This is a genomic window from Tardiphaga sp. 841_E9_N1_2 (assembly GCF_051811065.1).
GTDB classification, from domain to species: Bacteria; Pseudomonadota; Alphaproteobacteria; order Rhizobiales; family Xanthobacteraceae; genus Tardiphaga; species Tardiphaga robiniae.
Genome location: NZ_JBPWQC010000001.1, coordinates 170135 through 631507, shown reverse-complemented (window position 1 = coordinate 631507; position 461373 = coordinate 170135). Strand labels below are relative to the sequence as shown.

The window sequence follows — 461373 nt, the reverse complement described above, 5'->3', positions numbered from 1 at the left end:
GCCACCGGGCAACGCCAATCGCATCCTCGACGTCCTCAGCGCGACGCAGGCCATGGCTGCGCAGGGTCCACGCACCGACGTTGTCGATGTGAAGCTGCCCGACAACAGCCATGCATTGGCCACCCGTCGCATCGTCAAGGCCCTGCCGGGTCAGGTAGTTGTCATTCAGGAGAACAACGAGCCGATCTGGCGCTCGGACTCCGCGCTGTCGATCACGCTCTCGGCCACCACCGGCTTCGTGGTGCTGATCCTCGGCTTCGCCTTCCACTGGCAATCGACCCGTGCCCGCGAAGGCGACGCGATCAACGACGCCGTGCGTGGCCGCATCGACACCGCCCTCAACCGCGGCCGCTGCGGATTGTGGGACTGGGATCTGTCGCGCGGCCGCATCTTCTGGTCGCAGTCGATGTTCACCATGCTGGGCCTCGACAGCCGCAGCGACCTGCTGACCTTCGGCGAAGTCAACGCGCTGGTACAATCCGACGACATCAACCTGTTCGAGATCGCCGATCAATTGATTTCGTTCAAGATCGATCACATCGACCAGACCTTCCGCATGCAGCACAGCAACGGCCACTGGATCTGGCTGCAATTGCGCTGCGAACTCGCGCAGGGCCAGAACGATGGCAGCCAGCATCTGATCGGCATCGCCATCGACGTCACCGAACAGAAGAGCCTCGCCGAGAAGACCGTCGAGGCCGACGTCCGGCTGCGCGACGCGATCGAGACCATTCCCGAAGCCTTCGTGCTGTGGGACGCGGAAGATCGCCTGGTGCTCTGCAACTCGCATTTCCAGCGCCTGCACAAGCTGCCGGACTCGGCGGTGTCGCCCGGGACGTCCTACGAGACCGTGCTCGAAGTCGGCAGCATGCCCGAGGTCCGCTCGCGTCTCGCGGAATCCGGCGCTGCGGCGCCTGGCGCGCGTACCTTCGAAGCGCAGATCGAGGACGGCAGCTGGCTGCATATCAGCGAGCGCCGCACCAAGGACGGCGGCTACGTCTCCGTCGGCACCGACATTACCCGTATCAAGGAGCACGAGCACAAGCTGGTCGACAACGATCTGCGCCTTCGCGCCAGCGTTATCGATCTCAAGCACTCCCAGGCTGCGCTGGAGAAACAGGCGCTCGAACTCGCCGACCTCGCCCAAAAATATTCAGACGAGAAGAACCGCGCCGAAGAAGCCAACCAGACCAAGTCGAAATTCCTGGCCAATATGAGCCACGAACTGCGCACGCCGCTGAACGCCATTATCGGCTTTTCGGAAATCATGGGCAGCGGCATGTTCGGCAATCTCGGCTCCGACAAATATGCCGAATACTGCCACGACATTCTGACCAGCGGTCACTACCTGCTCGAAGTCATCAATGACATTCTCGATATGTCGAAGATCGAGGCGGGTCGTATGCAGCTGGACCTTGAGCCGCTCGATCTCGGACAGACACTGTCCGAAGCGCTGCGTGTCGTCTCCGGCCGCGCCGACGACAAGAATCTGACACTCAGTGCCGATATCGCGGCTGATGCACCGGTGGTGGCGGACCGCCGCGCCATCAAGCAGATCCTGGTCAATCTGCTTTCGAATGCAGTGAAGTTCACACCCGATGGCGGCCGTGTCACCGTGCGCAGCCGCGTGCTGCGCGACTCCGTCGCCCTGATGATCGCCGATAGTGGCATCGGCATCGCCCCGCAGTCGCTGAAGCGTCTGGGACGTCCGTTCGAGCAGGTCGAGAGCCAGCTCGCCAAGACCTATCACGGCTCGGGCCTCGGCCTCGCTATCGCCAAATCGCTCACCAACCTGCATGGCGGATCGATGAAGCTGCGCTCCAAGCTTGGCACCGGCACCGTGGTCTGCGTCACCATCCCGCTCCGCGGCAGACACAGGCCAGCGGAAATCTCCGAGGCCGCCTAGGCGTCGATTGCTTCCCACCTGACCGGACCGAGCCAACGCCCGTGGCATGACACTCAAGCGTCAAATGGCCGCTTGGGAGGCCCCCGCTCGCACCTATACTAAAGGTTGTAGGTCGCTATATTGGCGCGTCGATACGGGCGGTCTGGACTGGGACCGCGATTCTTTCTCGTGTGACCTATCAATTTTCAAAGCCACCATCTGCGAAGTATTTGCCAACAAGACTGCAGCGGTTGCCGATTGAAGGGAGTTCCTGAACTCACGAACCACACTGCTCTTCAGCACATGGAGGAGCAGTCCAGACAAGAGCGACACGAAGATTGTCGCCTGTTCAATAAACAAAAGCATTCCATGGAGGAAACGACGATGAAACTGAGCCATCTCGCCGCGGCGGCATTCTGTCTGACAGTGCCGGGCATGGCAGTCGCGCAAGACTATCCCTCGAAATCCGTCACGGTGATCGTGCCTTTCACGGCCGGCGGAGCAAGCGATACGACAGCGCGCATGACCACGCAGAAGATGCAGGAAAGCTTCGGGCAGTCCTTCATCATCGAGAACAAGCCCGGCGCCAACGGCTCCATCGGCGCAACGCAACTCGCTCGCTCAAAGCCGGATGGCTACACACTGATGGTGGGCTCGATCGGGGTCATCGCGATCAATCCGGTGCTTTACAAGGACCCGGGCTATCACCCGCTCCAGAATTTCGATCTGCTCAGTGTCGCTGTGCGCAATCCCAACGTGCTGATCACGCGCCCCGATTTCCCGGCCAATACCGTCCAGGAACTCATCGACTATCTCAAGAAGAATCCCGACAAGGTCACCTTCGCCTCATCGGGCGTGGGCTCGTCCGACCATCTGACGGCGGTGTTGTTTTGGCAGAAGACGGGGACCTCCGGCATCCACACGCCCTACAAGGGCGGCTCGCAGGCCCATACGGACCTGATGGGCGGACATGTCGACGTCTCCTTCCAGAATCTCGGCGCAGTCGCCAACTACATCCGAGGCGGCAAGATGAAAATTCTGGCCGTTACCAGCGACACGCGCTCCGATTCATTCCCGCAGACCCCAACGATGAAGGAAGTCGGCGTCGACGATCTCAATATCTATTCGTGGCAGGCCTTCGTCGCGCCCAAGGGCCTTCCGGCCGATGTGAAGACCAAGCTCGAGACATCGATCACCACCGCCCTCACCTCGCCCGATCTCAAGAAGCGGCTGACCGATAGCGGCTTCGAGGTGGTCGCCAATACGAGCGCGGAATTTCAGAGCTTCCTGGAAAAAGAACTCACCCGCTGGAAGACGGTTGTCGAGATCGGCAAGGTCAAGCCGGAGCAGTAGGAACTGCGATACACGTCTCTCAAGCAGCGCAGAGTCTGGTTCAAGCGGATCAGTGTTCGAAGACAGTCCCGGGCGCGGCGCGTATCATCACGATACACCGCGTCCGGGACGCACTTCGCCAAGCCTAGAAGTTGAAGGTCGTCGAGACGAGATAGGTGCGCGGCGCGCCAAGGATTACGTATCCATCATTGGTCGCTGCCTGCCAGTAGTTGCTGTCGAGCAGATTCTCGACCGAGAATCTGATCACCACAGGCTTGCTGTTCCAGGGTGAGGCAAACGTATAGCGAGACCCCGCATCATAACGTGTCCAGCTCGCGCCGGAGACCTTGTTCGCCTGATCCGTAAAATATCCGCCCGTATGGATCGCGCGGCCGGTCACCGTCAGCCCGCGCAGGAATGGTACGTCCCATTCGCCACCAAGATTAAATTGCGTGTCAGGAACGTTGAAGGTACGCAAACCATCATATGTCCCTCTCTCCGTCTTCTCCTGTCGTGCATCGAGGAACATCACACCGCCGAGCAGGCGCAGTCCCTCGGTCACCTCGCCAAACGCATTGATTTCAACGCCGCGGTTACGGCTTTCGCCTCCCTGCGACACGGTATTGGTCGGACGATCAACAATCTGGAACGGGCGCATGATATCGAAGGCGCTCACCGTGGTCGTGATCCTTCCCCAGTCGATCTTGACGCCCATCTCATGCTGCGTCGACCGGTATGGCGGCAGCACCTGTCCGGCATTGGCAAAACTCTCGCCGACAATCGAGCCTGTTTCCAGCGCCTCGATATAGTTGGCATAAACCGAGACGTTCTCCAGCGGCTTGATGACGAGCGCATAGGCTGGTGTCGTCGCCGATGCATCGTAACCGCCGGTCCTCGTTCCCGTGCCCATGGCGAACGATTCCGAATCCACATATTGGTGCCTGACACCGACGGTGAGCTGGATCCGGTTGTTCCAGATCGACATGGTATCGGCAACACCGAAACTGGACTGGTCCGTGCCGGAAGTTTTGCGAGGCGCGCCGACGTCCACGTTCGGGAAGGGACTTTGACGCGGATTGTACAGGTTCGACCTGAACAGCGCTCCCGAGACGTTGAGAATACCCGTCTCGGCTTCCGCTGTCGCTACGTTGAAATTGATGGAGTGGTTGATCGGCCCGGTGTCGACATTCGCGCGGAAGCCCGCCTGGGCCGCCGTCCGCTCGTGCTTCTGGTTGTTACGCCTCGGCGTCCCGTTGAAGTTGCCGTTCAGACTGTCCATCCGGATATCGGAATAAAGATATCGCGTGTTGCTGGTGCCGATACCTGCCTGGGCATAGGCCGTGAGATTCTCGGTGATATCCACTTCACCCTGGACGAGCGCGTAACGCGATTCCGAATTCCAGAAGCCCCAGTTCGGCATGTAGTTCGCGCGAGCGTCCGGCGCTGCTGGTAGTGCCGTGAGATTGCCGAGATCGACGAAGCGCGTCATCGCGGTGGCATTGTTGTTCTCGTAGCCGATATCGGCTGAGAGGCGCACCCGCTCGCCGCGATAGTCTAGCCCGACAAACGCATTGCCGACTTCCTGGTTCTGATTGGCAAGTTCCGTGGCACCGTCCTTGTAGCTGCCATTGAAGCGAACGCCGAATTCCTTGAACTCGCCGAATCTCTGGCCGACATCCAGTTGCGTGCCAAATTGCGACCGCGACGAATAGGTGTTCGTGATCTGCGCAAGCGGCACGTCGCCCGCCCGCTTGGTCACCAGATTGACGCTGCCGCCGACGCCGCCACCGCCGGGCGGCATGCCATTGAGCAGGGCTGACGGCCCCTTCAGAACTTCCACGCGTTCGATGGCTGACAGCGACGAGAGCGAGAACGCCGACGCGATACCGTAAAGTCCGTTCAGCCCGTAAGCCGTGCTGGACACGCTGAAGCCGCGAATATTCAATTGATCAAAACCGCTGAGACGCGGCACGGTGACACGCACCGACGGATCGTTCGCGAACACGTCGTCGAGCTTACGCGCCTGCTGATCCTGAATCGTCTGCGCCGTGTAGCTCGTCTGGTTGAACGGCGTATCCATTACGCCGCGATTACCGAGCAAACCAACCTGGCTGCCGGATGCGACCTGCCCGCCGGCATAAGCCGCCGGCAGCGAGCCGATCATGCCAGTCGGGGGCGTCGTCGGTGTGCGACGCTCCACCGGCCGCGGCGTCGCACGCGGCGTGACTGCGGCATTTCGGCGCGGCGCGACACGACGGACCGCACGCGGCGTCGGCGCATGCACTTCAACGGCGGGCAGCGCTTGCGAGGTCTGCGCAACAACCGTTGCGTCGGCATCAAGCAATAACGCGAATGCGCTCACGGCAGCCAAAAGGGTTTTCTTGTGAAGTGTAGTTCTGCGCGTCATTGAATCAGTCGCCCCAAAAAACTTCGTCGACTTCTGTCGACTAACTCAATGGGGCCTACAGGATGACATGGTGCGGTCACAATGCGGCGCATCTAGATTCTATCTAATGCTTCACGCCGCTTCATACGCGGAATGCCGCATGCAACCGCGCGCATGCGATTTGACACAGACGATGAATTCTGCAGGACTTCATTTTACTCTGGAACCCTGCAGACTGTCAGCTTGGATAGCAGCGCGCTCGCGCGCCCTTGCGGCGCGCTATCACGATCATCACTGACGCTTCGCCGTGATGTCAACGTGTCCGACCTGATTGGCCTGAGACGTGAACCAGACCACGCCGTTCGGCCCTTTCGTCATGCCGAAGGGCTGTGCGTTCTCCGTCTTGAGATCGAAGAACGAAACTTCACCTGTCGGCGTGATGCGGCCGATCTTGTGAGATTTGAAAGCGCTGAACCAGACATTGCCATCGGCTCCCGCGGCTATACCAATGGGGCGCGTCTCTGCCGGCAATGGAAATTCCTTGATCTCCCCAGCCATAGAAATTCTGCCGATGTGATCGGAGCCATTCATGGAAAACCAGAGATGACCATCGGGCCCGACCGTAATGTCGCGCGGGCGTGACTTCGGATTGCCGAGCGGAAATTCCGTGATCTTTCCTGTCTTGACGTCGAGTCGTCCTATCTTTCCGGCACCGCTTTCCGTGAACCACAAATTCTGATCGGGGCCTGTCACCACACCATAGGCTTCGGCATTTTCCGTCGGGATTGCGAACTCTGAAAACTCACCGGTCAGCGTCACGCGGCCGATCTTGTTCGCCGCCATTTCCGCGAACCAGATCTGGCCGTCCGGACCGACCGTAATGCCGCGCGGCCATGATCCCGTGTTGAATTTCGTGGGTGTCGTGGCCTGTGAGGGAATCGCAAATGTCCCGTTGAATTCCCCTTTGGTCGAGATCCGGCGAATGGCGTTCTCTTCGCGTGACGTGAACCAAAGATTGCCGTCAGGGCCAGAGGTGATCCCCTGAATAACTCCGACCTGATCGCCCGGAACGCGAAAGGAACTCATCTCACCGTTTGGCGTGACCCGAAAAATCTGGTGCTTGATGACTTCCGTTACCCACAAATTCCCATCAGGGCCGACAACGATCGCTTGCGGGCGCTGCCCCTCTCCGGGAAGTGACTTTTCGATCAGAGAGATTTCATCCGCCTTGGTCCCGTTCGGAGCAAATGCAGCGACCAAGGCAAAAGCAACGATAGCAGCGCGGAAGCCTAGAACCTGCATGCGGACTCCATATCGGCGGTTTCATTTCAGTGCTGATGCATGACGACATCGCCGACGCTGCGACATTCGGGCGCAGGCAGCTGCAACATCTCAAGCCGCATGTCATCGGCAAACGAGATGCGGACCTACAGGAGGTCAGGGTGCGGTCACAATGCGGCGCGTTTAGAATCTATCCAGCCGTTCACGCGAGATCATGCGCAGCCGGTCACACACAACTCGCATGCCCGCCACACAGCGCGGCAGATACGTCTATGTCCGACCTTCGACAACAGCGCGGAATACCTGCCGCACGTCGGCCTGCATATCGCGCACCCGCGCTTGCAGCGAGGAGAAGTCGGGCTCGTTGCTCACGCGTGCGAGTATGCGCAACAGATCGGTGCCTGCGGTCTCCGGCTTGAACTTGTCGCTCACGCATAGCCGCAGCACCTGCGTGAGGTCGTGATAGAGCCGCACCGCCGGCCGCAGCACATCGGCGGCGGCTGGCGGCAGAACGCCCAGCCGCGCCGCGTTCTCCAGCACCTGTTGCGTGCTGATGCTGAGGATCTCGGGCTTCTCTGCGGCATGTACCAGCTGCAGATACTGCGCGATGAATTCGATATCGACCATGCCGCCCGCGGCATGTTTCAGGTCCCAGATATCGTCTTCGCCCTTTTCCTCGGCGATGGCTTGACGCATCTCGGCAACATCATTGGCGATGATCGTGATTTCACGCGGACGCGTCAGCACGTCGCGGATGACCCGTTCGATCTTCTCGCGGAACGCGGGCGTCGCCGAAATCACCCGCGCGCGCGTCAGTGCCATGTGCTCCCAGGTCCAGGCCTCGGTCTCTTGATATTCAGCGAAGGAGTCGATGCGCGACGCCAGCGGTCCTGCGCGGCCCGACGGGCGAAGCCGCATATCGACCTCGTAGAGCACGCCATAATTGGTGCGCGTGGTGAAGGCGCTGATCAGGCGCTGCGTCAGCCGCGCGAAATATTGCGCACCGTGCAGCGGACGCGGTCCATCGGAGTCCGGCGCGTCGTGATCGAAGTCGTAAATCAGAATCAGATCGAGATCGGACGCCGCCGTCATCTCGCGGCTGCCGAGCTTGCCCATAGCCACGATCGCGGTCTGCTGATCCTTGATGCGGCCGTGCTGGGCGACGAACTGATCGAGCACGAGCCCATGCAGCGTATGTGCGATGCCTTCGGCGACGTCGGCGAATGCAATCCCGGCCTGCTGCGCCGACACGGTCCCCGACAGAATGCGCGTGCCGATCAGGAACAGGCTTTCCTGCCCGAACAGCCGGAGACGATCGAGAAACTCTTCATAGGAATTGGCATCTTCGAGGGTCGCCGCAAGGCGCGTCGACAGCTCACGCTGGTCCGGCATGGCGCCGAAGAAGCGCGGATCGATGAGGCCGTCCATGATCTGCGGCTGCCGCGCCAGCATGTCACCCAGACGCGGCGCCGCGCCAAGTACAAGCGCCACCAGCGCGACGAGATCGCGGTTCTGGCTGAGCAGCGAGATCAGCCGGCCGCCGCGCTGTAACGCCTGCAGAAAGCGATCGAACGCGACGACCGCAAGATCTGGCTCCTCGGCATCAGCCAGCCCGACGATCAGCGAAGGCACGAATTCCATGAATGCCTGCCGCGTGCCCTCATATTTGAGCGCGCGATAATCATCCGTCATCCAGTGCTGCACCGTCTCCGCCACCATGGCCGGCTTGCGGAAACCGAGCTTGGTGAAATGTTCGAGCAACCGCTGATCCGTTGCACCCGCCTTGTAATCGACAGCCGGAAGATGGACGTTATCGGTCGGATCGCCCTCGAACAGGCGGCCATAATGCCCCTGCACGCAATTGAGATGCCCGAGCAAATCACTGGCAAAGGCTTCACGACTGTCATAGCCGAAGAAGCGCGCAAAGCGTTCCATGGCGCCGACGTCATCGGGCAGCGAGTGAGTCTGTTCGTCGGCCACCATCTGCAGCCGATGCTCGACACGGCGCAGGAATTCATAGGCGAGCGTCAGTTCATCGCGCGCCTCGAAGGTGATCCAGTTGCTGGCAGCGAGAATATTCAGCGCCTCCAGCGTCGGCCGCACGCGCAATTCCGGGTGGCGCCCGCCAGCGATTAGCTGCTGGGTCTGTGCGAAGAACTCGATCTCACGGATGCCGCCGCGCCCGACCTTGACATTGTGGCCTTCGACGGAGATTTCATTCTGCCCGCGAAACGTCTGCATCTGCCGTTTCATGTCATGGACATCGGCCAGTGCGGCGAAATCCAGATGCTTGCGCCAGACGAAAGGCGCGATCTCGGCCAGCAGTGCTTCACCGGCCTTGAAGTCACCGGCGCAAGGCGACGCCTTGATCATCGCCGCGCGCTCCCACGTGCGGCCCTCGCGCTCATAATAATGCAGCGCCGACGCCGTCGAGACGGCTACCGGCGTCGAGGCGGGATCGGGTCGCAACCGCAGATCAACGCGGAACACATACCCGTCGCCGGTGCGCTGCTGCAGCAGCCGCGACACGCCCTGCGCAATACGCACGAAGAATGAATTCGGCTCGATATCCTCGGCCAGCGTATGCGCCTCAAGATCGAAGAAAACGATTAGGTCGATGTCGCTGGAATAGTTCAGCTCGCCGGCGCCCATCTTGCCCATCGCCAGCACAATCAGGCCGCTGCCCTGCTCCGGATTCTCGGGATCCGGCGGCAGGATACGCTTGCGTGCCATGTCCTGGCGCAGGAGATAGCGCACCGTCGTCTGGACGGAGGATACAGCGAGATCGGTCAGCGCCCGCGTGACGCGCATCACCGGCCAGACGCCGCCGATGTCGCACAGCGCAATCAACAAGGCCGCTTCGGATTTCATGCGTCGCAGCAGATGCATGACATCGGGGTCGCCGCCGGCGGCAGCGACATTCGCCGAGGTCTCAGCGATCAGAGTGGTAAGATGGCGATCGGGATCGCAATGCAGCAGCCGCAATGCACGTGCGGAATCGGCACGAATCAGATCGAACAGATAGGGCGACGCCTCGGCAATGCCGAGCAGGATCGCCCTGGCATGCGGAAATTGCTCGGTGACGGCGCGAAATGCGGCGGCATCGTCCGGCGCGATATCGGCGAGCCATTCGCCGAAGCGCTGCTCGGCATCGGCGGGGGCGAACAGCTGCGGTCCGCTGACGAATTGCGCGGCCAGCGGGAGCTGGCCCTCGCCTGTTGCGGCTGAGGTCATGCCGACTTCTGTGGCACATTCCCCGTTTGACCCGCAAGGCCTTCGGCTGCCACTGCGGGCAGCGCCAGCGTGACCCGCAACCCTGGATGATTGTCGCCCAGCTGCAATTCACCGCCGTGCAGCGTGGCCACGGCAGATGCAAGACTGAGACCGAGGCCGGAACCGGGCAATGTGCGGCTCGCTTCCAGCCGCACGAAGCGCTCCACTGCATGTTTCCGATCGGCTTCGGGAATGCCTGGACCATGATCGGACACGCTGAGCAGCACCTGATCGCCCTCGCGCCGCGCCTCGATCACGATGTCCTTGGCAGCCGCAGCGCCCGCGCTATCGGCATTCTCGTCCGTGATCGCAGGTTTGCCATATTTGATGGCGTTTTCGACGAGATTGGCGAGCGCCTGGCTGATCAGTTCGCGATTGCCGCGCAGCGGCGCAGCCGCGGTCTTGACGGTCAGCGTAAGATCGCTGTCTTCAGCAAGCGGTTCATAGAGCTCGTGGATGCCCTCGGCCACTTCAGCAGCGTCGAAATTGTCCATATTGCCGCGCGCCTGCCCTGATTCCGCACGTGCGATCATCAGCAGCGCATTGAAGGTCCGGATCAGGCCATCGGATTCCTCGATGGTGCGTTCCAGCGCCGCACGATATTCGGCCTCGTTGCTGGATCGCGCCAGCGCCTCCTCCGCCCGATTGCGCAGCCGCGTGAGCGGCGTCTTGAGGTCATGGGCGATATTGTCCGAGACTTCTTTCAGTCCTGTCATCAGCGCTTCGATGCGCTCCAGCATGGCATTGAGATTTTCCGCGAGACGGTCGAGTTCGTCGCCGCTGCGTCCGACTGGCAGACGACCAGAGAGATCGCCCGCCATGATACGCTGGGTGGTGCCGGTCATGGCGTCGATCCGCCGCAGCACGCGGCTGGCGACGAAGATGCCGCCGCCGAGTCCAAGGACAACGACGATCAACACCGACCACTTCGCGGCATCGCCGACGATGTCGAACAGGCGCCGGCGTTCCTCGAGATCATGGCCGATCAGCAGCCGGAAGCCGCTGCTCAATTGCGTCACCTTCACCAGTGCGCGATGGTTGGACGAGTCGGGATCGTCGAGCCGGCGATAGGCGGTCTCGGACCAGCCCGTGGTCGCCATCACGCCGGGCGCCAGTGAGGACACGTTGCCGGCGATGGATTGACCCGCCGGTGTCGTGATCAGATAGAGGTTGGCGCCAGGACGCAGCGCCCGGTTCTCGATGGCGCCAACGATTCCCCGCAAGCCGCGCCGCCCGAACAGATCGCTCAGCTCGGTCATTTCGTCATCGACCGTGGTCGTGATCTGATCGTTGATCAGCCGGTGTGTATTCCAGGCGAAATAGCCGAGGAGCGATGCTGCAAACAGCGCGAACAGCAGCAGATAGGCCAGCGTCAGCCGGAAGGCCGTCGTGCGAAACAGTTTACCGATAGCCGTCACGGGTCACGCTCGGGACGTGCGGAAATGGAAGGTTCTGGAAGTCATCCCCTGTTCTAGCAGGCGCAAGCTGTAACAAACAGGGCGTGAATATGAGATGTTGGTAATGTCGCCGTGCGGTGGGAATTTTATCTTTCAGCCAGGTTCATTCCGGAAGACCGGCTTTTCGCAGGCCTTCCGATGCAAGTGCGAAGTCCTGCGGTCGCCGCACCAGCAGCCAGTCGTCAATATTGCTGAGCCGCAATGTGGGATCGAGCCGGCGCACATGGCCCATCGCCTCGCGCGCCTCTTCCATTCGCCCACCCAGAGCATGCGCGGCCGCCTGAAATGCAGCAACACGGAGAATGTTCGGCACCTCGCGCGACGCCTCCCGCAAGCAATCGAGCGCGGTATCAAAGCGTCGCGAATAGAGATGCGACATCGCGATTCCCGTATGCATCTGGAATGTCTCGGGATCGAGCGGACTGAGCCGCATGGCGCGTGAAAAATAGGCGATGGCCTCGTCGTGCTCGCCGAGCGAAACGCGTTGGTAGCCCCCGAGATACCAGATCGTCGAGAGATTGGGATTGAGCACCAGCGCACGATCGACATAGGCGACGCAGGCATGCAGGTCGACGCCGAAATGCGGCCAGGCATGGCCGCCGCGTGTCAGCGCTACCGCGTCGTTCTTCCCGAGGGTGACGGCGCGCTCGGCAAGCCGCGCCGCTTCATGCCCGTCAGCCACACGATCGGAAAGCCAGCGGTTCATCTTGCGCCAGTAGAAGCATCCCGCGGCCATCCCATAGGCCGCAGCGAAGTCTGGATCGAGCTCGATGGCTTTGTAGAAATTCGCCAATGCCGCATCGATCCCATCGCGCGTCGACAAATGAAAATTCGCCAGTCCGCGCAGGTAGTAGTCATAGGCGTCGAGGCTTTCAGTCGGCTTCCGTTTGGCGCGTTCGATCTCCGCAAATTCAAGCTGCGGCGCGATGGCGCCCACGACGCTTTCCGTGACCTGGTCCTGCAGATCGAAGATGTCATCAACAACACTCTCGAAGCGCTCGCCCCACAGATGCATGCCCGTGGTGGTATCCACGAGCTGTCCGGTGATGCGCACGCGGTTCGCCACACGGCGCACGCTGCCTTCCAGTACATAGCGCACGCCAAGTTCGCGCCCGACCTCGCGGACGTCCACGGCACGGCCTTTAAACGTGAAACTGGAATTGCGGGCAATGACGAACAGCCAGCGAAGCCGCGACAGTGCGAGGATGATGTCCTCGACCATGCCATCGACGAAATAGTCCTGCTGCGGATCGCCGCTCAGATTGAGAAACGGCAATACTGCGATCGACGGCCGATCGGGCAACGTCAGCGCGGCGTTCGGATTCGCCGTCGACGTGGCGTGATCGGCAACCGCCGCGTCAGACTGCGCCGGCATTGCCGTCTCGGTCACATCGCCGACGAAACGAAAGCCCTTGCGCGCCACCGTCTTCAGCAGCCGCTGTTCGTCGCCGCTATCGCCCAGCGCCCTGCGTACCGCATTGATGTGACTGGCCAGCGTCGATTCGGACACGATCCGTCCCACCCATACGGCATCGAGAAGGGCATCCTTGCTGACGACGTGGTCGCGGTTCTTCACCAGATGCAGCAGCAGGTCGAAAGCCTGCGGCGTGATCGCCACCTTGTCGCTGCCATGCGACAGCTCTCTGCGGTCGGGATCGAGGACATAGCCTGCGAACAGATACGGCACTCGGCGCTCCATGACTGCCTGCGTTTTCGGCCGGCGGCAATGAACCGTCAAGACCTTCCGGAGGCAACAGAACCGACCCCACAAGCTGGCCGGTCGCGCGCCATCGGCGGTGACGTGTCAGCCGGCCCTTTCTGAACGAACATCCAAGCGAAACTCAAGAGAAAACGAAGGTTGCGGCAAAGTCTTCCAGTGCGCCGCGGCGCATGGTCCGCCCACACGATCGTCACCGTGTGAAAGGGAGAAAATATCATGAAAATCGTCGTCATTGGAGGTAGCGGCCTCATCGGTACGCAGATCGTGAGCGGCTTGAACAAACTGGGCCATAAGGTCTTCGCCGCCTCGCCGTCGACGGGCGTCAACACGCTGACGCGGGAAGGACTGGCCGAGGCCATGTCCGGGACAAACGTCGTCATCGACGTGGCGAATTCGCCATCATTCGAGGACGGGCCGGTGATGGACTTCTTTCAGACATCCAGTCGCAACCTGCTCGCGGCGGAAAAGGCCGCAGACGTCCAGCATCATCTGGCCCTGTCTGTGGTCGGGACCGAGCGCCTTCAGGCCAGCGGCTATTTCCGCGCCAAGCTGGCCCAGGAGGATCTCATCAAGGCGTCTGGAATGCCCTACACGATCCTGCGGGCGACGCAGTTCTTCGAATTCATCCCCGCCATCGTGCAAGGCGGCGTGGACGGCGACGTGATTCGCCTGGCGCCGGCCCTGATCCAGCCCATCGCATCTGCGGACGTGGCAGCCGCCCTGGTGGACCTGGCCCTGGGCACCCCGGTGAACGGCGTCGTCGAGGTGGCCGGACCCGAACCGCTCCCGCTCGACGCACTCGGGCGCAAATATCTGACGGCAAAGCAGGACCCACGCCAGGTCATCGCCGACATCCACGTGGGTTATTTCGGCACGCCTATCAATGATCGCTCCCTGACGCCCGATGCCGGCGCGCGCATCGGAGCGATCCATCTCGACGACTGGCTCAAGGGCTGATCGACGCAAGCTGCCTCTCCGCCAACCAAGGACCGACCATGACCGACGACGTTCCGCGCTCGACACCCTCCCGCCGCGATCTGCTCGCAGCTGCCGCCATCACCGCGATCACTGCCGGCTTGCCCTCGATCGCCGAGGGCAAGGCCGACGACAAGCCAACCAAACCTCACGCTCACAAAGGACATCGCGCCATGAGCACTATCACCACAAAGGACGGCACCGAAATCTATTACAAGGACTGGGGCAAGGGCCCGGTCGTTACCTTCTCCCATGGCTGGCCGCTCAACGCGGACGCGTGGGACGGCCAGATGCTGTTTCTCGCCCAGCATGGCTACCGTGTCATCGCCCATGACCGCCGCGGTCATGGCCGCTCCAGCCAGGCCTCAAACAACAATGACATGAACGGTTATGCCGACGATCTCGCCGCAGTCATCGAGACGCTCGATCTGAAGGACGCGACGCTGGTCGGCCATTCCACGGGTGGCGGCGAAGTCGCACGCTACATCGGCCGCCACGGCACCAAGCGTGTGAAGAAGGCAGTGCTGATCGCGGCGGTGCCACCGATCATGCTGAAGACACCAGCCAATCCCGAAGGATTGCCGATCGAGGTGTTCGACGGCATCCGAGCCGGTGTGGCCGGAGATCGGTCGCAATACTACAAGGATCTGGCGATCGCCTTCTACGGCGCCAACCGGCCCGGCGCGAAAGTCTCCCAGGGCACGCTGGATCAGTTCTGGCTGTGGAGCATGCAGGCTGGCGCGAAGAACGCCTATGAGAGCGTGAAGGCGTTCTCAGAAACGGACTTCACGGAAGACCTGAAGAAGTTCGACATCCCTACCCTCGTCCTGCATGGCGAGGACGATCAGATCGTGCCCGTGAAGGACTCCGCGGTGAAATCAGCCAAGCTGATCAAGGGTGCCAAGGATGTCTATTATCCCGGCGCACCGCACGGCATCACGGCGACCCATGCGGATCAGGTCAATGCCGAGCTGCTGAAATTCCTGAAGAGCTAGCACAAGCAACCTTCACGGTCCGACAGAGCGAGGCGACGAACATGCAACAGATCAATGACAGGCAACTGGCGGGAGTAACCGTCCCCGATACGGCCATCATCGCCAGCGCGATCGACCACGCCCGGAACAGTTGCGAACCGTACCTGTTCAACCATGTCGTCAGGTCATGGTTGTTTGCGGTGCGGCTCGCTCAACTGCAGAACATCGAGCACGACGGCGAGGTTCTCGCCGTCGCAGCACTGCTGCATGACATCACGCTCAATGAACGCTTCGCCGGACCGCGTCGTTTCGAAGTCGAAGGCGCCGACCTCGCGCGTCTCTTTGCACGGGAGCATGGCTTCAACCGCAGCCGCGCACAGTTGATCTGGGATAGCGTTGCGCTCAATTCCACGCCGTCGATTGGGCTGTTCAAGGAAGCCGAAGTCGCGCTCTGCACCGCCGGCATCTGCTTCGATGTCGTCGGCTTGCAGTATGAGCTTATTCCACCGAGCGACGTTGCGGCAATTGTCGCGGAATTTCCACGTTTGGGAATGAAGCAGAAAATGACTCGCTGCTTCTGCCATATCGCCCGGACCCAACCCGGCACCACTTACGACAACTTCATTCGCGATTTCGGCAAACGTTTCGTGGCGGGCTACAAGGCAAGCTCCGTCGTCGAACTGGTGATCAACGCGCCGTTCGACGAAGAACAGCCATAGATGCGCGAAGGGGCCGCCGCTTACTTCATGCCGTCGCGGATCATATAGCCGGCGCCGCGAATCGTGTGCAGCAGCGGACGCTCGAAGCCCTTGTCGATCTTCGAGCGCAGGCGCGAGATATGGACGTCGATCACGTTGGTCTGCGGATCGAAATGATAATCCCAGACGTTTTCCAGCAGCATGGTGCGGGTGACCACCTGCCCGGCATGTTTCATGAGATATTCGAGCAGCCGGAATTCGCGGGGCTGCAGGATCAGTTCCTGGCCACCGCGCGTCACGCCATGGGACAGCCGGTCGAGTTCGAGATCACCGACGCGATAGGTCGTCTCTTCGGCGGGACCGCCCTGGCGGCGCGACAGCACTTCGACGCGCGCGAGCAGCTCAGCAAACGAATAAGGCTTCGGCAGATAGTCGTCACCGCCGGCGCGCAGGCCCTTGATGCGGTCGTCGACCTGGCCCAGCGCCGAGAGGATCAGCGCCGGCGTCCGGTTACCCTTGTCGCGCAGGCCGCCGATAACGGAGAGCCCATCACGCTTCGGCAACATGCGATCGACCACCAGCACGTCGTAATCGCCGGAATCGGCGAGCGCGAAACCTTCCTCGCCATCGCTGGCGTGATCGGCGACATGGCCGACCTCACGGAAAGCCTTGACCAGATAGTCGGCGGATTCGCGGTCGTCTTCGATGATGAGCAGACGCATCTGGGGATCGGATTCGCTGTGGATCTTGTGAGTCTCGGTCACCATGGCGCGCACCGGGCTTTCATGCAAGGCGGCGGAATGCCCGCCGGTTATCCTTCGGGGCAGAAAGAAGAATAGGCGGTGAAGCTGGGGGAAACTTCACCGCCCATTGGCCTTTCAACGGAGGGGGGCGTTTTCCATCGAAAGGAAGCAGCGGGAGCGAGTTTGTGGCTCGCCCCCTGGAAAGAGCCGTCAGCGGGGGCGACTATGCCGGCGACACTCTCCGTTCATGTGCGGTGATCAGCTCTTCGCGAGGGGAACGGCGACGAACTTCGATGAGCCGTTCGAGCGAACCCTGATCAGCACGCTGTTCTTGTTGTCGTTCTGCGCGGCGACAATCGCCTCGCGCACATCGCCGGGATTGGTCACGCTCTTGCCGGCGACTTCGAGAATGACGTCGCCTTCCTTGAAGCCACGCTCAGCAGCGGCGCTCTTCGGATCGACGCCGGTCACGACCACGCCGTCCTTGCCGGCACCGGCGACACTGCTCGCGGGCGAGACCGTGAGGCCGAGCCGCGGCACGTCGCTGCCGCGCGATGACGATCCCTTGTCACCGCTATCGACATCGGCCTTCGCCTCTATCGTGTTCGGCAACTGGCCGAGGGTCATGGACAGAACCTTGTCCTCCCCCTTGTGCAGCACGTTGATCTTCACCGTGTTGCCCGGCGCGAAGCCGCCAATGGTGCGGGCGAGTTCGCGTGCATCCTTGACCGGCGTGCCATTCACCGCGGTGATGACGTCACCCGATTTGATGCCGGCCTTGGCTGCGGGACCATCGGCCTGCGGCTCGGCGACCAGCGCACCTTCCGCCTTCTTCAGGCCGAGACTGTCGGCGATATCCTGGGTCACCGGCTGAATCTGCACGCCGATCCAACCACGCGAGACCGAACCCTTGTCCTTGAGCTGCGCCACCACCGTCTTCACGGTCGAGGCCGGGATCGAGAACGCGATGCCGACGCTGCCGCCCGAGGGCGAATAGATCGCGGTGTTGACGCCCATCACTTCGCCCGACGTATCGAAAGCCGGACCACCCGAATTGCCCTTGTTCACGGGCGCATCGATCTGGATGAAATCGTCATACGGACCGCTGCCGATGTCGCGACCCGAGGCCGAGACGATGCCTGCGGTCACGGTGCCGCCGAGTCCAAACGGGTTGCCGACTGCCAGCACCCAGTCGCCGATCCGCGGCTTGCCGTCAGCAAGCTTGGCGAACGGGAAATCGGTGCGGCCCTCGACCTTGATCAGCGCCAGATCGGTACGTGGATCGGTGCCGATCACCTTGGCCGAATAGGTCTTGCCGTCGTCAGTCGAGACCTCGACCTTGTCGGCGCCATCGACCACGTGATTGTTGGTTACGGCGAAACCGTCAGCCGAGATGAAGAAGCCCGAGCCCTGACCGCTCACGACACCACGGCCGCCGCCGCGCGGACCACCGCGCATGCCTGGAGGCACGCCGTCCTGGCCGAAGCGCTTGAAGAAGCGCTCCATCGGGGAGCCCGGCTGGAACGGCGAGTCGCCGTTGTTGTCGTCATCCTTCGATGCGACCTTCTCCTTCATGTTGACCTTGACCGAGATCACCGACGGCTTCACGCGCTCAACGATATCGGCGAAGCCGACCGGCTGCGCGGCCTGCGACTTGACCTGCTTGTCAACCTGCGCATGCGCAGTGGTGGTGAAGATGTCGACCGGACCGTTGGAGGGCGACAGGCCATAAGCGGCAACACCAAGGCCCGCAACAACCGACGCCATCAGCGCGAATTTACGCGCAGAGAACAGCGAACGGCGGGACGCCTTGTAGGACGGCAATTCGGAAAAATCGTTGGGGCGGTCGGACATCGAGAAAATCTCCAGAGCAACGGCGCGGGGGCAAGGCGCCTTGTGTGATCTGAAGATGGAGGTTTCCACCTTACCGCGGGCTGGCAGGGGAATTAAGGTTTGGTAATCTGGCGGATACAGGTGTGGCGGGGTGACGCAGGGAAAACCGCGCCTGAATCACCCCGATATCGGCAGATGCAGCGGCGGTATCAACAGCCGGTCTTTTGACCCGTCTCCGGGAACAGACCGGCCAGGATTTCGCCGGCCATGTTGAAGGCTGCAACGCCGCGGAACAGCGCCGCGATTCCTGCACTTGCGTGCAGTTCCTCAAGCGTGGCGCCGGCCTTGATCGCAGCCTTTGCGTGATTGGCAGCAGCTTCGGACGTCTGGACCAGCAGGATCGCGAACGACATCAATTGCACGGTCTTCTGGTCCAGTGCCGTCGGCGTCAGCGCCGCAATCCGCCAGTCCTCCAGCGCCGTGACCAGAGCGGGATCGACGCGCATGCCGAGTTCGAGCCGCTTCGCGATCTTCGGCGGCGTAAAGCCAATCATGGTCTCGTAGCGGGACTTCAGCTCGTCGAGCTCAGCAATTTTCTTCGTCATATGATTCCCGTTTTCAAATCGATTACCGCCGAGGTCCTACTCGACCTTGGCACCCGCTGTCTTGACCACTTGGCCCCATTTTTCCGACTCGGCGCGCAGAAACGCAGCGAATGCGTCGCCGGATAACGTGCCGGGCTCGGCGCCGACATCGGCGAGACGCTTCACCATGTCGGGGTCCTTCAGCACCTTGGCCACGCCGTCGATCAGCACCTTCGCCACGTCCGGCGGCATCTTGGCCGGCGCGACGAGGCCAAACCATGACGACGCCTCGAAATTGGCGACACCCGCCTCCGCCATGGTCGGCAGCTCCGGGAACAGAGGCGAGCGCGCTGCGCCGGCCACGGCAATCGCGCGGATCGTGCCGCCCTGAACCTGCGGACGAATGGCCGGCATGTTGTCGAACATCATCGGGATCTGACCGGCGATCAGGTCATTCATCGCCGGCGCCGCGCCGCGATACGGCACATGGACGATATCGATGCCGGCGCGCGCCTTCAGCAGCTCGCCGGCCAGATGATTGGTTGATCCCAGGCCGGACGAGCCGAAATTGAGTTTGCCCGGCGATGCCTTGGCGAGCGCGATCAGCTCCGCCACCGTCGTCGCCTTCACGCCCGGATTGACCGCCAGCACGATCGGAACCGACGCGATCAACGCCACCGGCGTGAAATCCTGCGCGGGATTGAAGGGGAGTTGCGCGTAGAGCGACTGATTGACCGCGAGCGGTCCGGGCGCCGTCAGCAGCAACGTATAGCCATCGGCGGGCGAGCGCACGACGGCATCCGCGCCAATGTTGCCGCCGCCGCCGGCACGATTGTCGATCACCACCGGCTGTCCCCAGAGCTCCTGCAGCTTGGTGCCAAGCAAGCGGGCAACGACGTCGTTCGATCCGCCGGCGGGAAACGGCACCACGATCTTGATGCCGCGTTCGGGAAACCCTGCATGGGCAACCTGGCCGACCAGCGAAACCATGACCAGAGCCACCAGTGCAGAAACCACGTGCCGCATGCGAACCTCCAAATAATCGATTTTTCTTGCTTCGTCGATTTTATGTTGGCACTACTTAAGGCTGTCGTCAAATCGGCTGATTGCCACCGTTTATTTTCAGCGAACAAAGATCGCTTATTTGAAGGGAGTTGCCACGATGAGTGCGCATACGCCTGGCGCCCCACCGAAGCCCTGCCCCGGCCCCGATCGCCATCCGAAGCGTCCGGCATTCGTGATGCCGCGTGGTGCCTGCGATACCCATGTCCACGTCTTCGGCCCTCAGGCCGAATTTCCGTTCAGCGAACAGCGCAGCTACACGCCGGAAGACTGCACCTATGACGACCTGATGCAGCTCCACGAAACGCTCGGGATCGACCGCGCCGTGATCGTGCATGGCGGTGCTCATGGCACAGACAATAGCGCGACCCTCGCAGCCCTCGACCTCAATCCGCGACGGTTGCGCGGGGTGGCGGTGATCCCGTCGGGCCTGCCGCAGCAGGAGCTCGAAGACATGCACCTCCGCGGCATGCGGGGCTGCCGCATGTCCACCGTCGTCAGCGGCGGCGCATCCTTTGCGCATCTAGCGGGTCTCGCGAACGAGACCTTCGATTTCGGCTGGCATCTCGTGCTGCATTTCAACAAAGCGAGCGAACTGGTCGATGTCGCGCCTCAACTGATGCAGGTCCGCAGTCCGTTCGTGCTGGATCACCTCGCCCGGATCAGCGCCGCGGAAGGCGTCGACTCCGAACCGTTCCGAACCTTGCTGCGATTGCTCGACACCGGCCGCTGCTGGATCAAGCTCGCCAGCCTGTACCGTCTCTCTGCAGAGCCCTATCCGCATCGCGACATGCTGCCAATGATCGCGCGCGTGGTCGAAGCGCGTCCCGACCGCATCCTCTGGGGCAGCAACTGGCCGCATCCGATCTGCCCGGTCGCGATGCCGAACGATGGCGACCTCGTCGATCTCATCCCGCTCTGGCTGCCGGATCCCAAAGCGCAGCAATTGGCACTGGTGGATAATCCGGCTTCGCTTTACGGTTTCGAGAGCATCGGACAGGCATCATGAGCACCGCACGCACCACTACGGCCGGCGCGATCCCGACCACATTGTCTACCACGCTCGTCGCCCGCTTGCGGGACTCCATCATGCGCGGCGACCTACTGCCGGGCAGCAAACTCAATCTTGATCGCCTGCGCACCGCCTTCGGCGTCAGCCTCAGCCCGCTGCGCGAAGCGCTGTGTCGTCTGGAGAACGACGGACTCGTCGCGCTGATCGACCAGCGCGGCTATCGCGTCACGCCAGTCTCGGCGAGCAATCTCGCCGAGATCATCCGGCTGCGCGTCGAACTCGAAGGCCTCGCCGTCAAGGAAGCCATCGAACACGGCGATGTCGCCTGGGAAGGACGCGTGCTCGGCTCGCTGCATCAGCTCAGCCGCTGCAAGCGCGGCTCACGCTCGGCCGCTGAACAGGAAGCCTGGGAGATTGCGCATCGCGCCTTCCATGCCGAACTGATCTCGGCGTGCCAGATGCCGTTGCTGCGGCAGTTCTGTGCGACGCTGCACGACCAGAGCGATCGCTATCGCCGCATTTTTCTGAAGAAGCATCAGCCCGATCGCGATGTGCCTGCAGAACACACGGCCATGGCCCATGCGATGATCGAGCGGCGCACGCGCGATGCAACGCGGATCCTGCGGGAGCATATTGAACGGACCGGCCGGAATATCCAGGCGGTGTTGCCCGCCGAATAGACGCCGGCCGCGGCAACAGCTGCACTAGTGGATTGACGCTTCCCCCGTGTGATAGCGACGAGGACGAGTTCGGGATTGGCCGTCCAGACAAAGGGCTTTGGATCGGCGTTGGTTTCGGTAACGAAGCGATCGATGACGGCTTTGAGATCATCCACGGATCGGAACACGCCGCGTTTGAGGCGACGTCTCGCAAGCTTTGCGAAGAAGCCTTCGACAGCGTTGAGCCATGATGCCGAGGTTGGTGTGAAGTGGAACGTCCAGCGGGATGCCGGGCCAACCATTCTTGCACCTTGGGATGTTTGTGGTTGGCGTAGTTGTCGATGATGGCGTGGATCGCCTTCGTGCCGGCACCTGGCCCTCGATGGTGTTGAGGAAGCGGATGAACTTCTGGTGACGCTGGGGCTGCATAATGCGGCCGATAACGGTGCCGTCGAGGATATTCAGGGCCGCAAACAGAGTGGTCGTGCCGTTCGTAGTCGTGGGTCATCGTCCCGACGCGGCCCTTCTTCGTCGGCAAGCCGGGTTGAGTGCGGTCGAGCGCCTGGATTCAATGAGTCCTGAGCCTCAGCGGCCATATGTAAAAATACGGCAACTCGCGTATTTTGTATTAAGATCATCAGGCAAATGAATGCATGGATTCCAATCTTTGATTGGATCTGACTTATATCCTAGCGCCGTTGTAGCGGGGCGATGCATGAGCGGACTGCTGAGGACGATCATTGCCGACGATCATGCCTTCATTCGGCAAGGTCTGAAACAGCTTCTGTCGACCGTGGACAGCCTTACGGTCAGTGGAGAAGCGGCGGACGGTGAAGCCGTTCACCGGCTGCTGAACGAAAGCTCCGCCGATCTTCTCATACTCGATCTTGGCATGCCGGGTGTGAACGGGTTTCAGTTCATAGCTAACCTGAGAACCGAATGGCCGGAGCTGCGAGTTCTTGTCGTGACCGCCAATGTTGAGCCACGTTCCGTTCGGGCAGCGTTTTCTGCAGGCGCGAATGGCTATTTGACCAAGAGCGGCGATCCATCCGAACTCATCGCTGCAGTCGATGCCATCAGAAAAGGCAACGCCTATGTGGCGGAGGAGGTTCGTTTTGCGGTGGACCAGCATGACGGCCCGAACGACTCCCCGGAGCCCACGGCTGCGATCATATCTCCGGTCACGCTTACACGGCGCGAGCGGCAAATCCTGGGGATGATCCCTCACGGTGCCACCAGCCGCGACATCGCCAATCGGCTCGGCATTAGCCCGCTGACCGCCCGGAAACATCGCGAGAATCTGATGCGGAAGCTTGATCTGCACAGCGGTGCTGAATTGACAGCCTACGCAATTCGTCTCGGGCTTCCAGCGGGCTAGCGCAACGGCAACTCGCGAACGAAGCCGCCGCACCTACCGGCGCGCGAAGAGGTTTCCATGCAAGAAGACAAGATACGCGAGGCGCTCGTCGAGCTTTTGTATCGCAATTCCTACGGAGTGGTGGTCGCCAACATCCTCATCTCCCTGGCGGCAGCGTACGTACTGAGGAGCGTTGTATCGGCGAGCTGGTTGATCGGATGGCTCGGCGCGTTATATCTGCTCACTGCCATACGCGTTCTGGCGGCGCGCCGGTTCTTCAGCCGAGATAGAGAGCCGACGTCCGCGTTGCGATGGGCCTGGCTTGCGGCTGCGTTTTCCTGCGTGTCAGGCCTGCTGTGGGGAATGCTCGGCTGGGTTGGGTTCCTTCCTGAGGCGCCCATTCCTTTTTCATTCACGGTCATCGTTTTGACCGGTCTGATCTGCGGCACCGTTCCGTCGCTCTCGGCCTTTCCGCCTGCTCTCGTCGGCTCGATCGTCGCAACGGTGCTTCCGATCACGGTACGCTCGATTACCAATGGAGGTGATATCTCCGGCGCATATCTCTCCCTGCTTGCGGGGCTTGTGGCCATCAATCTCTATTACTGCCGCACAACGTACCACATGCTGCGTGAGACCATCAGGTTGCGCCTGGAAAATGTCGAACTGGTGAGCCACCTGCAGGAAGAACGCGACCGCGCGCAAGCGGCCGATCGTGCGAAAACGCGTTTCCTTGCGGCCGCCAGTCATGACCTGCGCCAGCCGATCCATGCCTTGAGTCTACTGATCGCCACGCTCGCAGCGCTGGGTCACCGCGGCGCTGTCGCATCGGGCGATGCTCGCGATCTGGCCGGCAAGGCAAAATCCATTGTCGGCAATCTCAGCGCCCTCCTGAATGGACTGCTCGACATCTCCCGGCTCGATGCCGGCGTCGTCACTGTTGCGAAGGAGACGGTGAATTTGTCGCAACTTTTCAATCAACTCGGCAGCGAATTCGCGCCCGTGGCGAAGGATCGCCGCCTTGATTGGCGTGTTGTTGAAAGCCGTCTGCTGGTGGACAGCGATCCCATGATGCTGAAACGGGTTTTGGACAATTTGCTGTCGAACGCTTTTCGATACACGAGATCCGGCGGCGTTCTGCTCGGCTGCCGTAGGCGCGACGCTTCGGTGGAAATCCAGATATGGGATACCGGCCCCGGCATCCCCGCAGATCAGCAAGCAATGGTCTTCGAGGAATTCGTGCAATTGCAGAACCCGGCGAGGGATCGCGCGCTCGGCCTCGGCCTTGGCCTCGCCATCGTTCGCCGCACCGCCGTACTGCTGCAACATCCGCTAAAGCTGGTCTCCGTCACCGGACGCGGCTCGATGTTTTCCGTTACGGTTCCGATAGCCAGTGCGGTGGAAACTCCCTTGCCCGACAATAAGGCATCACCCGGCATCGCCGTCGGCATCATGGTCGTGGAAGACGAGAGGGATGTTCTCGACATCATGGTCCAGTTGCTCACCCTGCAGGGGCATCGCGTCTATGCCGGCCGATCTGCCGCCGAGGTGCAACAGATTCATGCAGAGGCGATCGAGGCCGGCAAGGCACCGGTCGATCTGATCATTGCCGACTACCGCCTCGGAGATGGGGCTACGGGCCTGGACGTAATCGAGGCTCTTTGCGCCCATATCGGCCGCTCGGTCCCTGCCGTTATCGTGACCGGCGATACCTCGCCGTCGCGGATCAAGGAAGCCATCGCCAGCGGTCATCGTATTCTGCACAAGCCGATCACCGGCGAGGAATTGCACGAAGCGATCGTTACAGCCTGTGTTGACGGCAAGGAATCAATCGATAGCGGTCGCTAAAGGCATATGTAGCTGCCCCGGATTGGCGATCACCCGGCCACGGTTGAGATCGCGTCTCCGCGCTGATCTCCCACGGCGCCACCGTCTGCAGCGGCGCAAAGCTTTTCGACACCAGAGCGTTTTCCAGCGAAGTGGACCCGGTTCGCGTCAAGAAAACGTGTCAGAATAACGAATCTAGAGCCCCGTTTCGATTCTATCGAAACGGAAAAGGCTCTGGCCTCCTTACCGACGACGAAATACGGCATCTGCCGTATCGCTTGCGACCGAACCCAACGATATCTTTCGTGCCGACTGGGCACGCTAGAACAGCGGCAGATTCTGAATTCGGCAGTTGAGAGCAGAAGTGTGCCATCAACGGAGCTATCAAGACGAGCAGCTTCGCTTCGGGAAGTCTCGCACGACGACGGCGATCTTCGAGGATGAGTTCTCCAACGTGACGCGCAGCTACGCAGGCGAAAGTCTCGCGCGGTACCAGTGGTGAGCAGGGAATGTCGAGTGAATGTCACACAGGAGATATCTGACATGTTCATGAAACAAATTGCCGTAGTTGGTGCCGTCTTGGTGTTGGGCGGCTACTTGGCGGCCTCAGATGGCGCGCTGGCCGAAGGTCAAGGCGGGCTTGGCCAGCGCCCCTCGCAGACGGTCAAAAACGGCACGCCAAATCTCGCCGGTCCGCAGACCAAATCGCCCTCAAACTCCTTGTCCGGTTCGACGATCCGCAACGGTAACAGCGCTTCTGGCCCCTATAAACCTGTCTTGGGATACAAGTGGTGAGCGGCATGCAGGCGAGCGCGTTCCTCTAGCTATTATGAGGCAACGACGACGTTTTGATTCCAAAGTCGGTCGCATGAGTGGCGAAGTGCACGTCAATCGATTGACCGCGAGGATGAGTGGATGTCACACAGGAGATATCTAACATGTTCATGAAACAAATTGCCGTAGTTGGCTCTGTCTTGGCGTCGGGTGGCTACTTGGCCGCCTCAGACGACGCGCTCGCCCAAAGTCAGGGCGGGCTTGGCCAGCGACCGTCATACACGATGAAAAACGGCGCGCTAAATCTCTCGCAGGCCAAACCGCCCTCAAACTACTTTTCCGGTTCGCCTTCCTCCGGCTCGACGATCCGCAACGGTAACAACACCAACTTCGGCCTCAACGGCCCCTATGTCGGTCTGAAGTTTATCGGAAAACAATAACCGACCCGCGGCTACGACCTGGTCGTTTCGGGGGCGCCTCCAGGCGGCCTTTTCTATACTAGCAAACAAAATACGGGCCGCCCTCGCCGCGGCTACTCCGTAACCGGTGCATCATTCCTCCACAGACCAGCCCTGTTTGGGGGAACATTACTGACTTTGAAATTTGTCCGTAATGCTGTGAAATGCGTTCTGGAATTTTGGGCGGCGGGGGTATTTTATGCGACTATTAATTCCCGGTGCGGTCGTGGTTGCGTGCGGAGGTGCTCCAGGTCAGGCGCTTGCAGCCGATATGCCGATAAAGGCCGTTGTGCAGTCGATCGATCAGTTGTGGAACATCAGCTACAACAGCGAAGTCCGCTATTTCAGTTGGCGGAATACCCGAGGCTTTCCGACCAATGCTGCCCCCCTGAACGGCGTCGGTCAGGGAACGCAACTTTACGCGCCGATGTCACTGTCGTTGACAGGCAATCCCAACCCCAATTGGAAACTCGAATTCGTCCTGCGGGGGGGCTTTGTCTCTTCGTCGCAATCAACATCCGGCGAACGCGGCTCGGTCGATACGCCGGTCGATACGCAGCTCTCGGGCACCGCCACTTACAATGGCTTCACCGGCTTCCAGCCCTTCGTCGCAATGCTGATCAACGCCCCGACCGGAACGTCCGCACTTTACGGTAACTCGCGCTTCGCGCGCATGGACGGCGATCTCGTCGACCAGGGCACCTATGGCGAAGGCTGGAATTTCGGACCGACTGCGGGCGTCAACATTCCGCTGTCGCAGGCGCTGATTTTGACCCTGTCGAGTGGCTATACCCAGCGCAACCCCTTCAACAAGGAAGCCCTCAACCCGATTACGGGCCTGACCACCGATACCATCAGTATCAAGAACGGCGACGAGGCAACCGTGACAGCCGCGCTTGGATATTCCAATGGGCCGCTCTCGCTGCAGGGCTCCGGGTCCTATTCCTGGGACGGCATCTCGCAATCCGGCCAGTTCGGCATGCTAGGCTACGACAAGTACAGGGTCGGGCCGCGCACGACGATTTCCGGCAGTGCATCTTATGCCTTTGATCAAAGGTGGTCGATCTACAGCGATGGTTTCTGGACCCATACCAACAAGAATGAGATTCTTGATCCTGGCGGGTTGGCCTTAATTCCGGAAGGGTTCAATTCCAACAGCAACCTGTATAGGGTCAATGCCGGATTGAACTACAGATTTGCCAATGGCTTCACCGTCGGCCCCACCGCGGGCTATCTCTATCGCGACCACGATGGTTATGATGCTGCGACGTTCAGCTTCGTGCCGGCCAAGACCCGCTGGGCGGTGGGCGGAGTCGCCAACTACAATGTCACCAACAAGATCAACATCAATGGCAGGGTCGAGCGGGTCTGGATTCGGGAGAATGAAACTCCGGGACCGCCGGCCTTCGCGCCGTTAGTGCCATTCATGTCCGGCGACGCCTGGGTCGTCGCCGGCGGCGCAACCGTGAATTTTTGAGAGAGGCCGACATGTCAAAACGTTTCAACACCGGCCTTCTCGTCACGCTCGCTTTTGGAGCCAGCGTCCTTACCAGTTCGATTGCCGCGGCCCGATTCACATGCGCCCCCGGACTCGAGAATGTGGCAGGCACCTGCGTGACTGCCGGCCTTGCCGGATCGATGCGATTACGCAGTGTCCTGATGAACCAATTGAAGATCGGCTATAACCTGCCGATACCGCCACAATTGGAAAACACCTATCCGAAGAATTTTGACGTCAACCGATTTGAATTTAGCCAGCGCGGCAACTTCAGAACCCGCGCGTCTCCCCTTTCGCCCTAGGTGTTCAGTCCCGAGGTGAAGTGGAACGGATTGAGCCGAAAGCGGTATGGCTCATTTGCCCAGGCCGTACAGATGGCTTCATGGGCAGTGAGGCCGCGTCTTCAGCCGCCTGGCGAAGTTGTAGCTGTTCAGGAAAGCCGCGAGCCGATGCTCGATGCCATGACCTCGACAGGTCCGGTCGAAGCGATGGCCGCGCCAACTGGCAGTTGGCCGCCCCTCACCAACGACATCCGGCAGGCGGCTGATCCCGTGGCGCTAAGAAATAAACCAATGACGGTTGCTAAAAGGATGTGTAGCTGCCCACGGATTGGCGATCACCCGGCCACGATTGAGATTGTGTCTCGGCACTGATCTTCCACGGCGGCGCCACCTGCAGCGGCGCAAAGCCTTTCGACACTAGCCTCCTTGCCGACGACGAAATACGACATCTGCCGTATCGCTCGCGTATGAACTCAGCGATATCGTTCACCCCAACTGGACGCGCACAGCAGCCGATCTTGAATTCGGCAGTTGGAAGCAGGAGCGCGCTTTCAAAGTGACAGTCGAATTTTCCGAACGCGTGCAAGAAGGAAATTTGGATATGGCAGTTACCAAGAGCTCCCACATCCGTCGACCAACGCCTCCTCCGTCTCCTCTCAAAGCGTGGGCAATCGCTGTCCTGGCTGGCTTCGGCATTTTGCACGTTGTCGGAGGATACATGCTGAACCACGTGTCGAGTATCCAACCTATCGAAACGGCAACAACGGCGATCCACGGCGACTAGATGGATTTGTTGTTATCGCTTGAGTGAGTTCGGACGCCCCACGCTGTCCCGCTGTTGAAGACGATCACCGTTCCAAAGGAAGCGATGCCATGTCAGACATAGCGGCTTATTTGACGCTAAGCGGGGCGGTTTTTGCGGGCGCGTTCGTTTCCGGCCTTTCCGGGTTTGCGTTCTCGGCGGTCGCCGGTGCTGTCCTGCTACACGTTTTTCCGCCTATGGAAGCCGTGCCATTGATGATGGCTTGCAGCATCACTGTACAAGCGGCCACTCTGTTTGCGCTACGCAAGAACATGCAATGGAAAACCAGCCTCGTTTTCATCGCGGGTGGACTGCTAGGCATTCCGATCGCGATCTATCTCCTGCAGAATGTGGGTACTGGAACCTTCAGACTGGGTTTTGGAGCTCTCGTATCCCTTTACGCGACATATGCCTTGTTCCGGCCAACGCCTGCCTGCTCGCGTCAGATGGAGAGCCAGAGCAGAAACGCGCTGGTAGGGTTTGGTGGGGGATTGGTCGGCGGATTGACTGCGATGCCCGGCGCACTTCCTGCGATCTGGTGCGACATCCATGGTCTCCCGAAAAATCAGCAGCGCGGTCTGGTTCAACCCTACATCGGGGTCATGCAGCTTTTCGCCCTTGCTCTCATGCTTTCGCACCACAGCCTTTCGTTAAAGGTCTTGATCAACTTTGGCATGTCTCTACCCGCCTTGGCTGCTGGAACGGCTTTAGGCATCGTCCTGTTCGGACGGGTCAACGAAGCAGCCTTCAAACGAATTATCCTGGGCTTGTTGCTGTTTTCGGGACTTTGCCTTGTGATCTAGATGCGAGCTCTCAATAGTCGGCTGCTGGCCGGGGTCGGCGAACTAAACCGGCTTGTCCTGCACCGTTTCCTTGGCAATCAGCCGCTCGATCCGCGCTTCTTCCTCGGCGGTGAGCGTCATCACGGCATCATCATCGCCTGCAGCCCTGCCCCGCCGCCGGTTGTGCCACCATAGCGCAACGCCACCACCGATCAGCACCAGTGGCGTCAGCAGCCACAGCAGCAGCGTGTGCAGGTTGAGCCGCGGCTTCAGCAGCACGAATTCGCCATAGCGCGCCACCAGGAAATCCAGCACCTGCTTGTCGCTTTCGCCAGTGGCGATACGCTCGCGCACCAAGAGGCGCAGGTCGCGCGCCAGCGGTGCATCGGAATCGTCGATGGACTGATTCTGACAGACCATGCAGCGCAGCTCCTTCGACAGGTTGCGCGCGCGGCCTTCCTGCGCCGGGTCCTTCATGATCTCGTCGGGCTGCACCGCATGCGCGAGCGGCGCAGCGAGCAGGAACATAACGGCGATGAGGCTTGCGACAATGCGTGTCACGCCATCACTCCGCCGGCTGTAGTGCGCGCGCCGCCTTGGCCGGCTTCGGCGCGCCGACGCGTAGCCGTCGGTCGGACAGTGACAGCAGCCCGCCGAAAGCCATCAGCACCGGTCCCCACCAGATCATCAGCACCAGCGGCTTGTGATACATCCGCACGGCAACCGCGCCGCCGGCGGCCTCCTCACCGAGCGAGATATAAAGCTGGCTGGCGCCGCGCGAGAGCAGCGCGGCTTCCGTGGTGGAGGACTGCCGCGCGGTGAAGTTGCGCTTCGATGGCGTCATCTCGCCGATCTCGTCGCCGCCGCGCGTCACCCTGAAACGCGCGAGGCTCTCGCGGAAATTCGGCCCCTGCCGCTGCGTCACATCCTTGAGCGTGAGCTCATAGCCGGCAAGCTTCGCCACATCATTCGGCTGCATGGTGCCGATATATTCGGTATTCCAGGTGCTCTCGCAGACGATACCGATCAGCGCGACGCCGATGCCGGCATGAGCAAAGGCCGTGCCCCAGGCCGCGCGCGGCAATCCGCGCGCACGGCGGAACGCCGCACCGAACGGTAAACGAAACAGCATGGTGCGTTCGGCGATATCGACGATCGATCCGGCAATGACGAACACGCCGAGCCCGATCGCGAGCGGTGCCAGCGCCGCACCGCCCGTCGTCCATGCCCAGACGAGTGCCACCGCCAGAAGCGCGGCGATTCCGGCAGCCATCAGCCGTTGCGTCACGCCTCTGAGATCGCCGCGCTTCCACGCCAGCAACGGCCCGAACGGCATCGCCAGCAGCAACGGCACGAACAGCGGCCCGAAAGTGAGATTGAAGAACGGCGCGCCGACAGAGATTTTCTCACCGGTCAGCATTTCCAGCGCCAGTGGATACAGCGTGCCGATGAACACCGTCGCGCAGGCCGTGGTGAGGAACAGGTTGTTCAGCACAAGCGCGCCCTCGCGCGAGATCGGCGCGAACAGTCCGCCCTGCTTCAGCGACGATGCACGCCACATATACAGCGTCAGGCTGCCGCCGATGAACACGCACAGGATCAGCAGGATGAACACGCCGCGCGTCGGGTCGGTCGCAAAGGCATGAACCGAGGTGAGGACGCCGGAGCGCACCAGGAATGTGCCGAGCAGCGACAGCGAGAAGGTCAGGATCGCGAGAAGGATGGTCCAGACCTTCAGCGCGTTGCGTTTCTCCATCACCACTGCGGAGTGCAGCAACGCGGTGCCGGACAGCCATGGCATCAGCGAGGCGTTCTCGACGGGATCCCAGAACCACCAACCACCCCAGCCGAGTTCGTAATAGGCCCAGTAGGAGCCCATCGCGATTCCGAGCGTCAGGAAGATCCATGCCACCAGCGTCCATGGCCGCACCCAGCGCGCCCAAGCGGCATCGATGCGGCCTTCGATCAGCGCGGCGACGGCGAAGGAGAATGCGATGGAGAAGCCTACATAGCCGAGATAGAGCATCGGCGGATGCACGGCGAGGCCGATATCCTGCAGCACCGGATTGAGATCGCGCCCCTCGAGCGGCGGCTGTGCTAGGCGCAGGAACGGATTCGAGGTCATCAGGATGAACAGATAGAACGCCGCAGCGATCCAGCCCTGCACTGCCAGCACATGCGCGCGCAGCGACAGCGGCAGATTATTGCCGAAGGCGGCGACGAGCCCGCCGAACAGTGCGAGGATCGACACCCACAGCAGCATCGAGCCTTCATGGTTTCCCCACACGCCGGTGATCTTGTAGAGCAGCGGTTTTGCGGAATGCGAATTCTCGAACACGTTGGCGACCGAGAAATCCGACGTGACATAGAGCGTCGTCAGCGCGAGAAACGACAGCCCCGCAAACAGCAACTGCGCCAGTGCCGTGGAGCGCGCGACATTCATCAATGCCGGATCGCGCAGGCGCGCACCGATGATCGGCACCGTCGACTGGATCAACGCCAGCGCCAGCGCCAGCACCAATGCATAGTGTCCCGCTTCGGCAATCACTGCAAAACACTCTGTTTTGCAGGCGTCACCACAGGCTTGGCGGCGCCCTGCGACATCACCGGCTTGCCACCCTCGCCTTCCTGCCAGCGCCCCTGTTTCTTGAGTGCGTCAGCGACTTCCTTCGGCATGTAGTTCTCGTCATGCTTCGCCAGGACCGTATCGGCCTTGAACACGCCCGACGCATCCATCGCGCCTTCGGCGACAACGCCCTGCCCCTCGCGAAACAGATCCGGCAGGATGCCCTTGTAGTTCACCGGCAAGGTTGCGCCGCCATCGGAGACCTTGAAGCTCACGGCGAGATTATCCCCGCGCACCAGCGAGCCCTGCTCGACCATGCCGCCGAGGCGAAAGCGCTTGCCGACCGGGATCTGCTTTTCGGCAACCATCTGCGGCGTCGAGAAGAACACGATGGAATCGCGCAGCGCGTTCAGCACCAGCCCGGCCGCGATGGCGAGCACCACCAGCGCTCCACCTATCATCGTCAATCGTCGCTGCTTGCGCGTCATTGGAAGTCACCCATCCAGCCCGGAGTCTTTCAGGCCATCGTTCAGCTTGCGCAGCCGCTCGGCATCCGTGCCGACCGCCTCCCGTGCATCTGCCAGCGCGCTCTTTGCCTTGTCGCGCTCACCGAGCACCATATAGGCACGCACCAGCCGCAACCATCCCTCGACGTCGCTGCCATCCTGCTTGAGCCGCGTGGCGAGCCGGTCGACCATGCCATGGATCATCGCATTGCGGTCGCCTGCATTCATGCCCTGTACCGACGCGATCGTGTCTTCCGACAGTGCCGGCAGGTTCGGGCCTGACTTCGGAGCGCTGCCGCCGACACGCGCCAGGGCCGCCGTGACCACCGGACGCCACGGCGCATCCGCAGGTCCCTTTGCCACCATGTCGCGCCAGATCGCCGCCGCGTCGCTGCCACGCCCGTCCTGCTCAGCCGCGAGGCCCAGGAAGTAGCGTGCCTTCACCTCGCCGGCATCGAGCGCGACAGCGCGTTCGAATTCGGTCTTGGCATCCGCGGTGATGACACCATTGGCGGCCATCGCCATGGCCTCGCCGAGATCGGCGCGCCGCGCGGCCGTATCGCCGGCATAGGTGATCGCATTGCGGAACGCGCGCACCGCATCGTCGGTACGGCCGATCTTCGCCAGCACAGGCGCCAGCACGGTCCAGCCGCGGCCGTCGGTCGGGTTTTTCTCGAGATGCTGCTCGACCTGTGCGACGAGATTGTCCAGTGGCTGGGTGGGACTGGGCGACTGGTTGCGCGCGGCGAGCGGAAAGTCCGGCATGGCAGGCGAACCGAGCGGCAGATAGAAGCCGACGGCCAGCAGCGGCAGGCCGATCAGCGCCACCAGCGCCACCGCGCGGCGAAAGCCGGGACTGCTGCCCACGGACGCCGCGCCCTCGGCATCGACGGCCGCCAGCAGACGACGGCTGATCTCGACACGCGCCGCCTCCGCCTCCGTCGGCCCGATCAGGCCGGCGGCGGTATCGCGGGAGATTTCAGCGAGCTGATCGCGGTAGACAGTGGCCTCGGTGCCCCCGGCATCGGAGCGGGTCCGGCCAAGCGGCCACAACACGGCGAAAGTCGCTGCGGCGGTCATCAAGGCGAACACAAACCATAAGGCCATCAATGGGTTCCGGCGTAGTCTTGAGTCGATCTAAACGACGTCTTTGCCGGGTTACACCATGGCCGCCGACGCCGCGCAATTGACTTTTATGCCATCGCGACGTCAGGACGCTTGTTCTGGATCAAGGATTGCGGCGGCTGCGAGCCCGCTTTCCGAGTAATGCCCCCTCCGCGACGTGGATGCCCTCCGGTAAGACCCATCGACGCGATTGATGAAACCGCTATCGGGCCTGTCGCGCGCCGACAAAGGCCGCGGTTATTTCATCCGGCGCAATGATGAAGTGCGCAGAGCGTGCATTCCCGCGCGCCGGATCATGAAGCAACTTGCATTCGCTGAACGGGAATGGACCCGACCACGAATTCAGGATCACAATCATGAAGCTCTATCACCATCCACTGTCCGGCCACTCTCATCGCGCGCATCTGTTCGCTTCGCTCCTTGGCCTGCCCCACGAACTCATCGAGGTTGACCTGAAGTCGGGCGCGCACAAGACGCCGGATTTCCTTGCGCTCAATCCGTTCGGTCAGGTGCCGGTCCTCGATGACAGTGGCACCATTGTCTCCGACTCGAACGCGATACTCGTTTATCTCGCCAAGACATCCGGCCGAACCGAGTGGCTGCCCGATGACGCGAAGGGAAGCGCGGCGATCCAGCGCTGGCTGTCTGTCGCTGCCGGCCAACTGGCCTATGGTCCTGCCGCTGCACGGCTGATCACCGTTTTCGGCAGGAACTTCAATCCAGAGGAAGTCATCGAGCGCGCGCACGCCTTGTTGGCACTGGTCGAAGCGCATCTCGCCGATCGCGACTGGCTTGTCGGCAATGGTCCGACCATCGCGGATGTGGCGCTCTACAGCTACATCGCAAGCGCGCCGGAAGGAAATGTCGATCTGTCCGGCTATCCCAAGGTGACCGCCTTCTTGCGCCGCATCGAAGCGCTGCCCGGCTTCGTGCCTTTCGCCAAGACACCCGTCGGCCTTGCCGCTGCGGCTTAACTGCGTGTGTCGGGCGTATCCAGCCATACGCCCGACACCGCCAACGAGAGCGGACCGATGACCGATACTATGTCGCTATCAAAACTGGACATCTGGCACGCCGGCGAGAAGGCGATTCAGGAAAAGGTCGGCGTTTCGACTCACATGGATGAGCTCGGCAGGCGTATCGTGCGCGACTACATGCCGACGCAACACCGGGATTTCTACGCCCAGATTCCCTTCATAGCGCTCGGCAGCGTCGACGGCGCAGGTGACGCATGGGCCACATTTGTCACCGGCAAGCCCGGCTTCATCTCATCGCCAACAGCGCAATCGCTCGATATCGATGTCGTCAGGGAGCCAAGCGATCCCGCCAGCGAAGGGATGTACGAGGGCGATGCAATCGGCCTGCTCGGCATCGAACTTCACACGCGCCGCCGGAATCGCGTCAACGGCATCATCGGGCCGTCGGACAATTACGCCATTCATTTTGATGTCGACCAAAGTTTCGGCAATTGCCCGCGCTACATCCAGCTCCGCGATTACGAGTTCGTCCGCGATCCACGCGAACTGTTTACGGGAAATATCGAAGAGAAAGCCGAAATCGACGCAACGGCACGCGGCATGATCGAAGCCGCCGACATGTTCTTTGTCGCGTCCTATGTCGAGCGAGAATCCCGTCGACAGATCGACGTCTCGAGCCGCGGCGGCAATCCCGGTTTCGTTCGCGTTGCCGACGACGGCACGCTCACAATCCCGGATTTCGCAGGCAATCTCTTTTTCGCCACGCTGGGCAACATCCTCATCAACGGCAAAGCCGGACTCTTGTTCGTCGATTTCGAGACCGGCGACGTCTTGCAGATGACCGGTGACGCCCGGGTCATACTGGACTCCCCGGAGATCGCCGCCTTCCAGGGCGCCGAGCGCCTTTGGCAATTCAAGGCGCGGCGCGTCGTTCTTCGGCGCGGTGCCCTGCCCCTGCGCTGGTCGTCCCGGCCCGACGGATGGGCGCCGAGCACACTCATGACAGGCAGTTGGGAGCAGGCAGCCGGTCGTCTGCGGGCTGCAGAACTTGCGATCAAATGGCGGCCATTCAAGGTCATCAACATCGTCGATGAGAGCGCAACGGTCAGGTCGTTCCATCTGGAGCCGACTGACGGCGCCGGTCTCCTGCCTCATCGCGCCGGACAGTATCTTCCGATCAGACTGCCCATTGACGGAGCGGAGAAGACCACCATCCGAACCTATACGCTGTCGGTCGCGCCTTCGGATCACGTCTACCGCATCAGCGTCAAACGCGACGGACTGGTGTCGCAGCAGCTACACGACGGCATCAATATTGGCGACGTGATCGAAGCAAGGGCGCCCGCCGGTGAATTCACGATCGACGCCACTCAGGCGCGACCAGCGGTGCTGCTGGCGGGCGGCATCGGCATCACGCCTATGCTCGCGATGCTGCGGCATGTGATTTACGAAGGGCTGCGGACGCTCAAGATTCGACCGACCGTGCTTTTTCAGGCAGCCCGTTCGAAGAACGAGCGCCCCTTCGGCAACGAATTGGATGAACTTGCGACCTCCGCTGGAGACGCAGTCCGGGTCATCCGAGTTCTCGGCGACATCACGGATGCCGAAGAAGGCCCCGACTACGACGCTGCGGGGCGTATCGACATGGCCCTGCTGTCACGGTTCATGCCGGTCGGCGACTACGATTACTATCTCTGCGGACCTTCCGGGTTCATGCAGTCGCTCTATGACGGTCTTCGTGCACTGAATATCGCTGACAACCGTATCCACGCCGAAGCATTCGGTCCCGCGTCACTGGTACGAACCGTCGACAGCCCGGCGACAGCGCCGGCGCGCCAGCCATCGTCGTCGACATCGGTGCATGTGGTGTTCGCAGAGTCATTGAAGGAAGCGCGCTGGACGCCTGAATCCGGCACGCTGCTCGACCTCGCCGAATCCCGAGGCCTGAGCCCCGATTTCAGTTGTCGGGAAGGACATTGCGGCACCTGCCGAACGAAGCTTCTGGCGGGAGCGGTGACCTACGTCAAAGATGCAGCCGCTGCGGCGGCCGACGATGAAGTCCTGATCTGCTGTGCCGTTCCGGCCGCACAGAACGGCAACGAAGCCAATCGCATTCAATTGGCGCTCTGATCTCGGGATGAGGCGATGCGGATGTCACATCGCCGACGAGCCATTTCGCATCGCCTGGCCTAGCCGGCCCGCTTCGGCTTGCGCTCGACCACGACCATGGCCTGCTCGGCGGCGCGGCTCATCAGCGAGGCATATTCCTGGCCGAACAACACCTGGCAGAAGCGGATCGCAGCCTTGGCCTGCATCTGCCGGTAGCTACGGACGCGGGCATCGCCTGCGCGCAGCGACTGCACCAGCGACTCCGTGGACTTCTCGACATATTGCTGCAGGTCGGAATAGGTCCGCAGCGTCACCTCGTTGATGGCGAGTTCGCTGGCATAGGTCCGGCACACCGCGACGAAATTGATCAGCGCCACGGTCTCCTCGACCTCGGCGAAATCGATCGTCGCCGTGGCAGCAATATCCTTGTCAGGGCGCTGGCGCAGCAGACGCCGCACCCTGCCCGGCACGCTCTCGATCTCCGACTGCAGCGTCGAGGAAATCTCCACCCGGATCGCCGCCATCTGGCGTCCCCAGGTGGAATCGTTGCGCATGTCGAGTTCGGTGCGCAGGCCGCGCACGCCGTCATGGGCGACCTTGAGATGTTCGGGGGCGCTGTCGAACTTGCCGCGCCTGATATCGGAGCGCAGTTCGGCCGCGACGCGATTGAGATCGGACAGCGCCATGGTCACGGCGACGCCATAGGGCGTGGCGGCCACGCGGATTTCATCGTCCGAGGCCGCGATCTTCACCGCCAGACGAATGATCTGCCATGGCGCCGCCAGCCGCTGCATCACCAGCGAGAGTGCGAAAGGCAGCACCTGCGGCGTGGTCAGCGTCGGCACGTTCAGCGCGCTGTTCACCGAGGCGATCTGGCTATCGCCAAAGCTGCGCAGCACGCTCGGCAGCTTGCCGGCAAAACCGTCGAGTTGCTCGCGCGCCTTTAGCACCGCTCCGATGGACGGCAGGTCCTCGACGGCATGGGTCGGCCCGATGCGGGCCGCGCCGCGATTGCCCGACGTGGCAGCGGTAATGGCGGCTACTGCCGCCTGCTGGAATTTCTTGACCGCGCGCTCAATGTCAGAAGCGCCCGGCTCGGGCGATACGGTGACGGCCGCCTCGAACTCGCGCACGGCGTCTGCGGCGTCGCGCTCCAGCCACTGCCAGATCGGCAGCAGCGAGGCGCGCCGGATCTGTCCGGGCCGGACATTGCCCACACCTTCGACAAGGAACGGCTCGAGCGATTTGAAAACCAGCCGGGTCGGATCCTCGACGCGCGGGCGCACTGCATTCTCGTGGCCGCGAACCACGCCGCGCAGCAGGTCGAGCACGAAATTGGCGACCACGACGTCTTCGCCGCGCTCGATCGCGCGCTCATATTCGCGCATCAGCAGCATCTGCGACTGCTCGGGCAGTTGCGCCAAATACTCCCGCAAGCGATCGATCGAGGTTTTGTTCATGCAGCCTAGGAATCCGTGCTTTCCGGTCGATCTACAACCGAAAATCGCCACCGATTTTTGTAGCAGGCGCCCCGTTAAGAAGGCGTTGAGGAACCGGGATCAGGCCGCCGCCCAGGTGCCTTCAGGGCTGCGACAGGCGGTGCCACGGGCGGTCTTCAGGTCACCATTGACGGTGACCGTGTGGGAAAAGCCGCGGCATTCCCGGCCCTTCTGGTTATAGGCCGGTCCGGCGACGATGTTGCCATAGCGTCCCGACGTGGCGTTGCGCCAGGGCACCGGCGCGCCGGGTGCACCGCGGTCGAGGGCGGCGATCTGGGCCTCGTAGGCCAGCCGGCGGTCCTCGTCGTTGAGCTGGGCGCCGAGTTTGGCGCCGATCAGCCCGCCAAAGGCGGCATTGGTCACAGCCGCCGCTGCGTTTTCCTCGGACAGGCCAACGGCCGACTTGGTGCTGCTGTAGGCCCGGGCGATCGTATCGGTGCCGAGGCCCAACCCGCCGTCCGACGTCGTCACGTCGCAACCACCCAGCGTCAGCGCGACGGCGGCAACACAGAAGGCGTTGAACTTGACCATGGACCGCAGACCCCGAACGCAAACCGGAACACAGGAAACGTCAAAGACGTTACGAACGGGATAATTCGGGCGACAACGGGGCGCAACAAGGCCGGAACTCAGACACCCGGCAACACCAGTTCGGCCCGCAGCCCGCCGATCGGCGCCTTGCCGAGCGTCAGGCTACCGCCATAGAGCGCGGCCAGATCGACCACGATGGACAGACCCAGACCTGACCCCGGCTTGGTCTCGTCGAGCCGCTGGCCGCGGCGCGCGACCTGGGCGCGCTCGGTGTCCGACAGCCCGCGTCCGTCGTCATCGACGATGATCCGCAGCTTCGACGCCGGATCGGCACCGCCGGTGCGCTCGACCTGCACGCCGATGGTGACGTGGGAGTCCGCCCATTTGCAGGCGTTGTCGACGAGATTGCCGACCATCTCCTCGATGTCCTGTTTTTCGCCACGGAATTTCGCCGCGGCATCGGCCTCAAGGTCGATGGTGATGCCGCGATCCCGGTGAATCTTCTGCATCGTCCGGCACAGCGCCTCCAGCGCCGGCGCGACATCGGTGACGGTGCCGACGATGGTGACGCGCGCCGCGATCCGCGCACGCTCCAGATGATGCGTCACCTGATCGCGCATCACATCGGCCTGCTCCAGCACCTTGCTCGCAAAGGGGTCGATGCCACGGCTGTTCGCCTCGTTGACGATCACCGACAGCGGCGTCTTGATGGCATGGGCGAGATTGCCGACGTGGGTGCGCGCGCGCTCGACGATGGCGCGGTTGGCATCGAGCAGCGCGTTCATCTCGCCTGCCAGAGGTGAGATCTCGACAGGGAATGTGCCCTCCAGCCGCTCGGCACGGCCGGACCGGATATCGGCAATGGCGTCCGACATGCGCTTCAGCGGCGCAAGGCCGAAGCGGACCTGGAAGATCGTGGTAAGCACGAGCACGATCGAGAGTGCAGCGAAAGTGCCGCCAAGATAATAGTCGAAGGTGCGGGTTTCCTCGAAAATCTCGGTGGCGTCGCCGGCAACGCTGATGCGGAATTTGCCGTCGGCGCCGAGATCGACGGGACGCTCCACCATGCGCAGGCGCTGGTCTTCCGGCCCATCCACATAGCCCTGGCGGATCCCCGACGCCGTGAGCTCGATGCCCTGGTCTTCGAGCTTGGGCAGCTTCTTGTCCCACAGCGAGCGCGAGGCCCGCATCTCGGTCTTCGCGCCTTCGGTAGGTGCGATTTCCCAGTACCAGCCCGACAGCGGCAGTTCGAACAACGGCTCGCCAAGCGATGGCGTATCGTGATCGGGCGCGTCCGGCGGATTGGCGACTTCGGCCACCAGGGTACGGAGATAGAGATTGAGGCGGCGATCGAAGGCGCGCTCGGTGGCGCTGCGATAGACCGAGGACAGGACGATGCCGGTGATCAGAAGGATCACCACCACCCAGGCCGTCGCCGACAGGAACAGCCGCGTTGCGAGCGAGCTGTTGCGCATCAGCGCATGATCCCGGGGACGATCACGGCTGCGGCGGCGTGAGCAGATAACCGAGGCCGCGCACGGTCTGGATGATATCGACGTCGAGCTTCTTGCGGATACGGCCGACGAACACCTCGATGGTGTTGCTGTCGCGATCGAAATCCTGATCGTAGAGATGCTCGACCAGTTCGGTACGCGAGATCACGCGGCCGGTATGATGCATCAGATAGGACAGCAGCCGGTATTCGTGTGATGTCATCTTGATCGGATTGCCGGAAACGCTGACGCGGCCGGTGCGGGTATCCAGCGACACAGGTCCGCAAGTCAGCTCCGACTGGGCGTGGCCGGTGGAGCGGCGCAGCAGCGCGCGAATGCGGGCCAGCACCTCTTCGAGGTGGAAAGGTTTGGCGACGTAATCGTCGGCGCCGGCATCGAAGCCTTGGACCTTATCGCTCCAGCGATCGCGCGCCGTCAGGATCAGCACCGGCATGATGCGGTTGTTGCGGCGCCAGGCTTCCAGCACCGAAATGCCGTCCATCTTCGGCAGGCCGATATCGAGCACCACGGCGTCATAAGGCTCGCTGTCGCCGAGGAAGTGCCCCTCCTCGCCATCGAAGGCGCGATCGACGACATAGCCGGCATCGGTCAGCGCCGTGGTGAGCTGACGGTTCAGATCGGGATCATCTTCGACAACAAGCAGGCGCAAATGACTTCTCCGCGTTCACAATCCGAATTGATGCCCGGACGCGTGAACACTCCATGAATGGCGACGGCCGCCAACCTTACTTTTTCTTCACACCGTCTTTGACCAGAACCGCCTTGACCAGCTTCTCGACCATGCCAGGCGAATCCTGCCCGGTGAGTGCACTGACCTTTTCGCGGGTGCGGCCGCTGATATAGACGCCTAGCACGCCGAACCGGAACCCCCAATAGGTCACCAGGAGCGCTGTGGCGTTGACCAGCGCGTTGATGGTCTGGATGTCCCCGGTCCAGAATTCGTGCATCAGAACACACCACAGCGCGGCGCATTCTACCGTCAATTCCAGCGCATAGGCCGGCCGCCACCAGCGCTGCAGCGGATCGTCGCTGGCGATCTCGGCGCGGATCGTCGCCTGGGTCTCTGATATCGCCGCGCGCTGGGTCTCCGCCTCGGCGCGGATCATGTCAGCCCAATGCGCCTCGGCCTCGGCCAGCCTGGTCGGATCGGCCGCGGGGAGCGCCGCCTGCACCGCCGCCGGCGTCAGTGTCACCGAGCCCACCGCCTTGGCGAGGATCTCGCCGGCCACACCGCCGAGCGGACCGCCCAATGCCGTCCCCAGCATCGGCGCGCCCAACGCAATCACCTGTTTGGCAAGGTCACCCCAGTCCATGGTCATGTCCTCCGGAAGGCCGCGACAAGCGCGGCGATGAAAGCGAAAAGATTGGTGGGCTTGTGGGTGGGCCTGGCTGTCGGCAGTTCGGGCGCCAGCGGCGGCGATGCGATCACGGGGGGTAGCCCCACGGATGGCGCGATCACCAGCGGCACATCGCGTAGCCCAGCCTTCCATTTCGCCAACCAGGCCTTGCGCTCGGCGAGACCCACGGCGCCGCCATTGAGCCGCCTTGTGACGCCGACGACGTCATCCGCTTTCGCAAACGGCAGGCAGCCGCAATTGATGAAATCTGACACGGCGCAAGTGAGGAAGTACCGCGGATCGATCAGGTATTCGGGATGGCTGACCACATCGATCCCCGTGGCCTTCTTCACCCGCTCATAGCCTTCGCGGCCCGTCGTCTGCGATCCGCCGCGCCCACGGAAATTCCAGCCGTCGTCGGAGCCGACGGCATTGCCCATGCGGCCGTTATAGACCTTGTTGGCCAGCGCCCGCGGATTGCCGGCATAAGGCTGCGCACTCGCCATGGTGGGAAAGCGCGACGGCCAGACCTGCATCATCCGCCCGGCGGTGTAGTTCATGTTCTCGACGACGTCGCGCCCTGCTCCGCATTCGTGTGATATCTGCGCCATCACATGCGCGGCAAGCAAAGGCGTGGTGATGCCGTAGCGCGCAAACACAGCCTCGGACGATTGCACCATACCCGACAGCAATCCGGGCACGCGGCTATCGCCCTGCGGCCAGAGACGCCGCAAGGTTGTTTCATCGAGCTTCATGATGATGATCCTGTAAGAGAGCGAGATCCTCGCCTTCGCGCAATCAGGCGATGCGGTGGCCGTAGAAGCCGTTCTGCGCGGCGGCGATATAGCCGTCATTGGTCTCCATCGCCGCCCAGACCGAAATGGCATCGCCGGCGGCGAGCTTGAGAAGCGCATGGCCGCTCAGCATCGTCCTGTTGCTGACGAGCGCCGACGATGTCTGCACCCGCGTGTCGTCGAGCAGCTCAACGCCGTTCTTGTACATGGCCGCCGTCAGCATGGTCGGCACCGCCGCATTGGCCTTGAACATCACGCGGAAGCCGAGCGCATAAATGCCGGCGACCGGTGCGACGAACTGGTTGGTCGCGGGATCGAAAACGCTCTGGTCGTTATGCCCCGTATTGTTGAACTGCACCTTGGTGAAGGTGTTCGCCGCGCAATATTTGTCGAAGTTCAAATAAGCGAGAAATTTCGGGGACTGCTCGAAACTGACCTGCCCGCTCGTCTTGTCGACTACAAGCGCGGTCCGATAGGTCACGCCATCGGCGGAGACCTTGATCGAGAGGTCATCATTGCCGAGCAAGCCGATCAGCGCACGCGGCGAATAGTTCGACTGCAATATGAAGCCGACATCCTTTGTCGCATTCAGCTTGTTGAACGTCACCCGCAGATCACCGCTGCCGGGCGTTACGTCGTCATGCGACAGCAGCATGGCATCGGACTTAACGCTGAAGCGGTTGCTGCTGTCGGCCGCTGTGTTGACGCCGAGATGGTCGATATTGTCGAGTGCAAGGTTGCGCAGATCGCGCCACAGCGCGCCGTCGAACACCATCATCACGTCATCGGCAATGGACCAGACGCACCAGCCGGCTTTCGGCACGAGGAAAGCCCAGGTACCGTCCTGCCATGTGGCGATGGCCAGCGCATGGCCGCTCCAGGCCCCTGACGCCCCGGCCGCCACGATATGCCGTGCGCCCTCGGCCGGCGACGCCGGCGGAGCTGTCCGCGTCACATCGAGTACCGAGATCTGGATCGCCGCGTCGAGAATGCGCAGCGCCTCGTTATGGGTGACGTGTTTCTGCGCCTGCCCGCCATCGATGAAGGGCAGCTTGAGATTCGGCGTGTCGGTCATGTCTACTGTCTCGCGCTCTCAGCCGTCATTGCGAGCGCAGCGAAGCAATCCAGAAAACCAAGAGCTGGATTGCTTCGTCGCTATGCTCCTCGCAATGACGATCACAATGAAATTATACCCTCGGTCGCATGCCCCGCTCCGACGGTGCCGGAGAGCTGTGCGACGCGCAGATGCGAGCCGCACGCGGCATGTGCTGGCATTGTCCCATCGTGCGGTCGGCCCGGCCAGCAGCGCATCCAGTGTCTCGCCGATCACAGCAGGCGTCGCCGCGACCGCAGCGACCTGGAAACTCGCGCCGTCCTTCGATTGCCAGACCACCACCGAGCCCGGCCATGGATTGGCGAAGACAGCGAGCCGCGTCAGCACATCGGCATTGGCGCCGTCGATCACCGGCAGGTTCAGCGCGATCGCCTGCACCGGCCCGAGCGCCGCCGGCACCGGCGGCAGCTTGATCTCAGGCGCCAGCAGCGGCACGGCAAACACGTCGGGGTCGATACTGCGCGCCGTCACCTGCCGCGCTTGCGTATCGACGAGCCCGCTGATCTCGAACAGCCGCCGCCGGTCATTCAGCGTCAGCGCAATCACGTCGCCGGGCGCGAGCGCCAACGCCGTCATGCCGATGGCGAACTCCGCGCGCTCCCGTCCGGCCCACAGGTCCTGCAGCCAGACCTCGGCGCGCTGTGTCGCTGCCGTATCGCTGGTGATGACGGCAAGGTCCGCATGCAGCATCCGGCTGGCGCCGCCGGTGAGTTTGCGCGATGTGACTGCCGAGCGGCGATAATCGGTCAGCGCATCGCTGAAGCCGATGCTGACCTGACGGGGCAATTCGGTCTCCTGCGCGCGCACCAGCCGCGCCAGCGCGCCGTCATCCGGCGCCACCAGATCGTCTTCAGTGAATTTCGCCATGGGCAGCCCGCCGCGCGGGATGAAGCGTAACGTGCCATCAGCCGCCGTCGCATCGAAGGCATAGGCCACCGACAGCGGCTCGATCATCGCCCGCGGCGCCATTGGCCGGTCCACGACATAACCATCACAGCCGCCCAATACTGCCGAGGCATCAGTCCCCGTCACGCCTGCATCCGTCGCAAGCCTGTCGACCAATGCATCCAGCGGCGCACCGCCGGGCCGGCCGGTCAGCCAGTGGCCGGTATGCCAGTTGGCGCCGTCGCCCCAGATGTCATCGGCTGCGGGAAAGATCGGATAAGGCCGCGAGTCCCAGGTCCAGACGTGAATAGCCGATACATCGATCATCCGCCCGCCATAGACAGGCGATACCGGATTGTCGGTATCGCTGGCGCCGAAGACCGGATCGAAGGCGGAGATCAATGCTTCCAGATGGCGCCGCTGCATCAGGTCGTCGCGCGCGCCGCTGGAGAAATACGGCGCAAAGTTCTCCGACGATTTCGGATCGGGAAACACGCTCGGCTGGTTGGCGCCCTTGTCGACTGCGGGACAGCCGACCTCGGTCAGCCAGATCGGCTTGCTGCGCGCGACCCATGCCGTCGGACTGCCCAATTCCGCATGGCCGACGCGCTCGTGATGCGCATTGCCCCACCAATTCCAGAGATCCTTGACGCGATGGATCCACGGCTTGCCAAGCCCATCTGATATCGCGACGCGCGCCTGCGCATCGCGCGCGTTATCATGCGGATAGTACCAGTCATAGGCCTCGCCGCCCGCCACATTGCTGCGCAGATAGGCGCGATCATAGATCGTGTCGGAGAGATCACGATCGAGATGATCGGCTTCATCGCGCCAGTCGGATAGCGGCGCATAGTAATCGATTCCGACCGCATCGATGGCGGCCGATGCCCAGAGCGGGTCGAGCGGAAAACGGATCTCCGACGCGTCGGCGGTTGCGACATGCGCGCCGTATTCCGTCCAGTCCGCCCCATAGGTCACGATCGTGCCGCCCCCGACGATCGCCTTCACGTCAGTTGCGAGCGCGATCAGTTGAGCGACAGCGGGATAGTTGCCCGACGCCGAGCGCACGCGCGTCAGCCCGGGCAATTCCGAGCCGATCAGGAAGCCATCGACGCCGCCGGCAAGCGATACGAGTTGCGCATAATGCAGCACCATATGGCGATAGTTCCAGACACCTCCGGCAAAGAAATGATCGAATGTGATCTTCAGCCCGCGCGCCTTCAGCTCGCCGATCAGATGCACGACGCTCTCATCGGACGGCGTACCGCCGAATGCCGCGCGTCCATCGATTTGCGACACCACATAGGCGGAGGGTCGTGTGACGCCAGCCACCGACCACGACAGCGGGCTGGTTTCCTTGGCGGGATTGTCGATGCCCGGCCGTACCAGGCAGTAATCGGCGCGCAGATCCGAACCGAACCACGCCACGACAATGGCGACGCGCTGCAGGTTGGGACACAGACCCTGCAGATCGTCCAGCGCCGCCACTACATCGGACCGCGCGGAGCCGTGATGGCGGTTCTCCGGCGCGGATTGTCCGGGGCCGAGCAGCTGCACCACCGTGGACGGTTCATAGCCAAACTCGGTGGTGCCGGGGATCAGCGTGACCGCGCGCACCATCGCTTCGAGCAGGCCGATCGGCCGAATGATCTCGAAGGACAGTTGCGGAATCCGGTTGCCGAAATTCGCCAGCGACAGCCGCTCGAACACGACATAAGCCAACCCGCGATAGGCCGGCGCGTTGCCCGCGCCTTCCTTAGCGACGATCAGCCCGTCGGGCATCTGGTCTTCGGTGCCGCGATAGACGCGAAAATTGATCCCCTCGAGATCGAGCGGCTTGCCGTCGGCCCAGATCCGCCCGACGCGGCCGATCACGCCGTCGCACAGGCCCACCGCGAAATTCGCGAAGTAACTATAGGTCGTCGTCGTCGTGGTCGGACCGCCGCCGAGGCCCTTGCCGCCATCGGTCGTCACCGTATCCGATGTTGCGACTTCCTCCAGCGGTGTCGCCCAGATCACCTGACCGCTCAGCCGCGCACGGCCATAGACGCGCGGGATCGGCGCGCCCTCGGTCGACGCCATCACATCGAGATCCGCGAGTTGCGGACCGCTTGTGGCCTGATCGTTTGAGCCGAACAGCGCGCTATCGATCGCACCGCCGAGCGCCGCGCCGGCGAGCTGGCCCGCGATTGCACCGATGGGCCCGAACATCCCGCCTATGGCGCCGCCGGCCGTCGAGAGGACGAGTTGCGACATCAGCTCACTCCGGGAAAGCGAAACGCATAGGCCAGACGACGACGCCACCAGGGTGTCAGGGCGACCTCGCAGACGGCCGCGCCGTCATGGGCGTGGATCATCGTGCCCTCGCCGCTGGCAATCGCCGCATGCTTGGCCACATAACCGTCGCGCCAGCGAAACAGCAACACGTCGCCGGCGCCGATCTCATCCACCGCGATAGGCACGAGATGACGCAGCGCCGCCTGCGCCAGCGCTTCCTCGCCCCGCGCCTCCGCCCAGTCCGGCGCGTAAGGTGGCGGCGTTTCCGGCTCGTTGCCGATGCAGTTGCGCCAGACGCCGCGCAAGAGGCCGAGGCAGTCGCATCCGACATGCTTCACCGAAGCCTGATGCTGATAGCGCGTACCAATCCAGTCGCGCGCCTCGCTGACAATCGCGGCGCGCGTGAGCGTTTCGATCATGTTGTCTGTCCCGCAATCCATGACTGCACTGCGCGCCACGTCACTGTCTGACCGCATTTTCCGACGACACATCTTGTGATCGGCTCTCATTCGATCGAATGACGCTTCGCCTCGCGCGCCGCTGCTAGCAGCATGCCCGGCGCGCCCGCTTCGCGGCGAGGCACGATGCACAAGCAAGAGGAAACGAGAACAATGACACATGTTGGAAAGTGCTTCTGCGGCGCAGTCGAACTGGAAGTGGATGGTGCCCCGGAAGCGATGGGCTATTGCCACTGCAGTTCATGCCGTTCGTGGTCCGGCGGGCCGGTCAATGCCTTCAGCCTGTGGAAGCCGAGTGCCGTGCGGATCACTGCAGGCGCCAAGCATATTGCAAGCTTCCAGAAGACACCGCTCAGCCAGCGCCAGTATTGCAGCAAATGTGGTGGGCACCTGCTGACCAATCATCCGACGTTCAGCCTGGTCGATGTCTTTGCGGCGACCATCCCGACACTTCGTTTCGAACCCGGTGTCCACGTCAATTATGCCGAGACCGTGCTGCCGATAAAGGACGGCCTGCCGAAGTTGAAGGACTTTCCGGCGGAGCTCGGCGGCTCCGGCGAGGCCGTCGCTGAATAGACATCACGCGCGAGGTCCCATGAACGATCACATGAATTGCAAAGTGAAGTGCAGACTGTTCGGGGCGGTGCTCATCGCCGCCCTCGCCGCGCTGACGCATGCGGTCGCGGCTCAGGTGCCGTCCGAGATTGCCGAGCCGGATGCCACCATCGTCGCGATCTATCACGCGGAGGGCGCGCAGGTGTATGAGTGCATGGCCGCCTCCGACGGCAAGCTCTCCTGGACTTTCCGCGAGCCGATCGGCACACTGCTGTCCAATGGACTGACCGTCGGCCGCCACTATGCGGGCCCGCATTGGCAACTCACCGATGGCAGCACGCTGGGCGGCAAAGCGATTGGTCGCGCACCAGGTAAAACCGCGAGCGATATCCCGTGGCTCAAATTGACGGTGACTAACCGGCATGGCGACGGCAAGCTCGCAATGGTCGACGTGATCCAGCGCATCAACACCAAAGGCGGCGTTGCCGCCGGCCCCTGCGATGATGCCGGCCAGTTTCTCAGCGTGCCCTATTCGGCAGACTACGCATTCCTGCACAAGGATTGAGTGTTCCGCATCAGTTGAATTTGGTTCAAATGACGGCGCCGCAAGCGCCGTCATTTTGCTATCAAAGACCGATCGACGCACGTCCGCGATTTTCGATTTATTCCGCGTATCATCCGGAAAATATTTCGCATGCTGAAACACAGCTTCTGCGCGTTCGGCAACGACATCGCCGCCGGAACCACATAGCTTTCCAATCACGCATCGTCGGCGTGCCGGCATAGGCACGCATGCAAAGGTGCATGCTCACCTTCCCGAGAGATAGTTGCAAATGACGTCAGTGACTCCGCTCTGGCCGATGGCCGCCCGGCTCGCATCGCCTGATCTCGCAGAAGGCGCAGAACAGCTCAGCGACCTGATCGGCTGCATCTACGACACCGTCCTCGACTCGTCGTCCTGGACGAATGCGATCGAGCGCGCGATGCAATTCGTCGGCGGCGTCGGCGCCAGCCTCTATACCAAGAATGCAGCCATGCCGTCGGGGCATATTCTCCACGTGGTCGGCATTTCCGCGGACTATCAAAGCTCCTATTTCGACAAATATGTTGCGCTCGATCCCACCACGACCGTGCAGTTCTTCGCGGAGATCGATGAACCGATCGGGATCGAGGACATCCTGCCTTACGCGGAGTTCAGGGAAACCCGCTTCTACAAGGAATGGGTGCAGCCGCAGGGACTGGCGGATTGCATCAATTCGGTGCTCGACAAGTCCATCACCAATGTCGCCATGTTCGGCGTGTTCCGGCATGAGCGTGACGGCGTCGCGGATGAGCGCGCACGTCACCGGATGCGACTGATCGCGCCGCATATCCGCCGCGCCGTGATGATCGGACGCATGTTCGATCTGAAAGCCGCCGAGGCCGCGACGCTGGCGGATACGCTGGACGGGCTGAGCGTCGGCCTGTTCCTCGTCGATTCGGCTGCGCGCATCGTCCATGCCAACTTTGCCGGCCATGCCATGCTCGATACAGCGGACGTCCTGCGCGCCTCCTCCGGCCGCCTCAGTGCTCGCGACAGCCAGGCCGATCGCGCCTTGCGGGAGGCCCTCGCCGTCGCCGGTGAAGGCGACAGCGCGCTCGGCACGCGCGGAATCGCCATGCCGCTCGTCGGCAGCACTGGCGAACGATACGTCGCACATCTCCTGCCGCTGACATCGGGAGCACGGCGACAGGCCGGACTGGTCTATTCGGCCACCGCGGCTTTGTTCGTGCGCAAGGCGGATATCGACGCCACCTCGCCGCCCGAACTCATCGGCAGGACATTCCAGCTCACACCGTCAGAGCTTCGCGTCCTGCTGGCGATCGTCCAGGTCGGCGGCGTGCCGGAGGTCGCTGCAGCGCTCGGCGTCGCCGAAACGACGATCAAGACGCATCTCAGCCGCCTGTTCTACAAAACCGGAACCCGGCGGCAGGCGGATCTGGTCAAGCTGTTCGCCGGCTATGCGACGCGCGTGATCGGGTAGACGCCAGATAATTTGCCGCGAGTATGTCGTATCTCGTCGCTCACCAGACGATGCGGAAGCCGCCAGTGCCCTTGTAGCTGCGGTTCGCCGCCGCGTCTTCAAGGCTCGCGCTATAGGAGACCTCGCCGAACACAGCGTAGCGACCGTTGGCCCAGCTATAGGTGCCGCCGCCGCCGATGCTGCCCCACAGCCGGTCTTGCGCGCTGGCGAAGCCGGTGCCGGCGACATCGACACGGGTGCCGTCGAGGAACTCGTAGCGCAGGTTGCCGATGCCGTAGATATCCGAGCGCACGATGCCTGCGCCGTCGTTCCAGGTTTTCTGGTGGTTGAGCGCAAGGCCGGCGCGGCCGAGCAGGCTGTCGCCGTCGCGCAGCGACACCGGGGCGCCGAACCGATCGGTGAAGCGATCGAACTCGGCCTTCGAATAGGACAGCTGCGCCTGCGGCGTCAGCGACCAGCCGTTGCCGACAAAGAACCGCTTGCCGGTTTCAGCGCTGAAAGCATAGCCCACCCCTTCGTTGCCGTGGGTCATGCTGCCGGCCAGCACCGAGGAGAGATCGCTGCGGTAGAACATCGATTGCGCCTGGCCGTCGACATAGAAGCCGTTGTCGCCGAACCATGTCAGCGTGCCGCCGACACCCGAACCTTCGACGCGGATCCGACCATTGCCGAAGGCCGATGCGATAGTGGCGGTTGTCAGGCCATATTGCCCGGTGAGACCGACGATCAGCCTTCCGCGCTCGTTCTCCATCAGCAGACCGTCGAGGCCCGCCTGCACTTTCAACTGGTCGGTCTTATAGGTCGAGCCTGTGGTGGTGGAGGGCTGCAAATCGGATTGGCCGCCTTCGATGCGGCCCCAGAACGCCGTCGGCGTCGGTGACGCCTCGCCTGGCGCCAGTGCGACACCGGCGCGTGCCATGGCATCGCTGCCGCCCCAATAGCGATTGCCGACGCGCTGCTGCATGGTCGGCAGTTCGTTCATGCCGAGCAGCACCTGCGCATAGTTTTCGTACAGCGGAACGCCGGGCTGATAGAGGGGACCGGCCGGAGCAGCCGGCGGAGGATTGATCAGACTGGAGCGCAGATACCAGTCGCCGTCGGTCGGCGTGCTGACGCCGTTCTTCTGCAGCGTATAGGCATAGGCGCCGCCGACCACCGCCTGCTGACCCTGGATCACATAATTGCCGAGCAGCGAGAACGCGCCGTTCGACGCGCCGCCGACATCGATGATCTTGATGCCTTCGACGGTTTGCGCGCCGCTGCCGCCGAGATTGATCACCCGCACATTGGTACTGCCCGCGGTGTTGCCGGTGACGACAAGCCGATCGGTCGGCGAGGCGTCGCCACCGAGTACGGATTCGATCTGCAGCGTTCCGCCGTTGCCGGTGTAGTTGCCGGCGACAGTGAGCGTTCCGATGGAATTGCCGGGCGCGACGATGCCCGCGTTCGACGTGTCGCAAACCGTGCCGGTGCCTTGCAGCGTGCCGCCGGCGAGCACAGTCATGGCGCCGCAGACGCTGCCGTTGACGCTGAGCGTGCCGCCGCTCACCGTGGTGCCGCCGGTATAGGTGTTGACACCGAAAAGGGTCTGCATGCCGCCGCTGAGCGTCAGCCCGCCGGTGCCGGAGATGATGCCGGAGAACAGATCGTTGGCATTGGTGATGATCAGGTTCTTTGCGCCGATATTGACACTGCCAGTTCCTGCGAGACTCTGAATATGCGAGCCGGCGCCGCTGATCGCTGAAACGTCGAACGTTCCGTTCGCGACCACCCGGCTCGAATTGGCGAGGGCATCATCAGCAGAGGTTGCCGGGCCCGACAGCGCGAGCGTGCCCTGCTGGATCACCGTTTCGCCGGTATACGTACTGCCGGCGCCCAGCGTGAAGGTCCCGGCGCCGATCTTGGTCAACCCACCGACGCCGCTGAATCCAAGCGTTTTGACGTTGAACCCATTGGTATCGAACGTCAGTCCGCCGGCGGCAATATTGGCTTGGTTGATCGCTCCACCAAAAAAAACGGCGTTATTGGCCAATGCCCGGACAGTGCCGTTATCAAAGTTCATCTGCCGCGTTCCAGGGCCCACGGTTATGCCTGTCGTCTCCAGGATGCCGCCGCTGCTGACGTTGAGCGTGCCGGAACTCCCGGCGCTATTCCCGAATCTCAGTCCGTTTTGCGCGATGACGGTGCCGCTGTTCTCGATGTTGAGCGTGCCGTTGCCGGCGAAACCGACGACGAGCTGGGCGCCGCCGGACAGAATCCACTGCGATCCGGCTCCGGTTACTGTGACGATCCCGGTGCCTCCCTGGGCAACTCGAAGGAACACGCCGTTGCTGCTTGTGAGCGTGCTCCCGCCCTGAATTGTCAGATTGCCGAATGATCCAACACCGGAGCCAACAGCAATGCCGCCGGTCGCGGCCGTCGCCCCACCGCTAAGGACGGTCGGGTTGGGGGATGTGACATTGATGGTGACCGAACTGCCCGCGCCAGGCAGCGTTCCGGTTGACCAGTTGGTGGCAGTCATCCAGTCGGAGCTTGTGGCCCCGGTCCACGCTTGTTGCGCCGCCGCTGATCGCGGCAACAATGCCGACAACGCGGCCACCGACGCGCTCGCCAGCAGCAGGCGAAGCAATCGCGTTCGGGCGCTGCTGGATCGAGATCGCCGGGTGCGATCTGGACTCTCGTGGCGCATGTCATCCGACTGTCGTCCGATCGTCGCAAGTCCGATGCATTCGCGCATGCGTTATTCCACTTCGATCGAATCCACACCGTTCGAGGATGCGGATGTTTGTTGTCGTGCAGTCCGCGAAGGACACTTGCGAAGCTAGATGAGCCGCAACAATCGAACAATAATCGAAGCGTGTTCACGCTGGACAAACACGCGGCCTGTGCCGTTTGCGCAACGAAAGACGCTTAACAAAGTCTTTCGAGATCGAATCCGGTTGGCACATCGCAAGCTCGATCTATCAGTGCGTGCGCTGGTTCGATGTCTCTCGCGTCGGAACGTGGCAACGCACGCAACAGACGAATGTGAACGCGTATCGGTCGTTCGTAGGACGCTTGATATCACTGCTCCATCGATGATGAGCCACGACAAGCGCGTCTCTCATTCGGATGGACCATCGATGGCATTACTCGAACGTCTGCTCTACGCCGCCGCGATCGCGTGCTTCGTGATCGTTCACTACGTCGCCCTGCAACGAATTGATGCCGCCGCGTCACATGCGACCCACCCGCCATCCGTCACCCTGCAGGGGACGGATTGATCGCGCTCATCCGCGGGATCCTGACGTCGGATAACTCATGACGAAATCGTTGCCGGGAATATCGGCGAAGCCGCGGACATTATCGACATTGCCGATACACCAGGAAACTGTTCGGGGCCGGAGAGCGACCGACGAGTACCCTGATCGGCGTCGCCGCTCGCGCCTTGCCCCAGCGGTTCATGGAAGCGACGGTGTTATCGACGCTAGCTCCGGACGAGATCGCGGCCTTGTTGCTCGAGCCAGTCGCAGAACACGGCGATATGTGGATCGGTCCGTCGCGCTTCCGGCAGATAGGCGAAGTAGCTTCGCGCCGAAAGACTGATGTCCGGAAACGGCGTCATCAATCGCCCGGCCGCGAGATCATCGGCGACCAATGCGGTCGGACCCATCGCCACGCCGAGTCCGTCGATCGCTGCCTGTATGGTCAGATAGAAGTGATCGAAAGTCAGGGATGCCTCGGGGCGAAGGGCGGGCTCTCCGGCCTCAGCCAGCCAGTCGCGCCATAGCCGCGCCATCGAGGAGACGTGAAGCAGCGTATGGTGCGACAGATCGCGGATATCGGTCAGCGGCGCCCGATCCAGGATGGTCGGACTACACACCGGCAGCCGCCGCTCCCCGAACAGGAAACGCGACGTGTAACCGGGGAAAGTGTCCGGGCCACCTCTGATCACGACATCGAACGGCTCTGCCAGGGCGTCGATCGTCTCATTCGACGTGCTCAAGCGTACCTCGATGTCGGGATGCTCCGCACGAAAAGCGCCCATGCGTCGCAACAGCCATCGCAGACTGAAAGTTGCGAGAGCGTTCACATGCAGCACGATGGATGGCGCGTCATGCCGTCTGGTTCGATGCTGCTGCACGGCAGCCGAAATACGATCGAGCGCCGGTCCGAATTCGGTGAGCAGCGCTGCGCCGGCAGGCGTCAGCACGACCCGTCGGACCGAACGCCGAAACAGCGCCGGAGCACCCAGCCAGTCTTCCAGTAGCCGGATCTGCTGACTGACGGCGCCGTGGGTCACGCTGAGTTCAACGGCCGCCTCCTTCAGACTGCCGAGGCGGGCGGCGACTTCGAAGGCGCGGACCGCATTCAGCGGCGGCAGACTACGGCGCGGGACAAAGGTGGACATGCTTGAGAATTTCTAACCCATGACCTGAGTATTACTGATTTGTGACAGCCTGAAGTCTAGTTCAGAGTGACTTTAGCAGCGCTTTGCACGCCAGACACCAGCTCTGGCGCATCAATCTTCAGATTTTCTGCGACTGCAGCGCGTGCGCCGGAAGACCCAAGAAACAGCACATGACCCACCACGAGACCACGACCACTAAGGCTCCTGCGAACCGGACACGCGCCGCACGAACGCTTGCGCTGACCGGGCTCAACCACGCTTTGCACGACGGCTTCACGGACGCGATCTATGTATTGCTGCCGATCTGGCAGACCGAGTTTGCGCTGAGCTATAGCGTCCTTGCGATCTTTCGCGGTCTTTATTCCGGCACCATGGCATGTCTGCAGATTCCGGCAGGGCATCTGGCGGAGCGGATCGATGCCAAACTCATTCTCTGCTGCGGCACGGCGCTGTCGGCGTTGGGCTACGCTCTCGCGGGCATCTCCGGTGGCATCGTCGGACTGAGCTTTGCGCTCGCATTGGCAGGCGCAGGCTCGAGCACCCAACACCCTTTGGCGTCCGCCGCCGTTTCACGGGCTTATGGGCGTGCTGCGCGCAGGCCGCTCGGCATCTACAATTTCACAGGCGATCTCGGAAAGGCGGCCATCCCGGCGCTCATGTCTCTGCTGCTTGTCACCATCGCCTGGCGCCATGCCGTATTTACGCTCGCTATCGCCGGCATCGCCGTGTCTGTCGCCATGGCGGTGTGGATGCCGGCCGTGGGCATCGGGCATGCAGCAGATGCGAAGGAACGATCCAGCAAGAGCGGTCGAAGTCGGGGCGGATTCTATTGGCTCCTGGCGATCGGAATGCTCGATAGCGCCGTCAGAATGGGCTTTCTCACCTTTCTGCCATTTCTCCTGATTGAAAAAGGAGCCTCGCTTCCCATCAGCGGTTTTGCTCTGGCACTTCTCTTCATCGGCGGAGCCGCCGGCAAGTTCGCTTGCGGCTGGCTTGGCGACAGGATCGGCACCCGGCGCACCGTTCTCTTCACCGAAGTTGCCACCGCGCTTCTGATCCTCGGCGTTCTGGTCCTGCCGCTCATCCCGGTTATCGTCGTTCTGCCGGCGCTGGGGGTGATGCTCAACGGCACGTCATCGGTGCTGTATGGAACGGTCCCCGAACTAACCCCGCCCCATCGCACTGCGCGTGCCTTCGCTTTGTTTTATACCGGCACTATCGGCGCGGGCGCCGGTGCCCCGGTTCTCTATGGTTTTCTGGGCGACGCGTTCGGACCTGCAATGGCAACAGCCGCGACCGCAATGACGGCGCTGGCGATCTGCCCGTTCATGATCCCACTCTCAAGGCATCTGAGTGATGAGGTCGAAATCGGTCTGGCATCGCACTCACCCGGACAGCCCTAGATTATTATTTCACCATCACATGAAGGTTCGTTAGATGGATACAGTCTCGCAGACGCCGCTCATTCTGATAACGGGTGGAAGTCGTGGCGTAGGCGCCGCGACTGCGCGGCTTGCTGCCGCGCAAGGTTACGATGTGGCGATCAGCTTCGTCTCCAACGAGTCTGCCGCCCTTGCGGTGGCGGCTGATGTCGAAGCTGCAGGGCGCCGGGCTTTGACGGTCCGCGCGGATAGTGCGGAGCCTGAACAGGTCGCTCAATTATTCGCCGCGATCGACCGACAGTTCGGCCGGATCGACGTGCTGGTGAACAACGCCGCGATGCTTGCGCGACAGTCCCGGCTGGAGGATCTTGGATTCGAGCGGATGCAGCGCATCTTCGCGGTCAACGCAATCGGCCCTATCCTTTGTGCACAGCAAGCCGCAAAGCGGATGTCGTATCGCCACAACGGGCGGGGCGGTTCCGTGATCAACATCTCGTCGGCTTCGGCCCGGCTAGGCAGCCCCGGCGAATATGTCGACTACGCTGCGTCGAAGGGTGCCGTCGAGACATTCACGACCGGCTTCGCCAAGGAAGTCGCGCGGGACGGGATACGCGTCAACTGCATTCGCCCGGGGCACATCTACACTGACATGCATGCCAGCGGCGGAGAGCCGGGACGAGTGGACCGCGTCAAGGACTCGATCCCGATGGGTAGAGGCGGTCAGCCTGAAGAGGTTGCGCGGGCGATCCTGTGGCTGGCAAGCGCCGAAGCGTCCTTCGTCACCGGCACGTTCCTCGATGTCACTGGCGGGAAGTGAGCAACAATGTATGGCGCCGGGCCTTGCCCGAAACGCCCTCCTAATCGAAACCGAAACTTTCTCCAGAATAATTGCAGGCGACATGTGCGGTGAGCTCTCGCATATCGGCCACTCGCTCACCCACTCATCCCCCACCCGTCCCCGGCGTCGGATAGCTCATGACGAAATCGTTGCCGGGGATATCGGGAAAGCCGCGGAAATTATCGACATTGCCGAAACGATCGCTGCAGGTCGCCAGCGTCTTGTCGCAGCCGGCCGTGACGGTGAATGCGTCGCCGGTTGCGATCGGCTCTGGCATGGCCTGCCACAGCGACAGTCGCACATGGCCCGGCGTGACGCGGTGCTGCTTTACTTCCATGGCGAGCCCGGCATTGCCGCCGCTCGTCCATGTCAGACGCCCCGCGGTGAACAGATCATCTGCGAAGGCACCGAGGCCGCTCGCGGAAAACATCGACACGCCCTCTAGCGCCTCGACCGCACCAGTGCCTTGCCAGCCTGCGAGATTGATGCGGCATTTTCCGTCGCCGAGATCGGCGCTGCACCGCGCCGTATAAAGCCGCCCGCTCTCCTGCGACAGCAGCGCCGCAAGCCCGCGCAATTCGGCGATGAATGCAGAGCCTTCGCGCTTCACTTCGCCTAGCGTGCCGCGTGCCGTGAGCACGCGAAGTGATGTGTCGCTCCAGTCCACCAGCCAGGTCTCCACCTGCGCGGCATCGTAACGCCCCGCCGCGAGATCCGCGTCGGTGAGGATGTCGTCGTCCAGTGCACCGGCGATATCGCCGCCGTCCACCGACAGGTCAAAACGGCTCGTGGCTTCCGACGCGGCGAGCCCGGTGCCGGCGCGATAGGTGATCCCATCGATGACGAGATCGCAGTCATGATCGGTGAAGCCCGCGACGACGCCATCGCGCCGCGTCAGCTTCCAGACCTGCGCCAGTGTGGTGACGCCGGAATCGAGTTTGGTCTGCAGGGCTGCGGGGATGCTGCGCATGGTTGAATCCTGAAACGTCGTCGTTGCGCGCGACCATCCTTCGCGCTCTAATTGTTCTCACAGTACCGGCATGCAACAAGCCGGGCACAGGGAGCGGACGGATGCTGCGACAACGCCTTGCCGGGATCGCCGTGCTCGCGGCAATCGTCACACTGATCGTTACTCCCGCGACCGTCATTCGCGCAGCAGGTGCGCCGGATGAAACGCCGGCGACGCCGCCGCCATGGCCGACCAAGGGCTGGCAGGTCGCAACGCCGGAATCGCAAGGGATGGCTTCCGGCAGGCTCGCCCAATTGATCGATACCGTCGGCGCACGCCAGCAGGACAGCCTGTTGATCGTGCGCCATGGCAAGCTGGTCGCCGATGCCTATTACGCGCCGTATGTCGCCGGCCTGCGCCACGATCTGCGCTCGGTGACCAAGAGCGTCACCGGGACGCTGATCGCCATCGCATTGAAAAACGGGATACTCGACAGTGTCGATCACCCGGTCGTCGATCTGTTCGCCGACAACCAGATCGACAAACTGGATTATCGCAAGAAGGCCATTACGATCCAGCATCTGCTCGACATGACTTCCGGCATCGCCTGGAAGGAGGAAGCCTATACATCCGACGAAACGCTTGACCGGATGTATCGCAGCAAAAATCCGACCGAATTCGTGCTCGGCCAGGAGATGAGCCGGGCGCCGGGCGAGCGGTTCTATTACAACAGCGGCAATCCCTATCTGCTCTCCGCGATGATCAACAAGAAGACGGGACAGAACGCACTCGAATTCGCCAAGCGCGAATTGTTCGGACCACTGGGCATTACCGACATCGACTGGGGCCGCCCCGACGCACAGGGCGTGACCGATGGCGAAGCCGGGCTCTATATCCCGCCGCATGACATGGCAAAGATCGGCTATCTCTATCTGCAAAACGGTGTCTGGGAAGGCCGCGAGATCATTCCGCCGTCATGGGTCGATCGCGCGGCCGAGGGCAAGATCGTCGCAACTGCCGACAATCATTACGCCAATCTGTGGTGGTCGATCCCTGAGAAAGGCGCCTATATGGCGCGTGGTCTGCACTCGCAGCTGATCATGGTTTTGCCGAAACTCGATATTGTCGCCGTGTTGACCGGCAGCATGCGCAAGGATGAATTCTATCCGACCCGCCGTCTGATCGACGACATCGCCGGCGCGGTGAAATCCGAGAGCGCCCTGCCCGACGATCCCGTCGCGCAGGCCCTGCTGGCCGCATCGATCCGCAACGCGGCAACGCCGCGGCCGTCGCCGCTCGGCCTGACGCCGGATCTGGCCAAAGACGTCTCCGGCAAGACCTACCGCTTCACCCAAAATGCAATCCGGGTCGGGACGTTCCGCCTAACCCTGGTCGGCGACAGCCCGTCATGGGAGATCACCACCGTCACCGGCAAGCCCGAGCAGACCCGCCGCTTCACCGGTCCACTTGGACTTGACGGCAACTTCCGGACCGGTTCTCCCGTCAGCTACGGTGTCGATGCGGTCCGCGGACGATGGACGAACGCCAATACTTTTGTCGTCGAGCGCCGTATTCTCGGCCACAGCGAAATGCAGTCCTGGACGCTGGCTTTCGAGGGCAAGAAGGTCACGGTCAATTTCGAGAACACCGACAGCTACAAGCTCGAATTGCACGGCGAGACTACCGACTGATAGTCCGCCCCCTCACGACCGATGCGCCTGCTAAATCCTGATCTCCACCAACGGAATTTTCGGGATCGCACCGGCGGCGAAGGCCGACAGATCGACTTCGAGATAGTCCGTGTCAAAGCGCACGGGCACGTCGAACTGGAAGCCCGCGGTGACTGCAGCACCCGCCCCAGGAATGTGCCCGCTGGCGAATGTCACGAGCCCCGTCGTCACATCGCAGCTGAAAGCACTGCTCGCGATCTCGTCGCCGGCAACGGCAATCCGCACGCTGCCATCGACGGGCTTGGTGATCGGCCGCTGATAGGGCGCAAAGGCGCTGCCATAGGTCTTCATCAATTGAAACGAGGCGGTCGCACCGTCGCCGATCCCGATGCCTTGATCCAACGGCGAAATCGCTTCGCCTGATATGTTCGAGGTCTGATCGAGCCGGTCGCGCCAGCGAAAGCCGTGCAGTCGTCCTCGCCGCTCCTCGAAGAACGCCACAACGCTCTGCAGTGCCGCCAGCGTCCTGATGCCATAACCTGCATCGTAGCGGCGGCGTGAATGCGCCCAGCGTGCGTTACGCTCTTCACGCCCGGAGCCGAACGACACGATCTCGGTGCGTCGCTCCGGCCCGCCTGCACTCTTCAGCGCGATATCGAGCGGAAACAGAATGTCGTGAAAGACTGTCATGAGACTCTTCCTTCACCCTCCCCTGGAGGGGGGTCGACGATCAGCGCGCGAAGCGCGATGAGAGACGGGGTGGGGTAAAGCCACAAGTACCGTCGATGAACAGTCACCCCACCCCGTCACGCGCTGCGCACGTGACGACCCTCCCCCTCCAGGGGAGGGTAAGCAGATCGCAAGCTATCCATCACAGACTGCGCTGGCCGCGCGCAACGGCACGGGCAATCTGGCCGGTGACGTAGCTCTCCGAACGACGGAAGCCGTCGAGATCCGGCGTCGCGATCTGCACATGGATCGTGTTGCCACCGCCCTGCGCGGCGACACCGAGGCTGCCATCCGCGGTGCGTTGCAATGGCATGATCGCTTCCGGCCCGGACTCGCCGGCGAGGCCCGTGCCGCCGCCGGGCATCGGGAAATAGCTGGGCGTGCCGATCACGCCGCCCGACGCGAACGCCTTCACCGTATCGCTCACACCAGCCTTGCCCGCGCCGCCGAACAGGCTCGAGACCAGCGAGGAAATACTCGATGACATCGCGCCCGCGCCGGCCTGCAGAGCCGATTTCGCCGCCAGGTCCGACATTTTCAGCGCCAGCGATTTCAGCACGTCGTCGAACTTCTGGCCCGATGCGACCGAACTCGAAAATGCCTGGGTCATCACTTTCGAGAACGTCGTCGCGGCTGATGTCAGGCCGGCGGTCTTCGTGGTCATGCTGTCGAGCGTGCTCGACGCCGCGGAGAGGTCACTGGTGTCACTCATGGAGAAGCTCCCCGGAATCCGGAAACTGTTTCATCAATGCGTCGAGCGCCCCGCGATCCATCGGCGTGGATACAGAGCCACGCACGGCCGCGATGGCATAAGCGAGCTCACGCGGCGTCATGCGCCAGAACGCATCGGGCGACAGCCGCAGCACGCCGAAACCGAATTGCATCGCCTCGGCCCATGGAAACGGCGGGGGCTGTGTCATCGCGCGGCCTGCGGCGTATCGGTGAAGGTCGCGGCAATCAGTTCGGCGGCGATGCCGACAAAGCCTGCGGCCCCGCCCGGCACGGTCATGGCCGCGACCTCGTCGTCACTGATCGCCTCGCCTGCCCCGCGCAATCCGGCGCCGATGATGCGGATGAGATCACGCGCCGACATCCGCCCGGAGCCGAAACGCTCGGCGAGTGCCGCAAGGTCATCGGCGCCGAATGCGCTTTCGAGCTCCGCCAGCGCACCGAGCGTCAGCACCAGCGTATGGCTGCGGCCACCGAGTTCGGCGGCGATCTCGCCGCGCAATCTGTTGGGCATGGTGATCTCCGTTCTTACCCTCCCCTGAAGGGGGAGGGTCGGTGAGCAGCGCGCGAAGCGCAATGCGAGACGGGGTGGAGTGAAGCCACAAGCACCGTCGATAAACATTCACCCCACCCCGCCACGTGCTACGCACGTGACGACCCTCCCCCCCTCCAGAGGAGGGTAAGGGTCACACCGCGGCAAAGGTCAGCGCGCCCGCCGATTCCAGCGCGAGATCGAAGCTCACTTCGCCATTGTGCTCGCCGGCGAATTCGAGACTGGCGATCTGGAACAGGCCGGTGATGGTGCCGAAATCCGGCACCAGCACCTGGCAGTTATTGATGGTGCCGTCGAAGAACGCCTGCCGCACCAGCGCATCGGAGGCGCCGTCCTTGAACAATCCGCGGCCGGAAATCGACGCGCGCCGCACGCCGGCGCCGGCCAGCAGCTCGCGCCAGCGATCGACGGATTCCGCATGGGTGATGTCGACGATCTCCGCATTGAAGGCGATGCGCCGGCTGCGCAGTCCCGCCACCGTGACGAAGGCCGTGCCGTTATGGATCTTGATCAGCAGATCCTTGCCCTTCTGTGCGCCCATCGCGTGCTCCCTTTAATCCTCTGGTTCGGTGACGGCGCGAAACCGCACCACGGCGTGATAGGTGCGGCCATCGGCCTCGCGCCGGATATCGGCGATGGCAAAGCGCAGATTGACCAGCCGATGGCCATCAGGCGTCAGCGGCGCATCATCCAGCGCCTGTAAGAGCGCGCCGGTGATGACATGCGCCTCCTTGTGGCCGCCCTGCCGCGACCAGGCATGCAGCGTGAGCTGATGCTCCTGCACCGCGCCGTCATCGGCGGAGACATCGACGATGCGCGCATCGCCGAGGGTCACATAGGGAAACGCGGCATTGGCAGGCGGCTCGTCATAGACGCGGTGACCGCCGAGCGCGAAACCCAGCGCGGTGTCGACCTTGAGCGCATCAAAGATCGCCGCGCGCAAGGCGACTTGAGCTGCGGGCATGGCATGATCCCTCTTTCTGACCCTCCCCTGAAGGGGGAGGGTCGATGCGAAGCGTCAGCGAGCATCGGGGTGGGGTGAAGCCACAACCACCGTCGATGAACATTCACCCCACCCCGCCACGCGCTACGCACGTGACGACCCTCCCCCTCCAGGGGAGGGTAAGATTCAGTTCAGTCGATGCGCCATTCGGCATCGATCTCGACGAACCGGCGCTCATCGATCTCGCGCAGCGCGGTGATGCGATAGATCTTCGCGCCGTCGATGAAGCGATGCCGCAGGGTCAGCGCAAAACCGCCGCGCAGGATGATGCGCAGATGCACCAGCGCGCCGTCGGCATCGGCCTCGACTTCGTGCGTCATGCGCGCCGGCAGCACGGCGGCCCAGACGGTCGCGACGGCGCTGTAGCTGCGCGCGACGCCGCCCTGCCCGTCATCGGCCTCATCGGGCGCCTCGATCACCAGGCGTGTTTTCAACCGTCCGGGATCGATCATAGCGACAGCCCCCGATACGGCGCGGTCAGCGCGTGCAAACCTGCGGGCTGCATCACCGCGCTGCCGCCGCTCGTCGCCAGACCGCGATTGTCGTACCAATGCGCCAGCAGCATCTTCAGCGCATGAATGAGATCCGCCGGCACCTCGCTCGCAAGCGCGCCGAAGCCGCAGATCACATCGAGCTCGATGCCGGCGACACTGCGCCCCGGTGCGGGCAGTGCCCAGCACGGCGCCGCGATGACATGCGCAGCGCGATCGACGACAAAACTCTCGACCTCCAGCGCATGCGCGACACCACTCGCATCGAACACCCGCGCGGCGAGCAGCGTCTGCAGCGGGCCAATGCGCGGGCTGATGCGCCCATTCGCCGGCCATGCATCCAGCACGACGCGCCAGGTCTGGTTCAGCAGCGCCCGGCGTGTCAGCGCTTCCACATGCGCGCGGGCGGCGGCGATCAGCGCGGTGATGACCGCGTCATCGTCGGCGTGCTCGACACGCAGAAATTGTCTGGCCTCGGCAAGCGACAGCGGTTCGCTGGCCGGCGGCACCAGCAGAATGGCGGACATGGGGATCTCCGGGAGGCTCGTGTGACCATTCAAGGAATTGACATCGCGGGTCCGCGGGGCTGACATCCCCGCCATGATTCAGACAGGTTCCCGCATGCCGCCGCGCCCACGCGTGACGCGGCGCTTTCTCGCCATTGCCAGCATTGCGCTTGCATCGCTCATCTCAATTCCCGCTTCCGCGCTCGTCGGCGGCGCCAGCGCGCGCGATGACGAGATCGGCCGCGCGGTGATCACCATTGTCGGCTCGCGCGGCAATTTTTGTTCCGGCGCACTGATCGCGCCGACGCTGGTGCTGTCGGCGGCGCATTGCGTGACGCCCGGCGCCAGTTACAAGATCGTGCTCTATGACGCCCAGCGGCAGCCGCAATTGCTGGCGGTGAAGCGCGTCGCCGATCATCCCCAGTTCAATGCGGAAGGCATCAAGGCGCATCGCGCCAGCGCCGATGTGGCGCTGCTGCAGCTCGCAGATCCCCTGCCCGGCAAGACCGCGCTGCCGCTCGGTGTGCCCACCGAGCCCTTCGCCGCCGGGCAGAATTATCTCGTGGCCGGCATCGGCGTCGCCGCGCGCGGCGACGGCAAGAGCGGCGGCACCGTGCGCGCGGCGCAGCTCACCTCCACCAGCCATCCCGGCAAATTGCAGATAAGACTGGTCGATCCCGCGACCGACAACACACGCGACGGCCTCGGCGCCTGCACCGGCGATTCAGGCGGGCCCGTGCTGCAACAGCAAAATGGCCGCAACATCGTGATCGGCGTGGTGTCGTGGTCCACCGGCGCGAAGAACGCCGCCGGCTGCGGCGGCCTCACCGGCGTGACGCCGCTGACACTGTATCGCGACTGGATCCTGCAGACGGCACGCGCCTGGGGCACGCCGCTCTGATCGCAGGCGCCACTCAGGCAACGCTGCGCAGGCCAGCGCCGCGCAAGGCAGGTGTCGTTAAGATCCGTGAAAGGTTCTCCGCTATGATCCGCGAATCATGGGAGTCTCCGACATGCTGCGCCTGCTCATCCCCGCCGTTTCCGTGGCCATTTCAACCGCTGCCCTGATCGCGGGCGCGCAGGCCGCTGACATGGCCGGCCAGGGCCGCATCGGCCGCCTGTTCGACGAGCCGGTGGTGAAGAGCCGCCGCGTGGTGGTGGTCAAGGACGAAAAGCCGATGGAAGAGCCGATCATGCAATATGCGCCGGAGGTGGATATCTCCTCCATCGTGCACGGCTATTACGGCAAGCCGAATTCCTATTATTACCGCAACTATTACGGCACTCCGTCCGAGACGATCTTCAGCCGCGCGCCCTATGGCTGCGGCTATTACGGCTATTGCTGAGCGCCGCGCGGAACAGGCGGCGCCGGCCGCGGAGGTTTCAGACTGCGACAGCGTTTTCCTGCGACAGCATTGTCTTGCGACAACATTGCCTGCGACATTGTGATAGTGGCGTCTCTCATTCTTGTGAACTGCATTTCCGAAACGCCTCCCTAGCTAGAGGGGTGCTTCAGAGCATCACGGGAAGCCGGTTATGGGAAAAGAAGAAAAGACCGAAGCCGAACTTGAGGAAATGATCGCCCAGCGCATTGTTGTCGGCGGCGTCTATGTATCGGTCCGCAGGGATGCCCTGCTCGGCTGGCGGCCGATGGTGATCACCGCGCCGAAACACGCCACCTATGCCCAGCAGCTCGCCGACGAAGTGGCCGTGGAACTGCGCAAGAAGTTCGTGCTGAAGGATTGAACCTGTCCACACCAGGAATTCCGGGCGCATGGTCCCATGCAGCAGTATCGCCTGCGGCATCACATGCGCCCGTATCGCCTAGTCTTTCTTCTCGGTCACATTGCTGATCGTCTTGACGCCATTGCTCTCGGTATAGGTCACCGTGACGCGCTCGCCGGCATGCAGCGACTCCGGAACCGTGCGCAGCCTGAATTTCTCCACCGCGCCCGGCGTATTCGCGCCGACGGTCTCGCCAGCCGGCGCCTGCTTGATCACCACTTCGCTGGTGGTGCGATCGAGGATCGTGACAACCCCTGTGAAGGTCTGGTCAGCAGCGTGAACCGCCGATCCCGCAAAAGATCCCATCACGGCAATCACGGCCGCACACGCGACGCGTTCGGTCAGTCTCATTGTCGTTCTCCCAAAGCTTGCGTGAACGGAGGTAACGACGGCAGCGGGGGAATGGTTCCAGATGCGGAGCTTCATCGCAGTGAGGAACTGCACGCATGCGAACGACGGCGCTCACAAAAAAAGCCCCGGCGATGCCGGGGCTTTCGAGTTGGTGCTCGGGAGATCGATAATCAGTACTTCGCGATCACCGGGCCACCCCACTTGTAGTTCAGGCGGCCGAGGATGAGGTCGGTGTCGCCGCCAACGGAGAAGCCGGTTGCGCTGACGCCGCCGGGTGTCGTGAAGGTCGCGCCGTGGCGGTTCTCGAAGATGTGGTTGTATTCCACACCGATGGTCCAGTTCGGCGTGAAGCCATATTCGAGGCCGACGCCGACAGTGCCGCCGAGACGGGTGTTGTAGCCGGTGTCTGCCGTCAGCGCGCCGGCTGCCGTCACGAATTCATAATTGCGATTGGTGATCGACGCACCGCCCTTCACATAGAGCAGCACATTGTTCCAGGCATAGCCGACCTGACCGGTGAACAGCCCGAAGGCATCCAGCTTGGAGCGGATGGAGGCACCCGGCACAAAGAGATTTGCGCTGCTGCCGTGGAAATCGGCCCAGTTGCCCTGCGCTTCCAGACCGAACACCCAGCCTGCGCTTTGCCAGCGATAACCGACCTGGCCGCCAAACGTCCCGCCATTGGCTTTATAGTCGCCGAAGAAGGTCGGCACTGTATCGAACGTGCGGTGATCGCCGCTCTCGCCCCAGCCGCCATTGATACCGATGTAGAACCCGCTCCAGTCATAGACGGTGGCGATCACCGCCGGCGCCTTGGTATAGGGACGCGCAGCCAAATCTGCGGCGGATGCCGAACAGGCCGAACCCAGGATCGCGACGCAGCTGGTCGCCAGCAACAGTCTTTTCATGTCCAGTTCTCCCCGATGGTGTGTCTTGACCTCCGTGAGTAGAGGACGATCCCGGCCCGCGCGCTGTAGCCGACTCGCCACACACGCGCATTTTCGAAGCGCCACAACTCACCGAGATACCGGCCTGGTTGTTATTCCCCACCGACTGCGTGATTGGTCACAATACCCTGATACGCGGTCCGCCGCTCGTGAAGCTGCTCATGAGGGAGGTGATCCCCCACACCATGGCGTCGAGTCTGTCAGGCGAACGCCCGCTCGACAGTCCCTCGACTCCGAAGTCGCACATCTCGTCTTCGAGGTCGGGGAAGCAGCCGACGTGTTTCACCTTGCCCTGCTCATAGAGCGCCGCCACCGGCTCGGCGCGCAGATACTTGCCGCGCGTCGCGTGCACTTCCTTCAGCGGCACCGTGTGATCGACCTCGCGCAGCACCGCGCGCACCATCTCGCCGCCCATATTCACTTCGGCGACGATGTTGTTGGCATTGAGCCGGCGATACAGCGCCACCGCCTTGCTGGCCCAGGCTGATGGCGAAAGCCCCGCTGCCGAGGCATCTTCCAGCACATAGAACCAGCCGCTCTCGGCACGCCCCACTGCGACGATGCCGCAAGCATCCGCGCCCTTGCGCGACGTGCCCGGTGGATCGATCGCCACCACGATTTTCGACAGCGCCGGCGGCTCGACCACGCGGCACGCCTCGATCAGCGCGCGCGACCACAATGCGTCCGGCCGATCCTCGATCAGTTCTCCATCCAGCTCCTGCCGCCCCATGCGCGTGCCGGCATAGCGGCCGACCACGGCGTCGAGAAAAGTTGGAGACAGATAATCCTTGTTGGCTATTGTTGGCGCCCGCGTCACTCGCGTGCGCGGATCGACGAGCAGCCGCTTGATCAGCGGCAAAGGGCGCGGCGTGGTGGTGATCAACTGGCGTGGGCGCGCGCCGAGCCGCAATCCGAATTGCAGCGTATCGAATGCGGCTTCCGCGTAGCGCCACTTCGCCAGCTCGTCGCACCACGCAGCCTCGAATTGCGGGCCACGCAGGCTCTCGGGATCATCAGCAGAAAACACCTGTCCGACAGCACCGTTCGGCCATTCCAGCCGCTTGCGCGTTGCGGTCCATGTCGGCCGCTCGGCGCGCGGGCCAACCCGCAGCAGGCCGGACTCGCCCTCCACCATCACCTCGCGGGCATCGTGCTCGGACTCGCCGATCAGCGCCACACGGCCATGTGCATGATCGGCATAAGGCGGCGTGCCGCGCACCAGCGCCCGCACCCATTCGGCGCCGGTGCGCGTCTTGCCCGCACCGCGCCCGCCCAGCATCAGCCAGGTCGTCCACGGTCCACCATTATTGCCTATCTCGCTGTGTTCCTGGTGTGCGTGAGCGAAGCAGGCAAAATCATGATGCAGCCGCAGGCCCGTGTTGAGGCCCTGCGTCTGCACAAAGGTCTCCGTCAGTCCTGCTCTGGACAAACGCGTCCATGCGTTGCGCAAGCGCGTGACGGAATCCAGCGATGTCGGCGGGCAGATCGTCATCGGCGTTCACACCTATCGCATTTGGCTCGCGCAGACGGCGCACTTTAAACAGTGTCTCCGTCAATGTCGCCAATGTCCGTGCTGTACGTTCGGCCTCAAGGGTACGAAGCGACACCGGGCCAAATTGGCTGCGCTGCGCTTCAACCTTGCGCAATTCTTTCTCGACCGCCTGCTCCAGACGGGCCGCAATGTTTGGCGAAAGAGCGGTTTCGCTCGATGCTTCAGATCCGCTCTGTTCAATCGGCAGTTCGCCTGCCGCAGCAGCACCGATGGCCTGCACGGCCACAAGGTTCAGGCGCAACGATTCAGGCAAATCGCGCATCATGCGATCCTTCCGCAGCGTCCAGCCTTGCTTGCGAGCAAGCTTCTCAAGACCGCTACGGCTCATTCCGAGGTCGAGTGCTATGGATTTCTGAGTCTCGTCCGTTTGCTCATAGCGCTGGCGTGCATGCTCAAGCAATTCGGGCGTGCAGCCGCGAGCGGGGCGACGGGCAAAGGGAGGCGACATGACAAGCCAACCGATTCGGCGCCGCATGGGGCGGCGTTCCATCTCGAGTAGATCTATTGCTCGATATCCATCAGGGCAACTTCGTAAGTATCACAGAAGTAATATTATCGCCTTCACCAATAACAAAGGGGAAGTTTGATCTTGGAAAAAGAGGTGAAGAAATCGCCACCTGAATGAGCTTTTTTGTAGTATCGTTTTCGTCTCGCACTGATTTGTTTGAGAACGAAAATGCCGGCTTGTCACTGATAAAATTAGCGACCGCTCGACTATTCAACTCTTCATCTGTCATCGAGACGGTAACCAACTGAAACGCAGCACCAAGCAGAGACCCCAGTTGCTCTCGTAGCAACTCGTTTTCATTTATCCGACGGATGGGTGCTGAAAGCTCGATTGCTTTGACGATTTCGCTGTAGCGAACACGTAGTTGCGTCGCGGATACACCATCAAATCCTTCAACCTCGTTTGCAGCCGCATCCGGTTTCCGGGTCTGTTGTGGCGATGCGTCTTGATAGTAATCTTCAATCGTCCCGTTACGCAGGACGACACAGCCGGCATCAGCCAACACCTCAAGCAATGCATCGAAGCGATGACGCAGACCATGAAGCATCTCGCCATTTGGCAATTGCATCATATTGTGAACGTTGGCGGCGAGCAAAAATGCGACGGTCGCCCGCCGCTTAGCTTTCGCATCATTGAGATCTTCCGACTCGCGAGAGGTCCAATATCGATGACTCATCGCGGCAGTTGCTACAGAATCCCAATGCTTATCGACAAACTCGTAGAGCGAATTTCGAATCGGCCTATCCAAAGCAGGCAAGTTTTCGGCACCAAGCTTGTGCACAAGCGGGCCCGCCTCCACCATAAACGTTGCCATAATTTGGCTGTCATCAACCAAAAGATCTAAGTCTCCAAGGACAAAAACCTTTTTACTCATCAAGCGAAACAGCTTCGCCGTTTCCGGAAATTGCCCTTTGCCAGTAACAGGCACGATTTGTGTATTTGCCCCAAGTATCGGATGTTCTAACGAGCGAGCCACGCCAGACACGACGATCTCGTCACTCGGCCCCTCTACGAGAAGTATGTTCCGCGCGAATAGCGCCAACTTGTGATTTTCGCTTAGCCGAGCGATTAGCGCCGACAGTTTCTTGTTCTTTAGCTCTCCGGCCTCCATGTCGATCTGAGATGGAGATGTCTCTCGATCGGCAAAGAAAACGAGACTCCTTAAATCGGAAATCCTACGCAAGGGAACCATGCTCGGCGAATGCGTAGCCATCACGATCAGTTTCTGATTACCGACCTCTGTGGGATATCCAGAGACATTCACTATCTCTTGCAAAAGAAAGGCTTGAAGCTGCGGATGCAGGGAAATCTCTGGCTCGTCAATGATCAGGGCTGATATATCGTAATCATATAAAGCAGCAAGTAACGGTACCAGTTGTAGTAGACCGCTAGCCTCAACGTTGGCAAAGTAGACCTCACCTCCGGTCGTAGGCGCAAATCCAATCGTTAGACCAGCCTGCGTCCATTCCAGCCGAAGGCGACGTTGGTGGAGTGTTTGCAGTCGAGCTTCAACTTTCAAAAGTAAATCTGGGCGCGCTTTAAGGCGCATAAACATGCCTGGCGCGCCTTCGTATTCAGCCCAAGAATCGGACCAACCACGATTTCCAAGCGCCGCAGGTTGCGTGTCTAAATGTGGTGTCAAAGAGGTAGATCGAAACCCCTCAAATGCGCTGGCACGGCCAGCCGCGAGATAGACTACCTTCTTTGGCCGAAATATCTCGCGGAAACGCTCGCGAACTCCTTTGAGGATGGTCGTCTTTCCAGCAGCATTTGGGCCAACGAAGATGGTAAGCCCCCCTCTGATTTGGAGGTCTACTTTTTGGCCGCGAAACAGTCCGGGAGAAGGTGGGAGCGTAACGTCGAACGGGAAGGATAAAGGCGGAGATGTCGGCGGCACGGACACAAACATTCTCCTAATCGACTGACTTTTCGGTTGCTCTTATATTCCAGTTGTATCCTAGCGGCTAACGAACAGCAAAGCGGATATCTCGGTTGCCCGATCTCCCTCTACCCGAACTCAACCCTTTTCTCCGAGACTAAGCCACGGGCACATGAGGTTCAGCAACAATTTTACAGACGTCCGATTTTGCCGCCGCATTCTCGGGCTTTACTCGAGTCACACCTAACTCACCGCAAACTTCAGCACCTTGATCGCGTCAAAGTCCTGCACCCTGCCCCGACCCGCTTTGTCGTGTAAAACAGCACATAGGGCTTGGCGTTATAGAGAGCGCGCAGCACCCGCACACCCTGGCGGTCCACGATCAGATAGCCCCTGCGGAAGTCGCCGAAGGCGATGGAGAGCGAACCTGCGGCGACATCCGGCCTATCTGCGATACACGCCGCGTGGGTCAAATCAGCCTCACACAAGCTCCTTCTGGCAATCATGCATCGCACAACCGTCGCCATCGCTCTCGCGCAGTGACGCGCTGATCAGAAGGAATGCCCGTCGTGCTGCGCCCCCTCGCCTTCGCCTGCATCGTGGCTGCCGTGACGCTGCCGGCGGCGGCCGCCGATCTCTCGGGCACTCCGCGCTATGGCCATGGTCAGGTGGCGGAGCCGGCACCGCTTGTCGGCGGCGGGCGTTTCCTTGCCGTCGAATCCCCGCCATTCGACAAGGTCACCACTTATTCGTCCCCGGGCGGAGCTCCAATTCAGGTTCACCGTTATTTCGGTCCGCCGCAGGTTTCCTATTACTACAGCCATTATGGTGTGCCGCCGGAGCTGCTTGTTGGCCGCCAGCAATTTGGCTGCAACTACCGCTACTGCTGAACCAGGCAATGGCGGGCGACGGCACATCGCCCGCACCGATCGCCCGCCCTCAGCTCACTGCAAACTTCAGCAGTTTGATCGCATCGAAGTCCTGCACGCCGCCGCCCACCCGCTTGGTGGTGTAGAACAGCACATAGGGCTTGGCGCTATAGGGATCGCGCAGCACGCGTACACCCTGGCGGTCCACGATCAGATAGCCCCGGCGGAAATCGCCGAAGGCGATGGAGAGCGAACCTGCGGCGACATCCGGCATGTCCTCGGTATCGGCCAGCGGAAAGCCGATCAGGCTGGCGCGGCCCGAGGCGGTGGCCGGTGGCTGCCAGAGATAGACGCCGGTGGAGTCCTTGAACTTGCGGATGGCCGCCTGCGTCCGGCGGTTCATCACGAAGGTGGCGTTCTGCCGGTAGCCGGGCTTCAGCGCATAGATCAGATCGACCAGGCTGTCGGAGGGGTTCGACGCCGCGAAGGCGCCGGCCGCGCCGGTGGCGATGGTGCCGATATTGCCCCGGCTCCATGAGGCGTTGGCCACTGTGGTGTAGCTGAGAAATCCCTTCGGCTTGTTGACGCCGTCGCCCGAGACGAAGGCCATGCCCTCCTGCTCGGCGAAGACCTGATCGATCTCCCCGGCGATCCAGTCGTCGAGATCGACGGCCGCATCGTCCAGCAGTGTCGCTGTCGCAGCCGGCATGGCGTAAAGCTCCATCGCCGGAAACGACAGCACATCGAATGTCGGCGAATTGGTCTGCGGGCGCGCCGCCGTTTCGCCGATCCAGCCGGTGCTTGGCCCCGCCGTCATGAACGGCTTCTTGTAGAGCCCGCTGGAGATCCGGCGCACACCTGCAATGCCGCGGATCGGCGAGATCATCGCGAGCCGTTCCGCGATCACCGTGTCCAGCTCGACCGGCACCAGATAGCCGCCATCGGTATTGGAGCCGACCGACATCGCCTTGGTCTCGATCTGCCGCAGCCCCTCGCTCTCTCCGGATCGCACATAGGCATCGAAAGCCGACTTGTGTTCGGAAGGTTGGGGGCGCACGGCGCTGTCCGCAGCAAGTGCGGGCCGCGCGCCCTTCAGGGACAACTGATCGAGGCGCCGATGCTGCGCATCGAGCGCCTGGTTGATGCGATCGACCTTCTCCTCGAGCAGCACATCGCTGCGCTTGTGCTCGATATCAGCCAGCCGTTCGTCATTGGCGGCCTTGAATTCCTCGAAGGTATGTCGCAACTCGTCATAGTCGTCGCGCGCGCCATTCGAGAAGCCGGCTTTGTGTTCGGGGGCAGCATCGGTGATGTCGAAATTCATGGTGTTCTCCGGGGTTGAAGACGTCGGTCGTCTGGGTAGAGACATGGCGAAGCTGCACGCGCAACGACGTCGCGGACGTTCACAGGTCCTGAACGATCGGCTCAGGGCCGATGGAACGGCCTAGCAGCGACATGAAATTTGATCTGGAACAGGGAACCCGCTAGCCTGAACGGCGTTTAGGCTTGTCCGGTAGAGTGACACACACGGAGTTGGCGATGACGAAGCATGCGCAACCACCGATGACGAAATACGACCAGTTCCTGCAACAGGCGCAGCAGGAAATGATCGCCTTCGAACAGCGCGAGAGCGCGTTCCGCAGGCAGGACCGCGAAGAACGCGCCGAGCGCCTGCACCTGCCGATCGATCGCGCTGAACTGCATTAGAGCCGACTTGCGCTAGAGCGGTCCGCGCGTGGCCCGCGCTCCGCGGAGCGCAGCGTCGTAGCCGATTTTTCCCAGCGCCATTTTCCTTCCGGCGCGAGAGCGTAGCGAACAGGCCTGTGCAGGCCCGCGCGCTGCGCTCCCGCGCCGTGTCACGGGCGCCGGTGCATCCGCGGCGCCGGCAAGACCTGTCCGATGTGAGCTTGCGAGGTTTGTCCATTCGCGCGCGGCAGCGCAAAGGCCGCCTTATGCTCGGGCGCAGCGTCGGTGATGTCGTAGGTCATGGTGTGGTCTCCGTGGGGGTTCGTGAACGTTAAAGGAAATCGGGCACGCGAACGCGCCGCGCGCGGCGTTGATTGGCGATGATCGAGGTCACTTGTCTCGGACGCGGCGGAACTGTGCGGAATGGCACAGACCCGCCTCCCCCGCTCTGCCTAGGCTGCTGCAAGCGGGGATCCGCCCCGCCGGGGGAACGACATGCGCAACATCACCATGACTGGAATGCTCGCCGGCCTGGTCGCGGCCGGAGCCGCGCAAGCGGCCGATGTGACCGTCAAGGCGCCGCGGCTGCCGCCGGCCGAGACCTCGTGGGTGCCGCACTCCGGCTTCTTCGTCGGCATCGGCGGCAGCGCCAATACGCTCGATTTCGGCACCCAGAATGTCTATGCGGTGGGGACGTCGAACGTCTTCACCAACGGCGTGCTGACCTCCTCGGGATCGGCCGCCGGCCCGGCGACGCTGTATCCGGACGACCGTGCGCAGATCGCCTTCTCGGCGCAGGGCGGCTACTTCTCCCGTTTCTCCGGCAGCGACTGGCTGTGGGGCGCCAAGTTCGGCTACAGCTATCTCGGCGCCAGTTCCAACATCCGCGCGGCGCTGCTGCCGCAGGTGGGATCGTTCACGCCGACCGGCACGAGCACGGTGGTGCCGTTCACCGGCAACGCGCTGGTGCAGTCCTACCAGATTCATATCGATCACCAGATGACGTTCGTGCCCTTCATCGGCCATGCGTTCGACCGCGGCTTCGTCTATCTCGGCGCCGGCCCGACGCTGACCCGGGTCCGCACCGACCTCAACGGCCTGATCGGCTTCGCCGACCTCAACGGCAACCGCACCGACGTCTCCGGCGCGCCGATCAACCTGACCAGCAAGAGCTGGGTGCTCGGCGGCGCCGCCATGGTCGGCGCCACCTACTTCCTCGATCCGACCTGGTTCGTGGATGTGAACTACATGTTCGCCATGACCGAAAACAACACCGCGAACTATGCGAGCCCGTTCACCAATCCGAACGGCACCGGCGGCACCACCAACCAGGGCACCATGGTCGGCACCGCCGCCGCGCGGACCCAGACCCAGGCGATCACGGCGACGATCAACAAACTGTTCTGAGCGCGCATCGCGGCGCGGCGCGTTGTCCTCAGCGCCCGGCGAACCGGGCGTGGGCGGCGACGCCGTGCAGCGCGCGTTTGCGATCGGCGCGGGCGCGCAGCGAACAGGCCTGGACAGGTCCGCCCGCTTTGCGCCCACGCCGGATGACCAGCGCCGGTGCATCCGCGGCGCCGCTCAAATCGGTGCGATATGAGTCGATGACGTGTTGGCCGGTGAGCTGGGTCCAGTCGCGCTCGGCCTGATCGCGCAGGCGCGAGCACGGCGCGTCCTTCACGGCGCTCACCCGCGCGCCGTTCAGCAGCGGGAACGTGACGATGGAGACTTCCCAGAGATCGACCTGATAGAGTTTGCGCACCCGCGTCTTCGGCTCGATCTGGCCGCGCTGGGTGCGATAACCGATCGACAATCCGTCCACCGCGCCGGCCTGCAGCAGCGCCAGCAATTCGCGGGCGCGTGTCACATCCGGGATCAATCGGCCCCGCGCCCATAATCCGCGCAGGTCTTCCTTCATCTCGAGCCAGACGCCGACGGGCTCCGAGGGATCGTGCTGGAACAGCATCGGGATCTTGCGGAGACCGCGCTGCTTCAGCGTCTGCGTGAAGGCGCCGGGCATCACCATGTCGCGCGCCTGATCGATCTCGCCGAACAGCGAGGCATAGCCCTCGATCACGCCGTCCGGCGTGAGTGCGAGGCGCGCGGGGGATGGCTGGGGGGATGGCAACGGAGATGGCAACGGAGCATGCATCGGCGGCCTCGCGAGATGCGGGGGAAGAAGAGCGACAATCGATGTCAGGAGTGTCCCCTCTCCCCCGGGCGCAGCGCAGCTGCGTCTGGCGGGAGAGGGTCAGGGAGAGGGGGCGCTACAAGCACCGGAGCCTGCGGCTCCCTCTCCCGTCTCGAATGCACGATGTGCATTCGATCCACCCTCTCCCGCGGCGCACGGCTGCACCGTGCTGGGGGAGAGGGGAAAAAAGCGAACTACACTTTCGTGCGCCGCATCGGCTTTCGTCGCGCCGCCGGCTTCAGCCGCGGCCTCGAAGCGATGGCCTTGCGCTGCAACTGATCGAGATGGGCGAGAAATTCTCTGAAGACGCTGAGATGATCCTTGCCCGCTTTCGTCTCCGGGCGGATCGAACGCATCACGTCGTGCAGACTGTCCATGGAAGATCCCTTTCAGATGTCGTCGGTATCGTCGCGCATGCGGTGGCGGCGATGCGCACGGCGGTTGAAGCGCGCGAGCTGGCGCACGAATTCGTCGAAGCGGCGCGAGGCGCCGGCGAGTTCGCGCAGCGCGAACAGAGCCGCGGCGCTGGCCACGCTCGCCCACAGAAACAAAGCGAGATGCGCGAGGTCGCCGCGCTCGGTGAAAATGCGGATCAGGTCATCCATGGCGATTGTCACTTCCATCTTGCGCGCGCACCCGCTGCCGCGTTCGCGCCCCGTCGAACCTTTCGGCTGATGCCGCCGACCAAGCAGCAACGCCGTCCCGGCTCCCTCGCCATCCGAGCACGACACATGCACCCGAACGCACGATCTGGCCTGTCCTTGCGCCTGTCCTTGCGCCTGCCGCTCTGCAGCACGCTGATGGCACTGGCGCTGGCCGCCAGTGCCGCCGCAACGCCGACTTATGCCACTGCTGCCACACTGGCCGGCCCGGGCGGCGATTACGCCATGTGCCTGAAAGGCCGCAGCGTGAAGGCGATGGCCGCCTGCGACCGCGCCATCGGGCTCGACTATTACCGCGGCGGCGATCTGGCGGCGCTGCATCGCAGCCGCTCGCTCTTGCATGAGACCTATAGCGAAACGGATGCAGCCATCGCCGACGCCGACGCCGCCATCCGGCTCGAGCCGGACGACGCATCGGGCTACGCCATGCGCGGCCACCTCTGGCAGGTCATGAAAGTGTATGACCGGGCCATCGCCGATTTCAGCGCAGCCATTCGGCTGCGGCCCGACGATGCAGACTTCTACAAGGACCGCGGCAGCATCTGGTTCGACACCGCCAAACCGGACCAGGCCATTGCCGATTTCGATGCCGCGATCCGCCTCGCGCCGGACGACGCCTCCGCCCATGAAAGCCGCGCCCGGGCCTGGAAAGACAAGCACGATCTCGACCGGGCCATCGCCGATTACAGCGAAGCGATCCGTCTCGATCCCACCAATGCCGTGACAGTCTATTGGCGCGGCCGCACCTTTGACGACAAGGGCGACAGGGACCGCGCCATCGCCGATTTCGAGACAGCGATACGGATCAGCCCGGACTATCCCAGCGCCTATAACAGCCGCGGCGTCATCCACTACATGCGGAACGATCTCGACCGCGCCGTCGCCGATTTCAGCATGGCCATCAAGCTCAACCCCGAGTCCGAGCTCTATCTGTTCAACCGCGGCGCGGCCCTGATCGACAAGCACGAGCCGCTACGCGCCATCGCCGATTTCGATGCCGTGCTGACGCACACGCCCGACAATGGCAAGGCGCTGTATTACCGCGGCGTGCAGAAACGCGTCACCGGCGATGCCGAAGGCGCACTCAACGATATCGCCGAGGCGACCCGCATCGATCCCGACTGGGTCGCGGCGCAAACCACGCACTAGACGGCTTTGAAGGGGGCCGTTGCACGCAGCGCCGCGCATCGGCATCCCTAGCGATCGCGGTGGACGTCCCAGTAATTGGTCACGCCTTCGTCGTGGTTCCTGCCGCTGGGCGGCGCCCGCGGCGTGTGCAGGAAGGCGCGGTACAGAACGGCGAGGATTCCGATCAGCAGCAGCAGCGGCAAGATCCAATCCGGCATCGGTGCATCTCCTCAGTCTGTCGTGGCGCCAAGCATCGCCGGTGTCACAGTCATGGCGATCACTCCGTCCGCGTCGCCGCCGCGCGGCGCAGGCGCCAGAACCACACCAGCAGCAACCCACCAGCACCGATGCCGACAAGACCACCGATCACCAGTGCCTGCACGCGCTCAGTGCCGGATGACGACAGTGCCACGACCGCGCCGGCCACGAGGCAGGTCGCTCCTACGGCGTCCCCGACCCATGGCCATCGCGCTGTCACCCAGCCCCAGACGAGCTCGGCAAAAAATTCGACGACGGTTTCGATGATCGAGGACATGCCAGCGTGCCGCTTCAGTTGCGTTGCCGGTTAGGCGTCGCGGCGCGGTCTTTGGTTCAAGAGGTCATATCCGCCTCAAGGCGCCGGCGGCGGGGTGATCTCGATCAGCTCCACCGGCCCGCCCGGCAGCGCGTCATCGAACACGCCGATTACCAGACGGCCTGTCTTCCAGGCATAGGTGTCGAGATTGCTGCGGCCCTGTTTCAGCAGCGGCCCATCGGCATGGCGGTCATGGCCATGCACCACATGGCGCGCGCCCTCGCCGGCATCATGGCCGGACGCATCGTCATCCGCATAGCGCTTGGTCATCAGCAATACCGGATCCTGCTGCGTCAGCGGCAGCGCGGGATCGACGCCGGCATGGACATAGACGCGATGCGCATCCATGTGCCACAGCGGCCGGCCGTCGAGCCAGTCGATGTCATGCACCGGCACATCGGCGATGTCGCCGCCATAGGAGGCCAGCGCGGTATCGCCGCCTTTCGTCATCCAGTTTGCCATCGCCACATCGCCGCGCAGCGCGGCGACCATCAGCGCATCGTGATTGCCCTTGAGCATCGCCAGCCGCAGGCCCGGCGCCACCCCTGCCCGCAGCCGCGCAATGACGCGGCGCGAGTCTGGGCCCTTGTCGACATAGTCGCCGAGCACAATGAGCGTGGCGTTTTCACCGGTCCGATGCGTCTCGATCTCAGCCAGCGCCCGATCCAGCAGATCGCGCCGGCCGTGCAGATCGGGGATGACGTAAGTGAGTGGCATCGCAATGATCCATCGTGTTGATTCGATTTTTCCACAGCGGCGTGCCGCGCATCATACACGCGCTCATGCGTGCAAAACATGGAGGCGATACCGAGACTACACCCTCACGATTGATCCAGCACAACTTGCAATCTTTATCATGTGTCAATCCGCCACGACACGTCCTATCAGGGCGTGCATCACAGGAGACCACCATGACTCGCCACGACACGCCCAAGCAGGACTTCAAGCGGATCGTCGCGCGCGAACTGGCTGCCTTCGAACAGAAGGAAAACGAAATGAATGCCAGCGAACGCCGCGACCGTGCCAGGGCGCTCGGCCTGCCGCTGGCGCTTGCACAGGCTTCGGCCAGCGACGCGTCCGCGCCGCAATAATCAACCCAGCCTGTCCCCACCCTCCACCGGTGCATAACCCACCGCTTCGCGTTTCTCGTTCAGCGTCAGGAAGTCCGCGCTGCTGACGCGCTCCCATAGCGCGGTGCGATCGGCGGCGAGCGCATCCACGCGGTCGGTGTCGATGTCGATGCGGATGCCGTCGCCGAACGCAGGCGCCAGCCATTGCGCCAGCGCGTTGCCGGTGCGCGCCGCCAGCGGCAGCACGGTCTGGCGAAAGAACACGCGGTTGGCTTCCTGGAAATTCGCGAATGTATTGTCGCCGGGAATCCCCAGCAGCATCGGCGGCACGCCGAAGGCGAGCGCGATTTCGCGCGCGGCATTGTGCTTGGCGTCGAGGAAATCCATGTCCTTCGGCGTCAGCGACATCGCCTTCCAGTCGAGCCCGCCTTCCAGCAGCAGCGGCCGCCCGGCATTGGCGGCGCCCTGATAATTGCCCTCGAGTTCGCGCTTGAGGCGATCGAATTGCGGCTCGGACAGCACCGATCCCTCCGGTCCCGCATAGACCAGCGCCCCCGACGGCCGCGCCGCATTGTCGAGCAGCGCCTTGTTCCATTTCGACGAGGCGTTGTGGGTGTCGAGCGCGGTCGCGGCCGCGTCGATCGGCGCCAGACCATAGTAATCGTCGAGCGGATGAAAGAAGGTCAGATGCAGGATCGGCGGCACGCCGGACGCCTGCTGATCGAAGCGCACGCTGCGGCCGCCGACGCTGTAGTCATAGGCCTCGGCCCAGCCGTCGCTGCCGGGCACGACTTTCATGCGATCCGGCCGCAGCGCGTAGAGTTCACGGACCTCGTGCTGCCGCACCTGCGTGTCGAGCATGACGGCTTCGACATAGGCGTTGCCGGCGAGCAGCAGATGCGCATAGAGCGTTTCGAAGAACACCCCGCCATCCTGCCGCGGATTCGGCCGCGTCAGCAGCTGCGCCAGCGGATGCGCCTCGCGTTCCTGCGCGCTGTCGAAGACGAGAAAGCTGCACGCCGCGGCATTCTCCGCGATCAGCCGCACGGCGCGGTGCACGATGGCATCGGAGAGATAGCCTTCGCGCGCCAGCGCTGCAAAATCCTTCGGCGTCCATCGCGCACGCCCGCCCGATTCAAATGCGAGCACGCGCGCGGTGCGCGACGCCTTTGCTTCGGGCGCCGCCAGATAGGCTTTCAAGCGATCGAACATGATATGATCCAATTCAACTGTGCACGGGACACGAAGTCACAACACCCTGATCCTTGGCCCATCCCCGCGCGGCACCAGCGCCAGCGAGGCGACCGCCCAGACCATGGCGTCGAGACGATCCGGCGAATGGCCAGACGACAGACCCGAACTTGCGAAGTCGCACATCTCGTCTTCCAGCGCGGCAAAACTGCCGGCGTGCTTCACGCGGCCCTGCTCGTATAAGGTCGCCACCGGCTCGGCGCGTAGCCACTTGCCGCGCAAGGCACGCACAGGCGTCACCGGCACGGTGTGATCGACTTCGTTGATCACGCTGCGCACCATCTCACCGCCCTGGTTGACTTCCACCACCAGCGCATCGGCCTCCAGCCGGCGCCACAGTGCGATCGCCTTGTTGGCCCAGGCCGTCGGCGTCACCGACGAGACGGTGTCGTCGGCCAGCACATAGACGATGCCGCCCTCGGCGATCCCCGCGGCAACGATGCCGCAGCAGTCTGCGCGCTTGCCGGACGACACCGGCGGATCGACCGCCACGACGATGCGTCGTAGCGGCGGTGCCTCGCGCACGCGGCACTGTTCGAGCAGCCCCCGCGACCACAATGCATCGGGCCGATCCTCGATGATTTCGCCGTCGAGCTCCTGTCGGCCGAGCCGTGTGCCAGCATAGCGATCCATCACGCTCTGCAGAAACGTCGGCGCGAGGTTGAACGCATTCACTACGGTTGCGGCGCGCGTCGTCACCGTCGTCGGATCGCCCATCAGGCGTTTCAGCAGCGCCGTCGGCCGCGGCGTCGTGGTGATCATCTGCCGCGGCCGGTGGCCCAGCCGCAGCCCGAATTGCAGCATGTCGAACGTGGCTTCGGCATAGCGCCACTTCGCCATCTCGTCCGACCATGCGCAGGAGAATTGCGGGCCGCGCAGGCTCTCGGGATCTTCCGCGGAGAATACCTGTGCGACGGCGCCGTTGCTCCATTCCAGCCGCTTGCGTGACGGCATCCAGACCGGGCGCTCGTGATCCGGATGCACACTGAGCAGCCCGGACACTCCCTCGATCATCACTTCACGCACGTCGTGTTCGGTTTCGCCAACAAGCGCAATACGACGGGCTTTTTCGTGCGCTAGTGGCGCCTGACCGAGCGCCTGCGCACGCACCCATTCGGCACCGGCGCGTGTCTTGCCTGCGCCTCGTCCGCCAATCATGAGCCATGTCAGCCACGGCGCACCATTCGGCGCGATGTCAGGCGGCACCTGATGCGCATGCGCGAAGACATTCCAGCACTCACTCAGGAAGCCTCTCTCGCCCCGCGTCATTCCCGTCGACAGGAATTGGCGGTCGCCCGCCAGGCCGTCTTGCAAGACGTTCAGCAATGCGTCGACGGAGTTCGTCGAGGTCTCGGGGGCGGTCGTCATCTTCGGCGGGCCTCTGTTCGTTGCCGCCCTGCACTTTCTTCAGTTCGGTCAATGTGCGCGCCAGGGAAGCCAGCGTGCGGGCGCGGCGCTCGGCCTCTGTGCGCAACGCTTCATTCAAGCGCCGGCGGCCAACGATCTTCTGGATCGAATCGAGTTCGCGTTCGATGGCTTGGGTAACGCGATCGGTCAGCGGCGCGTCAGGCGGCAAATCATTGAACCGATCGACGGCCGTTCGCCGTCTTGCACGCGGAGCGCTGGACCGCTTCTTGGTAACAGCTTTCATTGCGGCCGGTCGCTTCTTGATTTGAGTTGGAGGTATATCAACTTCAGCAGCGGATGCTGGTTTCGGCCTCCCCGGTCCGGCGAAGATGGTCGTTGCCGCAATCGTCCTCTTCCGGGCCGCCACGCTGGCCCGGATTTTTTCAGCGGCTGCTGCCATGGTGGCCGGGTCAACGGCGCTCCATGTTTTCTGTGAATTCTTTACTTTCGAGTTCTTGGAGCTCTTCTTCGCCGCCCTTGGTTTCCGCGCGGCCTTCACAACGACAGCAGCCCGCGCCGGCTTTCTCGCCGGGCGGGCTATTGGCTTTCTGACCATGTTGGGAACTCGTTGCTGCTGTCAGTCGATCATGCCGGACTGACTGAAATTGATCGGCCGATCGCCGAAACCGATCACGTCCTGAAGAACACAAACCAGACCACGCCGAGGATCAACACAGCGAGGCCGAGGCTGATCGCCAAAAGCGCGAGGATCGACGGGCCCGGTTCGGCCTGGCGTGCCTCCGTCGCGGATTCGACGATCTGCTCTTTTTGCTTGGTTGCCGAATTCCTGATTATCATGGCACCCTCGTTTGGCTTGCTGTTGGATGCCGATGAGATTCCTTGCGGCACCGTATGGAAAGCAACGCAGGATTTGGATCGATGTTCCGGGTATTCACCGCACACCGGGCTAAACAGCGCGGCGCAGATTCGCCGCCAATCAGCAGCGGCGTTTCCTGCGAACCCAATTGTGGAGCATGCCGCAAACCTACTTCGACAGCGCAACGCTGTCAAGGCTAAAAATCCTAGAATTTGAATTTAGTCCTGAAATCGGAATTTTGTCCGCGCGATCAACGCGCTGGCTATCGCGGCGGCTGCGACCACGCCGCTCCCGGAGCACCGGTGATCTTGCCGGGATAGTCGATATTGACCACGCAATTGCCGCGCAACGCAGTCGCGGCCTGCAGGCACTGCTGATAGTCGAAGAACCGGCAGATCTGCGGCACACTCCCCGGCCCGCGGGGGCCGCCGGTCAACACGCAGAACGGCGGAATACCGGAGCTGGCCGCGACCGATGGCCGCGCCTGCGCAGAATCCACAGCCGGCAACGACGCCGACGCGATTGCAATCGCGGCCACAGCCCATAGGAGCCTGCGAATCCTTGTTGTCATCGATGCGTCCTTCACGAGCGGACGATCACTCACCGCGCGCGCCGGCGACGTTGTGGCGCCGGTTCCGCAGCAGCGCCGGCGCGATACTCGACGTTGCCCACGCAGTTGCCTCGCGTACCGACGGCAGCATTGATGCATTGCTGGTAGTCAGAAAAGATGCAGTTGCTGACATAGGAGGATTCGCCGTTGGCGCCACTCTGGGCGATGCAGAATTGCGCACCAGCCGCCGAGGCCGGCGTCGCTCCCGCGAGGATGAATGCCGCAAATCCCAAACCGGCCAATGCCGAAAGCTTCAAACGCGAATTCAATGTCATGATGGTCATCCATATGAAAATGCGCAGGCTCGAGGCCCGCGCACGATCATATAGGGTGCAGCACCCCAATCGATAGGACATTCACGACATTGCGTTTCGACAAGACAGCCATGTCTTTTGTCGATTGCAATGGCGGCGCCCGGCACCGGCCGGTCTTCGCGGCCCTATTTCAGCGAGGTATTCACGGCGGCGTAGCGCCCGTTCAGCGTGGTACCAAGGCCCTGCACAGCCACGATGATCGCGAGGCTGATGCCGGCAGCGATCAGCGCATATTCGATGGCCGTCGCACCAGACTCATCGTCGATAAATTTCGAAATCAAACGCAACACGAAAATCTCCTCATACGGCTGCGGATTTCTTCCACGCCGTCCCCTGAAAACTGAACTCAACCTAAGCGGCAGAGGTTGCAGGAAGGTTCACCAACAGGCTCAATTATGAATTAATCGTGCGGTAACTATGTGTGCGCTCGCCCGGAGCAACGGGACTTGGGAGTATCGTGGGGCCGGGTATCGTCTGCATTTCAGCTTGCACTTAACCAGAAGTGTCGAGGCTTGTCCCAATGGCATCTGAACCTGTCGCATGCTGCCAATCCGTCGCGGCGTTCATTCCCGAATTCGAGCATCTTGTCGTAGAGGTCATGAAGGAGTGGAAGGTCCCGGGCCTCGCCGTCGCTATCGTGCAAGACCTGGAGGTTGCGTTCGTTGGGACCTATGGCCTTCGCGATATCGCAGCCGGCCTGAACGTCACGACGGATACGCAGTTTCAAATCATGTCGGTCTCGAAGTCGTTCGCCGCTACGGGCCTGGCCCTCTTGGTTGACGAGCGGCGCATGGATTGGAAGAAGCCGGTGCGGGAATACATCCCGGAATTCCGGCTCTATGACGCCGTTGCGAGCGACCGCGTCACGGTGCGCGACCTGCTATGCCACCATTCCGGATTGCCACGTCACGATTGGATCTGGTTGCCCGGCGATCTGTCACCCGCCCAAATGCTGGCAGCGCTGCGCTATCTCGAACCGAGCGCCGACATTCGCAGCGCCTTTCAGTACTCGAACCTCGACTACCTCATTGCGAGCATGGTGGCCGAGCGCGTCAGCGGCCAGAGCTGGGCCGAATTCACCCGCTCGCTGACCGACAAGCTGGACATGAAGGTGACGTTCACTGTGGAGGAGCTTGCCGCAGCTACCGACGCGGCCGTGCCCTACGGGATGATGGGAGACACTTGTCAGCGCACGAAACTCTGGCCCATCAGCGTGCCGGCTGCGGGCGGCATGAGCACGTCGATTGCAAGCTTCGCGAACTGGCTTCGTTTTCATCTCGGCCAGGGCGCGTTTGAAGGACAACGTCTTCTGTCATCCAGCCTGATACAGGAGCTCCAGAAGCCGCGGGTGCATGTCGGGGCAACCGGATTCGCCGACTACAGCGATGTGCATTACGGTTTCGGCTTCCGCTCGCACTGGTATCGCGGAGAACGCGTGGTGTGGCACGGAGGCGGCTTCACCGGCACGAATGCGCTGATGATGATGTTGCCCGATCGCGGCGTCGGTGTCGCGGTGCTCGCCAATAATGGCATGACTCCGATACTCGCTCCGCACATCCTCGCGAATTATGTCTTCGACCGAGTCTGCGGCAAGGAACCGGTACCCTGCTTCGATCGCTTCCGCGAGCAACGCCGCAACTTCGTGACGCAATACGAGGCTTGGCTGCAGACCGGGAAAGCCGCGCCGACGCCGGCCACCGAGCCGCACCGTGACCTCGCGGATTACGCCGGTGACTACGCGCATCCCGGCTACGGCCGGATGACGATCACGCATGCCCAAGGCAAATTGCATTGGGCGTTTCGCGGCATGTCGGAGCCGCTCACGCATCGAAACTCGGACACGTTCGAGCTGCCAGAGACACCTGCGTCGCCCGGCGGCCTGATGCCGAGCCGGCTTTCCCCCTCATTTTCCACCGGCGAAGACGGGAATATTGCGAGCGTGGCAGTCCCGCTCGAGCCGCTGGTCAAGGACATCGCCTTCACACGCGTGGCAGCGGAACATTTCTGAAGTCGGATGACGGCTTCGCCTACTCCGAAACCAGCGACGGCTTCGCCTTTGCCGGCCCTGCCAGCGGGCGTTCTTCCATCAGCAGCAGGAACAGTGTCGACAGCGCCAGCAGGGCTGCCGCAGCTTCGAACACATAGCGGAAGGCGCTGACCATATCGCTGGCCGCGATCGGATGCGTGCTGGCGGCATGCTCGCCTGAGATCGAGATGTCCGTGCCGAGCGCCATCAGGAGAATGGTGGTGAAGGCGGCGACGGTGAACGACGCCATCAGCGCGCGGAAGAAGTTCATGGCGCCGGTCGCGGTCCCGATCTGCGGGCGTGGCACGGCGTTCTGGATCGACACCAGGCTGACCGGAAATGCCGTGCCGAGCCCGATGGAGAACAGGCCGAGCATCGTGAGCAGCGCCCAGAGTGGCAGCGGCGTCGCGAGCGCCAGCAGCAGACCCATCAGCGCCGACATGGCGGTGCCGGCGATCGCCACGCGCTTGTAGTGTTTCGCCTTGGTCATCATGTGGCCGGCAAAGGCAGCGCCGCCGACTGACACCGCCGCGATCGGGATCAGCGCAACGCCGGCTTGACCTGCAGTCAGGCCGTAGACCACTTCGTAATAGAGCGGCATGTGTACGGTCAGCCCGAGCATCGCACCCATCGCGCAGCCGCCGGCGGCCATCGCGAAAGGCACCACCGAGCCCGACATCAGCGGTAACGGCAGGAACGGCTCATCGTGATGGATCGCATGCCAGATGAAGGCGAAACCCATCACCGCTGCTGCGCCGATCATCGCGACGATGGTCGGCGACGCCCAGGAGAATTTGGTGCCGCCCCATGTCAGCACCAGCATGAAGACGACGGCTGAAGCCATCAGCAGCATGCCGCCGAGCCAGTCGACCTTGCGGCGGCGATGAAACACAGGAAGCTTCTTCATCTTCGGCAACAGCAGCGCCAGCGATCCCACACCGAGCGGAATGTTGATCCAGAAGATCATGGACCAGTGCAGATGTTCGGCGAACAGCCCGCCGATGATCGGGCCGCCGATGCCGGCCGCCACCCACACGCCGCTGAAATAAGCCTGATACTGGCCGCGCTCACGCGGCGACACCACGTCGGAAATCACCACCTGCACGATGGGCAGGATGCCGCCGCCGCCGAGGCCCTGCAGGGCACGTGCGATGATCAGCACGATCATGTTCGGCGCCAATGCGCACATGATCGAGCCAACCATGAACAGCGACATCGCGGTGATGATCATCGCGCGGCGACCATAGATATCGCTGAGCGTGCCGAACACCGGCGCCACCGCGGTCGATGCGAGCAGATAGGCGGTGATGACCCAGGACAGGTTGTTCACATCGGCGAATTGCCGGCCGATGGTCGGCAGCGCGGTGGCGACGATGGTCTGGTCGAGCGCTGCCAGGAACATGGTCAGCAGCAGGCTCATCAGGATGGTGCGGACTTCGGCGGGGGTCAGCGGCGCCTTCACGACAGCAGGCGCGTCGCCGGGTTCGATCACTTCCGTGGGGATCCGCGACAGTTCCTGCGCGAGCTCATCCGACAGGCCCGCATCAGACGGGATTTCCCCGGACAATACCTGATCATCGGCCGCTGACCGGCTCTGTCGTTCGAACTTGTTCATGAAACTTCGGATTCAAAGGGCTTGGGAGGTAACGGGAGAGCCAGATCGGCGCAAACTCCCGCGCACAGACTCTCTTTGGAAGAAATCTATTCCCCCGCCCCGTGCAGCAACAGTTGTTTCCTTGCATGGGAGCGTCCCGCGGCGATCATCTGAGCGTCATATGCGCGTGATCGAACACCGCGCGCCGCGGATTCTACGCCGGCCGCTTCTTCAGCTTCGCCTTGCGCGGCAGCAGCGCGGGCCAGGTCACGATGTGATCCTGCAGCTCGTCGTCGGAGATCGTGTCCTCGCTGCCCTCGACCCGCCCGCGGACCGATACGCCGGCTTCATGGACGGTGTCAACGCTGCCCGAGATCAGCGGGTGCCACCAGTAGAGATCGCGGCCCTCGGCCGCGAGCTTGTAGCCGCAGCTCGGCGGCAGCCAGCTCAGGGTGCGGACATTGTCGGGGGTCAGCCGCACGCAATCGGGAACATGGTCGGAGCGGTTCGGATAATCCTTGCAGGCGCAAAGACCCGCATCGAGCAATCGGCAGGATACATGTGTGTAATAGATCTTGCCGGTATCCTCGTCTTCCAGCTTTTCCAGGCAGCAGCGTCCGCAGCCGTCGCACAGGCTTTCCCACTCGGCGCCGGACATCTCTTCCAACGTCTTGGTTTTCCAGAACATTCCCTCCTGTGCGGAAGGACGCGGGGGACGCGCGGTCATGCGATTTGAATCAATCCAGGTTGCGGCGAAACGCCCTTCTAGGAGTTGCGGTGCAGGCTCTGCAAGCAACATCGTGTCGGCCGGCTCGCAAACAAGGGCAAAACCGGCAAGCTGTTAGCCCTGTCGTGCAAATGATAAGCAATGCCATTGGTTTATCTGCCCTGCTCGGCTAGAACTTGAACGACTCTCCGGCGGCCGCAAACCTGCCGCCGGGTTGCCGCATTATTTCAGCATGACGTCCGCGCGGTGCCGGTGGGTGCACGCGAGCGCTGCAACAAACCAAGGGCCCCTGTGCCTCAGATCGTGCCATCCCGTTGGAAGACCAAGTTCCGGCATTTCCTGCTGGATCTGGATGCGCGCATCGATTCCGGCCTGTTCTCGTCTGGCCGCGGCACCCGCGAACTCTGGGAGCGCTACTCCACGTTCATGGACCGCTTCTATGTCGGTCGCTGGAAGCGCTGGGTGGTCATCGAGCCGCTGTCGGAAATGGCCACCATCGGCCTCGGCGGTCTGATCCTCATGCTCGCTTTGGCGCAGCCGGCGTTTCGCGAAACCGCCGATGAAGACTGGCTGAAGAAATCCGACCTCGCGGTGACGTTTCTCGATCGTTACGGCAATCCGATCGGCAGCCGCGGCATCAAGCACAACGACTCCATTCCGCTGGAAGACTTCCCGGATAACCTGATCAAGGCCACCCTCGCCACCGAGGACCGCCGCTTCTACGATCACTTCGGCATCGACATCGCCGGCACCGCGCGCGCTCTGGTCACCAATGCGCAGGCCGGCGGCGTGCGCCAGGGTGGTTCGTCGCTGACGCAGCAGCTCGCGAAAAATCTGTTCCTGTCGAACGAGCGCACCATCGAGCGCAAAGTCAACGAAGCGTTCCTGGCCATCTGGCTGGAAACCCGCCTGACCAAGAACGAAATTCTGAAGCTCTATCTCGACCGCGCTTATATGGGCGGCGGCACGTTCGGCGTCGACGGCGCAGCGCATTTCTATTTCAACAAATCCGCGCGCGACGTGAACCTCGCGGAAGCCGCGATGCTCGCCGGCCTGTTCAAGGCCCCAACCAAATACGCGCCGCATATCAACCTGCCCGCCGCCCGCGCCCGCGCCAACGTGGTGCTCGACAACCTCGTCGATGCCGGCTTCATGACCGAAGGTCAGGTGTTCGGTGCGCGGCGCAATCCCGCCGTCGCCGTCGATCGCCGCCAGGAAATCTCGCCGAACTACTATCTCGACTGGGCCTTCGACGAGATGCGCAAGCTCGTCGATACATTCCCGAAATCCTATGTCGAGCGCGTTTTCGTGGTCCGCACTGCCATCGATATGAATGTGCAGCGCGCCGCCGAAGCCGCCGTCGAAAACCAGCTCCGCCAGTTCGGCCGCGACTATCATGCGACGCAGGCCGCCACGGTGGTGTCGGACCTCGAAGGCGGCGTCCGCGCCATGGTGGGTGGCCGCGACTACGGCGCAAGCCAGTTCAACCGCGCGGTGGACGCGATGCGCCAGCCCGGTTCGTCGTTCAAGCCCTATGTCTACACGACGGCGCTGCTCAACGGTTACAAGCCGACCTCGATCATCCTCGACGGCCCGGTCTGTATCGGCAACTGGTGCCCGCAGAACTACGGCCACTCCTATTCCGGCAACGTGACGCTGACGCAGGCCATCACCCGTTCGATCAACGTCGTGCCGGTGAAGATTTCGATTGCGCTCGGCAAGGGCGCGCAGAATCCGGCCAAGGCCGGCCGCGTCAAGATCGTCGAGACCGCGCGCCGCTTCGGCATCACGGCACCGTTGCTCGATACGCCGTCGCTGCCGATTGGCTCCACCGAAGTCACCGTGCTCGAACACGCCGTCGCCTATGCGACCTTCCCGAACAAAGGCCGATCGTCGAAGCCACATGCCGTGCTGGAAGTCCGTACCGGCGCTGGCGATCTGGTCTGGCGGTTCGACCGCGACGGCCCGAAGCAGTTGCAGGCGATCCCCGCCTCCGTCGCCTCCGATATGGCCGGCATGATGAGCCACGTGGTCAGCGAAGGCACCGCGCGCCGCGCGGCACTGGACGGCATTCCGACAGCAGGCAAGACCGGCACCACGAATGCGTATCGCGACGCCTGGTTCGTCGGCTACACCGGCAACTTCAGCTGTGCAGTCTGGTACGGCAATGACGACTACTCGCCGACCAACCGCATGACCGGCGGCTCGCTGCCCGCGCAGACATGGCACGACATCATGGTCGCGGCCCATCAGGGCATCGAGATCAAGGAAATCCCGGGTGTCGGCGCGGGTACCAAGAATCCTGCCGCAGCCGCCTCATCCGTGATGGCCGCCAACGCGCAGGACGCCAAGCCCGGCCCGCCACCGGTGCTGACGCGCCGCGGCGCCGACGTCCTGCTGCGTGTCGAGAAGCTGCTCGACGACGCCGGCAAGACCGCCGGCCGCACATCATCCAACGAACCGTTGAAGCCCCGCGCTTCCTCCGCGTTGGCCTTCCCCGAGAGCTACGCGTCGGCGAATGATGCACCGGATGCCAAAACGACCACATCCGCAACCGCCCCCGCGTCGCGCAAGAACTGAAGCTGCTATCATGACGGTGCGCACGTGCGGCTGATCTTCCTCACGCTTCTGGCGCTCGCGATCGCCACTGCCGTCGGTCTCGGCCTGACCTGGACCACCGCGACCCGCGGCACAGACCTTGGTACACTCACGATCGGTGCATGGACGGCGCGCCCGCGCACCGGCACCAGCGAGATCGATCCCTACGCGCGTGCGTCCATTGCACGGTCGGGCGAATTGCCGATCGGCACGGGCGACGGCGTCACCTTCACTGCCACCACCGACGACAGGAAAAAGCCGCTGGACGGTCGCTGCGATATCGTCGTGTCAGGCGTGACACCGGCTGCGCGTTTCTGGACGCTCTCGCTCTATGACACCAAGGGCCGCCTGGTGCCCAATACATTGCAGCGCTACGGCTTCACCAGCCAGGAAGTGGTGCGCAATGCCGACGGCGCGTTCGAGATCCGCATCGCTGCACGCTCGCGCGCGGGCAACTGGCTGCCGACATCAGCGCTGGAACGCTATGTGTTGATGCTGCGGCTGTACGATACGCCGGTTGGCGTTGCCACCCGGACGCAGAAAGACGCACCGATGCCCGCCATCGCCACGGTGAGCTGCCCATGATCCGGCTGATGTTCGCGCTCATCGGGGGGGTCGTGCTTGGCGGCATCGTGCATCTTGTCAGCGTGCTGGCGCTGCCGCGTATCGCGACGCAGGACGCCTATTCGCGCCTCGCTTCGGTGACGAAAGAAAATGCGGTGACAGCATTGCCGCAGACCGAGCCGGCCAATGCGCTGCTGCCATTCATGGACCCGGCCTTCGCCATGGCGGTCTGCCGCTACGACCTAGCCAAAGGACCGATCAAGCTCACCGTGCCGGTCAGCCAGTCCTACACGTCGGTGTCGTTCTATACCCGCAGCGACGTCGCTTACTACGCGATCAACGACCGCTCCGCCGGCCGCCGCGTCATCGAGCTCGATCTGATGACCGAGGCGCAGCACGAAGCGCTGCCCGAGGAAGAGGACGTCACGTCCGCCGACCGCCTCATCATCGACTCGCCGACCGCGACCGGCCTGATCGTGCTGAAGGCGCTCGCCGCCGAACCCGGCCTGATGATCCAGGCACAGGCATCCCTCGCCGCATCTAATTGTCGGGTGCAGACCGATCCGCCGGCTGCGCCGGTGAAGGGCAAGCGCTGATAAGCGATCGTCATCGTAGGATGGGTAGAGCGTCTTCGCGAAACCCATCATGTCGTCGTGTGTATTTGATGGGTTTCGCTGCGCTCTACCCATCCTACGTGCGCTATCCCGTAGCCAGCGGCGTGCCGATATCCGCCACGAGCTTCACGAGATCAGCCTGCCGTGACCTGCCGGTCTTGGCGTAGATCCGGTTGAGATGTGTCTTCAGCGTATTCTCCGAGATCCCGAGCGAAGTGGCCGTCTGGGACGGGTTGAGCCCCTTTCCGGCGCTCACGAGCACGCGCGCTTCGGCGGGCGTGAGCTCGAACAGCGTTGTCAACACGGCCTCCGGCATTGGAGAGGCCGAGGTCGTTGTCGAGACGAAGACGGCCGCACATGCGGGGCGAAAAGCGGCGCGCGCCGTACCAGCGGTCAAAGGCAGGACATAGGCGACCGCGGGCGGTTGTCCTGCCGCCGACACCGGCAAGCCAATGCCTTTGGCGCCGAGCGAGAGGTCCGAGGCAGCGCTTGCGATCGCCTGCAGCAAGGCGTCGCCCATCAATGCGTTCTGTGCCTGAATGGTTCGCCCCTGACGCAGGATCGGACCATCAGTTGCGAACATGCGTTCGGCACTTGCATTGGCATGGAGCACCGATCCGGCCGCGTCGGTCAACACGACGGGCACCGCGAGGTTCTCAAGCGATTCACGAAACAGCTGCGCGGTCACGCGCACGTCATCGAGCAGGTCGCTGATCATCGCGGCCCTGCGCAAATGCGGAGACAGCAAGGTCAGAAACCGTTGATCCTCGGCAGATACGGCAGCCTTGTCCGCCCAAGTGGTGCAGCCGAGCAGACCGATGCGGTCCGGCGTGTGGACGAATTTGACAATGCACCCTTCCCGCAATCCCTGCGGTCCGGCCCAATTACGAAAGAAAGCGGTCTGCTGCAATTCACTTTCGGGCATCAGCGAGAGCGTGGATACGGGCGTATCGATATCGCCGACCACTGCAGCCTTCAGGCCCGGAATATCATCGAAACTGTAGTCCTGCAGCGCGCGCATGCGCTCGGCATCCCAGGGCGATTGGGCAGCAAACCGGCCGTGATTGTCCGACGTGCCAGCGAGCGCAATCGTGGTGTAGGCCGCATCCATCGTCTGTGTGATGCGGGTGATAACACGCGACCATCCCTCACGGTTCAGAACGCAGTCGTAGATATCTCCGATGATTGAAGAGAGTACGTCATTGTCGACAACGTCCATGAACATTCCAAATCCGTGATTGCGCGCGCTCTGGTGTGGCAGGGCGAGATCGAAGTCAATTTCCGGACGCGCACACGCAGCATATTTTACCACATCATACTTCGGGGTGACGACACGGAATTCCGCCACGCGTAGCAGTGGCGATGGCGACCCTCGACTTTTCGGGGGCGCGAATGAGCGGCCTGCTTGTCCGGCGGGCCCGCACGTCTGGAAGTCACGTCTCGAAGTACTGGAGAGCTCGATGTCGAAATCCGCTAAGTTGGCCTGCGTAATCGGCTGCGTTCTGCTTGCGTCAACGCCCGTGCTGGCCGCGGACAATCTCGCTCAACCGCACTACAAGGCGGCAGTGTCCCCACAAATCGTGACATGGACAGGCGCCTATATCGGCGCCACCTTGGGCTATGGCTGGACCGAAAGTGCGTCCACCATTACGGCCATCGACACGATCATCACGCCATTTTTCCTGTCGCAGGGCACGATGCCCCGGTCGCTCAATTCCCGCTTTGATGGATTCATCGGTGGCGCTGAAATCGGCTACAACTGGCAGATCGACCGTTGGGTAACAGGTCTGGAAACAGACTTGTCCTATTCGAAAATGGGCGCGGGCGTCACTTATTACGCCCCGGAGATTGGTGCCAATCCGGAAACCCTGACCAGCCATAACACCGAGCTGAGCTGGTTTGGTACCGCGCGTGCACGATTGGGCTATCTGGTGACACCGGAGACATTATTCTTCGCTACCGGCGGTCTGGCCTACGGCCACGTGAAAGTCTCGTCCACTCTTGTGCCGGAGCCGACATTTCCATGTGCCCGGAACGCTCTCTGCTCCGCAGGGTCTGCATCGGAGACACGGATCGGCTGGGCGATCGGCGGCGGCGTGGAATCGAAGATCGTATCGAACTGGACAGCGAAGGTCGAATATCTGCATTTCGATCTCGGAACGATCAGCGATACGACGTTAAGCAAGGCCACCTTCGCGGCCTGGCCAGGAAAGCCGATCATGGGCGTTAATTCGGACATCACAGGCAATATCGTCCGCATCGGCGTGAATTATCAGCTGTAAGACGACCTCGGCGTGACGTTTTTCCGCATAGAAAACGTCCAGGAGCCCTCTGGCGTAATCTGCCTGCAATCTCCCGCAGCGAAGCTCCGCATCCATCGCCGACCCACGAATCGGCGCGAATGCGGGGCCTCCATGCAACACGACCAAGAGCCGTCCGATACGGCCGTCAGCTATTTCCTGTCCCTAATCTGGTGGCCGCTGCTGTATTTCGGGGCGCTGCTCGGTGCCGGCATGGCCTTCGCCAGCAATGCGCCGCTGTTCTGGTTCAATATCGTCTATGCCGCGCTGTTTCTCGCCATCATCGCCCTCGAACGGCTGATGCCGCATCGCGCCGAATGGCTGCGGCATGATGGCGAAACACTGAACGACATCGGGCATACGCTGCTGACCAAGGGCACGGCGCAACTGGCTGTCGCTGCCACCGCGATCGCTCCGATGGCGATGGCGATGGCGACCCTGACGCGCGCGAACGATCATGCCTCGCATCTGTGGCCGACACAGTGGCCGCTGATCGCGCAGGTCGTGCTCGCGCTGGTGATTGCCGAATTCGGCCTCTACTGGTCACACCGGGTCGCGCATGAAAACCTGTTCTTCTGGCGCTTTCACGCGCTTCATCACAGCGTGGTCCGGCTCTGGGTGGTGAATACCGGACGCTTCCATGTGATCGACTCGCTGATCAAGATGGTGCTCAGCCAGGCGCCGCTCTACCTGCTCGATGCGCCGCTGCCAGTTTTCCTGTGGGTCGGCGCGGTGACGGCGATCACCGGCCTGCTCACCCATTGCAATGTGGAGACGCGCACGGCGCTGTTCGATCCGATCTTTGCGACGCCAAAACTGCATCGCTGGCATCATTCGAAGACGCTGACGGAAGGCAACAGCAACTATTGCGAGAACATCATGGTGTGGGACCATGTGTTCGGCACCTATCTCAATCCCGCCAAGGCGTCACCGGACCGGCTCGGCATCAGCGGCAAGGTTGCATCGGATTTTCTGGGACAGATCGTGCAGCCGTTTTCGCGCAAGGGCGCGCGGCAGATTCTTGGCCGTCAGACCGTGCCGGACGATCAGGTGAAGCCAGTGGAAAAGTCCGACGCCGTAGCGCGGATCAGCGAAGCGTAATCCGCCCTACACTTCCAGCCCTACACGTCCAGCTATCCGCCGACCTGGAGCACCTTGCCGGGGCGCACCGGCGTGAGGCTGCCGGCCATGGCCGTGGTCTGCGCCGCCAATTCGCCGATCAGCATATCGGCGCTGGACGCCATCCCATCGGGGGCGTGGATCACCATGCGTTCCAGCGCCCACTTATAGGACGACACCCGGCGCTGCAGGCATTGCTCGACCCACTGCACGATCAGCGCGTTCTCATCCATGCGTGCGATGGCGTCGGCGCGCTCCTTCGGCTCCAGTGCCGACACCAGCTTCAGGCTGGCATTACGTTTGCGATCGAGTTCGACGACCTTTGCAGCCGTCGCATAAAATCCCTCGAAACGCAGGATGTCGTCGCGCGCGTCGTCCATCAGCACGCTGTAGCGCGACGTATGCGAGCGATGCGGCTCGTCGATCAGCAGCCGACCATAGGCCGTGCGATCGTAGGTGACGTTCTGCCGCCATGGGGATGCGATCGGCTTGTAGTCGCCGAACACACTCTTCCAGAGAGGGCGCGAATGCGGCGGCTCGATCAGCGGATAAGCGAGATCGCGCATCTGGCGTTCGAGATCGGTGAGCTGGAATTCCGACGACTTCAGGCCGACGCTGCCGGTTGCCTCGACGCCGATCCAGCGATGCATGTCGTCGGTCACTGCATTGTTGCGGGTACGGCCGAAATCGCCGCCGGCGCAGCCACCGAGCGTGCTGCCGATCAACGTCGCAACTATGAAACACGGCGCAAGAAATGACGTCTTGCGCCGAAGCCGTATCCGGTTCGGATGGGATATAGCCGACATCAGGATCGATCCGGGGTCAGGAACGGGCGCGGCGCTTGCGGCGGCGTCCCGGCGCAGTGCCCTCTTCCGGGCCGCTGCCACCATTGCTGTCGTCGATCTGACGCTCGATTCGGATCACCGGCAGGATCAGGATTTCTGCGGAAGTTTCGCGGGGAGATGGCGCCACATTCACGCCCAGCCGTCGCGCTGCCGCATCCGCCGGGAACTTGATGATGGTGCTCATTATCCAGTCTCTCCGCGCCGCTTCGCCCGTTTTGCCGACGCACGGTCATTAAGGACATTCATGGTTAACAGCATGTTAACGCCGCCATGCCGCCATATGCTGGCCGCCTTGAGGAACATGATTGGGCGTCGCAGCATTGACCAAAAGTGGAATGACATAGGGGCGCATTTTTTCATGAGCGACATTGTTGGAACCCTGATGGAATGCTCCCATTCTACGGACTGGAAATTCCGCATGCGCTGCCCGCGCTGCGGCTCATCGATCTCCGATATTCAAACCAAGCCGTCTTGCGTGAACTATAACTGCGACTACAGCGACGCCGGATTCCCGGTTGTCGATGGGCAGCCGGTACTCATTGACTTCGAGTCCAGTGTGTTCGACCGCCGCCTGTATCATCGCGACAATGGCTCGGTGATGCCGCGGGATGTCGCCGGCCAATCGATCGGTACGCGCCTGCATCGCTTCACGTTTGGTGAAAATCCTGTCGCGGCCAAGAACTGCGAGAAATTCCTCGACCTTCTCAAGCAGGAGACTGCGAGACCCGTCGTGCTCGTTGTCGGCGGCGGCACCGTCGGCTCCGGTGCGGACTGCCTCTATGATGATCCGGATGTCGAAGTTGTCGGAACCGACGTGTTCTCCACCGACAACACCGCGCTGGTCGCCGATGCGCACAGACTGCCATTCGAGGACGCGACCTTTGACGGCGTCTGGATTCAGGCTGTGCTCGAACACGTTCTGGAGCCGGCCACCGTCGCGGCCGAAATCCATCGGGTGCTGCGCCAGAACGGCATTGTCTATGCCGAGACACCCTTCATGCAGCAGGTGCACGAACGCGCCTATGACTTCTCGCGCTTCACCCAGAGCGGACACCGCTGGCTGTTCAAGAAATTTACCGAGATCGATGCCGGAGCCGTCAGCGGCGCCGGTATCGGCCTGCTCTGGTCGATCCGGTATTTTTCACGCACGCTGGGCGCCGGCGACAAATTCTCGCGCCTCTTCACCCTGCCATTCTTCTGGCTGCGCTACTTCGATCGCCTCGGCCGCTCGCGTGCCCGCGCCGATGCGGCGTCAGGCGTGTATTTCATGGGCCGCCGGGCCGAACGGGCCATCAAGCCGCGCGAGATGCCGCGCTACTACAACGCTCAGGCTTGAACCGACTCGTCGGAATCAGATCTGCCTCGGCCAACGGCCCATGGTTAAACACATATTAATGCGTCCGCGATAATTTGAGGCAAGGTTCCCTTAGTAAGCGTATGCCATGCCTGCCTCACCTCCGATGTTTCCGGGCTTTGACGGATTGCTGACGCTCTCGCGTCGCGAAGGTGTGGACGTGCGACCGACCTTGCTGCGTGTGCTGACGGATCTTTATGTCCAGGCGCCGAACCATACGATCGACGAAGAGAAGCAGTTCGTCGAACTCACCGCGCGCCTGATCGATCAGGTCGACGACGCCACCCGCGCCGCGGTGCGTGCGCGGCTGTCGATCTATCCGAACACCCCGCGCGCGATCCTCAACCGGCTCAATCTGCGCCCGACCGAACCCGGCCAATCGGTGCCGCTCGCGCAGCCCATTTCCGCCGCAGAATCTCCCGCGCCGACCGTGAAGCAGCCGAGCGAAGTACAGATGCGTGTCGCCGCCAATATGGCCATGGCACCCAGGGACGCGTCCGAGATCAGTACGCTGTTCTTTGCCGCATCGAGCAGCGAGCGTGCGCAGATCCTGCATAACCTCGCCGAAACGCCGCTGCGATCCTCCGCCCGAATTCCGCAAGCGCGCGCCGCACGCGCCATGCACATTCTTGAAATGGCCGCCTTCGCCGAAGACCGCGATAACTTTGCGCGCGAGCTGAGCGAAGCCCTGATGCTGCCCGCCAGCATTGCCGAGCAGGTCGTGAGCGATCCCGGAGGCGAGCCGCTTGCCTGCTGCGCCAAGGCGCTCGGCATGCGGAGCGACATCTTCCAGCGCGTGTTGCTGTTCCTCAATCCGGAATTCGGCACGTCGGTAACCAATGTCTACCGGATCGCGCGCATGTATGACGTGCTGAGCGAGCGCTCAGCACTGATCATGGTGGCCGCCTGGCGCGGCGCGCATATGGCCGCGACGCGCGCCAAGTTCCGGCCCGCGCTCTATGACGACGAACGCCATCGCGCACGGCCGAGCGCGCCGCAGGCACGGCCGGGCGTTCAGCCAAGCGAGGATATCACGCGCATCAGAAATTCGTCGGGGCGCTAGAGCATGATCCCGAAAAGTGGATGCCGGTTTTCGGACCGGATCATGCTCCGATAGAGAAAGACTCTACGCCTTCGCCAATTCGAGAAAATGCCGCCCGGCCTTGTCCTCGGTCTCGACGATCCACACGTCGGGATCGAACGAGATCTCCTTCTGCAAGCGCTCTTCGATCTTGCGTTCTTCGACGGGCTGCGGCGGTGACGGCGCGAAGACGCGATCCACAGGGCGGCTCTCGTCATAGGCGCTTTGCGGCGCCGGCGTGTAAAGCATCGCGGTGCCATCCAGCAGCGCGACCTTCACGAACACGGCGCCTGCTTCCTCTGCACCACGACGGCGCACGGCGCCGAACACTCCCTCGGTCTGGCAGCGGCGCAGATAGGCTGCGACCCAAATGGCTGACTTCAATCGTGACATCTGAGCCCTTGATTACTCCGGAGAACGAGATTGCGAGGTGACTTCGAGACCGAGGACCAAGCCCGAAATGCGCAATTGACGCGACGCCCATTTATAGTATTATGACTATAACGCGCAACGTCGCCCGGCATCAATATCAGAATGTCACCCACCGACACACCCTTGGAATTCGTGGGGTCGTCGAAAGACGATCTTTCTGAGTTTCCGGTGCCCGTGAAGGTATGCATTGGTTTTGCTCTGCGTGCGGCCCAGAAAGGCAAGAAGCACCCGGATGCGAAGCCTTTGAAGGGCTTCCACGGCGCAGGCGTTGTGGAGATCGTCTCTGATTTTGATGGCGATACGTTTCGCGCGGTCTACACCATCAAACTGAAGGGCATGGTCTACGTTCTCCACGCGTTTCAGAAGAAGTCGAAATCCGGGATCCAGACCCCTAAGACCGAGATTGACCTGATCAAATCCCGTCTAAAAGACGCAATGGCGCTTTACGAAGAAGCCATGGAGAGCAGCAATGAAAAAGCCAGCAAGCACAAAGAGCAGCGGCAACGTATTCGCCGACCTCGGCCTGCCAAACGCTGATGAGCATCTCATCAAGGCAGAGATCGTTCTCGGCATTGCCGCACGCATCAAAAGCAAGGGACTGACCCAGGCACAGGCATCCAAGCTGATTGGCCTTGCCCAGCCCGACGTCTCCAAGCTGCTGCGCGGACAGTTCAGCGGCTACTCTTATGAGCGCCTGTTTGGATTTCTCGTTGCCCTCGGCGAGCGCGTCAAAATCGAGGTGTCGGACGCGAAGACGAAGAAGCAGGCACGCGTCGAACTCGAAATGTCGTGAACCGCATCGCCGGGCCAGCAGCCCGGCAGCGCTAGTCGATCGCGCGCCCGGTGACGGTGGCGAGTTCGCGCACCATGCGATCGGACACCTGCCCGGTGACCGGCAGCTTGCGCTCACGCTCGAAGCGCTGGATCGCAGCCGCTGTGTCCGAGCCGACATTGCCGGTCGGCTTCAGCTGGCCGTAACCGTATTCGGTGAGCGCACGCTGCACGGCAGCGACGCGGCGCGTATTGGTGATGAGATCGCCGAGCGGATCGGTGCGGGTTGCATTCGGGATCGCCGCCGGCGGGCGTGCCACGGCGCCCGTGGTCGCCGGTGAGGCTGGTGGTGCCGGCGCCTTCAGGAGATTGCCGACCGGATCAGCCGCGCGCTGCTCGACGGGCTTGGCGGCGAGCGACGGCTTCGGCTCGTTGGCGCTGTTGACCGGCTTGGAATCCAGCATGCGGGAATCGAGCTTGGTGTCCGGCGACGCAGCATCCAGCGGGCGCGGCTTGGGCAGCGGATTGGCGACCTGCGCCGGTGCTGGAAACGCAACGACGGTGCTCGAACCGAACATCGGCGACGGATGATGGCCCTTCTGCAGGAAAATGGCATTGGCGATGATGGCGCTGACCGCGGCGAATGCGATCAACCCGGCGACCATGTCCTTCGGGCTGTGCAGCAGCACGCGCAGGACGATGCCGCGCTCCGCGGGCTCATCGACGATGGCGACGGCGCGGCCGCGTTTGGACTTGGTCGCTTTGGAACTGGCTTTAGGCACTCTTCTTCACCTGATGGGCTTGGTCGGACGGCGCGGTGCGCACCGCGGGATTCAAGATCGCGATATTACTGACGTGTTCAGCCTGCGGCGTAAACTCCAGCGGCAGCGCGATGGTGATGGTGGTGCCTTCGTCGATCCGGCTCTGCACCTGCATCTCGCCACCATGCATGCCAACGAGGCTCTTCACAATGGACAGGCCGAGCCCGGTGCCCTCATGGCGCCGCTGATAGGTCTTGCCGGCCTGGAAGAACGGATCGCCGATGCGGGCGAGATCGTCCGATGCAATGCCGACGCCGGTATCACTGACGCGCAGCATCAAGCGTGATCCTTCGACGCCCGCTGCCACGGTAACGCTGCCGCCGCGCTCGGTGAACTTGATGGCATTGGATACGAGATTGAGCAGGATTTGCCGGAATGCACGAGGATCGCCGTTGACCTCAGACAGATCCTTCGGCGCATCGGTGATAAGATCGATGCCGTTCTCGCGCGCCTTCAGCGCCAGCAGATTGCAGCAATTGATCAGCGCGGGACGCGGGGCGAACGGCTCCGGCGAAATCTCGAAGTTGCCGGATTCCAGCTTCGACATGTCAAGGATACCGTTGACGACCGACAGCAGGTGCTGGCCGGAATCGTTGATGAGCTGGGCATATTCCTTGCGCTTGGCCGCATCGAGCATCATCAGCTCTTCCTGCACGAGCATATCCGAGAAGCCGATAATGGCATTCAGCGGCGTGCGCAGCTCGTGGCTCATGGTGGCCAAGAATCTTGTCTTCGACGCATCGGCGCGCTCGGCTTCAATGCGGGCCTGCGCCAATGCCTCTTCCTGCAACTTGCGGTCGGTAACATCGCGCAGCACGGCCACAACTTCTGCATCGGCATTGACCGGCATCGACGTGTCGACGTCCTGCTCCATCGGCCGGCAGCGCATTTCAACCCAGATGAATTCGGCGCCAGACGGACGCATGCGATCATTGCCGCGCACGACATCGCGGCGCAGGCGGAATTCGACGCTGCGGGCTTCGCCGCCGCGTGCGGCGTCGGACAGAGCCGTGAGATAGGCCGGGCGATCCGCAACATGGACGCGATCGAACAGGCCATGGCCGAGCAATCGCTGCACGGGCGCGCCGATCAGTGCTTCAGCCGCCGGCGAAATGAACTGCACGGCGCCATTGTGACGATGACGCGAGATCACGTCGCTCATATTGCGCGCCAGCAGGCGATAGCGGTCTTCCTCAACATAGAGCAGCGAGACGCTGGTCCGCGCCAGCGACTCCGCGCCGAAGGCGAGACCGGCAGCGTAGATGGTGGCAGACGCGATGCCGAAAGCCATGAACACGCCATGGCCGGCGACCCCGGCTTCAGATACAGGCAACCAATCGAGGCTGGTCAGCACGATGAGAATGCTGACGCAGGACAGCGCCAGCGCCGATGCAAAGGCAACGATACGGCGCGAAGCCGAGAGCGCCGCCTCGATCGGCACCACGACAAGCCAGATCGCCGCGAACGAATTGATGCCACCGGTGGAGATCGCCATCATCATCACGAGGCCGGCGAGTGCGACGGACGACAGCACCTGTGCGCTTTCATAGCGACCGGTGCGCGACAGAAAATATGAGCAGAGGATCGGCGCCATCAGCCAGGCGAAAGCCGCGACCTCGATCGCGTTCGGCGCGCCGCGCAGCGCGAGATAGACAGGAAAAGCCGCAAAGGCCGCAAGGCTGCCGAGCAGGCGCGGCGCCATGAATGCGCGATGACGCGCACTCGTCAGCGCATCGTAGCGCACTGAAGGGTGCAGCATGGCATCAAGGCAGTCGCGGATGATGGTCGATACTGTCACTGGTCTCGCTTCGGCTTGATCGTCAATTCAGACGCGCCGAAACGCCTCCTTTTATCGTTGTGCCAACGTGTCAGAGCGACATTAAGCGAACACTAAAGTGACCGCCGCGTTCGCCATGCCTAACGTGCAAGTGCTGATTTAAGAGGAGTTTTCGCATTTCCATTCGGCAACGATGGTGAACGAGTAGTTTCCATCGCCGCGTCCATATGGTTTCGAAAGTGTGCATCCCCAACATCGTGTCGGAAAACGCACGAACAGCTCATCAATGGAAAATTTACGCCAAACCGAATGAAGCGAATTTTCGTCGATTTAACCGCATCGCAAATACTTGCAATTTATCGACTGCTGCTAACTTCGATCCCAATTGCGACAAATCGCAACGGTTCGAAGAGACTAACGGGGTTCGCGATGTTCTTCCTGCTTCGCATGGCATTCTGGCTCGGGCTCGTGCTCGTGCTGCTGCCGAGGGACAAGACGCCGGAATCGGACAAGCTGCCGCAGATCGGCGCGTCCGATGCGGTATCGGCTGCGAGTGCGGCGATGTCCGACATGGCTCAATTCTGCAAGCGCCAGCCGGCCACCTGCGAAGTCGGCGGCCATGCGGCCACCGTGATCGGCGAACGTGCCAAGGACGGCGCGAAGAAAATCTACCAGATCATCACCGAGAAGAAGCCGGATACTACCGGCTCGATCGGTGGCGAAGGTGAAAACCAGAGGACGATCGCCATGGTCAAACCCGACACGCTCACCCAGGACGACCTCGCCGCCGAATGGCAGCCACCCACCGCTGCTCCCTAAACGGCTGATTGCGGCGGATAATTACCGCAAACGGCGGTCGCTTTCGGCGCTGTTCGTCCCTATATAGGGCCTGACATTGCTTGCAGGCCCCGATGACCACGATTGACGATATCCGCGATAATTTCGAGCTCCTCGAGGACTGGGACGACCGCTACCGGTACGTCATCGAACTCGGGCGCAGCCTCACGCCGATGCCGGATGAGGAACATTCCTCCGCCAACAAGGTCAACGGCTGCGCGAGCCAGGTCTGGCTGTCGCGCCAGGTCGCCCGCGACCACGGCACGCCGGTGCTCAGCTATCTCGGCGACAGCGACGCACATATCGTTCGCGGGCTGATCGCGATCCTGCTGACGCTGTATTCGGGCCGGAAGGCCGAGGACATTCTGGCCACCGACGCCATCAAGGTGTTCGACGAACTCGGCTTCAAGGAACACCTCACGCCGCAGCGCTCCAATGGCCTGCGCGCCATGGTCGAGCGCATCCGCCGGGACGCCACCGAGACGCTGGCAGACGCGAACCAGGGCGTGACCCCATAGGCTCGAGCGGCTGCGGGTGCTGCACCAGCGCTCCGCCAGGGATCCACTGATCGGAGGCAGCTGAGGCCCGTTTACCGGGCTTCAGCCCCAAGCGCGCCCGACCGCGCCCTCGCCTGCAGCCGGGATACCGCCTCGGCCAAAGGAACGTCGGCCTGTGAGCCGTCGCGCTCGCGTAGGCTCACCCGACCGTCCCTCATCTCGCGCCCGCCGACGATCGCCATCACCGGCACCGCCATGTCATGCGCCGCCACGATGCGCCGTGAAAGCGTATCGGCGCCGTCATAGGCAACGGCCCTAATCCCCGCATCCTCGAACGCCGCCACGACGTCAGCGCCGTAGCCGGCCTGGTCTTTCGAAATCGGCGCAACGGCGACCTGATCCGGCGACAACCAGAAAGGAAGCACGCCGCCGTGGTGCTCGAGCAGGATCGCGATCATGCGGCCAAGCGATCCGAAGATGGCATGGTGGATCATCAGGGGCCTTGCGCGGCTGCCGTCGGCGGCGATGTAGGACGCGTCGAGCCGCTGCGGGAGAACGCTGTCGAGCTGCACCGTGCCGCACTGCCAGGATCGTCCCAGCCGGTCGCGCAACGCGAATTCCAGCTTCGGTCCGTAGAACGCGCCTTCGCCAGGATTGATTTGAGGCGCGAGGCCGCAGCGCCGCGCGGCATCGCCGAGCTTCGCCTCCGACCAGTCCCACGTCGCGTCGTCGCCGGCGCGCACCGCCGGACGCGTCGACAGCGCCACTTCGTAGTCGGCAAAACCAAGATCGCGATACACCTCGCCCAGCAAAGCGATGAAGCGCGCGACTTCGTCCTCCACGTCCTGCTCGCGGCAGAACACATGCGCATCGTCCTGCTCGAAGCCGCGCGTCCGCATGATGCCGTGGAGCGAACCAGACGGCTCGTTGCGGTGGCAAGCGCCAAACTCGGCATAGCGGATTGGAAGCTCTCGCCACGAGCGCAGACCCTTGTTGAAGATCTGCACGTGGCACGGGCATGACATCGGCTTCAGCGCCATCGTCAATTCGCCGTCGTCGATCCGGAACATGTGCTCGCGGAATTTGTCCCAGTGGCCGCTGCGGCCCCAGAACTCCTTTGGTAGCAGCTGTGGCGTTTGTACCTCGACATAGCCGGCTCTGCGCATCTTGCGCCGAAGATAGTCCTCCAGCACCCGGTAGATCGCGTAGCCACGCGGATGCCAGAACACCATGCCCGGCGCATCGTCCTGCAGGTGCCAGAGTTTGAGTTGTACGCCGAGATTTCTGTGGTCGAGATCGTCCATGGCTGTGTTCCTTACGAGGGGAAAAAGCGCGGACGGGGATCGTCAAAAACAGAAAAGGCCCCGTCCGTCGCCGGCGGGGCCTTTTCTGGGTGAAGTACGCTTGTCTCTAGCGCGCGCGACCAGAAGGCGATCCGCCGTGAGCGGTCGCCGTGGTGGTCAATGCAGCTGATCGAAGCATGTTCATGCGCCGTATATGGCGGCAAAACGCGCAGGCGTCAACGCAAGCCGGTTGGCGTCGCGGACTAGATGATGCGCGGGCCTATGAGCGCCGCCACCACCAAGGCCGTCGTCAAGCTCGCATCCATCCGCATCTCGCTGCGCGCGGTCGACGCCGCGTCCTAGCTCTCGAACGCCGCATCGTCTGCGAGCCAGGTTCGCACTTTCGATGGCTGCCCCCTGACCTCACTGGCGAAGCCGTAGTGCCGCGCGAGGCGATCCAGCGCGAGTTGCAACACGACCTTGGCGGAACGCGCCGGCCAGTTGCGTTCGCGCTCGATGTCTTCGAGGCCACGCAGAAAACAGCACACATCCATCAGAACCCCTGAAAACTCGGGCCCGCAAGCCTCCAGCGCCTGACTGACGTGCTGGCGCGCTGTCATCATAATATCCGTCATCTCGCCGGGACTGCTGCCGGCCCCGCGTGGTCGGCCGCCGGTCGGCGCGGCCCAGTTCGCCGTCATGCGCGGCGCCATGTTGCCGCGCGTGAAATCGGCGCGCAGCTTTTCGCCGGCGATGAACTGATGCGGGCTGATCATGCAGCGACCATCGCGGCCCTTGCGCCGGGCCAGCCAGCCGAGCGGGCTTTCACTGTCATTGACGAGGACGCTGGCGACGCCGTCCTCGGTGAGGATCTGCCGCGTTTCCAGCGACAGATGCTGCGCGCGGTGGTGATCGACGCGGTCGGGATGCCTGGTGGTGGTGCTGCGGGATGTCTTCATCGGAACGACTCCATTTAGGATAATAAGCTCACATCCCGAATGGCCTCGCAAGCAGAATCTTAGACTTTATTCCTTTCTGGGCTTTTATTCAAAAGAACCAGTGCCTTCGCATGATCGCTCAAAGCCGCGGCATTAAGAAAGCGGGTTTCCGGCGGCGACTGCGACTGATCCGCGGCCGGCGCGCGCGAAGAGTTCATCGCAGTCCTCGGCCACGACCTGCGAGCAAAGCCCACCCCCGTCGTCCGACAGATCACGTCCAAGATTTCGCGGTCGGGCATCGATGCGCGGGATGGCCTCAACGTCCGCTTGAAAGTCTCCCGTCATACCCGCCAAGTTCACGTATCGCCTGGCTGTGTTGTCACACACCAATTGCGCGTGGCCGGAGATGTATCCCGCATCCAGACGTAGAACTTTCTTCGTCTCCGATTTGTTCTATATTGGTTCCTGCGGATGGAACCTGACTTTATTGCTTAGCTTTACTTGTGCGGATTACTTACGGGATCACTCGCCCAGATCGCTTGCCCAAGTCACCTGTTCAGGTCACTTGCGCCGGCGGCGCTGCTGACCCAGCCCCATTTTCTTGGCGAGCTGCGAACGCGCCACCGCATAGTTCGGCGCGACCATCGGATAGTCGGCCGGCAGGCCCCATTTCTCGCGATACTGTTCCGGCGTCATCGCGTACTGCGTGCGCAGATGGCGCTTCAACGATTTGAAACGCTTGCCGTCCTCGAGACAAACCAGATATTCGGCGGTCATCGATTTCTTGACGGACACCGCCGGTTTGGCCGGCTCCGCTGCGACCTCCGGCCGGCCGTTCGACACCCGCACCAGGGCGGCGTGAACCTGACCGATCAGCGCCGGCAGTTCGGACGCCGGTGTCGGATTGTGACCGACATAGGCCGACACGATCGTCGCCGTGAGATCGATGAAGCTCTTGCCGGCGATGTCGTTCATGGTCCGTCGTCTTTCAAGGATTCGAGCCGCACTTTACTTGACAATCATGCGGGCATTACAGCCACGAGGGCAATAACAACGTATAGCGCGCCGGTTTCATTCTGCGTGCAAGATTAGTCGAGATCAGCTGAAAGTGACCGCCAACGGAAAATGGCTGAGCGGATGTCAGCCCCTGTTGTCGAGATGCTCACGCAACTCGTCGATCGAGGCGAAGCGCATCATGCCTTCGGGCATCTGCGCCTCGATGGAGCCGTCGGAATACAGCGAATAGGCCATGCCATCGACGACCCCCGATTTCAGCACGGTGACGTCCGGTGCTTGCGACGGCTCTTCAGCCGGCGTCGGCGGAACGTAGCGATCCGGGATCAGCGCGGCATCCGGCAGTTTGTCGCTTGGCGAGGACGAGGTACGGGCGGCGCGGCGGATCGCGTCGGAGCGCGACCGATCCGGCTGCGGCCAGGCATCCTCGAAACTCTTCGGCTGCTCGGCGGGCGCCTCCGGCGTTGGCATGGCCGCCTCGAATGCGGCAGCTGCCTCGGCTCTCTCCCGCTCCCGGCGCGATGATTGGAACAGCAGATTGCGACGCTTCGGCTCCTCAGGCACCGGTGCCTCGGCAGCAGCGGACGCGAGCCGCTCACGGTCGCGCAGCACTTCGTCCTGCCACGGAGGAACACCTGGCTCCGGAACGGCAGGCCGCGCGGCCGGCTGGTCACGGCTGAACAGCGGGGCCGGCGCGGGCGCGTCATCCGCCTCCTCTGCGTCCTCCCCCGGAACCGGCGGCAGTTTCAGTTCCCGGCGCGGCAGCCGGGGCGACGGAACCGGTTCATCGATCTCGCCCTGCGGCCCAAACTTCTTCAGTTCGCCGACGGCGAGCGCCATGCTCACCATGATCAGGCCGGTGCAGGCGCCGACCGTTCCAGTCAGGATCAGGGTATTGCCGAAGCCGAATTCCTTGACCGGAATGCCGAAGCCGATCGCGGCAAGGCCCGCCAGAATGACCCCGATCCCGGCAATCAGCAGCAATTTCATAGTCTTCGAACTCCTCGACGGACCACTCGCGAGTCTCGTCATGGGTGCCACGATAGCGTCATATTGCGTGCACCGCCAAACGGCATTTTGCGTTCATCCCTTGTACATCGGCCTGGTGGTAAGTTTTGGGAGAGTTTTCTTCCACCGGAGACAACAGGTTTGGGACAGCCGACGCCGATCTATCCCTAAACGGTAAAGCTTTTACCTTGTCCTGTTTGTTGCAACGCATTAAGAAACTTCAGCCACAATTCTCAATTACTTCAAAAGAGAAGTGCGCTATATCGATGCCGGGGAAACGAGGCTCAAAGAGCGCTAAAGCCGAGCCATTGGGGACACCGGGTTATCCATCGCCATGTCATCGATTACGACTGCGGCCATCGACACGCCAGTAAGGCGCTCGGTGGAACGGACGTGTGACGACCTCGCCATCCTGGCGCTTGTCGTTGTCAGTATCGTCGCAAGCTTCACGTTCCGGGACTATGGTCTCGGATGGGACGACTATACCCACGCTGAATATGCAGATCTTCTATTGAAGATGTACGGGTCGGGCTTCACCGACACCGGCGCTTTGTCGTTTGCAAACCTCTACATGTATGGCGGCGGCTTCGATATGGCGGCCGCGCTGCTGCACAAGATCATCCCGCTGGAGCTGTTCGAGACGCGACGCCTGCTCGGCGCGATCGTCGGCGTCATCGGCCTCGGCGTCACCTGGCGTCTCGGGCGCCGCGTCGCCGGCCCCGTGGGCGGCCTCGCCACGCTGTTGCTGCTGGCGCTGTGTCCGACCTTCTACGGCCATATGTTCATGAACCCGAAGGATGCGCCTTTCGCTGTGGCGATGGTCATCCTGATGCTCGGGCTGGTGCGCCTTGCGCAGGAATATCCGAACCCGTCGCCGCGCACGGTCCTGATCCTCGGCCTCGGCGCCGGCTGCGCGATCGGCTGCCGCATTCTCGCCGGCCTCACGCTGATCTACGCAGTGATCGGTTTCATGCCTCTGTGGATCGAGGATGTCCGCACCAATGGCGTGCGCGAAAGCGTGCACCGCTTGCTGCATGTGCTCTACGTGCTGCTGCCGGGCCTCGCTTTCGGCTATCTGATCATGGGCCTGATCTGGCCGTGGTCGATTCTCGAGCCCGCCAATCCGCTGCGCGCACTGGGCTACTTCTCTCACTTCTTCGAGAAACCGTGGAAAGAGATGTTCGACGGCGCGATGATCTCGGTGCCGGACATGCCGTGGTCCTATCTGCCGACGCTGTTCGCGCTGCAGCTTCCGGAAGTGCTGCTCAGCCTCACCTTCGGCGGCATCGCGTTGACCATCATGTCGCTGTCGCGCGACACCGTGCCGGCGCGTCGCAAGACCATCCTGTTGATGCTGACCTTTGCCGCCACATTGCCGCTGGTGATCGCCATGGTGAAGCGCCCAGCGCTGTATAACGGCATCCGGCATTTTATCTTCGTGCTCCCGCCGATGGCTGTGCTCGGCGGCGCGGCTTTCGCGGCGCTGATGGACTGGCTGCGCGTCAATCATCGCGGCGCGCAAGCGGCTGCCGTCGCCGTGTTCTCCTTCGGCCTGATGCTGCCGACGGCCGAGATGATCCGGCTGCATCCGTATCAGTACACCCACTTCAACTACATCGCCGGCACCGTTCGCCAGGCAGATGCGCTGTACATGCTGGACTATTGGGGCCTTGCGCTGAAGCAGGCTTCCGATGCGCTGCGCGAGCAGATCGTCGAGCGCCAGGAAAGCCCGCCGGTCGGCCGCAAGTGGAAGGTCGCCGTGTGCGGCCCGCAGCGTCCGGCACAGGTCGCGCTCGGTCCCGACTTCACCATCGGCTGGGACAGCCAGTCCGCCGACTTTGCGATGACGCTTGGTGAGTTCTACTGCAAGGGCCTCACCGCCCCCGTGATTGCCGAGATCAAGCGCGACGACGTCGTCTTCGCCAAAGTCTACGACATCCGCGGCAGCAGCATTTCGAGCCTGCTCGCGATCCCCGCGCCGTAAAATTCTGCGTTAGTGCTAAGTTCCAAGTTTTCGTCATGCCCGGCCTTGTGCCGGGCATCCACGTCTTGGCGACCATGAAAGGCGTGGATGGCCGGGACAAGCCCGGCCATGACGACTCTTGTTGTTCATGGCCTGTGTCGGCCCGCGTCGTTGACTAACGCGCCGCCTGAAATCTGATGTCGCCGTTGTTCAAAAAACACGTCTTGCTGAACAGGCCGAGATCGACAGGATTCGGCAACCGCACATCCTCCAGATCGGGATACGGCTTCACGGCGGGGTCGTAGGACCGGTGGATCTGCGAAATGAAGACGAAGATCAGCCCGCGTTCCCTGGCGAATGACTGCAGCGCGCGCACCTGCACCATCAAGGCCGGGTTCTCGCGTTTCTGATCGAGCAGTTGCAGATAGTCGATCACCACAAGCGTGCCGCGCGGCGCGTCCGCCAGTTTCCGGGCGACGTAGTCGGCGCAGATCTCATCGGAATTGTCGAATTCGAACAGAGTATCGAAACGCGCCCGGTCCACGCCGATCGCACTGAAACGGTCCAGCACGTCCTTTTCAGCGTATTCCAGCGAGAAGAACACGCTGCGATGGCCGGATCGCATTGCCTCCACGGCGAGCTTCAGGCTCATCAGCGTCTTGCCTTGGCCCGGGCGCGCGCCGACCAGCACGAGATCGCCCGGAGACAGTTGCTCGAACAGTTTAGCGGCGGGTGTTACCGAAGACATCCGCGCCACCAGCAGCTCCAGGCAGCAAAGCCTTCTCGCACGGCGATCCGGTCGAGTGCCTCGTGCAGCGGAATGTTATCGGCGCGGGAGAGAAGCCTGGCCTTGCGCTTCAATTGATAAACAGGCGCAGAAAGACGCATTGTGAGAACCTCCTGGTGCGAGCGTTGTCACAACCCCTCCTTATGCTTGATGCTCGAACAGTTGGTTCGGTGATCAGAGAGCCCGGTATGATCGATACTTTCCCGCTGGAGGGGGGTGGCGCGGGCCGCGCCAGAATCAGAGTGTAGCGCAATCCCCTTCCCCGCGAAATTGCCGATACTCAATCGCCCGCCATCAATTCTCCCTCTTCGCCCGCGAATGACACGCCATGATGATCAACCGACGAACATTGCTGGCGGCTGCGCCGGCGCTCATGGCTTGGCCGGCCTTTGCCAAGGAAGCGGCAAAGGACGCACCGGCGGCGTTGCAAGCTTATGAACGCGACACCGGCGGCCGGATCGGCGTCTATGCCGAGAACCTGAAGACGGGCGCAAAGATCACGTGGCGCGCCCATGAGCGCTTCGTGATGTGCAGTACGTTCAAGGCCTCGCTCGCCGCCTGCTTGCTCGCCCGCATCGACCGCGGCGAGGACAAACCCGATCAGATGATTTCCTACGCCGCGGCGGACCTGCTCGACTACGCGCCGGTCGCGCGCGACAATCTCGCCAAGGGCGCGCTGTCGGTGGCCGACATGTGCAAGGCCATCGTCGAACTCAGCGACAACACCTGCGCCAACATGCTGCTGGCGCGTGTCGGCGGTCCGGCCGCCCTCACCGCTTTCTGGAATAGGACTGGCGATAGCGTCTCGCGCCTCGATCACAACGAGCCGTTATTGAACCGCTCGCGACCCGGCAATCCGCAGGACACAACCACGCCTGCCGCAATGGCCGGCAACGTCAAACGCTTCGTGACCGGCAATGTGCTGACGCCCACGTCGCGAGATCAGCTCACCGACTGGATGGTGAACTGCAAGACCGGCGACAAGCGCCTGCGCGCCGGACTGCCGAAGACATGGAAGATCGGCGACAAGACCGGCAATAACGGCAAGGACGCCGCCGGCGACATCGCCGTGACCTGGCCGAAGCCAGACCAGCCCGTCGTCATCGCCGCCTATACGCAGGGCGGCACACCGACGGCTCCACAATTGGAGACGGTGTTCACGGCGATTGGCGAGATGGTCGGGCAGAGGCTGGGATAGGCTGCACGGCCATTGCAGTATCCGGCTTTGAACGCGACATCGTTCCGATGACAATCCCGCCAAGGATCATGGCCATCGCTGCGATCAGCGACAGCTCGATCGCCTCGCCCAGCACCAGCGCGGAAATCGCAACGCCCATTACCGGCGTTGCCAGCAGGCCGAGCGACGTGATGGTCGCCGGCAGGCTGCGGTTGATGATCACCATCGCCCAATGCGCCAGCGCCGTGCCGAAGATCCCGCCGAACAGCAATGCGCCGACGAGTTCGCGCGTCCAGGCGATATCGGGAACGCCTTCGCGCATCAGCGCCAGCACGGTCAGCAGCACGCTCGCGAGCAGCGCCTGCCAGAACACCAGTTGAAACGGCTCGGAGATCCAGCGGTGGCCACGGACATAGACGATGTTCGCCGCCCAGCACAGCGCCGCGAGCAACAGCAGCCCGCTGCCGATCAGCGCATTGCCGTTGCTCCAGTCGAATGCCGACGGGTTGAACATGACGGCGATGCCGGCAAGCCCGAGCGCGATGCCCGCGAGACGTTCTCGCGGAACGGGTTCGCGCAGCAGCAACCACGCAGCAGGCGCAACCCAGAGCGGCGTGGTGTAGCCGAGCACGATGGAGCGCCCGACCGGCACGAATTGCAGACCGAAGGCAACGAGCACCGAGAATAGGCCCATATGCAGCACCGCGACACTGACGATCACCGGCATGTCGCCGCGCCGCGGCACGATGAATTGCCGGCGCGCCAGCGTAATCGCCGCAAGAGCGAGCGTTGCAATCACGGCGCGGATGGCCACCGACCACAGCGGCGAAATATGCTGCACCAGAAATTTCGTCAGCGTCCAGTTCAGCCCCCACATGGTCACGACGACAGCAAACAACAGCAGCGCCGTGCGGCGCGACAGGGGATGTTCGGACATGGCTTCATCTCACGGCTTCGGTGCATGGCGCACTCGACAGACCGAGGACACTAGGTTTTACTGGCCCCAATCAAAGATCCATTCCAGTAAAAATAACTGAGCCAGTTTGATGGGCGACATTCTCGCAGGGTTGATCGATATCGCGCGCGGATCCGCGAGCGGCGAGACGTTGACGCGGCAGCTCTATGATCAGCTCCGCGCGGCGATCTTGAGCGGCGCGCTGCCGCCGGGCCATCGCCTGCCGTCGAGCCGCGACTGCGCGCTGCAGCTCGGCCTCGCGCGCAACACCGTCTCCGTGGTCATCGATCAGCTGGCCATGGAAGGCTATCTCGACGTCGCGCAGGGACGACGCCCGACGGTGGCTGCCGCCGAGCGCAAGGCGTTGCTGACCGGGCGCAACATTGCAGCCAAGAAAGCGAAGCCGCTCGGCCTGTCGCGCTGGGCCGAGCGCGTGCAGAAGTCGGATTGGCCGTTCATCAACAAAGGGCGGCCACTGCTGTTGGCCCCGGCGCTGGCAGATGCGCGGCTATTTCCCCACGACATCTGGGCGCGCTGCCTGCGCCGCGCGGCGCGACGCGGATCGACCGGCGATCCCGCCATCAATCGCGCCTCGTTGCGCAACGCCCTGCTCCGCCATCTCATCGCCTATCGCGGCGTGCGGGCCGAGGCACGACAGATCATCCTGATGCCATCGGCGCAGTCTGCGCTTGAACTCATCGCGCGCGTGTTACTCGATGCCGGCGATCTCGCTTGGGTCGAAAGCCCCGGCTATGGCGGCGCATATGCGGCGCTCAATGCGGCCGGCGCGACCATGCGCGGCATTTCGCTGGATGGCAGCGGCCTCTCCATCAAAGGCCGGCGCGATCGCCCGCGGCTGATCTTCGTGACCCCGTCGCATCAGCATCCCACCGGACGGCTGATGCCTGTGAGCCGGCGGCAGCAATTGCTTGCATTTGCCAATGACATCGGGGCTGCCATCGTCGAGGACGACTATGACAGCGAATTCCACTATGACGGCCGCCCCGTCGCCGCCCTGCAGGGCCTCGATGACAGCGGCCGCGTGTTCTATGTGGGCACGTTCTCGAAACCGATGTTCGCGGATGTGCGCAGCGGCTACGCCATCGTGCCGCCGGATCTTGCCGACCTGTTCGAAAAGGCGCAGCGCCACGGCAGCCATATCGTGCCGGCGCCGGTGCAGGATGCGCTGGCCGAATTCATCGACGACGGTCACTTCGCAGCGCACATCCGCAAGATGACGCGTGTCTATCGCAGCAGGCGCGATCACCTGCTGCAGGCACTGCAAATTCATGCCGGCGATCACCTGACGATCGAGCCACCTGCCGGAGGCATGCAGCTTCTGGCCTATCTCGATCCCCGGCGCGACGACCGCGCCATTTCGGCCCGCCTTGCCGAGCTCGGCGTGACGGCCCGCCCGCTCTCCATGTATTTTGCCGGTCCCGTCACAGGCCAGGGATTGTTCATGGGCTTTTCCGCCTGGAACGAACAGGAGATCGACAAGGCCGCGGCCATCGTCGGACAGGTGCTGCGCGAGACCGCCACGCCGCGCGGCCGCTCTGGCAAAGCACCGAAACGGCCGCAGGGCTGACGCTGTCCTACGCGGCTGCAGCCAGCTTCTTTTCCACGGCAAGCGCAGCCGGAAGCGGTCGCCACAGTACCGTCATTTCCTGGATCAGACCGGCGTCGTTCAGACGCCAGTAGTCGACACCGTCGAGCTGTTCCGTGCCGACGGTGATGCCGAAGAACGCCGACACATGTTCCGGGCCCTGCAGCACTTCGCGGAACTCAAATGCATCGACGACACCCAGCAGCGCCGTGACCACCGGCCGGATCGCTGCCTTGCCCTTGAACGGCTCGGCGGCAAGCGGCGTCTTCAGCACGATGTCGTCGGCCATATGCGAGAGCATGGCATCGAGGTCTTTGCGCTGCATCGCTTGGGTAAATGCATGGATGTGCGTGAGGTTCATGATCATGATCCTTTCGATCATATTAGAAGCGGCTTGCGCAACTCACTCCGCCGCTGTCGGCACGATGATGCCAAGCTTCGTCGCGATGCGTTGTGCGGTGACCTCGCGTTGCGCGGTGATCTTCGCCACCGACTGACGGGTCTGCGCCAGCACCGTCGCCGGTGCGGTTTCGGGCGTGCCGCTGTTGAACGGCGGCTGTGGCGCATATTCCATGAACAGCTGAATTCCCTGCGCCACCTCGTCGCCGCGCAATTCCGCAGCCAGACGCAGCGCGCCATCGATGCCCGACGTCACGCCGGCGGCGAAGATCCAGTCGCCGTCGATCACCACGCGCTCGTTGACCGGCGTTGCGCCGAAATAGCGCAAGAGATGAAACGATGCCCAATGCGTGGTCGCGCGGCGCCCCATCAGCAGGCCCGCAGCGCCGCAGATCAGCGCGCCGGTGCAGACCGAAAAGATTCGAGCATGTCCGGCCTGCTGACGGAGCCAATCGAGCACAACCGTATCGTCCATCAGCGCTTCCTGGCCGAAGCCGCCGGGCACATGCAGCACGTCGAGCTGGGGCGCGTCGCCAATGGCGGCATCCGGCGTAATACGGAGCCCCCTGTAGTCGCGCACGGGATCGGTGGTCTTGCCATAGATTCGATAGGTCGAATTCGGGATCCGCGACAGCACTTCGAACGGGCCGGTGAGATCGATCTGGTCAAGCCCCTCAAACAACAGCGAGCCGATCTGGAGATGTTGGTCTGGCGGGATCATGGAATGCTCCAAGCATTTGTGAATGGACAAGCCGAACCTAGCCCGGCACAGTCTGGCGAATATGCCAAAGACCCCTCGTTCTCCGCCAAACTCTGTTGCGGCGGTTCCGCGCGTTATCGACGTGCTGGCCTTCCCGTCGGTGCAACTGCTCGACGTGTCCGGCCCGCTGCAGGTCTTCGCCACGGTCAATGAGATCATGCAGCGCAAGGGACAACCCACGCCCTATAGGCTGCGCGTGATCGCGCGCGGCGGCCATAGTGTGACCGCCTCTGCCGGACTTGGCCTCGCCGTGAGCGATCTGCCGCGCCAGGCCGAACCGATCGACACGCTGTTGATTGCCGGCGGTCCCGGCGTCCATGCCGCCGCTTCCGATCCCGCTATGGTCGCCTGGGTGCGCAAGCGCGCGGCCAAGGCGCGGCGCACCGCCTCGGTCTGCACCGGCGCCTTCCTGCTCGCCTCAACCGGCCTACTGGACGGCCGCCGTGCCGCGACCCACTGGTCCTGGTGTTCCGAGCTGGCGCAGCGCTTCCCCGACGTGCATGTGGAGTCCGATCCGATCTTCGTGCGCGACGGCGCGTTCTGGACGTCAGCTGGCGTGACCGCTGGGATCGATCTCGCGCTGGCATTGGTGGAGGAAGACCTCGGGCGCAGCGTCGCGCTGATGGTGGCGCGTCACCTCGTGGTGTTTCTCAAGCGCCCCGGCGGCCAGTCACAATTCAGCGCGGCATTGTCGCTGCAGACCGCGGACGACAAGTTCGGCGCGCTGCATGAGTGGATCGGCAAGCATCTCGCCGACGACATTTCGCTACCCATGCTGGCCGAACAGGCCGGCATGAGCGAGCGCAGCTTCAGCCGGCACTATGCGGACGCCACCGGCATCACGCCCGCCCGCGCCGTCGAGCAGTTGCGCGTCGAAGCCGCACGGCGGCTGCTCTCGGAAACGAAACTGCCGGTGAAACGCATTTCGCAACGCTGCGGCTTCGGTTCCGAAGAAACGATGCGACGCAGCTTCCTGCGATTGCTTTCTGCTACGCCACAGGATTATCGCGCGCGTTTCAGTTCCTGAATGTCGCGATCGGGCCTTCTGCCACCCTGGTAAGCATGTCTGCCGCGCAAACCGTCCGGCTTGCTGCCGCAACAGGGCGGGATTAGGCTGGCATCAGCCAAACGCCAAAACACTGCCAGTCAATCCGGGAGCACTCACCATGTCACCAGCCGAAGCCCGCCTCAAGGAAGTGCCGTCGCATATGAGCGAGGGCGAATGGGCCCAGCGCGTCAATCTCGCCGCTGCCTATCGCCTCGTTGCGCTCTACGGCTGGGACGATCTCATCGACACCCACATCTCCGCCCGCGTGCCCGGCCCCGACCATCACTTCCTGATCAATCCCTATGGCCTGATCTTCGAAGAGATCACGGCATCGTCGCTGGTCAAGGTCGATCTCGACGGCAACCAGCTCTCCGAAAGCGAATACAGCATCAACCCGGCCGGCTTCACCATCCATTCGGCAATCCACGAAGTCCGCGAAGACGCCGGCTGCGTGATGCATCTGCACACGCCGGACGGCACAGCCGTGGCCTCCTGCATGGAAGGCCTGCAGCCACTGAACCAGACCGCCCAGCTCGTGATTCCGGAACTCGCCTATCACGACTATGAAGGCGTCGCGCTCGATCACGACGAACGCCCCCGCCTGCAGAAGGATCTCGGCACCAAGAACGCCATGCTGCTGCGCAATCACGGCACGCTGACCGTTGGCCGCTCGGTCGCCTCGGCCTTCGAGCGCATGTATTACCTGGAACGCGCCTGCACCATGCAGGTCCGCACCCGGATGCTCGGCCCGACCGCCTATCCGGTCGACCAGATCGTCATCGACAAGAACGCCGCGCTGGTGGGCAACCCCGACAAGGCCGAATTGCGCTCGACCAAGCTGGTCTGGCCGCCGATGCTGCGCAAGCTCGACCGCCGCGATCCGTCTTACAAGACCTGAGATTTGGTGCTATAGAGAGGTTACATACCTCTACACAGTGATTCAAAACGCCGTCCAATTCCGGACGGCGTTTTTCTTTGTTTTGGTTTTCTCGTCATTCCGGGGCGCTCGCACTTGCGAGCGAACCCGAAATCCCAGCGTGTTCATCACCACGAGATTCCGGGCTCAGCCCCATCGCCTTCGGCGTTGGTTCTGCCCCGGAATGACAGGATGGATCACGGCCGCATGAACGCAAAGTCGGTGTCGGGATCGCAATTATCGGCAACGAAATGCAGCTCCGACTGCACGTCTGTCGCGCTCCTGGTTTCGAGATATTTCGAGACCACGAGATTCACCAGGGAGCGACAGACGCTGTCCTGATCGACGCCGGCGGTCTGTGCTGCCGCCATCGCGGCAGAGAAATGAGTATTGGCGATTTCGGCTGCGGACATTGCATCCTCCCTTTTTTGTCTTTCGATCAGGAAAGCCTGACGCAAGCCTTGATGTGGGTCAACGCGCAGCCATACTCGTCATTCCGGGGCGGAACGGGCGCCGAAGGCGACAGGACCGAACCCGGAATCCCGCAGTGATGAACACGTCGAGATTCCGGGTTCGCGATCGCCAAGTGGCGCTCGCGCCCTGGAATGACGAATGTGTAGCTTACTTCTTCACATCCGCCAGCGCCGCAATGATCCGCGCCCACGACCGGATGCCCTTGTGGAAGCTCTTGAGGTCGTACTTCTCGTTCGGCGAATGGATATTGTCGTCATCGAGGCCGAAGCCGATCAGGAGCGAGTCCAGTCCGAGCGTGCGCTTGAAATCCGCGACGATGGGAATCGACGCACCTGAGCCGATCAGCAGCGCCTGCTTGCCCCATTCGTCGGTCAGCGCATCGCGCGCCGCCGCCAGCGGCTTCATATTCCAGTCGAGCGCGATCGCCGGCGCATTGGAATGATCAAGAAACTCCGCGGTGCAATCGCCGGGCAATTGCGACGTGACGAAAGCGCGGAACGCATCGCGGATCTTGCCGGGGTCCTGGCCCTCGACGATGCGGAACGAAACCTTGGCGGAGGCATGCGAGGCGATCACCGTCTTGGAGCCCTCGCCCGTGTACCCACCGACGATGCCGTTGATATCGCAGGTCGGACGCGACGTGATCTGTTCGATCAGTTCGCGGCCCTTCTCGCCGGCCGGAATAGAGAGACCGATCGGCTTCAAGAATGACTCCGCGGTGAGACCGAGGCCCTTCCACTGCGCCAGAATATCGGCAGGCAGATCCTTCACGCCATCATAGAAGCCGGGAATGGTGATGCGGCCATTGTCGTCATGCAGCTTGCCGAGAATATTGGTCAGCACGCGGATCGGATTGCGCGCACCGCCGCCATAGATCCCGGAATGCAGATCGCGGTTGGCCGCGGTGATCTTCACCTCTTCATAGACGAGCCCGCGCAGCGACGTGGTGATCGCCGGGGTCGACGGGTCCCACATGCCGGTGTCGCAGACCACCGCGAAATCGGCGGCGAGATCCTTCTTGTTGGCTTCGAGGAACGGCACGAAATTCTTCGAGCCGACCTCCTCCTCGCCTTCGATGCAGATGGTGAGATCGATGGGCAGCGAGCCCGTGACATTCACCCAGGCCCGGCAGGCTTCCACGAAGGTCGAAAGCTGGCCCTTGTCGTCCTGCGCACCGCGCGCAACGATGATGTCGCGGCCATCGGCATGTTTGGTGACGACCGGTTCAAACGGCGGACGATGCCACAGGTTCAGCGGATCGACCGGCTGAACGTCGTAATGACCATAGAACAGAACATGCGGCCGCTTGCCGGTGTTGCCCTTGGCGGTGGCGACGATAGCGGGATGGCCCGCCGTCGGCCGTACCTCGGCGTTGAAGCCCAGGCCCTCGATCTCGCCGGCCAGATGCTTTGCCGCCGCCTTGCAGTCCTCGGCGTAAGCCGGATCGGCGGAAATCGACTGGATCCGCAACAGCGCGAACAACCGCTCCAGGGCCTTGTCGAAATCGGCATCGACGCGATCGAGAACGGATGCAAGCTGCGTATTGGACATGAGCGAATTTCCTTAAGCGTGATGGTCCGGAATTTCGGTGGAATCTAGCAGCACCGGCGGGTGGTGCATATGCCAGATCAAGCCGCCTGCCAGCAGCGCGGTCGCCAGCAGATTATTGCCCCAGGCCTGCAGCATGGCCGGGAATACCGGGATCGACAGCGCCATCAGCACGCCGACGACGCCGAGCAGCCACCATGTCCCAGTTCGCACATTCGGGCGGGGATCATCGGCGGCGCGATGCATCAGCACCGTGAGCGGCAGGAACAGCCACATGAAGTAATATTGCCGCGCCAGCGGCGATGCCACCGTCATCAGGCAGAACAGGACGCCGAGTTCTTCGGCACGTGAACGCGGCGTGAGTTTCGATCGCGGCAAAAGCGACCAGATGAAGCCGAGACCAATCAGACCGGAGACCGCGAGCACGATCAGGTTCGCGGTTTTATAGCTGACATCGATCACGTTCATCGTGGCCGATCCACGCTTGCGATCGTCCTGGAAATAATCGATCGGCCGCACCAGACGATGCGTCATCGCGATGATCGACTGATTGACCCAGGACCAGTTCTGTTCGTCGCGCTGGCCGAAGCCTTTCTCGGAGCTGGAGCCGACCATTTCGGTGTACCAGGTCTTCACCTCGGCCGCATTGCGTTCGAAGCCGCGAAACGGCGCCGGCACGACATAGAGCAACAGCAGCGTGCAGATGATCATGCTGGCCGAGGCCGCCCAGTGCCGCCGCCAGATCAGATAGGGTAGCACCGCCACCGGAAACACCTTGATAGCGGTTGCCAGCGCGAACATGCTGCCGCCGAGCCACGGCCGATCCTTCTGCATCCACCAGAAGCCGAGCAGCATCATCGCCAGCAGCACGAGATTGGGCTGGCCGAGATCGTACATGTCGAACACGAAGGTGATGGTCGCAAAGCCCGGCAGCGCCGCAAGCCACGCCGCCGGAATCTTCTTCGAGCCGGTCATGGCATTGGACAGCTGGCTGGTGATCGCCCAGGCCGCCGAATTCAGGATCGAGAGCAAGAGATAAAGCGGGACCTTGCCGAACCAGCTCGGGAGCGCCAGCAAGACCGCGGACAGCGGTGGATAGATGAAGTCCAGCGCCCCATTGGTCTTCGCCTCATAGAGCGGCGCACCATGCAGCACCTGCCGCCCAGCCCAGAACCACAGCGCGTAGTCCTTGGTCTTGCCGTTGCCGAAGATTTCCGGAACGAGCACATCCGCCGTCAGCAGGACGCAGGTGATCAGGAACAGCACGTCGAGCGGCTGCCGCAAGGACGGCCACCGCAAAACCGGCATTTCGCCGTCACTTTTCGTCACTTCGCAGTCCCGCTTCAAAGACGCGCCAAGGCAGCGCGTTCAGACCGCGGTGGGTAGCAGATGGCGCCGGACCTGCAAAGGCGCAGGCCGGCGTATACCGACGTGGTGAATGGCACTTACCGCTTCAAAATCCCGCCCAGCGTCCCGCGTACGATCTCGCGGCCGATCGAACTGCCCAGCGAGCCGCCCACCTGCTTGCCGATATTGGCGACGATGCCGCCGACCACCTTGTTGGTCACGCTGCGGGTGACGCTGCGCGCAATCACCTGGCCGGTGGAGAGCCTGTTGCGGCCGGTATTGGTGCCGAAGATGGTGCCGACGATGGCACCGAGCTGGCCCAAAAATCCACCACCACCGCCACCACCGCCCGCCGCGTCGCCAGCCTCGGCGGGCGTCGCCGCCGTCCCGGCGATGCGCTTCTGCAGCGTCTCGTAGGCGGATTCGGAATCGATCGCGGTGTCGTATTTGCCTTTCACCGGGCTCGCCGCGAGGATTGCCTTGCGCTCCTCAGGCGTGATCGGCCCGATCCGTGCGGTCGGCGGACGCACCATGATGCGTTCGACCATTGCAGGCGTGCCGTTGCCTTCGAGGAATGAGACCAGTGCCTCGCCCTTGCCGAGTTCGGTGATGACCGTGGCCGTATCGAGTTTCGGATTGGCACGGAAGGTCTGTGCTGCCGCCTGCACAGCCTTCTGATCGCGTGGCGTGAAGGCGCGCAAGGCGTGCTGAACGCGGTTGCCGAGCTGGGCGAGTACGCGATCGGGCACATCGATCGGGTTCTGGGTGACGAAATAGACGCCGACACCCTTGGAGCGGATCAGGCGCACCACCTGTTCGATCTTGTCGAGCAGCGCCTTCGGCGCATCGTTGAACAAGAGATGCGCTTCGTCGAAGAAGAACACCAGTTTGGGCTTCGGCAGATCGCCGACTTCAGGCAATTCCTCGAACAGTTCCGAAAGCAGCCACAGCAGGAAGGTTGCGTAGAGCCGCGGGCTCGACATCAGCTTGTCGGCGACGAGGATATTGACCATGCCGCGGCCGTCGCGGTCGGTTTTCAGAAAATCTTTCAGCTCCAGCGCCGGCTCCCCGAAGAATTTATCGGCGCCCTGGTTCTCCAGCACGAGCAATTGGCGCTGGATGGTGCCGATCGTCGCCTTGGTGACGTTTCCAAAGCTCAAGGCCGACTTGCGGACATCGGCGAGTGGATCGACCTCGTCTTTCTTGGCGGTCATCGGCACGATAGCATCCAGCAGTGCGCGCAGATCCTTCATGTCGAGCAGCGTCAGGCCGTTCTCGTCGGCGACGCGGAAGGCGACGTTGAGCACGCCTTCCTGCACATCGTTGAGATCGAGCAGCCGCGCCAGCAATAGTGGCCCCATCTCCGAAATGGTCGCGCGCACGGGATGACCTTGCTCGCCGAACACGTCCCAGAACACGGTCGAGAACTGATCGGGCTGAAACGTCAGCGCCATCTCCTTGGCGCGCTGCAAAATGAAGTCCTTGCCCTCGCCGACTTCGGCGATACCCGAGAGGTCGCCCTTGATGTCCGCAGCGAAGACCGGCACACCGGCACGTGCAAAGCCCTCCGCCATCACCTGCAGCGATACGGTTTTACCTGTTCCCGTCGCGCCCGTGACGAGACCGTGGCGATTGCCGAGGGCCAGCGTCAGCCATGCCGGTTGGTCGCCCTTGCCGATGAAGATCTTGCCGTCGGTATCGCCTGACTTCAGTTCGGTGGTCGCCATCGGATCGCCTCTGTCGCGCGCATCAAGAAAAAGATTTCAAAAAAATTTGCGGCTCACCATGATCTTACCGCATCTTGGCGAGCGATTGAAACGCAAAGCATTCCCGACACACCTGAAACCCGTCCGTCGTTCCCAGGACGAAACACAAGCCGTATCTTTTTGCTCTTTCCAAAGTACGGCGCTGTCGCATCTGCGAACAATTGACCAAAATTTCACGTTTGCTCTTGCATTGGTGCAACACTCGATACGCGATCACACTGAATCGCACGTCGGGCGAGTTGGCGCGCTTGTAATTCGAATCACAGCGGCTCAAGATCACTTTTCAACATAAGGGCATCGGCACTCAACCGATGTGAGGCGGGGCATCATGGACGAATTGATCAAAGCGCTGACCGCAAAGGTCGGCATCGACGAAGCTGTGGCTGAAAAGGCTGTCGGCATTATCTTGGGGTTCCTGCGCAAGGAAGCACCGGCCGCGCCGGTCAATGCGCTCATCGAAAAAATTCCGGGTGCGGATGCAGCCATCGCATCGTCAGAGGGCGGTGGTGGATTGAGCAGCCTGATGGGCGGCGGCATCATGGCCCTGGGCAGCAAGCTGATGGGTCTTGGCCTCGGCATGGGCGAGATCCAGAGCGTCGCGCGCGAACTGTTCAAGTTCGGCCGCGAGAAGATCGGCGCGGATGCCATGGACGAGATCGTTGCCGGCACACCTGGCCTGAGCCAGTTCTCCTGACCGTCTGTTACGTCAGCAGCCGCGCGTAAGCGTCCAGCATCTTCATACGTCCGATCTTCATACGTCTGAGTACCATGACATATCCCATCTCCAAGATTGACGGTTTGACGGCCTTCGCCGCGACCAAACTGAAAAAGGCAGGCATCCGCACCATGGAGGGGCTGCTGGACGCCGCTCACTCCGCGAAGTGCCGCAAGGAACTCGCTGCCAAGACCGGGTTCAGCGAACAGCAACTGCTCGAATGGGCGAACCTCGCCGACTACCTGCGCATCCCCGGTATGGGCAAGGCCAAGGCCGAACTGCTCCGCGCCTCCGGCGTCAACACGGTACGCGAATTGACCCACCGCAATCCCGCCCGCCTGGCTCAGGCGATGCGCGACGCCAACGACAAGCGCAAGCTGGTCCGGGTGATGCCCTCGGAGAAGTCGGTCGGCGACCTGATCGAAAAGGCCCGCCAGCTGCCGCTGAAGATTTCGTATTAAGCCTCTCGTCATTCCCCGGCACACCAATTGGTGTGCCTGAGGGCACGCGCAGCGCTAGCGGAGCGTGAACCTCAGCCACTCCGATTGGAGTGACGGGGAATCCCGAGATGGCTGAAACACCGGATCGCTTCACACTGCAAGATTCCGGGTTCGCCTGCGGCTCACGCCGCATGCGCCCCGGAATGACGTTTTGATCCATCTTGACTCCCCCCCCCTGACCGCGCAAAGCGACCTCATGATCGCGCGTCCGACCACCTCTGTTCCGACCGCCCACCCGGTGCTGGCCGCGCTGCTGGCATCGCCGGTGCCTGCCGTGATGGGCATCCTGAACGTCACCCCGGATTCCTTCTCCGATGGCGGCCAGTTCGATGCCCCCGAGCGTGCGCTGGCGCAGGCCAGGCGAATGATCGCCGAGGGCGCGGGGATCATCGACATCGGCGCCGAGTCCACGCGCCCCTATGGGTCCCGGCCTGTCACCGCCGATGAAGAATGGGCGCGGCTCGTGCCGGTGCTGGCCGACGTGGTCGCGCTCGGCACGCCGGTGTCGATCGACAGCATGAAGGCGTCCGTCGTCGCGAAAGCGCTCGCCGCCGGCGTCGCCATCGCCAATGACATCTGGGGACTGCAGCGCGATCCCGACATGGCGCGCGTCATCGCCGAGCACAGCGCGCCTGTGGTCGTCATGCATAACCGCGACGACGTCGATGGCAGCATCGATATCGTCGCCGACATGGAAGACTTTTTCGCGCGCTCGCTGGAGATCGCCGCCAGGGCCGGCATCCCCGCGGGCCACATCGTACTCGACCCCGGCATCGGCTTCGGCAAGACGCCTGAGCAGAGCATGATTGCGCTGGCGCGATTCGACGCGCTGACCAGCTTCGGCCTGCCGGTGCTGATCGCCGCCTCGCGCAAGAAATTCATATCGACCGTCGTGCCGTCGGAGCCACAGCAGCGCATTGGCGGATCGCTCGCCGCGCATCTGCTGGCGGTGCGGCACGGCGCCAAGATCGTCCGCGCCCATGACGTCGCGGAAACCGTTCAGGCCCTGCGCGTCACCGCAGCCATCGAGGACTTAAGATGACCGACATGATCTTCATCAAGGGCGTATCCGTGCATGCCCATCACGGCGTGCTCGATTACGAAGGCGTTGTCGGGCAGCGCTTCGTCATCGATCTCGAACTTGACGCCGATATCGACCTTGCCTCGCGCACCGACCGCCTTGCCGATACCGTGTCCTATGCCAATGTCGTCGCCACCGCGATCGCTGCTTTCAAGGACACCAATTACAAGCTGCTGGAACGCGCCGCCGGTGCGGTAGCCGATGCGGTGCTCGCGGATTTTCCGCGTATCAGCTCCGTCAAGGTCACCGTGCACAAGCCGCACGCGCCGATCGCCGCGATCTTCGACGATGTCGGCGTGGTGCTGCGCAGATCGCGGGCGTAACCGATGGCCAGCGTCCTCATCGCGCTCGGCGGCAATGTCGGCGATGTCCGCACGACGTTCCGCAAGGCGATCGGCAATATCTGCGGCATGACGCAGGCCGCGTTGATCGAACGCTCGGCAGACTACAGCACGCCGCCGGTGGGCGATGTGCCGCAGGACCACTTCGTCAATGCGGCAATAGAGATCGAGACCGAACTCGATCCGCACGCGCTGTTGTTCACGCTGCACAGGATTGAACACAAGTTCGGCCGCAACCGCGTTGCCGAGGGGCACTGGGGTCCGCGTCCGCTCGATCTCGACATGATCGCCTATGACGACGTGGTCATCGCCAAGCCGGAACTGCACCTGCCGCATCCCCGCGCCACCACCCGCGCCTTCGTCCTGGTGCCGCTGGCCGAGATCGCCCCGGACCGGGTCATCGCCGGCAAGACCGTTGCCGAGCATCTGAAGGCCCTCTCAACCGACGGCATCGAGAAGCTGCCGGATCTGGATTGAGCGCCAACACGCCGGAACTATCCTCACAAGATCACTCGCAGATCCCACGGCGCGACCAGCTCGGACCAGATTGGTTTAGCTCTGTGCCCCGCCCCTCACCCGTCGCGGACTTCGTCCGCGCCACCCTCTCCCCGCGCATTGCGGGGAGAGGGAAACGGCCGCGCTTCCCGGCTCCACGCGCCAATTCCGCGCATCCCCATGCTCGAACAGCCATTGGCAACCCCTTCTCGGCATGGCATTTTCCGGCTCAACCACGAAGCAATACCGGGAGTGAAGTTCCTCAATGTCGACTGCGACTGACGACCTGCGGCTGGCCGCCGATTTTGCGCCTGCGAGTTACGATGACTGGCGCAAGCTCGTCGATGGCGTGCTGAAAGGCGCGCCGTTCGAGAAGCTGATCAGCAAGACCTATGACGGCGTCAAGATCCAGCCGATCTATCCGCGCGCCCAGGATGCGGCGCCGATTGCCGGCCGGCCGGCCGCGGCGCCATGGCAGATCATGCAGCGGATCGACCACCCCGATGCCGCGAAGTCGAACAAGCAGGCCCTGCACGATCTCGAAAACGGCGCCACTGGTCTCACGCTGGTGTTCGAAGGCGCCAATGGCGCGCGTGGCTTCGGCCTCGTCGCGTCGCCCGACACCATCGAGACGCTGTTCGACGGCATTTACCTCGACGCCGGCATCGGCATCGAACTCCATGCCGGCCCGCAGTCGCGCATGGCCGTGACGCATCTGGCCGATTACATCAAGACGAAGGGCATCGATCCCGCCACATGCGACATCCGCTTTGGTCTCGATCCCATCGGCGCCACCGCAGTATGGGGCACCAGCGCCTATAACTGGTGGGAGATGGCGCCCGCCGTCACCGACACCATCAAGAAGCTCGCCGCGCAAGGCTTCAAGGGCCCGTTCGCCGTCGCCGACGGCCGCATCATTCACGATGCCGGCGGCTCCGAAGTGCAGGAGCTGTCCTACGTCCTCGCAGTGATGGTGTCCTATCTGCGCGCGATGGAAGACCATAACATTCCGCTCGAGACGGCCCGCGGCATGGTCTATGCGCGTCTCGCGGCTGATGCCGATCAATTTCTCACCATGGCGAAATTCCGCGCGCTGCGCCTGCTCTGGGCGCGCATCGAGGAAAGCTGTGGCCTCGCGCCGAAGCCGCTGTTCATCGCTGCCGATACCGCATGGCGCATGCTCACGCAGCGCGATCCCTATGTGAATATGTTGCGTGCGACCATGGCGACCTTCGCCGCCGGTCTCGGCGGTGCCAACTCCATCTGCGTGCTGCCGCACACGCTGGCCCTCGGCCTGCCCGACGGTTTCGCACGCCGTGCTGCGCGCAACACCCAACTGGTGCTGCTGGAAGAGTCCAATCTCGCCAAGGTCACCGATCCCGCCGCCGGTGCCGGCGGCATCGAGGCGCTGACGCGCGAACTGTGCGACGCCGCATGGGCGCAGTTCCAGGACATCGAGAAAGCCGGCGGCGCTTTCCCGGCGCTTGGCAACAATGTGATCCAGCCGAAGGTCGCCGCCACCCGCGCTGCACGTCAGGCCAGCGTCGCCAAGCGCCGCGAAGTGCTCACCGGCGCCAGCGAATTCCCGAACCTGCATGAGGCCCGCGCCACCGTGCTGAAGGTGAAGCCGATCCCCGGCAAGCCCTATGGCAAGGACAAGATCAAGTTCAACCCGCTGGAACCGATCCGGCTGGCCTCGCCCTTCGAGGCGCTGCGCGACAAGTCGGATCATCTGCTGGCGCGCAAGGGTGCCCGTCCGAAAGTGTTTCTGGCCAATCTCGGCACGCCGGCCGATTTCACGGCCCGCGCGACCTTCGCCAAGAGCTTCTTCGAGACCGGCGGCATCGAAGCCCTCGACAGCGACGGGTTCGCCGATCCCGCCGTACTCGCCAAGGCCTGGAAGGCCTCCGGCGCCGCGCTGGTATGTATCTGCTCGTCCGACAAGCTCTATGCCGGCCAGGCCGCGCCCGCAGCAAAAGCGCTTCAGGCCGCCGGCGCAAAGCATATCTATCTGGCAGGCCGCCCCGGCGACCTCGAGGCGCCCTTGCGCGACGCAGGCGTTAGGGATTTTATCATTGCCGGCGGCGATGCGCTGGCGATGCTGGTGCAGGCCCACGATCTACTAAATTCGGCCTGATGGAGTAAGCCATGACGGCAACGGCGAGCAAACCCGCGCTGACCGGCGGCTGCCAATGCGGCGCGATCCGCTTTGCGCTGTCGGCTGCGCCGACCCGGGTCAGCATCTGCCATTGCCGCATGTGCCAGAAGGCCACCGGCGCGCCATTCGCCTCGTTGGCCGATATCCCGAACGAGAACTTTGCATGGACCCGCGGCAAGCCGGCGGCGTTCAAGTCATCGTCGATTGCGGAGCGCGACTTCTGCGCCAAATGCGGCACGCCGCTGAGCTATCGCGCCATCGGCGGCCCCAAAATCGAGATCATGACCGGCGCCTTCGACAGGCCGGACCGCGTGGTGCCGACGCAGCAATTCGGCACGGAGTCACGCCTGGGCTGGGTCGGCAACGTGTCGAACCTGCCGAGCAAGACGACGATGCAGAATTTCGGACCGGAGAAATGCGCGGAAGTGTTCAGCTATCAGCACCCGGATCATGATTGAGATGATGGGAACTGACTCATGTCTCACCAACACGAGCTGGATAAACTCGAAGCGGAGCGAGCCCGCTTGCAGTCGATGATCGACTATCACAATCCGACACTCGATTATCGCAATCCGTCGACTTCCACGACGATCCCGCCGTTGGCCGTCGGGTTGTGTGCCGGAATGCTCTTGCTCCTCGGGTGGATTTTCGTGTCCGGAGTGATAGCAGGTGAATATAGTCTGTTGAACGTTGTCGCGCTGACCATCGTCCTGGCGCTCATGGCGTTGATCGGAATGCGCAAGATAACCGTCTTCGGCATTCCGATTACAGTATTCGAACTCATCTTTCTCGTCCCCGGCGGACAAACGGCCGGTGAACCCCAAATACGTCAACGCCTCGCTGACTGCGAAACAAGAATCAAGAAATTGAAGGAACGCCGCTCGTGAGCAAGATTCCGAACTTCGCCGAGATCGATTTCGCCGCCCGTGCCGCCGGCGCGCCGTCGCAGGGCGAACCATGGTTGACGCCCGAAGGCATCCTGGTGAAGCCGGGTTACGGCGAGGATGACGTCAATGGCATCGATTTCCTCGATACCTATCCCGGCATCGCGCCATTCCTGCGCGGCCCCTACCCGACCATGTATGTCAACCAGCCCTGGACGATCCGGCAATATGCCGGCTTCTCCACCGCGGAAGATTCCAACGCCTTCTATCGCCGTAATCTCGCCGCCGGCCAGAAGGGCCTCTCGGTCGCGTTCGATCTGGCCACCCATCGCGGCTATGACAGCGATCATCCGCGCGTCTCGGGCGATGTCGGCATGGCCGGCGTGGCGATCGACTCGATCTATGACATGCGCACGTTGTTCGCCGGTATTCCGCTCGACCAGATGAGCGTGTCGATGACCATGAACGGCGCGGTGCTGCCGATCCTCGCGCTCTATGTCGCCGCCGCCGAAGAACAGGGCGTGCCGCCGGAGAAGCTGACCGGAACGATTCAGAATGACATTCTGAAAGAGTTCATGGTGCGCAACACCTATATCTACCCGCCGACGCCCTCGATGCGGATCATCTCGGACATCTTCGCCTACACCTCGCAAAAGATGCCCAAGTACAATTCGATTTCGATCTCCGGCTATCACATGCAGGAGGCCGGCGCGACGCAGGATCTCGAACTCGCTTATACGCTGGCCGACGGCGTCGAATATCTGCGCGCGGGTCTCGCCGCGGGCATCGACGTCGACCGCTTTGCGCCGCGGCTGTCGTTCTTCTGGGCGATCGGCATGAACTTCTTCATGGAAGTCGCCAAGATGCGCGCCGCGCGGCTGCTCTGGGCCAAGCTGCTGACGCAGTTCAATCCGAAGGATCCGAAGTCGCTGTCGCTGCGCACCCATTGCCAGACCTCGGGCTGGTCGCTGACCGCGCAGGACGTCTACAACAACGTGATGCGCACCACCATCGAGGCGATGGCGGCGACGCAGGGCCACACCCAGTCACTGCACACCAATGCGCTCGATGAGGCGCTGGCGCTGCCGACCGATTTCTCGGCACGCATCGCCCGCAACACGCAGCTATTTTTGCAGCAGGAAACCGGCACCAACCGCATCATCGATCCGTGGGGCGGCTCCTATTACGTCGAGCGTCTGACACATGATCTCGCCACCAAGGCCTGGGCGCACATCCAGGAAGTGGAAGAACTCGGCGGCATGGCCAAGGCCATCGAGGCCGGCGTGCCCAAATTGCGCATCGAGGAAGCCTCGGCGAAGACCCAGGCACGCATCGATGCCGGCCGCCAGGCGGTAATCGGCGTCAACAAGTACAAGCCGGAGAATGAAGAAGCGCTCGACGTGCTCAAGGTGGAAAACTCCACCGTGCGCCGGCTGCAGATCGACAAGCTGAAGCGCCTGCGTGGCGAGCGTAGCCAGGCCGACGTCGATGCCGCTCTGGCCGCACTGACGCGCTCGGCCAAGGACGGCAACGGCAACCTGCTGGCGCTGGCCATCGATGCCGCACGCGCCAAGGCCACCGTCGGCGAAATTTCCGATGCGATGGAGAAAGTGTTCGGCCGTCACCGCGCCGAGATCAAATCCATCACCGGTGTCTACAAGCGCGAGGCGTCCACCATGAACGACAAGGTCCAGAAGGTTCAGGCGCTGATCGACGCCTTCGAGGACGCCGAGGGCCGCCGCCCGCGTATTCTCGTCGCCAAGATCGGCCAGGACGGCCACGACCGCGGCCAGAAGGTGATCGCCTCGGCCTTTGCCGATGTCGGCTTCGACGTCGATATCGGGCCGCTCTTCGCCACCGCCGACGAAGCCGCGCGGCAGGCCGTCGAAAACGACGTGCACATCCTCGGCCTCTCCTCGCTGGCCGCCGCCCATCTCACCGCGGTGCCGGAGCTGAAGGCCGCGCTCAAGAAGCAGGGCCGCGAGGACATCATGATCATCATCGGCGGCGTCGTCCCGCCGCAGGACTACGACGAACTCTACAAGGCCGGCGCGGAGGCGATCTTCCCGCCCGGCACGGTGATCTCGGAGGCGGCCGAAGAGCTGATCCACAAGCTGAATGCGCGGCTGGGCCACAGCGAGGCGGCGGAGTAAGGGTGTTGAAGACGTTTGCGCTGGTCGCCCTCACCTGTCTCCTGTTCGGTGAGGCGGCCCTCGCCGCCGAGCCAAAGCCCGACATCCAGCTCAAGGCCAAATACACCGAGGTCGCCGTGTTCTTCGATGCCGCGATCAAGTCCGATGCGCCGCTGCTGAAATATCTCACATCCGCCAGCAATGGCTGGGCTACGAAGACGCTCAAGGAGCTTGCCGCGCAGCGCAAGGAGATGAACGATCTCCCTGCCGACATGCGCAACCGGCCATGGGAATCCGAGCGGACCTATGCGCAAAGCTCGTTGGTCGCGGGTCGCTATGTCAGCATCATTCGCGCGGACTACAACTACACCGGCGGCGCGCATCCCAATCGTGCCAACGACACGCTGCTGTGGGACAGGCAGGCCGGCAAGATGATCAGCATCCGCCCTTTCTTCACCGAGCTCGCCGATAGTGGCCCGGCGATGACGGCGATCCGCGATGCAGTCGTCGCCGATCTCAAAGTCGAGAAGAAAAAACGCGACAACGACAATCCCGACATGAGCCTCGTCGATGCGCTGGAGCCAAAGCTGCTCAAGATCGGGCCGGTATCGCTGGCGCCATCGACATCGGCCGGCAAGAGCTCCGGCCTCAGCTTCCATTACGGCCCCTATGCGGTCGGCTCCTATGCCGAGGGCGATTACGACGCCTTCGTGCCGTGGGAGAAACTCAAGCCCTATCTGTCCGCCGAGGGCAGCGCGATCTTCGCCGGCGAGCGGCCGAAGGACGACGACAAGGGGCCGCAGTGACGACAGCGCCCATCGACATCGACGCCCTCGCGCGTGACCTCCGCGCCGGCAGCCGCGCCGCGCTGGCGCGCGCGATCACGCTGGTGGAAAGCCGCCGCGCCGATCATCAGGCCGCCGCGCGCGAACTCGTGCAGGCACTCCTGCCCGCCACAGGCAAAGCGTTTCGCGTTGGGATCACCGGCTCGCCCGGCGTCGGCAAATCGACCACCATCGACGTGCTCGGCATGTATCTGATCGACAGGGGCCACAAGGTCGCGGTGCTGGCGGTGGATCCATCGTCGGCGCGCACCGGCGGCTCGATCCTCGGCGACAAGACGCGGATGAACGATCTGTCGGCTCATCCGAACGCCTTCATTCGTCCCTCGCCGTCCTCCGGCACGCTCGGCGGCGTCGCGGCGAAGACGCGCGAGGCCATGTTGCTGTGTGAAGCGGCCGGCTTCGATGTGGTGCTGGTGGAGACCGTCGGCATCGGCCAGTCGGAAACCGCGGTCTGCGACATGACCGACTTCTTTCTGGCGCTGATGCTGCCCGGTGGCGGCGACGAGTTGCAGGGAATCAAGAAAGGCCTGATCGAACTGGCCGACATGATCGCCATCAACAAGGCTGACGGCGACAACCTCAAGCGCGCCAATATCACCGCGGCGGATTATCGCGGCGCGCTGCATATCCTGGCGCCGCGCTCGGAGCACTGGCATCCGCCAGTCGTGACCTATTCGGCGCTGACCAAAACGGGTATCGCCGAACTCTGGGACAAGGTCGTCGCGCATCGCACCGCCATGAATGCCTCCGGCGATTTCGCCGCCCGCCGCCGCGAGCAGCAGGTGAAGTGGATGTGGACCATGCTGGAGGATCGGTTGAAGGCGCGGCTGCGCAGCGATCCCGGCATTCGCAGCAAGGTCAAACAGGTCGAACGCGACGTCGCCGACGGCACGATGACGCCTGCCGTCGCGGCGGAAGCGATCGTGGAGTTGTTGAGGTAGCGCGCCCTAACCTCTCCCCGCAAGCGGGGAGAGGTTAGCGCGCCGTCGCGATCATGGAGGCGAATGTTGAACCGTCCCGGTACATCCCCCCGCATCCTCATCACCGGCTTCGGCCCCTTCCCCGGCGCGCCGGTGAACCCGACGCAGGCGCTGGTGCGAAAACTCGCAACGCTGCGCCGCCCCGCTTTCGCTGACGTCACCCGCATCGCGCATATTTTCGACGTCACCTATGCCACCGTCGATCGCGAACTGCCCGAGCTGATCGCACGCCATCGTCCGGATGCGCTGCTGATGTTCGGCCTCGCCGCGCGCACGCGCTATATCCGGATCGAGACGCGCGCCCGCAACGCGGTGTCGATGCTGTGGCCCGATGCCGGCCACACAACGGTGCGCCGCGCCAGCATCGTACTTGGCGCCGACGCGCAGATGTTCGGCCCGCACACCGCGCGTCTGCTCCGGGTCGCCCTCGCCAGCGGCGCCGATGTGCGCTCCTCACGCGATGCCGGCCGCTATCTCTGCAATTATCTGTCCTGGCGCGGCATCGAGGCCTCCCGCGCCCCCGGCGGCCCTCGCCTCGCGGCCTTCGTCCATGTGCCGCTGCTGGCGCAAGACACCACCTCGCACCGCATGACCTCCAACCAACTCACCGATACCGGTGAAGCGATCCTGCTGGAAATGATCCGCATGACCCGGGTCAAGCTGCGTGACACGGCCCGGAATTCCGGGGTTTAAGACCGTCGAAACGACGCTCCCGGCCATTCTCTGAACATTAATTCATACAATTGGGAAATTCCGCCGGTTTCCGCGACGCAGCCATGCCGAAAGTCAACTTGTGCATCGCAGCATGAACACCCTAATGGCGGGAATGCTTTCAGGAATAGCTTTGTGACCGACATCAACGCCGACGCCGCCCTGGTGGTGTCATCGACCCATAGCCCCATGAAATTTCCGGAATTCGTCGTCGTGATCGCCTCGATCATGGCGCTGAATCCGATGGCTATGGACATCATGCTGCCGGCGCTGCCCCATCTCGGCGCAGCTTTCAAAATCGCCGATGCGAACCGGCTGCAAACGGTGCTGTCGGTGTTCCTGCTCGGCTTCGGCGTCGCGCAATTCGCCATCGGTCCGCTGTCGGACCGGTTCGGCCGCCGCCCCGTCCTGCTCGGTGGCATGGCTGTCTATTGTGTCGCCAGCCTGCTGGCGGTGATCGCGCCCAGTTTCGAACTCCTGCTGCTGGCGCGCCTGCTGCAGGGCCTCGGCACCGCCGCAACGCGCGTGATCGCCGTGTCGATCGTGCGCGACTGCTATGCCGGCCGTCGCATGGCCGGTGTCGTATCGCTCGCGATGATGGTGTTCATCGCCGTGCCGGTGATTGCACCGTCTTTCGGTCAGGCCGTGATGCTGCTCACCGAATGGCGCGGCATCTTCGTGGTGCTAACGCTCTATGGCGTATTGGCGCTGATCTGGAGCGCCGTGCGCATGCCGGAAACGCTCGCCGTCGCCGATCGCAGGTCGATCGCGCTGCGCGACGTCCTCCTGGCCTATCGGCAGACCGTGACCAACCGGCAGACGCTGGGCTATGCGCTCGCCGCCGGTGGCCTGCAGGGCTCGCTGTTCGCCTTCGTCTTCATCTCGCAGCAGGTGTTCACCGAAATCTATCATCTCGGCCATTACTTCCCGCTGGCCTTCGCAGCGATTGCGCTTGGCGTCGCCATTGCCGGTTTTACGAATGCACGTTTCGTCAATCGCCTTGGCATGCGCGTGATCTCGCATGGCGCGCTGCTTGGCTATGTCGCGGTGGGTAGCACGATGCTGCTGGCGGCCAGCAACGGCATGCTGCCACTGCCGCTGTTCATGGCGCTATCGGCGCTGATGATGTTTTCCTTTGGCTTGATGTTCGCCAATTTCACAGCGCTGGCAATGGAGCCGCAAGGCCACATCGCCGGCACTGCATCGTCGCTCTATGGCACGCTGACCACGCTGCTCGGCATCGGGATCGGCTATGTTATCGGGCAGCACTATGACGGCACGCTGCTGCCGTTTGCGACCGGCCTCTTTCTCTGCACGCTCGCCGCGCTGGCGGTGATCCTCGTGGTGGAAAAGGGCCGCCTGTTCAAGTCTCACAAGATGGTGAGCTGAATGCTCTCGCGGCGTAGCCGAATGGCCGTCGCGCAATTTTGAAATGTCTGGGAATACGTCGGGGCGAACCCGGCGCCGCCATGAACGTTATCAATTTTTACCGGAGCAATCCGATGCCCTACGCACTGTTCTGTGACGACGCTAAACTGAGTAAATCCTATCCGACCGAAGCCGACGTGTGGAAACTTGCCGCCGAGAGCGGCCTTGTCACCGATGTCGAAGCCAAGAATTCGAAGCCGACGCCGCGCCGCGTGCTCGACAATGATTACGAGATCCGTCCCTGCCAGGCGGAGCCCGGCGAATGCCCGGAAAAGAACGAACGCGACGCCCAGGCCGAGAAGGATTTCCAGCTCGCGCTGAAGGGACGATAGCGCGGGGCGCCCTTGGGGCGCCCAGCGAAGCGACGTCCGAAATTATGCGCCTGCACGCTCCCCCGTTGGCCCAAACTCCGGGGGCGCGATCTTAGCAAAGCCGACAGAACGCAAACCTCAGCCACTCCAATTGTGCCGGGGAATCCCGATCCACACTTGTCATTCCGGGGCGCACGCAAGCGGCGAAGCCGCTGAAGTGCGAACCCGGAATCTCGATGTGTTTGGCACGATCGGAGACTCCCATGTCGAGATTCCGGGTTCGCGTGCGCGAAGGTGCGCCCGCGCCCTCAGGCAAACCAATCGGTTTGCCGGGGAATGACAGTGTGGGGCGGCAAGCCCGCGCCTAAACATTTTTTCCTATCTCCCGTTGACACCATCCCTATCAGGTTTATATTCCCCGTTGTCCTGCCCCACTGAGAGGGGCGATCGCGATCGTCACGTTCGCGGGGTGGGATGCGGTGGACGCCGGAGATGCGGCGTCACGCGGTTCATGGGGAACGTCTGTCTTCGGGCAGGACGGATCTGCGCCAGCACTGCCACTGGCAAGGACACGGCCGACCTTCGGATGGAAGACCCCCTGGACAGTGTGACGGACGACCAAGTCAAAACGCGTTCGGCCTAGTCGCTTGAGGCTCTCTTCCCATCGCCTTGGGACTTTAATTCGCGATCGGAGCGTTCGTCGAGGCAAAGTGCAAGCAACCGAAAAAACACCGCATGCGGAACGCCCGGCAATCGCTCGGCGCCTCCGAAAGTCCTGATGCACACTAACCTGCGGAAGACCGCATTCGCATCAGGCCCAAGGGTGCAACGGGCACCCGGCGTTCCGCACGCCCTCTCACAGGGGGCAGGGAATGCAAGAGACGACGGCGCCCCCGCGCCGCAAACAATGGGGGTGATGACGCATGTCTGAAGAGCAGTGGCTGTTTGACAGTTGAATCTGAACTAGCGTGACGCGCGCACGCTCAAACCAAACGCCGTCATGCCCGGCGCATGCCGGGTATCCACGCCTTGGCGACATCCACAGCAAGGCGTGGATGGCCGGAACAAGTCCGGCCATGACGTGGGAGAGGCCTGGGTCATTGCGAAGCTGGCTTCGCGCTGTCCGCGCATGACGACCGAGAGTGTTACGCGAGATCGCAGGATCGGTAGAGCACGGGCGCATCGCTCCGGAGCGAGCCCATGCTGCGTTCCAGCGCGCAGGTGAGCGCATCATTAACCCTACCCTGCACATTCATCGCGGCCACTCTCGCCTGGCAACGTCACACGCATCATCTTGCGTTACCTCATCAGCGGACATCCACCGGGACCTCGAACCATGGACCTGCATCGCCGCCATCTGCTGACTGCGTCCGGCGCGGGTCTCGCCGCCGGCGCATTCGCCGCATCGAGCGATGCGGCACGCGCCGCCCCGCTCACCTCGACGCTCGGACGCGACGCCGCGCAATATGGCGTGCGCGCCAATAGCCAGGACGACCAAACGCGCGCATTGCAACGCGCCATCGACGAGGCGGCACGTGCGCAGGCACCGCTCGCATTGCCGCCCGGCAACTATCGCACCGGCATGCTCAGGCTCGCGCGCGGCTCGCAGATCATCGGCATGCGCGGTGCAACGACCCTCACCTTCAGCGGCGGCGCGTCACTGCTGTCAGGCGAAGGCGCGGACTATGTCAGCCTCAGCGGCCTCACGCTGGACGGCAATTTTGCCAACCTGCCGCCGCGGCGCGGGCTGCTGCACATGGTGCAGGCGCGCGAACTCCGCATCAGCGATTGCACCGTGACCAATAGCGGCGGCGCGGGCATCTGGCTGGACAACACGGCGGGCGCGATCACCGGCAATACACTCACCAACATCGCCACCACGGCCATCGTCTCGTTCGATGCGCAGGGATTGATCGTCGCGCAAAACACCATTTCCGGCACCAGCAGCAACGGCATCGAGATCCTGCGCACCGCCATCGGCGATGACGGCACGCAAGTGATCGACAATCGTATCGAGGATATCAAGGCCGGCCCTGGCGGCTCCGGTCAATATGGCAACGCCATCAACGCCTATCGTGCGGGCAATGTCATCGTCTCCGGCAATCGCATCCGCAACTGCGATTACTCGGCGGTGCGCGGCAACTCAGCATCGAACATCCACATCACGGGCAACAGCGTGTCGAGCGTGCGCGAAGTCGCGCTCTATTCGGAATTTGCCTTCGAGGCTGCGGTGATCGCCAACAATACCGTCGATGGTGCGGCGCTCGGTGTCTCCGTCTGCAACTTCAACGAGGGCGGCCGCATCGCAGTGGTACAAGGCAACATCATCCGCAACCTGCTCCCGAAGCGGCCGATCGGTACGGCGCCCGACGACGATGCCGGCATCGGCATCTATATCGAGGCGGACGCCAGCGTCAGCGGCAATGTCGTCGAGAACGCGCCGTCCTTTGGCATGATCGCGGGCTGGGGCAAGTATCTGCGCGATGTCGCCATCACCGGCAACGTCGTGCGCAACAGCTTCATCGGCATTGGTGTATCGGTCGCACCGGGCGCCGGCACCGCGCTTGTCAGCAACAACATGATTTCAGGCGCGCCACGCGGCGCTGTCGTCGGCCTCGATCATGCAAAGCCGGTGACACCTGACCTCACCGCCGATGGCGCACAGCGCTATCAGCAGGTTGCGCTGTCCGGGAACACGGTGCGCTAAAGCGCTGTCCGCAGCATCGGATAGCGCGCGCTCATGACCAGAGGATCAAGCGCCTTCTGCCAATCCAGATCTGCCGGCGTCACCGCCGCTTGGCGTGGCGGTGCCTGCCGCAACAAGGTTTCGATCGGAATCAGGACGGGCGAAGCCGCTTCAGCCACCGGCTCGATGTCGGGCTGCAAGGGCGCAACCGATGCAATGGCAGGAGCCGCGACGGCAGCAGGCCGTGGTTCAGGGGCGCGCGGCGCCCGGTAAATCACGCCTTCCGGAGACAGCACGCGCCTCACGGCGGCAGTCTCGCCCTCGACCGTCAGCCGCCAGCGCTCAACCGCTTCCTTGGCTTCCTGAATGTTGTCGAGGAATTCAGCTTCACTGTGAAAACGGCGCCACCGCCCGCTCTCGAACAGTTCTGTCAGGTAATCCAGTCGGCTCTCGGCAAGAGCGCACCAGCGCTGGGCCAGTGGCCGACCGATGCCGGCATGCGGGTAAGGAAAATTCAGGTGAGATGACATGGAAATGTCCGCAAGAGAAAAAACGGACGCAAAGCAACAAACGAATCACTCACCAATACTTGGAGAGTTTCTGTGGAAAAGTTTTCGGGGTCCAGCGCAATGTGGTCAAACTTGGACAATTGCGTTGGAAACACGTGAGAAAGCCCCGTCAAACCTGAGGTATTGCAGTCAAGCCTTGCTTGAGCCTTGCTCGATGCCGGGCCATGCACGGCAATCTATGACCTGAAGGTTAAAATTTTTGGTTAACAAAAACGAAAGACCCGTCCGGGGGGACAACCGGACGGGTCAAGCTATACCGGCGCGAATGTTTGGGCGCATGCGCCGGATATGGCCTCGTTGGGGAGGGAATGCCGCTCCCACATCCATATGTCCGGTCCACCCGGCCAAACGTTCAACGATCAGGAGATTATTTTTGGACGTCTGACGCCATCGACGGCGACGATGCCTCGACCGCACGCGTCGTCGGCGCCGGCGCGGTGACGACAACAGGCGTGACAGGCGCAGGCGCTGTCGCCACGGGTTGCTGAGCGCCCTGCACTGCCGATACCGCACTATAGGCATCCGCCGCTCCGGCACCGAACAGGTCGTCACGGCCGGGCGCACCAAGATCACGCGCGGTTGTCATCAGGATGCTGCGGATTTCGTTCGGCCGCAGTTGCGGATTGCGCTCGATCATCAATGCGGCGAGCCCGCTGATATAGGCGGCCGAGAACGAGGTGCCGGACGTCATCTGATATTTGTTGTCCGGCGCGGGCAGGAAAATATCGACGCCAGGTGCAGCCACGGCGATATGGCTGCCACGGTTCGACGCAGTGAACAGCCTGTCATAGGCATCTGTGGCGCTGACTGCGATCACGCTGGGGCTTGCGGCGGGATAAAGCGGCGGCGATTTCGGGCCGGCATTGCCTGATGCCGCGACCATCACGATGCCCTTGCTGGCTGACGCCGCAATACCGCGCTCGATCAGTGGATCCTGCGGGCCGGCAAAGCTCATATTGATGACCTGGGCGCCATTCATGGCCGCGTGGTTGATACCCTTGAGGATCACGAAAGACGAACTCTCGGCACCGCCCTGCGACACACCAAAAGCGCGAATGGCCAAGATGCGCGCGCGCGGCGCGCTGCCCATCAGCCGCGCATGCGATACGATCGCACCCGCAATGCCAGTGCCGTGGACATGCGCACCTTCCTTGCTGCCAAGCGCATCGAACGAACCCACGACGGCATCGGCGAGTTCGGGATGCGCGACGTCGATGCCAGAGTCGATCACAGCAACTGTGACATTGGCACCGGCGGACAGCTTGTGCGCCTCGGGCAGACGCAGCTTCGCCAGCGCATATTGCGCGGGATCGCCCTCGCCCAGTGCCGGCGTTGTCACCTGATCCTGCAGCACATAGCGGAAGTTGGGTTGCACAGCGCGCACGTCAGCCTCGGCGCGCATCTGGGACTCGACAGTTTCGACCGAACGATTGTCGGTGATCCGGAACAGGTTGATCGTCGCGCCGATCAGCGGAAAATCCTGCGACGACAGACGCTCCAGGCGCAGACGGCGCGCCAGCGCATCCGTCTGGTCGGGCGTCAGCGCGCTGTCGAGTTCGGCGACAATCTGCCGGGGGACATAGCGCGTATTGAGGCCCGCCTGCGGGCCATTGCTGCGCGGTCCACCACCCGCATTCTGACTGCGCGGCGTCGGGCCACCGCCGCCCAGATCAGCAACGAATGGCTTCTCGTTGCATTCGCCGGATGCTGCGCGATTGGCATAGGCGCAGCTCGGATAGGTGTTGGGGGAATAGCGCACATAAGGAATGGTTGGCAGCACGCCCACGATCTTCGGCGGCGGCGTACGCCCTGGCCGCGAGGATATCGGCGGTGTCCGGCTGGCTGTCGTCCCGATCGCCGCACCGCGCGGACCGACGCTGGTAATACCGACGCGACCAGCAATGGGTCCGCGGCTCGCGATACTCGGACCGCGGCCGGCGATGCGACCTGCCCCGGCAGCGATGTTCGGATTGATGCGCGGCGTTGTGCTGGGTGCGATCGTGGGAACGCGCGATCCGATATTGAGGCTCGGCGAGCGCATCATGCTCTGCGCGCCAGCGACCGAAAGGCTGAACGGCCATGCGACGGCGAGCGAAAGCACAGCGGCCGTGCATTTCATTATCGGTCCGGAGGCACCACGATCATGTCTCATGGAACAGGCCTCGCACGCACAATGCGGATCGGATCAACCGACGGCGCCTATTGCGCCTGAACCGCCATGCTGACGATCTTCTCGTTCTCCAGCCGGCGGATCAGCCCGGCGATCTGGTCCTTGGTCATCACCCGATTGCCGAACTGCAGCCGGAACAGCCCGTCCTTGCCACTGTCAACAATCGTGCTCTGATAGCCGTCGAGCAACGCTGTGATGTCCGACACCCGCGCAGTCGGCGCAAAACGGACGAACAGGCGCGTCGGAGCTTCTACCGAGGCCGGTGCCGGCGCGAGCGACCGGGTGACAGTGGTCGGTGCACTCGCTGGCGACGGCGCGGCTTCATAGGATGCGGTCTGGAATGAGTGTGTATCGCGCTGCATCAGCACGGTGCCAATCACACCTGCCTGCAGCATGATCGCAAGCGCGCCAACAGCGGCCGAAGCCGCCAGCGTCCGCGGCGAAAGCGATGCGAAAAATCCGGAAATCCGCGCCGACAGACCGACCGATGTCGATCCGCTGCGCACCGGCTCGGCGTCAATCGCAGCAAACAGCTTCTGCATTGCCCGTGAGGACGGCGCACCGAGGCTCTCATTGAGGCCAATGGTCTCCGCATATTCTTCCTGGATCACGGCATATTGCTTCGCCAGCTCCGGATCCTTGGCCAGTGCATCATCGACGCGGCGCGCATCACGCGCGTTGAGCGTGCCCGCGGCGTGCCAAGGCAGCAATGCCTCGATCTCGCCTGGCTCCTGGGTCGGCACTTTGTTGCTCATCGCCATCATGGCCAGCCTCGTTCAATGCCGGCTGCCTTGAGCAGATCGGCTAATTTCTTGCGCGCATAAAACAGGCGCGTCTTGACGGTGTTCTCGGGAATTCCGACGATCTCGGCCACCTCTTCCACGGACTTCTCGTGGTAGTAGACGAGATCGACGATTTCCCGATGCTCGGGCGAAAGGGATGTCAGGCACTTCCGCAACGCGTCACTGGTATCCTTTTTCTGAACCGACACTTCGGGGTTATCGGACGTATCCTCGATCGCGTTGGCCGTCTCGTCGTCCAGTTCGGCGTCCTTGCGCTTGCGCAGCGCGGACAGCGCCTTGAACCTCGTAATCGCCAGGAGCCAGGTCGAGACCGCGGAACGACCTTCGAATTTGCCTGCCTGCCGCCACACATCCAGGAACACTTCGCTGATAAGATCCTCAGCAATCTGTTCGTTCCGCACCAGCCGAAGGCCGAAGCGAAACACCCGGACGTGGTGCCTGCCATAAAGCACCTGCATGGCAAGACGGTCGCCTTGCGCAATCCGGGCGATCAGAATCTCATCCGATGCCGCCTGTGTTGCACTCACTGCCCGTCTCGCAAGGTTGGTCTGAATGAGGATGTAAGAGGTTCGATTGACAAGATAAAATCTTCTCGAATGGGCAGGAATATACCGGTCGCGGCTGCTTTAGCCGCGCCGAACGGGCTTTTACCGCCCTATTCTTGGGCGGAACGGGTAACAGGTAGCATAATGCTGGGGCATTTCCGACCCGAACGCCAGCGATTCACGCGGCAACCTTACCAAGTCGTGGCTTCCGGAACAGCCTTGAGACGGCGGAACCTGCATTTTGCAGCCATATCCCGAAACCCTCGTCAATGAATACCGTAACTTGTCCTGGCGGCTTGTCCGCCACATCAAGGCAACTCGCCCGGGCCCGTCATCGGTCCGGGCATTTTTACTTAAACAACAAAGCTATTCTTGAAACCTTCTGGCAGTCCCGCTGCACGCGATCTGTCGACAGATGTCGCCGGGAGCAGCAAATGAGTAGCCGGTTACCAGATTTGACTTGCGGCAATAGATACCAAACCTAAAGGCTTTGAGCACTAGAGTTTCGTCAGCGAAACCCATCGATGGGCTCAATGACCGCAGCCGCTTCATCAGTCTTGAATCCAGTCAACGGCGACTTCGAAGCCGTCGATGGAGAGTTGCGGTCTGATATGCTGGCACGTCGCCTGAAGCGGCGACGGCAAATGCTCGCACTCGCGGCTGCCAGTCATGCCGTCAATGTCGTGCTGCTTTTCGTCTTCCTTGCAGCAGGCACTATCGATGGCACCACCGTCGCGGCCTATGCCGGCTGCGCTTTTGCCTCTGTCCTGATCTTCCTCGCGATCTCCGAGAGCGGCTTGACGGATGACTGGCGCGATCATTTCTTCGCAGCGCCCTACACGGCTGTCACTTACGCACTTCTGCTCGCCTTCGTTTACACAGCGCCCAATGTCGCCGTCGTGTTTCTCTGCGCATTGTTTCTTGTGGCCAATGTCATCGCCTTGCGTACCTCGCCCCGTGAAGGTGTCGGCGCCTGGACCGTCATGACCGGCGGCCTCGCGCTGCTGTATTTCTTCGTCGATCTGCCCTTGACGCTCCCCTCCAGCAACTCGATCGAACGCTTCGGCACATTGCTGACATTCTCGATGACCATCGCCCGCAGCATGTTCATTGGCATTTTCTCCAGCTCGCTACGCGACGCGCTGTTTCGGCGGCGCGTCGAGCTCGAAGCCGCTTACAAGCGCATCGAAGAGCTCGCAGAACTCGATGAACTGACGGGGTCGTTCAATCGCCGCTGCATCATGCGGCTGCTTGACGATGAAATCATCCGCGCACAGCGCAGCAACACACCCTGCACCGCCGCGCTGATCGATCTCGACTGGTTCAAGCGGATTAACGACAATTTCGGACACCCAACCGGCGACGAAGTGCTGCGGACCTTCGCCATCACCATTTTCGCCAATATCCGCAGCATCGACAAATTCGGCCGCTATGGCGGCGAGGAATTCCTGCTGGTGCTGCCGGACACGCCGCATGACAAGGCCGTGCAAATGCTCGACCGTTTGCGAGGGATTGTCGAAGCCCTGGATTGGAGCGCATTTTCCGACGGCTTGACCGTGACGATTTCGGGCGGCGTTGCGACATTGGGTCCGAACGACACGCCAGACACCTTACTCGCACGCGCCGACAGCGCACTCTATGCCGCCAAGGAGCGCGGACGAAATCGAATTGCAAGCGCCTGAACGAATTTCACGACCCCCTGGCCGCAACATATTAGCGGCAGGACACGATTAGAATTACGGGATTTGATTTATGTCTTCGAAGTCACCGTTATCGGCAAATTTACTCGACGAACTTGACGCCGCACTGGCCCACGGAACGGTCGCACGGCGCGTGGAAACGCTGCGCCGTGTCACGGATCTGTTCGTCAACAATGCCGTGGATTACTCCGACGCGCAGATCGCAGTATTCGACGACATCTTCGATTGCCTGCTGACACATATGGAAGCGTCTGCAAGGGCCCTTCTGGCCGAGCGATTGGCACCCGTCTCTGTCGCACCGCCCCGGGTCGTTCGGACTCTCGCATTCGATGATTTGATCGAGGTCGCCGCCCCGGTGCTCTCCCAATCGGAGCAGCTCGACGACCATGCGCTGATCGAAAATGCACGCACCAAGAGTCAGGACCATCTGCTCGCGATTTCGACACGCAAGGTCTTGAGCGGCGCCCTGACGGATGTTCTCGTCGAACGCGGCAACGACGCCGTCGTCACCAACACCGTCAACAACCACGGCGCCGACATTTCAGAGCGCGGTTACAATACCCTGCTCTCCCGCGCTGACGGCAACGATACGATTGCGACGTGTGTTGGCCTGCGTCCCTCCATTCCACGCCACCACTATCTGAAGCTCGTCGCCAAGGCGTCGGCCTCGGTCCGGGCGAAGCTGGAAGCCGCCCACGTCCACCACGCCGCTGACATATCGCTGGTGGTTCAGCAGGTCGCGCGGCGGGCACGCTCCGCACCAGGCAGCATCAGTCAGCAGACCGTCATAGCCCATGGTCTCGTACGCTCGCTGTTTGAAGACGGTCGGCTGGATGAAAACGAAGTGGCGAAATTCGCCGAAGCCGGCAAGTTCGACGAGGCTAACGCCGCGCTCGCGTGCCTGGCCAACGTGCCAATCTCCGTCGCGGAAACCATGATGGTCGAATCCCGCAGCGAGGGCATTTTCATTCTGTGCAAGGTCGCGAATTTTTCATGGAAGACCGTCAAGACCATCATCAACATGCGCGAGCAACTCGCTGGAGCGCAAATGTCTGACAGCGCGACCGACCGCGAGACCTATGAGCGCCTCCGCATCTCCGCGGCGCAACAAGTCCTGCGTTTCCACCGTATGCAGCAGGCAACGTCCGACCTACCTGCCGCCTGACGTTTGTCAGTCAACATGTTTCCACGCGAATGGCCACAGTCTGGCCATTGCAACCGAGCGCGGCAACGCCAATTGCGCTGAGCAGCCATTCCGTCAGCAGGCATCGACTTGCCGGTGAAGGCGCTGATAGTGATGCCTCGATCACGGCGAGCAACGCCGGAACGGGTTGGCATCAAGCAGGGCGGGATTCATGCGCGTCTTGATTACAGGCGCCGGTGGCTTCATCGGCAGAACGCTCACTTCTGCGCTGCTTCAAGCAAGCGCGCTCACCAATGCTGTGGGCGCAAGCGAAACAATCGAGGAGCTCCTCCTTCTCGACATACATTTGCCGCCAGCATCGGACCTGCGTGTGAGGCACTTGCAAGCCGGCATCGACGCCCCCGATACGCTGAAGCAGATCGCTGCATGGAAGCCCCATAGCGTGTTTCATCTCGCCGCTGTGCTAACCAGCGCCGCAGAACAGGACCCGGCACGCGCGCTGGCGGTGAATGTCTCGGCGCTGGCCGAATTGATCGACGCCATCGGCGCGAAGGATGCTCCGCCCCGCCTGATCTTTCCAAGCTCGATCGCGGTCTTCGGCGGGCTATTGCCTGATCATGTCGATGACGACCACTTGCAGCGGCCGCAGACCTCCTATGGCACGCACAAGGCCATCGCCGAATTGATGCTGGCGGACGCCACACGTCACGGAATGGTCGATGCACGCGCCCTGCGCCTGCCGATCGTGCTGGTGCACCCCGGCCCGCCAACACAGTCGGTATCTGACCGTATCGCAGGCATCGTTCGTGATGGCGTCGCCGGAAAGCCGTCGATTTGCCCATTGCGCGCGGACACGAAAGTGCCGATCGTTTCGGTGGAGACCGTTGCGCAGAATTTGATCACGCTTCACAATGCCGATCCAGCCAAAATGCGCGGCAAACGCGCGCTCAATCAGCCTGCTTTGACGATCAGCATGGACGACATTATTGAATCGATTGCACGTGTCACCAACACCACGCCGAACGTGACCTATGCCCCCGATCCCGATCTCAAGAAGATCGTCGATAGCTGGCCGAAAGGTTTCATCTCCACCCGCGCGCCATCCCTCGGCGTCGTCGCTGACAAGAGTTTCGAGGACATCGTGAGCCAGTATCGCCAGCGTCTTGCCGAAAAATCTGCTGCATGATCGAGCCCGCGGCCGACATCTGCATCATTGGCGCCGGCTCATCCGGTATTGCCGTTGCCAAGGCCCTGCACGACAAGGGGCTCAGTTTCGACATCTACGAGAAGGGCTCAAATATCGGCGGGATGTGGCGCTACGGCAATGACAATGGCCTGTCCTGCGCCTATCGCAGTCTGCATATCGACACCAGCCGCAACAATCTCGGCTATTCCGATTTTCCGATTCCAGCCGACAAGCCCGACTTCCTGTCTCATCAGCAGTTGCTGGACTATCTGGAAGCCTATGCCGACCGATTTGGCGCACGATCTCGCATCCGCTTCAACTGCGAAGTGACCTCGGTCGAAAAGAGCGACGACGGCTGGCACGTGACGACGACGGAAGGCACCCGCGAATACAAGACGGTGATCGTGGCCAATGGTCATCTCTGGGATCCGCGTTGGCCGACCTTCTCGGGCACATTCAACGGCACGGCGATTCATTCCAGCCAGTATCGCACCGCGCAACCATTCGAAGACAAGAAGGTGCTGGTCGTCGGCATCGGAAATTCGGCCGTCGATATCGCCGTCGATCTCTGCAAACGTGCCAGCAGCGTCGTGCTGTCCACGCGAACCGGCGCCTATATCATGCCGAAATACATGATGGGCATCCCGATCGATCGCTGGCCGGCCTTCTTCGCGCGCAAACTGAAATTCCCAACACTGCTGACGCGCATGATCATGGCACGGCTGATCTATCTCGCCGTCGGCGATCAGACCCGCTTCGGCGTGCCAAAGCCGAAACATCCCATGTGGCGCGAACATGCGACGTTGAGCCAGGAGTTGCTGCCTTATATCGGCCATGGCTGGATCAGCATCAAGCCAAACGTCACCGCGCTGGAGGGGGACGCCATCGCCTTCGCCGATGGCACCCAGGAGAGCTTCGACGCGGTGATCTACGCGACCGGTTACAAGACCAGCTTCCCGTTCCTCGCGCCCGAGATCTTCTCGGTGCCGGAAGACGGTGGCATGGTTGATCTCTATCGGCGCATCACGCCGCCGAACCGGCCCGGCCTGTTCTTTGCCGGATTGGTCCAGCCCATCGGGCCGACCATACCGCTGGTCGAAATCCAGGCCCGATGGATCGCATCCGTGCTGACCGGAAAGGTCGCCCTGCCCAGCCCTGGCGACATGGCGCTGGAGGTCCGCGACTTCCACCAGAGGAAGATCAGCACCTGGCTCAATTCAGCGCGCTACACGCTGGAAGTCGATTTCAACGATTATGCCGGCGAGCTCAACGGCGACATCGCGAAGGCAGCGAGCGGCCGTCATGCGGCCGTGGCATCGGCCTGACCGGATTCATTTTTCTCGGAACGCGTGGCTCACGCGCTGCTCAATAGCGCAGTACTTTCGAACCGATGGCTGCCCCCAGCGCCGCCACGACGAGGGCTGCGAGCGTGTACCAGGTCGCGACAAACAGCGGCGAGTCGTCCGCGCAATGCGCGGCGTAAAACGTCGCCCCTAGCCCGGCTGACATCAATCCCGCGAGCGCACCGGCAATGGCGGGGCGTGACGGCGCACCGTGGCGCAGCGCAATCATCGCGCCGCCAAGGATCGGCAGCGACAGCAACGTGATCGCCGCCGAACACAGCGACGAGTTTCTGCCGATAATGCGCACCATCATCGGCGCGCGCTGCGGCATCGTCATTTCGACGATCAACGCAACGATGAGAATGAACGGCGACAACAATAACAGCCAGATCCAGCGCCCCAACGACGCCTCGGGCCGGGACAGATGGACACTGATCACGATGGCTGGAATGGCGAGCGCCAAGGTCACCAGAAACTTCGTATCGAAGAACGGATTCCGCATCGCCGACATGAAGTCCGGGCGAATGCCAAGCGTCACCAGCAACATCGCCGCCACCACCGGCAGCGTGACCAACAAGGCCATCGCGAGCTGCGTGCTCACGGGACGCGGCCTCTGATCATTGTCGGCGGCGAGCGTTTGAATCAGGCGATCGGTATCCATGGTCAATCCTTTCGCAGCTTGGCTGCGAGGCTCGCGAGCCCACGATGCAACGCCACGCGCACGGCGCCTTCGGTCATCGACAATTTCGACGCCGTGGTCTTGATGGATGCGCTTTCCACCGCGATCGATCGCAACACGTCGCGCTGCCGCGGCGGAAGATCGGCGAGATGATTGGATATCTCGACGGTGGGCAATGTTTCGGCGGGCGCTTCGCTCGGAATCGTCTCGGCAAAATCGTCGATATTGACGAAGGTCCGACGTCCGCGCCGGCGCAGCGCATCGATCAGTTTGTTGCGGGCGATCGCAAACAGCCACGGCGCGAATGGCGCGTTCGCGTCCCAGGTCTGCCGCTTCAAATGCACCGCCAGCAAAATGTCCTGCACAATATCCTCGGCCTGATCGGGCGGCTGGCCAGCCCGTGACAGGCCCTGCCGCGCTCCGGCACGCAGCACGGGCGTAACCGACTTCAGCAGGCGATGATAAGCAACGCTATCCCCTGCATTGGCCGACCGCATCAGATCGGTCCATTCGTCGTCACGTCCGCGCACGCGCGCTCCTAAAGCCAATTCGGCGGATAGTTCAATTTGTTACGTCAGCCGAGAGAAAAATCACGGAACCGTGAAACCCTCACCTGCGCCCCAACCCTGAGCCGAAGATTTCAAGGACATCCGGCTCATAACATCGAACCGTCAGAGTGACATCCGTCGCCTTGATTTCAAAGGCAGATTTTTGCCGACGCCTGTGGAGACGATGGCTGCGGCGGTGTTCATGCCCCGTTTTTGCCGGACTCGTCCGAAGATTCCCTTTTTTTGCCCCGGTGTGAACACCTGCGCAGTTTCCCTTGCGGCCATTGGGGGCCGGTATTTTGGGGAGATTTCCATGAACATCAGAGCCAGCGGGCGTGCGGCATTGGTCATCGCAGCCGGATTGTGGATCTGCACATCGGCACCGCTTCACGCGACCGAAAACGACGCCCCGGCATCCGAGCCGGCCGCAGCGGTCGGCAGCGCCGCAGACACGTCCGCCGAACCAGCCGCAAAGGCCACCAAACACCGCAGTGCCAGGAAGAGCGAAACGAAATCGCGCAAGTCCGACCGGCAGGCAACCAAGGCGTCGAAAAAGCCCGCTGAGGAGGACACCGCCAAGACGGAAGACGCGAAGCCGGGAAGCAGTGATACCGCCATCCCATCATTGGTTGCTAATGCCAATGCGCAATGGCCCTCCGAGACCGCAGCGACCAACACCTACAACATGTCATCGCAAGCCGGCGGCGCGCTTGGCCAAATCGGCGGCCAGCAGGAACAGCCCGCAACAATGTCACCGGATTCCGGCGCCAGCAACGCGCAGCTCGTTGCCGCTGACCAGCTCAACGACCTCGATCGTGCCATCAGCAACGACAAGCCGCCGCTGACGCTCGCAAAGGCCACCATCGATACGCCGGCACCGGAAGTCGCCACCGAGAGCAGCACGACCTGGGACAAGACCTCCCTTGTTGGCAAGATCTTCATCGCATTTGGCGGTTTGCTGACCATGGCCTCTGCGGCCCGTATGTTTATGGCTTGAACCCCATCCCCCGAGCGGGCAAATTGCGCGGGGCTGCCGATCCTGGCAGCTTCGGCAAAAATCCGCGGGATGGAACATGAGCAGCTACGAACACCTCATCGTTGAGCGCAAAGGCGCGGTCGGCATCATCACGCTGAATCGCCCGAAGATGCTCAATGCGCTTTCTTTCGGTGTGTTCAGCGAAATCAAGATCGCCATCGACGAGCTGGAAGCCGACACCGACGTGGGCTGCATCATCGTGACCGGCAGCGAGAAAGCATTTGCCGCCGGAGCAGATATCAAGGAGATGCAGCCAAAGAGCTTCATCGACATGTTCTCCAGCGACTTCACCGCGATCGGCGGCGACCGTGTCGCCACCTGTACCAAACCGACCATTGCTGCCGTCTCAGGCTATGCGCTCGGCGGCGGCTGCGAACTCGCCATGATGTGCGACATCATGATCGCCGCAGACACCGCGAAGTTCGGCCAGCCGGAAATCACTCTTGGCACCATTCCCGGCATCGGTGGCACCCAACGCCTCACCCGCGCCATCGGCAAATCAAAGGCGATGGACCTCTGCCTGACGGGCCGCATGATGGATGCGGCGGAAGCCGAGCGCTCTGGCCTCGTCAGCCGCATTGTCCCAGCCGACAAGCTGATGGAAGAAGCCATCGCTATGGCGGAAAAGATCGCCGCCATGTCGCGCCCGGTGGCAACGATGGCAAAGAACGCCGTCAATCGCGCCTTCGAGACGCCGCTCACCGAAGGCCTCAAGGTTGAACGCGATCTGTTTCACGCGACATTCGCGCTGGAAGACCGTTCAGAAGGCATGGCCGCCTTCATCGAGAAGCGGAAGCCGGTCAACAAGAATCGCTAGGCTGAGCCGCTGCGCGCGAGCGCGGCGGAAACCAGCAGACGATAGGCGCGTTCGGCCCATGTGGCCGGACGATCGAGCCCGAGCCGCGCCAGCGCCGCCTCATCAGATGCGCTGGCTGTATGCGTCATGCCCTCCCAGAACAATCCAGCGAGCTTCTGCGGCGACGCCGATGCAGCGCTGAGGATCTGTAGTGCGGGGATCAGGCGCTGTTCTACTTCGGTGAAGTCGCTACCAAACGGGAACATGGGCAGCAGACCGGCGTCCCGCGCCGGCCTGAGGACAGCGGAGATTCGCTGGGGCACGTTGTCGCGATACGCAGCAGGAATGTCATAGCTCTTGGGAAGCTTTCCAGCCTCCTTGGCCTGCTTCATCAGCTCCGGCTGAAAGCGCGAGTCGGACACCTGAAGCATGGCCGCGATCACGTCGGCGTCCGATTTCCCGCGCAAATCGGCGACACCATACTCCGTCACGATGATATCGCGCAGGTGTCGCGGGATCGTGGTGTGACCGTAGCTCCAGCGAATATTGGAGGCTGGCTTCTTGCCGGCGCGCGTCGCTTCGAGAGTCAGGATCGAGCGTGCCCCCTCCAGAGCAAAAGCCTGTGAGACGAAATTGTACTGTCCGCCGACGCCGCTCACGACCTGACCGTTCTCGAGACCGTCGGAGATCGCGGCGCCCATCAGCGTCGCCATCATCGTATTGTTGACGAAGCGCGCATCGACGCGCGCACGGCGTTTGGCATCTTCGTCACCATAGAGCTCATTGGTGAACGACACCGGCATCATCTGGATTTTCGCCAGACGCTCCGGCACCATGTCGCGCAACGCCTGATAGAATGCCTTCGGCCCGAGAAAGAACGCGCCATGCACGATGGTGCCATCCACCTCACGCTTCAGAATGCCGGCGTCGATCAAGCCGAGAAAGGCTTCGAACAGCATTTCGCTCACGCCATAGAGGCCACGTTCGAACGTCGCGACTTCCTTCGGAGGCGCATCGGGGGCAAGACGCTGCATCAGATGGCGAAACGCCGCATTGTCGCGGTGGCGAACGATCAAGCCCTGCGCTAGTGCATCGCCCACTTGCCCAATGCCGATCTGCAACGTGCCACCGTCGCGCACCAGGCCCGCAGCGTGTAATCCAATCGCATATTTGGTGTCGTTGACCGGTTCGGACGGGGGCGCAAACAGCGGAAATTCAGTCTCCGGGCTTTCGAGCACCGCGTGAAACTCATCGCCGGTGAGATCACCCTGCCCCGGCATGAAGGGCAATTCCGAATTGACCTGACCGATTAGCCTGAACGAGACGCGACCTTCATTGCGCGCCCGCATCAGATCAAGCGTGGTGTCGGTATTGCAGCTCAGACTATAGCGCGCGGCGCCATCGACCACACGCTTCGACACCAATTGCGTGATGACGTTGAGCCCGCGCGTCAGAAGATAGGACGACGCATGGGTGTAGTTCGCCGAAATATAGTGCTGCTGCGCGTCGGCAACCCGCAGCCATTTTCCCGCAAGGAAGAAGAATTCGTTGACCTGAATATTTGGCGGGAGCTCGCCTTTATGCAACGCGTTTGCATAAGCGAGATCAGGATAGCCCCCGAACAGCCGCTGGATCACCGGATTGATGAAGCGCTTCTCCAGCTCGCTGGATGGTTTTGGCTTCTCCAGTGTCAGGGCAGAGAAGAACGTCAGCCTGATGCTGCGATCGGCCAGCGCGCGCTGATAGAGCGCATTGATGATATGATTGGCCTTGCCAAGCCCGAGCGGCAGCCCGACCACGAGCGTCGTCCCAACGTCGCGAATGATGTCTTCGGCCATGGCGTCGGGATCAGTGAAGATCTTGGGCATAGGCATTCCGGCTGGGCAGGATCGGCAGCTCCTCAGCGCAATCGCGCAGCAAAGCCGGACAGAGTTACCACTGCGTGCGGTTATTCAGAAATGTGCCCGACATGCAACACACGCGGCCATGTGAAGCGGGTTTATTCGTCGCATTCACGGAGCGCCCCATCCTCCCTAGAGTCCTGATCAATCAAGCAAATCGGGGCAGCCAAATGCCCTGTGGGGAAAGCGCAAAAGCCCGGAGGTTCTTCGCCGGATGGTTTGCCTGCAAAGGCAACGCCCTCTAAACATACCTAGACGTCGGCGGGGGCGGACGTCCGAAGATTGCTTTGGGATAATATGGTTCGTCACGGCATATTTGGCCTCGCCGCAAGGCGCGCGCTTCGGAGAGGCATGGCCCTGAGCCTGATTGGCTATGGCATTTTTGCTGCCGTCGATGCCCGTGCCGAAACGGTGTCGGAAGCCCTTGCCAAAGCCTATCAGTCCAATCCGCAGCTGAACGGCGAACGGGCCCGCCAGCGTGCCACCGATGAGAACGTTCCGCAGGCGATGGCCGGCTACCGGCCTCAGGTGGCAGCCACACTGAGCTATGGCCTTCAGGCCGTACGCAACCTGCTCGTAGACAACACCATCCAGGGCGCAACGCTGAAGCCATGGACCATCGGCGTCACGGTCACCCAGACGCTTTATAACGGAAACAAGACAGCCAACAGTGTCCGCGTCGCGGAATTGCAGGTCCAGTCCGGCCGGGAAGCGCTGCGCAATGTCGGCCAGGGCGTGCTGCTCGATGCTGTCGTTGCCTATACCAATGTTCTCGCCAACCAATCGCTGGTCGAAGCCCAGCGCACCAACGTCACCTCCCTGCGCGAAACCCTCGGCATCGCCCAGAAGCGGCTCAACGCCGGGGACGTCACGCCCACCGACACGTCACAGGCCGAAGCGCGACTGGCGCGTGGCCAGGCCGATCTCAATGCCGCGGAAGTCAATCTCGCCATCAGCCAGGCAACTTATACGCAGGTGATCGGTGCTGCACCCTCGCGGCTCAGTCCGGCGGAACCGATGGATCGGCTGCTGCCGCGCAACCGCGACGATGCCGTCAATCAGGCTTTTAAGGCACACCCCGCCGTGCTGGCAGCCGGCTACGATGTCGATGTGGCGACCACGACGATCAAGGTGGCCGAGAGCAGCCTGTTGCCTACTCTGACGCTGCAGGGCAGCGCCAGCAAATCCAGCCAATCGGATCCGACGCTTGGCACTTTTGGCACCGACCAGGCTTCGATCGTCGGCCAATTGACGGCGCCGATCTATGACGGCGGCCTCGGTGCTGCGCAGACGCGCCAGGCCAAGGAACTGTCGTCGGTCAGCCGCTTGGTGCTCGAACAGGTCCGCAATCAGGCCCGCACCGCAGTCGTCGGTGCATGGGTGTCAAATGAAGGCGCCAAGACCGCTGTCAGCGCTGCGGAAGCCGAAGTACGCGCCGCTGGCGTTGCACTACAGGGCGTACAGCGCGAGGCCCAGGGCGGTCAGCGCACCACCGTCGACGTCCTGAACTCACAGCAGGATCTCGTACAGGCAAAGGCACGCCTGATTGGCGCGCAGCGTGACCGGGTCATCGCATCCTATTCGCTGCTCAGCGCAATTGGCAGGCTGGATGTGAAGACGCTTGGGCTAAACACGCCAGACTATCTGCCGGAAGTTCACTATCATCAGGTGCGCGACGCTTGGCACGGGCTGCGCACGCCCTCGGGACAATAAACTATCCGGCTGAGCTCTTCTTCGCCATCGCCGTGGTCATCGCGGCGACCAGCGATGCGAGGTCGTAGGGTTTGCGTACGATCGGCACGTCATCCATCGACGCCGGGATCAGGTTGGTTTCGCCATAGCCTGTGGCGAAGACGAAGGGGATGCCCCGCTCGCGCAATGCTTGGGCCACCGGCACCGAACTGCCATTGCCGAGATTGACGTCGAGGATGGCCACATCAGGCCTCATGATCGCCAGCGCGATCAATGCCTCCTTGACCGAAGATGCCGTCTCGACCGATGCCGCGCCCTCGTGGGTCAGCATGGTCTCGACGTCCATGGCAATCAGAAGCTGGTCCTCGACCATCAACACCTTCAAGCCGCGCATCGACGCCATCGGCCTGTCATCCTCGCGTCGGGCGCGCACGTTGCGCGCCGCCACCGGCGCGGGCCAGACAACGAAGCGCGCCGGGATGAGCAACCGCACGCGCGCGCCGGCCGGCTCGTAATCGACATCACTTTCACCCCCGAGATCATAGGGAATGCTGCGACTGATCAGCATCGATCCAAAGCCCGGCCGCAATGGCGGTGTGACAAGGGGGCCGTCGCGCTCAAGCCAGTGGATTTCGCAATCGCCGATATCGGTGCGTTTCCACTGGAGTGACAAGCGCCCCGTGCTTACGGAAAGCGCACCATATTTGGCGGCATTGGTGGCCAGTTCGTGCAGCACGAGGGCGAGTACCGAATAGGCTCGGGCGTCGAGCGAAACATCGGGCCCGGTCACCTCGATCACTTTTACCGACTCGCGATACGGCGAAAACTCCGCATCGAGCAATCCCTCTAACGCACCGCCACCGGCGCCGCGGATGACCTGATCATGCGCAAGCGACAAGGCCTGAATACGTCCCTTCAGGGAGGCGACATAATCCTCGATGCTGCGGCCATCCTCGACCGGGTGGGAGACCAGCGATTTGATCAGTGCCAGGATATTCTTGACGCGATGATTGAGCTCTTCATTCAACATTTTCTGGCGCAGGTCAGCCTTGTGCCGCTCATCCGCCAGTAATTCGTTGTGGCGAAGCACCACTTCCACCAAAGCCGAGCGCACGGCTTCGGCGGTGTCGCGCTCGTTTTGCAACCATGGCTGGGACTGGCGCTGTACGGTCTCCTTCCAGATCGCGAAGCTCTTGCGCGGTGTCAGCCGATCGCCCAATGGACCGATTTCGTACGTCTTGTTGGGATCACCCGCCCAGTTCAGGGTTTGCGCAACTTCGCTACGAAAGAACAGAAGATAATCGCGCGGCAGTTGCGACAAGGGCACGGCCAGCACGCCGGAAACGGCAACGGCATAGTCTTCAGCTGCCGGTAATCGATCTGACAATGCGCTCGTCGCCCACACCCTGCCTTCGGCCACTGAATTGATGAAGCCCATCAGCGCCGGCGCTGCGGCAGCCGGTGGCGCGCTGCCATAAGACGTCCAGGTCTTGTTGAGATATAGGCCAATACCGTCACACGGCATCAGTACGCTAAAATCGCGAATGCTTTCCTTGAGCAGGTCTTCGACATCGCCGTGATGCGAAACATTGTGCAACAGCTGGTCGAGATAGCGCCGCGCGCTTTCGCTAGCAGCCAGTTTGCGTTTTTGAAGAAGCCCGGCCAGTTGCATGGAAAAGAACTCGCCAAACATCTCTGCAGCAACGCGTTTCTCCATGGAAAGCGCGCGCGGTGCATAGTGATGGCAGGCGATCAGCCCCCAGAGCACGCCGTCGTGGATGATGGAAATCGACATCGATGCACCGACGCCCATATTGCGCAGATACTCGCAGTGGATCGGCGAAACGCTGCGCAGATGTGCAAAGGACAGGTCGAGCGGTTCACCAGATGTGTCGAACTCCGGCTCGATGGCCACGCGCTCACCGCTTGCATCCGAGACGATACGCACGGTGTTCTGGACGTAGAGCACCCTCGCCTGCTGCGGGATGTCGCCGGCCGGGAAGTGCTGCCCCAGAAAGCTCTCGAGATCGCCGCGGCGCGCCTCGCTGATCACCCGGCCGGAACCATCATGAGCGAATTGATAGACCATCACCCGGTCGTAGCCGAGTCCGCCACGCAGCAGCCGCGCCGCATTGTCAAACAGCACGTCGAGATCGTTGCATTGACCGATGCGGCCGATCAGCAAGCGCGACAACTCCAGAGGCGGTGTCGCCTCGCTGGCGTCCACAGGCTCGAATTCGATGATGTTGACGCCCTTGTGCCGATGCACAGCGACGTTGAACGCGGTCTGCGAATGCGCGACCTTGAAATCAATCAGCAGTCCCGGGCGCTGCTGGTTGCCCCATTTGGCGATGGCATTGCGAATGTCGTGCGCCGGCCCCTCGCCGATCAGATCGTCCAGCCTGCGGCCATTGATGTCGCCTGATCCCACACCAAGCATCGCGCCGGCATTGACCGAATGGCGCCGGACCATCCCGACAGAGCCATCGCAGGCGAGCAGACAACCATAGGGCTGGATGCTGCCGGGGATGTGGATTGGCTCGCGGTCGCAATTGGTCAGGTCGACAGAGGCGGTCTTGGTGAGCATCAAAAAGTCTCTGAAAAGATGCGGCGCTCGAAACGACGGCCGCCAGCATGGCACGGCTGCATCTTTGAAAAAAGATCTGTAAATACAGCGTTCAAGAGCACCTACCGAAACGCCACGGGGGCTGGAATAGCCCGATGGGAAACCGGTCAACGGGCAAGCGCCGGTTTCGATCCATGCCGAGGCCGGTTTTTTGGATATGGGCCATCGGGCTGCCTCAGGGACAGCCCGAGCCGCTCCCGTCGCAGGCTGGTTTAACGCGCCCGGCTTGAGAAGAACGAGATCAGCACCGGCAGGGTGATCAGGATCACCAGCGGCGCCAGCATCATGCCAGTGACGACGACAACCGCGAGCGGCTTCTGGACCTGAGACCCGATTCCCTCCGACAGCGCCGCCGGCAGCAGGCCGACGCCCGCAACGATGCAGGTCATGAGCACCGGCCGCAGTTGCAACTCGCCGGTCCGGATCACAGCCTTGATGCGCTCATAGCCCTCGTCGATCAGCTGATTGTATTGTGACAGGATCAGGATGCCGTCCATGACAGCAATGCCGAACAGCGCGATGAAGCCGATCGCCGCCGATACGCTGAACGGAATACCCGTGATCAGTAGACCGAGCACGCCGCCAAAGATCGCCATTGGGATCACACTCATGGCCAGCAGTGTGTCGGCCATCGAGCCAAAGTTGAACCAGAGCAGCACGCCGATCAGAGCGAGGCTGATCGGCACCACGATGGAAAGCCGTGCGATAGCGTCCTGAAGATTGCCGAACTCGCCGACCCATTCGGTCCGCGAGCCCGGCGGCAGTTGAACGAGCGCGGCGACCTTGTCCTGCGCTTCCTGAATGGCGCTGCCGAGATCGCGTTCGCGTACCGAGAACTTGATCGGCAGATAACGCTCCTGGTTCTCGCGATAGATATAGGCCGCACCGGAGACGAGATTGATCGACGCCACTTCACTTAGCGGGATCTGCGCGATCGTGCCGTTCGGACCGGGCGCGCCGATGCGCAAATTCTGAATCGCCTCAGCGCTACGGCGATATTCCGGCGCTAACCGCACCATGATCGGGAAATGCCGATCGCTGCCGGGCTCATAGAGATCGCCAGCGGAGTCGCCGCCGATCGCCACCTTGATGGTGGCGTTGATATCGCCGGGCGACAATCCGTAGCGCGCAGCCTTGGCGCGGTCGACGTCGATCTGGATGGTTGGCTGCCCCAGTGATGTGAACACGGCGAGATCCGTCACGCCCTGCACCGTCGACAGTACGGCCTTGATCTCGTTAGCGGTCTTGGTAAGTGCATCCAGATCGTTGCCGTAGAGCTTGATCGAGTTCTCGCCCTTCACGCCAGAGACGGCTTCAGAGACGTTGTCCTGCAGATATTGCGAGAAGTTGAACTCGACGCCGGGAAATTTCGTCTGCAGTTCCTTGAGCAGGCGCGCCGTCAGCGCATCCTTGTCCTGCGGCGCCGGCCATTCGGAGGCAGGCTTCAGCGGGGCGAAGAATTCCGCGTTAAACAAGCCAGCCGCGTCGGTGCCGTCATCGGGACGGCCATGCTGCGAGACGACGGATTCCACTTCGGGCTGCTGGCGGATCAGCCGGCGCATCTCGTTGACGTAAGTGTTGCCTTCCTGCAGCGAGATCGTCGGCGGCAGCGTGGCGCGGATCCAGAGATTGCCCTCTTCCAGCTTCGGCAGAAATTCCAGGCCGAGGAAACGCGCCATGAAGAAAGTCACCACGACGAGACCGATCGCAATGCCCAGTACGATCTTTCGGCTGGCGACCGCCCAGTGCAGTACCGGCATATAGAGGCGGTGCAGCTGGCGCATGATCCAGGTTTCGGTCTCATGGACATGCGCCGGCAGAATGATCGCGCTCAGCGCAGGCGTGATGGTGAATGTCGCGATCAGGCCACCGGCGAGCGCATAAGCGTAGGTCCGCGCCATCGGTCCAAAGATATTGCCTTCAACACCGGACAGCGTGAACAGCGGCAGGAACGCGGCGATGATGATCGCGGCGGCAAAGAAGATCGAGCGCGACACGTCAGCGGATGCGCTGAGGATGCCATGCTTCTTCATGCCCATGATGGTCTCGGGCGAGATGTGGCTGCGCTCCGCTTCGGAAAGCTCTGTGGTCTGGGTCAACCGTCTGAAGATGGCCTCCACCATAATGACCGTACCATCGACGATCAGGCCGAAATCGATGGCGCCCACCGATAGCAGGTTGGCGGATTCGCCGCGTAGCACCAGAATGATGACAGCGAAAAACAGGGCGAATGGAATAGTGGCGCCGACGATCAGCGCGCTGCGCAGGTTGCCGAGGAACATCCACTGCAGCAGCACGATCAGCAGGATGCCGACGACCATGTTGTGCAGCACCGTATGCGTGGTGGTGTCGATCAGGTCCTTGCGGTCATAGATGCGTTCGATCCGCACGCCGGGAGGCAGGATGCCTCCGCGATTGATCTGCTGCACCAGCTGTTCGACACGCGCGATGGTCGGTGAACTCTTCTCGCCGCGGCGCATCAGCACGATGCCCTGGACGATATCGTCCTCCTGATTGAGACCGGCAATGCCGAGGCGCGGCTTCTCGCCGACCGACACCGTGGCGACATCCTTGACCAGAACCGGATTGCCGTTGGTCTGGGAGATCATCGTATTGGAAAGGTCGTCGATCGAGCGAATGAGGCCGACGCCGCGCACCACGGCCGATTGCGCGCCGATATTCACGGTGTTGCCGCCGACATTGATATTGGCGTTGCCGACGGCGGTCAGCAGTTGCGGCAGCGTCAAGCCATAGGCAACGAGCTTGCTGAAGTCGACCTGGATCTCATAGGTTTTGGTCTTGCCACCCCAACCAATGACGTCGATGACCCCTGGTACCGCACGGAAGCGGCGCTGCATGATCCAATCTTGCAGGGTCTTGAGATCGAGTACGCTGTAGTTCGGCGGCCCCACCAGACGGTAACGGAAGATTTCACCCACCGCAGAGATGGGCGAGATCGTCGGCTGCGCATTGCCCGGCAAGGTCCCGAGCTGCGACAACCGGTTCAGGACTTGCTGCAATGCTTCGTCATAGGTGTAGTCGAACGAAAACTGCAATTTGACGTCGGAGAGACCGTAGAGCGAGATAGTGCGGATCGTTTTGAGGTTCTTGATGCCCGCGACCTGCGCTTCGATCGGAATCGTGATGTAGCGTTCGATTTCCTCGGCAGAGAGACCGTTGCTCTGGGTCACAATATCGACCATCGGCGGGGTCGGATCGGGATAGGCCTCGATATTCAGCTGATTGAAAGCAAACAGACCACCGATGAAAACGACGGCGAACATCGCCACCATCAGGAAGCGACGGTCGACGGCCAGAGCAACAAGACGATCCATCCAGATCGGACCTTTCAGAAGAGCCGAAGCTGGGGGTTAGCTGGCGGAGGCCGCGCGATCGATAAACAAGCTGCCTTTGGTGACGATGCGTTCGCCGGCTTTCAGGTTGCCATGGACCTCGACGAGATTGCCATTGGTCATACCGGTCTTGATCGTGCGCAGCTCGATGGTCTTGTCGTCATGCGCCACCCAAACGCGGACCTGATCGCCTTCATAGATCAGCGCCGTTTTCGGCACGCCTATCGTCGGCTGGTCGCCGGGCGCGTAGATCGTCACGGTGGTGAACATTTCGGGCTTCAGCAGACCGTTGCTGTTGTCCAGCGTGGCACGTACCAGCAGACGACGCGTCGCGGGATCGAGCGCAGTCGCGACATAGCTGATGCGGCCAGTGAGCACACGGCCCGGCAGCGCGAGTGCGGTGAAACTCATTTCCTGACCGATCTGTACGGCAGCAGCTTCGGTCTCGCGCACAAAGGCCGTGAGCCACACCGATGAGAGATCGCCGATCACGAAGACCGGATCGGCAGCGCCGGCGCTGATGTACTGGCCGGGACCGATCTTGCGCTGAACAACCGTGCCGGCAAGCGGCGCGTAGATCGTCGTTTCCGGATTGATGCGGCCCTTCTCCTGAAACGCCGTGATGGCATCTTCCGAGAGGCCAAGAATGCGCAGGCGATTGCGTGCGGCTTCGAGTGCCGTGTCGGCGGTGCGCAGATCGTTCTGTGCCTGCAGCAGCGTGGCCTGGCTCTGCTGATAGTCTTTCAGCGGCACAGCCTTGCCTTCGAACAGGTCGCGGGCACGCTTGTCCTGAATCTGTGCGAGATCGACTTGCGACTTCGCCTTGTTGAGAGCCGTGGTCGCGGCAACGAAATCATTCTGCGCACCGACAGTGTCGGCCGCTTCGATGACGAAGAGCGGCTGGCCCTTTTCGACGTGGTCGCCTGGTTTGGCGAGCAGCTTGGTGACGCGGCCGGCATAAGGTGAGAAGATCGGGGTCGAGCGGTCCTCATCGACGGCAATCTTGCCCTCGGTGACGTGTTCGGCGCGGAAGGCACGCACGGTGACCGGCTCGATGGTCAGGCTCGCCCATTCCGATGGGGAGGTCGTGTAGCGCTGCGGATTCTTCCGCGACTGGCTCGAAACGTCGGAATGCCCCTTCGACGGGGTGGACAGCCGCACGTAGCCGATGCCTGCGGCGACCAGCATGGCAGCAATGCAACCGCCCGCGATCAGGCGCTTTCCGCTAAACAGCTGAGATCGTTGATCTAAATTCGTCACTGTCCAGTCCTTGGTAGGAAACGCACTTATTCCGCGGCGATTTGTCCCATTCACGCGCTAATAGTGCGCATCTGGGCGTTCAGACAATCTAAAAACGCGTGTGCACTTACGAATCTTCGTTAAAATTTTGAAATCCTGCAAATGGGTTTCAATTACCGGACGGCCATACCGCCGGATGGCTGCCGAGGGGCATGGCCGGACGCGTCCACGATGCCGGGGTTCGCGATAACACGGCTGCATGACGGACCGCCGACAACTGGCCGAAGCCGGACGGCATATCCTCGGTAAAGGCTTTGACCATCTCACCCTTGAGGTCGTCGACCGCGAGACCTTCCGCGATTCTTCCCATATCCCACAGCCATTGACCGGTGCGGGCAAGAGAGACCTGCACGTGCCAGCTGCCGCCTTCACGCGCCTGACGTGCGCGGGCGATCATGGCGCCGAATGCCATTAAGTAGCCTGTGGCGTGATCGAGCATCTGGGCCGGCAATTCCTTCGGCCCGTCGACGCCGGCCGCCTGCCCTTCGGCATGGTTGAAGCCGGTCGCGCATTGGACAAGGGAGTCGAAGCCGCGGCGCCCGGCCCACGGCCCGGAACGGCCATAGGCGGAGAGCGAGACATAGACGATACCGGGACTGACACGGGCCGCCTCCTCCGGCGAGAAGCCGAGCGCCGCGAGCGATTGCGGGCGGTAGCCCTGCGAGAAGATATCCGCCTGCGCGAGCAATCCTCGCAAGGTGTCGCGCCCCTGCCCGCTCTGGAGATCCACGAAGCTCGAGAGCTTGCCGCGGCCGGTATCGATAGTGAGCCACGGGATCGCCGGCAGATCGGGGCTGGAGACCAGCATGACATCCGCGCCATGGGCCGCAAGCGTACGACCAGCGACGGGACCGGCGATAACGCGTGAGAGATCGAGTACGCGCAAACCGGCAAGCGGCCGGGCGCCGATCGGCCACAGCTTCGGTTCGGCGTCGCCAATCCGGGTGATCTCGACGAGCGGCAGTTCAGCAACGGCTTTGGCCTGCGGCAACGCCATCCATTCGTCATGGGATCGCATCAGCGCCACGACACCGCCGGCTGCATAGGCCGCAGTCTCGAAGGCTTCGCCGTTCCAGTGCATCAATGCCGCCTGCACCGCTTCACGCTCCGGCGCGCATGACAGCACTTGGCAGACAGCGTCGCGATGATGCGGGAAATTGGTATGCAGCCGGACGAACTTGCCGTCACCGGTCTTGTAGACACCGGCGATCGCATCCCAGGCGGGCGGCGGCGGATTACCGTCGCAGCGCAGATAGCGCTCGCTGCGGCATTCGACGATGGCGTGGCGCATATCGACAGAGACGGTCTGCGTCTGCCCGCTGCGTAGCCGCCAGATTTCGGCAGCCGCCATTCCGGCCGCAGCGATACTGACCTGAGCGGCTGCACCGACATGGAATGATGACGGCAATTGCGGCTCATTGCCGGTCAGCGCGACACGCTGGAGCGCCGCAATATCACTGCCAGCCTGCCTCCAGAGGTCGCCGAGCAGTTCACGAATGCCGTACATCAACGTCCTCCCCCTTTCCCACGCCACCGATTCAGCTCACGCTTCCAGGTGACCACATCCGTCATCGCATCATCTTGTACAAGCATGGAGGAGAGAGCATGGCCACCATCGATCCATTGACAGCCGGCGCCGTGGTGCTGGCCACGGCTGCCACCGACGCGGTCTATGTGATGTTCACCTCTGCGGTGGTGGCCCGTCGGCGCATCCCTGCGGCCACCTGGAGCAGCGTCTGGTATGTACTCTCGTCCTATGCCGTCATCAGCTATACCGAAAACTGGATGTATGTGGGTTTCGCCGCCGTCGGTTCATGGATCGGCGCCTATGCCACTATTACTTTCCTGCACCGGCCGCCCGGCGGACCGCCAGTCGGTGCATCACCTGAATAGGTAAGAACGGCTGAATGGTTTCTGAACGGCGCTTAATGGAAATCCCGCGAGCGCGGCAGGATCCGGACATTGCGCGGATGGCGAATGCGCTGGGCGGGATTGCCGGGATGCTCGCGGCGATCGTCATTGATCGGTTCCGGACCTGACAGCGCCTGCTGCGGTGTGCCGAGTGCATCATTGCCAAGGTGCTTCAGATCGTCCGAGCGATCGATCAGCCGTTCGGCGACGAGATGCACGACCTTTTCTGGACTACTCTGGATGCGCCCCTCGACCAGGATGAGTCTGGAACCCATGACCTCCCTGCGAAACTGCTCCATCACTTTCGGCCAGACCACGATATTGGCGATGCCGGTCTCGTCCTCCAGTGTCATGAAGACAACGCCATTGGCGCTGCCCGGCCGCTGCCGCACCAGCACGACGCCGGCACAACGCACGCGCCGTCTGTCATTGGCATCCACAATGCTCGCGCAGGTCACCACTTTTTCCCGCGTGAAATTCGCGCGCAAGAACTCCATCGGATGTCCCTTCAGTGACAGCCGGATAGTCTGATAATCGGCGACCACCTGTTCGGGCAAAGGCATCTCAGGCAGAGGCTTCGCATTCTCGTCCGGCTGCTCGCGCGCGGTCGCAACTTCGAACAACGGCAACGGCACATCATCGGGTAATCGCCTTACCGCCCATAGTGCGGCACGGCGATCGAGCCCGATCGAGCGAAATGCATCGGCATCGGCGAGCATGATCAGCGCGCGTTTTGGCAAAGCGGTATCGCGGGCGAAATCTTCCAGCGAGGTGAAAAGCTGTCGCTCTCGCGCGGCAACGATGCGCTTGCCCCAATCTTCTCCCGGCGGCTTGCCAGCTTTTTCACGTTCGCGCTCCTCATCCGGATCCGCCCATTTGAATCCATCGATCTGGCGAAAGCCGAGGCGAACAGCGCAATGCCTTCTGCTCCGTTCTTCCAGAGTATTCTGCGAATGGCTGAAGGACACGTCGATCTCGCGCACATCGACGCCGTTGTCGCGCGCATCACGCACGATCTGCGAAGGTGCATAAAACCCCATCGGCTGTGAGTTCAACAGCCCGCAGCAGAATGCATCCGGATGATAATGTTTCAGCCATGACGAGACATAGACAAGTTGCGCGAAGCTCGCCGCATGGCTCTCCGGAAAACCGTAGCTGCCAAAACCTTTGATTTGATCGAAGCAGCTCTGGGAAAATACCGGATCGTAGCCGCGGTCGACCATCTTGCCGACCATCTTCGCCTCGAACGTATGCATGGTGCCGACATTGCGGAACGTCGCCATGGCGCGGCGCAGACCATTGGCCTCTTCTGAAGTAAAATGTGCCGCTTGGATGGCAATGCGCATCGCCTGTTCCTGAAACAGTGGCACGCCAAGGGTCTTGTGCAGGACATTCTTCAGTTCGTCCTTGTTGCCCCCCTTCGGAAATGGATATTCGATATCATCAGGGTTCATCGCCCGCCGCTTGAGATAGGGATGCACCATGTTGCCCTGGATCGGGCCCGGGCGAACAATCGCGACTTCGATGACGAGATCGTAGAAGGTGCGCGGTTTCAGGCGCGGCAACATGTTCATCTGGGCACGACTCTCGACCTGGAATACGCCGAGGGATTCTCCCCGCTGAAGCATCTGGTAGACCGGATCATCATCCTTGGATTTGATGTCCTTGAGTTCGTAACGCTGTCCTTTGTGATAAGCGACCAGATCCAAACACTTCCGGATGCAAGTCAGCATGCCCAGCGCGAGCACGTCGACCTTCATCATCTTCATCGTGTCGACATCGTCCTTGTCCCATTCGATGAAGGTACGGTCATCCATCGCCGCATTGCCGATCGGCACATAGGTATCGAGCCGGTCCTGCGTCAGCACATAGCCGCCGACATGCTGCGACAGATGGCGCGGAAATTCGATCAGCTCGGTGGCAAGCTCGACTGCGCGCACGATCATCGGATTGGATGGATCGAGACCGGCCTGCTTGACCTGCATCTCGTTGAGACCCTTGCCCCAACTGCCCCAGACGGTGTCGGCCAGCGCCGAGGTGACGTCCTCGGTCAGCCCCAGCGCCTTGCCGACATCGCGGATTGCCGAGCGCGGCCGGTAGTGGATGACGGTGGCGATGATTGCCGCGCGATGACGGCCGTATCTTTTGTAGACATACTGCATCACCTCTTCGCGCCGGACGTGCTCGAAATCGACGTCGATGTCCGGCGGCTCAAGCCGTTCCTTGGAGATGAAGCGCTCGAACAGGAGATCAACCTCGGCGGGATTCACCGAGGTGATGTCGAGCATATAGCAAACCGCTGAATTGGCCGCCGAGCCCCGCCCCTGACACAGGATCTTCTGGCTGCGCGCATAGCGAACGATGTCATGCACGGTCAGGAAGTAATGCGCGTAACCGAGCTCGGCGATGAGCGCGAGCTCCTTGCGCAATGTGGCTTCGAGTGTCTCATCGACACTGTTCGGGAAATGCCGGGCATATCCTTCCCAGGTCAGATCCGCGAGATGCTGCTGCGCGGTCTTTCCCGGCGGGACCGGTTCGTCGGGATATTGGTATTGGAGTTGGTTCAATGAAAACGTGATGCGATCGGCAAAACGGATGGTTTCACGGATCGCATCGGGATAATCACGAAACAGTCTGACCATCTCGGCCGCTGACTTGAGATGCCGTTCGGCATTCATTTCCAGCACCCGGCCAGCCTGCTCGATGGTGGTCTTCTCGCGAATACAACTGACCACGTCCTGCAGGATGCGGCGATTTGGCGTGTGATAGAGCACATCATTGGTAGCAATCAGGGGCACGCGCGCAGTGGCTGCGATGCGCTGCAACTTGGCTAGACGGCGTTTGTCATCACCCCGATGAAACGGACTGGCGCCGAGCCATACACCGCCTGTCGAAAATTGAGACAGTGCATCGAACGTGCGAAGGACAAGGTTGCTGTCAATACGATAGGCCGGCATCAAAACAAGCAGCAGCCCTTCGCTAAAGTCAGCGAGATCGCCGAGCTGCAACAGGCATTCACCCTTGTTGCCGCGCAGCTTGCCCATGCTCAGTAGCCGGCACAGTCGACCATAGGCAGCGCGGTCGCACGGATAGGCAAGGATGTCAGGCGTGCCGTCATTGAAGACCAGCCGTGTGCCGATCAGAAGCTTCGGTTTGTAGACAAGATCCTTGTGGTCCAGCTCGGCAAAGGCACGCACCACACCGGCCATGGTGTTGTGATCGGCAATGCCGATGGCATAAAGCCGCTCGGCACTGGCCAGATGCACATAGTTCTGCGGATGCGACGCGCCGCGCAGGAACGAAAAATTGCTGGTAACACCAATCTCGGCATAATCAGGCGCGCCGACGCCGCCCGTGCTCATGCGAACAGTCCATGCACGAACCATTGCGGCGAAACGGCTTGATCGTCCGCGTCTCTGATCTCACCATAAAGCCCGTCGCGGAAGAGCCAGAAACGTTGACCTGCCTCATCCTCGACGCGAAAGTAATCGCGCGTGGGCTTCGCTTCCTGCGAACGCCACCACTCCATCGACACACGCTCCGGACCTTCCACATGAACGACATTGTGAGAGACGCGTCGCCAGGTGAACTTCTTCGGTGGCTTGTCTGGAAACTCCGCAAGCGGGACGTCGATCAGTTCGGGCTGCTCGAACAACCGTAACGGCCGCAAAGGCGGTTCGTCTTCACGCGCCTGCCATGCTGCCTGCATGGCGGCAGCCAGATGATGCTGTGCCGGTACCCCCAGCATCGCGCGTTCGGGAATGTGGCTCTCGACAGGCAGATAAACCAGCACACGGCGAGGACCAATCCGCGCGGCGATACGGTCGATCAGGTCGGCCAGTTCGTCATTGGCGTGAACATTGGCATCGAGGTCGCGCTGCTGCTGTACGACAATCTCGGTGCGGCTGGCCGACAGGCGGATCATATCGAAACCGAAACCGGGATCGAGCGGATCGGCAATCGCGTCCAGTCGCTCGCGGAACAACCGGTCGATCACCTCGCCTTTGGTCACCGGCAGGCCGGTTTCCGCGGTGATCACGCGCACCGCGCCGTCGGTGCGAAAGAACGCCGCTTCCAGCCGCCGCGCGCCCTTGCCCTGCCTGTCCATCGCATCGATCAGCGTGCGTGCCAGCTTGGCCAGTGTCAGCGTAATCACGCCATCGGTGGCAATCGGTTCGGCGAAGCGTTGCTCGACGATATAATCCGGCAGCGGCTTGCGCGGCGAGATCGGTGCATCGCTTTGCCCCAGCGCCTGTTCTAGCAGCGTCGTGAATTCCGCGCCGAAACGTGCGGTGATTTCGGGGCGCGAGCGCGAGGCGACATCGCCGATGGTCTTCAAGCCGGCGCGGCGCAATCCGCGGGTGATCGCCTCATCGGCGCCGAGCGTGAACAGCGGCAGCGGCGTCACTGCCTTGGCCTCCTCGCCCGCGGCGATGATCCGGCCATGTGCATATCGACTGAGCGTGCGCGCGCATGTCGATGTCCCCGCAATCGCTGCACTGACAATAAAACCCTGCCGCGACAGCGCCGCGCAGAGCTGCTCCATCAGTGCGGCCTCGCCACCGAACAGATGGGCACAGCCGGTGATGTCGAGAAACAGGCCATGCGGCAGATCCAGCGCTACCAGTGGCGTGAAGCGGTCGCACCAATCGGCGATGTCGGTCAGTACCTGCATATCGGCGACAGGATCAGCATCGAACACATGAATGTCCGGACAGACCGCACGGGCATTGGCGAGCGGCAGACCTGGTTCAAGGCCGAGCTTCGCCGCGGCATCGTCCAGCGCGGAAATCTGCAGCGCATTGCTTTGCTTGGCGACGACGATACTTGCTTGCAGATTAGCTGGCGCGCCGTTGCGCGCGAGCTGACGTTTGATGCGATCGGTTGGCAGGCGCGGCAGCCACAGGCTGAGGATGCGCCGATGTGTCACGGAAAACGCACTCATCACACTTCCATTCCATGATCCATTGCCCGTTCGGGCCGTGGCGATTTCGAACCAGTTGCACGTCGAGCATGGGCACGCCCCATGATTGCCAGGGCCTGAATGGCGGCGAATGCGCGGAGCGGATGATCCAGCGCGTCTCTGCCGTACTCGAGACCGGAACGCCTGCAGTCCGCAGCAACAGGCACGTGACGCCCGAGCCGCGCGCCGCCAGCGTGAGCTTGCGGCTGGCGACGAGGTCGAACTGCTTGCTGTCGCCCCAGGTTTCCAGCACGACGCTGCCCAGCGCATCGCAGGCCAGCGCATCAGCCGTGGTCCGCAATGCCGTCTCGACATCGGGCGCGCGCACGGTGACCAGCAGGCGCGGATCGAGGCCGAGCTCACGCCAGCCGCTCATGGCCAGCGCGCCGCATTCGCGTTCGGAGAAATCCTGCCGGATCCACAGCAGCGGCCGCTTTGCCGAGACACGGTGCGCGAGGCCGGCGACAAAGCCCGTGGCCGCCGCGCTGTGACGACCTTCGGCGAATACCTCATGCATGGTGCCACGCGCGAGGCCGCCTTGCAGCGCCGCGTCCGCCTCGGCATGGCCGAGCGACACGCGATCCGGCGCATAGGTATCGCTGTGGGTCTCGATGCGTTCGATGCTGCCGCGCAATTGCGCGAGCGTGGTCATGCGTGCGCCGGTCATGCGCCGCTCCTCGAAATTGTTTCGCCGTGGCGGGTTTTTAGTGAACCCATTGCCGGCCCATTTGTTCATGATATGTTCTAATATAAAGCTAAGATGGCAAGCCGAGTCAATCGGGATCATCAGCCACTTTTTTAGCGTTTGGAATCAAAGGGATTTTTGAACATGGACGTGAAGCGCAAGCTGGAGATCCTGGCGGATGCCGCGAAATACGACGCGTCCTGTGCGTCCAGCGGTACCGAGAAACGGGACTCCCGCGACGGCAAAGGCATCGGCTCGACCGACGCAGGCATGGGGATCTGTCATTCCTATGCGCCGGACGGCCGCTGCATCTCGCTGCTGAAGATCCTGCTCACCAATGCCTGCAATTACGATTGCCTTTATTGCGTCAACCGGGCCTCCAGCAATGTGACGCGCGCCCGCTTCACCGTGGACGAAGTGGTGCAACTGACACTGGATTTCTACCGGCGCAATTACATCGAGGGACTGTTTCTCTCATCGGGCATCATCCGCAGCGCCGATTACACGATGGAACAGGTTGTCGCCGTCGCGCGGAAACTGCGCGAGGAGCATCACTTCCGCGGCTATATCCATCTCAAGACCATTCCGGAAGCTGACGACGCGCTGATCACCGAGGCCGGCACATATGCCGACCGCCTCTCCATCAATATCGAGGTGCCCGAGGAAGACAGCCTCGCAAAGCTGGCGCCGGAGAAAGACGTCCGTGCCATTCGTCGCACCATGGGGCGATTGCGGTTGAAACTCGATGAGGCCCGCGAAGGACGCAAGCCGACGCCGCGCGGCAAAGTCGGGCCGCGTTTTGCGCCGGCCGGCCAGAGCACGCAGATGATCGTCGGCGCCGACAGCGCCAATGATTCAACCATCATCCGCACCTCGGCCAATCTGTACGGGTCCTACAATCTGAAGCGCGTCTATTACTCCGCCTTCAGCCCGATCCCCGATGCCAGCCGCGCACTGCCGCTGCGCGCCCCGCCGCTGATCCGCGAGCATCGGCTGTATCAGGCCGACTGGCTGATGCGCTTCTATGGCTTCGAGGCCGACGAGATCGTCGATGACAATGACGGCATGCTGTCGCTGGACATGGACCCGAAACTCGCCTGGGCGCTGCGACACCGCGACCGCTTCCCGCTCGATGTCAACCGCGCCAGCCGCGAAGACCTTTTGCGCGTGCCCGGTTTCGGCGCCAAGGCCGTGCAGCGGATCATCGAAACGCGCCGCATCTCGTCGATCCGCGTCGGCGACCTCGCCCGGCTGCATATTCCGCGGAACAAGGCACTGCCTTTCATCGTTCTTCCGGATCATCGCCCGGCCGTGAATTTGCTGGACGGCGCGAAGCTGGCGCAGCGTTTCAAGCCGAAGGCGACGCAATTGGGATTTGGGTTCTAGAATTTCATTTCAGGAGACCCGATGCACACCATAGTGCTGGAGAGCGACACCGACTTTAAAGGCTGGCGCAAGGCGGCACGCAAACTGGCGCTCAACGACATTGCTCCCACTGACGTGACATGGACGGTTGCAGGCGCCGAGCCTGAATTGTTCTCCGCCTCGCCGGCAACGTCGCTATCCGACGCTGCAAAAGGCACGTTCAACGTTCCGGCCAAATTCGTCGAACTCGCCGAAACTGCGATCCTGCATCGCGATCCCGAACGCTTCGCCCTGCTCTATCGCCTCCTGTGGCGGCTGCGCGACAATCCCGATCTGATCCACGTCGCGATCGATTCCGACATCGCTAAATTGCAGGCGATGGCCAAGGCTGTCCGGCGCGACGAACACAAGATGCATGCTTTCGTGCGGTTTCGCGAAATCGGCCGTGAGCCGAAGTCGCATTTCGTCGCCTGGTTCGAGCCCGAACATCACATCGTCGAACTCGCCGCGCCGTTCTTCGCGCGGCGCTTCGCCGACATGGCATGGTCGATCCTGACGCCGGATCTCTGCGCACATTGGGACGGCCACGCGATTTCCATCACGCCCGGCGTCAGCAAAGCCGATGCGCCGACCAAGGATCGGCTCGAAGAGGTATGGCTGACCTATTACGCCAACATCTTCAATCCGGCGCGGTTGAAGACCAAGGCGATGCAGAACGAGATGCCGAAGAAATACTGGCGCAACCTGCCCGAAGCCGCGCTGATCAAGCCCCTGATCGCGCAAGCTGAACGCATCACAGGTGACATGATCGCGGCTGAAGCCAGCGCGCCCAAGAAACCACAACGTCGGGAGGAAACCATGGTCAAGTCGCATGCGACCAAAACGGCCGAACATAGCGGGAAGGAAAGTCTTGCCGCATTGCGCGACGAAGCCGCCGATTGCCGTGCCTGCCATTTGTGGAAAGACGCGACGCAGACTGTATTTGGCGAGGGACCACAACATGCGTCGGTGATGATGGTCGGCGAACAGCCCGGCGACAAGGAAGACCTTGCCGGCAAGCCATTCGTCGGACCAGCCGGACAGATGCTCGACAAGGCGCTGAAGGAATCCGGCATTGTCAGAGACAAAGTCTATGTCACCAATGCCGTAAAGCATTTCAAATTCGTGCCGCGCGGAAAATTCCGTCTGCACCAGAAGCCGGCAACGCCGGAAATCAAGGCGTGCCGTCCCTGGTATGAGCGCGAAAAAGCGTCCGTGAAACCCGAGCTCGTCGTCGCGATGGGCGCGACAGCCGCGCAAAGCGTGCTCGGCAAGATCACGCCGATCGGCAAGACGCGTGGCCAGATCATCGAGGCTGATGATGGCACACAGGTTCTCGTGACCGTGCATCCATCCTATCTGCTACGACTGCCCGACGAGGATGCCAAGGCGCGCGAATATGCGCACTTCGTCGACGATCTGCGGATCGTCGCCGCGCATCTCGGTAAATCAGCGCGCGCAGCCTGACGGTCAAATCACAAATTCACGCATTACACGCCGCGTGTCCATCTCGAATTCGAGATCGACCACCGGCGGCCGCGCAAAATGCCAGGTCATGCCCTGCCGTGACGCACCGCGCTTAACCAATTCATTGGCCACCACGGGATGGAAATCCTGTACCGTGTAGATCTGCGTCGCAGTCGTGTCCTTCCACGAGAAGCCGAATTCGCCCAGACGCTCCTCCATATTGCTCATGGTCATCCTCGTTTTCTCCCGGAATGCGTCCAGCGAGGTCTCGCGATAGCGCGTGATGCGCTCGGGATATGTTCCGGGACCACCGCGCGCATCAGCACCACCCGCAATCACGAAAGTCGGCTTGGCACCGAGCGACGGCCGCGTGAACGAGAACGCGTAAAACGACGGTTCACTCGGCGGATCGATCTCGAGGCACACATTGCTGCGCGCGACGGGATTGTTCGTGCCGTCGAAGATGCCCCATTCAGCAAGCGTCTTGACATAGTGCTCGTTGAATGTCCGGAAGCCAGCTTCGTCGACCACTGCAGGCGAGCGCAGTTCGCAGGCGCAGAACGATGTCAGCGGGCGATCCGCCGCGAGAATGTAATCGGCAATACGCGCAAACCCATCGGCCAATGGCAGCCACGTGTCGAAACGAACGCGCTCGATCTCGAAATCCGCATTGGCGGCAACGCCGCTGGAATACTGAAAAACTGCGGGAATATAGCGATAATTGCCGGCCGGAAAATCGCGCGTCATGGGATGGGTCCTGTGGAGGCCATGCGGGCCGCCAAAAGATAATGGCGGATCGCATGAAGCGATCCGCCATCCAACCTCAAACCATGTGGCGCCGCAAGCTCAGCTTCGCAAGGCCGCGTCCGTGCGATCAGGCCGTCCGCGTATGCTCCAGATCGAATTCCTCGATCTGCTTGGCGCGCTCCGTCTCTTTGCCGGCGCGGTGATCGGTGGCGATGGCCACGTAAACCGCGGGCAGCACGAACAACGTGAACAGCGTGCCGATCATCATGCCGGAGACGACGACGAGGCCGATCGAGAAGCGGCTGGCTGCACCAGCACCCGCCGCGGTGAGCAACGGCAACAGGCCGGTGACCATCGCGGCCGTGGTCATCAGGATCGGACGCAGACGCACGCGGGCAGCCATCTCGATGGCCGAACGACGATCGAGACCTTCCTTGAGCTGCAGTTCGTTGGCGAACTCCACCATCAGGATGCCGTGCTTCGAGATCAGACCGACCAGCGTCAGCAAGCCGACCTGGGTGTAGATGTTGATCGTCGCCATGCCGAAGAACAGCGGGATCAACGCGCCCAGGATCGCCATCGGCACCGTAATCATGATCACGAGCGGATCGCGCAGACTTTCGAACTGCGCTGCCAGCACCAGGAAGATGATGATCAGCGCGAAGCCGAACGCCACCGCGAGCTGGTTGCCTTCCTGCACATATTGTCGGCTGTCGGCGAGGTAGTCATGATTGAAGCCCGACGGCAGTTGCTTGGCGGCCCCCTCAAGGAAGTCGACCGCCTGCCCCACTGTCACGCCGGGCATCGGCACCGCCTGGAAGGTCGCCGAATTCAGCTGGTTGTAGTGCGACAGCGCGTTCGGATTGGTGCCCGTTTCGACCTTCACCAGCGTCGATAACGGCACCTGCTGACCCGTGATCGTCGGCACATAGTAGTTCGCCAGCGAATCCTGCGAGAGCCGCATGCCGCGCGGCACCTGCGGGATCACCTGATAGGAGCGCCCCTCGAGGTTGAAGCGGTTGGTGTAGTTGCCGCCGAGCAGCGTCGCCAGCGTATTGCCGATGCTCGACATCGTAATGCCGAGGTCGTTGGCCTTGGAGCGATCGATGGAGACGCGCACCACCGGCTGATTGAAATCGAGATCGCTGTCGCTGACGATGAACAGGCCGCTCTTGCGCGCGGTCTCCTTCAACTTGACCATCTCTTCATAGACCGACTGGAAACCGTTGGTCGAGCTGATCACCATCTGGATCGGCAGACCGCCGGGACCGCCCGGCAGCGCCGGAAGGTTGAATGCGAAGGCGTTGACCCCCTCGATCTTGCTGAGTTCGGCCTGCACCAGCGGCTTCAGCTGCGTGGACGAACGCTTGCGCTCGTCCCACGGCTTCAGCAGCATGCCGGCGATACCGTTGCTCGGACCGTTGGTGCCGTTGATGATGAAGCGCAGATCGGTTTCCGGGAACTTCTTGAACGCCTCGTCCATGCGGTCGCCATAGAAATCCGCGTAGTCGATGTTGGCGTATTTCGGTGCCTTGGTCACCGCAAACAGAATGCCCTGATCTTCCTCGGGCGCCAGCTCCTTCGACGTATTCATGTACATGAAGCCGACGAGACCGAGGATCACAACGGCGAACATGGCCGTGATGGGGCGATAGTCCAGCGAACGATCGAGCTGCCGGCCATACCAGCGCGTGGTTGCGCCGAACACCTTGTCCACCTTCTTGGCGAACCAGCCCGGCTCTTCCTGCTTCAACAGCACCGAGCACATCATCGGTGACAGCGTCAGCGCGATAACGCCGGATACGATCACCGAGCCCGCCAGCGTGAAGGCGAATTCGCGGAACAGCGCACCGGTCAAACCGCCGATGAAGCCGATCGGCGCATACACCGCCGCCAGCGTGATGGTCATGGAGATGACCGGACCAACGATCTCGCGCGCGCCTTCCAGCGACGCCTGCACCGGCGATTTGCCCTCCTCGAGATGGCGGTGGATGTTCTCCACCACCACGATGGCGTCGTCGACCACGAGGCCGATGGCGAGCACCATCGCCAGCAAGGTCAGCAGATTGATGCTGAAGCCCATGACGAGCATGAGGCTGCAGACGCCGACCAGCGACAGCGGAATCGTCACCACCGGAATGATGACCGAGCGGAACGAAGCCAGGAACAGGAAGATCACCACGATCACGATGCCGACGGCTTCGATCAGCGTGTTCTGAACTTCCTCGATCGACGACGTGATGAACTTGGTGGAGTCGTAGGCGACCTTCATCTTCAGCGATGGCGGCAGGTTACGCTCGAGTTCGGGAAACAGCGCGCGCACGCCCTTGACGATGTTGAGCGGATTGCCGAGCGGCGTCGCCTGCACGCCGATAAAGATCGCGCGCTCGCCACTAAACGCCACGCTCGCGTCCGTACTCTGCGCGGCAAGCTCGATGGTGGCGATATCCTCCATACGGACAAAGCCGCCGTCCTTGGCTTTCACCGTCATGCGCTTGAATTGCTCGACGTTCTGCAGGTCGGTATTCGCCGTCACATTGGAGACGATGTAATAGCCCTTGGTCTGACCGGCTGCCGCCTGGAAGTTATTGGCGCGGATCGCCGCAGCGACATCGTCCGGAGATACCCCGCGGCCCTGCATGCGTAGCGGATCGAGCCACAGGCGCATGGCGAAGGTCTGACCGCCGAGGATTTCGGCCGATGCCACGCCGTCCACAGTCGACAGGATCGGCTGCACCGCGCGCGTCAGGTAGTCGGAGATCGCCGAGCCGGACAGTTCCTCACTGGAGAAGCCGAGATACATCACCGCCGTCGTCGACCCCGTGGACTTCAGAATGACGGGGTCATTCGCTTCGCGCGGGATCAGATATTTGACCGAATTGACCTTCGACAGCACTTCGGTGAGAGCGGCATTGGGATCGACGTTGAGCTTGATATAGACCGAGATCAGGCTCTGGCCCTGCGTCGATGCTGACGTCATGTAGTCGATGCCTTCAGCAGCCGCGACGGCCTGCTCGATCGGCGTGGTGATAAAGCCCTGCATCAGGTCCGGCGACGCGCCGGGATATACCGTGGTGACGGTGATCACGGTATTCGACAGTTTCGGATACTGACGGATCGGCAGGCTGGTTGCAGCCTTGAAACCGATCAGCAGGATCAGCAGGCTGACGACCAGCGCCAGCACCGGGCGCTTGATGAAGATATCCGTGAAGACCATTGCGGTCGCTCCGTCATCGGCACCGTCTGCCAGCCATCACAGGCCGCGCGACGATGCGAGAAAATTCATTCAGATGAACCGGGACGGACCGCATGTCGCGGCCCGTCCATCGGGTTTCAGTTCAGCGGCGGCTTCGCCGGAATCTGCGGCAATGGATCGGTCGAGATCGACACCAGCGCGCCGGACTGCAACTTGAGCTGTCCGACCGCCACGACGCGATCGCCGGCTTTCAGGCCCTGCGTGATCACCGCACGGCCATCGATGCGATCGCCAGTGCGCACGAAGGTACGCACCGCCGAGAGCTCGGTCTTGCCATCGTCGGTCTTCTTTTCGGTGATCAGGTAAACCGAGTCACCATAGAGCGTGTAGTCGACTGCGGTTTCCGGCACGGTGATCACAGCCGGTTTGTCCGGCAGCACGACGGTCGTGGTCGCGAACATGCCCGGCTTCAGAATGCCTTCCGGATTCTGCAGCGTCGCCTGAACACGAATGTTGCGCGTATCCGCGCTGATCTGCGGCTCGATCGTGGTGATCTTGCCCTCGAACTTGCGGCCCGGATAAGCGTCCACCGAAATGCGCACAGCCTGACCGACCTGCAGCTTGCCGGAGTCTTTTTCCGTGACCGTGAAGTTGTTGTAGACGGCGGACAGATCAGTGAGCGACACGATCTGCGTGCCGGCCGTCAGGTACTGGCCGACCTCGACCCGACGCGTGCCGAGCACGCCGTCGAACGGCGCGCGCACCTGCTTCTGCGAAATCACCGCTTCGGTCTTGGCGATATTGGCCTGCGCCTGATCATACGCCGCCTGCGTGGTGTCGACGGTGGCCTGCGGACCAACCTGACGCTCGGCGAGCTGTTTGGCGCGGTCGAGATTGATGCGCGCCACGGTGGCAGCCGCCTTGAAGTTGGCGAGGTCGCCCTGGTCCGGTCCATCGAACAGTTGCACCAGCGGCTGGCCGGCCTTGACGGTCGCGCCCGCGGTGAACTGGATGTCGGTAATGCGGCCGTTGACGTCGGAGGTGACGTTGACCTGATGCACAGCGGCGAGATCGCCGACGGCGCTGATCAGGTTGGGCACCACTTCGGACTTGGCATCCGCAACACTCACCACAGTCGGCGGCGGCTTCATGGTGGCGAAGAACTGCTTGATCATGTGGGCGCGGAACGCGTTGAAGCCCACCAGGCCGCCCACCAGGATCGCCAGCAGGATGCCGACGATGATGAACCAACGCACCATCCGCGGACGCGGACGGGGCTTCTCGACAGTCGCACGCGGCGCCGTAGTGCTGTTGGGTTCGGTCGTGAGTGTCATGTCATGCGCTTTCTGTCGTAGTCGCTGGCACCAGGTACGCCGGAAGCTCGCGATCGATATACGTCGCGATCGCCGTGTCTTTCAGTCCGATACCGCGGAGAATAAACTCACAAAGTTGCCGCTCGTTGTCGGCGGTGCTGGCATAAGGCAAACAGGGAACCGAGGGAAGGCGCGATAATGCCGCCATCATCGCGGTGTTGTGCGCAAACCAGAAAAGCCCCATCGGCTCTTTTCCGATCCGAACCGCGTCGTTTGTCCGGACAGCGTGTTCAAGTGACGCTGTAAAGGTCGGGCCAATCAGTTCGCCGATCTTGTCAAACAGCAGCCGGGCGAATTCGCCGTCCTGCAACTGGCTGATGACCATTAGCCGCAGGCGCTGCGCCTCTTCATGATCGGGATCGGGATCGCGCGGAATGTCGAGGAAATGTCTGACCATGCCGCGAATCAGAATCACCAGCGTCTCGGTCGACGGCGGCAGACCGAGAAGCTTGTTCAGTCCGGGGTCGGCTTCGCATTCCTCCGCCAGGATCTCGGCATAGAGCGCCGACTTGGTCGGGAAGTGCTTGAACAGCAAGCCTTCCGAAATCGACGCTGCAGCCGCCACGCTCTTGGTCGTGGTGCCGGCAAATCCATTGCGCGCAAAGCATCGCTTCGCCGCGCTGAGGATCAGCTCGCGCCTGAGGTCATGGGTCATTCGAAGTGTGCTCATAGCGTCGTGAGTAAGCACTCACCCAGGTTTCTGTCAACAAAATGGTGCGCCGCGTCAGGAGAATGACTGCAGGTGGTATCTGGCCGCCACAGTGTTGCATTCTCGCGACGCCAATGCGCCCGAGCTATGCGGTCCCCTCAAGATGAGGGGTGGCAGCGCGCCGTGAGGCGCAAAGGGTGATTTTTATCGCGATCCGCTCCACCGGAACGCCGGTAAGCTGCAACCGCGCACGCCTCACGGCGCGCCACACCGCAGACAAGTTTACGCAGTCTGCGACTGCTAGGGGCGATTTCTGTCCACGGGCCGTGCTTCCTGGGACGTGGCGCCGGCAGGTTTCCCCGCTTTTGCCTGTCCCAGTCCAGCCGTTTCCGGCAGAGCCCCGTAATGGGCCCGGACGGCTACCCAAGGCCTCCCGAGTGCGCGAGGTACGTCCCCTCGCCGCCCGCGGGCGCCGCAATCCCAGCTCCACCTCGCGAACCGGATGAGCGGAGGACAATCCTTCTAGGTATATTATCAATATATATAGGAAAAAATGTTTAAGCTCTACCCTCTCAATTGTCATTCCGGCCCGCGCAAGAGCGCGTCCCGGAATGACAATTGAGAGCTTCGTGCGTTTCGGCACCACACCGTGCTCTACACCACCGTTTTATGCCGCTCGATGCAGGTCGTCATCACCTCATCCATCGACTTGCTCCACCAGTTCTCCGAGAAGATCTCGATCTCGGAGTAACCGGCGAAGCCCTGCGCCTCGACAGCCGCGCGGGCGGATTTGATATCGATGACACCGTCGCCCATCATGCCGCGGTCGTTGAGGATGTCCTTGGTCGGGACCAGCCAGTCGCAGACGTGAAATGCGAGCAGACGATCCTGCCCTGCCCGCGCGATCTGGGCATGCAGTTCGGGGTCCCACCAGATGTGATAGACGTCGAGGGCGACGCCGAGCATGCCGGTACGGTTGGGATCGAGACGGTCGCAGATGTCGAGCGCCTGTTCGGTGGTGTTCACGCAGGCTCGGTCGGCCGCATAAGCCGGATGCAGCGGCTCGATGGCCAGCGGCATCTTCGCCTGCCGGGCGTATTCCATCATCTCGGCGATGCCATCATCGACCTGCGCGCGCGCATTGATGATGTTCTTCGAGGGCGCACTGCCTGGCCGCGAATATTGCGGCAACCCACCGACCACGAGCACGATGCACGGCGAACCAAGTGCCACGGCCTCGTCGACACAGCGGCGGTTATCGTCGCGCTGCTGCTGGCGATGGGCTTCGTCCGAGACGAACATGCCGCCGCGGCAATAGCCGGACAGTTCGAGGTCGTGATCCCGCACGGCCTTCACGGCCTTGTCCAGACCGACGGTGGCCACCTGATCGCGCCACGGCGAGACGCCGCGGATCTTGTGACGTGCACAGGCCTCGGCGATGGCGACGAAGTCGCCCTGCTTGCGGACTGTCGCCGTGTTCAGCGACAGCCAGCGATGGTCGTTGGAAAAGTCACGCATCTCAGGCTTCGATCCCACGGGTGGCCATGATCGCCTTCATGCGCTGCGTCGCCAGTTCGGGATTGGCCAAAAGACCGGCCTTGTCGGCGAGACGGAACAGTTCGGCGAGATGCTGGGTCGAGCGCGTGCTCTCCTGACCGCCGATCATGGTGAAGTGATCCTGATGGCCGTTGAGATAGGCCATGAACACGATGCCCGTCTTGTAGAACCGGGTCGGCGCCTTGAAGATGTGACGCGACAGCGGCACCGTGGGACCAAGTACGTCGTGGAAGCCGGCCTCGTCACCGGCCGCGAGACGCGACAGCGCATAGGATGCCGCCGGCGCGATGGCGTCGAAGATGCCGAGCAGCGCATGGGAGAAGCCCTTGTCGTCGCCGGCGATCAATTCGGCATAGTTGAAGTCGTCGCCGGTATACATCTTGACCTTGGGGTCAAGGCGACGACGCATGTCGATCTCGCGCTGTGCATCGAGCAGCGAGACCTTGACGCCATCGACCTTGGCGGCGTTGCGGTTGATGACGTCCACCGCGATATCCATCGCTGTGTCGAGGCTGGACGTGCCCCAGTAATTCGCCAGTGCCGGATCGAACATGTCGCCGAGCCAGTGGATGATGACGGGCTGCGCCGACTGCGACAGGATGCGGTCATAGACGCGGCCGTAATCCTCGGCGCTCTTGCCGAGCTTGGCCAGCGCACGCGACGCCATCAGGATGATGCGGCCGCCGACCTTCTCGATCGCTTCGAACTGCTGTTCATAGGCCTTGATCACGTCGTCGATCGACTTGGCATCTTCCACCGCGAGGTGATCGGTGCCGGCGCCGGAGAACACCAGCGCGCCGCGCGGCTTGGCCGCCGCGACAGAGCGCGTGATGAGTTCGAGCGAGGTCGGCCAGTCCATACCCATGCCGCGCTGAGCGGTGTCCATCGCTTCTGCGACGCCGAGACCGAGATCCCAGACGTGTTCACGAAATGCGATGGTGCGGTCCCAATCGATGGTCTGATTGAGCCACGGATCGCACTCCGCCAGCGGGTCGGCGACGATATGCGCCGCAGAGAAGGCGATGCGGTTCAGCGTGCCTTCCAGCTTGGCCGGAAACGTGCGCGACGCTGCGAGACGATAGGTCTCGATCGAACGATCGGCCTTCGGCAGCTTCAGCGACAGCGACGACGCAGTCGACGTGGGCATGACTGGCTTGTTCATGGCGGACCTCAGACCTTGAGTGTGGGAACGTCGATCCAGCGGCGCTCCTTCCAGCTTTCCAGCGCGCATTCGACGAGTTGCACGCCCTTGGCACCTTCGAGCAGCGTGTACTTGTAGGGCGCATCCTCACAGACGTGACGGATGAACATTTCCCACTGCTCCTTGAAGCCGTTGTCGTAGACGGCGTTGTCCGGAACCTTCTGCCAGTCGGCATAGAAATCGTGGGTCCGCTTCTCGTCGGGATTCCAGATCGGGCGCGGCGTCGCCTGACGGGCCTGGATCATGCACTCGGTGAGACCGGCCACGGCCGAACCGTGGGTGCCGTCGACCTGGAAGGTCACGAGATCATCGCGATAGACGCGCGTCGCCCAGGACATGTTCATATGGGCGATGACGCCGCCCTTCAGCTTGAAGGTCGCATAGGCCGAGTCGTCGGCAGTTGCCGTGTACTTCTTGCCTTGCTCGTCCCAGCGCGCCGGAATGTCGGTGGTGCCGAGGCAGGTCAGGCTCTCGACTTCGCCGAACAGGTTGTCGAGCACGTAACGCCAGTGGCAGACCATATCAAGGATCATGCCGCCGCCGTCTTCAGCGCGGTAGTTCCAGGACGGGCGCTGGGCTTCTTGCCAATCGCCTTCGAACACCCAGTAGCCGAACTCGCCGCGTACCGAGAGCATCTTGCCGAAGAAGCCAGAGTCACGGAGCATCGCAAGCTTCTTCAGACCGGGCAGGAACAATTTGTCCTGCACGGTGCCGTGCTTGAGACCCTTGGCGTTGGCCTTCTTGATGACGTCGAGCGCGGCTTCGAGATTGGTCGCGATGGGCTTCTCGCAATAGATATGCTTGCCGGCCTCGATGGCGCGGTTGAGCAGACCCGGGCGTGCCTGGGTGGTCGCTGCGTCGAAGAAGATGCTGTCGTTCTTGTCGGCGAAAGCCTTGTCGAGATCAGTGGTCCAGCGCTCGATGCCGTACTTCTTGGCGAGGCCTTCGATCTTCTCGGCATTGCGACCGACCAGGATCGGATCCGGCATCATGCGGTCGCCGTTCTTCAGGGTCACGCCGCCCTGCGCACGGATCGCGACGATCGAGCGCACGAGATGCTGGTTGAGACCCATACGGCCGGTGATGCCGTTCATGATGATGCCGAGGCGGTGGACAGCCATAGTCAGGACTCCTGGAGAACTTTAGTTTGAGAATGATCGGATGAAGCGAGCTGGAGCGGCGACAGCACCGACCAGTCCGGATGTGCGCCGGATGCAAATCCGGCAGAGGTCAGCGATCCCGTAAGAAGATCGCCGTCGTGAATCGACAGACGGACGATATCGCCATCGCGGCGGTAGAGATCGGGATGCGCCGTCAGGAAGGCCTCGGCCTCCTCCGCTGGTGCAGTGCCGAAACCATCGACGTAGTGATGGCCGTTGCGTTCGGCATGGGTGACGCCAATCAGCGCACCAAGCGCCAGATCCTGCTGCACGCCGAGCCCGGCCTGACAGGTAAGATCCTCGCCGGTGATAAAATGCTCGACGCCCTGCGCGCTCCACGCCGCAGCGCGAGTCGCATTCGCAATCGACTTGTAGAAGCCCTTGCAGGATTTCGAGGAAATGCCGCGATAGCCCAGCGCCTTGGCGGCGGGGAATGCATCCCAATTGTCGTCAGCTTCATCAATGATGAAATTGCGCGACGACAAATTGCCGAGCGGCGACTCGCGCGTGATGTCGCGCGGCATCGGCTGTTCGATGTAAAGTAGCCTGGATGCAATCGGCGCCAATGCGCGGTCATTGTCGAGACGATCGACCAGCGCGCCGAGCGCGTTGAGATCGGCATATTGCTCGTTGGCGTCGAGCGTCACCTGATAATCGTAAGGCAGCTTCGTCAGCGCGTTGCCGATCCGGGTCAAACGTGCGGCGTCCGCCGCGGGATCGCCGTTCATCTTCAGCTTAAAGTAACGCGCGCCGCTATTCTCACGGGGGTCGGCGACACCGCCCTCGCCTTCGATCACATCATCGAGGCCGACAGTGTGGCGCAGCGCGACGCGCTCAAGCCGGTGACGGCTGGCGAGGAACGTCGCGATGTCGTCGGCGCCGAGATCGGGCGCCAGACGCGCGGTAAGACCGGCGACGTTGGCCTTCATGCCCGTGAAGAAATCCGTGCCCAAGCCACGCAGCAGTGCGTCGAGCACACCCTTGTCGATTTCCGCCGGTCCGAACGCGGCGGCAAGCGGTGGAATGTCCAGTTCGGCGCAAGCCGTCATCTGGTCGCCGATGCAGGCCGCATGCAGACCGAAGGCAGAGATGAAGCCCGATTGCGCGCGATAGAGCTCTTTCGCGATTGCCAGCGACTGCCGCAGTTCGTTCACGGTGTCATCGATGGCGAGATGCGGCCGCTTGTCGAACCACTTCGGCACCATCAGCTCGGCTGAGGCACCGACGAACACGCCTTTGCCTTCGACCTCCAGCTCGACCCGCACGAAAGCCTGCGGCGCGGCATTGACCGTCACGGCGCCAAAGCGAAACGGCCGCACGAATGCCACGTGGCGCTCGAACAGCGTAATGTCTCGCAAGGCGATCCGTGTCGACATGGACATGGGCCTTAGTCCAGCGTGCTGTTGGTCATGAAGTGCTTGCGGATGCGCGCGACCAGGTCGGTGAAGATCGGGTTCGACATCGCATCGAGCGTGCGCTCGCGGCTGAGCGGCACGTCATAGATTGCGGAGATACCGCCGGGGCGCTCGGTCATGACCAGCACCTTGTCGGCAAGGAACACCGCTTCCGGGATCGAATGGGTGATGAGGAGAATCGTCTTGCCGGTGGTGCGCTGGATGCGCGACAGCTCGACATTCATCTTCTCGCGCGTCATGGCGTCGAGCGCGCCGAACGGCTCGTCCATCATCATGATTTTGGGATCGTGCACCAGCGCACGGCAGATCGAGGCGCGCTGTTGCATGCCGCCGGACAGCTGCCACGGCAGCTTCTTCTCGAAGCCTTCGAGGCCAACCATCTTCAAAAGCTCTTTCGCGCGCGGGATATATTTCTCGCGCGACAGGTTCTTCATGTCGATGGGCATCAACACGTTGTTGATGATGTTCCGCCACGGCAGCAGCAGCGCATTCTGGAACACGATACCGACATCGCCATGGGGTTCGGTGACCTTGTTGCCGTCAACGTGGATTTCGCCAGATGTCGGCGCAAGAAGGCCCGAGATCAGTTTGAGCAGTGTGGACTTGCCGCAGCCGGATGGACCGACCACGACGAAGAACTCGCCGTCGTTGATGTGGAAGTCCAGGGGACGCAGCGACTGCACCTGGCCGTCGCCGGTCCCGTAGGTTTTGGAGACGCCGGAGAGATTGATCCCCGACGCCTTCGATGGTGCGGACTGCTCGGATACGACGCGAAGATGCGCACTCGGTTGATCGACGCTCATGGTCCTCATCGCTGCAGTCATTACGGCTAGTCCTGTTCGTTTCGTCGGTTCGGTCGAGATAACCGGGTCGGTTACTTCGGCAGATATTCGTTGGTGTAGAAGGCCTTCGGATTGTCCTTGGCCTTGGCTTCCAGACCGCCGTATTCGACCATCAGCTCCACCGATTCCTTCATGTTCTGATCGGTGACCTGGAACGGGCGCTTACCCTTGGTTTCCGGCGTGGTGTAGAGCGGGATGGTGAGCTCGAAGCCCTGGGTCAGGGTCTCGATCTTGCCGCCCTTCGGGTTGGCATCGAGGATCGACTGCGCGGCAGCCTTCGGCTCCTTCGACGCAGCTTCGACCGCCTTGGTGGTGGCCGACATGAAGCGCTTCACGAGATCCGGATTGGCCTTGGCATAGTCGGTATTGGTGATGATGCCCGACGACACCAGATGAATGCCGTAATCGGCGAACTTGATCGGATACACATCCTTGCCGGTGGCATCCTTGATCTTCATGGACTGGTCCATGACGTAGCCGAGCAGCAGATCAGCCTGGCCGTTGATGACGGCGTTGAGCTTGGTCTGTCCGTCGCCGGCGACGGTCTTGAAATCGGATTCCTTGAGGCCCGCCTTCTTGAGGAACAGCGGCCAGATCTGGGTCATGGAATCCGCCGGCGTGATCGCCACGGTCTTGCCCTTGATGTCGTCCGGCTTCCTGATGTTCTTGTCGACGAAGCCCATCACCGACATGGCCGAGGTCTGCAGCAGCACGCCGGTGGCGATCACCGGGGCGCCCTTCACGGCCGCGCGCATCATGGTGGGAACGTCGACATAGCCGAAGTTCACGCTCTTCGCGGCGACGGCCTGCACGGTGGCAGCCGAACCGCGGCCTTCCTGAATGTCGAGATCGATGCCTTCGGCTTCATAGATGCCCTTGGCCTTGCCGTAATAGAACGGCGAATGCTCACCATAGACATACCAGTTGAGCATCAACGTCACCTTGTCGGCGGCAGCCGCCGGCGTGGCGAGTGCGAGCGTGACAGTGATCGCGGCAGTCGAAACAGCAGTAACCCATTTCAGCATTTTTAGCCTCCCATTGAAGCAGGTGATCGCGGCCCGTTTCGCCGGACCGCTTGTTTGGAATTGCAGGTCCCTATCAGGACCCGATGAAGACATCCGCGCGCTGGCTGACGTGCCAGGGAATCGCAAAACGTTCGATACGATCGACCAGCCAGAACAGAATGACGCCGAGCAGCGCGAGGATCACGAGAGCCGCAAACATCGTCGGCAGATCAAAGGTGCCGATCGAGCGCTGCAGCACATAGCCGATGCCGGAATTGGAGCCGACGAATTCGCCAACCACCGCGCCGACGACGGCGAGCGTGACGGACACCTTGAGACCGGAGAAGATCGCCGGCAGTGCGTGCGGCAGGTTCACCGCGCAAAATACACGCAAGCGGCTGCCCTTCATGGCGCGGGCAAGATCGACCATGTCGGGATCGACCGACTTGAAGCCCTGCACCGCCGACACGACGACCGGAAAGAAGCCAAGCAGGAAGGCTGCAATGATCTTCGGCACGATGCCGAAGCCGAACCACACCACGAACAAGGGCGCGATGGCGACTTTCGGAATCGACTGCGAGAACACCAGCAGCGGATAGACATAGCTCTCGACGGTCCGCGAACCGGCGATCAGCATGGCAATCGGGATGCCGAACACGGCCGAAGCGAGAAAGCCGAGCAGCGTGGCGTAAGTCGTGGGCCCTGACTGCGCGAGCAGCTCGGGCCAATCGGTGTAGAGCACCTTCACGACGTCGCCGGGCGCAGGGATCTGATAGGCAGGAATGTTGAAGATGCGGATCGCGAGATCCCAGCCGACAACGATCATCACCAGCAACAGGAATGGGCGCAGCCATGAGGCGTTCAGCAGCTTCGATACACTGCCGGGTGCTTTCTTCTCACTCACGCGTCTCGTCTCCCAGATGCCGGCTTCGCGGTCGCATTTAACTCGTTGGATAAATACAGCGCATGGCTTCGCCGTTGTCAATTGGGCGCTTAACTAGCGAGAATTACACAATGATTTCAGGCGCTTTGGCGCGTCGGGGTGTGGACAACCGATGCCGGGGGCAACTGGAATTCGGCGACCGAACGCCCGGTGAGCGCCGCCAGGACGAGTGCCACCATATGGGCCAGCCGCTCGTCCCTCGCCTCCTTCGCCAGGAGATCCCGGCCGAAAATCACGCTGAGCGTGGCGTTGTTGCCGATATAGAAAAAGCTCAGCGCGGCGATGGAAATGTAGAGCTGCACCGGATCCATCGCGACCTTGAAATCGCCTGACGCGACGCCGCGCAACACCACTGTGCGGATCATCTCCACGAAGGGCGAATGCATCGACTTCACCTTCGTGGAACGCTTGATGTGCTTCGCGCGCTCCAGATTCTCGGTGTTGAGCAGCGCGAGGAATTCCGGGTTGCGGATAAAGTAGTTCCAGGTGAAGGCGATCAGGCTCTCGATGGCCTCAGGCGGATCGAGATGTTCGAGATCGAGCGTGCGTTCTTCGGCGCGGATCTGCTCATAGGCACCTTCGAGTACCGCAAGATAGAGCGCATCCTTGTTGCCGACGTGATAGTAGAGCATGCGTTTGTTGGCGCCGGCCTGCGCAGCGATGCGATCGACGCGCGCACCGGCGAGGCCCTTGCTCGCGAATTCCTTCTTGGCAGCCTCGAGAATGCGCAGACGCATCCCTTCCGGGTCACGCTGCCACTTCAATGCTTTCTTCGGCGCTTTTTTAGTTGTTTTTGCCAAACCCGGATCCCGTCGCTCAGCGGAATGACCCAACAGCCGCACGTCTATCGCGTGTAGCATGCGTTTGCCCGCTTGAGAACAAAGCATGTTCCGGGCCATATGCGCAAACGGGCATCGCCTTTTGCAGGTGCCGTCGCTATCACTGCCCTGCCCCAACCGGACCTGCTTGTGCCTGCCATCATCACAGACCCGTTCTTCTACGCCGTCGCCATTCCGGCGGTGATTTTTCTTGGCCTCTCCAAAGGCGGCTTCTCCGGCGTCGGCATTGCCGCCACGCCGCTACTGGCGCTGTATCTGCCACCGCTGGAAGCGGCCGCCTTGCTGCTGCCGGTGCTGATCACGCAGGACCTGATCTCGATCTATGTCTATCGCCGCGAATGGGACGCCTCGAATCTGAAGATCATGTTGCCGGGCGCGGTCGCCGGCATGACGCTGGCGTGGCTGCTCGCCTCCTATATTTCCGACAATGCCGTTCGCATCACCGTCGGTTTGATCGGCCTCATCTTCGTGATCGACGTCTGGCGGAAGCGCGCCAGGATCGAACCGACCCGCATGGGCCCGGCCGGCGGCGTATTCTGGGGCGCGGTATCGGGCTTCACATCCTTCATGACTCAAGCCGGCGGCCCACCATTTCAGGTCTATGTGCTGCCGCAGCGGCTGCCGAAGCTGGTGCTGGTCGGGACCACGACGATCTTCTTCGCCGTGGTCAATGCGCTAAAGATCGTGCCCTATTTCGCACTCGGCCAATTCCACGCCGGCAATTTCGCGACATCGCTGGCACTGCTGCCGATGGCCATCATCGCGAACTTCATGGGCATCTGGCTGGTGAAACATACGCCCACCGCATTGTTCTACAACATCGCCTATGCGCTGCTGTTTGTGATCTCGCTGGTGCTGCTGTGGCAGGGCTGTTCAGTGTTGTGGCGGTAGTTCGCCCGGCCTGCGGAAAAACCACTTGACGGATTGTAAGCTAATAGCTTACATATCAGGCAGTCGATCCGTAGCCGTCGAGGCGCCTGTGATCAGATCCTTCATACATCCCGGTCTGAACGAGCTCTGGAGCAGGAAGACGTCAGCCAAGATTGACAAAAAAATGCATGGCCGCATTCTCCGCCGGCTCGACATGCTGGACGTCGCAACCTTGCCGGCCGAGATGGACCTGCCCGGCTTCAACTTCCATCCACTGCGCGGCAAACCACAGCGTTATTCCGTTCACGTCAACGGACCATGGTGCATCACATTCGAATTCGAGGCCGGCGATGCGCTTCGTGTCGACTTCGAGCAGTATCACTAAGGGCGCTTCGCGCCGGGGATCAAGGAGAGCCACGATGGTTGAGCAAAATGCCAAGCGCAGCGCGTCCCGCTGCCCGACCCATCCAGGCGCCGTGCTGCGCGAAGACGTGATCCCCGCCGTCAAGCGATCCAAGACCGAGATCGCCCGCCTGCTCGGCATTTCCCGCCAGCATCTGCACGACATCCTCGAAGAGAAGAAGCCGATCTCGCCCGAGGTCGCGGTCCGGATCGGCAAATTGTTTGGCAACGGTGCCGGCATCTGGGTGCGGATGCAGGCAGCCTATGACACATGGCACGCCGAACAGACTGTCGACGTCAGCGGGATCGAGACGCTGAAGGTCGCTTGACGGCGCTCACACATCCTTCCCCGTCCGCTCGATCAGCAGCGTCGGAATTCCGCAGGTGCCGTCGCGCAGGCTGACGACACGGGTGCCCGGCTTGCGGCCACTACGCACCTCCGACACGTTGACATGCGCGGCGAGCAAGCGCTCGCGGACGGCATCCGCGTCAGCGACGCGCCAGGTCATGCCCCAGAGCTTGTCGCGATTCTTGTCGGCCTTGTCGTCGGGGCGATGCACGACCTCGACGATCAGATCGCCGCAGCGGAAGAACATCAGATGGCCCCACTCTGGATTGGAGCGATCCAGTGCCATGTCGAGGCCCAGTCGCGCGCCATAGAGCGCAGCGGCGCGCTCCGGATCCTGCGTAGCGACAACGATATGGTCGAGGCCAAGGAACGGCGCATCGCCCACCGGGGGCGACACCGGACGCTCGTCGGACAGTTCGAGAAAGAATTGCCGGACACCGCGCGTCGCGTCCGTCGCCGCACGGGTACGCTTCCAGGAGAGTGTGGCGCCGGTCTCGGTATCCCTGCTCTCGACCTCGGCGATGGGATCAGGCTTCAGCGCCAGGCGATCGAGCCGGCGATGCATCCCAGCGATATCGCCAGTCCGGAAACAGATGCTGGCCAGCGTCGCGCCCTGCTCCGGCAGCACGGCCCTGATGCGATCGGCGGCCGGGCCGTGACCGACAGGCGCCATCAGCTCGACCGACATATTGGCCACCGTGAAGATCGCCATGGCCGCACCGTCGCTGGTGCTGCGCCAGGCGGGCGCGCGGGCGAACAGGGTCTGATAGGTGGCGATCCCCACCTCCAGGTCCTCCAGCAAAATGACGACGTGATCCAGCCCGGTGATCATCGCATCCCTCCCGTCTTCGTGGCGTTGTTGTGATCGAACTATGCCAGTTTTCGAGCCGCAATGCTGAAAACCGACTCCGCCCGGCTGCGGCATCCTGCGGCATCGCACAATTTCGGTGGTGACCTCGTCGCAACCGCTGTTAAGCTGACTGATGCGCCGTCTCCGGACGGGTGCAGCCATCCCTCAGGCGAGACGGACGGATTCATGAAGGCACTCTTTATCGGACAGACCTATATCGACGTCACGTTCATCACCGACCATATGCCGACCGGCGACGAGAAACACGTCGCCTCCGACTATGCCGTGTCGTTCGGCGGCAATGCGGTCACCGCCGCCTTCTGCTGTGCCAAGCTGGGCATCGTGCCCGATCTGATCGCCACCGTCGCCAATGACTGGCTCGGCCGCATGTTCATGGACATGTCGGCGAAATACGCCATCGAGGTCCATCCGCGCAAAGTGGCGAGTTCATCGCTGTCCTTCATCATGCCGAAAGACGGCAAGCGTGCTATCGTCCGCTGCCGTGACGACGAACACATCCATCCCTTCCCGCTGCTCAATCTCGGCGCCTGTCGCGCGCTGCATATCGACGGCCATCAGCCCGATGCCGCGATCCACTACGCGAAGCTCTGCCGCGAGGCCGGCATCCTCACCTCACTCGACGGCGGCGGATTGCGCACCAACACCCATGAGTTGCTTGAGTTCATCGACGTCGCCATCGTCGCCGAACGTCTGTGCGAGCAGATGGATCTGACGCCGGAGAAGATGCTCGACTATCTCAAGAGCCGCGGCTGCCGCGTCGGCGGCGTCACGCTCGGCGAGAAGGGCCTGCTCTGGTATGACGAGGCCAGCACCGTACACACACTGCCCGCGCTGCCGATCCCGCGCGAAAAGGTGATCGATACCAATGGCGCCGGCGATGTTTTCCACGGCGCTTACGTCTATTCGTACCTCGCCAATCCCGGCCATAGCTGGGCCGAGCATTTCAAATTCGCGCGGGCCGCATCGACCTTCAAGATCCAGCGGCTTGGCAATGAAGCGGGACTGCCGACATTGTCGGATATCGCGGCGGTGCGTGAGGAATATCGGGCGCAGGTGTGACAACCATGGGCCAGGTTGTCGTCGCCGGCAGCATCAATATGGACGTGGTCGCGACAGCCGACCGCCATCCGGCAATCGGTGAGACTGTAGCAGGCCGCGAAGTGTTGTATTTTCCCGGTGGCAAGGGCGCCAATCAGGCCGTTGCTGCGGCGAAACTTGGTGCAGCGACCATACTGATCGGCTGTACCGGCGCGGATGCCTTTGGCCGCGACACCAGGGCATTTCTGGCCATGCAGGGCGTCGGTCTCGCTTACGTGCGTGAGGTCGCTGGCGCCGGCACGGGAACAGCGATCATCACCGTTGCGAAAGCTGAGAACACCATCATCGTCATTCCCGGCGCCAATGCGTTGGTCAATGCGGCCGATGTCGCCGCGCCCGCATTTCGAAAAGGCGATGTCGCCGTCAGCCAGTTTGAAATTCCGCTGCCGGCCATCACGGCTTTCTTCACGCGGGCGCGCGCATCCGGTGCAATAACGATTCTCAATCCGGCACCGGCGATGCAGATCGACCATGAGCTCATGGCTCTGGTCGATGTCTTGATCCTCAATGAAAGTGAGCTCGGCCTGCTTGCAGGTGACGAGCTGCATGAAACAGATCCCGATGCGCGATTTGTCGATGCAGCATCGACATTGCAAATCGATCACCGGCCAAACATCTGCGTCACGCTGGGCAAGCGCGGCACGATCGCACTGATCGACGGAGATGTACATTTTGAGGCTGGCCGCCCCGTGAAGGCCATTGACACCACCGGTGCCGGCGACTGTTTCGTGGGGGCTGTTGCCGCAAAGCTTGCGGATGGACATTCACTGCAGAGCGCCATTGGCTATGCTAATGGCGCCGCAGCGCTTTGCGTACAGCGGATGGGCGCCGGGCCGTCGATGCCAACCGCGGAAGAAGTGTCAGCGGCCGCCGGCTAGCGTCAGCCCTTCCCCTTCGCCGTCATGAAGTCGAAATCGCAGCCGTCATCGGCCTGCAGGATCGTGGTGTGAAACAGATGCGCATAGCCGCGCTTCGCCCAGTCCGGCGTCTGCGCTGGCGGGAGCGCAGCCTGGCGCTTCGCAAGCTCGGCATCGTCGACCAACAGATCGATCGACCGTTTCGCCACATCCAGACGGATCATGTCGCCGTTCTTCACAAGCGCCAGCGGGCCACCCACGGCGCTCTCCGGCGTGATGTGCAGCACAATGGTGCCGAAGGCTGTACCGCTCATGCGCGCGTCTGAAATACGCACCATGTCCTTCACGCCGGCACGCGCCAGCTTCATGGGGATTGGCAGATAGCCGGCCTCCGGCATGCCCGGTGCGCCCTTGGGACCGGCATTGCGCAGCACCAGCACGTCATCGGCATTGACGTCGAGATCGGGATCGTCGACGCGGTTCGTCATGTCCTCGACGGATTCGAACACCACGGCACGGCCGGTGTGCTGCATCAGCTTGGGCGACGCGGCGGAATGCTTGATGACGGCGCTGCGCGGCGCCAGATTACCGTGTAGGATCGCCAGTCCGCCTTCGCGCTTGATCGGATTGTCCTTCGAGCGGATCACGTCCTGGCCCGGCACTTCTTCGGCATTCGCCACGATCTCGCGCAATGTCTCGCCGGTGACGGATTTCGCATCGAGATCGATGAGATCGCCGAGCTGCGCCATCAGTTTCGGCACGCCGCCCGCGTGATGGAAGTGCTCCATATAGTGATCGCCGGACGGCTTCAGATCGACCAGCACCGGCACGTCGCGGCCGAGCTCGTCGAAAGCAGCGAGATCGATCCGGTTCGGCGTACGGTTGGCCATCGCCGTGAGATGGATCAGTCCGTTGGTCGAGCCGCCGATCGCCTGCAGTACGACCTGCGCATTGCGGAACGAGCCCGGCGTCAGGAATTCGCTCGGCTTCGGTCCCTTGTTCTTGGCGAGCGTCGCGGCAACCTTGCCGCTGGCTTCGGCGGAGCGAAAGCGCTCGGCATGCGGTGCCGGGATCGTCGCGCTCATCGGCAGCGACAGGCCCGTGGCTTCGGTGATGCAGGCCATGGTCGACGCCGTGCCCATCACCATGCATGTGCCAACCGACGGCGCGAGGCGCGCATTGACGTCGTCGATTTCCTGCTGGTCGATCTCGCCGGCGCGGAACTTGCCCCACATGCGCCGGCAGTCGGTACAGGCGCCGAGCACTTCTCCCTTGTGATGGCCGACCACCATTGGGCCGACCGGGATCACCACCGTCGGCAGATCGACCGACAGCGCCGCCATGATCTGCGCCGGCAGCGTCTTGTCGCAGCCGCCGATCACCACCACTGCATCCATCGGCTGCGCCTTGATCATCTCCTCGGTATCCATCGCCATCAGATTGCGCAGATACATCGAGGTCGGATGGGCGAAGCTTTCGCCGATCGAGATGGTCGGAAACACCATCGGCAGCGCGCCAGCCAGCATCACGCCGCGCTTCACCGCCTCGATGATCTGGGGCGAATTGCCGTGGCAGGGATTGTAATCGCTATGGGTGTTGGTGATACCGACGATGGGCCGGTCCAGCGCATCGTCGGAATAACCCATGGCCTTGATGAAGGCCTTGCGCAGGAACAGCGAGAACCCGGCATCGCCGTAACTGGTCAGCCCCTTGCGCAATCCGTCGGCCATGTCGCGTTCCCATTCCAAGCTTGTTTTGAATGCTTCTTATGAAGCCGCCAAAATTCTTGTCAATGCGCGGGACGGACTGGCTGGGCCCCTATTTCGGCTCCCACACCTTGCTGAAATCGCCGGCGAATTCGGCGCTGCAAAATGCGCCGCCCTGATAGAAATCACCGACCGGATCGGGTTTCATCTTCGCCTGTTCCGCCATCGCGTGTTCGCGGTGATCCTCGGCTTTGCCGACCGGGCGATAGCCGAGTTCATAGGCGCGGGAGTTATCCCACCAGGCACGCTCGTTATAGGAGGCGCCATACAGCACCTCGAAATGGATGGCGGGATGTTCGAGCCCGATCTGGCAGAGCTGCACCAGATCCTCGGGCTTGAGCCAAATCGACAGCCGACGTTGATCAAGCGGCCTGTCGCCGAAATTGCCGATCCGCAGGCATGTCACCGACAGCCCGTATTTGTCGGCATAGAGCGAGCCCACCGCCTCGCCGAACACCTTGCTGACGCCGTAGCGGCTGTCCGGCCGTGCCGTAACGTCCGGCGGGATTTTGCTGTGGCGTGGATAGAAGCCGACCGCGTGATTGGACGACGCGAAGATAATGCGCTTGACGCCCTTCTTGCGCGCTGCCTCGAACAGATTGTAACCGCCGATGATATTGGCCTGCAGAATGGTGTCCCATGGCCCCTCCACCGAGAAACCGCCGAAATGCAGGATGCCATCGACGCCTTCGCAGATCGCCTCGACGGCGGCGAGATCGGCCAGATCAGCCTGCTTGAAGTTTTCATTTGGCTTGAGATTCGGTGGCGTGGTGAGATCGCTCAGCACGAGGTCCGGATAGATCGGCGGCAGCAATTCGCGCAAGCGCGTGCCAATTCCGCCAGATGCGCCCGTCATCAAGATCTTCATTCCGTCCCTCGTAATGTTGTCAGTTGTCAGACAAGTATGGCGCGGCGCGGGCGCGACGGCAAGGCAGTGGAACCGGCATTGCTTGCCGCCTACCCTCGCCAATGTTAGCAAACGCATCCGAGGAAACGACAGAGAACGAGACGCCAATGTCCGACACATCATCGCGCGGCTGGCAGCCGGCGACCTATTATCCCGACCCCGCCATTCACGCCCTCGATCCCCGCTTCGAAAAATACTGGATCAAGCTCGGCGCCATTGAACGCATCGCGACCGGCATGCGCTGGGCCGAAGGTCCGATATGGTTCGGTGACGGCCGCTATCTATTGTGTTCAGATATTCCCAACAACCGCATTATCAAATGGGAAGAGGAAACCGGCGCGGTCAGCGATTTCCGCAAGCCGTCGAATTACGGCAATGGCAACACGCGGGATCGCCAGGGACGCCTGATCACCTGCGAACACGGCCGCCGCATCACCCGCACCGAATATGACGGCTCCATCACGGTGCTGATGGACAATTTCGAAGGCAAGAAGCTGAACTCGCCGAATGACGTCGTAGTGAAGTCCGACGGCTCGATCTGGTTCACGGATCCCCCCTTCGGATTGATGAGTGACTATGAGGGCAACAAAGCGCCATCCGAGATCGGACAGAATATCTATCGCATCGACGGCGATACGTTGACGTCCACCATCGTCGCCGATGATGTGCTCGGCCCGAACGGACTGTGTTTTTCGCCCGACGAGAAGCTGCTCTATGTCGTGGAATCCCGCGGCGTGCCGAACCGCAAGATTCTCGCTTACGACGTTGCCGCGGACGGCAAGACGCTGAAGAACAAGCGCGTACTGATCGATGCGGGCCCAGGCACGCCCGACGGCATGCGCTGCGATATCGATGGCAATCTGTGGTGCGGCTGGGGCATGGGCAAGCCGGAGCTGGACGGTGTCTTCATCTTCGCGCCCGATGGCGAACAGATCGGCCGCATCGCGCTGCCCGAGCGCTGCGCCAATGTCTGTTTCGGCGGCGTGAAACGTAACCGACTGTTCATGGCATCGAGCCAGTCGATCTATGCCGTGTATGTGAACACGCAGGGAGCGCTGGGGGGCTGACGGGTACACCGCCCTCTCAACGTCATTGCGAGCGTAGCGAAGCAATCCAGTCTTTCCACGCTTGTGGCCTTCTGGATTGCCGCGTCGCTTCGCTCCTCGCAATGACGGCGGAGAGACCGTCGTAGAAACAAAAACGCCGGCATGGATGGCTCCATGCCGGCGTTTTCAGTCACGAAGCTCGCGCTTCTGTTACGCGGTCTTACGCCGCGGTGTAGCCGGCGATTGCCTTGACCTCGAGGAAGTCCTCAAGACCGTGCTTACCCCATTCGCGGCCGTTGCCCGACTGCTTGTAGCCGCCGAACGGCGCGGTGCGGTCGTTCGGAGCACCCTGCAGGTTGACGTTGCCGGCGCGGATGCGGCGGCCGAACTTGCGGGCGTTCTCGACCGTGTCAGCTGAGACGTAGCCAGCGAGGCCGTACGGGGTGTCATTTGCGATGCGGAGCGCATCGGCTTCGTCCTTGGACCCCATGATCACGAGCACCGGCCCGAAGATTTCCTCGCGCGCGATGGTCATGTTCTCGGTGACGTCGGCGAAGATCGTCGGACGCACATAGAAGCCCTTGTTGACGCCTTCCGGCAGACCGGGGCCACCGGCGACCAGCGTGGCGCCTTCCTCGATGCCCTTCTGGATCAGGCCCTGGATCTTGTCCCACTGGCCGCGATTGACCACCGGACCGATGACGGTGCCATCAGCGCGCGGATCGCCGGCCTTAGTCTTGTCCGCCTGGGCCTTCGCGATGGCGGCGATTTCCTTCATCTTCGCCTGCGGCACGATCATGCGGCTCGGCGCGTTGCACGACTGTCCGGAATTGTTGAACATGTGCGCGACGCCGCCGGTGACGGCCTTCACGAAGTCGGCGCCGTCAAGGATCACATTCGGCGACTTGCCACCGAGCTCCTGGCTGACGCGCTTCACGGTATTCGCGGCGCGCTTGGCAACGTCGATGCCGGCGCGGGTCGAACCGGTGAAGGAGATCATGTCGATATCGGGATGTTCGCTCATGGCGACGCCGACATCCGGGCCGAGACCGTTGACGAGGTTGAACACGCCCTTCGGCACGCCGGCTTCATGGAGGATTTCCGCGAAGATCAGCGCTGAGGTCGGGGTGTATTCCGACGGCTTCAAGAGCATGGTGCAGCCGGCGGCGAGCGCAGGCGCGACCTTGCAGGCAATCTGGTTCAGCGGCCAATTCCACGGGGTGATCATGCCAACGACGCCAATCGGCTCCTTCGTGATCATGGCGGCGTTGTGCGCCTCGTCGAACTTGTAGGTCTTCAGCACGTCGAGCGTGGCGACGAGGTGACCGAGGCCGGCACCGGCCTGCAGCTTCTCGGCCATCGGCAGCGGAGCGCCCATCTCGTCGGAGACCGACGCACCGATATCCGACATGCGGGTCTTGTAGACCGCGATGATCTTTTCGAGCAGTGCGATGCGCTCTTCACGGGTGGTCTGGGAGAACGTCTCGAAAGCGCGCTTGGCAGCGGCGACAGCCTTGTCGACGTCGGCCTTGGAGCCCAGCGCAATGTCGTACATCGCATCTTCAGTCGCCGGATTCACGACAGGGGTAGTCTTCTTGACGACGGGATCGACCCAGGCGCCATCGATGTAGAATTGCAGGCGGTTGACCATTGGTAACCTCTTTGATTTCGGGAACGTCTGTCGTCAGAAAATTCTGTGCAGCCGGGTCTATCTGGGAAGGAACGACACATCCGGCAAGCACCCTTGCGCGGTCATTTCGCCTCATGAGCCCGTCATGCACGGGATGCCGCGTGAAAGCAGCAAATGCATATAAATCCAGCCGCGTGGCAGGAGCAAGGCCCCGTGATTTGCGCGCGTTCTAAAATCGAAACGTCGCAACTTGCCAGCAAAACGCAGTGTGCGTTGCAACAAAATTGACCGAAAAATCAGCGCGACTTTGCGCGGACGGCAATAGGCGCATCCGGATCGGCTTCATCATCGGCCATGGTGGAAATCGGCGACATCGGTGTGTCACGCAGCCGCTTCAGGCCGAGATGGCGCTCACGCAGAATGACGAAGATGCCTGCGCCCGCGACGATTACCGCGCCGCCGACCACGTAAGGCGTCGGCACCTCGCCGAACATCCAGAAGCCGAACAAGAAGGCCCACAGCATCGCCGTGTAGTCGAACGGCGCCAGGAAGGACGCCGGCGCATAGCGATAGCTCTCGGTGAACAGCATCTGCCCGAGGCCGCCGGAAATGCCGATACCGACCAGCAGTGCCAGTTCGAAATTCGTCGGCCAGCGCCAGCCAAATGGCGCCGTGAGCAGCGATGCCGCCATCACGATCAGCGTCATGAAGATGACGATCGCGGATGAGGACTCCGTTGCGGTCAGCCGGCGGATCTGGATGGTCGCACCGCCCGACGAGAAGGCATTGAGCAGCGCCAGCGACAGACCGATGATCATCGACGTGGTCAGCGCCGCGTGGTCGTGGAAATACGGCGACAGCATCAGGATCACGCCGGAAAAGCCAATCGCCACCGCCGACCAGCGATAGGCATGGACCTGCTCTTTCAGGAAGATCGCGGCGAACACCACGGTGATCAGCGGCGCGATGAAGGCAATGGCGGTCACATCCGCGATCGGCAGCCGCGCCAGCGCGCCAAAGGTGCAGAAGGTGCCGATCACGCTGAACGAGCCGCGCACCAGATGCGCGGAGACACGGTTGGTACGCAGCGCCCCGCGCAACTGACCGCGCCAACCGAAGAACAGCACGATCGGGATCAGCGCAAACAACCCGCGGGCGAACACGATCTCGCCGAGCGGCACGTCGCTGCCGAGATAGCGACCCTGCGCGCCCATGATGGCAAACGCCATGGTGCTCGCAATCTTCAGCGACACGGCTTTGAAGATGTTCATGAGTTCGGGGAAATGGAGATCAGGGGAATCGCGGGGGCGTTCATGTTGCAGCACACAATCACGTGAGCCTCCTCACGAAAACCGCCGATGTGACATGGCTTGGCGGGTTTCCATGCAGGGCTGCACCTCGCCACAACCCAACCTTGCGCGGGCGGTTTTAGCCCTTTTTGGCGGGTCTGATGGGCCCCTCCACCGCAGGGAGCGACTTCAGATAGAGCGCCATCGCCGAGCGGTCGTCTGCGCTCAACTGGGAGGTATTGCGGATCACGCGGGCCATTGAGCCACCGGCGGTGTCGCCGTCCGGCGTCTGCCCGGTTTCGAGAAAATACGCGATGTCCTTTTCGCTCCAGTCACCGAGACGCTTTTGGGTGATGTTAGGTACCCAACCCTCTCCATCAGGATTCGGACCTCCGGCAAAGCGCTGTGCCGTCACGATGCCGCCCAGCGCGTTGCGCGGGCTGTGGCACTCGGCACAGTGGCCCAGCGCATTCACCAGATAGCTGCCGCGATTCCACTGCGGCGACTTCGATGCATCCGCCTCGAACGGCTTGCCATCGAGGAACAGCAGCTTCCAGACGCCGAGATTGCGCCGGATGTTGAACGGGAATGGCACCGCATGATCCGGCGCCTTGCTGGCGACCTGTGGCAGCGTCTTTAGATAGCCGAACAGATCGCGCGCGTCCTCCATCTTCATCTGCTGATAGGACGTGTAGGGAAAGGCCGGAAAGTAATGCGAACCGTTCGGCGACGTCCCCTTCAACAGCGCCGTGACGAAATCAGCCTCGCTCCAGCGGCCTATCCCGGCGACCGGATCCGGCGAGATGTTTGGCACATAGAACGTACCGAACGGCGACGTGAGCGGCAGCCCGCCGCCAAGCTTGAGCCGATCCTGCTGCGCCGGCGTCGCATGGCATGACGAGCAGCCACCGGCATTGAAGACCACTGCGCCATTGCCGGGATTGGGCGTGTGCGGCGGGAGCGTGCTCGCAGCCACCGTTACTGGAATCGTCAGCCACCAGAACACGCCGAGGCCGATGACAGCCGCGACAAATGCGAGAATGAAAAGCCGTTTCAGCACGTGCATGTCCAATCGGTATCCGGGTCAAACATCAACGGGCGCATCGCCTTGAACAGTCGCTGCCGGAACGAAACCGTGATCCATCCCTTAGGCTCCCGGGGGAATGAATTGGCGTCTCGGATGTTTCCAGCCATGACGACCTCACCATCATCAGGGAGAAAACCATGTCACCTCGTTCGATCATGCTCGCGTCCCTCGCGCTCGGCACCAGCATCGCCCTCGCCGGCCCCGCTTGCGCCGACAAGATGAAGGCGACCCTCAACAGCGCTTCCGAAGTGCCCGCCAATACCAGCGTCGGCAAGGGCACCGCCGATATCGACTTCGATCCCGCTACCAAGAAGCTGACCTGGAAGCTGACCTATTCCGGCCTCACGGGTCCTGCGACCATGGCGCATTTCCACGGCCCCGCCGAAGCCGGCAAGAATGCCGGAGTGGCCGTACCGATCACACCAGCCACATCCGGCTCCGAAGGCAGCGCCACGCTGACCGACGCACAGGCCGCCGACCTGTTGGCCGGCAAGTACTATGTCAACATCCACACTGAGGCCAACAAAGGCGGCGAGATCCGCGGACAGGTCACGAAGTAACATTCGAATCGACGATGGTTGAACAAAAGGGCGAGCGCTGCGGCGTTCGCCCTTTCATTCAGAGTTCACAATCGAGCTCAGATCTTCAGTCTGAACGTCTCGTGGCAGCCGCCGCATGCCTTGCCGATGCCGCCGACATTCGCCTTGAGGCTGTCGAGATCCTTGATCTTGGCCTTGGCGTCGGTGACGGCCTTGGCGAAGGTGACGATGTGGGCATCGAAACCGGCCTTGTCTTCCCAGACCTTCGGCGACGTCGAATAGTCACCCTCGGCCTTCAGACCCTTGGTGCTGTCCGGAAACAGTGTCGGCAGCTTCTTGGCGGTTTCGTCCAGCACGGTCAGCGCGGCCTCGACCGCGGCCTGATCATAGGGCTTGTCGCCCTTGGCCATCGCGCTGAGTGTGCCGCCAAGAGCGCGACCATTGGATTTCATCAGCGTCTGGCGTTCCTTGACGATCTCTTGCTGGGCCGAGACCGCCCCCACACTCAACAGCAAAGCTCCGACAACGAGAAGCGCACGTTTCATCAACCAATACCCCTGTTTGGAATTCAATTAGGACTAGTTCGCAACATGTAGATGAACCCCGCCGCCATCCGGCTATTCCCGGCGGCGGCGCCCTACAGCGTGTGGAGCCGTTCGTGCTCGCGGATCGCCATCCAGACCCGCTCCGGGGTTGCAGGCATGTCGATGTGCTCGATTTTGTATTCGCGATAGAGGCCATCTATGATGGCGTTCATCACGGCCGGACAAGAGCCGATGGCGCCGGCTTCGCCCGCCCCCTTCACCCCCAGCGGATTGGTCACGCAGGGGATGTTGTGGGTCTCGAACGAAATCGGCGCGCCGTCGGCCGCGCGCGGCAGCGCATAGTCCATGAAAGTGCCAGTGACGAGCTGGCCGTCCTCGGGATCATAGACCGCCTGCTCCATCAGCGCCTGGCCGATGCCCTGCATGGTGCCGCCATGCACCTGGCCGGCCAGCAGCAACGGATTCAGCGTGACGCCGAAATCGTCGACGATGACGTAATTGACAATGGCGATCTTGCCGGTCGCAGGATCAATCTCGACTTCGACCAGATGGGTACCGTTGGGGAAGGTGCCGTCGGCGCTGCTGAAGGTTTCCGACGCATTGAGCTTCGACGGATCAGCCTTCTTCGCGAGGTCGGCGAATGATACCGAGCGATCGGTGCCGGCGATCTTCACCACGCCGCCATCGATCTCGAGATCGGCGACGCTGGTTTCCAGCACATTTGCCGCGAGCTCCTTCAAATTGATACCGAGCTGCCTGGTGGCGCGCTGCACGCTGACGCCACCGGTCGGGATCGAAGCGGAGCCGCCGGTGCCGAGGCCCGTCGCGACCTTCGCCGTGTCGCCCTGGACGATGTGGACGCGGTCCGGTGTCACCCCGAACTGTTCGGCGACGATCTGGGCATAGGCTGTGTGGTGGCCCTGCCCGGTCGACTGCGTACCGATCAAAATGGTGATGTCGCCATCAGCGCCCACAGCAACATTGGCGGTCTCGTCGCCCATGGTGCCGCAGACCTCCACATAGGTGGCCATACCGATGCCGCGAACCAGGCCCTCTTTCTTCGCGGCCTTGGCCCGCTTTGGAAATTCCTTCCAGCCCGCAACATCCATCGCGCGTTTCATATGCGCCGTGAAATCGCCGGAGTCGTACACCTTGCCGGTCGCGGTCCTGTACGGCATCGCCTTCGGCGGGATGAAGTTCTTGCGGCGGATCGCATCCGGCGACATGCCGAGCTTGCGCGCGCATTGATCGACGAGACGTTCGACGACGTAAGCCGCCTCCGGACGGCCGGCGCCGCGATAGGCGTCCACCGGCACGGAGTTGGTGAACACCGTGCGCACGCGGCAATGGAATGTCTGGATGTCGTAGAGACCCGGCAACATGCCGGCGCCGCCATGCGGGATGTAAGGTCCAAAGGTCGACAGATACGCGCCCATGTCAGCCATCAGGTCGACATCCATGGCGAGAAACTTGCCGTCCTCGCTCAGCGCCATGCGTGCATGGGTGACATTGTCGCGGCCCTGCGCGTCGCCGAGGAAGTGATCGGTGCGATCCGCCGCCCATTTCACATTCTTGCCGAGCTTCTTGGCGGCAAAGGCCACCAGCGCATATTCACGGTAGGGAAACAGCCGCGTGCCGAAACCACCGCCGACATCGGGGCAGATCACGCGCATCTTGTCCTTCGGCATTTTCAGCACGTTGTCGCAGAGGATGTCGCGCAGACGATGGCTGCCCTGGCTGCCGATGGTCAGCGTCATGTAATCGCGCTTGGCGTCGTATTCACAGATCGCCGCCCGCGTCTCCATATAATTGATGATGACGCGTGGATTGACGATCTTCACGTCGGCGATCACGGGTGCCTTGGCGAACACCGCATCAACTGCCTTCTTGTCGCCGATCGGCACATCGAACAGCACATTGCCGGCATGCTTGGCCCATACCTGCGGCGCGCCCTTGGCGACGGCATTGACCAGACCGTTCACGGACGGCAGCGGCTTCCAGTCGACTTCGATCGCCTCAATCGCATCACGCGCCTGCGCTACAGTCTCCGCAACGACGAAGGCCACGGCGTCGCCGACATGGCGGACTTCCCCGGCGGCGAGGATCGGATAATCCGGCCCGGTGAAAGGATGATCTTCGAGATTGAACAGGCAGGGCAGACCGCCGAGGTCCTTGGTGTCTTCCGCCGTCAGAATCGCAGCGACACCCGGAAGTGTGCGCGCCTTGCTGACATCGATAGTGAAATTGGCATGGGCATGCGGCGAGCGCAGCACGAGGGCATGCAGCGTGACGGGCGCATGATCGTCGGTATAGCGGCCACGGCCACGAATGAGGGCGTCGTCTTCTTTGCGCAGGACACTCTGTCCAACGCCGAATTTGATGGGGGCCATCGTTCCTCCGCATGCAGTTTAGACTCAATCTACACTGCGGGAGAACGGCGGCAAGTGGCACGGGGCGTCGCCCTGCCCGACTTTGGGACACGATGAAGCGAGCTATCTGGCGCGGACCAGGCTGCGCAACCAGCTTTTGCCGAAAAGCGTCAGGACCAATGCCGAATAGACCAGGACGGTCACGATGATGAGAACTCCCAGCGTCGCTTCGTCGCGGAGGCTGGTGAGGCCCGCGAACTGCTCCGCCGCAAGACGCGCGGTCCCCCATAGCACCGCAGCGAGGACCACGCCGGTCAGCGCGAATTTGCCGAGTGCCAGCAGGAATGCGCGGTCGAATTCGAGATAGCCGGCCCGCATGGCGAAGAAGATCACGAGCAACAGATTGATCCAGGCTCCCGCCGCGGTGCCAAGCGCGAGGCCAATCTGCGCCAGAGGCCCCATCAGCAGAATCTTCAGCGCGACGTTGACTGCGATGCCGGTGAGCGCGGCAATCATCGGCGTCGTGGTGTCCTTGCGGGCGTTGAAAGTTGCAACCGCGCTGCGGATCATCACGAAGGGGATGAGCGCAATGGCATAGGCGGCGAGCGTCGCCGCAGCGACAGCAGCATCTGCCTTGGTGAAGGCCCCGCGGGCAAACATCGCGCGCATGATGACATCGGGCACCACGAGGAATGCGGCGACGAAGGGCAGCGAGAACAACAGCGAGAACAGGAAGGCACGGCGCTGCGCGCCCATGGCGCCAACGTGATCGTCTGCCGCCATCCGCCGCGACATTTCAGGCAGAAGCACCGTGCCGATGGCGATGCCGATCACCCCGATCGGCAACTGGTTGAGACGGTCGGCATAGTACAGCGCCGACAGCGCACCGACCGGCAGGAAGGTCGCGATGATGGTATCGGCAAACAATGCGACTTGCGTGCCCATGGAGCCCAGCGTCGCCGGGCCGAGCGCGCGGAAGAAGCCGCGCACGTCCTCGTCGAGGCGCAGCGGCGCAAAACGCGGTAGCCCGCCATGGCGCTGCAAGTCGCCGGCGAGCAGGAAATATTGCAGAAAGCCCGAAATCAGCACACCCCAGGCGGCGGCGTGACCTGCACTCGGAAAGAACGCAGCCAGCGCCAGTGTCGCCATCATTGAGATATTGAGGAAGATCGAGGCCGCAGCAGCACTGGCGAAACGCTGCATCACGTTGAGCATGCCGCCATAGAGCGTCACCAGCGTGATCAGCAGCAGATAGGGAAAGGTGATGCGTGTCAGCTCGATGGCGAGATGACGCTGCGCGGGATCATCGGTGAAGCCCGGCGCCAGGACGCTCATGGCCTGCGGCATGAACAGAATGGCCAAAATGAGCAGGACGACCTGTGATGCGAACAGCAGCGTGAAGATGCGATCGGCAAACAAATGCGCCGATGCCGGGCCGCCCTTTCCCGTCACATGGGCATAGGCCGGGACGAAAGCGGCATTGAACGCGCCTTCGGCGAAAATGGCGCGGAAATGATTGGGCAGTCGCAGCGCTACGAAGAAGGCGTCAGCCACCGGCCCGGCGCCAAGGATCGCCGCGAGCATGATGTCGCGCGCGAAACCGGTGATCCGCGAGAGCAGCGTATATCCGCCGACGGTGAAAATGCGTCCCAGCATCAGCCGCTTCTATAGCATGAAGCGGCGGTGCAAAACGGCCAAATCAGGCCGCCAGCGCGTCGCGCACAGCCTGGATGACACGATCTTGGGTGGCCTCGTCGAGATAGGCATGAACCGGCAAGCTGATGACATCGGCCGACAGCGCCTCGCAGACCGGCAGGCCGCCATCAACGACAGGATAATCCCTGTAGGCGGTCTGCATATGCATCGACTTCGCATAATAGATCGCGGTCGGCACGCCCTGCGCCTTCAGCGCATTGGCAAAGGCGTCGCGGTCGGTGCCCTTGGGCAGGCGGATCACGTAGCAGGCCCAGATCGACGTATTGCCCTCGGCGACCCGCGGCACGGTGACGAGATTGCCGAGGCTGCGGGCGTAGCGGTCGGCTACTTTGTTGCGGGCGGCGATTTCGTCGTCGAAGATCTTCAGCTTTTCCAGCAGCACCGCGGCCTGGATGGTGTCGAGCCGGCCGGTGATGCCCAGACGGACATTGTCGTATTTGTCGGAGCCCTGGCCATGGATACGGATGCTGCGCAGGTCCTCGGCGAGCTGGTCGTCATCGGTGAAGATCGCGCCGCCGTCGCCGAAACAGCCGAGCGGCTTGGCCGGAAAGAAGCTGGTGGTGGTGGCGAGCGCCGAGGTGCCGATACGCTTGCCCTTATAGGTGGCACCGAAGGCCTGCGCAGCATCTTCCAGCACGAACAGGCCCTCGGCCTCGGCGATGGCGTTGACCGCATCGAGATCGGCGGGCTGGCCGAACAGATCGACCGGGATGATCGCCCGGGGCTTCAGACCGGCCTTCCTGGCGGTGGCAATGCCACGCTTCACGGATTCAGGGCTGATGTTGAAAGTGACTTCATCGACTTCGACAAATACGGGCGACGCGCCGACCAGCGCCACGGCCTCGCCGGTGGCGCAGAAGGTGAAGGACGGGCACAGCACGGCATCGCCCGGGCCGATCTTCTTGGCCATCAGCACCATCATCAGCGCGTCGGTACCGCTGGCACAGCTGATCACGTGCTTGGCGCCGCAATATTTGGCGAGTTCTGCTTCGAGCCTGGCGACTTCCGGACCATTGATGAACTGGCAGTGATTGAGCACACGGGTGACCGCCTCGTCGATCGACGCACCCAGCCGCTGACGCTGCGCACTGAGGTCGATGAAGGGAACGGGGTCGATGCGGGTGTGCTGGTTCATGATGCCTGGCCTGCAGAGTCGTGTTGAAGTCTGGATATTGGACGCCGGCGTATGCATGCGCCGGGCCGCGCTTGCGTCAGCCAACCACCTTGCGGGGCGCCGGACGTGATGCTGTGGCCGCGCGCTTCTTCGGCGCTTCAAGGCACTGGATCGCGATTTCGAGGGAAGCAACGCCCTCCTCGCCGGTCACCGCCGGCACGCCGCCGGTCCGCACCGCATCGAGAAACGCCATCAATTCGGCGCGCAGCGGCTCGTCCTGCCCGACCGGCAGATGCCGCATCGAATAACTGCCATCGGTCTTAAAGCCGAAACATTCGGTGACCTGACGGGTCAGCAGATCGCCCATCACATATTTTCCGCGCGTCGCGACCGTGACGGTGCGCGCCTTGAACGGCGTCAGCCAGTTGGTGTTGATATGAGCGAGTACGCCGGATGCCGTGCGGAACTGCAGCAGCGCGATGTCTTCGCGCTCGGCGACGGCGGAAGCGAGCTGCGGCTGCACCTCGACGATGTCGCTCTCGGTGAACCAGCGGATCAGGTCGATGTCATGCACGGCGAGATCGATGACGACGCCGACATTGGACATGCGCGGCGGGAACGGGCCGACGCGCGTGATGCCGATCGACAGAATGTCCTCGCCCTCGATCGCCCTCTTGATGGTGGCGACGGCGGGGTTGAAACGCTCGACATGGCCGATCATCAGAGTCACGCCAGCCTTTTGCGCGGCATCGACGATCTCGCGTCCCTCTTCCACGGTCGATGCTATCGGCTTCTCGACCAGGACATGGATGCCCTTGGCGATGCAGGCGAGCGCGACTTCGTGATGCAAGTGAGTGGGCGCTGCGATGGTCACGGCATCGACGCCGGCAGCCAGCAGTGCGTCCAGATCGGCAAAGGTCTTGCAGCCGATCAGTTTTTCGGCGCGGGTGCGATGTTCGAGCATGGGATCGACGATGCCGACCATTTCGATGCCCGGCAGCCCGGCCAGCACGCGGCCATGATTGGTGCCCATGACACCTGCGCCCACGACGCCGACCCGCAGCGTGCGCACCGCATCCTTCGCTGCGGAAGTTTCTTTCGACACCATTCAACAAACCTCAGAATTCTTAAAAGCCGGCGCGGCGATTCACCATACTGGCGCCGTGGGTTCTCCTAGCATGCCCGCCACAGATGTGGCGATTGCCCCGCGGAGCTACCCAAACACGTTTTGATTCAAAGAATTACACCAAATCGTGAGACCGGCCAAACGCCCCTCACCGACACGGCCGACGGGCCTGCGATCCATTGATATGACAGCACTTTTGCTGCATCCTTGGGATGTCGCGACGCGCGGTTATCACCTGCCAATCCAGAGAAATTCCATGTTTCGCAAGCCGGTCGTCGCGCTGAGTCTCGTCATAAGCGCTCTGGCGGGAACCGGTGCCGGAACCGCCGTTTGGGCACAGACGCCCTCGCCAGCGCCGCCTGCCACGACACCGACTGTCGTCGAGCGGACCGCCAAGGGCCCGACCGCGCGCAACTTCCAGGTCGGCGTTTATCTCAACGTCCAGCCCGACTGCACCTCGGGCACCCTCCCCGCCTTGCGCATGGTGACCCCACCCGCGAACGGTACCGTCAGTATCAAGCGCGGCAAGGTCAGCGCCACCAACTACAAGCAGTGCCTCGCTTTGGAAGTGCCAGGGTTCATCGCCTTCTATCAATCGAAGGCGGATTTCGTCGGCAGCGATGAGGTGACCATCGAGGTGAAGTATCCGGCCGGGCGCACCGAGGTGCAGCGGATCAGGATCGATGTGGGCGGGAGCGGCGGAGGCGCGCCCGCGGGGCCGAAGGCTCCAGCGGGGCAGAAGATTTAGCAGACCCGACAAGCTGAGCCACGATCCGAAAAAGAAAAAGCCCCCGATTGTCGGGGGCTTTTGCATTCCTTGGACCTGCGGCCTGCATAGCTGGCCGCAGTTAGAGCTAAGCCGACATCTGATGATCGATGCCCTGGAAGGCAATCTTGACGATGTCGGCATTGCTGGTGCCATAGCCGTGCAGTGTCGCAACGTCCGCCCACTGGGCACCGCCCGTCGTACCGTTGGTGTCAACCTGGATCAGGATGTCTGAACCGGTCTGAGTCAGCTTGACGTAGTCATTGATATTGGAGCCGTTGGCTGTTGCTCCGCTCGACGGCCCGAGAAGCGCAGACAGGTCGATCTTGTCGCCTTCGCTGTTGCTGAAGTCGAGGATGGTGTCGACATTCGACGCACCCGCTTCGGCGAACTTGAAGATATCGGCGCCCGTCCCACCAGATAGCGTGTCGTTGCCAATGCCGCCAATGATGGTGTCATTGCCACCACCGCCATAGATCGTGTCGTTACCGGCACCGCCATCGAGATAGTCGCCCGCATCGCCGGTGATCGTCACGGTTGCAATCGATCCACCGCTTCCGTCGGAAACGAACGTCGCTGTACCGCTCCGGCCATCCTCCATACCAACAGTAAACGTCGCGCCCACGGTTGCCAGGAGGTAGGCGTCACCTTCCGCAGCCGACCCCGCCCCGAGCTGGTCGATGTCGACATTCATGCTGATCCCTGCCCCAACCGGGAACTGCTGGCCGTAGGGAGTCAGCGTGGTCGATGCCGTATTGTCTGCATCGTCCTTGGAGAAGTTGAAGACATTCGCTCCGCCCGTATCGTTGGACAGGTCGGGTCCCCATTCGCCGTCAAGGTTGCGCGGATTGCCGGCAATGCCATCAAAGATGGCATTGTTATCTGTGCCGGCCTGGAGATTGACCGTCATGGTGTGAACGAAGTCGCCGGCTCCCCCCTTGAGGAACTCGAAACGGAAGTAGTTCGAGTTGCTGCTCAGGTCCTGCCCCGTTGCATGGAGCTGAACCACCACATCGTCCTTGCCGCCGATGAGGATATCATTGCCATCGCCGCCGATTAGCGTATTCGCGCCGGAGTTACCGGTCAGCGTATCGCTGCCGTCACCGCCGGTGACGTTGTCGACATTGGCAATGCTAGTGAAGCCAGTCGCTGCGCCGGTAGCAAGGTTGACTGCAACATTCTCGCTCCAGGCCGATCCGGCATAGCTCAGCGTATCGCCGGCGCTGCCATGTGCTCCAAGATCAAGCGTGACGTTCTCAACATCCTGGACCGTACCACCGGCGAACTGCACGATCTTGCCGTTGGAGACGACCACGTTCAGCGTGTCGCTGTTCGAAGTGCCGGTGATCGCCAGCGTATCGGTACCAGTACCGCCATATACGCGATCGACACCATCACCGATCGTATAGTTGAATGTGTCGTCGCCGACGCCGCCGATCAGCGTGTCATTTCCGGCACCACCGATCAGGATGTCGTTGCCATCCTCACCAACGAGCCAGTCATCCCCGGCATCTCCAGACAGCGTATCATTGCCCAGACCACCGTTGATGTAGTCGTTGTGGTTGCCACCGTAGATCGTGTCGCCTCCGGAAACGCCGTAGAGCACGTCATTGCCGTCCTCGCCATAGATCGTATCGTTGCCCGAACCGGCATCGATGAAGTCATGGCCGCCATTGCCGTGATAGGTCGAGCCAGAGTTTCCGCCGATCAACGTATTGTTGTTGCCGTCGCCGTCAGCGTTGGCAGCGCTCACCGTCGATCCCGCGACCCAGACCTTGACGATCTGGGACGAGCTGGATGTCCCATCACTTGCATTGATCGTAATGTCGTAGATTCCCGCCGCGACCGAGTTGGTGAACGACAGAACGTGGCTCGAATTATTGAACGAGAAGCCAGACGGGAGACTGCTCGCCGACCAGGTAAGCGCAGAGCCTTCCGGATCCGTGAACAAAGTCGAAGGCAGCGTCGTACTCTGACTGTTGTGCAGGCTGCCGCTGGTTCCGTTTGGCGCCGTCACGATGTAACCGATGCCAACCGCATAGGGTTCGCTAACAGCTGGAGCCTCATTGACGTTCGTCACCGTGATCTGGACAGCCTTCGTCGTATCGACGATGCCGTCCGTCGCATGGACGACGATGTCGTACTTGTTGTCGCCGCCACTGTCCGTTGGGCTCTCGAAGTTCGGCCCATTCTTGAACGTCACGGCGCCGGTCGACGACACATTGAACAGCGCGGCGTCGGTGCCGGTCAGCGAATATGTCAGTACGGTTCCGGCATCAGCGTCCGTCGCAACGATCTGATAGGCAGCGGCCGTATTCTCCGGAATGCTAACGGCTGAGGCAGACGAGATAACCGGCGCGTCGTTGACCGCAGTCACGCTCACCGGAATCGTCAGCACAGACGTGGCTGTGTCGAAGGTCGCTCCCGTCGACAGAGTCGCATCGTCATGCACGGTTACCGTAGCGGTCATCGTGAAGGTGCCGTTGTAATCTGCCGCAGGCGTCATCGTCAGCGCCGCAAGCTGTGCCGCTGTGGGATTATCGATGACCCACTTGGTCGCATCCTGGGCATCGACGTGACCAATGTTGAACGTCGTCCCGACTTTCAGCCCACTCAGCACCACCTGGCTGACATGCTCCGAGCCATCCGTATCGGTAAAGGTGATGTTGAGCGGCACCGCCGCAGCAACATCTTCACTGGTTTGGATGCCGGCAGGTAAAGTGATCACGCGGGCATGAACCTCACCGTCGGTATTGGCCGATGGGCTCTGGGTCCATACCGTGACGAGTTCACCCGAACTCAACTGTGTGATCAGATTGCCGGAATGTCCGACGTCATAGTCGCTGGTCGTCTGATCGATGAGGAACTCGGTGCCAGCCTTCGCGCCGGACGCGGTATAGCGCTGGCCGAGAATAGTCGACAGCCCACCGCCCACGGAAGACCATGTAACGACGAATCCACCATCGGCCAGGGCAATGACATCTGGCAACAACTGGCTGCCCGCAGTCGTCGTACTGACCGTGAACTTGCCACCAACCGCAGCACCATTGGCGTCATAGAGCTGCCCCTTGATGTCGCCGTCGAAGTTCGTATTCGCCGTCCAGACGACAACAAAACCACCGCCCTTAAGGCCAATAACAGACGGAGAGTCCTGGCTATCGCCATTTGCCGCAGTCTGTGCAGCAACTTGGAATTCCGATCCGACCTTGGCTCCGCCCGCATCATAGCGCTGCGCCTGAACGGTAAAGTCACCAGAGCCCGAATTCCAGGCGATGACGAAACCGCCATCACTCAGCGCGCCGACGGATGTCGAGAACTGATAGCTCGACGTGTTCGTATTGGCCCGGAATTCACCTCCAACCTTGGTACCGTTAGAAGTATAGACTTGGCCGAACACATCGCTCGTTCCATCGATCTGGTACGTATAGTTGTCCCAGGTCACGACGAAACCGCCACCGGACAGCGCCGTAATGGAGCCATTTGCTGGAATATTCAGATTGCTGGTGTTGACCTTGATCTCCGAACCGCCAGCGCCGGCGTTATCATAGATGCGAACATATTCACCGACATAGGGCTTGTCGTACATCACGACGTAGCCACCATTTGCGAGCCCAACAACTTCGGGTGCCGTATACGGGGCGTTCCCACCCGTAACTGTTTGAACGATGACTTCGCCACCGGCCGGATTCTTATCGGCGCCGTAGCGCTGCTGAACGATATTGTAGCTCGTGCTTGACGTCTCGGACCGCCACGTAACGACGAAGCCGCCATTCGACAGTGCGGCAACCGACGGCTCGGACTGATCGTTCGCCGTTGTCGTGTTGACGCGGAACTCATTTCCGCTCGACGCCGGGGTAGTCGAGCTGACCGTGGTCAGGTTGTAGCTGTCGAGGACCGGAGACACGTTGACCGTCGCCGTAGCCGGCGTTGCATCCTCAAGACCTGTCGTATCTCGCGCCGTGTAGTCAAAGTTTGCCGCGCCGCTCCAATTCGCGTTCGGCTTGAAATAGACGGTCAGCGGACTCGTCCCCGAGAGGAATTGCTCATCGGCAATCGCGCCTGTGCCGTTCGAGTTGAGGAACAGCGTGCCGTTCGAGGGCAGGCTCTTGATACGGAAGCCCGCCAACGTGCCGTCGTCTGTACCCTTGAGCTGAACCGCGATTAGCGCCGTATCCTCGGTACCTGTTACCACGACGTCCTGTGTGGTCGGCGCCGCGTTCTCGACGACGTCGGTAATGTTCAGCGTGAACGTTTGGGACGCATCGGGATTTCCACCAACCGTTGCGTCGTTAACATTGATCGTAACGGCATAGGACGACTTCGTTTCGAAGTCGGGCGACGACCCTGTGTAGTAAAGCTCATTGCCATTCTTGATGGTGAATGAGCCCGCATCGGCACCCGACAGCGACAGTTGGTTGGTCCCCAGCGCATCGTCGGTGATCCCGATGGTCGCCACCTTGATGCCGGCACCGATGACGCTGTTTTCGGCAATCGCCGTAGTCGTATTCGTGAACGTCACCGCCGTCGGAGCTTCATTGACGTCAGTTACGCTCAGGGTGACCGCCTTGCTGCTAGCCATACCGGACGGATCGCTAGCATTGACGGAGAAATTATACGTATTCTTCGTCTCGAAGTCAGGGGTCGCCTTGAACGTGACCACGCCTGTCGTCGTATTGATGTTGAAGGCCGCCGCATCAGTGCCGCTCAGTGCGTAAGTGACTGCACCACCGGCGGGATCCGCTGCCACTGCCGTGTACACGGCGGTTGATGTGGATACGCCCTCGGCAACCGAAGCCGTTGCCACCGATGAGATCACCGGTGCCAGATCCGTCACACCGACGGTAACAGCCTTGGTGTCGAACAGGCCGGACGCGTCGCTCGCCTTGATGGAGAAGTTGTATGAGCTCTTGGTTTCGAAGTCCGGCGTCGCCTTGAAGGTGACCGCGCCGGTCGTCGAGTCGATGTTGAAAGCGCCCGCATCGGTACCGGTCAGCGCGTAGGTGACCGCCCCCCCGGCGGGGTCCGCTGCCACCGCTGTGTACACGACGGTTGATGTGGACACGCCCTCGGCAACCGAAGTCGTTGCCGCCGATGAGATCACCGGCGCCAGATTTGTCACATTCAATGTGAAACTCTGCGACGCATCGGGATTTCCGCCGATCGCCGGATCATTGACATTAACGGTGACGGCGTAGGAGTTCTTCGCTTCGAAGTCAGGCGTGGAACCTGTGTAATAGAGCTCGTTGCTGTTCTTGATGGTGAACGAGCCTGCGTCCGCCCCAGACAGCGACAGCTGGTTGGTGCCTAGCGCATCGTCAGTGATGCCGATGGTCGCCACCTTGATGCCGGCACCAACGACGCTGTTTTCGGCAATCGACGTGGTCGTATTGGTAAGTGTCACTGCCGTCGGAGCTTCGTTGACGTCACTCAGATTGATCGTGACGACCGCCGTATCCGACGAGTCATGGCTGTCCGTCAGTTGCACGGTTTCGGTGAACGACGGCGTAGCCTCATAATTGAGGACAGCGCCAGCATTGACGCTGATCTGACCATTCGATGCGTCGATGACGAACTTGCCGTCAGCCGAAACGGTGTGGCCGATGCCCGTGCCATTGACGAAAGAATAGACGATCGGATCGATCGAACCGTTCGCATCGGTACCGGACGCGGTTCCGACGACGGTTCCGCCGAGGGCATTCTCCGCCACCGTCAAGGTGACGTCGTTGATGACCGGCGCGGCTTCGATCAATTGTGCGGCCGTGACGGTTCCATCGGTGAACTTGAAGTTCTCCACCGTGCTGGCAGCAATGGTGTGACCGCCGGCCGTGATGATGAAGCCACCATTGCCGTCCGACGTAACGACAACGTCCTTCCAGTTGATCGTACCGAAGTCAATCTTGTCGGTGCCGCCGCCACCGGAAAACACGATGCTGGTGTTGCCAGCGAAGTTCGCCAGGTTGAGCGTATCCGCGCCCGCACCGCCGATGATCACGATGGTGCTCGGCGCAATCGCCGTACCTGAAATGTCACCGACATTTACAGTATCGCCACCGGAACCGAGGGTTGCCGTAACGCGCTCGATCTCGTCAGCGCGAATGTTCGCAGCGTTCGGGCCGGTATAGCTGACCTCGATGTCCGTCGCGTTCGTCCCCGTCGAGGGTACGATGTCTGTACCGCCTGTCGCCTTCGCGATGTTGAAGGTGCGCGCGGTCGCATCGCCGATCACGTTCAGGACATCGTAATCGGGATTGGTGCTTCCGGTTTCTGAACCGCCGTCCACAATGTCGGAGCCTGATCCCACCGCATGCACGAATAGATCGTTACCGGCGCCGCCCTGGAAAAGATCGGTGCCGGGCGTCATGACAACGATTTCGTTGGCGGTGCCGCCATGGAACACGTTACCGGAATAGGTTCCGGGAACGCCCTGGTTGTTGACGAAGATGCCAGCGCTGTTGCCGCCCGCGGTATCGTCGAGCGTGTTGTCAATGACACTCGTTCCGGCGCCGCGGACGCGGATGCCGTAGCCGCCATAGGTGGTGTAGCCGGTGATATTGTTGTTTTGGATCAGAGAGTTCAGTGTATCGATCGTGATCAGGCTGTTGCCCTGAGCCGTCGGCGCAATGGGATTCCCGTTATTGTCGGTGGTGCTCATGCCGCCAGCCGTGCCGGTGACATCGTTGTCCGTGAAGTTGACATTCGAGCCGGTCTGGATCGTCACCAGCTGACGCGGCACATTCAGCAGCGTGAACTGCGAGGCAGATCCAACGCCCGCAGGCCCTGAGCCCGTGAAGGTCTGGCCCGAAAACTCGTTGTGGTCGATCACGGCATTCGCGATCGCCTGACCGAACTCGGAAAGCAGACCCGCATCGCCCTTCGCCACAATGTCGTTGCCTGAAATATTCAGGCCGTCATGCGTGCCCTGGAGATAGACCGCAGCGGTTTCGATCGCTGGCGCTCCATCGAAGCCCACGATCGTAAAGCCGTGGCCAGTGCCGCCGATAGTCACGTTGTCAGCGCCCGGCGCGAGCTGAATCGTCCCGAGCTGCCCGGCACCAGCAATGCCTTCGATCGTGGTGACGCCACTGCCGCCGACGGACATAAGGGTGACGTTGTCACGATCGATGATGACGTTCTCATGATAGGTGCCGGATCCGACGAGGACCGTGACCGCACCCGCAATCGAGCCGGCTGCGTTCACAGCAGCCTGAATCGTGCTGAATGACCCAATGAGATGGTTGCCGGCGTCCAGCAGTTGGATCGGCAGCGTCAGCGCGAAGCTTTCGGTGTAGCTGAGACCTCCGGAATCCGTAGCGGTGATCGCCACCGTGGGCGGCAGCGGGCCCGAACTGGTCGGATTGACGATCGCAAGTTGATAGTGTCCCGGCGTACCGATGACCGCGAAGTCGGTGTTCACCGAATTGTCGGGATTGCGAATCACGAAGGTGAAGGATGTATCGTCGACATCCGTCGCGCTGACATTCGCAATCACCGTTCCGGAGCTGGTTGGCGTCGCAGGCAGAATGCTGAGCGCGATATCGGTCGGCGCGTCGTTTACAGCAGCGACAGTCACGGCGATCAAGCCGCTCGAGGTTGCAGTATCCGTATAAACGCCGTCGCTCAGTGTGGCGTGATCAACAACGGTGACGCTAACACCGAGATTGAACGTACCGTTGTAATTGCTGGGTGTGGTGGCCGTGAGGTGCGCAAGATCGATGCCGGCCGGGTTGTCGATGACCCAGACTCCGCCCTGCAGCGAGCCCTGATTGAAGGTTGTTCCGGCGGGATAGCCGCTGAGTTCGATATGGGTGGCTTTCTCCGAACCGTCGGTATCGCCCAAGGCGATATGGACAGCGAACGAGGTGTCTTCGTTGCCGCCCGACGCCGACAGCACCGCCGCATCGGCGATGGGACGAACATTGATCGTCACGGTGGCCGGCGCCGTCCTGGACCCGTCGGAGACCTGATAGGTCAGGACTGAGTAGCCGCTCTCGTTCGCGACGGGGGTGTATGTCAGGTCGCCAGCGGGCGTGACCGACGTGGAACCGGCGGGGCCCCACGGATTACCGGTCACGAGGCCGACGCGCGTCAGGGCGTCGCCATCCGGATCGCTGTCGTTGGCCAGCAGATGGGCGTTCGTCAGGACCTGGTCTTCGTCGATGAAGTAGACCTCGTTCTGCGTCACCGGTGCGTCGTTGCCACCATGGATGGTGATCGTCACCGTCTGGCTGGCGCTGCCGCCGTGAGCATCGGCCACGGTCGCGACGAAGTTCAACGTCACGACTTCGCCAACATGCAGCGCCTTCGTTGCAGCGAGGCCGTTGTCGAGATCGTAGCTCCACACACCGGTCGCCGGGTCGATCGACATCGTGCCGTATGGCGACGCTGTCGTGTTCAACGACCAAGTCAGATGACCCGCGTCATTGGTGTCGACATCCGTGGCCGTGAGCTGGCCACTGATGATCTGGTGCGTACCGCCCGGCAGCAGGCCATGCGCCGCGTCCCATTGCTGCGACGGAGATGCAAATGAATCCTCGTATCCGGCATAGTACGGCCGACCACTTAGACCCGCCGCCGCGATCTCCGCGATCAGCTGATCATGCAGCGCCACATCGGCAACACCGTTCGGCGGTCCGTTCGAGCCGCCGGCGCCGCCGGGTAGGAACTTGTCGTCGATCGAGGCCTTATCGAGATTACCGAGCAGATTGTCGTGCATCGACTGCGCACGGTCCGGCAGGTTTCCATAGTCCGGGCCATCAGCTTCGTATTTCACGACCACGCCACTCAGCGGTGCGCCACCGTCCTGGACGTATTTGGCATATTCGATCGCAAGGCGAACACCGGCCGCATTGATGGCCGTATCGTAATAGCTGTAGTGATCGTCGACATAGTCCCACACCGCAGCGATCGCATCGGCGAAGCCGGCGGCATGGCCAAGCGCAGCCTGCACGCCCACCAGAACCGCATGCATGTCGGCCGGCGTTGCCGCCAGCAGCGCACCGATCTGCGTGTCGATATTCTGATCAATCTCGAACTTGTGGTCCGCGGCGGTGGTCGCCGTCACCGCGTGGTCGAGGAAACCAGCGGCATAGATGTCGGCATGCGTCTGCAGCGGTGCCGAAGTGATGACCGGCGCGTCGTTCACGCCCTCCACCGTGAAGGTGAAGGTGCCCGGGACCGGCGTCGAGCCATCCTGGTTGCCATCCTCAACAGTGACCTGGAAGGTCGTCGTCGAATCTTCCGAGCCGTCATGGGTGAACTTGATCAGGCCGGCGGCAAGCTCGGCGGCCGTGAATGACGTCGCCGGAGCGCCGCCATTCGTGATGGTGCCGTGCTGGACGTTCGATACGTGGAAGACGACCTCGGAGGCGGTGTTGTCCGGATCGGTGTAGCCGAGCTCGGCGGCCGTGAGGGTATGGATGCCGCCTTCGGTGACGGTTGCCGCAAGCGGACCCGCCAGCGACGGCGCGTCGTTCATGGGCAGCACATGCACCGTTGCCGTGTGCGTGATGCTGTTATCCAGACCGTCATTGACGACCACGGTCACAGTGCGGTCGCCCGTGCTCGGGGCATCGCCGGTGTACTGATAGACAACACCGCGCATGATGGTCTGGTAGACGGCGTTGGACGCATCGCCGGTCACTGTGAGAACGCCGGTGGTCGCGTCATAGCCATAGGTAAGACCGGCCGCCGTCAGAGCGTTCGTCGCACTCGTATTGAACGAAAGGCCCTCGACACCGAGCCCATCCGGCTGCGTTGTCAACGTGACCTTCATCGAATGCATCGTCGTGGAATCGGCGTCGGTAATAGTTGCGCTGCTCAAGATCCACTGCGGCAACTGCTCGACGGCGGTGACAGCGATGTCATTGCCTGCCGACGCAGCACCGTTCAGATCGACGACCGGCGCGTCATTGGTGCCATGGATCTTGATCTCGACCACATGGGTGTCCATGCCGCCGTGACCGTCCGAGACCTGGATCGTATAGCTGAGGACGGATTCCCAGCCATTGGGCAGGAAATCGAAGGCCTGGCCCTGCGAATTGAAGGTCCATGCAAGATCGCCGGCGGCGCTGCCAGCCGGGGTCACGTCACCGGTTGCAACCGTCATGAAGGCCAGCAATTGCGCATTGGTGAAGTGCGATTCAATTCCAGAGCCCGATGCTGTCACCGACAACACGTTCGCGGTGACCGTGTCGGAGAGATCGACGTCCGTCACGCTCAGTGTGCCGTTGGCAGTCAGCCCGGCATTGGTTTCGGTCAGGAACACATGGTCGCTGTCGCCGCCATCAATCGAGATCACCGGCTTGTCGTTGCTGCCGACCAACGTGACCGTGATGTCGCGATAGGCCGACGAACCGTGCCCGTCGCTGACGAGGATGCGGAAGACCTCTTGCTTGGTCTCTCCAGCGCCAAGGAAATTCAGCTGTGCATCGGTGACGTGATACTGCCAATCGACGAAGCCATTGCCGTCATTCAACGTCTCTTCCGCGACCACTGCAGTCACGTATCCGATATAGCCCGCACCCTGAGGCGTCACGGTCAGCGTATGGGTGTCGCCCTGATCGTCATAGATCCAGAAGCCGCCGCCGTTGTAGCCGCCGCCCGAGGAGCTGTCGTTAAAGCGCGTGCGATCTGCCGTCGATCCTGCTTGCGGATCGGTTTCCGCATATTCGGTCATCGTTCCGGTGTCGGGAAAACCTATCGAGGTCCCAACAGCGTCATTGGTGCCGTGAATCGTGAACTGATAGACCCCGGACTTGCTGTCGCCATCCGCGTCCGTGACGGTGAATGGCACCGACAGGGTTGCGATCTCACCTTCGCTCAGGCCGTTGAAGCCCCAGCCCGGATTGACCGTCACCTTGCCCGTGACCGGATCGTAGGAGATCGACGGCACGCCGAGCGTGGTACCGGCCGGGGTGGAAATGGTGGCGTGTGCAGTGTCGAATGCCACAGAGCCCGGGCCATCGGCACCGAAGCGGTAGTTAGTCCCGCTGACCAGCGACACGACGGACGAGCCATCCTCGCCGATATCCGCGTGGAAGAGCGGCAGCGACGTCGACGACGCCTGAACCAGGCTGACATTCGCCAGATAGGTGCCGGTGTTGTCGCCCGCGTAACCAACCTCCTTGAAGGTGACGGTGTTCGCACCACCGGCCGCAATGAGGTCGAGCGTCTGGATGGCCATGGTCGAGCCCGGCGCATAGGTGCCAAAGAGCTGCCCGTTCCAATAGACCTGGAGTCCCGAGGACGACGGATCGTACGTGCCGATCTCGAAGCTCAGCGTATAGTGCTGGCCGGCCGTCAGACCGTTGAGGGTCTGGGAGACTGCGATGTTGCCCGGCGATGCACCGAGGTCAACCATCGGTTCGCCATTCGACGTCACAACCCCGAAATAGTCGCTTGGGACGCGCTCGAGCTGAACACCGGTCTGGCCGGCTTCCGTACCGGTGATCTTCCAACCGGTAGCGCCCGTCGCCCAATCACCGTACGAGGCGTCATGCCAGGAGCTGCCGCCCGAGAAATCGCCGTTGGTGAGCAGGTTGGCCTGCGTCGCGTTGCCGATGATCACCGGCACGTCATCGCCGACAACGACGCGCAGATAGCTCTCCACATAGTCGCCGTCACCATCGGTGACGCGATAGCTAAGATTGAATCCTTCACCGAGTTCGCCGGCGCCATTCGGATGATGGATAGCCGCGAACTGCTCCACCTGATATTCGCCGGTGGTCGGATTGAGAGTGACCGTGAAGACCTTCACGTTCACGTTGTTCTGCAGTTGATAGACCTCAAAAACGTTGCCGTTGATAACGCTGGTATATCCACCGGTCGGCAGCGTCGCGCTGACCCACGACAGATGACCGTTGCTGTCCGCACCGAAGTTGTGACTCAACGTACCCGACGCCGTTGCCGTATCGCCGGGCTCAGGATTGCCGTTGATCAGCGCATCGTCCTGTACGCCTGCGCGCTGAACTGTCGTCGCCGGAATGGTCGGGACCGAATCCGTCACGTTGATGTGGATCGCCTGATCCACATAGTCGCCGTCCCCGTCGGTCGCGCGCACCGTGAAGCCGAGATCGAGCGTGTTCGAATTCGCCGCGTGATCGAGGTTCTGGAACAACGTGAAGATATAGGTCGGATTCGAGGGCGAGCTGAGCGCCACGATGAAGACCGGATTGTCGACCGTGTCGCCATGCTTGAAGGCGACGAGCTGCTTCTCGCCATACTGGGTGGTCCGCAGCACGTAGTCGAGCGCCACGCCGTCCGATGTCAGACCGGCCGGATGCACAGGCTGGCCATTGCTGTCGGTCGCAAAGTCGAGATGCGCGCCGACCTTGTCACCGCCGATCGTGATCTTCAGGCTGCCATAGGCCACCTGCGCCAGGGGCGTGCTGGTCTCGTCGACTGCCACAGTCGCCGCAGCACCAGCCAGGACGGGAGCATCGTCGGTCACGGTCACGATGAGCTGATCGTGCAATGCAACGATATCGCCGTCGCCATCGCGAACGGTAACCGCCGAAGAAAGATCGAGCGCAAGCGTATCTGTTCCGCCGGTAACGGCGATATCCTGATGACCCGAATTTACCGTCGTCTGCCCGTTCGGGGCACCCGGTCCGGTCAACTCGAAGTGCACGTTGGGCGGCGTCGAGATTTGTCCAACGTTGATAAAGATCGTCGTGTTCGCAGCGATCGACAGCGGATAATCGGTGCCGCCGGACGTGTTATCCAGGACCCAGTTAACCGCCGTGTTTCCGCTGTTCGTGATGCTGATGATGACATCGCCGTCTGGCAGGCGGCCTTCAAAAGCACGAGGATTGCCGTTGATCGCCGCAACCGCATAGATTTCGCCCGGCTGGTCGATCGCTGCGACCGGAATCGAGGCATTGTCGATCACGTAATTCGCAACGTGATCAATTTGCCCCTTGAGCGTGAACGTATAAGCGCCGGTCGAGGCATTGACCGCGAAGGTGAATATCTGGTTCGAACCAGCCCAAGCGATGAGCGTGTTTCCGACGACCGTATAGGTCAGCGCAACACCGCCCGAAGTCAGTGAAGTCAGTGACGCCGACAGGCCCGTGGTCTCCACCACAAAGGTACCGGGCGAATCCGCTCCCATTGAAACCAGTGACGACAGATTCCCGACGAGGATCGAATCGTCGGTACCTGCATCACCATTCTTGTTATCGGCGTTTCCGGCCTGCGTGCCGGTCGACAGATCGCCGGTAGCGGTGCTCAGTTCGCTTTCATAGACCGCTCCCGTAAGCACGGCAGCAGTCGCGGTCGGAGCGTCGTCATCGACGGTGACCGTGAAGTGTCCGTTCGCCTTGTCACCGTCGCCGTCCTTGGCAGTGAAGTTAAAGGTAAAGGTGAGATCGTCCTCCTGGCCCGCGATCGGATGATCGAGGTTTGCGTTCTGCGTGAAGGTGTAGGCACCGTTCGCCGAGGCGCTCGACAGAACGGCCGAGAACACCACACGGGCATCGCTGAGCGACGTCGGCGCGGTGGCGCCGGTGTAACCGATCAACGTCACGGCATCGATCATCGCATAGTGAACAGCCGCGCCATTCGACGTCAGCGAAGCGGTAACGTCGTTGCCATTGGCATCCTTGACAACGAGGTTGGCGAGTCCGTTCGAATGGTCGGTGAAGGTGACGGCGGCATCGACCACGATCGGGCCGCTGCTCGTATTCTGCGTGACGACCAAGTTGTCGGCCATCACGTAACCGTTGAAGCCATTACCAGTATAGATCTCGAGCCTGTCGATCAGAACATTCGCGAATGGTGTACCCGCGGCATTGAAATGCGTGGGCGTGCCCGACACAAGCGATGCGACATTGGCCACGCTCAGCGTATAGGTCGCGACGAGATTGTTGTTGGAATCGTAGCCCTTCAGAATGACGGTCGGTGTCGTTTGAGCACCCGACAGTCCCAGGTCGATCCCGTCCAGCTTGAACGGCAAGCTGTCATTGGCATTGATGATAATCGGATTGTTGATGCCGCCGAACACGATCCCCGAGGCAGATGGATGATTGACCGTGCCCTGGGTGACGATCAGATCGGCAGTCAGGTTGCTGTTGCCGCTGAACGTAAATGTCTGCGTCGACGTACCGCCCGTAACGGTCGCCGCCTTGCCGTCGGCGCCGAACGCAATCGCTAGGGAGCCGGACGTGGTGCGCGTGCCATTGTCGCCCTGGGCAATCGTCAGATCGCCCGGATAACCGTCGTCCTTGTTGCCGCCGGCCAGATTGCCTTCGTCGACGAAGCCCGCCACGGCGGTCCCGAGGACGACGGTGTCATCGTTGACATTGACGGTCAGCGAGCCGGTCGCCGTATCACCATCGCCGTCGGTGACAGTGATGTTGAAGGTCAGCGCCTTGTTCTCTTCCGTCGTGCTGCTGACTGCGTGGACGATCGGTGCGTTGACGGTGAAGCTATAGGATCCGTCGGCATTGATCACCAGAACGGCTGCGGAGCCGTAATGCGCGCTGGTTGCTGTCCAGGTCGTGGCGCCATTGGGGCCCACCACCGGCGAGCCCCAGGTCGCAGTCTCGGTCTGCGCGAAGCCATTGGCGTCCTTGTAGATGACGCCGAAGGTTGCCGACGTCATCGCAACGGATTTCACGCCGTCTGCACCGGCAGTGAACAGGCTGCCGGCAGCGCCGGAGACCGTCTTGACGTCGGGGCTCACATCGCCCGACACATTTGCGGTGTTGGCCGGGAACAGCGACTGCGCTTCGTCGTCAAGCGTCGTCGCGGCCGTCACGATGCCCTTCGACACCGGTGTGTCGTCATTGACGTTGACCGTCAGCGAGCCGGTGGCGGTGTCGCCATCGCCGTCGGTGACCGTGAAGTTGAAGGTCAGCGCCTTGTTGTCTTCCGCAGTTCCGGGCGTTGCATGTGCGATCGGCGCGTTCACGGTCAGCGTGTACGAACCGTTCGCACCAATGACCAGAACAGCGGCAGAGCCGTAGTGGGTGCTGGTCGCCGTCCAGGTGGTGGCGCCATTGGCGCCCACCACGGGCGAGCCCCAGGTCGCGGTCTCGGTCAGAGCGAAGCCGTTGGCATCCTTGTAGACGACGCTGAAGGTCGCGGATGTCATTGCAACCGATTTGAAGCCATCAGCACCGGCGGTGAACAGGCTGCCGGCGGCTCCCGACGTGGTGTTGGTGTCCGGGCCCACATCGCCAGACCCACCTCCGGCATTGGTCGGCGTGAAGACGGTCTGCGCTTCGTCATCAAGCGTCGTCGCGGCCGTCACGGTGCCCTGGGATACCGGGGTATCGTCATTGACGTTAACCGTCAGCGATCCGGTGGCTGGATCGTTATCGCCGTCGGTCACGGTGTAGTTGAAGGTCAGCGACAGGTTTTCTTCATTAGCTCCGGCCGTTGGATGCACCAATGGCTTGGAGGTTGTGAAGGTGTAAGAGCCGTTTGCACCGATCGCCAATGTTGCCACGGTGGCGCCACTGACGGCACCGATCGCGGTCGAGGTGGTCACGCCACCCGATACACTTCCCGATCCCCACGTGACGGATTCCTGGTGAGCAACGCCGTTGGCATCCTTGTAAATCGCACTGAATGCCGTCGTCGTCCCAAGCGTCACGCTCTTGAACCCGTCCGCGCCGGCCGAGAACAGCGCACCGGCTGCGCCCGTTGCCGAGGTGGCATTGGTGACATCGCCGGCGCCGCCCGCGTTGCCGCCAGCAAACGCATCGTCGTCCAGCACCGTCGCCGCGGTGACCGCTCCCGTCGCAACTGGCGAATCGTCATTGACCGTGACGGTGAATGTCGATGCCGCTGTGACATCGCCATCGGCGTCCGTGGCCTGATAGCCGAAGCTGAGGGTGATATCGTTCTCGTTGTTACCTGCCGGGTGATCGAGATGCTTCAGCAGGTTGAAGGTATAGTTGCCCGAGGATAGATCGCTGAGCGAGACCGTGAACACCTGGCTGCCGGCCGATGGCGGCGTCGAGCCATTCACCGGGTTGCTGCCGGTGTAGCCATAAACCGTATTACCGACGACCCACAGTTTGACCTGCGCCCCATCGACGGTCAGAGGGCCGACATTGGACATCGCATTCTGGCCATCGCTGATGCCAGAGAACGCAACCGAGCGATCGGCCGCCCCGGAATTGTTGTTGTCAGCTCCCCAGGAGATAGCAAGCGATCCCATCGCTGACGTTGCGGCACCGGCGAGATCTCCGGTGGCAGGCTGCGTGTTGCCGCCCGTCAGACCGTCCTCATCGACCGAAACCGCCTGCGCCGTTCCGATAGACGGCCGGCCGTTATCATCGCTGATCGTAACCGTGAAGCTGCTGCTGTCGGTGTCACCGTCCGCATCCGTGGCGACGAAGCCAAGCTGCAGCGACAGTGCACTGCCCTGGCCAGATCCGACGTGATCCAGATTATCCAGCAGCTCGAAGGTGTAGGTGCCGTTGCCCGTATCGGACAGCGTGATGTGGAACACCTTGCGATCGTTGATCGTCAGCGAGCCGCCGTTGTCGTTGGCCATGCCCCAGATCTCCGTATCGGAGATCCGCAGGAACTGCACGGTCACACCGTCTGACTTGAGCACGGGACTTCCGGAGCCCGTGGTGTGCACGCTGTCGCCGGAGTCGATGGATGACGAGAACGCGACCGAACGGTTTGCAGTGCCGCTGTTGTTGTCGTCCGCGCCCCAATTGATGTTCAGCGACTTGTTCAACGCAGTCTGGGGCACGAATTCCTCGCCCCCGCCCACAATGGTCGTATCTTCGGTCAACGTCGAAGCAACCGGTGCGCCGATTTCCGGCACGTCGTCGCGGATCGTCACGGTAAAGTTGCTGCTGCTGGTATCGCCGTCACCGTCAGTCGCGGTGTAGCTGAAGGTCAGGTTAACCAGATTGGTGCCGCTGCCGGTAGGATGATCGAGGTTACCGAGCAGCTTGAAGGTGTAGGAGCCATCATTGGCATCGCTGAGCGTCACTTCGAAAATGCGCGTGCCGCTTGCCAGGTTGGCGCCGATATAGCCGACCAGCTTCTGACCGTCGAATGCGTATTGAACCGTCTGGCCATCCGAGCGGAGCGTCAGGTTCTGGCCATTGCTGTTCTCTGCATCGACGTTGTCCGCCGCCGAGTTGAAGCGGAAGCCCACAGTGCGATCGCCGAGCCCGCCTCCGGCGGACGGATTCGCGTCATCCGCGCCCCAGGAGATGTTGAGATCACCGGTAGTGGTCAGACCGGGCGCATTCGGCGATGTGCCATTCGAGAGATCATTTTCATTGATGGTCCGGCCATCGCCGGTATGTGCCTCAGGCGCGTCATCCACGACGGAGACCACGAAATCGGCCGTCGCGGAGTCGCCGTCGGAATCGGTGGCCTTGATGCCAAAAGATAGAGTCCGGCTGTCATCATTCTGCCCCGACGCAGCGTGATCGATATTGTCAAACAGCGTGAATTTGTAGCTGCCATCACCACTATCGGACAGTTCGACGGTGAACACTGTGCGGACGCCAGCCTTCGCAGTCAGCACAGTTCCGTCCGCCGAGATCGAATAGACGATCGCGGTACCGTCGGACGTCAGACCCGTGGCGCCCGCTGCGGTCGTGAAAACGACCGAACGGTTGTTTGTTGCGCCCGAATTATTGTTATCTGCACCCCAGTTGATGTTGAGATCACCGAGCTGAACGGTCGAGTTCGGCGCGTCCGGGAATGTCGTGTCATAGAACGTGGTCGGCAGACTGTCCTCACGAACGGATTCGGACTCCGCGTTACCGATGGTCGGCACATCATCCTTGACCGTAACGCTGAATACGCTGCTGCTCTTGTCGCCGTCCGAGTCGGTGGCCGTATAGTCGAACGTAAAGGTCAGTGTGTTCTGACCATCGGCGGTCGGATGATCGACATGTCCGAGCAGCGTGAACGTGTACGAGCCGGTGTTGTCATCGTCGAGAGAGACGACGAACACACGGTTGAACAACGGGTTGTTGCCGGTATAGGCGACGAGATCCCCGCCAATAATAGCATAGTGGACGGTGGCTCCGTCGGATGTCAGGCTCACCGGATTATTATTGGCATCGCGCACCACGACATTGTCCGCAGCCGTCGTGTGCTCGAACGACACCGAACGGTTGGCAGTATTCCCACCATCGTGATCGTCAGAGTTCCAGTCGATGTTCAGCCGGCCGCCGACCTGCAGGTCGAAGATGTTCGGCGATGTCCCACTCAAGAGATCGTCCTCGTCCACGCCGCGCGTGTCTCCCACGCCTGCCACCGGCACGTCGTCGGTCACATGGACGGTGAAGCTGGCTGGCGCCGTCGTGTCGCCGTCACTGTCGGTCGCCGTGAAGCCGAAGGTGAGCGCCAGGTCGTTCTTGGCGTTGCCTGAGGCATGATCGAGATTGTCGAGAAGCTTGAACGCATAGGTGCCGTTGGCCGTATCGGATAGCTGAACGGTGAAGACCGTCGTTCCACCTGCCTTGGCCGTCAGCAACTGCCCATTGTCCGAGAAGCTGTAGGTCAGCGCCGTCCCGTTCGATGTCAGATGCAGCGCGTTCAGGCTCGTCAGCGTCGCGGCGGTGAAGACCACCGAACGATCGCTCGTCCCTGGTCCTGACACCTGGTTGTTGTCATCCGAATTCCAATCCACCGCGAGTGAGCCGGTTGCGGTCGCGGAAATGAATGCGTTCGACGACGACGGACTGGTGCTCTCGACGAGAGTCAGGGCATCCGGGGTACCGATGCTCGGCGAGTCGTCGGTGACATTGACCGTAAAGGATGCAGGCGGCGTGGTATCGCCGTCACTATCAGTCGCCGTGAACGAGAATGTCAGCGGCAGGCTGGCGCCATTCGCGCCGGCGTGGTCCAGGTTGTCGAGCAGATTGAACGTGTAGGCACCGTTGCCGGTATCCGAGAGCTGCACAGTGAACACCGTGCGTGCGCCCGCTGTCGCTGTCAGCAACATGCCGTTGTCGGACAGCGTGTAGATGATCGTCTGGCCGTTGGAGGTCAGACCCGACGGCGCCGCGCTGGTGGTGAAGGCGACGCTGCGATCATTCGTGCCGCCGGCGTTGGCATCATCGGAATTCCAGTCAACATTCAGCGAGATGCCGTTCAAGGCCTTCGCGATAAATGCGTTGGAGCTCTCGGCTGATGTACTCTCGACCAGGGTTTCGCCAGCAATGGCGCCGGTCGTCGGCACGTCGTCGTTGATGTTGACACTAAATGACGAACCAACCGGGTCGCCATCGGCATCCGTCGCCGTGAAGTTGAAGCCGAGCGCGATCGACGCACCGTTGGCTCCGACGTGGTCCAGGTTATCCAGCAGGGTGAAGGTGTACGTGCCGCTATCGACGTCAGACAGCTTCACGGTGAAAACGACGCGTTCACCCGCCGAGGCAGTCAACAGCGTTCCGTTTTCCGACAGCACATAGGTGATGGCCTCACCATTCGAGGTGAGCCCGGAAGGCGCTGCGGCGGTCGTGAAAGCGACCTTGCGGTCGATCGACGCGCCGTTGTTGTTCACGTCGTCGGCGCCCCAATTGATATTGAGCGAAACATTATCGAGCGAAGTCGACACAAAGCCGTTCGTCGCACCGCTCTGCGTCTGCTCGGACAGCGTCTGGCTCTCGATTCCACCTGCCGTCGGCACATCGTCAGTAATGTTGACCGTGAAACTCGCTGGAACCGTCGAGTCGCCATCGCTGTCGGTCGCAATGAAGCCAAATGTCAGCGCCTGGCTGCCTTCGGAGCTGCCCCGATGGTCCAGATTGTCCAGCAAGGTGAAGTCGTAGCTGCCATTTCCGCTGTCGGACAACTGCACGGTGAAGATCGTGCGCGCGCTATGGCCTTCACTGGCCGCAGTCGTCGCCGTCAACAACGTGCCACCCGCGGAGATCGTGTAGATGATCGTCGCACCGTCGGAGGTCAGGCCGAGGTTCTCGAGAGCGGTTTGCGTCGCAGCGGTGAATGTGACCGAGCGATCATGCGCGCCGCCCACGGCCGTCGGATTCTGATTGTCCGAACGCCAATCGATGTGCAGCGATACGGCGCCCGTGTCCTTCGGCGCAAATGAACCGCCGACAACCAGCAAGGAGGGCATGTCCCCGCCGCCTTCGCTCGGCAGCGTTTTGCCTTCGCTCAGGGTGCTTGCGTCGGCCGGACCGGTCACAACCGGCACCGTATCCGCAATCACCGCATGCAGCGTGCCGTTGACCGTATCGCCATCGCTGTCCGTCGCAGTGAAGTTGAAGGCCAGATCGATGTTCTGGAACGTGGCTGAACCATTATCGTGATCCAGCGAACGATACTGGGTGACGACATAGCTGCCGCTATTGCTGGCGTCGGACAGGGTCACGACGAAGACGACGTTGTTGGCAATTCCACCTTCGCCACCCTCGCCTTCACCGCTCGGCGTGCCGCTCCGCTGCAGGTCGGCGAGGCTGGTCGGCGCGGTCGCGCCTGTATAGGCAACCAGCACAGTGCCGTTTTCGAGCAGCACGTAGTGGACGGTCTCGCCATGCGACGTCAGCGTACCGATGGCCGTTGCGCCGTCGCCAGTGGCCGTCACCTGCGTGTTGGCAAACACGGCCGAGCGGTCGCCCGTTGCGCCGGTGGTCGCGGATACGCCGCCATCGACATGATCGTTGTAGCGATCGGCACCCCAGGAGATTCCCAGCGAGCCCGTCTGCGTCGCCGGATTGCCGGACAGCGGATCCGTCAGCGCGGCATCGGCAGGCGTGCCGATCACTGGCGTATCGTCGTTGATGCCGATCGGAATCGTGACGGCCACAGTGTCGCCACTACCATCCGTCGCGATCACGTTGATCGAGAGATTGATCGTGTCTTCGGTACCGCCGATCGGATGATCGAGCGGACGCAACAGCGTGAAGGTATAGTTGCCCTGCAGCGATGAAGCATCCAGGGACACCGTGAAGACCTGATTGGCGGCGACATTGAAATCGCCACCGACATAGCCGATCAGCACGGGCTGGCCGTTCACGGTGGTGAAAGCGAGCTGAACGGTCTGACCATCCGAGGTCAGGCCGGCGAGCGTCGGCTGATTCAGCGAGAACGCGAAGCTGCGATTCGAACCATCGGTACCGAAATCGACATTGAGCGAACCGGTCACGGACGTCGCGGTGCCGCCCGTGTCACCGGTGCCGCCGAGATTACCTTCCGCAAAACCGTCTTCGTTCAGCGTCACCGCCGTCACGCCGCCGGGAATCGGCGACGGGTTAGGCGTTCCATCGTCGAGATTGTCGAAGCCGCCGCCAGTGTCTTCGCCCGTCAGCAGCGCGAGACGCGCGCCCGAAGCACCGAGCGCGCCAACGGTCGCATCACCGAAATTCGCGCCGCCCGTCGGGCCCGTTGCACCGCCGGCTGCGGGCAGAACGGACTGATCGGTGGTGATCGGAAATGTTTGCGCGAACTGCTCGCCTGTCAGCGTGCGATCGGAGCCCATGTCGAATGCGAGATCGGTGAGCGGCTTGCCCATCGAGTCGAACACCGGATCGACAGTCACCGTCGACTGATTGTCGAACAGGATGATCAGCTTTTCACCAACCTTGACGAAGGTCAGCTTCTCGCTCGCGATATCAGCAAAATCGAGCTTGGTATTCCCGTCGAGATGGACCGAAATCGCCTGCCCATTTTGCGGCTTCTCGAGCTTCAGGTTCTTCGGAGACGGCGGGGTCTGCGTGGTGGAACCGGCGAGCTGCGCGAGCAATACGGGAGCGTTCATGACTACAACCTCAAGCTGATCGGACCGAAAATGTCCAAGTCCTGCGAGGGTTAAAATATTCTTAAGAACGCAGAGACGTCAATGAATACCTGTAAAATTTGAAGCGTTTTCGTTGCATTGGTTAAGTTCAAAAATGAAACAGCGTATTAATAAAGATGAACCATTCGACAGTAATACTTCGTCTAGACAGTCTATTTTTGGGAATGCCCGGAAAAATCCACAAATCGCGGCGTATCTATTGTAAAAATAAGAAAGTATTCGAAAAAACGACTTATTTTATACTTTGTAAGATGACTTCTCATATCGCACTGAACAACGAAATCAGCTCACAACCACAGGCACGTCCGCCAATATTGGACGGGCGCCTGAATTTGCTTTCGCGAGCCGATATCGACAGCGGCGCGAACCGCCGCGTGGTGATCGCCCTTCGCGAGTAAATTTCGAAATGGGACAGTTGCTTAAAGCGCACTCGTGTCACGGCCAGATGGCAGGGTCGCCATTTGCAGCGCGCATTCCGCGAATCTCTGGGATCGCGGACTTGTTCTCCAGACACAGACGTGAGTCAGCAAGCTGCGCAGATGCGCAACTCGCTATCGCAGGACTGCTATCGCAGGAGATAATTGATAGGATAAAAGTCTAGATACGGGTAACGACGCACGCGACCGGGCTATACTTGGCCCGATACAACAGCGCGTGCTCGCGAATGCCATCCAGCCATACGCCACGGCCTGCATAGCGATATCCCTCACCCATCGGGATCAGGCGAACAGGCATTGCACGGCGCGGGGTCAGGTACAGATGGCCGGTGACGATATCACCCGGAAAGGTCACACGGCCGGAGGTCAGCTTGTAGACCGCCCCATTCTGACAATCGACGGAGAAGGCAGCGCCCGGAAGCAGGCCTTCGGCATGCGAGACAGTTGCACCGGAAGCCATTCCGGCCACCACCAACAAACCCAACAGCGTGTGCTTGAAGCGCATCTCAATCCCCTCGTCGACCTCACCCTGGCGCATTAAGAGCCCAAGATGCACGGAAGTACAAGATCGCGAAGCGCATAAAACGTCGATATCAGGCCGATTATCGACGTTGTGTTGTCGAACTATCTCAGAGCGCCAGCGGCAAGGAAGAGCCCCCGCCGAAGCCGTCCACCTCGGCCGCGGGCAACATGTCGGTCTCGCTCTCATGATGCGGACGCGCGGCATAGGGCGCGGCGAACAGGCTGACGCCTTTGTGGTCGATAGCGAAAAGCGGCATGAAATGCGGCAGATCACGTGTTTCCGACAGTCGGGAGTAGCGATTGTCGAGAACCAGCCAGCGGCCATCGACACGGACGGTCAGCACCGCATGGTCCTGGCGCACCGCCATGTCGCGCACCAGCATCATCTTGATATCGGCCTCCGGCACGCCCGTTGCGACGAGCATGGCGAATTTGGCGATCGCATAATCTTCGCAATCGCCGATGCCCGCAGATAGCGTTTCAAGCGGCGAACTCCACAGATCGGCGACGCCGTGTTGCTGATAGTCTCCGACATAGCGGATCGCATAGTTGACGTCGCGATTGATCGCCTCGACGCGTGTGCGCAGACCCAACTCGGCGGCGGAACGCGTGACGGCGACAAACTTGCGCGCACCGGCGGCGCAGTTCTCGCTATCTGCCTTGCAGTCCTCGATCGATTTCAAGTCGGCGCGCATACGCGCTTCCACACCGCGCCATTTCGTCCATAGCAGCCCTTCAGGCGCGCGGAACGTGAACAGGCCGAACGGCTCCTCGCTGGTGGCAGGCAGGATCGCGGCCGGAGACGGCGCATCGCTGATCACCTTGGCATCTGATCCCTGCGACGCGTCCAAGGATGCGAGTTCGATATTGCCGGGCTTTGCACGGTTCTCGCTGTCACGCTTGGCCAGCACCTGGTTGATCGTGAAGAACCGAACCGGCGGCGCGGTCATGCCCGCGATCACCGATTCCATCACGGGGCGCTCAAGCACCGTCTTCTTCGCGCGTGACTTTGCAAATGCTCCATCGCAAGCGCTGACGCTTACAACACCGGCGAGCACGAACCCCAGCGCACGCGGGAATGCCCGCGTCTGATCGATACGCAACATGACTGACGCCCCGTTGTCCGGAGCATCGGCCGACGTCATTGCGTCGATCCCCGTCCGGATCTTGTGGCATCAGGGATAAATCGAGGGCTGCTTCAGGCCGGTTAAAACATGTCAACCTGGGCTTGTATGTCGTTGAACGCGCTCAATCGCCTACCAACGCATTCGCTCGAATTTTAGCGAAGCCTGCGTTTTAAGAGTTCGTTGACTCTGATGGACTGGGAGCAAGGTAACATACGGAGCAGCGGAGATGCTCCGTAGCGCTCTCAGCGTTCGCGAAACGCCTCTTCGCGTAGCATGCGCGCAGGCTTCACGAGATAATCCAGCACCGACTTCTTGCCGGTCAGGACTTCGACTGTCGCTACCATGCCGGGAATGATCGGCAGCGGCTGCTCGGCAGTGCCGAGGTGGTTCTTTTCGGTGCGCACCATGACACGGTAGAACGTCTCGCCGCGCTCATTCTTGTCACCCTTCTCGTCGGTGATGGTATCGGCGCTGATACGTTCGACCCGGCCGTGAAGCGATCCATAGACCGAAGAGTCGTAGGCGCTGAGCTTCACCACCGCTTCATGGTCCGGACGGATGAAGGCGATGTCCTGGGGACGAATGCGCCCCTCGACCAGCAGCGTATCCTCAAGCGGCACGATCTCCATCACGCTGGCGCCTGGTGCGACGACCGCACCGATGGTGGTGACGTTGAGTCTGTTAACGATGCCGTAGACCGGCGACCGCAATTCGGTGCGCCGAACGCGATCCTGCGCGGACTTGATGTTTTCGTCGAGCACCGCGAGATCGCCGCGCGATTTCGCGAGATCATCTTCCGCCGTGGAACGAAATGCCGTGGTGATATTGAGAAGTCGCGACTGCGCTTCCTTCACGGCGGCCTCGGTCTTGACCATGGTTGCCTGCACCACCGCGAGCTGGCCGCGCATGTCCGTGGCCTGCCGGTCGGACCGCAGCATCTCGATCTCGGGAACGACCTTCTGCTCATAGAGCCGGCGCGTCAGCAACGTTTCGCGGGTCAGCAGCGTCAGCGTCTCGGAGAAGCGGGTTTCCGACGCACGGAGCTCGTCGATTTCCTTTTTCTTCTGCCATTCCTGCTGGGCAATCACGTCGATGTCCTGCGCAAGCTTGCGCATATGGGCGTCGAACACGCTGCGTTCGGTCTGAACCGCACGCGGTGCAAGCTTCGTGAGATCTTCCGGAAACTCGACGCTGGTCTTGCCGAAGGTCTCTGCTTCCAGTCGGATCACGCGGGCAGCCATGGCACCGCGCCGCTCGCGGATTTCGCCAAACTGCGCCGCGAAGTTGGTATCTTCGATGCGCGCCAGCGGCTGATCCTTTCTGACGATGGCGCCTTCCTGAATCAGCAATTCGCTGATGATGCCGCCTTCAAGCGATTGCACCACCTGGGTCTGGCGCGACGGCACCACCTTGCCATTGCCGCGCTTCACTTCATCCAGCACGGCGAAGTGCGCCCACAGCAGAAACACGACGAGCAGACCGGTGACGGTCATCAACAACATTCGCGCCGTGCGCGGCGTGCGCATTTCCATGGCCGCACGAACGTCGTTCGAAAATGCGAAATCAGACTGCGACATTGACCGGCCTCCCCGCGGCTTGAGGAGCTTGCGGCTGCGGACGCAAACGCGTCAGGATCTGATCGGCGGGACCGTCGGCGACGATCTTGCCGTTGTCGAACACGAGAATGCGGTCGACCAGCGACAGTAGCGACGGACGATGCGTCGAGACGATAATGGACATCTCACCCTTGGCGAGTGTCTTGAGGCGATCGAGGAATTCACCTTCACTGCGCACATCGAAATGCGCTGTGGGTTCGTCGAGAAACAACACGCGCGGCTTGCGGATCAGCACACGGGCGAGGCCAATCGCCTGTTTCTGGCCGCCCGACAGGCTACGGCCGCCTTCGGCAACCATCATATCGTAGCCCTGCGGATGACCGGCGATGAAGGTCTCGACGCCGGACAGCCGTGCAGCCGCGAGCACTTCCTCATCGGTCGCATCGGGACGGCCAAGCGTGATGTTGTCGCGCAGCTTGCCATAGAACAGATCGGTGTCCTGCAGCACGAAACCGATGCCGGCGCGCAGGTCCGCCGGGTCGTATTGCCGGATATCGATGCCGTCGATCAGGATGCTGCCTTCGCTCGGCGGATAGAACGCCGTCGCCAGACGGCCGACTGTGGTCTTGCCTGAGCCGACCCGGCCGATGATGCCGATCTTCTCGCCAGGCTTCACGTGGAAAGAGATGCCGTCGAGGGCTTTGGCCGGGCTGTTCGGATAGGAAAAGCTGACATTGCGGAATTCGATGCTGCCCTTGGTGATCTCGCGGGCCACGAAGATCTTTTCCGGCGGCCGCTCGCGCTCCGTCGCCATCAGGCGATCGATCGACCGCAGGGCCGACATGGTCTGTGTCGCGCGCGTCATCACGGCCGCGATGCCCGCGATGGGGCCGAGAATGCGGCCCGACAACATATTGGCCGCAACCAGCGCACCGACCGACAGTTTGCCGTCAAGAATGAGGAACACGCCGACCACGACCAGCAACAGGCTGCACAGCTGCGTCGCCACGCTCGCACTGGTCATCGCCAGCGACGACCAGAACTGCACGCCTTCGCTTGAACGCGCAGTCGCGGCGACGGAACGTTCCCACACTGTCTGCACCCGGCTCTCGCCAGCAACTGCGCGAACGGTCTCGATACCGTTCAGCGATTCGATGAGGATGCCGTGGCGCGCGGCCGATTCCGCCTGCAGGCGCTTCATCGCACGATCGAGCGGCCGCTGGATCAAGAGACCGACGAGGATCATCACAGGCAGCATCGCCAGCGGGATCCAGGCCAGCGGGCCGGCAATCACGAACAGCACTGCGATGAAGATGATCGCGAATATCATATCGGTCGCCGACACGACCGTGCCCGATGTGAAGAATTCGCGCACCGAGTCGAAGTCGCGCATCTGATTGGCGAGAATGCCGACCGAGGGCGGACGCTTGTCCATCTTCAGCGCCATCACATGTTCGAAGATGTTCGACGCCAGCACCACGTCGATCTTCTTGCCGGTCATGTCGATGATGCGGCTGCGGACCACCTTGAGCAGGAAGTCGAATGCGATCGCCAGCGACAGGCCGATACCAAGTGCCACCAGCGACGGGATCGCGCCATTCGGAATGACGCGGTCATACACGCTCATGGTGAACAGCGGCGCGGCGAGCGCCAGCATGTTGACGATGAAAGCTGCAATGGCGACATGGCTGTAGTTGGAGCCGAACCGGCTGACGACGGACCAGAACCAGTGAGCCTTCGGCAGATCGCCGGTGGCGATCGCGCGCGGATCGCTGACGGACGCCGGACGGACGAAATAGACGAAGCCGGCATATTTCTCTTCGACGGCTTCGATCCGCTCCATGGCGATCGCACCGTCACCGACGGGGGTTGCCAGTGTCAGACGGCCACTCGCCAGATCGATGCCGCGCAGAATCCGCGTCGAACCATCGTGAAACAGAAGCACAGCAGGCAGGACCAGCGCAGGGATATCCTTGAGCGGTCGCTCGTTCAGTTCGGCCTCGAGGCCCGCCCGCTGCGCCGCGCGCTCATACAGAGCCGTTGTCAGCACGCCGCGCTCGACCGGGAGACCGGCAAGCAGCGCACTGCGGCTGACAGCTCTGCCGTGGTGAGCGGCGAGATAAAGCAGGCTGTCCGCTAACGGATCGGCATGCTGATGCTCGACCCCCGCTACGGGCGCAGCCGGCAGGTCCATTGCAATATCGAACTGGGGTGAGCGAATGTTCAATGCAGCCTCGGAAATTCCAGGCGCCTTGTATGACCCGTGCGCGGATCTACTGGCCTTACAAAATATGACTTGCCAGCTTTACAGGCGATCCTTGCGGAGCGCCTGTACTATTTCGCGGTTCAGACGAATTGCTGAACTTACGGTAAACCCGACCGCGGATTATGAATCTGCGTACTTAACTGGTTAACGGCGCCCCGCAGAAGCATCGGCCGACACGCTGCCCTGCCCGACCTGGCCCGATGTCACGAACAATGCGTTGGCGTTCGACAGATCTTGCGAGGCCCAGCGATCACCGAACAGCACGGCTTTCGGTTCCAGCGCCGGTGCGAAAGGCGAATTCCAGGTCTGGAAGGGCAGAACCGTATTAAGCGGTTCGGATCCCGGCTCCGGCGCCGTCAGCAGGATCGGCGGCAGGCGATACGGGATAAGACCGGATGCACGGCTCTCGATCGGCTCAGACTCCGGCGGCTTGCCGGTCTTCAGATAGGACAGCAGCTGTCCCATGGCCGCCAGCAACTGATAGTCGGCGAACACGGTGACGCCGCGTGCAGACACCAGTGAGACGTTGGCGTTGAAGTACTGGTTCTGCGAGTTGAGCAGATCGATCAGCGTGCGCTGGCCGAGCTCATATTCCTTGTTGTAGGCCACGAAAGTACGGCGAGCGGCTTCAACTTCACGCACCAGCGCTGCAGCACGCTCCGTCGTGATCGTGCGCGCAGCCCATGCCTTGTCGAGCGACTCCAGCGCATCGCGCTGCAGGCGTGCATGACGCTGCTGCTGCTCAATCATGCGTTCGCCAGCTTCGGCGCGCTTCCACGCATCCTGACCGCCGCGGAAGATATCCCAGCTGACGACAACCTTGCCGCTGACTTCGTCGCGGTTGCCCGGATAGGTGATCGAATCCTTGCCGCGCAGCGCGCGGCCTTCCAGGGCGACGTTCGGAACGAATGCGCCGGCGGTCGAGTCGAAAGCACGCTTGGCCGCATCTACATCTGCACCAGCGGCGCGGATCGTCGGATTGTACTTGAAGGCGACGTCGAGCGACTCGTTCTTGGTTGCCGGCATATCCGGCAAGCGACCGGGGAAGCGCACATTGAACGGCTCAAGACCGACGGTCTTGCGATACTTGGCGCGCGCGAAATCGAGGCTGAGGCGGAAATCCGACAACACGGCTTCTGCTGCGGCTACACGCTCTTCCGCCTGCTGGGTATCGCCCTCACCGGCACGACCGCCAGCGAAACGCGCACGGACATTGGCGCGCAATTCGAGATGCACCTTGAGATTCTGTTCGGCAAGCGCGACCAGACGCAAATAGCGCGTCACATCGACATAGGCTTCAGCAGCATCGAGCGCGATCAGTTCGGTCCGTTCAAGCACCCGGAACGCCGCAGCATCGACGCGCGCAGCCTGACGCCAGATGTCGTTGATGGACGCAAAGCCGTCGAACACCAGCTGGCGCACCGTTACCGACGCCTCGCTGCCGTTGACATAAGAGCCATTGCCGGCCGGCGCAGGAACGATCGCCCGGTTCAACATCTCGGGGCCGGTATTCGCCTGCAGCCTGATCTGAGGCAGCAAAGTACCTTGGCTCTGGCGAAGCTCGGCTTCGGTGGCGCGGCGATTGGCAGACGCCTCGCCGACACCTGGGTTCGTCCTTACCGCCTGATTGATGGCGTCAAGAATGAAAAATGGTTCGGCTGCATGAGCGAACTTGCCGCTCGATCCCAGCAATACAACTACAAGGAAAATCTTTGCGATCTGCTTCATGGATTGAGCGCTAACAAGAAACGGAACTTGCCGCAATCCGAAAGCCACATTTTGGATCGAAAACTGACTCATTGTTGCAAGAATGCATTACCTCGTCCGGAGGCGGCACGGTCCGTTTATATGTCACGGCACTGTCATTTTCGGCCCTGATTTCAGGTATTTATCAATACCTAACAACAGGTTAACACGATTTCGTGAGCGGCAGAACCGCCCCCAGGACGATCAATGCGCGCTGGGCGGGCCAGAGCGCGCCCAATTGTGGCAACCATCGCTATTTCGTAAAATGGAAAAAGATACGACATGAAGGGATCGTGGTAGTCCCTCACCGACACCAATTCAGGCGAATGCACGCTGTGGGTGCATCGATTCGGGTGAGCTACGCCCGGCGGGGCTAGTTCCGCTTGTAGTCATCCTCGATGCGAACGATGTCGTCCTCGCCAAGATAGCTGCCTGTCTGCACTTCGATCAGCTCGAGCGGAATCTTGCCGGGGTTTTCCAGACGATGCGTGGCACCGAGCGGAATGTAGATCGACTCGTTCTCGTGGACGGTCTTGATCAGATCGTTGATCGTCACCTTCGCGCTGCCACGCACAACGATCCAGTGCTCGGAGCGATGGTGGTGCATCTGGAGTGACAGCCGCTCGCCGGCTTTCACCACGAGACGTTTCACCTGATAGCGCTCGCCATCCTCAAGAGCCTGCACAGATCCCCATGGGCGATGCACCTTGAGATGATCCTCGGTGACCTGCGGCGCCGTGACCTTCAGCTTCGCCACAAGCCGTTTCAAGCCGTTGGCATCCTTCTGACGGGAGACCAGCACGGCGTCGTGCGTCGCCACCACCACGAGATCGTCGACGCCCTCCAGCGCCACCACCGGACCATCGCTGGCCACGTTGCAGTTGCGCGAGTCCTCGAACACAGCCACGCCCTGCGCGGCATTGCCTTGCGCATCCTTGTCGGACAGCTCCCACACTGCGAGCCACGAGCCGACATCCGACCAGCCGCAGGACACCGGCACCACGGCCGCCTTCCTCGTCTTCTCCATCACGGCATAGTCGACAGAGATCGATTTTGCCTTCCCGAAAGCGTCCGCATCGAGCGTAAAGAAGCCGAGATCGCGGCCGGCTTTCGCCACAGCGCTGGTGATGGTCTCGACACTATCGGCGTCGACACCACGATATTCATCGAGCAGCATCCCCGCCCGAAACATGAAGTTGCCGCTGTTCCAGAGATAGCCGGCCTCAATATAACCGGTTGCCGTCTGCAGGTCCGGCTTCTCGACGAATTTGGCGACGCTCTTCACCTTGTCAGAAAGCACCTGGCCTGGTGAAATATAGCCGTATTCGGTGGCCGGACGCTCCGGTTGCACGCCGAACGTCACGATGTGCCCGGCATCGGCAACCACCAGACCAGCCCGGCACGCCGCCACGAAAGCCGGGACGTCGCGCACCACGTGATCAGCCGCAAGTGCAAGCACGACCGCGTCCTCATCGCGGGTTTGGGCGAACGCGGCACCGGCGGCAATGGCCGGGCCTGAATCGCGCCGCGCCGGCTCGAGCAGAATGTCTGCATCGAGCCCGATCTCGGCGAGTTGTTCGCGCACCATGAACCGATAGGCGGCACTGGTTATGACAATGGGACGATCGAACAGGCCAGCATCGGATACGCGAATCACGGTGTCCTGAAAGGTCGAGCGCGGCCCGAATAATGGCAGAAATTGCTTCGGTCGCCCCTCACGCGACGACGGCCACAGGCGCGTCCCGGCACCGCCACACATGATCAGGGGAATAATGCGCTTGCTCATCAGTCGCTCTCAACCCTTCGCGTTCAGATTACCGTAGTGGCTGCGATACCACGTCACGAATTGCCGAATCCCCTCCTCGATCGAGGTATCCGGCTTGAAGCCGACGTCACGCATCAGATCGTCCACATCGGCAAAAGTCTCAGGCACATCGCCCGGCTGCATCGGCAGCATCGTCTTGATTGCCTCAAGCCCCAGTTCCTTCTCAAGAACGGAGACCACATGCAAAAGGTCCTCTGGCTTGTGGTTACCGACGTTATAGATTCGCGCTGGCGCCTCGTCCTCGCTACCCGTCGGCACGTGATCAATCAGCCGCCCGATAGCACCGACAACATCATCGACATAGGTAAAGTCGCGCCGCATGTTACCGTGGTTAAACAGCTTGATCGGCTGCTTGTCGAGGATCGCCTTGGTAAATAGGAAGATCGCCATATCCGGCCGGCCCCATGGACCGTAGACGGTGAAGAAGCGCAGCCCGGTGGTCGGCAGTCGATAGAGATGGCTGTAGGAATGCGCCATCAACTCGTTGGCCTTCTTCGTCGCAGCATAGAGACTGACCGGATTGTCGACTCTGTCGCTGACGGAGAACGGTTTCTTCTTGTTGGCGCCATAGACCGAGGATGACGACGCATAGAGCAGATGCGCGCAGCCATTGTGCCGGCATCCTTCGAGGATATTGAGAAAGCCCTCGAGGTTGGCATCGGCATAGGCGTGCGGCTGCTCGATGGAATAGCGCACACCCGCCTGCGCAGCGAGATGAATGACAACAGGGAATTTGTATTCGCCAAACAGCGCCGAGATCGCGGGACGATCTGCCAGATTCGCTCTCACAAAGGTAAAGCGAGGCTGGCCCTCCAGCAGCTTCAGCCGCGCCTCCTTCAGCGCCGGATCGTAATAGCTGTTGACGCTATCGAGACCAACGACCGTTCGGCCTTCGGCCAGCAGCTGCCGCGTCACGTGGAAACCGATGAAGCCGGCAGCACCGGTGACAAGGATGGGTTGTTCAGACATCGTGTCCCCAGACATTCGCCAGAAATCGCCATGTTGCATGACGATCCGTGTCGCATTCCATTAGCCATCCAGGCGATGATGTTGCAACACTTCGGCATCGCAGCATCCGATTGCGTCAGAAGCGCGGCCTTCGCCGCTAGCTATGCCATGAAAACAAGATAAGAAGAGCCGCCGTGCATAACTCCGAACTATTTGTCTCATTGCGACCCAAATCTTCCCCACAACGCATGTCTTTCCTGCGATCAATGTCATCCCGATGTCGTCATTCGAATTGATTACAACCTTCATCGCTCTGGTTGTAGCCGCCGTTCTGTCCGCGGTTTGCATCAACGCTATTCATCCGCTGCTCATCCGCTATGCAATGGCGCGACCGAACGCCCGATCGTCCCACAAGGTGCCTACACCGCAAGGCGCCGGCATCGCGGTGATATCAGTCACGCTGCTGGTTGCCGGGTGCTCGATTGCAAGTCTTTCCGTTTCAGCGACACCGGCGCTGTGGGTGCTGTTCGGGGCAACGATCCTGATCGCGACCATCGGCGCGATTGATGATCTGCGTCCGATTTCCGTGGCGCCGCGACTGCTGCTGCAAGCCGTCAGTATTGCCGCGATCCTGTTTGCTCTGCCCCCGACACTGCAGATTACACCGGACCTGCCTCTCTGGATCGAACGCGGCTTGCTGCTGCTGGCTGCACTCTGGTTCGTCAATCTCGTGAATTTCATGGATGGGCTCGACTGGATCACAGTGGCCGAAGTGATTCCGATCACCGCGGCGCTGGTGCTGATCGGCTTCTCCGGGCAACTGCCGTTATCAACGGCGCTCATTGCCGCTGCGCTCTGCGGCGCCACACTCGGCTTCGCGCCGTTCAATCGGCCCGTTGCGAAGATGTTTCTGGGCGACGTCGGCAGCCTCCCCATCGGGCTGTTGCTGGCTTGGTGCTTCCTGCAACTGGCCTATGCGCACCATCTGGCTGCCGCCATCCTGCTGCCGCTGTATTACCTTGCCGATGCGACCATCACCCTGCTGCGGCGGTTGGCAAAACGCGAACCGGTATGGCTGGCGCATCGCTCGCACTTCTATCAGCGCGCGACGGACAATGGCTTCACCGTGATCAAGGTGGTGCGAACGGTGTTCGTACTCAATATCGGCCTGGCGGCCCTGGCCGGGCTGTCTATTTATCTTCGCTCAGCTATTACCGACACGACTATACTTGTACTTGGCGGCATCGCCGTCGCGCTGGTGTTGCGCTCCTTCTCGATGCCGCGCCGCTGACGCAGACTCACTGTGCCGCCGCCCGATATTCCGGCACCGCATCCTTCAGCGTCGCCACAGCGACCTCGTGTTGATCCGCCTCAATGGCTTTCCGCAAGATCGCGAGCCAGCTGTTCAGCGTCTCCAGCGGCAGTTCATTCGGGCGGGCAGCGACGATGCCGGCGATACCGATCTCGCTGGTTGGCTCCTGATCGGCGAACAATATCTCGTTGAGCCGCTCGCCCGGTCGAACACCCGTGAACACGATATCGATATCGTAGCCGGGCTGAAGACCGGACAGCCGGATCATGCGGTCGGCGAGATCGACGATCTTCACCGGCTGCCCCATGCTGAGCACATAGACCGATGCATCCGCATGCTGCGCATTCATCGCATGGGTTGCAGCGGTGACGACCAGATCGCAGGCCTCGCGGATGGTCATGAAGTAGCGCACCATATCGGGATGCGTCACCGTCACCGGCCCACCGGCTTCGATCTGCGCCTTGAACTTCGGCACGACGGACCCATTCGACGCCAGAACATTACCGAACCGCACCGAGATTAGCCGCATGGGTGATTTGGCGTCACTGCCGCTGATGGCGTCGCCATCGAGCGCCTGGCAATACATCTCGGCAAAACGCTTGGTGAGGCCGAGCATCGACACCGGCTCGATTGCCTTGTCGGTCGAGATCATCACCATCGCATCAGCGCCCGATGCGAGCGCCGCATCGGCGACATTCACAGAACCGAAGATGTTGGTTTTGACACCCTCGCCCCAGTCACGCTCCAGGATCGGCACATGTTTCAGCGCGGCTGCGTGAAACACCGCATCCGGCTTGAAGGCGATCATCAGTTGATGAATGCGCTCGCGGTCCCTGACATCGGCGATGCGGCCCTCGATCGCTGCGCTGGTGACCTTGGCCGCCAGCTTTTCCATAGCCGCATGAAGCGCCGGTTCTGAATTCTCGATGATGAGCAGCCGTGCCGCGCCGAACGTGATGACGCGGTCGCAGATCTCGTAGCCGATCGAGCCGCCACCGCCGGTCACGACGATCGCCTTGCCGCGCACGAAATTCTCCAGTCGGGCATAGTCGATCTTGACGCTCGGCCGCAGCAACAGATCCTCGACTGCCACCGGCGCCAATTGCGGCGTATCGCGGCTTTCCTCGAGCGACGGAATCCGGCTAACCGTCAGCCCAAGCTTGCGCGCACGCATCAATACCGACTCAGGTAACGCCTCTGCTTCAAACGCCGACGGCGTCATCACGATCCGTTCGATCGGGCGTTGCCGCGTGCTGAAGTCATCAACGACATTACCGAGATCATCGATGCCGCCCAGGACCGGCACACCTCGGATCGCCTGTCCGCGGTCTGACATCGCCGGCGACAAGATACCAACCGGCCACATGCGCTTGACGGCACCACTCTCAATACCGCGCAAGAACACCTCGGCATCGGCCGCACGACCAATCAGCAGTGCCGGCGACGCATCCATCGCGCGCGCCTGATTGCGCGTGCGCGTATAACGGAAATAGCGATAGGCCAGTCGCGATCCGCTCAGAAAGAATATCTGGATGAACCAGTAGATGATGATCGTTGTCTTGCCGAGGAAGAACGTGCCGTACACGTTCGGCGCCAGGAAGATATAGTCAAGCACCAGAAGTGCGCCCGTCAACACCGTGGATGCCTTGATGATATTCAGCAAATCGGGCAGCGAGATGAAGCGCCACTTCGTCGTCGTCAGATTGAACAGGTAACAGACGAAAAAGCTGAAGACGACGAAGTACGGCAGGATCTTCAGGAGCAGCGGCAGCCGATCCCACAGATTTTCGCCATCGAAACGCAGCACGAAGCTGAGAACGACCGCGGCCGCCGTGACGATGGCGTCATGCGTCGCAATCAGCCAGTTGCGAGCAGAAAACTGTGTGATGCGTGTCATGACTGTCCGCTGCGGGCGCGCTCGACCAGCGACGTCGTGCTGTGGCCTTGCAGGATATCGATCAGGATCACCTCTCCGCCGTTGGCGGCGACAACCTCATGGCCGACCACCTGCTCTCGCGTGTAATCGCCGCCTTTGACCAGCGTCGCCGGCGCGATCTGCGTAATCAGGTTCAGTGGGGTATCCTCTTCGAAAATCACAACCAGATCGACCGCTTCCAGCGCCGCAAGCACTTCTGCGCGAGCGCGTTCGTCCTGCACCGGGCGCCCCTCGCCCTTCAGACGCTTCACCGACGCGTCGCTGTTGAGGCCGACGATCAGGCGATCGCAAGTCGCGCGCGCCGCCGTCAGAACCTTTACATGACCGGGATGCAGGATATCGAAACAGCCATTGGTGAAACCGATCCGCAACTGCTGCCTGCGCCAGTCGGCCAGTTGCGCATTGAGCTCAGTCGATGCCACGATTTTTTCTTCGGCGGCCAGAAATGCATGCGGCAAGATCCTGCGGCGCAGTTCGGACGGTGTGACCACCGCCGTCCCCTTCTTGCTGACGGCGACCGCTGCCGCGGCAGTTGCCGCGCGCAACGCCGCTTCCCAGTCAGCCCCGGCCGCCAGAGCTACAGCCAGCATCGCCGCCACCGTGTCGCCGGCACCCGAGACGTCGCGCACCTTGACCGGCAGCGCCGGCACATGGATGGACTCCCCATCACGCGGCACCAACGTCATGCCATGCTCGCTCTGGGTCACCAGCATCGCGGCACAGTCCGCTAGAATCATCGCTTCCTGCGCGGCAGTCGCGATGTTGATGTCGCTATCCGCACGGCTGCGCGTTGCCTCGGCGAATTCCTTGCGGTTCGGCGTCAGCAAGGTCGCGCCGCGATAGATCGCAAAATTTGCGCTCTTGGGATCGACGATGACGCGCTTGCCGAGCTTCTTTGCCGCGTCGATGACGTTGCGGATCACCCGCGCGGTCAGCACGCCCTTGGCGTAGTCGGACAGCAGTACGATGTCGACACGCGCGAGCTGCGGCAGAATCGTATCGATCAATTGCTTCTCGATGACCGCAGACGCCGGTGTAGCCAGTTCCCAGTCGGCGCGCAGCATATGCGTCGCGAAATGCTCGGACACGAAGCGCACCTTGCGTGTCGTCGGGCGCGATGAATCCGCGACCAGCAATGCTTCGATCAGAGGCTCCTGCGCGAGCGCATTCTCGAGCGTTGCACCGGCATCGTCCTCACCGACCAGACCGACAAAGATGCATTTCGCGCCGAGGGCCGCAATATTGCGTGCGACATTGCCGGCGCCCCCGATATTGATCTCGCTGCGCTGGACCGCGATGACCGGCGCAGGCGCTTCCGGCGAAATCCGCGACACCTCGCCATAGACGAATTCGTCGAGCATCAGATCGCCGACGCAGAGCACTGTCTGGTCGGCAATCGCGTGCGACAGGGCGTCGAAATCAAACATCACACCGGTACCTGTTGTGCCGTCAACGGAAGCGATCGGGCTGGTCGAGGAAGCCCTTCACATAATGCGAGACCGCATCTTCCAATGTTGTAAAACCGCCGTTGTAGCCGGCGCCGCGCAACCGATCGACTTCACTCTGCGTGAAATACTGATAGCTGCCGCGAATCTGCTCGGGCATATCGATATAGTCGATGTTCGGCCTGGTGCCGAGTGCAGCATAGGCAGCCAGCATCAGATCCTTGAAGCTGCGTGCGGTTCCGGTGCCGACATTGAAGATGCCGCTGACATTGGGTGATGCCAGCAGCCACATCATTACGCGGACGACGTCCTCGACATAGATGAAGTCGCGGCGCTGATCGCCATCGGCAATACCTTCGCGATGCGACTTGAACAGCTGGATGCCGCGGCCGGCCTTGATGTCGTCGAAGCGCCGCGCCAGCACGCTCATCATCGAGCCCTTGTGGTACTCGTTCGGCCCGAACACGTTGAAGAACTTCAGGCCGGCCCATTGCGGCGGCATCTTTTCGCCCTTGGCGACGCGCTCGGCCACCGCGAGGTCGAACAGGTGCTTGCTCCAGCCGTAGAGATTCATCGGCCGCAGTTTCTTGAGTTCGGGAACGCTCTGCTCGTCGCGAAAGCCCTGCGCGCCGTCGCCATAGGTCGAAGCGGACGATGCATAAATCAGCGGCGTCGCATTGGCCGTGCACCAGTCCAGCAGGCGCATCGAGAGGCGGAAATTCGTCTCGATCACAAGATCACCGTCGGTCGCGGTGGTTTCCGAAATCGCGCCGAGATGAATGACCGCATCGAGCTTGCGGCCCTTCAGCCAGTCCATCAGCTCGGCTGGCGGCACCACATCCGCAAGTTGCCGCTTAGCAAGATTACGCCATTTTCCATCATGACCGAGCACATCGCAGACGGTCACGTCCGCGCGGCCGGCGTCATTCAACGCGGCCACGACATTCGATCCGATAAAACCGGCTCCCCCGGTCACAAGCAGCATGAAGTCCCCGATCTCATGATTGACCCACCTTTGCCTCAACCCTGCCCCACAGGCAACTTGGGCAACGGGATGTTCGTCGCCGCCATGGGGACATGGTTGGAAACATCCCAAATGGCTTTACCTGTCCGAATGGAGCGGGTACCGACGTGAGCCGGATATAGCCCGCGGCAGAACAGCGAAGTCCTTGAAAGAATGAACGTAAATTCCCCATACCAGGGCGTGATGGTCGATCCGGACGATACCCGGCCGATCCTGATCGTGCCCTATATGTGGATCGGTGATTTCGTCCGGGGTCATACGGTCGTCCGGGTCCTGAAAGAGCGCTGGCCGAACCGGCCGGTCGATTTGCTGGTGACCAGACTGGTCGCCCCGCTGGTCGACTACATGCCGGGCGTGCGCGCTGGCATCGTCTGGGACCTGCCGCGCAGCCAGCTCGCGCTCGCCAAGCAATGGGAACTGGCGGACACCCTCCGCGCACGGAACTATGGCACCGCGCTGGTGATGCCGCGGACCTGGAAATCGGCTCTGGCACCCGCTCTGGCGGGCATCCCGGAGCGCATCGGCTTTGTCGGCGAGGCGCGCTTCGGCCTGATCAATCAGTGGCGCTGGGGCGAAAAGAGGCTGCCGCGCATGATCGACAAGAAATGCGCACTGGCGCTGCCGGACGGCACGCCACTGCCGCCGGAATGGCCGGTACCCCAGTTCCGCGTGCCCGCCGACGAGATCGCGCGCTGGCGGCAGGCCAATGGGCTGGGAACCGGTCCGGCCGTCGCGCTCGGTCCCGGCTCGGTCGGTTCCTCCAAGCGCTGGACCTATTATGCCGAGGCGGCAAAACTGCTGGTCGAGCGCGGGCTGGACGTCTGGGTCATCGGCGGCCCTGGCGAGAAGGACCTCGCCAATGAGATCATTGCCGCCGCCGGTCCCCGCGCCCGCGACCTTACCACCAACGATCTGCGCAATGGCGTGATCGGCATGGCCGCCGCCAATGTCGCCGTGGCCAATGATTCCGGCCTGATGCATATTGCGGCCGCCGTGGGCACGCCGACCGTCGGCATTTTCGGACCGACCAGCCCGCAGCTATGGGGTCCCCTCAATCCGCTGGCGGCGACCGTGCAGACCAAGACCATTGTCCCGTGCCAACCCTGCCACAGGCCGGTCTGCACCATGAACAACCATGCCTGCATGCGGGACATCCCGGCCGACGATGTCGCCGGGATTGTTCAGAGCGTGATGGCCGAGGCATCCAACAGAAGCGCGCAGATATGACGACCACGCAAACAAAGCCCGCAGCGTTTCTCGATCGCGACGGCGTCATCAATTACGACGACGGCTATATGGGCACGGCCGATCGCATCCGCTGGATGCCGAATGCGGCCAAGGCCATTCGCCGGCTCAATGATGCCGGCTATTTCGTCTTCCTGTTTTCGAACCAGTCCGGCGTCGCACGCGGTTATTTCACCGAAGACGAACTCAATACGCTGTTTAAGTGGATGCGCTCCGAACTCGCCGCACAAGGCGCCCGCATCGATGACGTCCGCTATTGCCCGCACCATCCGGCCGGATCAGTTGCTGGCTACCTGGAAGATCATCACTGGCGCAAGCCGAGCCCGGGCATGATCCTCGACCTGATGCAGCACTGGCCTGTGCAACGCAAAGGCAGTTTTGCCATCGGCGACCGCGATTCGGATATCGAAGCGGCCAAGGCCGCGCATCTACCCGGCTTCCTGTTTGCCGGCGGTGACTTGGACGCGTTCGTTGCGGATATCCTGCAGGGTCAGAGCAGCCTGCGATAAACTTCCGCGATTCCGCGCGCTTCTGCATCGAGGCTGAATTTGTCGAGCACACGCTGGCGCGCACGTTCACCCATGGCTGCAGCGGCATCGGGATCGCGCATCAGCGGCTCCAATGCCAGCGTGAGTGCCACTGCATCGCCGGTTGGCACGAGCTTGCCGGTCACGCCTTCCTCGACCACGATCTCCGCGGCGCCCGCACGCGTTGCGACCAGCGCGGCCCCCGCCGACATCGCCTCGATCAGCGTCAGACCGAAGCCTTCATTGCGCGAAGTGAAAGCGTAGATCGTCAGGCGTCGATACCATCGCTCGACCTCCTCGATCGGCAACTCGCCGGTGATGACGATGCGCGACTGCAGACCGGCTTCGGCGATCTTCTTCTTGAGCTCATTGGCAAAGCCGATCTGGTCCGGCGTGATTGCCCCGACAATGACGGCGGTGAAATCCGGATAGCGCGGCAACAACTCGCACATCGCGTCGACAAACAGATCGGTGCCCTTCTGTGCACGCACGCGGCCGAAGCAGCCGATCGCATAACGCCCCGGTAAGTTCGCTTCCGCAAACGCCGCCGCACGATCGACGGGCGGCGCGTAGCGACCGGTATCGACGCCATGCGTCACCACGGTCGCCGATCGCTTCAGATACGACGCGGAAATGTCGCTGGTCGCGATGATGGCGTCCATCCGATTGATCAGCCAGCGCGTAATCCACGTATGATGGCGTTGTGCAGCCGACGTGAAGAGCAGTTTCAGCGGCCATCCGAGGGCCTTCAGCACAACACCTGCAATCATCTCGTTGTTACGCCGCGCGTGCCAAATCACAGGCTTGCGGCGCAGCCACAATTTCACGAGATCGCCGATATCCATGCGCGCAATGCCGGCGGGCGCGTCGGATCCAAGCCAAGCCGCGTCGAACATGTCTGCGAGTTTCGGCGCCACCATGCGATTAGTCGCCGTCACACCGGAGTAGCGCCAGTGCAGATTCGTGACGATCAGCTGCAGTTTATCGGCCGTTTTGCCCGCAATCGGCACAGGTGACTCCATTTCGCCCGATTTCCTATACGCAACATTAAGCATAGTGGCCAGTTGCCGGCCGTCGAAACCCACTCTTCATCCCGGGCGCGATAGCGTTCCCAAAACGGGAGAGTGAGTAAATCCAATGACCGTCCTTGTCACCGGCGGCGCCGGTTATATCGGAAGTCACATGGTCCATGCGCTGGTGGAAGCCGGCGAGAGCGTGGTCGTGATCGACAATTTGTCGACGGGCTTCTCAACATATCTCCCCGAGGGCGTTCCGCTGTTTATCGGCGATGTCGCTGATGAGAACCTCGTCGAGGGCGTCATTGCTGCCCATGGCATCGACGCCATCATCCATTTTGCGGGCTCTGTCGTCGTGCCGGAATCGATGCGCGACCCGCTTGCCTACTATCGCAACAATACAATGACGACACGCAACCTGCTCAGCGCGGCAGTGAAGTGCGGCGTCAAAAAATTTATCTTCTCATCTACCGCTGCCGTCTACGGCAATCCCGATTTCACGCCCGTGGCAGAAGATGCCCCCACACGACCGCTGTCGCCTTACGGATCATCGAAGCTGATGACCGAGATCATGCTGCACGACATCGCACCGGCCTATGGCATGGAGTTTGTCGCGCTGCGTTACTTCAACGTCGCCGGCGCTGATCCGCAGGGCCGCACCGGTCTGGCCACCATGGGCGCGACGCATCTGCTCAAGATCGCCGTCGAGGCCGCCACCGGCCAGCGCAGCAAGATCGACGTGTTCGGAACCGATTACCCGACGCCCGACGGAAGCTGCATCCGCGACTTCATCCATGTAAGCGACCTCGTTCAGGCCCACCGCGCCGCATTGAGCTACCTGCGCGAAGGCGGCGCATCCACGACCCTGAATTGCGGCTATGGCCGCGGCTATTCGGTGCTGGAAACCATCGAAGCCGTGCGCCGTGCATCGGGCCGAAATTTCGCGGTTCAATACGCCCCGCGCCGCGACGGCGACATCATGACCATGATCGCCGATACCACCCGAATCCGCGCGACGCTCGACTGGACGCCCCAATACGACGATCTCGAAACCATCGCCCGCCACGCGCTGGCCTGGGAAGAGAAGCTCGCCCGCGAGCGCCATGGCATTGAATTAATGGCGAAATCGGCCTGAACGATTAGACCAGCACCCACTCAGATCAACGCCGGCATTGCGTCGGCGTCTCGCCGAAACGCCGTCGAAACCGCTGATTGAAGTATGAGATCTCGTTGAAGCCACTGGCCAGCGCGATTTCACTGATCTTCAGCCGATCACCCTGTTCACTCGTCAGCAGACGCATCGCATGTTGCAGACGGCGTTCCAGAAGGCGCTCGGTGAAACTCGATCCGGTATCTTGCAGAAGATCCTGGAGATAGCGCGGCGACACATCCAGCCGGCGCGCGACCTGCCCCACCGAAAAATCCGGATCCGCGAAATGGCGATCGATCTCAGCGATGATTTCCTGCGTTCGCGACGCGCGCAGACCGCGCATCGACGCAAGTTGTGCAGCGTCGCCGCGGGCACCTAGCGCGAGTGCCGTCAGATCCAGCAATGCCGTGCTGATATGGCTGTCGAGCTCCGCATCATGCGGATCGCGCAGCAGATCGACCGAGATGTCGATGTAGCGTCGCAGATGAGCCACGGCTGCGCGCCGTTCGTCGAGCGGCTGGATCAGGAGATCGTCGACATTTCCAATGAGAGGCAAAAGGCGCTCCCTACTGACGGTCAGCGTCGTCGACGAGAAATCCGCATCCGATCGCAAATCTGCCGGACGTCCGTTCGTGCCGAGAAAAGCGCAGTCTGACGACAAGGCCGTTTCGCGCCCCACCTGATCGACGACCAGCGTCCCCTCGCCTCGATGAAACATCAAACAGAAATCATCGTCCGGCCCGCGCGAGATTGCCGTTCTGGATCGTCGGATTCGACTGAACGTGCCGCCGAACCGGGTGACCCGCACATTCGAATAATCTGCCCAGTGCACGAAAGCCGAGAATGGCTGATCTTCAGCACGTGTGATGTCCACGCAGCAGGTGAGCGCTTCCATATTTTCGCACCACAGTGCGAATTTCTGGTGATCCAGCAATTCCGGATCAAATCCATCTGAGACGAAACTGGCCTGATGCATACGTCCAACTCATTTCCGACGAATAGTGTAGCAACACAGAACAAACTCATCACGAAAAATCTCGGCAGTGCGACGTTCTGTAACCGTGGTTGTATAGTGCGCATATGTGCTGTTGCGACAACGCCACATCGACGCGAAGTTTAGTGGCAGTGCGCGAAAACTAAAATCTGCTACGCGTGTGAACAAGACCTCTCCGCCAGCCCTGTCATTGTGTACGTGGAAGCCGCGAGTCCCGGCATCATTCGCAGATGCCTTGGCCCGACGACACTTCACATGCGATCGCTGATGACAGCGATGCATCGGAAATCACTTGCCGAGAGCAAGAAACTGAGGGGCCTGATCATGAAGAGAGTATTCGCTGGCGCAGCACTGCTTATCGGTGCAGCCGTTCCTGCCATTGCGGCCGACATGCCCTATCCGATGAAGGCGCCAGTCGCGCCCGTCCAGGTGTTCTCCTGGACCGGCTTCTATGTCGGGGCCAATGCCGGTTTCGGCGGCGACAAGTTCGACTATCCATTTCAGGCTACACAGCGGCAGTTGCAGGCCGAAACTGATCCTCTGGTTGCCAGCACCGCGGGTAAATTCAGCCTAACCTCAAGCGGTTTCTTCGGCGGCGGACAGGCTGGTTACAACTATCAATACAACGGCGGCTTCGTCGTCGGCATCGAGACCGACTTCCAGTGGTCCGGTATCAAGGGCCGCTTCGAGGGTAATCAGACGCTGAACAATAACGGCGTGACCACGTCCGCGGCATTCGGCACCGGCTCCGAAGTCGAATGGTTCGGCACGATTCGCGGACGGCTCGGCTATGCATGGGACCGCGTGTTCCTGTACGGCACCGGCGGCGGCGCCTATGGCCGGGTCAACACCAACGGGAACTTTACTCTGACCGGCCCGAATGGTGTGCTCGGCCAGGTTGCGGCGGTGTCAGCCGGCCAGACACAGTGGGGCTGGACCGCCGGCGCGGGCCTCGAATACGCATTCGCCCCGCAGTGGTCGTTCAAGACCGAATATCTCTATGTGGATCTCGGCCGGAGCACGCTGTTCTCCACCGCCGTCAACGACGTCGCCAATGGTTTCTCCTCCAACTCCAGCATCGCGGTCGATACCAGGTTCCACACCATGAAAGCGGGTGTGAATTACCGGTTCTGATCGGGTTACACCCCGCCAACCGGAAGCACGGCGCGTACCCGTCGCGTGCCGTGCTTCCGAGAGATTCTGGGACCAAATCGGCCCGAATCCGGCGGCGGACGCCACCGGGCCAACGGGTTAACAAAGTCTTGGCAAGCCCGATTTTGGCTTGAAAAACCGCGATTTAACGGGCAATCAGGCGGCTGTTTCGCAAGCTGACCCTGACGCCTCGGCAAATCCCTGCCCGGCGCCGTCGCTGGACCGCGGATGGCCAAGATTACTCGCAAAGTCACTGACGATCCCTACGGCGCCTGGGCGCTGATCCGCCGTCTGGTCGCCGAACAGGCGGTCACCTATTGGCGGCGCTACCTCTTAGCCTTCCTGCTGATGGCCGTCTCCGCCGCCACCACCGCGGGCGCCGCCTACATGCTCGGCGAGGTCATCAACCAGGCCTATGTGGACAAGAGCATCGAGCGGATCGCGCTGTTCTCGGGTTTCGTGGTGGTGATCTTTCTGATCAAGGGCGCCTCGACCTACGGCCATACCGTCATTCTCTCGAAGATCTCCAACGCCATCGTCGCGAACAATCAGCGCCGGCTGTTCGCCAAGCTGATGAACGAGAGCATCGGCTTCTTCTCGGAGCGGCATTCGTCGGAATTCCTGCAGCGGCTCACCGCCGGCGCCAATTCGGTGACGCAGGTGCTCAGCCTGCTGATCAACGCCGTCGGCCGCGACCTGCTCTCGCTGATTGCGCTGGTCGGCGTGATGGTGATGCAGGATCCTTATATGGCGTTGTTCGGCTTCCTGGTGGCGCCGCCTGCGATGCTGGTGCTGCGCAAGCTGGTCCGGCGCATCAAGGGGCTCGCCCGCAACCAGTTCACCGGCACCACCGAGATTCTGGAAGTGATGCAGGAATCGCTGCAGGGCATCCGCACCGTGAAGGCGTTTACGCTCGAACAGACCATGCAGCAGCGCATGGAAGCGAGCATCACAGCCGTCGAGCAGAACGCCAACAAGATGGCGCGCGTCTCCAGCCGCTCCAGCCCGCTGATGGAAACCCTCGGCGGTTTCGCCATCGCGGCGTCGCTGATGTATGGCGGCTATCGCGTGGTGGCGATGGGCGCGACACCCGGCCAGTTCTTCTCATTTGTCACCGCGTTCCTGCTGGCCTATGAGCCTGCAAAGCGCTTGGCGCGGCTGAATATCGATCTCAACAGTCAGATCATCGGCGCGCATACGCTCTTGGAGATCGTCGACAGCCCGGCTTCCGAACCCAACGACGATCACAAACCGGCGCTGAAGCTGACCGATGCGCGCGTCGAATTGCATGACGTGACGTTCCGCTATCGCCCCACCGAGGTCGTCCTGAATCGCATGAGCTTCATCGCCGAGCCCGGCAAGGTGACCGCACTGGTCGGCCCGTCAGGGGGCGGTAAGTCCACCGTGCTCGCGCTGCTGCTGCGACTCTACGAAGTCAGCGAAGGCGATATCACCATCGACGGCCAGTCGATCGGCCAGGTGTCACGGCGCTCGCTGCGCGGCCAGACCGCCTATGTCGGCCAGGATGTCTATCTGTTCCGCGGCACGATCCGCGAAAACATTGCCTTCGGCAAACCGGGCGCGACGGAAGACGAGATCGTGGCGGCAGCCAAGGCCGCCTGCGCCCATGATTTCATCATGGGCTTCCCGCTCGGATACGAGACGCCGGTCGGCGAGCATGGCGCACAACTCTCCGGCGGCCAGCGCCAACGCATCGCCATTGCGCGCGCGCTGGTGAAGAACGCACCGGTCATCCTGCTGGACGAAGCTACCGCAGCGCTGGATTCCGAATCCGAAAAATCGGTGCAGGAAGCCATCGAGCATCTCTGCCAGAATCGCACCACGATCGTCATTGCGCACCGCCTGCACACCATCATGCACGCCGACGCCATTCTTGTGGTCGAGGGCGGCGAGATCGTCGAGCGCGGCCGCCACGACGACCTGCTGCGCCGTGGCGGACGCTACGCGTCGTTCTTCCGCTTGCAACATCGTGATGCTTCGCCGCTGGCACCGCTTCATGCGTCGGCGTAAGACTTGCCTCTGTTTTCTGCCGCGCAAGCGCGGCATCCGTTTTGATCCCAGCCTTCACAACCAGCCCGAGAGCCGTCCATGACCGCATCGTTCGTTATCGCTCCTCCACCGCAGGCCGCCATCGCCGTTCAGGGCGAGACTTCGAAATTCCCGGTGCGCCGTGTCTGGTGCGTGGGCCGCAACTATCTCGAGCACATCCGCGAACTCGGCAATGACGAGCGCAACCCTCCCTTCTTCTTCGCCAAGCACGCCGACATGATCGTGCCGGATGGCAGCGAGATCCCCTACCCGACCCTGACCAAGGACATGCAGCACGAGGTCGAACTCGTTGTCGCGCTGAAGAGCAGCGGCCTCAACATCTCGCCGGAAAAGGCACTCGATCACGTCTGGGGCTATGGCGTCAGCGTCGATCTCACCCGCCGCGACCTCCAGACCATCTCGCGCAAGAAAGAGCAGCCCTGGGAAATCGGAAAGTCGTTCGACATGTCGGCGCCCACCGGCGCGCTGGTGCCCGCTTCGAAGGTCGGCCATCCCTCCAAGGGTAAGATCTGGCTCTCGGTGAACGGTACCGAACGCCAGAAGGGCGACCTATCCGAGATGATCTGGAACATCGCCGAGATCATTTCCAAGCTCTCGCTGCAGGTCGAACTCGGCGCCGGCGACGTCATCCTGACCGGCACCCCTGCCGGCGTGGCGGCGCTTCAGCCGGGCGACAAGGTCGAATGCGGCGTCGACGGCATCGGCACCTTGAAGTTCGAAATCACCAAACCCAAGTAAGTCACGCACGCCTTTACTGCGAAAGGCCGCGCGTCACGCGCGGCCTTTTTCGTTTCAGCGCTCGTCAGGGAAACGGCTCATGCCTCTCGAACTCGGTCTCGATACATTTGGCGATGTCACACGCGGTGCGGACGGCGAGATGCTGTCGCACGCACAGGTGATCCGTAACGTCATCGATGAAGCGGCGCTGGCCGACCAGCTTGGTGTCGATTTCTTCGGTGTCGGCGAGCATCACCGCGCCGACTTCGCGGTGTCGGCACCGGAAGTCGTGCTGGCGGCGATCGCCACGCGCACGAAACGCATCCGCCTCGGATCCGCCGTAACCGTGTTGAGCTCTGACGATCCGATCCGCGTCTTCCAGCGCTTCGCCACGGTGGATGCCGCATCGAACGGACGCGCCGAGGTCATTCTCGGCCGCGGATCGTTCACCGAATCTTTTCCGCTGTTCGGCTTCAAGCTCGATCAGTACGAAACGCTGTTCGAAGACAAACTCGACCTGTTCGCTTTGCTGGCATCGGAGCCGGAAGTGACATGGAGCGGCGCCACGCGCCCTCCTCTGACCAACCAGCGGGTCTATCCGCCCGTCGAGACCGGCAATCTGACAACATGGATCGGCGTCGGCGGCAGCCCTGAGTCGGTCGTCCGCGCCGTGCGCTACGACCTGCCCTTGTTGCTGGCGATCATCGGCGGTGAGCCCGAGCGGTTCAAACCCTATGTCGATCTCTATCACCGCGCCTATGGCGAGATTCAGCGACCGGTGAAGCCGATCGGCGTGCATTCGCCGGGCTATGTCGCCGCCAGCGACGAGCAGGCGCGTGAGGAACTGTGGCCCGACTACAAGCAGATGCGCGACCGCATCGGCAAGGAACGTGGCTGGCCACCGATGCAGCGCCGCGAATTCGATCAGGAAGCCGAACACGGCTCGCTCTATGTGGGATCGCCAGAGACCGTGGCGAAGAAGATCGCGAAAACCGCGAAGGCGCTCGGCATTTCGCGCTTCGATCTGAAATACAGCGCGGGGCCATTGCCGCATGAGAAGCTGATGACGAGTATCGAGCTATACGGAACAAAGGTCATTCCGATGGTGCGGGAGATGTTGGGCTGAGGTAAAACGGCGTCTTCTCAGCCGTCTTTGCGAGGAGCCCTTGCGACGATGCAATCCAGTCTTCTTTCGTTTGTGGAAAGGAAGAACCGGAATGCCGCGGCGCAATGACGGTTGATGGGTCTGCGCTAATAGCGAGCTTGTAGTTGGATCAGCGAAGCGACATCCGGGGGTCGGCGTTTCGGCGATCTCGACAACCCCGCATATCGTTTGACTCATGCTGGTTACAACTCAGGCGGGCTACGGCTGTCGTGTTGCCAAAACGAATAACGTGTATTACAATTATATTCAACCTTAGGTTTTTAGGCATTGTGTGGTCAAGGAGGCGCCCGATGGGCTCCAAGTTGAAATGTGCCTTGTGCTGTGCAGTACTGATGGTGATCGGCGGCAATGCTTCCGCCGCCGATATACTGGTCAAGACCCCTCTGTATGCCAGCGCGTGGATCAATCCGATCCTGATCGCCAATACACAGGTCGGCTTGGGAATCGTGGGACATCGCGTTGACTACTACGAGACCACGCCGACAATTCCGCGATTTAGCAGTGAACGTGGCTGGCTACCCGGTCTTCAACTTGGGCTATCTGCCATGGGGCCAATGGGCGATGTGACAAACATCTACGTCATGGGCGCGTTTACATGGATCCAAGGACGGACCGAGTACGGGGCATCGGGCGGCCCCGTGACTGCGGATCGCAGCGGCGCCGATATCAGGACTTTGGATATTCGGCTCGGAAAGGGATTCGACGTCGCAGCCAATTGGATGATCACCCCCTATCTCGGAGTAGGCTATCGCAGCTGGAACCGCGACCTTAGCAACAGATCTGGACCATTCGGATATAGCGAACTTTACGAGCACGGCTATGTCGGCGGAGGCTTGCTGGTTCAGTGGGCTGCGACCGATCGGATAGTTCTGTCTGCCTCCGGTTTGGTCGGGACGACACTCGCCCCAAAAATGGCGACGTCGTTCAACGGTGGCGCGCCGATCGATCCGTTGACCTATGACCTCGGCAGTTCGGCCGTCTACATGGCTGGACTCTCGGCGGACTACGCAATCACGCGAGAATGGCATGCCAACGCCGGCGTTGACTTTCTGAGCTTTCGATATGGCGCGTCGGCCGTGGCACTCGACGGCTCGCTGGAACCAGATAGCCGGACGTCCAACTGGACCCTGAAGGCCGGCTTTGGCTACAGCTTCTATAAATCACCAGCGATCGCAGCGAACAACTGACTGTCGGAACCTCAAACGAAAGAAGTGCGTAGCCGGATGAGCGCAGCGACATCCGGTGCAAGATAACTCCGTCCTCATTGTGAGGAGCGCGCTCTTAGCGCGCGTCTGTAATGCGTTTGTCTCCATCCTTCGAGACGCGGTCCAAGACGACCGCTCCTCAGGATGAGAGCCCAAGCTTGTACCGAACATCAACAAAAAGCCCCGGATCGCTCCGGGGCTTTTCTTATTCAGTTCGTCACGCCGAACTCAGTAGCGGTAGTGATCCGATTTGAACGGGCCTTCCTGCTTCACGCCGATATAGTCGGCCTGATCCTTGCGCAGCTTGGTCAGGTTCACGCCGATCTTGGCGAGATGCAGCATCGCCACCTTCTCGTCGAGCGACTTCGGCAGCACATAGACTTCCTTCTTGTACTTGCCATCCTTGTTATTGGCGTAGAGTTCGATCTGCGCCAGCGTCTGGTTGGTGAAGGATGCCGACATGACGAAGGACGGGTGACCCATGGCATTGCCGAGGTTCACGAGGCGGCCTTCCGACAGCATGATGATGCGGTGACCGTCAGGGAACGTGATCTCGTCGACCTGCGGCTTGATGTTGTCCCACTTCAGGTTCTTCAACGACGCGATCTGGATCTCGTTGTCGAAGTGACCAATGTTACAAACAATCGCACGATCCTTCATCGCGCGCATGTGCTCGATGGTGATGATGTCCTTGTTGCCGGTGGCAGTGACGAAGATGTCGGCGCGCGGTGCCGCGTCTTCCATGGTGACGACTTCATAGCCTTCCATCGCCGCCTGCAGCGCGCAGATCGGATCAATTTCGGACACCAGCACGCGGCAGCCAGCCTGGCGCAGCGAAGCCGCCGAGCCCTTGCCGACATCGCCGAAGCCGGCGACCATGGCAACCTTGCCCGACATCATCACGTCGGTGCCGCGGCGGATGCCGTCGACCAGCGATTCACGGCAGCCATAGAGGTTGTCGAACTTCGACTTGGTGACCGAGTCATTGACGTTGATCGCGGGCCACAACAGCGTGCCGGCCTTCTGCATGTCGTACAGGCGATGCACGCCCGTGGTGGTTTCTTCCGACACGCCCTTGATGCTCTCGGCGATCGCCTTGAAGTAGCCCTTCGGCTTTTCCTTGAGCTGCTTCTTGAGCAGCGCGAAGAAAACTTCCTCTTCTTCCGAAGCGGGCTTGTCCAGGAACGCCGTGTCGCCGTTCTCTGCCTTGAGGCCGAGATGGACATACATGGTGGCGTCGCCGCCGTCATCGAGGATCATGTTGGGGTGACCACCGCCGTGCCAGTCGAACAGTTTTGCGGTGTAGTCCCAGTATTCGGTCAGAGTTTCACCCTTGATGGCGAACACCGGAATGCCGGCAGCGGCGATCGCGGCCGCGGCGTGATCCTGGGTCGAATAGATGTTGCACGAGACCCAGCGGATGTCGGCGCCGAGTGCCTTCAGCGTCTCGATCAGTACGCCGGTCTGAATGGTCATGTGCAGCGAGCCGGCGATGCGGGCGCCCTTCAGCACCTGCTTCGGGCCATATTCCTCGCGGGTCGCCATCAGGCCTGGCATCTCGGTCTCGGCGATCGAGAGCTCCTTGCGGCCGAAGGCGGCGAGGTTGATGTCTTTGACGATGTAGTCGGTGAAACCGTTGGGGGCGGTCATATTTGAATCCTTGTTCCTATAGTGCGAGAGGTTCTCGCGGACGCTCATAATTGCGCCCTCTCCCCTCGCGGGAGAGGGCTGCACAGACGGTCACGACATTCGGTTCGGAGAGGGGGCTGGTCGTAGTCCCTCTCCCGCTTTCGCTTCGCGAAGGCACTCTCTCCCGCTGCGCAAAGCTTCGCCGGGGGAGAGGGAAAGTAAGATCAGACGTTGCGCTTCAGCGCATCGACGAGATCGGTCTTCTCCCAGGAGAAGCCGCCGTCGGCATCCGGCGTGCGACCGAAATGACCGTAGGCCGACGTACGGGCGTAGATCGGCTTGTTGAGGTCGAGATGCTTGCGGATGCCGCGCGGCGTCAGGTCCATCGCGGCAGCAACGGCCTTCTCGATGGCATCGTCAGCGACCTTGCCGGTACCGTGGGTGTCGACATAGATCGACAGCGGGCGCGCCACGCCGATGGCGTAAGCGAGCTGCAACGTCGCCTTGTCGGCGAGGCCTGCGGCAACGATGTTCTTGGCGACGTAACGCGCAGCGTAAGCGGCCGAACGGTCCACCTTGGTGGAGTCCTTGCCCGAGAATGCACCGCCACCATGCGGAGCTGCGCCGCCGTAGGTGTCGACGATGATCTTGCGGCCGGTCAGGCCTGCGTCGCCATCGGGACCGCCGATGAAGAACTTGCCGGTCGGATTGATGTGCCAGATCGTCTTGTCGCTGATCCAGCCATCCGGCAGCGCCTTGCGGACGTAGGGCTCGACGCGTTCGCGCACCTGGTTCGAGGTCATGTCCTCAACGAGATGCTGGTGCGAGACGACGATTTCGCGCACCCCAACGGGCTTGCCGTTTTCGTACTGCACGGTGACCTGGCTCTTGGAGTCCGGACCGAGCACCTTTTCGGTACCGGCATGACGGGCTTCCGAGATCAGGCGCAGAATCTTGTGCGCGTAGAAGATCGGTGCCGGCATCAGCTCAGGCGTTTCGTTGGTAGCGTAACCGAACATGATGCCTTGGTCGCCAGCGCCTTCTTCGGCATTGGTCGGCTGCTTGGCATCGACGCCCTGTGCGATATCGGCCGACTGCGGATGCAGCAGAATCTCGACGTCGGCGGTCTTCCAGTGGAAACCGTCCTGCTCGTAGCCGATGTCCTTGATGGCGGCGCGAACGACGGCTTCGATGTGGTCGTTGGTGACGGTGGATGGACCGCGGGTCTCGCCGGCGATCACAACCTTGTTGGTGGTGGCGAGGGTTTCGCAGGCAGCGCGAATATCCCAAGGATCAATGCCCGCCTTCGGGCCTTCGCGGAAGAACAGATCGACGATCTCGTCGGAGATACGGTCGCAGACCTTGTCGGGATGGCCTTCGGAAACCGATTCACTGGTGAAGAGATAAGACGCGCGCATCAACTGGTCCTCTAGGTTGCGCCGGAGCCCGGCAGCCTTTGTCACATTGTTCCAGAAATGTCAGTCGCGACGCCGCGAGATGACGTAGGATTCGTCGTAGAACCAGAGACCGTTGTGCTTGCGCAAAACTTCTCGGGTGGCATCCAGGTAACGGCCGCTCTCCGTCACTTCCGTCAAACGGTCATCCTCGATTTGAGCCACGTAAACCGCCGCGTTCCACGCTGCAAAAGCCGTCGAAGTTCCGATCGATCCGGTCACCTCGTTCGGCAGCGCCTCCATGGCGTAGCGAAAGATCGACCGCTGGTCGGAATAGGCATTGAAGTTCAGATCGCGGCCGGCTGAGCCCAGCTCGTATTTCACTGCGCGCAATAGCTCATGACGGCTCACGGCGAAAGGGTTTTCTTTGGGCCAGACGGCTTGGACGATCTCCATACCGGGGTCCTGCCCATGCGAGTGGATACCGATCAGTCGCCCACCTGCCCGCAGAGCCCGGGCCAGCGGCGCCATGATCCGTTTGGCCCGAAATTGTACCGAAGACTTCGCCCGATAGGGCTGGGAGGCGATAATCAGGTCAAAATTGGCCTCCGTGCGCCCTGCGCGGGGGATAATAGAATCCAGCAGGAACCGGTGATCCTCGCGATAAACCACCAGCGCCACGGGCCGTTCATAGGTCGGCATGCCTGATCGGGGGTTGATGCTGGCCCGCCAGTTGTCCTCAAGAAAAGCTCCAAGTCCGGCGATCTGGTCGGCGAATTCGCCGGACGAAGCCCCCCGCAGCGGAACTTCGTGCCAGATCATGGCGGCCGCGGCGGCCGGCGATGCCGGGGTCAGTGTGGGCGCCTCGGCATAATGCATGTTGGTCAGCACGAAGACCGTGGCCGGATGTTCGAACAACCGATCCGGCACCTTGTCCAGCGTCAGCCGGACGTCCTCGAGGCTGAGCTCCTTGCCGGCGATATAGAACGGCATATGCGGAAAACGGCCGTGCATCGAGCGCATCACCCGCGCCAGCACCGTGCCGTCACCGACGCCCGCATCGAACACCCGCAGCGCCGGCGGGCGCGGATGGATGCTTGCCAATTCGAGGCCGACGCGATCGGCAATGACCCGCTTTTCCGAGCAGGTATGGACAAACAGCAGGTATTTCTGCCGGTTCTCGAAGAAGCGGAAATTGCTGCGCGGATCGCGACGTTCGATTGGCGGCTCCAGCCCGCGTGGCGGCGGCACGCCCTCCGGCATCGACTGGGCGATGAAGGCCTGAATCCGCTCCAGCGTGTCGATGGTGATGCGTTTTCCCTCACGCAGGCGATTCACCAGCTTGCCGTCGTTGACGGCCCGGCGACCGAAGGTCGATTCCGCCATCTCCGCCTGTCGGCAGAAATCCGAGATGATTCCGAGGATCTGATCGTTCTTCATGTGCGGGGATGTGACCGGAAGTGGGCAGAATTATGCTTGGCCCACTCTTTATCACAGTCTGCCCACAGATGAAATGCCCCCTTCGATCGGCCTGCCGTCGTGTGAAAGTCGCGCGCTTCTGCTAGGATGTGCCAAGTTCAAATTCTCGCCTCTCGATCACTCAAAACGGGCTTTCTCCATGCGCATTGCGATGATCGGCACCGGTTACGTCGGCCTTGTGTCCGGCGCCTGCTTCGCCGATTTCGGCCATAACGTGATCTGCGTGGACAAGGACAGCAGCAAGATCGACGCCCTGCTCCGTGGCGAGATCCCGATCTTCGAGCCCGGCCTGGACGCGCTGGTGGCCAGCAATGTGAAAAGCGGCCGGCTCGGCTTCAGTCTCGACCTCAGTGAAGCCGTGAAGACGGCGGATGCCGTGTTCATCGCGGTCGGAACCCCGTCCCGCCGCGGCGATGGCCACGCCGATCTCAGCTACGTCCACGCTGCCGCACGCGAGATCGCCGCCAACCTGCGCGATTTTACCGTGGTGATCACCAAGTCGACCGTGCCGGTCGGCACCGGCGACGATGTGGAACGTATTATCAGGGAAACCAATCCCGACGCCGACGTCGCCGTGGCGTCAAACCCGGAATTCCTGCGCGAGGGCGCCGCGATCCGCGACTTCAAGCATCCCGACCGCATCGTTGTCGGGACCGACGACGAGCGCGCGCGCACGGTGATCTCGGAGATCTATCGCCCGCTTTATCTCAATCAGGCGCCCATCATGTATACGGGTCGGCGCACGGCCGAGCTGATCAAATACGCCGCCAACGCGTTCCTCGCGACCAAGATCACCTTCATCAATGAAATCGCTGATCTGGCGGAGCGGACCGGCGCGGATGTCCAGGACGTCGCGCGTGGCATCGGTCTCGATAACCGCATTGGCGCGAAGTTCCTGCATGCAGGTCCCGGCTTCGGTGGCTCGTGTTTTCCGAAGGATACCCGCGCACTGGTGAAGACCGGTCAGGACTACGACGCGCCGTTGCGGATCGTCGAGGCCGTCCTCACCGTCAACGATAACCGCAAGCGCGCCATGGCCCGGAAGGTGTCTGCCGCGCTTGGCGGCAATCTGCGCGGCAAGACCGTCGGCGTGCTCGGACTGACATTCAAGCCCAATACCGACGACATGCGCGAGGCGCCGTCGATCCCCTTGATCACCGCGCTTCAGGATCTCGGCGCGACCGTGCAGGCCTACGATCCCGTCGGCATGGAACAGGCCAGGCACGAACTGCCGGATATCACCTATTGCGACGATGCCTATGCATGCGCGACTGGCGCCGACGCGCTGGTGATTGTGACCGAATGGGAACAGTTCCGCGCACTCGACCTCGCGCAAGTGAAGCAGAAGATGAAGCAGCCGGTCATCGTGGATCTGCGCAACATCTACCGTCCCGAGGAGATGGAGAAGGCCGGGTTCACCTATGAAAGCGTGGGCCGCGGCAAGTCCTGAGAGCTCATCGTCAGGAGACTAAATGCAAATGCCCGGCAAAAGCCGGGCATTTTTGTTGGCGAGCTGCCGGTCAGGCGACAACGGGCTTACTTGCCCCAAAGCTCGTTCGCGACATCGACCGCGAGCTTGAGCTTGGCCCACTGCTCTTCTTCGCTGAGGATGTTGCCTTCCTCGGTGGAGGCGAAGCCACATTGCGGCGACACGGCCAACTGCTCGAGCGGCGCGAACTTCGAAGCCTCTTGCAAGCGCGCCTTGATGTCTTCCTTCTTCTCGAGCTCACCGAACTTCGAGGTGATGACACCGACCACGACAACCTTGTTGCCCTTCGGCAGGAAGCGCAGCGGTTCGAAGCCACCAGCACGATCCGAATCGTATTCGAGGAAGTAGCCGTCGTAATTGGTACCAGCGAGCAGCGTTTCAGCCACTGGCTCGTAGCCGCCCGACGAAATCCAGGTGGAGCGGAAGTTGCCGCGGCAGACATGCGTTGTGATCACCATATCGGCAGGACGCTCGGCGATCGCGTAATTGATGATGCGCGAATAGATCTGCTGCAGGTTGTCGGCATCCTCGCCGCGCGCACGGACCTTGTTCAGCTCATCTTCCGAGCAGAGATAGGCCCAGACCGTATCGTCGAACTGCAGATAGCGGCAACCGGCGTCGTAGAACGCCTTCACGGCCTTGCGATAGGTCTTGGCGAGATCCTCGAAGAACACTTCGATATCCGGATAGACGTCCTTCGAGATCGCCTTGCGACCGCCGCGGAAATGCAGAACAGCCGGCGACGGAATGGTCATTTTCGCGGTGACGCCCGCCGTGTCGCAATGCTTCTTCAGGAACTTGAAGTGCGCCAGCATCGGATGATCGTCGGGGAAATCCACCTTGCCGATCACGCGCACCGAGTCATGACGGGTCTCGACGCCGGTGAACTGGATGCCGGTGTCGGGATGATAGAGTTCGCAGCCGGTCAGCTTGGCGAGGAAGTCGAAGTGCCACCACGACCGACGGAACTCGCCGTCGGTGGCGAGCTTGAGGCCGGTCGAGGCCTGACGATGCACGACCTTCTCGATTTCGATGTCTTCGACCTTGCGCAGGTCGTCGGCCGAAATTTCGCCCTTCTCCAGCCTGGCGCGCGCTTCCTTGATCGATGCGGGCCGCAACAGGCTGCCGACTTCGTCGGCACGGAACGGGGCTTTGGTTCTCTGCATAGTCGTTACTCCAGAATGCTCGGTTTGCAGATCAGCCGGGTGTGCCGGCCGTGTGTTTATTCTTGCTGCCGGCCGCGCCGGCGACGCCGAGGAAATGCTCCAGCACGGCAGGATCGGATTTCAACGCTGCACTCGTTGCATCATGCACGATGGTGCCGCGTTCCAATATCACGACACGATCGGCAAGCCCGAGTATTTTTTGGGCATTCTGTTCCACGATGATGGAACAGGTGCCGCCGGCGCGTGTGATCTTGCCCAGCGCTGCCAGCAACTCATCAACGATGATCGGTGCAAGGCCTTCGGTCGGTTCGTCCAGCAGCAGCACCTGCGGATTGAGCGTCAGCGCACGGCCAATCGCCAGCATCTGCTGTTCGCCGCCGGAGAGCTGATTGCCGAAATTGTTCTTGCGCTCTTCGAGCCGCGGAAACATCTCGTAGATCTTCTTGACGTCCCATGGTCCGGGCTGCGCCACGGCGGTCATGTTTTCTTCCACGGTGAGCGAGCGGAAGATGTTGCGCTCCTGCGGCACCCAGCCGATGCCGGCGCGGGCGCGCTGGTCCGGCCGCAGCGATGTGATGTCTTTTCCGCCAAGCTTCAGCGTGCCGCTGAAGCGGCGGGTAACGCCGACAATGGAATTGATCAGCGTGGTCTTGCCGGTGCCGTTGCGCCCGAGCAGTGCCAGTACCTGGCTTTCGCCGAGTTGCAGCGTCATCTTCGGAATGACCACGGCTTCGCCATAGCCCGCGCGCAGGTCATTGATGTCGAGGAGATCAGACATCGGCGCCCTCGCCCAGATACACGGCCTTCACGCGCGGATCGCGCGCGACTTCGTCCGGTGGGCCTTCCACCAGCATGGCGCCCGCGACCAGCACAGAGATGCGATCGGCAAAGGAAAAAACCAGATCCATGTCGTGCTCGATCAGCAGCACTGTGACATCGCGCGGCAGGCTGGCGACGGCAGAGAGAATATCGTGGCGCTCGCTTTCCGGCACGCCTGCAGCCGGCTCGTCGAGCAGCAGCACGCGCGGCTTGGTGGCAATGGCGACAGCGATCTCGAGCAGGCGCTGCTTGCCATAGGGCAATGTCGCCGTCGGTTCATTCATGACGTCGAGCAGGTGAAAGCGCGCGAGGTTTTCCGCGATCGCGTCATTGACGTCACTGCGGGTGCCCATGCGACGCCACCAGTCGCTGCCATGGCCGAGATGTTCGGACGCAGCGAGACCGACCGTCTCCAGCGGCGTCATGTCGGGATAGAGCTGATTGATCTGGAAGGTCCGCGACAGCCCGCGCAAGACACGTTTGTGCACCGGCAGACCGGTGATGTCGTTGCCCTCCAGTAGGATGCGGCCAGAATTGGGCTTGAGCACGCCGGTCAGAAGATTGATCACGGTTGTCTTGCCGGCACCGTTCGGGCCGATCAGCGCGTGACGCGCGCCGGCCTCGATCTTCAGCGACAGATCGCGCGTGACGCGGAGGCCACCGAAAGATTTTTCGAGATTGACGGTTTCTAGCGCGATGGTCATGGCGCCTCACCTTCCGGCGCAACGACCGGCGTCTTGGCGCGGCTGAACTTGCTTGCGATCAGGCGCGGCAGGAACATCGCCCAGCGATGCATGCGGTCGCGGCCGATCAGCACGATGACCACCAGCACGGCGCCGATCCAGAACTGCCAGTATTGCGGCGTCAACGTCGAGAACAGCTCCTGCAGCAGTTTGAAGATCACCGCACCGATCAAGCCGCCATAGAGATAGCCGGTGCCGCCGATGATCAGCACCAGCATCAGGTCGGCGGAGCGATCGAAGGCGAAACCATCGAGCGAGGCCAGCGCCGTCGTCTGCGTCGAGAGTGCGCCGGCAACGCCCGCATAGAAGGCGGCGATGGTGTAGATCGCGATCAGCCGACGATTGACGGGAATGCCGATCGCCGAGGCGCGCAGCGGATTGTTGCGGATCGCTCGCAGCGACAGGCCGAACGGCGAATGCACGATGCGTCGTGCAAGCAGGAACAAGACGAACAGCACGCAGAGACAATAGATGAAGCCGACCTTGCCGAAGATATCGAACGAGAACTGGCCGAGGATCGGCGCCATCTCGATGCCTTGAAGGCCATCGGAGCCACCGGTGATATTTGAAAAGCGGTTGGCGAGTTCGCGCAGCAAAAGCGCAATACCGAGCGTCACCATCAGCCGCGTCAGATCTGACCCGCGCATGACGAGAAAGCTCGTCACGAAGCCGAGTACCATTGCGGCGAGACCAGCAACGACCAATGCGATCACAGGCTCCGTGACAATGCCGTGCAATGCCAGCAGCCCCGCCGCGTAGCCACCGAAGCCGAAGAATGCGGCGTGGCCGAGCGAGACGATGCCCGCATAGCCGAGGATGAGGTCGAGCGAGAGCGCGAACAGCGCGAGCCACGCGATCTCGGTCAGGATCAGGTAGCGGTTCGGAAACAGCAGGATGCAGCCTGCGGCGGCGAGCCAGAACACGACTTCGGGCCAGCGCCATTGCGCGCGCGCCATGGCAAAGGTGCCGACTTCCGGATGGGTGGTGCTGTTCGCTGTCATGATCCCCTCACCGCGCCGCGGTGCGGCCGAACAGGCCGTTCGGGCGCCAGATCAGGATCACGATCATCATGGTGTAGATCACGAAGGCGCCGAGCTTCGGCACGTAATATTTGCCGGCGACGTCGCCGATGCCGAGCAGCAGCGAGGCCAGGAACGGCCCGGTGATGCTGGACGAACCGCCGACCGTCACCACGATCAGGAAGTAGATCATGAACTTCAGCGGGAAATACGGATCGAGGCCGAGGATTTCCGCGCCAAGTGCACCGCCCATGCCAGCCAATCCGCAGCCGAACGCGAAGGTCAGCGCGAAGACCTGCGGAACGTTGATGCCCAAACCCGACGCGGCGCGCGGATCGTCCACCGCGGCGCGCAGCCGGCTGCCGAAGCGCGTCTTCGACAGGATCATCTGCAATGCGATGGTGAGCAATCCGCAGATCACGATGATCATCAGGCGATAGCGACCGACGCCAAGGCCGAACAGATTGATCTGGCCCTGCAGATAATCCGGGAGATGGATAAAGGTCTGCGCCGAGCCCATGAAGTAGTCCATCGCCGTCACGGACATGAAGACGAGGCCGATGGTGAACAGCACTTGGTCGAGATGGCTGCGCGTATAGAGATGGCGATATAGCGATCGCTCCAGCACGGCGCCGATCGCAGCGCTCACCACGAAAGCAATCGGCAAAGCCGCAAAGAATGGCAGGCCGGCGCGATTGACCAGGATCGCGCAGGCATAACCGCCCGCCATGGCGAAGGCGCCGTGCGCGAGGTTGACGAAGTTCATCAGGCCCAGCGTCACCGCCAGCCCGCACGCCAGCACGAACAGCAACATGCCGTAGGCGACGCCGTCGAACAGAATGGTGAGAAGGGTCATGGGATGGTGAGCACTTTCTTTCTTATCCCTCCCCCGCACTTGCGTGGGGAGGGTGGCCGGCCGTCAGGCCGGTCGGGTGGGGGTGCCCCACAATAGGACGGAGCGTGGGGCACCCCCACCCCGGCCTATCGGCCGACCCTCCCCGCAAGGGGGAGGGATGCGACTGGCGGCAGTGCGCTACTGCGAAAGTTACTTCTTCGTCTTGCCGGGATCCTTCACCGCCTCGAAGGTCGCGAATTCGATGTTGTAGAGTTCGCCGTCCACCTTCTCGACCTTGCGGATATAGATGTTCTGCACGATGTCGCGGGTCTCCGGATCGATCGAGATCGGGCCGCGCGGGCTCTCCCACTTCATGCCCTTCATCGCCGCGATCAGGCTGTCACCGTCGGCCTTGCCGCCGGTCTTCTTCAGCGCTTCATAGACGAGATGGATGCCGTCCCAGCCGCCGACCGCCATGAAGCCCGGACGGGTGTTGTAGGCCTTCTTGTAGGCCGCAACGAACTCCTTGTTCATCGCGGACGGATGCGCGGCAGAATAGAGATGCGCGGTCACGGCGCCCAAGGCTGCATCGCCCATGTTGTTGAGCAGGTCGTCGTCCATCACGTCGCCGGGTCCGATCACCTTGATGCCGGACTTGTCGAGGCCACGCTCGGCATACTGCTTCATGAAGTTGCCGCCCTGCCCGGCGGGCACGAACACGAACACCGCGTCGGGCTTGCTGTCCTTCATGCGCTGCAGGAACGGCGCGAAGTCCGGATTGGCGAGTGGCACCTTGACCTCTTCGACGATCTCGCCGCCACCGGCGGTGAAGTGCTCCTTGAAGAACTGCAGTGCGTCGTTGCCCGGTGCGTAGTCGGAGGTCAGCGTCGCGACCTTCTTGATGCCGTTCTTGGCAGCCCAGTCACCGATGATGGTGGAGGACTGTGCCAGCGTGAACGAGGTGCGCACGATATAGGGCGAACGCTCGGTGATGATCGAGGTGCCGGCAGCCATCACGATTTCCGGCACCTTGGCCTGGGTCGCGAGCGGCGCAGCGGCGAGCGCAGCCGGCGTGACGCCGAAGCCGGCGATGATGTTGACCTTCTCGTTGACGATCAGTTCCTGCGCGAGACGCTTGGTATTGTCGGGCAGCGCCGCGTCATCCTTGAGGATGATTTCGACTTTCTTGCCGGCAACGGTGTCGCCGTTCTTCTGCTGATAGAGCTTGATCGCGTTGTTGATCTGCTGGCCGGTCGAAGCCTGACCACCGGTCATCGGCACGATCAGGCCGATCTTGACGGTCTCCTGCGCCTGCGCGAGCCCGCCGATGGACAGCACGCTGACAGCGGTCACGGTCGCGGAAATGAAATTCCTCAGCATTAATTCCTCCTCTGTAGGTGATGCCGGCTCTTCAAGGCCGTGAAGTCATAGTCCCCATACGCCGTCGCCCGCGATGATGATCGCCCGCGATAACGGAGCCATGTTGACCTGTCAACGGCTGGGTTGACAACACAACGCGGTCTGTTGAACTGCGTAATTCCGACGCATCGTGGCATGCTGCTAAAGTCTAGCCAAGCATTCACGGGCCGCTCGATTTCCGTTCATTTCAGATTGCAGATCGTATCCAGATGACAAAGCCGGTGATCAACCACGGACGATATGTACCGGCGCTCATCAATTTCCTGGGCAACAAGCTCGCTGCGGGTGCCTCAAGTGCCTATCGGCGCGAATTCGGCGTCGGCGTCACCGAATGGCGGATTCTCTCGAAACTCGCCAGCGAAGACGCGTGCACCGCACAACAGATTTGCCAGTATTTCGATCTCGACAAGGGGCTGGTCAGCCGCACCCTTAAATCACTGGTGGACAACGGCAGCGTAACGGTCAGTGACCTGGCCGGCGACAACAGGCGCGTCGTCATCCTGACCAAATCCGGCCGCGCGTTGCATGACCGGATCATCGAGCTGGCGCTGGATCGCGAACGGGTCCTGCTGGATTGCCTCGATGAGAAGGAAGTCGAAAAGCTGATCGACATGCTGGGCCGCCTGCTGGCACAGGCACCGGCGGTCAACGCGGTACAGGTTCGCAAACCCGCTGGATCGAAGCGCAAGACCACGGCGTGAGACGACATGGCTGAGTGCGGCCACGCGCCGTCCTTGCCCGCGCCTGCGCGCGTGCGTGGCAGTCCCGGGGGGCTCCCTCAAGAATGAGGGAGATGAAGCGCCGAAAGGCGCGACTTCAGTTAGTGCCGCAGCGTAATGTCCGGATCGCCGGACAGCAGAGGCCGCGGAAACGCCTTTCGACGCTCCATCGTGGCGATTTCTGTCCCCGGGACCGTTCTTCCGGGCAAAGGCGCAGACCTCCGCAGTCCGCTTATCCCGACGGTTTCCCGCCGTTCACCAATGCCACGTCCAGCCAGCATGAGTGGCAGACCCCCGTAGTGGGGCCGGACGGTGACCCAAGGCCTCCCGAGTGCGTGAGGGAACGTCTCCCTCCCGCCCGCAAGCGCCACATCCCGCCCCGCGCTAACAAGCGTCCCTGGCAACGCCCCTCAAAGTGGGACGGGATGCAACGGAATATAATCTCTCCGAAAACAACGTCAAGGATTATTTTCAGATTTGTGCCGAACGAATGCGCGCAGCGCACCGCGCCCTCGGCACCTGCTACCACGTATAACGCGCAACGCCCTTGCCGGCATAGCTGCGCGTCACATCCGAGAACTCGCCCTCGAATGTGGCAGCGACGGAAAGGCCGTTACTCCATGCCATCTCGGCCGAGGCGGTGGTCAGCGCCGCATCGCGTGCCGGCGCTGCGCCGGACACCGTGAACGATGCGCCTGGCAGCGACTGGAACGTAGCGGCCACGCTGCGATCGCTGTTGAAGTCATGCGCCCACGCCGCGCGGCCACGCAGCGTCAGGATCGCATCGTTGACGGCGAAGGACTTGTCGGTGCGCAGGCCGAGTTCGCTGCGGGTCGATGTCACTGTCTTGCCCGCGTAGTTCAGCGCAAAGGTGCTGGCGCCGCCATTGACGGTTTCCGCATAGGACGGCAGGTCGAATGCGATCACCTGCGCGGCGACATAGGGCGTCACGCCGACGCCGCCGAGCCATGAACTCACAGTGCGGTTGCCGCCTTCGACCCGCGCCGAATAGGAATTCGCAGTGAATTGCGCATGCAGGCGATCGAGACCTGCGACGGTCACGATGCGATCGGTGGTGATGTCCTGCCAGCCATAGGCGGCCGCGGCGGTGATATAGGCAGACGACACGCTGTGGCGCACGAAGGCGCCCATCTGGAACATGTCCGAATGACCGCTGCCGCCATTGGCCACGGAGAAATTCGTGCCGGCGCCCGCGAGCGAGAATCCGGCCACCGTGTTCGGCGACAACAGCACGTCGGCGCCGACGGCGGTGCCGCCGATGCTGCTGCGCGCGGTGTTCGATCCCATCGCCGCATTGCCGTCGGTGGTCTGCGAGCCGCCGAAGCCCGAGGCCCAGACGCTCCAGCGCGTCTCAAAGGACGGCGCGCGCGGAGGCGCCTTGGTGAACATCGCGAAGGCATCACGCGGCTTGCGCGCATCCGCATATCCCATCGCGCCCGGCGCATCGAATCCCCTGCCCGCGCTGAACGGATCGGTCATCATGCCCATGAACTGCGTCATGGCGTTGAAGGTCGTCTGCTGCGATCCCGTCGCGGTTTCGCCCGAGGTCTGCGTCAGCGCGTTGCGCAGTGCATCGCCGGTGAGCGCAAACAGCGCGTTGAACTGGCTCGGCATCGTGCCGCCGCTCACCAGCGCATTGTCGATGGCAGTTGCGACGGCCTTCTGATTGCGGCTGGCACTGTCCGGCAGGTTCGGGCTGAGCAGGCCGGGATCGACGGTCAGCAACACGTCGTTGCCCACATAGCTCAGCCGCGCATTGCGCGCGAAGTTGTTGAGCAGGGTTGTCGTGTCGAAGCTGCCGCTGATCGTGCCGGCAGTCAGGATCGTATAGGTCGTCGTCGCGGCGATGCGCGCCAGCGGATCGACTGCGACCCTGCCGACCAGCGTCGCCGTACCGGTGACGATGGTCTTGTCGGATGATGCTCCGGAGATCTGCACCAGATAGGTCGATGCCGCCGTCATCGTCAGGCTGCCAGTGACATTGAGCGTGCCGATCGAGTTGCCGGGCGCCAGCGTGCCGCCATTGATCAGCGTGTCGCCGACAAAACCGTTGCCGCCGAGCGTGCCGCCTGGATTCACCGTAGTCAGCGACGACGATGCGATCGAACCGTTGACGCTGAGCGTGCCGACGTCGACCGTCGTCGTGCCGGTATAGGTGTTGATCCCGCTCAGCACGGTGTTGCCCGCACCGGTCTTCACCAGTTTGCCCTGGTCGGCGCCGCTGTCGGAAATGACTCCGTCGAAGCTGTAGAAGTTCGAGCGATTGAAGATCAGCGTGCCGCCGTTGGTGACATCTCCGACAATCGAACCGGTGGTGCCGCCATTGCCGATCTGCAGCGTCGAGCAGAAGCAGATCGCGGTGCCGCCGGTATAGGTGTTGGCGCCGGTCAGTGTCGTGACGCCGGTGCCGTCGATCCACAGCGACATCTTCGCCGCCGCGCCATCTCTGATCACGCCGGCAAAGGTCGTGCTGCTGTTGTTGAGGCCGACGACCAGAACCGCATCGGCGGCGTTGGCATTGGTCACGCTGCCGGCGCCGGCCAGCGAGCCGATGAACTGGAACGGGCTGTCGAGGGCCAGCGTGGCGCCGGCCGCGATCGTATAGGCGCTGTCCGGGCTGAGCGAGCCGCTCGCGAGCAGCGTGCCGGCAAGAATATTGGTGGCGCCCGTATAAATGCTGTTGCCGGTGAGCGACAGTGTACCGGCGCCGGTCTTGGTCAATGCGCCAGGCGTCCCGCCGCTGTCCGCGATATTGCCGGACAGTTCGAGAGTGCCGGTATCGACCTGCAGGGTGCCGCCGCCAGTGCCCAAAGCAATGCTGCGCGCCGATGAAAAGCCGGCAGTCGTCTGCAGCGTGCCGCCGGTGAAGGTCAGCGCCCCCGCTGCGCCGCCGAGATTGGCATCCTGCGCGACGCTAATCGTGCCGCCGGCAAAGGTCGTGCCGCCGGTGTAGGTGTTGATCCCGGACAGGATCATCGTGCCGGCGCCGGTCTTCACCAGCGAGCCGCCGGTGCCGCCGTCGGCGATGACGCCGGTGACATTGGTGGAGAAGTTGTTGCCACCGACCGTCAACTCGTTTTGGCCCAGTCTGAAAGTGCCGCCGCCGTTGATCGAGCCGGCGCTGAGCTTGTTGTCGCCAAGGGGGCCGGTCGATCCGCCGAAATCCGTGGTGCCCGCCGCGCCATTGGTGATGGCCGCGTTGCCGGCCGTGCTGGTGTTGATGAATTGCAGTTGGAAGTTGTTGGCGATGGTGGCACTGCCGGCCGTGCTGGAGTTGGCGAAAGCCATGACGCTGTTGTTGGTGATGTCGACTGAGCCGCCGTTGACGACGATGCCGGCGCCGACGAAAAAGAGACTGCTTCCGACGGTGAAGCTGTAAGCCGAAGCACCGGCATTGAAGGTCCAGCCGCCGAGGGTCGTAGAGGCCGAAAATGACAGCGCGGCGACGCCGGACGTGCCGAAGAACGCGGTGCCGGTCGGCACCGCGGCCGGACCCCAGTTCGCTGCCGTGTTGAAGTCGCCCGAGCCAGGCGCGCTCAGCCAGGTTGCGTCCTGCGCCGCCGCAGGCAGCGCCGCCAAAAAGGGCACCAGGCATAGCGCCGACGACGCCAGCAAAATGGCCCGCAACCGGCGCGCCGCGCCGAATCGATCGTTGAGAACCCGTATCGCCACCCGCTCACCCCGTTGCATTTCGACGCTCAAGGGCGCGGCGAAGCCGTGTATCGGAGCGGACCCTGCCACAATGGAACCGCGCCGTCGTCGCATTTTGCGCAAAGCGACGCGCGGCCCCCAAAAATGGGCGGTCCGGCGGATGATTCCCCGGCAATGTCGCCGGAAAGTCACAACCCGTTGGGCGCATCCTGGCACGACGATCAAGCCGACGTCACCCATCAGACAGGCGCGATCACCACGTATAGCGCACCACGCCCTTGCCGGCATAAGAGCGCGTGACATCCGAGAACTCACCTTCGAATGTCGCAGCGAGCGAGATGCCGCTGATGAAGGACATCTCGGCCGAGGCCGTGGTCAGCGCGGCGTCATGCGCCGCCGCTGCGCCGTTGACGACGAAGCTCGCGCCGGGCAGCGACATGAACGTCGCCGATACGGCGCGGTCGGTGTTGAAATCATGCGCCCAAGCCGCGCGGCCGCGCAGCGTCAGGATCGCATCGTTGACAGCGAAGGACTTGTCGGTGCGCAGGCCAAGTTCGCTGCGGGTGTCGTTCACGGTCTTGGATGTGTAGCTGAGCGCGAAGGCGTTGCTGCCGGCGACAGCGGTTTCCGCATAGGCCGGCAACATGACGGCGGTGAACTGGACGGCGGCGTAAGGCGTGAGACCGAGGCCGCCCTGCCATGACGTGACGGTGCGATTGCCGACTTCAAAACGTCCCGAAAACGTATCGGGGCTGAAACGCGCCTGCAACTGATCCGTCATCACAGCGCGGTTGGTGGTGACGTCCTGCCAGCCATAGGCCAGTGCGCCGGACAGATAGGTCGAGCCGATCGCGTGGCGCACGAAGCCGCCGATCTGGAACAGGTCGGAGCGACCGGAGCCGCCGCCTGTCACGCTGAAGCTGGTGCCGCCGCCGGCCATCGCAAAACCGGCGACGGTGTTGGGCGAGATCAGATAGTCGGCGCCGACGGCGACGCCGCCGATGCGGCTGCTCGATGTATTCGAACCGGCGGCCGCATTGCCATCGGTGGTCTGCGTACCGCCGAAGCCCGACGCCCACACGCTCCAGCGCGGATCATAGGCTTGCGCCAGTGGTGCTTTCGTGAACATCGCATAGGCATCGCGCGCCGCACGGCTCTTCGCTGTCGATGTGTCAGCGTTGGTGTCGGCGAATCCCATCGCGCCCGGCGCCGTGCCGCCGCGACCTGCTGCAAAGATGTCGGTCATCGATCCCATGAACTGCGTCGTCGCCCCCATGGCGATCTGCTGCGATCCCGTTGCAGTCTCGCCGGAGGCCTGCGTCAGCCCGGTGGCGGTCAGTCCGCCATAGACCAGCGGAATGCCGCCATTGCGGTTGAAGTAATTGACCAGCGCGCTACCGACGCCGGACTGATTGCCGCTGAGGCCGGTGTTCGGCGGCGCGATGAAGGCAAGCGCCAGATCCAGATAGGCATTGTTGGCGTCGTAGCTCAGGCTGGTCCTGAAGCCTGACGGCAGATTGCTGTTAACGAGCGCGTTGAAGGTGGTGCCACCAAGACCGCCGGTAGCGTTGAGGATGGTGTATTGCCTGACAACGTAAGAGCCCGCCGCGAAGCTGGCATTGACAGTGCCGCCGTTCAGCGTAGCGCTGCCGGTGACATTGGTGCGGTCGGATGAATACGGCGAGACCTCGACATTGTAGTTCGACCCGGCGCCGAAGGTCAGGTTGCCATTGACGGTGATGGTGCCGATCGAGTTGCCCGGCGCCAGTGTGCCGCCCGATGCAATCGTCGTGTTGCCGAGCGTGCCGGTGCCACCGAGCATGGCGCCATTGTTGACGGTGAGCATCAATGACGAGGCAATCGAGCCATTGACGATCAGCGCGCCGCCATTGACCGTGGTCGCACCGGTATAGGTGTTGGCGCCGGACAATGTCAGCGTGCCGGTGCCGGCTTTGACAAGCGACCCGCCGATGCCGCCGGCGCCATGGCCACCATCAGCAATGATTCCGGTGACATTGGTCGACAGATCATTGCCGCCGACGGTCAGTTGGTTGGCGCCGAGGGTGAACGAGCCGCCGCCGGCAATCGAACCGACGCCAAGCGCGCCGACATGAGCGCTGAAATCCGTGACGCCTGCCGCGCCATTGGTAATCGCAGCGGTGCCACCCGTACTCGTACTTATAAAGTTTAGCAAACCGCCGTTGGTTATCGCCGCACTGCCGGCCGTGGAGGCGTTGTAGAAATACATCAAGTTGACATTGAGAATGGACGCGTTTCCGGCGCTGCTTGTGTCAAGAAAACGCAGCAAGTTTGAATTGGTGATCGTGGCGCCGCCAGCCGTCGCACTATTACTGAAAAACAGGTCATTGGTACTGGTAATGGTCGCGCTGCCGGCTGTGCTGCTCGCGTTGAAAGCGAGATTGCCGGTATTCGTGATCCTCGCATTGCCCGCTGTCGTCGTTCCGTTGAACGACATCGAATTGCTGCTGTTGATGGTAGCGTTTGCGGCCGTGCTGTTATTATAAAACCCCAAAACGTAGGTGTTGACGATATTGGCGCTGCCGGCCGTGCTGGTTTGATTAAAAGACAAAATACCCGGGTTCGTCAGCGTGGCGCTGCCAGCGGTGCTGGCATTGTTGAAATTCAGCAGTCCGCCATTGATAAAATTGACGCTGCCGCCAAGGACGGAAATGCCGCCGCCGCTGAACTCAAGCGTTCTGAGATTGTCGCTTGAGAACGTGTAGGCCGGCGCCCCGGCGGAAAAAATCCAGCTGTCGAACACAATATCGGCAGTGATAACCACAGAGGCGGCGTTCGTGACTCCGAATGTCGCGGTGCCGGTCGGCACCCCCGCGCTCCAGTTACCAGCCAGGTTGTAGTTGTTAGAGCCGGGATTGAGCAGCCAGGTCGAATCCTGCGCCGCCGCCGGCAGCGCCGCCAAAACGGGCGCCAGGCCCAGTGCCGACGACGCCAGCAAAATGGCCCGCAGCCGGCGCGCCGGCCCAAGTCTCTGGTTGGCGAGTCTCTGGTTGAAAAGCCCTAGCGCCACCCGCCACCCCATTCCAGTTCGCCGTCGCTCGGGCATTTCGGCAACCGAAGGCCCGAGACGGCAGAATCAACGTCGCACGGGTGGCGCGCGGGCGTCCTGAAGCAGCGCGCGTATTTTCTGAAGTTTTTCTGATATCTTGCGATCAGACGCCCGCACGGCGCGTTTTCTGGTAATTGCTGGCCCCGGACGGTTTCGGGAAACCGCGGAGGCACGGTGTACCGTTTTGCTGGCTTTGAATTTGATCGGCTGCGCGCCGAGCTGCGCGGGCCAGACGGCAAAGCCATCAAGCTTCGGCCGAAAACCTTCGATATGCTGGCGCTGTTCGCAGCCAACGCCGGCCGCATCATCAGCAAACAGGAGCTGATGGAGGCGGTCTGGCCGAACGTCCATGTCGGCGAAGACAGCCTGTTTCAGTGCATCCGGGAGCTTCGTACCGCGCTGGGCGACGATCAGCGGCAGATGATCAAGCTCGTGTCCGGCCGCGGCTATATGTTCGATGTCGAGATGTTGGCCGAACCGGCCGCCGTGGAGACGCCAGCCGCGTTGCCGCTGGCCGCCTTGAGCGGGGAGCCTGCCCGCGCCGTGGCCGCCGCTGAACCCGTCGAACGGCGGCGGTTGTTCGGCTTGCACGGACCCGCGGCGCTCGCCGCAATGGCGGGGCTCGGCGCGATCGTTGGACTGGCCGTTGCCGCCCCGATCTTCGGTCCGGATGTCATCTTCGGGCGAGCGCCGCCGACCATCGCCGTGATGCCGATCGCCGGTGTGGGCAGCGACAGTCAGGTCGCCGAGACGGCAGCGAACGTGACCACGCGTCTCGTCGATGGCCTGGCGAAGATCTACAATATTCGCGTGATGACGCAAACCGCGCCGCAGCCGGCATCGCCACTTGCGACACAACCGGACTTCGTCGTGAATGGCGAACTGGCGAAAGGCGAGCGGTCGTGGGAGCTGCGTGCGCGCATGACTAGGACGGCGACCGGCGAAGTGGTGTGGACTGTGCCGGTGGCCGTCAGCTTCAAGGATTCAGACCTGGAAGAGCCAGACCTCGGGATGCAACGGTCCCGGCTGGCGGCGGGACTTGGACATCCGCTCGCGCTTCGCATCAACGCGCTTCTTGAGCCGGGTGCACGAAGCGCTGCAACCGTCGGCCGTTCGCCCGGCAATGCCAGGGTTGCGATCGAGCAGGCCATCGCCTCAATCAACCAGACCACACGCGAGCGTTTCGCCACGGCGCAGGCGATGCTGGAAAAAGCGCTCGCCGAAGAGCCCAACAATGCCGACCTGCAAGTCGCGCTCGCGGCGCTGCAAATGCGCGGCATCCAGATGGTCTGGTACGGCCCGGACGACGCCGCCGCAGCGGAGAAAAATGCCAAGGCCATGCTGGAGCGCGCGGTGCGGACCAGACCCAGTTCTATTCCGGTGCTCGAAGCCTATTGCCGCTTTCTCAACGCGACCAATGAATTTGTCGAAAGCCTGGTGGTTTGCGCCAGAACATTGGCGTTCGATCCCTGGAACGGAATGGCGTTGTACCACATAGGCCTCGGGCAACTTCCGCTTGGCCGGTTCGAGGACGCGCTGGCAACGTTCAAGCAAGCCAACCGGTTTGATACGCCGCCGGTGTCGCGCTGGACCTGGCTGCTTGGCGCGGGAGTGAGCTACCTGATGATGGGCCGCGACGAAGAAGCATTGCCCTGGCTGCAACGGTCCATCGCCATCACACCGGCCTCCGGGCGTCCGCTTGTGCTGCTGGCCGCGGCCTACCAGCGGTTGGGCCGCACGGACGAAGCACAGGCGGCTTTGACGCAAGGCTTGAAGCTGCGGCCCGGTTCGACAGTGAGCAACATCGGGATCCCGACCAAGAATGTCAGCGCCGCATATATGGAAGCGCGCGGCCGGATCGAACAGGCGCTGATCGCGGCCGGATTGCCGGCGCACTGAGATCGCCCAGCCACGCTCGGTAATATTTGACCATTGATTTGCCTTCAATTGTCGGCAAAACCCGTCGCAGATCTGCTATATTCCGCAGACCGCCTCAAACAACGTTGCCACAATGCCAGTATCCCGCCGCGTCCCCGCTTTTGTTTGTCTTGTGCTGTTGTCCTGCAGCCTTGGCGGTTGTGGCTCGATCAGTTCATTCATGGCCGGCGGCATGGCCGACCTGATCCCGGCATGGGCTGGCGGCCTGCCAGCAGACGCGCCTCCGCGTCCTGGCTCTCCCGAATACGAGGCCTATGCGAAGCGGCACGAGCAGCAGCAATCCGGCGCCATGACGGGGCCTGACCCCGCCACATCGCCCTCTGCAGAGGCCGTTCGCTGATCGCGCTATCGTCCGACGCCGCGACGGCGTCGCTCAGTTCATGAAAACAACGGTCTTCATGCCGTTGAGGATCACGCGATCCTCGAGGTGATAGCGCATGGCGCGCGCCAGCACGCGGCGCTCGATGTCGCGGCCCTTGGCCACGAGTTCTTCCGGCGTGTCGCGATGGCTGATGCGCTCGACGTCCTGATCGATGATCGGACCTTCGTCGAGATCGCTGGTCACGTAATGCGCGGTAGCGCCGATCAGCTTGACGCCGCGCGCGTGCGCCTGGTGATAGGGCCGTGCGCCCTTGAAGCCCGGCAGGAACGAGTGGTGGATGTTGATGCACTTGCCGGACAGTTTCGCCGACATCTCGTCGGACAGGATCTGCATGTAACGCGCCAGCACCACGAGCTCGGTCTCGGTCGTGCCGACCAGATCCCAGATCGCCTGCTCCTGCTCGCGCTTGGTCTCCTTGGTGATCGGCATGTGGTGGAACGGGATGTCGCCGAAATCGAGATCCTTGAAGGCTTCGCGCGGATGGTTCGAGACGATCGCGGTCGGGATCATGTCGAGATCGCCGGTGCGCCAGCGATACAGGATATCGACGAGGCAGTGATCGGACTTCGACACCAGCAGCATGACGCGGCGACGCGTCGCCCGGTCCCGCATCTGCCAGTCCATCTTGAAGCGCTCTGCAATGGCCCCGAAGCCGGTCTGCAGCGCCGCCAGACCGACATTCACGTCGGCGGCGTTGAACACCACGCGCATGAAGAAGTGCCCGGTTTCGACATCGTTGAACTGCTGGGCATCGAGAATATTCTGGCCATTATGGGCCAGGAAGGTCGATACAGCGGACACGATGCCGGGGCGATCTGGACAGGACAGGGTCAGGACGAATTGATGGGACATGGGACGGGCTGATCTGCTTCAAGTGAACCGGAAATCGAGGCCCTGCTCTATCATCCGCGGCGGCCTTGCGCCAATCCAATTGCGCGCTGCAATATGGACGTCATTGCCAGCGAATTAACGTGCGAAAACAGGCAGAAAATAGAGATGGCTGACAAGCTCAACGGTTATCGCATCCTGATCCTGGAGACCCGCGAGGAAGCGCAATTCTCCCGGCTGCTGACCGAACAGGGCGCCAATGTGCTGCAATGTCCGATGTTCACCATCGAGGACGCGCCGGATTCCGCCCCGGTCGAGGCCTGGATCGGCCGATTCATTGCTAACCCGTTCGACGACCTCGTTTTAATGACCGGCGAAGGGCTTCGCCGGATGATGAAAATCGTGCGTCAACGCGGCATCGAAAAAGAGTTCGTCGCCGCAGTCGGCAAATCCCGCAAATTCGCCCGCGGACCGAAGCCCGGGCGCGCCTTGCGCGAGATCGGCCTCGAGGCTGACATCACCACCGAGAAGCCGACCTCCGAAGGCGTCGCCGAAATGCTGTCGCGGCTCGATCTCAAAGGCCATCGCCTCGGCCTGCAGCTCTATCCCGAGAAGGACCACAGCGTTCTGATATCAGCGATCACCGCCTGCGGCGTCGAGGTCGATACGGTGCTGCCTTACGTCTACGACTCCAAGGCTGCTGAAACGAACATCCTCTCGGCCATCGACGAAATGGAAGCCGGCCGCGTCGATGCCATCGCGCTGACGAGTTCAGGTCAGGTGCGTCGCCTCGTCGATGCTGCAAAGGCGCATGACCGCGAGGATCAATTGCGCAGTGCACTTGCAAAGACACCGATCGCGTCGGTCGGCCCTGTCGTGTCAGACGAATTGAAATCATACGGCCTCGAAGCCGACATCACTCCGGCCAATGATGCGTTCTTCATGAAGCCGCTGATCTCGGCGATGTCGATCGCGCTCGACAAGGCTGCAGCGCGCGCCGAATGACTTGACGCCCGCATACATCTCGACATGATGCCCCGACACATAAAAAAAATGATCGGGCGGAAATGCCAAACTTGCCACTATCGGATTTGCGTGTCGCGGAAATTGGATCCGGCGACACGCTGGATTACTGCGGCAAACTGTTTTCGGATTTCGGCGCCGAGGTCATCAAGATCGAACCGCCGGGCGGCGATCCTGCGCGGCACTATCCGCCGCTCGTCGATGCCGGCGATGGCCGCCGCGAGAGCGGATATTTCGCCTGGCTGAATACCAACAAGCGCAGCGTCATCGCCGATCTCGACAAGTCCGACGATGTCGCGCGTGTCCGCGCGTTGCTTGCGACATGCGATCTGCTGATCGATGCACGCGCGCCTTCGGAGATTCCCAACTCACTCCTGACGCATGATGATCTGCGCAAGGAGCAACCCGGCCTCGCGATCACCGCGATCTCGTGGTTCGGCGAACACGGCCTCTACAGCAATTATCAGACGACGGACTCCGTCTGTCGCAGTCTCGCGGGCAGCGTGAAGCTGGTCGGTGCGCAGGAAGGCCCGCCGGTGCTGCCCCGCGACGGCCAGATCGCCGTCATGGCCGGCCTCACCGCGTTCATTCCGACACTGGCCGGCATGTATGGTCGCAACACCGGCGCGCGGCGCTTTGCCGTCAGCGCGCATGAGGCGATGCTGCAGATCAGCGAATTCGACACAGGACTCGCACTGGAAGTCGGCTTCACGCGGCCACGCATGGCCATCAACCGGTTCGGCCGCGGCTATCCCGTCGGCAATTTCCCAACCAAGGACGGCTGGCTCGGCATCACCGTCGTGACGCCGGCGCAATGGGCTGCGTTCTGCGTGATGCTCGGCCTTCCCGAACTGGAGACGGAGCCGCAGTTCAACGACGGTCTCGCGCGCACCAATAATTCGAAGGCGCTGTTTGATATCTTCCAGCCCATCCTGATGCACAAGAGCGCCAACGAATGGTTCGAGATGGGCATCGAGCTGCGTCTTCCGCTCGCTGTCGTGCCGGACATGGAGACGCTGCTGAAGCAGCAATACTACCGCGATCGCGGCGCCTTCGCGAAAGTCGAGATCGGCAGCGCATCATTCGATGCGCCGGTGCTGCCGCAAACACTTACGGGCTCGCGCCCCAAACCGAATGGCCGCGCGCCATTTGCCGGCGATGACACAATCGACGCCCTGCTTGCGCATCGGCGCGTGGCCACGCGGCAGGCAACACCTGACGATCCGCAGCCGCTGAAAGGGCTGCGCATTATCGATCTCACCATGGGCTGGGCTGGTCCATCGGCCACGCGGCAGATGGGAGATCTCGGCGCCGACGTCATCAAGGTCGAGTCCTGCCAGTATCCCGACTGGTTTCGTGGCACCGATCCACGCGGCCCGTATTTTCCCGAACGCACCTACGAGAAAATCTACTGGTTTCAGCAGATGAACCGCAACAAGCGCGGCATCACACTGGATCTCACCAATCCCCGCGGCAAGGAGCTGCTGAAGCAATTGCTCGCCGGCGCCGATGCGGTGATCGACAACTATGCCGCCGACGTGCTGCCACGCATGGGCCTCGATGCCGCAGCCATGCACAAGATCAATCCGCGTCTCGTGGTGGTGACGATGCCCGCCTTCGGCATGACCGGTCCATGGAGCGGCGTGCGCGCCTATGGCTCGACGCTGGAGCAAGCTTCCGGCCTGCCGTCAGTGACCGGGCGTGAGGGCGATCCGCCGACCATGCTGCATGCCGCGCTTGGTGATCCCTTCGGCGGCGTCAGTGCTGCGGCGGCATTGATGCTCGGCTTCATGCATCAGAAGAATACCGGCCTCGGCCAACACATCGATCTCAGTGCCACGGAAGCCCTGCTGCCTCTTGTCGCACCCTCGGTCATCGAGCAATCAGCCACCGGCAAATCCGGCCCGCGCATCGGCAACCGGCATCCGCGCTTCGTGCCGAACGGTTGCTTTCCCTGTCTCGGCGAAGATCAGTGGATCACCATTGCCGTGCGCAGTGACGACGAATGGCGAGCTCTGTGCAAGGTCATGCATCGCAACGACCTGGCTGAAGATGCTGCACTTGCCACCACCGAGGGCCGCCGCGCCGAGGAGGACCGTATCGAGGTCGCGGTCCGGCATTGGACGACGACGGTGCGACCGGATCTGGCCATGGTGACGCTGCAGGACGCCGGCGTGCCCGCGGGTACCGCGCGACTGCCGCTGGATCTGGCTGGCGATCCGCACCTGCTCGCAGTCGGACATTGGCAGCCCGTGACCAAGGTATTTATGGGCCCGCATCTACTGCCCTCCGTTGCCTATCGCGAAGGCAGTGCAAAACTGCCCTACCCGATCACCCGGCTGGCGCCGACGCTCGGCCAGCACAATGAGGAAGTCCTGCGCGATATCCTGGGCCTCAGCGCAGCGGACATCGACGAATTGCGCGCCGCGGAAATCATTGGCGACGCTGCGATATCCAAGAAAGCGAAGGCCGCGCCTACGACCAAGTGAGGCAGCAAGTGAGGCTTGCAGCTTCTGCGGCCATGGCTCACACTCCCGGCATAAGGCCAGCGACGGATGGATCAAAAGATTCGGCGCCGCGACAACGGCCAGCACAAATGCTTCCAGGGAGAAACACCATGCGCAAACTAGCCCTCATTGCGTCCATTGCGCTGCCGATGCTCGGCGGCACGGCGATGGCGCAGGAGACCGTGAAGATCGGTTATATCGATCCACTGTCCGGCGGCGGCGCCAGCGTCGGCGAAGTCGGCCTCAAGACCTTCCAGTTTCTCGCCGATGAGTTGAACGCCAAGGGCGGCATTCTCGGCAAGAAGGTCGAGATCGTCCCACTCGACAACAAGACCAATCCGCAAGAGAGCCTGATCCAGGCGCAGAAGGCGATCGATGGCGGCATTCGCTACATCACCCAGGGCAACGGCTCGTCGGTCGCCGGTGCGCTGTCGGATTTCGTCACCAAGTTCAACGACCGCAATCCTGGCAAGGAAGTCCTGTACTTCAACTATGCGGCGGTCGATCCGGTTCTGACCAACGAGAAATGCAGCTTCTGGCATTTCCGCTGGGATGCCAATTCAGACATCAAGATGGAAGCGCTCACCAACTACATCAAGACCGTGCCTGCGGTGAAGAACGTCTACCTGATCAATCAGGACTACTCGTTCGGTCAGTCGGTGCGCAGCCAGGCGCGCGCCATGCTCGGCGCCAAGCGGCCCGACGTGAAGATCGTCGGCGACGAACTGCATCCGCTGCTGAAGATCACCGACTTCGCGCCCTACATTGCGAAGATCAAGGCCTCCGGCGCCGATAGCGTCATCACCGGCAACTGGGGTCAGGATTTTGCCCTCTTGCTGAAGGCTGCGGCTGACGCAGGCCTGAAGGTGAGCTGGTTCACTTATTACGCCGGCGGCACCGGTGGCCCGACCGCCATCAAGCAGGCCGGCCTGAACCATCAGGTGTTCCAGATCGCCGAAGGCATCCCGAATCTCGGCCACGCCTCGGCCGACGTGTTCGAAAAGGCACTGCGCGCCAAGTATGACTTCAGCCTGTTCTATCCGCGCGCCGTGAACGAGATGCGCATGTTCGCCGCAGCCGCCGAGAAAGCGAAGTCGCTCGATCCGGTGAAGGTGGCCGCAGCCCTCGAAGGCATGGAGTTCGAGGTGTTCGACGGTGGCAAGGGCAATATGCGCAAGGACGACCATCAGTTCTTCCAGCCAATGTACATCGCCTCGTTCGGCGAGCGCACCGACAAGGAGCCGTTCGACGAGGAAAAGACCGGCTGGGGCTGGAAGCTGGCCGCCAAGATCGACACGCCGCAGACGGTGCTGCCCACCACGTGCAAGATGGAACGGCCGTAAGCCCTGCCTTCTCCCCGCCTGCGGGGAGAAGGTGGACCGAACTTGTAGAGCAAGTTCGGGACGGATGAGGGGGACTCTCAGTTTCACTCACTGCCTCCCCCTCACCCGGATTGCTGCGCAATCCGACCTCTCCCCGCAAGCGGGGAGAGGTTAAGACGCCGCCGCACTCCGGCACACTCCTCACCCGAGAGGCAGATACTTCGTGCTTGAACTGATCGTCATTTCCACGCTCAACGGCGTCCTCTACGGCATGCTGCTGTTCCTGATGGCCTCGGGCCTGACGGTGATCTTCAGCATGCTTGGCGTGCTGAACTTCGCCCATGCCAGTTTCTATATGCTCGGCGCATTCTTCGGCTTCCAGATCAGCCGCTGGTTCGGCTTCTGGCCGGCGCTGATCCTTGCGCCACTGCTGGCCGGCGCGCTCGGCGCCGCCGTCGAACGCTACGGCCTGCGTCACGTTCACAAGAACGGCCACGTCGCCGAGCTGCTGTTCACCTTCGGGCTTGCTTTCGCCATCGAGGAGATCGTGCAGATCATCTGGGGCAAGAGCCCGGTCGATTTCCGCGTACCGCCGCTGCTCGACTTCCCGGCTTTCACGCTGTTCTCCACCAACTACCCGGCCTTCAAGATCTTCATGCTGGTCGTCTCCATCGTGATCTTCGTCGGATTGCTGGTGGTGCTGAAGCGCACGCGCATCGGCCTGATCGTGCAGGCTGCGCTGACCCATCCGCATATGGTCGGCCATCTCGGACACAATGTCGGACGCATCTTCATGCTGGTGTTCGGCGTCGGCACCGCGCTCGCCGCCGTCGCCGGCGTGATCGCAGGCCCGGCGCTGGTGACGCAATCCAACATGGCCGGTTTGCTGGGCCCGATCCTGTTCGTCGTCGTGGTCGTTGGTGGCCTCGGCTCGCTGCCTGGTGCCTTCATCGCATCATTGCTGATCGGCCTCGTGCAGACTTTTGCTGTGTCGATGAACGGCTCGCTGGCCGGCGCCTTCGGCCCGCTCAGCCCCGACTATGCCGCCACCTGGCTGTCCGATATCTGGAACGTCACCGTCGCCCAGATCGCACCGATCATGCCCTATCTGCTGCTGGTGCTGATCCTGATCTTCCGCCCGATGGGCCTGCTGGGAACACGCGACACATGAGCGACGCCACCGCCAAAATTCCGGCAACCATCGCGCCGCCCCGTCCCGCCGCCTCCGACCGGCTGAAATTCTACGGCATCTGGATCGCCGCCGCGTTGGCGCTGCTGGTGCTGCCGAAACTGTTTTCATCGGGCGGATCGCTGACCACCTTCAGCCTGATCGGCATCTCGATCATCTTCTCGCTGTCCTACAACATCCTGCTCGGCCAGACCGGCATGCTGTCGTTCGGCCATGCGGTCTATTATGGCCTCGGCGGCTTTTTGGCGATCCACGCCATCAACATCATCGCCAGGAACAAGTTCGCGATCCCGCTGCCGCTGGTGCCGCTGGTCGGCGGCGCAGCTGGCCTCGTCTTCGCCATGCTGCTCGGCTGGGTGTCGACGCGGCGCTCCGGTACGGCCTTTGCGATGATCTCGCTCGGTGTCGCAGAACTGGTCGCATCCTCGGCACTGATCCTGCGCACCTTCTTCGGCGGCGAAGCCGGCGTCTCCGCCAATCGCACCAAGGTGCTGCGCCTGTTCGACTGGAGCTTCGGCCCACAGATCCAGATCTATTATCTGGTCGCGGCCTGGACGTTGATCGCCGTCATCGCGATGTATGCCCTCACCCGCACGCCGCTGGGCCGCATGTGCAACGCCGTGCGCGACAATCCCGAGCGTGTGCAGTTCGTCGGCTACGATCCGCACATCATCCGCTATATCGCCTTCTGCTTCTCCGGTCTGTTCGCCGGCATAGCGGGCGCGCTAGCCGCGATCAATTTCGAGATCGCCAATTCGGCCTATCTCGGCGCCGTACAATCCGGTACCGTGTTGTTCGCCACCTATATCGGCGGCGTCGGCTTCTTCATCGGTCCAATCGTCGGCGCGATCTTCGTCACGCTGCTGTCGCTCGGCCTCTCCGATCTCACGCAGGTCTGGCAGCTCTATTTCGGCCTGATCTTCATCGCCGTGGTGATGTTCGCGCCCGGCGGCATCACCGGCCTTCTGATGATGCACCGACCGCTGCTGAAAGGCGGCACGCTCAGCCGTGTGCTACCGAGCTATCTCGTCGCCTTCATACCGACGCTGGCGATGATCACCGGCCTGATGCTGGCGATCGAGACCACTGTCCACTTCACCGTCAATCCCGGCGAGGATTCACACATCAAAGCCTTCGGGATTCCATTCGATGCAGCGAACCCTGCGATCTGGGCCGTTGCCGCCGTGCTGCTGATCGGCGGCTTCGTGATTGCGCGCAAGACATGGGCGCGCGTCGCCAGCAGTTGGGACGACGCCCTGACCGCCGCGCGCGAGAAGGGAGTGGCCGCATGAGCACCGCCATTGAATTACGCGGCGTCGAGAAGACCTTCGGCATCACCTCCGTGATCCGCAACGTCAACCTCACGGTGGCCCAAGGCGAACGTCACGCGCTGATCGGCCCCAACGGCGCCGGCAAGTCGACGCTGTTCAATCTGATATCAGGCTATATGAAGCCATCAGTCGGCAGCATCCTGCTGCGCGATCAGGTGATCTCCGGCCTGCCGCCGTTCCAGATCAACCGCCGCGGGCTATCGCGCAGCTTTCAGGTCACCAACGTCTTTGCCAAGATGAGCGTGTGGGAGAACCTGCGCTGCGCCGTACTCTGGGCCACCGGCCATCGTTATGCGTTCTGGAAGAATGTCGACAACCTGCCCGAGGTGCGCGACCGCACCGCGCAGATCCTGCAGGATATCAACCTCGTATCGCGCCGCGACGTGCCCGCGGGTCTTTTGACCTATGCCGAACAGCGCGCGCTCGAAATCGGCATCACCATTGCCGGCGGCGCCGATGTCATCCTGCTGGACGAGCCCACGGCCGGCATGAGTCACGCCGAGACCGAGCGTGCCGTGGCGCTGATCCGGCGGCTGACCGAGGGCCGCACGCTGCTGATCGTCGAGCACGACATGAGCGTGGTGTTTGGCCTCGCCGACCGCATCTCGGTTCTGGTCTACGGCCAGATCATAGCCTCGGGCACGCCGGAGGAAATCCGCGGCAATCCGAAGGTCAAGGAAGCCTATCTCGGCGAGGAAGTGGCGTGATGCTCCAAGTTCAGGACCTGCACGCCTATTATGGCAAGAGCCACATTCTGCAGGGCGTCGATCTACATATCGATGCCGGCGAAGTGGTCTCGCTGCTCGGCCGCAACGGCGTCGGGCGCTCCACCACCGTGAAGGCCATCATGGGCGAAGTGCCACCGCACGGCACGATCACCTTCAAGGGCGCCAATATCGCCGGCCTGCCGAGCTTCAGGATCGCGCATCTCGGCCTCGGTTATGTGCCGGAACATCGCGATATCTTTCCGGGTCTCACGGTGCGGCAGAACCTGATGCTGGGCATCAAGGATCCGCGTCATCCCGGCAAGTGGAAGCTCGATGACATGCTGGGCATGTTTCCGAACCTCGCCGCGCGCGCCGATACCGCAGCCGGCGTGCTGTCCGGCGGCGAGAAGCAGATGCTGACGATCTGCCGGACGCTGATGGGCGATCCTGAACTGGTGATGATCGACGAGCCCACCGAGGGCCTCGCGCCGATCATCGTCCAGCAGGTCGGCGATCTCATCGCCGAGATCGCACGGCGCGGCGTCGCGATCCTGCTGGTCGAGCAGAAGCTGTCGATCGCGCTCCGCATCTCGCACCGGGTCTATGTGATGGGCCACGGCAAGATCGTGTTCGAAGGCACACCGGCTGAGCTCAAGGCCAATGACGCCGTGCGCAGGGAATGGCTGGAAGTGTAAGCGCCGACTTCCTTACCTCGCCCCGCTTGCGGGGAGAGGTCGGAGCCGAGCGTCAGCGAGGCTTCGGGTGAGGGGGAGCCAGTGTTTCACTCGCTGGCTCCCCCTCACCCGTCGCGGACTTCGTCCACGCCACCCTCTCCCCGCAAGCGGGGCGAGGGAAGCCCTAATCGCCGTAACTACCTAGCTTCTCCAGATCGACCACTGTCACGCCGCCATATTCGAGCCGCAGCAGACCCTCCTTCTCCAGGGTCTGCAGGCATTGGTTGGCCTTTTGGCGCGAAATGCCGGTGATCGCGCCGAGCTCTTCCTGGGTGATATCCAGATGCCTGGCCGCGTCGCGATAGAGGATCGGGTTGAACAGCGAGGCAATGCAGCGCGCGAGCCGCCCGGTAGAATCGAGCCTGCGGCCATATTCAGTCAGTGCGATGAACTGACCGAGCCGTTCGTTCAACAGCGAAACCAGGAAGCGGTTAAAGCCGACACTGTTCTCGAACAGCCACATAAATGCCGGGCGCTCCATGAATGCGAGCTTGGAGTCGCGTAGCGGGACAATGTCATAACGTCGCGGCTCATTCTTCAGCACGCTGCCCTCGCCAAACCATGCGCCCGCCGTGAGGCCGGTGATGCTGACTTCCTTGCCGCTGCGCGAGATGGTGCCGATCTTCGCCAGACCACTCACCACGCCGGTCCAGTATTCGAACTGGTCGCCGCGCATGCAGACGAATTCATTCGCCTTGAACGACTTCTCGACGATGCCCGCGCGCGCGACCTCGATCTCCTTCTCGTTCAGGTCCCGCGCCCAGGCCGCGATGCGCTTGAGATGATCTGCAGCAATCATAGGGTCCGCTTCACTTCGAATGTTGCAGCGCAAAAGAACACTCGCGCGACAAATTGGCAGGCAGATTGTCCGCCGCGAGACATTTCAGGATACCGATTTGACGTAGGGAAGACCACCGCGAAAGGTCATTAGTAGAATGGCTTAGCGTAACCGGGCGATATAGGCTCGGGACCATCCGAGGAACGTGGATAAAGAGCGCGACAAGCGCCGTATCTGGGAGGATTTGAGTGGCGGTTGCTCTGGACGTGCGCGGGGTGTCACTGCGCTTTGGTGGCGTTCGCGCGCTCACCGATGTGAGCTTCGCTGTCAATGACGGCGAGCTGTTCTCGATCATCGGGCCAAACGGCGCCGGCAAGACCTCCATCGTCAACTGCATCTCCGGTCGCTATCGCCCAACCGAAGGCCAGCTGTTCTATCACGGCAAGGATATCACCGGGCTCAATCCCAACGCCCGTCCCGGCCTCGGCATCGGCCGCACCTTTCAGAACCTCGCGCTGTTTCATCATATGAGCGTGCTCGACAACATCATGGTCGGGCGCCATCACCTCCTGAAGAACAACTTCCTCACCGGCTCGCTATACTGGCTGACCGGCGCGCGCAAGGAAGAGCTCGAGCATCGCCGCAAGGTCGAGGAGATCATCGACTTCCTCGATCTGCAGAGCGTGCGCAAGGCGACCGCCGGCACCCTTCCCTATGGTCTCCGCAAACGCGTCGAACTCGCCCGCGCGATGGCGCTGGAGCCCAACCTCATCCTCCTCGACGAGCCGATGGCCGGCATGAACTTCGAGGAGAAGGAGGACATGGCGCGTTATATCGTCGATCTCAACGAAGAATACGGGATGACGGTGATGATGATCGAACACGACATGGGCGTCGTGATGGATATTTCCCATCGCGTGATGGTGCTGGATTTCGGCCGCAAGATCGCCGAGGGCGATCCGGCTGCCGTGCTCGCCGATCCGCATGTCAAGCGCGCCTATCTCGGTGAAGAAGACGAAGCCCTCGTCGATCCCGACCACGCGCCTATCGCTGCGGAGAGTGCCGCATGATGGACTATGCCGGACGCGTCAAACAGGCAGATACCTATCCGAAGCTGCTGCGCCTCAACGCCAAAGAACATGGCCAAGAGATTGCGCTGCGCGAGAAGGATTTCGGCCTGTGGCGTGAATTCACCTGGAACGATTACCATGCCCGGGTGAAGGATTTCACGCTCGGTATGGTCGAGCTTGGCATAGCCCGCGGCGATGTCATCGGCATTATTGGCGATAACCGGCCGGACTGGGTCGCTGCCGAGATCGCCGCGCATGCCATCGGCGGGATGAGCCTCGGTCTCTATCGCGACGTGCTCGACGAGGAAGCCGCCTATCTCCTGAACTATGGCGAGGCGAAGATCGTATTCGCCGAAGACGAAGAGCAGGTCGACAAGCTGCTGACCCTCTCTGACCGTGTGCCCGCGCTGAAGCACATCGTCTATAGCGACCCGCGCGGCATGCGGAAATACGACGACCCGCGCCTGCTAGAGGCCGACAGGCTCGCCCAGATGGGCCGCGACCGTGCGGCGCGCGAGCCGGGCCTCTACGATCAACTGGTCGATGCGACGCAGGGCGAGGATGTCGCGATCCTCTGCACCACGTCAGGCACGACATCGAACCCGAAGCTCGCGATGCTCGCCGCAGGCCGCGTGCTCGGCCACTGCGCGGTGTATCTGTCGTTCGATCCGAAGGGACCGGACGACGAATATGTTTCGGTACTGCCGCTGCCCTGGATCATGGAGCAGGTCTACGCACTCGGCAAAGGTCTCCTGAGCCGGATGAAGGTCAACTTCGTCGAGCAGGCCGACACCATGATGAACGATTTTCGCGAGATCGCGCCGACCTTCGTGCTGTTCGCGCCGCGGGTCTGGGAAGGCATCGCAGCGGACGTGCGCGCACGGGTGATGGATTCATCGCCGCTGAAGCAGAGCCTGTATGAACTCGGCATGAAATCCGGGCTATCCGCACTCGCGCAAGGAAAGCGCTCGGCCGTCGCCGATACGCTGCTGTTCCGTGCCCTGCGTGATCGTCTCGGCTTCACACGGCTGCGCTCGGCCGCCACCGGCGGCGCCGCGCTGGGCCCGGACACATTCAAATTCTTCCGCGCTATGGGCGTGCCGCTGCGCACGCTCTATGGCCAGACCGAGACGCTCGGCGCCTTCACACTGCATCCGCCGGATGCCGTCGATCCCGACACCACCGGCATCGCGATGGGCAGCGGCATCGAGATCGAAGTCCGCGATCCCGATGTGCAGGGCGTCGGCGAGATCGTGGTCAGGCACCCCAACATGTTCCTCGGCTATTACAAATCGCCCGAGGCCTCCGCTGCCGACCTGCGCGATGGCTGGATGCATTCCGGCGATGCCGGCTACTTCAACGGCAACAAGCAACTCGTCGTCATCGACCGCATCAAGGATCTGGCGCAGACCGCGCGCGGTGAACGCTTCTCCCCGCAATATATCGAGAACAAGCTGAAATTCTCCCCCTACATCGCCGAGACCGTGGTGCTGGGCGATAACCGCGACGCGCTTGCGGCGATGATCTGCATCCGCTTCTCGATCATCTCGAAATGGGCCGAGAAGAACCGCATCTCGTTCACGACCTATACGGACCTGTCGTCGCGCCCGGAGGTCTATGAGATGATCCGCAAGGAAGTCGAGACGGTCAATGCCACGCTGCCGCCCGCGCAGCGGATCGCCAAGTTCCTGCTGCTGTACAAGGAGCTCGACGCCGACGACGGCGAGCTGACCCGCACCCGAAAAGTCCGCCGCAGCGTCATCAACGAGAAATACGCCGATATCATCGACGGCATCTATGGCGGCGCGCGGGATATCCCCGTCGACACCACCATCCGCTTCCAGGACGGCACGTCGCAGCGCATCCGCACGCGATTGGTTGTGGTGGACATGGCGCGGGATAGCGCGCGCATGGAGGCGGCGGAATGAAGAACCTGAGCTTTACCGATAGCCCCCCTCACTCGGCACGCGCGCTAACGCGCGCCTGCCGACCTCTCCCCGCAAGCGGGGGGAGGTTAAGAAACTGCGGCGTCTCGGTTCTAGCTAACCTCTCCCCGCTTGCGGGGAGAGGTCGGATCGCTCTTGCGATCCGGGTGAGGGGGAGCTTCCGCAAGCGCCGTCGCAATGACTTCGAGAACACCCTCGATACTGTCCAAGACATCATGGTTCCAGAATCTGAGCACCCGGTAATGATGCTCGACCAGCCACTGGTCACGGGCAACATCGCGCACATTGTCAGCGTGTTGCCCACCATCCACCTCCACGATCAGGCACCGCTCCCGGCAGATCAGATCGACGATGTAGTTGCCGATCGGCTCTTGTCGCACAAACTTGTGCCCGTCCAAGGAACGTGCGCGAAGGCGATACCAAAGCGCATTCTCGGCATCGGTCGAACCTCGCCGCAGCCTTCTGGCACGTGTGGTTCTGACCGCATTGGCCTTGCGCATGTGGAAGCTCCCCTCACCCGGCGCTGCGCGCCGACCTCTCCCCGCAAGCGGGGAGAGGTTAGCACTCCGGCCATCGCATGAACACGCAGTTCCTCCTCCAGCTTCTCGTCAATGGCCTCGTGGTCGGCACGCTCTATGGCGTGGTCGCGATGTCGTTCGTGCTGATCTACAAAGCCACCCAGGTCGTAAACTTCGCGCAGGGCGAATTGCTGCTGATCGGGGCTTGGGTGTGCTGGACGTTGCTGACCAAATACCAGGTGCCGTTCTGGCTGGGCATGCCGATGACGCTGGTGTTCATGTTCGCCTTCGGCATCCTGATCCAGGTCGTGATCCTGCGGCCGCTGGTCGGCGAGCCGGTCATCTCGGTGATCATGGTGACCATCGCGCTGTCCGCCGTATTCCAGGCGGCACTGAAATGGATCTATGGCGTCAACCCGCAGCCATTCCCGCGTGTCTTCACCAGCCAGTCGGTGACGATCGGTAGCCTACAGATCCAGACCGTCTATGTGATGAGCCTGGTAGTATCGGTCGCGATGATGATCGGCATGGCTTGGTTCTTCAAGGTGTCGAAATGGGGTCTGGCGATGCGCGCCACCGCGTTCAACCAGCAGGTGGCGCAATCGCTGGGCATTTCCGTCAAAACCGTATTCGCGATGGCCTGGGCGATCTCGGCCATGGTCTCCGCGGTCGCCGGCGTCGTCGTAGCCGTCGTCAACGGCGTGTCATCCGGCTTGTCGATCTACGGCATCAAGGTGTTTCCGGCGGTCATCCTCGGCGGTCTCGACAGTATCGGCGGCGCGGTGGTCGGCGGCATCATCATCGGGCTGCTGGAGAACTTCGCGCAATTCATCGACAGCGAATATCTGCACTGGGGCAATCTCTATGAGGTCGCGCCGTTCTACGTGCTCATCATCATCCTGATGATCAAGCCTTACGGCCTGTTCGGCACCAAAGACATCGAGCGGGTGTAAGCATCATGGCCAGTCCCTCCCTCATCCCGGCCGGCGACTTCCGCACCAGCTATGCGGTCGACACCACCATCTTTCCGACCACCACCAGCCGCAACGCGGCGATCCTCGGCGTGGTGCTGATCTGCTTCGCGCCGCAACTGCTCAGCGAATACTGGCTCAGCCAGCTGATCATGATCGGCATCTACGGCATCGCGGCGCTCGGGCTCAATATCCTGGTCGGCTTTACCGGCCAGATCTCCATCGGCCACGCCGCGTTCTTCCTGTTCGGCGCTTTCACCTCGGCCTATATCTCCAACAACTATCCGATCCCGGTGTTTTTCTCGATTCCCATCGCCGGCGTGGTAACGGCCATCGTGGGACTCATTTTCGGCCTGCCGGCGGCGCGGTTGAAGGGGCTGTACCTCGTTATCGCCACGCTGGCAGCGCAATACATTCTGCTCGACTTCTTCTCCCGCGCCGACTGGTTCAGCGGCGGCTCGGTGCCGGCGACGGCCAAAGCGTTCTCGATCTTCGACCATACGCTGCGCGGCGACCGGCAGTATTTCTATGTGGTGCTGGCCTATGTGGTAGCGAGCTATCTGCTGGTTACCAACCTGATGCGCTCGCGCGACGGCCGCGCGCTGGTGGCTGTGCGTGATCACTATCTTTCGGCCGAGATCATGGGCATCAATCTCACCAAATATCGCACGTTGTCCTTCGGCCTCGCGGCGTTCTTCGCCGGCATCGCCGGCGCGCTGTACGCGCATAACCAGCTCGTGGTCTCCAACGAGGGTTTCGGCATCGAGCGCTCGATCCTGTTCCTGGCAATGGTCATCATCGGCGGTACCGGCTCGATCATGGGCACGCTGATGGGCACGGCCTTCGTGGTGCTGGTGCCGGAAGCGATGGAATGGATCAGCATGGAGCTGAAGGGCGGCGTCATCGACAAGGCGCTGGCGCTCAACAACAACCTGACCTTTCTGCGCGAGATCGCCATCGGCCTCATCATCATCGCCTTCCTGGTGTTCGAACCCGACGGGCTCGCGCATCGCTGGCGGCAGATCAAGACCTACTGGAAACTCTACCCGTTCTCGCATTGAGAACGGGACGGACTGGACGAAACGACAAAATATAAAATCCAACGGGAGAATGCTCATGACGATGAAAACATTTCTAACGTCCGCATCCATTGCCCTTCTCATCGCGGGCGCATCCGCAAGTGCGCAGGCGCAGATCGCCGTCGGCCATCTTGCCGATTATTCCGGCGGCACGTCTGACGTCGGCACGCCCTATGGCCAGGGCGTGGTCGACACGTATGCGTGGATCAACAAGAACGGCGGCATCGGCGGCAAGCAGGTCAATCTCGATAGCAACGACTATGGCTATCAGGTGCCGCGCGCCATAGCGCTGTACAAGAAGTGGTCGGGCGCCGACAAGGTCGCGGCGATCATGGGCTGGGGCACGGCAGATACCGAAGCGCTCACCGGCTTCCTGGCGCAGGACAAGATCCCGGATATCTCGGGCTCCTATTCGGCCGCGCTGACCGACCCGACCGGCGCCGGCGGCAAGGCGAAGCCTGCGCCGTATAACTTCTTCTACGGCCCGTCCTATTCGGACGCGCTGCGCGCCGAACTGACCTGGGCAGCGGAGGACTGGAAGTCCAAGGGCAAGTCGGGCAAGCCGAAATATGTCCATATGGGCGCCAATCATCCCTACCCCAACGCGCCGAAGGCCGCGGGTGAAGCGCTTGCTGCCGAACTCGGCTTTGACGTCCTGCCGCCATTGGTCTTCGCACTCGCGCCCGGTGACTACAGCGCACAGTGCCTCAGCCTGAAGAGCGCCGGCGCGAACTATGCTTATCTCGGCAACACCGCAGCTTCGAATATCTCCGTGATGAAGGCCTGCAAGGCAGCCGGCGTCGACGTACAGTTCATGAGCAATGTGTGGGGCATGGACGAGAACGCGGCAAAGGCCGCAGGCGATGCTGCCGATGGCGTGATCTTCCCGCTGCGCACGGCGGTGAGCTGGGGCGGCAACGCGCCGGGCATGAAGACGGTGCAGGAGATTTCCAAGATCTCCGATCCTTCGGGCAAGATCTATCGCCCGGTGCACTACATCGCGGCGGTCTGCACTTCGCTCTACATGAAGGAAGCGCTGGACTGGGCCGCGAAGAACGGCGGCGCCACCGGCGAGAACGTCGCCAAGGGCTTCTATCAGAAGAAGGATTGGGTGCCGGCCGGCATGGAAGGCGTCTGCAATCCCTCGACCTGGACCGACAAGGATCACCGCCCGACCACCAAGGTCGATCTGTATCGCTCGAAGGTGTCCGGCGCGACCGATGGCGATCTCAACGACCTGATGGCCAAGGGCACGATCAAGCTCGAGAAGGTGAAGACCGTGGAACTGCCGCGCAAGCCGGAATGGCACGGGTGGTAGTTTGAACTAAGACGCCGATGTTCCCCTCCCCCTTGCGGGGAGGGGTCAGGGGTGGGGGGTGCCACGAGCGACGGCGCTTGTGGCACCCCCACCCGACCGGCCCAAGTAGGCCGGCCACCCTCCCCGCAAGGGGGAGGGAAAAGAACAGCGACCGGAGTGACAACTGTGCAAACTACACTTCAACCCGAGACGAAGATTGCAGTGGCCCCCGCCGCCACCGCCCCCCTGCTCGACATCCGCAATATCGAGGTCGTCTATGACGACGTCATCCTCGTGCTGCGCGGGTTGAGCATGGAGGTGCCGAAGGGCGCGATCGTTGCGCTGCTCGGCGCCAATGGTGCCGGCAAGTCGACCACATTGAAGGCGATCTCCGGCCTTCTGAAAACCGAAGACGGCGAAGTCACGCGCGGCGAAATCCTGTTCGATGGCACGCGCATCCACGGCATCGATCCCGACAAGATCGTCCGCCGCGGCATCTTCCAGGTGATGGAGGGCCGCCGCATCGTCTCCGACATGACGTCACTGGAAAACCTGCGGCTCGGCGCCTTCACGCGCAGGGACAACGAGGTCTCCACCGATATCGACATGGTCTACGATTACTTCCCGCGCCTGAAGGAAAGAACAGGCTTGGCCGGCTATCTCTCCGGCGGCGAGCAGCAGATGCTGGCGATCGGGCGTGCGCTGATGGCGCGGCCGAAGATGATCCTGATGGACGAGCCGTCGATGGGCCTATCGCCGCTGCTGGTGAAAGAGGTGTTCGCGATCATCAAGAAGATCAACCGCGATCTCGGCGTCACCATTCTGCTGGTCGAGCAGAACGCGCGCGCCGCGCTGTCGGTGGCAAGCCACGGCTACATCATGGAACAGGGCAAGGTGGTTCTCGATGGCATCGCTGACGAACTCCGCGACAACGAGGACGTGAAGGAGTTTTATCTCGGCGGCGCCGGCGACCAGCGCAAGAGCTTCAAGAATCTGAAGAGCTTCAAGCGACGCAAGCGATGGCTTTAGCTGCTGGCAGCCTCTGCCGTCATGACGCCGGTCTTGCACGCAAGGATCGCGCGAATGCGGCGCGACACCAGCAACAGGATGACAAGCACAATGACCAGGGCCATGGCAATCAGCACACGGTTGAGCGGCATTGGTCCATCATCGAGCAACAACGCCCGTCCGGACGCACCGAGATACACGTAAAGCACGATCTGCGGCAGCGTGAACACGAAAGTGACCAGGGCGAACGGGAGCAGTCCGATATTTGTCAAACCGAACAGATAATTTTGCACCGAATTGGGCAATGGTCCGCCGAACCGCATCAGTGCGACGATGCGCCAGCCCTCGTCATCGACGGCCTGGGCAATGAGGCGCCAGGCCGCGCGTTTCTCGGTCTGCCGTTCCACCCAACCGCGCAGGATGGAGCGCGCCAGCATGAAGGCCAGAGCGGATGCAGCCGCGGCGACTGGAACAATGACGACGAGAGAGCGCAAGCCGAACGCAGCACCGGCCCCGAACACGATGAATGTTCGCGGGACCGGCAAAAACGAAGAGGCAACCACCAATGCGGCCAGCACGACGGCAGCAGGAAAATCAAGCTGGCCGAAGCTGTCGAGCCATTGGACGATACGTTCTGACAACATGATTTCCCACTAGCACGGCGCCACAGGCTACCGGAATAACCGCGACGACGCCAAACCACCAGGACACACCCAGATGCGCCACTTCGACACACTCGAAAATTGCGATCCGTCGCAGCGCCAGGCCAATCTGTTTTCGCGCCTGCCGGATGTGCTGCGCCACGCGATGCAGGCGCCCGCTTATGCGGAGCATCTCAAGGGCATCGATCCCGCTGCGATCGTCAGCCGCGCCGCGCTGGCGCACCTGCCGGTGCTGCGCAAATCCGACCTGCCGGCCCTGCACAAGGCCAGCCCACCGTTCGGAGGTTTCGTGTCAGGCGCGACCGGTTCGTTCGGCCGGTTGTTCACCTCGCCGGGGCCCATTTTCGAGCCGGAGTCGAAACAGGCCGATCCCTGGCGCGGCGCGCGGGCGCTCTATGCCGCGGGTTTCCGCGCGGGCGACGTGGTGCTGAATACTTTCAGCTATCACCTGACCCCCGGCGGCTTCATCTTCGACGGCGCCGCGCGGGCGCTGGGCTGCGCCGTTATCCCCGCCGGTCCCGGCAATGTCGAGCAGCAGCTGGAATTGATCGAGGCCTATCGTCCATCAGCCTATAGCGGCACGCCGGATTTCCTGAAGATCCTGCTCGATGCCGGGAAAGCCGCCCAGCGCGACATGTCATCCATCAAGCGCGCCATGGTGTCCGGCGCGGCCTTCCCGCCCTCGCTGCAGGCCGAGATCGCATCGCGCGGTGTCGAGGCCTATCAGGCCTTCGCCACAGCTGATCTTGGTTTCATCGCCTATGAGAGCACCGCCCGCGATGGCCTGATCGTCAACGAGGACCTGATCCTGGAAATCGTGACCCCCGGGACCAGCGAGCCCGTGGCCGAGGGCGATGTCGGCGAAATCGTGGTGACATCGCTGGATCCGCACCACCCGTGGATCCGACTGGCTCTGGGCGACCTCACTGCCGCCCTGCCCGGCCCCAGCGCCTGCGGCCGGAGCAATATGCGCATCCGGGGCTGGATGGGCCGCGCCGACCAGGCCACCAAGGTCAAGGGCATGTTCGTGCGCCCCGAACAGGTCGCCGAAATCGGCAAGCGGCACCCGGAACTCGGCCGGCTACGGCTGGTGGTGTCCCGAGACGGCGAGAATGACGCCATGGTGCTGAAAGCCGAAGTGGCGGCCAAGGACAAGCCCGGCCTGCAGGAAGCCGTTACAGCCACGCTCAGGGCCGTCAGCAAGCTCGGTGGGGCCGTGGAGCTGGTGGCGCCGGCCTCGCTGCCTAATGACGGCAAGATCATTGCGGACGAGCGCGGGAACTGACCGGGCGGGACTGCCGCGGCGCATCATAAAAAGCCGGACTTCCCCGGGCGATCCTGCTATGCAGCCGCCCAGATCGAGGATGCCTGCTGCCGTGAGACTGATTTTACCACAAATTGTCGAGACCTGGCTGTCGCGCCCCACGGTGTCGAAGATCATCAGCTTCGGCGTGATCGGCCTCGGCAACACCCTCATCGATCTGGCCATCTTCACACTCGCCTATCAGGTGCTGAAGCTGCCGCTGGTGCCCGCCAATGTCATAGCCTGGCTGGTGGCCGTATCGTGTTCCTACGTGATGAACACCATGATCACGTTCCGCGCCGAATCCGGCCGTGTGTTGCGACGGAAGGATTATCTCAGCTTCGTCGCCTCGGGCGTGCTCGGCGTGATCGCGACCACCACCACGCTGGTGGTGCTGTCGCACTTCATGCCGGTCTATGCCGCCAAGCTTCTGGCCATTTTGGTCAGCTTCATCGTGAATTTCACGATGTCGCATTTCGTGGTGTTTCGGACCAAGCCGACAGATCCGAACGAAGCCATCCGCTAGATCGCACAGGCGGTCAGGCGCCGAGCACCCGGTCGGCTTCGGCGACCGCGCATAGAATATGATAGAAGGATGATGCCGGGATCGTATCGACCAGCGAGCGTCCCTCACCGTCGAACTGATCGTACCAGCCGCCTTTGACGGGATGCTGCAGATAATATTTGTCCAGCCGCACCAGCGCCGCGCGTGCCTCGTCGGCCGCGCCCTCGACACCTGACTCCGCCTGCGCGACGAAGGCCTTGATGATCTCGGTCTGCGGCCAGCAGCGCCGTGTTGCCTTGACGATATTGCCCTGGGCGTCGCCTTCGTCCACCAGACAGCCGGTGGCGTCGCGATAGCGCAGCGCGGATTCGAGCAACGCGGCACGCTGCTTGCCGGTCGGGCAGCCGGTGATGCGTTCGAAGCCCTTGAGCAGCCAGACCCATTCGGCCTGATGGCCGGGCTCGACGCTGACCGGCTCGATCCGCGACCAGTCCTGTTCGAAATATTCGCCGAGCACGCCCTTCTTCGCATCGAACAGGCTCGACGTGAACAGACCGAACAGATCGCCGGCGCGTGCCTGGAACGCCTGATCATGGGTCGCGTCAAAAGCCGCGATGAAGGCCTCCAGCAGATGCATCTGCGGATTCTGCCGACGCGGCATCGAAGCCGGCACGCCTTCGAGGTAACCGCCGTCTGGCGAGCGCAACTGCGTATCGATGAAGTGCATCAATTCGTCGATCTCGGCGCGCACCTTTGCATCGCGATCCAACTGATAGACCGTCGCCAGTGCCAGCAGGACGAAAGCGTGGTCATAGGTATCACGCAGCGGGTTCAGCACCGAACCATCGGGCGCGAGAATATGCACGAAGCCCGGCTTGCCATCCGGCGACTTCGCTTTCGCGAGCATGTAATCGAGACCTTTGCGCGCGATCTCGGCGCCGTCAGGATACCAGCCGAGCTGCGCAGCCTTGGCGAAACAATAGATCTGGCGGGCCTGAACGCGAACGCGACGGGGGGCGTCCGCGTCAGCCTTACCAGCAGCATCGAGCTTTTCGATAAAGCCGCCGGCCTGGGAATCCCACCCTTCCGACGACCAGAGCGGCAGTGCATCAGCGACCATCCGGGATTTGAGTACGCCGACAATATTGCCAGTGTTGGCGTTCGGATCCGTCATGCCTGCATGCTCGTTCATTTCAACCCTTGCGATTGTAGACTGCCACCGAAGGTACTCCTATCACCTTCATGAGGCTTTTGCTTGGCGGATGTTCCCATACTTGCCCGAACGAACCAAACCGTTGTAGCTGTCCAAGGCGGGGCGCACGGCATTTGCGTCCATCGGCAACCACCCGAATCCCGTTCTCTCTCTTCATGAGCTTGCGCGCTCAAAGGACATCTAACCAACGTGGTATTGGAGCGGACGATCAAGGTCGGAATTGAAATGAGGGTCATGGCCGGTCCGATGACCGGGATCGGCAATTATTCGTTTCATTTGATTCAAGCGTTGTTGAAAGATGAGCCACGCCTGCACTTTTCGGGATTCGGCCTCACGTCATGGCTCTCGCTCGACGCCGGTGAACTGGACCGCCTCAGCGCTTCGAAAGAAGCCGCGCGCGCAAGCAAGCCTACCGCCAAAGGCATCGGCCGGTTGCGAAATCTTGCCGTCGAGAAACTTCGTCAATCGAAGCTGGCGCCGGCAATCTATCGCGCGCAATTCGTGCGAACCGTGAAGCGACAGTCATTCGATCTCTTCCACGCCTTCAATTTTCTTCCATTCGCAGATCCCGGCGTCGTCACGCTTCCCGTCATCTACGATCTCTCCTTCGTTCGGTATCCGCATACGCATCCACAGGAGCGCTTGCGGCGTCTGGACCGGCTGCCTCGGTTTCTCGAGCATGCGCCACTCGTGCAGACGATCTCGGAATTCAGCCGGGACGAAATCACCAGCGTCTTCGGCTATCCGAAGGACAAGATCATCGTCGCTCCCCCCGCCGCAAGCGATATCTTTCGACCGCTCGGTCCTGAGATCGTGCAGTCGGAGCTGGCGCAAATGGGAATCGCCGGGGATTATTTCCTCGCCGTCGGCACACTTGAGCCGCGCAAGAATTTGCGCACTCTGATCCAGGCTTTCGGCCGCGTTTCAAAGACGGAGCGCGCCGCAGCGCCCCTGCTGATCGTCGGTGGCGGTGGATGGGGGGCGCTGGAGCTTCCTCCGGAAACCGAGGCACTTCGATCAGAGGGAAGTCTCCGATTTCTGGGAGCGGTGTCCAACGCCGAGCTCAGGACCCTGTACGAAGGCGCACTCGCACTGATGTTCCCATCGATCTACGAGGGCTTCGGCATGCCGGTGGTGGAAGCCATGGCCTGCGGAACCAGAGTTGTTCACAGCTCGGGAACGTCCATGGACGAAATTTCCGATGGACTGGCCATCAAGGTGGAAGCGCTCGACATCGACGCCTGGACTGCCGCATTCCGCGCCCTGGCCGGGTCGCCCGAAGCAACTTTGGATGGTTCCACGGCGTTGCGCGCGCGCGCAGCTCACTTTGACTGGCATCGCAGTGCCGCCCGGATCAAAGACGCCTATACGACGCTCGTGAACACCTAGCGTATCGCCACGATCCGCAATTCACCGCCCCAACGATCCATACACAGGGCGAAACCATATGGACTTGGTAACAGAGATCATTATAACGGCCCGCGTGCGGGGCACCGCTTTGCCTTGATCTGAAAGCAGATTTCGCCGCAGCTCGATTATGTTTCATCTATCGGTCACAAGCCCGATGCGGATGTTTTTCCCATCAACGTCAACCCAATCGCCTCGCTCAACCGTTCCCTGCCTGCGAGGTGAGTTTTCATGAGATCAAAATGAACTCCGTGAACCAGTCTCCGCGCATTTCGATTATCGGTCTCGGCAAGCTCGGGTCGCCGATGGCAGCCGTGATGGCAGCCAAGGGCTTCGACGTCATCGGGCTCGATCTGAACGACAAGCTGGTTAACGCGGTCAATCAGGGCCACGCAGCGGTCGATGAGCCGCAGCTTCAGGAGTACATAGACAAGGCACGTTCACGGCTTCGGGCAACCCATTCGTGGGACGAAGTCGTCCAGGGCTCCGACGTCACATTCATCATCGTTCCGACCCCCAGCGGCAACGACAAGCTGTTCTCGAACAAGTTTGTGCTGTCGGCTGTGCGCTCGATCGGTGAAGCGCTTCGCAGCAAGAAAGAGCGCCACGTCGTGGTCGTGACGTCCACCGTGATGCCTGGCTCGACCGGCGGCGAAATCCAGAAGGAACTAGAAGACGCGTCCGGTCGTGTCGTCGGTCCGCAGCTCGGTCTTGCTTACAATCCCGAATTCATCGCCCTCGGCACCGTGGTGCGCGACATGCTGCGCCCGGACTTCATCCTGATCGGTGAATCCGACACCACCACCGGTGAAATGCTCGAACGCATCTACAAGCAGTCCTGCGACAACGACCCGATCATCCGCCGCATGAGCTTTGTGAATGCCGAATTGACGAAGATTTCGGTCAACACCTATGTGACGACCAAGATCTCCTACGCCAACATGCTCGCAGAGATGTGCGACAAGCTTCCGGGCGCCGACGTCGATGTCGTCTCCACGGCCGTCGGCTCCGACACCCGCGTCGGATCGAAGTATATCAAGGGCGCCATCGGTTACGGCGGCCCCTGCTTCCCCCGCGACAACAAGGCGTTTGCGGCGCTCGGCCGTATGATCGGCGCCCGCTGCGATCTCGCCGAAGCAACCGACAAGATCAACGATCACCAGATCGAGCGTCTGATCGGTGCCGTTCAGGCCCACGCCGAACCGCCGAGCCGCGTCGCCGTGCTTGGTCTGTCGTACAAGCCCGATACGCCCGTGGTCGAAGAAAGCCAGGGTGTCGCGCTCGCAGCCCAGTTGAGCGCAGCCGGTTATATGGTGACGGTCTACGATCCGCTGGCCATGCAGGCCGCCGAAGTCGTTCTTGTCGACCAGGTCCTGTTCGCGAATGATCTGGCCGACGCCGTCGCCGCCGACGTCATCGTGATCACGACCCCATGGCCACAGTTCAAGGGCCGCAACCTGTTCGATCTGGGCGCCAAGCCAAAGGTGATCATCGATCCATGGCGCGTGGTGAGTGCCGAGGACGTGCCGGCTGGCACGACGCTAGCCCGCATGGGCTACGGCAGCCGCTAACAAAAAGGGCCGGCCCGGACATTGTCCCGGCCGGCCCTTTCATTTGATGAGCGAACGCTTCGTCGCGAGGTACCGCCTAACAGCTTATCGCCTCGCTCGGCACATCGATCTACGAACTTTTCGGGCTCGCATCGCCTATACGGGAAACCTTGATCGATTGAACGACGCCGCCGGCGCCGCCAAGTGCCTGCAGGCGGATCTCGACCGGCACGCTGGAGTCTGTCTCGTTCGGATGAAGTTCAAACGCCACGCGGCTGCTGCCCTGCGCTCCATTGCCACCGATCTCGCCGGTGGCACGCACTGCGTCGTCGGAGACCACCTCGGCGCGCAGGAACGGCCGGTCGCCCTTGCCCTTGAACTGGATCACTGCCTCATAGCGCCCTGGCTTCAGGGCACGCGATCCACTGTTGGCGATCGGCCCGCTCTCGCCTGTACCGACAGACAGCGCTCCGCTCGCAGTCCAACGACCGAAGAGACGGCGCATCTTAGTGCTCCCCTGCGGCGAAACACTGACAACCGAAGCGCCCAATAGCCAGTCGACATCTGCGGCAGGATAATCCATCCAGGGTGAATCCTGTACGGAATCGCCCAGCCGCCGAATTCGCAGATACTTGATCCGGCCACGATGCCCCAACGCATGGATGAAGAATTCGACGGGGATCTCGCCATCGGGCGACTCGTCGACATGCACCTCGAATTCACGCCGGATTTCGCCGGTACGCGCGTCTTGCCCGGTGATGAAATCGGCGCACCGGACGCGCCCCTTCGAATGCACGCCGAAAAACAGCCAAGGCTGATTGGCCGGCGCTGCCGTCTCGAGACCAATCAACATCTCATAGCGTCCCGCCATGAGCAACGCGTGGGGACCGGTGGCAACCGACGACCGAGGGCCGGCAAGCAGCATGCGTGCCGTGCTGAGCAGGTTACGCGCGGCGTAAGCGACGTCCCGCTTGTCGGATTTGCGCGCACCAGCCGCGGCGATCAGGAAGCGGGCAGCGTCGGGTAGCAGATCCTTCGCTCCGCCGGCAACGGTAACGCTCAGATCCTTTCGCCAGCGGCCCACCGGACCGAGGCGGAAGGCGGACAGCCAGTCCGAACCGCCACCCAACGACCGAACATCCGAAAACGAGAAACTCTCGACGCGCTCGCAAGTCAAAGACAAGACGGTCAATCCAATGGCCCGCGACGCGACGACCCTGGTCTGCAGCAGGCTTGCCGACTGGCCAAGGAGCATCTTGTCGGCTTCCAGCTCGAAGGTGACCTTGCCTGCGGCAACATCCGCGAACCGAATGGGCACATAACCGAAGTTGTATTCGCTGCCGATGAGCTCGATCACACCTGCCGGCGCATGCGACAGCGCATAGGCAGGCAACTGCCCCGACAGCTTGAATTCAATCCGGTACCCCCCCTTGGAGAGATGCTGGTATGGGCCAAAGCAGATCATGCCGGTTGCGTCTGGCCGCGCACGAATGACTGTTCCTTCCCGCTCCGCAGCGTCCGTCGGGCGAAGCAGCGCGGTCCAGTCCTGCGGTCCCACGATCGGAGGCAGCACGAAGCCGTGACGCATTCTGGTCGCGAATGGCGTCAGGCCGGCGGCCACGTTCGCCGCGACCAGGGATTCATAGGGCGTATGAATGGCGTTTAGCGACACCACGCGCCGGGGGGCTTTCCCGCTCGCCATGCTGGCGCGCTCTGCTTCCACCGTCTCAAGGAACAGATAGGTCAGCATGTTCTTTTGCGTCGACGTGAGCTGTGCGCCGATCTTCGGCGCACCGAAATCGATCACGAACGCACCGGCGCGCGCGAACAGATCCACCTGACTCACCGCAATAACGTTGGGAATGTCGTTCAGATTGCTGCCGCGGGCCAATGTTTCATCGACCAGGATCGGCTGGACGAAGCCCTGCTTCGCCCAGACTTGGGCGAACATCTCGAGCGTCTCGCGCCGGATTCCCATCCATCCGATCACCATCGTCTGCACATTGGCGGTAATGAAGATATCTAGCAGGAATGAGAGGATATGCTTCGGATCGTAGTCGACGAAGCCATAGGACTCCGATGAGTACTTGACGATCGGCGGCTTCTCCAACGGCGCTCCGATGGCGGAGCGCAGCGCTGCGACGTAACCGGACGAGAAACCGCCGGACAGCCTGACCTCTTCGATATCCTCACCATTGCAGCCCCAGATGTCGGACTGCTCGGGAACGCCCGGCTCCTCAACATTGTCGATGAAGCGCCGCCAGTCATTTTGCGTGCGCGAATGGCTGTGCATTGGCGTGATCTGCCGGGTGTGGTCGCAGTGATAACCGTAGACAAGTTCCCCGAGATCGCCCACCGTGCCGTGCACGAGATAGAGACGCTTGGCGATGTTGGAGTCGACATGCCAGCCGAGGAGCATCTCCTCATGGAAGCCGTCGTAGCGGAACAGATCGGAGCGCTCCATCAACTGGAAGTCGCCGGGACCATCGTAAAGGATCGTCTTTGCACCGAGGACGATTTCGTTGAGGTGCAGCGTCGTGCCCCAGTCCTTGATCATCTCGATCGCGCCATGAGAGTTCTGGCGGTCGAGCCCCTCCCACAGCGTCTCGGGAATCTCCAGGCGTGGCGCGTGATAGAAGCCATAGGGTAGATCGCGCGACATGTCGGATAGCGACCATTGTCCGGTCTGCGGCACGAAAATCATGTCGGTATTGGTCGACAGGATCCAGCGGTTCGCCGGGTTTGAACGGCGGACGGCGACATTGCGTGAGATCGGCTCCAGCGCGACGAGACGCGTCTTGTTGCGAAACCGTTCATGGATACCCGGTCGGACACGCAGGATGCGCAGCCGCTTGCGCGCCAATGGCGTTAGCGTGTCCTGAATGGCTTCGGGAAAAGTCGGGAAGTCGTCGGGCGTATTGTAGTCGACGAACAGAATCTCATCGTCCTCATCCGTCAACAACTCGGCCATGCAATTGAAACTAAGCGCCGCGCGCTTGTGCAGGTTGTATCCGTAGCTGTCATTGCGGCCGTAAAGAACGATGGAAATCATGAAAGCACAACTTTCCTGAGACAGGTACGGCGCCGCCGAACTGGCGGCGAAAATATGTTGCTGTCGAATAATCCAGTTGTACTTCAGGAAGCAAGTCGTCTGACCGGTAATCCAAGGAACATCGTCTTATTCTGTCGATGACCACCGCATTTCCAGTGACCCTCAGGACAGTCCGGCGTACAAAATCTTGCACCTCGGTAACGTGGACTATAATCTTCGCGAAATACACATGGAAATGCCGGTTTCCGCTGAAACCGGGAACTCAGGACGGTGCCAAATAAACAGGCCGTTCAATGAGATAGCTTTGCAGCTCAACCTCCGCCGCGCACCGCGAACGGCAGTGAACTGAGGCGCTTTTGTGGTTGGCAATCCAGCGCTGATCGACTAGCTTCCGCCGAAATTTCGTCCCTGACAGCCCCCCCAATTCATAGGTTCCCATGAGCAACTACAAGCTGGAAAAGAATGATCCCGTGCTGATCACGGGAGCCGGTGGTTTCATTGGTGGCCATCTCGTGTCGGACCTGCTTGGCCGTGGCTTCACGCGCGTTCGCGCTGTGGATCGCAAGCCGCTGAAGGACTGGTACCAGCATTTCCCGGAGGTCGAGAGCCTCGTCCTCGACGTAAGCCTGCTCGACGATTGCCGGAAGGCGACCAAGGATATGGTCAACGTCTTCAATCTCGCTGCCGACATGGGCGGCATGGGCTTCATCGAGAACAACAAAGCGCTCTGCATGCTTTCGGTGCTGACGTCGACGCACATGCTGATGGCGGCACGCGATGCCGATGTGAAGCGCTTGTTCTATTCATCATCCGCTTGCGTCTACGCCGCCGGCAAGCAAACCGATGCAAACGTCACCGCGCTCAAGGAAGCTGATGCCTATCCGGCCATGCCGGAAGACGGCTACGGCTGGGAGAAACTGTTCTCCGAGCGCATGGCGCACCATTTCATGGAAGACTTCGGCATCCAGAGCCGTGTCGCGCGCTACCACAACGTCTACGGCCCCTGGGGCACCTATGATGGCGGCCGCGAAAAGGCCCCGGCAGCGATCTGCCGTAAGGTCATTCAGGCCCAGTTGTCTGGCTCCAACGAAATCGAGATCTGGGGCGACGGCGAGCAGACCCGCAGCTTCATGTATATTGATGATTGCGTTCAGGGCACCAAAGCGATCCTGGAAAGCGAAATCCTGTATCCGATCAACCTCGGTTCCAGCGAGCTCGTCTCGATCAACCAGCTGGTCTCGACGGTCGAGACCATTTCCGGCGTCAAGCTGAAGCGGAAGTACAAGCTCGACGCGCCGAAGGGTGTCCGCGGTCGCAATAGCGACAACACGCTTATCGTGTCCGAGCTCAACTGGGAGCCATCGGTCAAGCTGATCGACGGCATGGCGAAGACCTATGCCTGGATTTACGACCAGATGGCGGGCAGCGCCAACTCCAAGCAGCGCAATCTGACCTTCGTCAGCTAAATCGCATCGGGCGAACGATCTTCTCGTCCTGCTTTGGCACCAACATGAGCGTCGACCGTGACATTCGGCCGGCGCTTTGTTTTGAAAATGTATTTGCACCGCCGCGCCGTCGAACTTTGCTGCGCGACGCACGGGATGGGCAATAGCGCCACCTGAATATCGCTTATCAATAATAAGAGGCCGTGGTAGGGGTCGATCATGGAAATGCTTGGTCACCGCGGCGCGTTCGCTGCATTCATCGCAAAGTCTCTCAAGGACGAAGATTTCGTACTGGTCGACGTCGGATGCGGCGGCGGCATCGACGGAACATGGCGCGTGTTTGGTGACCACCTCGCTGCCGTCGGCTTCGATCCGAACATCGACGAGGTTGAGCGCCTTCAGCGCGCCGAGACCTCGAAGAAGATCAACTACAAAGCCGCATTTGTGGGCGTGCCGGCAGAAAATCCGATCAGCATTCGCCGTGGCGGCCGGCTGCCCAATTCGCGCAATCCATGGAACCGGTTTGCGGTGAACCGGACCATGAGCATCATGGCCGAGCAGATCAAGAACTTCTCCCCGACCGAAAAGGTCGAGATCAATGCCTGGCCACAGGCAAAACTGACGGACCCGGACAGGCTATTCCTGCCAGACTATCTCGATCAGATCGGCTTCGGTTCAGTTGACTTCATCAAGATTGATATCGATAGCGACGACTACGACGTTCTGCAGTCGCTCGAGGAAAGCTTGAGCAACCGGCGTATTCTGGGACTTTGCGCAGAAGTGAATTTCTACGGATCGGATGATCCGACCGAGCACACATTCCACAATACCGATCGCTTCATGCGCAAGAACGGCTTCGATCTGTTCGGTCTCACGACGCGATCCTATTCGGCTGCTGCGCTTCCGCACCGCTATGAGCTCCGCATTCCCGCACAGAGCATCGCCGGCCGGCCCTATCAGGGCGACGCGCTCTATCTTCGCGACGTCGGCAGTGAGGAGTGGAGCAAGTCCGCGCCGTCTTTCGGACCGGAAAAACTGTTGAAGCTCGCAGCCCTGTTTTCACTGTTCGGCTTGCCCGATTGTGCGGCGCAGGTTCTGGTCACCTATCGCATCCGGCTACAGCCCCTGATCAATGTCGATGCCGGCCTCGATCTTCTTGTAGCAGAAACCGATCTCGGCGCGTCCACCGGCATGAGTTACAAGGAGCTCATGGCGGCCTTCGAAGCCAATCGTGATATTTTCTACCTTGGGAACTCGTCGAACGCGCCTGCAGCCGGCGTGGTGCAAGGCGCAACGGCGCCTGCACACCCCCCTGCTCCCGCCATGACAAGGCTGCATCCGCGCCGCATTGCACGCGCGCTGTTGTCGCGTATCACGCCCCGTAACTGACAGAGGCCGCGGGCCATCGGGTCGGGCACGGACGACAGAACCGGCTTCCGCGCCTCAGGCCCGCGCCCGCTTCAACCGACCGGCTCTGTGGCCGATCTGCGCTAACGTCCCAGGTTCTGCAAAAGGGTCGGCGACAAATAGAGTCGACCAAGGCTACAAATCGGCTCCAGCGAGTTTAAAGAGGCGTATTGATCATGGACAAAGCAATTACACACGTGCCTGGCCATGAGCCGATCGAAATGGTGGCCTATTACGAGAGCTTCACCGATTACTATCCGTACTGCGAATTGCAGACCAAGCGCTGGTTCGTCGAAACGGCACAGCCGGATTGGACGATTTTCGATATCGGCGCCAATGTCGGGTACTATTCGATCCTGATGTCACGGCTCTGCCCGCAGGGACAGATCCACTCCTTTGAGCCGACCTCCACCATTGAGCTTCTGAAGAAGAACGTTGCCCATCACGGCCGCACCAATATCACGCCGCATCAGATTGCCCTCGGAGCACGCTCGGGACGACACGAAGACGGCATCTTCCGCATCTGGGGCAAGGATGCGGAGAAGCAGGAATACGACTTCCTGACCCTCGACGATGCCGTCAAGCGGCTGAACGTCAAGCGCCTCGACTGCATCAAGATCGACGTCGACAGCTTCGACTTCGAAGTGTTGCGCGGCGCCGAGAACACGCTACGCAAATTCAATCCGTGGGTCGTTGTCGAGCTCAACCATGCGCTCGACAAGCGCGGCCAGAGTGCGAATGAGGCCCTGGAATGGCTGGTCTCGCAGGGCTTCCGCAATGCGCTCGTGCTCGATCACGAAAACTTCGTACTGCGCCGCCTTGATGCGCCCGCGCCTGCCACCGACGGCCTGTCGCTCAGCTTCGAACAGCGACCGATTTTCATTGAGAGCCAGTTCAAGAAGGATCGGCCCCTTCCCGAATTCTTCAAGCCCGCGCCCCAGTCGCACAACGACGGTAAGGTCAGTGGCAAGCTCGGCACGGCCGAAAGCGTGACGCTCGACCTGATTGCGCCGCGCTGGTCGTATGGGCTGTCATTCGTCCGCAGCACCGGCTATGCCGACGTGAAAGAGCCGATTGTCGTCGAAGTCGAACTGGAGGTGAAGACCGGTTCGCTCGGCATCGGCTGCGTCGGCGAGGACTACTCGACCTATGCCGGCGCTGAAGTAGCGGTCAAGGCCTCTGGCGGCACGCAGAAGATCTCGCTTGCTGTGCCCAAGCCTGAGCTCCTTCATGCCATAGTCTTCCGCAATGTCGATGAATTCGAGACGTCCGCAACGGCCCGCATCATTGATATGCGCGCTTTTACAGGAAACACCGTCGTGACGAGCTCGACGGCTTTCGCGCTGCGCAACGATATCAGCACGCTCAGCCAGGGCGATCTCAAGCGCATGGTTTCGATACCGGCCGAACCTGCGGCCGCCGACGTAACGATCGATATCGTACCCTCGGAGACACTCGGCTCCTATCTGGGCTATGCAGAGAACTTCATCACACCCTTCAAGACCTATTACCGTTCGCTGTCGTCGTTCAAGATGGAAATCGACGACGCGCCGATCCTGAAATATCTGTACAGAAACGCCCAGCCCAAGCGTCATCTCGAATTCGGAACGTGGCAGGGCTTCGGTGCTACGCTCTGCGCCGATGCCTGCGACGCCGAGATCTGGACCCTCAATCTTCCGGAAGGCGAGCGCAGCCAGAGCGGAGAGATGGTCTATTCGTCCGGCCAGGATGCATCCGATTCCGGCGACATGATCGGCTGGATGTACCGCGCCGCCGGACATGGCGCGCGGGTGCATCAGATCCTTGCAGACAGTCAGCAGTGGGATACGTCAGGTTTCGCAGCCAGTTTCTTCGACAGCGTGCTGGTCGACGGCGGTCACACGCCCGACGTGGTCAAGAACGATACGGAGAAATCGCTCCCACTGCTTCGGTCCGGTGGCATGATGCTGTGGCACGATTTCTGTCCAGATCACGACACCGTGGAGGCACTTTCCGCCAGCCGCGGGGTTGTGACGGGCGTCGCCGAAAATCTGGCCGCCTGGGCACCTCATTTCAGCAAACTTTTCTGGATTCGCCCGAGCTTCCTGCTCATCGGCATCAAGGCTTGATGTGAGCCCCTCGTGCACGGCACGAGGGGTGATTGGTTGCACTAATTTAAATTCGTTGGGCCGGGGGGCTTGAATGTCTTTTTCGATTGCGATGCGGCCGCCGAACCGCGCTGAACTGATCGAGCATCTGCTCCCGCTCGTAATCTGCTTTGGCTTCGCCCTTCTGATCGTGTCGACAGCGTCGACACTGATTCTGCAAGCCGGATTCCTCGATCCCTATGTCTATGCCGGTTACGTCAACGATTACTTCGGCACCTACCACCGATACGGTCACACCTACTATTCGTCGCGTATCGCCTATATTCTTCTCGATCGTGCATTTCTGCTTGTGTTTGGCCAGACCAATGGGCTGTTTTTGTGCCGTCTGCTGGTGCTCACCTCGGCAGCCTATGCCGCCTTTCGGATAGCACAGCGCTATTTCGGCTTCGCCACGGCGGTCCTCACAATATCCTGGCTCTGCTTCATTCCATGGCTGCTTCGCTCGATTTCGTGGACGCACTATGATGGATTCGCGACGGTCTACTTTCTGGTGGCACTCGCATTCATTCTCGTTCCTCAACGCCATCGCGTTCCGGCCTATGTCATAGCGGGCTTTTCGCTCGCTCTCGCCGTCAACTGCAACCTGCATCTCCTGATGGTCGCTGGTCTCTTCGCCCCCAGTTGGTTCTGGATGAATCGAAAGATCGGCGTTCTTCCGGCAATCCGCCTGACGCTTGCGATCATCTTCGGCTTCATCGCCGGCTATGCCATGCTCCAGGTGCTGTTTTCGCTTGCGACCGGCACTTCGCGCATCTTTATTGAAGCCGCCGCATTCAATTCTGCACGCACCCTTCTCGGCGGGCAGATGTCGAACTGGTTCCATTCGCTGAGCAACATCATTGCGATCGGCAACTTGATCTTCCTGCTGCCGATTTTCTTCTGCGTCGCCGTCATCCTTGCCACGGCGCTGAACAGGTCCGCGCTCCAGCAGGAGCAGCGTGACTTCTGCATCGGCGCGGCGCTGTACATTACGCTTCTCACCACCGGCGTGTTCGGCCTACATTTCATGGGCCATGGCTGGCTGTCGTTGTTCTATTACGTGGTCTACCTGCTTCCCGGCTGTCTCCTGGCTCTGATTGCCATCGCCGGAATAGCCTCAACCCGCACGCCGACCATTTTCCGGGTCATCTGCATCGGCACCGCCGTCGGGCTCGCGGGACTCTGGTTTGCACGGCAGGCCATGCCCCCCACGATCCCCAACGATATACGGATCTGGATTGCCCTGGCTGCCATCACAGTGGTGCTCGCCCTGCTCCGTCCACGGATCAACTCGGCGCCAGCTCTGCTTGCAGGCCTGATCGTGTCCACCACCCTCATGTTCTATTGGCAGCCGCGGGTCATAATCCAGTACGCGTCCTGGCCCGGCCTCAAAGAGAAGGCAGAGCTTGAAAAGGACGTCTATGCGGGCGCGGTATTCCTGCAGAAATTCGTGCGTAAGCACGTGCCGACGCCTACGGCAATCGGATTCTGGTACAGCAACGCGCCAGAGAACGTCAATCTGAACTCGATGCAGTCGATGTTTCTCTGGGGTTACAGCCGCGTTCAGGACTTTACCGGTCCGGGCATGCCGCTGATTGACGATGCCGTCCGTCAATCCGTGCATCAGAAGCCGTTCATCGGCGTTATCGCGCGTAGCGACAAGGAGCTCGACGAGGCCTTCGCAGCACTGAAAAGCATACCCGCGAACTTCACCGAGATCGCGCGCGGGAATTACGCGGCGCCCGTCGAGTCCTACGTGATCGCCATCGTCGAGCTTGCTCCCGTCGCGTCGCCCATAGGCGCCCGGATCGGAGAACTCGCCCTCTATCCCATCATGCCTCAGAATGGCGGCGCGATCGGAATCGCTTCCAACGGCATCGCCTTGACAATGCCTGCATGCCAGTGGTGCTACGGGGCAACCGCTCTGTTGTCCCCGGCGCACATCGAAGGGCTGCAGCACATCATCGTGCGGGTGACCCTGACGGTCAGCGAAGGCCAGATCGGAATGGCAACCGCAACCTCCGACAACATCAGCGCGCTGCAAAATCCCGTATCGGTCGGCATCCGCGCGATCGATCAGACCGTCGATATAAGGCTTCCGCTTCCGGCCAAAAACCCGATCCTTGTTTTCAGAAACGAGTCACCCAACGGCATCAGCCGGGCGACAGTTCGGTCGATCGAATACTACAAGGAAAACTAGGCCCAGAGCACTGGATCAAGGCCCGACCGCACCCTGTTCCTTGGATGGAAAGACAAAATACTTCAGCAGAAAGAAGATCGGGATCGCAATTACCACTCCAAGAACGGCCTGAACCAGGAAGTGGCTGAATCCTAAAGAGGTCGTCGCCCACTCCAACAGAACCAGATTCAACGCCAACGCGAATATGTAGACGCCCATATAGCGCACGAACTGCCAGTTCAGATGATCGCGATCCCGGAAGACAAATGCCTTGTTGAACCAGAACGCATAGACCATTCCGAAAACAAAGACGATCACCACGGCGGTCTTGGACCCTACCCCAGCCAGCGCGAGCAAGACATAGAGCATATAGTAAACTGCGTTGCTCTTCAGCCCGATGATCACGAACCGGACGGCTTGCAGGCGCGCTCTGTCGTCAGCGACAAGCGCCTTGAAGGCGCGGGAGAGCGCGCTCGCGCCGGGACCAAGGTCGCTCATTTGCTCTGCGGCTTGCGCGCGATTGCAATCAGGCTGGTGCCGGCCGGAAGCGAATATCCGTTGGAGATCGCGCCGATCTCGAAACCGGACAGCGAGCCGATCAGACGGGAGACGAGCCCCTCCTTGTGATGGGTGACCGCCTGATCTACAGACGTCACTTTCCTCTGACCGAACTTGCTGGGCAGGGTGCGCAGCAAGAACAGCGGCGGAACCAGCAGCAAGAAGAAACCGCTCACCTGTTTGGTGTCAAAGCCGGTTGTTTCAAGCAGTTGGCTTAGACTCTTCCGGCTGTAGCGCCGATAATGTCCGGCATACTCATCATCGGTGGACCAAAGACCCTGACTGGCCGGCACGGTGACGTAGATAAACCCGCCCGGCTCAAGAGCATCCCAGCATTCCCTGAGAAATTTCTTGTCGTCGTCAATATGCTCGATGACGTCGAAGAGGCCGATCGCCGGCAGGCTGCCTGCAACAAAGAGGTCCGCGGACAAGGCCGCATTGATCACCGTAAGGCCACGCCGAGACGCGACATTGGCACCCTCGCTACCAGGCTCGACGACAACCGCGTCGCAACCAGCCTGTTTCAGGCCAAGCGACACATATCCGTTTCCGCCGCCAATCTCGAAGAAAGCCTTACCATTCGAAAAGCGATTGACTGCGCTGGTAACTATCTTGTTGCGATGCCTGAACCAGAACGATGTCTCTTCAACCTTTGCGAGAGCAAGGTGAGCTTCCTGGGGATAGGAGACGGCTGCAACATCCGTCACGCACCAGAAATCGGGACGCACCTCTGAAACACCCGCCGAATGTCTATTTAGGAAGGACGCAACATCGGTCTTAACGACGGCTGAAGCCATAACGCACAATACCCGTTCAAATGAGGTCTCTACCAGCATAGTAGCAACTCATCCTGCCAGTAAAAACTCAATTCGCACGACAATCCTGTCATACGCACGCGACACGTTGGAAACGAGATAACTTTGAAGTTTTGCCTATCGCGTAGTCACAGGACGCGCCGGAACGCCCACAACGAGCGTATGGGCTGCGACATCGCTGACCACTACGGCGCCTGCCCCCGTCCTGGCTCCCTGTGACAGAGTGATATTGTCCTTGATGACGGTACCTGTACCGATGAAGCAGTTGGATCCGGTCGTTACAAAACCGGCAATCGTCACGCCGGGGCCCAGAAAACATCCGTCCCCGACGGATGTATCATGCGCGATGATGCAACCCGTATTCAACAAGCTGTTGCTTCCAACCGATGATTTAGCATCGACGATGCATCGCGGAAACAATACCGCCCCCGAACCAATTGACGCGGTCGCGTGCACATAGGCCGAGGGATGGATCAATGTCGCGAAAGGTACGCTGGCTTCGCCAAGGCTTGCAAAGAGCGACGCACGAAACTGCAGATGATTGTAGCCGATGCCCATGACCACCGCATCAAAATCACCCGCTGCATAGCGGCTCGAAATCGCGTCTAGACGACCGAGCGTCGGCAGGCCATCGACGTTAGATGTGATGGAGTCATCAAAAAAACCGATGGCCCGCAGATCGGAAAAATCCGCGATGTGAGCCAGCAGGGTTCGCCCAAGAACACCAGCGCCAATGATCGCAATTCGTCTGCTCATTGCACGTTCAGCTTTCGCAGGACCACATATAGCGGGCGCGCCTTCACCTCCGTGTAAATCCGTCCGACATAAAGGCCGACAATGCCCAGGATTATCGTCTGGATTCCACCAAAGAAAACGATCGCCACGATCATCGAGGTCCATCCGGACAAGCCGATATCAAAGACCAGCTTCTGGATCGCGGCGTGAAAGGCATATCCGCCGGACAGCACACACATCGCTAGACCGAGAACGACGGTCATTTTCAGAGGTCGATCGCTGAAAGCCAGAATGGCATTAAAAGCCAGTCTCATCTTGCGGGTCATATTGAATTTGGAATGCCCGGCGAAACGCGGACGGTGCGGGATTGTAATAACCGCGCGGCGCATCCCGATATGCATGAACACGCCCTCGATGAAGCGTATCCGCTCCGGATAACGGAGAAATGATTCGGAGAACTTCCGGTTGAACACCCGCATCACCGCAAGATTCTTCGGGATGTCGAGGCCGGTGAGATTGTTCAGCACTAGCCAGAACAATTTCGAGAATAGTGCGTTGAGGAACGTATCTGCCCGTTGCTCGCGAACGCCGAAGACAAGATCGTAGCCTTCGTCCAGCTTCCGGACGAACGTTCCCATCGCTTCCGGAGGGTCCTGAAGATCGGGATCCATGAACATGATGCAATCGCCGCGCGCATGTTCGATGCCCGCGGTGAGAGCGACTTCCTTGCCCTTGTTGCGGGACAGCTGCACCAGCTTGATGCGGGAGTCGATCGATGCATGTTGTTCGATGACGTCAGCCGTTCGGTCGCGACTTCCATCGTCAACGAAGACAATCTCATAGCTCAAGCCCTCCTTTTCCAGGTTCTGGCGAACCTGGCTGATGAACTCGGGAATACACTCTTCCTCGAAATAAACCGCCGTAACAATTGACAGTTTGGGAGGCGATAATTCGCTGACGGACGTCATGACTACTCTCATTTACATCAGGCAGAGTTACCCAAGCCCCGATGTGTTTTCATGTTTCTGTGCGACGTTCAGCGCAAACGGCTCAACATCAGCCGCGGCCCCTCGCCCCAGCCAAGCTGTTTCAACCTGCGTTGGTAGGCATCCACGTCGTATCGTACCCTGCGGTGCACGATGCACCTTGCTTGTGCGTCAAGGATAGCAAAAGACGCATCAGGGTTGTAGTCTCGCGGCTGGCCAACCGATCCCGGATTGATGAGCAACCCCTCACCTGCCTGCACCACCATGGGCCGATGCGTATGCCCGACCACGAGGAACTCATCACGGTCTAACTTGACGTCACCCGTCGCCTTTGCGTCGGGATAGAGATAGGTTTCTTCGTCCCAAGGGCTGGCATGCCGCGTTCTGATCGTGAGCCCATCCACGGACAGGCAGAGCTCTGTGGGAAGCGCCTCAAGCCAACGAAAATTGGCCTCTGACAGGGTCTCCCGCGTCCAGTCCGTCCGATAGTCCTCGCGTCGATCGGTATTTGGCACCAACGCCCCCGTCACATAGGCATCGTGGTTGCCCCGGATGCAGACTGCGCCGATGTCGCGGATCAGCGAGCAAACCTCGTTCGGCTCGGCATAGTAACCAACCAGATCTCCCACGCAGACGATCTGATCGACGTTGCCCATGACAGCAAGCACAGCCTGCAATGCCGGCAGGTTCGCGTGGAGGTCGCCAATCAACCCGATCCGCATCAATGCCACCATCGCATCGGCTCACGCCGATCCTGGATTGCACGGATGTAGTCTTTTAGACCATCCCCAAGGGCAACCTGTGGCGAGAAGCCAATCCTCCGCGCCGCGGAAATATCGATCTCCCAACGTCGCGTCTCCTGGGGGTCCAGATCGCCAATCTGACTAGCCCTCGCGCCCGGGACCATGGATGCAATGCTCTCCGCAAGACTCCGCATCGAGATCGGCCGGCCGGAAGCAACATTGAAAACCCCGCGAATGTCGGTCCTCAATGCAAGCATGGACGCGGAAACGACGTCATCGACATGCACGAAGTCCTGCGACCGCATACCGGGGCCATACCATCCCGGACTGGACAATGTGAGCGCCTTCTCGACCAAACGAGGCAGTACGGTGTGCCCTCGCATGCCCGGCCCGTAGGGCGACGTTACCCTGAAAGACGCGACCGACATCGGACCATTCTGGTAGATGCCGCAGGCAAGCTCTCCTGCCAGCTTGCTCAAGGAATAGGGATCCGTCGGGATCGTCGGATGGCTCTCGCCGATCGGCAAAAACCGAGGCTCCCCAATGACCGATATGCTCGAAAAATAAACGAACCGATTGACCCCCGCTCGCTGGCTACGATCCAGCAGGCGCAAGGTCGCCGTCCCATTGGCTTCTAGGAAAAGACCGGGATCACTTGTTTCCACAAACGGGAGTATGCCACCCGCGTGGAAAACAGCATCGATCTGGCCTGGCTGGCGTATCAGCGTGTCCGCCAGATGAGGATCGAGCAGATCTCCGACAACTACGTCGATCGATTCATGCTTGGGGCGAACTGGCTTTCGGGTGAGGCACAAGACATCGTGCCCTGACTGCACGAGTTTACAGACCAGCTGGCGTCCAATGAATCCGGTTGCTCCTGTAACCAGGCAGCGCATCGATCAGGCCTTTTGACGATCGACTGTTGGAACGTTCGCTAGATCCTGCATGGGCACGAGAATTGTATGAAGTGCACGGATCGCTGCAACATTCGTCTGGTACGGTTGGCGACCGAAATGCTCACCAAACACCTGATTGCGGATGATGATATCCGGCTCGTTCAGACCTGCTTCGGCCCTCACTGCTGCCGTCCCTGAAAAACGGGGATGCACCTCAAATATTTTTATCGTGCCCTTATGGCGCCGCAGCTGAAAGTTTGCTGGCCCCACGATTTCCATTCGACGGGACAACGCCTCGCAGAACTCCTGGATTTCCTTGTCCTCGACGATAAATCCCTGCGAATAGCCCGTCGACAGAGCGTAGTTCTTGCCGCCGATAGAGCGGCTGACGCCGAGGGTCAGGCCGATCAGATTCCGTCGCATGACGATCGAATCGATGATGCTGCCCTCAGAAGCGATGATCACTCCGACCGTATACTCACTCTCGGCGTCGCCGACATATTCCTGAACGATGATCGTGTCCCGATCACCAGGAAAATTCGCGATGTAGTCCTCGACCTCTGCCACATCGGCGAGAATGGCAACATTTCGCGAGCCGCCGGAATTCCCCGACGGCTTGGCGACAACCGGAAAACCAACCTCTTCGACCAGAGCTCTCCAGTTGCCGACCGTACCCGAGCGCGGAACGCCGATCCCCTGCTCATCGAGCCATCGGTAGAGCTTGGCCTTGTCGAAGGCCAGATCGATCACGCTGCGGGAACCAATGATCGGGCGGCAACCCGTCTTCTCGATCTCGTCTCGCGCACCGGAGATCTTGATCAATTCAGCCTCGGTACCGGGCAACAGAACGTCGATCGACTCGCGCTTAATGATGTCGATCAGCGTCGGGATATAGTCAGGCGACGATGCAAGCGGGACGATGTATCGGCTGTCGACGAGATACAGGCCGTAAGAAAACGACACGGCATCCACGCAGACGATGCGATATCTGCCCTGTGTCAGGCTCATTGCGTGCAGCAGTTGATAGCCGACACCCCGGCCGCCCACACCCGTGATCAAGACATTGAGCCTGTGTGTCATTGCTTCGGAATCTCGTAAGGCGACTAGGGCGCTGCAAACTTGCCTGATACGTCAGGATGACGACGGACGACGTCCGTCATCCCGGTTAATGCATCATGATCTCGCCGGAGGACGTCTTGATAGGGATCTCCCGCATCCACTTCTGCTTTTCCCACCAGGACACGTTGTTCCGAAACCAGTCGATCGTCCGCTCAAGTCCGGCGTCCCAATCAACCGACGGCTTCCAGCCGAACATCTTGGCGATCTTGCTGCCATCGCCAGTGTGCCTGGACACCTGGCCAGGACGATCGCCGATATTCACGATCAACCCGGGATCTCCGCCCATCTTGCGAACAATCTGGGCCGCGATATCACCCATTCCGCGATCGACACCGCTCGCGACGTTGAAGACCTCGCCGGCCACCTGCGACACCGGGGCATGCATCAGCACATCGATCGCACTGGCCGTGTCATCCATGTAAACGAAGTCGCGCGCGGCGGAACCGTCGCCATGGACGGTAAGCGGCGACTTGGTCAGCGTGTTGGTGATGAAGCGCGGGATCGCCTTTTCGAGATGCTGCCGCGGGCCGTAATTGTTGAACGGGCGCACGATGACGGCGGGCAATTTGTATGTCGCCCAATATGAGTAGACCAGACGATCGGCACCGCATTTGGCGCTCGCATAGGGGCTCATCGGATTCAACGGATGGTTCTCGTCGATCGACGGGAGTTCAGCCGTGCCATAGACCTCCGAGGTGGAAATATGAATGACGCGCTCGATCCGCTTCGAGTGCTTCAGCACCGCATTCATGATCGTCTGCGTGCCGATCACGTCGGTCTGGAAAAACAGCAGATTGTCGTAGATCGATCGCGTGACGTGTGTTTCCGCCGCGAAATGGACGATGATATCGGATTGTCCAACCAGCGTGTCCATCAGTTCTGCGTTGCAGACATTGCCGTACCAAAAGGCAAAGCGGTCATTGTCGGCCACATTGACGTCAGCCGGCAGGTTCTCGATCGAACCGGCATAGGTCAGTGCATCGACCACGATGATCCGATACTCCGGATAGCGATCATACAGGTATCGGACGAATGCGGACCCAATGAATCCTGCACCACCCGTCACCAGCACGGTCTTGCGCGACTTCTGCAACTCAATACCCCCAGCCATTTTACTCTCCAAAAATCTCAGCGAACGTCAGCCAGCCGCCGCCTGAATACAGCGTTGACGATCAGCGCGAGGCAGCCGACTGCTCTCGCTCGATCATCGGCACGATCTGATTGAGCACGGTCTCAACGACGTGCGTCTGCTCATCCTTCGTCAGGGACGGAAACAGTGGCAGGCTGATCGCGCCAGCGCCCCATGTCTCACTGACAGGATAGGCGTTCGGCGCAAAGCCGTATTTTTCGCGATAATAGGTCACTGTGGGAACCGCGCGATAGTTCACCGTCACGCCGATGCCGTGCTCGCCCAGAACCTGGATGGCGTCGTCCCTGATGGATGGCGGCACGTGGATGACGAACAGATGGCGGGCATGCCGCGAATTACCGATGGTCGACGGCAGCCGGATCGGCGCATCCGCGAAAGCGCGCTCGTAAACGGCAAACAGGTCGTCACGCCGCGGCAGTCGCTGATCGATCGTATCGATCTGCGCCGGGAGCAGGCAGGCGAGCAAATCCGGAAGATTGGCCTTCATTCCCATCTGCTTCATGTCCCAGTGCCGGTAGCCACCGAGCTTGAAGCGGTCGATCGCGCCCGCCGACATGCCGTGCATCCGGGTCTGCAGCAGCCGCTCGTACAGCGCCGTATCATTGGTCACCAGCGCACCGCCCTCGCCGCAGGTGACATTCTTGGTGGCATAGAACGAGAAGATCGCGCAGCTCGAGCGCTTGCCAGGCTTCTCACCATTCAATTCGCCCTCGAAGCAGTGCGCGGCATCTTCGATAATGGTGATATCGGGTCGGTCTTCCAGCGCGTCCTGCAGCGCGGCTATATCGACCATCTGTCCATACAGGTGCACCGGGATGATCGCGCGGGTACGCGGCGTGATCGCTGCGCGAACGCTGTCTGGATTCATCAGCAGGGTCGCGGCGTCGACATCGACGAACACGGCCTTCGCGCCGATCAGCTCGGCCACATTGGCGGTCGCAATGAACGTCTGGGCAGGCACGATGACTTCGTCGCCGGGACCGATATCGAGTGCCAGCAGGGTGGCAACGGCACCATTCGTCCAGCTATTGACGAGCAAGGCATGCTTGGTGCCGAAATACCCGCAAAGCTGATCCTCGACGGCACGACCGACATTTCCCGAGGTCAGAAAAGGGGTTTGCAGAACGCTCGCGACGGCGCCGGCGTCGGCGGCCGCCAGGTCATGCCGATAGAAAGGTACGTTCATCCAGAAGGGTCTCCCCGCCACCATGTTTTCTGCCGCTCTCATACAGCAATTCCCGCGGGAGTCGAAGGCCGAGGCCACCAAAATCCGTGCCATTAACTGGAAATCCCTAGATTCATCATCCGCTTGTGGCCCCCAAGCTCATAAGCCGGTTTGATTGTCGGGCTGAACCGGATATGACATCCCCGGTCTCACAAATGCGTCCTAGCAGGACCGCTCGGGCCCGCTCCTTCGGGAACTCAGATTATGAAAGGGTTAGCTTTGCCGAACGATCACGCGACCTCCAAGCCGCGAACCGTGGAGCGCAGCAGGACCCCGATTTCGCCCTGGGTCAATCTCGAGTCGGTTTCGGCCATCATGCCCGGCGGCACCGAACCCGTGACCTATCACGCGATCGGTCAGGCCGATTACGTCCAGGTGCTGTGCCTGCATGAAAACGGCTCGGTTGTACTGGTCCGGCAATATCGCCCGATCGTCGATTGCTGGACCCTCGAATTCCCCGGCGGGCTGCGGGACGGCGACGAGCCGGCCTGCGAGACCGCCCGCCGCGAGGTTGAGGAAGAGACCGGTCTCACCGTTCTGCACACGGTGAGCCTGCTCGACTGCTTTGCCGACGTCGGCCGGATGACCAACCGCGTCTACGGCTTTGCGGCACTGGTCCGCGGCGACTTTCACCAGACCGAGCCCGGCGTCGAGGCGATGTTCGTGGCCGGCCCCGAATTGCGTCGGCTGGCGAACGAGGGACAGCTCGCAATTCCGGGCAATCTGGGCCTGCTCTATCTGGCCGCGGGCAATCCCGAGCTACCCGCCATATGCGAGCAGCATGGAATTAGCGAACCGCCCTGGATGATGATTTAGATACAAGCTGCGATGCCCCCGTGGCACGACGCCTGCCCAGCATAAGGCCCACCGATGTTCGATAATATCTACAATCATGGCTTCGCACGCGTCGCGGTCTGCATTCCGCAGGTCAAGGTTGCCGAGCCTGCCGCCAATGCGGCCGAGACGATGCGGCTGGCCCGCGAAGCCCATACCATGTCATGCGCCCTCGCCCTGTTCCCGGAACTTGGCATCTCCGCCTACACGAACGAGGATCTGTTTCATCAGGATGCCCTGCTTGAAGCGTCCGCGCGCGAGATCAACGGCATCATCGAGCAGAGCCGCGATCTGATGCCTGTGCTGATCGTCGGAGCGCCCTTTCCTGTTCAGGGTCGCCTGTTCAACTGCGCTTACATCATTCATCGCGGCAAGCTGCTGGGCATCGTCCCAAAATCCTATCTGCCGAACTATCGCGAATTTTACGAAAAACGTCACTTTGCCGCGGGATGGCTGCAAGGGTCGCGCGTCGTACAATTCGCGGGGCAGGATACGCCGTTCGGCACTGACCTGATCTTCTCCGCGAAGGACATGCCCGACTTCGCTATCCATGTGGAAATCTGCGAGGATGTCTGGACCGCTGTCCCGCCGTCGACTTTCGGCGCGCTCGCCGGGGCGACCGTTCTAGCCAATCTCTCGGCGTCCAACATCACCGTCGGCAAAGCCGACAACCGCCGGATGCTGTGCCGTTCACAGTCCGCGCGGTGCATTGCCGCCTATCTGTACTCCGCATCAGGCCCCGGCGAATCCACCACCGATCTGGCGTGGGATGGACAGGCAGCCGTGTTCGAGCTTGGCGAGCAGCTCGCGGAAGCCGAGCGCTTCCCGCAGGAGTCCCAACTCATCACCGCGGATATCGATCTTGAGCGGCTGCGTCAGGAACGCATGCGTGTCGGATCGTGGGGCGATTGTGCGGACTCACAGTCCGACAAGGTGACAGCCTTCCGGAAAATCGAATTCGCACTTGCGCCTCCCGTGGAGGACCGCGTCTGCCTGAACCGAGCCATCAACCGGTTTCCGTTCGTGCCGGACGACGCCAAGCTGCTGGATGAAAGCTGCTACGAGGCTTTCAACATCCAGGTCCACGGTCTGGTCACGCGCCTGCGCGCGACCGGAATGACCAAGGTCGTCCTCGGAATTTCCGGCGGACTGGACTCGACCCACGCTCTCATTGTCGCCGCCAGGGCGTTCGATCGTCTGAACCTGCCACGTCAGAATATCCTCTGCTACACATTACCGGGCTTCGCGACGTCCAAGCACACCAAGACCAACGCGCATGCCCTAATGAGCGCCATGGGTGTGAGCGCCGAGGAAATCGATATCACGCCGGCGTCACGACAGATGCTGAGTGACATCGCACATCCAAATTCCAAGGGATTGCCTGACTATGACGTGACGTTCGAGAACGTTCAGGCCGGCGCCCGCACCTCCTTACTGTTCCGCCTCGCCAACTTTCACAATGGCATCGTCGTCGGCACCGGCGACTTGTCCGAACTGGCGCTCGGCTGGTGCACCTATGGCGTCGGCGATCACATGTCGCACTACAACGTCAATGCGTCAGTCCCAAAAACACTGATCCAGCATCTGATCCGTTGGGTCGGCGACCGCCGGGAATTCGGCGACAGCGCATCGACCATCCTGCGGTCGATCCTTGCCACCGAGATTTCGCCCGAGCTGGTTCCCGGTGACGGTGACCGTCCTGCGCAAAGCACCGAACAGATTGTGGGCCCGTATGCCCTGCAGGACTTCAACCTCTACTACATCACACGATTTGGCTTCCGGCCGAGCAAGGTCGCCTTCCTGTCCTGGAACGCATGGCGCGATGCGAAGGCGGGCGAGTGGCCGCCCGGCATGCTGGAGCAGGACAAGCACTCATTCGAATTGACGGTCGTCAAGAAGTGGCTGCGGACGTTTCTGTATCGATTCTTTCAGATCAGCCAGTTCAAACGCTCGGCCATTCCGAACGGCCCCAAGGTCGCATCAGGCGGCTCACTATCGCCGCGCGGCGACTGGCGCGCACCCAGCGATTCCTCGGCCAGGATCTGGACTGCGGAACTCGACGCAAATGTTCCGGATGAGGCCTGACGACGTCTAGTCAGGCCTGCTTGCATTGGCTTCGTCATTGCGGCAGTGGTATCAAATGGCTACCAAAACGGTGTCCGGCTGGCCGCTTCAAAAGACATTTTGACAAGGCTCTTTGAGAGATCTGCAGTTGTTCGGACGCGTCCCACCCATCTTTCAGAATCTTGCCCGGCGACGCTACGGCGCTGCGCTGATCAGCGCCGGCATTCCGCTCGGCCTTGTCCAGCGACTTAACAAGGCATCAGGGCGCGGCACTACAGCAGAGCGCGGCGCGCGCCTTGCACGTTTCCTGACAGTCAAGTCGCTGGTTCGCGCCGGGCTGATGAAGCAGCCGGTGCCGATCAATCCGCGGGTCAAATCCGCGGGCGCATTGCAGGCAGCCGTCCCGTATGTCGGCGGCCGCACGCAGATCCGCGCGGTGCATCAGTTTCATTCCGGATCCGCCGTCGGCGACGCGGTGACGAACTCGCTCTTTCTGGTTCAGCGCCTTCTGCGTGGTCTCGGCTATGAGAGCGAAATCTTCGTCGAGCACCGCGACCCGAGATTGTCCGACGTGCTTTTTCTGGCGGACGACCTGCCCAATCACGACGACTACGTTCTGATTGTCCATCACTCGATGGGTCATGGCATTCTCGACTTCATCCTGTCGCTCGATGCCCGCAAGATCCTGATGTATCACAACGTGACGCCGCCAGAGTTTCTCGGCGATGCGCCATGGATGATCCCCTATTCCGAACTAGGCCGACGGCAACTGGTCGAGATGCGTCCACATATGCTGGCTGCGCTTGCGGACAGCGAGTTCAACATGCTGGAGCTGCAGCGCTGCGGTTACGAGAGCCCCGCGGTCAGTTCGCTTCTGTTCAATCTCGACACGTTGCGGCCGCGTGACGCCGGGCAGCCTCCTGCCAAACCGGACGTGACGGAAGCCGATCCGTTTACGGTGCTGTTCGTCGGGCGGGTGACGAAGTCAAAGGGACAGGCCGATCTCGTCGACGCCTTCGCCGAATTCGCACGACGATATGCTCGGCCATCGCGCCTTGTCATCGTCGGACGCTTCGACTCGATAGAGGACGCCTACCCCGCCGAAATTCGCCGCCGCGCCGCGCATCATCATCTGGATGAGCGCGTCATCCTGACAGGCGGCGTCTCCGATGAGGAACTGCATCGCTGGTTCAATACGGCCCATGCCTATGTATCCCTGAGCTACCACGAGGGCTTCGGGGTTCCGCTGATCGAGGCCATGGCGCACAGCCTGCCGGTCATTGCATGGCCCTGTTCCGCGATCGCCTATACGATCGCGGATGCAGCCATCTCTTTGACCAAACGTTCTGCCAATGCGGTGGCGGACGCTTTGATGCAACTCGCAACAGATCAGGACTTTCGGGACCGGGTCGTCGCACGCCAGCTCGCCTTCATTAGTCGATATGAGCTTGACCGTCATGTCCCGGCGCTGCTGCGCGCACTGGCAGCAGCCGGCGCGAGACTACCGCTCGACCCCGATACGAGGCGTGGGATATTCCGCAATCTGCACACAACATTCGTCGGCCATGTACAAGGCGCCTACAGCCTCGCCGCCGTGAATCGGTCCATGGCGACGACGATGGAAGCTGAACGTCCGGGCCACCAGCGCGTCATCCCCTGGGAGAACGGCCCCGTCGCCGACTTCGGCGGGGGATCGGCGGCGCAGGCCAACATCATCGCATCGCTGGCGTCACGCGACGAGCCGCCAACAGAACCGCAGATCGTCATCAGCCAGCATTACCCCATTCACGTGCCGGACGTGCCCGGGCACAAGTTTGCGATGCTGTTCTGGGAAGAGTCCCTGCTGCCGCCAGCCATCGTGCAGGCGCTCAATGAGGACTTCGAGGCCATCCTGGCTCCAACCACATTCGTCACGAAGTCGCTGATCGACTCCGGCGTCTGGCGTCCGATCCTCGATGTGGGCTATTCGCCCGACCTGAGCGGCTATCGCAAGATCGGCCTTGAGCGATCCGCAACGCCTGCCGAACGGCCGTTCACCTTCTTGCACGTGTCGTCCTGCTTTCCCCGAAAGGGCGCAGATGTCCTCATCGCCGCCTATGCGAAAGCTTTTCGCCGGGAAGACACGGTGCGGCTGGTCATCAAGACCTTCTCCAATCCTCATAACGACATCGCCGAACAGGTCGCCAAACTGAGACGGGAAGATCCGGAGATCGCGGATATCACCGTGATCGAACAGGACTTCGACGACGATCAGATGCTCGCGCTGTTTCGCGAAGCCGACGCCATGGTGCTGCCGACCCGCGGCGAAGGCTTCAACCTTCCGGCCGCGGAAGCCATGGCGGCAGGCATGCCGTTGATTGTCACCGGCTATGGCGGCCACGCGGACTTCACGTCATCGGACAATTGCCGCTTCGTGGCATTCCATTTCGCGCGCTCGGCAAGCCACGTCGCCGACAATTCATCCTTGTGGGTCGAGCCGAACCTCGACGACCTCACAGCCGCCTTCCGTGAAATCCACCAGGAGCGTCTCGACAGCAACAGTGCATCGAGGCTGAAGGCTCGGCGCGCGGCTAGCGATATCGAACGCTCATTGGCGCGGGCGCCGTGGGTCGAACGTCTGGTGGACGGCGCCATTGACGTCATCTCCACATCCGCCAAAGCACTGCGCGTCGGCTGGATATCGACCTGGGACGTGAAATGCGGCGTGGCCGAGTATTCGCGCTTCCTGCTCGACAGAATGATTGAGAAGACCGCTCCGGACGCGATCAGGCTCACGATCCTGAGCGACGACCGGACACCAGCCAAAGACGGTGCCACCAGACCGCAGATCGTTCCCGCATGGACCATGCTCGAAGAGAGCGGCGTCATGGATCGTCTGGCGCGCAGCGTGTCAGTCAGCGATCCTGAGGTTCTTGTCATTCAGCACCAGCCCGGCCTGATATCCTGGCAGGACCTCGCAAAGCTGCTCCGGGACACACGCCTTGCCACGCGGGTCACGGTCGTCGTGCTGCACTCTGTCCCGACCCTCGCAAAGCTCCCTGAAGACGAACGAAACTCGATCATCGCGGCGCTTCGCCGCTCGACGCGCGTTCTCGTTCACCAAATCGCAGACCTCAATCGCCTCAAGGATTGGGGCCTGATCGGCAACGTCACATACTTCCCGCATGGCGCACCGGAGCGTTTCAATGCTTCCGAAGCTCGCCAACTGACTGGAAGCAGCGCACCGGTCATCGGCTCTTATGGCTTCTTCCTGCCCGGCAAGGGGCTATCGAAACTCATCCACGCTTTGGTCAACCTCAGGCAGAAATGGCCGAACATTCGGCTGCGGCTCGTCAACGCCGAGTATGAATCGGCGACATCCACAGACGAAATCGCGCGCTGCAAGGCGCTGGCAAAAACACTTGGCGTGTTTGAACTGATCGAGTGGAAGACTGATTTCCAGACCGACAACAGCAGCCTTGCCCAGCTCACAGAGTGCGACCTGTTGATCCTCCCCTATGATGAGAGCCCGGAATCCGCCAGCGGCGCCGTGCGCATTGCGCTGGCCAGCGGCACTCCCGTTGCTGTCACGCCCGCGGCCATCTTCGACGAGCTGGGGACCGCAGTCGTCAGGTTCGATGGATTTGAGCAGCACGCCGTCGACCGCGGCATCGCGCAATTGCTGGGCGATCACGATGCGAGGAAAGAGATGCAAACCAATGCGGCCACATGGCTAGCGCAGCGCAACTGGCAGGTTCTGGCGAGCCGCTTGAACGGCATGCTGCGCGGGCTCCATGCGAGCCGCGCCAAAGACCGGTCCTAGCCGCTCCGCAGGATACGGATCCGCTCATTCACCATCATGTCGACCAGCGCGTCGAAACTGACTTTCGGTTTCCATCCAAGCCGCGCAGTCAGCTTTGACGCGTCGGCCTGGGTAAAGGGTGTGTCGACGTTGCGCTCCAGCGCCTGATCGACGACCACGTGGTCCTCCCAGTTGAGGCCGACATGACAAAACGCCTGCTCGCAGAATTGCGCGATCGAGCGACTCTCGCCCGTGCCGATGATGTAGTCGTCGGGCTGGCTGCTGGTAACGATCAGATGCATCGCCACCACGACATCGCCAGCGAAACCGAAATCCCTGCGAACATGGATATTGCCGAGATGCAGCTTGCCTTCGGCAACGATCGGCCGCTCGCGTTCATCCAGCTCACGAGTCTCCCGCATTCCCAACGAGATAGCCGCCACCGCATGGGCAATTTTCTGCGACACAAAACTGAGCCCGCGACGCGGGCTTTCGTGATTAAACAGAATGCCGCATGACGCGTGCAAACCTCGCTGTTTACGAAATGCACCGACGGTCCGATGCGCGAACGCCTTCGATATTCCATAGGGCGACTGCGGATTGAACGGCGTGGCTTCGCTCTGGGCTTGCCCATGTTCGCCATCGAACATTTCAGACGTCGAGGCTTGAAATAGCCGGCATGACGAACCTGCCTGAGCCAGCAGGTCGCAAATGCGCTGCGGCACCAGAGCGTTCAGAACTGCCGTCTGCTCCGGGTACTGCCACGACAATCCCGGGCGCGTGATCGCTGCAAGATTGTAGATCTCATCGGGCGAGGTCTCGCCGATCAATCGCTTCAGAAATTCGCCGTCAGCGATGTCGCCGGAGTGCCAGGTGATCGCCGGTCCGGTTTCGACAGCTGCGGCCGGATCGCGTGACTGTGCGTGCACGTGATAGCCACGCTCAAGCAACAGCTCGATCAAATAGCTGCCGTCCTGTCCGGACGCACCGGTCACCAAAGCTGTCTTGCTCAACGGTCGTTCCGATCGAAATCCGGGTTCAACATTTTCAGCGTTTCATAGTTGTTCGCCGCAGGACCTGGAGGACCTGCGTTGTCTCGTCAGTCTAGCGGAATGATGCCGATGGCGGAAACGCCCAGCGTACCGTTACCCGCAAAGTGCGTCCGGGTCTCGAGATTGATCACGTCACTGGGAAGATCGATGTCGACCGTCACCTCCTGCCCGACCTTGTCGGTTGGGGCAAACGTGCCTTTCGCCAATGTACGCATGCCCTTGCCGGCATCCAGCACCACCACGTCCCATTCCTGCTGACCGGAGCTCGGACCGTATTTGAAGACAAACCTGTATTTTCCGCGCGACAGTGATGCATAGGGCCCGAAGGTGAGATAGCCCGCCTTCGACTTGCCGTCCGCCAGGCGGCCTTCACCGCGGATCGAATCTCCCTCGATCGTCGAAGGAAGCGCCGTTGCAGGGATCGCGGAACTATGTCCCTGAAACTTTGCGAAAGCGGCGGGAAAGCCGATCCGGTTCGTTATCTCGAACTGCGACACATAAAATGTACTACTCGATGCGCCCAGACGGAACGACGCGATAGGCTCGATCTTGTCCACATTCGGCCCAAGCAATCGCGCGGCCTCATTGGGATCCTTGATGGTCGAGCTAAGCAGAAACACCTTGCTCTTGTTCCACATCGCCTGCGGCGGAAGCTCCGGAAAATTCTGTCCGTGCATCCACCATGCCCGCTCGGTGAAGGTGCTGATCACACAGGCAAGAATAGACCCATAGAGCGGATCCTTGTCCGACGTAATGAACCGCGGAAGGTCATCTCCGGCCAGCGACTGAATGAGCGCATGGGCCTGATAGATCGTCTCGTTCTGTGCGAACGGCCACACAACGAAGAAACGCGCGACAATGACGACAACTAGCGCGGCAGCCATGATCGCTGCCCGCCGCACATAGAAACCCAGACTGAGGGCCAGCGCGATCACCGCCGCCAAAATGCGTCCATCGACGAGATGCTCATCGAGATGCAGGCGCAGATTGGCTGCTAGCGCAAGGACGCAGATCGCAACCACGGAACTGGTAGCCCACCGCGGTAGCGTCGCCCCGATGAGAAACGGCAGACAGAAATATGACGTTGTGAGGAAGAAGGTCATGCGCAAACCTTCACGCATGGTGAAGTTCGAAAAGCCTGCCGCATCGACCGCAAACAGCGCCGCATAGAGGACGACAACAGACGACAGCCAGACGATGGCCGGACGTTCGAAGCGCACCCGGCCGAGCAGGCTGAGGATCAGCGCCGCTACGGATGCGAGCCAGATGCCAAAGTGGACGGTGACCCAGGGACCGTTCCGCAGCAGCGCAAACGGGGATTCCCAGCTCGGATTCGTCTTCAACTCGATCTTGCCGACCGCCAGTTGCTCAACGAGGAAGAAGAAGCGGCTGCCCCAGATGGCCTTGTTCAGAATGCCGAACAGCAACTGCGCAATGACGGCGCCGACCACGATCCCGGCAATGGTCCAGTTCATGCCCCGGCGTGTGCGTGCCTCCGGTATGCGATACCAGACATAGGCCAATGCAGGCGCAGCGAGGATGGTCGAGCCCAAGTGAATGAACAACATGCAGGCAAAGGCAAATCCCGCCAGCGCCAGTTTGACGAAACGCCCCGCCTGTTCCTTGCCCGCCCATGTCAGCGCGGCCATACCGATGGTGAAATAAGCGAGAACGCCGATATCGACATAGTTCCAGCCATAGCCGCGAACGAAGAAAACATCCGTCGCGAACAGCGCAGTGACCAGCATCGCCTTCTGGCGATCGAAATTCGCAGCGACGAGATAATAGAAACTGGCGGTCGTCACCGCATAGCTCAGGTAGGCCAGAATGAACTTGGCCCATGTCTCGGAGAACAGCGAGAAGATGACGTAGCCGGGAATGAGGTATGGCAGCCGGGTCTGGTAGTAGTTGTTGCCGATGAAGGCATCGACATTGCGGTACTGCCCCAGCGACGTGAAGTGGCCGTAATAGAACCAGGTGTCGATATCCGCGACGCGATTGCCCAGCACCTCATAGTTCGTGAGAACCACTACAATCGGAAGAATGGCGAACAGAGCAAGGATGACGCGAGACCCGCCGGAGGGCGGAAGCAAGGATGGCAAGAAGGAGGTCCGCGTCATAGTTACCTTGTCGTCTTCAGGTCCTGTTTCGGCGGTCGTTCAGCGCGAGAATGTCGATCGAAAAGAACGCCGACACCACGCCACTGGCGTCGCCGAACTCAACTCGTTCCGTGTTTAGTCGCAACGATACTCAGAAACGTGTAGCTGATCCGCGACAGGTCTTCATCGACATACGCTGATAGTGACACGGCGGCGCCCGGGAAGAGCGCCTTGTAGCGCTCAGCAGTGCGGACATACTGGCCGCGATCCCAGTCTAGCAGCGTCTTCCGGAACAGCGTCTGTCCGGGAATATAGCATCCGTCCAGCGTGAAAATTCGGCCGCCCGGGCTCAGCGCGGAGACGGACGCCGCCAGAAGATTGCGTGCTTCGTCGTCGGTCAGGTGGTGCAACAACCCGTTCATCATGATGATATCGACAGGAGTAACTTCGGCCGCTGCAGCCTCGTCGAAGATCTGGCAACGATAGCGATCCTGCGGCTGCTGCGTTTTTCGCGCGCGCGCGATGTAGCGCTCGTCGGTGTCGAAGCCGAAATACTGAGAGGATCTCGGCAGAAAATCCCGCAAGTAGCCGGGACCGCAACCCACGTCGACGATCCGAGTATCCTCCGCGATGGGCAGATACCTCTGCATCGCGGTCAGGCGCGCGCCAAAGAAGCCACCGGCCCTCTGAAAGCCTTGATAGATTTGAGGAATCGCCAGAACGTCACGCAGATCAGCCACTTCATCGTCCTTAGAAAGCCGCGTCGGTTCTAGGTGGAAAGACCCAGTAATTCAACAGCGTGAACGTCAGGACCGGCGCCACGACGATCCCCGAGGCGATGACCGCATAGGTCGGCCATTGCAGGACATTGGCGGCAATGTAGGAGACCCCGGATACAACCGACATCACCCCGGCCTGGGCGACGCCGTATTTGACCATCTGGCGCTTCCAGGAACCGCCAATCAGAAACGTGAAATTCCTGTGCATTAGAAAGCCCGCCGCAAGGCCCGCGAGGTAGCCGACGCACGACGCAGCAGAACTCGGCAAATTCAGAAACCGTAGTGCTGCGAGAAATCCGGCAGCATAGACCATGCCGTTGAACAGACCGGAAACCGAAAACCGCACAAGCAACAGGCCAAGACGGCGACGATCAGCCGCACTCGGCTTTAGCATCAGACGTGGCCCATCGAGAAATATTGAGCACCCAGCGGGAGCCTTCCGAACGACTGATCCAGCATACGCGTCACCTTGTTGAATGACGGGATGGTCAGAATGAAGCGCGACTGGACATCCTTGAAGCCGCCATTCGCGAGCAACCCTTCGGCTTCGGCGCTTTTCAGAAGAATGGCGTCCTTGTCGAACACGCAACGATTGACCACGCGCATCGTCAGCGGGTTAATGGGATTGTGCTCGAAGATGACGAAGATGCCGCCATCGCGCAGCACGCGCCTGGCGTCTTCGATCAGCGCCGCCCGCGCCGCGACGGGAATATGATGAAACACGCAGACGGCGAACACGACGTCGAACGAGTTCTCCGCGAACGGAATATCCGAGCCATCGAACGCCTTGTAGTTTACATCGGCATTTCTGGTCGTGGCGATCTTGATGCTTTCGCTCGAGACGTCGATGCCCGCAAGCGACCGGAGCGAAGGCCGGAGCAGTGCGTGATAATTTCCGATCCCACAGCCGAGGTCTAGCACGTCGACCTCTGTCTTGCCGAAGGTCTTGAGCAGAATGTCCTTCAGATACTCTGCCTTAACCCGCGTAAAGTAATCGACGTCCAGCCCCGAAAACGCCAGCGAGTCGTTGACGAGGGACTTGTAGTCGTTGCTATAGGGATCAAATTCTGGGGCGCTCATGGCGTTATCCTACGACCACTTCTTCCATGGAGGATTTTCGGACCAAAGCTGCTCGAGTTCCCGCTTGTCGCGCAGTGTATCCATGGGTTTCCAGAACCCGGAATGTCGGTACGCGACCAGTTGTCCGTCCTTGGCCAGCTTCTCGAGCGGCTTGCGCTCCCAGATCGTGGTCTCATCCTCGATATAATTGAGCGCTTCCGGCTGCAGAACGAAGAAGCCTCCGTTGATCCAGCCCATCTCCGCATGCGGCTTCTCCAGAAATTCATCAACGCCGCCACCTGCATTGATGTCCAGAATGCCGAAGCGACCCGGGCTCGGTACGGCAGTGATGGTAGCCAGCTTGCCGTGCTTCTTGTGCGCGTCGATCAGCGCAGCGATATCGATGTCCGAAACGCCATCGCCATAGGTTACGCAGAACGGGCCGCCCTGCACCAGATGGCAGACCTTCTGCAGCCGCCCGCCTGTCATGGTCTCGATACCCGTATCGATCACTGTCACCTTCCAGTGCTCCTGCACCGTAGTCGATAGATAGCGAATACTGCCGGTCAGCGTATCGACTTCGATGTCGTTTTCTTCAAGACGATAATTCGCGAAGTAGCGCTTAATCATCGAGGCCTTATATCCACCGCAGATGATGAAATCCCTGATGCCGGCTGCATCATACATTTTCATGATGTGCCAGAGAATGGGGCGGCCGCCGATCTCGACCAACGGCTTTGGCCGGAGATCGGTCTCCTCCGAGAGTCTGGTGCCCAATCCGCCGGCGAGAATAATGGCCTTCATTTGGATCGAATCTCCATGTTCTCTTCATGCTCGATAGCAAAGGAATCGATGCGGTCGGAGACAATTGCAACGGGACCGCCGCGTACGGTGCTGAATATTCGGCCGATATATTCACCGAGCAACCCGACGAAGGCTGCGTTCAGCCCGATGGAAGCCAAGGTCAGGAGAACTAGCGTCGTAAAGCCGCGCGGATCGGTTCCGCTGGTGAAGATATAGTCAATCAGATACGCGACCATCAGCAGGATTGAAATGCCGCAGACCGCGAAGCCGAACATCGTGATGTATTGCAGCGGCTTCGTCGACTGGCTGCACACGCCGTCGATCGATAGCGTCAGCAGCTTGAAGAAATTGAACTTGCTCTTGCCGACGGTTCGCTCTGCACGGTCATAGACGATGCCGGCCTGCGCATAGCCGATCGACGCGATGATTCCGCGAAGATATGGCGACCGATCCTCGAAGCTGCGTAGGTGCTCGATGACCGAACGATCGATCAGGCGGAAATCGCCCGCATCGACAGGGACTTCGACTTCGCTCAGCATTCGCAGCAGCCGGTAGTGTATCTTACGCGCCCACAGCAACGCGAGATTTTCCTTGCGCTTGCGGCGGATGCCATAAACGACCTTGAAACCGCGCTCCCACTTCTCGAGAAACTGCGTGATCAGTTCGGGCGGATCCTGCAGGTCGGCATCGACCTGAACGGCGGCATCGCCTCGGGTATTCAGCAAATTGAACAGGATCGAGCGCTGGAAGCCGAAATTACGCGAGAACTTGAACACGCGAAGCCGAGGTTCCGCTACCGCATGTTCGGCGAGCTTCGCAAATGTTTCATCGGTACTGGCATTGTCGGTGACGACGAACTCGAAATCATATGCGGGATTATCGCGGGCAACGCCCTGCAGACGCAGGATCAACTGGTCGATATTTCCCTCTTCGTTGAGAACGGGTACCGAGATAGAAATCAGCCGCCGTTTTATTTGCTCAGCAGTACCGTTCATGTTCTCGCTCGAATTGTCATACCGTCGATTGCCGCACGTATCCCACTCGCCAATGTGTGAGCGGGCTTCCAGCCCGTAAGCTCAAAAAGGCGCTGCGGGTCACCTGCAAAACAGGCAACGTCGTCCGGCCTGGTGTCGATATCGCCGAAACCAAGCAGGGTTCGCGGCGCCTGCAATGTGTCCGCAACCATTTCGGCAAACGCGCGCACCGTCTGCGCATCCCCCGAGCTGATATTGACGACGACCTGCGGCTCTCGTTTGACGCACAGCGCCAGTTCGATCAGGGCCGCAACTGCATCGTCGACATATAGCGCATCCCGGCGCTGCAGGCCCGCCGACAGCCGCACGCGCTCATTGTTCTGTAGACTATTCACCAGACTAGGCAGCAGCCGGTGCGGCGCTTCTCCGGGGCCAAATACGCCAAACAGCCGCCCCACGACAAGGGGCAAACCGAGATCTCGCGCCATGGCCAGCGCGCAGAGGCTCGCGGCGGCCTTGGAAGCCCCGTACAGCTTGAACGTTTCGAGAGGCTGCTGCTCCGTCACCGGACTGGTGACGCCCGCGAGGTCGTATTCGCCCCCGCTGCCGCTGATGACCGCAGCCTTCGCCCCGCAGAGTTTGGCCTGCTGCACCACACTCCGCGTCACATCGACATTGACCCGAAACATGGCCTCTGCATCGCGCTCGGTAGGGTTAACGCCATAGCTAGCCAGATGGAACACGAGATCGAAGGTCCGGCCGGACAAGGCATGCGCAATGGCCGACGGCTGGAATTCCGGCACTACGATGGTCGCGCTCACACCATCGACGGGAGTATCGGAGCGCTGCAGCGAGCTGACGGCATAGCCCAGCCCCGCAAGATGCCGGGCCAAGTGGCGACCGATGAAGCCGGTCGCTCCGGTTATCAGAACTGCGCCGGAATGGGTCAACGGTTCGGCGCCATCATGTTCTGGAACGACTTGATTTGCGCGAATGTCATATCGCGTGCACGTGCAGGAGCTTCGTAGTAATCTCTGTACCAGTCCACGGTCCAGGTCAGCGTCTTGTTGACCGAGAGGCGCGGTCGCCAGTCCAGGCGCTGGAGCGATTTCTCGATATTCAGGCGCAGCAATTGCGCCTCGTGCAGCGCCGCGCGCTCCACTTCCACCGGATGCTCGGGCAGCTTCCACAACGTCAAGGCCAGCTTGACGAGTTCGCTGACGGTCAGTGTGCTTTCAGCCATCGGGCCGATATTCCAGGCGTCGGCGATATCGCGCTCATCGGCAAACAGTCGCGCGCCCAGCTCCAAATAGCCTTCGCACAGCTCGAGAACATGCTGCCAGGGCCTCACGGCGGCGGGATTGCGCAGCTTCAGCGGTTGCCGCGCGGCCAACGCACGCACGATATCCGGAATGATCCGGTCCGAGCACCAGTCCCCGCCCCCGACAACATTGCCGCCACGGGCTGTCGCGATCAGAGGCACGCCACCAGCGCGATGAAAATTGCGCTGGTACACATAAGCGACCAGCTCCGCGCAGGCCTTGCTGGCGCTGTAGGGGTCGAGCCCGCCCAGCCTGTCACCCTCGACATAAGGATGACTTTCTTCCTTATTCAGATAGACCTTATCGGTTGTCACGCAGACAACCGCTTTCACTGAGCTGCATTGTCGGCAGGCATCGAGCACAGCCGCAGTGCCAACGACATTCGTCGCAAATGTTTCAATTGGGTCGCTGTAGGACTTGCGGACCAGCGGCTGCGCGGCGAGGTGAAAAACAATTTCCGGTGCACAGGCCTCGACAGCCTGCCTGACATCGGGGGCATTGCGGATATCGATGATCTCTGAACGCATCAGATCGCCAAGGCCTATCGCGTTGAACAGACTGGGCGTCGTGTCCGGTTCGAGGCTCATGCCGTAGACATCGGCACCGAGCAGATGCAGCCAGCTGGACAGCCAGGATCCCTTGAATCCGGTATGGCCGGTGACCAATACCTTGCGGTTCCTGTACACAGTTTCAAATTGGGACGACATCGTCTCTCTCGGTATTCCGGATCGCGGACAGGCTCCGGCCCAACCGCCCTCAAATTCGCACAATCTACCGCGAAGGCTTACCTGCTTATGGGCTCCGCGGATATGCTCACAGGTAAAAAATCAGCGGGATTGCATGGGATTTGATCGCCATGCTAAGGCGTGCCGGTCCGATCAAAATAGTTGATTTGACTGGCAAATTGACTATTCACTGGGGTTGCAGTCGACAGCTCCCATCGCAACAATCTGAGACCCAATCTCCCTTAGCAGAGCGGCTTGCACCATGTCTTCTAAAACCGCATTGATTACCGGTATCACCGGCCAGGATGGCGCCTATCTGGCGGAACTCCTGCTGGCCAAGGGCTATGCGGTGCACGGCATCAAGCGGCGAGCTTCGCTCTTCAATACTGATCGGATCGACCATCTCTATCTCGACCCGCACGAGCAGAATTTCGACCTCACGTTGCATTATGGCGATCTGACGGATTCCTCTGCATTGGTCCGGATTGTTGCCGAGGTGCAGCCTGACGAGATTTACAATCTCGCGGCCCAGAGCCACGTGGCCGTGTCGTTCGAGGAGCCGGAATACACCGCCAATTCGGATGCGCTCGGCGCGCTCCGCATGCTCGAAGCTATCAGGATCGTGAAGCGTGAGAAGACCACCCGCTTCTACCAAGCATCGACATCGGAACTCTATGGCCTAGTACAGGAAATTCCTCAAAAGGAGACCACCCCCTTCTATCCGCGATCGCCCTATGCAATCGCAAAACTGTATGCCTACTGGACCACGGTCAATTACCGCGAGGCCTACGGGATCTATGCCTGCAACGGCATCCTGTTCAATCACGAGTCCCCTCTGCGCGGCGAAACGTTCGTCACGCGCAAGATTACGCGTGCACTCGCGCGCATCCACCTCGGTCACCAGGAGCGGCTGTATCTCGGCAATCTCGACGCCAAGCGCGACTGGGGACACGCCCGCGACTACGTCGAAATGCAGTGGCTGATGCTACAGCAGGAGACCGCGGAAGATTTCGTGATCGCGACCGGTGTCCAGCATTCGGTGCGTGATTTCGTCGACCTCGCGGCCGCCGCGATCGATCTCAAGATCCGGTGGGAAGGCACCGGCGTTGATGAAAAGGGCTACGATGCCGCATCCGGCAAATGCATCGTTGCCGTCGATCCCCGGTACTTCCGCCCGACCGAAGTTGCGACCCTGCTAGGTGACGCCTCGAAGGCCAAGCAGAAGCTCGGTTGGCATCCGAAGACCACCTTCGAAGAACTGGTGACCGAGATGATGACGGAAGATCTCAAGCTCGCAAAGCGTGATGAGCTGATCAAGACCCACGGCTTCCGCTACTTCACGCGCCGGGAATGACGGCTGATCGCTTCGGTACATGGCTCGAAGCACTCTCGATCGTCATAGAGGCTCTAGACCCCGCGCGGTCCCTGCAACAGACGTCTCCCTTTTCGCTCCGCTCTGTCTGAAGCCATTCGTGGCGGACGTCCCTCGGATAGGATAGTCCGTCTCCGACTGAAACATCGCATCATGAAAGTCCTTCACAGCTACAAGATCTATCGACCCGACGTGGATGGCGGCATCCCATTCGTGATCGCCGAGCTGTGCAAGTTTCCGCATGATAAGATTGACAACGCTATCCTCGTCGCTCGTCGCAAGGGCTTGTCACGCGAATACGAGAATGATGGCGTGCCAGTGGAAGCCGTGACGTCTCTCGGAACGTTTTTTTCGACGCCATTGGCTCCAACATTTCCACTTCGGCTGCTGCAGCGCGGGAAGTCCTGCGACGTTGTCGTCCATCATGCTCCCTTCCCGCTCTCGGACCTGGCAGTTGCCCATCTGCCCGCAAGCACGGCGCTGATCGTCTACTGGCACGCCGACATCATCGGCTTTTCGCTGCTCAGCAAGCTGGTTACGCCGGCGATCATGGCGACGCTGCGCCGGGCCGATAAAATCGTCGTCAGCCATGAATCGACGGCGCAGAGCTCACCGATCTTGGCAAGCTTCCGCGAGAAATGGGTCGTCGTTCCCTACGGCGCCGACGTTGACGCCTGGAGCAGTTGCACGGCTGAAGAGCAGGCCCGCGCGCAGGAGCTGAGGAAACGGTATCCTCGGATGATCCTCGGAATCGGCCGCCTTGTCCCCTATAAGGGATTTAAGCATCTGATTGCAGCGCTGAGCGACCTTGATGCGCAGCTTGTACTCATCGGCGAAGGCGAACTGCGCAGCGAACTCGAACAGATGGCACTGAGACTGGGAGTTGCGGATCGTGTGACATTCGCCGGCCGGATACCAACCAGCGAGGTTAAGGCCCATCTGTATGCCGCACGCGTCTTCGCGTTCCCCTCGGTGACACCCGCTGAAGCGTTTGGTATTGTCCAACTTGAAGCGATGGCCGCCGGATTGCCCATCGTGAATACTGCACTCCCCACCGCCGTTCCACACGTCGCCCGGGATGGTCAGGAAGCCATCACCGTGCCGGTCGATGACGTTGCAGACCTGAAATCGGCGCTTGAACGCATCCTTGACGATCCCTCGCTGGCCAAGCGTCTTGGCGATGCCGGTCGCAAGCGGGCACACGAAGAATATGGCCGGGAGCGGTTTCTCTCCCGCATGAAAAACGTCTACGAAGATGCAGTTCGCCAGCGTCGCTCGGGGCGATGACGAAGGATCGGGTATCTCTACGCATGTCACAAACGCTGCACGCACATAGCAGTTCAAACGCCCCCATTGTTAGCCACAGCGGCGGCGACAACGCACTGTCGACCGCGACCGAAGACATCGTGTCGGGACTCGGGATGTGGCGGCTTTGGGTGCGGCTCGGCTGGAACGATATCCTCCAGCGCTATCGCCGATCCCTGTTGGGACCGTTCTGGCTGACGGCCAGTATGGCCATCATGGTGGTCGCGCTCGGCGTCGTCTATGCCGAGCTCTTCAAATCGCCGATCGACGAATTTCTTCCGTTCCTCTGCGTGGGACTTTTGGTCTGGACGTTCCTGTCCAGCTTTCTGACCGAGGGCGGCACCCTGTTCACGGGCGCCGAGTCCTACATCAAGCAGATCCGGCTGCCCTACACGGTCTATGTCTATCGATCGACCTGGAGCAAGCTAGTCATCTTCGCGCACAACTTCGTCATCTACTTCGGCGTACTACTGTACTTTCAGATCTGGCCCGGGCCCGTGATGTTGCTGGCGATCCCGGGACTGTTCTTCATCGTGCTCAACGGCGCGCTCGCCACCATGTTTATCGGAATGCTGTCGGCGCGCTTCCGCGACATTCCGCAGCTCATCAATTCGATGGTTCAGATTGTCTTTTTCATCACCCCGATTTTCTGGAAGCCGGAGCTGCTGAAGAACAAGGCCTTCGTTGCCGACCTGAATCCGTTCTTCCATCTCATCGAGATCGTTCGCGCTCCGCTGCTTGGCACCGCACCATCCATGAAAAACTACGTCGCCGTCCTACTGATCACGGCGATCAATCTGACTGTTGCGGGTGCGTTCTTCACGCGCTTCCGTTCACGTATTTCCTACTGGGTCTGACTGTCATGCGTATCGCCGGAAGCACATCCGCCAATGAGACGTTGCTCGCGCTCGACAACGTCAGTGTTTCATTTCCGATCTATCACGGCGGTTCTCGCTCATTGAAAAAAAGCCTACTGTTTCGCGGCTCTGGCGGACAGCTCGCCAGCGACGCCAATCAACGGATCTCGGTCGAAGCGCTGCGGAATGTGACGCTCAACATCGAGGCCGGTGACCGCGTGGCACTAATTGGTTCCAACGGCGCAGGAAAGACAACTCTGCTGCGTGTGATGGCCGGCATCTATGAGCCTGTTGCAGGCGTCATACGGACCCAGGGACGCATCTCTCCGATGTTTGATATCAGCCTCGGAATCGACGGTGAGGTCAGCGGCTATGATAATATCAGGTTACGAGGCCTCATCCTCGGCCTGACGGCTCAGCAGGTTGAAGAGCGGATCGCCGACATCGTGGAATTTACGGAACTCGGCGACTATCTGGATATTCCGGTCAGGACCTACTCATCGGGCATGATGACGCGCCTGACATTCGCCGTTGCCACCTGCTTCGCGCCCGAAATCCTGCTAATGGACGAATGGATCGTCGCCGGCGATGCGGGATTTCTCGCAAAGGCTCAACACCGTATCGAATCCTTTGTCGAGAGCGCCAACGTGCTCGTGCTGGCGTCCCACAGCCCGGAGATTTGCAAACGCTGGTGCAACAAGGCGATCTGGATGGACAAAGGACAAGTTAGAGCGATCGGGCCGGTCGACGATATGATCGAGGCCTATACGTTCGACAAGGAAATTGTCTGAGCGCCTAGGCGCGCAAACATGACTTCGCTCACCCTCGCATGTTGTATCCCTACAGGTGATCGAAGCGCGGACGAAAACCGCGTGGATTCCAACCGAAATCCTCACGCGCAAGCCTAGCGTCAAAAGTCATGTCTTTCGACATCCGGGTTCCCATGGAGGCATTCGCATTCGGGAGCCACCGTTGCAGCAAGAAGAAAGCCACCCGCCAAAGCGCCACCGGCACCGGAACGATCCGTCGCGGCTTCCCAAGTCCGTCAAAGATCCGGCCCACCATTTCGCGGTAGCTGATCGTATCCCCCCCCGGCAGCGCATAGGTCTTGTTCCAAGCCGCCCGACTGGCTGCAGCTTGGAGCGCACCAACGGCCAGGTCCTGCGCGTGCACCGGTTGCCGTAGTCCTGCTCCCCACCCCGCCAAGGGCAGTACACCGAACTTCGCTATCAACCGGGCAAGCCGCGAAATATTCGCATCGCGTCCTTCATCGTAGATGATGGTCGGACGTAAAACCGTCCATGCGATGCCTCGCTCTTCGCAAAACGCGATCGTCGCCGCCTCTCCTGCAGCCAGCCGTTGAAGTCCCTCACGCTCGTATGCCACATCGGAATTGAGCTTGGTAACGACGCTGGAGGATGTGAAAAGCACGAGGCGCTGAACGCCCGGACCTACCAGATGAGGGAGCCCGGCGGCGAGCGAGCCCGCATGGGCGGTACAGTATATTGTGGAAAAATCAGGGAGAGTCAGTGCCGAAAGGTCGGTTAGATCGCCGCGAAACCAGCACACGTTGCGAGCGTCTTGCGCCGGCGGGGAACGCGACAATGCAAACGGCATTTCCCCCGTCTGCAGCAGCAGTTGTTCGATAATGTGTCCCCCGACAACGCCGGTGGCGCCTAGCACAATGCTTCGCATAAGTGTCTAATACCTCGTTTGGGCCATCCTATTTGACACTATGGCCCCGGAATAAAAGTCTGATCACGCCCTCCGCACCCAGTACATCGGATCGAGTACTTTATAAATGCAATCGAATGCGCCTGCAGCTCCATTGAACACCAACCGGAACAACCAGTTGGACGGCCTTAGAGGATACGCAGCTCTCGTCGTCGTGGTGTTTCATACCATTCTGGGCATCGACCCGACCCAGATTTCCCGCATTCTCTATGAGAGCATTCTAAAGATCGATGACACCTACGGGCGTGCGACAAAGATCGTACTCAAGCTATTCAACGGCGAGACCGCAGTTGTCATTTTCTTTGTTCTCAGCGGAGCCGTTCTCTTCAACAGCTTGCGGCACAATACTGAACGCTTCGCACCGATGTCGCTTAAATTTTTGGTGCGCCGTTTCCTGCGTATTTATCCCGCGCTGTTCGTCTGCCTTGTCGCTTGTGCAGTCGTGTTCCCCCCCGTAGGCATTCCTGTCTCATTCGACAGGTTTCTCCTGAATGCTACGCTCTACGAAATAACGATCAACGGTGCGACCTGGACGTTGAACGTCGAGTTCATTGCAGCGATCTTTCTTCTGCTCGCTTATGCCGGATTCCGGCTGGGCGGCGAATGGGGCCTGTTTGCCATATCGCTCACCCTTGTTGTGATCTTCAAGGCCGCCTGGCTGAAACCCTACATGATGTACTTCAAGCAATTCTGGGTCTGCTTCGCACTCGGCGCGCTGATCCCAACACGAGCTGGCGCCTGGATCGCGCGTTGCCTGCCGTCGTGGGGCTGGCTCGTGGCTCTTCTGATTGTGATCATCTTCAGATCGACCCTTCAGCACGTCGCTGCGGCAGCGCTGGTGACCGCACTTTATTACGGCAAGGGCGGCTCATTCGGCGTTTTCCTTGAAAGACCCGTATCCATCTTTCTCGGACGAATCAGCTACAGTTTCTATCTCTTCAACGTCGTCTTTCTCGAAGTCATCTGCCACTATCTGCGCAGCCAGCCATGGGCAGTAGCTCGCCCGATTGAGGTCGGACTAGCGACTTCTCTTATTATCATCCTGCTGACGATCCCGGTCGCCTGGCTGTCGGTCAAGCTGATTGAGGAACCCTCGATCCGCCTTGGCCGCCGCCTGACGTCTACCCGGCCGGATCGCCACGCTCCCCCTGCATTGACCCAGCCGATAGAGTCACCGGAGAGACTGGTAACGCCGCTGCACTCAGTCCCCGATCGCTCGCCGCAGGCTTCCTGAGCGGGATTCCGTTCCATTGACGAGGGCATGGCCGGTCGTTGATATGCGGCGACTTTGCCGGATGAAGGTTTCCGACGACGGCATGGCGATAAAGGTCCGGTAACTGATGAGCAAGCGCATTATTCCCCTGATCATGTGTGGCGGAGCCGGAACCCGGTTGTGGCCGTCATCGCGCGAAGGACGTCCAAAGCAGTTTTTGCCTCTGTTCGGAGCCCGCTCGACCTTTCAGGATACGATACTGCGTGTCTCGGACTCCATTTTATTCGAGCGTCCCATCGTAATCACCAGCGCCTCCTATCGCTTCATGGTGCGTGAGCAGCTCGATGAGATCGGGCTCGACGCCGATGTGCTGCTCGAGCCCACGCGCCGCGATTCCGGACCGGCGATCGCTGCTGGCGCTGCCTTCGCGCAGACACGCGACGAAGATGCTGTTGTACTGGCGCTTGCCGCCGACCATGTCGTTACGGACACGCCCGCCTTCGTGGCTGCCTGCCGTCAGGGACTGGTCGCCGCCGACAGCGGTCATATTGTAACGTTCGGCATCAAGCCGGAACAGCCGGCCACGGAATACGGCTACATCTCGCCGGGACGGCCGATCGCTGGCGATGTGAAGAGTGTATTCAAATTCGTCGAGAAGCCCGACCTCGCAACAGCGACCGGCTATATCGAGGCCGGCTATCTCTGGAACAGCGGCAACTTCATGTTCCGCGCGGCGATGCTGCTGGACGAATATCGCAACTTTGATGCGGATAGCGTTGAAACCATCGCTGAGGCTATCACGAAGGCCGGGCGTGACCTCGGCTTCTTCACCCTCGATGCCCACGCCTTCGGCAAGGCGAAGTCGATCTCAATCGACTATGCGGTGATGGAAAAGACCATACGAGCCTCCGTCGTGCCGGTGTCCTGCGGCTGGTCGGATGTTGGCTCGTGGCTTGCGGTCTGGGAGCTCTCTGCAAAAGACGCGCAGGGCAATGCCGCACAGGGCATCGCAGTGTTCGAGGACTCGCGCAACTGTCACGTCGCGAGCGATGGCCCGGTGGTCGCGCTGGAAGGCGTCGACGATCTTGTGGTGGTGGCGACGCAGGACGCGGTCCTGGTATCGCGCCAGAAGGATGCCAATGGCCTGAAGCGCCTCGTTACGAAGCTGAGGGTGGCCGCACCACAGGTCACTGAAGACCATCTCAAGGTACATCGCCCGTGGGGGTCGTATCAATCACTCGTGGATGGCGCGCGCTATCAGGTCAAACGTATCGTGGTGAAAGCGGGCGAGAGACTGTCGTTGCAGATGCATCACCATCGCGCCGAACACTGGATTGTGGTGCGCGGTACAGCCAGAGTGGTTGTCAGCGAACTCGTCAAGATCGTTCACGAGAACGAGTCGATCTACATTCCGCTCGGTGCCATCCACCGGCTGGAAAATCCCGGCAAGATTCCGCTGGAGCTGATCGAAGTACAAACCGGCAGCTATCTCGGCGAGGACGACGTCGTCCGGATCGAGGATGACTACAAGCGCGTATAGCTACAGCTTGCTGATGCGCTGGTCCGCTTGAATGAACGGGCCATGCAGAACGTCCGCCCTCCGGGCCATCAGCCGCATTGCCAGCGTATAGCCGACCACAAAAAGGATAAGCCCAAGCAGAATACCTTCAACATACGCAAAACTCCAAATACTGCCCGAGTATTCAGCCAGTTATGCGAACGCTCAAATGATCACGCGAGCTCATCCCAAATTGCAACCATTTGTAGCGTTCCATCTCATGGATTTTCACTCAGCTTATCGGGAATGCAGGCCACCCCATGCCGCTCCAGGGCATGACAAGCCCGCCGGTTTGCGCGAAAGGTAAGGCACCTTCCGATCTCCCGCCTCCACCGGAGCCCTCTGAATGCCCTTCCCGCGCGCCTCGCAGGCCCTCTCCCGCTTTACCGTGCTCGACCTCACCCGGATCCGCTCCGGCCCGACGGCGGTCCGGCAATTCGCGGATTGGGGCGCCAATGTCATCAAGATCGATGCGTTGAGCGACGACGCCGGTTCCGAGCAGCCCGGGGGCCCCCGGCAGGGCTCGGACTTCCAGAATTTGCACCGCAACAAGCGGGCCATGACCCTGAACCTGAAGGACCCCCGCGGCCTTGCCGTGTTCAAGCGGCTGGTCGAGAAAGCCGATGTGGTGGTCGAGAATTTTCGCCCGGATGTAAAAGCCCGGCTCGGCATCGATTACGAGAGCCTGAAGACGATTAATCCCGGCATCGTCTATGGCAGCATTTCCGGCTTCGGGCAGGACGGTCCCTATCACAAGCGGCCGGGCTTCGATCAGATCGCCCAGGGCATGGGCGGCCTGATGTCGATCACCGGGGCTCCCGGCGAAGGCCCGATGCGGGTCGGCATTCCCGTGGCCGATCTCACCGCCGGGCTGTTCTGCGCGCTAGGCGTCCTTACAGCGCTGTTGGAGCGCGATGTCTCCGGTCAGGGCCAGTGGGTGCAGACTTCGCTGCTGCAAGCCCAGATCTTCATGCTGGATTTCCAGGCCGCCCGCTGGCTGATGGAACAGGACGTGCCCAAGCAGGCCGGCAACAACCACCCGACCAGCATTCCCACCGGCGTGTTCAGGACCTCCGACGGTTACATCAACATCGCCACCACCGGCGGCAAGATCTGGGAGCGCTGTGCCCAGGCCATCGGCGCCCCCGAACTGATCACCCATCCCGATTACGCCACCGGCCCTGCCCGCTCGAAGAACCGCGACGCGCTCAACGCCGCGATCAGCGCCTGCACCGAAAAGCGCACCACCGAAAAATGGGTCAACGACCTCAATGCCGCCGGCGTGCCCTGCGGTCCGATCTACTCCGTCGACCAGATGTTCGCCGATGCGCAGGTCAAGCATCTGGGCCTCGCCCAAGACGTTCCCAACGACCAGAACCGCAAGATCACGCTGGTCGCTCAGCCCTTCACGCTGTCACGCACGCCGAGCCACATGGCCGCCCGGCCGCCGGAAGTCGGCGAACAGACCGAGGAGCTACTCGCCGAGTTCGGCTTTGGCGCCGACGAGATCGCCGAATTGCGACGTGGCAAGGTGGTCTGAGGCGGCGAACCATCAAGTACTATGAAAATTAACGCCAGAGGCTGCATTAATCGGGAGCACATCTTCGTCCAGGCGCAGTCGATCGGAGATCGTGCTGCCCCTCGAACCCGCAGGAAGGCTCCATGACCGCACCGCCCCGCGTGGCTATCCTGATCCCCTGCTTCAATGAAGAGGTCGCAGTCGCAACAGTCGTGAACGACTTCCGCAGAGCGCTGCCGGCCGCCACGATTTATGTCTACGACAACAACTCGACAGATCGCACGCGCGAAGTAGCCTCGCAGGCGGGTGCGATTGTTCGCAGCGAGCCGCGTCAAGGCAAGGGTCATGTCGTCCGCCGCATGTTCGGTGACGTCGATGCCGATATCTATGTTCTCGTCGATGGCGATGCGACCTACGACGCGACATCCGCACCAACCATGATCGAAGCGCTGTTAAACGATCGCCTCGACATGGTCGTCGGCCGCCGCATTGAGCAGCAGGTTGCCGCCTATCGCCTTGGCCACCGTACCGGTAACTCACTGCTCACCGGCTTTCTGTCAATGACGTTCGGTCAGAACTTCAAGGATGTGCTGTCAGGCTATCGCGTATTCTCGAGACGCTTCGTCAAATCCTTTCCGGTGCTGTCCGATGGTTTCGAGATCGAGACCGAACTGAGCGTTCATGCGCTGCAGCTCGCACTGCCGGTCGCTGAAATCGAGACGCCCTATTTCGCGCGACCGCAGGGCTCCATCAGCAAGCTCAACACGTGGAAGGATGGCTTCCGGATCCTCGGCACCATCATGAAGCTCTATCGTTCGGAAAAGCCGCTACGCTTCTTCGGCACAATTGGCCTGTTTTTCGGCATTGTCTCCATCGGCCTCGCGATTCCCCTCACCGTCACCTATCTGGAAACAGGTTTGGTGCCTCGGCTGCCAACCGCCGTACTCTCGACCGGCCTGATGATCGTCGGCGTGCTCTCATTTTCGTCGGGCCTCGTGCTCGACACCGTCACCCGCGGACGCCGCGAGATAAAGCTGCTGGCATATCTGGCGCAGCCGTCACTGCCGGATTAGGCCTCCATCCAGCCAGGCGCGAGCACCACTTACGTCGTCACCGGCGTCGGCCGCCAGATGCGTGCAACGGTCGTAAAGGCGCGATCGATCAGTGGCCAGAACAGTAGCGTAATCGCCAGCGTGGTGATGGTCCCGACGAGGCCATTGGACCAGAACACGCCAACACTGCCGCCGGAGCCGATCATGGCGAGGCGGAACGCATCCTCGGCGCGGCTGCCGAGCACCAGCGCCAGCGTGAATGGCGCGAGCGGAATGCCGATCTTCTTGAAGACATAGCCGACGACGCCGAAGCCCAGCATCAGCCAGATGTCGAACATCGCATTCTGGATCGCATAGGCGCCGATGGCGCAGGATACCACGATCATCGGGGCCACTGCCGCAAAGGGCACGCGCAGGATCGAGGCAAAGACCGGAACGGTCGTCAGCACGATGACGAGACCGACCACATTGCCGAGATACATCGAGGCAATCAGGCCCCAGACGAAATCCTTGTGCTCGACGAACAGCAGCGGCCCGGGATTGAGGCCCCACACCATCAGGCCGCCGAGCAGGATCGCCGCGGTGCCGGAACCTGGAATGCCGAGCGCCAGCATCGGCAGCAGCGCCGCGGTTCCGGACGCGTGCGCCGCGGTCTCCGGCGCGAACACGCCTTCGATGCGCCCCTTGCCGAAGCTCTCGGGATCCTTGGAGAAGCGCTTGGCGAGGTTGTAGCCCATGAAGGAGGCCGCAATGGCGCCGCCCGGCGTGATGCCGAGCCAGCAGCCGATCACCGACGAGCGCAGCAGCGTCACCCAGTATTTCGGCAAATCCATCCAGACCTTGAGCACCGTGCGCAGGCTGATCTTGGCGGCGTGGCCGCGCAGCGCGAGGCGTTCTTCCATGGTCAGCAGGATTTCGCTGATGCCGAACAGGCCGATCACCGCGACGAGGAAGTTGATGCCGCGCAGGAGATTGTCCGAGCCGAAGGTCATGCGCAGATTGCCCGACACCGTGTCCATGCCGATGCCGGCGATCAGCAGCCCCAACGCCATCGAGATGACGGTCTTGTGCTTGGCCTCGCGGCCGAGACCGACGAAGGAGCAGAAGGTCAGTAGATAGACCGCAAAGAATTCCGGCGGGCCGAATTTCAGCGCGAAGGATGAAATCATCGGCGCCAGAAACGTGATCAGCATCACGGCCACCAGCGAGCCGATAAAGGACGACGTGAACGCCGCTGTCAGTGCTTCCGCGGCCTTGCCCTGCTGGGCCATAGGATAGCCGTCGAAGGTGGTGGCCACCGACCACGCCTCGCCGGGGATGTTGAACAGGATCGAGGTGATGGCGCCGCCGAACAGCGCGCCCCAATAGATACAGGACAGCATCACGATGGCCGAGGTCGGATCCATGGTGAAGGTCAGCGGCAACAGAATGGCGACGCCGTTGGGGCCGCCGAGGCCCGGCAGCACGCCGACAAAGATGCCGAGCACGAGACCCACAACCATCAGCGAGATGATCTTCCAGGTCATCAGCACGGCAAAGCCGTGCATCAACAATCCAAAGGCTTCCATAGCTTAAGTCCTAGCGACCGAGAGCCGATTCGATCGGCCCCTTCGGCATGATGACGTCGAAGGCGACATCGAAGGTGACGAACATGATCGCGGTGAAGACGAAGGCGGTGAGCAGCGACTTCCACAGCGCGATCTTGCCGACCATGCGCATGAAGCCGGCGATCAGCACGAAACTCGCGACATAGATGCCGAGGAATTGCGTTGCGAGACAAAACAGTGCGGTGGGAATGAACACCAGCGCCACGCGCCGCAATTGTGCGCGGGTGACGAAAGTGTCGGAACCGCCACTACGGGCGAAGAACGTCGTGATCAGCCCGTAAAGGCTGGCGCCGCCGAGAATGACCGAGAGATAGAATGGGAAATAGCCCGGCTGAGGCCCGGTGGAATCCCAGGCGATGCCGGTGCGCCAGTTGTCAAAGCCAAGCACGATGGCCAGTGCCAGCAGAACCAGCGAGACGATGATCTCGATGGTGCGCGTGCTGACGACGGAGGGCGAGTCGTCCTCTGGTGCGGTGGGATCTTCGACGATGATTTCGAGGTCGGTGTTGGACATGGGCAAGGTTTCTGAGGATGGAGAAAGGATGCACACTCGTACATCAAAGAAACTTGTCATCACCCGCGAAAGCGAGTGATGACAGTATGCGAGCCGTCAAGTGGTTTTCTCGCTGTCGGTGTTTTGCTAGATGCCCTGCTTTCGCGGGGCATGCCAGTCATTGGCTTTACTTCGCCACGAATCCCGCTTCGGTCATCAGCGACTTGTTGAGCGCATCGTCCTCTTCGAGGAACTTGAGCATCTCCGGCCCCTTCAGGAAGATCGGCTTCAGCGCCTGCTTCTCCATGTAGTCCTTGTATTCGGCCGTCTTGGTCACCTTCTCGAACAGGTCGACATAGAAAGCCTGCTGCTCGGGCGTCACCTTGCCGGGCAGGAACATGGCGCGCAGCATCAGATACTGCACGTCGAGGCCCTCTTCCTTGCAGGTCGGGATGTCGTTCCACGACTGCGTCTCGGTGACCTTGGTCTTGTAGGAGATGCGTTCCTTGTCGAACACGCAGAGCGCGCGCACCTGACCGGCGCGCCAGACTTCAAGGTTCTCTGAAGGGTTGTTGACGTTGGCTTCGGTGTGATTGCCGACCAGCTGCGTCGCCGCCTCGCCGCCCGACTTGTAGGGCAGATAGGAAAACTTGGCGCCGGTCTGCTTCTCCATGAACACCGTCAGCACATGGTCTTCACGCTTGGATCCGGTGCCGCCCATCTTGAACGGCGACGCTGCAGCCTTGGCCGCCGCGATGAATTCCTTCACCGTCTTGGCGCCACCCGCATTGTCCCACAGCACGAACTGGTCCATCGCGACGACGGACACCGGTGTGAGGTCGCGCCAGTTGAACGGAATCTTGGCGGACAGCGGCAGCATGTAGATCAGCGAATAGGCGATCAGCACCTTGTTGGCGTCGCCGTCGCTGGATTTCATGTAGATCAGCGCTTCTGCACCGGATGCGCCACCCTTGAGCGACACCACCACCGGCGCCTTCATCAGATTGTTCTTCTGGATCGCGGCCTGCATCATGCGCGCCATCTGGTCAGAGGCGCCGCCGGCGCCCGCTGCAACCACGATCTCGACGGGTTTGGTGGGTTCCCAGGCTTTCGCAGACGAGAGGATGGGCGCGCTGGCGAGCACGGCCGCGAGCGCAGCTGTAGCCTGAATCGACTTGGACATTGGTTTCTTCCCTGTAGACGCGGACGTTGGCTGCCCGCCACTTTTTGGCTGGTTCTATTGTGTGGGGATTTTCGTGAGACTTCAAGCGTGCCGGGAGCGGGCCTGGGCTGACTTTGGTCAGGGGCGGTGCGTGCCGGCCTCTAACGGCTATTTACAGACCTCTCCGACGTTGCTCCAAGGCTCTCAAAGTGTCATCACCGTGACGCTGCACAACCTCGTCCGTCCAGCGAAACCGTAGAACAGCAGGTTTGGAGCGAAATCGCAGCATATGCTTGCCCAATCAACACAAATTGGAAGCGGCTGCTTTCCTTCCAAGACCAGCGCGGTAAAGTCGGTTGCACAACCATCTGCCGTATCTTTGATTGGAGCTTGAATGAGTATTTCGCTGCGTGACGGGCTCGAACGCAGGCGCTGGAATAATTTCACATGGTCGAGAAATTTGTCTCACCCTAAGGTGATATTTGATGTCGCGCTGATCTGTTCCATTCCACTTTTCCAAGCGCTGATAAACAGCAGTTGGATGTTTAATTCTTATGATTGGCTCGATCCGTGGTATTATCACGGGTATGGCCTCAGCTATCTGTGGCCGGATTTCCATAACGACTATTATAAGGCCGCACGCCTTCCCTGGATCTGGCTCGAGTTTCTCGTAAGGAACTTCTTCTCCCCAACGGCGGCGAGTTGGCTTCTTCAAATAAGTCTGCTCGCTGCCGGCTCGTCATTTCTTTACGCAGCTTTTTCAAGGCTGGTCGGGCGCTCATCTGCTTTCATTGCAGCAGCATTCTTTGCTTCAAACTATTTCGCCCATGCCAGTGGCGGCGCTGACTATCAGAACACCCTGGCAGGTCCGCTATTCGCCATGAGCTGGTGGATGACGATCAGGTCTGCACAGGATGGTTACAGACCCCTTGGGCTATTCCTCACTGGCGCAGCCTTCGCCGCGACCGTTCATACCAATATCGTTTTCGTCAATCTCGCGCCCATCCTGATTGCTCAGTACGTTTTTTGTTATCGCGAGCGGTTCGGCCGAATTCCGTCAATATTGCCAACCGCGATGCTCGCATTATTTGGAGCCATTGCGCTCACCGCATTTATGGGACTTGTGAACTGGCTTGTCGGCCGCGATTTCTTTTTCTTCATGAAGATATTCAACCTGGCATCTTCCTTCGTGAAAGACAGCTCACAGCAAAAGGCCTGGTGGAATCCTTGGACCACGGGTTGGTACTGGACGGCGGTGCATTTAGGGCAATTCACCGGGGGCATGATTTTGGCCGTTGCAGTTTATGCCTGTGTCGCTCTTCGAAAGTCCGAAGCGACGACGAAAGAACGGAACGCTGTCGTTCTGGCAATTGGATTTTTGTACGCTTGGATACTTTGGCTGTGCTGGCAAACCGCTGGCCAGACCGCGCTGGACTGGGGCTATTTCGCCTACCCGATCGTCTTGCCTTTGAATGGAGCAATCGCCGCTTCGGCGGCAATATGGCTCAGGCTTCCAGAAGTGGGAACGAAGGCAGTTCTATGGAAACTCGCCACGCTCGCTCTGTTCATCGCGCCGATCCTCATCCCGCAGCCACTATTGGCGCTGTGGAAACACAACACCACGTTCCTGTTTTCGGCGGCGTTCTTTGCTCTGGCTTTGGGCGCGGCCATCTTGGCCGGCCGACGGATACTGGGAGGTCTGGTCTTCGTAGCCGCCCTATCCTACGGGCTCGCCTTATCGTATCCGTGGATCAATATCTTCATGCCGAGTTCCTGTCAGATCGGTCACCATATCACGACCATCGTCGACAACTCGCATCGTTATCTAAGACAGCGTGGCTACACTTTCAGTAGCGTCTTTCTCTGGGGGGACATGAATGAGGATATACCGGCCGGCGCTGGATGTGTTGGAACGCAGAGCGTCGTAAAGCTGAAATATATGGCAAGCGCTATCAGAGCGACAGGGTTCTCATTCCTCGCGGACGGCGTCATGGATCAGGTCGACATCCCGGCTGAGCGTATTGCTGCTGTCGCAGAGGGGAAGCATCTTATCGGGTATGTCACCAATGATAGATCGCGCGTCGAGAAACTAGCAGCGGCATTTCAGGCATTGGGTCGGCGAACCAGTATTATCGATCCAAAAGACTTCGAATCCGGACCGATCCGGGTCCAGATTTATCTCTTGCAGATTTCGACTTAACGGATCCGGCCGGTCATGAATATCAGGAACAACGATACCGTGCAGACCTTGTTGCGGTTCGTGGTAATCGGCGGTCTTTCTACACTGACGTACCTGCTGATCTCGATCGGGCTCGTCAAAGCTCTGGGCGTTCGGCCCTCGATTGCATCAATTCTGGCAATCCTTTGCGGGTTCGTTGTTTCATACGTTGGACACCATCAGTTCACATTCCGTATGACCGGCCGCCATGCAGTTCACTTGCCGCGCTTTGGCGCCATGCAGGCGACAATTTTCATCGTGTTGGGCTCTCTCAGCACATTCATATTAGAGCATCATCTGGCGGACCCGACGATGACATCCCTCGGAATCGCAGCAGCCTGGCCGCCTATCAGCTTTTTGATCAGCCGACTTTGGGTTTTCAAGCATGCGGCTTCAAAGTGAGAACCGGAAGTTCGATCTTGAATAGACGAGAGCTCCGCTTTGCCGAGGCGTTTTTCTCGACACTGCAGACCTATTTGCTTTGCGGCAATCGGTCCTCGTTGGCATCCTATCAAGCGTTGCAAGTTACCAAGTGGCTGAGGAGTCGCAGGCTGATTTGAAGCACTCAGTTCAAGTGATCGAACGTTCGGAAACGGTCATCGGCAATTAGTGGGATGCCCTTGATGCTGAGCAAGTCGAAAAGCTGGCAAAGCGACCGTGCAAGCCCATTTAAGGAGAAAGTCCAGGTTGTGAACTTGAATTCACTAGGAAATTCATTTGCATCGAGCATCGCCACGGCCTTAGAACAGCTAAATGGAAGGCAAGTATAGCATCAGCGACGGCTTTAAGTTGCCGTCGAATATCGTCGTGGAAATTCTCGTCCATGATCGACCCTGTTGGTGGGTAGAAGCACGGAAGAGTCGACCGAGAATTTTTAATTTGTAGGCATTTGACCTTAGCTGCCTAAAAGATAGCCGCTTGGTCGACCCAGATCGTGACGTACTCCCCACCATCGCCTAAACGGACCGTACGCCACAGGGGCAGCGACGGTCATGGTGAATTCTCAGATCTTGGGAGTTTACGCGCTGAGATTGCGAATATAATTTGCCTACAAACTAGGGGTAACATGTTCCGAATAGCCTTACGCTTATTGCCTCCTGCGTTGCGAAGAAGGATTAGCCGCGTTCGCCAAATCCACCGACTGAAAGACAGCCATTTTGATCTTTCGAAGTATCGGACATGCCGATCGTTCGAGGGGATACATGTTGCTGTAGCAGGCGTGTTCAGCGCGGGCAGCGGACTAGCGCGGGCCGCCGAACTGGTAGCAAGAACACTTGAAGACCGAGGATCGATCGTAAGCCGCATAGACTTAACCTCGTGTTTGGGTCTTACACCCAGCCCCAATGCCACCTCATACCTTTCCCCTGCAGACTGTTATAATCTGAATATCTCGGATGTAGTTTTCGTCGCCAACCCAGATCAAGCAGCAATTGCTACATTTGATAGGTCGTGGTTGGTCGAACGCACTATCATCGGTCACTGGATATGGGAGATCGAAACGCTACCCAAGTTTTGGATCAAGGCCACACGCACTTACGACGAGATTTGGGCGCCTACCGATATTCTGCAGAAGTGCTTCGCGAAAAATCTTCGTAAATTCTCCGGGCCGATCAAAGTTGTCCCATACTCGATCGCATCAGAACCTTTCCCGCTCGTCGATAAGCAACACCGGGCGGCAATCCGTGCCGACCACGGCATTTCAATTAGCTCGTTTGTTGCCGGTTATTCATTCTCGGTAGATTCCAACTACTATAGGAAAAATCCAGAGGACGCGGTGAGGGCTTTTTTCGCCGCATTTCCCGTGCGAGGCACCGAGCAGCTGCTTCTGCGTTGCAATGATCTTAACCACCGACCATTCGAAAGAAAGATGCTCGAATCAGTGATTGGCGGAGATCCACGAGTCCGGATATTCGATTCATCAAACCGAATGAGCATAGCTGATTTCTATTCGCTCATTGATGTATACGTCTCACCGTCCCGCTCGGAGGGTTATGGCCTTAATCTCGTAGAGGCATCTCAATGTGGCTTGCCAGTCATCACCAGCGGCTGGAACCTTGCAGCAGAAGTTCGCCATCTGCCGGGCCTCGTCGAGGTGCCGTTTACACTCATCCCCTTGAAGGACCCCCAAGGCCACTACGCGGACCTTGCGGGGGCAGTTTGGTCCGCCCCCGACGTTTCAGCTCTCGCTCAAGCCATCTGTCGTTCCAAAGAGCTGCGATTTTCCGCTTAGTTAAGGGAGCACGACGACCACACACGGCGACCGACGTCGGCAGGACGTTCGGGTGCGCCTAACCACCAATAGTCATCGGCGTTCGCCGCGGATCGTGCGCGCGTGGCGCACCCGCTATACGCCAGCGAAAGGCCGATGATGGCCGGTGGGAAGGTGAAGGCATCAAGAACGGCAAGAAAATAGACTTTCACGCAGACCCAAAGACTGGCGTAATCATTGCCAAAAGCCCGCCCACTAGACCGCTTAACCGCGATATCGTTCGGAACTACTGGACGGTCACTTTCGCGGTACCCCCAATGCCGATTGAGCTGGCTGCTGCGCGAGACAAAACAGCGCCCCTCAACGAATGGCCCCTCGATCGGAAATCCGCACCCGCACCGACCGCCCGTTGCCCTTGTTCGTCACCGTGACGTGGCCGCCGAAGCGCCTGGTGCGGCGCGGCTGTCAGGGCGTAGGTGTCGAACCGTTCACCGGAGGCCGTAGGCCGTCCTGCGGCAAGGGTACCCATGACCGACGCCATACTGACTGGCGATGCAGGTTTCTTCCTTCGTTATGGTGACGTTGTAAACAATTGTTAGGGGTCGCACTGCAAGCTACGGTCGCGTGCCTGGAGGGGCGAATCATGTGGGACATCGAAAATCTGGATTGGAAGATCTGGCCCCACGATAAGGCGTGGCGCTATGCCGACATCGCGGACTTCGTAAGGATCAGCGCGACCGGCTCTGATTTCTCGACGCGCACCTTCCAACCCGGCGATGAATCCGACCGACCAACTGGAGCGCGCTTCATCGGAGTTAGCCGAGATCAGCTAAATGGAGTGCTCGACCTCCTCGCACTGGACAAGGGTCTTGATCCAACCCAGCTTCGGAAAAGCGTGTCTATGAAAAACTTCAGCGCTGAGGATTTACCCCAGGTCGCCCAGGCAGGCCTGGCGCTTATGGATTCGGTTAGCCGCGGGCATCCTCATTACCGACCTTGGCTGGCAGCGGCGTTTTGGGGTGTGGTTTAACTGTCACGCGATCTTATTCTGCTTGCGCTGGCTTTACTACCTTCGACCTGATCGCTAGCGTCTCCGCCTTGTCGGAGGGGCGCGCGTGTCAGAAATATTGACAGACCAAGTTCGTATTATGGGATCGACACCCAAACTCATTTTCGATGTCGGATCACACACGGGCGCGACGACGATCGAATATCTGAACGCATTTCCTCTAGCCCATGTCGTCGCATTTGAGCCAGAGCCGGATAATCTAATCACCGTTCGCGAGGCGCTGTCCCGATACTCAGATCGATGCACCGTTCTAACTTCTGCTCTAGCTGCCGAAGACGGAACCGCTACCTTCCATGTGAACTCTCACAACGGCACGCACTCGTTACTCCCGATCGGAGATACCAAGTTCTGGGCTGCACCAGAGAAGGAAGTTCGTAGGATCAGCGTTCAGACGAGATCGCTAGATAGCATCGCACGCGAACGCGGGATCGACGCAATTGATATCGTAAAGATGGACATTCAAGGCGGTGAACTTGAAGCTCTAAAAGGTGCGTCTGGACTACTATCCCGCGAGGCAATTTCGCTGCTGGCTCTAGAGGTCGAGTTTCAAGAGCTTTACGCCAACCAGCCCCTGTTTTGGGATATCGCGAGTTACCTTCGTGGTTTTGGCTATTCCTTCTTTAAGCTCTATGAGCCCTATTTCAATCAGCAGAACCCGAACATCCTGTGCTGGGGTGACGCCATCTTCCTATCTCCCCAGATGCTGCGCTGATTGGTCTGATCATGCATCCTGTAGCTCTCGGTGACAGGCGCCAATCACATATCGACGCGTCGCCGGTCCCAGATTGGGCACGCAGCCAAGTGAGCGTCAGCCTTCCCCGACGGGAGTGATATAGTCTCCCAGACTTATGGCATACCGCACGATGGCGCGACCGAAAGTTTGCCTACGCTTGGTCTAGGCAAGAGATCGCGCCCACCCTACTAGAGGCCAAGGTGGTAGAGAGAACCGTCGGCGTCGGAAATTGCCGTTGAACGCGAGCCTAAATGAACCTATCAAACTTGGATCATGGTTGCATTAGCTTCGAGATGACAATGACAAACGAAAAATTTTGGAAGATCCCGCTTTGGCTCGGCGTGCATCAGCATATAAACCGAATAGTTCGCGAGCCCGACAAGAACATTTGCACATCAAGCAAAGTCCAAGGCTCATATAGTCTAGTTTATAAAATTCCGGGGCCGATCAAAGCTTGCCGCTCCGACCTCACGGTGACCTTTGATGCCGACGTACTCTCGGGGGTTATTGGGTTCGGCGCCATCCAAAGTGACGGCTCGTCATTCCTGGCTGAGACAGCCTGCGAAGCCGGCGCGCAACCGGCTGCGTTTACTATTCAGGCGGACGATATCGCAAAGCTCGCTAACTTGGTTATTCGTAATCTCGCATCGGGCGACTCACCGTCTGAATTTGTGGTCAGATCGATCTCGGCCGAGGCGGCTTAGCTGACTCGTACTTCTGGCAAGGATGACGCCCTCCCCGCCATCAGCTAAAATAGCGGGATGGCATACGCAAAGTCATGGCATTCCAAGCTGCTCGATAAACCGAGGATGGGCTTTGTTGAAGAGGATGACTTACAAAGCCAGACGTTGAAGCGCAGCGTATCATTCTTTAAGTCTGGACGCGCAAAATGCAGCTATCGCGGAGACCGCGAAACGCACCTATTTGATGTGATCACGGCACTGTTAGCGTCGCAACTGATCGAAACCGTCGTGCCGCGCCGACATTTCGCGGCTCATTTCCCCTGCCAGTTCGGCTTGCGCTTGTTCAGGAAGGCATCCATGCCCTCGCGGAAATCCTCGCTCATATAGGCCTTGAGCACGAGATCCTTGCCCTCCTCGCGAGTCAGGGTCGGGCGCAGCCGGCGCACGGCTTCCTTGGTCACTTCGAGGGTGATCGGCGCATGGCTGGCCACCAGTTGCGCGAGTTCCAGCGCGCGGCGCTGCAGCGTCTCGACATCGGGCACGATCTCGTTGATCAGACCCAGCGCCAGCGCCTCATCAGCCTCGATGAGGCGGGCGGTGAAGATCATGTCCTTGGTGCGAGCCGGTCCTACCAGCGCCATCACGCGGCTGATATTGGACATCGACAGGCAGTTGCCGAGGGTGCGGGCAATCGGGAAGCCCATGCGCGTGGCAGCCGTACCGATGCGCAGGTCGCAGCAGGCGGCAATGCCGGCGCCGCCGCCGGTGCAGGCGCCGGCGATCGCGGCGATGGTCGGCACCCGGCAGGTCTCCAGCGCGGTGAGCACACGGTCGATCCGCGCCTCGTAATCGAGCGCGTCCTGCGCCGTCTTGAATTCGCGGAACTGCGAGATATCGGTGCCCGAGGCGAAGGCCTTGTCGCCGGCGCCGGTCAGGATGATCGCCTTGATCGAGCGGTCCTCATTGGCCGCCTGGCAAATTTCTGCCATCCGCTCATACATCGAGAACAGCATGGCATTGCGCGCCTGCGGACGGTTGAAAGTGATCTTCGCGATCCCGTTCTCGACGGAATACAGCAGGTCTTCAGTGGCGGGCGTTGGCGCGTTCATGTGATTCGTCCTCTGGTGCAGCATTCCGCCGCAACATGTTGAAAAGGCTGGAGCGATTATGCTCCAGCCTCCAGTAGATTGTTAGGCCTCAAAGACGGGAATTCGTGCGCTTTAAGCCACCGCCGCCTTGGTCATCGGCACTACGCTTTTGCCGGTCAGCACATCCATCGCTGCCATCACGCCGCCGGCGCGATGGGGGACCTTGGCGAGTTCGAGACCCATCTCGACGCCGGCGAGCGTACCCATCAGCATCAGGTCATTGAAGTGACCGATATGACCGATGCGGAAGATCTTGCCCTTCCACTTGTTCAGACCAGTCCCGAGCGACATGTCGAAGTTTTCGAGGACCACCTTGCGGAACACGTCGGCGTCATGCCCTTCCGGCATCAGCACCGCGGTCAGTGCCGGCGAGTGATCATGTGACTCGATCGAGACCGTCTCGAGACCCCACGCCTTGACGGCGGCGCGGGCGGCGGCGCCATGGCGCTTGTGGCGCGCGAACACGTTGTCGAGCCCCTCCTCCTCCAGCATCGCCACGCCTTCCTTCAGTGCGTAAAGTAGATTGGTGGCGGGCGTGTAGGGCCAGGAGCCAAGCTTGTTGGCGTTGATGATCTCTTCCCAGTCCCAATAGGACCGGAACGAACTGTTGGCCTTGGAGGCGGCCAGCGCCTTGTCGGACACGGCATTGAAGCCGAGGCCCGGTGGCAGCATCAGGCCCTTCTGTGAACCGGCGACGGAGACGTCGATGCCCCAGGCGTCATGTTCGTATTCGAGCGAGCCGAGTCCGGAGACCGTGTCGACCATCAGCAGCGCCGGGTGCTTCACGCGGTCCATGAGCTTGCGGACATCCTGCGGATGGGTGACGCAACCGGTCGAAGTCTCGTTATGGACGATCATCACGGCCTTGATGGCATGCGACTTGTCGGCGGCAAGACGCTTCTCGATCTCGGCGAGATCGGCGCCGTGGCGCCAGTCGCCCGGCACGAAATCGATATCGAGCTTGAACTTCTCGGCAAGACCCCGCCATAGCGTGGCAAACTGGCCGGTCTCGGCCATCAGCACCTTGTCGCCCGGCGACAGTGTATTGACGATGGCGGCTTCCCAAGCGCCGGTGCCCGAGGACGGATAGATCATGACCGGCTGCTTGGTCCGGAATACACGCTGCATTGCAGCAATGACATGGAGACCGAGTTCGGCGAATTCGGGACCGCGATGGTCCAGCGTGGGCATATCCATCGCCCGCAGCACCCGGTCGGGTACGTTGGTCGGGCCAGGAATCTGCAGGAAATGCCTTCCGGTGTGCACGGTCATGTCTCGTCCTTCCCAGGGAGTCCATTTTTATTGAAACGCCCGGATAGCACCTTTCAAACGGCTTGTCCCGCGTCTGGTATACCAGAGCGCCGAAGAAAAACGTGGGGCAGCCATGAGGATTTCTTATCCCTCCCGTATCTCCTTGTTGCCACTGCCGGAGCGCGGCACCGCCGGGTTGCCAACCCGGAATCCGGATGCAAGACAGGACGATAGAGGGACAAGGCGGGAATCCATGGCGAAGGCGGCAATCATTCGAAGCACGGCTGCAGACAGCGCGCTAGCGGCAAAGCTCGCGCGTGAAGTCTCCGGCGACGTGTTCTTCGACCCGTTCAATCGCGGCCGTTATGCCACCGATGCCTCGTTCTACCAGATCGTACCGTTCGGTGTGGTCGTTCCGCGCACCATCGACGAGGCGCTGCGCGCGCTGGCGATCTGCCGCGACGATGGCCGCATCGTTACGCCGCGCGGCGGCGGCACCTCGCAATGCGGACAGACCGTCAATGACGGCATCGTCATCGACCTCTCCAAACATCTCAACAAGCTCCTCTCGCTCGACGTCGAGAACCGCACCTGCATCGTCGAGCCCGGGATCGTGCTGGACGATCTCAACCGGCAGCTGAAGAAACACGGGCTGTGGTTTCCGGTCGATGTATCCACCGCATCGCGCGCCACCATCGGCGGCATGGCCGGCAACAATTCATGCGGCGGTCGCTCGCTGCGCTACGGCACCATGCGCGACAACACTATCGCGATGGATGCTGCACTGGCCGATGGCAATCTGCTGCATTTCGGCGAAGTAAATTCCGGGGACGATGCGCCTGCTTTGTTTCGCGACATGCTGGCGCTCGGTGAGCGCGAAGCGACCGAAATCGCGGAGCGTTTCCCGCAGGTGCAGCGCCGTGTCGGCGGCTACAATCTCGATGCGCTGACGCCGCGCAACACCGCCAACAATATGGCGCACCTCCTCGTGGGCTCCGAAGGCACCCTCGCCTTCACCACACAGGTCGAACTCAAGCTGTGGCCGCTCATCGGCAGCAAGGCGCTCGGCGTCTGTCACTTCGGCAGCTTCTATGAAGCGATGGATGCGACCCAGCATCTGGTCAAGCTCAAGCCCATCGCCGTCGAACTGGTCGACCGCACCATGATCGCACTCGGCCGCGACATCGCGATGTTCCAGCCGATCATCAAGAGCGCGGTGCGCGGAGATCCGGATGCACTCCTGATCGTCGAATTCGCAGAAGAGGATCAGGCCGCCAATGCCGCCAAGCTGAAAGAGCTGGGCGCATTGATGGGCGATCTCGGCTTTGGCTGGAACAACCCGCCGCGCAAATGGGGCGGTGTCGTCGACGTCACCGAGCCAGCGCTTCAGGCTGGCATCGCCGAGTTTCGCGCGGCCGGCCTCAATGTCATGATGTCGATGAAGCAGGACGGCAAGCCGGTCTCCTTCATCGAGGACTGCGCGGTGCCGCTGCCGCATCTCGCTGATTACACCGACCGCCTGTCCGCGATCTTCAGGAAGCATGACACCACCGGCACCATGTATGCCCACGCCTCGGAAGGCTGCCTGCATGTCCGCCCGGTGCTGAACCTGAAGCTCGACAAGGACGTCAAGGCAATGCGCACCATCGCTGAAGAAGCCTTCGCGATGGTCAGGGAATACAAGGGCTCGCATTCCGGCGAGCACGGCGACGGACTCGTGCGTTCGGAATTCCACGCCGAAATGTTCGGCGATCGGATCATCAGCGACTTTGCCGAAGTGAAGCATCGCTTCGATCCGCAGAATGTTCTCAATCCCGGCAAGATCGTCGATCCGCCAAAGATGGATGATCGCTCCCTCTTTCGTTATCCACCTGACTATCGCGTCGGCGAATTGAAAACCGTGCTCGACTGGTCCGCATGGCCCGGCGCCGGCGGCGGTTTTCAGGGCGCCATCGAGATGTGCAACAACAATGGCACATGCCGGAAGTTAGAGGGCGGCGTGATGTGCCCGTCCTATCGCGCGACGCGCAACGAGAAAGACGTCACCCGCGGCCGCGCCAACACGCTGCGGCTGGCAATCTCCGGCCAGCTTGGCCCGGATGCGCTGACGTCGGATGCCATGGCCGACACGATGAAGCTTTGCGTATCGTGCAAGGCCTGCCGCCACGAATGCCCGACCGGCGTCGATATGGCCAAGATGAAGATCGAGGTGCAGGCCGCACGCGTCGCGAAACATGGTCTCACGTTGCGCGATCGCCTCGTCGGCTATCTGCCGCGCTATGCGGCATTGGCCGCGCGTGCCGCGCCGCTGGCGAATTTGCGCAACAAGAGCCCGCTGCTGCGCAACCTGCTGGAACGCTATGCGGGCATCAGCGCCAAGCGCAGCCTGCCGGAATGGCGCAGCGACGTGTTTCACAGGGACGCAGAAGCCGTCGGCCCCGCCGATGGCCGTGAGGTCGTGCTGTTCGCCGACACTTTCAACCGCGCCTATGAGCGCGAGAATCTCGACGACGCACTCCGCGTACTCACCGCCGGTGGCTACCGCGTGCATCTGCCGAAGCCGGCGGATCGCAGCAGCCGTGCACTCTGCTGCGGCCGTACGTTTCTCTCGGCCGGCCTGGTCGATCAGGCGCGCGCTGAGCTGGATCGCCTCGTCGCCACCTATGCACCCTTCGCGGCACGCGGCGTGCCGATTGTCGGCCTTGAGCCGAGCTGCCTGCTGACGCTACGCGATGAATTGCTGTCGCTACGTTCCGACGATACGGCCAGGAGCGTCAGCGCGCACGCCATGCTGTTTGAAGAACTCCTGGTGCGCGAGGCCGAGGCCGGCCGGCTGCAATTGCCGCTGAAGCCGATCGCGCCGAAGGCCATGGTGCATGGCCACTGCCATCAAAAGTCATTCGGTGCGTTCAAGCCGGTCGAACAGGCCTTGCGCCTGATCCCGGATCTCAAGGTCGAGACCATCGAATCCAGTTGCTGCGGCATGGCGGGCGCGTTTGGCTATGGCGCCGACACCTATGACGTCTCGATCCAGATGGCGGAAGCGTCCTTGCTACCCGCCGTGCGCAAGGCCGACGCCGATACGCTGATCGTCGCCGACGGCACATCCTGCCGGCACCAGATCGCCGACGGCGCCTCGCGCCATGCGCTGCATGTCGCGCGCGTGCTGACCATGAGCCTCGACGGCGCGACAACAAACGTCCATTCTTCCACGCTCAACTAGGAAACAACCGATATGGCCGACCTCACCCTCGATACAGCCCGCAAGATCATCGATGGCGCTCTCGCCAAGGTGATCGAGATGAAGCTCAAGCCCATGGTCATTACGGTGCTCGACGCTCGCGGCTGCGTGAAGGCCACCATCGCGCAGGATGGCACCAGCCTGATGCGCGGCGAAGTCGCTCACGGCAAAGCCTATGGCGCGCTGGCGATGGGTCTGGGTTCACGCGCGCTGTTCAAGCGTGCGGAAGAGCAGCCGTTCTTCATCGATGCCGTGAATACCATGGCACGCGGCGCGCTGATCCCGGTGCCGGGCGGCGTTCTCATTCATGACGCATCGGGCAGCCTGCTCGGAGCGATCGGCATCTCCGGCGATACATCGGACAATGACGAGATCGCAGCCGTCGCGGGCATCGAGGCAGCCGGCCTCAAGGCCTCGACCGGCTAGATCGACGTTGACTCAGCCACCGCATCCCCCGATCGACGACAGCGCGCTACGCCCGCTGATCGACCGCATCGGCGATGCGCATGTCAAGGCCCGGCTGGAGATCGAGACCCATCGCGATCACCAGCTGTTCGGCCAGGGCCGCCTGTTCTTCAATCTGGAGAACTGGCTTACCGCGCCGCCGATCGTCCGCACCGCGCTGCAACTCACCGGCCTCTATGGCCGCGCCCGCCGCGAGGCCAACCGCGTGTTGGTCCGCGAGAATGTCGTCGCCTCACCGCGCCTGCCCGCCGCGTTCGACGGCTTCACGATCCTGCATATCAGCGATCTCCACGTCGATCTCAGCGAGGATGCGCTGCACCACCTGATCTCCTTCGTCGGCGATCTCGATTACGACATCTGTGTGCTGACCGGCGACTATCGCGGCAAGACCTATGGGCCGTATCAGCGCGCCACCGAAGGTGTCGGCGAACTGCGCGCGAGGCTGCGCGATTCTGTCTATGGCGTTCTCGGCAATCACGACAGTATCCGCATGACGCCGGCTTTGGAATCAATGGGCATCCGCATGATGTTCAACGAATGCGACGTAATTACCCGCGGCAATGACAGCATCTATCTCGCCGGCGTCGACGATCCGCATTTCTATCTCGCCGACGACATCCCGAAGGTTGCATCGCAAATTCCGATGGACGCCTTCTCGATCCTGCTGTCGCACACGCCGGAGACCTATGCCGAGGCGGCCGAGCACAATTTCGACCTCATGCTGAGCGGCCACACCCATGGCGGCCAGCTCTGCCTGCCCGGCGGCTACGCCATCAAGCTGGAGGCCGTGTTGCCGCGCCATATGGGGAACGGCGCGTGGCGCCATGAAGGCATGGCCGGCTATACATCCGTGGGCGTCGGCACCAGCCTGCTCCCGGTGCGACTGAATTGCCCTCCGGAAGTGACGCTGCACCGGCTAAAACGCACGGCGTGAAGCCCCCTATTTGCCCGGCCATACCGGCTTGCGCTTCTCGCCAAACGCCTTGAGGCCTTCCTTCGCATCCTCGGTCATCGACAGGATCGCGATCTGGCTTTCGGTATACGCAATACTCTCGTCGAACGACATCGCGGCGATGGCGCGCATCGCATATTTGCCGCGACGGATCGCGGTCGGCGACTTGTCGGTGATGCGCGAGATCAGCCAGTCGACCTTGCTGTCGAGCTCGGCCGCCGGCACCACGTGATTCAACAGGCCAGCGCCAAGCGCGGTCTGCGCGTCGAACGGCTCGCCCGTGATGCACCATTCGTTGACCAGGCGACGCGGCGCAATGGACTGCAGCAGCGCCAGCACCTGCATCGGAAATACGCCGACCTTCACTTCGGGCAAACCGAAGATCACGTTGTCCGCGGCCACCGCCATGTCGGTCATGCACAGCAGCCCCATGCCACCGGCCATGCAGACGCCATTAACGCGCGCAATGGCGGGCTTGGTGGCGTTTTGCGACAGCCGCATGAGATCGGCGAGATCGCCATTGGGCTTGGAGAAATCCATCGAGAAGGCCGCGCCGGCATTGGCGAGATCGGCGCCGGCGCAGAACGCCTTCTCGCCCGCGCCGGTCAGAACGATCACCCGTACGCCCGCATCCTCGTGGGCGGTGCGATAGCCATCGGCGATGCCGGCGATGACATCGCCATTCATGGCATTGCGCTTCTCCGGCCGGTTGATGGTAATCCAGAGTGCGGCGCCCTTCTTCTCCAGGATTACGCTATCATCGGCCATCGGTCTGCTCGCTTGGTTGAACTTGATGCGGCTGGTATAACCGCTCAGAAGCGGCGCGCCAAACCCAGCGCATCGCCGGCGCGGTTCTCGGACTCAACCGCACGCAGGTAGCCCTCGCGCTGCTGCAATCGCGCCCAATAGGCTGTGACGCTCGGCCCGAATTGCGATGCAAGCCCGAGACGATTGGCCAGCAGCAGTGCATAGCCGACGGAAATGTCCGCGGCGGTGAAACGGCCGGCGCAGACATAGTCGTTGCCGGCGGTGATGGTCTCGATCATACGCAACCGTCCAAGAAAGAACTTCGAATAATCCTCGACCACCTGCGGATGACGGCGCTCCTCCGGCTCGAGCTTCGAATAACGCAGCACCAGCGCCTGCGGGAAGGTCAGCGTGGCCTCGCCGAAATGCAGCCAGTTCAGGAACGCGCCGTAGTCCGGCTCGTCGATGCCGACGGCCAGCGGCGTCGGACCGTATTTGGTCACCAGATATTGCGCGATCGCCGCCGATTCCGTCATCCGGATCTCGCCATCGAGCATCAGCGGGATGGTGCCGAGCGGATTGATGCCGAGATATTCCTTGGCAAAGACACGCGGCGGGAACGGCAGCATCTTCAGCTCATAGGGCAGCCCGAGCTCTTCAAGCGTCCATAGCGGGCGGAACGAGCGCGCGCGGGCGCAGTGATAGAGCGTGATCATCGGGCGAGACCTCCAAGCAGGCACGGACTATCGCTGTGCTGCCAGCCAATGAGAAGCAGCCGCGACGCTTCGTCAAGTCTTGCCCTTCTTCGTCAAGACTTGCCCTTCGCTACATGGTCCCGGCAAACCGGCTTCGCCCTTCCCGATCCGACGACACCCATCACCACGCGCACGTCACCGAGGCCGATCACGACGGCTTCGCGCCTCGGTTGCAACTGATGCGGCCAGCGGAAAAGCTCCTCCACCGACAATGACCAGGTGTGTTCCAGCGGGTTCGGCACCGCATGCAGTGGATGATAGAAATTGAACGTGTAGGTCAGAAGGCTCAGCGTATGCGCCGGACCCAATCTGAAGATGAAGTAGCAGACGAGCACCTTGAGGTAATAGACCGGGAAGATGCGCAGCGCCCGGCGCATATAGAAGTCCTTGATGCGGCCGGTCTTGGCCCGTTCGCGTAGCAGCAAACGCGTGATTGGGTAAACACCACCACGCCAATCCCCCGGAAGCCGTCGAACGCCGGAAATTTCTCCAGCCGCTTGGCGACGCCTGCATTCTAACGAGGGTGAAGGCGATTTACATGTCTACCACCTCAGGCGAAATGTTCGGCCTTAACCTGAATGCCCGTTTGCACGGGCGCGTTAGGGTTGACGCCGCCGCGTTTACCACAACCTGGACAAACTTCACTGCGACTCCAACACCGCTTACGATCCGTTAAGAATCTGGGAACAGGCTGGGAACGATCGAAATTGACTCAACTTGTATCGACAAGTGTGAGGGCACTAGATGACCAGGGTTCAGTATCTCAGGGAACAAGCGACCCGCGCCGAACGGTTGGCAAAGACCATTCTGGATGCCGTCACCGTCACGCGACTTGTCGAAGCATCGCACGCATACCGCCAGGAAGCCGATCGCCTTGAGCAACACGAGACGAGCGATCAGGCGACAACGATGTGGATGCCTCACTAGGGCGTGAACACATAAACTTGGAGCGGACGGCGGACGTCCGCTTAGGTGCCGATAACGGACTCAGGTCGGACATCGCCTCAGATCCGAAAGTGCCACAAGCGGAAGTCAACTCATCGAGATGTGCTCGGAAAGGTATCGATGCCGGCCGGCTCTCTCCGGTCGTTCTAGTCGGGCAACCCGAGCTTTCGGAGGTTTTCTGCCATACGGTTCAGAACAGCAGGCGAAAACACCATTGCCTGTTTGAATTTTGAAATCGTCAGATCGGGGTAAGTAAGCATCAACTCCTCGAATGCTTGTCTAGCTTCGCCGACCCGGCCGGCTCCCGACAGGACCGACGCCAAATTGCGATAAATCCAACTAGCGTTTGGCCGTTCTTCGAGGGCGCGCCGATAGAACGCGGCAGCCTTGTCGTATTCTTGCGCTACTTCATGTGCAGAGGCTATTCCCACATAGTTGTTGAAATTCATTGGATCAATCGGGCTCAGGCGCAGAGCGCGCTCGAAATTGTCAATTGCCTTCTGAGGCTGATCGGCATAGTTCTCCAGCCATCCGAGCCTACTCCAGGCCCATGCAGCGTTGGGGTCGAGGCTGACGGCTCGCTCAAGCAGTATACGCGCGGTTCCATGGTTGCGTACAAATGTGTGCACTGCGCCGAGTACCGCCAGAATGATAGGGTCATCGCCACTCATCTCTGCTGCCCGCTCGGCGAGCGATCGCGCCATTGCCTGGCTTCCAACGATGTCGTCCGCCCAGTTATAGACCGAGCGCTGGGCGTGGCACCAACCAGCAAGCGACAAAGCTAGGGGATATTCGGGATCAATCGCGAGCGCCTTTTCGAGGAGTTCAATCGCTTTAGCGCTTTCTTCCTTCTCCAACGCCCAGACATGAGGCATCGCTCTCATAGTATAGTCATAGCTGCTCAGGTCTTGCGGCCGTTTGCGTCGCGACCGCTCAATCTCGGCTATGCGGATGGAAGGCTGTAGAGCGCCTGCCACCTGCTCCGTTATTCGGTCTTCGAGGTCAAAGAACTCGTCGACTGCGCCGTCAAAGCGTGAGCTCCAAACGTGTGCCCCTCCCTCGGTTTCGATTAGCTGAACGATAATGCGGAGGCGATTGCCGACTTTCTGCACGCTACCCTCAAGCAAATAAGCAACGCCCAACTCCTTACCAACGTTGCGCGCATTTATCGCGCGGCCCTTATAGGTGAACGCTGAGCTACGGGCGATGACGAAAAAAGAGCGAATGCACGAAAGAGCTGCGGTAATTGCCTCGACGATACCATCAGCAAGGTAATCCTGCCCCGCCTCAGCGGACATGTTGTCGAACGGCAGGACGACGATGGACGGTTTGTCAGGTAGCGCTAGATCTCGAACTTGTTTCGCAGACGAATTTGACGGGATCGTTGGAGCGCTCTCGCGGGCAAGCCGTATGAGCCATACGCGCATTGGCTCGGCAATATTCTTTAAAGTCTGCTCGCCGATGTCGTCGAAGGCGACGTCGAGCTTGCCGCGAATTTGCCTGTGTGCATCATCGGAGATGCAGATGCCGCCTGGCTCGGCAATTCCCTCAAGACGGGCTGCGATGTTGACACCATCGCCGAAAATATCGTTGTCGTCGATGATGATGTCCCCAACATGTATGCCGATGCGAAATTCAATCCTGAGTTCCGGCGGAACGGCGGCGTTTTGTTGAGCCATCTCTCGCTGGATTTCCACCGAACAGCGCGCTGCATCGACAGCACTGGCGAATTCGACCAGCATGCCATCGCCAGTGGTCTTGACGATGCGACCGCAGTGCGTGGCGATCCTGGGATCGACAAGCGTCTTTCGAAACGTCTTTAGCTCCGCAAGCGTGCGCTCCTCGGCATGACCCATCAACCGGCTATAGCCGGCGACATCCGCCGCCAGCACAGCCGCCAGTCGCCGTTCCACGCGCTCGCCGGGCAAAAAATGCTCCCTGGCTCGGTGAAAAACTATCTGCCTCTACCAAAGCATAGGCGGTGGCTGTTCCGCTAGGTACAATGTCCAAAACAGGTCCATTTGCCGCGCTACGATCAATCAGGACGGGCGGTGAAGTCGGGTACGCCCTGAAAGCTAACTCTTGCGCGCCCAATGATTGTCCCCAATAACCGAGGGCAGCTTCGACGCAATGCATGGCAATTGGAGCCGCGATATTACTCGTCGCAAACAACGCAATGTCGGGAAATGCATCATGGGACGGAAATATCAAAGTATCGTCGAAACGATCGGTAATACGCCGGTAGTGCGGATCAATCGTCTGGCGCCGGAAGGCGTGAATCTCTTCGTAAAAATTGAAGCCTTCAACCCGCTTGGTTCAGTGAAGGACCGATTGGCTCTCGGAGTAATCGAGGCGGCCGAAAAATCCGGAGAGCTCAAGCCTGGTCAGACGGTCATAGAGGCGACAAGTGGAAATACGGGCATTGGTCTTGCCATGGTCTGCGCCGCCAAGGGATACCCGCTTGTGATCACCATGGCAGAACCATTTAGCGTCGAGCGGCGTAAGCTCATGCGGTTCCTTGGAGCGAAGGTCATCGTAACTCCCGCGGCTGAGCGCGCCGTAGGCATGATCAACAAGACCATCGAGCTCGCCAGGGCGCATGGCTGGTACATGACTAGGCAGTTTGAGAATGAAGCCAATCCCGATATTCATTCGCGTACGACAGCGCGTGAGATACTCGACGATTTCTCCGGAGAACGGTTGGATTATTGGGTCACGGGCTATGGAACGGGCGGAACGTTAAAGGGCGTCGCGCGAGTGCTTGCAGAGGAGCGTCCCGAGACGAAGATAGTGGTTTGCGAGCCAGAGGATGCGCAGTTGTTGGCGAGTGGCACCCCGCAGTCGCGAAACTCAGATGGAACTCCGGCCGCCCCGCATCCGACATTCAAGCCCCATCCGATGCAAGGCTGGACGCCGGATTTCATCCCCAAACTCACCGACGATGCCGTCGCAATGAAGGTCATCGATCGCATCTTAGCCATCTCCGGTCCGGATGCCATTCGCTGCAGCAAGGATCTTGCTACCAAAGAGGGCATCTTTGTGGGTATTACCTCAGGCGCAACCTTTGCGGGCGCACTCAAGGTTGCAGCCGAGGCAGAGAAAGGGGCAAATATTCTCTGCATGCTTCCCGATACCGGCGAGCGCTATTTGAGCACACCCCTTTTCGCTGATGTGTCGGCAGACATGAACGAGGAAGAGCTTAATATCTCACGCTCTACGCCGAACGGACAGCTCAAGCCTGGCTCTTGATTTGCAAAGATCGAATAAAAGAACATCCGACGTTATGAGGCCCGGACCGGAACGCGATGCTCTACGCGCCATCAGTTCGCCCGACAGACGTCTCGTTGCGCTTTGAAAGCAGTAATGAATAACTCGAGGCCGGCCGAGGTTAATCCGCTTTCGGTGATCAGATCGAGCCGCATGAGGTTGACTGTTTCTATCGGACCATCACCATAGGCTGATCCGCCGCCGAACAGCTTGTTCATAATTCGCTGTTCGCGGCGCGTTAGCTCGTTCCAGAGGATCAAATCATTTATCGCAAATGCCTCGCGAGAATCATTGCGTGACGTTGCGAGATTAGCCGATCGAGCATCCAACGATGGCGCAAGCGCAGGCGGCGATACTTTCCCGCCATTCGCCATGCAGCACTGACGAATAACCTTGTGCCCGTGCCGCATGGATGTCTTCGCGCAACTCGACATCGCAGCGCAGGAGAGCACGCTGCTGGAGACTGTCACGGATGTGAAGAAGCTCGGCGGCAAGTGCATTCCTGTGTTGGCGGATGTCAGCAAGCTCGAGGATTGCCAGCGCTCGGTTGCGGAAGCGGTCGCGGGTCTCGGCCATGTCGATGTTCTCGTCAACAATGCCGGCATCCTGCGTCTCGCGACCATCGAGGAGACCACGCCCGAACACTGGGACCAGAATCGGACATCGAAGCGATCCTGGACGCGCCCATCTGGACGTTAGGCTTGGGATTTTGGCGCGGTCAGAATGCGGTGACGCCTGGGCCGGCAGCTTTTTTTGCCCCGCGCTGCAACCAACGGGGTTCACGGATGTTGCAGCATTTGCTGGGTGGCCGTCCATAGGAGCGCATCCATGTGTGATTACAGCCTGCACGCGGTCGCCAACCGTCCCGCAGAGGTGGCGGATAGGTTGGTATCGGCAAGATTTCCTTCGACGACGACCAAAGGGTTCGCAAGCTTCGACGATCCAAACGTTGCGGTATGCCTTCGCCCTGGCACCGAGATCGCTTTTGAAGAAAACGTCCGAGTCGATGGATGGGTGTTTCGCCGCAACGTCAACGATCGACTAGCCCGGTTTCGTCAAATTGACATGGGCCAGTATCACAATCACCACGACGCGCTGGAATTCTCAAATGGCAGGATTGTTCTCGTCACCGACCTGAGGCCCGGGCAGAAGGCAATCGTGCTGCAATTACCGGTCAGCCAGGCAATCCAGAAAACCAGGACCGCTGCGCCTGCAGCGACGCCGCGGGCCGCTCGGACCACTCCCTGACGAGCCGTATCGCCAGTAGGCAGAAGAAACCCGCCGGCGCAGCTCGGCGGGTTTTCATTGCATTGGCAGGGTCTTGGCTATGCTCGACGTCTCACGGCATATCGCCGAACCGCAGACCGCCATAACCCGCTCGATACCCGCGGGCGTTTTTTTCTTTGGCTCCCTTGAACCTTTCAGCCACGTCCATCGTACCAATTTGTGCTGGGGATTTCAGGGCCCAGTGTTTAGCCAACGTCGCCGGGGCGATCATACTCCGCTCGGGGCGGCGTTGCGCGTGCGGTCTCCACCCGCCCTCGCCCGCGGGCTTTTGCGGACGCACGCCATCGGCTAGAATGCCAGAATGACGAACACAAAAGCATGGCAGTCCAAGCTGCTCGACGAACCCAGGATCGGCTTTGTTGAAGAGCACGGTTCGCGCGCGGCCAATGCCGAGCGCGCCATGGTCGCCGAGCGCCGGCACAAACCGACGGCATCCCCTCGGACGCCTCCGAAACACGATCCTCTGGCGAAGATCCTAAACGAACCGCGCGTGGGCTTCGAGACTATCCATCGATCCGCCTCTAGGTCGCCAAAATGAATGAGCCGCCCACTGAGGCGGCCTTACGGAGGAGTAAGTTATGCCGAACTGGTTAGGGCCGCTTCTCGCGCTGGTCCTCCTGGTTGGGTTTCTCGGCTTTGCGTTTCGTCAGGGTACGAAGACAAAACCAAATGATGACGACTCCGAGCCGTGGACAAGCGGAGACGGAACTCATCACGGCTCCGACGGCCATTCCTAGGCAGTCACCAGATCAGACCGCTGCCATTTCAAACCAGGCCACTGAGGTCGCAAACCGGCCAGGACGAATAGTCTAGAGCTTCGCCTGGACCGTCCAGAATGATGCATCTTTATCGGACAGGTCATTGTGGATGGTGCTGTCGCTCGGGGCGTGTGGACGCAGTCGCCAGGCCTCCGAATTGATCTCCAATTCGAGCTCGCTGTGCGAAGCTGAGATCACCTTACCTGACACCCGACTTTTGTTTGGGTATTCGAGCGCAAGCGTTTCTCCCGGCGCCACCGATTTGGCGACGACAGAAATCACGGTACCAGTTTTGATATCTTTTCCGTTGATGAAGGCGCTGAGCATCGACGAACTCCCATTTGCTGCTTGCTGATTGGACTTGAATGCAAAGCGCGCCGCACGACGGCACCAGAATGCTGTTTCTCCAGATGTAGGAACGTGCACGCATCCCGGCGGTTCCACCTGGCCACCTCCCACAGAGGGCTCGGGACCAATAGAAAAATTCGGTCCGCGTTTTCGCTCGGGTTCGCAAAGACCTCCGGAAAGGTCGCTACAGCGCGCGGAGGAGGTTCAACGGGTTTTCGACGTTTTGGGCCTTCGTGGCTTGGCCGTCTGGCTGATGGATGGCTCAGCGAAAGACCAAAAGCAGGTGCCACGTCAGAATGACGGATGACGTCCGGTCGGAACGACTGACCACCGAAATTCTAACAATCTGATTTGTTGAGATTTTTTGGTGGGCGCACTAGGGCTCGAACCTAGGACCCGGTGATTAAGAGTCACCTGCTCTACCAACTGAGCTATGCGCCCGGATCCAGATCCGGATATCCCCGTGGGGACGGCGTCGTTTAGCAAAGCGATCCGGGGATGTCCAGCGACGCTGTCACAAAAATTGCACCGTTTTTCGCAATCGCAAAAATGCGAAAAAGCCGCTGGATTTCAGCGGCTTCTTCGTCATTGCGACCGTGGAAAACTGCTCCGGATCAGAGCCGTTCGGCGCCCGGTGCGGGGTTGCGCTCGAATCTGTCGCCGGGGCCACCGGGACCGCGATCGTCGTCATCGCCGAAACGCGGGCGATCGAAGCCGGGAGGGCCGAATCCCTCGCCTTCGAAGCTGCCGCGCTCGAAGCCGGGTCGCGGGCCACGGTGACGCCAGCCGCCCTCCCCGCCGCCGAGGCCGCGGTCCATATGGGTCAGCACTGCCAGTCGCCGCTTCTGCCCGTCATCGAGGGTCTTGTAGAGCGGGTCGGCGGCGTCGGCGATCTTCTTCAGCGCGGCGGCCGTGGTGGCCATGTCGCCGGCGCGCTGCTGCAGGCGTGCGACCGGATTGTCCGGCGTGTCGGTCCGCTTCGCGTCGTCGTCGCGATTCTTGCGCTCGTCCATGCGCGCATTGGCGCGGTCGATGCGCAGCTTAGCGAAATCGCGTACCGCGCTCTCCACCGCCGGCCACATCTTCTCCTGGTCCGGCGTCAGCTTGAGCCCGGCCTTGACCGCGGCGATGCGCGCATCGGCGAAGGCAGCGCGGTCTTCCGGATTTATCCGGACGTGATGATGCATCCATGGACGGTGCTGGGCATAGACCGCGGTAGAACCGGCGATCACGGCAACAGCGGCACCGGCGAGCAAGATCTTCTTCATGGCAACCTCCTTTGGAAAGTTACCTGAAGATGATCCTGCGCCGCCGGACCTTCAACTTACGCTTTGGCCATGTGTTTTCTGGATGTGTTCGTTTTCTGAATATGCATTCACGATGGAACACACTTCAGAATCTTTCGTCACAGCATCCCGAGAACGCGCGGCAGCCACAGCGAGATCTCCGGGATGAAGGTCACCGCAACGAGGAACATCAGCATGGTCAGCAGCCACGGCCACACCGCGATGGTGAGTTCCGTGATGCCCATCTTGGCGATGCCCGACGCCACATAGAGATTGAGGCCCACTGGAGGATGGCACATGCCGACCTCCATATTGACCACCATCAGGATGCCGAGATGCACCGGATGCACGCCGAGCTTGACCGCGATCGGAAACAGGATCGGCGCGGTGATCAGTACGATCGACGACGCCTCCATCACATTGCCGGCGACCAGCAGCAGGATGTTGACGAAAATCAGGAACGTCCACCAGTTGACGCCCATGTCGACGATCCAGGCGGTGAGCTGCTGTGGAATCTGCTCCGAGGTCATCAGGAACGAGAACAGCACCGCATTGGTGATGATGTAGAGGATCATCGCGCTCATGCTGGCTGAGCCGAGCAGCACCCGCGGCACGTCCTTCAGGCCCATGTCCTTGTAGACGAACACCGCGATGATGAAGGCATAGACGGCGCTGACCGCCGCGGCTTCCGTCGGCGTGAACCAGCCGCGATAGATGCCGCCGAGCACGAGGAAGATCAGCAGCAGGCCCCAGATGCACTCGCGGAACGCCTTGAAGCGCTCGCCCCATGACGCCCGCGGCAGCCGCGGATAATCGAACTTCCAGGCGCGATACACCGTGGTGGCGCCGAGCAGCGTCGCCAGCATCAGGCCGGGAATGACGCCGGCGATGAACAACTGGCCGACGGAGGCCGAGGTGACGCGCGCGCCGTCTGGCCCGAGCGCGACGCTGCCACCGGTCGCCACCGCATAGATCACCATCACGATCGATGGCGGGATCAGGATGCCGAGTGCGCCCGACGTCGTGATGACGCCGGCGCCGAACCGCTTCGGAAAGCCCTGCGCGACCATGGCGGGCAGCAGGATCGAGCCGATCGCAATCACGGTCGCCGGTGACGAGCCGGAGATCGCCGCGAACAGCGCGCAGGCCATCACGCCGGCGAGGCCGAGACCGCCATACCAGTGCCCGACCATCGAGGTCGCGAAATTGATCATGCGTCGGGCGACGCCGCCATGGGTCAGGAAATTGCCCGCAAGGATGAAGAACGGGATCGCCATGATCTCGAAATTCTCGATGCCGGTGAACAGTTTCAGCGCCACCGCCTCGATCGGCACCTGGGTCAGGAAGAACAGGAAGGTGAGCACCGTCAGGCCGAGCGCGATCGAGATCGGCATGCCGGTGAGCATCAGCGCAATGAGCAGCGCGAAAATGATGAGCGTGGTCATCGGGCGCCCTCCGGCGTCGGACCAACCGCCGTGTCGACGTCGATACCCTCCACATGGCTGTGATCATGATGCGGCAGATCGTCGAAACGGAAATAGCTGTAGGCGACCTGCAGGAAGCGGAAGCACATCAGATAGGAACCGAGCGGAATGCAGAGATAGACGATCCAGCTCGGCAGCTCGAGATCGGGCGATGTCTGGTCGGTCTGCGACAGACCCATCACGAAGCTCGCGCCCATGGTGCCGATGATGCCGGTGAACAGCGCGCCGCACAGAAGCCCGAACAGGATGGTGCCCTTGCGCCATTTCGGCGGCAGTTGCAGCACCAGCACATCGACGCCGACATGGATGCCGGTGCGCACGCCGTAGGCCGCGCCGAACTTCGCCATCCACACGAACATGTAGATGCAAAGTTCTTGCGCCCAGGACAGATGGATGCCGGCGAGAAACTTATAGGCCGCCATCGCGCCGGGCAGATTGCGATACGACACCACGAAATCGGTGGTGTAGCGATGCGCCACGGCGACAAAGATCACCACCGTCGCGGCGCCGATCAGCGTCGCGATCAGGGTTTCCTCGAGACGATCGAGGATGCGTAATAGAAATTTCAAGATCGTCCCCCACCCGCGGCGAGTATCGGCCTGGACCGTAATCGCGCTGCTCCGTGCTTTTCACTCCGTCATTGCGAGGAGCATTTGCGACGAAGCAATCCAGACTTCGCTTGTGGCTTCTGGATTGCTTCGCTGCGCTCGCAATGACGAACCGTTAGTTCCTTACGACAAGCCTCAATTGGTCTTGGCGTTGGCTTCTTTCTGGAACGCCGCAATCAGATCCTTGCCGACGCGCGACGCCATGTCAGCGGTCACCGGCTCCAGCGCCTTCATCCATTCGGCGCGCTCTTCTGGCTTCAGCTCGTAGAAGGTGGTGGTACCGGCCTTCTTCATCGCGACGATGGCGTCGTCGTTTTCCGTCTGCGACAGGCCGTTGGCATAGGCTGTGGCATCATCCATCGCCTTCTCGACCTGCGGCTTCACGTCGGCCGGCAGACCGTCCCAGAACTTCTTGTTCACGATCACGGCGTAGCCGATATAGCCGTGGTTCGAGAGTGTTATGTGCTTCTGCACTTCATGCATCTTCTGCGTATAGACGTTGGACGGTGTGTTCTCGTTGCCGTCGACGACGCCGGTCTGCATCGCCTGATACACTTCCGAGAAGGCCAGCACCTGCGGGATGGCGCCGAGCGCGCGCATCTGGGCTTCCAGCACCTTCGACGACTGGATGCGCAGCTTCATGCCCTGGAAGTCGGCGACCTTATGCATCGGCTTGTTCGAGGTCATGATCTTGAAGCCGTTGTCCCAGTAAGCGAGACCCTTGATGCCCTTGGGCTCGAGCTTCGCCAGCAGGCCCTTGCCGATCGGCCCGGTGGTGATGCGGGTCAGCGCCGCCTTGTCCGGCAGGATGTAAGGCAGGTCGAACACCTCGAATTCCTTGACGCCGAGCGGGCCGAACTTGGCGAGCGACGGCGCCAGCATCTGTACGGCGCCGAGCTGCAGCGCCTCGACCTCTTCCTTGTCCTTGTAGAGCTGCGAGTTCGGATAGACCTCAACCTTCACCTTGCCATTGGTGTATTTCTCGGCGAGTTCCTTGAACTTCTCCGCGCCCTGGCCCTTCGGCGTGTTCGGCGCGACGACGTGGCTGAATTTGATGACGATGGGCGATTGAGCGGAGGCCGGCCCGGCCAGCGCGAGCGCTGCGATCGACGCTGCGGCTAAAATAAACTTGCGCATGATGTTCTCCCTGTTGGCCATGCGGAGCTGTTTTAAGAAGTCGCTGCGCTTGGATGCCACAGGGAGCTTTATCGTCATCGGCGATCAAACGCCATCGCTCCCTTCGCAGGGGTTGCTGCAAAAGCTTTACTGCAATGCAAAAACGCGGCGTCTTGCGACGCCGCGTTTCGTTGCGCGTATAGGTTTTGGGAAGCGATCAGCTCGCGGCAGCAACCGGCGCCGGCATGTCGCGCGCGCGCTTCATGACGATCTTGTTCAACCCGCCGAGATAGGCCTTGGCCGAAGCGACCAGCGTGTCCGGATCGGCCGCACGCGAGGTCATGGAGCGGCCTTCATGGGCCAGACGCACCGACACTTCCGCCTGCGCGTCGGTGCCTTCGGTGACGGCGTGAACCTGATACAGCTCCAGCTTGGCTTCATGCGGCACCAGCGCCTTGATGCAGTTGAACACCGCATCGACCGGACCGTTGCCCTCGGCCTCCTCGATCTTCACCACGCCGTCGATGTTCAGCTTCATGGTGGCACGCTGCGGACCATGGGTGCCGGCGATCACCGTCAGCGACACCAGCTTGATACGATCATGGGCGGCGGTCATTTCCTGATCGACCAGCGCTTCCAGATCCTCGTCGTAGATGTCCTTCTTGCGATCGGCCAGGGCCTTGAAGCGCACGAAGGCGTCTTCCAGCTGGTTCTGGCCCAGCTTGTAGCCCATCTCCTCCAGCTTGTGGATGAAGGCATGACGGCCGGAATGCTTGCCCATCACCAGCGAGGTCTGCTTCACGCCCACCGTCTCCGGCAGCATGATCTCGTAGGTCTGCGCGTTCTTCAGCATGCCGTCCTGATGGATGCCGCTCTCATGGGCGAAGGCATTACGGCCGACGATCGCCTTGTTGTACTGCACCGGGAACGAGGTTGCGGCGGAGACTTCCTTCGACGCGCGCATCAGCATTGTGGTGTCGATGTTGTTCCAGTACGGCAATTTGTCATTGCGCACCTTCATCGCCATCACAATTTCTTCCAGCGCAGCATTGCCGGCACGCTCGCCGATGCCATTGATGGTGCATTCGATCTGCCGCGCACCGCCGCGGATGCCGGCCATCGAATTGGCGACGGCCATGCCGAGGTCGTTGTGGCAGTGAACCGAGAAGATCGCCTTGTCGGAATTCGGCACGTTCTCGCGCACGCGCTTGAACAGGTCGTAATATTCCTCGGGCACCGAATAGCCGACGGTGTCGGGGATATTGATCGTGGTCGCACCGGCCTTGATCGCCGACTCGACGCAGCGGCACAGGAAGTCGAATTCGGTGCGGGTGCCGTCTTCCGACGACCACTCGACGTCATCGGTGTGGTTGCGTGCGCGCGTCACCGACGAGATCACCAGATCGTGGACGGCATCCGGCTCCATCTGCAGCTTGTACTTCATGTGCACCGGCGAGGTGGACAAGAAGGAATGGATGCGGCCGCGCTTGGCCGGGCGGATCGCCTCGGCGCAGCGGTCGATATCCTTCTGGCCGGCGCGGGACAGGCCGCAGACCACGGCATTCTTGGTGCGCTTGGCGATCTCGTTGACGGCTTCGAAGTCGCCGTCGGAAGCGATCGGGAAGCCGGCCTCGATGACGTCGACACCCATGGTGTCGAGCATCGCGGCGATCTCCAGCTTTTCCTCGAAGGTCATGGTGGCGCCGGGGCACTGCTCGCCGTCGCGCAAGGTGGTGTCGAAAATGATGACGCGGTCCTTGTCGGACTTGTCCTGAACGGACGGGGTGGTCGAAGTCATGAGATATTCCTTAAGTCGGGGCGCATCTGTCTGGGCGCCAGAGGGAGCTGATGGTTCTGAATGTCATGATCCCCTGAGTACCCAGGCCAAACGGCCCAGACGGCGCTCAGGGGCAGATAAGCAGAAGCAGCCCGCCAAGAAGGAGGTTGGAGCGCAGCGCAGCCGGAATCGCGTCGGGACCAGCGGCAACAGCCACTCCCCCGGAAACTCCAACCATGTCGCTGCGAATCAGCATTGCCACACCTTCAGGACCACATCCTCGGCCAAAACCAGTCTCAAGGAAAACCCTTGATGGTTCGTTGCCGACGAGGGCCTGCGGTCGTTCTAGACGACAAATGCGGGGCCCTGCAACGGCTAAGAAGGTCAGGAAGACTGACCTAAATCCTCCTGGGAAGTGCTCGGGCGCGCGGCCGACTGGCCTAGCCAGAACATCCCCAACTGGACGTTTTCGCAGCCACCCTTTTGCCCTAAGACCGAACGGCAATTGCGAGGACAGGACGATGACTTTCGCCAGGGGATTATCCGCTTTCCCGATCACGCCGATGAATACAAATGGCAGGGTCGATACGCCCGCGCTGCGGCGGCTGGTGGCGCCGCAGGCGACGGCCAAGGTCGATTCCATCGGGCTCCTGGGCAGCACCGGTTCTTACCCGTTCCTCAGCCGTGACGAGCGCCGGCGCGCCACTGAAGCCGCCATTGCGGAGGTCAACGGCCGCGTCCCCGTGCTGGTCGGCATCGGCGCGCTGCGCACCGACGAGACGATCGAACTCGCCCGCGATGCCAAGGCGGCCGGCGCCGCCGCAGGCCTGCTGGCGCCGGTGTCCTACACACCGCTGACCGAGGATGAAGTGTTCGAGCACTTCAAGGTGGTTGCCGGCGAGAGCAAACTGTCGATCGTCATCTACGACAATTTTGCCACCACGCATTTCAAGTTCACGCCCGACCTCGTCGGCCGCATCGCACGTATTCCCGGCGTCGTCGCCGTCAAGGGCACCTCGCCCGAAGCCAGCCTCGCCGCAGATCACCTGAAGCAGATGCGTGCCGCCGTGCCATCAGGCTTTTCAGTCGGCTATGCCGGTGACTGGAATTCGATGGAGACACTGCTGGCCGGCGGCGATGCCTGGTATTGCGTGGCGGCGGGCCTGTTTCCAAAGAGTTGTCTGGCCATCACCCGCGCAGCGCAGGCCGGCAATGCCGACGAAGCGCGCCGCCTCAACGGCGCGATGCAGCCGCTGTGGGATCTGTTCAAGCAGTTTTCCAGCCTGCGCGTGATGTATGCGGCTGCGGAGCAGATGGGGATCACCGATGCGAAACCACCGCGCCCGGTGCTGCCGCTGACGGATGCGGCGCAAGAGAAGGTGGCAAAGGTGCTGAAGGAATTGAAGCTGAGTTAAACTAGCCCGCCGTAGCTGTCGTCCCCGCGAAGGCGGGGACCCATAGCCACGGTCGAACTAATCAAAACGGCAAAGTCGCGACGACAACGTACGAACGGCCTCTTCGGCGTGTATGGATCCCTGCCTTCGCGGGGATGACAGCCAGAAAATATCACGTTTTCTTCGCCGCTTTCTTCTTGGCCACCTTCTTCTTCGCGACCTTCTTCACCACAGGCTTGCCTTCCCGCGGCGGCCCTTCCTTCTCCAGCGCCTCGCGGATCAGCGTAAAGTCCTTCTTCGCCTCGCCGTCCACGGTCGGGAAGTGCAGGTCCAGCTTCTCCAGCGCGTTGACGATGGCCGAGCCGATCACCACGCGCGAGAACCATTTGCGATCCGCCGGCACCACATGCCATGGCGCTTCCTCGCAGGAGGTATGCTTGATCAGGTCCTCATAGGCCTCCTGATACTTGTCCCACAGCGCGCGCTCGGCGATATCGGCCGATGAGAACTTCCAGTTCTTCGCCGGTTGCTCGAGACGATCGAGAAAGCGCTCGCGCTGCTCTTCCTTGGAGACGTTGAGAAAGAACTTCAGCACCACGGTGCCGTTGCGCGCGAGATATTTCTCGAAGGCGGTGATATCCTCGAAGCGCTCGCGCCAGATATCTTTTGTCACCAGCTCCGCCGGAATTTTCTGCTTGGCGAGAATCTCCGGATGCACACGGACGACAAGACATTCCTCGTAATAAGAGCGATTGAAGATGCCGATACGTCCGCGCTGCGGCAGCGCTATGGTATGGCGCCACATGAAATCGTGATCGAGTTCGTTCGACGACGGCGTCTTGAACGAATGCACCTCGCAGCCCTGCGGATTGATGCCGTCGAACACGCTCTCGATGGCGCTGTCCTTGCCGGCGGCATCCATACCCTGGAAGATCAGCAGCAGCGACCAGCGGTCCTGCGCATAGAGCTTTTCCTGCAGTTCCTGCAGCCGACGCCGGTTGGCCTCGATGATCTTCTTGCCGGTTTCCTTGTGCAGCCCGCCGCTGCCATTGGTGTCATGCGCCTTGAGGTGGAAAGCTTTCGAACCGTCGACCCGATACGGCTCGATATAGGACTTCAACGCGGACACAACTGGCTTGGCAGACATGAGATCGGCAACTCCGGGACACGGGGATTGCGAGCGTAGCGTGCCGATCCCCGCAATACCAGCAGATCACGCCGCTGGCGTCAGCTGCGCTGTCATAAACGCTGTCACAAACAGCGGCATCGTCGGGGTGAAGTCAGCTTCGCTGCGCACCAGATGAATTCCGCTCAGCTCAGGCGACGCCTGACCGGCAAGATTGGCTTCGATGGTGCTGCGCAGCGTCTCACCCGGCTGATCCGCATCCAGAAGACGCATCATCGCCACCGAGAAATCCGTCACGACGCAGGACCAGCCAGCGTCAGCGCGGTAATCGGCTTCCGTCAGACCGAGCTCTTCCTCGACTTCACGCGTCACACTGCCCGCGATATCGACCACATCGCCGCGCAGGTCGTCCAGATCGGGCGTGCCCGCCGCAAAATAGATGCGTCCGGCATTAGATGTATGTTGCCCCATCTCGCCGAGCACGAAGGCGCCGTCGCTGGCACGCAGCGCGCCCATGCCAAATCCGTTGAACACATCCGGATCGGGACAGCGCCAATCCCGCCACGCCAGAAAGCTCGCAAAATCGGTCTCGAAATATTCCGCGCTAAACTGGTTGCCAGTGAACTGCGCATTGCGCGCCAGCAACACGCGCCCATTGAACAGTTGCGGCTTCTCGGCGCGCTTCAGGGCAAAGTGAGCGTCGATCTCCTCCCGCCGCTCACGCGCGAATGGCCACTGCCAATCGCTGCGTGTGAGGTCGAGTTGCGTGACGCGGTGAATGACCGGCGTCATCATGCGCAGAACCTACTTCGCATTCGTCCCCATCGTCTTGGCGAACTGCTCGACATATTTATTGGTGTAGGTCTTGCTGACATCGATATTGGCCTTGGCCACCTCAGGCGAGCCCTCGCTGAACACGGCGAGCACGGCAGCCGCGCCCTTCGGATCCATCAGCCCCGTCTCCGAATACATCGGGAGCGTGTTCTTGAGCGCTGCGAGATAGAGCTCCTTGTCCTTGCCGACGATGCCTTCGGGCATCTTCGCCATGATCTCTTCCGGCGTATGGCTGTGAATCCATTTCAGCGTATTCATGATCGCGTTGGTCAGCCCCTGCACTTCTTTCTCATGAGCCTTGACCCAGGCCGTCGTCGAATAGAGCGCGCCGCCGGGATATTCGCCGGAGAACACCGCAAGCGTGTCCTTCTGCGTGCGGGTATCGCTGAGAATCGTGAGGTCTTTGTGGCTGCCCTGCAGCACGGTGACGGCAGGATCGAGCATCACCGCGGCTTCGATCTGCCCCTGCTCCATCGCCGCCACTGCCGTCGCGCCGAGGCCAACGCCGATCACAGCAGTACCGGCCGGATCGAGACCGTTTTTCTTGAGCTGATACTTCAGGAAGAAGTCTGTCGACGAGCCCGGCGCGCTGACGCCGACTTTCTTGCCGGCGAGATCCTTGATCGACGTAATCTTGCCGGTGTGCTTCGGCGACACCACCAGCACCAGACCGGGATAGCGGTCATAGACCACGAAGCTCTGCAGCTCCTGCTTCTTGGCGGCGAGATTGACGCAATGATCGAAATAGCCGGAGACCACATCGGCGCTGCCGCCGAGCACCGCTTTCAACGCATCGGAGCCGCCCTTGAGATCGACCAGCTCGACGGCGAGACCCGCTTTCTCATATTCGCCAAGCTGCTTGGCCAGCACGGTCGGCAGATAGCACAGGCACGCCCCGCCGCCGATGGCGATGGTCACCTTGGTTTGCGCTGCAGCGGGATGAACGAGAAACAGCGACAAAAGGCTCGCAAGGAAAAGACGTGCAAGGAATAAACGGCTCAAGCCGGTTTTTATGTTTGTTGTCATTGTTTCCTCCGCTGCTATCAGGCGCGGAGGATAGAGGAGCCTCCGCCGGTTGGAAAGCCGGCACTGGTCAACCCACGTCCCGCGACATAGCATCCGCGCGGCAAATCATTGTCATCCAGGGGGAACGTTCATGAAGCGCATCACCGCAACACTCTCGATCACTGCCGCCTTCGCCGCCGGCTGCCTGATCACGCATCTTGTGCCCGAGGGCATCACGCCGGCGCAGGCTGCGGAAAACATCACCGCGCAGGTCATCCACGTCCCCGAACTCGTCGGCGATGCACTCGGACCCGCCTCGCCCACCGGCTTCCGCTCCAAGATGTTCATGCAAGCCGACGGCGCGACGATCTCGGTGCAGGACGGCAATGTGGTGAAGCACATGCATCCCAACACCAATGAGATCCAGTACATCCTGGAAGGCACCGGCACCGTGTGGCTGGGCGACAAGGAAGTTCAGGTCAAGGCCGGCGACCTCATCATCATCCCGAAGGGTACGCCCCATGGCGGCACCAAGCCGGACGGCAAGCCGTTCCGCGCCATCGCCATCAAGACCCCACCGCAGGCGCCGGACGACACCAAGCCGCTGCCGTAAGCCACGGGCTCTGCTTAACCTCGCCCCGCTTGCGGGGCGAGGTCGGATCACAAGCGACAGCGCGTGATCCGGGTGAGGGGGAGCCAGTGTTTCACTCGCTAGCTCCCCCTCACCCGTCTCGAATGACCTTCGGTCATTCGATCCACCCTCTCCCCGCAAGCGGGGCGAGGGAATCGTCTCAGCTCCGCCCGTCGCTCACCACAGGCTTCCACACCAGCAAGCGCTTCTCGACCATCGTCACGAGAATATCGATGGCGATCACAAACGCCGACAGCACGAACATGCCCGCGAACACGCCGGCCACATCGAATGTGCCCTCCGCCTGCTGGATGACATAGCCAAGCCCCGCCGCGGAGCCGAGATATTCGCCGACCACGGCGCCGACGACGGCAAAGCCCACTGCGGTATGCAGCGACGAGAACATCCACGACAGTGCCGACGGCCAGAACACATGGCGCATCAACTGCCGCTCGCTCATGCCCAGCATGCGGCCATTGGCGAGCACCGTCGGCGAGACTTCCTTGACGCCCTGATAGACGTTGAAGAACACGATGAAGAACACCAGCGTGACGCCGAGCGCGACTTTCGACCAGATGCCGAGCCCGAGCCACAGCGCGAAGATCGGCGCCAGTACCACGCGCGGCAGCGCATTGGCCATCTTCACATAGGGATCAAAGATCGCGGCGAGCCGCGGCTGGCGCGCGAACCAGAAGCCGATCAGCACGCCCAGCGTCGAGCCAATGACGAAGGCCAGCACGGATTCCAGCAGTGTGATGCCGAGATGCTTCCAGATGATCCCGCTAGCGAACCAACTAACAATCTGGCTGCCGACATCCCAGGGGTTGGAGAAGAAGAACGGCGGCAGCAGGATGCGGCCGAACACCGGCACGGTGGTGAGCAGGTGCCACAGCCCGATGACGACCACGGCGACGAGTACCTGACACAGCAGCAATACAGGACGCGTCATGACGCGGCTCCCATACCAGCGGACTGCGCATAGCCCTTCATCACTTCGCCCTTCAGCACGCTCCAGATCTCGCGGTGAAGCGCGTGAAATTCCTTGTCGAGCCGCACTTCGAAAATATCGCGCGGCCGCGGCAACGGCACTTTCCAGTCGCCGATGATGCGCGAGCCCGGCCCTGCCGACATGATGACGACGCGGTCGGCCAGCGCGATCGCCTCTTCGAGATCGTGGGTGACGAACAGCACTGCCTTGCGATCCCTGCTCCACAGATCCAGCAGCAGGTTGCCCATCACCTGCCGGGTCTGTGCGTCAAGCGGCCCGAACGGCTCATCCATCAGCAGGATTTTCGGATTGCGGATCAGCACCTGCGCAAGACCGACGCGCTTGCGCTGGCCGCCCGACAGCATATGCGGATAGCGCCCGGCGAAGGCGCCGAGACCCACCGAGGTCAACCACTCCTGTGCCCGCGCCAGCGCCTCGTCGCGCGCTATGCCCGCGATCTCCAGCCCAATGGCAACATTGTCGAGCGCGGTCTTCCAGGGAAACAGCGCGTCGGCCTGAAACAGGTAGCCCGCCTGCGCGTTCAGTCCGCCCAGCGGCTGACCGAAGATCCGGACAGCACCGGAGGCTGGCGCCAGCAGACCGGCTGCGACATTGAGCAGTGTAGATTTGCCGCAGCCGGTCGGCCCGACAATGGCGACGAACTCGCCATCCGCGACCCGGAGTGTCGCCTTCTCCACCGCCGTATAGATGCGATTGTCGGCAATACCGAACGCCACTGTCGCGTCATCAAGCGCCACCGCCATCGATGCCGCGGCCTCACCTGCCTGCACGCGCGTCCCCCAAAGTGTTTTTGTTCCGGGACTGGCTTAGCGCTGCAGGGTTGATAATTCAACGGTGGGGCCGGGTTGGTGGGCCAGATGCTGCATGGTAGCTTTGCAGCGATGATTTCAGAACTCGGTACATCGATGGCGCCCCATCTTCACCCTCCCCTGGAGGGGGAGGGTCGGGCGGCGCGAACGATGCGCAGCAGCGGTCGCGTTGTCCGGGGTGGGGTGACATGTTCATCCATGGAGCTTCCCATTCACCCCACCCCGCCACGTGCTTCGCACGTGGCGACCCTCCCCCTCCAGGGGAGGGTAAGCGACGACGCACCGCGTAAGATATCCGGCGCATGAGTCCCCTCATCCGCTTCTCCCATATCAGCAAGAGCTTCGACGGCGGCCGCATTCACGCCGTCGACGGTGTCTCGCTCGATGTTGCCGAGGGAGAGTTCCTCGCGGTGGTCGGCGGCTCCGGCTCAGGCAAGACCACGCTGATGCGGCTGGCCAACCGGCTGATCGCGCCGGACGCGGGACACATCACCATCGCCGGCGAGGACGTCGCGCAGGTCGATCCCATCGAACTGCGCCGGCGCATCGGCTATGTGTTCCAAAGCGGCGGGTTGTTTCCGCATATGAGCATCGCCGACAATATCGGCATCACGCCCAGACTGCTCGGCACCCCTGCTAAGGAGATCACCGCGCGTGTCGATGAATTGCTCGATCTGGTACGCCTTGACCGCAAGCAGCATCGCGACCGCTTCCCGCATGAACTCTCCGGCGGCCAGCGCCAGCGCGTCGGCGTCGCGCGAGCATTGGCTGCGAAGCCGCGCATCGTACTGATGGATGAACCGTTCGGCGCGCTCGATCCGCTGACCCGCGATGCGCTTGGCGACGACTACCGCGCGCTGCATCGCAGCCTGGGCCTCACCACCATCATGATCACCCATGACATGACGGAGGCGATCCTGCTCGCGGACCGGATCGCGGTGATGCACTCCGGCAAACTGCTCGCGGAGGGCACGCCCACTCAGTTATCCGAAAGCACCGATCCCTATGTCGGCGAGTTGCTGGGCACACCGCGCCGGCAAGCAGAACGACTTCAGATACTGCTGCCGAAGGATAGTGCGGCGCCCCAAGGCGGCGCGACATGAGCCTGTTCACCGATCCGCGCTGGAGCGACGCGCTCGGGCATCTGCCGGACTATCTTGGTAGCCACGTGCGCGTCAGTCTCGCCGCGCTGGCGCTTGGCCTCGTCATCAGCCTGCCGCTGGCCATCATGGCACGGCACCGGCCGGTGCTGCGCAGCGCGCTGCTCGGTGTGGCCAGCATCGTGCAGACAGTCCCCGGATTGGCGCTGCTGGCACTATTTTATCCGCTGCTGCTGGCGCTCGCAGCGCTGTCGCTGCAATATCTCGGCGCCAGCTTCTCGGCCTTCGGCTTTCTGCCCGCGGTGCTGGCGCTGGCGCTGTATTCGATGCTGCCGGTGCTGCGCAACACCATCACCGGATTGAACGGCGTCGACCCCGCATTGACCGAGGCCGCGCAAGGCGTCGGCATGACACCGCGGCAATCGCTGACCATGGTGGAACTGCCACTGGCATTGCCCGTGATGATGGCCGGCATCCGCACCTCGGCGGTGTGGGTCATCGGCACCGCGACACTGTCGACGCCGATCGGCCAGACCTCGCTCGGCAACTACATCTTTGCGGGCTTGCAGACGCAGAACTGGGTGCTGGTGATCTTCGGCTGCGTCGCCGCGGCAATTCTTGCACTGGCCGTCGATCAATTGCTGGCGCTGATCGAAACCGGCATCCGCCTGCGGAGCCGTATCCGCACCGCCATCGGCGTGTTCGGTATCGCGGCGCTGGTGATCGTCACACTCGCGCCGTCATTCGCCCGCTCCGGCACACGCATCGTGGTCGGTGCCAAGACCTTCACCGAGCAATATGTGCTGGCCGCGCTGATGTCGCAGCGCCTGCAGGCCGCCGGCCTGCCCGCCACGACGCGGCAGGGTCTCGGCTCCAGCGTGATCTATGATGCGTTGGCCTCCGGCGATATCGATGTCTATATCGATTACTCCGGCACGCTGTGGGCCAACCAGTTTCACCGCACCGAGATCCTGCCGCGCGAGAAGTTGCTGACCGAGCTGAAGACGACGTTGGCGAAACAAGGCATCACGCTGTTCGGCGAACTCGGTTTCGCCAATGCCTATGCGCTGGTGATGCCGCGGCAAAAGGCCGAGGCGCTGGGGGTCAGGACCGCTGCCGACCTCGCGGCGCGGAGCGGCAACATGACCATTGCCGGCGATTACGAGTTCTTTTCGCGGCCGGAATGGGCGGGACTGAAAACGGCCTATGGCCTGTCGTTCAAGACCCAGCGCACGATGCAGCCGGATTTCATGTATGCCGCTGTTGCCTCCGGCGAGGTCGATGTCATCGCCGGCTATACCAGCGACGGACTGATCGCGAAATACGATCTCGTGGTGCTGGACGATCCCAAACATGCGATCCCGCCCTATGACGCGATCATGCTGCTGGCGCCGAAACGCGCGGACGATGAGAAGCTGCGCAGCGCGTTGCAGCCGCTGCTCGGCAAGATCGATCTGCCGCTGATGCGCGAGGCGAACCTGCGCGCCGCAGGGAATGATGCGACGAGCTCGCCGGAGAGTGTGGCCCGGTGGATGTGGGACAGGATAAAAAAGTAGGATGGGTAGAGCGTCTTCGCGAAACCCATCAATGGCGAGCCACAAAAGCGATGGGTTTCGCTGCGCTCTACCCATCCTACGAACTCCGGCGTTACAAATTCTTGATCATCCCCGCATCGATCAGCAGGCGATTGAATCGTCGCGCTTCCGCGCCGTCCTTGCAGGCGTAAAACAGTCCCTTGCAGCGAAGCATGATCTTCTTTTGCTCCTCGAAGGACGGGTCCAGCGGAATGCCCGCGGCCTCCTGAATGACCAGCGGCAGATACGGCCCGTCGATCGTGTCCATCACCGTCGCGCTCTTCACCGGTTCGAAATTGATCGCGTCGATGGCGTAGTAGGTCGCGTAGTAGCGCGGGTCGTAACTCTGCAACTTCTTGCCGAGCCCCGCTTCATCCATGTTGGGATCGAGAATGCCCGGCGCGAATTCCGGCTGATGATCGCCATAGCGTACGATCAGGAACGGCTGCGCTGGAAACTGCTTCTTCAGCTTCGCGACGAACGCGCTATAGTGATCGACGCTCATCGCTTGCCGGCGCAGATATTCATCAACCACCGGCACATTGCCGGGCGCACGCCAGCCGGGCGTCATGTCGGGGCGAAACTTAGTTTCCCACGGAAAGTGATTGGCGGCGAGATAGACGAACATGAACAGCGGATTGGCCGGCGGCTGCTCGGCCATCAGGCGCGCTGCTGAATCGTAGAAGAAGCTGTCGGGCTCGACGCCCTTGGCACCAAGATCCTTGGCGTCATAGAAGCGCTCGACGCCAGTGGTGGTCTGGAAGCTGCGCGCGCTCATGAAGGCGCCGAAGGCCGGATAGAGCGAGATGGTGCTATAGCCGCAGCGGCGTAGCGCCAGTGGCAATCCGCGCTCGACGCGGCCCGAAGCAATACGCGTGACGAAATAGGAGAACGGCCCGAACGAGCGCGACGAGAGTCCGGCCAGTACGTTGTATTCGGTGAACCAGCTCGGCCCGCCATTGCTCTCGGCGAGAAATTTGCGCGCCTTGCCATCCCATGAATTGAAGTGGCTGCCATAGCCTTTCGGCGTCTTCACGCCGGCGGCCTGACGGATGTCGAAGGACGACTCGTCATGCACCATGATGATGTGCGGACGACGCCCTGCCGGATGGCAGGAATCCTCCAGCGGCAACTTCAGTCGCTCGGTGATGACCGCGTCGGACTCCATGAAACCGTAGCTGCTGAAGTCCGACACAGCGGTGACGCCGGAGCGGGCGAATTTTGACAGATAGCCGTCATCGTAATAGCCGCGCCAGGCTTCATCGGGCCAGGCCAACGCATATCCCGTCAATGCGGCGAGGCAAGCCGTCAGCGCGGCCAGCGCCGGCAGCCGTCGGATGCGGAACGGATCGAGCCACCACAGCGCATACATCAGTGGCACCACCACGACGGCGGCGCCGATGGCGGACCAGCGCAGGTTCGGAAAGATCGTGAACAGGAAAGCCGCGGTGTCGCGATCGATCACCATCAGGTCGACGAAGTTCGCGGTCATCTGCACCACGTCGTGCTTCAGCCGCGACAGCAGCACGAGGATGACGACTAGGGTCAGCGACAGCGCCCCCGACAGCGCGGGGCGGCGCAAGAGCGCAATCCAGAAGAAGTTGAGAATGGCCCAGGCCAGCACGAAGCCCACTCGCCCCACCAGATCGGTCTCGGTCTGGAACATCACCAGCAACGCGCCGAAATGCGGCGCGGCCACGGCCAACAGCCGCCACACGCTGGTCGGCGCGGCGACAGCAGTTGACGAGACGCTGGGTACTGGATTGAGCGGAGGCGCCATGGCGGCACGCAACACCACCGGCGAGGCCTCGGGCCTGGGCTGGCGACGGCCAGAGGGCGCATGTCGCAGCCGGAAACTGCGATATGTCATTAATTTGTAATGTAATCGTCATGAACGGGCAATGACCTTGGCCCGAACGGGATCGACGGAACCAGCAGACACCCTGCCCTCACTGCTGCAGCCCGCCGGGTCAGAGATCTTTGATCAGCCCCGCATCAATCAGCCACCGATTGAATCGGCTGGCTTCATCGCCGCCCTTGCAGCCATAGAACACGCCCTTGCAGCGAAGCATGATCTTCTTCTGCTCGACAAAGGACGGATCGAGCGGCACGCGCGCGGCCTCCTGCACCATGAGCGGCAGGTAGGCAGCGTCCAGCACCGGCAGCGCCGATGCCAGGTCGGGCCGGTAGTTCAGCGCGTCGATGGCGTAATAGGTCGTGTAGTAGCGGATATCATGCGTCATGATCCGGTCGGCACGCTTCGGCTGCGGCAGATCGGGTTCGAGCAGTTTCTGCGCGATCGCTGGCTGATGATCGCCGAACCGCACCAGCAGGAACGGCTCGGTCGGATGATCCTTCTGGAGCTGCGCGACGAAGGCCTTGTAGTCCGCAGCCGTCATCGCCTGGCGGCGGATATATTCATCCACCTCCGCCGTATTGCCCGGCGCCTGCCAGCCGGCCGGCGTGAGGTCGTCGCGATAGGTGGTGGTCCACGGGAAGTGATTGGCGGTGAGATAGACCAACACGAAGACCGGCTGGTCGGTCTTGCTCTCGCGCGCGACGAGATCCCTGGCCTGGTCGAAATAGAACCTGTCGGGCTGCATGTCCTCGCTGACGCCCATCGCCGCCATGTCGATGAAGCCATCGATGCCAGCGCCCTCCTGGAAGCTGCGCGCGCTGAGGAAATTGCCGTAGGTCGGATACAGCGAGAAGGTCTTGTAGCCGCAGCGCTGCAGCGCCTGCAGCAGGCCGCGCGAGATCTTTCCGGCGGCGATGCGGGTGACATAGAACTTCAATGCGCCGAAGGAGCGTGCAGACAGGCCGGTGAAGATGTTGAACTCGGTGTACCAGGTCGGCCCGCCGCTGGACTCGGTGATCAGCGCGCGCTGCTGGCCATCGGCAGACTTGAAATAATCGTGATAACCCGCCGGCACCTTGATGCCGGGGGCCGCGGACAAGTCGAAGGACGACTCGTCGAGCACCATCACGATATTCGGCCGCTTCACGCCGGGCTCGCAGGTGGTCATCGGCGATGCCTGCGCCGAACTCACGAGGCTCTTGGAGTCAGCCTCGATCCAGCCGGTCGCCGTCAGATGCGACACCGAGACCACACCCGAACGGGCCAGATTGGAAATGTGATTGACGCCCTGGAACGGCTCCCATGGCTTTTCAGGATTGGCTGCCGACAGGCCGACGATCCCCGCCAGGCAGACGCCTGCACAGGCCAGCGCACTGCGGCGGCGCAGTCGGAACGGATCGGCGCGCCAGATCAGCCAAAGGATCGGCAGCGCGACGGCGGCGGCGATCAGGAGCCAGGTCCGCAATTGCGGGAAGATCGAATGCAGGAACGAGATCGTGTCGCGATCGATGATCAGGAAATCCAGGAAGGTCAGCGTGAGCTGCGTGATGCCGAACTTGAACTGCGACAGCACGATCAGCGCCGTGACCAGCAGCAGCGACAGCACCGCGCTGACCCCCGGCCGCTTGAACAGCGCGAGGAACAGGAAATTCAGCAGACCCCAGGTGAACAGCGCCAGCGTGTTGGCGAACGGGCCATATTCGACCGAGGCGAGAACATAGATCGCGAGAGTATGGATCGCAGCGATCAGCGCCGTGCGCAGCGGCCACTGCCGAACATATTGCCAGACGGCCGCCAATCGCTCCTTGAAGCGGCGGCCGGCTTGCGCCGGGGAGACTGAGATCGGCAACGGCAGCATGACTTGCCTGCGAACACCCGGCAAGACAACTGCCCTGTCTGGCAACGGCCAGCCGGCTCACGCCGCGCCCGGACCCTGCGGAATGTCACAAAATCGTAATACAGGCGTCATGAACGGACAATGAACCTTTCGACGCAGGCGGTGCCGGTCCGGGGCGGACGTGCTCCGGAAAGATGAACGATAAACGCGTCATGGCCGGGCTTGTCCCGGCCATCCACGTCTTCTTTCTTGGCCAAGACGTAGATGCCCGGCACAAGGCCGGGCATGACGGAGTCTTGGATGTCAGCGCTCAGTTGTCGCGGCAACCTCGCCTTGATGACCTCGCCTACCGCACTGCGGTTGGCGTCTCGCCCTTGATGATCTCGCCGAAGCGCTGCCAGCGCTCGCCCTTGAAGCTCATCATCTGAAACTGGTCGATGGGCGAGAAGTCGGTCGGGCTGGTGTTGACCGTTACGCCCGGCAGCAGTCCGTCGAGCTGCACATTCTTGAGGTTGGCGGCCTGTTTCATCAGGTTCTCATGGGTGAGATCGTCGCCGCACTGCTTCAGCGCCTCGACCATGGTCTGGGCGATGCTGTAGCCGGACAGCACGGTGCTCTCCATCGCCTTCCCTTCCGGAATGTATTTCTCGACATAGGCGTAGAACTTCTGCATGCCCGGATCGTCCTTCCACTGCGGATCGGTCGGATCCTTGGCGAAGGTCGCGGAGACGACGTCCTGCGCGTTTTCGAGACCGGCCGGGCGCAGCACGCTGCCGAGCGACGAACTCGCATTCGGCACGATGTGAAGCGGCTTCCAGCCGAGCTCGGCAACCTTCTTGATCGACTGCGCGGCGAACTTGCCGGTGGCGAAAGAGAAGATCGTGTCGACGCCGGCAGCCTTCAGCTTGACGATGTGCGAGTCGACGGTGGGCTCGGAGACCTCGTAGCTCGTCTCCATCACGATCATCGTTGAGGCCTTGTCGCCAAGACCTTCCTTCAGTCCCTTGACATAGTCCTTGCCGAAATCGTCGTTCTGATAGAACACGCCGATCTTGGCATCCGGCTTCTCCTTCAGGAGATACTTCGCATAGGCCGCAGCCTCGGCGTGGTAGCTCGGCAGCCAGCCCATGGTCCATGGAAACTGCTTCGGATCGTTCCAGCGGGTGGCGCCGGTCGCGAGGAAGAGTTGCGGCGTCTTCTTGGCATTGACGTATTTCTGGATCGCGGCATTCGCGGCGGTGCCGACATTGCCGACGATCGCCATCACCTCGTCGCTCTCCACCAGCTTGCGGGTCTGCTCCACGGTCTTCGGCGGCGAATAGGCGTCGTCATAGCTGATGAAGACGATCTTGCGGCCGTTGATCCCGCCCTCATCATTGATCTTCTTGAAATAGGCGCCGTAGGCCTTGCCGAGAATGCCGTAGGCCGAGGCCGGGCCACTATAGGGCACCGTGTTGCCGATCTTGATTTCGGTGTCAGAGGCGCCGGGGCCATATGTCTTCTGCGCCAGTGCTGGGCTCGCTGCCAGTGCAATCGCAGCTGCGAGCGCAGCCATGATGCTGGCGGCCGCTGGCGCGGCCCTGGAAGTCGTCGTGATACGCATTTTCTGTCCTTCTTTTTGCGTTTCCATAAGTGACGGCCGTTGCCGTATGCGATCCGAGCCTTCCCGTTTGTCGGGATTGTTGAACGGCTCGTCAGATGCGTGTGTTCGTCGTGATCAGTCCTTGCTGCCAGTGTCCGTGGCGCCCTGCTCGGCCAATGCCCGAACGTCTTCGGCGGCGGTCTGCACGTGGCGATGCACCAGCATCGTGGCTGTCGCTTCGTCGCGGGCTGCGATGGCGGCGACAAAAGCGCGGTGATCGTCGAGCGAGCGCTGGCGGATCTCCGCGGAGGCGAAATAGCGGCGACGCCAGCCCGTGCTCATCAGCATCAGCGGTGTCAGCGTGCGCACCAGCACGCGGTTCTGGCTCGCCGCAACGACGGCGAGATGGAATGCCACGTCCTCATCGGCGAGGTTGCTGCCACTGGCGACGAGGCCAGCATAGGTGTCGAGCAGCTGATGCAGCTTCGCGAGATCGGCGTCGGTGCGGCGCTGACAGGCCAGCCGGAACGCCTGTTCCTCGCACAGAATTCTGGCCTCGGTGACATCGCGCGTCACCTGCGCATCGAAGGGCAGGCCAAGGTCGGCCTGCAGCACCAGCGCATCGAGCCCGCTGTCTTCCAGCGCGTTGCGCAGATAGATGCCTGATTTGGGCTTCCGCTCGGTGATGCGCATGGCATCGAGCACCGCCAGCGCCTCGCGGACCGATCCGCGCGTCACCCCGAACCGCTCCGACAGATCCCGCTCCGACGGCAGCCGGTCGCCTTTCGCAAGCCGGTGGTGCCGGACGAATTCAAGCATTTTCCGAACAGCGTCGGAGGTGTCGGTACTGACCGCAGTGAGCATGGATTGACCCTACCAATCTGGTAGGACCAATTAGGCCATTTTTGCCCCCCTGTCGAGGCGACAAATGGCCCCGCTATTTGGGCCGTAATCCCAACTGCTTCGCCATAATGCGATCCAGCCAGCGCCGCGGCAGCCAGCCGGCGATCCACGTCTGCACCGGCTCCGGTGACGCCACCACACGCAGCTTCGGCCGTGCATCCGTCAGCGCCCGATACACCAGCTCGCCGATCCGCTCCGGTGGCAGCCCGTTCTTCGCCAGCTTCATCAGCATCTCGCGCAGCTTCGTTAACGCCGGCAAAAACGCCGACGCATCGAAGCGCGCCATATCGATGGCGTCGGCCTTGTCCCAGATCGGCGTGCGCACGGCACCCGGCGCGATCACCAGCACGTCGATGCCGAACAGCATGAATTCGCGCCGCAGGCTCTCGGCCAACCCTTCCAGTGCGAATTTCGACGCGCTATAGGGCGACAGCAGTGGATTGCCGAACTGTCCGGACACCGAGCTCATCATCACGATGCGCCCAGGCGCGCCCGTCATCGCCGGATCGGCGCCGAGCAGCGGCGCGAAGGCCTTGGTGACGATCACCGGCCCCATCACATTGATCTCGATCTGCTGGCGAAACTCGTCCACCGCCAGATCGAGCAGTGCGCCCGGCACGGCCACGCCGGCATTGTTGACGAGGCCTGCAAGCGTCTCGCCGTTCAGCGCGGCGCGAACCTGCGCAGCGGCGGCCAACACAGCGGCCTCATCCGAGACGTCAAACAGGAGCGGGATGAAATTCGCGCCGAACTCGGCTTGCAACCGCTCGGCATCGGCCTGCCTGCGCACGCTACCGAACACGCGAAAGCCGCGCGCGAGCAGAAGCTTCACCGTGGCGTGGCCGATGCCCGTGGAGACGCCGGTGATGACGATGGATCGCATGAAAAGCACCTGAGATGTGATGGCACGTGAATTTGGCCGAGAACGAGACCGCATCACCGCGGTCGCAGCGAGAATTGCGGATCGTGGCCTCATTGGTTTTTGACGATCGGCCCGCTCTTGTCTATCTGCGACAGCAAGCCGCCAGGTTTGATAAGTATCCGAACGGATTTCGCCGCTCAGACAGGCCTTGCGATCCCATCGACGAACAGCGTGATGATCGCTTCTGCCATCTGATCCGCCTCGGCATTCGCGACACCCCAGCGCGGAAAATGCCCGTCGATATTCATGCGGGCAAAGCCATAGACCAAGGCACGGCCGGCAATCTTTATCACGCGCAGATCGGAGGAGCGCAGTTGTCCCTGCGCCAGGGCGTCCATTAGCAATTGCTCGGTCATGGCGATCAGCTCATCATTGTCCTCGCGTAACGCTTCCGACTGGTCGTGGGAAAAATACTTGCCGCTCGAGATCACTTCGAAATGCGCCGGGTTTGTCATCGCCCAGCGCATATAGGCCATGCCAAAGGCGCGAAACCGCGCCAGCGGATCGTCGGCGGACGTGCCGGCGATGGCCGCGGCGATCGAGACTCGGAAGCGGCGCTGTGCCTCTTCCGCCACCGCGCTCATCAGGTCATTGCGGCTGGGGAAGTGCCGGAACGGCGCTCCCGGCGACACGCCGGCGCGGCGCGCGGCCTCGCGCACGCTGACGGCATCCGCGCCACCCTCCTCGGCCAGTTCAAGCGCCGCCGCAATCAGCACACGGCGCAGATCGCCGTGATGATAGGTCTTCGGCGATGTTGCCGTTCGCCCCTTCGCGGCACGTGGCACGACCGATGGCCGGGCGGCTCGTTTTCGCGCAGGCAGCTTCGATGCCGATCTGGACGGCGGCGGCTTTGCGGACTTGGACATGCGCCAGCATAGCATCACCGTATCGTGAATGTAATCACCGATTACACAATTGACTGGATCGCCTGCCCCGAATGTAACTGGTGATTACATATGGCAATACAGGGGAACGTCATGACACGGGATCGTCGCAACTGGTTCGAAGGCTGGCGGCTGCTCGCCGTACTGACCCTGGTCCTAACCGCGCTCAGCATCTGGATCGCCGGCATGCGCGGCTTCGAGGTCGATGGCGTCAGGATGGTGATCCGCTTCACCGCGCGCAGTTCGCTGCTGTTCTTTGCCCTTGCCTTCGCGGCATCCGCGCTGGCCCTGCTGTGGCCGGCATCCGGCACCCGCTGGTTGCGGCGCAACCGCCGCTATCTCGGGCTGACTTTCGCAGTGTCTCACGCCATTCACGCCGTCGCCATCGGCTGCTTCGCCGTGATGGCGCCAGTGGACTATGCGGCAGCGACCACACCCGCCTCCTACATCTTCGGCGGCATCGGCTACGCCTTCATCATCGCGATGACGGCAACGTCATTCGACCGCTCGGCGGCCGCCATCGGCCCACGCGCATGGCGCATCCTGCACACGGCCGGCATCTATTATCTCTGGTTCCAGTTCATGGTGAGCTTCGGCATGCGCGTTCCGCAAATGCCGAACTATGTCTGGTTCCTGATGCCGTTGCTGGCGGTGATGGCACTGCGGATCGCAGCGGCGGTGCTGAAACGTCGCCGGGCGCGCGTGGCAGTGCCTGCAAACTAAAAACGGGACCGCGTCACCGCGGTCCCGTTGGTAGCTGCGATGTGAAAAGCGCTTAGTTCTTGGTCTTGTCGACCAGCGCCTTTTCCTTGATCCACGGCATCATGTCGCGGAGCTTGGCGCCCACTTCCTCGATCGGATGCGCGTTGTTGCGCTGACGGGTCGCCTTGAACGAGGCCTGGTTGACCTTGTTTTCCAGCATCCAGTCGCGAGCGAACTTGCCGGACTGAATGTCGGTGAGCACGCGCTTCATCTCGGCCTTGGTTTCCGAGGTGACGATGCGCGGGCCGGTGACGTATTCGCCGTATTCGGCGGTGTTGGAGATCGAGTAGTTCATGTTGGCGATGCCGCCTTCATAGATCAGGTCGACGATCAGCTTCAGCTCGTGCAGGCACTCGAAGTAAGCCATTTCCGGTGCGTAACCGGCTTCCACCAGCGTCTCGAAGCCCGCGCGGATCAGCTCGACGGTGCCGCCGCAGAGCACGGCCTGCTCGCCGAACAGATCGGTTTCGCACTCTTCCTTGAACGAGGTCTCGATGATGCCGGCGCGGCCGCCGCCCACTGCCGAAGCGTAGCTGAGGCCGAGGTCATGGGCGTTGCCCGAGACGTCCTTGTGAACCGCGATCAGGCAGGGCACGCCGCCGCCGCGCTGATATTCCGAACGCACGGTGTGGCCCGGGCCCTTCGGCGCGATCATCAGCACGTCGAGATCTTCGCGCGGATCGAGCAGGTTGAAGTGCACGTTGAGGCCATGTGCGAAGACGAGCGCTGCGCCCTTCTTCATGTTGTCGTGCATGTGGTCGCGATAGATGTCGCCCTGCAATTCGTCGGGGGTGAGCATCATCATCAGATCGGCCCACTTGGCGGCCTCGGCGACTTCCATCACCTTGAAGCCGGCGGCTTCCGCCTTCTTCGCGGTGGCCGAGCCCTTGCGCAGCGCAATGACCACGTCCTTGACGCCGGAGTCCTTGAGGTTCAGCGCATGGGCATGGCCCTGGCTGCCATAGCCGACGATGCAGACCTTCTTGCCCTTGATCAGGTTCAGGTCGGCGTCGCGATCGTAATAAACTCGCATGGGTATTTCCTCTCTTCAGCAACTATATTTCAAAGCTGCCCGTTCGAACCGGTCTCAGGCCGAATGGCCGAAGACCATGAATTGCCGCCGGTTTCTAGGGCGACGGGTGCCGCGAGACAAGCCCGCGACGGTGATTTTACGCTGCGCGTCGGGCTCATAGCTCGACCAGCACCGGATACAGGGAGGCCAGCAGCAGCAGCCCCATGACAACATTGAACGCCCGGACCGCGCCAGGCGATTTTACCAGCGATTGCAGCGAGGTGCCGCACAGCACCCAGGTGACGCAGGACACGAACCCGAGCAGCAGCGACAGGGCGACCTGCAGCAGGATGTTCCAGGGATAGTTCGCAATCGCCGCATAGGCGGTGATGGTGCCGATCACCATCACCCAGCCCTTGACGTTGACCCATTGAAACAGCGCTGCGCCGAAAAACGTCATCGGCCGGCGCCGTTCAGCATCACCGGGGTTGGGTGGACCCGACATCCCGATCGCAAAAGCGAGATAGACGAGATACGCGGCGCCGGCATATTTCAGGATGGTGTGCAGCACCGGATAGGAGGTGAAGACCGCCCCCAATCCGAGGCCCGTGACGGCGACCATGAAAGCAAAGCCGACGGTGACGCCGAAGACATGCGGCAGCGTGCGACGAAAGCCGAAATTGAGCCCCGACGCGAGCAGCATGATGTTGTTCGGGCCGGGCGTGAAGAACATCACGATGGCGAATACGATAAAGGCGAACAAGAGTTGTTGCGACATGACCTCAAACCACCTCGACAAGCGTGGGTGGGCGCTTCGACAGCAACATCACGGCAATGCCGCAGACGACGACGATCATACCGGCGAGCCGCAGCGTGCCGAACTGTTCACCGAACGTGACGCTCGACGCCGCCGCGCCAATGAACGGCACCAGCAGCGCGAACGGCACAACCTGCGCCGCGGAATAGTCGCGCAGCAGCCGGCCCCAGATCCAGTAACCCAGCGTGGTGCCAACCACCGCGAGGAACAGCACACAGGCGAAGGCCTTCAGCGAGGCATGCGTGAGCGATTGCCAGGTCGTGCTTGCGCCATCGACACTGAACAGCACCACCAGCAACGGCAGCAGGGCAACGAGGCTGATCCAGGCGAACAGGTCGAGCATCGGCACGCCCTGCGCGCGGCGCAGCAGCAGATTGGAGAACGCAAAGCTCACCGGCGCGGTCATCAGCACCATGAACGGAAACACGCTGAAGTCATAGCCGACCGTGAAGCAGATCATCAGCAGCCCGCCCATCGCAATGACAATACCGATCACCTGCTGCCGCGTCGGCAATTCCCGCAGGAACAGCGCTGCAGCCCCCACCGTGAACAGCGCCTGGCTCTGCACAATCACCGAGGTCAGCCCCGCCGGCACGCCATGCGCCATGCCATAGGTCTGCGCCAGGAATTGCGCCACCAGCAGCCAGCTTGTCGCGACGATCAGCAGCCATGACAGTTTCGGCTTCGGCAGGAACAGGCACGGCAGCGCCGTGATGCCGAAGCGCAGCGTGGTGAGCAGCGTCGACGACATCTCGTCGACCGCCATCCGGGTCAGCACGAAGCCGACACCCCAGATCACGGCCACTGCGACGGCCAACGCGATGTCGAGAGGTTTCATGACTGCGATGCGCGGAGGCTACATCCCCTCCGGTCCGCGGCTGATGGCGGCAACGCCGGTGCGCGAGATCTCGACAAGGCCAAGCGGCCGCATCAGATCGATGAACTGGTTGATCTTGCCGGTATTGCCGGTGATCTCGAACACGAAGCTCTCGATGGTCGCATCGATCACACGGGCGCGGAACGCTTCGGCGAGGCGCAGCGCCTCGACGCGATGCTCGCCGGTGCCGCGCAGCTTGACCATGGCAAGCTCACGCTCGATGGAGCGGCCGGTCAGCGTCATGTCGACGACGCGATGCACCGGAATCATGCGATCGAGCTGATGCTTGATCTGCGTGATCACCATCGGCGTGCCCGTGGTAACGATGGTGATGCGCGAGACGTGTTTGTGGCTCTCGGTCTCCGACACCGTGAGACTTTCGATGTTGTAACCGCGGCCCGAAAAAAGCCCGATGACGCGCGCGAGCACGCCCGGCTCATTGGCAACGAGCACCGTCAGCGTATGCGTCTCGTTGGGATCGTGACGCTCTTCCATGAAATAGGCGGAGGCAGGCTGTTCCATTGTCGTTTCTCTTTTCAACCGTCTCGGTCAGAATTCGATTTAGCCGCGGGTGACGTAAGCTCCTTCTCCCCGCGTGCGGGGAGAAGGTCGGGATGAGGGGGAGCCTCAGCAAACTCGGAGCAGGTGGAGAGTCCCCCTCACCCGCCCGTCTTCGCTGCGCTCCGCCGGGCGACCTCTCCCCGCAGGCGGGGAGAGGTTAGAAGCATCACACCAGCGCCTTGCCGCCGGCGAAGGCCGCGGCGGTGGCTTCATCATTCGCTTCCAGCGGCAGCAGCATTTCGTTATGCGCCTTGCCGGACGGGATCATCGGGAAGCAGTTCTCCAGCGCCGCAACGCGGCAGTCGAACAGCACCGGCTTCTTCACCTTGATCATTTCCTGCAGTGCGCCGTCGAGATCGCCGGGCTTGCTGCACTGGAAGCCGACGCCGCCATAGGCCTCAGCAAGCTTGACGAAATCGGGCAGCGCTTCCGAATAGGAATGGGACAGCCGATTGCCATGCAGCAGCTGCTGCCACTGGCGCACCATGCCCATATACTGGTTGTTGAGGATGAAGATCTTGATCGGCAGCTCGTGCTGAACCGCTGCCGACATTTCCTGCATCGTCATCTGCACCGAGGCGTCGCCGCCGATATCGATGACCAGCGAATCCGGATGCGCGACCTGCACACCCAGCGCCGCCGGCAGGCCATAGCCCATGGTGCCCAGACCACCCGACGTCATCCAGCGATGCGGCTCTTCGAAGCCGAAGAACTGCGCCGCCCACATCTGATGCTGGCCGACTTCGGTGGTGATGTAGGTGTCGTGGCCACGCGTCGCCTCGAACAACCGCTGGATCGCGAATTGCGGCAGGATCACATCATCGTTCTTCTTGTAGGCCAGCGAATTGCGCGCGCGCCAGGTGGCGATGGTCTTCCACCAGTCCTTGGTGTCGGGCTTTTTCGCCTCGGATTTGAACACCTGCAGGATATCGCCGAGCACATTGCCGCAATCGCCGATGATCGGCACGTCGACGCGGATGTTCTTGTTGATCGACGACGGATCGATGTCGATGTGGATCTTCTTCGAGTTCGGCGAGAACGCATCGGTGCGGCCGGTGATGCGGTCGTCGAAGCGCGCGCCGACGCACAGCATGACGTCGCAGTCATGCATTGCCATGTTGGCTTCGTAAGTGCCGTGCATGCCCAGCATGCCCAGCCAGTTCGGGCCGGATGCCGGATAGGCGCCGAGGCCCATCAGCGTCGAGGTGATCGGGAAACCGGTGACCTCGACCAGCTCGCGCAGCAGCTTCGAGGCCGCGAGACCCGAATTGATGACGCCGCCGCCGGAATAGATGATCGGCTTCTTGGCACCCGCCAGCATCGACACCGCCTTGCGGATCGCATTGGCATCACCCTTCACACGCGGCGAATAGGAGATATGGACGTCCGACTTGCGCGGCGGATGATAGGTGCCGGTGGCGAACTGCACATCCTTCGGCACGTCGACGACGACCGGACCCGGTCGGCCGGTGGTCGCAACGTAAAACGCTTCATGCAGCACCTTGGCGAGATCGTTGACGTCGCGGACCAGCCAGTTGTGCTTGGTGCAGGGCCGCGTGATGCCGACGGTGTCGCATTCCTGGAACGCGTCGTTACCAATGAGATGCGTCGGGACCTGTCCGGTGATGCAGACCAGCGGGATCGAATCCATCAGCGCGTCGGCCAGCGGCGTCACCATGTTGGTGGCGCCCGGACCCGAGGTCACCAGCACGACGCCCGGCAGGCCGGTGGAGCGCGCATAGCCTTCCGCGGCATGGCCGGCGCCCTGCTCGTGGCGGACCAGAATGTGCTCGACCTCGGACTGCTGGTAGATCTCGTCATAGATCGGCAGCACCGCACCGCCGGGATAGCCGAAGATGTGCTTGACGCCATGATCAGCAAGCGCGCGCACGATCATCGCTGCGCCGGTCATCTGATTGGGATCGTGAGGCTTGCTGTCGCTCATGGTTCGCTCCGGATGCGCTCTGCGGCGCGGCTTGGTCTGGATGGTCGCTAGGTTCGGAAAGCTTGAAGTTCAGACAATAAAAAAGGGCCCGTTCAGGACCCTGTGCACACCGCTCGGTTCGTGGGTAGCCGTCAGCTACCCCCGGCGGTGCGCCAGGGTACCACGATAATAAGGAGATTTGTAACTTTGTTGCGCACAGGATCGGTCCGACTTTTCATAACTTGCGCGGAACATAGCCAGCAAACGGGGGATGTCAAGGGAAGTTGCTGTGATCGCGCTGATTTTGGAGCCTAGTCGGGTCTTTGGCGTTCGGCGAGCGGAAAAAACGGGCGGGCAGATATGCGGAGGGGACTGCTGGCAATGGGCCGTGACACCACCGGCCTCTCCACGTCACGCCCGGGCCTGACCCGGGCATCCACCTTCCGGCCAAACTGAAAAAAGATGGATGGCCGGGTCAAGCCCGGCCATGACGGAGTGTTAGTTTGCGAGATTGGCTTCCAGCCTCGTCCCCGCCTCCTCCACCGTCATCCACGCGAACTCCGGCAGTTGATGCCGAAACCACGTGAACTGCCGCTTGGCGTAGTGGCGCGTATCCGCCTGCCCGATCTCCGCGGCCTCCTCGCGCGAGATCTCGCCGCGGATATGCCGGATCAGCGCCGGCACGCCATGAGCCTTCATCGCCGGCAGCAGCGGATCGAGACCGCGCACAGCCAGTGCCGCGACTTCGTCCAGCGCGCCCTCATCCAGCATCTTCCCGAACCGCGCATCGATCCGCGCATAGAGTTCGTCGCGCTCCGGCGTGAGAAAAATCGCGGTGAATGTGCCCGGCGGCAGAAGCGGCGGCAGGCCGTCACTATGCCAGTCGGAGAGCGAACGTCCGGTCGCTTCCATCACTTCCAGCGCACGGGCGATGCGCGTGCGATCGCGCAGGTTGAGCCGCTCGGCAGAGACCGGATCAACCAAAGCGAGCTGCGCATGCAGCGCCTCCGGCCCATCCCTTTCCAGACGCGCGCGGACATCCTCGCGCACCTCGGCGGCGACGGGCGGTACGGCCGAGAGCCCGCGCGTCAGCGCCTTGAAGTATAGTCCGGAGCCGCCGATGAAGATCGGCAGCTTGCCCTGCGCCCGCACCTCCGCGAGCACGCGTGCCGCCTCCTCCACCCAGGCGCCGGCGGAGAAATTCACCGCGGCATCGACCGTGCCATAGAGCCGGTGCGGCGCCTGCGCTTCTTCCTCGACCGTCGGCCGCGCCGTCAGCACGCGCAGGTCGCGATAGACCTGCATGCTGTCGGTATTGATGACCACGCCGTTCTGCGCGCGCGCCACGGCCAGCGCCAGCGCCGACTTGCCGCTGGCGGTTGGCCCTGCGATAAGCAGCGCTCTGTTGTCCGGACTGGAACTCACGTCATGTCTCTCGTTGCGACCCTGATCTGCAACCCCGCCAATCCTGCTCTCGATAGCACGGTGGTCGACGGTCTGCGCGCACTTCTGCCGGGTGACACCGAGGCGCACTGGCTGAGCGACGGCGTAGCCGCCGATATCCTGTTCGCCAGCGACCACAACATGCTCGCACTCGGCGACCGCCTCCGTGCTGCCCGCGGCGACATGCCGATCGACGTTGTCGTGCAGCCTGTCGGCGACCGCCGCAAGAAGCTTTTTCTCGCCGACATGGATTCCACCATGATCGGCCAGGAATGTATCGACGAGCTCGCTGATTTCGCCGGTCTCAAGGCCCATGTGGCTGCGATTACCGAACGCGCCATGCGCGGCGAGATCGAGTTCGAGCCGGCGCTGCGCGAACGCGTGGCGCTGCTGAAAAATCTGAAGGTCGGCGTTGTCGACGAGGTGCTGGCCTCGCGCATCACGCTGACGCCAGGCGGCCGCGAGCTGGTGCAGACCATGCGCGCCAATGGCGCCTATACCTGCCTCGTCTCCGGCGGCTTCACGCTCTTCACAGCCAAGGTCGCCGAACTCGTCGGCTTTCAGGAAAACCGCGCCAACGTGTTGCATGTCGCGGATGGCAAGCTGACCGGCACGGTGGCCGAGCCGATCCTCGGCAAGGCCGCGAAACTCGCCACACTCGTGGAGCTGCGCGAGTCATTCGATCTCGACAATCTTGACACCATGGCCGTCGGCGACGGCGCCAACGATCTCGCGATGATCCAGGATGCCGGTCTCGGCGTTGCCTATCACGCCAAGCCGGCAGTGGCAGCTGCCGCAGCAGCCCGGATCGATCACGGCGATCTCACGGCGTTGTTGTATGCGCAGGGGTACAAGCGCAGCGAGTTTGTGAGCTAGGCAAAGTCCTAGTTTGGTAACACCGTCTCTTCCTCGTCATTCCGGGGCGCAGAGGACCGCGAAGCGGGCCGGCGCGAACCCGGAATCTCGGTGTGTTTTGCGCTGAACATGTCGGGATTCCGGGCTCGGTCCCGTCGCCTGCGGCGCCGGTCCCGCCCCGGAATGACAGTTTGGGGCGCTCCGAACATATTTTCCTATCTCCCGTTGACAATATCCCCACCAGGTTTATATTCCCTCCGTCCTGCCCCACCGAGAGGGGCGATCGCGATCGTCACGTTCGCGGGGTGGGATGCGGTGGACGCCGGAGATGCGGCGTCACGCGGTTCACGGGTGACGTCTGTCTTCGGGCAGGACGGATCTGCGCCAGCACTGCCACTGGCAAGGAGACGGCCGACCTTGAGATGGAAAGATCCCTGGACAGTGTGACGGACGACCAAATCGAAACGCGTTCGGCCAAGTGCTTTGCGGCTACCCTGTCCCTCCGCCCTGGGACATTAATTTTGGTGATGGGACCGTTCGCCATGGCAGATGTGCAGGCAACCGAAAAAACACCGCAGGCGGAACGCTGGGCACTCGCTCGGCGCCTCCGAAAGTCCTGATGCACTCTAGATTGCGGAAGACCGCATTCGCATCAGGCCCAAGGGTGCAACGGGCACCCGGCGTTCCGCACGCCCTCTCACAAGGGGGCGGGAATGCAACAGACGACGGCGCCCCCGCGCCGCAAACAATGGGGGTGATGACGCATGTCTGAAGAGCAGTGGCTGTTTGACAGTTGAATCTGAACTAGCGTGACGCGCGAACGCCCAAACCAAACGCCGTCATGCCCGGCGCATGCCGGGTATCCACGCCTTGGCCACAAGGAAGACGTGGATGGCCGGAACAAGTTCGGCCATGACATTGTGAGAGAACGGAGGGCCACCCTCCCCGCTCGCTACGGTCGGAGGAGGGAGAAGAAAGAGCCACCATTACTCTTCAGCGTGCAACCTTATTGCACGCTCAGCGCCACAAAGCGCAGCTCGCCTTCGGCATTCGACACCAGCAGCAGCACCGACTTCTTGCCGTCCTTCTTCAAGGCATCGACGCGCTTCTTGACGTCGGCGGCGTTGGTGACCGCTTCCTGCGCGACCTCGACGATGACGTCGCCGGCGGCCAGACGCTTCTCGGCGGCGTCAGAGCCGGCATCGACGCCGGTCACGATGACGCCCTTCACGCTGTCCTTGATCTTGTACTTGGTGCGCAGATCCTTGCTGAGACCGGTGAGGTCGAGGCCCAGCGCCTTCTGCGTCGCCGGCTTCTCGACTTCCGGTGTGGCCTTGATCGAGGCCTGCACCGGCTTGTCATCCTCGAGACGTCCGAGGGTGACCTGCTTGGTCTCTTCCTTGCCCTTGCGAATGATCAGCACATTGACCGCCTTGCCGACGGCGGTGCCGGCGACGATGCGCGACAGGTCCTTCGGCTCCTTGACGTCACGGCCGTCGAACTTGATCACCACGTCGCCGGGCTCGAGGCCGGCCGGCTTGGCCGGGCCCTTGTCGTCGACGCCGGCGATCAGTGCGCCGCGCGCCGGCTTGATGTTCAGGCTCTCGGCAATCTCGTCCGTCACCGGCTGGATGCGCACGCCGAGCCAGCCGCGGCGGACTTCCTTGTATTCGCGCAGCTGTTCGATGACGCCGACCACGGTCTTCGACGGCACGGCGAAGCCGAGGCCGATGGAGCCGCCGGTAGGCGAGATGATCAGCGTGTTCACGCCGACCACTTCGCCCTCGAGGTTGAACAGCGGGCCGCCCGAATTACCGCGATTGATCGAGGCGTCGGTCTGGATGTAGCTGTCATAGGGGCTGTTATTGCTGATCTCGCGGTTACGCGCGGAGACGATGCCGGCGGTGACACTGCCGCCGAGCGAGAATGGATTGCCGATGGCGATCACCCATTCGCCAAGCCGCAGCTTTTCACTGTCGCCGAACTTGACGGCGACCACAGGCTTCACCGGGGTAAACTTCAGCACTGCCAGATCGGTCTTCTTGTCGACGCCGACCAGCTCCGCCTTGATCTTGGTGCCGTCATTCATGATGACGGTGATCTCGTCGGCACCATCGATGACATGGTTGTTCGTGACCACGACACCCGAGGTATCGATGATGAAACCGGAGCCCAGCGAATTGGTCTTGCGCGGCTGAAGGCCGCCATTCTTGTCGCCGCCGGGGCGGCCGCCGCGGTTCTTGAAGAAGTCGTCGAAGAACTCCTCGAACGGCGAGCCTGGCGGCAGTTGCGGCATCGCCCCGCGGCCACCGCCCTCCCCCTTGTCGCTGTTCTTCGCCTCGACGGTCGAGGTGGTCGAGATATTGACCACGGAATCGATCACCTTCTCGGCAACGTCGGCGATGCCATCCGGTCCGCGGGCCGAGGCCGGCGCGGAAAATGTGGCGACCGCGGCGCCAAAACAAAGCGCCGTCAGCAGCGGACGCAGGCCGCTATACGGTGCACGGCGCGAAACGGAGCTCAGAGAGGGATGAGCGATGGACATGTCGGAAACGTCTCCAAAAGAGAGTCGGCAAATTTGGCTGAGAGTGCGCCCGAACGGCGACATCGCGCAAGCCTTCGCGCGGGCCATCCGGCTGGCCCATCTGGGACGTGGATTGCGGCGGAATGCGGACGTAAACGTGCACGATCGCGTTGATCGGGAAGAGCTTTTTCGGACGCCCGGAGAGATTATGAGCCGCCGCTAGCGCCGGATCGCCCAGATCAGGATCAGGCCGCCGACGGCCGAGACCAGACCGGCAATGCGCAGGATATTGTCAGGGCTTTGCAGCGCGCTCTTCATCGCGCGGCGCATCCATCCGGGAAATGCCAGGAACAGGATGCCTTCGAATACGAACAGGATTCCGATGCCGATGAGGAAGTCGGCAAACGCTATGGACCTCATCCGACTTCAACTCCCGAACGTTCGCACCCTGGCCGCAGTTTCTTGGCAGTTTTCTTGGCGCTTTTCTGAAAACAAATGAGGCGCGCCACGATGGCGCGCCTCATCCTTTAGATCAGAGTGGCAGCGAACGCAAAACAGGTATCCGCGTAAGCTTAACCAGTGACGCCGTTACTGCGGCTTTGCCGCGGGGGGCTTGCCCGACGGATTGGCGAAGAAGCGGAAGAACTCCGAATCCGGCCGCAGCAGGAAGCGGGTGTCGTTGCTCTTCAATCCGTTCTCGTAAGCCGTCATAGAGCGGTAGAACGCGAAGAACTCCGGATCCTGGCCGTAGGATTCGGCGAACAGACGGTTGCGCTCGCCGTCGCCGGCACCACGCGTCTGTTCAGCCGTCGAGTTCGCATCGGCGATGATGACCGTTGCTTCACGATCGGCCTTGGAGCGAATCTCCTGCGCCTTCTGGCCACCGCCGGCGCGGAATTCGGCAGCTTCCCGCTGACGCTCGGTCTGCATCCGCTGATACACCGCCTGGCTGTTCGCCTCCGGCAGATCGGCGCGGCGGATACGAACGTCCACGACGGAGATGCCGTAACCGTCGGCTTCCTTGTCGAGCTGCTCGCGGATCTTGTTCATCAGGTTCTCACGCTCGTCGCGCACGATCTGGATGAAGGTGACCTCGCCGAGCACACGGCGCATGGCCGCGTTGAGCAGCGTGGTGAGCTGGATGTTCGCCGCCTGGATCGACCCGATGCTCTGGTAGAAGCGCAACGCGTTCTTGATCTTGTAGCGAGCGAAGGCATCGACCACCAGACGACGCTGGTCGTTGGCAATGATTTCCTGAGCCGGGTTTTCCAGATCGAGGATACGCTTGTCGATCGAGATCACGCTGTCGATGAACGGGATCTTGAAGTTCAGACCGGGCTCGGTGACCACGCGGACGGGCTCGCCGAGTCGGACCACGAGGGCCTGTTCAGTCTGGCGTACCGTATAGATCGAGCCGAAGCCCACGATGACCAGCACCAGCACTACAATCAGTGCAACGATACCTGAGATGCCGGTTTTCATCGGGTGCTCCCGCTCTGCTGAGGCTGACCAGATGGCGCCGGAGGCTGACGCCGCGGCGTCAGTTCATTCAAGGGAAGGTAAGGCACGACGCCTTGCGAAGCACCGGCGCCCTGGCCGCCGTCATAGACCAGCTTCTCGGCACCGCCGAAGATCCGCTCCATGGTTTCGAGATAGATACGCTGACGGGTTACGTCCGGCGCCTTCTTGTACTCGTCATACACTTTGAGGAAGCGCGCGCTCTGGCCCTTGGCTTCGGCGATCGCCTGTTCGCGATAGCCTTCGGCGACCTGCAGGATCTGCGCAGCGCGACCGCGCGCATCGGGAACGACGCGGTTGGTATAGGTCTGGGCTTCGTTCTGCAGACGCTGGGCGTCGGCCTGCGCCGCCTGCACGTCACGGAACGCATCGATCACCTGTGCCGGCGGATCGACCTTCTGCAGCTGGACCTGCTGGATCAGGACGCCGGCGCTATAGCCGTCGAGCGTCTTCTGCATCAGTTCCTGCACCTGGGTTTCGGTGGTGGTGCGTGCGCCGGTGAGGATCGGCTGAATGTTGGCGCGGCCAACCACTTCACGCATCACGCTTTCGGCGACCGCTTTCACGGTGCCTTCGGGGTTCTGGATGTTGAACAGGAAGTTGCCGACACCGTCGGGCTTGATACGCCACAACACGGTGAAGTCGACATCGACGATGTTCTCGTCGCCGGTCAGCATCAGGCTCTCTTCCGGCACATCGCGGATGGTGCGGCCGCGGCGACCGGTGTCTTCCAGGATCGACATGCCGACCGACAGCGTCGATACGCGCAGCGCCTTCGGCAACAGCACGGTCTCGATCGGATAAGGCAGATGATAGTTCAGGCCGGGCTGCACGGTGCGGACATGCTTGCCGAAGCGCAGCACGACACCGAGCTCTTCGGACTGCACGCGGAAGAAACCGGACAGACCCCAGATCACGAGCGCCACGGCGAGCACGAGCGCGATGCCCATGCCGCTGACGAAGCCGCCGGGCAGCATCGACTGCAGACGGTCCTGCCCCTTGCGCAGCAGATCCTCAAGATCAGGCGGCCTCGGTCCGGACGATTGCGGACCAGAACCCCAAGGTCCCTTCGGACCAGAGCCCCATGGGCCTCCGCCTTGATTCTTCCACGGCATTCAACACTCTCCTCTGCGCGGCCGGACATACCGGTCTCGCCACGTCTGCATGGCTTTATAGGGGACGACCCCAGCTCTTACAACGCGGGGTTCTTGATCGTTGGAGCTATGCCCGAGGCCGGAAAAGTCAATGTTAACGGGCGGAAAACGCGGTTAACGAGCCGCTCTCCGGCAATATGTCACATAGGAGAAATCGACGCTGTCCTCGCCCGCCGCGGCATTTCTGACACGCGCCACTTCTTCCCACACAGTGAGATCGACCGGCGGCATAAAGGTATCGCCGGTCGGCTGCGCGTGAACTTCGGTCACTTCGAGACGGTCGGCGATCCCCATCCATTGGGCATAGATCTCGGCGCCGCCGATCACGGCAATCTCAGTGACCAAACGCCGCAGCGCATCGCCAGTCGCCACCGCGCGCGCATCGGCAAGCGACGTAGTGACTACAGCCCCCGCGGCCTGATAGTCGGCATTGCGCGTGATGACGATATTGGTGCGGCCCGGCAGCGGTCGCTTCGGAAACGACTCGAAGGTCTTGCGCCCCATCACGATCGGCTTGCCGATGGTCAGCGCCTTGAGCCGCTGCATGTCCGACTTCAGCCGCCATGGCATGGCGTTGCCCTGCCCGATCACGCCGTTCTCGGCTACGGCGTAGATGAGGACGATCTGAGGAACGGGCGTCGTTGTGGTCAAACCGCAACCTCGGCCTTGATGTGCGGATGCGGATCGTAGCCTTCGAGGGTGAAGTCCTCATAGCGGAACGCGAAGATGTCCTTCACATCCGGATTGATCTTCATGACCGGCAGCGTACGTGTCGGCCGCGTCAGTTGCAGTCGCGCCTGATCCAGATGGTTCGAATAGAGATGCGCATCGCCCAGCGTATGGATGAAGTCACCAGCCTTGAGACCCGTGACCTGCGCGATCATCATCGTCAGCAGCGCATAGGACGCGATGTTGAAGGGCACACCGAGAAACACATCCGCCGAGCGTTGATAGAGCTGGCAGGAGAGCTTGCCGTTGGCGACGTAAAACTGAAACAGGCAGTGACACGGCGGCAGCGCCATCTTGTCGATCTCGGCGGGATTCCAGGCCGTCACGATCAGCCGGCGCGAGTCCGGATTGCGCTTGATCATATCGACCACATTGGCGATCTGGTCGATGCTCCGTCCGTCGGGCGCCGGCCATGAGCGCCACTGCGATCCATAGACCGGGCCGAGATCACCATTGGCGTCCGCCCATTCATCCCAGATCGAGACGCCGTGGTCCTTGAGATATTTGATATTGGTATCGCCTGCCAAAAACCACAGCAGCTCGTGGATGATCGCCTTCAGCGAAAGCTTCTTGGTGGTCAGCACGGGGAAACCATCACTGAGCTTGAAGCGCATCTGATGGCCGAACACCGACAGCGTGCCTGTGCCGGTGCGGTCGTGCTTCTCGGCACCGTCGCTCAGGATTCGCTCTAGCAGGTCGTGATACTGGTTCATGGTCGATCTTGCGGGCTTGTGAGCGGGCGAACTTATCGCCTCGTCCGGTGGTCGGACACGCCGATTCCCGGATTATACCCGAAAAAGTGTGTCCCTGCCCCGCAAACGGCAAGGGCTGGATCCGTGAGGACCCAGCCCTTGAAATCAATTGGTTAGCCGGTTCCCGATCACATTGCGGGCTTGAGCACCGCCGACCACTTCTCGACTTCGCTCTTCACCAGCGAACCGAGCGCAGCCTGGGTGCGGGCTTCCGGCTTCGGAATGTCCGAACCGAGATCGAGCAGACGCTTCTTGACGTTTTCGTCGTCGAGCGCCTTGGCGGCCGCGGCGTTCAGCTTGGCAGTGATCGCGGCAGGCGTGCCCTTGGGCGCGAAGATCGCGTTCCAGGCCGAGGCCTGATACTTCGGCAGCCCGGCTTCGGTGGTGGTCGGGACGTCCGGCAGCGACGGGTTACGATCGGGCGTCGCGATGGCATAGGCCTTGATGGTGCCGCCCTTGATCTGCGGAACCGCGTTGACGATCTGGTCGCACATATAGTCGACCTGACCACCGACCAGCGCGTTCATCGCCGGACCGGTGCCATTGAACGGCACGCCGGTCGGCTTGATATCCAGAACCGAGCTCAGCAATTCGCAGGACGAGTACGACACAGAACCGACGCCGGCATGGGCCATGTTCAACTTGTCGCTGTTGGCCTTCACATAGGTGACGAATTCCTTGAGATCCTTTGGCGCAAAATCCTTCTTCGCCAGGATCAGAATCGGCGTGCCGGCGAGCAGCGCGACGGGTTCGAAATCCTTCTCGGGGTGATAAGCGAGCTTCGGATACAGCGGCACCGCCGCAGCATGGGTGCCCATGTGGCCGGTGATGATCGTGTAGCCGTCATTGGCCGCGCGCGCTGCACGCGTCGCGCCAGTCGTGCCGCCAGCGCCGACGACGTTCTCGATGATGATCTGCTGGCCGAGCGTCTTCGACATGTCCGCGGCGACGATGCGCGCGATCACGTCGGTGGGGCCACCGGCCGCGAACGGCACGATCATGGTGATGTTGCGCGTCGGGTATTCCTGCGCCTGAACAGTGGTTGCCAGTGCGCCGAAGCCGGCGACGGCCGCCAGGCCACTGATCGCAACTCTGCGATTGAACAGCTTCATTTGGTTTCCTCCGAAAATGTTTTTGCCGCGAAAATAACGACAGTCGCGGGACTGAATACAAGCAAAGGCCCGAAGTCTATTCGACTTCGGGCCGTGGCGTAACGACGCAGATGCGTGGAGAGATTCGTCAGCTCTCGGATTCGACGAAGACTTCGTCGCGCTTCTTTCGCAGTGCGGGAAGCACAGCGAGGATCAGCAGGAACGCCGAGATTGCCATCAGGGTGGCCGACAACGGACGGGTGAAAAACACCGTCGCATCGCCGCGCGAGATCAGCAGTGCACGACGCAGGTTCTCTTCCATCAGCGGACCAAGCACCATGCCGAGCAGCAGCGGCGCCGGTTCGAAGTCATGCTTGATTAGCCAGTAGCCGAGCAAACCGAACACGCCTGCGAGCACCACATCCATCGGTGCGTTGTTCACCGAATAGATGCCGATGCTGCAGAACACCACGATTGACGGGAACATCAGGCGATACGGCACACGAAGCAGCCGAACCCAGATGCCGACCATCGGCAGGTTGATGACGAGCAGCATCAGGTTGCCGATCCACATCGAGGCGATCATGCCCCAGACGAGTTCCGGCTGCTTCTGCATCACCTGCGGACCCGGCACGATGCCGTGGATGGTCATCGCGCCGACCATCAGCGCCATCACCGCGTTCGGCGGAATGCCGAGGGTGAGCAGCGGGATGAACGAGGTTTGCGCTGCAGCGTTGTTGGCGCTTTCCGGCGCTGCAACGCCTTCGATCGCTCCACGACCGAAACGCTTTGGATCCTTCGACAGCTTCTTCTCAAGCGTATAGGCCGCGAAGGATGCGATGACCGCGCCGCCGCCCGGAAGAATGCCGAGAATGGAGCCGAGCACCGTGCCGCGCAGAATTGCCGGCGCAGAGTCCTTCAAATCCTTCTTGGTCGGCATCAGGCCCGTGACCTTCTGCTGCACGAGCTGGCGATCTTCCTCGCCGCCCGCATCCAGGTTGCGGATGATTTCCGCAAAGCCGAACAGGCCCATGGCGACCGTGGCAAAGCCCAGGCCATCAGCGAGTTCAGGGATGTTGAACGACATGCGCGACGCGCCGGTTTCGATGTCGGAACCAACCATGGACAGCAGCAGACCGAATACGATCATCGCGATCGCCTTCAGCACCGAGCCCTTGGCAAGCACCACGGCGAAGATCAGGCCGAGCACCATCAGCGAGAAGTATTCTGCCGGACCGAACGCAAGCGCGAGCTTGGTCAGCGGCGCGCCGAGCACAGCGATAAGGACCGTCGCAACGCAACCCGCAAAGAACGAGCCGATTGCTGCAATCGCGAGCGCCGGACCGGCACGGCCCTGCTTCGCCATCTGGAAGCCGTCGAGCGCAGTTACGACCGAACCTGCTTCACCCGGAATATTGACCAGGATCGACGTGGTCGAACCGCCATATTGCGCACCGTAATAGATGCCGGCGAGCATGATCAGCGCGCCGACCGGCGGCAGACCGAACGTGATCGGCAGCAACATCGCCACGGTGGCAATGGTACCGATGCCCGGCAGAACGCCGACCAGCGTACCGACCAGCGCGCCGATCAGACAGAGCAGAATATTGATCGGAAGCGGGATCGACATTCCGCCGAGGAACGCCGGCGTCCACTGCACGAACTGGAAGACGGTGCTGAAGCCAAGACCGAGATTCGAAAAAAGATCACCCATGACGCCCTCGTTCTTAGCGGATCAGAAATGTCGGCCACATCTGCAACGGCAGACCAAGCGCATACGGGAACAGCAAGGCGCAGAAGCCCGTGAGGCAGGCGCCAACGATGATCGTTTCTTTCCAGCGCGTCTCGGGCGTGCCGAGCGCAGCAATCAGAAAACTCGACATCGCCGCGAAGATCATGCCCATCGGACGAATGCCGACCGCGAAAACCAGAATGGCCAGCGCCACAAAAAACGGACCGCGCCAGTGGAACTTGGAGAGCCCGGGGCCCTCTGTGAAAATGCCGACAACGGTTACGGCTGCACCAAGACCCAGCAGCAGAATGCCGAACATCCGCGGCGCGGTACCTGCTCCGAACGAAAAGCCATGCATGCCCTGCAGATCGCTGGATGCCCACAGAGCAAATGCAGCAATCGCCACCAAAGCAAGGCCGCCGATAAAGTCTTGAGGGCCTTTGACCCAGCTCGGTAAGATGGATTTCTCCGGCGCATGGCTCGGCGCATCACTCATTGGTACGTTCCCCTGTCACGAGCATTTAGCCCAAACAACATCGTTCGGAGACCGCCCAACGGCTCCGTGGTCAAGCTTGCTAGCGATTTTCGTCAGAGAACGCCAGCGAAACCAAGAAGGCCCCCAGCAACTAACAACCATAGCGGGTTAAGCCGCGTGGCAAACGCCAAAACGGCGGCGCTCCCCGTTACCAGAAACGCCGTCCAGGTGGTGTCAGAAGCGAACAGCAGAACCAACCCGCTCGCGCTCATGAGACCTATCGATAAGGGGACCAGCGCGGCCTGTACGATTCCCGGCCATTGCGCGTGGCCCGACCGCGCCAGCAATTGGCTGACAAAATAAGCAAACACGGCCGTCGGCCCGCACATGGCCAGTGTTGCAACCATCGCGCCCATGATGCCAGCGACCTGATAACCGATCAGCGTCACAATGAGAACATTCGGCCCCGGCGATAGCTGCGAGATCGCAAACACATCCGCGAACTGCTTGTCGGACATCCAGTGGTTGACATCGACCGCGAGCCGATGAATTTCGGGAATGGCCGAATTGGCGCCGCCCACGGCAAAAAGCGACATCAGCCCGAACGACCAGGCCAGCGTGACAAGCGATCCGGGGCTCGCGTCGTTCATACTGCCGCCCGCCGTCGCATCAACATGGTCAGGCCGATACTGACGGGAATCGACACCAGAAGAACGGTCGGCAATGGCCATCGCATCACGCCAACGGCGACGAAAACGGCGATCAGGAGCGTCAGGCTGACCGGCTCACGCTTCTTCAGAAGAGGCAGCATCATTCGGAAAATCACCGCGAACAGCAGTCCAACGGCAGCGCATGAGACGCCGGCCAGCGTGCGCCGCAGCGCTTCGATATCCCCAAAGCGTGCATACAGGATCGCCAGAATGGTCACGATGACCACGGGCGGCCCCAGCAATCCCGCAAAGGCTGCAATGGCGCCAGGCACACCGCGAAACCGCGCCCCGAACACCACCGACAGATTGACGATATTCGGCCCCGGCAAGAAATGGCAAAGTGCGAAAGTCTCATTGAATTCCTCGGGCGTCATCCAGCCGTGCTGCTCGACGATCGCCCGGCGCGCCCAAACCAGAACGCCACCGAAACCGGCCAAGGACATCTTTGCAAAGGCAAGGAATAGCGTCAGCAGTCCCGGCGGCGATGCCGACGCGAGTTCCGCAATGGGGGCATCAGCCTGTGGTGAACTTGGACGCATGGTCCAGAACTAGGGCCATCCGCCCATCGGGCCAATCGATTTTTGCCTGTTTCCACGCCAATCGGCGGTTGAAATGACCGCCCGGCTGTATCGCGTCCAATTTGCGTCATATATAGAGGGCGCCAGCTTTTCCGGCTGCTGACCTCGGGTCAAGACCGGGATAGAATAGATAGAACAGTATGTGACGCGAGTCGGCCTCCGGCCTCGCCCTCACTCCATATATGGCCATGACCAAGACAAGCGACGGGACCGACCGATGGCAACCGATCATATTCGATACGATGTGCTGGCGCGCGACGCCCTTCGTGGCGTTCTGCGGCGCGTGCTGATCGACGCTGCCGAGCATGGCCTGCCGGGCGAGCACCACTTCTTTATCACCTTCGTTTCAACGGCCGACGGCGTCAAACTGTCGCCGCGCCTGCTGGCCCAGTATCCAGAGGAAATGACGGTGATCCTGCAGCATCAGTTCTGGGATCTCGTGGTCACCGAAGATCGCTTCGAGGTCGGCCTGTCCTTTAACGGCATCCCCGAGCGCCTAGTCGTGCCGTTCAACGCCATCAAGAGTTTCTACGATCCCTCGGTACAGTTCGGCCTGCAGTTCGAAACCGAAACCGCTGTAGAGACCCCGGCTGCCGGCGCGTCGTCCGCAGCCACTGCGGCATCTGCTCTCGCCGCCCCTCCGGCTCCGCCCGCGCCTGCTTCAGAGGAAGAACCGCCAAAATCGGGCGAAGGTGCAGAAGTCGTCCGTTTAGACCGCTTCCGGAAAAAATAATCGCAAGACGTTGTAAGGTGCCGGGGCCGCGTTCGCGCGGCCCCATTCTTATGCGCCGCACCCGCCAGAAGTCTCTGCAGGGAGCGCGGCATCGCAAGGACCGTACCCATGGCCAAATCCTCGAAGACCTCCGCCACCACCCGCACCGAAACCGACAGCTTCGGTCCGATCGAGGTCGCAGCGGATCGCTATTGGGGAGCGCAAACGGAACGGTCGCGACAGAATTTCAAGATCGGTCACGATCGCATGCCGATGCCGATCATTCGCGCGCTCGGCATCGTCAAGCTGGCAGCGGCCGAAACCAATCGCGAACTCAAACTTCTCGAGCCCAAGCTTGCAAAAGCCATTGTGAGCGCAGCGCGCGAAGTCATCGATGGGAAGCTGGATGATCACTTCCCGCTGGTCGTCTGGCAAACCGGCTCCGGCACGCAGACCAACATGAATCTCAACGAGGTCATTGCCAATCGTGCGAACGAGCTTCTTGGCGGTGAACGCGGCGCGAAGAAGCCAGTGCATCCCAATGACCATGTCAACATGAGTCAATCGTCCAACGATTCGTTTCCGACTGCGATGCACATTGCGGCAACGCAGGGTATTGTTGAGTACCTCATCCCCGCACTAAGCGAACTACATGCTGCGTTGCGCAAGAAGGAAAAAGCCTTCGCAAAGATCGTGAAGATCGGACGTACACATACACAAGACGCGACGCCGCTCACGCTCGGGCAGGAGTTTTCAGGCTATGCCGCACAGATCGAAAGCGGCATCAAACGCCTACGAAGCGTCGTGAAGGATCTCTACCCGCTCGCCCAAGGTGGAACTGCAGTCGGGACCGGCCTCAACTCCAAGCCTCGTTTTGCGAAGTTATTCGCGAAGCACGCAGCAACAATTACCAAGCTGCCTTTCATCACTGCACCGAACAAATTCGAAGCACTCGCATCAAACGACGCCTATGTGTTTGCACACGGTGCGATCAACTCGGTTGCAACTAGTCTATTTAAGATTGCAAACGACATCCGGCTGCTCGGATCCGGGCCACGTTCCGGACTCGGCGAATTGATACTTCCGGAGAACGAGCCTGGCTCATCGATCATGCCTGGAAAGGTAAATCCGACACAATGTGAAGCAATGACAATGGTATGCTGTCAGGTATTCGGTAACCACACGGCAATTACGGTGGCCGGCAGTCAGGGGCACTTCGAGCTCAATGTCTACAAGCCGGTGATGGCCCATTGCATGATGCAGTCCATCCAATTGATGGCGGATGTTGCGCGATCCTTCACAGAGCACTGCATCGACGGCATTCGCGCCGATGAAAAACGAATTCATGAGCTGATGGAACGATCACTGATGCTCGTGACTGCACTCGCACCGAAAATCGGTTACGATAACGCGGCGAAAGTAGCTAAGGTTGCTCATGCAAACGGAACGACATTGAAGGAGGAAGCGCTGCGGCTCGGTTTTGTTAGTGCAGCAGAGTTCGATCTTCTTGTTCAGCCGGCCAAAATGATACATCCTGGGTAAGCAAGAATATTTGCTCACAGCTTGTTGAGAATAACTCCAGAAGGAAATAGTTATAATTCATATCTGCTAAATGGTTAGAATGGTCGCATATCAGACGCGTTTTTCCTTGTGATACAGCAGAAGGTGATCTGGTTACGCTTCGTAGATGACTTCATTTTTCTGCGGAGCTTGTTTGGAACTACGGAGAATATTTTAGGATGGATACCGAAACCGAATTCACCCTCGTCTCGTACAACTACTGGATGGTGAAGACGACGTTTCCCACCCCATCATTTTTTAAAGACAGGAGCGATCATGGGTGACCTGATCAATCTCAATCGCTTCAAGAAGCGCACTGCACGAGAGGAATCGGCAAAACAAGCCGATATAAACCGTGCGCGCTTCGGACGAACTAAGTCAGAACGAACATTGCAGGAGCAGCGCACAGTCCGTGCGAACAACGTGCTGGATCAGCATCACATCGATGGCGAGGACGCATCATGAAATCGCCCGTAGTTAAGAGATCGATCGTTGTTGCGGGTCACAAGACCAGCGTGAGTCTCGAAGAGGCGTTCTGGAACGGCATGAAGGAGATTTCGAATCTTCGCGACATGACGCTTTCCGAGCTGGTTGGTGAGATCGACACAAACCGTCAGCAGGGCAATTTGTCGTCCGCGATTCGGCTGTTCGTGCTCGATTACTTCCGTACACGTGCCGTTCCGCAACAGCGGATGCCGGAGCACAATCTCTCGGCGTAAACACAGCCGACCAAAGCGAATCGCTTCGCCGTCGGTCGTGTTTGCTGAGTCATCGTCAGAACGTCGGCCGCGCTGAACTCGCGGTCGGCGGTGTCAGTACTAGCGGAGGCGCAGGCCTCGGCCTTGGTGTGCGCGCAGCACCAGGTGCCGGACGAACTTCAATGGGTGCTGGCAGCGGCGCAACCTGCTGACTTGCAACAGGCGGTGTCGCAGGACGAGGCGTAGCGGCCTTCGGTGCAAGACGGCGCGGATCGCGACCGGGAAGAAGCACATCGGAGGGCGCAGAGGCTGTCGGTGGATCGCTCGCAGGCGTCTGCGTGTCGACGGGCAGCGAGGCGGACGGCGGAGGAACGGCAACGGGCACAGCCGCCGGTGGTAACTCACCGCGTTCAAGCGAATCAAGCCGGCGCGTCTCGCGATCGATTGCGCGCACTGCGAGCCAGGATGATAACGCCGCCACATCTAGCGTGCGATCAAGCTTGTCTGGCGTTCCCACCGCGAAGATCTGAACTTCCGGTCGAACGCTCGACGTCCCCGCGCTCGTGCCGGTCAATGTCGCGCGCATATCCAGCTGGTCGGCAACGATATCGTAACCTCCTGACACGATGGCACGCCCTCCTTCGCCATCGAGCGTCGTCGCACCAACGCGCAGGCGGCTATCCTTGATACTGAACGGGACCTGCACCGAAGTTACGGACAATGCACCGCCGGTGATCGCGGTATCGACGATCTGACGCAACTTGACGTCATTCGTGGCCTGCCCAGAATCGCTGGCGCGAATGGCAATGTCGAACGCACGTGGATCGAGGCCATTGATGCGCGCCCCGTCGATCGTCAGCAATCCACTGCCGGACAATGCGCCTTCCAGAGCCGAGGCACTGCGCCCCTGACTGGCCAGCGTCATCCGCAGCGATGTTTTGCCCGTGGGCATTGCCAGGGAACGATAGCGCAAATCAGCGCCATCGATTCCGGCGAATTGCACGCGGGCGCCGAGCGCATATCCGCTGATCGATGGCTTGAGATCGACATCGGCCGTGATCTCGCCGCCACCGACAGACCCTTTGATCGTATCGATCGTCAGGGCCTGGCCATCACTCTTCACAGTGCCACTGATGGGACGCAATTCAACACCGCCAGGCAATGTCCCGCGCAGCGCCTGAAAGGCCAACTGCCCGCGCCATCCCTGCAGCACACCATGCCCGAGCGGATCCGTGGCGTCGCGACCTCTCGTGCCCACAGCGAGACCAAAGGCCGGTCCAAGTTCGATCGCATCCATGCCGATCTGACCATCGATGGCTTTCTCGGCAGCGAGCGTCAGCGTAATACGGCCGCGCACGCGTGAGCCAGCCAGTGTGCTGTCGATATCCTCCAACGTAACTTTGTCGCCGTTCAATGTGAGCCGCGATGACAGGCTGACATTCTGCGCGGCCGCATCCGACGGCTTGAGAGCGACCAGCGGCGCCAGATTGGCGCGACGTATCGCAACCGCGAGCGATGCTTTCGGTGATCCCGCCCAAGGTTCTGCACTACCCTGAACATCGGCATCGACATCCGCGCCGGACAGTTTTGCCGTGACGCGCAGCGGCGCGCGCCATTGTCCTTTTGCCGATCCTTCGAAATTCACAACGGCGTCGCTTGCGGCGATCACGTTACTCAGGCCCAACAATGCGAGAAGTTGCCCGCCCTGCCCGACCAATTTAGACTCGAGTGTCACATCGCTGCGCGACAGCTCATTGAGGTCGACGCCACGCATCGCCGCTAGGGGAGCAGATGCGGTCAACGTCGTCGTCCCCTTCACCTGCGCCGCATCGATATCGAATACGGCGCGCGCATTTGTGCGATCGGCGCGTTGTTGATCCTTTGCCAGATCGAGCGACAGTTTGACTCGAACCGCGCCGGGCGTCGCGGTCATGGCGCTGAGCCTCGCCGCAACAGACGGCGCCAGCGGCGTGAGCAAGTTGCTGATCTGACTCATCGATGCGGACGTGGCGTTGAGTGTCAGTCCGCCCGTGGCTTCCATGCGATCGAACGACGCGCGGCCGTCGAGCATCAGGCCGGTGGCTTCACCGACTTTGAAGCGATCGACCGAGATCGTCTTTGGGCTGTAGGCCAGTTGCGCCACGAACGGGCGCATCTCCTGCCCGGCTGACACAGCACGGCCGATATCGAGTGACACCTGCCCTGCATCTGGCCACTCGGCCTGCGGCTCGCCAAGCGACCGGATCAAAACCACCGCTGCGTCGAGATCGAGCCGGTCGGCCTTCAGGTCGGCATCGAAGCGGGAGCCGCCAGCGGCAGACGGATACGAATATGCAGCACGACCTTCGACCGTACCGCCGTCGATCTCCGCCTTGAGTGCCTCGATGGCCAAGCGATTGGACGCCGAAGTGATATTGCCGCGAATGCGTAGCGGCTTCTGATTGCGCAAGCCGATGTCTGTTCGGCCCTTGAGCCACGCAGCAAGCGTATCCGGATCGGACGACTCGACCGCGATCGCCCCCTTGAAGCCGCTCGATGCACCTGGCTGTGCTGCGCCGCCGCTCAACGTGACGCGGGTCGCGCCTGGCGCACGAAACTCGAGACGATCGACTGTCCAGGTAGCTGCATCACTGCGCAGGTCAGCGCCGATATTCTGCACAGGCTTTCCGCCGAGCATGATCTGCTCCACGCCAATCTCGATCTGTGTCGCGAAGGGCGCCATCGGCATGCTCGACAACAGTCTGCGCAACACCGGCAACGGCGTCACCGCATCGTGGGTCGCTTGATCCCTGGAGAGCAGCCGATCGGCATCGAGCTGCTTGGCCGACAGCACCGCATGCAGCAGTGGCGATGTGCCAAAGCGCATGTCAGCAAGACCAGCGAACCTGAAAGCGGTCTCTTCCGCGCCATAGCTGGCTTCGAGCGCTTCCATATGCGCAGCGGCCGGATCGGCCTTGACCTTGGCGAAGACGCGCCACGGCGTTGGCAGTTGATCGCTCGCGCCATTCGCCTTCAGACCGGCCGGGCTTGCGAGAGTCAGTGCGCCATCGAAGCGTGGCGTGCGATTGTCGAAGTTAAGCACGCCATCGAGATCGACGGACAAGGGCTTCTCGCCGGAGTCCACAGTAAAACGAACGCGCGTGCCGTTGCCGTCGCCGGTCGGCCCGGAGGACAAACGGAACGGATAGCGCGCGCCCGACAACAGGAAATTGCCATCACCGCGCATGGCGCCGGCCGCCAATGAACGAACATCGCCGCTGAAGGCGATGTCGTAGAGTTCGAGCGTGCTCTTGCTCGCAGCGTCATGGAGTGCAGCACGACCGGTGAAGTTCAACCGGTCTATCGCCAGCGCGCCAAGATTGAATGGCCCTGTGGAAGCCGGAAGTTCGATACGCCCCTGCGCATTGAGGCCGAGATCGATCGCAGCGCCGCCGATGGTGAGTTCTGTCGCGCGCCATTCGCCGCGCATCAACGAACTGAGGCTGAATTCCACATCGAGATTGTCTGCACGGATCCTGCCGAGATCGTTGGGACTTCCCACCGTGATCGACTGTAGCCGTAGCGACGGCGCCGGCAGCAGCCGCGCCTCCAGCCCGCCGCTGACGCGAACGGGCGCACCGACCACGCGCGTGGCTTCAGCCTCGAATTGCGGGCGGAACTGATTCCAGTCGACGAAATAGGGCCCGACCAGAGCAGCAACCAGCGCCAGGATAAATGCAATTGCCAGGCCGAGCAGTGTCGTCTGCACCGAATCTCCCCTCAAGCGCTCCGGCAGAATGTCCGCCTGCCTGCCAGGCAAAGTGCATTGCAGCACGTCACTGGGCAATACGCCTTACAGACGTTGCAGGGCCACGCAAAAATACGCGGGAACGCATCTATTTATAGAACCAACTGTGGCGAAGTCACAGCACGCAATACATGGCCAGATCAGCCATCCCTCGCCATCCGCTTGCGGCAAATCGCCCGGCTTCGATCAAGTCGAAGCACCCTGCTCCAGCGGTTTTGCGGCGCCATGGGCGCGGTGCAAACGTCCGGCCACCGCCCTTACCTTGCCCGGCGACGCCATCCAGACCGCGAAGGTCGCGAGGATGCTGACTGCGATTCCAAGGGCAAATGCGGGCGTATAGGTGCCAAAGTGGTCGTGCAGGACACCCGTCACCAAGGGACCCGCGGCGCCGCCGGCCAACGCGGCCAGCATGAGCGTGCCGAAAATGCTGCCGAAATGCTCGCCCTGGAAAATCTCGGAAACCACTGCGCCCATGATGGACGTCACGCCATAGCCCAGCAGGCCCTGCGAGATCACCATGACATAGACGAGCGCCAGACTCGGCACGGACTCCAGCGCAATCAGGGACGCAAAGCAGATTGCGAAACCAACACCGCTGACGGTCCAGATCCATTCGCGGCCGATGCGATCGGACAAATGGCCCAGAAATATCTGGCCGGGCACACCGAACAGACTGACCATACCGAGCGCCCAGGCGGCGACACCCGGCGTGAAGCCGATGTCGAGCAGATACTTGGTTTGATGGACCTGAACCGCGTACCAGGCATACAGCCCGCCGAACAGGCCGAGTGCGAGCCACCAGAACCGCGTCGTGCGCACGGCGCGCGCCAGCGTCCAGTCGATACTGGCCCAGACCGGGTCGACCACATTGGATATATGCTTCGTCGACGACGTCGGTGCCGGATCGCCATCCGGCAAGAGCCCCATGTCCTGCGGGCGTTTGCGCAGCAACAAATTGATCGGCACGAGCACGACCAGCACCAGGAGCCCCACGGCGGTGCAGGCGGTGCGCCAGCCGGTCTGCTCGATCATCACCTGCACCCAGGGCAGCACCGTTACGGAACCGATGCCGACGCCGGCGAATGCGAGGCCGACCGCGAGGCCGCGCTTGCGGCTGAACCAGTTCGGCAGAAACAGCGATTGTCCGGAATAGCCGAGGCAGACGCTGCCTGCGCCGACCAGAACGCCGATGGTCAGGTAGAGATGCCACGGCTGCGTCGTCAGCGGTGCCAGCAACAGGCCAGCAGCCATCAGTACGGTGCCAAGTTCCATGACGGCTCGCGGGCCGCCGCGGTCCATCAGTCTGCCCATCAGCGGGCTCATGATCGCGGAAATCAGGAAGCCGAATGAAAAGGCACCGGCGGTGACGCCACGGTCCCAGCCGAACTCCTGGAGAATTGGCGGGAAGAACAGCGAGAACGATGTCCGCGCATTGACCCCGATGGCCATGGAAACGAACGTGACGGCGACGATGACCCAACCATAGAAAAACGGTAGCCGCATCGGATGATGCCTTTTTTATTGGACGCATTCTGCGTCAAAGCTTTTTGATCGCACCCTCCGTAACCGAAAAGCGCAATCCATGCTGGTATATAATTATATCTACAACTTTAAACTTTTTAAGAATAGTTAAGCATTATCGCTGCTGCCGAATTTTCCTGCCCGCATTCGGCCTGACCGGATGCGGCAATCTGGCGTCACGCCTGCGGCAGGATTTTCCCGGGATTGAAGATATTGTCGGGATCAAGCGCCTTCTTGAGCGCCCGCATGGCGTCGAGCGCCTCACTGCCCAGTTCGGCCTGCATATACTTTTGCTTGCCTTGCCCGATGCCATGTTCACCTGTGCAGGTGCCCCCCATCGCCTGCGCTCGTTGAGCGAGGCGGTGCATGAAGTCCTCCGCGCGGGCGACCTCGTTGGCATCGTTGCGATCGCAGACCATCGAGCAATGAAAGTTGCCATCGCCGACGTGGCCGACGATGGGCGCCAACAGGCCGAGGCGTGCGAGATCCTCTTCGGTCGCAGCGACACATTCCGCGAGTTTGGAAATCGGCACGCAGACGTCGGTGGCCGCGACATCGGAGCCCGGCCGCATGCTCTTCACCGACCAGTAGGCATCGTGACGGGCCTGCCAGAGCTTGGTGCGATCCTCCGGCTTCGTCGTCCAGGAAAAATCGCCACCGCCACATTCCAGTGCGATCTCGTGAAAATTTCGCGACTGCTCGGCCACTTCGGCCTCGCTGCCATGAAATTCCAGCAGCAGCAGCGGCGTTTCCGGAAGCGTCAGCTTGGAATAGGAATTACAGGCACGCACCTGCGCCTCGTTCAGCAGCTCGATCCGAGCAACGGGAATGCCAGTCTGAATCGCAAGAATCGTCGCCTGACAAGCGCCTGCCACCGTGGCGAACGAACATGATGCGGCAGCCATGGTTTCAGGAATGCCACGCAGCTTGATGGTCAGCTCGCTGATGATACCCAGCGTGCCCTCGGCACCGACAAACAGATGCGTCAGGTCGTAGCCCGCCGAGGATTTCTTCGCGCGGGTGCCGGTCTTGATGATCTCACCATCGGCGCGCACGACCTTGAGCGCGAGCACGTTGTCGCGCATCGTCCCGTAACGCACTGCGTTGGTGCCGGAGGCACGGGTCGAGGCCATGCCGCCAAGCGACGCATCGGCACCGGGATCGATCGGGAAGAACAGGCCTTGATCGCGCAGATTTTCGTTGAGCGCCTTGCGCGTGACGCCGGGCTGAATCACGCAGTCGAGGTCTTCGCTGTGCACTTCGAGGATATTGTTCATATCGCGCATGTCGATGCAGATGCCACCTGCCGGCGCATTGACCTGACCTTCCAGCGACGTGCCGGTGCCGAATGCGATCACCGGAACTTTGTTCGCTGCACAAATCCGGACCACGTCCTGGATATCCGCGGTTTCCTGCGCGAACACGACGCCATCCGGCGGCTGGTTGGCAAGCCATGTCGTGGTATGGCCATGCTGCTCGCGAACCGCCTGCGACGTCACCAGTCGATTGCCAAAACGCGCCGTCAGCGCTTCAAGCGTCGTGGCCAAGGCCTTCGGCTCCGGTCGTTTCAAATTGTTCGCAATGCTAGCCACAGTAGTCCCTCCGACGCGGCGGGACCGTGGCAAAGGTTGTATAACGGGTCAAGAGACGTGAGAGCGGGACAGGAATTACCGATGACTGAGCCAACCGACGATCTGCTGCAACCCGTCCCTTTCCGGGCGCATGTCATGCAGATCGAACCGCAATGGATCGACTATAATGGCCATCTCAACATGGCCTATTACAACGTGCTGTTCGACCGAGCGATCGACGACCTTTGGCTCAAGATCGGGATCGGTCCCGAATATATGAGGGCGCGCCACAACTCGACCTTCACGGCCGAATGCCATGTTCGCTATGTCAGGGAAATCCATCTCGGTGATCCCGCGCAGGTGTCGATCCTGGTTGTCGCTGCGGACGACAAGCGCATTCACACCTTCAAGGAGTTGCGCCACGCCACCGATGGATGGCTGTCGGCGACGTCGGAAAACATGACGCTCCACATGGACATGGCCGCCCGGAAGGTTGCGCCGTTTCCGCCTGATATCAGCGCCCGCGTGCAGGCGCTGGCCAATGCGCACCGATCCGTAGATCGCCCCGAGGGCATCGGCCGATCGATCGGGATGCCCTCGAAGAAATAACCGTCAGACGCGCGTGCGGCCGCGGACGAGGCCCACAACGGCCGAAATCAGGAACAGGACGAGGGCGATGAAGAAGATCGCCTTGGCGATTTCGATGGAGGCGCCGGCGATACCGCCGAAGCCGAGAACGCCGGCAATAAGAGCGATAACGAGGAAGGTAACAACCCAGCTGAACATGGCACAACCTCAGTTTTTGGCTTTTGACGCGGCATTCGCCGTCGCGCTTGATGCTGAAACAAGCCGGAGCGAAAACGAAAGTTCCCGACCCACGTACCAGCCAACATCACTGAAACGAGAGCGCTCCTGCGTGCCAACGGGCGTCAGATGAGCCGCATGCGGGGATAAGTCTGTCGCCAGAAGCCTCTCGCTCCTATATGCCCTCCTATCCTGCTAAGAAGGCTCCCCTTTAAGGCCCCACGGTGCCAACGTGGGCGGAATACGATTCGCATGAATGACGCACGCAAAATGCCCACCAACGATCTCCCTGCCTACCAACCGGCGGCGGGCGGCATTGGTGCGCGTGCGCGCGCTGCTGCGGCGCCAGCGGCACAGTATCTGAGCGGGCTCAATCCGGAGCAGCGCGACGCCGTCGAGACGCTCGACGGCCCTGTCCTCGTGCTCGCGGGTGCCGGCACCGGCAAGACCAAGGTTCTGACCTCGCGGATCGCCCACATCCTCAGCATGGGCCGTGCGCGGCCCGCCGAAATCCTGTCGGTGACCTTCACCAACAAGGCCGCGCGCGAGATGAAGCACCGGCTCGGCATCATGCTCGGCCAAGCGGTTGAAGGCATGCCGTGGCTCGGCACCTTCCACTCGATCGGTGGCCGCATCCTGCGCACCCATGCCGAACTGGTGCAGCTGAAATCCAACTTCACGGTGCTCGACACCGATGACCAGATCAGACTGCTGAAGCAGCTCCTGCAGGCTGACAATATCGACGACAAGCGCTGGCCGGCGCGGATGCTGGCCAACCTGATCGACGGCTGGAAGAACCGCGGACTGACGCCATCGCAGGTGCCGTCAGGCGAAGCCGCCGTGTTCGGCAATGGCAAGGGCGGCAAGCTCTACGCCGCCTATCAGGATCGGTTGAAGACACTCAACGCCGCGGATTTCGGCGATCTCCTGCTGGAATGTATCAGGCTGTTCCGCGAACATCCGGACGTGCTGAAGCAGTATCAGCAGCGCTTCAAATATATTCTCGTCGACGAATATCAGGACACCAACGTCGCGCAGTATCTGTGGCTGCGGCTGCTGTCGCAGGCGCCCGGTCAGCGCTTGCTGCCGGAAGCGGACGCGCCATCGGCAGACAGCAAACCGGCCGTGCCGCTCAAAAACATCTGTTGCGTCGGCGACGACGACCAGTCGATCTATGGCTGGCGCGGCGCCGAGGTCGACAACATCCTGCGCTTCGAACATGATTTTCCCGGCGCCAAGGTCGTGCGGCTGGAGCGCAACTACCGCTCGACCGGCCATATCCTTGCCGCGGCCTCGCATCTGATCGCGCACAACGAGGGACGTCTCGGCAAGACGCTGCGTACCGAAGATGTCGATGGCGAGAAGGTCACCGTCACCGGCTCGTGGGATTCCGAGGAAGAAGCCCGCGCCATCGGCGAAGAAATCGAGCAGTTGCAGCGCGAGGGTAACAAGCTCAACGACATCGCCATCCTCGTCCGCGCCTCGTTCCAGATGCGCGAGTTTGAAGACCGCTTCGTCACGCTCGGCCTGCCCTATCGCGTGATTGGCGGTCCACGCTTCTATGAGCGTGCCGAAATCCGCGACGCACTGGCCTATCTGCGCGTGATCAATTCGCCGGCCGACGATCTCGCCTTCGAGCGCATCGTCAATGTGCCCAAGCGCGGCCTCGGCGATGCCACGGTGCAGATGCTGCACGATCATGCCCGCCGGCGTCGCATTCCGCTGTCGGAGGCTGCACGTCAGGTTGTCGAGACTGACGAGATGAAGCCGAAGGCGCGCGGCAGCCTGCGCGACCTGATGATGAGCTTCGAACGCTGGCGCAAGCAAAGCGAAGTGATGCCGCATACCGAACTCGCCGAAGTCGTGCTCGACGAGAGTGGCTACACCGATATGTGGCAGAAGGATCGCTCCGCCGACGCCGCTGGCCGCCTTGAAAACCTCAAGGAACTCGTGCGCTCGATGGAGGAGTTCGAGAACCTGCAGGGTTTCCTCGAACACATCTCGCTGGTGATGGACCGCGAGGGCGGTGCAGACGAGGATGCCGTGTCGGTGATGACGCTGCATTCGGCCAAGGGGCTTGAATTCGACAACGTCTTTCTACCGGGCTGGGAAGAAGGCCTGTTCCCGCATCAGCGGGCACTCGACGATCAGGGCCGCGCCGGGCTCGAGGAAGAGCGTCGCCTCGCCCATGTCGGCATCACCCGCGCACGCCGACGCGCCAAACTCTATTTCGCCACCAACCGGCGCATTCACGGCACCTGGAACACGACGATGCCGTCGCGTTTCCTCGATGAATTGCCGGCGGCCAATGTCGAGATCACGGAATCAAAGGGCGGTTCGGGCTGGGGCGGCGCAGGCGGCTACGGCGCATCACGCTTCGACAACGTGGAATCGTTCGGATCGAGCTATTCGACACCGGGCTGGCAGCGCGCGCAGGCCAACCGCTCGCGCGGCGGTGGACAGGGCGGCAGCGGCTTCAGCGAAGGCCAGTCGCCTTTCGGCGGCTCTTCTTCATCGCGAAACAAGCGGCCGATGACTATCGAGGGCGAGTTGATCGCGAAGTCCACCGGCACGGAGTCCGACTTCACGCTGCAGGATCGCGTCTTCCACCAGAAGTTCGGCTACGGCAATGTGACCAAGATCGACGGCAACAAGCTCACCATCGTCTTCGAGAAGGCGGGGGAGAAGAAGGTTGTCGACAGTTTCGTGGAACGTGTCTGACAATGCCGGTCTATATTGCGCTCATTCAGAAGGACGCCAGCGGCACCTTCAACGTTTCCTTTCCCGACCTGCCCGGCATCGTGACCGCCGGTGACACCCTCGATGAAGCCATCGAGGAAGCCGAGGAAACGCTCGAATACGCGGCCGGAGACTGGCGCAATCCGGACGGCTCGAGCGGCCTTCCGACGCCGCGCACCATCGAGCAATTAACCAGCGACCCTGCATTTGCCGATGCGGCCGACGGTGGCACGATTGTCGAGATCGACTACGAAGCCGCAGAATAGCCCTAAAATCGCCTGTTCCGCGATTGCGCCGGCGCATCTTCATTCCTATGTACGCACCCCGCGCCCGACAAAGCCGTTTCGGCTGTGCCGTTCGTGCGTCCCGGTATGACCGCCCGGTCCTCTGCCTTCCCCTTTTCGAACGATCATATCGCCGATGTCTCCCATCATTTCCGTTTCCAATCTGACCAAGAGCTATGCCTCGGGCTTTACGGCCCTGAAGGGTATCGACCTCGACATCAACCGCGGCGAGATCTTCGCGCTGCTGGGGCCGAACGGCGCTGGCAAGACGACGATGATCAGCATCATCTGTGGCATCGCCAATGCCACCTCCGGCAAGGTCATGGTCGATGGTCACGACATCGCCCGGGACTATCGCGCCGCGCGGTCGCTGATCGGGCTGGTGCCGCAGGAACTGCACACCGACGCCTTCGAATCGGTTTGGGCCACGGTCAGTTTCAGCCGCGGCCTGTTCGGCAAACCGAAGAACCCGGCGCTGATCGAAAAAATCCTGAAAGACCTCTCGCTGTGGGACAAGAAGGACAACAAGATCATCACGCTGTCCGGCGGCATGAAGCGCCGCGTGATGATCGCCAAGGCGCTGTCGCACGAGCCGCAAATCCTGTTCCTCGACGAGCCCACCGCCGGCGTCGACGTCGAATTGCGCAAGGGCATGTGGGAAGTCGTGCGCACGCTGCGCGCTGCCGGCGTCACGGTCATCCTCACCACGCATTACATTGAAGAAGCCGAGGAGATGGCCGACCGCATCGGCGTCATCAACAAAGGCGAGATCATCCTGATCGAGGAAAAGACCAAGCTGATGGAGCAGCTCGGCAAGAAGCAGCTCAAGCTGTATCTGCAAGGCAAGGTTACGGAGATTCCAGCCAGCCTGACTCACTACAACCTCGAACTGGCAGCGGACGGCCATCAGTTGATCTACAGCTACGACACCAAGAGCGAGCGCACCGGGATCACCAGCCTGCTCGGCGATCTCCGCGAATCCGGCATCCGCTTCTCCGATCTCGACACCACACAGAGCTCGCTCGAAGACATCTTCGTCAGCCTGGTGAGGAAGTAACATGAACTTCAGAGCTGTCCGCGCCATCTATCTGTTCGAAATGGCGCGCACCTGGCGCACCGTGCTGCAGAGCATCGTTTCGCCGGTGATTTCCACCTCGCTGTATTTCGTGGTGTTTGGCGCCGCGATCGGCTCGCGCATCACCTCCATCGAGGGCGTCAGCTACGGCACCTTCATCGTGCCTGGTCTCGTGATGCTGTCGGTACTCACGCAGAGCATTTCCAACGCCTCGTTCGGCATCTACTTCCCCAAATTCACCGGTACGATCTATGAATTGCTGTCGGCGCCGGTGTCTTACGTCGAAGTCGTGCTCGGCTATGTCGGTGCTGCTGCGACCAAGTCGATCCTGCTGGGCCTGATCATTCTGGCCACCGCCGGACTGTTCGTGCCGCTGCACATCCTGCATCCGTGGTGGATGCTGACCTTCCTGGTGCTGACGGCAGTGACGTTCAGCCTGTTCGGCTTCATCATCGGCATCTGGGCTGACGGTTTCGAGAAACTGCAGGCGATCCCGCTGCTGGTGGTGACGCCACTGACCTTCCTGGGCGGTAGCTTCTACTCCGTCAGCATGCTGCCGTCGGGTTGGCGGACCGTCACGCTGCTCAATCCGGTCGTGTATCTGATCAGCGGCTTCCGCTGGAGCTTCTACGAGATCTCCGACGTCAGCGTCGGCTGGAGCATCGGCGTCACCTGCATGTTCCTGGTGATTTGCATGTTCGTCGTCTGGTGGATTTTCAAGACCGGCTACAAACTGAAAAACTGAAATCGCTGATAACAAAAATGGCCCGGTTTGAACCGGGCCATTTTCATTTCAAATCAATATCCGCTTAGCGATAGCAGCGGAATTTGCCATGGCGGTTGTAATAGCCGCGGCACTGTGTCCGTCGACCCTCGGGAATACCGAGCACGCCCTTGACGCCGCCCACGGCCGCGCCGACGCCAAGGCCAACTGCGCCGCCGACCACACCGCCGACCGGTCCCGCGGCGCGATTGCCGTCACGGTAACCTTGGTTGGCCCCCTGCTCACCACCCCGGAATACGCCCTGCGCCTGCGCAAAATGCGGCATGGCGACCAGAGCCAGCACGCCCGCGGCGAACGCCAGGCGGGTCTTCATCGATGAACTGATCGGCAACACAGCGGTCTTAACGGTCATCTGGAGCTTCCCTCTGAGCGGCGAGAATTCGCCGCTTGCGATTGTGGGAGGGCAACGCACGACCTAGGAACCGGTTCCATCTGCCTTCCTGAGAAGCTTCCTATCGCGCATCCTCGGGTCGGGCCGAGCCCTCTTTCGGCCCGGTCGCCGCCTTGGTGCCGCCTAGCCCAACATTAAGGATGCACGAAACTGTCACTGGCACCCGGGCCGCCCCATATGCATATTGGAGGCGGGACGGTAGGCGGTACAACAGGTTACGGCCCGGAGGCCAAGGTAAGATGCGTTCGTTTTATATGACCCTTGCGGGTCTCGCTGTTTTCGCCGCCACCAGCACTGCGCAGGCCAAGATTGCCATTACCGTCGACAAGGACGCCCAGCAGCTGACCGTCGTTCAGGACGGCGTCGAGAAATATCGCTGGCCGGTCTCGTCAGGCATTCCGTCCTACGAGACCCCGAATGGCAGCTTTCAGACATTCCGCATGGAGGAGGATCACTTCTCCAAGGAATTCGACGACGCGCCAATGCCCCATGCCATCTTCTTCACCAAGAAGGGCCACGCCATCCACGGCACCGATTCCGTGAACCGCCTCGGCTCGCCAGCCTCCCATGGCTGCGTGCGGCTGTCGCGCGAGAACGCCGCGACCTTGTTCGCCATGGTCAAGGCTGACGGAGTGCTCAACACCACCGTCACGCTGACCGGCTCCTCGCAGGTCGCCCTCGCCCGCAATCCGCGCCCGGCGAAGCCGTCTGCCATAGCCCGCCGCGATATCGCACCCGCCTCACCGTCCTATGACGCCGCCGGCAATCCGGTGGATCTCACTCCGCAGGCCGTGGCACCGAACCGCCGCGTCGCGCGTCAGGTGCAGCCGGCGGATGACGATCGTTATATCTATCCGGCCGATGGCAATGACGGTCAGCGTTATCCGGCCCCTCCCGGCTATCGCCGCATGACGGAAGCCGAGACCCAGCAGTATTACGCCAACCGCGGCTATTATAGCCGGCAGTCTCCACCGCAGGCCTATGCGCCGCGGCCGTATCAGCCACGCGGCTTCTTCGGCGACTACTGAGCGAACACGTGTGACGCGTTTTCCTGACGCGAACCGGCGTCCGCCTCGCTTGAAAACGCTTTAGTTGTCCCCGTCCCGCAGCCGGCGCCACACGGCGCCGAGCACGTTGGAATAGTCGTCGGTCCAGACTCGCTGATCGTCGTTCGCCTCGGTCAGGGCCCATTGCGATGACGTCGCGATGGAGCCGACATCGGCGGCGTCATGGGCCGAGATGACCACGTTGGTCGAGAAGATATATTCGTTGTCGCGGCCGGAATCCTCCGAATACACCCAGCTCTTCATGTCATTGGCATCGGCGATGCCGACCACGACGCTGGCGAGTTCGAGATGCCGGTTCGACACATGCATGACGACGGCGCCCTGCGGGGCGAGCTTTTCCTTGTAAATCTCCATCGCTTCCTCGGTCGCCAGATGGATCGGGATCGCGTCCGACGAATAGGCATCGACGATGATGAGATCGTAGACGCCGTCAGGCTCTTTCGCGAAAGTGAGCCGCGCATCGCCGATCACCGGCTTGACGTCGGGTTCGCACTTCTGGATGTAGCTGAAATATTTCGGATCCCTGGCTGTATCGACCATCGACTGGTCGATCTCGAAGAATTTCCAGTCCTCGCCCGGCGCTGATGCACAGGTCAGTGACCCCGAACCAAGTCCGATCACCGCCACGCGCAGTGGCGCACCCTTGCGCGCACGCACCGCAGTGATCGCCTGCCCGATGCCGCCGTCCTTGTAATAATAGGAGATCGGCTCCGGCCGGCCGGTCACCGGCGTGCCATCGTCATTGAGATATTTCTCGGCGCCATGGATCGTCGTGCCATGCATCAGCACGTGATACTGGTTGTTCGGCGTCACCACGATCTTGTGCACGCCGAAGAAACTACGCACGGTTTCGACCCGGCCATCGTCGGCCGGGTAGAAACGGAACAGCGCCAGAGCGAGGACAGTGATCGCCAGGAGCTTGAGCCGGTCAGCCCGCAGGATCGCCGCGATTATGCCGACAACGGCAACGGTGCTGACGACATAGACACGTTGGGTATCGATCCACGTGAACAGCTTGCCGGTTGTGTAGCTCGGCACGATCAATGCGATTGCGGCAACCACGAGCGCGATCCAGTACCAGCGCGCCCAGCCGGAATACCGCTCCGGCAAAGACGGCCTGCACAGCACGGCAAATGCGATCAGGATCGGGTATTCCGCGATCCATGAAAATGTGAATGGCGCGATCAGGCCAGCAAACAGACCACCCACCATGCCGCCGAATGAGAGTGCGACGTAGTAGCCCGTGAGATAGCGGGCTGCCGGACGCTGCCGGGCCAATTCACCATGGCACGCCATGGCAATAATGAAGAAGCACAACAGATGACCACCGAGGGTCAGCAGCAGATTCTGTTCGCCGCCAACTGCGAGCAGGACAACCACGCCGGCAATCGCGAGAGGCTGCAACATCAGGACCCATGAGTGCGGCAGCAGCGGACGCGACTGGAACACCAGCACCCAGGTCAGCAGATAAAGCGACAGCGGCAGCACCCAGAGCAGCGGCGCCGCAGCGACGTCCGTCGAGATATGCGCGGTGACCGCGATCAGCAGGCCGGATGGGACAGCCGCGAGGAAGATCCAGCGTGCACGCAGCGCCCAGCTCGGCGCCGGCGCGTCGATGGCATCAGCCCCCGGTGCAGCGACGGCAACCGGCGGCGACTTCAGCAGCAACACGCCGCAGCCGGCGATCAGCAGGATCAGTAGGCCATAGCCGGACGTCCAGATCAGGTTCTGCGTGCGCAGCGAAAACATCGGCTCCAGCAGCACCGGATAGGTCAGCAGAGCGAGAAAGCTCCCGATATTCGACGACGCATAGAGAAAATACGGATCGTGGCCATTGGGATGGCCCGTGCGCACGAACCAGGCCTGCAGCAGCGGATTGTTCGCAGCGAGCGCGAAGAACGGCAGACCGATCGACACCGCGAACAGGCCGAGCAGCCAGAACGCATAGCCACTTTCCGGCGGCGTGCCCCAGCCCGACGCGATGGACAGCGGCAGCGTCAGCAGCGCAACAACCAGCAACAGAAGATGAATGACGATCGGGACCAGCCGGCTTCGCAATTGCATCAGGTAATGGGCATAGGCGTAGCCGCCGAGCAGCAGCGACTGGAAGAACACCATCGCCACCGACCACACCGCCGGCGAACCGCCAAGCCGCGGCAGCACCATCTTGGTGAACAGGGGCTGCACCGAGAACAACAACAGCGCGCTGGTGAAGATCGCCGCGGTGTAAACCACCAGAAGGAGCCGATTGCGGGAGGCCGAGTTTGGGGCGGCGACGGGCTGCGACGAACTCATGAAGGCTCCAGCATATTGCGCGGCAGAAAAGCGAGAATCCGGCCGGTGACCGGCGGGCGGGAATGGAGCATATGGCACCGTTTCGGGCAATGCGCGCTAACTATGGAACCACAATCGTGACGGGCGGCCTTGTGCCGCGCGCGCGCCTCTTCGATAAAGAGGGCCCCTAGCAGGCTTTGTTGAAGCGGACATGTCAGACACCGACGTTTTGATCATCGGCGCCGGCCATAACGGCCTCACTTGCGCGGCCTATCTCGCCATGAGCGGGTTGCGCGTGAAGGTGGTCGAACGACGTTCGGTGGTTGGCGGCGCCGCGGTGACGCAGGAGTTTCACCCCGGCTTCCGCAATTCGGTCGCGGCCTACACTGTCAGCCTGCTCAACCCGCAGATCGCCTCTGATCTGAAGCTCGCCGAATACGGCCTGCGGATCGTCGAACGCAAGGCGCAGAATTTCATTCCCGCGCCGGACGGCAGCTATCTCCTCACAGGCGAAGGCCGCACGCAACAGTCGGTTGCCAAGCTCAACGCGCGCGATGCCGAGCGGATTGGCGCGTTCTCGCATGAGCTCGAAGTCATCGCCGATGTGCTCAGGGATTTCGTGCTGCGTTCACCGCCGAACGTCGTGCAAGGTTTCGGTCTCGGCGCGATCAGCGAAGCCATCAATGCGCTCGGCACCGCGAAGATTCTCAACGCACTGACCATCGAACAGCAGCGCGTATTGCTCGATCTGTTCACCTGCTCCGCCGGCGAGATGCTCGACGATGTGTTCGAACACGATCTGGTCAAGGCATTGTTCGGCTTCGATGCCGTGGTCGGCAATTATGCGAGCCCCTATGCCGCCGGTTCGGCCTATGTGATGCTGCATCACGCCTTCGGCGAAGTGAACGGCAAGAAGGGCGTCTGGGGTCACGCCATCGGCGGCATGGGCGCGATCACGCAGGCCATGGCCGCCGCGGCACGCTCGCACGGCGTGCAGATCGAACTCGACAACGGCGTGCGCGAAGTGCTCGTGGAGAACGACAAGGTCGTCGGCGTCATCCTCGACAATGGCGAGAGTATCCGCGCGAAATATGTCGCCTCCAACGTCAATCCGAAGCTGCTCTATACACGGCTGATGCCGGCGGATGCGCTGCCTAAGCCGTTCCTCGATCGCATCCGCAACTGGCGCAACGGCTCCGGCACGTTCCGCATGAATGTTGCGCTGAGCACGCTGCCCTCATTCACCGCACTGCCTGGCAACGGCGACCATCTCTCGGCCGGCATTATCATCGCGCCAAGTCTCGCCTACATGGATCGCGCCTGGCTCGATGCGAAGCAGCACGGCTGGAGCCGCCAGCCGATTGTCGAAGTACTGATCCCCTCCACTCTTGATGACAGCCTCAGCCCACCGGGCCAGCACGTCGCCAGTCTCTTTTGCCAGCATGTTGCACCGACACTCCCCAACGGCGCATCATGGGATGACCATCGTAACGAGGTCGCGGACCTGATGATCAAGACGGTGGACGACTACGCACCCGGCTTTGCCTCCAGCGTGATCGGCCGGCAGGTACTCTCGCCGCTCGATCTGGAGCGCGACTTCGGCCTGCTCGGCGGCGACATCTTTCACGGCGCGCTCAGCCTGAACCAGCTGTTCTCGGCGCGGCCGATGCTCGGCCATGCGGATTATCGCGGGCCGCTGAAGGGGCTCTATCACTGCGGCTCCGGTGCACATCCCGGCGGCGGCGTGACGGGCGCGCCTGGCCACAATGCGGCCAAGGCGATCCTCAGGGACCACCGGGCGCTGTTCGGCTGAGGAGATCCTGTGGATAAGCCTGTGCATAGACAGTGGATGGGTCCTGAACAAGCCTGTGCGGAAGCTCGGGAGTACAGCGGTATAATCAGCTTATAACCCTGTGCATCGCCACTGTATCGCCCCTGTATCCCCGCCGGTATAAACCCTGTACCAAGCGCGCCTAAGCTGTGCAGACCCTGTTCACGACGCCACCCGGACCCGCGATGACCACGCCCCAAGGAACCAGCCGCGCCACCTTCGCCGTCGGCGACGAATTCAGCGCCAAGCGCATCGTCGATCTCCTCACCGAGAGTTTTGAGGAAGGCCAGGCCGCGATTGCTGCATTCGAGAGCCCCGAGGGCCGCTGGGACGTCACCGTGCATTTCGCCGACCCGCCGGACGAGGCGTCGATCCGCGACCTCGTCAGCCTTGCCTCGGATGACACCGTGGCGGCGAGCATCGTGTTCGACAGCATCGAGGCCAAGGACTGGGTCAAGGAGAGCCTCAAGGGTCTGGTGCCAGTGCGCGCCGGCCGCTTCATCGTCCATGGCCAGCATGACCGGGACCAAGTACGGCCCAATCAACTCGGGATCGAGATCGAAGCCGCACTCGCTTTCGGCACCGGCCATCACGGCACCACGCGCGGCTGCCTTATCTATCTCGATTATGTGCTGCGCGCGAAGGCGCCGAAACGGATGCTCGATCTGGGGACCGGCACGGGCGTGCTGGCCATCGCTGCTGCGAAGGCCACGAAACGCCGCGTGCTCGCGACCGATATCGACCCGATGTCTGTGAAGGTGGCGCGCGAGAATATGCGGCTCAACGGCGTCGGTAATCTCGTCGATACCGTCTGCGCAACGGGCTTCTCGTCGCCGGCTTTCGGCGATCGCGCGCCGTTCGACCTGATCCTCGCGAACATCCTCGCCAATCCTCTGCGGGCGATGTCGACCGATATGAGCCGGCACCTCACGCGCAATGGAATGGTGATCCTGTCCGGCCTGTTGCCGCATCAGGCGATGAGCGTGATCGCCGCGTATCGCGCCCGCGGGCTTGTGCTCCGCAAGCATCAGATCATTGAGGGCTGGAGCAGCCTGTTGATGCAACGCGCAGGCTGACACGCCTTTCGCCATTTTCCGAACTCCGGAATAATGACGGGCGATCTGGCCAAAGCTGACGGTTGGGTTTGCTACTTCGGTGGCGGCACGTCACGGCGACGAAGCACTGCATTTTCCAGCCGCTCGACGCGCGTCACGCGGGCTTCGACGAAACGGCCCAGAATCTGGATGATACCGCTACGTTGATTTGGCTGACTGGGCGGAGTTTGGGTGGACTGCACCTGGGTAGGCTGGGAATGGCCAAGCGTGGGGGGTGGCGAAATTTTCTCGAACGTAAAAGCAGGCATTGTGTATCCCCTCTTCGTTGAGTTGAGACACTCTGAATGGCCAAGCATCGCACCGACAACACAAGCCGGGGGACGTTGTTCCATCCGGTTGAACACAACCATCAGATTTCAAGCATAACTTGTGCCAAATCTGCGCAACCCTGCCCCTCGATTGCAGGCCTGACAGCGCACCCATAGGATGATCCCGCGATGTTCGAAGCTCATTTCCAGACGTTCGAAGAGCCCGAAAGCGGCGTGGCACTGACTGCGCGGCTGGCCGCATTTCGCGAGGAATTGCTGCGCCGGAAACTAACAGGCTTCGTGATTCCCCGCGCCGATCAGCAGCAGAATGAATATGTGCCGCCCTCCGACGAGCGGCTCGCCTGGCTCACCGGCTTCACCGGATCGGCCGGCATGGCCGTGGTGCTGCTGCAGGAAGCCGCCGTGTTCGTAGATGGCCGGTATACGCTGCAGGCCGCCAAACAAGTCGATGTGAATGCGTGGAGCATCCAGTCGCTGGTCGAGCCGCCGCCGGAGACCTGGCTCGCCGATCACCTGAAGCCCGAAGATCGCCTCGGATTTGATCCATGGCTGCACACTTCTGCGGCAGCCGAGAGGCTGGCAGCGGCCTGCGCCAAAGCCGGCGCCGAACTCGTCCCGGTCGACAGCAATCCGCTCGATTCGGTGTGGGCCGAGCGCCCGGCGCCGCCGCTCGGCGCGGTATCGATTCACCCGCTCAACTATGCCGGCGTTTCCGAAGCCGACAAGCTTGCCCAGATCCGCGGTGAGATGGAGCGCCTGCGCGTCGATGCGCTGGTGCTGTCGGATTCCCACGCGGTGGCCTGGACCTTCAACGTCCGCGGCGCCGATGTCTCGCATACACCGCTGCCGCTGTCCTATGCGCTGGTTCCGAAGACCGGCCGGCCGCAGGTGTTCATCGACCGCCGCAAGCTCTCCAACAGCACGCGCAACCATCTGGAAGTCTCGGCCGATGTGCAGGAGCCGGATGCGCTGACATCGGCGCTCGCAGAGCTCGCTGCCTCCGGCGCGTCCATTGCGCTCGACAATGCGACGGCGGCCGATGCACTGAGCCGGTTGATCACAGGCGCGGGCGGCAAGCCCGTGCGCGGTGCCGATCCCGTTGCGCTGCTCAAGGCGGTGAAGAATCCCGTCGAGATCAAGGGCACGCAGACCGCGCATCGCCACGATGCTGTGGCACTGGCGCGCTTTCTCGCCTGGATCGACCGCGAGGCGCCGAAGGGCAAGCTCACTGAAATCGATACCGTCGAGGCGCTGGAGACCTTCCGCCGCCAGACCGGCGCGCTGAAGGACGTGTCGTTTCCCACCATCGCCGGCACCGGCCCGAACGGCGCCATCGTGCATTACCGCGTCACCCGCAAGACCAATCGCCGTATCGCGCTCGGCGATCTGCTGCTGATCGATTCCGGCGCGCAATATGAAGACGGCACCACCGACGTCACCCGCACCATCGCCATCGGCGAACCCACCGACGAAATGCGCGACCGCTTCACCCGCGTGTTGCGCGGTCATATCGCCATTGCACGCGCCGCGTTTCCCGACGGCACCACCGGCGCGCAGCTCGATACGCTGGCGCGGCAGTTCCTCTGGCATGCCGGCCTCGATTTCGCCCACGGCACCGGCCACGGTGTCGGCAGCTATCTCTCGGTGCATGAAGGTCCGGCACGGATCTCCAAGCTCGGCACCACGCCGCTCAAGCGCGGCATGATCCTCTCCAACGAGCCCGGCTACTACAAGACCGACGCCTTCGGCATTCGCATCGAGAATCTCGAACTGGTTGTCGAAGCCCATATCGAGGGCGCCGAACAGCCGATGAATGAATTCGAGACGCTGACACTTGCGCCGATCGACCGCCGGCTGATCAATACGCATCGCATCAGCAAGCGCGAGCTGAAATGGATCAACGACTATCACGCCCGCGTTCGCCGCGAGGTGATGCCGCTGCTCGACGATGAAGCGACGCGCGTCTGGCTCGAAGCGGCGACCGAACCGCTGACGCAGCCGCAATAGCGAGAGAACAGCCACCACGTGAATTACAACCCGCCTTTTCCAAAAGTCGACGCCGTCGACCTCTCCAAATCGCGGGTGATGCTGCTGTTGCTCGTGGTGATGACCGGCATCGCGCCGATCTCGCTCTATATGCTGGTGCCGGCGCTGCCCGAACTCGCGCGCACCTTCGAAGCCGATATCTCCATCGCGCAGATGACCGTGTCGCTCTACATGGTCGGCCTCGCCTTCTCGCAGCTGATCATGGGACCGCTGTCCGACAAGTTCGGCCGAAGGCCTGTGCTGCTTGCCGGTCTCGGCCTGATGGTGATCGCCGGCATCGGCTCAAGCTTCGCCATCTCGCTGCCGCAACTGATCGCCGCACGGTTCTTTCAGGCGCTCGGCGGCGCAACAGGCATGGTGATGAGCCGCGCCATCATCAGGGATCTCTATCCGCGCGAACGCGTCGGCGCGATGATCAGTCTCGTCATCGCCGTGATGATGATCGCGCAGATGCTGAGCCCGCTGGCCGGCGGTCTGTTGGAAACCGGCTTCGGCTGGCGCGCGATCTTCTATGTGGTCACCGCCTCCTCGCTGGTCGTCACACTGGCCATCGCATTTTTTCTGCCGGAGACAAGACGGCGCGCTACCAGCGACGCGGCCGGTGGCGGCTTCATCGCCGACTCCCGCGTCCTGCTGCGCAGCCGCACGTTTATCGGCTATCTCCTCTGTTACGTCGTGGCATCCTGGATCATCTTCACCTTCGCCGGCGGCGGCCCTTATGTCGTTGTCACGCAGATGGGCCGTACCTCGGCCGAATATGGCGCATGGTTCGCGACGTCCGGCCTCGCTTACCTCGTCGGCAATCTGTGTTGCGTGCGCTTCGCGCCGCGCCGGACCATCGAACAACTGATCTGGTTCGGCCTCGCGCTGCAATTCGGCGGCGCCATGCTCAACGTGGTCTGGGGTCTCACCGGCCTGAACCAGAATCCGGCCTGGCTGTTCCTCACCCATATGATCGTGATGTTCGGCAATGCCTTCGTGATGTCGAACGGCGCCGCGGGTGCGCTCAGCATTCGTCCGCAGGCCGCGGGCACGGCATCCGGCATGATGGGCTTCCTGCAGATGGGCCTGGGCTCGCTGTGCTCGCAATTCGGCGCCTGGCTCGGCGGCCATTTCGCAACGCCGGTGCCGCTCAACATCGCGCTCGTCGTACTGTCCTGCGGCTGCGCCGCCGCGATGATCTTTCTGGTCCCCCGCCGCAAGGTGGTGGTGACGGAAGAGATGATCGAGAAGGCCGAAGGCGAAGAGACGGGATTGTTGTAGGAGCGCTTTTCTCTCGACGTCATGGCCGGACTTGTTCCGGCCATCTACGCCTTGCTGTGGATGTCGCCAAGGCGTGGATAGGCGGGACAAGCCCGCGCATGACGACTGAGTATGTCGTGGCCACGGAGCGCCACGTCTCTCCTGATTCAACTGTCAAACAGCCACTACCCTTCAGACATGCGTCATCACCCCCATTGTTTGCGGCGCGGGGGCGCCGTCGTCCTTTGCATTCCCACCCTCTTGTGAGAGGGCGTGCGGAACGCCGGGTGCCCGTTGCACCCTTGGGCCTGATGCGAATGCGGTCTTCCGCAATTTAGAGTGCATCAGGACTTTCGGAGGCGCCGAGCAAGTGCCCGGCGTTCCGCATGCGGTGTTTTTTCGGTTGCCTGCACATCTGCCATGGCGAACGGTCCCATCACCAAAATTAATGTCCCAGGGCGGAGGGACAGGGTAGCCGCAAAGCACTTGGCCGAACGCGTTTCGATTTGGTCGTCCGTCACACTGTCCAGGGAGTCTTTCCATCCGAAGGTCGGCCGTCTCCTTGCCAGTGGCAGTGCTGGCGCAGATCCGTCCTGCCCGAAGACAGACGTTCCCCCATGAACCGCGTGACGCCGCATCTCCGGCGTCCACCGCATCCCACCCCGCGAACGTGACGATCGCGATCGCCCCTCTCGGTGGGGCAGGACGGGGGAGGGGATAATAATCCTTATAAGGATATTGTCAACGCCGGATAGGAAAAAATGTTTGGGTGCTGTCTTGCCGCCCCTCGCTCGTCATTCCGGGGCGCGGGCGGCTCTTGCCGGACGCGAACCCGGAATCTCAGCATGGGAATCCCCAGACAGCGCAAAACACTCGGGGATTCCGGGTTCGCGCTCTGCCGGCTTCGCCCGCGACGCGCGCCCCGGAATGACAGTGGAGAGATGAGCGCCCCGCAATAGCGGCCAACCGCCGTCACCCCCCGATCAGCGCCAGCCACTGGTCTTCCGTGAGCACCGTGACGCCGAGATCGCGCGCCTTGGTAATCTTGGAGGTCGTGAGGGCGTCCTCACCGGCGATCACGTAGTGAGTATTTTTCGACACAGATCCCGTAACCTTCGCACCAAGGCGCTCCGCCGAATCTTTTGCTTCATCGCGCGTCATTTTCTCAAGCGAGCCCGTGAACACCACCGTCTTGCCGGCCACCGGCGTATCGGTCTTGGCCTGTGCGACATCGAGCACCTCTATCTCGCTCAGCAGCTCGTCGAGCGCTTTCACATTACGTTTCTCGGCGAAGAACTCGACGACCGCGTCCGCGACGATTTCACCGACGCCGTCGATGGCGTTGAGATCGGCATAGGCTTCAGACGTGTTCTCCTCGCTGCCCTGCCCCGCAGCCGCCGCCAGCATCGCTTCGCGGAACGCTACGAATGATCCATAGTGTCGCGCCAGCAGCTTGGCGTTGCCTTCGCCGATGTGGCGGATGCCGAGGGCGAAGATCAGGCGATTGAGCTCGATCTTGCGGCGATCGTCGATCGCCGCAAACAGGTTGCGCACCGAGGTCTCGCCGTAACCTTCACGGTCTCGCAGCTTCTTGGTGTTGCGCTCGTCGCGTTTGGCCAGCGTGAAAATATCGACGGGATGCAGGATGATGCCCTCGTCGTAGAATTCCTGGATCTGCTTGTCGCCGAGCCCGTCGATGTCGAAGGCGAGGCGCGAGACGAAATGCTTGAGCTTCTCGACCGCCTGCGCCGGACATACCAGCGCGCCGGTGCAACGCGTGACGACTTCGTCATTCTCGCGGATGGCATGGCTGCCGCAGACCAGACACTTGGTGGGAAATTCATATGGCTTTGCGCTCTTCGGGCGCTTGTCGAGGACGACATTGACGACCTGCGGGATGACGTCGCCGGCGCGTTGCACGATGACAGTGTCGCCTTCGCGGATATCGACGCCGTCGCGCAGCGGCTGGCCGTCATTGCCGATGCCCGCGATATAGTCGGCATTATGCAGCGTCGCATTCGACACCACGACGCCGCCGACCGTAATCGGCGTCAGCCGCGCCACCGGCGTCAGCGCGCCGGTGCGGCCGACCTGGATGTCGATCTTCTCCAGCACCGTGGTCGCCTGCTCGGCCGCGAATTTATGCGCGATCGCCCAGCGCGGCGCGCGGCCGGCAAAACCCAATCGCGCCTGCCAGTCGATGCGGTCGACCTTGTAGACGACGCCGTCGATGTCATAACCGAGCTTGGCCCTGATCTCGCCGATACGGCGATAGAAGGCCAGCGCGTCATCAACGCTCTTGCACGAGGTGATCTCGGGATTGACGGTGAAACCGACCTTGCCCAGCCACGCGATCATGGCGTGCTGGGTGGGCTCCGCCATCGGATAGTCCGACATCTCGCCCCAGGCATAGGCGAAGAATTTCAATGGACGTGACGCAGTGATCGCCACGTCCTTCTGGCGCAATGAGCCCGCTGCCGAGTTGCGCGGATTTGCGAACACAGTGTCGCCGGCCTCTTCCTGCTTCTTGTTGAGCGCGAGGAAGTCGCTCTTGAGCATGTAGACCTCGCCGCGCAGCTCGCAGGCGGCAGGGATGTGCTTGCCTTTCAGCGTCGTTGGAATGTCCTTGATGGTGCGAACATTGGCGGTGACGTCCTCGCCCGTAAAACCGTCGCCCCGCGTGGCGGCGCGGATCAACTCACCGTTCTCGTAGCGCAGCGACAGCGACAGACCGTCGATCTTCGGCTCGGCGACGATGGCCGGGATTTCATCGAGCTTGAGGAAGCGCTGGATGCGCTCCACGAATTCGGTCACTTCCTCATCGCTGAACGCATTGCCCAGCGACAGCATCGGCACCACATGCTGCACCTTGGTGAAGCCGCGCGCGGGCGCTGCGCCGACCGTCTGTGTCGGCGACGCCCCGGTGACGAGATCGGGAAACTTCGCCTCGATCGCCTCGACCCGGCGACGCAGCGCGTCGTAGTCCGCATCCGACACCGTCGGTGCGTCGTCCTGATAGTAGCGCTTGTTGTGCGCTTCCATCTCCAGCGACAGCCGCATCAGCTCGATCTTCGCTTTGGGCTTCGTGAGCGTGGAGATGTCGGGGGGAGTTTTTGCGGGTTTTGCCATACGCGGTCACCGATGTTCGTCATGGCCGGGCTTGTCCCGGCCATCCACGCCTTGAAGCGCTGTTGTAAAGACGTGGATGCCCGGCACAAGGCCGGGCATGACGGAGTACAATGGTGAAACAAGGTGCACGTCGCGGTTCCGGGTTCGCTCGCCAAGAGGCGAGCGCCCCGGAATGACAGTGTGAGGCCCAACTTCGCGCGTTTTTACGCCGCGCCCTTGAGCAGCCGCTCCGCTGCGGCCCGCGCTTCGGCGGTGATCTCCGCACCCGCGAGCATCCGCGCGATTTCCTCGCGGCGGTGATCCTCCGCCAGCGTGTTGACGCGCGTCGCCACGCGCTTGCCCTTGTCGAGGGCGTCCTTGGAGATCAGCAGATGCTGGTCGGCCCTCGCCGCCACCTGCGGGGCGTGGGTGACGGCCATCACCTGGACCTTGCCGGCGAGCCGCGCCAGGCGCGCGCCGATGGCGTCGGCCACCGCGCCGCCGACACCGGTGTCGATTTCGTCGAACACCAAAGTCGGTGCGGAACCCTTGTCGGAGAGCACCACCTTCAGCGCCAGCAGGAAGCGCGAGAGTTCGCCGCCGGAGGCGACCTTCATCATCGGGCCGGGGCGGGTGCCGGGATTGGTCTGAACCCAGAATTCGACGCGGTCGATGCCGTGCGGACCCGGCGTCGCCGCATCGCTGTCGACTTGGGTGATGAACTTGGCACGTTCGAGCTTGAGCGGACCGAGTTCGGCGATGACGGCCTTGTTGAGCTTCTCGGCGGACTTGATGCGCGCCGCGGAAAGTTTTGCCGCTGCGGCGGCGTATTTCTTGTCGGCGTCAGAGGCCGCGGTCTCCAGCCCCTTGAGCTGGCCGGCGCCAGCATCGATGGTGGCGACATCGGCAAAATATTTTGCGGCCAGCGCGGCGAGCCCGTCGACCGGTGTCGAATATTTCCGCGCGGCGCCGCGCAGCGCGAACAGCCGTTCCTCGATACGCTCGAGTTCCGCAGGATCGAAATCGGCGGCGATGAGCGCGGCGGCAAGATGCTGGTCGGCTTCTTCCAGCGCGTTGATGGCGACGTCGATCGCCTTCACCGCGGGCTCGACCAGCGACGGCGATGAACCGGCGCGGCGCTCCAGCCGGCGCACGGCGGCGGCCAGCGACGAGATCGGCGAATGATGGCCGGACACGGCCTCCTGCGCCTCGCGCAGGTCGGCCGCGATCTTCTCGCCCTGCATCATGCCGGTGCGGCGCTCCGCAAGCTTGCTCTCCTCGCCGTCCTTCGGGTTGAGCTTCTTCAGCTCATCGGCGGCGTGGCGCAGATAATCGGCATCGCGCGCGGCACGCTCCATATTGGCGCGATGGCTTTCAAGGGCCGCATAAGCGGACTTGCGGGCCTCCCAGAGCGTCTCCAGCGCGGTGACGTCCTTCTCCAGCCCGGCGAAAGCATCAAGCAGCCGGCGATGCGTGGCGGCATCTACCAGGGCGCGCTCGTCGTGCTGGCCGTGGATCTCGACCAAAGCGGCGCCGACCGCCTTCATGGTCTGCACGGAGATCGCCTGATCGTTGATGAAGGCACGGGTGCGGCCGTCGGCGAGCTGCACGCGGCGCAGAATCATCTCGCCGGAATCGTCGTCGAAGCCGTTGTCCTTGAGAATCGCCAGCGCCGGATGGCCCTTGGCGAGATCGAACACGGCCGTGACCTGGCCCTGCTCGACGCCGTGGCGCACGAGCCCGGCATCGCCGCGGCCGCCGAGCGCCAGCGCAAACGCATCGAGAAGAATGGATTTGCCGGCGCCGGTTTCACCGGTCAGCACTGCAAGACCGCGGGAAAACTCGATATCGAGCCGTTCGATCAGGACGATGTCACGGATCGACAGACGGGCCAGCATGGGAGGTCAGTTCCTAACCGAGGCCAAATCTCTTGAAGGCCTTGCTCAGGTAAGACCCCTTGTTCTCGCTCGGCTCGAGACCGCCGGACTTTACAAGATTGTAGGCGTCTTTGTACCACTTGCTGTCAGGAAAGTTGTGGCCAAGCACGGCGGCAGCGGTCTGCGCCTCGTTGACCACGCCGATCGCCATATAGGCCTCGGTCAGGCGCATCAGCGCCTCCTCGACGTGACGCGTGGTCTGGTACTGTGTCACGACGGTCTTGAAGCGGTTGATGGCGCCGGTGTAGTTGCGCTTGTCGAGATTGTAGCGGCCGATTTCCATTTCCTTGCCGGCAATCTGGTCGCGTGCGCCTTCCAGCTTCTTCTTGGCCGAGGTCGCATATTCCGAGGTCGGATATTTGCGGACCACTTCCTCGAGCGCAGCCATTGCCTTTTCGGTGCGGCCTTGGTCGCGCGAGATGTCCGGGATCTGGTCGTAATGCGAGGCGGCGATCAGATACTGCGCATAGGCCGCATCCGGGCTACCGGGATGCAGCGTCACATAGCGCGTGGCCGAGCCGATGCAGGTGTCGTAGTCGGCGGATTCGTAGGCCGCATAGGCCGACATCAGCAGCGACTTGCGCGCCCATTCCGAATACGGATGCTGACGATCGACTTCCTCGAATTTCTTCGCGGCGGCCTTGGGATCCTTGTTGTTGTTCATGAGGTACAAGCCCTCATTGTAGAGCTTGTCGGCGGGCTCCTCGACGAAAGTGTCGTCCTTGGTGCCGAACTTGTCCCAGATCGCGCCGGTGCCGCAGCCGCTCAGCGGCACGGCCAGCACGATGAGACCCGCGGCGAACCGCGCCTGGCGGCCGAAACGGGTGAGCAGTGAATCGCTGGATTCGAGCGTAATGCGCTGTGCCGACATATATCTGAGACCTGACGCCTTCATGCGGTGTCTGCGCGGTACGCGCACAATCACGGACCAACCGGATACGCGCCCGCAGCTTCGCTTGACCGCGTGCTCTATCTACCCGAATGACATCCGTTAACCAACCGGATACGGAGCCATTTCGCCCGGATTAAGGCGAAGGATGTGGAGATACAGGCGGTTATGGTTACCGGGCATGTCCCGGCAACAAATGACATTCGCTCCAGCAATAACGGCAAACACCTGAACTCTCGCCAAACGGGTAGTTCATGATCTATTTTACCTCTGGGAGAACACCCACAGGCACCTGTTCCCATGAGTGGTCAAAAACGAAACCATCAAGCTGATCGCGAATTGGTGCAATGCCGCATCGGTAACGCTGGGCGGCACGGGTGTCGTGGTTCCTATCCTGTCGCGATATTTTCACTTCGGACCCCAGGTGCAAAACGCTGATGGATTGTGGGGCCTCATTCTCCTTTGCGGAGCGCTTTGCGTCGGCTTACATTTGCTCGGACAGCTAGTCTTGGGAGGGCTTGATGAACAGCCTTGAAATTCTACCCTACGCGGCTCCCGTGTTATTCGCGGCCGCCGTTTCTGTAACGGCTTGGCTGAGCTATCGACGGATCACCCACAAATATCCGACCATCACGGCAGAACAGCCGCGCAACTATAAACCACCGAAGCTCAACGATTCGAAGCGACCGGCTTAAGACGACGGATACTCAGAATATCGGGATGAGGTACGCTCCAACGCACGACGTCAGGAGCTGACAATCTTCAGCAGTCGATCTCAGGAAACGTCCGGGCCGAAAGCCGGGGCGATCATGCCACCAAGCATGCCCGAGGTGACATCGGCGCTGGCGCGGCCGCGGCGGACGGGGACGGCATCGGCTTCGACGATCTTCCAGGCCGAACGATCGGCCATCAGGGCGCAGAGCACGGCATTGTTGAGCTTGTGGCCGCCGCGCACCGAGCGGTAGGCGCCGAGGATCGGCAGACCGGCCAGCGCGAGGTCGCCGACGGCGTCCAGCACCTTGTGGCGGGCGCATTCATCGCTGTAGCGCAGGCCTTCGGTGTTGAGCAGCTTGTCATCGTCGAACACGACGGAATTCTCGAAGGACGCGCCGAGCGCGAAACCGGCGCTCCAGAGGCGGGCCACGTCGTTCATGCAACCGAAGGTGCGTGCACGGGCGATATCGCGGCGGAAGGATTCGGGATTGAGATCGAGCACGTAGCTCTGGCGGCCAATCACCGGATTGGCGAAGCTGATTTCGACTTCGGCGCGGAAGCCCGCAGCGTGAGGGCGGATTTCGCCGAACGAGTCACCGATGGCAACCTGCACCGGTTTGAGAACCTGAATGAAGCGGCGACGGGCGCCCTGCTCCACAACGCCGGCCTGATCGATGGCGGCGACGAAGGCGGCTGCGGAGCCGTCCATGATCGGCACTTCCGGTCCATCGACTTCGATGGTGGCGTTGTCGATGCCCATGCCGCGAAGCGCAGCAAGAACATGTTCGGCGGTGGAAACGATTGGGCCTTCACGATCGCCGAGCACGGTGGCAAACTCGGTGGCGATAACGGATTTGGCGTCGGCCTGGATTTCGCGATCGGCACCTTCAAGACCGGTGCGCACAAAAATATAACCTGCATCGACGGGCGCAGGTCCAAGCGTGAGACTGACAGGCTTTCCGGAATGGACGCCGACACCGGTAACGGTGGCTTGCGATCCAAGCGTTGTCTGTCGGCTGAAAGTCATAAGGTACCCACCCAAGTAGCCTCTCGTCATGAGAGGGACTCTCTCAGTCGAACCTTGCGGCCTCCTGAGTCCCCGAGTCGCAGTCACATTAACCCCTGCCACAAAGTGCGCCAACTCACGCTTTTTTACCGATTGTTACCCCACCTTTGCCGCAATCAGGCCAGGGGTTAACCAATATTTCTGCCGGTTCCACGGCTCCTTCAAGCCTTGGCCGAGCGCGTCGGTAAAGATTAATGACTTACTATCAATAGGTTAAGAAATCCTACTGCCTTTGGGCGGCTGTCACAAACGAAAGCCCCGGCTGATCCAGCCGGGGCTTCTGTCGTCGACACGATTGTAACAAATGTCAGCTTGTCTGGCGGCGCAGGAAGGCCGGGATATCCAGATGATCGTCGCCCTGTGGCGCCGGCGCAACAGGTGCCGGGCGGCCATGAGAATCAAGACCCTGCGGTGCCGGACGGCGGGCGTATTCAGACACCGGCGGCTCGTTGCCCATCTGCTGGGCGACGCTGCGCTGTGGCTTACGCTCGGGCAGCGGCGGCATCGGAGCCATCGGCGGGGCCGACGGACGACCGGAGACCGGCGCTTCCGTTTCCTCGTCGCGGCGGCCGAGACCGACATTGGCCAGACGCTGCAGCAGCGACAGGCGAGCCTTCTGCGGTTCCTCTTCCGATTCGCCACGTGCCTGACGGATCTCATTCTGGGCCGGCATCGGCAGTTCTTCGAATTTCGGCATCCGCGGAGCGCGCAGCGGAGCACGTTCGGCCGATGGCGGAATGAACTGTTCGGGGATCGGCGCTTCGACAGGAGCTTCCTGGCGCGGCGCTTCCGGGAACAGCGAGGGCTTCTGCGCAATCGGACGTACCATCACGTCGCCATACTGCTGCGGCGCAGCGGCTTCCGGAGCCACGGCAGCGGCGATGGCGGCGAGCGCGGCACGCTCATGGCTGGTCGCCGGGGCGCGGGGCGCGGCAGCGGGCGCCGGAGCGCCAGCAGACTTGGCAGCCGCTGCGGCAGCGAGACGCTGGTTGTCAGCGCGGAGACGCGCGGTCAGATCGGCCAGGCGGGCATCCGGAGCGCCGTTGCCGGCAGGAGCCGCAACGGCCGAGGTCACGGTGGTGACCGGGGCCGAGGAATTGCGGGCCAGCATGGCCTGCTCGATGCCGGTGGCGACGACCGACACGCGGATCACGCCGTCGAGGCTCTCGTCGAAGGTGGCGCCGACAATGATGTTGGCGTCGGCATCGACTTCTTCGCGAATACGGGTCGCGGCTTCGTCGACTTCGAACAGGGTCAGGTCCTTGCCGCCGGTGATCGAGATCAGCAGGCCGCGGGCACCCTTCATCGAACTATCATCGATCAGCGGGTTGGCGATCGCAGCTTCCGCTGCGGTCAGCGCGCGCTTCTCACCGGTGGCTTCGCCGGTGCCCATCATCGCCTTGCCCATCTCCTTCATGACTGCGCGCACGTCGGCGAAGTCGAGGTTGATGAGGCCTTCCTTGACCATCAGGTCGGTGATGCAGGCAACGCCCGAGTAGAGAACCTGGTCGGCCATCGCGAAAGCGTCGGCGAAAGTTGTCTTCTCGTTGGCAACCCGGAACAGGTTCTGGTTCGGGATGATCAGCAGCGTGTCGACCACCTTGTGCAGCTCGGCAATGCCGGCTTCGGCCGTGCGCATGCGGCGCTGGCCTTCGAAGTGGAACGGCTTGGTGATCACGCCGACGGTGAGAATGCCCATGTCGCGCGCGGTCTTGGCGATAACGGGCGCTGCACCGGTGCCGGTGCCGCCGCCCATGCCGGCGGTGACGAACACCATGTTGGCGCCGGTCAGGTGATCACGGATTTCGTCGATGACTTCCTGCGCGGCGGCAGCGCCAACGTCGGGCTGCGAACCAGCGCCGAGACCCTGGGTGACCTGCGTGCCCATCTGCACGATGCGCTGGGCCTTCGACATGGTCAGCGCCTGCGCATCGGTGTTGGCGACGACGAAATCGACGCCCTGCAGACCGGCGGTGATCATGTTGTTGACGGCGTTGCCGCCAGCGCCACCGACACCGAACACGGTAATGCGGGGCTTCAGCTCGCTGATATCAGGAACGTTGAGATTGATGGTCATGAGGTTGCCTCTCGATTACGCGCGCGTTGTGTGGTCATGCCATTGGCCGGTGGCCGATGGCGTCGGAGATGGAAAAAACACTGGCCGGAAAAATTTCATCAGAAGCCCTCTCGAAGCCATCGTCCGACCTTTCCGAAATAACCGTCACTGGTCCCTGTCTTGAGCTGCCGCGTATGCCGCGGTTCGACATGTTCAAGATGAGCGAATTGCGGATAGACCAAGAGGCCCGACGGCACCGCGAACGAAGCGCTCTTGGCTTCATTGGGCAGCCGGCCGAAGCCGAGTGGTCGTGCAATGCGCACGGACCGTCCGAGAATCTGGCTGCCGAGTTCGGCAAGGCCGGTGAGCTGCGACGCGCCGCCTGACAGCACCACGCGTGCGCGCGGTTCTGCAGCGAAGGGCGAATCCGCCAGCCGGTCCCTGACCATTTCAAAAATCTCCTCGGCACGCTGACGCACGATGTTCGCGATCGTGGCGCGGGATACGACCTGCGGAAAATCGCGATCGTTATCACCAGCCGTCGGCACGTTCATGAGTTCGCGCGCATCGGAGCCACCCGTCAGCACCGTGCCATATAACGTCTTGATTCGCTCGGCATCCGCGATGCAAGCACCGAGTCCGCGCGCGAGATCCATGGTGATGTGTTGCCCGCCGACCGCAAATCCGGAGGCGTGCACGAAGCGTCCGCCGGAATAGGTCGCGATCGTTGTCGTACCTGCGCCCATCTCGACCACCGCAGCGCCGAGATCGGTCTCGTCATCGGTGAGAACAGAGAGACCTGCGACATAGGGCGCCGCAGCCATGGCTTCGACGTTGAGATGGCAGCGCTCGACGACCAGCATCAGGTTACGTGCGACCGTCGCGTCCGCAGTGACGACGTTCATATCGACGCCGAACTGCGAGGCGACCATGCCCTTGGGATCGCGAATGCCCTTCACGCCATCGAGTGAATAGCCGACGGGCAATGCATGGAGCACCGTGCGGCCCGGCGGCGTCGCGTGGCGCATGCCGGTCGAGGTGACACGTGCGATATCGGAGGCCGTGACGGCGCCGCCCTTGATATCGGCTGACGCTTCAATCAGTTGGCCCTGCAGGCGACCGGCCGAGACCGACAGCAAAACGGATTCGACGCGAACCTTGGCCATACGTTCGGCCAGCGCCACCGCCTGACGGACGGCCTGCTCGGCCTCGCCCATATCGACGATCGCGCCGGACTTGACGCCGCGCGACTGGATCTGGCTGTAGCCGATCAGCTCAACCGCATGGCTGCGGCCACGCAGAGCTTCGTTCGGCGCGGATGGCCGCAGACGCGCAATCATGCACGCGATCTTGCTGGTGCCGACGTCCAGCGACGCCACCAGCGCGGTGCGGTTGGCCGCCATCTGACGCGTTTTCGGCGCCTGGTTGCGATCGAGACCGGTCATGCCGCGCCAGCCTTCTTCTTGGACTTGTCTTGTGCCTTGAACAGATCTTCGCGCGCCTTCGCTGCGTCTTCCGACAGCCGCACGGTCAGCCGATCCGACAGCCGCATGTCGATGGCGACGATGTCGCGCGAGAACAGGCGATCTTCCTTGTCGAGCTTGCTGAGCATGGCCAGCGCGTTGCCGACGTCGATTTCCGGGAGGCGAATGTCGAGGCCATCCTTCAGGCGGAGATTCCAGCGGCGCTCGCCGACGAAGATCGCGGCCTTGGTGACCGAGCGCACTTGCGGATAGCGATCGAGCAGCGCGAGGAAATCCCTGGCGTTGCTGTCGGCGCCCTTGCCCACCACCAGCGGCAGCGACATGAAGCGGCGCGACACGTAGTTTTCGAGAACGGCACCGTCATCGGCGATCACCGAGAGACGACCGTCCTCCTGCCACAGCGCAAAGGCCGTGCGCTCGGTGACGTCGATCTGCAGACGGTTCGGATATAGCTTCAGCACATTGGCGTCAGCGATCCACGGATTGGCCTTGAGCTTGTCGCGGACAGCCGCTGCATCGAGGAAGAACAGCGAGGAGCGACCATTGACGCCGCCGATGGCCAGGATCTCGTCCTGGGTCAGCTGCTTGCGGCCGTTGAGAATGACGGAGGCAATGCGGAAGCCGGCGGCATTGGCCGCAGCGTTGCGCGCATCGCTAAAAGCTTCGACCATTTCGTCGACGTGATTGCCCTTGACCACGCCAAGCGCGAGGCTGCCCGTCAGCATCAACACGGTGGCCGCAATTCCGACGCGGCGCGGCGCGTAACGCTCAAGCGTCGCGATGAAGCGATTGGAACTCTGCTCGCGGACGGCAGGCTTGGCGGCACGAAAGCGGGCCCAGAAGCGGGCGAGCGGGTTCAGCTGCTCGCGCAGCAGAATGCCTGCCCCAAGGGCAGCCATTTTAAGATCAGCTTGGGGCCTCAAGGGTCGCACCGACCGAGAGAGGCGTCCTCCACCATCCATACCACGAGCTCGTCACAGGTTACGTCCGCATTGGCGCGGGACTTGAGGCGCGAGTGACGTCTCGGTCCTGCCGGGATGGATTCAAGCCTTTGAAAAAGGCCGGTTTTCCATCGATACGCGTCGTCACGGAATCCCCGCAAAGCTCACGCCTCGGCAGCCAAGCGCACACGCGCCGCCAGCGTTAACCTTCGGCCTTCCTGGTAAACAAAGTGTAAAGGGGATGGGCGCAGAGCGCGATTTGATGCGGCTGTGGAAGACTTTAGCCGAGGTGTGGCCGACGCGCCCGAGGGAACTGCGGCGGCTTCGTGGCCGGCATCACCGGGTTGCCGGAATTAACGCGGGGGATCGGGTGGCGCGGCGGTGAAGCGCTGGTGCGCTCCCTCGCCCCGCTCTTGCGAGGAGAGGGCTGGGGTGAGGGGCGCTTCGATCTGCAAACGCCAGCGATGAGGAGAGCACGGTGCGCTGCCCCTCACCCGCCGCGAAGACGCGGCGACCTCTCCCCGCACAGAGCGGGGAGAGGTTAAAAGCCGCCTGCCCGCTTCACGGCCAGATCGATCTGGCCGTTCAGGAAATCCACGAAACTGATCCCCTGGGCGTTCAGCGCCTTGGGATAGAGCGAAGCTTTGGTCAGACCCGGGAGCGTGTTGGTCTCCAGATAGACTGGGCCTTTGGCCGACACGATGAAGTCCGACCGCGAATAGCCGCGGCACGACATTGCGCGGTGCGCCTTGACCGCGAAATCCATGATCGCCGCTGAAACCTCCGGCGTGAAACGCCCCGGACAGATCTCTTGCGTCGACTTCGCAAGATACTTCGCCTCGTAATCGAAGCCGCCATCAGCCGGGATGATCTCGATCGGCGGCAATGCGATCAGCGAGCCATCGGCCTGCTCGAGGACGGCGCAGGTCGCTTCTACACCAGCGACGAACGGCTCGATGACATAGTCCTCGGTCCTGGCCGCATTGCGCACGGCGAGGAGATCCTGCTTCGCATTGACGAACATCAGGCCGTAGCTCGATCCGTCACGTGCGGGCTTGGCGATCAGCTTGCCGTATTCGGCAAGCGCCGCTTCCATGTCGTTCAATGCGACACCCGCCGCGATGGGCACGCCTGCGATGGCTGCGAAGCGCTTGGCGCCGACCTTGTCGAAAGACAGATTGGATGACGCTGAACCGGAACCCGTGAACGGGATGCCGCGCATTTCGCACATCACCTGCAGCTCGCCATTCTCCGCAGCGCCGCCATGCATGCCGAGCACCAGCACGCGGTTCTCGGCTTGGGCCTTGTCGAGCGCCTGCGTCAGCACGCCGATGCTGCTGCCACCGGGCTTGAACGGATCCTCGAACGGACGATCATGGGAGAGCAGCGCCGTGCCCGACGTCTCGTAGACGCGGTCATCGGCATCCCAGAACCAGAGATCCGCATCGGGCAACGCGCTGTGCAGAGCCTGTGCGGAGGCCACCGACACCAGACGCTCCTTGTTCAGGCCACCAAACATGATGGTGATCCGCTGAGGTCTCGCCTGCTCCGTCATTGTGTCGTCTCCGAACCCATCCGCGAATCGCGCCTTTGCCGACAAGGCAATAGCATCACGCTAGCCGAGTCATATAATGCCTTGTCGGAGGCGGTTTTGCGAGCCCGCCCCGCGGTGACATGGAAGCGACCTGATGATCAGAGCCTGGCTCGAACTCTCTACCTTCGGCATCTTCGCGACGCTGGGCACCATCTATTACGGAGTCGCGCTGATCCTCGTGGGGCTGACATCCAGCCGGCTGCTGTCGATGCGGCTGAAGTCCCTCCACGGCATCGTCGCGCCCTTCTTTTCCTCGGTGGCCATCCTGTTCGGCCTGCTCACGGGCTTCCTTGCCAGCGACGTCGGCGATCGCAACCGCCAGGCCGTCCGCGCCGTTCAGATCGAGGCCGGCGAGTTGCGAAACATCCATACGCTGAGCGTGGCATCGGTCACCGACATGTCCAACATACGCGCTGCGCTGAACGCCTATGTGACATCGGAAGTGACGGAGGAATGGCCGGCAATGCTTCTCGGCCTGAAGTCGCCGCGCACCGATGTGGCCTATGACAGCCTGCTGCGCGAAATCAGCGATCCCGCCATCACGCGCGATGCCAGCAACACGGTGCATGGGGCGCTGATGGGCGCCTCGATCCGCGCGGGGACCGCGCGCAATGACCGGCTCAGCCTGTCGACCGACCACACCAACGATCTGAAATGGACATCGGTCCTGCTGCTCGGGCTGATCACACAACTGGCGCTGGCGCTGGTTCATCTGGAACGTCCGCGGGCCATGCTCGCGGCGCTCACGGTGTTCGCCAGCGGTGCCATCGTCGCTCTCGGCATTATCGCGCTTCAGGAGCATCCGTTCGACGGCGCCTTCCGCGTCGCCCCTGCGCCACTGGAAAATCTGCTGAGCATCAGCGAGGCCGGACCGGCGTCGGCACTACCGCCACCGCCGAAATAGCAGCCCAAGCGTTTCCGAGCGAAGTGGTGCCGGTTCGCGTTAAGGAAACGCGTCAGACATATCGTGTTACGGCGCGACGCCGATCCGCTTGATTTCCCAGTGCAGGTCGATGCCCGACTGCGCCAGCACGCGCGCACGCACGGTCTCGCCGAGCGTTTCGATATCGCTCGCTGTCGCATCGCCTGTGTTGATCAGGAAATTACAGTGCATCTCCGACACCTGCGCGCCGCCGACGCGCAGTCCGCGACATCCCGCGGCATCGACCAGCTTCCAGGCCGAATGACCGGGCGGGTTCTTGAACGTGGAGCCACCGGTCTTCTCACGGATCGGCTGCGCGGTCTCGCGATGCGCCTGCACCTCGTCCATCCGCGCGCGAATGGCGGCGGGCTCCGTCACAGCTCCGCGGAATTTCGCTGACGTGAAAATGATCGACGGATCGACGCCGGAATTGCGATAGACGAACGCCATGCCGGCATTGTCGAAGACGTGTTTCGTGCCGTCGCCGCCGATGCCGGTGGCCTCGATCAGTACATCCTTGGTCTCGTCGCCATTGGCGCCGGCATTCATCCGCAGCGCGCCGCCGATGGAGCCGGGAATGCCGAAGTAGAATTCCAGCCCGCCGATATTGGCCGCTGCCGCCGTCTCCGCCACGCGCTTGTCGAGTGCAGCCGTGCCGGCGCTGACAATGTCGCCATCGGCTGACGTTGCGCCGAAGCCGCGCGGGCTCAGGCGAATGACAACGCCTTCGATGCCGCCATCGCGCACGATGAGATTGGAGCCGACGCCGACGACGGTGACCGGAATGTCGCTCGGCAGCTTCGACAGGAAGTAAGCGAGGTCGTCTTCATCGGCTGGCGTGAACAACACCTGCGCGGGGCCGCCGACGCGAAACCATGTCAGCGGCGCGAGGGATTCGTTGGCGAGCAGACGCCCGCGCAGATCGGGCATCGCAGATGTGAGATCGGGGGTGATGTCGGGGAAGGTCATAGCGTGTTTTGCACGGTGCGAAGTGTGCACCCTCCCCCCTTGCGGGGGAGGGTGGCGCGTAGCGCCGGGAGGGGGGTAAGCCGCAGGCGCCGTCGCTCGGGGGGGGGGGGGGGGCCCCCCCCCCCCCCCCCCCCCCCCCGCCCCCCCCCCGCCCCCCCCCGCCCCCCCCCCCCCCCCCCCCCCCCCCCCCCCACGCCGCAGGCGCCGTCGCTCGGGGTTACCCCCCTCCCCGACCCTCCCCCGCAAGGGGGGAGGGAGCGCAGCGGCCTGTGTTGCGATGCCGATATCAAACATCAACAATCCCTACCCCAGCGCCTTCAATTCGCCGGGCAATGCATAAGCCCACTGCGTGATGTTGCCTGCACCCAAGCACACCACCGTATCGCCGCTCTTCGCAACACCCGCGACAAGACCCGCAAGCGCCGCGGACTCCTGCAGCGGGATCACCTCGCGATGGCCGTGGGCGCGCAGGCCGAGCACGAAATTATCGCGGTCGATGCCCTCGATCGGCGCTTCGCCGGCGGGATAGACGTCGGCGACGATCACGGTGTCGGCGTCGTTAAAGCAGGTGCAGAATTCCTCAAACAGCGACTGCAGGCGCGTGTAGCGATGCGGCTGCACCACGGCGATCACCTTGCCCGCAGTGCTTTCACGCGCGGCGCGCAGCACGGCGGAAATCTCCACGGGATGATGGCCGTAGTCGTCGATGATGGTGACGCCGTTCCACTCGCCGGTCTTGGTGAAGCGGCGCTTGACACCGCCGAAGCCGGCGATGGCCTTGCGGATCGCCTCATCGGACATGCCGAGTTCATGCGCGACGGCAATCGCCGCCGTGGCATTGAGGGCGTTGTGACGACCGGGCATCGGCAGCAGAAGATTATCGATCTCATGCGCGGTGCCGGCCTTGCGATCGCGGAACGCGACCTTGAAGCTTGAGCCGCCATTGGCGGGCTTCAGATCGACCAGCCGCGCATCGGCCTGCGGATTCTGTCCGTAAGTGATGATGCGGCGATCCTCGATCTTGCCGACGATGCTCTGCACCACGGGGTGATCGATGCACATCACGGCGAAACCGTAGAACGGCACGTTCTCGACAAAGTGGCGGAACGCATCCTGCACGGCATCGAAGGTCTTGAAGTGATCGAGATGTTCGGGATCGACATTGGTGACGATGGCGACATCGGCCGGGAGCTTCAGGAAGGTGCCGTCGCTCTCGTCGGCTTCGACGACCATCCACTCGCCCGCGCCGAGCCGCGCATTGGTGCCATAGGCATTGATGATGCCACCATTGATGACGGTGGGATCGAGTTCGCCGGCATCGAGCAATGCGGCGACCATCGACGTCGTTGTGGTCTTGCCATGGGTGCCGGCGATGGCCACGCAGCTCTTCAAGCGCATCAGCTCGGCGAGCATCTCGGCGCGGCGCACCACGGGAATGCGCTGGGCGCGCGCGGCCATCAGTTCCGGATTGTCGCGCTTGATCGCGGTGGAGACGACGAGCACGTCGGCGCCGGACACGTTATCGGCCTTGTGACCGACATGAATGGTGATGCCTTTTTCGCGCAGACGATTGACATTGGCGCTTTCGGAAGCGTCCGAGCCCTGCACGGTGTAGCCGAGATTGCACAGCACCTCGGCGATGCCGCTCATGCCGATGCCGCCGATACCGACAAAGTGAATAGGTCCGATTTCGCGCGGCAGTCTCATGGGGCGTCTCTATGTTCCATCATGTCCGGGCAGCGCGAAGCGAGCTTCGCTGGACGTCCGGGCATCCAAGGCTTGTCTAACAGATGACTCCTTCAAACAGACGTGGATGGCCGGGACAAGCCCGGCCATGACGAAAAAGACGGAAATTTGGCTTGCGGATCAGACGAATCCGCCACCTTCGCTGCTGCTGTGCCCTACTCTGCCGCCGCGGGAACCGCAGCCCGCCCCCGGTCGAAGCGGATTGCGCAAAGTGCCACAGCGAGCGCTGCCAGCGGCGCCAATGCAGCGACCCACGGCACCGAAGCGAGACCCCCGTGATCGATCACCGCACCGCCGAGCCAGGCCCCGATGGCGTTGCCGAGATTGAACGCCGCGATGTTGAAGCTCGAGGCCAGGCTCTGGCCGGCGCCATGGGCCTTCTCCAGCACCCACATCTGCAACGGCGGCACGGTGGCGAAGCCCACGGCGCCGAGCAGCGCCACGAATGCCACCACGGCGATCTGGCTGTGAACAGCGAAGGTCATCAGGAACAGCACCACCGCCAGTGCAGCGAGGCTGCCCAGCACCGTCGGCAGCAGCCAGCGGTCGGCGAGCCGTCCGCCGACCAGATTGCCGACCACCAGCCCGCCGCCGAACACCAGCAGGATCGGCGACACCGCGGTCTCCGAAAAGCCGGCCAGCCGGGTCAGGATCGGCGCGATGTAGGTGAACAGCGCGAATACACCAATCCAGCTCAGCACCGTCGTGAGCAGGCCAAGCAGCACCTGCGGACGCGCGAGCACCGCGAGATCCTGTTTCAGATTCGACGGCGCGGGCTTTTCCTTATCTTGCGGCACGAACAGTGCGATGATTGCGAAGGCGGCGACGCCAACGGCGGTCACGGAGAAGAAGGTCGCGCGCCAGCCAAACCCCTGCCCCAGCCAGGTACCGAATGGCACGCCGAGAATATTCGCCACGGTCAGACCGGTGAACATGATGGCGATGGCCGAGGCCTTTTTGTCCGGCGCCACCAGCGTGGTCGCCACCACCGAGCCGACGCCGAAGAAGGTGCCATGCGCGAAAGCCGTGAGCACGCGTGCCGCCATCAGGCTCCAGTAATCCGGCGCCAGGGCGCAAGCGAGATTGCCGATGGTGAAGATTGCCATCAGCACCAGCAGCACGGTCTTGCGCGGCCAGCGGGCGGTCGCGACGGTCATGATCGGGGCGCCGAGCACGACACCCAACGCATAGCCCGAGATCAGCAGACCCGCTGCCGGGATCGACACGCCGAGGTCGCCGCCGACCTCGATCAGGAGACCCATGATGACGAATTCGGTGACACCAATTCCGAAGGCGCCGGCGGTAAGCGCGTAGAGTGCGAGAGGCATGATCCTATCCCGTGCGTGAAACGGGCCAGATGCCCGACAGCGGGAGATGTGGACCTCCGGACATTGATGAGATAGACGTGGCATAGGCACAATATTTGTGAATTGAATTCACTCAATAGATTGAAGTCAGATGTCACGACTGGACGTCAACCGCTCCGGCGAGATGGAAGTGTTCACCCGCGTGGTCGAGCTCGGCGGTTTTTCGACCGCGGCGCGGGCCTTCCGGATGACCCCCTCTGCCGTCAGCAAACTGGTGGCGCGGCTGGAAGGGCGGCTCGGCGTGCGGCTCATCAATCGCTCGACGCGCAAGCTTCAGCTCACGCCGGAAGGCAGCGCTTTCTATGAGCGCGCACTACGCATTCTCGACGAGATCAGCGCGGCCGAACGCGAAGCTGCCATCGGCGCAACACCGAGCGGCCTGCTGCGCGTCAATACCAGCGTGCCCTTCGGCCTGCGTCTCCTGCTGCCGCTGCTGCCGGATTTCGCGAAGCGCTATCCCGACATCAAGGTCGAGGTCGTGCTGACCGATCTCGTCGTGGATCTCCTGGAAGAGCGCGCCGATGTCGCCATTCGCGTTGGCTTGATGCGCGAGTCACGACTGCTGGCGCGCAAACTCGGCGAGAGCCGGATGGTGGTGGTTGCCGCGCCGGACTATCTCAAAGAGCGCGGCACACCCAAGACGCCGGACGATCTCGCTGACCATAATCTGCTGCGCTTCGGCTTTGCCAAGTGGGAGAACGGCTGGCCGTTCAAGATCAGCGGCGAAACAATCGCCGTGATGCCGTCAGGGAATGCCCTCGTCAGCGACGGCGAAGCGATGCAGCACCTCGCCGTGGCCGGCATGGGCCTCGCGCGACTGGCGCGCTTTCACGTCGAGGCCGATATCAAAGCCGGCCGGCTGGTGCCGGTGCTCGAAGCTTTCAATCCAGGCGACATCGAACCGATCCACGCGGTGTTCGTCGGCCACGGCGGACAATTGCCCGCAAGGGTGCGGGCGTTTCTGGATTATCTGGTGGAGACCGTGAGGCTGTAGCGTCCAGCATCTCGTCGTCATGCCTCCGCTGTGCCCATCACTTGAAAGGCACTGATCGGCGGAGGCAGCCCCGGCGGTTTCTCGCCCGTGAAAAATGCAGCGAGATACATCTTTCCAAGCAGATGCCTGGTCTCCAACGCGTCGGGCGCCAGCCGCCCATCGCGCAAGGCCTGCTGGAATTCCGCAAGTGTAGGAGCCGAGAGATCCGTGTCCGGCACCGAGCGCGACGCGGTCGCGACCGCGCTGAACTGGACGCCCGCATAAAACAGACGGGTGAGCGCGCGCATCAGTTCGAGTCGATCGCGCAGGCTGCGATCAGGCGGGTAACCGAGCCATGCCTGCAAAAGCACCTCTTCGAGTTCAGGTGACGGCGCAAAGTTATCGAGCATGGTCGCCATATCGACGACGGGATCGTTGCAATAGGCCGACTCCCAATCGACCAGCCACAGACGCTCGCCATCGAACAGAAGGTTGCGCGGCAGGATATCGTTGTGGCTGGAAACCGCCTCGTCGCTATTCCACGTATAGGCGCTACGGAGGTCTGCCAGACGCTGCGTGTGGGCATCGAGCACACCGGGCGCAAACAGATTTGTGCGGCAGACATGGGCCCACAGCCGAGCTGTGATATCCGGATAGTCGACGAAGCGCCCGAACCTTGGCGTGCCCTGCAGGCGCCGCAGCATGTCTCCCAGCGCCTGTGCCAAAGCGTGAGGGCCGCCGGGATAGGACTGCAGAGGCTG

The 461373-nt window shown here is 61.7% G+C and carries 385 protein-coding genes, 1 tRNA gene and 4 pseudogenes (2 of these 390 only partly in view); 164 read left to right on the top strand and 226 right to left on the bottom strand.

The genetic code is table 11. The features are described from left to right. Positions 1-1906: the 3' portion of a PAS domain-containing sensor histidine kinase gene (locus AB8A50_RS02760; RefSeq protein WP_439076741.1), read on the top strand. Its footprint begins 419 nt before the window's first position; 1906 of the gene's 2325 nt are visible here — the last part of the coding sequence; the start codon falls outside the window, past its left edge; its stop codon occupies positions 1904-1906. A 363-nt stretch (positions 1907-2269) separates the two neighbouring features. Further along, positions 2270-3238, top strand: coding sequence for a Bug family tripartite tricarboxylate transporter substrate binding protein (locus AB8A50_RS02755; protein ID WP_439076740.1), 969 nt, complete (start codon positions 2270-2272; stop codon positions 3236-3238). Positions 3239-3362: 124 nt separating this feature from the next. Here AB8A50_RS02755 and AB8A50_RS02750 read toward each other — a convergent pair whose 3' ends face one another. The 5 genes from AB8A50_RS02750 to AB8A50_RS02730 form a co-directional block, all read right to left on the bottom strand. Continuing rightward, complete coding sequence (locus AB8A50_RS02750; protein WP_439079907.1) at positions 3363-5579, bottom strand: TonB-dependent receptor; 2217 nt, start codon at positions 5577-5579, stop codon at positions 3363-3365. Positions 5580-5894: 315 nt separating this feature from the next. Continuing rightward, positions 5895-6905, bottom strand: coding sequence for a Vgb family protein (locus AB8A50_RS02745; protein ID WP_439071214.1), 1011 nt, complete (start codon positions 6903-6905; stop codon positions 5895-5897). Positions 6906-7154: 249 nt separating this feature from the next. Then, positions 7155-10118, bottom strand: a complete 2964-nt coding sequence (locus AB8A50_RS02740; RefSeq protein WP_439076738.1) for a bifunctional [glutamine synthetase] adenylyltransferase/[glutamine synthetase]-adenylyl-L-tyrosine phosphorylase — start codon at positions 10116-10118, stop codon at positions 7155-7157. After that, positions 10115-11575, bottom strand: coding sequence for a sensor histidine kinase (locus tag AB8A50_RS02735; protein ID WP_093758959.1), 1461 nt, complete (start codon positions 11573-11575; stop codon positions 10115-10117). The genes AB8A50_RS02740 and AB8A50_RS02735 overlap by 4 nt, the downstream gene beginning before the upstream one ends. A gap of 142 nt (positions 11576-11717) precedes the next feature. Further along, positions 11718-13301, bottom strand: coding sequence for a winged helix-turn-helix domain-containing tetratricopeptide repeat protein (locus AB8A50_RS02730; protein ID WP_439076736.1), 1584 nt, complete (start codon positions 13299-13301; stop codon positions 11718-11720). A 249-nt stretch (positions 13302-13550) separates the two neighbouring features. On the opposite strand from AB8A50_RS02730, the gene AB8A50_RS02725 reads away from it, so the two are divergent. The 3 genes from AB8A50_RS02725 to AB8A50_RS02715 are packed head-to-tail and all read left to right on the top strand — an operon-like array spanning position 13551 to position 16002. Further along, on the top strand, positions 13551-14291 hold the full coding sequence (locus tag AB8A50_RS02725) for an SDR family oxidoreductase (protein WP_439076734.1): 741 nt from the start codon (positions 13551-13553) through the stop codon (positions 14289-14291). A gap of 38 nt (positions 14292-14329) precedes the next feature. Continuing rightward, on the top strand, positions 14330-15304 hold the full coding sequence (locus AB8A50_RS02720) for an alpha/beta fold hydrolase (RefSeq protein ID WP_439076732.1): 975 nt from the start codon (positions 14330-14332) through the stop codon (positions 15302-15304). A 41-nt stretch (positions 15305-15345) separates the two neighbouring features. After that, positions 15346-16002 (top strand): HD domain-containing protein, encoded by a 657-nt coding sequence (locus AB8A50_RS02715; protein ID WP_439076730.1) that lies wholly within the window; start codon positions 15346-15348, stop codon positions 16000-16002. Positions 16003-16022: 20 nt separating this feature from the next. Here AB8A50_RS02715 and AB8A50_RS02710 read toward each other — a convergent pair whose 3' ends face one another. From AB8A50_RS02710 to AB8A50_RS02695, 4 genes are all read right to left on the bottom strand, one after another. Next, a complete protein-coding gene (locus AB8A50_RS02710; RefSeq protein WP_315844384.1) occupies positions 16023-16703 on the bottom strand; it encodes a response regulator transcription factor in 681 nt (226 codons plus the stop codon). Between the two features lie 279 nt (positions 16704-16982). Further along, positions 16983-18578, bottom strand: a complete 1596-nt coding sequence (locus tag AB8A50_RS02705) for a Do family serine endopeptidase (protein WP_439076729.1) — start codon at positions 18576-18578, stop codon at positions 16983-16985. A gap of 188 nt (positions 18579-18766) precedes the next feature. Continuing rightward, the gene (locus AB8A50_RS02700) at positions 18767-19162 is read right to left on the bottom strand and encodes a carboxymuconolactone decarboxylase family protein (protein ID WP_439076728.1); all 396 of its coding nucleotides are present in this window, start codon (positions 19160-19162) and stop codon (positions 18767-18769) included. Positions 19163-19198: 36 nt separating this feature from the next. Continuing rightward, complete coding sequence (locus tag AB8A50_RS02695; protein WP_439076726.1) at positions 19199-20167, bottom strand: Bug family tripartite tricarboxylate transporter substrate binding protein; 969 nt, start codon at positions 20165-20167, stop codon at positions 19199-19201. 136 nt (positions 20168-20303) lie between these two features. Between AB8A50_RS02695 and AB8A50_RS02690 the strand changes: the two genes are divergently transcribed. Both AB8A50_RS02690 and AB8A50_RS02685 read left to right on the top strand, forming a co-directional pair. Next, positions 20304-21212: an amidohydrolase family protein gene (locus AB8A50_RS02690; protein WP_439076724.1), complete on the top strand. Its 909-nt coding sequence runs from the start codon at positions 20304-20306 to the stop codon at positions 21210-21212. Beyond that, entirely contained in the window at positions 21209-21895 is a 687-nt protein-coding gene (locus AB8A50_RS02685; protein ID WP_068730513.1) for a GntR family transcriptional regulator, read from the top strand. Before AB8A50_RS02690 ends, AB8A50_RS02685 begins: the two co-directional genes overlap by 4 nt. Positions 21896-21936: 41 nt before the next feature. Here the strand turns inward: AB8A50_RS02685 and AB8A50_RS02680 are convergent. Continuing rightward, positions 21937-22442, bottom strand: a pseudogene (locus AB8A50_RS02680) (IS630 family transposase); the annotation flags it as partial. 147 nt (positions 22443-22589) lie between these two features. On the opposite strand from AB8A50_RS02680, the gene AB8A50_RS02675 reads away from it, so the two are divergent. From AB8A50_RS02675 to AB8A50_RS02645, 7 genes are all read left to right on the top strand, one after another. Further along, positions 22590-23252, top strand: a complete 663-nt coding sequence (locus AB8A50_RS02675; RefSeq protein ID WP_439076723.1) for a response regulator — start codon at positions 22590-22592, stop codon at positions 23250-23252. Positions 23253-23309: 57 nt separating this feature from the next. Then, entirely contained in the window at positions 23310-25076 is a 1767-nt protein-coding gene (locus AB8A50_RS02670) for a hybrid sensor histidine kinase/response regulator (protein WP_439076721.1), read from the top strand. A 522-nt stretch (positions 25077-25598) separates the two neighbouring features. Next, entirely contained in the window at positions 25599-25850 is a 252-nt protein-coding gene (locus AB8A50_RS02665; protein ID WP_439076720.1) for a hypothetical protein, read from the top strand. Positions 25851-25993: 143 nt separating this feature from the next. Then, the gene (locus AB8A50_RS02660; RefSeq protein ID WP_439076718.1) at positions 25994-26269 is read left to right on the top strand and encodes a hypothetical protein; all 276 of its coding nucleotides are present in this window, start codon (positions 25994-25996) and stop codon (positions 26267-26269) included. 217 nt (positions 26270-26486) lie between these two features. Continuing rightward, positions 26487-27764: an outer membrane beta-barrel protein gene (locus tag AB8A50_RS02655; RefSeq protein WP_439076716.1), complete on the top strand. Its 1278-nt coding sequence runs from the start codon at positions 26487-26489 to the stop codon at positions 27762-27764. A gap of 11 nt (positions 27765-27775) precedes the next feature. Beyond that, positions 27776-28087, top strand: coding sequence for a hypothetical protein (locus tag AB8A50_RS02650; RefSeq protein ID WP_120290907.1), 312 nt, complete (start codon positions 27776-27778; stop codon positions 28085-28087). Positions 28088-28939: 852 nt separating this feature from the next. Then, on the top strand, positions 28940-29671 hold the full coding sequence (locus AB8A50_RS02645; protein WP_120290905.1) for a sulfite exporter TauE/SafE family protein: 732 nt from the start codon (positions 28940-28942) through the stop codon (positions 29669-29671). A 42-nt stretch (positions 29672-29713) separates the two neighbouring features. Here the strand turns inward: AB8A50_RS02645 and AB8A50_RS02640 are convergent, their stop codons facing one another. From AB8A50_RS02640 to ccmI, 4 genes are read right to left on the bottom strand one after another with little or no spacing between them, the layout of a single operon-like run. Continuing rightward, entirely contained in the window at positions 29714-30211 is a 498-nt protein-coding gene (locus AB8A50_RS02640) for a cytochrome c-type biogenesis protein (RefSeq protein ID WP_439076714.1), read from the bottom strand. A gap of 4 nt (positions 30212-30215) precedes the next feature. After that, the gene (locus AB8A50_RS02635; RefSeq protein WP_439076712.1) at positions 30216-32198 is read right to left on the bottom strand and encodes a heme lyase CcmF/NrfE family subunit; all 1983 of its coding nucleotides are present in this window, start codon (positions 32196-32198) and stop codon (positions 30216-30218) included. Then, on the bottom strand, positions 32195-32704 hold the full coding sequence (gene ccmE, locus AB8A50_RS02630; protein WP_089267088.1) for a cytochrome c maturation protein CcmE: 510 nt from the start codon (positions 32702-32704) through the stop codon (positions 32195-32197). The genes AB8A50_RS02635 and ccmE overlap by 4 nt, the downstream gene beginning before the upstream one ends. Before the next feature lie 6 nt (positions 32705-32710). Beyond that, a complete protein-coding gene (gene ccmI, locus AB8A50_RS02625; RefSeq protein ID WP_439076711.1) occupies positions 32711-33829 on the bottom strand; it encodes a c-type cytochrome biogenesis protein CcmI in 1119 nt (372 codons plus the stop codon). 374 nt (positions 33830-34203) lie between these two features. On the opposite strand from ccmI, the gene AB8A50_RS02620 reads away from it, so the two are divergent. Continuing rightward, entirely contained in the window at positions 34204-34821 is a 618-nt protein-coding gene (locus AB8A50_RS02620) for a glutathione S-transferase family protein (RefSeq protein ID WP_184515565.1), read from the top strand. 57 nt (positions 34822-34878) lie between these two features. Next, positions 34879-36954, top strand: coding sequence for a 2Fe-2S iron-sulfur cluster-binding protein (locus AB8A50_RS02615; protein WP_439076709.1), 2076 nt, complete (start codon positions 34879-34881; stop codon positions 36952-36954). A 59-nt stretch (positions 36955-37013) separates the two neighbouring features. Here AB8A50_RS02615 and AB8A50_RS02610 read toward each other — a convergent pair whose 3' ends face one another. The 9 genes and pseudogenes from AB8A50_RS02610 to AB8A50_RS02570 all read right to left on the bottom strand — a co-directional run bounded on the left by AB8A50_RS02610 (position 37014) and on the right by AB8A50_RS02570 (position 47303). Continuing rightward, entirely contained in the window at positions 37014-38393 is a 1380-nt protein-coding gene (locus AB8A50_RS02610) for a hypothetical protein (RefSeq protein WP_439076707.1), read from the bottom strand. Between the two features lie 99 nt (positions 38394-38492). After that, on the bottom strand, positions 38493-38963 hold the full coding sequence (locus AB8A50_RS02605) for an RT0821/Lpp0805 family surface protein (protein WP_439063560.1): 471 nt from the start codon (positions 38961-38963) through the stop codon (positions 38493-38495). 98 nt (positions 38964-39061) lie between these two features. After that, the gene (locus AB8A50_RS02600; RefSeq protein WP_315841590.1) at positions 39062-40438 is read right to left on the bottom strand and encodes a sensor histidine kinase; all 1377 of its coding nucleotides are present in this window, start codon (positions 40436-40438) and stop codon (positions 39062-39064) included. Between the two features lie 22 nt (positions 40439-40460). Then, positions 40461-41126, bottom strand: coding sequence for a response regulator transcription factor (locus tag AB8A50_RS02595; protein WP_089267078.1), 666 nt, complete (start codon positions 41124-41126; stop codon positions 40461-40463). Between the two features lie 76 nt (positions 41127-41202). Further along, positions 41203-41790, bottom strand: a complete 588-nt coding sequence (locus AB8A50_RS02590; RefSeq protein ID WP_089267077.1) for a 3TM-type holin — start codon at positions 41788-41790, stop codon at positions 41203-41205. 2 nt (positions 41791-41792) lie between these two features. After that, entirely contained in the window at positions 41793-42569 is a 777-nt protein-coding gene (locus tag AB8A50_RS02585; RefSeq protein ID WP_439076705.1) for a glycoside hydrolase family 19 protein, read from the bottom strand. Positions 42570-42612: 43 nt separating this feature from the next. After that, positions 42613-43683, bottom strand: a complete 1071-nt coding sequence (locus AB8A50_RS02580) for a DUF2793 domain-containing protein (protein ID WP_439076704.1) — start codon at positions 43681-43683, stop codon at positions 42613-42615. Between the two features lie 39 nt (positions 43684-43722). Further along, a pseudogene (locus tag AB8A50_RS02575) lies at positions 43723-46863 on the bottom strand (baseplate multidomain protein megatron); the annotation flags it as partial. After that, complete coding sequence (locus AB8A50_RS02570; RefSeq protein WP_439076702.1) at positions 46863-47303, bottom strand: NlpC/P60 family protein; 441 nt, start codon at positions 47301-47303, stop codon at positions 46863-46865. The pseudogene AB8A50_RS02575 and the gene AB8A50_RS02570, both read right to left, overlap by 1 nt. Before the next feature lie 192 nt (positions 47304-47495). Between AB8A50_RS02570 and AB8A50_RS02565 the strand changes: the two genes are divergently transcribed. From AB8A50_RS02565 to AB8A50_RS02555, 3 genes are all read left to right on the top strand, one after another. Then, a complete protein-coding gene (locus AB8A50_RS02565) occupies positions 47496-47918 on the top strand; it encodes a GFA family protein (RefSeq protein WP_439076700.1) in 423 nt (140 codons plus the stop codon). Between the two features lie 19 nt (positions 47919-47937). Continuing rightward, positions 47938-48462, top strand: coding sequence for a DUF3455 domain-containing protein (locus tag AB8A50_RS02560; RefSeq protein ID WP_439076699.1), 525 nt, complete (start codon positions 47938-47940; stop codon positions 48460-48462). A 268-nt stretch (positions 48463-48730) separates the two neighbouring features. Next, positions 48731-49921: a helix-turn-helix transcriptional regulator gene (locus tag AB8A50_RS02555; RefSeq protein WP_439076697.1), complete on the top strand. Its 1191-nt coding sequence runs from the start codon at positions 48731-48733 to the stop codon at positions 49919-49921. A gap of 40 nt (positions 49922-49961) precedes the next feature. Here the strand turns inward: AB8A50_RS02555 and AB8A50_RS02550 are convergent, their stop codons facing one another. Continuing rightward, positions 49962-52442 (bottom strand): autotransporter family protein, encoded by a 2481-nt coding sequence (locus AB8A50_RS02550; protein ID WP_439076695.1) that lies wholly within the window; start codon positions 52440-52442, stop codon positions 49962-49964. Between the two features lie 601 nt (positions 52443-53043). Between AB8A50_RS02550 and AB8A50_RS02545 the strand changes: the two genes are divergently transcribed. Then, positions 53044-53184, top strand: coding sequence for a hypothetical protein (locus AB8A50_RS02545; protein ID WP_439076693.1), 141 nt, complete (start codon positions 53044-53046; stop codon positions 53182-53184). A 203-nt stretch (positions 53185-53387) separates the two neighbouring features. On the opposite strand, the gene AB8A50_RS02540 is transcribed toward AB8A50_RS02545, so the two are convergent. Beyond that, a complete protein-coding gene (locus tag AB8A50_RS02540; RefSeq protein ID WP_439076692.1) occupies positions 53388-54311 on the bottom strand; it encodes a LysR substrate-binding domain-containing protein in 924 nt (307 codons plus the stop codon). A gap of 170 nt (positions 54312-54481) precedes the next feature. On the opposite strand from AB8A50_RS02540, the gene AB8A50_RS02535 reads away from it, so the two are divergent. Both AB8A50_RS02535 and AB8A50_RS02530 read left to right on the top strand, forming a co-directional pair. Then, the gene (locus AB8A50_RS02535) at positions 54482-55714 is read left to right on the top strand and encodes an MFS transporter (RefSeq protein WP_309944692.1); all 1233 of its coding nucleotides are present in this window, start codon (positions 54482-54484) and stop codon (positions 55712-55714) included. Positions 55715-55748: 34 nt separating this feature from the next. Next, on the top strand, positions 55749-56510 hold the full coding sequence (locus tag AB8A50_RS02530) for an SDR family oxidoreductase (RefSeq protein WP_439075187.1): 762 nt from the start codon (positions 55749-55751) through the stop codon (positions 56508-56510). A 124-nt stretch (positions 56511-56634) separates the two neighbouring features. Here the strand turns inward: AB8A50_RS02530 and AB8A50_RS02525 are convergent, their stop codons facing one another. Beyond that, positions 56635-57501, bottom strand: coding sequence for a DUF2163 domain-containing protein (locus tag AB8A50_RS02525; protein ID WP_439076690.1), 867 nt, complete (start codon positions 57499-57501; stop codon positions 56635-56637). Between the two features lie 101 nt (positions 57502-57602). Between AB8A50_RS02525 and AB8A50_RS02520 the strand changes: the two genes are divergently transcribed. Next, positions 57603-59171, top strand: coding sequence for a serine hydrolase domain-containing protein (locus AB8A50_RS02520; RefSeq protein ID WP_439076689.1), 1569 nt, complete (start codon positions 57603-57605; stop codon positions 59169-59171). 30 nt (positions 59172-59201) lie between these two features. Here the strand turns inward: AB8A50_RS02520 and AB8A50_RS02515 are convergent, their stop codons facing one another. The 8 genes from AB8A50_RS02515 to AB8A50_RS02480 all read right to left on the bottom strand — a co-directional run bounded on the left by AB8A50_RS02515 (position 59202) and on the right by AB8A50_RS02480 (position 63182). Then, the gene (locus tag AB8A50_RS02515; RefSeq protein WP_439076687.1) at positions 59202-59840 is read right to left on the bottom strand and encodes a phage distal tail protein, Rcc01695 family; all 639 of its coding nucleotides are present in this window, start codon (positions 59838-59840) and stop codon (positions 59202-59204) included. A 181-nt stretch (positions 59841-60021) separates the two neighbouring features. Then, the gene (locus tag AB8A50_RS02510) at positions 60022-60591 is read right to left on the bottom strand and encodes a phage tail tape measure protein (protein ID WP_439076685.1); all 570 of its coding nucleotides are present in this window, start codon (positions 60589-60591) and stop codon (positions 60022-60024) included. After that, positions 60584-60799 (bottom strand): rcc01693 family protein, encoded by a 216-nt coding sequence (locus AB8A50_RS02505; RefSeq protein WP_439076683.1) that lies wholly within the window; start codon positions 60797-60799, stop codon positions 60584-60586. The genes AB8A50_RS02510 and AB8A50_RS02505 overlap by 8 nt, the downstream gene beginning before the upstream one ends. Continuing rightward, on the bottom strand, positions 60796-61122 hold the full coding sequence (locus AB8A50_RS02500; protein WP_439076681.1) for a gene transfer agent family protein: 327 nt from the start codon (positions 61120-61122) through the stop codon (positions 60796-60798). Before AB8A50_RS02500 ends, AB8A50_RS02505 begins: the two co-directional genes overlap by 4 nt. A 172-nt stretch (positions 61123-61294) precedes the next feature. After that, positions 61295-61702, bottom strand: coding sequence for a phage major tail protein, TP901-1 family (locus AB8A50_RS02495; RefSeq protein ID WP_309944715.1), 408 nt, complete (start codon positions 61700-61702; stop codon positions 61295-61297). Positions 61703-61714: 12 nt separating this feature from the next. Continuing rightward, complete coding sequence (locus AB8A50_RS02490; RefSeq protein ID WP_439076680.1) at positions 61715-62125, bottom strand: DUF3168 domain-containing protein; 411 nt, start codon at positions 62123-62125, stop codon at positions 61715-61717. 170 nt (positions 62126-62295) lie between these two features. Next, the gene (locus AB8A50_RS02485; protein ID WP_439076678.1) at positions 62296-62616 is read right to left on the bottom strand and encodes a head-tail adaptor protein; all 321 of its coding nucleotides are present in this window, start codon (positions 62614-62616) and stop codon (positions 62296-62298) included. Next, positions 62613-63182 (bottom strand): head-tail connector protein, encoded by a 570-nt coding sequence (locus AB8A50_RS02480; protein ID WP_439076676.1) that lies wholly within the window; start codon positions 63180-63182, stop codon positions 62613-62615. The genes AB8A50_RS02485 and AB8A50_RS02480 overlap by 4 nt, the downstream gene beginning before the upstream one ends. A 94-nt stretch (positions 63183-63276) precedes the next feature. Between AB8A50_RS02480 and AB8A50_RS02475 the strand changes: the two genes are divergently transcribed. The 3 genes from AB8A50_RS02475 (at position 63277) to AB8A50_RS02465 (ending at position 64907) form a co-directional block, all read left to right on the top strand. Next, positions 63277-64062, top strand: coding sequence for a S1 family peptidase (locus AB8A50_RS02475; protein ID WP_439076674.1), 786 nt, complete (start codon positions 63277-63279; stop codon positions 64060-64062). 112 nt (positions 64063-64174) lie between these two features. Next, positions 64175-64507, top strand: a complete 333-nt coding sequence (locus AB8A50_RS02470) for a hypothetical protein (protein ID WP_439076673.1) — start codon at positions 64175-64177, stop codon at positions 64505-64507. A 190-nt stretch (positions 64508-64697) separates the two neighbouring features. After that, complete coding sequence (locus AB8A50_RS02465) at positions 64698-64907, top strand: hypothetical protein (protein ID WP_089267048.1); 210 nt, start codon at positions 64698-64700, stop codon at positions 64905-64907. A gap of 78 nt (positions 64908-64985) precedes the next feature. Here the strand turns inward: AB8A50_RS02465 and AB8A50_RS02460 are convergent, their stop codons facing one another. The 6 genes and pseudogenes from AB8A50_RS02460 to AB8A50_RS02435 all read right to left on the bottom strand — a co-directional run. Then, the gene (locus AB8A50_RS02460; RefSeq protein ID WP_439076671.1) at positions 64986-65297 is read right to left on the bottom strand and encodes a hypothetical protein; all 312 of its coding nucleotides are present in this window, start codon (positions 65295-65297) and stop codon (positions 64986-64988) included. A gap of 170 nt (positions 65298-65467) precedes the next feature. Next, complete coding sequence (locus AB8A50_RS02455; RefSeq protein ID WP_439076669.1) at positions 65468-66205, bottom strand: outer membrane protein; 738 nt, start codon at positions 66203-66205, stop codon at positions 65468-65470. 157 nt (positions 66206-66362) lie between these two features. Beyond that, on the bottom strand, positions 66363-67523 hold the full coding sequence (locus AB8A50_RS02450) for a DNA-packaging protein (protein ID WP_439079906.1): 1161 nt from the start codon (positions 67521-67523) through the stop codon (positions 66363-66365). A gap of 76 nt (positions 67524-67599) precedes the next feature. Then, on the bottom strand, positions 67600-68271 hold the full coding sequence (locus AB8A50_RS02445; RefSeq protein ID WP_439076668.1) for a hypothetical protein: 672 nt from the start codon (positions 68269-68271) through the stop codon (positions 67600-67602). Between the two features lie 43 nt (positions 68272-68314). Continuing rightward, positions 68315-70213, bottom strand: coding sequence for an ATP-dependent nuclease (locus AB8A50_RS02440; protein WP_439076667.1), 1899 nt, complete (start codon positions 70211-70213; stop codon positions 68315-68317). Between the two features lie 213 nt (positions 70214-70426). Continuing rightward, positions 70427-70632 (bottom strand): annotated as a pseudogene (locus AB8A50_RS02435) (phage major capsid protein); the annotation flags it as partial. Positions 70633-70752: 120 nt separating this feature from the next. Between AB8A50_RS02435 and AB8A50_RS02430 the strand changes: the two are divergent. Beyond that, positions 70753-71073, top strand: coding sequence for a hypothetical protein (locus AB8A50_RS02430; protein ID WP_439076666.1), 321 nt, complete (start codon positions 70753-70755; stop codon positions 71071-71073). 49 nt (positions 71074-71122) lie between these two features. On the opposite strand, the gene AB8A50_RS02425 is transcribed toward AB8A50_RS02430, so the two are convergent. Continuing rightward, positions 71123-72376, bottom strand: coding sequence for a phage major capsid protein (locus tag AB8A50_RS02425; protein ID WP_439076664.1), 1254 nt, complete (start codon positions 72374-72376; stop codon positions 71123-71125). Between the two features lie 215 nt (positions 72377-72591). Between AB8A50_RS02425 and AB8A50_RS02420 the strand changes: the two genes are divergently transcribed. Continuing rightward, positions 72592-72759 carry a hypothetical protein gene (locus tag AB8A50_RS02420; RefSeq protein WP_175367463.1) on the top strand — a complete coding sequence of 56 codons (168 nt, stop codon included), beginning with the start codon at positions 72592-72594 and terminating at the stop codon, positions 72757-72759. A gap of 149 nt (positions 72760-72908) precedes the next feature. On the opposite strand, the gene AB8A50_RS02415 is transcribed toward AB8A50_RS02420, so the two are convergent. After that, positions 72909-73040 (bottom strand): hypothetical protein, encoded by a 132-nt coding sequence (locus AB8A50_RS02415; protein ID WP_439076662.1) that lies wholly within the window; start codon positions 73038-73040, stop codon positions 72909-72911. 193 nt (positions 73041-73233) lie between these two features. On the opposite strand from AB8A50_RS02415, the gene AB8A50_RS02410 reads away from it, so the two are divergent. After that, positions 73234-74145, top strand: coding sequence for a hypothetical protein (locus AB8A50_RS02410; protein WP_120290836.1), 912 nt, complete (start codon positions 73234-73236; stop codon positions 74143-74145). A gap of 28 nt (positions 74146-74173) precedes the next feature. On the opposite strand, the gene AB8A50_RS02405 is transcribed toward AB8A50_RS02410, so the two are convergent. The 3 genes from AB8A50_RS02405 to AB8A50_RS02395 all read right to left on the bottom strand — a co-directional run bounded on the left by AB8A50_RS02405 (position 74174) and on the right by AB8A50_RS02395 (position 75534). Further along, positions 74174-74890, bottom strand: coding sequence for an HK97 family phage prohead protease (locus AB8A50_RS02405; RefSeq protein ID WP_439076660.1), 717 nt, complete (start codon positions 74888-74890; stop codon positions 74174-74176). Positions 74891-75123: 233 nt separating this feature from the next. Continuing rightward, the gene (locus AB8A50_RS02400) at positions 75124-75306 is read right to left on the bottom strand and encodes a hypothetical protein (RefSeq protein ID WP_439076659.1); all 183 of its coding nucleotides are present in this window, start codon (positions 75304-75306) and stop codon (positions 75124-75126) included. A gap of 12 nt (positions 75307-75318) precedes the next feature. Continuing rightward, positions 75319-75534 carry a hypothetical protein gene (locus AB8A50_RS02395; protein WP_089267037.1) on the bottom strand — a complete coding sequence of 72 codons (216 nt, stop codon included), beginning with the start codon at positions 75532-75534 and terminating at the stop codon, positions 75319-75321. A gap of 126 nt (positions 75535-75660) precedes the next feature. On the opposite strand from AB8A50_RS02395, the gene AB8A50_RS02390 reads away from it, so the two are divergent. Continuing rightward, a complete protein-coding gene (locus tag AB8A50_RS02390) occupies positions 75661-76740 on the top strand; it encodes a tetratricopeptide repeat protein (protein ID WP_439076657.1) in 1080 nt (359 codons plus the stop codon). A gap of 47 nt (positions 76741-76787) precedes the next feature. On the opposite strand, the gene AB8A50_RS02385 is transcribed toward AB8A50_RS02390, so the two are convergent. From AB8A50_RS02385 to AB8A50_RS02375, 3 genes are all read right to left on the bottom strand, one after another. Further along, the gene (locus AB8A50_RS02385; RefSeq protein ID WP_158596823.1) at positions 76788-76937 is read right to left on the bottom strand and encodes a hypothetical protein; all 150 of its coding nucleotides are present in this window, start codon (positions 76935-76937) and stop codon (positions 76788-76790) included. A gap of 59 nt (positions 76938-76996) precedes the next feature. Beyond that, entirely contained in the window at positions 76997-77254 is a 258-nt protein-coding gene (locus AB8A50_RS02380; RefSeq protein ID WP_089267034.1) for a hypothetical protein, read from the bottom strand. Between the two features lie 75 nt (positions 77255-77329). After that, entirely contained in the window at positions 77330-78010 is a 681-nt protein-coding gene (locus tag AB8A50_RS02375) for a metallophosphoesterase (protein ID WP_439076655.1), read from the bottom strand. Between the two features lie 194 nt (positions 78011-78204). Between AB8A50_RS02375 and AB8A50_RS02370 the strand changes: the two genes are divergently transcribed. Then, entirely contained in the window at positions 78205-78384 is a 180-nt protein-coding gene (locus tag AB8A50_RS02370) for a hypothetical protein (protein ID WP_439076653.1), read from the top strand. Here AB8A50_RS02370 and AB8A50_RS02365 read toward each other — a convergent pair whose 3' ends face one another. From AB8A50_RS02365 to AB8A50_RS02355, 3 genes are read right to left on the bottom strand one after another with little or no spacing between them, the layout of a single operon-like run. Next, a complete protein-coding gene (locus AB8A50_RS02365; RefSeq protein WP_439076652.1) occupies positions 78385-79575 on the bottom strand; it encodes a phage portal protein in 1191 nt (396 codons plus the stop codon). It lies immediately after the preceding gene. 36 nt (positions 79576-79611) lie between these two features. Further along, a complete protein-coding gene (locus tag AB8A50_RS02360; RefSeq protein WP_439076650.1) occupies positions 79612-80883 on the bottom strand; it encodes a DNA-packaging protein in 1272 nt (423 codons plus the stop codon). Next, the gene (locus AB8A50_RS02355; protein WP_309944749.1) at positions 80852-81265 is read right to left on the bottom strand and encodes a hypothetical protein; all 414 of its coding nucleotides are present in this window, start codon (positions 81263-81265) and stop codon (positions 80852-80854) included. The genes AB8A50_RS02360 and AB8A50_RS02355 overlap by 32 nt, the downstream gene beginning before the upstream one ends. An 85-nt stretch (positions 81266-81350) precedes the next feature. Here AB8A50_RS02355 and AB8A50_RS02350 point away from each other — a divergent pair, with 85 nt between their 5' ends. Together AB8A50_RS02350 and AB8A50_RS02345 are read left to right on the top strand one after the other, a co-directional pair. Further along, entirely contained in the window at positions 81351-81620 is a 270-nt protein-coding gene (locus AB8A50_RS02350; protein WP_175367474.1) for a hypothetical protein, read from the top strand. Next, on the top strand, positions 81590-82054 hold the full coding sequence (locus AB8A50_RS02345) for a hypothetical protein (RefSeq protein WP_170849707.1): 465 nt from the start codon (positions 81590-81592) through the stop codon (positions 82052-82054). The genes AB8A50_RS02350 and AB8A50_RS02345 overlap by 31 nt, the downstream gene beginning before the upstream one ends. Before the next feature lie 46 nt (positions 82055-82100). Here AB8A50_RS02345 and AB8A50_RS02340 read toward each other — a convergent pair whose 3' ends face one another. From AB8A50_RS02340 to AB8A50_RS02330, 3 genes are all read right to left on the bottom strand, one after another. After that, positions 82101-82409, bottom strand: a complete 309-nt coding sequence (locus AB8A50_RS02340; protein WP_175367475.1) for a hypothetical protein — start codon at positions 82407-82409, stop codon at positions 82101-82103. 29 nt (positions 82410-82438) lie between these two features. Then, a complete protein-coding gene (locus AB8A50_RS02335; protein ID WP_175367476.1) occupies positions 82439-82723 on the bottom strand; it encodes a DUF3551 domain-containing protein in 285 nt (94 codons plus the stop codon). Positions 82724-82887: 164 nt separating this feature from the next. Continuing rightward, complete coding sequence (locus AB8A50_RS02330; RefSeq protein ID WP_093759013.1) at positions 82888-83052, bottom strand: Flp family type IVb pilin; 165 nt, start codon at positions 83050-83052, stop codon at positions 82888-82890. Positions 83053-83282: 230 nt separating this feature from the next. On the opposite strand from AB8A50_RS02330, the gene AB8A50_RS02325 reads away from it, so the two are divergent. Continuing rightward, positions 83283-84770 carry a serine hydrolase gene (locus AB8A50_RS02325; protein WP_439076648.1) on the top strand — a complete coding sequence of 496 codons (1488 nt, stop codon included), beginning with the start codon at positions 83283-83285 and terminating at the stop codon, positions 84768-84770. A gap of 19 nt (positions 84771-84789) precedes the next feature. On the opposite strand, the gene AB8A50_RS02320 is transcribed toward AB8A50_RS02325, so the two are convergent. After that, a complete protein-coding gene (locus tag AB8A50_RS02320; RefSeq protein WP_439076647.1) occupies positions 84790-86403 on the bottom strand; it encodes an MDR family MFS transporter in 1614 nt (537 codons plus the stop codon). A gap of 193 nt (positions 86404-86596) precedes the next feature. Next, positions 86597-87109 (bottom strand): YcgN family cysteine cluster protein, encoded by a 513-nt coding sequence (locus AB8A50_RS02315; RefSeq protein ID WP_439076645.1) that lies wholly within the window; start codon positions 87107-87109, stop codon positions 86597-86599. A gap of 291 nt (positions 87110-87400) precedes the next feature. Here AB8A50_RS02315 and AB8A50_RS02310 point away from each other — a divergent pair, with 291 nt between their 5' ends. From AB8A50_RS02310 to AB8A50_RS02300, 3 genes are read left to right on the top strand one after another with little or no spacing between them, the layout of a single operon-like run. Beyond that, on the top strand, positions 87401-89689 hold the full coding sequence (locus AB8A50_RS02310; protein ID WP_439076643.1) for a transglycosylase domain-containing protein: 2289 nt from the start codon (positions 87401-87403) through the stop codon (positions 89687-89689). A 24-nt stretch (positions 89690-89713) separates the two neighbouring features. Then, positions 89714-90292, top strand: a complete 579-nt coding sequence (locus AB8A50_RS02305; RefSeq protein ID WP_439063520.1) for a DUF1214 domain-containing protein — start codon at positions 89714-89716, stop codon at positions 90290-90292. Further along, on the top strand, positions 90289-90867 hold the full coding sequence (locus tag AB8A50_RS02300; protein WP_089267023.1) for a DUF1254 domain-containing protein: 579 nt from the start codon (positions 90289-90291) through the stop codon (positions 90865-90867). Before AB8A50_RS02305 ends, AB8A50_RS02300 begins: the two co-directional genes overlap by 4 nt. A 103-nt stretch (positions 90868-90970) precedes the next feature. Here AB8A50_RS02300 and AB8A50_RS02295 read toward each other — a convergent pair whose 3' ends face one another. Beyond that, complete coding sequence (locus tag AB8A50_RS02295) at positions 90971-92104, bottom strand: helix-turn-helix transcriptional regulator (protein WP_439076641.1); 1134 nt, start codon at positions 92102-92104, stop codon at positions 90971-90973. 241 nt (positions 92105-92345) lie between these two features. Here AB8A50_RS02295 and AB8A50_RS02290 point away from each other — a divergent pair, with 241 nt between their 5' ends. Then, entirely contained in the window at positions 92346-93167 is an 822-nt protein-coding gene (locus AB8A50_RS02290; RefSeq protein WP_439076639.1) for an outer membrane protein, read from the top strand. A gap of 132 nt (positions 93168-93299) precedes the next feature. After that, positions 93300-94286: a sterol desaturase family protein gene (locus AB8A50_RS02285; RefSeq protein ID WP_439063518.1), complete on the top strand. Its 987-nt coding sequence runs from the start codon at positions 93300-93302 to the stop codon at positions 94284-94286. Between the two features lie 32 nt (positions 94287-94318). Here AB8A50_RS02285 and AB8A50_RS02280 read toward each other — a convergent pair whose 3' ends face one another. Both AB8A50_RS02280 and AB8A50_RS02275 read right to left on the bottom strand, forming a co-directional pair. Continuing rightward, the gene (locus AB8A50_RS02280) at positions 94319-95110 is read right to left on the bottom strand and encodes a hypothetical protein (protein WP_309944766.1); all 792 of its coding nucleotides are present in this window, start codon (positions 95108-95110) and stop codon (positions 94319-94321) included. Positions 95111-95126: 16 nt separating this feature from the next. Beyond that, entirely contained in the window at positions 95127-95333 is a 207-nt protein-coding gene (locus tag AB8A50_RS02275) for a hypothetical protein (protein ID WP_068730489.1), read from the bottom strand. A gap of 174 nt (positions 95334-95507) precedes the next feature. Here AB8A50_RS02275 and AB8A50_RS02270 point away from each other — a divergent pair, with 174 nt between their 5' ends. Both AB8A50_RS02270 and AB8A50_RS02265 read left to right on the top strand, forming a co-directional pair. Continuing rightward, positions 95508-96485, top strand: coding sequence for a methyltransferase domain-containing protein (locus AB8A50_RS02270; RefSeq protein WP_439076637.1), 978 nt, complete (start codon positions 95508-95510; stop codon positions 96483-96485). 106 nt (positions 96486-96591) lie between these two features. Next, on the top strand, positions 96592-97566 hold the full coding sequence (locus tag AB8A50_RS02265; RefSeq protein WP_439076635.1) for a DUF2336 domain-containing protein: 975 nt from the start codon (positions 96592-96594) through the stop codon (positions 97564-97566). Between the two features lie 63 nt (positions 97567-97629). On the opposite strand, the gene AB8A50_RS02260 is transcribed toward AB8A50_RS02265, so the two are convergent. After that, positions 97630-97977: a DUF1491 family protein gene (locus AB8A50_RS02260; protein ID WP_068734247.1), complete on the bottom strand. Its 348-nt coding sequence runs from the start codon at positions 97975-97977 to the stop codon at positions 97630-97632. A gap of 141 nt (positions 97978-98118) precedes the next feature. On the opposite strand from AB8A50_RS02260, the gene AB8A50_RS02255 reads away from it, so the two are divergent. Then, entirely contained in the window at positions 98119-98553 is a 435-nt protein-coding gene (locus tag AB8A50_RS02255) for a type II toxin-antitoxin system RelE/ParE family toxin (RefSeq protein WP_120290804.1), read from the top strand. Then, positions 98486-98809 (top strand): helix-turn-helix domain-containing protein, encoded by a 324-nt coding sequence (locus AB8A50_RS02250; RefSeq protein ID WP_089267016.1) that lies wholly within the window; start codon positions 98486-98488, stop codon positions 98807-98809. The genes AB8A50_RS02255 and AB8A50_RS02250 overlap by 68 nt, the downstream gene beginning before the upstream one ends. Positions 98810-98840: 31 nt before the next feature. Here AB8A50_RS02250 and AB8A50_RS02245 read toward each other — a convergent pair whose 3' ends face one another. Both AB8A50_RS02245 and AB8A50_RS02240 read right to left on the bottom strand, forming a co-directional pair. Then, positions 98841-99569 carry a peptidoglycan-binding domain-containing protein gene (locus AB8A50_RS02245; protein ID WP_231077362.1) on the bottom strand — a complete coding sequence of 243 codons (729 nt, stop codon included), beginning with the start codon at positions 99567-99569 and terminating at the stop codon, positions 98841-98843. Next, the gene (locus AB8A50_RS02240) at positions 99562-101406 is read right to left on the bottom strand and encodes a PAS domain-containing sensor histidine kinase (RefSeq protein WP_439076633.1); all 1845 of its coding nucleotides are present in this window, start codon (positions 101404-101406) and stop codon (positions 99562-99564) included. The genes AB8A50_RS02245 and AB8A50_RS02240 overlap by 8 nt, the downstream gene beginning before the upstream one ends. Before the next feature lie 408 nt (positions 101407-101814). Here AB8A50_RS02240 and AB8A50_RS02235 point away from each other — a divergent pair, with 408 nt between their 5' ends. Together AB8A50_RS02235 and AB8A50_RS02230 are read left to right on the top strand one after the other, a co-directional pair. Then, positions 101815-102204 (top strand): DUF5330 domain-containing protein, encoded by a 390-nt coding sequence (locus AB8A50_RS02235; protein WP_439076631.1) that lies wholly within the window; start codon positions 101815-101817, stop codon positions 102202-102204. A 92-nt stretch (positions 102205-102296) separates the two neighbouring features. Further along, positions 102297-102740 carry a SufE family protein gene (locus tag AB8A50_RS02230; protein WP_068734257.1) on the top strand — a complete coding sequence of 148 codons (444 nt, stop codon included), beginning with the start codon at positions 102297-102299 and terminating at the stop codon, positions 102738-102740. Positions 102741-102811: 71 nt separating this feature from the next. Here AB8A50_RS02230 and thrS read toward each other — a convergent pair whose 3' ends face one another. The 4 genes from thrS to AB8A50_RS02210 form a co-directional block, all read right to left on the bottom strand. Continuing rightward, a complete protein-coding gene (gene thrS / locus AB8A50_RS02225; RefSeq protein ID WP_439076630.1) occupies positions 102812-104023 on the bottom strand; it encodes a threonine--tRNA ligase in 1212 nt (403 codons plus the stop codon). A 338-nt stretch (positions 104024-104361) separates the two neighbouring features. Then, positions 104362-104961, bottom strand: coding sequence for a DUF6456 domain-containing protein (locus tag AB8A50_RS02220; RefSeq protein WP_439076629.1), 600 nt, complete (start codon positions 104959-104961; stop codon positions 104362-104364). A gap of 540 nt (positions 104962-105501) precedes the next feature. Continuing rightward, positions 105502-105915, bottom strand: coding sequence for a MucR family transcriptional regulator (locus tag AB8A50_RS02215; RefSeq protein WP_089267012.1), 414 nt, complete (start codon positions 105913-105915; stop codon positions 105502-105504). Between the two features lie 165 nt (positions 105916-106080). Continuing rightward, complete coding sequence (locus tag AB8A50_RS02210; protein ID WP_093759030.1) at positions 106081-106944, bottom strand: hypothetical protein; 864 nt, start codon at positions 106942-106944, stop codon at positions 106081-106083. A gap of 352 nt (positions 106945-107296) precedes the next feature. Here AB8A50_RS02210 and AB8A50_RS02205 point away from each other — a divergent pair, with 352 nt between their 5' ends. Beyond that, the gene (locus AB8A50_RS02205; protein ID WP_089267010.1) at positions 107297-108946 is read left to right on the top strand and encodes a glycosyltransferase family 39 protein; all 1650 of its coding nucleotides are present in this window, start codon (positions 107297-107299) and stop codon (positions 108944-108946) included. A gap of 154 nt (positions 108947-109100) precedes the next feature. Here the strand turns inward: AB8A50_RS02205 and AB8A50_RS02200 are convergent. After that, positions 109101-109813, bottom strand: a pseudogene (locus AB8A50_RS02200) (DNA helicase). A gap of 227 nt (positions 109814-110040) precedes the next feature. Between AB8A50_RS02200 and bla the strand changes: the two are divergent. After that, the gene (gene bla, locus AB8A50_RS02195) at positions 110041-110910 is read left to right on the top strand and encodes a class A beta-lactamase (RefSeq protein ID WP_439076628.1); all 870 of its coding nucleotides are present in this window, start codon (positions 110041-110043) and stop codon (positions 110908-110910) included. Here the strand turns inward: bla and AB8A50_RS02190 are convergent. Further along, positions 110870-111826 (bottom strand): DMT family transporter, encoded by a 957-nt coding sequence (locus tag AB8A50_RS02190; protein WP_439076627.1) that lies wholly within the window; start codon positions 111824-111826, stop codon positions 110870-110872. The two genes, bla and AB8A50_RS02190, sit on opposite strands and share 41 nt — an antisense overlap. Before the next feature lie 109 nt (positions 111827-111935). Here AB8A50_RS02190 and AB8A50_RS02185 point away from each other — a divergent pair, with 109 nt between their 5' ends. Further along, positions 111936-113432, top strand: a complete 1497-nt coding sequence (locus AB8A50_RS02185; protein ID WP_439076625.1) for a PLP-dependent aminotransferase family protein — start codon at positions 111936-111938, stop codon at positions 113430-113432. A 7-nt stretch (positions 113433-113439) separates the two neighbouring features. Here AB8A50_RS02185 and AB8A50_RS02180 read toward each other — a convergent pair whose 3' ends face one another. Then, positions 113440-113811, bottom strand: a complete 372-nt coding sequence (locus AB8A50_RS02180; RefSeq protein WP_439076623.1) for a nuclear transport factor 2 family protein — start codon at positions 113809-113811, stop codon at positions 113440-113442. Between the two features lie 42 nt (positions 113812-113853). Next, the gene (locus tag AB8A50_RS02175) at positions 113854-114570 is read right to left on the bottom strand and encodes a DJ-1/PfpI family protein (RefSeq protein ID WP_439076621.1); all 717 of its coding nucleotides are present in this window, start codon (positions 114568-114570) and stop codon (positions 113854-113856) included. Positions 114571-114631: 61 nt separating this feature from the next. Between AB8A50_RS02175 and AB8A50_RS02170 the strand changes: the two genes are divergently transcribed. Both AB8A50_RS02170 and AB8A50_RS02165 read left to right on the top strand, forming a co-directional pair. Then, positions 114632-115636: a GlxA family transcriptional regulator gene (locus AB8A50_RS02170; RefSeq protein WP_439079905.1), complete on the top strand. Its 1005-nt coding sequence runs from the start codon at positions 114632-114634 to the stop codon at positions 115634-115636. A gap of 139 nt (positions 115637-115775) precedes the next feature. Next, positions 115776-116555, top strand: coding sequence for a class II aldolase/adducin family protein (locus AB8A50_RS02165; RefSeq protein WP_089267004.1), 780 nt, complete (start codon positions 115776-115778; stop codon positions 116553-116555). Between the two features lie 215 nt (positions 116556-116770). On the opposite strand, the gene AB8A50_RS02160 is transcribed toward AB8A50_RS02165, so the two are convergent. From AB8A50_RS02160 to AB8A50_RS02145, 4 genes are all read right to left on the bottom strand, one after another. Then, a complete protein-coding gene (locus AB8A50_RS02160; protein WP_439076619.1) occupies positions 116771-116986 on the bottom strand; it encodes a hypothetical protein in 216 nt (71 codons plus the stop codon). A 208-nt stretch (positions 116987-117194) separates the two neighbouring features. Next, the gene (locus tag AB8A50_RS02155; protein ID WP_439076617.1) at positions 117195-118598 is read right to left on the bottom strand and encodes a M20/M25/M40 family metallo-hydrolase; all 1404 of its coding nucleotides are present in this window, start codon (positions 118596-118598) and stop codon (positions 117195-117197) included. A gap of 12 nt (positions 118599-118610) precedes the next feature. After that, positions 118611-119903 carry a glycosyltransferase family 87 protein gene (locus AB8A50_RS02150; RefSeq protein ID WP_439079904.1) on the bottom strand — a complete coding sequence of 431 codons (1293 nt, stop codon included), beginning with the start codon at positions 119901-119903 and terminating at the stop codon, positions 118611-118613. Positions 119904-120040: 137 nt separating this feature from the next. Beyond that, positions 120041-121669 (bottom strand): helicase HerA-like domain-containing protein, encoded by a 1629-nt coding sequence (locus AB8A50_RS02145; RefSeq protein ID WP_175367502.1) that lies wholly within the window; start codon positions 121667-121669, stop codon positions 120041-120043. Positions 121670-122036: 367 nt separating this feature from the next. On the opposite strand from AB8A50_RS02145, the gene AB8A50_RS02140 reads away from it, so the two are divergent. From AB8A50_RS02140 to AB8A50_RS02070, 15 genes are all read left to right on the top strand, one after another. After that, positions 122037-122402: a hypothetical protein gene (locus tag AB8A50_RS02140; protein WP_068734292.1), complete on the top strand. Its 366-nt coding sequence runs from the start codon at positions 122037-122039 to the stop codon at positions 122400-122402. A gap of 74 nt (positions 122403-122476) precedes the next feature. Then, positions 122477-122884 carry a DUF4332 domain-containing protein gene (locus AB8A50_RS02135; protein ID WP_068734294.1) on the top strand — a complete coding sequence of 136 codons (408 nt, stop codon included), beginning with the start codon at positions 122477-122479 and terminating at the stop codon, positions 122882-122884. Between the two features lie 235 nt (positions 122885-123119). Beyond that, a complete protein-coding gene (gene folP, locus AB8A50_RS02130) occupies positions 123120-123965 on the top strand; it encodes a dihydropteroate synthase (RefSeq protein ID WP_439076615.1) in 846 nt (281 codons plus the stop codon). After that, positions 123962-124327 carry a dihydroneopterin aldolase gene (folB, locus tag AB8A50_RS02125; RefSeq protein WP_089266999.1) on the top strand — a complete coding sequence of 122 codons (366 nt, stop codon included), beginning with the start codon at positions 123962-123964 and terminating at the stop codon, positions 124325-124327. The genes folP and folB overlap by 4 nt, the downstream gene beginning before the upstream one ends. Before the next feature lie 3 nt (positions 124328-124330). Next, on the top strand, positions 124331-124822 hold the full coding sequence (folK, locus tag AB8A50_RS02120; protein ID WP_439076613.1) for a 2-amino-4-hydroxy-6-hydroxymethyldihydropteridine diphosphokinase: 492 nt from the start codon (positions 124331-124333) through the stop codon (positions 124820-124822). A gap of 283 nt (positions 124823-125105) precedes the next feature. Further along, positions 125106-126977: a methylmalonyl-CoA mutase family protein gene (locus tag AB8A50_RS02115; RefSeq protein ID WP_439076612.1), complete on the top strand. Its 1872-nt coding sequence runs from the start codon at positions 125106-125108 to the stop codon at positions 126975-126977. An 11-nt stretch (positions 126978-126988) separates the two neighbouring features. Next, positions 126989-127456 (top strand): GFA family protein, encoded by a 468-nt coding sequence (locus AB8A50_RS02110; protein ID WP_093759041.1) that lies wholly within the window; start codon positions 126989-126991, stop codon positions 127454-127456. Positions 127457-127474: 18 nt separating this feature from the next. Further along, complete coding sequence (locus tag AB8A50_RS02105; protein ID WP_309944810.1) at positions 127475-127885, top strand: hypothetical protein; 411 nt, start codon at positions 127475-127477, stop codon at positions 127883-127885. Then, complete coding sequence (gene scpA, locus AB8A50_RS02100; protein ID WP_439076610.1) at positions 127882-130035, top strand: methylmalonyl-CoA mutase; 2154 nt, start codon at positions 127882-127884, stop codon at positions 130033-130035. The genes AB8A50_RS02105 and scpA overlap by 4 nt, the downstream gene beginning before the upstream one ends. 2 nt (positions 130036-130037) lie before the next feature. Beyond that, positions 130038-130820 (top strand): DUF3298 domain-containing protein, encoded by a 783-nt coding sequence (locus tag AB8A50_RS02095; RefSeq protein WP_439076608.1) that lies wholly within the window; start codon positions 130038-130040, stop codon positions 130818-130820. Continuing rightward, on the top strand, positions 130817-131800 hold the full coding sequence (gene meaB, locus AB8A50_RS02090; protein ID WP_439076606.1) for a methylmalonyl Co-A mutase-associated GTPase MeaB: 984 nt from the start codon (positions 130817-130819) through the stop codon (positions 131798-131800). Before AB8A50_RS02095 ends, meaB begins: the two co-directional genes overlap by 4 nt. 63 nt (positions 131801-131863) lie before the next feature. Then, a complete protein-coding gene (locus AB8A50_RS02085; protein ID WP_439076604.1) occupies positions 131864-132532 on the top strand; it encodes a pyroglutamyl-peptidase I family protein in 669 nt (222 codons plus the stop codon). Positions 132533-132685: 153 nt separating this feature from the next. Next, positions 132686-133939 (top strand): multidrug effflux MFS transporter, encoded by a 1254-nt coding sequence (locus tag AB8A50_RS02080; protein ID WP_439076603.1) that lies wholly within the window; start codon positions 132686-132688, stop codon positions 133937-133939. A 113-nt stretch (positions 133940-134052) separates the two neighbouring features. Continuing rightward, a complete protein-coding gene (locus AB8A50_RS02075; protein WP_093759161.1) occupies positions 134053-134310 on the top strand; it encodes a hypothetical protein in 258 nt (85 codons plus the stop codon). A 1315-nt stretch (positions 134311-135625) separates the two neighbouring features. Beyond that, positions 135626-136996, top strand: a complete 1371-nt coding sequence (locus AB8A50_RS02070) for a TIGR03808 family TAT-translocated repetitive protein (protein WP_439076602.1) — start codon at positions 135626-135628, stop codon at positions 136994-136996. Here the strand turns inward: AB8A50_RS02070 and AB8A50_RS02065 are convergent. From AB8A50_RS02065 to AB8A50_RS02050, 4 genes are all read right to left on the bottom strand, one after another. Beyond that, positions 136993-137505, bottom strand: coding sequence for a TIGR03809 family protein (locus AB8A50_RS02065; protein WP_439076600.1), 513 nt, complete (start codon positions 137503-137505; stop codon positions 136993-136995). The two genes, AB8A50_RS02070 and AB8A50_RS02065, sit on opposite strands and share 4 nt — an antisense overlap. Before the next feature lie 406 nt (positions 137506-137911). Then, a complete protein-coding gene (locus tag AB8A50_RS02060) occupies positions 137912-139663 on the bottom strand; it encodes a S8 family serine peptidase (RefSeq protein WP_439076598.1) in 1752 nt (583 codons plus the stop codon). 80 nt (positions 139664-139743) lie between these two features. Then, positions 139744-140478: a hypothetical protein gene (locus tag AB8A50_RS02055; RefSeq protein WP_093761866.1), complete on the bottom strand. Its 735-nt coding sequence runs from the start codon at positions 140476-140478 to the stop codon at positions 139744-139746. Next, on the bottom strand, positions 140475-141044 hold the full coding sequence (locus tag AB8A50_RS02050; protein ID WP_089266985.1) for a sigma-70 family RNA polymerase sigma factor: 570 nt from the start codon (positions 141042-141044) through the stop codon (positions 140475-140477). The genes AB8A50_RS02055 and AB8A50_RS02050 overlap by 4 nt, the downstream gene beginning before the upstream one ends. Positions 141045-141706: 662 nt before the next feature. On the opposite strand from AB8A50_RS02050, the gene AB8A50_RS02045 reads away from it, so the two are divergent. From AB8A50_RS02045 to AB8A50_RS02030, 4 genes are all read left to right on the top strand, one after another. Then, positions 141707-142744, top strand: coding sequence for a GGDEF domain-containing protein (locus tag AB8A50_RS02045; protein ID WP_439076596.1), 1038 nt, complete (start codon positions 141707-141709; stop codon positions 142742-142744). Between the two features lie 70 nt (positions 142745-142814). Further along, positions 142815-143927, top strand: coding sequence for a DUF2336 domain-containing protein (locus AB8A50_RS02040; RefSeq protein ID WP_439076595.1), 1113 nt, complete (start codon positions 142815-142817; stop codon positions 143925-143927). Between the two features lie 190 nt (positions 143928-144117). Next, positions 144118-145092 (top strand): NAD-dependent epimerase/dehydratase family protein, encoded by a 975-nt coding sequence (locus tag AB8A50_RS02035; RefSeq protein WP_439076593.1) that lies wholly within the window; start codon positions 144118-144120, stop codon positions 145090-145092. Beyond that, a complete protein-coding gene (locus tag AB8A50_RS02030) occupies positions 145089-146417 on the top strand; it encodes a flavin-containing monooxygenase (RefSeq protein ID WP_439076591.1) in 1329 nt (442 codons plus the stop codon). The genes AB8A50_RS02035 and AB8A50_RS02030 overlap by 4 nt, the downstream gene beginning before the upstream one ends. A 40-nt stretch (positions 146418-146457) precedes the next feature. On the opposite strand, the gene AB8A50_RS02025 is transcribed toward AB8A50_RS02030, so the two are convergent. Together AB8A50_RS02025 and AB8A50_RS02020 are read right to left on the bottom strand one after the other, a co-directional pair. Continuing rightward, positions 146458-147096 carry an NrsF family protein gene (locus AB8A50_RS02025; RefSeq protein ID WP_439076589.1) on the bottom strand — a complete coding sequence of 213 codons (639 nt, stop codon included), beginning with the start codon at positions 147094-147096 and terminating at the stop codon, positions 146458-146460. 2 nt (positions 147097-147098) lie between these two features. After that, entirely contained in the window at positions 147099-147644 is a 546-nt protein-coding gene (locus AB8A50_RS02020) for a sigma-70 family RNA polymerase sigma factor (protein WP_231077390.1), read from the bottom strand. A 331-nt stretch (positions 147645-147975) separates the two neighbouring features. Here AB8A50_RS02020 and AB8A50_RS02015 point away from each other — a divergent pair, with 331 nt between their 5' ends. Next, positions 147976-148659, top strand: a complete 684-nt coding sequence (locus AB8A50_RS02015; RefSeq protein ID WP_439076587.1) for a hypothetical protein — start codon at positions 147976-147978, stop codon at positions 148657-148659. A 76-nt stretch (positions 148660-148735) separates the two neighbouring features. Next, entirely contained in the window at positions 148736-149515 is a 780-nt protein-coding gene (locus AB8A50_RS02010) for an enoyl-CoA hydratase (protein ID WP_439076586.1), read from the top strand. Here the strand turns inward: AB8A50_RS02010 and AB8A50_RS02005 are convergent. After that, positions 149512-151362 carry an acetyl-CoA hydrolase/transferase C-terminal domain-containing protein gene (locus AB8A50_RS02005; RefSeq protein WP_439076584.1) on the bottom strand — a complete coding sequence of 617 codons (1851 nt, stop codon included), beginning with the start codon at positions 151360-151362 and terminating at the stop codon, positions 149512-149514. The genes AB8A50_RS02010 and AB8A50_RS02005 overlap by 4 nt on opposite strands. A 330-nt stretch (positions 151363-151692) precedes the next feature. On the opposite strand from AB8A50_RS02005, the gene AB8A50_RS02000 reads away from it, so the two are divergent. Next, positions 151693-153108: a TolC family outer membrane protein gene (locus tag AB8A50_RS02000; RefSeq protein WP_439076583.1), complete on the top strand. Its 1416-nt coding sequence runs from the start codon at positions 151693-151695 to the stop codon at positions 153106-153108. A 1-nt stretch (position 153109) separates the two neighbouring features. Here the strand turns inward: AB8A50_RS02000 and AB8A50_RS01995 are convergent, their stop codons facing one another. The 4 genes from AB8A50_RS01995 to AB8A50_RS01980 all read right to left on the bottom strand — a co-directional run bounded on the left by AB8A50_RS01995 (position 153110) and on the right by AB8A50_RS01980 (position 161872). Further along, positions 153110-155674 (bottom strand): HWE histidine kinase domain-containing protein, encoded by a 2565-nt coding sequence (locus AB8A50_RS01995; RefSeq protein ID WP_439076582.1) that lies wholly within the window; start codon positions 155672-155674, stop codon positions 153110-153112. Positions 155675-155925: 251 nt separating this feature from the next. Then, the gene (locus tag AB8A50_RS01990; protein ID WP_439076581.1) at positions 155926-159048 is read right to left on the bottom strand and encodes an efflux RND transporter permease subunit; all 3123 of its coding nucleotides are present in this window, start codon (positions 159046-159048) and stop codon (positions 155926-155928) included. 36 nt (positions 159049-159084) lie between these two features. Further along, a complete protein-coding gene (locus AB8A50_RS01985; RefSeq protein ID WP_089266974.1) occupies positions 159085-160254 on the bottom strand; it encodes an efflux RND transporter periplasmic adaptor subunit in 1170 nt (389 codons plus the stop codon). Between the two features lie 220 nt (positions 160255-160474). Continuing rightward, on the bottom strand, positions 160475-161872 hold the full coding sequence (locus AB8A50_RS01980) for a CoA transferase (RefSeq protein ID WP_439076580.1): 1398 nt from the start codon (positions 161870-161872) through the stop codon (positions 160475-160477). Positions 161873-161970: 98 nt separating this feature from the next. Here AB8A50_RS01980 and AB8A50_RS01975 point away from each other — a divergent pair, with 98 nt between their 5' ends. After that, a complete protein-coding gene (locus AB8A50_RS01975; protein WP_089266972.1) occupies positions 161971-162258 on the top strand; it encodes a hypothetical protein in 288 nt (95 codons plus the stop codon). Positions 162259-162290: 32 nt separating this feature from the next. On the opposite strand, the gene AB8A50_RS01970 is transcribed toward AB8A50_RS01975, so the two are convergent. From AB8A50_RS01970 to AB8A50_RS01960, 3 genes are read right to left on the bottom strand one after another with little or no spacing between them, the layout of a single operon-like run. Continuing rightward, a complete protein-coding gene (locus AB8A50_RS01970; protein WP_439076578.1) occupies positions 162291-165638 on the bottom strand; it encodes an error-prone DNA polymerase in 3348 nt (1115 codons plus the stop codon). Further along, on the bottom strand, positions 165635-167221 hold the full coding sequence (locus AB8A50_RS01965) for a Y-family DNA polymerase (RefSeq protein WP_439076577.1): 1587 nt from the start codon (positions 167219-167221) through the stop codon (positions 165635-165637). The genes AB8A50_RS01970 and AB8A50_RS01965 overlap by 4 nt, the downstream gene beginning before the upstream one ends. Beyond that, the gene (locus tag AB8A50_RS01960; RefSeq protein ID WP_175366676.1) at positions 167115-167906 is read right to left on the bottom strand and encodes an ImuA family protein; all 792 of its coding nucleotides are present in this window, start codon (positions 167904-167906) and stop codon (positions 167115-167117) included. The genes AB8A50_RS01965 and AB8A50_RS01960 overlap by 107 nt, the downstream gene beginning before the upstream one ends. A gap of 162 nt (positions 167907-168068) precedes the next feature. Between AB8A50_RS01960 and AB8A50_RS01955 the strand changes: the two genes are divergently transcribed. Both AB8A50_RS01955 and AB8A50_RS01950 read left to right on the top strand, forming a co-directional pair. Further along, entirely contained in the window at positions 168069-169310 is a 1242-nt protein-coding gene (locus AB8A50_RS01955; protein WP_439076576.1) for a putative DNA modification/repair radical SAM protein, read from the top strand. A gap of 21 nt (positions 169311-169331) precedes the next feature. After that, positions 169332-170795 (top strand): UdgX family uracil-DNA binding protein, encoded by a 1464-nt coding sequence (locus tag AB8A50_RS01950; RefSeq protein ID WP_439076575.1) that lies wholly within the window; start codon positions 169332-169334, stop codon positions 170793-170795. Positions 170796-170798: 3 nt separating this feature from the next. Here AB8A50_RS01950 and cnbZ read toward each other — a convergent pair whose 3' ends face one another. The 12 genes from cnbZ to AB8A50_RS01890 all read right to left on the bottom strand — a co-directional run bounded on the left by cnbZ (position 170799) and on the right by AB8A50_RS01890 (position 185619). Beyond that, positions 170799-171542 (bottom strand): 2-amino-5-chloromuconate deaminase CnbZ, encoded by a 744-nt coding sequence (gene cnbZ / locus AB8A50_RS01945; protein ID WP_439076574.1) that lies wholly within the window; start codon positions 171540-171542, stop codon positions 170799-170801. A gap of 127 nt (positions 171543-171669) precedes the next feature. Next, a complete protein-coding gene (locus AB8A50_RS01940; RefSeq protein WP_093761901.1) occupies positions 171670-174759 on the bottom strand; it encodes a MexW/MexI family multidrug efflux RND transporter permease subunit in 3090 nt (1029 codons plus the stop codon). Positions 174760-174875: 116 nt separating this feature from the next. Continuing rightward, complete coding sequence (locus tag AB8A50_RS01935) at positions 174876-176072, bottom strand: efflux RND transporter periplasmic adaptor subunit (protein ID WP_089266964.1); 1197 nt, start codon at positions 176070-176072, stop codon at positions 174876-174878. A 1-nt stretch (position 176073) separates the two neighbouring features. After that, on the bottom strand, positions 176074-176781 hold the full coding sequence (locus AB8A50_RS01930; RefSeq protein WP_439076572.1) for a TetR/AcrR family transcriptional regulator: 708 nt from the start codon (positions 176779-176781) through the stop codon (positions 176074-176076). 633 nt (positions 176782-177414) lie between these two features. After that, positions 177415-178278 (bottom strand): sugar phosphate isomerase/epimerase family protein, encoded by an 864-nt coding sequence (locus AB8A50_RS01925; RefSeq protein WP_439076571.1) that lies wholly within the window; start codon positions 178276-178278, stop codon positions 177415-177417. A 1-nt stretch (position 178279) separates the two neighbouring features. Next, a complete protein-coding gene (locus AB8A50_RS01920) occupies positions 178280-179479 on the bottom strand; it encodes a dihydrodipicolinate synthase family protein (RefSeq protein WP_439057893.1) in 1200 nt (399 codons plus the stop codon). Positions 179480-179487: 8 nt separating this feature from the next. After that, a complete protein-coding gene (locus AB8A50_RS01915; protein ID WP_089266960.1) occupies positions 179488-180639 on the bottom strand; it encodes a Gfo/Idh/MocA family protein in 1152 nt (383 codons plus the stop codon). Positions 180640-180641: 2 nt separating this feature from the next. Continuing rightward, positions 180642-182054 carry a hypothetical protein gene (locus AB8A50_RS01910; RefSeq protein ID WP_439079903.1) on the bottom strand — a complete coding sequence of 471 codons (1413 nt, stop codon included), beginning with the start codon at positions 182052-182054 and terminating at the stop codon, positions 180642-180644. Positions 182055-182065: 11 nt separating this feature from the next. Continuing rightward, entirely contained in the window at positions 182066-182896 is an 831-nt protein-coding gene (locus tag AB8A50_RS01905; RefSeq protein WP_439076570.1) for an ABC transporter ATP-binding protein, read from the bottom strand. Positions 182897-182967: 71 nt separating this feature from the next. Continuing rightward, positions 182968-183960: an ABC transporter substrate-binding protein gene (locus tag AB8A50_RS01900; protein ID WP_439076569.1), complete on the bottom strand. Its 993-nt coding sequence runs from the start codon at positions 183958-183960 to the stop codon at positions 182968-182970. A 73-nt stretch (positions 183961-184033) separates the two neighbouring features. Beyond that, a complete protein-coding gene (locus tag AB8A50_RS01895; protein WP_246297556.1) occupies positions 184034-184765 on the bottom strand; it encodes an ABC transporter permease in 732 nt (243 codons plus the stop codon). Positions 184766-184959: 194 nt separating this feature from the next. After that, the gene (locus AB8A50_RS01890) at positions 184960-185619 is read right to left on the bottom strand and encodes a TetR/AcrR family transcriptional regulator (protein WP_439062636.1); all 660 of its coding nucleotides are present in this window, start codon (positions 185617-185619) and stop codon (positions 184960-184962) included. Positions 185620-185850: 231 nt separating this feature from the next. On the opposite strand from AB8A50_RS01890, the gene AB8A50_RS01885 reads away from it, so the two are divergent. The 3 genes from AB8A50_RS01885 (at position 185851) to AB8A50_RS01875 (ending at position 187322) form a co-directional block, all read left to right on the top strand. Then, a complete protein-coding gene (locus tag AB8A50_RS01885) occupies positions 185851-186612 on the top strand; it encodes a sulfite exporter TauE/SafE family protein (RefSeq protein WP_439076568.1) in 762 nt (253 codons plus the stop codon). A gap of 88 nt (positions 186613-186700) precedes the next feature. After that, positions 186701-186976, top strand: a complete 276-nt coding sequence (locus AB8A50_RS01880; protein ID WP_439076567.1) for a type II toxin-antitoxin system RelE/ParE family toxin — start codon at positions 186701-186703, stop codon at positions 186974-186976. Between the two features lie 34 nt (positions 186977-187010). Further along, positions 187011-187322 carry a HigA family addiction module antitoxin gene (locus AB8A50_RS01875; RefSeq protein WP_089266955.1) on the top strand — a complete coding sequence of 104 codons (312 nt, stop codon included), beginning with the start codon at positions 187011-187013 and terminating at the stop codon, positions 187320-187322. Positions 187323-187328: 6 nt separating this feature from the next. Here the strand turns inward: AB8A50_RS01875 and AB8A50_RS01870 are convergent, their stop codons facing one another. After that, on the bottom strand, positions 187329-188174 hold the full coding sequence (locus AB8A50_RS01870; protein ID WP_439057888.1) for a VOC family protein: 846 nt from the start codon (positions 188172-188174) through the stop codon (positions 187329-187331). Positions 188175-188378: 204 nt separating this feature from the next. On the opposite strand from AB8A50_RS01870, the gene AB8A50_RS01865 reads away from it, so the two are divergent. Both AB8A50_RS01865 and AB8A50_RS01860 read left to right on the top strand, forming a co-directional pair. Then, a complete protein-coding gene (locus tag AB8A50_RS01865) occupies positions 188379-189272 on the top strand; it encodes a sugar kinase (RefSeq protein WP_439076565.1) in 894 nt (297 codons plus the stop codon). 5 nt (positions 189273-189277) lie between these two features. After that, positions 189278-190189, top strand: a complete 912-nt coding sequence (locus AB8A50_RS01860) for a ribokinase (protein ID WP_439076564.1) — start codon at positions 189278-189280, stop codon at positions 190187-190189. Between the two features lie 2 nt (positions 190190-190191). Here the strand turns inward: AB8A50_RS01860 and AB8A50_RS01855 are convergent, their stop codons facing one another. Both AB8A50_RS01855 and AB8A50_RS01850 read right to left on the bottom strand, forming a co-directional pair. After that, complete coding sequence (locus tag AB8A50_RS01855) at positions 190192-191898, bottom strand: IlvD/Edd family dehydratase (RefSeq protein WP_439076563.1); 1707 nt, start codon at positions 191896-191898, stop codon at positions 190192-190194. A gap of 88 nt (positions 191899-191986) precedes the next feature. Continuing rightward, complete coding sequence (locus AB8A50_RS01850; protein ID WP_439076562.1) at positions 191987-192802, bottom strand: NAD-dependent epimerase/dehydratase family protein; 816 nt, start codon at positions 192800-192802, stop codon at positions 191987-191989. 146 nt (positions 192803-192948) lie between these two features. Here AB8A50_RS01850 and AB8A50_RS01845 point away from each other — a divergent pair, with 146 nt between their 5' ends. Beyond that, on the top strand, positions 192949-193908 hold the full coding sequence (locus tag AB8A50_RS01845) for an SMP-30/gluconolactonase/LRE family protein (RefSeq protein ID WP_439076561.1): 960 nt from the start codon (positions 192949-192951) through the stop codon (positions 193906-193908). A 199-nt stretch (positions 193909-194107) separates the two neighbouring features. Here the strand turns inward: AB8A50_RS01845 and AB8A50_RS01840 are convergent, their stop codons facing one another. The 3 genes from AB8A50_RS01840 to AB8A50_RS01830 form a co-directional block, all read right to left on the bottom strand. Beyond that, positions 194108-195538, bottom strand: a complete 1431-nt coding sequence (locus tag AB8A50_RS01840; RefSeq protein WP_068738114.1) for an aldehyde dehydrogenase family protein — start codon at positions 195536-195538, stop codon at positions 194108-194110. A 275-nt stretch (positions 195539-195813) separates the two neighbouring features. Beyond that, positions 195814-196788 (bottom strand): DMT family transporter, encoded by a 975-nt coding sequence (locus tag AB8A50_RS01835; RefSeq protein WP_439076560.1) that lies wholly within the window; start codon positions 196786-196788, stop codon positions 195814-195816. Between the two features lie 157 nt (positions 196789-196945). After that, positions 196946-197866 carry a c-type cytochrome gene (locus AB8A50_RS01830; protein WP_439076559.1) on the bottom strand — a complete coding sequence of 307 codons (921 nt, stop codon included), beginning with the start codon at positions 197864-197866 and terminating at the stop codon, positions 196946-196948. A 164-nt stretch (positions 197867-198030) separates the two neighbouring features. On the opposite strand from AB8A50_RS01830, the gene AB8A50_RS01825 reads away from it, so the two are divergent. Next, positions 198031-198453, top strand: a complete 423-nt coding sequence (locus tag AB8A50_RS01825) for a CHRD domain-containing protein (RefSeq protein WP_439057876.1) — start codon at positions 198031-198033, stop codon at positions 198451-198453. Positions 198454-198530: 77 nt separating this feature from the next. Here AB8A50_RS01825 and AB8A50_RS01820 read toward each other — a convergent pair whose 3' ends face one another. From AB8A50_RS01820 to AB8A50_RS01800, 5 genes are all read right to left on the bottom strand, one after another. Next, the gene (locus AB8A50_RS01820) at positions 198531-198977 is read right to left on the bottom strand and encodes a c-type cytochrome (RefSeq protein WP_439057874.1); all 447 of its coding nucleotides are present in this window, start codon (positions 198975-198977) and stop codon (positions 198531-198533) included. A 92-nt stretch (positions 198978-199069) separates the two neighbouring features. Next, complete coding sequence (locus tag AB8A50_RS01815) at positions 199070-201367, bottom strand: xanthine dehydrogenase family protein molybdopterin-binding subunit (protein WP_439057872.1); 2298 nt, start codon at positions 201365-201367, stop codon at positions 199070-199072. 102 nt (positions 201368-201469) lie between these two features. Next, positions 201470-203002: a murein biosynthesis integral membrane protein MurJ gene (gene murJ / locus AB8A50_RS01810; RefSeq protein ID WP_439057870.1), complete on the bottom strand. Its 1533-nt coding sequence runs from the start codon at positions 203000-203002 to the stop codon at positions 201470-201472. A gap of 43 nt (positions 203003-203045) precedes the next feature. Further along, on the bottom strand, positions 203046-204197 hold the full coding sequence (locus AB8A50_RS01805; protein ID WP_439057869.1) for a DegT/DnrJ/EryC1/StrS family aminotransferase: 1152 nt from the start codon (positions 204195-204197) through the stop codon (positions 203046-203048). Positions 204198-204273: 76 nt separating this feature from the next. Then, entirely contained in the window at positions 204274-205284 is a 1011-nt protein-coding gene (locus tag AB8A50_RS01800; RefSeq protein ID WP_439057867.1) for a Gfo/Idh/MocA family protein, read from the bottom strand. Between the two features lie 274 nt (positions 205285-205558). Between AB8A50_RS01800 and AB8A50_RS01795 the strand changes: the two genes are divergently transcribed. Further along, positions 205559-206050, top strand: a complete 492-nt coding sequence (locus AB8A50_RS01795) for a hypothetical protein (protein WP_439079902.1) — start codon at positions 205559-205561, stop codon at positions 206048-206050. A gap of 106 nt (positions 206051-206156) precedes the next feature. Here the strand turns inward: AB8A50_RS01795 and AB8A50_RS01790 are convergent, their stop codons facing one another. The 8 genes from AB8A50_RS01790 to AB8A50_RS01755 form a co-directional block, all read right to left on the bottom strand. Then, positions 206157-227783: a T1SS-143 repeat domain-containing protein gene (locus AB8A50_RS01790; protein ID WP_439076558.1), complete on the bottom strand. Its 21627-nt coding sequence runs from the start codon at positions 227781-227783 to the stop codon at positions 206157-206159. A gap of 636 nt (positions 227784-228419) precedes the next feature. Beyond that, positions 228420-228764, bottom strand: a complete 345-nt coding sequence (locus AB8A50_RS01785; RefSeq protein WP_439076557.1) for a hypothetical protein — start codon at positions 228762-228764, stop codon at positions 228420-228422. A 124-nt stretch (positions 228765-228888) separates the two neighbouring features. Continuing rightward, the gene (locus tag AB8A50_RS01780; protein ID WP_244528488.1) at positions 228889-229926 is read right to left on the bottom strand and encodes a transglutaminase-like cysteine peptidase; all 1038 of its coding nucleotides are present in this window, start codon (positions 229924-229926) and stop codon (positions 228889-228891) included. Positions 229927-230150: 224 nt separating this feature from the next. Then, positions 230151-231485 (bottom strand): HlyD family type I secretion periplasmic adaptor subunit, encoded by a 1335-nt coding sequence (locus AB8A50_RS01775; protein ID WP_439076556.1) that lies wholly within the window; start codon positions 231483-231485, stop codon positions 230151-230153. Beyond that, positions 231472-233658: a type I secretion system permease/ATPase gene (locus AB8A50_RS01770; RefSeq protein WP_439076555.1), complete on the bottom strand. Its 2187-nt coding sequence runs from the start codon at positions 233656-233658 to the stop codon at positions 231472-231474. Before AB8A50_RS01770 ends, AB8A50_RS01775 begins: the two co-directional genes overlap by 14 nt. Before the next feature lie 216 nt (positions 233659-233874). After that, the gene (locus tag AB8A50_RS01765; RefSeq protein ID WP_439076554.1) at positions 233875-235458 is read right to left on the bottom strand and encodes a TolC family outer membrane protein; all 1584 of its coding nucleotides are present in this window, start codon (positions 235456-235458) and stop codon (positions 233875-233877) included. 391 nt (positions 235459-235849) lie between these two features. Further along, positions 235850-237262: a mannose-1-phosphate guanylyltransferase/mannose-6-phosphate isomerase gene (locus tag AB8A50_RS01760; RefSeq protein ID WP_439076553.1), complete on the bottom strand. Its 1413-nt coding sequence runs from the start codon at positions 237260-237262 to the stop codon at positions 235850-235852. Between the two features lie 9 nt (positions 237263-237271). Then, positions 237272-238270, bottom strand: coding sequence for an NAD-dependent epimerase (locus tag AB8A50_RS01755; protein WP_439057857.1), 999 nt, complete (start codon positions 238268-238270; stop codon positions 237272-237274). A gap of 256 nt (positions 238271-238526) precedes the next feature. Between AB8A50_RS01755 and AB8A50_RS01750 the strand changes: the two genes are divergently transcribed. Then, positions 238527-239540, top strand: a complete 1014-nt coding sequence (locus tag AB8A50_RS01750; RefSeq protein WP_439076552.1) for an MraY family glycosyltransferase — start codon at positions 238527-238529, stop codon at positions 239538-239540. A 7-nt stretch (positions 239541-239547) separates the two neighbouring features. Here the strand turns inward: AB8A50_RS01750 and AB8A50_RS01745 are convergent, their stop codons facing one another. From AB8A50_RS01745 to rfaD, 3 genes are read right to left on the bottom strand one after another with little or no spacing between them, the layout of a single operon-like run. Beyond that, on the bottom strand, positions 239548-241458 hold the full coding sequence (locus tag AB8A50_RS01745; RefSeq protein WP_439076551.1) for an SDR family NAD(P)-dependent oxidoreductase: 1911 nt from the start codon (positions 241456-241458) through the stop codon (positions 239548-239550). Next, positions 241455-242924 (bottom strand): D-glycero-beta-D-manno-heptose-7-phosphate kinase, encoded by a 1470-nt coding sequence (rfaE1, locus tag AB8A50_RS01740; RefSeq protein ID WP_439076550.1) that lies wholly within the window; start codon positions 242922-242924, stop codon positions 241455-241457. Before rfaE1 ends, AB8A50_RS01745 begins: the two co-directional genes overlap by 4 nt. Positions 242925-242946: 22 nt before the next feature. Further along, positions 242947-243927 carry an ADP-glyceromanno-heptose 6-epimerase gene (gene rfaD / locus AB8A50_RS01735; RefSeq protein WP_439076549.1) on the bottom strand — a complete coding sequence of 327 codons (981 nt, stop codon included), beginning with the start codon at positions 243925-243927 and terminating at the stop codon, positions 242947-242949. Between the two features lie 192 nt (positions 243928-244119). Between rfaD and waaF the strand changes: the two genes are divergently transcribed. Continuing rightward, positions 244120-245193, top strand: a complete 1074-nt coding sequence (gene waaF, locus AB8A50_RS01730; RefSeq protein WP_439076548.1) for a lipopolysaccharide heptosyltransferase II — start codon at positions 244120-244122, stop codon at positions 245191-245193. Beyond that, a complete protein-coding gene (locus AB8A50_RS01725) occupies positions 245190-245720 on the top strand; it encodes a D-glycero-alpha-D-manno-heptose-1,7-bisphosphate 7-phosphatase (RefSeq protein WP_089268222.1) in 531 nt (176 codons plus the stop codon). The genes waaF and AB8A50_RS01725 overlap by 4 nt, the downstream gene beginning before the upstream one ends. Here the strand turns inward: AB8A50_RS01725 and AB8A50_RS01720 are convergent. Beyond that, a complete protein-coding gene (locus AB8A50_RS01720) occupies positions 245702-246760 on the bottom strand; it encodes a glycosyltransferase family 4 protein (RefSeq protein ID WP_439076547.1) in 1059 nt (352 codons plus the stop codon). The two genes, AB8A50_RS01725 and AB8A50_RS01720, sit on opposite strands and share 19 nt — an antisense overlap. Positions 246761-246875: 115 nt before the next feature. Here AB8A50_RS01720 and galE point away from each other — a divergent pair, with 115 nt between their 5' ends. Further along, on the top strand, positions 246876-247889 hold the full coding sequence (gene galE / locus AB8A50_RS01715; protein ID WP_175366707.1) for a UDP-glucose 4-epimerase GalE: 1014 nt from the start codon (positions 246876-246878) through the stop codon (positions 247887-247889). Positions 247890-247914: 25 nt separating this feature from the next. Here the strand turns inward: galE and AB8A50_RS01710 are convergent, their stop codons facing one another. Beyond that, complete coding sequence (locus tag AB8A50_RS01710) at positions 247915-248799, bottom strand: AraC family transcriptional regulator (RefSeq protein ID WP_439079901.1); 885 nt, start codon at positions 248797-248799, stop codon at positions 247915-247917. A 423-nt stretch (positions 248800-249222) separates the two neighbouring features. Between AB8A50_RS01710 and AB8A50_RS01705 the strand changes: the two genes are divergently transcribed. The 5 genes from AB8A50_RS01705 (at position 249223) to AB8A50_RS01685 (ending at position 255189) form a co-directional block, all read left to right on the top strand. Continuing rightward, a complete protein-coding gene (locus tag AB8A50_RS01705) occupies positions 249223-250032 on the top strand; it encodes an outer membrane protein (protein ID WP_439076546.1) in 810 nt (269 codons plus the stop codon). A gap of 246 nt (positions 250033-250278) precedes the next feature. After that, positions 250279-252081, top strand: a complete 1803-nt coding sequence (locus tag AB8A50_RS01700; protein ID WP_439076545.1) for an ABC transporter ATP-binding protein — start codon at positions 250279-250281, stop codon at positions 252079-252081. A gap of 78 nt (positions 252082-252159) precedes the next feature. Then, positions 252160-252858: a fumarylacetoacetate hydrolase family protein gene (locus tag AB8A50_RS01695; RefSeq protein ID WP_439076544.1), complete on the top strand. Its 699-nt coding sequence runs from the start codon at positions 252160-252162 to the stop codon at positions 252856-252858. A gap of 79 nt (positions 252859-252937) precedes the next feature. Then, positions 252938-253963, top strand: coding sequence for an LLM class flavin-dependent oxidoreductase (locus AB8A50_RS01690; RefSeq protein ID WP_439076543.1), 1026 nt, complete (start codon positions 252938-252940; stop codon positions 253961-253963). A gap of 329 nt (positions 253964-254292) precedes the next feature. Beyond that, entirely contained in the window at positions 254293-255189 is an 897-nt protein-coding gene (locus AB8A50_RS01685) for a hypothetical protein (protein WP_439076542.1), read from the top strand. A gap of 246 nt (positions 255190-255435) precedes the next feature. Here the strand turns inward: AB8A50_RS01685 and ahcY are convergent, their stop codons facing one another. The 3 genes from ahcY to AB8A50_RS01670 form a co-directional block, all read right to left on the bottom strand. After that, the gene (gene ahcY / locus AB8A50_RS01680) at positions 255436-256857 is read right to left on the bottom strand and encodes an adenosylhomocysteinase (protein WP_439076541.1); all 1422 of its coding nucleotides are present in this window, start codon (positions 256855-256857) and stop codon (positions 255436-255438) included. 203 nt (positions 256858-257060) lie between these two features. After that, positions 257061-258254 (bottom strand): methionine adenosyltransferase, encoded by a 1194-nt coding sequence (gene metK, locus AB8A50_RS01675; protein ID WP_089268239.1) that lies wholly within the window; start codon positions 258252-258254, stop codon positions 257061-257063. Positions 258255-258314: 60 nt separating this feature from the next. After that, positions 258315-259670, bottom strand: coding sequence for a hypothetical protein (locus AB8A50_RS01670; RefSeq protein WP_089268228.1), 1356 nt, complete (start codon positions 259668-259670; stop codon positions 258315-258317). Positions 259671-259848: 178 nt separating this feature from the next. Between AB8A50_RS01670 and AB8A50_RS01665 the strand changes: the two genes are divergently transcribed. Next, positions 259849-261159, top strand: coding sequence for a UDP-glucose dehydrogenase family protein (locus AB8A50_RS01665; protein WP_439076540.1), 1311 nt, complete (start codon positions 259849-259851; stop codon positions 261157-261159). Between the two features lie 86 nt (positions 261160-261245). Here the strand turns inward: AB8A50_RS01665 and AB8A50_RS01660 are convergent, their stop codons facing one another. The 6 genes from AB8A50_RS01660 to AB8A50_RS01635 form a co-directional block, all read right to left on the bottom strand. Continuing rightward, on the bottom strand, positions 261246-262364 hold the full coding sequence (locus tag AB8A50_RS01660; RefSeq protein WP_439076539.1) for a cobalamin-independent methionine synthase II family protein: 1119 nt from the start codon (positions 262362-262364) through the stop codon (positions 261246-261248). Positions 262365-262395: 31 nt separating this feature from the next. Continuing rightward, positions 262396-263142, bottom strand: coding sequence for an ABC transporter ATP-binding protein (locus AB8A50_RS01655; RefSeq protein ID WP_439076538.1), 747 nt, complete (start codon positions 263140-263142; stop codon positions 262396-262398). Beyond that, positions 263135-263887 carry an ABC transporter ATP-binding protein gene (locus AB8A50_RS01650; protein ID WP_089268231.1) on the bottom strand — a complete coding sequence of 251 codons (753 nt, stop codon included), beginning with the start codon at positions 263885-263887 and terminating at the stop codon, positions 263135-263137. The genes AB8A50_RS01655 and AB8A50_RS01650 overlap by 8 nt, the downstream gene beginning before the upstream one ends. Then, entirely contained in the window at positions 263884-264882 is a 999-nt protein-coding gene (locus tag AB8A50_RS01645) for a branched-chain amino acid ABC transporter permease (protein ID WP_439079900.1), read from the bottom strand. The genes AB8A50_RS01650 and AB8A50_RS01645 overlap by 4 nt, the downstream gene beginning before the upstream one ends. Positions 264883-264934: 52 nt before the next feature. Further along, a complete protein-coding gene (locus AB8A50_RS01640; protein WP_068738185.1) occupies positions 264935-265801 on the bottom strand; it encodes a branched-chain amino acid ABC transporter permease in 867 nt (288 codons plus the stop codon). 189 nt (positions 265802-265990) lie between these two features. Then, positions 265991-267160 carry an ABC transporter substrate-binding protein gene (locus AB8A50_RS01635; RefSeq protein WP_439076537.1) on the bottom strand — a complete coding sequence of 390 codons (1170 nt, stop codon included), beginning with the start codon at positions 267158-267160 and terminating at the stop codon, positions 265991-265993. Between the two features lie 248 nt (positions 267161-267408). On the opposite strand from AB8A50_RS01635, the gene AB8A50_RS01630 reads away from it, so the two are divergent. After that, positions 267409-267900 carry a MarR family winged helix-turn-helix transcriptional regulator gene (locus AB8A50_RS01630; RefSeq protein ID WP_439076536.1) on the top strand — a complete coding sequence of 164 codons (492 nt, stop codon included), beginning with the start codon at positions 267409-267411 and terminating at the stop codon, positions 267898-267900. Positions 267901-268440: 540 nt separating this feature from the next. On the opposite strand, the gene AB8A50_RS01625 is transcribed toward AB8A50_RS01630, so the two are convergent. Both AB8A50_RS01625 and AB8A50_RS01620 read right to left on the bottom strand, forming a co-directional pair. Next, a complete protein-coding gene (locus tag AB8A50_RS01625; RefSeq protein ID WP_439076535.1) occupies positions 268441-271611 on the bottom strand; it encodes an autotransporter outer membrane beta-barrel domain-containing protein in 3171 nt (1056 codons plus the stop codon). A 232-nt stretch (positions 271612-271843) separates the two neighbouring features. After that, positions 271844-274639 (bottom strand): autotransporter outer membrane beta-barrel domain-containing protein, encoded by a 2796-nt coding sequence (locus tag AB8A50_RS01620; protein WP_439076534.1) that lies wholly within the window; start codon positions 274637-274639, stop codon positions 271844-271846. A 213-nt stretch (positions 274640-274852) separates the two neighbouring features. Between AB8A50_RS01620 and AB8A50_RS01615 the strand changes: the two genes are divergently transcribed. Next, complete coding sequence (locus AB8A50_RS01615) at positions 274853-276577, top strand: winged helix-turn-helix domain-containing protein (RefSeq protein WP_439076533.1); 1725 nt, start codon at positions 274853-274855, stop codon at positions 276575-276577. Positions 276578-276776: 199 nt separating this feature from the next. Beyond that, entirely contained in the window at positions 276777-276956 is a 180-nt protein-coding gene (locus AB8A50_RS01610) for a hypothetical protein (protein WP_092147566.1), read from the top strand. Positions 276957-276989: 33 nt separating this feature from the next. Here AB8A50_RS01610 and purU read toward each other — a convergent pair whose 3' ends face one another. Continuing rightward, positions 276990-277850 (bottom strand): formyltetrahydrofolate deformylase, encoded by an 861-nt coding sequence (gene purU, locus AB8A50_RS01605; protein ID WP_089268114.1) that lies wholly within the window; start codon positions 277848-277850, stop codon positions 276990-276992. Between the two features lie 144 nt (positions 277851-277994). Between purU and AB8A50_RS01600 the strand changes: the two genes are divergently transcribed. The 7 genes from AB8A50_RS01600 (at position 277995) to AB8A50_RS01570 (ending at position 286600) form a co-directional block, all read left to right on the top strand. After that, entirely contained in the window at positions 277995-278831 is an 837-nt protein-coding gene (locus AB8A50_RS01600) for a uroporphyrinogen-III synthase (RefSeq protein WP_439076532.1), read from the top strand. A gap of 62 nt (positions 278832-278893) precedes the next feature. Next, positions 278894-281338 (top strand): CoA transferase, encoded by a 2445-nt coding sequence (locus AB8A50_RS01595; protein ID WP_439076531.1) that lies wholly within the window; start codon positions 278894-278896, stop codon positions 281336-281338. A 128-nt stretch (positions 281339-281466) separates the two neighbouring features. Next, entirely contained in the window at positions 281467-282699 is a 1233-nt protein-coding gene (locus AB8A50_RS01590) for a branched-chain amino acid ABC transporter substrate-binding protein (RefSeq protein ID WP_089268117.1), read from the top strand. Positions 282700-282901: 202 nt separating this feature from the next. Further along, a complete protein-coding gene (locus AB8A50_RS01585; RefSeq protein WP_439068154.1) occupies positions 282902-283849 on the top strand; it encodes a branched-chain amino acid ABC transporter permease in 948 nt (315 codons plus the stop codon). Further along, entirely contained in the window at positions 283846-285159 is a 1314-nt protein-coding gene (locus tag AB8A50_RS01580) for a branched-chain amino acid ABC transporter permease (RefSeq protein ID WP_439076530.1), read from the top strand. The genes AB8A50_RS01585 and AB8A50_RS01580 overlap by 4 nt, the downstream gene beginning before the upstream one ends. Next, positions 285156-285905, top strand: coding sequence for an ABC transporter ATP-binding protein (locus AB8A50_RS01575; protein WP_231077459.1), 750 nt, complete (start codon positions 285156-285158; stop codon positions 285903-285905). Before AB8A50_RS01580 ends, AB8A50_RS01575 begins: the two co-directional genes overlap by 4 nt. After that, entirely contained in the window at positions 285905-286600 is a 696-nt protein-coding gene (locus AB8A50_RS01570) for an ABC transporter ATP-binding protein (RefSeq protein ID WP_439076529.1), read from the top strand. The genes AB8A50_RS01575 and AB8A50_RS01570 overlap by 1 nt, the downstream gene beginning before the upstream one ends. Before the next feature lie 163 nt (positions 286601-286763). Here the strand turns inward: AB8A50_RS01570 and AB8A50_RS01565 are convergent, their stop codons facing one another. Continuing rightward, a complete protein-coding gene (locus AB8A50_RS01565) occupies positions 286764-287438 on the bottom strand; it encodes a Crp/Fnr family transcriptional regulator (RefSeq protein ID WP_320447647.1) in 675 nt (224 codons plus the stop codon). Positions 287439-287665: 227 nt separating this feature from the next. Here AB8A50_RS01565 and AB8A50_RS01560 point away from each other — a divergent pair, with 227 nt between their 5' ends. Together AB8A50_RS01560 and AB8A50_RS01555 are read left to right on the top strand one after the other, a co-directional pair. Continuing rightward, positions 287666-288487, top strand: coding sequence for an ABC transporter ATP-binding protein (locus AB8A50_RS01560; RefSeq protein WP_093760123.1), 822 nt, complete (start codon positions 287666-287668; stop codon positions 288485-288487). Then, the gene (locus AB8A50_RS01555) at positions 288484-290415 is read left to right on the top strand and encodes a long-chain fatty acid--CoA ligase (RefSeq protein ID WP_439076528.1); all 1932 of its coding nucleotides are present in this window, start codon (positions 288484-288486) and stop codon (positions 290413-290415) included. Before AB8A50_RS01560 ends, AB8A50_RS01555 begins: the two co-directional genes overlap by 4 nt. Positions 290416-290525: 110 nt before the next feature. Here AB8A50_RS01555 and AB8A50_RS01550 read toward each other — a convergent pair whose 3' ends face one another. Next, entirely contained in the window at positions 290526-290933 is a 408-nt protein-coding gene (locus AB8A50_RS01550; RefSeq protein WP_439076527.1) for an endonuclease domain-containing protein, read from the bottom strand. A gap of 77 nt (positions 290934-291010) precedes the next feature. On the opposite strand from AB8A50_RS01550, the gene AB8A50_RS01545 reads away from it, so the two are divergent. The 4 genes from AB8A50_RS01545 (at position 291011) to AB8A50_RS01530 (ending at position 295327) form a co-directional block, all read left to right on the top strand. Next, on the top strand, positions 291011-291904 hold the full coding sequence (locus AB8A50_RS01545; RefSeq protein ID WP_089268124.1) for a branched-chain amino acid ABC transporter permease: 894 nt from the start codon (positions 291011-291013) through the stop codon (positions 291902-291904). Between the two features lie 5 nt (positions 291905-291909). Further along, positions 291910-292983 carry a branched-chain amino acid ABC transporter permease gene (locus AB8A50_RS01540; RefSeq protein WP_231077463.1) on the top strand — a complete coding sequence of 358 codons (1074 nt, stop codon included), beginning with the start codon at positions 291910-291912 and terminating at the stop codon, positions 292981-292983. A gap of 55 nt (positions 292984-293038) precedes the next feature. Continuing rightward, the gene (locus tag AB8A50_RS01535) at positions 293039-294319 is read left to right on the top strand and encodes an ABC transporter substrate-binding protein (RefSeq protein ID WP_231077464.1); all 1281 of its coding nucleotides are present in this window, start codon (positions 293039-293041) and stop codon (positions 294317-294319) included. Between the two features lie 165 nt (positions 294320-294484). Then, positions 294485-295327, top strand: coding sequence for an ABC transporter ATP-binding protein (locus tag AB8A50_RS01530; RefSeq protein ID WP_439076526.1), 843 nt, complete (start codon positions 294485-294487; stop codon positions 295325-295327). Here AB8A50_RS01530 and AB8A50_RS01525 read toward each other — a convergent pair. After that, positions 295324-295947 carry a VTT domain-containing protein gene (locus AB8A50_RS01525; protein WP_439076525.1) on the bottom strand — a complete coding sequence of 208 codons (624 nt, stop codon included), beginning with the start codon at positions 295945-295947 and terminating at the stop codon, positions 295324-295326. The genes AB8A50_RS01530 and AB8A50_RS01525 overlap by 4 nt on opposite strands. Positions 295948-296023: 76 nt before the next feature. Here AB8A50_RS01525 and AB8A50_RS01520 point away from each other — a divergent pair, with 76 nt between their 5' ends. Then, complete coding sequence (locus tag AB8A50_RS01520) at positions 296024-297253, top strand: phenylacetate--CoA ligase family protein (RefSeq protein WP_439076524.1); 1230 nt, start codon at positions 296024-296026, stop codon at positions 297251-297253. Between the two features lie 91 nt (positions 297254-297344). After that, on the top strand, positions 297345-297797 hold the full coding sequence (locus AB8A50_RS01515; protein ID WP_089268162.1) for a GtrA family protein: 453 nt from the start codon (positions 297345-297347) through the stop codon (positions 297795-297797). A gap of 13 nt (positions 297798-297810) precedes the next feature. On the opposite strand, the gene AB8A50_RS01510 is transcribed toward AB8A50_RS01515, so the two are convergent. Continuing rightward, entirely contained in the window at positions 297811-298968 is a 1158-nt protein-coding gene (locus tag AB8A50_RS01510) for an AGE family epimerase/isomerase (protein ID WP_439076523.1), read from the bottom strand. 255 nt (positions 298969-299223) lie between these two features. On the opposite strand from AB8A50_RS01510, the gene AB8A50_RS01505 reads away from it, so the two are divergent. Together AB8A50_RS01505 and AB8A50_RS01500 are read left to right on the top strand one after the other, a co-directional pair. Continuing rightward, entirely contained in the window at positions 299224-300378 is a 1155-nt protein-coding gene (locus tag AB8A50_RS01505) for a glycosyltransferase family 4 protein (protein WP_439076522.1), read from the top strand. Positions 300379-300638: 260 nt separating this feature from the next. Further along, complete coding sequence (locus tag AB8A50_RS01500) at positions 300639-301967, top strand: UDP-glucose dehydrogenase family protein (RefSeq protein WP_439076521.1); 1329 nt, start codon at positions 300639-300641, stop codon at positions 301965-301967. 109 nt (positions 301968-302076) lie between these two features. Here the strand turns inward: AB8A50_RS01500 and AB8A50_RS01495 are convergent, their stop codons facing one another. Next, the gene (locus AB8A50_RS01495; protein ID WP_439076520.1) at positions 302077-304998 is read right to left on the bottom strand and encodes a hypothetical protein; all 2922 of its coding nucleotides are present in this window, start codon (positions 304996-304998) and stop codon (positions 302077-302079) included. Positions 304999-305435: 437 nt separating this feature from the next. On the opposite strand from AB8A50_RS01495, the gene AB8A50_RS01490 reads away from it, so the two are divergent. Beyond that, positions 305436-306464, top strand: a complete 1029-nt coding sequence (locus AB8A50_RS01490; RefSeq protein WP_439076519.1) for an NAD-dependent epimerase/dehydratase family protein — start codon at positions 305436-305438, stop codon at positions 306462-306464. Here the strand turns inward: AB8A50_RS01490 and AB8A50_RS01485 are convergent. Then, positions 306461-306664: a hypothetical protein gene (locus tag AB8A50_RS01485; protein ID WP_439076518.1), complete on the bottom strand. Its 204-nt coding sequence runs from the start codon at positions 306662-306664 to the stop codon at positions 306461-306463. The genes AB8A50_RS01490 and AB8A50_RS01485 overlap by 4 nt on opposite strands. Here AB8A50_RS01485 and AB8A50_RS01480 point away from each other — a divergent pair. From AB8A50_RS01480 to AB8A50_RS01470, 3 genes are all read left to right on the top strand, one after another. Further along, positions 306663-307832, top strand: coding sequence for an FkbM family methyltransferase (locus AB8A50_RS01480; protein WP_439076517.1), 1170 nt, complete (start codon positions 306663-306665; stop codon positions 307830-307832). The two genes, AB8A50_RS01485 and AB8A50_RS01480, sit on opposite strands and share 2 nt — an antisense overlap. 194 nt (positions 307833-308026) lie before the next feature. Further along, positions 308027-309958 (top strand): class I SAM-dependent methyltransferase, encoded by a 1932-nt coding sequence (locus AB8A50_RS01475; RefSeq protein WP_439076516.1) that lies wholly within the window; start codon positions 308027-308029, stop codon positions 309956-309958. Between the two features lie 328 nt (positions 309959-310286). Further along, positions 310287-312176: a hypothetical protein gene (locus tag AB8A50_RS01470; RefSeq protein WP_439076515.1), complete on the top strand. Its 1890-nt coding sequence runs from the start codon at positions 310287-310289 to the stop codon at positions 312174-312176. Between the two features lie 15 nt (positions 312177-312191). On the opposite strand, the gene AB8A50_RS01465 is transcribed toward AB8A50_RS01470, so the two are convergent. The 9 genes from AB8A50_RS01465 to AB8A50_RS01425 all read right to left on the bottom strand — a co-directional run bounded on the left by AB8A50_RS01465 (position 312192) and on the right by AB8A50_RS01425 (position 320343). Continuing rightward, a complete protein-coding gene (locus AB8A50_RS01465) occupies positions 312192-312653 on the bottom strand; it encodes a GtrA family protein (protein ID WP_439076514.1) in 462 nt (153 codons plus the stop codon). Further along, positions 312650-313549, bottom strand: a complete 900-nt coding sequence (locus tag AB8A50_RS01460; protein ID WP_439076513.1) for a class I SAM-dependent methyltransferase — start codon at positions 313547-313549, stop codon at positions 312650-312652. The genes AB8A50_RS01465 and AB8A50_RS01460 overlap by 4 nt, the downstream gene beginning before the upstream one ends. A 96-nt stretch (positions 313550-313645) precedes the next feature. After that, complete coding sequence (locus AB8A50_RS01455; RefSeq protein WP_439076512.1) at positions 313646-314284, bottom strand: acetyltransferase; 639 nt, start codon at positions 314282-314284, stop codon at positions 313646-313648. Beyond that, positions 314281-315231, bottom strand: a complete 951-nt coding sequence (locus AB8A50_RS01450) for a glycosyltransferase family 2 protein (protein WP_439076511.1) — start codon at positions 315229-315231, stop codon at positions 314281-314283. Before AB8A50_RS01450 ends, AB8A50_RS01455 begins: the two co-directional genes overlap by 4 nt. Before the next feature lie 68 nt (positions 315232-315299). Beyond that, positions 315300-315983 (bottom strand): metallophosphoesterase family protein, encoded by a 684-nt coding sequence (locus AB8A50_RS01445; RefSeq protein ID WP_439076510.1) that lies wholly within the window; start codon positions 315981-315983, stop codon positions 315300-315302. Continuing rightward, on the bottom strand, positions 315971-316888 hold the full coding sequence (locus tag AB8A50_RS01440) for an NAD-dependent epimerase/dehydratase family protein (RefSeq protein ID WP_439076509.1): 918 nt from the start codon (positions 316886-316888) through the stop codon (positions 315971-315973). Before AB8A50_RS01440 ends, AB8A50_RS01445 begins: the two co-directional genes overlap by 13 nt. Before the next feature lie 3 nt (positions 316889-316891). Continuing rightward, complete coding sequence (locus tag AB8A50_RS01435) at positions 316892-317968, bottom strand: ATP-grasp domain-containing protein (protein WP_439076508.1); 1077 nt, start codon at positions 317966-317968, stop codon at positions 316892-316894. A gap of 85 nt (positions 317969-318053) precedes the next feature. Then, on the bottom strand, positions 318054-319118 hold the full coding sequence (locus AB8A50_RS01430) for a dTDP-glucose 4,6-dehydratase (RefSeq protein WP_439076507.1): 1065 nt from the start codon (positions 319116-319118) through the stop codon (positions 318054-318056). 61 nt (positions 319119-319179) lie between these two features. Then, entirely contained in the window at positions 319180-320343 is a 1164-nt protein-coding gene (locus tag AB8A50_RS01425) for a DegT/DnrJ/EryC1/StrS family aminotransferase (RefSeq protein ID WP_439076506.1), read from the bottom strand. 243 nt (positions 320344-320586) lie between these two features. Between AB8A50_RS01425 and AB8A50_RS01420 the strand changes: the two genes are divergently transcribed. From AB8A50_RS01420 to AB8A50_RS01410, 3 genes are all read left to right on the top strand, one after another. Beyond that, the gene (locus AB8A50_RS01420; protein ID WP_439076505.1) at positions 320587-321198 is read left to right on the top strand and encodes an NUDIX hydrolase; all 612 of its coding nucleotides are present in this window, start codon (positions 320587-320589) and stop codon (positions 321196-321198) included. A 54-nt stretch (positions 321199-321252) separates the two neighbouring features. After that, positions 321253-323301 (top strand): NAD(+) synthase, encoded by a 2049-nt coding sequence (locus tag AB8A50_RS01415; protein WP_439076504.1) that lies wholly within the window; start codon positions 321253-321255, stop codon positions 323299-323301. A gap of 127 nt (positions 323302-323428) precedes the next feature. Then, positions 323429-327082, top strand: a complete 3654-nt coding sequence (locus AB8A50_RS01410) for a glycosyltransferase (protein WP_439076503.1) — start codon at positions 323429-323431, stop codon at positions 327080-327082. Here the strand turns inward: AB8A50_RS01410 and AB8A50_RS01405 are convergent. The 9 genes from AB8A50_RS01405 to rfbG all read right to left on the bottom strand — a co-directional run bounded on the left by AB8A50_RS01405 (position 327079) and on the right by rfbG (position 335920). Then, the gene (locus tag AB8A50_RS01405; protein WP_439076502.1) at positions 327079-328074 is read right to left on the bottom strand and encodes a GDP-mannose 4,6-dehydratase; all 996 of its coding nucleotides are present in this window, start codon (positions 328072-328074) and stop codon (positions 327079-327081) included. The genes AB8A50_RS01410 and AB8A50_RS01405 overlap by 4 nt on opposite strands. 86 nt (positions 328075-328160) lie before the next feature. Further along, positions 328161-330215: a hypothetical protein gene (locus tag AB8A50_RS01400; RefSeq protein ID WP_439076501.1), complete on the bottom strand. Its 2055-nt coding sequence runs from the start codon at positions 330213-330215 to the stop codon at positions 328161-328163. A gap of 116 nt (positions 330216-330331) precedes the next feature. Beyond that, positions 330332-330952, bottom strand: coding sequence for a class I SAM-dependent methyltransferase (locus AB8A50_RS01395; RefSeq protein WP_315841419.1), 621 nt, complete (start codon positions 330950-330952; stop codon positions 330332-330334). A gap of 10 nt (positions 330953-330962) precedes the next feature. Next, entirely contained in the window at positions 330963-331385 is a 423-nt protein-coding gene (locus tag AB8A50_RS01390) for a GtrA family protein (protein ID WP_439076500.1), read from the bottom strand. Continuing rightward, positions 331385-332071 (bottom strand): class I SAM-dependent methyltransferase, encoded by a 687-nt coding sequence (locus AB8A50_RS01385; protein ID WP_439076499.1) that lies wholly within the window; start codon positions 332069-332071, stop codon positions 331385-331387. The genes AB8A50_RS01390 and AB8A50_RS01385 overlap by 1 nt, the downstream gene beginning before the upstream one ends. 9 nt (positions 332072-332080) lie before the next feature. Further along, positions 332081-332854, bottom strand: coding sequence for a glucose-1-phosphate cytidylyltransferase (gene rfbF, locus AB8A50_RS01380; protein WP_439076498.1), 774 nt, complete (start codon positions 332852-332854; stop codon positions 332081-332083). After that, positions 332851-333849 (bottom strand): glycosyltransferase family 2 protein, encoded by a 999-nt coding sequence (locus tag AB8A50_RS01375; protein ID WP_439076497.1) that lies wholly within the window; start codon positions 333847-333849, stop codon positions 332851-332853. The genes rfbF and AB8A50_RS01375 overlap by 4 nt, the downstream gene beginning before the upstream one ends. Beyond that, positions 333846-334778, bottom strand: a complete 933-nt coding sequence (locus AB8A50_RS01370; protein WP_439076496.1) for an NAD-dependent epimerase/dehydratase family protein — start codon at positions 334776-334778, stop codon at positions 333846-333848. The genes AB8A50_RS01375 and AB8A50_RS01370 overlap by 4 nt, the downstream gene beginning before the upstream one ends. Continuing rightward, positions 334775-335920: a CDP-glucose 4,6-dehydratase gene (gene rfbG / locus AB8A50_RS01365; protein ID WP_439076495.1), complete on the bottom strand. Its 1146-nt coding sequence runs from the start codon at positions 335918-335920 to the stop codon at positions 334775-334777. The genes AB8A50_RS01370 and rfbG overlap by 4 nt, the downstream gene beginning before the upstream one ends. A 217-nt stretch (positions 335921-336137) precedes the next feature. On the opposite strand from rfbG, the gene gmd reads away from it, so the two are divergent. From gmd to AB8A50_RS01345, 4 genes are all read left to right on the top strand, one after another. Next, on the top strand, positions 336138-337229 hold the full coding sequence (gene gmd / locus AB8A50_RS01360) for a GDP-mannose 4,6-dehydratase (RefSeq protein ID WP_315841413.1): 1092 nt from the start codon (positions 336138-336140) through the stop codon (positions 337227-337229). Positions 337230-337400: 171 nt separating this feature from the next. Continuing rightward, complete coding sequence (locus AB8A50_RS01355; protein ID WP_439076494.1) at positions 337401-338534, top strand: glycosyltransferase; 1134 nt, start codon at positions 337401-337403, stop codon at positions 338532-338534. A gap of 23 nt (positions 338535-338557) precedes the next feature. Then, positions 338558-339409 carry an ABC transporter permease gene (locus AB8A50_RS01350; protein ID WP_439076493.1) on the top strand — a complete coding sequence of 284 codons (852 nt, stop codon included), beginning with the start codon at positions 338558-338560 and terminating at the stop codon, positions 339407-339409. A 5-nt stretch (positions 339410-339414) separates the two neighbouring features. Beyond that, positions 339415-340200, top strand: a complete 786-nt coding sequence (locus AB8A50_RS01345) for an ABC transporter ATP-binding protein (RefSeq protein WP_439076492.1) — start codon at positions 339415-339417, stop codon at positions 340198-340200. 49 nt (positions 340201-340249) lie between these two features. On the opposite strand, the gene AB8A50_RS01340 is transcribed toward AB8A50_RS01345, so the two are convergent. Further along, positions 340250-341104 (bottom strand): NAD-dependent epimerase/dehydratase family protein, encoded by an 855-nt coding sequence (locus AB8A50_RS01340; protein ID WP_439076491.1) that lies wholly within the window; start codon positions 341102-341104, stop codon positions 340250-340252. Between the two features lie 106 nt (positions 341105-341210). On the opposite strand from AB8A50_RS01340, the gene AB8A50_RS01335 reads away from it, so the two are divergent. The 4 genes from AB8A50_RS01335 to AB8A50_RS01320 all read left to right on the top strand — a co-directional run bounded on the left by AB8A50_RS01335 (position 341211) and on the right by AB8A50_RS01320 (position 346506). Continuing rightward, positions 341211-342377, top strand: a complete 1167-nt coding sequence (locus AB8A50_RS01335; protein WP_439076490.1) for an acyltransferase family protein — start codon at positions 341211-341213, stop codon at positions 342375-342377. Between the two features lie 106 nt (positions 342378-342483). Then, entirely contained in the window at positions 342484-343896 is a 1413-nt protein-coding gene (locus tag AB8A50_RS01330; protein WP_439076489.1) for a mannose-1-phosphate guanylyltransferase/mannose-6-phosphate isomerase, read from the top strand. A 364-nt stretch (positions 343897-344260) separates the two neighbouring features. Next, the gene (locus tag AB8A50_RS01325; protein ID WP_439076488.1) at positions 344261-345454 is read left to right on the top strand and encodes a CaiB/BaiF CoA transferase family protein; all 1194 of its coding nucleotides are present in this window, start codon (positions 344261-344263) and stop codon (positions 345452-345454) included. 122 nt (positions 345455-345576) lie between these two features. Continuing rightward, positions 345577-346506, top strand: coding sequence for a glycosyltransferase family 2 protein (locus AB8A50_RS01320; RefSeq protein ID WP_439076487.1), 930 nt, complete (start codon positions 345577-345579; stop codon positions 346504-346506). A 29-nt stretch (positions 346507-346535) separates the two neighbouring features. Here AB8A50_RS01320 and AB8A50_RS01315 read toward each other — a convergent pair whose 3' ends face one another. The 3 genes from AB8A50_RS01315 to AB8A50_RS01305 form a co-directional block, all read right to left on the bottom strand. Further along, a complete protein-coding gene (locus AB8A50_RS01315) occupies positions 346536-348053 on the bottom strand; it encodes a tripartite tricarboxylate transporter permease (RefSeq protein ID WP_439076486.1) in 1518 nt (505 codons plus the stop codon). A 10-nt stretch (positions 348054-348063) separates the two neighbouring features. Beyond that, complete coding sequence (locus tag AB8A50_RS01310) at positions 348064-348606, bottom strand: tripartite tricarboxylate transporter TctB family protein (RefSeq protein WP_439066295.1); 543 nt, start codon at positions 348604-348606, stop codon at positions 348064-348066. Between the two features lie 166 nt (positions 348607-348772). After that, entirely contained in the window at positions 348773-349768 is a 996-nt protein-coding gene (locus tag AB8A50_RS01305) for a tripartite tricarboxylate transporter substrate binding protein (RefSeq protein WP_439076485.1), read from the bottom strand. A 373-nt stretch (positions 349769-350141) separates the two neighbouring features. Here AB8A50_RS01305 and AB8A50_RS01300 point away from each other — a divergent pair, with 373 nt between their 5' ends. From AB8A50_RS01300 to AB8A50_RS01275, 6 genes are all read left to right on the top strand, one after another. Further along, positions 350142-351947, top strand: coding sequence for a hypothetical protein (locus tag AB8A50_RS01300; RefSeq protein ID WP_439076484.1), 1806 nt, complete (start codon positions 350142-350144; stop codon positions 351945-351947). A 15-nt stretch (positions 351948-351962) separates the two neighbouring features. Beyond that, positions 351963-352367, top strand: coding sequence for a GtrA family protein (locus AB8A50_RS01295; protein ID WP_315841401.1), 405 nt, complete (start codon positions 351963-351965; stop codon positions 352365-352367). Between the two features lie 1051 nt (positions 352368-353418). Next, positions 353419-354195 carry a glycosyltransferase gene (locus AB8A50_RS01290; protein ID WP_439076483.1) on the top strand — a complete coding sequence of 259 codons (777 nt, stop codon included), beginning with the start codon at positions 353419-353421 and terminating at the stop codon, positions 354193-354195. Positions 354196-354817: 622 nt separating this feature from the next. After that, complete coding sequence (locus AB8A50_RS01285; protein WP_439076482.1) at positions 354818-355204, top strand: hypothetical protein; 387 nt, start codon at positions 354818-354820, stop codon at positions 355202-355204. Positions 355205-355289: 85 nt separating this feature from the next. Next, positions 355290-355955 (top strand): FkbM family methyltransferase, encoded by a 666-nt coding sequence (locus AB8A50_RS01280; protein ID WP_439076481.1) that lies wholly within the window; start codon positions 355290-355292, stop codon positions 355953-355955. Positions 355956-356275: 320 nt separating this feature from the next. Then, positions 356276-356680, top strand: coding sequence for a hypothetical protein (locus tag AB8A50_RS01275; protein WP_439076480.1), 405 nt, complete (start codon positions 356276-356278; stop codon positions 356678-356680). A 290-nt stretch (positions 356681-356970) separates the two neighbouring features. Here AB8A50_RS01275 and AB8A50_RS01270 read toward each other — a convergent pair whose 3' ends face one another. Both AB8A50_RS01270 and AB8A50_RS01265 read right to left on the bottom strand, forming a co-directional pair. Next, positions 356971-357768, bottom strand: a complete 798-nt coding sequence (locus AB8A50_RS01270) for an enoyl-CoA hydratase/isomerase family protein (RefSeq protein ID WP_320447584.1) — start codon at positions 357766-357768, stop codon at positions 356971-356973. A gap of 111 nt (positions 357769-357879) precedes the next feature. Beyond that, on the bottom strand, positions 357880-359079 hold the full coding sequence (locus AB8A50_RS01265; protein ID WP_439076479.1) for a pyridoxal-phosphate-dependent aminotransferase family protein: 1200 nt from the start codon (positions 359077-359079) through the stop codon (positions 357880-357882). 232 nt (positions 359080-359311) lie between these two features. Between AB8A50_RS01265 and AB8A50_RS01260 the strand changes: the two genes are divergently transcribed. The 3 genes from AB8A50_RS01260 to AB8A50_RS01250 are packed head-to-tail and all read left to right on the top strand — an operon-like array spanning position 359312 to position 363698. Beyond that, positions 359312-362281, top strand: coding sequence for an FAD-binding and (Fe-S)-binding domain-containing protein (locus tag AB8A50_RS01260; protein WP_439076478.1), 2970 nt, complete (start codon positions 359312-359314; stop codon positions 362279-362281). 12 nt (positions 362282-362293) lie between these two features. After that, on the top strand, positions 362294-362725 hold the full coding sequence (locus tag AB8A50_RS01255) for a GlcG/HbpS family heme-binding protein (RefSeq protein WP_309946411.1): 432 nt from the start codon (positions 362294-362296) through the stop codon (positions 362723-362725). A gap of 7 nt (positions 362726-362732) precedes the next feature. Continuing rightward, the gene (locus tag AB8A50_RS01250; RefSeq protein WP_439076477.1) at positions 362733-363698 is read left to right on the top strand and encodes a metallophosphoesterase; all 966 of its coding nucleotides are present in this window, start codon (positions 362733-362735) and stop codon (positions 363696-363698) included. Between the two features lie 6 nt (positions 363699-363704). Here the strand turns inward: AB8A50_RS01250 and AB8A50_RS01245 are convergent, their stop codons facing one another. The 3 genes from AB8A50_RS01245 to AB8A50_RS01235 all read right to left on the bottom strand — a co-directional run bounded on the left by AB8A50_RS01245 (position 363705) and on the right by AB8A50_RS01235 (position 365643). Further along, positions 363705-364484 (bottom strand): enoyl-CoA hydratase/isomerase family protein, encoded by a 780-nt coding sequence (locus tag AB8A50_RS01245; RefSeq protein ID WP_439076476.1) that lies wholly within the window; start codon positions 364482-364484, stop codon positions 363705-363707. Between the two features lie 44 nt (positions 364485-364528). Then, positions 364529-365179, bottom strand: coding sequence for a glutathione S-transferase family protein (locus AB8A50_RS01240; RefSeq protein WP_439076475.1), 651 nt, complete (start codon positions 365177-365179; stop codon positions 364529-364531). A gap of 92 nt (positions 365180-365271) precedes the next feature. Next, positions 365272-365643 (bottom strand): hypothetical protein, encoded by a 372-nt coding sequence (locus AB8A50_RS01235; RefSeq protein WP_439076474.1) that lies wholly within the window; start codon positions 365641-365643, stop codon positions 365272-365274. 319 nt (positions 365644-365962) lie between these two features. On the opposite strand from AB8A50_RS01235, the gene AB8A50_RS01230 reads away from it, so the two are divergent. Further along, positions 365963-366145 (top strand): hypothetical protein, encoded by a 183-nt coding sequence (locus AB8A50_RS01230; RefSeq protein WP_093760244.1) that lies wholly within the window; start codon positions 365963-365965, stop codon positions 366143-366145. Between the two features lie 164 nt (positions 366146-366309). Here AB8A50_RS01230 and AB8A50_RS01225 read toward each other — a convergent pair whose 3' ends face one another. Then, a complete protein-coding gene (locus AB8A50_RS01225) occupies positions 366310-368091 on the bottom strand; it encodes an adenylate/guanylate cyclase domain-containing protein (protein WP_439076473.1) in 1782 nt (593 codons plus the stop codon). Positions 368092-368356: 265 nt separating this feature from the next. Between AB8A50_RS01225 and cysK the strand changes: the two genes are divergently transcribed. Then, complete coding sequence (cysK, locus tag AB8A50_RS01220) at positions 368357-369412, top strand: cysteine synthase A (RefSeq protein ID WP_439076472.1); 1056 nt, start codon at positions 368357-368359, stop codon at positions 369410-369412. Between the two features lie 71 nt (positions 369413-369483). Here cysK and AB8A50_RS01215 read toward each other — a convergent pair whose 3' ends face one another. Further along, on the bottom strand, positions 369484-369840 hold the full coding sequence (locus AB8A50_RS01215; protein ID WP_439076471.1) for a hypothetical protein: 357 nt from the start codon (positions 369838-369840) through the stop codon (positions 369484-369486). Between AB8A50_RS01215 and AB8A50_RS01210 the strand changes: the two genes are divergently transcribed. Both AB8A50_RS01210 and AB8A50_RS01205 read left to right on the top strand, forming a co-directional pair. Then, entirely contained in the window at positions 369839-370129 is a 291-nt protein-coding gene (locus tag AB8A50_RS01210) for an SDR family NAD(P)-dependent oxidoreductase (RefSeq protein WP_439076470.1), read from the top strand. The genes AB8A50_RS01215 and AB8A50_RS01210 overlap by 2 nt on opposite strands. Before the next feature lie 129 nt (positions 370130-370258). Further along, complete coding sequence (locus AB8A50_RS01205) at positions 370259-370678, top strand: hypothetical protein (protein ID WP_231077534.1); 420 nt, start codon at positions 370259-370261, stop codon at positions 370676-370678. A gap of 91 nt (positions 370679-370769) precedes the next feature. On the opposite strand, the gene AB8A50_RS01200 is transcribed toward AB8A50_RS01205, so the two are convergent. The 8 genes from AB8A50_RS01200 to AB8A50_RS01165 form a co-directional block, all read right to left on the bottom strand. Further along, positions 370770-371138 (bottom strand): hypothetical protein, encoded by a 369-nt coding sequence (locus AB8A50_RS01200; protein WP_439076469.1) that lies wholly within the window; start codon positions 371136-371138, stop codon positions 370770-370772. A 388-nt stretch (positions 371139-371526) separates the two neighbouring features. Continuing rightward, on the bottom strand, positions 371527-371802 hold the full coding sequence (locus AB8A50_RS01195; RefSeq protein ID WP_093760270.1) for a hypothetical protein: 276 nt from the start codon (positions 371800-371802) through the stop codon (positions 371527-371529). 386 nt (positions 371803-372188) lie between these two features. Then, positions 372189-372264 (bottom strand) — tRNA-Lys (locus AB8A50_RS01190). Between the two features lie 173 nt (positions 372265-372437). Then, positions 372438-373091, bottom strand: coding sequence for a Spy/CpxP family protein refolding chaperone (locus AB8A50_RS01185; RefSeq protein ID WP_439076468.1), 654 nt, complete (start codon positions 373089-373091; stop codon positions 372438-372440). A 137-nt stretch (positions 373092-373228) separates the two neighbouring features. Then, on the bottom strand, positions 373229-374554 hold the full coding sequence (locus AB8A50_RS01180) for a TRAP transporter large permease (protein ID WP_093760320.1): 1326 nt from the start codon (positions 374552-374554) through the stop codon (positions 373229-373231). Further along, positions 374551-375162 (bottom strand): TRAP transporter small permease, encoded by a 612-nt coding sequence (locus AB8A50_RS01175; protein ID WP_439076467.1) that lies wholly within the window; start codon positions 375160-375162, stop codon positions 374551-374553. The genes AB8A50_RS01180 and AB8A50_RS01175 overlap by 4 nt, the downstream gene beginning before the upstream one ends. Before the next feature lie 174 nt (positions 375163-375336). After that, entirely contained in the window at positions 375337-376338 is a 1002-nt protein-coding gene (locus AB8A50_RS01170; protein WP_309946505.1) for a TRAP transporter substrate-binding protein, read from the bottom strand. A 196-nt stretch (positions 376339-376534) separates the two neighbouring features. Continuing rightward, entirely contained in the window at positions 376535-378115 is a 1581-nt protein-coding gene (locus AB8A50_RS01165; RefSeq protein WP_093760326.1) for a 2-isopropylmalate synthase, read from the bottom strand. Positions 378116-378615: 500 nt separating this feature from the next. Here AB8A50_RS01165 and AB8A50_RS01160 point away from each other — a divergent pair, with 500 nt between their 5' ends. After that, on the top strand, positions 378616-379509 hold the full coding sequence (locus tag AB8A50_RS01160) for a dihydrodipicolinate synthase family protein (protein ID WP_439076466.1): 894 nt from the start codon (positions 378616-378618) through the stop codon (positions 379507-379509). 151 nt (positions 379510-379660) lie between these two features. On the opposite strand, the gene AB8A50_RS01155 is transcribed toward AB8A50_RS01160, so the two are convergent. The 3 genes from AB8A50_RS01155 to AB8A50_RS01145 all read right to left on the bottom strand — a co-directional run bounded on the left by AB8A50_RS01155 (position 379661) and on the right by AB8A50_RS01145 (position 382474). Next, positions 379661-380635 carry a polyphosphate kinase 2 family protein gene (locus tag AB8A50_RS01155; protein ID WP_439076465.1) on the bottom strand — a complete coding sequence of 325 codons (975 nt, stop codon included), beginning with the start codon at positions 380633-380635 and terminating at the stop codon, positions 379661-379663. Between the two features lie 66 nt (positions 380636-380701). Next, on the bottom strand, positions 380702-381409 hold the full coding sequence (locus AB8A50_RS01150; protein ID WP_439076464.1) for an NUDIX hydrolase: 708 nt from the start codon (positions 381407-381409) through the stop codon (positions 380702-380704). 9 nt (positions 381410-381418) lie between these two features. Beyond that, on the bottom strand, positions 381419-382474 hold the full coding sequence (locus AB8A50_RS01145) for an ABC transporter substrate-binding protein (RefSeq protein WP_089267889.1): 1056 nt from the start codon (positions 382472-382474) through the stop codon (positions 381419-381421). 130 nt (positions 382475-382604) lie between these two features. Between AB8A50_RS01145 and AB8A50_RS01140 the strand changes: the two genes are divergently transcribed. Further along, the gene (locus AB8A50_RS01140; protein WP_068738428.1) at positions 382605-383066 is read left to right on the top strand and encodes a cupin domain-containing protein; all 462 of its coding nucleotides are present in this window, start codon (positions 382605-382607) and stop codon (positions 383064-383066) included. Between the two features lie 178 nt (positions 383067-383244). On the opposite strand, the gene AB8A50_RS01135 is transcribed toward AB8A50_RS01140, so the two are convergent. Next, entirely contained in the window at positions 383245-384033 is a 789-nt protein-coding gene (locus AB8A50_RS01135; protein ID WP_120290422.1) for an ABC transporter permease, read from the bottom strand. Then, positions 384030-384836: an ABC transporter ATP-binding protein gene (locus AB8A50_RS01130; protein ID WP_439079899.1), complete on the bottom strand. Its 807-nt coding sequence runs from the start codon at positions 384834-384836 to the stop codon at positions 384030-384032. Before AB8A50_RS01130 ends, AB8A50_RS01135 begins: the two co-directional genes overlap by 4 nt. A 368-nt stretch (positions 384837-385204) precedes the next feature. On the opposite strand from AB8A50_RS01130, the gene AB8A50_RS01125 reads away from it, so the two are divergent. Together AB8A50_RS01125 and AB8A50_RS01120 are read left to right on the top strand one after the other, a co-directional pair. Next, complete coding sequence (locus AB8A50_RS01125; RefSeq protein ID WP_439076463.1) at positions 385205-386005, top strand: ATP-binding cassette domain-containing protein; 801 nt, start codon at positions 385205-385207, stop codon at positions 386003-386005. Then, positions 386002-387558 carry an ABC transporter permease/substrate-binding protein gene (locus AB8A50_RS01120; protein WP_439076462.1) on the top strand — a complete coding sequence of 519 codons (1557 nt, stop codon included), beginning with the start codon at positions 386002-386004 and terminating at the stop codon, positions 387556-387558. Before AB8A50_RS01125 ends, AB8A50_RS01120 begins: the two co-directional genes overlap by 4 nt. Before the next feature lie 91 nt (positions 387559-387649). Here the strand turns inward: AB8A50_RS01120 and AB8A50_RS01115 are convergent, their stop codons facing one another. The 6 genes from AB8A50_RS01115 to AB8A50_RS01090 all read right to left on the bottom strand — a co-directional run bounded on the left by AB8A50_RS01115 (position 387650) and on the right by AB8A50_RS01090 (position 395544). Further along, positions 387650-389356: a sulfatase-like hydrolase/transferase gene (locus tag AB8A50_RS01115; protein WP_439079898.1), complete on the bottom strand. Its 1707-nt coding sequence runs from the start codon at positions 389354-389356 to the stop codon at positions 387650-387652. Positions 389357-389546: 190 nt separating this feature from the next. After that, positions 389547-391292 (bottom strand): sulfatase-like hydrolase/transferase, encoded by a 1746-nt coding sequence (locus AB8A50_RS01110; protein WP_439076461.1) that lies wholly within the window; start codon positions 391290-391292, stop codon positions 389547-389549. A 325-nt stretch (positions 391293-391617) separates the two neighbouring features. After that, complete coding sequence (locus AB8A50_RS01105; RefSeq protein ID WP_439076460.1) at positions 391618-392874, bottom strand: ABC transporter substrate-binding protein; 1257 nt, start codon at positions 392872-392874, stop codon at positions 391618-391620. Positions 392875-392988: 114 nt separating this feature from the next. Then, positions 392989-393717 carry a FadR/GntR family transcriptional regulator gene (locus tag AB8A50_RS01100; RefSeq protein ID WP_439076459.1) on the bottom strand — a complete coding sequence of 243 codons (729 nt, stop codon included), beginning with the start codon at positions 393715-393717 and terminating at the stop codon, positions 392989-392991. A 73-nt stretch (positions 393718-393790) separates the two neighbouring features. Beyond that, on the bottom strand, positions 393791-394639 hold the full coding sequence (locus AB8A50_RS01095; RefSeq protein ID WP_439076458.1) for an SDR family NAD(P)-dependent oxidoreductase: 849 nt from the start codon (positions 394637-394639) through the stop codon (positions 393791-393793). A gap of 176 nt (positions 394640-394815) precedes the next feature. Then, the gene (locus tag AB8A50_RS01090) at positions 394816-395544 is read right to left on the bottom strand and encodes a TetR/AcrR family transcriptional regulator (protein ID WP_093760352.1); all 729 of its coding nucleotides are present in this window, start codon (positions 395542-395544) and stop codon (positions 394816-394818) included. Positions 395545-395655: 111 nt separating this feature from the next. Between AB8A50_RS01090 and AB8A50_RS01085 the strand changes: the two genes are divergently transcribed. Next, positions 395656-396285: a hypothetical protein gene (locus AB8A50_RS01085; protein WP_093760354.1), complete on the top strand. Its 630-nt coding sequence runs from the start codon at positions 395656-395658 to the stop codon at positions 396283-396285. Positions 396286-396337: 52 nt separating this feature from the next. Here AB8A50_RS01085 and ilvC read toward each other — a convergent pair whose 3' ends face one another. The 6 genes from ilvC to miaA all read right to left on the bottom strand — a co-directional run bounded on the left by ilvC (position 396338) and on the right by miaA (position 402940). Then, entirely contained in the window at positions 396338-397357 is a 1020-nt protein-coding gene (ilvC, locus tag AB8A50_RS01080) for a ketol-acid reductoisomerase (RefSeq protein WP_089267877.1), read from the bottom strand. Between the two features lie 154 nt (positions 397358-397511). Then, positions 397512-398114, bottom strand: a complete 603-nt coding sequence (locus tag AB8A50_RS01075) for a LysE family translocator (RefSeq protein WP_439076457.1) — start codon at positions 398112-398114, stop codon at positions 397512-397514. 4 nt (positions 398115-398118) lie between these two features. Further along, positions 398119-398991, bottom strand: a complete 873-nt coding sequence (locus AB8A50_RS01070) for an EamA family transporter (protein WP_439076456.1) — start codon at positions 398989-398991, stop codon at positions 398119-398121. An 18-nt stretch (positions 398992-399009) separates the two neighbouring features. Then, complete coding sequence (gene ilvN / locus AB8A50_RS01065; protein WP_068738461.1) at positions 399010-399552, bottom strand: acetolactate synthase small subunit; 543 nt, start codon at positions 399550-399552, stop codon at positions 399010-399012. A 205-nt stretch (positions 399553-399757) separates the two neighbouring features. Further along, a complete protein-coding gene (locus AB8A50_RS01060; protein ID WP_439076455.1) occupies positions 399758-401536 on the bottom strand; it encodes an acetolactate synthase 3 large subunit in 1779 nt (592 codons plus the stop codon). Between the two features lie 477 nt (positions 401537-402013). Continuing rightward, on the bottom strand, positions 402014-402940 hold the full coding sequence (miaA, locus tag AB8A50_RS01055; RefSeq protein ID WP_439076454.1) for a tRNA (adenosine(37)-N6)-dimethylallyltransferase MiaA: 927 nt from the start codon (positions 402938-402940) through the stop codon (positions 402014-402016). 3 nt (positions 402941-402943) lie between these two features. Here miaA and serB point away from each other — a divergent pair, with 3 nt between their 5' ends. Further along, complete coding sequence (gene serB / locus AB8A50_RS01050; RefSeq protein ID WP_439076453.1) at positions 402944-403834, top strand: phosphoserine phosphatase SerB; 891 nt, start codon at positions 402944-402946, stop codon at positions 403832-403834. Positions 403835-404819: 985 nt separating this feature from the next. On the opposite strand, the gene AB8A50_RS01045 is transcribed toward serB, so the two are convergent. From AB8A50_RS01045 to AB8A50_RS00995, 11 genes are all read right to left on the bottom strand, one after another. Further along, a complete protein-coding gene (locus AB8A50_RS01045; protein ID WP_439076452.1) occupies positions 404820-406358 on the bottom strand; it encodes a Do family serine endopeptidase in 1539 nt (512 codons plus the stop codon). A 198-nt stretch (positions 406359-406556) separates the two neighbouring features. Continuing rightward, on the bottom strand, positions 406557-406757 hold the full coding sequence (locus AB8A50_RS01040) for a DUF2065 domain-containing protein (RefSeq protein WP_068734021.1): 201 nt from the start codon (positions 406755-406757) through the stop codon (positions 406557-406559). A gap of 168 nt (positions 406758-406925) precedes the next feature. After that, complete coding sequence (gene hflC / locus AB8A50_RS01035; RefSeq protein WP_089268264.1) at positions 406926-407819, bottom strand: protease modulator HflC; 894 nt, start codon at positions 407817-407819, stop codon at positions 406926-406928. After that, positions 407816-408970: an FtsH protease activity modulator HflK gene (gene hflK, locus AB8A50_RS01030; protein ID WP_089268263.1), complete on the bottom strand. Its 1155-nt coding sequence runs from the start codon at positions 408968-408970 to the stop codon at positions 407816-407818. Before hflK ends, hflC begins: the two co-directional genes overlap by 4 nt. Before the next feature lie 153 nt (positions 408971-409123). Beyond that, positions 409124-409660 (bottom strand): dihydrofolate reductase, encoded by a 537-nt coding sequence (locus tag AB8A50_RS01025; protein WP_439076451.1) that lies wholly within the window; start codon positions 409658-409660, stop codon positions 409124-409126. Next, the gene (locus AB8A50_RS01020; RefSeq protein WP_439076450.1) at positions 409657-410451 is read right to left on the bottom strand and encodes a thymidylate synthase; all 795 of its coding nucleotides are present in this window, start codon (positions 410449-410451) and stop codon (positions 409657-409659) included. Before AB8A50_RS01020 ends, AB8A50_RS01025 begins: the two co-directional genes overlap by 4 nt. A gap of 167 nt (positions 410452-410618) precedes the next feature. Beyond that, complete coding sequence (locus AB8A50_RS01015; RefSeq protein WP_439076449.1) at positions 410619-411602, bottom strand: tripartite tricarboxylate transporter substrate-binding protein; 984 nt, start codon at positions 411600-411602, stop codon at positions 410619-410621. Between the two features lie 127 nt (positions 411603-411729). Continuing rightward, positions 411730-413295, bottom strand: coding sequence for a tripartite tricarboxylate transporter permease (locus AB8A50_RS01010; protein ID WP_170849787.1), 1566 nt, complete (start codon positions 413293-413295; stop codon positions 411730-411732). A gap of 13 nt (positions 413296-413308) precedes the next feature. Further along, complete coding sequence (locus AB8A50_RS01005; RefSeq protein ID WP_089268259.1) at positions 413309-413809, bottom strand: tripartite tricarboxylate transporter TctB family protein; 501 nt, start codon at positions 413807-413809, stop codon at positions 413309-413311. 92 nt (positions 413810-413901) lie between these two features. Then, positions 413902-414438 (bottom strand): chromate transporter, encoded by a 537-nt coding sequence (locus tag AB8A50_RS01000; protein WP_439079897.1) that lies wholly within the window; start codon positions 414436-414438, stop codon positions 413902-413904. Then, positions 414435-415037 carry a chromate transporter gene (locus tag AB8A50_RS00995; protein ID WP_439076448.1) on the bottom strand — a complete coding sequence of 201 codons (603 nt, stop codon included), beginning with the start codon at positions 415035-415037 and terminating at the stop codon, positions 414435-414437. The genes AB8A50_RS01000 and AB8A50_RS00995 overlap by 4 nt, the downstream gene beginning before the upstream one ends. Positions 415038-415293: 256 nt before the next feature. On the opposite strand from AB8A50_RS00995, the gene AB8A50_RS00990 reads away from it, so the two are divergent. The 4 genes from AB8A50_RS00990 to AB8A50_RS00975 all read left to right on the top strand — a co-directional run bounded on the left by AB8A50_RS00990 (position 415294) and on the right by AB8A50_RS00975 (position 418067). Next, positions 415294-415809 carry an SspB family protein gene (locus tag AB8A50_RS00990; protein WP_089268256.1) on the top strand — a complete coding sequence of 172 codons (516 nt, stop codon included), beginning with the start codon at positions 415294-415296 and terminating at the stop codon, positions 415807-415809. Positions 415810-415917: 108 nt separating this feature from the next. Further along, on the top strand, positions 415918-417330 hold the full coding sequence (gene fumC / locus AB8A50_RS00985; RefSeq protein ID WP_093760469.1) for a class II fumarate hydratase: 1413 nt from the start codon (positions 415918-415920) through the stop codon (positions 417328-417330). 294 nt (positions 417331-417624) lie between these two features. After that, positions 417625-417813, top strand: coding sequence for a DUF4169 family protein (locus AB8A50_RS00980; RefSeq protein WP_068734044.1), 189 nt, complete (start codon positions 417625-417627; stop codon positions 417811-417813). Continuing rightward, entirely contained in the window at positions 417810-418067 is a 258-nt protein-coding gene (locus AB8A50_RS00975) for a ribbon-helix-helix domain-containing protein (protein ID WP_068734045.1), read from the top strand. The genes AB8A50_RS00980 and AB8A50_RS00975 overlap by 4 nt, the downstream gene beginning before the upstream one ends. A gap of 55 nt (positions 418068-418122) precedes the next feature. Here the strand turns inward: AB8A50_RS00975 and AB8A50_RS00970 are convergent, their stop codons facing one another. The 3 genes from AB8A50_RS00970 to AB8A50_RS00960 form a co-directional block, all read right to left on the bottom strand. After that, positions 418123-421794, bottom strand: coding sequence for an AsmA family protein (locus tag AB8A50_RS00970; RefSeq protein ID WP_439076447.1), 3672 nt, complete (start codon positions 421792-421794; stop codon positions 418123-418125). Positions 421795-422019: 225 nt separating this feature from the next. Then, on the bottom strand, positions 422020-423336 hold the full coding sequence (locus AB8A50_RS00965) for an MFS transporter (protein ID WP_439076446.1): 1317 nt from the start codon (positions 423334-423336) through the stop codon (positions 422020-422022). Positions 423337-423530: 194 nt separating this feature from the next. Then, on the bottom strand, positions 423531-424946 hold the full coding sequence (locus AB8A50_RS00960; RefSeq protein ID WP_439076445.1) for an FAD-binding oxidoreductase: 1416 nt from the start codon (positions 424944-424946) through the stop codon (positions 423531-423533). An 81-nt stretch (positions 424947-425027) separates the two neighbouring features. Between AB8A50_RS00960 and AB8A50_RS00955 the strand changes: the two genes are divergently transcribed. Beyond that, on the top strand, positions 425028-425534 hold the full coding sequence (locus tag AB8A50_RS00955; protein ID WP_439076444.1) for a thioesterase family protein: 507 nt from the start codon (positions 425028-425030) through the stop codon (positions 425532-425534). A gap of 3 nt (positions 425535-425537) precedes the next feature. Here AB8A50_RS00955 and AB8A50_RS00950 read toward each other — a convergent pair whose 3' ends face one another. Continuing rightward, the gene (locus AB8A50_RS00950) at positions 425538-425711 is read right to left on the bottom strand and encodes a DUF1328 domain-containing protein (protein WP_092151113.1); all 174 of its coding nucleotides are present in this window, start codon (positions 425709-425711) and stop codon (positions 425538-425540) included. Positions 425712-425981: 270 nt separating this feature from the next. On the opposite strand from AB8A50_RS00950, the gene AB8A50_RS00945 reads away from it, so the two are divergent. The 4 genes from AB8A50_RS00945 (at position 425982) to AB8A50_RS00930 (ending at position 430572) form a co-directional block, all read left to right on the top strand. Then, positions 425982-428450 carry an ATP-dependent helicase gene (locus AB8A50_RS00945; protein WP_439076443.1) on the top strand — a complete coding sequence of 823 codons (2469 nt, stop codon included), beginning with the start codon at positions 425982-425984 and terminating at the stop codon, positions 428448-428450. A gap of 2 nt (positions 428451-428452) precedes the next feature. Then, positions 428453-428734, top strand: coding sequence for a type II toxin-antitoxin system HicB family antitoxin (locus AB8A50_RS00940; RefSeq protein ID WP_089268248.1), 282 nt, complete (start codon positions 428453-428455; stop codon positions 428732-428734). A gap of 154 nt (positions 428735-428888) precedes the next feature. Next, a complete protein-coding gene (locus AB8A50_RS00935) occupies positions 428889-429809 on the top strand; it encodes an ABC transporter ATP-binding protein (protein ID WP_309946610.1) in 921 nt (306 codons plus the stop codon). A 1-nt stretch (position 429810) separates the two neighbouring features. Continuing rightward, entirely contained in the window at positions 429811-430572 is a 762-nt protein-coding gene (locus AB8A50_RS00930) for an ABC transporter permease (RefSeq protein WP_068734061.1), read from the top strand. A gap of 64 nt (positions 430573-430636) precedes the next feature. On the opposite strand, the gene AB8A50_RS00925 is transcribed toward AB8A50_RS00930, so the two are convergent. Next, entirely contained in the window at positions 430637-430963 is a 327-nt protein-coding gene (locus tag AB8A50_RS00925; protein WP_089268246.1) for a hypothetical protein, read from the bottom strand. Between the two features lie 278 nt (positions 430964-431241). Here AB8A50_RS00925 and AB8A50_RS00920 point away from each other — a divergent pair, with 278 nt between their 5' ends. Beyond that, a complete protein-coding gene (locus AB8A50_RS00920; RefSeq protein ID WP_439076442.1) occupies positions 431242-432030 on the top strand; it encodes a L,D-transpeptidase in 789 nt (262 codons plus the stop codon). Positions 432031-432090: 60 nt separating this feature from the next. Here the strand turns inward: AB8A50_RS00920 and AB8A50_RS00915 are convergent, their stop codons facing one another. Further along, a complete protein-coding gene (locus AB8A50_RS00915; protein ID WP_439076441.1) occupies positions 432091-434364 on the bottom strand; it encodes a spermidine synthase in 2274 nt (757 codons plus the stop codon). Positions 434365-434554: 190 nt separating this feature from the next. Here AB8A50_RS00915 and AB8A50_RS00910 point away from each other — a divergent pair, with 190 nt between their 5' ends. Then, entirely contained in the window at positions 434555-436156 is a 1602-nt protein-coding gene (locus AB8A50_RS00910) for a phytoene desaturase family protein (RefSeq protein ID WP_439076440.1), read from the top strand. A 203-nt stretch (positions 436157-436359) separates the two neighbouring features. Then, on the top strand, positions 436360-437250 hold the full coding sequence (locus AB8A50_RS00905; RefSeq protein WP_439076439.1) for a 50S ribosomal protein L11 methyltransferase: 891 nt from the start codon (positions 436360-436362) through the stop codon (positions 437248-437250). Positions 437251-437321: 71 nt separating this feature from the next. Here AB8A50_RS00905 and AB8A50_RS00900 read toward each other — a convergent pair whose 3' ends face one another. Beyond that, the gene (locus tag AB8A50_RS00900) at positions 437322-437537 is read right to left on the bottom strand and encodes a hypothetical protein (protein ID WP_439057694.1); all 216 of its coding nucleotides are present in this window, start codon (positions 437535-437537) and stop codon (positions 437322-437324) included. Positions 437538-437726: 189 nt separating this feature from the next. On the opposite strand from AB8A50_RS00900, the gene AB8A50_RS00895 reads away from it, so the two are divergent. Next, on the top strand, positions 437727-439565 hold the full coding sequence (locus AB8A50_RS00895) for an aminopeptidase P family protein (protein WP_439076438.1): 1839 nt from the start codon (positions 437727-437729) through the stop codon (positions 439563-439565). 78 nt (positions 439566-439643) lie between these two features. Continuing rightward, positions 439644-440867 carry a multidrug effflux MFS transporter gene (locus AB8A50_RS00890; protein ID WP_439079896.1) on the top strand — a complete coding sequence of 408 codons (1224 nt, stop codon included), beginning with the start codon at positions 439644-439646 and terminating at the stop codon, positions 440865-440867. A 951-nt stretch (positions 440868-441818) separates the two neighbouring features. Here the strand turns inward: AB8A50_RS00890 and ligA are convergent. The 3 genes from ligA to AB8A50_RS00875 all read right to left on the bottom strand — a co-directional run bounded on the left by ligA (position 441819) and on the right by AB8A50_RS00875 (position 446762). Beyond that, a complete protein-coding gene (gene ligA / locus AB8A50_RS00885; RefSeq protein ID WP_439076437.1) occupies positions 441819-443975 on the bottom strand; it encodes an NAD-dependent DNA ligase LigA in 2157 nt (718 codons plus the stop codon). Positions 443976-444178: 203 nt separating this feature from the next. Beyond that, positions 444179-445852 (bottom strand): DNA repair protein RecN, encoded by a 1674-nt coding sequence (gene recN / locus AB8A50_RS00880; protein WP_120289050.1) that lies wholly within the window; start codon positions 445850-445852, stop codon positions 444179-444181. A gap of 13 nt (positions 445853-445865) precedes the next feature. Next, positions 445866-446762, bottom strand: a complete 897-nt coding sequence (locus AB8A50_RS00875; RefSeq protein ID WP_439079895.1) for an outer membrane protein assembly factor BamD — start codon at positions 446760-446762, stop codon at positions 445866-445868. A 539-nt stretch (positions 446763-447301) separates the two neighbouring features. Between AB8A50_RS00875 and AB8A50_RS00870 the strand changes: the two genes are divergently transcribed. Then, positions 447302-447475, top strand: a complete 174-nt coding sequence (locus AB8A50_RS00870; protein ID WP_158005698.1) for a hypothetical protein — start codon at positions 447302-447304, stop codon at positions 447473-447475. An 80-nt stretch (positions 447476-447555) separates the two neighbouring features. On the opposite strand, the gene lpxC is transcribed toward AB8A50_RS00870, so the two are convergent. The 5 genes from lpxC to AB8A50_RS00845 all read right to left on the bottom strand — a co-directional run bounded on the left by lpxC (position 447556) and on the right by AB8A50_RS00845 (position 454596). Further along, positions 447556-448521: a UDP-3-O-acyl-N-acetylglucosamine deacetylase gene (gene lpxC, locus AB8A50_RS00865; RefSeq protein WP_089267338.1), complete on the bottom strand. Its 966-nt coding sequence runs from the start codon at positions 448519-448521 to the stop codon at positions 447556-447558. Positions 448522-448867: 346 nt separating this feature from the next. Further along, positions 448868-450637 (bottom strand): cell division protein FtsZ, encoded by a 1770-nt coding sequence (ftsZ, locus tag AB8A50_RS00860; protein ID WP_068734083.1) that lies wholly within the window; start codon positions 450635-450637, stop codon positions 448868-448870. A gap of 98 nt (positions 450638-450735) precedes the next feature. After that, positions 450736-452061 (bottom strand): cell division protein FtsA, encoded by a 1326-nt coding sequence (gene ftsA, locus AB8A50_RS00855; RefSeq protein ID WP_068734085.1) that lies wholly within the window; start codon positions 452059-452061, stop codon positions 450736-450738. Next, a complete protein-coding gene (locus AB8A50_RS00850; RefSeq protein WP_439076436.1) occupies positions 452058-453062 on the bottom strand; it encodes a cell division protein FtsQ/DivIB in 1005 nt (334 codons plus the stop codon). Before AB8A50_RS00850 ends, ftsA begins: the two co-directional genes overlap by 4 nt. A gap of 520 nt (positions 453063-453582) precedes the next feature. Continuing rightward, the gene (locus tag AB8A50_RS00845; protein ID WP_439076435.1) at positions 453583-454596 is read right to left on the bottom strand and encodes a D-alanine--D-alanine ligase family protein; all 1014 of its coding nucleotides are present in this window, start codon (positions 454594-454596) and stop codon (positions 453583-453585) included. 133 nt (positions 454597-454729) lie between these two features. On the opposite strand from AB8A50_RS00845, the gene AB8A50_RS00840 reads away from it, so the two are divergent. After that, positions 454730-455539 carry a DUF4239 domain-containing protein gene (locus AB8A50_RS00840; RefSeq protein WP_439076434.1) on the top strand — a complete coding sequence of 270 codons (810 nt, stop codon included), beginning with the start codon at positions 454730-454732 and terminating at the stop codon, positions 455537-455539. Positions 455540-455605: 66 nt separating this feature from the next. Here AB8A50_RS00840 and murB read toward each other — a convergent pair whose 3' ends face one another. From murB to AB8A50_RS00825, 3 genes are all read right to left on the bottom strand, one after another. Further along, on the bottom strand, positions 455606-456526 hold the full coding sequence (murB, locus tag AB8A50_RS00835; protein ID WP_439076433.1) for a UDP-N-acetylmuramate dehydrogenase: 921 nt from the start codon (positions 456524-456526) through the stop codon (positions 455606-455608). Positions 456527-456829: 303 nt separating this feature from the next. Next, on the bottom strand, positions 456830-458233 hold the full coding sequence (gene murC, locus AB8A50_RS00830; RefSeq protein ID WP_068734093.1) for a UDP-N-acetylmuramate--L-alanine ligase: 1404 nt from the start codon (positions 458231-458233) through the stop codon (positions 456830-456832). A gap of 194 nt (positions 458234-458427) precedes the next feature. Then, entirely contained in the window at positions 458428-459600 is a 1173-nt protein-coding gene (locus AB8A50_RS00825; RefSeq protein WP_231077574.1) for an MFS transporter, read from the bottom strand. Positions 459601-459730: 130 nt separating this feature from the next. Between AB8A50_RS00825 and AB8A50_RS00820 the strand changes: the two genes are divergently transcribed. After that, positions 459731-460633, top strand: coding sequence for a LysR family transcriptional regulator (locus AB8A50_RS00820; protein ID WP_439076432.1), 903 nt, complete (start codon positions 459731-459733; stop codon positions 460631-460633). 17 nt (positions 460634-460650) lie between these two features. Here AB8A50_RS00820 and AB8A50_RS00815 read toward each other — a convergent pair whose 3' ends face one another. Next, positions 460651-461373 carry the 3' portion of a phosphotransferase gene (locus AB8A50_RS00815; protein WP_231077575.1) on the bottom strand. 312 nt of this gene lie beyond the right edge of the window, so 723 of the gene's 1035 nt are visible here — the last part of the coding sequence; the start codon falls outside the window, past its right edge — the gene reads right to left on this strand; the stop codon is at positions 460651-460653.

What these genes read in the sequence shown, in the direction of transcription:
- AB8A50_RS01900 (WP_439076569.1), bottom strand. Translation starts at nt 183,960, where the DNA reads ATGCTGAAATGGGTTACTGCTGTTTCGACTGCCGCGATCACTGTCACG.
- AB8A50_RS01295 (WP_315841401.1), top strand. Translation starts at nt 351,963, where the DNA reads ATGAATATCAGGAACAACGATACCGTGCAGACCTTGTTGCGGTTCGTG.
- AB8A50_RS02295 (WP_439076641.1), bottom strand. Translation starts at nt 92,104, where the DNA reads ATGGACGTTGTCGACAATGACGTACTCTCTTCAATCATCGGAGATATC.
- AB8A50_RS01155 (WP_439076465.1), bottom strand. Translation starts at nt 380,635, where the DNA reads ATGTCTGCCAAGCCAGTTGTGTCCGCGTTGAAGTCCTATATCGAGCCG.
- ligA (WP_439076437.1), bottom strand. Translation starts at nt 443,975, where the DNA reads ATGGCAAAACCCGCAAAAACTCCCCCCGACATCTCCACGCTCACGAAG.
- ftsA (WP_068734085.1), bottom strand. Translation starts at nt 452,061, where the DNA reads ATGACCGGTCTCGATCGCAACCAGGCGCCGAAAACGCGTCAGATGGCG.
- AB8A50_RS01610 (WP_092147566.1), top strand. Translation starts at nt 276,777, where the DNA reads ATGGCCGGCGGCATGGCCGACCTGATCCCGGCATGGGCTGGCGGCCTG.
- AB8A50_RS01955 (WP_439076576.1), top strand. Translation starts at nt 168,069, where the DNA reads ATGGACGTGAAGCGCAAGCTGGAGATCCTGGCGGATGCCGCGAAATAC.
- AB8A50_RS00990 (WP_089268256.1), top strand. Translation starts at nt 415,294, where the DNA reads ATGGCAACCGATCATATTCGATACGATGTGCTGGCGCGCGACGCCCTT.
- lpxC (WP_089267338.1), bottom strand. Translation starts at nt 448,521, where the DNA reads ATGACTTTCAGCCGACAGACAACGCTTGGATCGCAAGCCACCGTTACC.
- AB8A50_RS01790 (WP_439076558.1), bottom strand. Translation starts at nt 227,783, where the DNA reads ATGAACGCTCCCGTATTGCTCGCGCAGCTCGCCGGTTCCACCACGCAG.
- AB8A50_RS01565 (WP_320447647.1), bottom strand. Translation starts at nt 287,438, where the DNA reads ATGATTGCTGCAGATCATCTCAAGCGCATCGCGGCCTGGGCGCGGGAC.
- AB8A50_RS01930 (WP_439076572.1), bottom strand. Translation starts at nt 176,781, where the DNA reads ATGAGCACACTTCGAATGACCCATGACCTCAGGCGCGAGCTGATCCTC.
- AB8A50_RS01765 (WP_439076554.1), bottom strand. Translation starts at nt 235,458, where the DNA reads ATGAAGCAGATCGCAAAGATTTTCCTTGTAGTTGTATTGCTGGGATCG.
- AB8A50_RS01535 (WP_231077464.1), top strand. Translation starts at nt 293,039, where the DNA reads ATGACGATGAAAACATTTCTAACGTCCGCATCCATTGCCCTTCTCATC.
- AB8A50_RS02215 (WP_089267012.1), bottom strand. Translation starts at nt 105,915, where the DNA reads ATGAACGACATCGCCGGCAAGAGCTTCATCGATCTCACGGCGACGATC.
- AB8A50_RS01990 (WP_439076581.1), bottom strand. Translation starts at nt 159,048, where the DNA reads ATGGATCGTCTTGTTGCTCTGGCCGTCGACCGTCGCTTCCTGATGGTG.
- AB8A50_RS00995 (WP_439076448.1), bottom strand. Translation starts at nt 415,037, where the DNA reads ATGCGTCCAAGTTCACCACAGGCTGATGCCCCCATTGCGGAACTCGCG.
- AB8A50_RS02045 (WP_439076596.1), top strand. Translation starts at nt 141,707, where the DNA reads ATGCTCGCACTCGCGGCTGCCAGTCATGCCGTCAATGTCGTGCTGCTT.
- AB8A50_RS02105 (WP_309944810.1), top strand. Translation starts at nt 127,475, where the DNA reads ATGTCTCACCAACACGAGCTGGATAAACTCGAAGCGGAGCGAGCCCGC.
- AB8A50_RS01430 (WP_439076507.1), bottom strand. Translation starts at nt 319,118, where the DNA reads ATGGCTGGGGGTATTGAGTTGCAGAAGTCGCGCAAGACCGTGCTGGTG.
- AB8A50_RS02035 (WP_439076593.1), top strand. Translation starts at nt 144,118, where the DNA reads ATGCGCGTCTTGATTACAGGCGCCGGTGGCTTCATCGGCAGAACGCTC.
- AB8A50_RS01685 (WP_439076542.1), top strand. Translation starts at nt 254,293, where the DNA reads ATGGGCTCCAAGTTGAAATGTGCCTTGTGCTGTGCAGTACTGATGGTG.
- AB8A50_RS01835 (WP_439076560.1), bottom strand. Translation starts at nt 196,788, where the DNA reads ATGAACATCTTCAAAGCCGTGTCGCTGAAGATTGCGAGCACCATGGCG.
- AB8A50_RS02725 (WP_439076734.1), top strand. Translation starts at nt 13,551, where the DNA reads ATGAAAATCGTCGTCATTGGAGGTAGCGGCCTCATCGGTACGCAGATC.
- AB8A50_RS01310 (WP_439066295.1), bottom strand. Translation starts at nt 348,606, where the DNA reads ATGTCCAACACCGACCTCGAAATCATCGTCGAAGATCCCACCGCACCA.
- AB8A50_RS00980 (WP_068734044.1), top strand. Translation starts at nt 417,625, where the DNA reads ATGGGTGACCTGATCAATCTCAATCGCTTCAAGAAGCGCACTGCACGA.
- AB8A50_RS01115 (WP_439079898.1), bottom strand. Translation starts at nt 389,356, where the DNA reads ATGGCGCCTCCGCTCAATCCAGTACCCAGCGTCTCGTCAACTGCTGTC.
- AB8A50_RS01130 (WP_439079899.1), bottom strand. Translation starts at nt 384,836, where the DNA reads ATGGCGGTGGCGCTTGATGACGCGACAGTGGCGTTCGGTATTGCCGAC.
- AB8A50_RS01770 (WP_439076555.1), bottom strand. Translation starts at nt 233,658, where the DNA reads ATGGACCTGCCGGCTGCGCCCGTAGCGGGGGTCGAGCATCAGCATGCC.
- AB8A50_RS02235 (WP_439076631.1), top strand. Translation starts at nt 101,815, where the DNA reads ATGTTCTTCCTGCTTCGCATGGCATTCTGGCTCGGGCTCGTGCTCGTG.
- AB8A50_RS02005 (WP_439076584.1), bottom strand. Translation starts at nt 151,362, where the DNA reads ATGCCCAAGATCTTCACTGATCCCGACGCCATGGCCGAAGACATCATT.
- AB8A50_RS02590 (WP_089267077.1), bottom strand. Translation starts at nt 41,790, where the DNA reads ATGGACTGGGGTGACCTTGCCAAACAGGTGATTGCGTTGGGCGCGCCG.
- AB8A50_RS02480 (WP_439076676.1), bottom strand. Translation starts at nt 63,182, where the DNA reads ATGTCCGCCATTCTGCTGGTGCCGCCGGCCAGCGAACCGCTGTCGCTT.
- AB8A50_RS02405 (WP_439076660.1), bottom strand. Translation starts at nt 74,890, where the DNA reads ATGCATGCTCCGTTGCCATCTCCGTTGCCATCCCCCCAGCCATCCCCC.
- hflC (WP_089268264.1), bottom strand. Translation starts at nt 407,819, where the DNA reads ATGAAAACCGGCATCTCAGGTATCGTTGCACTGATTGTAGTGCTGGTG.
- AB8A50_RS02385 (WP_158596823.1), bottom strand. Translation starts at nt 76,937, where the DNA reads ATGCCGGATTGGATCTTGCCGCTGCTGCTGCTGATCGGAATCCTCGCC.
- AB8A50_RS01630 (WP_439076536.1), top strand. Translation starts at nt 267,409, where the DNA reads ATGACAAAGCCGGTGATCAACCACGGACGATATGTACCGGCGCTCATC.
- AB8A50_RS01495 (WP_439076520.1), bottom strand. Translation starts at nt 304,998, where the DNA reads ATGATTTCCATCGTTCTTTACGGCCGCAATGACAGCTACGGATACAAC.
- AB8A50_RS02355 (WP_309944749.1), bottom strand. Translation starts at nt 81,265, where the DNA reads ATGAAAGCTGTTACCAAGAAGCGGTCCAGCGCTCCGCGTGCAAGACGG.
- AB8A50_RS01245 (WP_439076476.1), bottom strand. Translation starts at nt 364,484, where the DNA reads ATGGCCGATGATAGCGTAATCCTGGAGAAGAAGGGCGCCGCACTCTGG.
- AB8A50_RS00965 (WP_439076446.1), bottom strand. Translation starts at nt 423,336, where the DNA reads ATGCGGCTACCGTTTTTCTATGGTTGGGTCATCGTCGCCGTCACGTTC.
- AB8A50_RS00845 (WP_439076435.1), bottom strand. Translation starts at nt 454,596, where the DNA reads ATGACGGAGCAGGCGAGACCTCAGCGGATCACCATCATGTTTGGTGGC.
- AB8A50_RS01425 (WP_439076506.1), bottom strand. Translation starts at nt 320,343, where the DNA reads ATGAACGTACCTTTCTATCGGCATGACCTGGCGGCCGCCGACGCCGGC.
- AB8A50_RS01210 (WP_439076470.1), top strand. Translation starts at nt 369,839, where the DNA reads ATGGATGTCTTCGCGCAACTCGACATCGCAGCGCAGGAGAGCACGCTG.
- AB8A50_RS02740 (WP_439076738.1), bottom strand. Translation starts at nt 10,118, where the DNA reads ATGACCTCAGCCGCAACAGGCGAGGGCCAGCTCCCGCTGGCCGCGCAA.
- ccmI (WP_439076711.1), bottom strand. Translation starts at nt 33,829, where the DNA reads ATGGCCTTATGGTTTGTGTTCGCCTTGATGACCGCCGCAGCGACTTTC.
- AB8A50_RS01390 (WP_439076500.1), bottom strand. Translation starts at nt 331,385, where the DNA reads ATGCTAAAGCCGAGTGCGGCTGATCGTCGCCGTCTTGGCCTGTTGCTT.
- AB8A50_RS02250 (WP_089267016.1), top strand. Translation starts at nt 98,486, where the DNA reads ATGAAAAAGCCAGCAAGCACAAAGAGCAGCGGCAACGTATTCGCCGAC.
- AB8A50_RS02360 (WP_439076650.1), bottom strand. Translation starts at nt 80,883, where the DNA reads ATGACGCGGGGCGAGAGAGGCTTCCTGAGTGAGTGCTGGAATGTCTTC.
- AB8A50_RS01745 (WP_439076551.1), bottom strand. Translation starts at nt 241,458, where the DNA reads ATGACACGCATCACACAGTTTTCTGCTCGCAACTGGCTGATTGCGACG.
- AB8A50_RS02570 (WP_439076702.1), bottom strand. Translation starts at nt 47,303, where the DNA reads ATGATCGAAACGCTCACGCGCGCCGCGATTGTCAGCGAGGCGCGCGAC.
- AB8A50_RS01665 (WP_439076540.1), top strand. Translation starts at nt 259,849, where the DNA reads ATGCGCATTGCGATGATCGGCACCGGTTACGTCGGCCTTGTGTCCGGC.
- AB8A50_RS01905 (WP_439076570.1), bottom strand. Translation starts at nt 182,896, where the DNA reads ATGAGCGTCGATCAACCGAGTGCGCATCTTCGCGTCGTATCCGAGCAG.
- AB8A50_RS01120 (WP_439076462.1), top strand. Translation starts at nt 386,002, where the DNA reads ATGAGCCTGTTCACCGATCCGCGCTGGAGCGACGCGCTCGGGCATCTG.
- AB8A50_RS02185 (WP_439076625.1), top strand. Translation starts at nt 111,936, where the DNA reads ATGGGCGACATTCTCGCAGGGTTGATCGATATCGCGCGCGGATCCGCG.
- AB8A50_RS02365 (WP_439076652.1), bottom strand. Translation starts at nt 79,575, where the DNA reads ATGTTCGATCGCTTGAAAGCCTATCTGGCGGCGCCCGAAGCAAAGGCG.
- AB8A50_RS02300 (WP_089267023.1), top strand. Translation starts at nt 90,289, where the DNA reads ATGATCCGGCTGATGTTCGCGCTCATCGGGGGGGTCGTGCTTGGCGGC.
- AB8A50_RS02220 (WP_439076629.1), bottom strand. Translation starts at nt 104,961, where the DNA reads ATGAAGACATCCCGCAGCACCACCACCAGGCATCCCGACCGCGTCGAT.
- murJ (WP_439057870.1), bottom strand. Translation starts at nt 203,002, where the DNA reads ATGCTGGGACGCATTTTCACCGTCGGCGGATATACGCTGCTCTCGCGG.
- murB (WP_439076433.1), bottom strand. Translation starts at nt 456,526, where the DNA reads ATGACCTTCCCCGACATCACCCCCGATCTCACATCTGCGATGCCCGAT.
- AB8A50_RS01795 (WP_439079902.1), top strand. Translation starts at nt 205,559, where the DNA reads ATGTTTCGCAAGCCGGTCGTCGCGCTGAGTCTCGTCATAAGCGCTCTG.
- AB8A50_RS02395 (WP_089267037.1), bottom strand. Translation starts at nt 75,534, where the DNA reads ATGGATGACCTGATCCGCATTTTCACCGAGCGCGGCGACCTCGCGCAT.
- AB8A50_RS02510 (WP_439076685.1), bottom strand. Translation starts at nt 60,591, where the DNA reads ATGAGTGACACCAGTGACCTCTCCGCGGCGTCGAGCACGCTCGACAGC.
- AB8A50_RS02525 (WP_439076690.1), bottom strand. Translation starts at nt 57,501, where the DNA reads ATGCGCAGCATCCCCGCAGCCCTGCAGACCAAACTCGATTCCGGCGTC.
- AB8A50_RS01315 (WP_439076486.1), bottom strand. Translation starts at nt 348,053, where the DNA reads ATGGAAGCCTTTGGATTGTTGATGCACGGCTTTGCCGTGCTGATGACC.
- AB8A50_RS01170 (WP_309946505.1), bottom strand. Translation starts at nt 376,338, where the DNA reads ATGCGCAAGTTTATTTTAGCCGCAGCGTCGATCGCAGCGCTCGCGCTG.
- AB8A50_RS02290 (WP_439076639.1), top strand. Translation starts at nt 92,346, where the DNA reads ATGTCGAAATCCGCTAAGTTGGCCTGCGTAATCGGCTGCGTTCTGCTT.
- AB8A50_RS02265 (WP_439076635.1), top strand. Translation starts at nt 96,592, where the DNA reads ATGCCTGCCTCACCTCCGATGTTTCCGGGCTTTGACGGATTGCTGACG.
- AB8A50_RS01105 (WP_439076460.1), bottom strand. Translation starts at nt 392,874, where the DNA reads ATGCGTATCACGACGACTTCCAGGGCCGCGCCAGCGGCCGCCAGCATC.
- folB (WP_089266999.1), top strand. Translation starts at nt 123,962, where the DNA reads ATGACCGACATGATCTTCATCAAGGGCGTATCCGTGCATGCCCATCAC.
- ilvC (WP_089267877.1), bottom strand. Translation starts at nt 397,357, where the DNA reads ATGCGAGTTTATTACGATCGCGACGCCGACCTGAACCTGATCAAGGGC.
- AB8A50_RS00955 (WP_439076444.1), top strand. Translation starts at nt 425,028, where the DNA reads ATGACTGAGCCAACCGACGATCTGCTGCAACCCGTCCCTTTCCGGGCG.
- AB8A50_RS02420 (WP_175367463.1), top strand. Translation starts at nt 72,592, where the DNA reads ATGACGAAGCATGCGCAACCACCGATGACGAAATACGACCAGTTCCTG.
- AB8A50_RS02415 (WP_439076662.1), bottom strand. Translation starts at nt 73,040, where the DNA reads ATGACCTACGACATCACCGACGCTGCGCCCGAGCATAAGGCGGCCTTT.
- AB8A50_RS02375 (WP_439076655.1), bottom strand. Translation starts at nt 78,010, where the DNA reads ATGCCACTCACTTACGTCATCCCCGATCTGCACGGCCGGCGCGATCTG.
- AB8A50_RS02025 (WP_439076589.1), bottom strand. Translation starts at nt 147,096, where the DNA reads ATGGATACCGATCGCCTGATTCAAACGCTCGCCGCCGACAATGATCAG.
- AB8A50_RS01325 (WP_439076488.1), top strand. Translation starts at nt 344,261, where the DNA reads ATGCCCTTCCCGCGCGCCTCGCAGGCCCTCTCCCGCTTTACCGTGCTC.
- gmd (WP_315841413.1), top strand. Translation starts at nt 336,138, where the DNA reads ATGTCTTCTAAAACCGCATTGATTACCGGTATCACCGGCCAGGATGGC.
- AB8A50_RS00825 (WP_231077574.1), bottom strand. Translation starts at nt 459,600, where the DNA reads ATGCCTCTCGCACTCTACGCGCTTACCGCCGGCGCCTTCGGAATTGGT.
- AB8A50_RS01385 (WP_439076499.1), bottom strand. Translation starts at nt 332,071, where the DNA reads ATGAGCGCCCCAGAATTTGATCCCTATAGCAACGACTACAAGTCCCTC.
- AB8A50_RS02610 (WP_439076707.1), bottom strand. Translation starts at nt 38,393, where the DNA reads ATGAACAAAACCTCGATCGATCGCTTGCGGGAGTATTTGGCGCAACTG.
- cysK (WP_439076472.1), top strand. Translation starts at nt 368,357, where the DNA reads ATGGGACGGAAATATCAAAGTATCGTCGAAACGATCGGTAATACGCCG.
- AB8A50_RS01420 (WP_439076505.1), top strand. Translation starts at nt 320,587, where the DNA reads ATGAAAGGGTTAGCTTTGCCGAACGATCACGCGACCTCCAAGCCGCGA.
- AB8A50_RS02705 (WP_439076729.1), bottom strand. Translation starts at nt 18,578, where the DNA reads ATGTCCGACCGCCCCAACGATTTTTCCGAATTGCCGTCCTACAAGGCG.
- AB8A50_RS01595 (WP_439076531.1), top strand. Translation starts at nt 278,894, where the DNA reads ATGCCAAACTTGCCACTATCGGATTTGCGTGTCGCGGAAATTGGATCC.
- AB8A50_RS02455 (WP_439076669.1), bottom strand. Translation starts at nt 66,205, where the DNA reads ATGAAAAGACTGTTGCTGGCGACCAGCTGCGTCGCGATCCTGGGTTCG.
- ahcY (WP_439076541.1), bottom strand. Translation starts at nt 256,857, where the DNA reads ATGACCGCCCCCAACGGTTTCACCGACTACATCGTCAAAGACATCAAC.
- AB8A50_RS02665 (WP_439076720.1), top strand. Translation starts at nt 25,599, where the DNA reads ATGTTCATGAAACAAATTGCCGTAGTTGGTGCCGTCTTGGTGTTGGGC.
- AB8A50_RS02070 (WP_439076602.1), top strand. Translation starts at nt 135,626, where the DNA reads ATGGACCTGCATCGCCGCCATCTGCTGACTGCGTCCGGCGCGGGTCTC.
- AB8A50_RS02655 (WP_439076716.1), top strand. Translation starts at nt 26,487, where the DNA reads ATGCGACTATTAATTCCCGGTGCGGTCGTGGTTGCGTGCGGAGGTGCT.
- AB8A50_RS01915 (WP_089266960.1), bottom strand. Translation starts at nt 180,639, where the DNA reads ATGGCTGTCCACCGCCTCGGCATCATCATGAACGGCATCACCGGCCGT.
- purU (WP_089268114.1), bottom strand. Translation starts at nt 277,850, where the DNA reads ATGTCCCATCAATTCGTCCTGACCCTGTCCTGTCCAGATCGCCCCGGC.
- AB8A50_RS01150 (WP_439076464.1), bottom strand. Translation starts at nt 381,409, where the DNA reads ATGATGACGCCGGTCATTCACCGCGTCACGCAACTCGACCTCACACGC.
- folK (WP_439076613.1), top strand. Translation starts at nt 124,331, where the DNA reads ATGGCCAGCGTCCTCATCGCGCTCGGCGGCAATGTCGGCGATGTCCGC.
- AB8A50_RS01350 (WP_439076493.1), top strand. Translation starts at nt 338,558, where the DNA reads ATGTCACAAACGCTGCACGCACATAGCAGTTCAAACGCCCCCATTGTT.
- AB8A50_RS01100 (WP_439076459.1), bottom strand. Translation starts at nt 393,717, where the DNA reads ATGCTCACTGCGGTCAGTACCGACACCTCCGACGCTGTTCGGAAAATG.
- AB8A50_RS01670 (WP_089268228.1), bottom strand. Translation starts at nt 259,670, where the DNA reads ATGAAGAACGATCAGATCCTCGGAATCATCTCGGATTTCTGCCGACAG.
- AB8A50_RS02580 (WP_439076704.1), bottom strand. Translation starts at nt 43,683, where the DNA reads ATGACCGACACGCCGAATCTCAAGCTGCCCTTCATCGATGGCGGGCAG.
- AB8A50_RS02275 (WP_068730489.1), bottom strand. Translation starts at nt 95,333, where the DNA reads ATGAGCACCATCATCAAGTTCCCGGCGGATGCGGCAGCGCGACGGCTG.
- AB8A50_RS02060 (WP_439076598.1), bottom strand. Translation starts at nt 139,663, where the DNA reads ATGAAATGCACGGCCGCTGTGCTTTCGCTCGCCGTCGCATGGCCGTTC.
- AB8A50_RS01850 (WP_439076562.1), bottom strand. Translation starts at nt 192,802, where the DNA reads ATGAAGATCTTGATGACGGGCGCATCTGGCGGAATTGGCACGCGCTTG.
- AB8A50_RS01465 (WP_439076514.1), bottom strand. Translation starts at nt 312,653, where the DNA reads ATGAGCGACCTTGGTCCCGGCGCGAGCGCGCTCTCCCGCGCCTTCAAG.
- AB8A50_RS02600 (WP_315841590.1), bottom strand. Translation starts at nt 40,438, where the DNA reads ATGCGCAACAGCTCGCTCGCAACGCGGCTGTTCCTGTCGGCGACGGCC.
- AB8A50_RS01695 (WP_439076544.1), top strand. Translation starts at nt 252,160, where the DNA reads ATGACCGCATCGTTCGTTATCGCTCCTCCACCGCAGGCCGCCATCGCC.
- AB8A50_RS01720 (WP_439076547.1), bottom strand. Translation starts at nt 246,760, where the DNA reads ATGGAGTCACCTGTGCCGATTGCGGGCAAAACGGCCGATAAACTGCAG.
- AB8A50_RS02550 (WP_439076695.1), bottom strand. Translation starts at nt 52,442, where the DNA reads ATGACTGCCACCAACTGGTCAACCGGAACGCTGCCTGGCGCGGGCAGT.
- AB8A50_RS01750 (WP_439076552.1), top strand. Translation starts at nt 238,527, where the DNA reads ATGTCGTCATTCGAATTGATTACAACCTTCATCGCTCTGGTTGTAGCC.
- AB8A50_RS02010 (WP_439076586.1), top strand. Translation starts at nt 148,736, where the DNA reads ATGAGCAGCTACGAACACCTCATCGTTGAGCGCAAAGGCGCGGTCGGC.
- cnbZ (WP_439076574.1), bottom strand. Translation starts at nt 171,542, where the DNA reads ATGACGCGCGATTTTCCGGCCGGCAATTATCGCTATATTCCCGCAGTT.
- AB8A50_RS01270 (WP_320447584.1), bottom strand. Translation starts at nt 357,768, where the DNA reads ATGAACGCGCCAACGCCCGCCACTGAAGACCTGCTGTATTCCGTCGAG.
- AB8A50_RS01375 (WP_439076497.1), bottom strand. Translation starts at nt 333,849, where the DNA reads ATGAACGGTACTGCTGAGCAAATAAAACGGCGGCTGATTTCTATCTCG.
- AB8A50_RS02135 (WP_068734294.1), top strand. Translation starts at nt 122,477, where the DNA reads ATGACATATCCCATCTCCAAGATTGACGGTTTGACGGCCTTCGCCGCG.
- AB8A50_RS01075 (WP_439076457.1), bottom strand. Translation starts at nt 398,114, where the DNA reads ATGTCGCAACAACTCTTGTTCGCCTTTATCGTATTCGCCATCGTGATG.
- AB8A50_RS02285 (WP_439063518.1), top strand. Translation starts at nt 93,300, where the DNA reads ATGCAACACGACCAAGAGCCGTCCGATACGGCCGTCAGCTATTTCCTG.
- AB8A50_RS01825 (WP_439057876.1), top strand. Translation starts at nt 198,031, where the DNA reads ATGTCACCTCGTTCGATCATGCTCGCGTCCCTCGCGCTCGGCACCAGC.
- AB8A50_RS02075 (WP_093759161.1), top strand. Translation starts at nt 134,053, where the DNA reads ATGCCCTACGCACTGTTCTGTGACGACGCTAAACTGAGTAAATCCTAT.
- AB8A50_RS01725 (WP_089268222.1), top strand. Translation starts at nt 245,190, where the DNA reads ATGACGACCACGCAAACAAAGCCCGCAGCGTTTCTCGATCGCGACGGC.
- AB8A50_RS02315 (WP_439076645.1), bottom strand. Translation starts at nt 87,109, where the DNA reads ATGACCGCGCGTCCCCCGCGTCCTTCCGCACAGGAGGGAATGTTCTGG.
- AB8A50_RS01000 (WP_439079897.1), bottom strand. Translation starts at nt 414,438, where the DNA reads ATGAACGACGCGAGCCCCGGATCGCTTGTCACGCTGGCCTGGTCGTTC.
- AB8A50_RS02690 (WP_439076724.1), top strand. Translation starts at nt 20,304, where the DNA reads ATGAGTGCGCATACGCCTGGCGCCCCACCGAAGCCCTGCCCCGGCCCC.
- AB8A50_RS00910 (WP_439076440.1), top strand. Translation starts at nt 434,555, where the DNA reads ATGTCAGACACCGACGTTTTGATCATCGGCGCCGGCCATAACGGCCTC.
- AB8A50_RS01415 (WP_439076504.1), top strand. Translation starts at nt 321,253, where the DNA reads ATGTTCGATAATATCTACAATCATGGCTTCGCACGCGTCGCGGTCTGC.
- AB8A50_RS02000 (WP_439076583.1), top strand. Translation starts at nt 151,693, where the DNA reads ATGGTTCGTCACGGCATATTTGGCCTCGCCGCAAGGCGCGCGCTTCGG.
- AB8A50_RS00920 (WP_439076442.1), top strand. Translation starts at nt 431,242, where the DNA reads ATGCGTTCGTTTTATATGACCCTTGCGGGTCTCGCTGTTTTCGCCGCC.
- AB8A50_RS02695 (WP_439076726.1), bottom strand. Translation starts at nt 20,167, where the DNA reads ATGCGGCACGTGGTTTCTGCACTGGTGGCTCTGGTCATGGTTTCGCTG.
- AB8A50_RS01865 (WP_439076565.1), top strand. Translation starts at nt 188,379, where the DNA reads ATGAAGGCACTCTTTATCGGACAGACCTATATCGACGTCACGTTCATC.
- AB8A50_RS02270 (WP_439076637.1), top strand. Translation starts at nt 95,508, where the DNA reads ATGAGCGACATTGTTGGAACCCTGATGGAATGCTCCCATTCTACGGAC.
- ftsZ (WP_068734083.1), bottom strand. Translation starts at nt 450,637, where the DNA reads ATGACCATCAATCTCAACGTTCCTGATATCAGCGAGCTGAAGCCCCGC.
- AB8A50_RS00975 (WP_068734045.1), top strand. Translation starts at nt 417,810, where the DNA reads ATGAAATCGCCCGTAGTTAAGAGATCGATCGTTGTTGCGGGTCACAAG.
- AB8A50_RS01975 (WP_089266972.1), top strand. Translation starts at nt 161,971, where the DNA reads ATGGCCACCATCGATCCATTGACAGCCGGCGCCGTGGTGCTGGCCACG.
- AB8A50_RS02715 (WP_439076730.1), top strand. Translation starts at nt 15,346, where the DNA reads ATGCAACAGATCAATGACAGGCAACTGGCGGGAGTAACCGTCCCCGAT.
- AB8A50_RS01285 (WP_439076482.1), top strand. Translation starts at nt 354,818, where the DNA reads ATGTGGGACATCGAAAATCTGGATTGGAAGATCTGGCCCCACGATAAG.
- recN (WP_120289050.1), bottom strand. Translation starts at nt 445,852, where the DNA reads ATGCTGGCCCGTCTGTCGATCCGTGACATCGTCCTGATCGAACGGCTC.
- AB8A50_RS01890 (WP_439062636.1), bottom strand. Translation starts at nt 185,619, where the DNA reads ATGCGTCTGCGCATTCTCGAGGCTGCCAAGAAGGAATTCGCGAGCAAG.
- AB8A50_RS01015 (WP_439076449.1), bottom strand. Translation starts at nt 411,602, where the DNA reads ATGAAGCTGTTCAATCGCAGAGTTGCGATCAGTGGCCTGGCGGCCGTC.
- AB8A50_RS02030 (WP_439076591.1), top strand. Translation starts at nt 145,089, where the DNA reads ATGATCGAGCCCGCGGCCGACATCTGCATCATTGGCGCCGGCTCATCC.
- AB8A50_RS01775 (WP_439076556.1), bottom strand. Translation starts at nt 231,485, where the DNA reads ATGTCGCAGTCTGATTTCGCATTTTCGAACGACGTTCGTGCGGCCATG.
- AB8A50_RS02140 (WP_068734292.1), top strand. Translation starts at nt 122,037, where the DNA reads ATGGACGAATTGATCAAAGCGCTGACCGCAAAGGTCGGCATCGACGAA.
- AB8A50_RS02460 (WP_439076671.1), bottom strand. Translation starts at nt 65,297, where the DNA reads ATGAGACTGACCGAACGCGTCGCGTGTGCGGCCGTGATTGCCGTGATG.
- AB8A50_RS00905 (WP_439076439.1), top strand. Translation starts at nt 436,360, where the DNA reads ATGACCACGCCCCAAGGAACCAGCCGCGCCACCTTCGCCGTCGGCGAC.
- AB8A50_RS01480 (WP_439076517.1), top strand. Translation starts at nt 306,663, where the DNA reads ATGGAAATGCTTGGTCACCGCGGCGCGTTCGCTGCATTCATCGCAAAG.
- AB8A50_RS01550 (WP_439076527.1), bottom strand. Translation starts at nt 290,933, where the DNA reads ATGCGCAAGGCCAATGCGGTCAGAACCACACGTGCCAGAAGGCTGCGG.
- AB8A50_RS01910 (WP_439079903.1), bottom strand. Translation starts at nt 182,054, where the DNA reads ATGTCGACACGGATCGCCTTGCGAGACATTACGCTGTTCGAGCGCCAC.
- AB8A50_RS01510 (WP_439076523.1), bottom strand. Translation starts at nt 298,968, where the DNA reads ATGAACGAGCATGCAGGCATGACGGATCCGAACGCCAACACTGGCAAT.
- metK (WP_089268239.1), bottom strand. Translation starts at nt 258,254, where the DNA reads ATGCGCGCGTCTTATCTCTTCACCAGTGAATCGGTTTCCGAAGGCCAT.
- rfaE1 (WP_439076550.1), bottom strand. Translation starts at nt 242,924, where the DNA reads ATGTTTGATTTCGACGCCCTGTCGCACGCGATTGCCGACCAGACAGTG.
- AB8A50_RS01555 (WP_439076528.1), top strand. Translation starts at nt 288,484, where the DNA reads ATGATGGACTATGCCGGACGCGTCAAACAGGCAGATACCTATCCGAAG.
- AB8A50_RS02615 (WP_439076709.1), top strand. Translation starts at nt 34,879, where the DNA reads ATGACCGATACTATGTCGCTATCAAAACTGGACATCTGGCACGCCGGC.
- AB8A50_RS01230 (WP_093760244.1), top strand. Translation starts at nt 365,963, where the DNA reads ATGACCAGGGTTCAGTATCTCAGGGAACAAGCGACCCGCGCCGAACGG.
- AB8A50_RS02410 (WP_120290836.1), top strand. Translation starts at nt 73,234, where the DNA reads ATGCGCAACATCACCATGACTGGAATGCTCGCCGGCCTGGTCGCGGCC.
- AB8A50_RS02470 (WP_439076673.1), top strand. Translation starts at nt 64,175, where the DNA reads ATGCTGCGCCTGCTCATCCCCGCCGTTTCCGTGGCCATTTCAACCGCT.
- AB8A50_RS02720 (WP_439076732.1), top strand. Translation starts at nt 14,330, where the DNA reads ATGACCGACGACGTTCCGCGCTCGACACCCTCCCGCCGCGATCTGCTC.
- AB8A50_RS01875 (WP_089266955.1), top strand. Translation starts at nt 187,011, where the DNA reads ATGGTTGAGCAAAATGCCAAGCGCAGCGCGTCCCGCTGCCCGACCCAT.
- AB8A50_RS02685 (WP_068730513.1), top strand. Translation starts at nt 21,209, where the DNA reads ATGAGCACCGCACGCACCACTACGGCCGGCGCGATCCCGACCACATTG.
- AB8A50_RS01125 (WP_439076463.1), top strand. Translation starts at nt 385,205, where the DNA reads ATGAGTCCCCTCATCCGCTTCTCCCATATCAGCAAGAGCTTCGACGGC.
- AB8A50_RS01240 (WP_439076475.1), bottom strand. Translation starts at nt 365,179, where the DNA reads ATGATCACGCTCTATCACTGCGCCCGCGCGCGCTCGTTCCGCCCGCTA.
- AB8A50_RS02180 (WP_439076623.1), bottom strand. Translation starts at nt 113,811, where the DNA reads ATGAACCTCACGCACATCCATGCATTTACCCAAGCGATGCAGCGCAAA.
- AB8A50_RS01935 (WP_089266964.1), bottom strand. Translation starts at nt 176,072, where the DNA reads ATGACACTCACGACCGAACCCAACAGCACTACGGCGCCGCGTGCGACT.
- AB8A50_RS02325 (WP_439076648.1), top strand. Translation starts at nt 83,283, where the DNA reads ATGGCATCTGAACCTGTCGCATGCTGCCAATCCGTCGCGGCGTTCATT.
- AB8A50_RS01805 (WP_439057869.1), bottom strand. Translation starts at nt 204,197, where the DNA reads ATGAACCAGCACACCCGCATCGACCCCGTTCCCTTCATCGACCTCAGT.
- AB8A50_RS01950 (WP_439076575.1), top strand. Translation starts at nt 169,332, where the DNA reads ATGCACACCATAGTGCTGGAGAGCGACACCGACTTTAAAGGCTGGCGC.
- AB8A50_RS01520 (WP_439076524.1), top strand. Translation starts at nt 296,024, where the DNA reads ATGCGCCACTTCGACACACTCGAAAATTGCGATCCGTCGCAGCGCCAG.
- AB8A50_RS01580 (WP_439076530.1), top strand. Translation starts at nt 283,846, where the DNA reads ATGAGCGACGCCACCGCCAAAATTCCGGCAACCATCGCGCCGCCCCGT.
- AB8A50_RS01305 (WP_439076485.1), bottom strand. Translation starts at nt 349,768, where the DNA reads ATGTCCAAGTCGATTCAGGCTACAGCTGCGCTCGCGGCCGTGCTCGCC.
- AB8A50_RS01590 (WP_089268117.1), top strand. Translation starts at nt 281,467, where the DNA reads ATGCGCAAACTAGCCCTCATTGCGTCCATTGCGCTGCCGATGCTCGGC.
- AB8A50_RS02400 (WP_439076659.1), bottom strand. Translation starts at nt 75,306, where the DNA reads ATGGACAGTCTGCACGACGTGATGCGTTCGATCCGCCCGGAGACGAAA.
- AB8A50_RS02210 (WP_093759030.1), bottom strand. Translation starts at nt 106,944, where the DNA reads ATGAAATTGCTGCTGATTGCCGGGATCGGGGTCATTCTGGCGGGCCTT.
- AB8A50_RS01820 (WP_439057874.1), bottom strand. Translation starts at nt 198,977, where the DNA reads ATGAAACGTGCGCTTCTCGTTGTCGGAGCTTTGCTGTTGAGTGTGGGG.
- AB8A50_RS02280 (WP_309944766.1), bottom strand. Translation starts at nt 95,110, where the DNA reads ATGTCGGCTATATCCCATCCGAACCGGATACGGCTTCGGCGCAAGACG.
- AB8A50_RS01660 (WP_439076539.1), bottom strand. Translation starts at nt 262,364, where the DNA reads ATGCAGAGAACCAAAGCCCCGTTCCGTGCCGACGAAGTCGGCAGCCTG.
- AB8A50_RS01475 (WP_439076516.1), top strand. Translation starts at nt 308,027, where the DNA reads ATGGACAAAGCAATTACACACGTGCCTGGCCATGAGCCGATCGAAATG.
- AB8A50_RS02465 (WP_089267048.1), top strand. Translation starts at nt 64,698, where the DNA reads ATGGGAAAAGAAGAAAAGACCGAAGCCGAACTTGAGGAAATGATCGCC.
- AB8A50_RS01760 (WP_439076553.1), bottom strand. Translation starts at nt 237,262, where the DNA reads ATGAGCAAGCGCATTATTCCCCTGATCATGTGTGGCGGTGCCGGGACG.
- AB8A50_RS01645 (WP_439079900.1), bottom strand. Translation starts at nt 264,882, where the DNA reads ATGGCGCGCGCGCAATGGCGCTGGCCCGAAGTCGTGTTCTGGCTCGCC.
- AB8A50_RS01135 (WP_120290422.1), bottom strand. Translation starts at nt 384,033, where the DNA reads ATGACGCGTCCTGTATTGCTGCTGTGTCAGGTACTCGTCGCCGTGGTC.
- AB8A50_RS02700 (WP_439076728.1), bottom strand. Translation starts at nt 19,162, where the DNA reads ATGACGAAGAAAATTGCTGAGCTCGACGAGCTGAAGTCCCGCTACGAG.
- AB8A50_RS01575 (WP_231077459.1), top strand. Translation starts at nt 285,156, where the DNA reads ATGAGCACCGCCATTGAATTACGCGGCGTCGAGAAGACCTTCGGCATC.
- AB8A50_RS01090 (WP_093760352.1), bottom strand. Translation starts at nt 395,544, where the DNA reads ATGTCCAAGTCCGCAAAGCCGCCGCCGTCCAGATCGGCATCGAAGCTG.
- AB8A50_RS01460 (WP_439076513.1), bottom strand. Translation starts at nt 313,549, where the DNA reads ATGCTGGTAGAGACCTCATTTGAACGGGTATTGTGCGTTATGGCTTCA.
- AB8A50_RS01195 (WP_093760270.1), bottom strand. Translation starts at nt 371,802, where the DNA reads ATGCTCAGCGCCTTCATCAACGGAAAAGATATCAAAACTGGTACCGTG.
- AB8A50_RS01860 (WP_439076564.1), top strand. Translation starts at nt 189,278, where the DNA reads ATGGGCCAGGTTGTCGTCGCCGGCAGCATCAATATGGACGTGGTCGCG.
- AB8A50_RS01085 (WP_093760354.1), top strand. Translation starts at nt 395,656, where the DNA reads ATGACACGGGATCGTCGCAACTGGTTCGAAGGCTGGCGGCTGCTCGCC.
- AB8A50_RS01005 (WP_089268259.1), bottom strand. Translation starts at nt 413,809, where the DNA reads ATGAGTGATGCGCCGAGCCATGCGCCGGAGAAATCCATCTTACCGAGC.
- AB8A50_RS01985 (WP_089266974.1), bottom strand. Translation starts at nt 160,254, where the DNA reads ATGCTGGTCGCCGCAGGCATCGGCTACGTGCGGCTGTCCACCCCGTCG.
- AB8A50_RS02535 (WP_309944692.1), top strand. Translation starts at nt 54,482, where the DNA reads ATGACCCACCACGAGACCACGACCACTAAGGCTCCTGCGAACCGGACA.
- AB8A50_RS01330 (WP_439076489.1), top strand. Translation starts at nt 342,484, where the DNA reads ATGAGCAAGCGCATTATTCCCCTGATCATGTGTGGCGGAGCCGGAACC.
- AB8A50_RS01045 (WP_439076452.1), bottom strand. Translation starts at nt 406,358, where the DNA reads ATGTCCATCGCTCATCCCTCTCTGAGCTCCGTTTCGCGCCGTGCACCG.
- AB8A50_RS01110 (WP_439076461.1), bottom strand. Translation starts at nt 391,292, where the DNA reads ATGCTGCCGTTGCCGATCTCAGTCTCCCCGGCGCAAGCCGGCCGCCGC.
- AB8A50_RS01145 (WP_089267889.1), bottom strand. Translation starts at nt 382,474, where the DNA reads ATGACAACAAACATAAAAACCGGCTTGAGCCGTTTATTCCTTGCACGT.
- AB8A50_RS02555 (WP_439076697.1), top strand. Translation starts at nt 48,731, where the DNA reads ATGACGTCAGTGACTCCGCTCTGGCCGATGGCCGCCCGGCTCGCATCG.
- AB8A50_RS01635 (WP_439076537.1), bottom strand. Translation starts at nt 267,160, where the DNA reads ATGCTGAGGAATTTCATTTCCGCGACCGTGACCGCTGTCAGCGTGCTG.
- AB8A50_RS02320 (WP_439076647.1), bottom strand. Translation starts at nt 86,403, where the DNA reads ATGAACAAGTTCGAACGACAGAGCCGGTCAGCGGCCGATGATCAGGTA.
- AB8A50_RS02425 (WP_439076664.1), bottom strand. Translation starts at nt 72,376, where the DNA reads ATGAATTTCGACATCACCGATGCTGCCCCCGAACACAAAGCCGGCTTC.
- AB8A50_RS01040 (WP_068734021.1), bottom strand. Translation starts at nt 406,757, where the DNA reads ATGAGGTCCATAGCGTTTGCCGACTTCCTCATCGGCATCGGAATCCTG.
- AB8A50_RS01815 (WP_439057872.1), bottom strand. Translation starts at nt 201,367, where the DNA reads ATGGCCCCCATCAAATTCGGCGTTGGACAGAGTGTCCTGCGCAAAGAA.
- AB8A50_RS01435 (WP_439076508.1), bottom strand. Translation starts at nt 317,968, where the DNA reads ATGACACACAGGCTCAATGTCTTGATCACGGGTGTGGGCGGCCGGGGT.
- AB8A50_RS01300 (WP_439076484.1), top strand. Translation starts at nt 350,142, where the DNA reads ATGAGTATTTCGCTGCGTGACGGGCTCGAACGCAGGCGCTGGAATAAT.
- AB8A50_RS01690 (WP_439076543.1), top strand. Translation starts at nt 252,938, where the DNA reads ATGCCTCTCGAACTCGGTCTCGATACATTTGGCGATGTCACACGCGGT.
- AB8A50_RS01785 (WP_439076557.1), bottom strand. Translation starts at nt 228,764, where the DNA reads ATGCGCTTCAAGCACACGCTGTTGGGTTTGTTGGTGGTGGCCGGAATG.
- AB8A50_RS02370 (WP_439076653.1), top strand. Translation starts at nt 78,205, where the DNA reads ATGACTCGCCACGACACGCCCAAGCAGGACTTCAAGCGGATCGTCGCG.
- AB8A50_RS01855 (WP_439076563.1), bottom strand. Translation starts at nt 191,898, where the DNA reads ATGGCCGACGGATTGCGCAAGGGGCTGACCAGTTACGGCGATGCCGGG.
- AB8A50_RS02115 (WP_439076612.1), top strand. Translation starts at nt 125,106, where the DNA reads ATGTCGACTGCGACTGACGACCTGCGGCTGGCCGCCGATTTTGCGCCT.
- AB8A50_RS02660 (WP_439076718.1), top strand. Translation starts at nt 25,994, where the DNA reads ATGTTCATGAAACAAATTGCCGTAGTTGGCTCTGTCTTGGCGTCGGGT.
- waaF (WP_439076548.1), top strand. Translation starts at nt 244,120, where the DNA reads ATGAACGTAAATTCCCCATACCAGGGCGTGATGGTCGATCCGGACGAT.
- AB8A50_RS01995 (WP_439076582.1), bottom strand. Translation starts at nt 155,674, where the DNA reads ATGCTCACCAAGACCGCCTCTGTCGACCTGACCAATTGCGACCGCGAG.
- AB8A50_RS01335 (WP_439076490.1), top strand. Translation starts at nt 341,211, where the DNA reads ATGCAATCGAATGCGCCTGCAGCTCCATTGAACACCAACCGGAACAAC.
- AB8A50_RS01140 (WP_068738428.1), top strand. Translation starts at nt 382,605, where the DNA reads ATGAAGCGCATCACCGCAACACTCTCGATCACTGCCGCCTTCGCCGCC.
- AB8A50_RS01540 (WP_231077463.1), top strand. Translation starts at nt 291,910, where the DNA reads ATGGCCAGTCCCTCCCTCATCCCGGCCGGCGACTTCCGCACCAGCTAT.
- AB8A50_RS01260 (WP_439076478.1), top strand. Translation starts at nt 359,312, where the DNA reads ATGGCGAAGGCGGCAATCATTCGAAGCACGGCTGCAGACAGCGCGCTA.
- AB8A50_RS01095 (WP_439076458.1), bottom strand. Translation starts at nt 394,639, where the DNA reads ATGCGATCCATCGTCATCACCGGCGTCTCCACGGGCATCGGCCACGCC.
- fumC (WP_093760469.1), top strand. Translation starts at nt 415,918, where the DNA reads ATGGCCAAATCCTCGAAGACCTCCGCCACCACCCGCACCGAAACCGAC.
- AB8A50_RS01800 (WP_439057867.1), bottom strand. Translation starts at nt 205,284, where the DNA reads ATGGTGTCGAAAGAAACTTCCGCAGCGAAGGATGCGGTGCGCACGCTG.
- AB8A50_RS02585 (WP_439076705.1), bottom strand. Translation starts at nt 42,569, where the DNA reads ATGAAGCTCGATGAAACAACCTTGCGGCGTCTCTGGCCGCAGGGCGAT.
- AB8A50_RS00895 (WP_439076438.1), top strand. Translation starts at nt 437,727, where the DNA reads ATGTTCGAAGCTCATTTCCAGACGTTCGAAGAGCCCGAAAGCGGCGTG.
- thrS (WP_439076630.1), bottom strand. Translation starts at nt 104,023, where the DNA reads ATGGACGATCTCGACCACAGAAATCTCGGCGTACAACTCAAACTCTGG.
- AB8A50_RS00900 (WP_439057694.1), bottom strand. Translation starts at nt 437,537, where the DNA reads ATGCCTGCTTTTACGTTCGAGAAAATTTCGCCACCCCCCACGCTTGGC.
- AB8A50_RS01965 (WP_439076577.1), bottom strand. Translation starts at nt 167,221, where the DNA reads ATGAGTGCGTTTTCCGTGACACATCGGCGCATCCTCAGCCTGTGGCTG.
- AB8A50_RS00820 (WP_439076432.1), top strand. Translation starts at nt 459,731, where the DNA reads ATGTCACGACTGGACGTCAACCGCTCCGGCGAGATGGAAGTGTTCACC.
- AB8A50_RS02445 (WP_439076668.1), bottom strand. Translation starts at nt 68,271, where the DNA reads ATGCGGCGCCGAATCGGTTGGCTTGTCATGTCGCCTCCCTTTGCCCGT.
- AB8A50_RS02160 (WP_439076619.1), bottom strand. Translation starts at nt 116,986, where the DNA reads ATGTCCGCAGCCGAAATCGCCAATACTCATTTCTCTGCCGCGATGGCG.
- AB8A50_RS01450 (WP_439076511.1), bottom strand. Translation starts at nt 315,231, where the DNA reads ATGACGTCCGTCAGCGAATTATCGCCTCCCAAACTGTCAATTGTTACG.
- AB8A50_RS02085 (WP_439076604.1), top strand. Translation starts at nt 131,864, where the DNA reads ATGTTGAACCGTCCCGGTACATCCCCCCGCATCCTCATCACCGGCTTC.
- AB8A50_RS01700 (WP_439076545.1), top strand. Translation starts at nt 250,279, where the DNA reads ATGGCCAAGATTACTCGCAAAGTCACTGACGATCCCTACGGCGCCTGG.
- AB8A50_RS01960 (WP_175366676.1), bottom strand. Translation starts at nt 167,906, where the DNA reads ATGACCGGCGCACGCATGACCACGCTCGCGCAATTGCGCGGCAGCATC.
- AB8A50_RS01780 (WP_244528488.1), bottom strand. Translation starts at nt 229,926, where the DNA reads ATGACGTCGGCCGATGCTCCGGACAACGGGGCGTCAGTCATGTTGCGT.
- AB8A50_RS02260 (WP_068734247.1), bottom strand. Translation starts at nt 97,977, where the DNA reads ATGTCACGATTGAAGTCAGCCATTTGGGTCGCAGCCTATCTGCGCCGC.
- AB8A50_RS02155 (WP_439076617.1), bottom strand. Translation starts at nt 118,598, where the DNA reads ATGTCCAATACGCAGCTTGCATCCGTTCTCGATCGCGTCGATGCCGAT.
- AB8A50_RS02505 (WP_439076683.1), bottom strand. Translation starts at nt 60,799, where the DNA reads ATGACACAGCCCCCGCCGTTTCCATGGGCCGAGGCGATGCAATTCGGT.
- ccmE (WP_089267088.1), bottom strand. Translation starts at nt 32,704, where the DNA reads ATGACGCGCAAGCAGCGACGATTGACGATGATAGGTGGAGCGCTGGTG.
- AB8A50_RS02065 (WP_439076600.1), bottom strand. Translation starts at nt 137,505, where the DNA reads ATGTCATCTCACCTGAATTTTCCTTACCCGCATGCCGGCATCGGTCGG.
- AB8A50_RS02145 (WP_175367502.1), bottom strand. Translation starts at nt 121,669, where the DNA reads ATGGCGACCACCGAACTGAAGTCAGGCGATACCGACGGCAAGATCTTC.
- AB8A50_RS01970 (WP_439076578.1), bottom strand. Translation starts at nt 165,638, where the DNA reads ATGAGCACGGGCGGCGTCGGCGCGCCTGATTATGCCGAGATTGGTGTT.
- AB8A50_RS01655 (WP_439076538.1), bottom strand. Translation starts at nt 263,142, where the DNA reads ATGTCTGATCTCCTCGACATCAATGACCTGCGCGCGGGCTATGGCGAA.
- AB8A50_RS02350 (WP_175367474.1), top strand. Translation starts at nt 81,351, where the DNA reads ATGGTCGTTGCCGCAATCGTCCTCTTCCGGGCCGCCACGCTGGCCCGG.
- AB8A50_RS01755 (WP_439057857.1), bottom strand. Translation starts at nt 238,270, where the DNA reads ATGTCTGAACAACCCATCCTTGTCACCGGTGCTGCCGGCTTCATCGGT.
- AB8A50_RS02015 (WP_439076587.1), top strand. Translation starts at nt 147,976, where the DNA reads ATGAACATCAGAGCCAGCGGGCGTGCGGCATTGGTCATCGCAGCCGGA.
- serB (WP_439076453.1), top strand. Translation starts at nt 402,944, where the DNA reads ATGTCTCTCGTTGCGACCCTGATCTGCAACCCCGCCAATCCTGCTCTC.
- AB8A50_RS01180 (WP_093760320.1), bottom strand. Translation starts at nt 374,554, where the DNA reads ATGACCACGCTCATCATTTTCGCGCTGCTCATTGCGCTGATGCTCACC.
- AB8A50_RS02205 (WP_089267010.1), top strand. Translation starts at nt 107,297, where the DNA reads ATGTCATCGATTACGACTGCGGCCATCGACACGCCAGTAAGGCGCTCG.
- AB8A50_RS02255 (WP_120290804.1), top strand. Translation starts at nt 98,119, where the DNA reads ATGTCACCCACCGACACACCCTTGGAATTCGTGGGGTCGTCGAAAGAC.
- AB8A50_RS02390 (WP_439076657.1), top strand. Translation starts at nt 75,661, where the DNA reads ATGCACCCGAACGCACGATCTGGCCTGTCCTTGCGCCTGTCCTTGCGC.
- murC (WP_068734093.1), bottom strand. Translation starts at nt 458,233, where the DNA reads ATGAGACTGCCGCGCGAAATCGGACCTATTCACTTTGTCGGTATCGGC.
- AB8A50_RS02745 (WP_439071214.1), bottom strand. Translation starts at nt 6,905, where the DNA reads ATGCAGGTTCTAGGCTTCCGCGCTGCTATCGTTGCTTTTGCCTTGGTC.
- AB8A50_RS01710 (WP_439079901.1), bottom strand. Translation starts at nt 248,799, where the DNA reads ATGGAAGCGCTCACCTGCTGCGTGGACATCACACGTGCTGAAGATCAG.
- AB8A50_RS01505 (WP_439076522.1), top strand. Translation starts at nt 299,224, where the DNA reads ATGGCCGGTCCGATGACCGGGATCGGCAATTATTCGTTTCATTTGATT.
- AB8A50_RS00950 (WP_092151113.1), bottom strand. Translation starts at nt 425,711, where the DNA reads ATGTTCAGCTGGGTTGTTACCTTCCTCGTTATCGCTCTTATTGCCGGC.
- AB8A50_RS01485 (WP_439076518.1), bottom strand. Translation starts at nt 306,664, where the DNA reads ATGATCGACCCCTACCACGGCCTCTTATTATTGATAAGCGATATTCAG.
- AB8A50_RS01925 (WP_439076571.1), bottom strand. Translation starts at nt 178,278, where the DNA reads ATGCGTGACTTTTCCAACGACCATCGCTGGCTGTCGCTGAACACGGCG.
- AB8A50_RS02485 (WP_439076678.1), bottom strand. Translation starts at nt 62,616, where the DNA reads ATGATCGATCCCGGACGGTTGAAAACACGCCTGGTGATCGAGGCGCCC.
- AB8A50_RS02190 (WP_439076627.1), bottom strand. Translation starts at nt 111,826, where the DNA reads ATGTCCGAACATCCCCTGTCGCGCCGCACGGCGCTGCTGTTGTTTGCT.
- AB8A50_RS02475 (WP_439076674.1), top strand. Translation starts at nt 63,277, where the DNA reads ATGCCGCCGCGCCCACGCGTGACGCGGCGCTTTCTCGCCATTGCCAGC.
- AB8A50_RS02645 (WP_120290905.1), top strand. Translation starts at nt 28,940, where the DNA reads ATGTCAGACATAGCGGCTTATTTGACGCTAAGCGGGGCGGTTTTTGCG.
- AB8A50_RS02230 (WP_068734257.1), top strand. Translation starts at nt 102,297, where the DNA reads ATGACCACGATTGACGATATCCGCGATAATTTCGAGCTCCTCGAGGAC.
- AB8A50_RS01840 (WP_068738114.1), bottom strand. Translation starts at nt 195,538, where the DNA reads ATGGTCAACCGCCTGCAATTCTACATCGATGGCGCCTGGGTCGATCCC.
- AB8A50_RS02565 (WP_439076700.1), top strand. Translation starts at nt 47,496, where the DNA reads ATGACACATGTTGGAAAGTGCTTCTGCGGCGCAGTCGAACTGGAAGTG.
- folP (WP_439076615.1), top strand. Translation starts at nt 123,120, where the DNA reads ATGATCGCGCGTCCGACCACCTCTGTTCCGACCGCCCACCCGGTGCTG.
- AB8A50_RS01440 (WP_439076509.1), bottom strand. Translation starts at nt 316,888, where the DNA reads ATGCGCTGCCTGGTTACAGGAGCAACCGGATTCATTGGACGCCAGCTG.
- AB8A50_RS02040 (WP_439076595.1), top strand. Translation starts at nt 142,815, where the DNA reads ATGTCTTCGAAGTCACCGTTATCGGCAAATTTACTCGACGAACTTGAC.
- AB8A50_RS00850 (WP_439076436.1), bottom strand. Translation starts at nt 453,062, where the DNA reads ATGGATGGTGGAGGACGCCTCTCTCGGTCGGTGCGACCCTTGAGGCCC.
- AB8A50_RS02545 (WP_439076693.1), top strand. Translation starts at nt 53,044, where the DNA reads ATGGCATTACTCGAACGTCTGCTCTACGCCGCCGCGATCGCGTGCTTC.
- AB8A50_RS02560 (WP_439076699.1), top strand. Translation starts at nt 47,938, where the DNA reads ATGAACGATCACATGAATTGCAAAGTGAAGTGCAGACTGTTCGGGGCG.
- AB8A50_RS02605 (WP_439063560.1), bottom strand. Translation starts at nt 38,963, where the DNA reads ATGGTCAAGTTCAACGCCTTCTGTGTTGCCGCCGTCGCGCTGACGCTG.
- ilvN (WP_068738461.1), bottom strand. Translation starts at nt 399,552, where the DNA reads ATGGAACAGCCTGCCTCCGCCTATTTCATGGAAGAGCGTCACGATCCC.
- AB8A50_RS02175 (WP_439076621.1), bottom strand. Translation starts at nt 114,570, where the DNA reads ATGATCCCGCCAGACCAACATCTCCAGATCGGCTCGCTGTTGTTTGAG.
- AB8A50_RS01650 (WP_089268231.1), bottom strand. Translation starts at nt 263,887, where the DNA reads ATGACCATCGCGCTAGAAACCGTCAATCTCGAAAAATCTTTCGGTGGC.
- AB8A50_RS02710 (WP_315844384.1), bottom strand. Translation starts at nt 16,703, where the DNA reads ATGCGTCTGCTCATCATCGAAGACGACCGCGAATCCGCCGACTATCTG.
- AB8A50_RS02380 (WP_089267034.1), bottom strand. Translation starts at nt 77,254, where the DNA reads ATGTCCTCGATCATCGAAACCGTCGTCGAATTTTTTGCCGAGCTCGTC.
- AB8A50_RS00940 (WP_089268248.1), top strand. Translation starts at nt 428,453, where the DNA reads ATGCCGGTCTATATTGCGCTCATTCAGAAGGACGCCAGCGGCACCTTC.
- rfaD (WP_439076549.1), bottom strand. Translation starts at nt 243,927, where the DNA reads ATGCTGCTTGTGACCGGGGGAGCCGGTTTTATCGGATCGAATGTCGTG.
- AB8A50_RS02620 (WP_184515565.1), top strand. Translation starts at nt 34,204, where the DNA reads ATGAAGCTCTATCACCATCCACTGTCCGGCCACTCTCATCGCGCGCAT.
- AB8A50_RS02675 (WP_439076723.1), top strand. Translation starts at nt 22,590, where the DNA reads ATGAGCGGACTGCTGAGGACGATCATTGCCGACGATCATGCCTTCATT.
- galE (WP_175366707.1), top strand. Translation starts at nt 246,876, where the DNA reads ATGACCGTCCTTGTCACCGGCGGCGCCGGTTATATCGGAAGTCACATG.
- AB8A50_RS02150 (WP_439079904.1), bottom strand. Translation starts at nt 119,903, where the DNA reads ATGCCGGTTTTGCGGTGGCCGTCCTTGCGGCAGCCGCTCGACGTGCTG.
- AB8A50_RS01940 (WP_093761901.1), bottom strand. Translation starts at nt 174,759, where the DNA reads ATGGTCTTCACGGATATCTTCATCAAGCGCCCGGTGCTGGCGCTGGTC.
- AB8A50_RS02515 (WP_439076687.1), bottom strand. Translation starts at nt 59,840, where the DNA reads ATGACAGTCTTTCACGACATTCTGTTTCCGCTCGATATCGCGCTGAAG.
- AB8A50_RS02335 (WP_175367476.1), bottom strand. Translation starts at nt 82,723, where the DNA reads ATGACATTGAATTCGCGTTTGAAGCTTTCGGCATTGGCCGGTTTGGGA.
- hflK (WP_089268263.1), bottom strand. Translation starts at nt 408,970, where the DNA reads ATGCCGTGGAAGAATCAAGGCGGAGGCCCATGGGGCTCTGGTCCGAAG.
- AB8A50_RS02650 (WP_120290907.1), top strand. Translation starts at nt 27,776, where the DNA reads ATGTCAAAACGTTTCAACACCGGCCTTCTCGTCACGCTCGCTTTTGGA.
- AB8A50_RS01600 (WP_439076532.1), top strand. Translation starts at nt 277,995, where the DNA reads ATGGCTGACAAGCTCAACGGTTATCGCATCCTGATCCTGGAGACCCGC.
- AB8A50_RS01070 (WP_439076456.1), bottom strand. Translation starts at nt 398,991, where the DNA reads ATGAAACCTCTCGACATCGCGTTGGCCGTCGCAGTGGCCGTGATCTGG.
- AB8A50_RS02440 (WP_439076667.1), bottom strand. Translation starts at nt 70,213, where the DNA reads ATGTTTGTGTCCGTGCCGCCGACATCTCCGCCTTTATCCTTCCCGTTC.
- AB8A50_RS01455 (WP_439076512.1), bottom strand. Translation starts at nt 314,284, where the DNA reads ATGAGCAGACGAATTGCGATCATTGGCGCTGGTGTTCTTGGGCGAACC.
- AB8A50_RS00935 (WP_309946610.1), top strand. Translation starts at nt 428,889, where the DNA reads ATGTCTCCCATCATTTCCGTTTCCAATCTGACCAAGAGCTATGCCTCG.
- AB8A50_RS01845 (WP_439076561.1), top strand. Translation starts at nt 192,949, where the DNA reads ATGTCCGACACATCATCGCGCGGCTGGCAGCCGGCGACCTATTATCCC.
- AB8A50_RS01570 (WP_439076529.1), top strand. Translation starts at nt 285,905, where the DNA reads ATGCTCCAAGTTCAGGACCTGCACGCCTATTATGGCAAGAGCCACATT.
- AB8A50_RS02540 (WP_439076692.1), bottom strand. Translation starts at nt 54,311, where the DNA reads ATGTCCACCTTTGTCCCGCGCCGTAGTCTGCCGCCGCTGAATGCGGTC.
- AB8A50_RS01060 (WP_439076455.1), bottom strand. Translation starts at nt 401,536, where the DNA reads ATGAGCGACAGCAAGCCTCACGATCCCAATCAGATGACCGGCGCAGCG.
- AB8A50_RS01165 (WP_093760326.1), bottom strand. Translation starts at nt 378,115, where the DNA reads ATGACTTCGACCACCCCGTCCGTTCAGGACAAGTCCGACAAGGACCGC.
- AB8A50_RS01445 (WP_439076510.1), bottom strand. Translation starts at nt 315,983, where the DNA reads ATGGTGGCATTGATGCGGATCGGGTTGATTGGCGACCTCCACGCGAAC.
- AB8A50_RS01010 (WP_170849787.1), bottom strand. Translation starts at nt 413,295, where the DNA reads ATGGGTGATCTTTTTTCGAATCTCGGTCTTGGCTTCAGCACCGTCTTC.
- AB8A50_RS01275 (WP_439076480.1), top strand. Translation starts at nt 356,276, where the DNA reads ATGACAAACGAAAAATTTTGGAAGATCCCGCTTTGGCTCGGCGTGCAT.
- AB8A50_RS02490 (WP_439076680.1), bottom strand. Translation starts at nt 62,125, where the DNA reads ATGCCCGCAGCTCAAGTCGCCTTGCGCGCGGCGATCTTTGATGCGCTC.
- AB8A50_RS02670 (WP_439076721.1), top strand. Translation starts at nt 23,310, where the DNA reads ATGCAAGAAGACAAGATACGCGAGGCGCTCGTCGAGCTTTTGTATCGC.
- AB8A50_RS00870 (WP_158005698.1), top strand. Translation starts at nt 447,302, where the DNA reads ATGAACAGCCTTGAAATTCTACCCTACGCGGCTCCCGTGTTATTCGCG.
- AB8A50_RS01545 (WP_089268124.1), top strand. Translation starts at nt 291,011, where the DNA reads ATGAACACGCAGTTCCTCCTCCAGCTTCTCGTCAATGGCCTCGTGGTC.
- AB8A50_RS01705 (WP_439076546.1), top strand. Translation starts at nt 249,223, where the DNA reads ATGAAGAGAGTATTCGCTGGCGCAGCACTGCTTATCGGTGCAGCCGTT.
- AB8A50_RS00915 (WP_439076441.1), bottom strand. Translation starts at nt 434,364, where the DNA reads ATGAGTTCGTCGCAGCCCGTCGCCGCCCCAAACTCGGCCTCCCGCAAT.
- AB8A50_RS01500 (WP_439076521.1), top strand. Translation starts at nt 300,639, where the DNA reads ATGAACTCCGTGAACCAGTCTCCGCGCATTTCGATTATCGGTCTCGGC.
- rfbF (WP_439076498.1), bottom strand. Translation starts at nt 332,854, where the DNA reads ATGAAGGCCATTATTCTCGCCGGCGGATTGGGCACCAGACTCTCGGAG.
- AB8A50_RS00840 (WP_439076434.1), top strand. Translation starts at nt 454,730, where the DNA reads ATGATCAGAGCCTGGCTCGAACTCTCTACCTTCGGCATCTTCGCGACG.
- AB8A50_RS02450 (WP_439079906.1), bottom strand. Translation starts at nt 67,523, where the DNA reads ATGCTGGGCGGGCGCGGTGCGGGCAAGACGCGCACCGGCGCCGAATGG.
- AB8A50_RS01355 (WP_439076494.1), top strand. Translation starts at nt 337,401, where the DNA reads ATGAAAGTCCTTCACAGCTACAAGATCTATCGACCCGACGTGGATGGC.
- AB8A50_RS01895 (WP_246297556.1), bottom strand. Translation starts at nt 184,765, where the DNA reads ATGATCGTTGTCGGCTGGGATCTCGCGATCCGCATCTTCAACATTCCT.
- AB8A50_RS02110 (WP_093759041.1), top strand. Translation starts at nt 126,989, where the DNA reads ATGACGGCAACGGCGAGCAAACCCGCGCTGACCGGCGGCTGCCAATGC.
- AB8A50_RS02500 (WP_439076681.1), bottom strand. Translation starts at nt 61,122, where the DNA reads ATGCCCAACAGATTGCGCGGCGAGATCGCCGCCGAACTCGGTGGCCGC.
- AB8A50_RS02340 (WP_175367475.1), bottom strand. Translation starts at nt 82,409, where the DNA reads ATGACAACAAGGATTCGCAGGCTCCTATGGGCTGTGGCCGCGATTGCA.
- AB8A50_RS01265 (WP_439076479.1), bottom strand. Translation starts at nt 359,079, where the DNA reads ATGACCGTGCACACCGGAAGGCATTTCCTGCAGATTCCTGGCCCGACC.
- AB8A50_RS01185 (WP_439076468.1), bottom strand. Translation starts at nt 373,091, where the DNA reads ATGAAGAAGATCTTGCTCGCCGGTGCCGCTGTTGCCGTGATCGCCGGT.
- AB8A50_RS01870 (WP_439057888.1), bottom strand. Translation starts at nt 188,174, where the DNA reads ATGATCACCGGGCTGGATCACGTCGTCATTTTGCTGGAGGACCTGGAG.
- AB8A50_RS01215 (WP_439076471.1), bottom strand. Translation starts at nt 369,840, where the DNA reads ATGCGGCACGGGCACAAGGTTATTCGTCAGTGCTGCATGGCGAATGGC.
- AB8A50_RS00890 (WP_439079896.1), top strand. Translation starts at nt 439,644, where the DNA reads ATGCTGCTGTTGCTCGTGGTGATGACCGGCATCGCGCCGATCTCGCTC.
- AB8A50_RS01345 (WP_439076492.1), top strand. Translation starts at nt 339,415, where the DNA reads ATGCGTATCGCCGGAAGCACATCCGCCAATGAGACGTTGCTCGCGCTC.
- AB8A50_RS01160 (WP_439076466.1), top strand. Translation starts at nt 378,616, where the DNA reads ATGACTTTCGCCAGGGGATTATCCGCTTTCCCGATCACGCCGATGAAT.
- AB8A50_RS02165 (WP_089267004.1), top strand. Translation starts at nt 115,776, where the DNA reads ATGTCACCAGCCGAAGCCCGCCTCAAGGAAGTGCCGTCGCATATGAGC.
- AB8A50_RS01320 (WP_439076487.1), top strand. Translation starts at nt 345,577, where the DNA reads ATGACCGCACCGCCCCGCGTGGCTATCCTGATCCCCTGCTTCAATGAA.
- AB8A50_RS01980 (WP_439076580.1), bottom strand. Translation starts at nt 161,872, where the DNA reads ATGTACGGCATTCGTGAACTGCTCGGCGACCTCTGGAGGCAGGCTGGC.
- AB8A50_RS01920 (WP_439057893.1), bottom strand. Translation starts at nt 179,479, where the DNA reads ATGAACAAGCCAGTCATGCCCACGTCGACTGCGTCGTCGCTGTCGCTG.
- AB8A50_RS02530 (WP_439075187.1), top strand. Translation starts at nt 55,749, where the DNA reads ATGGATACAGTCTCGCAGACGCCGCTCATTCTGATAACGGGTGGAAGT.
- AB8A50_RS01340 (WP_439076491.1), bottom strand. Translation starts at nt 341,104, where the DNA reads ATGCGAAGCATTGTGCTAGGCGCCACCGGCGTTGTCGGGGGACACATT.
- AB8A50_RS00945 (WP_439076443.1), top strand. Translation starts at nt 425,982, where the DNA reads ATGAATGACGCACGCAAAATGCCCACCAACGATCTCCCTGCCTACCAA.
- AB8A50_RS01020 (WP_439076450.1), bottom strand. Translation starts at nt 410,451, where the DNA reads ATGAACCAGTATCACGACCTGCTAGAGCGAATCCTGAGCGACGGTGCC.
- AB8A50_RS02520 (WP_439076689.1), top strand. Translation starts at nt 57,603, where the DNA reads ATGCTGCGACAACGCCTTGCCGGGATCGCCGTGCTCGCGGCAATCGTC.
- AB8A50_RS02170 (WP_439079905.1), top strand. Translation starts at nt 114,632, where the DNA reads ATGCCAAAGACCCCTCGTTCTCCGCCAAACTCTGTTGCGGCGGTTCCG.
- AB8A50_RS01255 (WP_309946411.1), top strand. Translation starts at nt 362,294, where the DNA reads ATGGCCGACCTCACCCTCGATACAGCCCGCAAGATCATCGATGGCGCT.
- AB8A50_RS00930 (WP_068734061.1), top strand. Translation starts at nt 429,811, where the DNA reads ATGAACTTCAGAGCTGTCCGCGCCATCTATCTGTTCGAAATGGCGCGC.
- AB8A50_RS01640 (WP_068738185.1), bottom strand. Translation starts at nt 265,801, where the DNA reads ATGACCCTTCTCACCATTCTGTTCGACGGCGTCGCCTACGGCATGTTG.
- AB8A50_RS00875 (WP_439079895.1), bottom strand. Translation starts at nt 446,762, where the DNA reads ATGTCGGCACAGCGCATTACGCTCGAATCCAGCGATTCACTGCTCACC.
- AB8A50_RS01490 (WP_439076519.1), top strand. Translation starts at nt 305,436, where the DNA reads ATGAGCAACTACAAGCTGGAAAAGAATGATCCCGTGCTGATCACGGGA.
- AB8A50_RS01205 (WP_231077534.1), top strand. Translation starts at nt 370,259, where the DNA reads ATGTGTGATTACAGCCTGCACGCGGTCGCCAACCGTCCCGCAGAGGTG.
- AB8A50_RS02055 (WP_093761866.1), bottom strand. Translation starts at nt 140,478, where the DNA reads ATGATGGCGATGAGCAACAAAGTGCCGACCCAGGAGCCAGGCGAGATC.
- AB8A50_RS02755 (WP_439076740.1), top strand. Translation starts at nt 2,270, where the DNA reads ATGAAACTGAGCCATCTCGCCGCGGCGGCATTCTGTCTGACAGTGCCG.
- bla (WP_439076628.1), top strand. Translation starts at nt 110,041, where the DNA reads ATGATGATCAACCGACGAACATTGCTGGCGGCTGCGCCGGCGCTCATG.
- AB8A50_RS02495 (WP_309944715.1), bottom strand. Translation starts at nt 61,702, where the DNA reads ATGGGCGCACAGAAGGGCAAGGATCTGCTGATCAAGATCCATAACGGC.
- AB8A50_RS00925 (WP_089268246.1), bottom strand. Translation starts at nt 430,963, where the DNA reads ATGACCGTTAAGACCGCTGTGTTGCCGATCAGTTCATCGATGAAGACC.